Annotated in this window: 396 protein-coding genes, 7 tRNA genes, 35 pseudogenes and 1 riboswitch (2 of these 439 running past the window's edge); of the genes and pseudogenes, 248 read left to right on the forward strand and 190 right to left on the reverse strand. The window is 64.4% G+C overall.

Annotation, left to right across the window (positions count from 1 at the left end):
- From nirB to ACRHIG_RS13630, 7 genes are all read left to right on the forward strand, one after another.
- A protein-coding gene (gene nirB / locus ACRHIG_RS13600; RefSeq protein WP_489630462.1) for a nitrite reductase large subunit NirB crosses the window boundary here: on the forward strand, positions 1-1,997 show its 3' portion. It extends 556 nt beyond the left edge of the window; 1,997 of the gene's 2,553 nt are visible here — the last part of the coding sequence; its start codon lies beyond the left edge, outside the window; the stop codon is at positions 1,995-1,997.
- A gap of 3 nt (positions 1,998-2,000) precedes the next feature.
- Positions 2,001-2,363, forward strand: coding sequence for a nitrite reductase small subunit NirD (gene nirD / locus ACRHIG_RS13605; RefSeq protein WP_489630463.1), 363 nt, complete (start codon positions 2,001-2,003; stop codon positions 2,361-2,363).
- Entirely contained in the window at positions 2,360-3,586 is a 1,227-nt protein-coding gene (locus ACRHIG_RS13610; RefSeq protein WP_489630464.1) for an NAD(P)/FAD-dependent oxidoreductase, read from the forward strand. Before nirD ends, ACRHIG_RS13610 begins: the two co-directional genes overlap by 4 nt.
- 22 nt (positions 3,587-3,608) lie before the next feature.
- On the forward strand, positions 3,609-6,278 hold the full coding sequence (locus tag ACRHIG_RS13615) for a molybdopterin-dependent oxidoreductase (RefSeq protein ID WP_489630465.1): 2,670 nt from the start codon (positions 3,609-3,611) through the stop codon (positions 6,276-6,278).
- 63 nt (positions 6,279-6,341) lie between these two features.
- Positions 6,342-6,872 (forward strand): adenylyl-sulfate kinase, encoded by a 531-nt coding sequence (gene cysC / locus ACRHIG_RS13620; RefSeq protein ID WP_489630466.1) that lies wholly within the window; start codon positions 6,342-6,344, stop codon positions 6,870-6,872.
- Positions 6,872-7,375, forward strand: a complete 504-nt coding sequence (locus tag ACRHIG_RS13625; RefSeq protein WP_489630467.1) for a PDC sensor domain-containing protein — start codon at positions 6,872-6,874, stop codon at positions 7,373-7,375. Before cysC ends, ACRHIG_RS13625 begins: the two co-directional genes overlap by 1 nt.
- Positions 7,366-8,871, forward strand: a complete 1,506-nt coding sequence (locus tag ACRHIG_RS13630) for a diguanylate cyclase domain-containing protein (protein ID WP_489630468.1) — start codon at positions 7,366-7,368, stop codon at positions 8,869-8,871. The genes ACRHIG_RS13625 and ACRHIG_RS13630 overlap by 10 nt, the downstream gene beginning before the upstream one ends.
- Before the next feature lie 3 nt (positions 8,872-8,874).
- Here ACRHIG_RS13630 and ACRHIG_RS13635 read toward each other — a convergent pair whose 3' ends face one another.
- The 4 genes from ACRHIG_RS13635 to ACRHIG_RS13650 form a co-directional block, all read right to left on the reverse strand.
- Positions 8,875-9,792, reverse strand: coding sequence for a pyridoxal-phosphate dependent enzyme (locus ACRHIG_RS13635; protein ID WP_475414055.1), 918 nt, complete (start codon positions 9,790-9,792; stop codon positions 8,875-8,877).
- A gap of 85 nt (positions 9,793-9,877) precedes the next feature.
- Positions 9,878-10,228 carry a MarR family winged helix-turn-helix transcriptional regulator gene (locus ACRHIG_RS13640; protein ID WP_489630469.1) on the reverse strand — a complete coding sequence of 117 codons (351 nt, stop codon included), beginning with the start codon at positions 10,226-10,228 and terminating at the stop codon, positions 9,878-9,880.
- A complete protein-coding gene (locus ACRHIG_RS13645) occupies positions 10,225-10,380 on the reverse strand; it encodes a hypothetical protein (protein WP_489630470.1) in 156 nt (51 codons plus the stop codon). The genes ACRHIG_RS13640 and ACRHIG_RS13645 overlap by 4 nt, the downstream gene beginning before the upstream one ends.
- A 354-nt stretch (positions 10,381-10,734) precedes the next feature.
- Complete coding sequence (locus ACRHIG_RS13650; RefSeq protein WP_193316641.1) at positions 10,735-11,493, reverse strand: DeoR/GlpR family DNA-binding transcription regulator; 759 nt, start codon at positions 11,491-11,493, stop codon at positions 10,735-10,737.
- A 193-nt stretch (positions 11,494-11,686) separates the two neighbouring features.
- On the opposite strand from ACRHIG_RS13650, the gene glpD reads away from it, so the two are divergent.
- From glpD to glpK, 8 genes are all read left to right on the forward strand, one after another.
- On the forward strand, positions 11,687-13,246 hold the full coding sequence (gene glpD / locus ACRHIG_RS13655; RefSeq protein ID WP_489630471.1) for a glycerol-3-phosphate dehydrogenase: 1,560 nt from the start codon (positions 11,687-11,689) through the stop codon (positions 13,244-13,246).
- 74 nt (positions 13,247-13,320) lie between these two features.
- The gene (locus tag ACRHIG_RS13660) at positions 13,321-14,415 is read left to right on the forward strand and encodes an ABC transporter ATP-binding protein (protein ID WP_489630472.1); all 1,095 of its coding nucleotides are present in this window, start codon (positions 13,321-13,323) and stop codon (positions 14,413-14,415) included.
- A gap of 1 nt (position 14,416) precedes the next feature.
- On the forward strand, positions 14,417-15,517 hold the full coding sequence (locus ACRHIG_RS13665) for an ABC transporter ATP-binding protein (protein ID WP_475414051.1): 1,101 nt from the start codon (positions 14,417-14,419) through the stop codon (positions 15,515-15,517).
- Positions 15,517-16,401, forward strand: a complete 885-nt coding sequence (locus ACRHIG_RS13670; RefSeq protein ID WP_034754965.1) for a carbohydrate ABC transporter permease — start codon at positions 15,517-15,519, stop codon at positions 16,399-16,401. The genes ACRHIG_RS13665 and ACRHIG_RS13670 overlap by 1 nt, the downstream gene beginning before the upstream one ends.
- Positions 16,398-17,204 (forward strand): carbohydrate ABC transporter permease, encoded by an 807-nt coding sequence (locus ACRHIG_RS13675; RefSeq protein WP_070222208.1) that lies wholly within the window; start codon positions 16,398-16,400, stop codon positions 17,202-17,204. Before ACRHIG_RS13670 ends, ACRHIG_RS13675 begins: the two co-directional genes overlap by 4 nt.
- Positions 17,205-17,235: 31 nt before the next feature.
- Positions 17,236-17,511: a DUF2160 domain-containing protein gene (locus ACRHIG_RS13680; protein WP_070222334.1), complete on the forward strand. Its 276-nt coding sequence runs from the start codon at positions 17,236-17,238 to the stop codon at positions 17,509-17,511.
- Positions 17,512-17,582: 71 nt separating this feature from the next.
- Complete coding sequence (locus tag ACRHIG_RS13685; RefSeq protein ID WP_230540705.1) at positions 17,583-19,310, forward strand: ABC transporter substrate-binding protein; 1,728 nt, start codon at positions 17,583-17,585, stop codon at positions 19,308-19,310.
- A gap of 83 nt (positions 19,311-19,393) precedes the next feature.
- Entirely contained in the window at positions 19,394-20,887 is a 1,494-nt protein-coding gene (gene glpK, locus ACRHIG_RS13690; protein WP_489630473.1) for a glycerol kinase GlpK, read from the forward strand.
- Between the two features lie 4 nt (positions 20,888-20,891).
- Here glpK and ACRHIG_RS13695 read toward each other — a convergent pair whose 3' ends face one another.
- Positions 20,892-21,104, reverse strand: coding sequence for a hypothetical protein (locus ACRHIG_RS13695; protein ID WP_489630474.1), 213 nt, complete (start codon positions 21,102-21,104; stop codon positions 20,892-20,894).
- Positions 21,105-21,272: 168 nt separating this feature from the next.
- Positions 21,273-21,833, reverse strand: coding sequence for a YdcF family protein (locus tag ACRHIG_RS13700; RefSeq protein ID WP_489630475.1), 561 nt, complete (start codon positions 21,831-21,833; stop codon positions 21,273-21,275).
- 152 nt (positions 21,834-21,985) lie between these two features.
- Here ACRHIG_RS13700 and ACRHIG_RS13705 point away from each other — a divergent pair, with 152 nt between their 5' ends.
- Positions 21,986-22,477, forward strand: coding sequence for a hypothetical protein (locus ACRHIG_RS13705; protein WP_489630476.1), 492 nt, complete (start codon positions 21,986-21,988; stop codon positions 22,475-22,477).
- Positions 22,478-22,486: 9 nt separating this feature from the next.
- Here the strand turns inward: ACRHIG_RS13705 and ACRHIG_RS13710 are convergent, their stop codons facing one another.
- Positions 22,487-23,128 (reverse strand): cysteine hydrolase family protein, encoded by a 642-nt coding sequence (locus ACRHIG_RS13710; RefSeq protein WP_475414046.1) that lies wholly within the window; start codon positions 23,126-23,128, stop codon positions 22,487-22,489.
- 138 nt (positions 23,129-23,266) lie between these two features.
- Here ACRHIG_RS13710 and ACRHIG_RS13715 point away from each other — a divergent pair.
- Positions 23,267-24,233: pseudogene (locus ACRHIG_RS13715) on the forward strand (GlxA family transcriptional regulator).
- On the opposite strand, the gene ACRHIG_RS13720 reads toward ACRHIG_RS13715, so the two are convergent.
- The 3 genes from ACRHIG_RS13720 to ACRHIG_RS13730 form a co-directional block, all read right to left on the reverse strand.
- Complete coding sequence (locus ACRHIG_RS13720; protein ID WP_489630477.1) at positions 24,210-25,070, reverse strand: tetratricopeptide repeat protein; 861 nt, start codon at positions 25,068-25,070, stop codon at positions 24,210-24,212. The pseudogene ACRHIG_RS13715 and the gene ACRHIG_RS13720 overlap by 24 nt on opposite strands.
- A gap of 76 nt (positions 25,071-25,146) precedes the next feature.
- On the reverse strand, positions 25,147-25,494 hold the full coding sequence (locus ACRHIG_RS13725) for a hypothetical protein (protein WP_070222194.1): 348 nt from the start codon (positions 25,492-25,494) through the stop codon (positions 25,147-25,149).
- 148 nt (positions 25,495-25,642) lie between these two features.
- Complete coding sequence (locus ACRHIG_RS13730; RefSeq protein WP_070222192.1) at positions 25,643-26,143, reverse strand: Lrp/AsnC ligand binding domain-containing protein; 501 nt, start codon at positions 26,141-26,143, stop codon at positions 25,643-25,645.
- Between the two features lie 105 nt (positions 26,144-26,248).
- Here ACRHIG_RS13730 and ACRHIG_RS13735 point away from each other — a divergent pair, with 105 nt between their 5' ends.
- From ACRHIG_RS13735 to ACRHIG_RS13760, 6 genes are all read left to right on the forward strand, one after another.
- On the forward strand, positions 26,249-27,538 hold the full coding sequence (locus ACRHIG_RS13735; RefSeq protein WP_475414043.1) for a D-amino acid dehydrogenase: 1,290 nt from the start codon (positions 26,249-26,251) through the stop codon (positions 27,536-27,538).
- A gap of 13 nt (positions 27,539-27,551) precedes the next feature.
- On the forward strand, positions 27,552-28,670 hold the full coding sequence (alr, locus tag ACRHIG_RS13740; protein ID WP_489630478.1) for an alanine racemase: 1,119 nt from the start codon (positions 27,552-27,554) through the stop codon (positions 28,668-28,670).
- An 86-nt stretch (positions 28,671-28,756) separates the two neighbouring features.
- Positions 28,757-29,314 (forward strand): NADPH-dependent FMN reductase, encoded by a 558-nt coding sequence (locus tag ACRHIG_RS13745; protein WP_230540715.1) that lies wholly within the window; start codon positions 28,757-28,759, stop codon positions 29,312-29,314.
- 173 nt (positions 29,315-29,487) lie between these two features.
- Positions 29,488-30,507, forward strand: coding sequence for a cache domain-containing protein (locus tag ACRHIG_RS13750; RefSeq protein WP_489630479.1), 1,020 nt, complete (start codon positions 29,488-29,490; stop codon positions 30,505-30,507).
- On the forward strand, positions 30,423-31,031 hold the full coding sequence (locus ACRHIG_RS13755; protein WP_489630480.1) for a GGDEF domain-containing protein: 609 nt from the start codon (positions 30,423-30,425) through the stop codon (positions 31,029-31,031). The genes ACRHIG_RS13750 and ACRHIG_RS13755 overlap by 85 nt, the downstream gene beginning before the upstream one ends.
- A gap of 135 nt (positions 31,032-31,166) precedes the next feature.
- A complete protein-coding gene (locus ACRHIG_RS13760) occupies positions 31,167-31,712 on the forward strand; it encodes a hypothetical protein (RefSeq protein WP_489630481.1) in 546 nt (181 codons plus the stop codon).
- 20 nt (positions 31,713-31,732) lie between these two features.
- Here the strand turns inward: ACRHIG_RS13760 and ACRHIG_RS13765 are convergent, their stop codons facing one another.
- Positions 31,733-32,131: a hypothetical protein gene (locus tag ACRHIG_RS13765; RefSeq protein ID WP_489630482.1), complete on the reverse strand. Its 399-nt coding sequence runs from the start codon at positions 32,129-32,131 to the stop codon at positions 31,733-31,735.
- 161 nt (positions 32,132-32,292) lie between these two features.
- Here ACRHIG_RS13765 and ACRHIG_RS13770 point away from each other — a divergent pair, with 161 nt between their 5' ends.
- The 8 genes from ACRHIG_RS13770 (at position 32,293) to ACRHIG_RS13805 (ending at position 39,978) form a co-directional block, all read left to right on the forward strand.
- A complete protein-coding gene (locus ACRHIG_RS13770) occupies positions 32,293-32,658 on the forward strand; it encodes a hypothetical protein (protein ID WP_489630483.1) in 366 nt (121 codons plus the stop codon).
- 1 nt (position 32,659) lies between these two features.
- Positions 32,660-34,030: a TolC family protein gene (locus ACRHIG_RS13775; RefSeq protein WP_489630484.1), complete on the forward strand. Its 1,371-nt coding sequence runs from the start codon at positions 32,660-32,662 to the stop codon at positions 34,028-34,030.
- A gap of 2 nt (positions 34,031-34,032) precedes the next feature.
- Positions 34,033-35,415: a multicopper oxidase family protein gene (locus ACRHIG_RS13780; RefSeq protein WP_475414036.1), complete on the forward strand. Its 1,383-nt coding sequence runs from the start codon at positions 34,033-34,035 to the stop codon at positions 35,413-35,415.
- A gap of 239 nt (positions 35,416-35,654) precedes the next feature.
- Positions 35,655-37,250, forward strand: a complete 1,596-nt coding sequence (locus ACRHIG_RS13785) for a methyl-accepting chemotaxis protein (RefSeq protein ID WP_489630485.1) — start codon at positions 35,655-35,657, stop codon at positions 37,248-37,250.
- Positions 37,251-37,327: 77 nt separating this feature from the next.
- Positions 37,328-37,753 carry a hypothetical protein gene (locus ACRHIG_RS13790; protein ID WP_489630486.1) on the forward strand — a complete coding sequence of 142 codons (426 nt, stop codon included), beginning with the start codon at positions 37,328-37,330 and terminating at the stop codon, positions 37,751-37,753.
- On the forward strand, positions 37,657-38,088 hold the full coding sequence (locus ACRHIG_RS13795) for a hypothetical protein (protein WP_489630487.1): 432 nt from the start codon (positions 37,657-37,659) through the stop codon (positions 38,086-38,088). Before ACRHIG_RS13790 ends, ACRHIG_RS13795 begins: the two co-directional genes overlap by 97 nt.
- A 93-nt stretch (positions 38,089-38,181) precedes the next feature.
- The gene (locus ACRHIG_RS13800) at positions 38,182-38,664 is read left to right on the forward strand and encodes a hypothetical protein (protein WP_489630488.1); all 483 of its coding nucleotides are present in this window, start codon (positions 38,182-38,184) and stop codon (positions 38,662-38,664) included.
- A 15-nt stretch (positions 38,665-38,679) separates the two neighbouring features.
- Entirely contained in the window at positions 38,680-39,978 is a 1,299-nt protein-coding gene (locus ACRHIG_RS13805) for an NAD(P)/FAD-dependent oxidoreductase (protein WP_475414031.1), read from the forward strand.
- A gap of 41 nt (positions 39,979-40,019) precedes the next feature.
- Here the strand turns inward: ACRHIG_RS13805 and ACRHIG_RS13810 are convergent, their stop codons facing one another.
- Entirely contained in the window at positions 40,020-40,535 is a 516-nt protein-coding gene (locus ACRHIG_RS13810; RefSeq protein WP_489630489.1) for a DUF6265 family protein, read from the reverse strand.
- A 76-nt stretch (positions 40,536-40,611) separates the two neighbouring features.
- Positions 40,612-41,325, reverse strand: a complete 714-nt coding sequence (locus tag ACRHIG_RS13815) for a sensor histidine kinase (protein WP_475414029.1) — start codon at positions 41,323-41,325, stop codon at positions 40,612-40,614.
- Positions 41,326-41,635: 310 nt separating this feature from the next.
- Here ACRHIG_RS13815 and ACRHIG_RS13820 point away from each other — a divergent pair, with 310 nt between their 5' ends.
- Entirely contained in the window at positions 41,636-42,031 is a 396-nt protein-coding gene (locus ACRHIG_RS13820; protein WP_489630490.1) for a hypothetical protein, read from the forward strand.
- Positions 42,032-42,108: 77 nt separating this feature from the next.
- On the opposite strand, the gene ACRHIG_RS13825 is transcribed toward ACRHIG_RS13820, so the two are convergent.
- Positions 42,109-43,092 (reverse strand): GGDEF domain-containing response regulator, encoded by a 984-nt coding sequence (locus tag ACRHIG_RS13825; protein WP_077406388.1) that lies wholly within the window; start codon positions 43,090-43,092, stop codon positions 42,109-42,111.
- Between the two features lie 306 nt (positions 43,093-43,398).
- Positions 43,399-45,906: a hybrid sensor histidine kinase/response regulator gene (locus ACRHIG_RS13830; RefSeq protein WP_489630491.1), complete on the reverse strand. Its 2,508-nt coding sequence runs from the start codon at positions 45,904-45,906 to the stop codon at positions 43,399-43,401.
- Between the two features lie 428 nt (positions 45,907-46,334).
- On the opposite strand from ACRHIG_RS13830, the gene ACRHIG_RS13835 reads away from it, so the two are divergent.
- From ACRHIG_RS13835 to ACRHIG_RS13850, 4 genes are all read left to right on the forward strand, one after another.
- Positions 46,335-46,411, forward strand: a tRNA-Arg gene (locus ACRHIG_RS13835).
- An 82-nt stretch (positions 46,412-46,493) separates the two neighbouring features.
- Positions 46,494-46,570, forward strand: a tRNA-Arg gene (locus ACRHIG_RS13840).
- Between the two features lie 78 nt (positions 46,571-46,648).
- Positions 46,649-46,725 (forward strand) — tRNA-Arg (locus tag ACRHIG_RS13845).
- Between the two features lie 158 nt (positions 46,726-46,883).
- Positions 46,884-46,960, forward strand: a tRNA-Arg gene (locus tag ACRHIG_RS13850).
- Positions 46,961-47,015: 55 nt separating this feature from the next.
- Here ACRHIG_RS13850 and ACRHIG_RS13855 read toward each other — a convergent pair.
- A complete protein-coding gene (locus ACRHIG_RS13855; RefSeq protein WP_489630492.1) occupies positions 47,016-47,888 on the reverse strand; it encodes a helix-turn-helix domain-containing protein in 873 nt (290 codons plus the stop codon).
- 115 nt (positions 47,889-48,003) lie between these two features.
- Between ACRHIG_RS13855 and ACRHIG_RS13860 the strand changes: the two genes are divergently transcribed.
- Together ACRHIG_RS13860 and ACRHIG_RS13865 are read left to right on the forward strand one after the other, a co-directional pair.
- On the forward strand, positions 48,004-48,972 hold the full coding sequence (locus ACRHIG_RS13860; RefSeq protein ID WP_489630493.1) for a phytanoyl-CoA dioxygenase family protein: 969 nt from the start codon (positions 48,004-48,006) through the stop codon (positions 48,970-48,972).
- An 80-nt stretch (positions 48,973-49,052) separates the two neighbouring features.
- Positions 49,053-50,198: an alpha-hydroxy acid oxidase gene (locus ACRHIG_RS13865; RefSeq protein WP_489630494.1), complete on the forward strand. Its 1,146-nt coding sequence runs from the start codon at positions 49,053-49,055 to the stop codon at positions 50,196-50,198.
- Here ACRHIG_RS13865 and ACRHIG_RS13870 read toward each other — a convergent pair.
- The 7 genes from ACRHIG_RS13870 to ACRHIG_RS13900 all read right to left on the reverse strand — a co-directional run bounded on the left by ACRHIG_RS13870 (position 50,195) and on the right by ACRHIG_RS13900 (position 54,746).
- Positions 50,195-50,707, reverse strand: coding sequence for a P-loop nucleotide/nucleoside kinase family protein (locus ACRHIG_RS13870; protein ID WP_489630495.1), 513 nt, complete (start codon positions 50,705-50,707; stop codon positions 50,195-50,197). The genes ACRHIG_RS13865 and ACRHIG_RS13870 overlap by 4 nt on opposite strands.
- A gap of 209 nt (positions 50,708-50,916) precedes the next feature.
- Complete coding sequence (locus ACRHIG_RS13875) at positions 50,917-51,078, reverse strand: hypothetical protein (protein WP_489630496.1); 162 nt, start codon at positions 51,076-51,078, stop codon at positions 50,917-50,919.
- Entirely contained in the window at positions 51,075-51,713 is a 639-nt protein-coding gene (locus ACRHIG_RS13880; protein WP_489630497.1) for a DUF6624 domain-containing protein, read from the reverse strand. The genes ACRHIG_RS13875 and ACRHIG_RS13880 overlap by 4 nt, the downstream gene beginning before the upstream one ends.
- 10 nt (positions 51,714-51,723) lie before the next feature.
- Positions 51,724-52,383 (reverse strand): hypothetical protein, encoded by a 660-nt coding sequence (locus tag ACRHIG_RS13885; RefSeq protein WP_489630498.1) that lies wholly within the window; start codon positions 52,381-52,383, stop codon positions 51,724-51,726.
- 8 nt (positions 52,384-52,391) lie between these two features.
- The gene (locus ACRHIG_RS13890; protein WP_489630499.1) at positions 52,392-53,183 is read right to left on the reverse strand and encodes a CPBP family intramembrane glutamic endopeptidase; all 792 of its coding nucleotides are present in this window, start codon (positions 53,181-53,183) and stop codon (positions 52,392-52,394) included.
- Complete coding sequence (locus ACRHIG_RS13895; RefSeq protein ID WP_489630500.1) at positions 53,167-53,775, reverse strand: diguanylate cyclase; 609 nt, start codon at positions 53,773-53,775, stop codon at positions 53,167-53,169. The genes ACRHIG_RS13890 and ACRHIG_RS13895 overlap by 17 nt, the downstream gene beginning before the upstream one ends.
- Positions 53,775-54,746, reverse strand: a complete 972-nt coding sequence (locus ACRHIG_RS13900) for a cache domain-containing protein (protein ID WP_489630501.1) — start codon at positions 54,744-54,746, stop codon at positions 53,775-53,777. Before ACRHIG_RS13900 ends, ACRHIG_RS13895 begins: the two co-directional genes overlap by 1 nt.
- Before the next feature lie 139 nt (positions 54,747-54,885).
- On the opposite strand from ACRHIG_RS13900, the gene ACRHIG_RS13905 reads away from it, so the two are divergent.
- The 7 genes from ACRHIG_RS13905 (at position 54,886) to ACRHIG_RS13935 (ending at position 59,793) form a co-directional block, all read left to right on the forward strand.
- Complete coding sequence (locus tag ACRHIG_RS13905; protein WP_489630502.1) at positions 54,886-55,449, forward strand: GNAT family N-acetyltransferase; 564 nt, start codon at positions 54,886-54,888, stop codon at positions 55,447-55,449.
- A complete protein-coding gene (locus ACRHIG_RS13910) occupies positions 55,446-55,793 on the forward strand; it encodes an SMI1/KNR4 family protein (protein ID WP_475414018.1) in 348 nt (115 codons plus the stop codon). Before ACRHIG_RS13905 ends, ACRHIG_RS13910 begins: the two co-directional genes overlap by 4 nt.
- Positions 55,794-55,811: 18 nt before the next feature.
- Entirely contained in the window at positions 55,812-56,351 is a 540-nt protein-coding gene (locus ACRHIG_RS13915; RefSeq protein ID WP_489630503.1) for a GNAT family N-acetyltransferase, read from the forward strand.
- On the forward strand, positions 56,348-57,058 hold the full coding sequence (locus ACRHIG_RS13920) for a response regulator transcription factor (protein ID WP_489630504.1): 711 nt from the start codon (positions 56,348-56,350) through the stop codon (positions 57,056-57,058). The genes ACRHIG_RS13915 and ACRHIG_RS13920 overlap by 4 nt, the downstream gene beginning before the upstream one ends.
- Positions 57,055-58,278, forward strand: a complete 1,224-nt coding sequence (locus ACRHIG_RS13925) for a sensor histidine kinase (protein WP_489630505.1) — start codon at positions 57,055-57,057, stop codon at positions 58,276-58,278. Before ACRHIG_RS13920 ends, ACRHIG_RS13925 begins: the two co-directional genes overlap by 4 nt.
- A gap of 75 nt (positions 58,279-58,353) precedes the next feature.
- A complete protein-coding gene (locus ACRHIG_RS13930; RefSeq protein WP_489630506.1) occupies positions 58,354-59,229 on the forward strand; it encodes an extracellular catalytic domain type 1 short-chain-length polyhydroxyalkanoate depolymerase in 876 nt (291 codons plus the stop codon).
- A gap of 63 nt (positions 59,230-59,292) precedes the next feature.
- Entirely contained in the window at positions 59,293-59,793 is a 501-nt protein-coding gene (locus ACRHIG_RS13935) for a DUF1993 family protein (RefSeq protein ID WP_489630507.1), read from the forward strand.
- Positions 59,794-59,796: 3 nt separating this feature from the next.
- Here ACRHIG_RS13935 and ACRHIG_RS13940 read toward each other — a convergent pair whose 3' ends face one another.
- Genes ACRHIG_RS13940 through ACRHIG_RS13950 form a run of 3 tightly spaced genes read right to left on the reverse strand, consistent with a single transcriptional unit; the run spans position 59,797 to position 62,191 of the window.
- A complete protein-coding gene (locus ACRHIG_RS13940; RefSeq protein WP_489630508.1) occupies positions 59,797-60,255 on the reverse strand; it encodes a hypothetical protein in 459 nt (152 codons plus the stop codon).
- Positions 60,252-61,235 (reverse strand): D-2-hydroxyacid dehydrogenase, encoded by a 984-nt coding sequence (locus ACRHIG_RS13945; protein ID WP_489630509.1) that lies wholly within the window; start codon positions 61,233-61,235, stop codon positions 60,252-60,254. The genes ACRHIG_RS13940 and ACRHIG_RS13945 overlap by 4 nt, the downstream gene beginning before the upstream one ends.
- On the reverse strand, positions 61,232-62,191 hold the full coding sequence (locus ACRHIG_RS13950) for a LysR family transcriptional regulator (RefSeq protein ID WP_489630510.1): 960 nt from the start codon (positions 62,189-62,191) through the stop codon (positions 61,232-61,234). The genes ACRHIG_RS13945 and ACRHIG_RS13950 overlap by 4 nt, the downstream gene beginning before the upstream one ends.
- Before the next feature lie 191 nt (positions 62,192-62,382).
- Here ACRHIG_RS13950 and ACRHIG_RS13955 point away from each other — a divergent pair, with 191 nt between their 5' ends.
- The 6 genes and pseudogenes from ACRHIG_RS13955 (at position 62,383) to ACRHIG_RS13980 (ending at position 70,352) form a co-directional block, all read left to right on the forward strand.
- The gene (locus tag ACRHIG_RS13955) at positions 62,383-62,553 is read left to right on the forward strand and encodes a hypothetical protein (RefSeq protein ID WP_475414009.1); all 171 of its coding nucleotides are present in this window, start codon (positions 62,383-62,385) and stop codon (positions 62,551-62,553) included.
- Positions 62,550-63,410 (forward strand): alpha/beta hydrolase, encoded by an 861-nt coding sequence (locus tag ACRHIG_RS13960; RefSeq protein ID WP_489630511.1) that lies wholly within the window; start codon positions 62,550-62,552, stop codon positions 63,408-63,410. The genes ACRHIG_RS13955 and ACRHIG_RS13960 overlap by 4 nt, the downstream gene beginning before the upstream one ends.
- A 281-nt stretch (positions 63,411-63,691) precedes the next feature.
- On the forward strand, positions 63,692-64,936 hold the full coding sequence (locus ACRHIG_RS13965; RefSeq protein WP_436540365.1) for an efflux RND transporter periplasmic adaptor subunit: 1,245 nt from the start codon (positions 63,692-63,694) through the stop codon (positions 64,934-64,936).
- Positions 64,937-64,938: 2 nt separating this feature from the next.
- A pseudogene (locus tag ACRHIG_RS13970) lies at positions 64,939-68,114 on the forward strand (efflux RND transporter permease subunit).
- 67 nt (positions 68,115-68,181) lie between these two features.
- Entirely contained in the window at positions 68,182-69,624 is a 1,443-nt protein-coding gene (locus ACRHIG_RS13975) for an efflux transporter outer membrane subunit (protein ID WP_475414065.1), read from the forward strand.
- 170 nt (positions 69,625-69,794) lie between these two features.
- Positions 69,795-70,352, forward strand: a complete 558-nt coding sequence (locus tag ACRHIG_RS13980) for a fasciclin domain-containing protein (protein ID WP_489630512.1) — start codon at positions 69,795-69,797, stop codon at positions 70,350-70,352.
- A gap of 65 nt (positions 70,353-70,417) precedes the next feature.
- Here ACRHIG_RS13980 and ACRHIG_RS13985 read toward each other — a convergent pair whose 3' ends face one another.
- From ACRHIG_RS13985 to ACRHIG_RS14015, 7 genes are all read right to left on the reverse strand, one after another.
- Entirely contained in the window at positions 70,418-70,678 is a 261-nt protein-coding gene (locus ACRHIG_RS13985) for a hypothetical protein (protein ID WP_489630513.1), read from the reverse strand.
- A gap of 45 nt (positions 70,679-70,723) precedes the next feature.
- Positions 70,724-70,960, reverse strand: a complete 237-nt coding sequence (locus ACRHIG_RS13990; RefSeq protein ID WP_489630514.1) for a hypothetical protein — start codon at positions 70,958-70,960, stop codon at positions 70,724-70,726.
- Positions 70,961-71,228: 268 nt separating this feature from the next.
- Positions 71,229-72,422 carry a PepSY-associated TM helix domain-containing protein gene (locus ACRHIG_RS13995; RefSeq protein ID WP_489630800.1) on the reverse strand — a complete coding sequence of 398 codons (1,194 nt, stop codon included), beginning with the start codon at positions 72,420-72,422 and terminating at the stop codon, positions 71,229-71,231.
- 15 nt (positions 72,423-72,437) lie between these two features.
- The gene (locus ACRHIG_RS14000) at positions 72,438-74,606 is read right to left on the reverse strand and encodes a TonB-dependent siderophore receptor (RefSeq protein ID WP_489630515.1); all 2,169 of its coding nucleotides are present in this window, start codon (positions 74,604-74,606) and stop codon (positions 72,438-72,440) included.
- A gap of 275 nt (positions 74,607-74,881) precedes the next feature.
- Positions 74,882-75,247 (reverse strand): hypothetical protein, encoded by a 366-nt coding sequence (locus ACRHIG_RS14005; protein WP_489630801.1) that lies wholly within the window; start codon positions 75,245-75,247, stop codon positions 74,882-74,884.
- A 13-nt stretch (positions 75,248-75,260) separates the two neighbouring features.
- Positions 75,261-75,602, reverse strand: coding sequence for a hypothetical protein (locus ACRHIG_RS14010; protein ID WP_489630516.1), 342 nt, complete (start codon positions 75,600-75,602; stop codon positions 75,261-75,263).
- A gap of 222 nt (positions 75,603-75,824) precedes the next feature.
- Positions 75,825-76,148 (reverse strand): hypothetical protein, encoded by a 324-nt coding sequence (locus ACRHIG_RS14015; RefSeq protein WP_475414000.1) that lies wholly within the window; start codon positions 76,146-76,148, stop codon positions 75,825-75,827.
- A gap of 210 nt (positions 76,149-76,358) precedes the next feature.
- Between ACRHIG_RS14015 and ligD the strand changes: the two genes are divergently transcribed.
- Positions 76,359-78,857 carry a DNA ligase D gene (gene ligD, locus ACRHIG_RS14020; protein WP_489630517.1) on the forward strand — a complete coding sequence of 833 codons (2,499 nt, stop codon included), beginning with the start codon at positions 76,359-76,361 and terminating at the stop codon, positions 78,855-78,857.
- 75 nt (positions 78,858-78,932) lie between these two features.
- Here ligD and ACRHIG_RS14025 read toward each other — a convergent pair whose 3' ends face one another.
- The 4 genes and pseudogenes from ACRHIG_RS14025 to ACRHIG_RS14040 all read right to left on the reverse strand — a co-directional run bounded on the left by ACRHIG_RS14025 (position 78,933) and on the right by ACRHIG_RS14040 (position 83,123).
- Positions 78,933-80,819, reverse strand: coding sequence for a PAS domain S-box protein (locus tag ACRHIG_RS14025; RefSeq protein ID WP_489630518.1), 1,887 nt, complete (start codon positions 80,817-80,819; stop codon positions 78,933-78,935).
- An 8-nt stretch (positions 80,820-80,827) separates the two neighbouring features.
- On the reverse strand, positions 80,828-81,151 hold the full coding sequence (locus tag ACRHIG_RS14030; RefSeq protein ID WP_489630519.1) for a PAS domain S-box protein: 324 nt from the start codon (positions 81,149-81,151) through the stop codon (positions 80,828-80,830).
- A 119-nt stretch (positions 81,152-81,270) separates the two neighbouring features.
- Positions 81,271-82,146 (reverse strand): non-homologous end joining protein Ku, encoded by an 876-nt coding sequence (ku, locus tag ACRHIG_RS14035; RefSeq protein ID WP_475413998.1) that lies wholly within the window; start codon positions 82,144-82,146, stop codon positions 81,271-81,273.
- A 3-nt stretch (positions 82,147-82,149) separates the two neighbouring features.
- Positions 82,150-83,123, reverse strand: a pseudogene (locus ACRHIG_RS14040) (SDR family oxidoreductase).
- Positions 83,124-83,250: 127 nt separating this feature from the next.
- Between ACRHIG_RS14040 and ACRHIG_RS14045 the strand changes: the two are divergent.
- From ACRHIG_RS14045 to ACRHIG_RS14070, 6 genes are all read left to right on the forward strand, one after another.
- The gene (locus tag ACRHIG_RS14045) at positions 83,251-83,820 is read left to right on the forward strand and encodes a TetR/AcrR family transcriptional regulator (RefSeq protein WP_489630520.1); all 570 of its coding nucleotides are present in this window, start codon (positions 83,251-83,253) and stop codon (positions 83,818-83,820) included.
- A gap of 68 nt (positions 83,821-83,888) precedes the next feature.
- Positions 83,889-85,529: a SulP family inorganic anion transporter gene (locus ACRHIG_RS14050; protein ID WP_489630521.1), complete on the forward strand. Its 1,641-nt coding sequence runs from the start codon at positions 83,889-83,891 to the stop codon at positions 85,527-85,529.
- Positions 85,526-85,915 carry an Imm1 family immunity protein gene (locus tag ACRHIG_RS14055; protein WP_475413994.1) on the forward strand — a complete coding sequence of 130 codons (390 nt, stop codon included), beginning with the start codon at positions 85,526-85,528 and terminating at the stop codon, positions 85,913-85,915. The genes ACRHIG_RS14050 and ACRHIG_RS14055 overlap by 4 nt, the downstream gene beginning before the upstream one ends.
- 1 nt (position 85,916) lies before the next feature.
- Positions 85,917-86,201, forward strand: coding sequence for a hypothetical protein (locus tag ACRHIG_RS14060; RefSeq protein ID WP_489630522.1), 285 nt, complete (start codon positions 85,917-85,919; stop codon positions 86,199-86,201).
- Positions 86,191-86,568, forward strand: coding sequence for a DUF2750 domain-containing protein (locus ACRHIG_RS14065; RefSeq protein WP_489630523.1), 378 nt, complete (start codon positions 86,191-86,193; stop codon positions 86,566-86,568). Before ACRHIG_RS14060 ends, ACRHIG_RS14065 begins: the two co-directional genes overlap by 11 nt.
- Complete coding sequence (locus tag ACRHIG_RS14070; RefSeq protein ID WP_489630524.1) at positions 86,561-86,740, forward strand: hypothetical protein; 180 nt, start codon at positions 86,561-86,563, stop codon at positions 86,738-86,740. Before ACRHIG_RS14065 ends, ACRHIG_RS14070 begins: the two co-directional genes overlap by 8 nt.
- A 4-nt stretch (positions 86,741-86,744) precedes the next feature.
- Here the strand turns inward: ACRHIG_RS14070 and ACRHIG_RS14075 are convergent, their stop codons facing one another.
- From ACRHIG_RS14075 to tssF, 12 genes and pseudogenes are all read right to left on the reverse strand, one after another.
- Positions 86,745-87,224 (reverse strand): GNAT family N-acetyltransferase, encoded by a 480-nt coding sequence (locus tag ACRHIG_RS14075; protein ID WP_489630525.1) that lies wholly within the window; start codon positions 87,222-87,224, stop codon positions 86,745-86,747.
- Positions 87,225-87,295: 71 nt separating this feature from the next.
- On the reverse strand, positions 87,296-87,910 hold the full coding sequence (locus ACRHIG_RS14080; protein WP_489630526.1) for a T6SS immunity protein Tli4 family protein: 615 nt from the start codon (positions 87,908-87,910) through the stop codon (positions 87,296-87,298).
- 155 nt (positions 87,911-88,065) lie between these two features.
- The gene (locus ACRHIG_RS14085) at positions 88,066-88,320 is read right to left on the reverse strand and encodes a hypothetical protein (protein WP_489630527.1); all 255 of its coding nucleotides are present in this window, start codon (positions 88,318-88,320) and stop codon (positions 88,066-88,068) included.
- A gap of 462 nt (positions 88,321-88,782) precedes the next feature.
- Positions 88,783-90,276 (reverse strand): esterase/lipase family protein, encoded by a 1,494-nt coding sequence (locus ACRHIG_RS14090; protein WP_489630528.1) that lies wholly within the window; start codon positions 90,274-90,276, stop codon positions 88,783-88,785.
- Positions 90,273-90,647 (reverse strand): DUF2345 domain-containing protein, encoded by a 375-nt coding sequence (locus ACRHIG_RS14095; protein ID WP_489630529.1) that lies wholly within the window; start codon positions 90,645-90,647, stop codon positions 90,273-90,275. Before ACRHIG_RS14095 ends, ACRHIG_RS14090 begins: the two co-directional genes overlap by 4 nt.
- 70 nt (positions 90,648-90,717) lie before the next feature.
- A pseudogene (locus ACRHIG_RS14100) lies at positions 90,718-91,742 on the reverse strand (T6SS immunity protein Tli4 family protein).
- Between the two features lie 99 nt (positions 91,743-91,841).
- The gene (locus ACRHIG_RS14105; protein WP_489630530.1) at positions 91,842-92,276 is read right to left on the reverse strand and encodes a hypothetical protein; all 435 of its coding nucleotides are present in this window, start codon (positions 92,274-92,276) and stop codon (positions 91,842-91,844) included.
- Positions 92,273-93,700 (reverse strand): lipase family protein, encoded by a 1,428-nt coding sequence (locus ACRHIG_RS14110; protein WP_489630531.1) that lies wholly within the window; start codon positions 93,698-93,700, stop codon positions 92,273-92,275. Before ACRHIG_RS14110 ends, ACRHIG_RS14105 begins: the two co-directional genes overlap by 4 nt.
- A complete protein-coding gene (locus ACRHIG_RS14115; RefSeq protein ID WP_489630532.1) occupies positions 93,697-96,291 on the reverse strand; it encodes a type VI secretion system Vgr family protein in 2,595 nt (864 codons plus the stop codon). The genes ACRHIG_RS14110 and ACRHIG_RS14115 overlap by 4 nt, the downstream gene beginning before the upstream one ends.
- 12 nt (positions 96,292-96,303) lie before the next feature.
- A complete protein-coding gene (locus tag ACRHIG_RS14120; RefSeq protein ID WP_070219429.1) occupies positions 96,304-96,558 on the reverse strand; it encodes a PAAR domain-containing protein in 255 nt (84 codons plus the stop codon).
- A 29-nt stretch (positions 96,559-96,587) separates the two neighbouring features.
- Positions 96,588-97,612: pseudogene (tssG, locus tag ACRHIG_RS14125) on the reverse strand (type VI secretion system baseplate subunit TssG).
- The gene (gene tssF, locus ACRHIG_RS14130) at positions 97,576-99,381 is read right to left on the reverse strand and encodes a type VI secretion system baseplate subunit TssF (RefSeq protein WP_489630533.1); all 1,806 of its coding nucleotides are present in this window, start codon (positions 99,379-99,381) and stop codon (positions 97,576-97,578) included. The pseudogene tssG and the gene tssF overlap by 37 nt, the downstream one beginning before the upstream one ends.
- Positions 99,382-99,554: 173 nt before the next feature.
- Between tssF and tssK the strand changes: the two genes are divergently transcribed.
- The 12 genes and pseudogenes from tssK to ACRHIG_RS14190 all read left to right on the forward strand — a co-directional run bounded on the left by tssK (position 99,555) and on the right by ACRHIG_RS14190 (position 114,475).
- Positions 99,555-100,901: a type VI secretion system baseplate subunit TssK gene (gene tssK, locus ACRHIG_RS14135; RefSeq protein WP_475413981.1), complete on the forward strand. Its 1,347-nt coding sequence runs from the start codon at positions 99,555-99,557 to the stop codon at positions 100,899-100,901.
- A 162-nt stretch (positions 100,902-101,063) separates the two neighbouring features.
- The gene (locus ACRHIG_RS14140; RefSeq protein WP_489630534.1) at positions 101,064-104,117 is read left to right on the forward strand and encodes an ATP-binding protein; all 3,054 of its coding nucleotides are present in this window, start codon (positions 101,064-101,066) and stop codon (positions 104,115-104,117) included.
- On the forward strand, positions 104,114-106,279 hold the full coding sequence (locus ACRHIG_RS14145; RefSeq protein ID WP_489630535.1) for a sensor histidine kinase: 2,166 nt from the start codon (positions 104,114-104,116) through the stop codon (positions 106,277-106,279). The genes ACRHIG_RS14140 and ACRHIG_RS14145 overlap by 4 nt, the downstream gene beginning before the upstream one ends.
- A 174-nt stretch (positions 106,280-106,453) precedes the next feature.
- Positions 106,454-108,664, forward strand: a complete 2,211-nt coding sequence (locus ACRHIG_RS14150) for an EAL domain-containing response regulator (protein WP_475413978.1) — start codon at positions 106,454-106,456, stop codon at positions 108,662-108,664.
- Between the two features lie 154 nt (positions 108,665-108,818).
- Positions 108,819-109,661 carry an urease accessory protein UreD gene (locus ACRHIG_RS14155; RefSeq protein ID WP_489630536.1) on the forward strand — a complete coding sequence of 281 codons (843 nt, stop codon included), beginning with the start codon at positions 108,819-108,821 and terminating at the stop codon, positions 109,659-109,661.
- Positions 109,662-109,686: 25 nt separating this feature from the next.
- Entirely contained in the window at positions 109,687-109,989 is a 303-nt protein-coding gene (locus ACRHIG_RS14160) for an urease subunit gamma (RefSeq protein WP_034751936.1), read from the forward strand.
- Between the two features lie 22 nt (positions 109,990-110,011).
- Positions 110,012-110,340 (forward strand): annotated as a pseudogene (locus ACRHIG_RS14165) (urease subunit beta).
- 1 nt (position 110,341) lies between these two features.
- A pseudogene (gene ureC / locus ACRHIG_RS14170) lies at positions 110,342-112,041 on the forward strand (urease subunit alpha).
- A 13-nt stretch (positions 112,042-112,054) separates the two neighbouring features.
- Positions 112,055-112,579, forward strand: a complete 525-nt coding sequence (ureE, locus tag ACRHIG_RS14175) for an urease accessory protein UreE (RefSeq protein ID WP_489630537.1) — start codon at positions 112,055-112,057, stop codon at positions 112,577-112,579.
- On the forward strand, positions 112,579-113,259 hold the full coding sequence (locus tag ACRHIG_RS14180; RefSeq protein ID WP_489630802.1) for an urease accessory protein UreF: 681 nt from the start codon (positions 112,579-112,581) through the stop codon (positions 113,257-113,259). The genes ureE and ACRHIG_RS14180 overlap by 1 nt, the downstream gene beginning before the upstream one ends.
- Positions 113,260-113,281: 22 nt before the next feature.
- Positions 113,282-113,918, forward strand: a pseudogene (gene ureG / locus ACRHIG_RS14185) (urease accessory protein UreG).
- Positions 113,915-114,475: a HupE/UreJ family protein gene (locus ACRHIG_RS14190; RefSeq protein WP_475413972.1), complete on the forward strand. Its 561-nt coding sequence runs from the start codon at positions 113,915-113,917 to the stop codon at positions 114,473-114,475. The pseudogene ureG and the gene ACRHIG_RS14190 overlap by 4 nt, the downstream one beginning before the upstream one ends.
- On the opposite strand, the gene ACRHIG_RS14195 is transcribed toward ACRHIG_RS14190, so the two are convergent.
- A complete protein-coding gene (locus ACRHIG_RS14195; RefSeq protein WP_475413971.1) occupies positions 114,472-115,083 on the reverse strand; it encodes a 1-acyl-sn-glycerol-3-phosphate acyltransferase in 612 nt (203 codons plus the stop codon). The genes ACRHIG_RS14190 and ACRHIG_RS14195 overlap by 4 nt on opposite strands.
- A gap of 250 nt (positions 115,084-115,333) precedes the next feature.
- Here ACRHIG_RS14195 and ACRHIG_RS14200 point away from each other — a divergent pair, with 250 nt between their 5' ends.
- Positions 115,334-115,555 carry a hypothetical protein gene (locus ACRHIG_RS14200; RefSeq protein WP_475413970.1) on the forward strand — a complete coding sequence of 74 codons (222 nt, stop codon included), beginning with the start codon at positions 115,334-115,336 and terminating at the stop codon, positions 115,553-115,555.
- A 115-nt stretch (positions 115,556-115,670) separates the two neighbouring features.
- Here the strand turns inward: ACRHIG_RS14200 and ACRHIG_RS14205 are convergent, their stop codons facing one another.
- The 5 genes and pseudogenes from ACRHIG_RS14205 to ACRHIG_RS14225 form a co-directional block, all read right to left on the reverse strand.
- On the reverse strand, positions 115,671-116,735 hold the full coding sequence (locus ACRHIG_RS14205; RefSeq protein WP_489630538.1) for an alkene reductase: 1,065 nt from the start codon (positions 116,733-116,735) through the stop codon (positions 115,671-115,673).
- A 52-nt stretch (positions 116,736-116,787) separates the two neighbouring features.
- Positions 116,788-117,084 carry an ArsR/SmtB family transcription factor gene (locus tag ACRHIG_RS14210; protein WP_475413968.1) on the reverse strand — a complete coding sequence of 99 codons (297 nt, stop codon included), beginning with the start codon at positions 117,082-117,084 and terminating at the stop codon, positions 116,788-116,790.
- 138 nt (positions 117,085-117,222) lie between these two features.
- Positions 117,223-118,395, reverse strand: coding sequence for a helix-turn-helix transcriptional regulator (locus tag ACRHIG_RS14215; protein WP_475413967.1), 1,173 nt, complete (start codon positions 118,393-118,395; stop codon positions 117,223-117,225).
- 68 nt (positions 118,396-118,463) lie between these two features.
- Positions 118,464-119,039 carry a hypothetical protein gene (locus tag ACRHIG_RS14220; RefSeq protein WP_489630539.1) on the reverse strand — a complete coding sequence of 192 codons (576 nt, stop codon included), beginning with the start codon at positions 119,037-119,039 and terminating at the stop codon, positions 118,464-118,466.
- 164 nt (positions 119,040-119,203) lie between these two features.
- A pseudogene (locus ACRHIG_RS14225) lies at positions 119,204-119,562 on the reverse strand (DUF1304 domain-containing protein).
- Between the two features lie 196 nt (positions 119,563-119,758).
- Here ACRHIG_RS14225 and sugE point away from each other — a divergent pair.
- Together sugE and ACRHIG_RS14235 are read left to right on the forward strand one after the other, a co-directional pair.
- Positions 119,759-120,079, forward strand: a complete 321-nt coding sequence (gene sugE, locus ACRHIG_RS14230) for a quaternary ammonium compound efflux SMR transporter SugE (RefSeq protein ID WP_070217981.1) — start codon at positions 119,759-119,761, stop codon at positions 120,077-120,079.
- Positions 120,080-120,102: 23 nt separating this feature from the next.
- Positions 120,103-120,432, forward strand: a complete 330-nt coding sequence (locus ACRHIG_RS14235; RefSeq protein WP_151097794.1) for an SMR family transporter — start codon at positions 120,103-120,105, stop codon at positions 120,430-120,432.
- Here ACRHIG_RS14235 and ACRHIG_RS14240 read toward each other — a convergent pair whose 3' ends face one another.
- Positions 120,433-121,395: a M14 family metallopeptidase gene (locus ACRHIG_RS14240; RefSeq protein WP_489630540.1), complete on the reverse strand. Its 963-nt coding sequence runs from the start codon at positions 121,393-121,395 to the stop codon at positions 120,433-120,435.
- Between the two features lie 138 nt (positions 121,396-121,533).
- On the opposite strand from ACRHIG_RS14240, the gene ACRHIG_RS14245 reads away from it, so the two are divergent.
- A complete protein-coding gene (locus tag ACRHIG_RS14245) occupies positions 121,534-122,646 on the forward strand; it encodes an acyltransferase family protein (protein WP_489630541.1) in 1,113 nt (370 codons plus the stop codon).
- Positions 122,647-122,649: 3 nt separating this feature from the next.
- Here the strand turns inward: ACRHIG_RS14245 and ACRHIG_RS14250 are convergent, their stop codons facing one another.
- Positions 122,650-123,114 carry a hypothetical protein gene (locus ACRHIG_RS14250; RefSeq protein ID WP_489630542.1) on the reverse strand — a complete coding sequence of 155 codons (465 nt, stop codon included), beginning with the start codon at positions 123,112-123,114 and terminating at the stop codon, positions 122,650-122,652.
- Positions 123,115-123,262: 148 nt separating this feature from the next.
- On the opposite strand from ACRHIG_RS14250, the gene ACRHIG_RS14255 reads away from it, so the two are divergent.
- The 12 genes and pseudogenes from ACRHIG_RS14255 (at position 123,263) to ACRHIG_RS14310 (ending at position 134,026) form a co-directional block, all read left to right on the forward strand.
- Positions 123,263-123,339, forward strand: a tRNA-Val gene (locus ACRHIG_RS14255).
- Positions 123,340-123,428: 89 nt separating this feature from the next.
- Positions 123,429-123,505: transfer RNA gene (locus ACRHIG_RS14260), tRNA-Val, on the forward strand.
- A 215-nt stretch (positions 123,506-123,720) separates the two neighbouring features.
- On the forward strand, positions 123,721-125,628 hold the full coding sequence (gene thrS, locus ACRHIG_RS14265; RefSeq protein ID WP_071326353.1) for a threonine--tRNA ligase: 1,908 nt from the start codon (positions 123,721-123,723) through the stop codon (positions 125,626-125,628).
- 12 nt (positions 125,629-125,640) lie between these two features.
- Complete coding sequence (gene infC, locus ACRHIG_RS14270) at positions 125,641-126,201, forward strand: translation initiation factor IF-3 (RefSeq protein WP_205711303.1); 561 nt, start codon at positions 125,641-125,643, stop codon at positions 126,199-126,201.
- Between the two features lie 227 nt (positions 126,202-126,428).
- The gene (rpmI, locus tag ACRHIG_RS14275) at positions 126,429-126,626 is read left to right on the forward strand and encodes a 50S ribosomal protein L35 (protein WP_038493025.1); all 198 of its coding nucleotides are present in this window, start codon (positions 126,429-126,431) and stop codon (positions 126,624-126,626) included.
- A 26-nt stretch (positions 126,627-126,652) separates the two neighbouring features.
- Positions 126,653-126,918, forward strand: a pseudogene (rplT, locus tag ACRHIG_RS14280) (50S ribosomal protein L20); the annotation flags it as partial.
- A gap of 242 nt (positions 126,919-127,160) precedes the next feature.
- Complete coding sequence (gene pheS, locus ACRHIG_RS14285) at positions 127,161-128,177, forward strand: phenylalanine--tRNA ligase subunit alpha (RefSeq protein ID WP_034751917.1); 1,017 nt, start codon at positions 127,161-127,163, stop codon at positions 128,175-128,177.
- A 78-nt stretch (positions 128,178-128,255) separates the two neighbouring features.
- Positions 128,256-130,681: pseudogene (pheT, locus tag ACRHIG_RS14290) on the forward strand (phenylalanine--tRNA ligase subunit beta).
- A 172-nt stretch (positions 130,682-130,853) separates the two neighbouring features.
- On the forward strand, positions 130,854-131,201 hold the full coding sequence (locus tag ACRHIG_RS14295) for an integration host factor subunit alpha (RefSeq protein ID WP_010399205.1): 348 nt from the start codon (positions 130,854-130,856) through the stop codon (positions 131,199-131,201).
- Between the two features lie 10 nt (positions 131,202-131,211).
- On the forward strand, positions 131,212-131,619 hold the full coding sequence (locus ACRHIG_RS14300; RefSeq protein ID WP_475413958.1) for a MerR family transcriptional regulator: 408 nt from the start codon (positions 131,212-131,214) through the stop codon (positions 131,617-131,619).
- 207 nt (positions 131,620-131,826) lie between these two features.
- Positions 131,827-132,459: a response regulator gene (locus tag ACRHIG_RS14305; protein WP_010399201.1), complete on the forward strand. Its 633-nt coding sequence runs from the start codon at positions 131,827-131,829 to the stop codon at positions 132,457-132,459.
- A gap of 151 nt (positions 132,460-132,610) precedes the next feature.
- Complete coding sequence (locus ACRHIG_RS14310; RefSeq protein ID WP_475413957.1) at positions 132,611-134,026, forward strand: sensor histidine kinase; 1,416 nt, start codon at positions 132,611-132,613, stop codon at positions 134,024-134,026.
- A 66-nt stretch (positions 134,027-134,092) separates the two neighbouring features.
- Here the strand turns inward: ACRHIG_RS14310 and ACRHIG_RS14315 are convergent, their stop codons facing one another.
- Positions 134,093-134,902, reverse strand: coding sequence for a Crp/Fnr family transcriptional regulator (locus ACRHIG_RS14315; RefSeq protein ID WP_034783188.1), 810 nt, complete (start codon positions 134,900-134,902; stop codon positions 134,093-134,095).
- Positions 134,903-135,127: 225 nt separating this feature from the next.
- Positions 135,128-137,185 carry a methyl-accepting chemotaxis protein gene (locus ACRHIG_RS14320; protein WP_489630543.1) on the reverse strand — a complete coding sequence of 686 codons (2,058 nt, stop codon included), beginning with the start codon at positions 137,183-137,185 and terminating at the stop codon, positions 135,128-135,130.
- 174 nt (positions 137,186-137,359) lie between these two features.
- Between ACRHIG_RS14320 and ACRHIG_RS14325 the strand changes: the two genes are divergently transcribed.
- The gene (locus ACRHIG_RS14325; RefSeq protein ID WP_489630803.1) at positions 137,360-139,036 is read left to right on the forward strand and encodes a peptide chain release factor 3; all 1,677 of its coding nucleotides are present in this window, start codon (positions 137,360-137,362) and stop codon (positions 139,034-139,036) included.
- 117 nt (positions 139,037-139,153) lie between these two features.
- On the opposite strand, the gene ACRHIG_RS14330 is transcribed toward ACRHIG_RS14325, so the two are convergent.
- Positions 139,154-141,046, reverse strand: a complete 1,893-nt coding sequence (locus tag ACRHIG_RS14330) for a putative bifunctional diguanylate cyclase/phosphodiesterase (RefSeq protein WP_489630544.1) — start codon at positions 141,044-141,046, stop codon at positions 139,154-139,156.
- Positions 141,047-141,500: 454 nt separating this feature from the next.
- Between ACRHIG_RS14330 and ACRHIG_RS14335 the strand changes: the two genes are divergently transcribed.
- Both ACRHIG_RS14335 and rnk read left to right on the forward strand, forming a co-directional pair.
- Complete coding sequence (locus ACRHIG_RS14335) at positions 141,501-141,626, forward strand: hypothetical protein (RefSeq protein WP_489630545.1); 126 nt, start codon at positions 141,501-141,503, stop codon at positions 141,624-141,626.
- Between the two features lie 33 nt (positions 141,627-141,659).
- Positions 141,660-142,043: a nucleoside diphosphate kinase regulator gene (rnk, locus tag ACRHIG_RS14340; protein ID WP_252867398.1), complete on the forward strand. Its 384-nt coding sequence runs from the start codon at positions 141,660-141,662 to the stop codon at positions 142,041-142,043.
- A 59-nt stretch (positions 142,044-142,102) separates the two neighbouring features.
- Here rnk and ACRHIG_RS14345 read toward each other — a convergent pair whose 3' ends face one another.
- The 3 genes from ACRHIG_RS14345 to ACRHIG_RS14355 form a co-directional block, all read right to left on the reverse strand.
- Entirely contained in the window at positions 142,103-143,128 is a 1,026-nt protein-coding gene (locus ACRHIG_RS14345; RefSeq protein WP_489630546.1) for a transporter, read from the reverse strand.
- 115 nt (positions 143,129-143,243) lie between these two features.
- On the reverse strand, positions 143,244-143,942 hold the full coding sequence (locus tag ACRHIG_RS14350) for a YXWGXW repeat-containing protein (protein ID WP_489630547.1): 699 nt from the start codon (positions 143,940-143,942) through the stop codon (positions 143,244-143,246).
- Between the two features lie 199 nt (positions 143,943-144,141).
- A complete protein-coding gene (locus tag ACRHIG_RS14355) occupies positions 144,142-144,390 on the reverse strand; it encodes a hypothetical protein (protein ID WP_489630548.1) in 249 nt (82 codons plus the stop codon).
- Between the two features lie 309 nt (positions 144,391-144,699).
- Here ACRHIG_RS14355 and ACRHIG_RS14360 point away from each other — a divergent pair, with 309 nt between their 5' ends.
- The 4 genes from ACRHIG_RS14360 to ACRHIG_RS14375 all read left to right on the forward strand — a co-directional run bounded on the left by ACRHIG_RS14360 (position 144,700) and on the right by ACRHIG_RS14375 (position 150,732).
- Positions 144,700-147,027: a coiled-coil domain-containing protein gene (locus ACRHIG_RS14360; RefSeq protein ID WP_489630549.1), complete on the forward strand. Its 2,328-nt coding sequence runs from the start codon at positions 144,700-144,702 to the stop codon at positions 147,025-147,027.
- A gap of 19 nt (positions 147,028-147,046) precedes the next feature.
- Entirely contained in the window at positions 147,047-149,371 is a 2,325-nt protein-coding gene (locus ACRHIG_RS14365; RefSeq protein ID WP_489630550.1) for an SUMF1/EgtB/PvdO family nonheme iron enzyme, read from the forward strand.
- A 78-nt stretch (positions 149,372-149,449) separates the two neighbouring features.
- Positions 149,450-149,848: an OsmC family protein gene (locus ACRHIG_RS14370; protein ID WP_072453163.1), complete on the forward strand. Its 399-nt coding sequence runs from the start codon at positions 149,450-149,452 to the stop codon at positions 149,846-149,848.
- Complete coding sequence (locus ACRHIG_RS14375) at positions 149,845-150,732, forward strand: pirin family protein (RefSeq protein ID WP_489630551.1); 888 nt, start codon at positions 149,845-149,847, stop codon at positions 150,730-150,732. The genes ACRHIG_RS14370 and ACRHIG_RS14375 overlap by 4 nt, the downstream gene beginning before the upstream one ends.
- 7 nt (positions 150,733-150,739) lie before the next feature.
- Here ACRHIG_RS14375 and ACRHIG_RS14380 read toward each other — a convergent pair whose 3' ends face one another.
- From ACRHIG_RS14380 to ACRHIG_RS14410, 7 genes and pseudogenes are all read right to left on the reverse strand, one after another.
- Positions 150,740-153,223: a TonB-dependent siderophore receptor gene (locus ACRHIG_RS14380; RefSeq protein ID WP_489630552.1), complete on the reverse strand. Its 2,484-nt coding sequence runs from the start codon at positions 153,221-153,223 to the stop codon at positions 150,740-150,742.
- A 115-nt stretch (positions 153,224-153,338) separates the two neighbouring features.
- Positions 153,339-153,962, reverse strand: coding sequence for a FecR domain-containing protein (locus ACRHIG_RS14385; RefSeq protein ID WP_489630553.1), 624 nt, complete (start codon positions 153,960-153,962; stop codon positions 153,339-153,341).
- Positions 153,899-154,306, reverse strand: coding sequence for a DUF4880 domain-containing protein (locus tag ACRHIG_RS14390; RefSeq protein ID WP_489630554.1), 408 nt, complete (start codon positions 154,304-154,306; stop codon positions 153,899-153,901). Before ACRHIG_RS14390 ends, ACRHIG_RS14385 begins: the two co-directional genes overlap by 64 nt.
- Positions 154,306-154,823 (reverse strand): annotated as a pseudogene (locus tag ACRHIG_RS14395) (sigma-70 family RNA polymerase sigma factor). The gene ACRHIG_RS14390 and the pseudogene ACRHIG_RS14395 overlap by 1 nt, the downstream one beginning before the upstream one ends.
- Positions 154,824-154,938: 115 nt before the next feature.
- Positions 154,939-155,532, reverse strand: a complete 594-nt coding sequence (locus ACRHIG_RS14400; RefSeq protein WP_475413942.1) for a metal-dependent hydrolase — start codon at positions 155,530-155,532, stop codon at positions 154,939-154,941.
- Positions 155,533-155,931: 399 nt separating this feature from the next.
- Positions 155,932-157,530, reverse strand: coding sequence for an FHA domain-containing protein (locus ACRHIG_RS14405; RefSeq protein WP_489630555.1), 1,599 nt, complete (start codon positions 157,528-157,530; stop codon positions 155,932-155,934).
- Between the two features lie 226 nt (positions 157,531-157,756).
- The gene (locus ACRHIG_RS14410) at positions 157,757-158,608 is read right to left on the reverse strand and encodes a class I SAM-dependent methyltransferase (RefSeq protein ID WP_475413940.1); all 852 of its coding nucleotides are present in this window, start codon (positions 158,606-158,608) and stop codon (positions 157,757-157,759) included.
- 148 nt (positions 158,609-158,756) lie between these two features.
- Between ACRHIG_RS14410 and ACRHIG_RS14415 the strand changes: the two genes are divergently transcribed.
- Complete coding sequence (locus ACRHIG_RS14415) at positions 158,757-159,176, forward strand: DUF2177 family protein (protein ID WP_489630556.1); 420 nt, start codon at positions 158,757-158,759, stop codon at positions 159,174-159,176.
- Here ACRHIG_RS14415 and ACRHIG_RS14420 read toward each other — a convergent pair.
- The 3 genes from ACRHIG_RS14420 to ACRHIG_RS14430 all read right to left on the reverse strand — a co-directional run bounded on the left by ACRHIG_RS14420 (position 159,157) and on the right by ACRHIG_RS14430 (position 161,348).
- Positions 159,157-160,107, reverse strand: a complete 951-nt coding sequence (locus ACRHIG_RS14420) for a PP2C family protein-serine/threonine phosphatase (RefSeq protein ID WP_489630557.1) — start codon at positions 160,105-160,107, stop codon at positions 159,157-159,159. The genes ACRHIG_RS14415 and ACRHIG_RS14420 overlap by 20 nt on opposite strands.
- Before the next feature lie 149 nt (positions 160,108-160,256).
- Positions 160,257-160,649, reverse strand: coding sequence for a glycine zipper 2TM domain-containing protein (locus ACRHIG_RS14425; protein ID WP_475413937.1), 393 nt, complete (start codon positions 160,647-160,649; stop codon positions 160,257-160,259).
- Between the two features lie 168 nt (positions 160,650-160,817).
- The gene (locus tag ACRHIG_RS14430) at positions 160,818-161,348 is read right to left on the reverse strand and encodes a GNAT family N-acetyltransferase (protein WP_475413936.1); all 531 of its coding nucleotides are present in this window, start codon (positions 161,346-161,348) and stop codon (positions 160,818-160,820) included.
- 173 nt (positions 161,349-161,521) lie between these two features.
- On the opposite strand from ACRHIG_RS14430, the gene ACRHIG_RS14435 reads away from it, so the two are divergent.
- From ACRHIG_RS14435 to ACRHIG_RS14470, 8 genes are all read left to right on the forward strand, one after another.
- Positions 161,522-162,970 carry a M20/M25/M40 family metallo-hydrolase gene (locus tag ACRHIG_RS14435; protein ID WP_489630558.1) on the forward strand — a complete coding sequence of 483 codons (1,449 nt, stop codon included), beginning with the start codon at positions 161,522-161,524 and terminating at the stop codon, positions 162,968-162,970.
- A gap of 73 nt (positions 162,971-163,043) precedes the next feature.
- Positions 163,044-163,277, forward strand: coding sequence for a hypothetical protein (locus ACRHIG_RS14440; RefSeq protein WP_475413934.1), 234 nt, complete (start codon positions 163,044-163,046; stop codon positions 163,275-163,277).
- Positions 163,278-163,472: 195 nt separating this feature from the next.
- The gene (locus ACRHIG_RS14445; protein WP_489630559.1) at positions 163,473-164,021 is read left to right on the forward strand and encodes an ABC transporter substrate-binding protein; all 549 of its coding nucleotides are present in this window, start codon (positions 163,473-163,475) and stop codon (positions 164,019-164,021) included.
- Positions 164,018-165,031 carry an ABC transporter substrate-binding protein gene (locus ACRHIG_RS14450; protein ID WP_489630560.1) on the forward strand — a complete coding sequence of 338 codons (1,014 nt, stop codon included), beginning with the start codon at positions 164,018-164,020 and terminating at the stop codon, positions 165,029-165,031. The genes ACRHIG_RS14445 and ACRHIG_RS14450 overlap by 4 nt, the downstream gene beginning before the upstream one ends.
- 31 nt (positions 165,032-165,062) lie before the next feature.
- Positions 165,063-166,034: an ABC transporter permease gene (locus ACRHIG_RS14455; protein ID WP_489630561.1), complete on the forward strand. Its 972-nt coding sequence runs from the start codon at positions 165,063-165,065 to the stop codon at positions 166,032-166,034.
- Positions 166,031-166,816 (forward strand): ABC transporter permease, encoded by a 786-nt coding sequence (locus ACRHIG_RS14460; protein ID WP_475413931.1) that lies wholly within the window; start codon positions 166,031-166,033, stop codon positions 166,814-166,816. Before ACRHIG_RS14455 ends, ACRHIG_RS14460 begins: the two co-directional genes overlap by 4 nt.
- The gene (locus tag ACRHIG_RS14465; RefSeq protein ID WP_489630562.1) at positions 166,810-168,420 is read left to right on the forward strand and encodes an ABC transporter ATP-binding protein; all 1,611 of its coding nucleotides are present in this window, start codon (positions 166,810-166,812) and stop codon (positions 168,418-168,420) included. The genes ACRHIG_RS14460 and ACRHIG_RS14465 overlap by 7 nt, the downstream gene beginning before the upstream one ends.
- Before the next feature lie 108 nt (positions 168,421-168,528).
- Entirely contained in the window at positions 168,529-169,497 is a 969-nt protein-coding gene (locus tag ACRHIG_RS14470) for an IS1595 family transposase (protein WP_489630563.1), read from the forward strand.
- A gap of 147 nt (positions 169,498-169,644) precedes the next feature.
- Here ACRHIG_RS14470 and ACRHIG_RS14475 read toward each other — a convergent pair whose 3' ends face one another.
- The 4 genes from ACRHIG_RS14475 to gshB all read right to left on the reverse strand — a co-directional run bounded on the left by ACRHIG_RS14475 (position 169,645) and on the right by gshB (position 175,760).
- A complete protein-coding gene (locus ACRHIG_RS14475; protein WP_489630564.1) occupies positions 169,645-170,409 on the reverse strand; it encodes an SAM-dependent methyltransferase in 765 nt (254 codons plus the stop codon).
- 43 nt (positions 170,410-170,452) lie between these two features.
- Positions 170,453-172,423, reverse strand: coding sequence for a TonB-dependent receptor domain-containing protein (locus tag ACRHIG_RS14480; RefSeq protein ID WP_489630565.1), 1,971 nt, complete (start codon positions 172,421-172,423; stop codon positions 170,453-170,455).
- Positions 172,424-172,719: 296 nt separating this feature from the next.
- Positions 172,720-174,795: a phenylacetic acid degradation bifunctional protein PaaZ gene (paaZ, locus tag ACRHIG_RS14485; RefSeq protein ID WP_489630566.1), complete on the reverse strand. Its 2,076-nt coding sequence runs from the start codon at positions 174,793-174,795 to the stop codon at positions 172,720-172,722.
- Complete coding sequence (gene gshB, locus ACRHIG_RS14490; protein ID WP_489630567.1) at positions 174,792-175,760, reverse strand: glutathione synthase; 969 nt, start codon at positions 175,758-175,760, stop codon at positions 174,792-174,794. Before gshB ends, paaZ begins: the two co-directional genes overlap by 4 nt.
- A 273-nt stretch (positions 175,761-176,033) precedes the next feature.
- Between gshB and ACRHIG_RS14495 the strand changes: the two genes are divergently transcribed.
- From ACRHIG_RS14495 to ACRHIG_RS14530, 8 genes are all read left to right on the forward strand, one after another.
- Positions 176,034-176,450 (forward strand): acyl-CoA thioesterase, encoded by a 417-nt coding sequence (locus ACRHIG_RS14495; RefSeq protein WP_489630568.1) that lies wholly within the window; start codon positions 176,034-176,036, stop codon positions 176,448-176,450.
- A gap of 1 nt (position 176,451) precedes the next feature.
- Positions 176,452-177,009: a hypothetical protein gene (locus ACRHIG_RS14500; protein WP_489630569.1), complete on the forward strand. Its 558-nt coding sequence runs from the start codon at positions 176,452-176,454 to the stop codon at positions 177,007-177,009.
- A complete protein-coding gene (locus ACRHIG_RS14505) occupies positions 177,006-177,713 on the forward strand; it encodes a peptidoglycan DD-metalloendopeptidase family protein (RefSeq protein ID WP_475416167.1) in 708 nt (235 codons plus the stop codon). Before ACRHIG_RS14500 ends, ACRHIG_RS14505 begins: the two co-directional genes overlap by 4 nt.
- Positions 177,706-178,428: a glutamine amidotransferase gene (locus ACRHIG_RS14510; protein ID WP_475416168.1), complete on the forward strand. Its 723-nt coding sequence runs from the start codon at positions 177,706-177,708 to the stop codon at positions 178,426-178,428. Before ACRHIG_RS14505 ends, ACRHIG_RS14510 begins: the two co-directional genes overlap by 8 nt.
- On the forward strand, positions 178,425-179,645 hold the full coding sequence (locus ACRHIG_RS14515; protein WP_489630570.1) for a MalY/PatB family protein: 1,221 nt from the start codon (positions 178,425-178,427) through the stop codon (positions 179,643-179,645). Before ACRHIG_RS14510 ends, ACRHIG_RS14515 begins: the two co-directional genes overlap by 4 nt.
- 36 nt (positions 179,646-179,681) lie before the next feature.
- Entirely contained in the window at positions 179,682-180,290 is a 609-nt protein-coding gene (locus tag ACRHIG_RS14520; protein WP_475416170.1) for a flavoprotein, read from the forward strand.
- Between the two features lie 28 nt (positions 180,291-180,318).
- Positions 180,319-181,011 (forward strand): glutathione S-transferase family protein, encoded by a 693-nt coding sequence (locus ACRHIG_RS14525; protein WP_475416171.1) that lies wholly within the window; start codon positions 180,319-180,321, stop codon positions 181,009-181,011.
- Between the two features lie 65 nt (positions 181,012-181,076).
- Positions 181,077-182,204, forward strand: coding sequence for an acyl-CoA dehydrogenase family protein (locus ACRHIG_RS14530; protein WP_489630571.1), 1,128 nt, complete (start codon positions 181,077-181,079; stop codon positions 182,202-182,204).
- Positions 182,205-182,247: 43 nt separating this feature from the next.
- On the opposite strand, the gene ACRHIG_RS14535 is transcribed toward ACRHIG_RS14530, so the two are convergent.
- The 3 genes from ACRHIG_RS14535 to ACRHIG_RS14545 all read right to left on the reverse strand — a co-directional run bounded on the left by ACRHIG_RS14535 (position 182,248) and on the right by ACRHIG_RS14545 (position 188,373).
- Positions 182,248-183,135: a LysR family transcriptional regulator gene (locus ACRHIG_RS14535; RefSeq protein ID WP_475416173.1), complete on the reverse strand. Its 888-nt coding sequence runs from the start codon at positions 183,133-183,135 to the stop codon at positions 182,248-182,250.
- 242 nt (positions 183,136-183,377) lie between these two features.
- Entirely contained in the window at positions 183,378-184,781 is a 1,404-nt protein-coding gene (locus ACRHIG_RS14540; RefSeq protein WP_475416174.1) for an SLC13 family permease, read from the reverse strand.
- Between the two features lie 67 nt (positions 184,782-184,848).
- The gene (locus ACRHIG_RS14545; protein WP_489630804.1) at positions 184,849-188,373 is read right to left on the reverse strand and encodes an indolepyruvate ferredoxin oxidoreductase family protein; all 3,525 of its coding nucleotides are present in this window, start codon (positions 188,371-188,373) and stop codon (positions 184,849-184,851) included.
- A 429-nt stretch (positions 188,374-188,802) separates the two neighbouring features.
- Here ACRHIG_RS14545 and gshA point away from each other — a divergent pair, with 429 nt between their 5' ends.
- From gshA to ACRHIG_RS14580, 7 genes are all read left to right on the forward strand, one after another.
- Positions 188,803-190,434 carry a glutamate--cysteine ligase gene (gshA, locus tag ACRHIG_RS14550; protein ID WP_489630572.1) on the forward strand — a complete coding sequence of 544 codons (1,632 nt, stop codon included), beginning with the start codon at positions 188,803-188,805 and terminating at the stop codon, positions 190,432-190,434.
- A gap of 35 nt (positions 190,435-190,469) precedes the next feature.
- Positions 190,470-190,865, forward strand: a complete 396-nt coding sequence (gene gloA / locus ACRHIG_RS14555; protein ID WP_475416176.1) for a lactoylglutathione lyase — start codon at positions 190,470-190,472, stop codon at positions 190,863-190,865.
- An 85-nt stretch (positions 190,866-190,950) separates the two neighbouring features.
- Positions 190,951-191,148, forward strand: a complete 198-nt coding sequence (locus ACRHIG_RS14560; RefSeq protein ID WP_489630573.1) for a hypothetical protein — start codon at positions 190,951-190,953, stop codon at positions 191,146-191,148.
- Positions 191,126-191,533 (forward strand): BufA1 family periplasmic bufferin-type metallophore, encoded by a 408-nt coding sequence (gene bufA1, locus ACRHIG_RS14565; RefSeq protein WP_489630574.1) that lies wholly within the window; start codon positions 191,126-191,128, stop codon positions 191,531-191,533. The genes ACRHIG_RS14560 and bufA1 overlap by 23 nt, the downstream gene beginning before the upstream one ends.
- 32 nt (positions 191,534-191,565) lie before the next feature.
- Positions 191,566-192,453, forward strand: a complete 888-nt coding sequence (locus ACRHIG_RS14570) for a formylglycine-generating enzyme family protein (protein ID WP_489630575.1) — start codon at positions 191,566-191,568, stop codon at positions 192,451-192,453.
- Positions 192,453-193,313, forward strand: coding sequence for an MNIO family bufferin maturase (bufB, locus tag ACRHIG_RS14575; RefSeq protein WP_475416178.1), 861 nt, complete (start codon positions 192,453-192,455; stop codon positions 193,311-193,313). Before ACRHIG_RS14570 ends, bufB begins: the two co-directional genes overlap by 1 nt.
- Positions 193,303-194,115, forward strand: coding sequence for an HvfC/BufC family peptide modification chaperone (locus tag ACRHIG_RS14580; RefSeq protein ID WP_489630576.1), 813 nt, complete (start codon positions 193,303-193,305; stop codon positions 194,113-194,115). Before bufB ends, ACRHIG_RS14580 begins: the two co-directional genes overlap by 11 nt.
- Positions 194,116-194,123: 8 nt before the next feature.
- On the opposite strand, the gene ACRHIG_RS14585 is transcribed toward ACRHIG_RS14580, so the two are convergent.
- Positions 194,124-194,312: a hypothetical protein gene (locus ACRHIG_RS14585; RefSeq protein WP_489630577.1), complete on the reverse strand. Its 189-nt coding sequence runs from the start codon at positions 194,310-194,312 to the stop codon at positions 194,124-194,126.
- 213 nt (positions 194,313-194,525) lie between these two features.
- On the opposite strand from ACRHIG_RS14585, the gene ACRHIG_RS14590 reads away from it, so the two are divergent.
- Complete coding sequence (locus ACRHIG_RS14590; RefSeq protein ID WP_489630578.1) at positions 194,526-195,431, forward strand: LysR family transcriptional regulator; 906 nt, start codon at positions 194,526-194,528, stop codon at positions 195,429-195,431.
- Positions 195,432-195,450: 19 nt separating this feature from the next.
- Here the strand turns inward: ACRHIG_RS14590 and ACRHIG_RS14595 are convergent, their stop codons facing one another.
- From ACRHIG_RS14595 to ACRHIG_RS14630, 8 genes and pseudogenes are all read right to left on the reverse strand, one after another.
- Positions 195,451-196,893, reverse strand: coding sequence for an efflux transporter outer membrane subunit (locus ACRHIG_RS14595; protein ID WP_489630579.1), 1,443 nt, complete (start codon positions 196,891-196,893; stop codon positions 195,451-195,453).
- Positions 196,890-198,143 (reverse strand): efflux RND transporter permease subunit, encoded by a 1,254-nt coding sequence (locus ACRHIG_RS14600; protein WP_489630580.1) that lies wholly within the window; start codon positions 198,141-198,143, stop codon positions 196,890-196,892. The genes ACRHIG_RS14595 and ACRHIG_RS14600 overlap by 4 nt, the downstream gene beginning before the upstream one ends.
- Positions 198,144-198,240: 97 nt before the next feature.
- Positions 198,241-200,031: pseudogene (locus ACRHIG_RS14605) on the reverse strand (efflux RND transporter permease subunit); the annotation flags it as partial.
- 2 nt (positions 200,032-200,033) lie between these two features.
- Positions 200,034-202,661, reverse strand: coding sequence for an efflux RND transporter periplasmic adaptor subunit (locus ACRHIG_RS14610; RefSeq protein ID WP_489630581.1), 2,628 nt, complete (start codon positions 202,659-202,661; stop codon positions 200,034-200,036).
- A gap of 104 nt (positions 202,662-202,765) precedes the next feature.
- Positions 202,766-203,623 (reverse strand): serine O-acetyltransferase, encoded by an 858-nt coding sequence (gene cysE, locus ACRHIG_RS14615; RefSeq protein ID WP_475416186.1) that lies wholly within the window; start codon positions 203,621-203,623, stop codon positions 202,766-202,768.
- Between the two features lie 296 nt (positions 203,624-203,919).
- The gene (locus ACRHIG_RS14620) at positions 203,920-205,248 is read right to left on the reverse strand and encodes a hypothetical protein (RefSeq protein WP_489630582.1); all 1,329 of its coding nucleotides are present in this window, start codon (positions 205,246-205,248) and stop codon (positions 203,920-203,922) included.
- Positions 205,249-205,378: 130 nt separating this feature from the next.
- A complete protein-coding gene (locus ACRHIG_RS14625; protein WP_489630583.1) occupies positions 205,379-207,508 on the reverse strand; it encodes a T6SS effector phospholipase Tle3 domain-containing protein in 2,130 nt (709 codons plus the stop codon).
- A gap of 141 nt (positions 207,509-207,649) precedes the next feature.
- On the reverse strand, positions 207,650-208,507 hold the full coding sequence (locus ACRHIG_RS14630; RefSeq protein ID WP_489630584.1) for an MBL fold metallo-hydrolase: 858 nt from the start codon (positions 208,505-208,507) through the stop codon (positions 207,650-207,652).
- Between the two features lie 167 nt (positions 208,508-208,674).
- On the opposite strand from ACRHIG_RS14630, the gene ACRHIG_RS14635 reads away from it, so the two are divergent.
- Together ACRHIG_RS14635 and ACRHIG_RS14640 are read left to right on the forward strand one after the other, a co-directional pair.
- Positions 208,675-208,911, forward strand: coding sequence for a hypothetical protein (locus ACRHIG_RS14635; RefSeq protein WP_070257673.1), 237 nt, complete (start codon positions 208,675-208,677; stop codon positions 208,909-208,911).
- Positions 208,912-209,035: 124 nt separating this feature from the next.
- Positions 209,036-209,284, forward strand: a complete 249-nt coding sequence (locus ACRHIG_RS14640) for a hypothetical protein (protein ID WP_034783948.1) — start codon at positions 209,036-209,038, stop codon at positions 209,282-209,284.
- Positions 209,285-209,388: 104 nt separating this feature from the next.
- On the opposite strand, the gene ACRHIG_RS14645 is transcribed toward ACRHIG_RS14640, so the two are convergent.
- Complete coding sequence (locus ACRHIG_RS14645; protein WP_489630585.1) at positions 209,389-209,580, reverse strand: hypothetical protein; 192 nt, start codon at positions 209,578-209,580, stop codon at positions 209,389-209,391.
- 50 nt (positions 209,581-209,630) lie between these two features.
- Here ACRHIG_RS14645 and prpB point away from each other — a divergent pair, with 50 nt between their 5' ends.
- The 5 genes and pseudogenes from prpB to ACRHIG_RS14670 all read left to right on the forward strand — a co-directional run bounded on the left by prpB (position 209,631) and on the right by ACRHIG_RS14670 (position 217,679).
- The gene (gene prpB, locus ACRHIG_RS14650) at positions 209,631-210,518 is read left to right on the forward strand and encodes a methylisocitrate lyase (RefSeq protein ID WP_489630586.1); all 888 of its coding nucleotides are present in this window, start codon (positions 209,631-209,633) and stop codon (positions 210,516-210,518) included.
- Between the two features lie 79 nt (positions 210,519-210,597).
- Positions 210,598-211,752 (forward strand): bifunctional 2-methylcitrate synthase/citrate synthase, encoded by a 1,155-nt coding sequence (gene prpC, locus ACRHIG_RS14655; RefSeq protein WP_489630587.1) that lies wholly within the window; start codon positions 210,598-210,600, stop codon positions 211,750-211,752.
- 23 nt (positions 211,753-211,775) lie between these two features.
- Positions 211,776-214,369, forward strand: a pseudogene (gene acnD / locus ACRHIG_RS14660) (Fe/S-dependent 2-methylisocitrate dehydratase AcnD).
- Between the two features lie 121 nt (positions 214,370-214,490).
- Positions 214,491-215,681 (forward strand): 2-methylaconitate cis-trans isomerase PrpF, encoded by a 1,191-nt coding sequence (gene prpF / locus ACRHIG_RS14665; RefSeq protein WP_489630588.1) that lies wholly within the window; start codon positions 214,491-214,493, stop codon positions 215,679-215,681.
- Between the two features lie 102 nt (positions 215,682-215,783).
- Positions 215,784-217,679, forward strand: a complete 1,896-nt coding sequence (locus tag ACRHIG_RS14670) for a propionate--CoA ligase (protein WP_489630589.1) — start codon at positions 215,784-215,786, stop codon at positions 217,677-217,679.
- Positions 217,680-217,714: 35 nt separating this feature from the next.
- On the opposite strand, the gene ACRHIG_RS14675 is transcribed toward ACRHIG_RS14670, so the two are convergent.
- A complete protein-coding gene (locus ACRHIG_RS14675; RefSeq protein WP_475417660.1) occupies positions 217,715-218,428 on the reverse strand; it encodes a S24 family peptidase in 714 nt (237 codons plus the stop codon).
- A gap of 149 nt (positions 218,429-218,577) precedes the next feature.
- On the opposite strand from ACRHIG_RS14675, the gene ACRHIG_RS14680 reads away from it, so the two are divergent.
- The 20 genes from ACRHIG_RS14680 to ACRHIG_RS14775 all read left to right on the forward strand — a co-directional run bounded on the left by ACRHIG_RS14680 (position 218,578) and on the right by ACRHIG_RS14775 (position 239,234).
- Complete coding sequence (locus ACRHIG_RS14680) at positions 218,578-218,991, forward strand: FeoC-like transcriptional regulator (protein WP_489630590.1); 414 nt, start codon at positions 218,578-218,580, stop codon at positions 218,989-218,991.
- A gap of 25 nt (positions 218,992-219,016) precedes the next feature.
- Positions 219,017-219,559 carry a hypothetical protein gene (locus ACRHIG_RS14685; protein WP_489630591.1) on the forward strand — a complete coding sequence of 181 codons (543 nt, stop codon included), beginning with the start codon at positions 219,017-219,019 and terminating at the stop codon, positions 219,557-219,559.
- 329 nt (positions 219,560-219,888) lie between these two features.
- On the forward strand, positions 219,889-221,094 hold the full coding sequence (locus tag ACRHIG_RS14690; protein ID WP_489630592.1) for a phage tail tube protein: 1,206 nt from the start codon (positions 219,889-219,891) through the stop codon (positions 221,092-221,094).
- Between the two features lie 81 nt (positions 221,095-221,175).
- The gene (locus ACRHIG_RS14695) at positions 221,176-221,619 is read left to right on the forward strand and encodes a hypothetical protein (RefSeq protein ID WP_070289666.1); all 444 of its coding nucleotides are present in this window, start codon (positions 221,176-221,178) and stop codon (positions 221,617-221,619) included.
- Positions 221,620-221,723: 104 nt separating this feature from the next.
- Positions 221,724-221,963 carry a phage tail assembly chaperone gene (locus ACRHIG_RS14700; RefSeq protein WP_489630593.1) on the forward strand — a complete coding sequence of 80 codons (240 nt, stop codon included), beginning with the start codon at positions 221,724-221,726 and terminating at the stop codon, positions 221,961-221,963.
- 51 nt (positions 221,964-222,014) lie between these two features.
- The gene (locus tag ACRHIG_RS14705; RefSeq protein WP_489630594.1) at positions 222,015-224,183 is read left to right on the forward strand and encodes a phage tail length tape measure family protein; all 2,169 of its coding nucleotides are present in this window, start codon (positions 222,015-222,017) and stop codon (positions 224,181-224,183) included.
- Positions 224,129-226,570: a hypothetical protein gene (locus ACRHIG_RS14710; RefSeq protein ID WP_489630595.1), complete on the forward strand. Its 2,442-nt coding sequence runs from the start codon at positions 224,129-224,131 to the stop codon at positions 226,568-226,570. The genes ACRHIG_RS14705 and ACRHIG_RS14710 overlap by 55 nt, the downstream gene beginning before the upstream one ends.
- 13 nt (positions 226,571-226,583) lie before the next feature.
- Positions 226,584-228,053, forward strand: coding sequence for a hypothetical protein (locus ACRHIG_RS14715; RefSeq protein WP_489630596.1), 1,470 nt, complete (start codon positions 226,584-226,586; stop codon positions 228,051-228,053).
- A 169-nt stretch (positions 228,054-228,222) separates the two neighbouring features.
- Positions 228,223-230,043, forward strand: coding sequence for a hypothetical protein (locus tag ACRHIG_RS14720; protein WP_489630597.1), 1,821 nt, complete (start codon positions 228,223-228,225; stop codon positions 230,041-230,043).
- On the forward strand, positions 230,043-230,531 hold the full coding sequence (locus ACRHIG_RS14725) for a DUF4376 domain-containing protein (protein ID WP_489630598.1): 489 nt from the start codon (positions 230,043-230,045) through the stop codon (positions 230,529-230,531). Before ACRHIG_RS14720 ends, ACRHIG_RS14725 begins: the two co-directional genes overlap by 1 nt.
- The gene (locus tag ACRHIG_RS14730; protein WP_489630599.1) at positions 230,528-231,358 is read left to right on the forward strand and encodes a hypothetical protein; all 831 of its coding nucleotides are present in this window, start codon (positions 230,528-230,530) and stop codon (positions 231,356-231,358) included. The genes ACRHIG_RS14725 and ACRHIG_RS14730 overlap by 4 nt, the downstream gene beginning before the upstream one ends.
- 43 nt (positions 231,359-231,401) lie before the next feature.
- Entirely contained in the window at positions 231,402-231,704 is a 303-nt protein-coding gene (locus ACRHIG_RS14735; RefSeq protein WP_489630600.1) for a hypothetical protein, read from the forward strand.
- A 5-nt stretch (positions 231,705-231,709) separates the two neighbouring features.
- Positions 231,710-233,239, forward strand: coding sequence for a hypothetical protein (locus tag ACRHIG_RS14740; protein ID WP_489630601.1), 1,530 nt, complete (start codon positions 231,710-231,712; stop codon positions 233,237-233,239).
- A gap of 183 nt (positions 233,240-233,422) precedes the next feature.
- A complete protein-coding gene (locus ACRHIG_RS14745; RefSeq protein WP_489630602.1) occupies positions 233,423-234,277 on the forward strand; it encodes a hypothetical protein in 855 nt (284 codons plus the stop codon).
- Complete coding sequence (locus ACRHIG_RS14750; protein ID WP_489630603.1) at positions 234,278-235,600, forward strand: hypothetical protein; 1,323 nt, start codon at positions 234,278-234,280, stop codon at positions 235,598-235,600.
- A 67-nt stretch (positions 235,601-235,667) separates the two neighbouring features.
- Positions 235,668-236,096 (forward strand): hypothetical protein, encoded by a 429-nt coding sequence (locus ACRHIG_RS14755; RefSeq protein WP_034785835.1) that lies wholly within the window; start codon positions 235,668-235,670, stop codon positions 236,094-236,096.
- Positions 236,093-236,608 carry a glycoside hydrolase family 19 protein gene (locus ACRHIG_RS14760; RefSeq protein ID WP_475415935.1) on the forward strand — a complete coding sequence of 172 codons (516 nt, stop codon included), beginning with the start codon at positions 236,093-236,095 and terminating at the stop codon, positions 236,606-236,608. Before ACRHIG_RS14755 ends, ACRHIG_RS14760 begins: the two co-directional genes overlap by 4 nt.
- Complete coding sequence (locus ACRHIG_RS14765) at positions 236,605-236,931, forward strand: hypothetical protein (RefSeq protein ID WP_489630604.1); 327 nt, start codon at positions 236,605-236,607, stop codon at positions 236,929-236,931. The genes ACRHIG_RS14760 and ACRHIG_RS14765 overlap by 4 nt, the downstream gene beginning before the upstream one ends.
- Before the next feature lie 116 nt (positions 236,932-237,047).
- Positions 237,048-237,227 (forward strand): hypothetical protein, encoded by a 180-nt coding sequence (locus ACRHIG_RS14770; RefSeq protein WP_489630605.1) that lies wholly within the window; start codon positions 237,048-237,050, stop codon positions 237,225-237,227.
- A gap of 507 nt (positions 237,228-237,734) precedes the next feature.
- The gene (locus ACRHIG_RS14775) at positions 237,735-239,234 is read left to right on the forward strand and encodes a nucleobase:cation symporter-2 family protein (RefSeq protein WP_489630606.1); all 1,500 of its coding nucleotides are present in this window, start codon (positions 237,735-237,737) and stop codon (positions 239,232-239,234) included.
- A gap of 42 nt (positions 239,235-239,276) precedes the next feature.
- On the opposite strand, the gene ACRHIG_RS14780 is transcribed toward ACRHIG_RS14775, so the two are convergent.
- The 16 genes and pseudogenes from ACRHIG_RS14780 to ACRHIG_RS14855 all read right to left on the reverse strand — a co-directional run bounded on the left by ACRHIG_RS14780 (position 239,277) and on the right by ACRHIG_RS14855 (position 253,939).
- Positions 239,277-242,324: a diguanylate cyclase domain-containing protein gene (locus ACRHIG_RS14780; RefSeq protein WP_489630607.1), complete on the reverse strand. Its 3,048-nt coding sequence runs from the start codon at positions 242,322-242,324 to the stop codon at positions 239,277-239,279.
- Entirely contained in the window at positions 242,321-243,484 is a 1,164-nt protein-coding gene (locus ACRHIG_RS14785; RefSeq protein WP_489630608.1) for an ATP-binding protein, read from the reverse strand. The genes ACRHIG_RS14780 and ACRHIG_RS14785 overlap by 4 nt, the downstream gene beginning before the upstream one ends.
- 38 nt (positions 243,485-243,522) lie before the next feature.
- Positions 243,523-244,293: pseudogene (locus ACRHIG_RS14790) on the reverse strand (serine/threonine protein kinase); the annotation flags it as partial.
- A 305-nt stretch (positions 244,294-244,598) separates the two neighbouring features.
- Positions 244,599-244,766 (reverse strand): hypothetical protein, encoded by a 168-nt coding sequence (locus ACRHIG_RS14795; RefSeq protein WP_489630609.1) that lies wholly within the window; start codon positions 244,764-244,766, stop codon positions 244,599-244,601.
- Complete coding sequence (locus ACRHIG_RS14800; RefSeq protein WP_489630610.1) at positions 244,763-245,194, reverse strand: phage baseplate assembly protein V; 432 nt, start codon at positions 245,192-245,194, stop codon at positions 244,763-244,765. The genes ACRHIG_RS14795 and ACRHIG_RS14800 overlap by 4 nt, the downstream gene beginning before the upstream one ends.
- 271 nt (positions 245,195-245,465) lie before the next feature.
- Positions 245,466-245,678 carry a hypothetical protein gene (locus ACRHIG_RS14805; RefSeq protein ID WP_489630611.1) on the reverse strand — a complete coding sequence of 71 codons (213 nt, stop codon included), beginning with the start codon at positions 245,676-245,678 and terminating at the stop codon, positions 245,466-245,468.
- A 37-nt stretch (positions 245,679-245,715) separates the two neighbouring features.
- The gene (locus ACRHIG_RS14810) at positions 245,716-246,024 is read right to left on the reverse strand and encodes a DUF6531 domain-containing protein (protein ID WP_489630612.1); all 309 of its coding nucleotides are present in this window, start codon (positions 246,022-246,024) and stop codon (positions 245,716-245,718) included.
- Positions 246,025-246,472: 448 nt separating this feature from the next.
- Positions 246,473-246,940 (reverse strand): phage virion morphogenesis protein, encoded by a 468-nt coding sequence (locus ACRHIG_RS14815; protein WP_489630613.1) that lies wholly within the window; start codon positions 246,938-246,940, stop codon positions 246,473-246,475.
- Positions 246,941-247,237: 297 nt separating this feature from the next.
- Positions 247,238-247,324: transfer RNA gene (locus tag ACRHIG_RS14820), tRNA-Leu, on the reverse strand.
- Positions 247,325-247,419: 95 nt separating this feature from the next.
- Positions 247,420-249,705: a TonB-dependent receptor gene (locus ACRHIG_RS14825; protein ID WP_489630805.1), complete on the reverse strand. Its 2,286-nt coding sequence runs from the start codon at positions 249,703-249,705 to the stop codon at positions 247,420-247,422.
- A gap of 434 nt (positions 249,706-250,139) precedes the next feature.
- Positions 250,140-251,864, reverse strand: a complete 1,725-nt coding sequence (locus tag ACRHIG_RS14830) for a methyl-accepting chemotaxis protein (RefSeq protein ID WP_489630614.1) — start codon at positions 251,862-251,864, stop codon at positions 250,140-250,142.
- Between the two features lie 314 nt (positions 251,865-252,178).
- Complete coding sequence (locus tag ACRHIG_RS14835) at positions 252,179-252,562, reverse strand: nuclear transport factor 2 family protein (RefSeq protein ID WP_489630615.1); 384 nt, start codon at positions 252,560-252,562, stop codon at positions 252,179-252,181.
- Positions 252,563-252,599: 37 nt separating this feature from the next.
- Positions 252,600-252,779 carry a hypothetical protein gene (locus ACRHIG_RS14840; RefSeq protein ID WP_489630616.1) on the reverse strand — a complete coding sequence of 60 codons (180 nt, stop codon included), beginning with the start codon at positions 252,777-252,779 and terminating at the stop codon, positions 252,600-252,602.
- 85 nt (positions 252,780-252,864) lie between these two features.
- Entirely contained in the window at positions 252,865-253,377 is a 513-nt protein-coding gene (locus ACRHIG_RS14845; RefSeq protein WP_489630617.1) for a DUF2939 domain-containing protein, read from the reverse strand.
- A gap of 116 nt (positions 253,378-253,493) precedes the next feature.
- Positions 253,494-253,721 (reverse strand): hypothetical protein, encoded by a 228-nt coding sequence (locus ACRHIG_RS14850; protein WP_489630618.1) that lies wholly within the window; start codon positions 253,719-253,721, stop codon positions 253,494-253,496.
- Positions 253,679-253,939: a DUF2939 domain-containing protein gene (locus ACRHIG_RS14855; protein ID WP_489630619.1), complete on the reverse strand. Its 261-nt coding sequence runs from the start codon at positions 253,937-253,939 to the stop codon at positions 253,679-253,681. The genes ACRHIG_RS14850 and ACRHIG_RS14855 overlap by 43 nt, the downstream gene beginning before the upstream one ends.
- A gap of 112 nt (positions 253,940-254,051) precedes the next feature.
- On the opposite strand from ACRHIG_RS14855, the pseudogene ACRHIG_RS14860 reads away from it, so the two are divergent.
- Together ACRHIG_RS14860 and ACRHIG_RS14865 are read left to right on the forward strand one after the other, a co-directional pair.
- A pseudogene (locus tag ACRHIG_RS14860) lies at positions 254,052-254,890 on the forward strand (hypothetical protein).
- A 15-nt stretch (positions 254,891-254,905) separates the two neighbouring features.
- Positions 254,906-257,113, forward strand: a complete 2,208-nt coding sequence (locus ACRHIG_RS14865) for a penicillin acylase family protein (RefSeq protein WP_489630620.1) — start codon at positions 254,906-254,908, stop codon at positions 257,111-257,113.
- 102 nt (positions 257,114-257,215) lie between these two features.
- On the opposite strand, the pseudogene ACRHIG_RS14870 reads toward ACRHIG_RS14865, so the two are convergent.
- Positions 257,216-258,396, reverse strand: a pseudogene (locus ACRHIG_RS14870) (trans-sulfuration enzyme family protein).
- A complete protein-coding gene (locus ACRHIG_RS14875) occupies positions 258,393-259,784 on the reverse strand; it encodes a pyridoxal-phosphate dependent enzyme (RefSeq protein ID WP_489630621.1) in 1,392 nt (463 codons plus the stop codon). The pseudogene ACRHIG_RS14870 and the gene ACRHIG_RS14875 overlap by 4 nt, the downstream one beginning before the upstream one ends.
- 295 nt (positions 259,785-260,079) lie before the next feature.
- Between ACRHIG_RS14875 and ACRHIG_RS14880 the strand changes: the two genes are divergently transcribed.
- Positions 260,080-260,631, forward strand: a complete 552-nt coding sequence (locus tag ACRHIG_RS14880; protein WP_489630622.1) for a thymidine kinase — start codon at positions 260,080-260,082, stop codon at positions 260,629-260,631.
- A 29-nt stretch (positions 260,632-260,660) separates the two neighbouring features.
- Here ACRHIG_RS14880 and ACRHIG_RS14885 read toward each other — a convergent pair whose 3' ends face one another.
- The 4 genes and pseudogenes from ACRHIG_RS14885 to ACRHIG_RS14900 form a co-directional block, all read right to left on the reverse strand.
- On the reverse strand, positions 260,661-263,633 hold the full coding sequence (locus ACRHIG_RS14885) for a UvrD-helicase domain-containing protein (RefSeq protein WP_489630623.1): 2,973 nt from the start codon (positions 263,631-263,633) through the stop codon (positions 260,661-260,663).
- 318 nt (positions 263,634-263,951) lie between these two features.
- A complete protein-coding gene (locus tag ACRHIG_RS14890) occupies positions 263,952-264,224 on the reverse strand; it encodes a putative signal transducing protein (RefSeq protein ID WP_489630624.1) in 273 nt (90 codons plus the stop codon).
- Positions 264,225-264,287: 63 nt separating this feature from the next.
- The gene (locus tag ACRHIG_RS14895) at positions 264,288-265,286 is read right to left on the reverse strand and encodes a methyl-accepting chemotaxis protein (protein ID WP_489630806.1); all 999 of its coding nucleotides are present in this window, start codon (positions 265,284-265,286) and stop codon (positions 264,288-264,290) included.
- Positions 265,287-265,331: 45 nt separating this feature from the next.
- A pseudogene (locus ACRHIG_RS14900) lies at positions 265,332-266,302 on the reverse strand (Cache 3/Cache 2 fusion domain-containing protein); the annotation flags it as partial.
- A gap of 476 nt (positions 266,303-266,778) precedes the next feature.
- On the opposite strand from ACRHIG_RS14900, the gene ACRHIG_RS14905 reads away from it, so the two are divergent.
- Positions 266,779-269,046, forward strand: a complete 2,268-nt coding sequence (locus tag ACRHIG_RS14905; protein WP_489630625.1) for a carboxy terminal-processing peptidase — start codon at positions 266,779-266,781, stop codon at positions 269,044-269,046.
- A 197-nt stretch (positions 269,047-269,243) separates the two neighbouring features.
- On the opposite strand, the gene ACRHIG_RS14910 is transcribed toward ACRHIG_RS14905, so the two are convergent.
- Entirely contained in the window at positions 269,244-269,396 is a 153-nt protein-coding gene (locus ACRHIG_RS14910) for a hypothetical protein (protein ID WP_489630626.1), read from the reverse strand.
- Positions 269,390-270,169: a LysR substrate-binding domain-containing protein gene (locus ACRHIG_RS14915; protein ID WP_489630627.1), complete on the reverse strand. Its 780-nt coding sequence runs from the start codon at positions 270,167-270,169 to the stop codon at positions 269,390-269,392. Before ACRHIG_RS14915 ends, ACRHIG_RS14910 begins: the two co-directional genes overlap by 7 nt.
- A gap of 120 nt (positions 270,170-270,289) precedes the next feature.
- Between ACRHIG_RS14915 and ACRHIG_RS14920 the strand changes: the two genes are divergently transcribed.
- On the forward strand, positions 270,290-271,504 hold the full coding sequence (locus tag ACRHIG_RS14920) for an MFS transporter (RefSeq protein WP_489630628.1): 1,215 nt from the start codon (positions 270,290-270,292) through the stop codon (positions 271,502-271,504).
- Positions 271,505-271,681: 177 nt separating this feature from the next.
- Here the strand turns inward: ACRHIG_RS14920 and ACRHIG_RS14925 are convergent, their stop codons facing one another.
- A complete protein-coding gene (locus ACRHIG_RS14925) occupies positions 271,682-272,365 on the reverse strand; it encodes a pentapeptide repeat-containing protein (RefSeq protein WP_489630629.1) in 684 nt (227 codons plus the stop codon).
- A gap of 307 nt (positions 272,366-272,672) precedes the next feature.
- On the opposite strand from ACRHIG_RS14925, the pseudogene alaC reads away from it, so the two are divergent.
- The 5 genes and pseudogenes from alaC to ACRHIG_RS14950 all read left to right on the forward strand — a co-directional run bounded on the left by alaC (position 272,673) and on the right by ACRHIG_RS14950 (position 279,102).
- Positions 272,673-273,888 (forward strand): annotated as a pseudogene (alaC, locus tag ACRHIG_RS14930) (alanine transaminase).
- A gap of 363 nt (positions 273,889-274,251) precedes the next feature.
- On the forward strand, positions 274,252-276,540 hold the full coding sequence (metE, locus tag ACRHIG_RS14935; RefSeq protein WP_489630630.1) for a 5-methyltetrahydropteroyltriglutamate--homocysteine S-methyltransferase: 2,289 nt from the start codon (positions 274,252-274,254) through the stop codon (positions 276,538-276,540).
- Positions 276,541-276,776: 236 nt separating this feature from the next.
- The gene (locus ACRHIG_RS14940) at positions 276,777-277,271 is read left to right on the forward strand and encodes a hypothetical protein (RefSeq protein WP_489630807.1); all 495 of its coding nucleotides are present in this window, start codon (positions 276,777-276,779) and stop codon (positions 277,269-277,271) included.
- 242 nt (positions 277,272-277,513) lie between these two features.
- Positions 277,514-278,386: an aspartate-alanine antiporter-like transporter gene (locus ACRHIG_RS14945; RefSeq protein ID WP_489630631.1), complete on the forward strand. Its 873-nt coding sequence runs from the start codon at positions 277,514-277,516 to the stop codon at positions 278,384-278,386.
- A gap of 35 nt (positions 278,387-278,421) precedes the next feature.
- On the forward strand, positions 278,422-279,102 hold the full coding sequence (locus tag ACRHIG_RS14950) for an aspartate-alanine antiporter-like transporter (RefSeq protein WP_489630808.1): 681 nt from the start codon (positions 278,422-278,424) through the stop codon (positions 279,100-279,102).
- A 12-nt stretch (positions 279,103-279,114) separates the two neighbouring features.
- Here ACRHIG_RS14950 and ACRHIG_RS14955 read toward each other — a convergent pair whose 3' ends face one another.
- Complete coding sequence (locus ACRHIG_RS14955; RefSeq protein ID WP_489630632.1) at positions 279,115-280,323, reverse strand: MFS transporter; 1,209 nt, start codon at positions 280,321-280,323, stop codon at positions 279,115-279,117.
- A 226-nt stretch (positions 280,324-280,549) separates the two neighbouring features.
- On the opposite strand from ACRHIG_RS14955, the pseudogene ACRHIG_RS14960 reads away from it, so the two are divergent.
- The 6 genes and pseudogenes from ACRHIG_RS14960 (at position 280,550) to ACRHIG_RS14985 (ending at position 285,384) form a co-directional block, all read left to right on the forward strand.
- A pseudogene (locus ACRHIG_RS14960) lies at positions 280,550-281,136 on the forward strand (TetR/AcrR family transcriptional regulator).
- 430 nt (positions 281,137-281,566) lie between these two features.
- The gene (locus ACRHIG_RS14965; protein ID WP_475414448.1) at positions 281,567-281,917 is read left to right on the forward strand and encodes a VOC family protein; all 351 of its coding nucleotides are present in this window, start codon (positions 281,567-281,569) and stop codon (positions 281,915-281,917) included.
- Positions 281,918-282,099: 182 nt separating this feature from the next.
- Positions 282,100-283,290, forward strand: a complete 1,191-nt coding sequence (locus tag ACRHIG_RS14970; protein ID WP_489630633.1) for an acyl-CoA dehydrogenase family protein — start codon at positions 282,100-282,102, stop codon at positions 283,288-283,290.
- Between the two features lie 16 nt (positions 283,291-283,306).
- Positions 283,307-284,452 carry an acyl-CoA dehydrogenase family protein gene (locus tag ACRHIG_RS14975; protein ID WP_489630634.1) on the forward strand — a complete coding sequence of 382 codons (1,146 nt, stop codon included), beginning with the start codon at positions 283,307-283,309 and terminating at the stop codon, positions 284,450-284,452.
- Positions 284,449-284,936: pseudogene (locus ACRHIG_RS14980) on the forward strand (MaoC family dehydratase). The gene ACRHIG_RS14975 and the pseudogene ACRHIG_RS14980 overlap by 4 nt, the downstream one beginning before the upstream one ends.
- Positions 284,929-285,384: a MaoC family dehydratase gene (locus ACRHIG_RS14985; RefSeq protein ID WP_121669851.1), complete on the forward strand. Its 456-nt coding sequence runs from the start codon at positions 284,929-284,931 to the stop codon at positions 285,382-285,384. The pseudogene ACRHIG_RS14980 and the gene ACRHIG_RS14985 overlap by 8 nt, the downstream one beginning before the upstream one ends.
- Here the strand turns inward: ACRHIG_RS14985 and ACRHIG_RS14990 are convergent.
- From ACRHIG_RS14990 to ACRHIG_RS15085, 20 genes are all read right to left on the reverse strand, one after another.
- Entirely contained in the window at positions 285,314-286,393 is a 1,080-nt protein-coding gene (locus ACRHIG_RS14990) for a diguanylate cyclase domain-containing protein (protein ID WP_489630635.1), read from the reverse strand. The genes ACRHIG_RS14985 and ACRHIG_RS14990 overlap by 71 nt on opposite strands.
- Positions 286,390-290,541 (reverse strand): PAS domain-containing protein, encoded by a 4,152-nt coding sequence (locus ACRHIG_RS14995; RefSeq protein ID WP_489630636.1) that lies wholly within the window; start codon positions 290,539-290,541, stop codon positions 286,390-286,392. Before ACRHIG_RS14995 ends, ACRHIG_RS14990 begins: the two co-directional genes overlap by 4 nt.
- Positions 290,481-290,840, reverse strand: a complete 360-nt coding sequence (locus ACRHIG_RS15000) for a hypothetical protein (protein WP_489630637.1) — start codon at positions 290,838-290,840, stop codon at positions 290,481-290,483. The genes ACRHIG_RS14995 and ACRHIG_RS15000 overlap by 61 nt, the downstream gene beginning before the upstream one ends.
- A 262-nt stretch (positions 290,841-291,102) precedes the next feature.
- Positions 291,103-291,468, reverse strand: a complete 366-nt coding sequence (locus tag ACRHIG_RS15005) for a YgiW/YdeI family stress tolerance OB fold protein (protein WP_489630638.1) — start codon at positions 291,466-291,468, stop codon at positions 291,103-291,105.
- 27 nt (positions 291,469-291,495) lie between these two features.
- The gene (locus tag ACRHIG_RS15010; RefSeq protein ID WP_475414456.1) at positions 291,496-292,068 is read right to left on the reverse strand and encodes a prepilin-type N-terminal cleavage/methylation domain-containing protein; all 573 of its coding nucleotides are present in this window, start codon (positions 292,066-292,068) and stop codon (positions 291,496-291,498) included.
- 86 nt (positions 292,069-292,154) lie between these two features.
- Entirely contained in the window at positions 292,155-292,874 is a 720-nt protein-coding gene (locus tag ACRHIG_RS15015) for a hypothetical protein (RefSeq protein ID WP_489630639.1), read from the reverse strand.
- Entirely contained in the window at positions 292,874-293,647 is a 774-nt protein-coding gene (locus tag ACRHIG_RS15020) for an ABC transporter permease subunit (protein WP_489630640.1), read from the reverse strand. The genes ACRHIG_RS15015 and ACRHIG_RS15020 overlap by 1 nt, the downstream gene beginning before the upstream one ends.
- On the reverse strand, positions 293,647-294,357 hold the full coding sequence (locus ACRHIG_RS15025) for a type II secretion system protein (RefSeq protein WP_489630641.1): 711 nt from the start codon (positions 294,355-294,357) through the stop codon (positions 293,647-293,649). The genes ACRHIG_RS15020 and ACRHIG_RS15025 overlap by 1 nt, the downstream gene beginning before the upstream one ends.
- On the reverse strand, positions 294,354-295,076 hold the full coding sequence (locus ACRHIG_RS15030) for a hypothetical protein (RefSeq protein ID WP_489630642.1): 723 nt from the start codon (positions 295,074-295,076) through the stop codon (positions 294,354-294,356). The genes ACRHIG_RS15025 and ACRHIG_RS15030 overlap by 4 nt, the downstream gene beginning before the upstream one ends.
- A complete protein-coding gene (locus ACRHIG_RS15035; RefSeq protein WP_489630643.1) occupies positions 295,073-295,486 on the reverse strand; it encodes a hypothetical protein in 414 nt (137 codons plus the stop codon). The genes ACRHIG_RS15030 and ACRHIG_RS15035 overlap by 4 nt, the downstream gene beginning before the upstream one ends.
- Positions 295,483-296,193 (reverse strand): hypothetical protein, encoded by a 711-nt coding sequence (locus ACRHIG_RS15040; protein WP_489630644.1) that lies wholly within the window; start codon positions 296,191-296,193, stop codon positions 295,483-295,485. The genes ACRHIG_RS15035 and ACRHIG_RS15040 overlap by 4 nt, the downstream gene beginning before the upstream one ends.
- A complete protein-coding gene (locus ACRHIG_RS15045) occupies positions 296,190-297,749 on the reverse strand; it encodes a hypothetical protein (RefSeq protein ID WP_489630645.1) in 1,560 nt (519 codons plus the stop codon). Before ACRHIG_RS15045 ends, ACRHIG_RS15040 begins: the two co-directional genes overlap by 4 nt.
- A gap of 21 nt (positions 297,750-297,770) precedes the next feature.
- Positions 297,771-298,976, reverse strand: coding sequence for a type II secretion system F family protein (locus ACRHIG_RS15050; RefSeq protein ID WP_489630646.1), 1,206 nt, complete (start codon positions 298,974-298,976; stop codon positions 297,771-297,773).
- On the reverse strand, positions 298,976-299,752 hold the full coding sequence (locus tag ACRHIG_RS15055) for a GspE/PulE family protein (RefSeq protein ID WP_489630809.1): 777 nt from the start codon (positions 299,750-299,752) through the stop codon (positions 298,976-298,978). Before ACRHIG_RS15055 ends, ACRHIG_RS15050 begins: the two co-directional genes overlap by 1 nt.
- 14 nt (positions 299,753-299,766) lie before the next feature.
- Positions 299,767-300,678 (reverse strand): GspE/PulE family protein, encoded by a 912-nt coding sequence (locus ACRHIG_RS15060; protein WP_489630647.1) that lies wholly within the window; start codon positions 300,676-300,678, stop codon positions 299,767-299,769.
- A gap of 7 nt (positions 300,679-300,685) precedes the next feature.
- Entirely contained in the window at positions 300,686-301,699 is a 1,014-nt protein-coding gene (locus tag ACRHIG_RS15065; protein ID WP_489630810.1) for a tetratricopeptide repeat protein, read from the reverse strand.
- A complete protein-coding gene (locus tag ACRHIG_RS15070) occupies positions 301,582-302,121 on the reverse strand; it encodes a hypothetical protein (RefSeq protein WP_489630648.1) in 540 nt (179 codons plus the stop codon). The genes ACRHIG_RS15065 and ACRHIG_RS15070 overlap by 118 nt, the downstream gene beginning before the upstream one ends.
- A complete protein-coding gene (locus ACRHIG_RS15075; protein WP_489630649.1) occupies positions 302,118-304,073 on the reverse strand; it encodes a secretin N-terminal domain-containing protein in 1,956 nt (651 codons plus the stop codon). The genes ACRHIG_RS15070 and ACRHIG_RS15075 overlap by 4 nt, the downstream gene beginning before the upstream one ends.
- Positions 304,074-304,113: 40 nt before the next feature.
- Positions 304,114-305,559, reverse strand: a complete 1,446-nt coding sequence (locus tag ACRHIG_RS15080) for an ExeA family protein (protein ID WP_489630650.1) — start codon at positions 305,557-305,559, stop codon at positions 304,114-304,116.
- A complete protein-coding gene (locus ACRHIG_RS15085; RefSeq protein WP_489630651.1) occupies positions 305,556-306,284 on the reverse strand; it encodes an ABC transporter ATP-binding protein in 729 nt (242 codons plus the stop codon). The genes ACRHIG_RS15080 and ACRHIG_RS15085 overlap by 4 nt, the downstream gene beginning before the upstream one ends.
- Positions 306,285-306,492: 208 nt before the next feature.
- On the opposite strand from ACRHIG_RS15085, the pseudogene ACRHIG_RS15090 reads away from it, so the two are divergent.
- The 19 genes and pseudogenes from ACRHIG_RS15090 to ACRHIG_RS15180 all read left to right on the forward strand — a co-directional run bounded on the left by ACRHIG_RS15090 (position 306,493) and on the right by ACRHIG_RS15180 (position 323,331).
- Positions 306,493-308,195 (forward strand): annotated as a pseudogene (locus tag ACRHIG_RS15090) (GspE/PulE family protein).
- A gap of 1 nt (position 308,196) precedes the next feature.
- Positions 308,197-309,431, forward strand: a pseudogene (locus ACRHIG_RS15095) (type II secretion system F family protein).
- On the forward strand, positions 309,431-309,937 hold the full coding sequence (locus tag ACRHIG_RS15100) for a type II secretion system protein (protein ID WP_489630652.1): 507 nt from the start codon (positions 309,431-309,433) through the stop codon (positions 309,935-309,937). Before ACRHIG_RS15095 ends, ACRHIG_RS15100 begins: the two are co-directional and overlap by 1 nt.
- A 76-nt stretch (positions 309,938-310,013) precedes the next feature.
- On the forward strand, positions 310,014-310,517 hold the full coding sequence (locus ACRHIG_RS15105) for a type II secretion system protein (RefSeq protein WP_489630653.1): 504 nt from the start codon (positions 310,014-310,016) through the stop codon (positions 310,515-310,517).
- 104 nt (positions 310,518-310,621) lie between these two features.
- Positions 310,622-311,215, forward strand: a complete 594-nt coding sequence (locus ACRHIG_RS15110) for a pilus assembly FimT family protein (protein WP_475418134.1) — start codon at positions 310,622-310,624, stop codon at positions 311,213-311,215.
- Positions 311,205-311,762: a type IV pilus modification PilV family protein gene (locus ACRHIG_RS15115; protein ID WP_489630654.1), complete on the forward strand. Its 558-nt coding sequence runs from the start codon at positions 311,205-311,207 to the stop codon at positions 311,760-311,762. Before ACRHIG_RS15110 ends, ACRHIG_RS15115 begins: the two co-directional genes overlap by 11 nt.
- Positions 311,759-312,661, forward strand: a complete 903-nt coding sequence (locus ACRHIG_RS15120) for a prepilin-type N-terminal cleavage/methylation domain-containing protein (protein WP_489630655.1) — start codon at positions 311,759-311,761, stop codon at positions 312,659-312,661. Before ACRHIG_RS15115 ends, ACRHIG_RS15120 begins: the two co-directional genes overlap by 4 nt.
- A complete protein-coding gene (locus ACRHIG_RS15125; RefSeq protein ID WP_489630656.1) occupies positions 312,658-313,116 on the forward strand; it encodes an agglutinin biogenesis protein MshP in 459 nt (152 codons plus the stop codon). Before ACRHIG_RS15120 ends, ACRHIG_RS15125 begins: the two co-directional genes overlap by 4 nt.
- 130 nt (positions 313,117-313,246) lie before the next feature.
- Positions 313,247-314,206, forward strand: a complete 960-nt coding sequence (locus tag ACRHIG_RS15130; protein ID WP_475414478.1) for an agglutinin biogenesis protein MshI — start codon at positions 313,247-313,249, stop codon at positions 314,204-314,206.
- Positions 314,203-314,865, forward strand: a complete 663-nt coding sequence (locus tag ACRHIG_RS15135) for an MSHA biogenesis protein MshI (RefSeq protein ID WP_489630657.1) — start codon at positions 314,203-314,205, stop codon at positions 314,863-314,865. The genes ACRHIG_RS15130 and ACRHIG_RS15135 overlap by 4 nt, the downstream gene beginning before the upstream one ends.
- Entirely contained in the window at positions 314,865-315,563 is a 699-nt protein-coding gene (locus ACRHIG_RS15140; RefSeq protein ID WP_489630658.1) for a type II secretion system protein M, read from the forward strand. The genes ACRHIG_RS15135 and ACRHIG_RS15140 overlap by 1 nt, the downstream gene beginning before the upstream one ends.
- Complete coding sequence (locus ACRHIG_RS15145) at positions 315,548-315,949, forward strand: MSHA biogenesis protein MshK (RefSeq protein WP_475414481.1); 402 nt, start codon at positions 315,548-315,550, stop codon at positions 315,947-315,949. The genes ACRHIG_RS15140 and ACRHIG_RS15145 overlap by 16 nt, the downstream gene beginning before the upstream one ends.
- 38 nt (positions 315,950-315,987) lie before the next feature.
- Positions 315,988-317,769, forward strand: coding sequence for a pilus (MSHA type) biogenesis protein MshL (gene mshL / locus ACRHIG_RS15150; protein WP_475414482.1), 1,782 nt, complete (start codon positions 315,988-315,990; stop codon positions 317,767-317,769).
- Complete coding sequence (locus tag ACRHIG_RS15155; protein ID WP_475414483.1) at positions 317,770-318,672, forward strand: ExeA family protein; 903 nt, start codon at positions 317,770-317,772, stop codon at positions 318,670-318,672.
- Positions 318,673-318,689: 17 nt separating this feature from the next.
- Positions 318,690-319,748, forward strand: a complete 1,059-nt coding sequence (locus ACRHIG_RS15160) for a tetratricopeptide repeat protein (RefSeq protein WP_489630659.1) — start codon at positions 318,690-318,692, stop codon at positions 319,746-319,748.
- A gap of 26 nt (positions 319,749-319,774) precedes the next feature.
- Positions 319,775-320,665 (forward strand): alpha/beta hydrolase, encoded by an 891-nt coding sequence (locus ACRHIG_RS15165; RefSeq protein WP_489630660.1) that lies wholly within the window; start codon positions 319,775-319,777, stop codon positions 320,663-320,665.
- 42 nt (positions 320,666-320,707) lie between these two features.
- Positions 320,708-321,814 carry a serine hydrolase domain-containing protein gene (locus ACRHIG_RS15170; protein WP_489630661.1) on the forward strand — a complete coding sequence of 369 codons (1,107 nt, stop codon included), beginning with the start codon at positions 320,708-320,710 and terminating at the stop codon, positions 321,812-321,814.
- 172 nt (positions 321,815-321,986) lie between these two features.
- Positions 321,987-322,636 (forward strand): annotated as a pseudogene (locus ACRHIG_RS15175) (DUF2625 family protein).
- Between the two features lie 236 nt (positions 322,637-322,872).
- Complete coding sequence (locus tag ACRHIG_RS15180; protein WP_489630662.1) at positions 322,873-323,331, forward strand: nuclear transport factor 2 family protein; 459 nt, start codon at positions 322,873-322,875, stop codon at positions 323,329-323,331.
- A 42-nt stretch (positions 323,332-323,373) separates the two neighbouring features.
- Here ACRHIG_RS15180 and ACRHIG_RS15185 read toward each other — a convergent pair whose 3' ends face one another.
- The 3 genes from ACRHIG_RS15185 to ACRHIG_RS15195 all read right to left on the reverse strand — a co-directional run bounded on the left by ACRHIG_RS15185 (position 323,374) and on the right by ACRHIG_RS15195 (position 326,214).
- Positions 323,374-324,477 carry an HD-GYP domain-containing protein gene (locus ACRHIG_RS15185; protein ID WP_489630663.1) on the reverse strand — a complete coding sequence of 368 codons (1,104 nt, stop codon included), beginning with the start codon at positions 324,475-324,477 and terminating at the stop codon, positions 323,374-323,376.
- A gap of 41 nt (positions 324,478-324,518) precedes the next feature.
- Positions 324,519-325,697 (reverse strand): pyridoxal phosphate-dependent aminotransferase, encoded by a 1,179-nt coding sequence (locus tag ACRHIG_RS15190; protein ID WP_489630664.1) that lies wholly within the window; start codon positions 325,695-325,697, stop codon positions 324,519-324,521.
- 82 nt (positions 325,698-325,779) lie between these two features.
- A complete protein-coding gene (locus ACRHIG_RS15195; RefSeq protein WP_035819658.1) occupies positions 325,780-326,214 on the reverse strand; it encodes a putative toxin-antitoxin system toxin component, PIN family in 435 nt (144 codons plus the stop codon).
- A gap of 30 nt (positions 326,215-326,244) precedes the next feature.
- Between ACRHIG_RS15195 and yaaA the strand changes: the two genes are divergently transcribed.
- The gene (yaaA, locus tag ACRHIG_RS15200) at positions 326,245-327,015 is read left to right on the forward strand and encodes a peroxide stress protein YaaA (RefSeq protein ID WP_489630665.1); all 771 of its coding nucleotides are present in this window, start codon (positions 326,245-326,247) and stop codon (positions 327,013-327,015) included.
- Positions 327,016-327,177: 162 nt separating this feature from the next.
- Here yaaA and ACRHIG_RS15205 read toward each other — a convergent pair whose 3' ends face one another.
- Positions 327,178-327,963 carry an outer membrane protein assembly factor BamD gene (locus ACRHIG_RS15205; protein ID WP_489630666.1) on the reverse strand — a complete coding sequence of 262 codons (786 nt, stop codon included), beginning with the start codon at positions 327,961-327,963 and terminating at the stop codon, positions 327,178-327,180.
- A 106-nt stretch (positions 327,964-328,069) separates the two neighbouring features.
- Between ACRHIG_RS15205 and ACRHIG_RS15210 the strand changes: the two genes are divergently transcribed.
- Both ACRHIG_RS15210 and pgeF read left to right on the forward strand, forming a co-directional pair.
- Positions 328,070-329,095, forward strand: coding sequence for an RluA family pseudouridine synthase (locus tag ACRHIG_RS15210; protein WP_034781141.1), 1,026 nt, complete (start codon positions 328,070-328,072; stop codon positions 329,093-329,095).
- Positions 329,095-329,880 carry a peptidoglycan editing factor PgeF gene (pgeF, locus tag ACRHIG_RS15215; RefSeq protein ID WP_489630667.1) on the forward strand — a complete coding sequence of 262 codons (786 nt, stop codon included), beginning with the start codon at positions 329,095-329,097 and terminating at the stop codon, positions 329,878-329,880. The genes ACRHIG_RS15210 and pgeF overlap by 1 nt, the downstream gene beginning before the upstream one ends.
- A gap of 16 nt (positions 329,881-329,896) precedes the next feature.
- Here the strand turns inward: pgeF and ACRHIG_RS15220 are convergent, their stop codons facing one another.
- The gene (locus tag ACRHIG_RS15220) at positions 329,897-330,130 is read right to left on the reverse strand and encodes a hypothetical protein (RefSeq protein WP_475415141.1); all 234 of its coding nucleotides are present in this window, start codon (positions 330,128-330,130) and stop codon (positions 329,897-329,899) included.
- 218 nt (positions 330,131-330,348) lie between these two features.
- Here ACRHIG_RS15220 and phaC point away from each other — a divergent pair, with 218 nt between their 5' ends.
- The 4 genes and pseudogenes from phaC to ACRHIG_RS15240 all read left to right on the forward strand — a co-directional run bounded on the left by phaC (position 330,349) and on the right by ACRHIG_RS15240 (position 335,781).
- Entirely contained in the window at positions 330,349-332,094 is a 1,746-nt protein-coding gene (phaC, locus tag ACRHIG_RS15225) for a class I poly(R)-hydroxyalkanoic acid synthase (protein WP_489630668.1), read from the forward strand.
- A 229-nt stretch (positions 332,095-332,323) separates the two neighbouring features.
- On the forward strand, positions 332,324-332,878 hold the full coding sequence (gene phaR, locus ACRHIG_RS15230) for a polyhydroxyalkanoate synthesis repressor PhaR (protein ID WP_489630669.1): 555 nt from the start codon (positions 332,324-332,326) through the stop codon (positions 332,876-332,878).
- Positions 332,879-333,072: 194 nt separating this feature from the next.
- Positions 333,073-334,428: a 30S ribosomal protein S12 methylthiotransferase RimO gene (gene rimO, locus ACRHIG_RS15235; protein ID WP_170846336.1), complete on the forward strand. Its 1,356-nt coding sequence runs from the start codon at positions 333,073-333,075 to the stop codon at positions 334,426-334,428.
- 187 nt (positions 334,429-334,615) lie between these two features.
- Positions 334,616-335,781 (forward strand): annotated as a pseudogene (locus ACRHIG_RS15240) (cystathionine beta-lyase).
- Between the two features lie 37 nt (positions 335,782-335,818).
- Here ACRHIG_RS15240 and ACRHIG_RS15245 read toward each other — a convergent pair.
- A complete protein-coding gene (locus ACRHIG_RS15245) occupies positions 335,819-336,181 on the reverse strand; it encodes a DUF4870 family protein (RefSeq protein WP_099410143.1) in 363 nt (120 codons plus the stop codon).
- Between the two features lie 86 nt (positions 336,182-336,267).
- Between ACRHIG_RS15245 and ACRHIG_RS15250 the strand changes: the two genes are divergently transcribed.
- Complete coding sequence (locus ACRHIG_RS15250; RefSeq protein WP_489630670.1) at positions 336,268-338,136, forward strand: serine hydrolase domain-containing protein; 1,869 nt, start codon at positions 336,268-336,270, stop codon at positions 338,134-338,136.
- A gap of 4 nt (positions 338,137-338,140) precedes the next feature.
- Here the strand turns inward: ACRHIG_RS15250 and ACRHIG_RS15255 are convergent, their stop codons facing one another.
- The 7 genes and pseudogenes from ACRHIG_RS15255 to ACRHIG_RS15285 all read right to left on the reverse strand — a co-directional run bounded on the left by ACRHIG_RS15255 (position 338,141) and on the right by ACRHIG_RS15285 (position 346,484).
- Positions 338,141-338,407 carry a hypothetical protein gene (locus tag ACRHIG_RS15255; RefSeq protein ID WP_489630671.1) on the reverse strand — a complete coding sequence of 89 codons (267 nt, stop codon included), beginning with the start codon at positions 338,405-338,407 and terminating at the stop codon, positions 338,141-338,143.
- A pseudogene (locus tag ACRHIG_RS15260) lies at positions 338,404-339,305 on the reverse strand (MbnB/TglH/ChrH family RiPP precursor modification enzyme). Before ACRHIG_RS15260 ends, ACRHIG_RS15255 begins: the two are co-directional and overlap by 4 nt.
- Positions 339,247-340,173, reverse strand: coding sequence for a TIGR04222 domain-containing membrane protein (locus tag ACRHIG_RS15265; RefSeq protein ID WP_489630672.1), 927 nt, complete (start codon positions 340,171-340,173; stop codon positions 339,247-339,249). The pseudogene ACRHIG_RS15260 and the gene ACRHIG_RS15265 overlap by 59 nt, the downstream one beginning before the upstream one ends.
- Positions 340,174-340,216: 43 nt before the next feature.
- A complete protein-coding gene (locus ACRHIG_RS15270) occupies positions 340,217-340,897 on the reverse strand; it encodes a nucleotidyltransferase domain-containing protein (protein ID WP_489630673.1) in 681 nt (226 codons plus the stop codon).
- Positions 340,898-340,988: 91 nt separating this feature from the next.
- Positions 340,989-341,831, reverse strand: a complete 843-nt coding sequence (serB, locus tag ACRHIG_RS15275; protein ID WP_489630811.1) for a phosphoserine phosphatase SerB — start codon at positions 341,829-341,831, stop codon at positions 340,989-340,991.
- A gap of 55 nt (positions 341,832-341,886) precedes the next feature.
- A complete protein-coding gene (mfd, locus tag ACRHIG_RS15280; RefSeq protein ID WP_489630674.1) occupies positions 341,887-345,330 on the reverse strand; it encodes a transcription-repair coupling factor in 3,444 nt (1,147 codons plus the stop codon).
- A 218-nt stretch (positions 345,331-345,548) separates the two neighbouring features.
- On the reverse strand, positions 345,549-346,484 hold the full coding sequence (locus tag ACRHIG_RS15285) for a 5'-nucleotidase (protein ID WP_489630675.1): 936 nt from the start codon (positions 346,482-346,484) through the stop codon (positions 345,549-345,551).
- Between the two features lie 340 nt (positions 346,485-346,824).
- On the opposite strand from ACRHIG_RS15285, the gene ACRHIG_RS15290 reads away from it, so the two are divergent.
- Positions 346,825-348,588: a methyl-accepting chemotaxis protein gene (locus ACRHIG_RS15290; RefSeq protein ID WP_489630676.1), complete on the forward strand. Its 1,764-nt coding sequence runs from the start codon at positions 346,825-346,827 to the stop codon at positions 348,586-348,588.
- 59 nt (positions 348,589-348,647) lie between these two features.
- Here the strand turns inward: ACRHIG_RS15290 and ACRHIG_RS15295 are convergent, their stop codons facing one another.
- Together ACRHIG_RS15295 and ACRHIG_RS15300 are read right to left on the reverse strand one after the other, a co-directional pair.
- Positions 348,648-349,595, reverse strand: coding sequence for a lipase secretion chaperone (locus tag ACRHIG_RS15295; RefSeq protein WP_489630677.1), 948 nt, complete (start codon positions 349,593-349,595; stop codon positions 348,648-348,650).
- A 10-nt stretch (positions 349,596-349,605) separates the two neighbouring features.
- Positions 349,606-350,520 carry a lipase family alpha/beta hydrolase gene (locus tag ACRHIG_RS15300; RefSeq protein ID WP_475415153.1) on the reverse strand — a complete coding sequence of 305 codons (915 nt, stop codon included), beginning with the start codon at positions 350,518-350,520 and terminating at the stop codon, positions 349,606-349,608.
- Positions 350,521-350,881: 361 nt separating this feature from the next.
- Here ACRHIG_RS15300 and ACRHIG_RS15305 point away from each other — a divergent pair, with 361 nt between their 5' ends.
- Positions 350,882-351,535, forward strand: coding sequence for a TetR/AcrR family transcriptional regulator (locus ACRHIG_RS15305; RefSeq protein ID WP_489630678.1), 654 nt, complete (start codon positions 350,882-350,884; stop codon positions 351,533-351,535).
- 174 nt (positions 351,536-351,709) lie between these two features.
- Here ACRHIG_RS15305 and ACRHIG_RS15310 read toward each other — a convergent pair whose 3' ends face one another.
- Entirely contained in the window at positions 351,710-354,037 is a 2,328-nt protein-coding gene (locus ACRHIG_RS15310) for a penicillin-binding protein 1A (RefSeq protein WP_489630679.1), read from the reverse strand.
- Positions 354,038-354,409: 372 nt separating this feature from the next.
- Between ACRHIG_RS15310 and ACRHIG_RS15315 the strand changes: the two genes are divergently transcribed.
- Positions 354,410-356,671 carry an OPT family oligopeptide transporter gene (locus ACRHIG_RS15315; RefSeq protein ID WP_475415156.1) on the forward strand — a complete coding sequence of 754 codons (2,262 nt, stop codon included), beginning with the start codon at positions 354,410-354,412 and terminating at the stop codon, positions 356,669-356,671.
- A 197-nt stretch (positions 356,672-356,868) separates the two neighbouring features.
- Positions 356,869-359,718 (forward strand): heparin/heparin-sulfate lyase HepB, encoded by a 2,850-nt coding sequence (gene hepB / locus ACRHIG_RS15320; RefSeq protein WP_489630680.1) that lies wholly within the window; start codon positions 356,869-356,871, stop codon positions 359,716-359,718.
- Here the strand turns inward: hepB and ACRHIG_RS15325 are convergent.
- Together ACRHIG_RS15325 and ACRHIG_RS15330 are read right to left on the reverse strand one after the other, a co-directional pair.
- On the reverse strand, positions 359,701-360,648 hold the full coding sequence (locus ACRHIG_RS15325; protein ID WP_489630681.1) for an AAC(3) family N-acetyltransferase: 948 nt from the start codon (positions 360,646-360,648) through the stop codon (positions 359,701-359,703). The genes hepB and ACRHIG_RS15325 overlap by 18 nt on opposite strands.
- Positions 360,641-361,834: a prenyltransferase/squalene oxidase repeat-containing protein gene (locus ACRHIG_RS15330; RefSeq protein ID WP_489630682.1), complete on the reverse strand. Its 1,194-nt coding sequence runs from the start codon at positions 361,832-361,834 to the stop codon at positions 360,641-360,643. The genes ACRHIG_RS15325 and ACRHIG_RS15330 overlap by 8 nt, the downstream gene beginning before the upstream one ends.
- 144 nt (positions 361,835-361,978) lie before the next feature.
- On the opposite strand from ACRHIG_RS15330, the gene ACRHIG_RS15335 reads away from it, so the two are divergent.
- Positions 361,979-362,206, forward strand: a complete 228-nt coding sequence (locus ACRHIG_RS15335; RefSeq protein WP_436495566.1) for a hypothetical protein — start codon at positions 361,979-361,981, stop codon at positions 362,204-362,206.
- 9 nt (positions 362,207-362,215) lie between these two features.
- Here the strand turns inward: ACRHIG_RS15335 and ACRHIG_RS15340 are convergent, their stop codons facing one another.
- From ACRHIG_RS15340 to ACRHIG_RS15355, 4 genes are all read right to left on the reverse strand, one after another.
- Positions 362,216-362,599 (reverse strand): hypothetical protein, encoded by a 384-nt coding sequence (locus ACRHIG_RS15340; protein ID WP_489630683.1) that lies wholly within the window; start codon positions 362,597-362,599, stop codon positions 362,216-362,218.
- A gap of 13 nt (positions 362,600-362,612) precedes the next feature.
- Entirely contained in the window at positions 362,613-364,307 is a 1,695-nt protein-coding gene (locus ACRHIG_RS15345) for a hypothetical protein (protein WP_489630684.1), read from the reverse strand.
- 12 nt (positions 364,308-364,319) lie between these two features.
- A complete protein-coding gene (locus tag ACRHIG_RS15350) occupies positions 364,320-364,997 on the reverse strand; it encodes a UPF0149 family protein (RefSeq protein WP_489630685.1) in 678 nt (225 codons plus the stop codon).
- A gap of 131 nt (positions 364,998-365,128) precedes the next feature.
- Entirely contained in the window at positions 365,129-366,634 is a 1,506-nt protein-coding gene (locus ACRHIG_RS15355) for a peptide MFS transporter (RefSeq protein ID WP_475415163.1), read from the reverse strand.
- Positions 366,635-366,945: 311 nt separating this feature from the next.
- On the opposite strand from ACRHIG_RS15355, the gene ppnN reads away from it, so the two are divergent.
- The 11 genes and pseudogenes from ppnN (at position 366,946) to ACRHIG_RS15410 (ending at position 377,531) form a co-directional block, all read left to right on the forward strand.
- The gene (gene ppnN, locus ACRHIG_RS15360) at positions 366,946-368,316 is read left to right on the forward strand and encodes a nucleotide 5'-monophosphate nucleosidase PpnN (protein WP_034782951.1); all 1,371 of its coding nucleotides are present in this window, start codon (positions 366,946-366,948) and stop codon (positions 368,314-368,316) included.
- A 204-nt stretch (positions 368,317-368,520) separates the two neighbouring features.
- Positions 368,521-369,591 carry a LacI family DNA-binding transcriptional regulator gene (locus tag ACRHIG_RS15365; protein ID WP_489630686.1) on the forward strand — a complete coding sequence of 357 codons (1,071 nt, stop codon included), beginning with the start codon at positions 368,521-368,523 and terminating at the stop codon, positions 369,589-369,591.
- A gap of 214 nt (positions 369,592-369,805) precedes the next feature.
- Positions 369,806-370,612 (forward strand): transporter substrate-binding domain-containing protein, encoded by an 807-nt coding sequence (locus ACRHIG_RS15370; RefSeq protein ID WP_489630687.1) that lies wholly within the window; start codon positions 369,806-369,808, stop codon positions 370,610-370,612.
- A 90-nt stretch (positions 370,613-370,702) separates the two neighbouring features.
- Positions 370,703-371,395 (forward strand): amino acid ABC transporter permease, encoded by a 693-nt coding sequence (locus ACRHIG_RS15375; protein WP_076571138.1) that lies wholly within the window; start codon positions 370,703-370,705, stop codon positions 371,393-371,395.
- 1 nt (position 371,396) lies between these two features.
- A complete protein-coding gene (locus tag ACRHIG_RS15380; RefSeq protein WP_489630688.1) occupies positions 371,397-372,047 on the forward strand; it encodes an amino acid ABC transporter permease in 651 nt (216 codons plus the stop codon).
- Positions 372,034-372,767: pseudogene (locus ACRHIG_RS15385) on the forward strand (amino acid ABC transporter ATP-binding protein). Before ACRHIG_RS15380 ends, ACRHIG_RS15385 begins: the two are co-directional and overlap by 14 nt.
- Positions 372,764-373,510: a sugar phosphate isomerase/epimerase family protein gene (locus tag ACRHIG_RS15390; protein WP_489630689.1), complete on the forward strand. Its 747-nt coding sequence runs from the start codon at positions 372,764-372,766 to the stop codon at positions 373,508-373,510. Before ACRHIG_RS15385 ends, ACRHIG_RS15390 begins: the two are co-directional and overlap by 4 nt.
- Before the next feature lie 11 nt (positions 373,511-373,521).
- Positions 373,522-374,480, forward strand: a pseudogene (locus ACRHIG_RS15395) (sugar kinase).
- A 19-nt stretch (positions 374,481-374,499) separates the two neighbouring features.
- Complete coding sequence (locus tag ACRHIG_RS15400) at positions 374,500-375,459, forward strand: 2-hydroxyacid dehydrogenase (RefSeq protein WP_489630690.1); 960 nt, start codon at positions 374,500-374,502, stop codon at positions 375,457-375,459.
- A 35-nt stretch (positions 375,460-375,494) separates the two neighbouring features.
- Positions 375,495-376,517: a porin gene (locus ACRHIG_RS15405; protein ID WP_489630691.1), complete on the forward strand. Its 1,023-nt coding sequence runs from the start codon at positions 375,495-375,497 to the stop codon at positions 376,515-376,517.
- Positions 376,518-376,529: 12 nt separating this feature from the next.
- On the forward strand, positions 376,530-377,531 hold the full coding sequence (locus ACRHIG_RS15410; protein ID WP_489630692.1) for a Gfo/Idh/MocA family protein: 1,002 nt from the start codon (positions 376,530-376,532) through the stop codon (positions 377,529-377,531).
- 203 nt (positions 377,532-377,734) lie between these two features.
- Here the strand turns inward: ACRHIG_RS15410 and lysS are convergent, their stop codons facing one another.
- The 3 genes and pseudogenes from lysS to prfB form a co-directional block, all read right to left on the reverse strand.
- Positions 377,735-379,264, reverse strand: coding sequence for a lysine--tRNA ligase (lysS, locus tag ACRHIG_RS15415; protein WP_070291572.1), 1,530 nt, complete (start codon positions 379,262-379,264; stop codon positions 377,735-377,737).
- Between the two features lie 18 nt (positions 379,265-379,282).
- A pseudogene (locus tag ACRHIG_RS15420) lies at positions 379,283-379,983 on the reverse strand (HAD family hydrolase).
- A gap of 2 nt (positions 379,984-379,985) precedes the next feature.
- A protein-coding gene (gene prfB / locus ACRHIG_RS15425; protein ID WP_139143151.1) for a peptide chain release factor 2 occupies positions 379,986-381,090 on the reverse strand; the annotation gives its coding sequence in 2 pieces (ribosomal slippage) (positions 379,986-381,008 and positions 381,010-381,090; 1,104 coding nt in all).
- A gap of 202 nt (positions 381,091-381,292) precedes the next feature.
- Here prfB and ACRHIG_RS15430 point away from each other — a divergent pair.
- The 3 genes from ACRHIG_RS15430 (at position 381,293) to ACRHIG_RS15440 (ending at position 387,133) form a co-directional block, all read left to right on the forward strand.
- A complete protein-coding gene (locus ACRHIG_RS15430; protein WP_489630693.1) occupies positions 381,293-383,326 on the forward strand; it encodes a bifunctional 2',3'-cyclic-nucleotide 2'-phosphodiesterase/3'-nucleotidase in 2,034 nt (677 codons plus the stop codon).
- Positions 383,323-383,811: a tetratricopeptide repeat protein gene (locus tag ACRHIG_RS15435; protein WP_489630694.1), complete on the forward strand. Its 489-nt coding sequence runs from the start codon at positions 383,323-383,325 to the stop codon at positions 383,809-383,811. The genes ACRHIG_RS15430 and ACRHIG_RS15435 overlap by 4 nt, the downstream gene beginning before the upstream one ends.
- Before the next feature lie 184 nt (positions 383,812-383,995).
- Positions 383,996-387,133: a heparinase II/III domain-containing protein gene (locus ACRHIG_RS15440; RefSeq protein ID WP_489630695.1), complete on the forward strand. Its 3,138-nt coding sequence runs from the start codon at positions 383,996-383,998 to the stop codon at positions 387,131-387,133.
- A 19-nt stretch (positions 387,134-387,152) separates the two neighbouring features.
- On the opposite strand, the gene ACRHIG_RS15445 is transcribed toward ACRHIG_RS15440, so the two are convergent.
- From ACRHIG_RS15445 to ACRHIG_RS15455, 3 genes are read right to left on the reverse strand one after another with little or no spacing between them, the layout of a single operon-like run.
- Entirely contained in the window at positions 387,153-387,566 is a 414-nt protein-coding gene (locus tag ACRHIG_RS15445) for a hypothetical protein (RefSeq protein ID WP_489630696.1), read from the reverse strand.
- A 24-nt stretch (positions 387,567-387,590) separates the two neighbouring features.
- Entirely contained in the window at positions 387,591-387,986 is a 396-nt protein-coding gene (locus ACRHIG_RS15450; RefSeq protein WP_489630697.1) for a hypothetical protein, read from the reverse strand.
- Positions 387,987-388,033: 47 nt separating this feature from the next.
- On the reverse strand, positions 388,034-388,498 hold the full coding sequence (locus ACRHIG_RS15455; RefSeq protein WP_489630698.1) for a hypothetical protein: 465 nt from the start codon (positions 388,496-388,498) through the stop codon (positions 388,034-388,036).
- Between the two features lie 366 nt (positions 388,499-388,864).
- Between ACRHIG_RS15455 and ACRHIG_RS15460 the strand changes: the two genes are divergently transcribed.
- The 4 genes from ACRHIG_RS15460 to ACRHIG_RS15475 all read left to right on the forward strand — a co-directional run bounded on the left by ACRHIG_RS15460 (position 388,865) and on the right by ACRHIG_RS15475 (position 393,742).
- A complete protein-coding gene (locus tag ACRHIG_RS15460) occupies positions 388,865-390,022 on the forward strand; it encodes an ABC transporter substrate-binding protein (protein WP_076571165.1) in 1,158 nt (385 codons plus the stop codon).
- A gap of 85 nt (positions 390,023-390,107) precedes the next feature.
- Entirely contained in the window at positions 390,108-390,998 is an 891-nt protein-coding gene (locus tag ACRHIG_RS15465; RefSeq protein WP_475416641.1) for a branched-chain amino acid ABC transporter permease, read from the forward strand.
- 7 nt (positions 390,999-391,005) lie between these two features.
- A complete protein-coding gene (locus ACRHIG_RS15470; RefSeq protein WP_489630699.1) occupies positions 391,006-392,949 on the forward strand; it encodes a branched-chain amino acid ABC transporter ATP-binding protein/permease in 1,944 nt (647 codons plus the stop codon).
- Positions 392,950-392,959: 10 nt separating this feature from the next.
- Positions 392,960-393,742, forward strand: a complete 783-nt coding sequence (locus tag ACRHIG_RS15475; RefSeq protein WP_489630700.1) for an ABC transporter ATP-binding protein — start codon at positions 392,960-392,962, stop codon at positions 393,740-393,742.
- Here ACRHIG_RS15475 and ACRHIG_RS15480 read toward each other — a convergent pair.
- From ACRHIG_RS15480 to ACRHIG_RS15520, 9 genes are all read right to left on the reverse strand, one after another.
- Positions 393,728-394,051 (reverse strand): type II toxin-antitoxin system RelE/ParE family toxin, encoded by a 324-nt coding sequence (locus ACRHIG_RS15480; protein WP_489630701.1) that lies wholly within the window; start codon positions 394,049-394,051, stop codon positions 393,728-393,730. The genes ACRHIG_RS15475 and ACRHIG_RS15480 overlap by 15 nt on opposite strands.
- A gap of 8 nt (positions 394,052-394,059) precedes the next feature.
- Entirely contained in the window at positions 394,060-394,332 is a 273-nt protein-coding gene (locus ACRHIG_RS15485; RefSeq protein WP_070313584.1) for a type II toxin-antitoxin system Phd/YefM family antitoxin, read from the reverse strand.
- Between the two features lie 100 nt (positions 394,333-394,432).
- Positions 394,433-394,753 carry a DUF2288 domain-containing protein gene (locus ACRHIG_RS15490; protein WP_489630702.1) on the reverse strand — a complete coding sequence of 107 codons (321 nt, stop codon included), beginning with the start codon at positions 394,751-394,753 and terminating at the stop codon, positions 394,433-394,435.
- A gap of 42 nt (positions 394,754-394,795) precedes the next feature.
- Entirely contained in the window at positions 394,796-395,503 is a 708-nt protein-coding gene (locus tag ACRHIG_RS15495; protein WP_489630703.1) for an RES family NAD+ phosphorylase, read from the reverse strand.
- Between the two features lie 2 nt (positions 395,504-395,505).
- Positions 395,506-395,943: an MbcA/ParS/Xre antitoxin family protein gene (locus tag ACRHIG_RS15500; RefSeq protein WP_489630704.1), complete on the reverse strand. Its 438-nt coding sequence runs from the start codon at positions 395,941-395,943 to the stop codon at positions 395,506-395,508.
- Between the two features lie 136 nt (positions 395,944-396,079).
- Complete coding sequence (locus tag ACRHIG_RS15505) at positions 396,080-398,698, reverse strand: S53 family peptidase (RefSeq protein WP_489630705.1); 2,619 nt, start codon at positions 398,696-398,698, stop codon at positions 396,080-396,082.
- An 83-nt stretch (positions 398,699-398,781) separates the two neighbouring features.
- A riboswitch (cyclic di-GMP riboswitch) is annotated at positions 398,782-398,868 on the reverse strand.
- A gap of 276 nt (positions 398,869-399,144) precedes the next feature.
- Positions 399,145-399,552: a fosfomycin resistance glutathione transferase gene (fos, locus tag ACRHIG_RS15510; protein ID WP_489630706.1), complete on the reverse strand. Its 408-nt coding sequence runs from the start codon at positions 399,550-399,552 to the stop codon at positions 399,145-399,147.
- A 232-nt stretch (positions 399,553-399,784) separates the two neighbouring features.
- The gene (recJ, locus tag ACRHIG_RS15515) at positions 399,785-401,485 is read right to left on the reverse strand and encodes a single-stranded-DNA-specific exonuclease RecJ (RefSeq protein ID WP_489630707.1); all 1,701 of its coding nucleotides are present in this window, start codon (positions 401,483-401,485) and stop codon (positions 399,785-399,787) included.
- On the reverse strand, positions 401,482-402,534 hold the full coding sequence (locus tag ACRHIG_RS15520; protein ID WP_489630708.1) for a hypothetical protein: 1,053 nt from the start codon (positions 402,532-402,534) through the stop codon (positions 401,482-401,484). Before ACRHIG_RS15520 ends, recJ begins: the two co-directional genes overlap by 4 nt.
- A 422-nt stretch (positions 402,535-402,956) precedes the next feature.
- Between ACRHIG_RS15520 and ACRHIG_RS15525 the strand changes: the two genes are divergently transcribed.
- The 12 genes and pseudogenes from ACRHIG_RS15525 to ACRHIG_RS15580 all read left to right on the forward strand — a co-directional run bounded on the left by ACRHIG_RS15525 (position 402,957) and on the right by ACRHIG_RS15580 (position 418,375).
- Positions 402,957-406,466 carry an SdrD B-like domain-containing protein gene (locus ACRHIG_RS15525; RefSeq protein WP_489630709.1) on the forward strand — a complete coding sequence of 1,170 codons (3,510 nt, stop codon included), beginning with the start codon at positions 402,957-402,959 and terminating at the stop codon, positions 406,464-406,466.
- A 116-nt stretch (positions 406,467-406,582) separates the two neighbouring features.
- Complete coding sequence (locus ACRHIG_RS15530) at positions 406,583-407,254, forward strand: PEP-CTERM sorting domain-containing protein (protein WP_489630710.1); 672 nt, start codon at positions 406,583-406,585, stop codon at positions 407,252-407,254.
- A 96-nt stretch (positions 407,255-407,350) separates the two neighbouring features.
- Positions 407,351-408,190 carry a hypothetical protein gene (locus ACRHIG_RS15535; protein WP_489630711.1) on the forward strand — a complete coding sequence of 280 codons (840 nt, stop codon included), beginning with the start codon at positions 407,351-407,353 and terminating at the stop codon, positions 408,188-408,190.
- Positions 408,142-409,503 (forward strand): ATP-binding cassette domain-containing protein, encoded by a 1,362-nt coding sequence (locus tag ACRHIG_RS15540; RefSeq protein ID WP_489630712.1) that lies wholly within the window; start codon positions 408,142-408,144, stop codon positions 409,501-409,503. Before ACRHIG_RS15535 ends, ACRHIG_RS15540 begins: the two co-directional genes overlap by 49 nt.
- Positions 409,500-410,831 carry an HlyD family type I secretion periplasmic adaptor subunit gene (locus ACRHIG_RS15545; protein ID WP_489630713.1) on the forward strand — a complete coding sequence of 444 codons (1,332 nt, stop codon included), beginning with the start codon at positions 409,500-409,502 and terminating at the stop codon, positions 410,829-410,831. Before ACRHIG_RS15540 ends, ACRHIG_RS15545 begins: the two co-directional genes overlap by 4 nt.
- Positions 410,831-412,123 carry a TolC family protein gene (locus tag ACRHIG_RS15550; protein ID WP_489630714.1) on the forward strand — a complete coding sequence of 431 codons (1,293 nt, stop codon included), beginning with the start codon at positions 410,831-410,833 and terminating at the stop codon, positions 412,121-412,123. The genes ACRHIG_RS15545 and ACRHIG_RS15550 overlap by 1 nt, the downstream gene beginning before the upstream one ends.
- A 94-nt stretch (positions 412,124-412,217) precedes the next feature.
- Positions 412,218-413,495: a lipoprotein-releasing ABC transporter permease subunit gene (locus tag ACRHIG_RS15555; protein ID WP_475416654.1), complete on the forward strand. Its 1,278-nt coding sequence runs from the start codon at positions 412,218-412,220 to the stop codon at positions 413,493-413,495.
- Positions 413,496-413,597: 102 nt separating this feature from the next.
- On the forward strand, positions 413,598-414,863 hold the full coding sequence (locus ACRHIG_RS15560) for a lipoprotein-releasing ABC transporter permease subunit (protein WP_289897586.1): 1,266 nt from the start codon (positions 413,598-413,600) through the stop codon (positions 414,861-414,863).
- Positions 414,864-414,879: 16 nt separating this feature from the next.
- A complete protein-coding gene (gene lolD / locus ACRHIG_RS15565) occupies positions 414,880-415,605 on the forward strand; it encodes a lipoprotein-releasing ABC transporter ATP-binding protein LolD (RefSeq protein ID WP_475416653.1) in 726 nt (241 codons plus the stop codon).
- A gap of 12 nt (positions 415,606-415,617) precedes the next feature.
- Positions 415,618-416,413, forward strand: a pseudogene (locus ACRHIG_RS15570) (TatD family hydrolase).
- A 4-nt stretch (positions 416,414-416,417) separates the two neighbouring features.
- The gene (locus tag ACRHIG_RS15575; protein WP_489630715.1) at positions 416,418-417,659 is read left to right on the forward strand and encodes a PQQ-dependent sugar dehydrogenase; all 1,242 of its coding nucleotides are present in this window, start codon (positions 416,418-416,420) and stop codon (positions 417,657-417,659) included.
- A 242-nt stretch (positions 417,660-417,901) separates the two neighbouring features.
- Positions 417,902-418,375, forward strand: coding sequence for a T6SS effector amidase Tae4 family protein (locus ACRHIG_RS15580; RefSeq protein ID WP_489630716.1), 474 nt, complete (start codon positions 417,902-417,904; stop codon positions 418,373-418,375).
- A 3-nt stretch (positions 418,376-418,378) separates the two neighbouring features.
- Here the strand turns inward: ACRHIG_RS15580 and ACRHIG_RS15585 are convergent, their stop codons facing one another.
- Complete coding sequence (locus ACRHIG_RS15585; RefSeq protein ID WP_489630717.1) at positions 418,379-420,364, reverse strand: helicase-related protein; 1,986 nt, start codon at positions 420,362-420,364, stop codon at positions 418,379-418,381.
- 769 nt (positions 420,365-421,133) lie between these two features.
- Between ACRHIG_RS15585 and ACRHIG_RS15590 the strand changes: the two genes are divergently transcribed.
- Positions 421,134-421,316, forward strand: a complete 183-nt coding sequence (locus ACRHIG_RS15590; protein WP_139143755.1) for a hypothetical protein — start codon at positions 421,134-421,136, stop codon at positions 421,314-421,316.
- 82 nt (positions 421,317-421,398) lie between these two features.
- Here the strand turns inward: ACRHIG_RS15590 and ACRHIG_RS15595 are convergent, their stop codons facing one another.
- Complete coding sequence (locus tag ACRHIG_RS15595; protein ID WP_489630718.1) at positions 421,399-422,232, reverse strand: class I SAM-dependent methyltransferase; 834 nt, start codon at positions 422,230-422,232, stop codon at positions 421,399-421,401.
- 206 nt (positions 422,233-422,438) lie between these two features.
- Between ACRHIG_RS15595 and ACRHIG_RS15600 the strand changes: the two genes are divergently transcribed.
- The 3 genes from ACRHIG_RS15600 to ACRHIG_RS15610 all read left to right on the forward strand — a co-directional run bounded on the left by ACRHIG_RS15600 (position 422,439) and on the right by ACRHIG_RS15610 (position 425,455).
- A complete protein-coding gene (locus ACRHIG_RS15600; protein WP_489630719.1) occupies positions 422,439-424,031 on the forward strand; it encodes a ComEC/Rec2 family competence protein in 1,593 nt (530 codons plus the stop codon).
- Positions 424,007-424,861 carry a ComEC/Rec2 family competence protein gene (locus tag ACRHIG_RS15605; protein WP_489630720.1) on the forward strand — a complete coding sequence of 285 codons (855 nt, stop codon included), beginning with the start codon at positions 424,007-424,009 and terminating at the stop codon, positions 424,859-424,861. The genes ACRHIG_RS15600 and ACRHIG_RS15605 overlap by 25 nt, the downstream gene beginning before the upstream one ends.
- 81 nt (positions 424,862-424,942) lie before the next feature.
- Positions 424,943-425,455 carry a hypothetical protein gene (locus tag ACRHIG_RS15610; protein WP_489630721.1) on the forward strand — a complete coding sequence of 171 codons (513 nt, stop codon included), beginning with the start codon at positions 424,943-424,945 and terminating at the stop codon, positions 425,453-425,455.
- 22 nt (positions 425,456-425,477) lie between these two features.
- Here ACRHIG_RS15610 and ACRHIG_RS15615 read toward each other — a convergent pair whose 3' ends face one another.
- Entirely contained in the window at positions 425,478-426,401 is a 924-nt protein-coding gene (locus ACRHIG_RS15615; protein WP_489630722.1) for a LysR family transcriptional regulator, read from the reverse strand.
- A 151-nt stretch (positions 426,402-426,552) separates the two neighbouring features.
- Between ACRHIG_RS15615 and ACRHIG_RS15620 the strand changes: the two genes are divergently transcribed.
- The 4 genes and pseudogenes from ACRHIG_RS15620 (at position 426,553) to dcd (ending at position 429,590) form a co-directional block, all read left to right on the forward strand.
- The gene (locus ACRHIG_RS15620) at positions 426,553-427,314 is read left to right on the forward strand and encodes a sulfite exporter TauE/SafE family protein (protein WP_489630723.1); all 762 of its coding nucleotides are present in this window, start codon (positions 426,553-426,555) and stop codon (positions 427,312-427,314) included.
- A 20-nt stretch (positions 427,315-427,334) separates the two neighbouring features.
- Complete coding sequence (locus ACRHIG_RS15625; protein WP_475416421.1) at positions 427,335-428,030, forward strand: HAD family hydrolase; 696 nt, start codon at positions 427,335-427,337, stop codon at positions 428,028-428,030.
- A 58-nt stretch (positions 428,031-428,088) separates the two neighbouring features.
- Positions 428,089-428,888 (forward strand): annotated as a pseudogene (locus tag ACRHIG_RS15630) (alpha/beta fold hydrolase).
- A 132-nt stretch (positions 428,889-429,020) separates the two neighbouring features.
- A complete protein-coding gene (gene dcd / locus ACRHIG_RS15635) occupies positions 429,021-429,590 on the forward strand; it encodes a dCTP deaminase (protein ID WP_034755486.1) in 570 nt (189 codons plus the stop codon).
- A 34-nt stretch (positions 429,591-429,624) separates the two neighbouring features.
- Here dcd and ACRHIG_RS15640 read toward each other — a convergent pair whose 3' ends face one another.
- Complete coding sequence (locus ACRHIG_RS15640) at positions 429,625-430,860, reverse strand: PrpF domain-containing protein (RefSeq protein WP_489626999.1); 1,236 nt, start codon at positions 430,858-430,860, stop codon at positions 429,625-429,627.
- A 171-nt stretch (positions 430,861-431,031) separates the two neighbouring features.
- Between ACRHIG_RS15640 and ACRHIG_RS15645 the strand changes: the two genes are divergently transcribed.
- Positions 431,032-431,373 carry a FlxA-like family protein gene (locus tag ACRHIG_RS15645; RefSeq protein WP_489627000.1) on the forward strand — a complete coding sequence of 114 codons (342 nt, stop codon included), beginning with the start codon at positions 431,032-431,034 and terminating at the stop codon, positions 431,371-431,373.
- Positions 431,374-431,413: 40 nt separating this feature from the next.
- Here the strand turns inward: ACRHIG_RS15645 and ACRHIG_RS15650 are convergent, their stop codons facing one another.
- Together ACRHIG_RS15650 and ACRHIG_RS15655 are read right to left on the reverse strand one after the other, a co-directional pair.
- Positions 431,414-432,904, reverse strand: coding sequence for a sensor histidine kinase (locus tag ACRHIG_RS15650; RefSeq protein ID WP_489627001.1), 1,491 nt, complete (start codon positions 432,902-432,904; stop codon positions 431,414-431,416).
- 2 nt (positions 432,905-432,906) lie between these two features.
- Entirely contained in the window at positions 432,907-433,596 is a 690-nt protein-coding gene (locus ACRHIG_RS15655) for a response regulator transcription factor (RefSeq protein WP_475416426.1), read from the reverse strand.
- A 192-nt stretch (positions 433,597-433,788) separates the two neighbouring features.
- Here ACRHIG_RS15655 and ACRHIG_RS15660 point away from each other — a divergent pair, with 192 nt between their 5' ends.
- Genes ACRHIG_RS15660 through ACRHIG_RS15670 form a run of 3 tightly spaced genes read left to right on the forward strand, consistent with a single transcriptional unit; the run spans position 433,789 to position 435,242 of the window.
- Entirely contained in the window at positions 433,789-434,244 is a 456-nt protein-coding gene (locus ACRHIG_RS15660; RefSeq protein ID WP_489627002.1) for a Spy/CpxP family protein refolding chaperone, read from the forward strand.
- Between the two features lie 30 nt (positions 434,245-434,274).
- Complete coding sequence (locus tag ACRHIG_RS15665) at positions 434,275-434,445, forward strand: hypothetical protein (RefSeq protein ID WP_191909705.1); 171 nt, start codon at positions 434,275-434,277, stop codon at positions 434,443-434,445.
- The gene (locus tag ACRHIG_RS15670; RefSeq protein WP_489627003.1) at positions 434,403-435,242 is read left to right on the forward strand and encodes a dioxygenase family protein; all 840 of its coding nucleotides are present in this window, start codon (positions 434,403-434,405) and stop codon (positions 435,240-435,242) included. Before ACRHIG_RS15665 ends, ACRHIG_RS15670 begins: the two co-directional genes overlap by 43 nt.
- Here ACRHIG_RS15670 and ACRHIG_RS15675 read toward each other — a convergent pair.
- From ACRHIG_RS15675 to ACRHIG_RS15690, 4 genes and pseudogenes are all read right to left on the reverse strand, one after another.
- Positions 435,239-436,677: pseudogene (locus tag ACRHIG_RS15675) on the reverse strand (DUF1501 domain-containing protein). The gene ACRHIG_RS15670 and the pseudogene ACRHIG_RS15675 sit on opposite strands and share 4 nt — an antisense overlap.
- 10 nt (positions 436,678-436,687) lie before the next feature.
- Complete coding sequence (locus ACRHIG_RS15680; RefSeq protein WP_489627004.1) at positions 436,688-437,005, reverse strand: hypothetical protein; 318 nt, start codon at positions 437,003-437,005, stop codon at positions 436,688-436,690.
- Complete coding sequence (locus ACRHIG_RS15685) at positions 437,002-438,492, reverse strand: DUF1800 domain-containing protein (RefSeq protein ID WP_489627005.1); 1,491 nt, start codon at positions 438,490-438,492, stop codon at positions 437,002-437,004. The genes ACRHIG_RS15680 and ACRHIG_RS15685 overlap by 4 nt, the downstream gene beginning before the upstream one ends.
- Positions 438,493-438,654: 162 nt before the next feature.
- A complete protein-coding gene (locus ACRHIG_RS15690) occupies positions 438,655-438,849 on the reverse strand; it encodes a hypothetical protein (RefSeq protein WP_489627006.1) in 195 nt (64 codons plus the stop codon).
- Between the two features lie 56 nt (positions 438,850-438,905).
- Between ACRHIG_RS15690 and ACRHIG_RS15695 the strand changes: the two genes are divergently transcribed.
- The 9 genes from ACRHIG_RS15695 (at position 438,906) to ACRHIG_RS15735 (ending at position 447,138) form a co-directional block, all read left to right on the forward strand.
- Complete coding sequence (locus ACRHIG_RS15695; protein ID WP_475416431.1) at positions 438,906-439,472, forward strand: hypothetical protein; 567 nt, start codon at positions 438,906-438,908, stop codon at positions 439,470-439,472.
- Positions 439,473-439,987: 515 nt separating this feature from the next.
- The gene (locus ACRHIG_RS15700) at positions 439,988-440,266 is read left to right on the forward strand and encodes a hypothetical protein (RefSeq protein ID WP_489627007.1); all 279 of its coding nucleotides are present in this window, start codon (positions 439,988-439,990) and stop codon (positions 440,264-440,266) included.
- Between the two features lie 4 nt (positions 440,267-440,270).
- Positions 440,271-441,626 (forward strand): hypothetical protein, encoded by a 1,356-nt coding sequence (locus tag ACRHIG_RS15705; protein WP_489627008.1) that lies wholly within the window; start codon positions 440,271-440,273, stop codon positions 441,624-441,626.
- 10 nt (positions 441,627-441,636) lie between these two features.
- Positions 441,637-443,787 (forward strand): hypothetical protein, encoded by a 2,151-nt coding sequence (locus ACRHIG_RS15710; RefSeq protein WP_489627009.1) that lies wholly within the window; start codon positions 441,637-441,639, stop codon positions 443,785-443,787.
- A 20-nt stretch (positions 443,788-443,807) separates the two neighbouring features.
- Positions 443,808-444,854, forward strand: a complete 1,047-nt coding sequence (locus tag ACRHIG_RS15715) for a PLP-dependent aminotransferase family protein (RefSeq protein WP_489627010.1) — start codon at positions 443,808-443,810, stop codon at positions 444,852-444,854.
- Complete coding sequence (locus ACRHIG_RS15720; RefSeq protein WP_489627011.1) at positions 444,838-445,704, forward strand: hypothetical protein; 867 nt, start codon at positions 444,838-444,840, stop codon at positions 445,702-445,704. The genes ACRHIG_RS15715 and ACRHIG_RS15720 overlap by 17 nt, the downstream gene beginning before the upstream one ends.
- 46 nt (positions 445,705-445,750) lie before the next feature.
- Positions 445,751-446,026, forward strand: a complete 276-nt coding sequence (locus ACRHIG_RS15725; RefSeq protein WP_489627012.1) for a hypothetical protein — start codon at positions 445,751-445,753, stop codon at positions 446,024-446,026.
- The gene (locus ACRHIG_RS15730) at positions 446,023-446,400 is read left to right on the forward strand and encodes a hypothetical protein (RefSeq protein ID WP_489627013.1); all 378 of its coding nucleotides are present in this window, start codon (positions 446,023-446,025) and stop codon (positions 446,398-446,400) included. Before ACRHIG_RS15725 ends, ACRHIG_RS15730 begins: the two co-directional genes overlap by 4 nt.
- Before the next feature lie 9 nt (positions 446,401-446,409).
- A complete protein-coding gene (locus ACRHIG_RS15735; RefSeq protein WP_475416438.1) occupies positions 446,410-447,138 on the forward strand; it encodes an amidohydrolase family protein in 729 nt (242 codons plus the stop codon).
- Between the two features lie 6 nt (positions 447,139-447,144).
- Here ACRHIG_RS15735 and ACRHIG_RS15740 read toward each other — a convergent pair whose 3' ends face one another.
- The 6 genes and pseudogenes from ACRHIG_RS15740 to ACRHIG_RS15765 all read right to left on the reverse strand — a co-directional run bounded on the left by ACRHIG_RS15740 (position 447,145) and on the right by ACRHIG_RS15765 (position 452,529).
- A complete protein-coding gene (locus ACRHIG_RS15740) occupies positions 447,145-447,309 on the reverse strand; it encodes a hypothetical protein (RefSeq protein ID WP_489630910.1) in 165 nt (54 codons plus the stop codon).
- Between the two features lie 171 nt (positions 447,310-447,480).
- Positions 447,481-447,648 (reverse strand): annotated as a pseudogene (locus ACRHIG_RS15745) (AAA-type ATPase lid domain-containing protein); the annotation flags it as partial.
- A gap of 44 nt (positions 447,649-447,692) precedes the next feature.
- Positions 447,693-448,532, reverse strand: a pseudogene (locus ACRHIG_RS15750) (sigma 54-interacting transcriptional regulator); the annotation flags it as partial.
- Positions 448,533-448,786: 254 nt separating this feature from the next.
- The gene (locus ACRHIG_RS15755; protein WP_475416440.1) at positions 448,787-451,042 is read right to left on the reverse strand and encodes an Orn/Lys/Arg family decarboxylase; all 2,256 of its coding nucleotides are present in this window, start codon (positions 451,040-451,042) and stop codon (positions 448,787-448,789) included.
- A gap of 234 nt (positions 451,043-451,276) precedes the next feature.
- Positions 451,277-451,762, reverse strand: a complete 486-nt coding sequence (locus tag ACRHIG_RS15760) for a dihydrofolate reductase (RefSeq protein WP_475416441.1) — start codon at positions 451,760-451,762, stop codon at positions 451,277-451,279.
- An 8-nt stretch (positions 451,763-451,770) separates the two neighbouring features.
- A complete protein-coding gene (locus tag ACRHIG_RS15765) occupies positions 451,771-452,529 on the reverse strand; it encodes an alpha/beta fold hydrolase (RefSeq protein WP_489627014.1) in 759 nt (252 codons plus the stop codon).
- 224 nt (positions 452,530-452,753) lie between these two features.
- On the opposite strand from ACRHIG_RS15765, the gene ACRHIG_RS15770 reads away from it, so the two are divergent.
- The 4 genes and pseudogenes from ACRHIG_RS15770 to ACRHIG_RS15785 all read left to right on the forward strand — a co-directional run.
- A complete protein-coding gene (locus tag ACRHIG_RS15770) occupies positions 452,754-453,329 on the forward strand; it encodes a TerD family protein (protein WP_034784423.1) in 576 nt (191 codons plus the stop codon).
- A 78-nt stretch (positions 453,330-453,407) separates the two neighbouring features.
- Positions 453,408-454,661: a TerD family protein gene (locus ACRHIG_RS15775; protein ID WP_489627015.1), complete on the forward strand. Its 1,254-nt coding sequence runs from the start codon at positions 453,408-453,410 to the stop codon at positions 454,659-454,661.
- Positions 454,662-454,670: 9 nt separating this feature from the next.
- Complete coding sequence (locus tag ACRHIG_RS15780; RefSeq protein ID WP_489627016.1) at positions 454,671-456,008, forward strand: VWA domain-containing protein; 1,338 nt, start codon at positions 454,671-454,673, stop codon at positions 456,006-456,008.
- Positions 456,009-456,667: 659 nt separating this feature from the next.
- Positions 456,668-458,157 (forward strand): annotated as a pseudogene (locus ACRHIG_RS15785) (outer membrane beta-barrel family protein); it runs 318 nt beyond the window's last position.

A 458,157-nucleotide genomic window follows, 5' to 3' on the forward strand; every position in this document is an offset into this window, starting at 1 on the left:
ATGAAGGCGGCGCGCGCGTCCTGCGCCGCAAGATCGAGGAACTGGGCGTGACCGTGCACACGCAAAAGAATACGCTGGCCATCGTTGACGGCGAATCAGCCACGCACCGCATGCAGTTCGCCGACGGCAGCCACCTGGAAGCGGACATGATCGTCTTCTCGGCCGGCATCCGCCCGCGCGACGAACTGGCGCGCGCCTGCGGCCTGGAGGTGGGACCGCGCGGCGGCATCGCCATCGACGACAGCTGCGTCACGTCCGACCCGGACATCTATGCCATCGGCGAATGCGCGCTGTGGGGCGGCCTGGTGTTCGGCCTGGTGGCGCCCGGCTACGAGATGGCGCGCATCGCTGCCCGCCACCTGTTGCAGGAGGAGGGCGAAGCGTCGTTCAAGGGCGCCGACATGAGCACCAAGCTCAAACTGATGGGCGTGGACGTGGCCAGCCTGGGCGACCCGCACGGCAATGCGCCGGGCAGCCGCTCCTACCAGTTCATGGACGAGCGCAAGCAGATCTACAAGAAGATCGTCGTTTCCGACTGCGGCAAGTACCTGCTGGGCGGCGTGATGGTGGGCGACGCCAGCGAATACGGCACGCTCTTGCAGATGATGCTCAACAAGATCGAGCTGCCCGAGTTCCCTGAATTCCTTATTCTGCCGCAGGCGGACGGCCAGCAAAAGGCGGGACTGGGCGTCGACGCCTTGCCCGAGGCGGCGCAAATCTGCTCGTGCAACGACGTGTCGAAAGGCGCGCTGTGCGCGGCCGTCGCCGGGGGCGCCACCACCATCGGTGCCCTCAAGAGCTGCACAATGGCCGGCACGGCCTGCGGCGGCTGCGTGCCCCTGGTGACGCAGATCATGAAGGCGGAAATGCAGAAGCAGGGTCTGGCCGTCAACAACCACGTGTGCGAACACTTTGCCTACTCGCGCCAGGAACTGCATCACCTGGTCCGCGTGGGCAAGATCCGCAGCTTCGGCGAACTGCTGGCCGCGCATGGACAGGGCCTGGGCTGCGACGTGTGCAAGCCCGTGGCGGCGAATATCCTGGCGTCTTGCTGGAACGATTTCGTGCTGTCGCCCGTGCACGCCAGCCTGCAGGACAGTAACGACTATTTCCTCGGCAATATCCAGAAGGATGGCACGTATTCCGTCGTGCCCCGCATGCCGGGCGGCGAAGTGACGGCCGACGGTTTGATCGCCGTGGGCATGGTGGCGAAAAAATACGGTCTCTATACGAAGATCACGGGCGGCCAGCGGGTCGACCTGTTCGGTGCGCGCGTCGACCAGTTGCCCGCCATCTGGGAAGAGCTGATCGCGTCCGGCTTCGAATCGGGCCACGCCTACGGCAAGTCGCTGCGCACGGTCAAATCCTGCGTCGGTTCCACCTGGTGCCGCTATGGCGTGGCCGACAGCGTGGGCTTTGCGATCCAGCTGGAAAACCGCTACAAGGGCTTGCGCACGCCGCACAAGATCAAGTTCGGCGTGTCCGGCTGCACGCGCGAATGCGCCGAGGCGCAGGGCAAGGACATCGGCCTGATCGCCACGGAAAAAGGCTGGAACCTGTACGTGTGCGGCAATGGCGGCATGAAGCCGCGCCACGCGGAATTGCTGGCGTCCGATCTGGACGAAGACACCCTGGTGCGCTATGTCGACCGCTTCCTGATGTTCTACGTGCGCACGGCGGACCGCCTGCAGCGCACCAGCGTGTGGCGCGACAATCTCGAAGGGGGCCTCGATTATCTCAAGCGCGTCATCATCGACGACAGCCTGGGCCTGGGCGCCGAGCTGGAAGCGGACATGCAGCATGTGGTCGACACCTATGCCTGCGAGTGGCAGGAAGCCGTCTCCAATCCCGCCGTGCGCCAGCGTTTCCGCCATTTCGTCAACAGCGGGAAGAACGATGAAAACGTGGTGTTCGTCGAAGAGCGGGGCCAGATCCGGCCCGCCACCGAGATGGAACGCCGCAGCACCGTCATCCCCATCCTTGCCGTGGAGGCGTGAGCCATGAATGCAATGAATGAATTGAACAGCACCAGCGCCGACAACTGGGTGGCCATCTGCCCCCTGACTGACATCGTGCCCGACACGGGCGTGTGCGCGCTGCTGGGCGGCCGCCACGTGGCCGTGTTCCGCGTCGGCGATGCCGCGCCGCGCGTGTACGCCATCGACAATGTCGACCCGAACGCGGGCGCTTCCGTGCTCTCGCGCGGCCTGGTGGGCAGCATCGGCGAGCGCGTCGTGGTAGCGTCGCCGATCTACAAGCAGCACTTCGACCTGGCCAGCGGCGAGTGCATCGAAGCGCCTGAACACTCGGTCGCCGCCTGGCCGGCGCGCGTGTTCGGCGGCATGGTGTGGGTGGCCATATGAACACCGCCGCACGGCCGTCTTTAGTCGTGGTCGGCAACGGCATGGCCGGCATGCGCACGGTCGAGGAACTCTTGAAACTCGCGCCGGACCTGTACGACATCACCGTGTTCGGTGCTGAACCGCACGGCAATTACAACCGCATCCTGCTGTCCCCGGTGCTGGCCGGCGAAAAGACGGTGGACGACATCATGCTGCACACGCGCGACTGGTATGCGCACAACGGCATCACCCTGCACGCGGGCGACCCCGTGGTACACATCGACCGCCAGGCGCGCACGGTGCAAGCGCTGTCCGGCATCGAGGTGCGCTATGACCGCCTGCTGCTGGCCACCGGTTCCACGCCCTTCATCGTGCCCGTGCCGGGCCACGAGCTGCCCGGCGTGATCGGTTTTCGCGACATCGACGACGTCGACACCATGCTGCGGGCGGCGCGCCAGCACCGCCACGCGGTCGTCATCGGCGGCGGCTTGCTGGGACTGGAAGCGGCCAACGGCCTGCAGCGGCAGGGCATGGACGTGACGGTGGTGCACATGAGCGGCGCCCTGATGAACCAGCAGCTCGACGCGCCCGCATCGATGTTGCTCAAGTCGGCGCTGGAAGCGCGCGGCCTGCGCTTCCTGATGCAGGCGCAAACGTCGGCCATCCTGGGCCGCGCCCGCGTGGAAGGCGTGCAGTTTGCGGACGGCAGCAGCATTCCCGCCGACCTGGTGGTGATGACGGCCGGCGTGCGCCCCAACATCGCGCTGGCGCAGGCGGCCGGCCTGCACTGCGAGCGGGCCATCGTCGTCGACGACTGCCTGCAAAGCTACGATCCGCGCGTGTACGCCGTGGGCGAATGCGTGCAGCACCGGCGCGCCACCTTCGGCCTGGTCGCGCCCATCTGGGAACAGGCGCGCGTGTGCGGCGCGCACCTGGCCGGCGCGGGACACCGCCGCTACGTGCAGCAAGCCAGCGCCACCAAATTGAAAGTGACGGGCATCGACCTGTATTCGGCCGGCGACATCATCGGCGGCGAGGGCAGCGAAGACCTGGTGCTGCGCGATCCGAGGCGTGGCGTCTACAAGCGCCTGGTGGTGCAGGGCAGCCGCCTGGCCGGCGCCGTGCTGTATGGCGACGTGCAGGACGGTCCCTGGTATTTCGACCTGATCCAGCAGCGCCGCGACATCAGCAAGCTGCGCGCCCATTTATTGTTTGGCCAGGCGCTGTGCGCCCAGGCCGCCTGACAGCGACCAACAGGATACCCCCATGACCACTTGCACGCCCGTGAAAACCACTTGCCCGTATTGCGGCGTCGGCTGCGGCGTGGAAGCGACACGCCTGCCCGACGGCGCCATCCGCATCGCCGGCGACGCCAGCCATCCGGCCAACCTGGGCAAGCTGTGCGTGAAAGGCTCGGCCCTGGGCGACACGCTGGACCTCGAACAGCGCCTGCTCTACCCGCAGGTGCGCGTCGACGGCGTGCTGCGGCGCGCTTCCTGGGATGCCGCGCTGGATCAGGTGGCCGGCGGCCTGCGCGCCATCATCGACGAGCACGGCCCCGACGCCGTCGCCCTGTACGTCTCGGGCCAGCTGCTGACGGAAGATTATTACGTGGCCAACAAATTCATGAAGGGCTACGTGGGCAGCGCGAACATCGACACCAATTCGCGCCTGTGCATGTCGTCGGCCGTGGCCGGCCACAAGCGCGCGTTCGGCGAGGACATCGTGCCCGGCTGCTATGAAGACCTGGAACTGGCGGACATGGTCGTGCTGGTGGGCTCGAACACGGCCTGGTGCCACCCGATCCTGTTCCAGCGCATCGCCCGCATCCGCGAAAGCCGGCCGGAGATGAAGCTGGTGGTGATCGACCCGCGCCGCACGGCCACCTGCGAGCTGGCCGATTTGCACCTGCCCGTGAAACCGGGCACGGACGTGTGGCTGTTCAACGGCTTGCTGTGCTACCTGGCGCAGCAAGGCGTGGTCAATGACGCTTTCGTCACGCGGCATAGCGCGGGACTCGACGAAGCGCTGGCGGCCGCCCATGCGGACTGCGGCGACCCCTTGCAGGTGGCGCGCATCTGCAAGGTCGACCCGCAAGCCTTGCTGGCGTTTTACCAGGCGTTTGCCGCCACGCGCAAGGTCGTCACGGCCTTTTCGCAGGGCGTGAACCAGTCGTCCTCCGGCACGGACAAGGTCAACAGCATCATCAACTGCCACCTGGCGACGGGGCGCATCGGCCAGCCCGGCATGGGGCCGTTCTCGCTCACGGGCCAGCCGAACGCCATGGGCGGGCGCGAAGTGGGCGGCCTGGCCAACATGCTGGCGGCGCATCTGGAACTGGATAATCCGCTGCACCGCGAGACCGTGCAAACCTTCTGGGACTCGCCGCGCATGGCGAACAAGCCTGGCTTGAAGGCGGTGGACCTGTTCCACGCGATCGAGGCGGGTAAAGTCAAAGCCGTGTGGGTCATCGCCACCAATCCGCTGGTCAGCATGCCGGACGCCGACCAGGTGCGCCGCGCGCTGGCCAAATGCGCGCTGGTGGTGGTGTCGGACATCAGCGCCGGGTCGGACACGAACGCCCATGCCGACGTGCTGCTGCCGGCCCTCGGCTGGGGCGAGAAGGACGGCACGGTGACGAACTCGGAGCGCCGCATCTCGCGCCAGCGCGCCTTCTTGCCGGCGCCTGGCGAGGCGCGCGCCGATTGGGACGTGCTGTGCGACGTGGCGCGGCGCATGGGTTTTGCCGGCTTCGATTTCACGGCGCCGCAGGCCATCTTCGACGAACACGCGCGCCTGTCCGCGTTCCGCAACGCGGCAGAGACGGCGCGGCTGTTCAATCTGTCGCACCTGGTGGCGCTGAACGCCGCGCAGTACGACGCGCTGGCGCCGCAGCAGTGGCCGCAGGGCCGGGCGCGGCTGTTCGGCGACGGCCGCTTCGCCCATGCGGACGGGCGCGCGCGCTTCGTGCCGACGGCGCCGCGCGCGCCGCGCAACGTGCCCGACGAAGATTATCCGCTGATCCTGAACACGGGCCGGGTGCGCGACCAGTGGCATACGATGACGCGCACGGGCAAGGCGGCGAAGCTGTCGGGCCACGTCGCCGAAGCGTTCATCGACATCCACCCGCAGGATGCGCTGCTGTACAGCGTGCGCGAGGGCGAACTGGCGCGCATTTCCAGCGCCTGGGGCGCGATGGTGGCGCGCGTCGTGCATGGCGGCGGCATCGCGCGCGGCCAGGTCTTCGTGCCGATCCACTGGAGCGACGCCAACGCGTCCGATGCGCGCGTGGGCGCCGTCGTCAATCCGGTCGTCGATCCCGTCTCGGGCGAACCGGAATTCAAGCACACGCCCGTGCGCATCGAGCAGTTCCGCGTGCACTGGCATGCGTTTGTGCTGAGCCGCACGCCTTTGATTCTCGACGGCGTGGCGCACTGGACGCGCATCCAGGGCGAGCAATTCCTGCGCTACGAACTGGCGGGCCGCCAGCGCATCGATGATCTGGGCGCCTGGGCGCGCGCCTTGCTGGGCGTCACGGACGACAACGCCGACTGGCTCGATTACGCGGATGCCAGCGCCGGCGTGTACCGCGCCGTGCACCTGGAGGAGGGGCGCATCGCGCAATGCGTGTATGTCTCGCCCCGTCCCGACCTGCCGTCGCGCAGCTGGCTGGCGGGCCTGTTTGCGCACGCCCAGCTCGATGCGGCCGACCGCGCCGGCGTGCTGCTGGGCCAGCCCATCGGCAAGGGCATGGATGCCGGGCCCACCGTGTGCTCGTGCTTTGGCGTGGGGCGCAACACCATTTGCGCGGCCATCGTGGAACAGAAGCTGACCACGACGGCCCAGGTGACGGCCTGCGTCAAGGCGGGCGGCAATTGCGGTTCCTGCGTGCCGGAGATACGACAGTTGCTGCTTGAGGCGCGCAGCGCGGCCTGATCATCTGTCCTTTCCCGCGCGGCTTTGTTATATTGCCAGCTCTACAAGGGGAGAGGCGATGCGATGACAAAAGGACAACATGACACGGTGTGGCTGACGGGCTTGAGCGGGGCCGGCAAGTCCACCATCGCCGATGCGCTGGCGCGCCAGCTCAAGGTGCAGGGGCGCGCCGTGGCGGTGCTCGACGGCGACCAGCTGCGCCATGGCTTGAACCGCGACCTGGGTTTTACGCCGGCAGACCGCCATGAAAACATCCGCCGCACGGCCGAAGTGGCGCGCCTGATGAACGGGGCGGGATTGACCGTCATCGCCGCCTTCATTTCGCCCTACCGCGCCGACCGGGCCATGGCCGCCGCCATCATCGGCGCAGCCCATTTCATCGAAGTCCACGTCAGTACGCCGCTGACCGTGTGCGAGGCGCGCGATCCCAAGGGCCTGTATGAAAAGGCACGCGCGGGGCAGCTGGCGCAATTCACGGGCATTTCCGCGCCCTATGAAGCGCCGCTGGCGGCCGCGTTGACCCTGGACACGGGCACCCTGGCGCTGGACGAGTCGGTCGCGCGCATTTGCCGGCTTTTGCAGCAGCGTCAGTGATGAGCTGGCGAAAACGGCTGCGCCGGCGCCTGCCGGCCAGCCTGAAGGCGCGCATGAGCGTGGTCGTCTTCCTGCTCGTGCTCGCTGCCGTGGCCTCGCTGGCGCTGGCCACCCTGTCCGTGGCCGAACGGGGCATGCGCGACGTGACGGGGCGCCAGCAGTACGTGTCGCTGGCCAGCGCCGCCGTCTTCATCGACGAGGAACTCGGCGCGAAGCGCAACGTGCTGCGCGCCATCGCCGACAGCCTGGCGGCCGGCGGCGCGCACGACGGCGCCAGCCTGCAGCGTTTCCTGGCCGCGCAAACGGTGCTGGGCAAGGAATTCTATACGGCCGGCGTGGTCGGCATCGACGGGGCCGTGCTGGCCAGCGTGAGTCCCTTCAAGCCGCAGGCGGGGCTGAACGTGAAGGGCCGTTCTTACTTTGAACAGACGCTGGCGACCCGGCGCTCGGTGATCTCGGCGCCGCTCAACGGCAGCATTTCCGGCATGCCCTGGTGGTGGTGACGCAGCCCGTGTTCGACGCGCAAGGCGCCATGCGCTATGTGCTGGCCGCCAGCGTCAACCTGCGCCAGCCCGATTTCCTGGGCCGCCTCGGCGCCCTCAAGCCGGGCACGGGCGGCTACCTGTACATCATGACCGGCGAAGGCATCATCGTCGAGCATCCCGACAAGTCGCGCATCATGCAGCATATCGAGGCGCATGGTCCCATCAGCGTGCCCACGCGGCGCGCCTTGCAGGGTTTCGAGGGCTGGCTGACGGGCACCACCACGCAAGGCGTCGATGCGCTGTTTGCCTACCACCGCATCGCCTCGACGGGCTGGATACTGGCGTCCGTGTATCCCATGCGCGACGCGTTCGCGCCGCTGCACGCCATCCGCAGCAAGATCCTGTTGGCCGCCGTGCTGCTGGCGGCGCTGGCGGGCCTGGCCGGCTGGCGCGTGGTGCTGCGCCTGTTGCAGCCTCTGGAGCGGCTGCGCCGCCATGTGCATGAAATCCGCCGCCAGCGCCTGGGCATCGAGGCGCTGCAGATCGGGCGGCGCGACGAGATCGGCGACTTGAGCCGCGATTTTTACTCGCTGGTGGCCGAGCGCGAAATCGCCGAGGCGCAGACGCGCGACAGCGAGCGGCGCCTGAAGCTGCTGACGGACCACGTGCCCGTGGTGATCGTCTACATCGACCGCGAGCACCGCTACCAGTTCATCAACGCGACGTTTGAAAAATGGTTCGGCAGATCGCGGCGGGAAAGCATGATGCAGTCGATCCGCGAGGTGCTGGGCGAGGAAGCCTACCAGCTGCGCGAGCAATACCTGCGGCGCGCCTTCGCGGGCGAGGAGGTCGACTATGAATTTACCATCGGCGGCGACGGAGACGCCGGCCAGCGCGCCTTCCAGACCAGTTACGTGCCCGATGTGGGCGAGAGCGGCGCGGTGGAAGGCGTGTATGGCCTGATCCACGAAATCACCAAGACCAGGGCCGTGCACACGGCGCTGCAGTTCGCCGCCGCCACGGATATCCTGACGGGCATCGCCAACCGGCGCCGTTTTGACGAGCAGCTGGAATTGAGCATGCAGCGCACGCGGGCAGCACGCGCGCCGATGGCACTGGCGTATCTCGATATCGACCGTTTCAAGGCCATCAACGACAGCCTGGGGCACAAGGCGGGCGACGAGGTGCTCAAGGAGTTCGCCGCGCGGCTGGTGCGCAGCGTGCGCGCCAGCGACCTGGTGGCGCGCCTGGCCGGCGATGAGTTCGTGATCATTCTCGAAGGCGTGAACGGCGCGGCCGAAGTGCGCCAGGTCGGCGCCAAGATCGTCGAGGCCATCCGCCAGCCGTTCGCGCTGGCCGGCGGCCCGCTGCCGGTGACGACCAGCGTCGGCATGGCCATCTTCCGCGAAGGCGCGCTGACGCCGGCGCAGTTGCTGGACCTGGCCGACCAGGCCCTGTACGCCGCCAAGGGGCAGGGCCGCGACGGCGTGGCCCTGCGCGAGGCGGCGCCGTAGCGACTACAGGGTGGCGCTCCAGTGGTCGAGCTGCTGCGTGGTGGCCGTCACGCCGCCGCAGACGATGACGAGCACATTGCGGTAGGGCGCCAGTTCCGGCGCCTTGCCGTAGACGGCCGCCAGCGCCGCGCCGCAGGCCGGTTCCACCACCAGGCGCTGGTCGGTGATGAAGCGCTGGCAGGCGTCGACGGCGGCACGGTCCGACACCACCACGCTGTGCAGCAGGCGGGACTGGCTGATGGCGTATGCCTGCGCGCAGACCTGGCGCGCGGCCAGCGAGGTGGCGATGCTGCTCACGGCCGGCAGGGCCACGTGCTCGCGCGCGGCCACGGCCGCCGCCAGCGAGGCGGCGCCTTGCGTTTCCACGGCCACGATGGCCACGTCATCCCAGCCGTTGCGCTGCAAGCCCTCGGCCACGCCGGCCAGCAGGCCGCCGCCGCCCACCGACAGCACGACGGCGTCCGGTTTCAGGCCCGCGCGGGCCACTTCATCGATCATGCCGGCATGGCCCTGCCACAGCAGCGGGTCGTCGAACGGGTGCAGAAAGGCGTCTTGCGGCGTGAGCATCGATTGCGCCAGCGCGTTGGCTTCCTGCCAGGCGGCGCCGTGCACGATGACTTCGGCGCCTTCCTGGGCGATCAGGGCCTTGGCCCGTTCGCTCGTCGTTTCCGGCACGACGACGATGACGGGAATGCCCAGCTGGCGTCCCGCATAGGCGACGGCGATGCCGGCATTGCCGCCGGAAGAGGAAACGAAGCGGCTGGCGCCGCGCCGCGCGTATTCTTCGCAGGCGAGGCCGATGCCGCGGATCTTGAAGGAGCCGGGCGGCTGCAAGGCTTCGAGCTTGAGCCAGATGGCGCGTTCGCTGTGCAGGCTCAGGGCGCGCGAGTTGAGCAAGGGAGTTTCGATGTGCAGGGCCATGCGTGTTCCTGGTAAACAGTCAGGTCAGCATCATAGCCGAAGCGCCCGTGCCACCGCCTCACCCTTGCCCGGAATATGGCGGCAGCTAGTTCAGCGGCGCGCTCTTGAGCTGATGCGTGCGCGCCACTTCCTTCATCGCCTCGAGCAGGTCGTCGCGCAGCTGGCGCGGCAGCTTGCCGAAGAATTCCTCGTCGTTCTGGTCGGCCATCTCTGCCAGCACGGGCACCAGCGCCTCGCCTTCCGTGGTCAGTTCGATCGAGTGCTGGCGGCGGTCGGCCAGCAGGATGGATTTGCTGACCATGCCCTTGCTTTCCAGGCGGTCGATCAGTTTCGACACGGCGCCCTTGCTCATGCCGGACACTTGCGCCAGCACCGTGGGCGAGGTGCAACCCAGGCGGAACATTTCGCGCAGCACCACCCATTCGGATACCGTCACGCCATTGGCCTCGGCTTTTTCTGGAAGCTGTGGGAAACGTGGTTGGAAACGAAACGCAGCCAGTAACCGAGATGGGCTTCCAGCTCGCTGACGGGGACGCTGTTGGGATGGGCGGCTTGCGGCATGGCGGCCGTTTCAAAATTATGGCTCATTTCTCTTCCTTCACTGGGCGGCGTTGCCGGCATGGTTAAGGCCTTCACGCTTGCTGTCGAGTGGTTTGTTTGGGAACAATCGTCGTGCTTGAGGTATTTCTAACACTGTTTTCACAGGAAATCACTTACCGGCAAAAAGTTTTTCCTTTTTTCTTGCTCTGTATGGATAAAAAGCAATATCAAGCAAATAATCGTATTGCTAGCGAGGAAGATTAAAAAAATAACTCATGTTGCATCAATGGTAACAGCATTTTGGCGAATTGATAAATATTTCATATCATTCTGTATGCTGGCCAACACACGGCGTATTACCCACGCGACAGCGCGAGGTTTTCCTGCAGAAATGCGGTCCCTTCAGGCCAGCACCACCTTCACGCCCGCTTCGCGCAGTACTTCGGCAAAGCGGGGCGGCGGCGGCGCATCCGTAAACAGGATGTCGACTTGCGCCAGGTCGGCCAGGCGCACCAGGGCCTTGCGGCCGAATTTATGCTGGTCGGCCACCAGCCACACTTCGCGCGACTGTTCGATGATCGCTTGCGCCACTTTGACCTCGCGCGCATCGAAGTCGCGCAGGCTGCCGTCCTCGTCGATGCTGGAAATGCCGATGATGCCGATGTCGACCTTGAACTGGCGGATGAAATCGATGGTGGCCTCGCCGACGATGCCGCGGTCGCGCCCGCGCACCACGCCGCCGGCCACGATGACTTCGCAGGCGGCGTTGTCGGCCAGGATGGCGGCCACGTTCAGGTTGTTCGTCACCACGTGCAAGCCCGTGTGCCGGCCCAGCGCGCGCGCCACTTCCTCGGTCGTCGTGCCGATATTGATCAAGAGCGAACAGCCGTGCGGCACCTGCGCGGCGACGGCGGCGGCGATGCGCCGCTTGGCGTCGCTGTTGAACACTTGCCGCTGGCTGTAATCGATGTTTTCCACGGACGAGGGCAAGCCGACCCCGCCGTGGTAGCGGGCCAGCAGGCGCGCTTCTTCCATCTGCTTGACGTCGCGGCGCACGGTCTGCGGCGTCACGTCCAGCTGCTGCGCCAGCTCCTCGACGGACATGGTGACCTTCTGGCGCACCACCTCGAGCAGGCGGCGCTGGCGGGGATTCAAAATCATGGGCTTGTCTCTTTAAAAATCACAAACGAACAAAAACGAACAAATAGTGATAAAAATATGTTGCTATCGATTCGCAATCTGGCGTATCTTATCCATATTGCATTCGAATTACAGCTGTATTGATCTTAACGACAGTCGCCGGCGATGCCTAGTCTTTCCTCGCCGGTCTTTCCCCGACAGACACGGAGTCCCGATGGCCGCAGCACAGCAAGGTGTGGAGACAACGATGGCATGCGACGTGCTGGTGGTCGGCGGCGGCATCAATGGCGCCGGCATCGCGCGCGACGCGGCCGGACGGGGCTTGTCCGTGGTGCTGTGCGAAAAGGACGACCTCGCTTCCCACACCTCGTCGGCCTCCACCAAGCTGATACACGGCGGCCTGCGCTACCTCGAATACTATGAATTCGGCCTCGTGCGCAAGGCGCTGATCGAGCGCGAAGTGCTGCTGCGCTCGGCGCCGCACATCATGTGGCCCTTGCGCTTCGTCATGCCGCACGCCCAGGGCCAGCGCCCCGCCTGGCTGATACGCGCCGGCCTCTTCCTTTACGACATGCTGGCGAAGCGGGAAATCCTGCCTGGCTCGCAGGGCATCGACCTGACACGCCATGCGGCCGGCAAACCGTTGCAAGCCCAGTTCAAGCGTGGCTTCGTGTATTCGGACGGCTGGGTCGATGATGCGCGCCTGGTGGTGCTCAATGCCATCGACGCGGCGGACAAGGGCGCGACCATCCTGACGCAGACGCGCTGCACGGCGCTGGCGCGCGACGGCGACGGCTGGCTGGCCACCTTGCAGCACAGCGGCGGGGCACGGACGGCCGTGCGGGCGCGCAGCGTCGTCAATGCGGCCGGACCGTGGACGGCCGAATTTCTGCAGCAGGCGGCGCCGGGCGGACAGGGCCGGCATTTGCGCCTGATCAAGGGCAGCCATATCGTCGTCAAGCGATTGTTCGAGCATGATCATGCCTACATCTTCCAGCATCCGGACGGGCGCATCGTGTTTGCCATTCCGTATGAGCACGATTTCACCCTGATCGGCACCACCGATCTCGACTACCACGGTGACACTGGCAAGGTGGAAATCGATGACGAGGAAATTCGTTACTTGTGCGAGCTTTCCAGTTACTATTTCAGCAAGCCCATTCTGCCGGCCGACGTGGTCTGGACGTATGCGGGCGTGCGGCCGCTGGTGGAAGACGCGGCGGCCGACGCCAAGGCCGTCACGCGCGATTACCGCTTCGAGCTGGACCGGGAAGGGGCGCCGCTGCTGAGTATTTTCGGCGGCAAGATCACCACGTTCCGCAAGCTGGCGGAGGAAGCGCTGGATGTGCTCGCACCGTTGCTGGCGCCGGAGCCAGGCAATGCGCGGCCTGCCTGGACGGCCAACGCCTGCCTGCCCGGCGGCGACGTCTTCGGCAGTACGCCGCAGAACCGGTCCGTGCGCGAGTTCGGCCAGTTCGTGCAAGGCTTGCAGCGCGACTATGCGTGGCTGCCGGCGGCGCTGGTGGCGCGCTATGCACGCGCCTACGGCACGCGCATCCACGTGCTGCTGGCCGGGCGGACGGATGTAGCGGCCATGGGCGAGGAAATCGCCGCCGGCCTGTACGCGGCGGAAGTCGATTATCTGCGGCGCCACGAATGGGCCGTCAGCGCGGCCGACATCCTGTGGCGGCGCTCCAAGCTGGGCCTGCACCTGCCGCGCGAGACGGCGGGCACGCTCGACGCCTGGCTGTTGCAGCATCCGTTGTCGTCGTAGGCAGCACACGTTGGCGACCGCACCCCGCAGAGGGCGCGGCGAAGAATAAGAACACATCACTGGAGGAGAAGCGCGTGCAACTGGTACTGGACAAGATCAGCAGGAAGCAGGGGGCTGACGACTTTTTATATCCGATGTCGCTGGCATTGGTGCCGGGCGCCATCAACGTCTTGCTGGGCACCACGCGTGCCGGCAAGACGACCCTGATGCGCGTGATGGCGGGCCTGGACAAGCCCAACGGGGGCACGGTGACGGCCGATGGCGTCGACGTGACGGGCGTGCCCGTCAGCAAACGTAACCTGGCCATGGTGTACCAGCAATTCATCAATTATCCGGCCTTCACCGTCTACGACAATATCGCCTCGCCCTTGCGCTTGCGCAAGGTGCCCGAGGAACAGATCCGCGCGAAAGTGCTGGCGCTGGCCGAGCGCCTGCACATCACGCCCTACCTGCAGCGCACGCCCGGAGAATTGTCCGGTGGGCAGCAGCAGCGCACGGCGCTGGGGCGCGCGCTGATCAAGGATGCGTCCTTGCTGCTGCTCGACGAGCCCCTGGTCAACCTCGACTACAAACTGCGCGAGGAATTGCGCCGCGAATTGACGGAACTGTTTTCCAGCGGCAGCACGACGGTCGTGTATGCCACCACGGAACCGCTGGAAGCGCTGCAGCTGGGCGGCCACGTGGCCGTGCTGCACGAGGGGCGCCTGCTGCAGCAGGGACCGACCCTGGACGTCTTCAACGCCCCCAATTCCATCGACGTGGCGCGCACCTTCAGCGACCCGCCGATCAACCTGATTCCCGCCCGCGTGAGCGCCGATGGCGTGGCGCAGGCGGCCGACGGCCTGGCCATCCACCTGAGCGGCGCACAGCGCGCCCGCCTCGGCGAGCGGCGCGACGTGATCCTCGGCGTGCGCGCGCACAGTCTGCATTTATCACCCCAATCCGAGGGCGACGTGGCCATCGCGGCGCAGGTGGACCTGGCCGAAATCAGCGGCTCGGAAACCTATGTGCATGCGCGCCGCGGCGACTTGGCCCTCGTGGCCCAGCTGGGCGGCGTGCACAATCTGGAGATCGGCAGCGCCTGTACCGTGTATTGCCAGCCGCATGCCTTGCTGATCTTCGCCGACGATGGCGGGCTGCTGTTCGCTCCTGTGCAAGGAGGGGTGTGACATGGCGCGCATCGAACTGGTGGACCTGGCCCACGCCTACAAACCGAACCCGGCGGCCCCCGCCGACTATGCGCTGCGGCCCATGAGCATGGAGTGGCATGACGGCGGCGCCTACGCCTTGCTGGGGCCGTCCGGCTGCGGCAAGACGACCTTGCTCAATATTATCTCCGGCCTCGTGAAACCGTCGCATGGCAAGGTGCTGTTCGACGGCAAGGACGTCACGCAGCTGCCGACCGAGGCGAGGAATATCGCGCAAGTGTTCCAGTTTCCCGTCATCTACGACACCATGACCGTGCACGACAATCTGGCGTTTCCGCTGCGTAATCGCGGCTGGAAAGAGAGCGAGGTGAAAAAGCGCGTGCAGCAGGTGGCGCAGATGCTGGAATTGACGGGCGACCTGAAACTGCGCGCCAGCGGCTTGTCCGTGGACGCGAAGCAAAAGATTTCGCTGGGACGGGGCCTCGTGCGCCCCGACGTGGCGGCCGTGCTGTTCGACGAACCGCTGACGGTGATCGACCCGCATTTGAAATGGCTGCTGCGCAGAAAGTTGAAGGAAATCCACCACGAGCTGAAATTGTCCCTGATCTACGTCACGCACGACCAGGTGGAAGCCTTGACCTTTGCCGACCAGGTGGTCGTCATGACGCAGGGCGAAGTGGTGCAGACGGGCAGCGCGCAGGCGCTGTTCGAGGAGCCGGAACACACCTTCGTCGGCTATTTCATCGGCAATCCGGGCATGAATTTGCTCGATTGCAGCCTGGACGATGGCGGCGTGCGCGTGGCGGGACAGGCATTGGCCGTGTCCGCCGCCGCCCGCGCGGCCCTGGCTGGCGCGCAAGGGAAAATTACGCTGGGCGTGCGGCCGGAATTCGTCGCATGCCTGCGGGCGGGCGAGGGCGGCGCGGGGAGCGATCATTGCCTGGACGCCACGGTGACGGCCGTGCGCAACATGGGTACGCATTACCTGGCGGAATTTCAGCTGGGCGGCGCGACGGTGGCAGCCAAGCTGCGCGCCATCGATGCCGTCGCCGGTGATGCTGTGCGGCTGCATTTTCCGCCGCAACGCACCCTTTTCTATGTCAACGATAAGCGGGTGGCCTGATGATACATAACGGTAAAACCGATAACAACCGCCGCGCCTGGCTGCTGATCCTGCCCGTGCTGCTGTGCGTGGCCTTTTCCGCCATCCTGCCCCTGATGACGGTGGTCAATTATTCCGTGCAGGATATTCTGAGTCCCACGCAAAAGGTATTCGTGGGCACCGAATGGTTCCGCATGGTCATGCTGGACGGCGACCTGCACAGCGCCTTGCTGCGCCAGCTGCTGTTTTCCGGCTCCGTGCTGGCCATCCAGATTCCGCTCGGTATCCTGATCGCCCTGTGCATGCCGGCCGATGGCTGGAAGGCGTCGCTGGCGCTGGTGCTGATCGCGTTGCCACTCCTGATCCCCTGGAACGTGGTGGGCACCATCTGGCAAATCTTTGGCCGCGGCGACATCGGCCTGATGGGCTATACCCTGAATCAATTGGGATTCGACTACAACTACAACGGCAATTCGCTCGACGCCTGGCTGACGGTGATGGTGATGGATATCTGGCATTGGACGCCGCTGGTCGTGCTGCTGTGCTATGCGGGCTTGCGCGCCATTCCCGACGCGTATTACCAGGCGGCGCGCATCGACGGCGCCTCGCGCCTGGCCGTGTTCCGCTACATCCAGCTGCCGAAACTGCGCAATGTGCTGATGATCGCCGTCTTGCTGCGCTTCATGGACAGTTTCATGATCTACACGGAACCGTTCGTGCTGACGGGCGGCGGGCCGGGCAATGCCACCACGTTCCTGTCGCAATACCTGACGCAAAAGGCTGTGGGCCAGTTCGACCTGGGGCCGGCCTCGGCCTTTTCCCTGATCTATTTCCTCATCATCCTGCTGTTCTGCTTTGTGCTGTACACGTGGATGCAGCGCGTCGGCACGGGAGACCAGAAATGATGCACAAGAAAATGAGCAGCACCATCCTGATCGTCTTTTTGCTGGGCTCGCTGTTGCCCATCTACTGGATGCTCAACATGTCGCTCAAGACCAACGAGGAAATCGTGGGGGTCTTGAGCCTGTGGCCCCAGCAATGGACGTTCGCCAACTACCACACGATTTTTACCGACCGTTCCTGGTACAGCGGCTATATCAATTCCATGATCTACGTGGCCTTGAACATGGTCATGTCGGTCACGGTCGCCTTGCCGGCAGCCTACGCTTTTTCCCGCTATAACTTTGTCGGCGATAAACATCTGTTCTTCTGGCTGCTGACCAACCGCATGACGCCGCCCGCCGTCTTCCTCGTGCCGTTCTTCCAGCTGTATTCGACGGTGGGCCTGATGGATACGCATCTGGCCGTGGCGCTGGCGCACATGGTCTTCAACGTGCCGCTGGCCGTGTGGATTTTGGAGGGCTTCATGTCCGGCGTGCCGAAGGAAATCGACGAGACGGCGTATATCGACGGCTACAGCTTTCCCCGCTTCTTCATCCGCATCTTCTTGCCGATGATCAAGTCTGGCGTGGGCGTGACGGCGTTCTTCTGCTTCATGTTCAGCTGGGTGGAATTGCTGCTGGCGCGCACCCTGACCTCCGTCAATGCCAAGCCCATTGCCGCCACCATGACGCGCACCGTCTCGGCGGCCGGCATGGACTGGGGCGTGCTGGCGGCGGCGGGCGTGCTGACCATCGTGCCCGGCGCGCTGGTGATCTGGTTCGTGCGGCATTACATAGCCAAGGGTTTCGCGATGGGGAGGGTGTGACATGGAAAATAATACCGATAGCACAGCCAGCCTGTTCGGCTGGATGGCGTGGACGCCGGAAGTGGCCATCTTCTTCATCTGCATCGGCTTGATGCTGGCTGGCATGACGGTGTGGCAAATCCGCTCGCCCAGCATCGAACGCAAGGGCTTTTTGCCCATGCCGACGACGCGCGGCGACCGCCTGTTCATCGGCTTGCTCACGGCGGCCTACGTGAATCTGGCTTGGGCGGGGTTCACGGAAATGCAGCAGGCGATAGGCGCCGCCATCAGTTTTGTAATTTTATTAGTGGTAATGCGTTGGGGATGACCGGCTTGCCGGTGTTGATGGAGGCCGGACCGTCAGCAGGCGGCCGGCAATAAAATAAAAGGAGATTCACGATGAAATTGAAGTTCACGGTCTTCGCGGCCGCGGCCATGCTCGTGTCGAACGCGGCCCTGGCCGACGCCAAGCAGGCGCAAACCTGGATCGACAAGGAATTCCAGCCGTCCAGCCTGAGCAAGCAGCAACAGCTTGCTGAAATGAAATGGTTCATCGATGCGGCGGCCAAGCTGAAAGCCAAGGGCATCAAGGAAATTTCCGTGGTCTCGGAAACCATCGACACCCACGTCTACGAATCGAAGACCCTGGCCAAGGCCTTCGAGGAAATCACGGGCATCAAGGTGCGCCACGACATCATCCAGGAAGGCGACGTGGTAGAAAAGCTGCAAACCTCCATGCAGTCGGGCAAGAGCATCTATGACGGCTGGATTTCCGATTCCGACCTGATCGGCACGCATTACCGCTATGGCGCCGTGGAACCGCTGTCCGACTACATGGCCGCCAAGGGCAAGGAATTCACGAATCCGGGCCTGGACCTGAAAGATTTCATCGGCATCAGCTTTACCACGGCGCCGGACGGCAAGGTGTATCAATTGCCCGACCAGCAATTCGCCAACCTGTACTGGTTCCGCGCCGACTGGTTCGCGCGCAAGGATTTGCAAGCCAAGTTCAAGGCCAAGTATGGCTACGAACTGGGCGTGCCGCAAAACTGGTCCGCGTATGAAGACATCGCCGATTTCTTCACGAATGACGTGAAGGAACTGGACGGCAAGAAAGTCTATGGCCACATGGATTACGGCAAGAAAGATCCGTCCCTGGGCTGGCGCTTTACCGATGCCTGGCTGTCGATGGCTGGCGCGGCCGACAAGGGCATTCCGAACGGCATGCCGGTCGACGAGTGGGGCATCAAGGTGGCGGCCGACAAGTGCACGCCCGTGGGTGCGTCGATGTCGCGCGGCGGCGCCACCAATTCGCCGGCGGCCGTCTTTGCGCTGACGAAATATATCGACTGGATGAAGAAATACGCGCCGCCGCAGGCGAACGGCATGAATTTCTCGGAATCGGGCCCCGTGCCGGCGCAGGGCGAAATCGCCCAGCAAATCTTCTGGTACACGGCATTTACGGCCGGCATGACGAAACCGGGCTTACCGGTCGTCAACAAGGACGGCACGCCGAAATGGCGCATGGCGCCGTCGCCGCACGGTCCGTACTGGAAAGAGGGCATGCAGAACGGCTACCAGGACGTCGGTTCCTGGTTCCTGTTCAAGTCCACGCCGGATGACCGCAAGGCTGCCGCCTGGCTGTACGCGCAATTCGTCACGTCGAAAACCGTGTCGCTGAAGAAATCCATCGTCGGTCTGACCTTCATCCGCGATTCCGACATCCGCCACGATTATTTCACCAAGCACGCGAACGAATACGGCGGCTTGATCGAGTTCTATCGCAGCCCCGCCCGCGTGGCGTGGACGCCGACGGGCAACAACGTGCCCGACTATCCGAAGCTGGCCCAGCTGTGGTGGAAGAACGTGGCCACGGCCATCACGGCGGAAAAAACGCCGCAGGCCGCCATGGATAACCTGGCCGAGGAAATGGACCAGGTCATGGCGCGCCTGCAGCGGGCCGGCATGAAGGCGTGCGCGCCCAAGCTCAATCCCAAGGTCGATCCGAACCAGTATCTGTCGGACCAGCACGCCCCATGGAAAAAGCTGGCGAATGAAAAGCCGAAGGGAGAAACGATTGCCTACGATAAATTATTGCAGGCTTGGAAAGAAGGCAAGGTAAAGTAGTCGTGTAGACTCCTGCCGCCGCTTTCCCGGGGCACGGGCGCTTGTCCGTGCCCTTTTTTCACTGTATAGCCGTAGTAGCGACCATGACCAAATACATACTTGCTTTAGACCAGGGCACCACCAGTTCGCGCGCCATCCTGTTCGACCATGCGGGCCGGCCGCACGCCAGCGCGCAGCGCGAATTCCGCCAGATTTTCCCCCAGCCCGGCTGGGTCGAGCATGACGCCGGCGAAATCTGGGCCTCGCAAGAGGGCGTGCTGCAGCAGGTGCTGCGCGACAGCGGCGTGGCGGCATCCGACGTGGCCGCCATCGGCGTGACCAACCAGCGCGAGACGACGGTGCTGTGGGACCGCGCCACGGGCGAACCCGTCGCCAATGCCATCGTCTGGCAAGACCGGAGAAACGCCGCTTACTGCGAGCAGCTGGTCGAGCAGGGCAAGGCGGATGTGATCCAGCAAAAAACGGGTCTCGTGCTGGACGCCTATTTTTCCGCCACTAAACTGAAATGGCTGCTCGACAACGTGCCGGGCGCCCGCGCCCGCGCCGAGCGGGGCGAGCTGGCCTTCGGCACCGTCGACAGCTGGCTGATCTACAAGATGAGCGGCGCCCACTTGACGGACACGAGCAACGCGGCGCGCACCATGCTGTTCAATATCCACACCCTGCAATGGGACACGGACCTGCTGGCGCTGCTGGACATTCCCGCCTCGCTGCTGCCCGACGTCGTGCCATCGAGCGGCGTGGCCGCGCACACGCACGCGGCATTGTTGGGCGTCTCCGTGCCGATCGCCGGCATCGCGGGCGACCAGCAGGCGGCCACGTTCGGCCAGGCATGTCTGAAGCCGGGCATGGCGAAGAATACCTACGGCACGGGTTGCTTCATGCTGATGAACGTGGGCAAGCGCCCGCTGCCATCGAAAAACCGGCTGCTGACGACAGTGGGCTGGAGCCTGGGCCAAGGCGGCGATCAAACCGATTATCTGCTGGAAGGCAGCGCCTTCATCGCGGGCGCGGCCGTGCAATGGATGCGTGACGGCATCGGTATCATCCGCGACTCGTCCGAGGTGGAAGCGCTGGCCACCAGCGTGCCCGATTCGGGCGGCCTGGTCTTCGTGCCCGCGTTCGCCGGGCTCGGCGCGCCGTACTGGGACCCGTACGCGCGCGGCACCCTGATCGGCATCACGCGCGGCACGGGCAAGGCGCACATCGCGCGCGCGGCATTGGAGGGCGTGGCCTACCAGAACGTCGATGTGTTGTCCGCCATGCAGGACGACGCGGGCATTGCGCTATCGGAATTGCGCGTGGATGGCGGCGCGGCACGCAACGACATGCTGATGCAGTTCCAGGCCGACATCTTGAACGTGCCCGTGGTGCGCCCCGTGGTGACGGAAACGACGGCCCTGGGCGCCGCCTACCTGGCGGGCCTGGCCGTGGGCTTCTGGGCCTCGCAGGACGAGATCGCCGCCCAGTGGCAGGTGGGGCGCCGATTCGAGCCGGCCATGGCGGCCGACGAGCGGCTGACGCGCTTGCATAAATGGCAGCGCGCGGTGGAACGCTCACGCGACTGGAGCGAGTGACTGCTCACTGGCCTGGCCTTGCCATAAGCCTTGCCACACGCTTTAGCAGGCCCGGCAGCAACAGGGCCGCGCTTGCGGTGCACAGGGCGCTGGCGGCATAGGCAAAGCTCGCCGTGATCGATTGCGTTGCAAATGCCAGCGCGAAACTGCCATACAGCACCGCGCCGCACAGCGCGCCGACGCAGGTCGACAGCCAGTGGCCATGCGCCACGTCCACACGCCGCGCCAGCGCGCCAAAGGTGGCGATGCACCCCCAGCATCAGCGCGCCAAACAGGTACAGGCTTGCAGCGGCGCCGATCGGCTCCGCATCGGCAGCGGCCATCGACGGCACTGTGCATGCGGCCACCAGGCCAAAACTGGCGGCAAAGGCAAGTATCTTCATGTTCAGGATTTCACGTAATACACAAGGTAGCCCACGGTTTCCCTGGGCACGGAATACAGGTCGCGCAATTCGAAATACGGCGCATGCACGTTGCCGCTGACGGCGATGCCGGCCCGCTCCAAAGCCAGCCGGAAGCGGGGCACGTGAAAGTATTGCGTGGCGACCATGGCTGTCTTCCAGCCGTGTGCGCGCATGAGAAGCGCCGCGTTGCGGGCCGTGGCGTCCGTGGTCCAGCCTTGATTATCCTCAAGGATGGCGCCGGCCGGCACGCCGCGCGATTGCAGATAGCGGGCCATCGATGCGGCCTCGTCGAACCCTTCCTTGCCCGTCGCCCCGCTGACGAGGATGTGCGGCGCCCGGCCTGCCTGGAATTGCGTCAGCGCCGCGTCGAGCCGCGCCTGCAGGCGGGGGCTGGGCGTGCCGTCGGGCAGGATCGTGTTGCCAGGCACGACGATCACGTCGGCCGGGGCCAGCTTGTCGTTGAGGCCCGCCAGCACCAGGGCGGCCGTGGCCAGCAGGAACGTTGTCAGCGCCAGCAGGGCGGTCGGTGTCAATCTTCGCATCGTCAGGCATCCGGCAGGTTTTTCGTGAGCGCGACTGTAGCAGATCGCGCCGCGAATTGACCATTCGCAAGCCGGCGCAGGTGGATTTTCGCCTATGCTAAGCTTGGTGATCTGGCAACCTGATCCCCCTTACCTTGCATTGGAGAACCAGCATGACAGCCGTATCCAGCATCCTGATTGCCATGGCTTTCGCCGCCCAGGCGGACCAGTATGAGCATGCCGAACGTGCCGGGCGCGGCGATGACATCCAGCTCGTCTGCTATGGCGAGGCAGAAAAAATCGTCATGGAAAATCGTTCCGGCATGGAATGGGACAATGACAAGCATCAATATGTGCAGAAATCCACTGTGGAGACGGGCAAGAGCCGTTTCGATACGGCCGTCAACGTCAGCATCCAGGGCAGCGCGGCGCAGATCCGTTTGCCGAAGCAGCTGATTCCACCGATTCATGGCGACAGCAACGACGGCTGGTGGGATCTGATGGATTTGATCGTGGGCCACGATGAAATCCGCGGCCGTTTCCGTCTGAACGCCCTGAACCGCCCCACCGTGGTGATCAACCGCCGCAGCGGCGTGATCACGGTCGACGGCATGATCAAGTTCAGCGGCCGCTGCGACGCCGATGACGGGCACCGGCGCTTTTAAGAAGCCAACTCAGGCGGCGACAGCCGCCTTGCGCGCGCGCTGGTTCGACAGGTAGATATTGTCCTTGTCCAGCGGCTTGCCTGCGCGTACGGCATCGAGCCAGTCCTGTGTGCTGACGACGGCGGCGAAATTCGAGTGGAATACGCTGCTGAAGACGCGGTGGATTTCCTCGGCGCTGGCCGTGCCGCCCGCATTGGCGTAGGGCAGCGTGCCGGTGGCGTCCTGCAGGAACTCGACTTGCAAGCCGTCGTGCGCGGCCTGGTAGATGGTGGCCGCGTCGCAGTTGTGCGTCATGTAGCCGATCACCGTCAGGGTGTCGATGCCGTGGCTCTCCAGCCAGGCGCGCAGGTCCGTGCCCGCAAACGCGCTGCCCATGCTCTTGTTGATGCGGTGGTCGGCGGCAAAGGCGGCCACTTGCGGGTGCAGCTGCCAGCCGTCGCTGCCTTTTGCAAAGATGGGAGAAGCTTCCGGCGCATCGTGCTGGACGACGATGACGGGCACGCCGGCGGCGCGGGCGGCGGCCATGGCCTGGACGATGTTGGGCAGCGAGATGTCGACGGACGGATATTCGATGGGCATGTCGCCCGTGAAGTATTCGTTTTGCACGTCGATGACGAGCAGGGCGCGGCGCGGTGCGGTAGTGGTGGACATACTTGACTCCTGAATGGTTGAAAGAGGAAGGACTTCCCCGATACAGCCATTTTCAAGCCGCACGGCACAAACAAAAAGTGGCCCGAAGGCCTATCTGCGATAAAATCGGGCCATGCCTACCATTTCTTCTTCTTCCCCTTGAGCGTGGCCGTGATCGCCTTCGACGGCATGACGCCATTTCACTTGTCCGTGCCTTGCCTCGTGTTTGGCGCCCAGACGGACGAGGCCGATCTGCCGCCTTTCCACGTGCGCGTCTGCGCCGCCGATCCCGCGCCCTTGCGCACGGCGGCCGGCTTCGCCATCACGCCCGAGTTCGGCCTGGAAGGGCTGGACGGCGCCGACATCGTCATCATGCCGGCCTGGCACGACGATTGCCGCGACGCGGCGCCATCCCTGGTCGAGGCGCTGCGGGCGGCCAGCGGCGCGGCGCGCGCATGGTGGGGCTATGCCTGGGCGCGTTTCCCCTGGCGCAGGCGGGCTTGTTGGATGGCAAGAGTGCAGCCACGCACTGGGGCATGGCGGACCGGCTGGCGGCCCGCTATCCCAAAGTCAAGGTGGACCGGGAAGTGCTGTACGTGGACGATGGCGGAATACTCACATCGGCGGGCGTGGCGGCCGGCCTCGATTGCTGCCTGTATCTGCTGCGCCAACTGGCGGGCGCCGAGGTGGCCAACCGCGTGGCGCGCCGGCTGCTGGTGGCGCCGCACCGCCAGGGCGGGCAGGCGCAATTCATCGAACGCCCGCTGCCCGTGTCCGGCAGCGAAGGGCGTTTTGCCGACGTGCTTGCCTGCGTGACGGCCAACCTCGGCATGGCGCACAGCATCGATGCGCTGGCCGAGCGGGCCGCCATGAGCCGGCGCAATTTCACGCGCCACTTCCGCCAGGCGACGGGTACGTCGTTCAAGCAATGGCTGCTGAACCAGCGTCTGGCGCATGCGCAAAGCCTGCTGGAAAAAGCGCGGCCTCGATCGATGTCGTGGCGCAAGAAGCCGGCTTCGGCACGGCCCTGTCGCTGCGCCAGCATTTCCGGTCCAGCTTGCAGACGTCGCCGTCGGCGTATCGCAAGCTGTTCCGGCAGCAATCAGGCCGTGCCGGGCAGCCATAGCGCCGCCGTGTCCCGGCTGCCGTTGGGCAGTTTTGCGCTGACGGCGATTTGCCGCCCGATGAAGGCGGTGGCATCGAAGGCATAGCGTTCCTGGAACGAGACGGTTTCCGTGCTCATCAGTTCGGCATACGTCTGCATCAGGGTCGAGGCGCAAACATGCTTGCCTTGTTCGAGGTAGGTGTCGATGGCGGCCAGCAGCACGGGGTAGTCGGCATTTTCCTTGCTGCCGCCGAAGTTGAACGACAATTGCCCGCAGGCGCGCCAGATGGGGTCAAGTTCCCCGTCCGGCACCGGCTGCGCGCGCAGCCATTGCAAGGCCTTGAATGGCGGGCCGCCAAACGACGGTGGTGAAATGATGGCCTGGATGGCCACCTTGACGGCTTCTCCGATTCTTCCCGCGCGCACGTACTGGCCATGCAGCAGCACCAGCGCGTCCGTATATTCGGGAACGATGGCCAGCGCCGCTTCCAGCAGCGCGATGGCCGCTTCGGGCTTGCGCTGCGCAATCAATTCCTTGGCCGCCAGGAACGCGGCGCGCGGGGAGGCGGGGTCGTCGGCCAGCGATGGCGTGGCGACGTACTCGTCTTCCGCGCTTGCGTAGGCTGACAGAAACGCCGCCAGGCTGGAAAAGTGCGGCTGCAAGCGCCATTCGTCGTGCCACGTTTCGACGACGATCGGTTCCGCCGCTTCGCGGCCGATGGGCCAGTACAGGCCGAACGTGTCGCCATTGCCCAGCGCGCCCTCGGCGAACGGGGTGAGACCGAGCGGTGGATATGCTGTCGTGTGTTGCCAGTCTTGTTCTGGCGAGATGTGGGCGAGGCTTTCGGGTAGTTGCATGGGGGCACCGGAGTACAAAACGCCAGTGTAGAACAAGAGGACGCGGCGGGCGCGTCCCCGTGGCTTGTCTGTGCGCCTACTTGCGCGGCTCGTGTATGCGGAATTTCTTCACGACACCCGCCTGGTCGAACATGACGGCCACTTCGCGCGTGCCTTTTTCGCCCAGCAGGGGGATCAGCCGCGTCACCTTGGGCGCTTGCAGCTGGTTCTTGTAGACCCAGACTTCATAGCCGGGATCGAAGCTGACGACGGTGGCGTTGCCGAGGGCCGCGTCGAGGTCGAGGCGCGTGGTCTTGCCCACCTTGATGTTCTGATAGATGGCGCCGTTGTCGGGCGCGCGGTTGACCTTGTATTCACTGGCGGTGCACATGGCCACGGCCAGGCCCGCGAGGCAGGAAGCTGCCAGTTTGATCAATGTGTTCATAGGGACTCCCGGTGTGCATCACTGCTTCCAATCTCAGAGGGGACGGGCGTGATGTCATGCCGGGAGTGTGCTTGCGTCGCCGCGAATGTGCTACAAGATTATACAAAGGCGCAAAAGATGATGCCGGTGGTGCCGGCTGGCGGTACTTTTAGCGGTTCTGCAGCACGTCCGTCGACAGCGCCAGGGTTTCCTTGATTTCTTCCATCACTACATAGCTTTTCGATTGCGCGGCGCCCGGCAGCTGCAGCAGCATGTCGCCCAGCAGCTTGCGGTATTCGGCCATTTCATGGATGCGCGCCTTGATCAGGTAATCGAAGTCGCCCGACACCAGGTGGCATTCCTGCACTTCAGGAATCTGCAGCACTTCGCGGCGGAATTGCTCGAAGGCGGACGCCGACTTTTGATTGAGAGTAATCTCTACAAAGACGAGCAGCTTGGCGCCCAGCGCGGCCGGGTTCACCTTGGCGTGATAGCCCGTGATGACGCCGTCGCGCTCCATGCGCTTGACCCGCTCGATGCAGGGCGTGATGGACAGCCCTACCTGTTCACCGAGGTCTTTCATCGAGATGCGGCCATCCTGTTGCAGGATGCGCAGGATGTGGCGGTCCAGCTTGTCGAGGCCACGTGCCGATTCTTTAAGGATTCTCATGATTTATTGCTGAATATCTCGATTTATACGTGAACAAATACTGGCTCTTTCCCAATATGATAGCGGTTAATCTGGCGTCAGCCTAAAAAATATAATGAGGAAACTATGCGTATCGTGATTCTGGGTAGCGGCGTCATCGGCGTCACCAGTGCTTACTATCTGGCCAAGGCAGGACATGAGGTGACCGTCATCGACCGCCAGCCGGGCCCGGCACTGGAAACCAGCTTCGCGAATGCGGGGCAAATCTCGCCCGGCTACGCTTCGCCATGGGCTGCGCCCGGCATTCCCCTGAAAGCCGTGAAGTGGATGATGCAGCGCCACGCACCGCTGGCCATCTCGCTCGACGGCAGCGCCGCCCAGCTCAAATGGATGTGGCAGATGTTGCGTAATTGCACACCGGAAGCGTACGCCGTGAACAAGGAACGCATGGTGCGCCTGGCCGAATACAGCCGCGACTGCTTCAAGGTGCTGCGCGCCGAGGCGGGCATCACCTATGAAGGCCGCCAGCAAGGCACGATGCAATTGTTCCGCACCGAAAAGCAATACAACGACGCCGCCAAGGATATCGAAGTGTTGAAAGACGCGGGCGTGCCGTATGAAGTGCTGCAGCGCAACGAGCTGTCGCGTGCCGAGCCGGCCCTCGAAGCCGTCAAGGATAAGCTGTTCGGCGGCTTGCGCCTGCCCAACGATGAAACGGGCGATTGCCAGCTGTTTACCACGCGTCTGTCCGAGATGGCCGAGGCGCTGGGCGTGAAGTTCCGCTATGGCGTGTCCATCGACGCATTGCTGACGCAGGGCGACGAAATCGCCGGCGTGCAATGCGGCGCGGAAATCGTCAAGGCCGATTCCTATGTGGTGGCGCTCGGTTCCTACTCGACGGGCTTCATGAAGCCGCTGCTCGACATCCCCGTGTATCCATTGAAGGGCTATTCGATCACCGTGCCCATCGTCAATGCGGCCAAGGCGCCCGTGTCGACCATCCTCGATGAAACCTATAAAATCGCCGTCACGCGCTTCGACGACCGCATCCGCGTGGGCGGCATGGCGGAAATCGCCGGCTACAACCTGAACCTGAACCCGCGCCGCCGCGAAACGCTGGAAATGGTCGTCAACGACCTGTTCCCCGGCGGCGGCAACACGATGGATGCCACGTTCTGGACGGGCTTGCGCCCGATGACGCCGGACGGCACGCCCATCGTCGGCCGTACGCCGCTGCGCAACCTGTTCCTCAACACGGGCCACGGCACCCTGGGCTGGACCATGTCCTGCGGTTCGGCGCAATTGCTGGCCGACCTGATGTCGTCGAAAAAGCCGGCCATCCTGGCCGACGACCTGTCCGTCAGCCGCTACAGCGGCGCGCAGCGCGGCGGCAAGCTGCAATACGCGGGAGCCTGAGATGGCGGGAAGCATGCCTCCAAAGGAACGTAGCGGCGCCATCCTGACGGTGGACCTTGATGCCGTGCGCGCCAACTACCGATTGCTGCGCGACAAGGCGCACCCGGCCGCCTGCTCGGCCGTCGTGAAATCCGACGCGTATGGCCTGGGCGCCGCGCAAGTGGGCGCGGCCCTGTATGAAGAGGGTTGCCGCCATTTCTTCGTGGCCCACCTGGAAGAGGGCATCAGCCTGCGCCCGCACGTGGCGCCGGACGCGGCCATCTTCGTGCTGCACGGCCCGCCCGTCGGCACGGAAGGCGAATTCACGGCCCATGGCCTGATCCCCGTGCTCAACAGCGAGCCGCAGGTGGCGGGCTGGCGCGCGCATGCGCAAGCGCTGGGCACCGCGCTGGACGCCATCGTGCAGGTGGACACGGGCATGTCGCGCATGGGCCTGTCGCCGCGGGAAATCGACGGCTGGCTGCTGGACCCGCACTTTCTCGACGGCATCAAGGTGCGCTATGTCATGAGCCACCTGGCTTGCGCCGACGAGCGCGCCAACCCGATGAATGGCGAGCAGCTGGCCCGTTTCATCGCCATCCGCGCCCGTTTGCCGCAGTACCGCGCCAGCCTGGCCAATTCCTCGGGCATCTTCTTGTCGCCCGATTACCACTTCGACCTGGTGCGCCCCGGCGCGGCCCTGTACGGCATCGGGCCGCAGGGCGGTGAGCCGAATCCGCTGCGCTCCGTGGTGCGGCTGCAGGGCAAGGTCATGCAGACGCGCACGATTGCCGCCGGCGACCACGTGGGCTACAGCCGCCGCTACACGGCCAGCGAACCGCGCCAGGTGGCCACGGTTTCCGTCGGCTATGCCGATGGCTGGCTGCGCAGCATGAGCAACCAGGGCCTGGCCATCGTCGATGGCGTGAAAGTGCCGCAGATCGGCGCCATCTCGATGGATTCCATCACCCTGGACGTGAGCGCCATCGCGCAGGAGCGCGTCGCGCCGGGCAGCCTGGTCGACCTGATCTGTGCCGAGCACCCGGTCGATGCCGTGGCGGCCATGGCCAAGACCATCGGCTACGAGGTGCTGACCAATCTTGGTGGGCGTTATTACCGCGAGTACCGAGGCCTGGCGCAGTCCGCACGCTAGCGCGCGAACCCGATGATTGTGTGGCAAGATAGCCCTGGTGTGAGCTTCACTCCAGGGCTTTTCTTTAACCGTTTTCGGGGACTTTCATGAGCCAATATCAAGTCGCAATCATCGTCGGCAGCCTGCGCAAGGATTCCTTCAACCGCAAGCTGGCCGACGCCCTCATCAAGCTGGCGCCGCCCGAGTTTTCCTTTAAACATATCGAGATCGGCGACTTGCCGCTGTACAACCAGGATGACGATGGCGCGCAGGCCGAGCAGGTGCTGCGCCTGAAATCCGATATTTCTGCATCGCAAGCCTTGCTCTTCCTCACCCCCGAATACAACCGCTCCATCCCCGGCGTGCTGAAAAACGCCCTCGACCACGGCTCGCGTCCGTATGGCCAGAGCGTGTGGGGCGGCAAGCCCGGTGCCGTGCTGGGCGTTTCCGTGGGCGCCACGGGCACGGCCCTGGCGCAGCAGCATTTGCGCAATGTGCTCGCCTACCTGGACGTGCCGCTGCTGGGGCAGCCTGAAATGTTTATCCAGGCCAAGGACGGCCTGTTCGACGAGCACGGCGGCATCGGCCCGGCCAGCCTCGGTTTCTTCCAGGGCTGGATGCAGCGCTACACGGACTGGGTCCGCAAGCACGCGATTCACGCTTGATGCAAGTCAAGGCGGCAGCGCTCAGCGTTGCCGCTTGTACCGTTTCTTTGACCATGGATGCCAGGATTTCAATATTGGCACGGGTGTCTCGGTATAATGCGCTCTTTCTTTAGCGCAATACTTTCCAATTTCCTGCCGACTCCATGTGGACTAAACCTGTTCCGCGCATGAACTTGCGCCGTTTGATCGTGCTCGTGGCCTTTGCCAGCGCCCTGGTGTCGCTGGCCAACACCTTCTATGCCAGCTACAGCGTGCAGCGCCAGCTGCTGATCGATACCACCCTGGAAGCGAACCACGCCTACGCGAGCAAGCTGGCCAGCACGGCCGAGGACTTCCTGCAGTCGGCGCGCCAGCAGCTGGCCTACAGCGCCGGCAGCCTGCCCTCGCGCATGGGCGACGAGCAATGGCTGACGGACGAGGCGCAGCGCCTGCGCCTGCAGACGAACAGCTTCAATTCCGTGCTCATCGTCGATGCCCAGGGCAAGGTGCTGGGCGTGTCGCCGGAAACCCTGGCACTGAAAAACCGCACGCTCGATTCGGCCGGCGCCGCGCAGGCGCTGCGCGAACGGCGCCCGCTGGTCACGCAGCCGTACGTCTCCTCGGCGGGCAACCTGGTGGTCTTCGTCTCGCATCCCATCCTTGGCAAGGATGGCCGCTACCTCGGCTACGTGGGCGGCAGCATCTACCTGAAACAGAAAAACATCCTGTACACCATGCTGGGCCAGCATTATTACCGCGACGGCTCGTATCTGTACGTGGTCGACCAGAACCGGCGCTTGCTGTACCACCCGGACCCCGAGCGCCTGGGCGACGTGGCCGGCCGCAATGAAGTGATCGACGCCATCATCGCGCAGCGGGGCGGCGGCAACCGGCGCATGGACAACAGCCTGGGCGTGGACATGCTGGCCGGCTACGCCGTCATGCCGTCGACGGGCTGGGGCATCGTGGCGCAGCGGCCCACGGCCATGACCCTGGCGCCGCTGAACCAGCTGATGGCCGACACGGTATGGCATTCCCTGCCGATCGCCTTGCTGAGCCTGCCATTCATCTGGTGGCTGGCCAGCCTGATTTCGCGGCCCTGGTGCAGCTGGCCGAAGGGGCGCGGCGCATGGACGCGCCCGGCACGGCCGAACACATCGCCGCCATCCGCTCGTGGTATGTGGAAGCGGCGCAGATCAAGAAAGCCCTGTTGAAGGGGCTGGCGTTGTTGCAGAACAAGATCGGCAAGCTGAAGACGGACGTGGAGACGGACCCGCTGACGGGCCTGTCGAACCGGCGCGGCATGGCGGCGGCGCTGGACGCCTGGCAGGCGCAGGCGCGGCCGTTTTCCGTCATCGCCATCGATATCGACCATTTCAAGCAAGTCAACGACCGCTGGGGCCATGCCGTGGGCGATGACGTCATCCTGCGCCTGGCGCAGCTGATGCGCGCCTGTTCGCGCGATGCCGACGTACTGTGCCGCAATGGCGGCGACGAATTCATCATGCTGCTGCCCGATGCGGACCTGGACGTGGCCATGCAGGTGGCCGAGCGCCTGCGCGCCAAGGTGGCCGCCGCCGTGATTCCCGGCGCGGGCGCCATCACGGTCTCGCTGGGCGTGGTCTCGTCGTCGCACGGCGAGCGCAGCACGGACGCGGTGCTGCTGGCCGCCGACGCGGCCCTGTATGTGGCCAAGGAAAACGGCCGCAATTGCGTGGGCATCACGGAACCCGCCTGACGGGCGTGCCGCGCGGGATGAACTGATCCGTTGTTTTCTGTTGCATCTGAGCCTGTCCCGTTTTCCCGACAGCGCTTACCATATGGCCCTGATGGTGTACAACGGGGACAAAGTGCATGGCAACGGTGAATATTGATGACGTTTGAGCAAGAACTTGGCATCCGCTGCGAGGTCGGTGATCAGCCCCACCCGCTGGCCTTGCTCGACTGCCGCGAACTCAATTACGGCCAGCACAGCGTGCTGCCGCTGCACCCGTTCCGCCTGAGCGTTCCGGAAGCGGCGCTGGCGGGACTGCTCGACGAACCGTTCAACAGTTTCGTGCAGGATTGCCGCGAAGACGACCTGCAGTACGAGGAAAGCGACTTGCCCGAGCTCATGCAGGCCGGCTATCCCGACATCACGGCCATGCTGGCGGGCCACCGGCCGCTGCTGGCCGAAATGATTGACGACTTCATGATCGGCGACCTGATGTGGGCCATCGGGCGCGCCAGCGGCTACTGCCGGCCCCGCGCCCGTTGCTTGGGCGACGTGGAGGCGGCCGATGGCCGCGCGTATTTTACCGTCAATAAAGTGGAGAAAATCTATTTTGCCGATGGCCAGGTCATCCTGGAAGGGCAGGGCTACTACGGCACCTACATTATCTGGCTGACGCAGGGCCGGCGAGATCAAATAGGCACTTGACCTTCCTCATGTGGGAAGGTTTATAGTCCTGCCATGAACCGTGCCTTTTTCCGCTTTCTCGCCCGCTCGCTGCTCTGGCTGCTTGCCGTCACGCTGCCCTTGCAGGGCTTTGCGTCGGCCATGCGCAGCTGCTGCGTGGACGAGCGGGCGGCAGCGGTCACGGTCGCCGCCGAGGCCATGCAGGCGCCCCAGTGCCACGACATGGGCGACATGGCCGGCATGTCCCACATGCAGGACCAGCCGCTGCACATGGCCATGGACGATGGCGGCGCCGGCGCCGGCCACCCTGGCCACGATTGCAGCAACCATGGCGCCTGCACGGTGGGCGCCACGGCGCCGCCGGGCATGCCTGCCTTGCACGCCTTGACCCTGCGCGCGCCGCCCCGGCGCTGGCGCCCGATTCCCTGTTCGCCGGGCACATCCCCTCCGGCCCTGAACGTCCCCCGAGAAGCACGCGCTCCGCCTGACCGCCCGTTGAACCTGGCGGTGCCGCCGTCGCACGTCCCTGCACGTTGCTTTGGCCGCGCCAGCGTTCCAGTCGCGCGCCCGCCGCGCCATACCCTGTCATTCAAGGAATACCATGAAGCAATTATTCAGCCTCGCGCTGGCCGCCGGCGTTGCGCTTGCCTCGCTGCCGCTGGCCGCCGCCGCGCAATCGCGGCCCCCATCCGCCCCGCAAGACGCGCAAGCGCCCGTGCCGGCCCCCAACTATCGCTCCGCCTTCGCCGGCTACCGTCCCGCCGCCGAGGAGGACGCCACGCCCGACCAGACCTGGCGCGTCGTCAACGAGAAGGTCGGCAAGGCCGGCGGCCACATGGGCATGATGAAGATGGACGGCCACAAGATGGAAGGGCACAAGATGGAAGGGCACAAGATGCCGATGGAGAAGCCCGATGCCAAGCCGGCCGCCCAGCCCGCCCCGCAACACCAGCATGAAGGACATTGAGATGGCACGTTTCACAAAATCAACTTGCCTGACGCCGCTGGCCCTGGCGGCCGCCTTGCTGCTCAGCGGCTGCGCCAGCTTCAGCCCCGATGGCGGCATGCAGGCGGTGTCCGCGCTGGCCGATGCCCGCACGGGCGCCCCGGCGGCATTGACGGACAAGGGCGGCGAGGAAAAGCTGGTCTCCCTGCTGGCTCAGCCGCTGGACGCCGACAGCGCCGTGCGCATCGCCCTGATGAACAACCGTGGCATGAAGGTGGCGCTGGCCGAACTGGGCGCGTCCGAGGCGGACCTGGTGCAGGCGGGGCGCTTGCGCAATCCCGGCCTGTCCTTCGGCCGCTCGCACGGCAGCCACGGCAATGAAATCGACCGGGGTGTCAGCTTCGACCTGGCGGGACTGCTGACCATGCCGATGCGCGTGAATATCGAGCGGGGCCGTTTCGAGCAAGCCAAGCTGCAGGCGGCCAGCAGCGCCGTGCAGCTGGCCGCTGACACGCGTCGCGCCTATTTCAATGCCGTGGCCGCCGTGCAGACGGAAGCGTTCATGCAGCGCGCGCTGCTGTCGGCCGAGGCGGGCGCCGAACTGGCCACGCGCCTGCGGCAGGCGGGCAACTGGAGCCGCCTCGACCAGGCGCGCCAGCAAGTGTTTTATGCGGACGCCGTCGGCGACCTGGCCCGCGCGCGCCACCAGGCCAGCGCCACGCGCGAGCACCTGACGCGCTTGCTGGGTTTGTGGGGCAAGCAGACCAGCTTTACTTTGCCGTCGCGCCTGCCAGACTTGCCGGCCCGGGCGGCGGAGGCCGGCAATATCGAGGCGCAGGCGATGGAGCAGCGGCTCGACGTGCAAAGAGCGAAACTCGACGTCCATGCGACGGCGGACGCGCTGGGCCTGTCCAAGGTGACGGGATTCATCAACGTGCTCGACGTGGGCTACACCAACAAGAGCAGCAGCGAGGCGCCGCGCGAAAACGGCTATGAGGTATCGCTGGAACTGCCCCTGTTCGACTGGGGCGCGGCGCGCAACGCCAAGGCGCAAGCCTTGTACGAGCAGTCGCTGCAGCGCACGGCGGGCACGGCGGTACGGGCCCGCTCGGAGGTGCGCGAGGCGTATTCGAGCTACCGCACGGCCTACGATCTGGCGCGCCACTACCGCGATGAGGTTGTGCCGCTGCGCAAGACGATCTCGCATGAAGTATTGCTGCGTTACAACGGCATGCTGGCCAGCGTCTTCGAGCTGCTGGCCGACGCGCGCGAGCAGGTTGCCAGCGTGAACAGCGCCATCGAGACCCAGCGCGATTTCTGGATCGCCCAAACTGAATTGCAATCGGCCATCAATGGCAGCGGCCCAGGTGTGGCAACTGCGGCAAAGGAATAATGATGATTACACGTAGAAACTTTTTCATGAATGCGGGCGCCGTCGCCCTGAGTGCGGCAGCGGTCAGCCGCGTGGGTGCGGCGTCCCTGCCGGAAGCCGTCAGCATGGCCGGCGCGGACACCAAGGCGCCGCCACCTCCGCCGAACGGACGCCCGTACAACCCCGTCGTCACCCTGAATGGCTGGTCCTTGCCCTGGCGCATGAACAACAACGTCAAGGAATTCCACCTGGTGGCCGAACCCGTCGTGCGCGAACTGGCGCCCGGCATGCAAGCGAACCTGTGGGGCTACAACGGCCAGTCGCCCGGTCCCACCATCGAAGTGGTGGAGGGCGACCGGGTGCGCATCTTTGTCACCAACAAGTTGCCGGAACACACGAGCGTGCACTGGCATGGCCAACGCTTGCCGAACGGCATGGATGGCGTCACGGGCCTGACCCAGCCGGGCATTCCTCCCGGCAAGACTTTCGTCTACGAATTCGTCGCCAAGCGGCCCGGCACCTTTATGTACCACCCGCATGCGGACGAAATGACGCAGATGGCCATGGGCATGATGGGTTTCTGGGTCACGCACCCGAAAGACCCGAATGTCATGAAGGTGGACCGCGATTTCGTCTTCTTGCTCAGCAACTACGACATCGATCCCGGCAGCTACACGCCGAAGATCATGACCATGACGGATTTTAATTTGTTCACCTTCAACAGCCGCGTCTTCCCCGGCATCGACCCCATGGTCGTGCGCCAGGGCGACAAGGTGCGCGTGCGCGTGGGCAATCTGACCATGACCAACCACCCGATCCACATGCATGGCCATGAATTCGAGGTGACGGGCACGGATGGCGGCTGGACACGCCCCGAATCGCGCTGGCCCGAAGTGACGACCGATATCGCCGTGGGCCAGATGCGTGCCGTGGAATTCACGGCCACGGACCTGGGCGACTGGGCTTTCCACTGCCACAAGTCGCACCACACGATGAATGCCATGGGGCATGACGTGCCCACCATGATCGGCGTCGACCACCAGGGCGTGGCGGCGAAGGTCAACCAGCTCGTGCCCGGCTACATGGTGATGGGCGAGCGTGGCATGGCCGACATGGGCGAGATGCAGATGCCGATTCCCGACAATACCTTGCCCATGATGGCCGGCGACGGCCCCTTCGGCGCCATCGGCATGGGCGGCATGTTTACCACGGTGAAGGTGCGCAAGGACCAGAAACCCGGCGATTACCGCGACCCGGGCTGGTACAAGCACCCGGCAGGCAGCGTGGCGTACGAGTGGGCGGGCGCCTTGCCGGAACCCGTGCGCGGCCAGGGCGCGGGCAAGCCGCCGGCCAAGGGCGGCGTGGAGATGACGGTGCGCAAGCCAGCGGCGCACGGCGGGCATTGATGCCCGGCAGGCGCGGATAGACCCGACGGCTTGCCTAGCATGGCAAGCCGTCTTGCATGTTGCTATAAATCAAGGAATTGTTGTTTAGTGACAATCCGAGGATTTTTTCAGCGATTTTTCTTTATATTCAAGTCGGTACGCTCCAGTTGCATCGAGTGTCGGCCAGTCTATGGGGGAAATCATGTTGAACCGGATGAGGGTGGGAACGCGCTTGCTGGCGGCTTTTTTGCGTTGCGCTGATGGGGGCCATCGTGGCCGGCATCGGCATCTTCAACATGGGCAAGATCGATACCATGGCGGGGCAGATGTACAACCATGAACTGCTGGGGCTGTCGTACATCAAGGAAGCCAACATCGCCCTGATCAAGGTGGGCCGCGCGCGCAGTAATTTCTTGCTGGCCACCACCGCCGAAGAGCGCGCCACGCGCCAGGCCGACATCGCCAAATTCCTCGAGTTGAATAAAAGCTACCTGGCCAAGGCCCAGCCGCTGTTCGTCACGCCGGCCGCCAAGGAACTGTTTGCCCGCTTCACCGCTGTCGAAGCCGAGTACATTGCCACCATGCAGCAGGCGCTGGCCCTGGCGGCGGCCGAGCCGCTGGCCCAGCGCAGCGCGCAACTGGTCGAACTGCTCAACAAGACGCGCCAGCATGCCGATGAACTCGACGGTATGCTGGATAAACTTTCGCTGCAGAAGGAAGAGCGCGCCAAGGCGGCTTCCGAGCAGGCATCGGGCGTGTACCAGGCCAGCCGCAGCTTCATGATCGCGCTGGTGTTGGGCAGCATGGCGGCCGGCCTGGCGCTGGGGGCGCTGATCACGCGCGGACTGACGCGCCAGCTCGGCGGCGAGCCGGCGTACGCCGTCAGGATCGCCGGCGCCATCGCCGAGGGCGACCTCACCATCGATATCCGCACGGCCAGCCATGACAGCACCAGCCTGCTGTTCGCCATGAAAGCCATGCGCGACAAGCTGGTGGGCATCGTCAGTCAGGTGCGCTCGGGCACGGACACCATCAATACGGCCTCCAGCGAAATCGCCCAGGGCAACCTCGACCTGTCGTCGCGCACGGAAGAGCAGGCCAGTTCGCTGGAAGAAACGGCGTCCTCGATGGAACAGCTGACGTCGGCCGTGCGGCAGAACGCGGACAACGCGCGCCAGGCCAATGCGCTGGCCGGCGCCGCGTCCGACGTGGCCGGCAAGGGCGGCGCCGTCGTGGGGCAGGTGGTGCAGACCATGGAATCGATCAACGCGTCGTCGCGCAAGATCGTCGACATCATCAGCGTCATCGACGGCATCGCCTTCCAGACGAATATCCTGGCCTTGAACGCGGCCGTGGAAGCGGCCCGGGCGGGCGAGGAAGGGCGGGGATTTGCCGTCGTGGCATCCGAAGTGCGCAGCCTGGCCCAGCGTTCGGCCAGTGCCGCCAAGGAAATCAAGACCCTGATCGGCGACTCCGTCGAACAGGTCGAAATCGGCTCCAAACTCGTGCATGACGCGGGCAGGACGATGGATGAAGTGGTCGCCAGCGTGCGCCAGGTGGCCGACATCATGCAGGAAATCACGGCCGCCAGCGCGGAGCAAAGCGCCGGCATCGAGCAAGTCAACCAGGCCGTGCTGCAAATGGACCAGGTGACGCAGCAGAATGCGGCCCTGGTGGAAGAGGCGGCGGCGGCCGCCGAATCGCTGCAAGACCAGGCGCAGACCCTGACGGAACTCGTGGGCGTATTCCGCCTGCATGCCCAGGCCGAACGCATCGCCGTGCCGGCATCGAGCAACGTCACGCCGCTGCGCCGGCCAGTGCCGCCCGCCCGGCAGGACGTGCGGCGCCTGGCCTGACAGCGGCTGGCTCGGGCGCAATCGGTGCGGCGGTGGTAGGCTGTCGCTATTGCGCGTTTGCCACTTCCGGGTCTTTCATGCCGTCTCCCCGCTTGCTTTGCTTATCTCTGCTGTCCCTGGCGCCTGTGGCGCAGGCGCAGCAGGGCGATCCCGTCCTGCCTTACCGGCCTTCCGTCGCCAGCCCCGCCCAGCTGCCCGTGCCGGGCCAGCTGGAATTCGAGGCGGGCGGCCTGCTGTCGAAAACGGACGACACGCGCCGCGCCAGCCTGCCGTACACCTTCAAGCTGGCGTTCACGCCCGCATGGGGCGTGTTGCTCGAAGGCGAGGGCTTCGTGCGCGCGCGCGACGGCACGGGCCGGCGCGACACTGGCGTGGGCGACACCACGGTGGTGCTCAAGCGCGCCTTTTGCTCGACGGCGCCACGGCGCTGGGCCTGGAACTGGGCTGGAAGTTGCCCACGGCCAAGGATAGCATCGGCAGCGGCAAGAGCGATCTCTCACTGAACGGCATTCTCAGCCGCGACCTGGGCGCCGTGCACGTGGACGCCAATCTGAACGCCACGCGCCTGGGCGCATCCGGCCCTGACACGGGCAGGGTGCAAACGGGCTGGGCGGCCTCCTTTTCCACGCCCGTCAGCGAGCGCTGGGGCGCCACGGCGGAAGTGTCTGGCACGCGCCTGCGCGGGGCACCGGCCACGGCGCAATTGTTGCTGGCCGCCACCTACAGTCCCACGCCACGGCTGGCCATCGATTTCGGCATGGCGCGCGGCTTGACGGCGGCGTCGCCGGACTGGTCGCTGTTCAGCGGCTTGGTCGTGCCTTTGGGCAAGCTGTGGTGAGTTTGCCACGACGTACCTTATGTGTCCTTGCGAACAAACAGTTGGTCGCACAAGGTCTACAATTGGGACATAACTGATAAAAGGAGTGTCCTCATGAAAACCCTCATTCTCGCCGCCGTCCTGCTGTCGGCAGCTACCGCCGCCGTCGCCCAGGTCGGCGTCTCCGTCACCGTCGGCCAGCCGGGCTTTTACGGACGCCTCGACATAGGCGACTATCCCGCGCCGCAATTGATCTATGCCCAGCCCGTCATCGTGCAGCGCCCGCAATACTATTCGGCCCGGCCCATCTATTTGCGCGTGCCGCCCGGCCATGCGAAAAACTGGTCCAAGCACTGCCGCAAGTATAATGCCTGTAACCAAGAGGTATATTTCGTCCAAGATAGTTGGTATAACAACCAGTATGTGCCCCGTTACCGCCAGCAACATGGCGATCATGGCCGTCCCGATTACGGCGACCGCGGCCGTCATGATGACAAGCATGACAAGCACTATGACAAGCATGACAACAAGCCGGGCAAAGGCCATGGCAACGGCAACGGCAACGGCCGTGGTAACGGTAACGGGCACAGGGATTAACACGCAGGAGGATTTTTGCACAGTAAAATCGTAATCGTAGGAGGAGGTGCAGGCGGCCTGGAGCTGGCCTGCAAACTCAGCCGCAAGCTCGGCCCCGGCCAGGTGACCCTGGTCGATAGCCGCCTGTACCATATCTGGAAGCCGTCGCTGCATGAAGTGGCGGCCGGCACCCTGGATATTCACCAGGAGGGCCTGTCGTACCAGATGCTGGCGCATGACAATGGTTTTACCTATGTCTATGGCCCCCTGACCGCGCTCGATGCCGCTTCGAACAGCCTGACGGTGGGCGCCATCGCCACCGACAAGGATGAACAGCTCTTGCCGCAGCGCCAGGTCAGCTACGACCAGCTGGTGCTGGCCGTGGGCAGCACCTCGAATTACTTCGGCGTGCCCGGCGCCAAGGAAAACACGATTTCCCTGAACGCCACGGAAGACGCGGAACGTTTCCGTCTGACCCTGTTGAAGCTGCTGGCCATGGCCGAGCAGCGCCAGGGCGACGCGGGCCATCCCGGTGTCGACATCGTCATCATCGGCGGCGGCGCCACGGGCGTGGAACTGGCGGCCGAATTGCGCGAAGCGAGCGGCGTGTATGCCGCCTATGGCTTTCAGAATCTCAACGCCATCAAGGATGTGCGCATCACCCTGCTGGAAGGGGCGCCGCGCATCCTGGCGCCGCTGCCCGAGCGCGTCTCCATCGCCGCCTCGAAACTGCTGCACCAGCACGGCATCACCGTGGTGACCGATACGCGCGTGACGTCCATCGACCCCGACAAGGTGACGGTGGCCAGCGGCACCAGCTATGCGGCCGACATCTGCGTGTGGGCCGCCGGCATCCGTGCGCCGGAATTCCTGGCTACCCTGGGCTTGCCGACCAACCGCGCCGGCCAGCTGGAAGTGACGGGCATGCTCAACGTGCAGGGCCATGCGAATATCTTCGCGCTGGGCGACTGCGCCGCCTGCATGGGGCCCGACGGCAAGCTGGTGCCGCCGCGCGCCCAGGCGGCCCACCAGCAAGCCGATTACCTGCTGAAAACGTTCCTGCTGCAGGCGAAGGGCAAGCCGCCGCAAACCAAGCCGTACGAATACCTCGATTACGGTTCGCTCGTCTCGTTTGGCCGCACCACCTCGGTGGGCACCCTGATGGGTTCGCTGAAGGGGCTGAGCTGGTTCGTGGAAGGCTTTATCGCGCGCATGATGTATGTCAGCCTGCACCTGATGCACCACAACGCGGTGCTGGGCAGCGTGCGCACGGCCGTCATGGCCATGGGCCGCTTCCTGATCAAGCGCAGCACGCCGCAGGTCAAGTTGCATTAACTTGGTTGGTATCAGAGCAAAAAGGGGCCGAAAGGCCCCTTTTATTTGCCGCGCGCGACGGGCGCCGCTTCGCAGCGGCCCCGTGTCATGGGGAAGTCTATCGTGGTGAGCTTGCCCTTCAAGGTGCCGGTGATGCTGGCATGCAAGATGCGCTCGCTGTCGTGGCGGTAGATGATGCGGCTCGGGAAGTCATTGTCGAGGTTGGCGAAGATGAATTCATTCGGCTTGTCCTGGCGCAGCAGGTTGAAGATCACGGGCGGCTGGCCCGACGGCTGCACGATGTAGGCCAGCTGGCCCGGGTCGGTGAGGCGGATCTGCACGAATTCAAAGGCCGTCGTCTTGCCGCCCTTGACGGTGCGGCTGGTGCCGAGGATGGTGCCGCCGGCGGCCGTGCTCCATTGTTCTCCAGAGCCGGGCTCGGCGCCGTCGACGTTCCAGCAGCCGGCCAGCCATGCCAGCTTGTCCACGGTTTCCGGCGGCGGCACGGTCTTGTCGGCGGCCTGGGCGGCGCCCATGGCCAGCAGCGCTGCCAGCACGGTGGGGATCAGTCGTTGCATGCGGTCTCCTGTCGTTGTGTCGTTCAGCGGATCAGGGCGCCCGGCGGTGTTCCGGCCCGATGCGGCCTGGCAAGGATTATTCTTTCGGGCTAATGCGCGGCAAGACGGCGGTCAGGGCCGTGCCGCCCTGGGGATTGCTCGCCAGGCTCAGGCTGCCACCGAGGTAATGCACGCGCTCGCGCACGGAGCGCAGGCCGTGCTTGCTCATTTCGACGGTGCCGCTGGCCGGCAAGCCGCTGCCGTTATCCTTGACGGTCATCATCAGCGCCTCGTCATTGTCGTCGATGATGATGTCCACCTGCGTGGCATGGGCGTGCGCGGCGATGTTGCCGAGCGCCTCTTCCAGTGTGCGCAGCAGGGCCACGCCCACGTTGCGCGGGCAAATCAATTCATCTTCGGGCAGGCTGCAGCGCACGGTGATCTTGTGCTGTTCCGCAAATTGCGCGGCCAGCTCGCCCAGCGCCACATTGACACCGAGAAACTCCAGCTTGTCGTTCCACAGCTTCATCTGCATTTGCCGGTTGGTCTCGATCACGTTCAGCAGCAATTGCTTCATGGTCGCGGCGCGGTCGAGCAAGGCCGCTTCCTGCGGCATTTTTTGCGTCAGCAGCGACAGGTGCATGGTCAGCGCCGTCAGCGACGAGCCGAGGCTGTCGTGCAGCTGGCGCGACAGGGCGCGCCGTTCATTGTCCCAGCTGGTGTTGACGTGACCCAGCAACTCGCTGAGATCGGCGGCGCGTTCCGCATCGGCCTGGGCCGCTTCCTTGTTCGGATCTGTTTGTGCGGACATAGCGCCCCGTGAATGGTGAAAGGTGGACCAAATTCAAGTTGTGGATCATACATGAGGATTTCATCGCGGGGCGCATGGATGGAAAATTTCTGTCTTTTCGGCAATTTTAATCTCCTCCCATCACTTTTATATCATAGGCAATATTATTCTTGGTGCCAAGGGGCATCGTTCCCGCCGTTACGTACGGCTGCGCACATACCGGGGCGCCGCGCGCTGCCATAGTGGGGCTGTGCATTTTCTCCATGCAGCATAGCCGCCCCGCGGCGCAGGGCGCAGCACAGGCCCGTTTACCGAAACGAAAGGACATGCCATGAATATCGAAACCATCGTCGACAAGGAATACCTCGACAAAAGCTTCCGCGACATCGTCAACGCCCCCATCAGCGCCTTGCGCGGCGTCAGCGCGAAGGATGCCAAGGCCTTGCAGCAAGCGTTTGGCGTGACCACCGTGCGCGAGTTGTCCAACCTCAATTTCGTCAAGTGGGCCAGCGCGCTGGCCATCCTGGCCGATGAAGAGGGCATGAGCGGCGAAGAGCGGGCCAAGGAAGAGTTGCTGGACGACGCCGTGGAAATGACCTTCCCCGCCAGCGACCCGATCTCCGTCGATGCCGGCATCACGCGCATCGAAGTGCCGCCGGAAACCGTCGATGCGCAAACGGACCACCAGCACGCGGGCCAGCATAAAGTGACGGCTGGCAAGAAATAAAGCATCCTGGCCATGAAAAAACCGGCAAGCCATCATCGTGGCTTGCCGGTTTTTTATGTTCCGCGCGGAAAGTAGGCTCAGGCGATCGAGGGGATGCTGCTTTTCTGCATGTTCACCTGCGCGGCGATCACCTCGTGGGGCGTGCAGCAAAAGCGGTTCTTGCCGGCGCGCTTGGCTTCGTACAGGGCCGTGTCGGCCGCGCCCAGCAGCGATTCGACGGTGCTGGCGTCGTCCGGATAGATGGCGATGCCGATGCTGGTCGACAGGCGCAGGGTCAGGTCGTTGATGAAATACGGCTCGGAAATGACTTCGATCAGCTTGGCGGCCGGTTCGCGCGCATCGCCCTTGCCGGCCAGGTTGCCCAGCACGATGACGAATTCGTCGCCACCGATGCGCGCCACCGTGTCTTCCTTGCGCGAGGCCCCCACCAGGCGGGCCGCCACCATTTTCAGGATTTCATCGCCATAGCCGTGGCCGTAGCTGTCGTTGATGGCCTTGAAGCCGTCCAGGTCCAGGTACAGGATGGCGGACTTGCCGCGGCTGCGGGCCGATTGCTGCAGGGTATGCTCGATGCGGTCTTCCAGCAGGCGCCGGTTCGGCAAGCCCGTCAGCGGATCGTGCAGCGCCAGTTCCTGCTGCTGCTTGCTGTATTGCGCCAGTTCCTTGTACAGCAGGCGCACTTCCAGCATGTTGTGGATGCGCTTGTGCACTTCCATCAGGTCGAAGGGTTTGCTGATGAAGTCGCGCGCCCCGGCTTCCAGGGCGGCGATCTTGAAACTGGGCTGTGCCGTCAGGGCCAGCACGGGCAGGTAGCCGCCATGCTCGATTTCCTTCAAGCCTTTCATGACCTGGAAACCATTCAGTTCCGGCATCTGCAGATCCAGCAAGATCAGGTCGTAGCAATGCTCCCGGTGCAGGGGGCAGACCTGGGCCGGACGCATGGTGGCCGTGACATTGGTGTAGCCGGCATCGCGCAGGATCTCCAGCATCAGGTCGACATTGTCGGGTGAATCGTCGACGACCAAAATTTTGGCTTTCAAAATCTCATCTTGGCTGGGCATGTAAGGTCTCGGTTATACGGTCTATGCAACGCTGGCTTCCACCGCAGATGCTGGGCTGACGGCGGTGGGAAAGATAGTAGCGCCTTGCAACAAGATAGGGCGCACAACAGCGCTTGAGCTCGCTTTTCACGTTCTCGCCGGCCAGGGCCGCCGTCTCCAGCCTGCCGTGCAGGTGTGCTTCTGCATTTCAGTGTAGCAAACTTCGGCTTAGTTGCTTGTAGGACAGTGCCGCGTCTGAAAGTAGGAAGGCTAACCCATGAAAATAGTCATTTTGTATTGCACTATGTATTTCTTTGCATCATCTTTTTAGGGCGGTGTTGTGTCGTCCTGTTCAGGGGGCAGGGCGCTCGCGCGCGGCGCGGCCAGTTGCGCCACGGCCGCCAGCAGTTCGGCCGGGTCGAGCGGTTTCGAGACCCAGGCCTGGAAGCCGCTGGCCAGCGCCCGCTGGCGGTCCTGCGGTTGCGCGAACGCCGTCAGGGCCAGCGCCGGCAGGCGGGCCGCGTCGGGGGAAGCGTGCGCGCGGATGTGCGCCAGCAAGTCGAAACCGTCGGCGTCGGGCATGCCGATGTCGCTGACCAGCACGTGCGGGCGCACCTGGTCCAGCAGTTGCAGCGCTTGCGCCACGCTGCCGGCGTCATGCACTTCGGCGTGGCTGTCGCGCAGGATGCGCGCCGTCAGTTCGCGCGCATCGGCTTCGTCATCGACCAGCAGCACCGTGACGCCGCGCAAGTCATGGCTGGCGGACGGGGCGCCGGCCTCCAGGCGCGCCGGCGCGGCCCGCGTCCCCAGGGGCAGGCGCACGGTAAAGCTGGCGCCCTGCATGTCGCCGGCGCTGCTGACCGCGACCGTGCCGCCATGCTGCTCCACCAGGTGCTTGACGATGGCCAGCCCCAGGCCCAGGCCGCCATGCCGGCGCGTGGTGGAGGCGTCGGCCTGGCGGAAGCGGTCGAATACGTGCGGCAGGAAATCCTTCTTGATGCCGACGCCGTTGTCGCTCACCGTGATGGCCAGGCGGGTAGCTTCGCGGCGCACGCCGATCTCGACCCGTCCCCCTTGCGGCGTGAATTTCAAGGCATTCGACAGCAGGTTCCAGATCACTTGCTGGATACGGCTGGGGTCGCCCGTGATCCTGCCCGCATCGCTGGCGATGCTGCTGTGGATGGCGATGTGCTTGGCGTCGGCTGCCGGGCGCAGGGTTTCGATGGCCGAGGCGATGATGCTGGCGGGCACGATGGTTTGCAGGTCCAGCAGCACCTTGCCGGAGGTGATGCGGCTCATGTCGAGCAAGTCTTCGATCAGTTGCGCCTGCGCGCGCGCATTGCGTTCGATGCTTTGCAGGCCGCGGTGCAGGTCGGCCTGGTCGCGCGTGCCGCGCCGCAGCACCTGGGCCCAGCCGAGGATGGCCGACAGCGGCGTGCGCAGTTCGTGCGACAGGGTGGCGAGAAAATCGTCTTTCAGCTGGTTCGTGCGCTCGGCCTCGGCGCGCGCCTCGCGTTCGCTGTCGAGCAGCACCTTGCGCTCTTCGGCGGCGCGCGTGGCGGCCGCGTACAGGCGCGTATTGTCGAGCGCGACGGCGGCCTGGGCCGCGATGGCCGAGACGATGCGTTCGCTGCGCGCGCTGAACATGCCCGCCTGCGGATGGCCCAGCAGCAAGCGCCCCAGCAGCAGGCCCGAGCGCGAACTGACGGGCAGGCTCAGGCAGCTGCGCAGCGGCGGCGCGCCACCGTCGCTGGCGTCGGGTGCGGCCAGCAAGTCGTTCTGGCGCATGGCCGCTCCCTGGCGCAGTTCCGTGGCAATGGCGTCGGCCTGGCGCAGGCTGACGTTGTTGACGGCGCGCGCCGCGGGCAGGGCGTCGGGATCGTCGTGGACATCGCCCGCATCGTCGTAATACAAGGCGCCGAAGCGCGCGCCGCTGATGCGCGTGGCCGCGTCGACGGTTTCCTGCAGCAGGGCCGGCAAGTCGAGGGTGCCGGCCAGGGCCGCGCCCGTATTGTTGAGCAACTCGAGCACGCGCGTCTCGTCGCGCAAGGCTTCCTGCGCCCGCTTGACCTGGTCGACGTCGGTGCTCGTGCCAAACCAGCGCAGCAGCTGGCCGCCCCGGTCGCGCACGGGATTGGCGCGCGTCAGGAACCAGCGGTACTGGCCGTCGGCGCCACGGATGGGAAATTCCATTTCGAAGGGCCTGCCATCGCGCAAGGCGGCCTTCCAGGCTTGCAGCATGGAAGGCAAATGCTGCGCGTCATAGGCGATGCTCCAGCCGTCGCCCGCCATCTGCTCGGCGCTGGTGCCCGTGTAGTCGTGCCAGCGCTGGTTGTACCACGCAATGGTGCCGTCGAAGCTGGCGATCCAGGCCAGTTGCGGGATGGAATTGGCCAGCGCGCGCAAGTCTTCCTCGCTCTGGCGCAGGCTGTCCTCGGCCGCCTTGCGCTGGCTGATGTCCTGGATATACGTGGTCAAGCCGTCGCTGGACGGGAAGATGCGCACTTCCAGCCAGCGCCCCAGCGGCGGATACAGCAGTTCGAAACTGCAGCTGTGCTGCTGCGCCATGGCGCGCCGGTACTGCGTTTCCAGTTCCGTGCCCGGCAGGTCGGGGCAGGCTTGCCACAGGTTCTTGCCCGCCAGGCTGGCGCCAGGCGCGTGTTGCGGCGCCAGCATGTCGGCGCCGCGCGTATTGAGGTAGCGGATGGTCCAGTCGCGGTCGAGCAGGCAGAAGCCGTCGGTAATGCCTTCCAGCAAGTTGGCCAGGCGCTCGTCGGAGAGGCTCAGCGGCGCTGATGGGGGAAGCAGATATTGCTCGCGGTCATGCTTGGCCATCGGAAATCCTGCAACAGTGAGTCTGCCGCACGGGCTCTTGCCCCGCCGGGCCGCCGCCGCTAAGCTCAGTTAATTGGGTCATGATGGTAAATGCCCGCGGTCATGAATTAGGGGAGGCACAAGCGCCCCTGTCTGGCTGGTATTGTAGCCCCAAGCGGCGCGGCGCCACCGCACGCTTGCGCGCCGCCTGCAGATAGCACTGGACAGGCTGGAAAGCAGTCCCTATAATCCCGCTTCTTTCGAGACAGCAACTTCTCGATTCGCTGGGCGCCGCTGCGAAAGCAGAAGTGTCCACCGATAAAAAGGCGTGAGCTTTTTGGCAGTGAAAAGGTAGTCGGTCATGTGGGGCGGTATTCTGCAAAATCAGCTAAGCGATTGAAAAATCGAACTTTTCAAAGCGAAATGAATACGCTATAATGTTTGCCTGCGCGGCTGTAGCTCAGCTGGATAGAGTACTTGGCTACGAACCAAGGGGTCGTGGGTTCAATTCCTGCCAGCCGCACCAGAATACTGAAAATCAGACTTTGCCTGGTTTTGTTGTAACAAGTTTCACCTCCATGTTGTTAGTGGAATGTTGTAGAAGTTTTGCGGCTGTAGCTCAGCTGGATAGAGTACTTGGCTACGAACCAAGGGGTCGTGGGTTCAATTCCTGCCAGCCGCACCAGTATTACCAAAATGGAGTTCGCTTCGTTTTGATGAGAGTTTCAAGCTTCGCGCCGTTGGGCGGAGTGTGTCAGAGTTTGCGGCTGTAGCTCAGCTGGATAGAGTACTTGGCTACGAACCAAGGGGTCGTGGGTTCAATTCCTGCCAGCCGCACCAGTATAAGCAGTAGAGAAAAGCCCGGAGAGTCCGCTCTCCGGGCTTTTTTCGTCATGGCGGCGCGCGGACAGCGTGCATGCTGGCGGCCTGGGCAATTGTGAAATATCCGCACTGCGCCCTTTGCCATTCTGCAAAGCCCTGCTATAATCTTGGCTTAGGCGGCTGTAGCTCAGCTGGATAGAGTACTTGGCTACGAACCAAGGGGTCGTGGGTTCAATTCCTGCCAGCCGCACCAGAATATCGGGGGTCAGATTGTAAAATCTGATCCCCTTTTTCGTTTCCGAACGGATTTACGATAGGCCTTTGGCGCCGCGCCTGTACTGCAGGCGAAACGCGCGCGGCGTGACGTGCTTGGCGGCGCGGAACTGGCGGTTGAAATGCGCGAGGTTGCGGTAGCCCGCCTCTTGCGCGATGACGGCGATGGCCAGCTCGCTTTCGATCAGCTGTTGGCAGGCGCGGCCGATGCGCAGCCGCGCCAGGTACTCGCCCGGCGTGCAATGCGCGTGGCGCCTGAAACAGCGGTGAAAGGCGCCCAGCGACAGGGCCGCCCGCTGCGCCAGGGTTTCCAGCGCGATTTCTTCCCGGAAATGTGCGTGCATGAAATCGAACACGCCGGCCATGCGCTTTTGCTGGCCATCGGGCAGCGGCGCCTGCGCCGTCGAGGCCAGCGGCCGCGCGCCCGTATCGCCCGCCAGGTCCAGCAGCACGTCGAGCAGCAGCGGCAAGCGCTGCGGCACGGGCAGGGCGTTCAGCCGCAGCAGTTGACCGGCGCAGCGCGCGCTCGTCCGCGGCGAAAAATGCAGGGCAGGGCCGGCGCGGGCCGCCAGCTGCCGCAAGCTGTGCAACTCCGGAAAGCAGGCCGCCAGCTGTTCCAGCCACTCCAATGAAAACCACACGACGACGGCCAGCATCGGCTGGCTGCTGTCGATGCGCTCGCTGGCCGACCACGTGTGCGGCAAATTCGGTCCCAGCAGCACCAGGTCGCCCGGTTCGAAGTCGCCCAGGTGGTCGCCGATGTAGCGCTGTCCCCGCGCATTCACCGTCAGGGTCAGCTCGAACTGCGGGTGGTAGTGCCAGATGAAGGGAATGGCATCGAGTTCGCGCCACAGCAAGCCCCAGGAATGGCCCGCCGGAATCGTGACTTGTTCGAATAAAGGCGTCATTGTGACGTTTTCATGGAGTGGATAGTCAGGATAGTATCAGTATTGGCCGCTTGGCGCGCATTTCAACTGGCCGCGTCATCGCACAATCTGTCTCACACCCACACAGGAGACAGCGATGCAGAACCCATACCAATACGGCGAAGACCGTCCCGGCAACCCGTCCGTGGCCTACACGGAACAGCCCCAGTTGCGCGACATACAAAAACAGCTGCCCCTGCGCGTGCTGTCCGACAGCGATTTCCTGCACTGGCAAACCTACGGTTATGTCATCGTCAAGGATGCCGTGTCGCCCGAGCAGGTACGGCGCACGACAGATTTCCTGTGGGAATTCCAAGGACTCGACCAGCACGATCCCGCCACCTGGAACCGGGACCAGCTGCGCGACCACGCGATGAAGGAACTCAACGGTTCCGGCATGGTCGAGGCCTATCACAACCAGACCCTGTGGGATAACCGCCAGACTCCGCGCGTCTACGACGCCTTCGTCGACATCTGGGACCGCCAGGATCTATGGGTGACCATCGACCGCGCCAACCTGAACACGCCGAACAACGGCAAGCGCAAGTTTGGCGGCTTCATCCACTGGGATGCGGATACCACGCTCGACCCGCTGCCCGTCAACGTGCAGGGCGTGCTGGCCCTGTCCGACACCTCGCCCGAGAGCGGCGGTTTCCAGTGCTATCCGGAATTGTTCAATAACTTATTGAGCTGGCGCAAGACGGTGCCGCAAGACCGCAATCCATGGCAGCCGGACTTGGCGACGGTGCCGTACCCGATGGAATTTATCGCCATGAAGAAGGGGGAATTGCTGATCTTCAACAGCCTGCTGGCGCACGGCATCCGCCCGAACACGTCGACGGACCAGGTGCGCCTGGCGCAATACATTTCCTTTACGCCCGCCCAGCAAGACAACCAGGCCTTGCGCGACTGGCGGGTGCAAAGCTGGCGCGAGCGCAGCGCGCCGCAGGGCTACGCGTTTCCCGGCGACCCCGAGGAAAAGGAAAAGCTGCGCTACCCGCAGGCGCGCCTGACCGCGCTGGGCGAGCAGATCCTCGGCGCGCGCGACTGGCAAGCCACGCCTTAGGCGCTGGTCTTGCCCGGCGGATAGACAAGCGCGGCCAAATGCACGATCATGGCCTGACTAGCCATCGACCGAGGAAACGCATGAGTATCATCACCTGCATCGAAGACTTGCGCGTGCTGGCCCAGAAACGGGTGCCGCGCATGTTTTACGACTACGCCGATTCCGGCTCCTGGACGGAATCGACGTACCGCGCCAACAACAGCGATTTCGCCAAGATCAAGTTCCGCCAGCGCGTGGCCGTCAATCTGGAAAACCGCAGCCTGGCCTCGACCATGGTGGGGCAGGCCGTCTCGATGCCGGTGGCCCTGTCGCCCACGGGCTTGACGGGCATGCAGCATGCGGATGGCGAAATCCTCGCGGCGCAGGCAGCCGAGCGCTTCGGCGTGCCGTTCACCCTGTCGACCATGAGCATCTGCTCGATCGAGGACGTGGCGGCGAACACGAGCAAACCGTTCTGGTTCCAGCTGTACGTGATGAAAGACCGCGAATTCATCAACCGCCTGATCGACCGCGCCAAGGCGGCCAAGTGCGGTGCGCTCGTGCTGACCCTGGATTTGCAGGTGCTGGGTCAGCGCCACAAGGACTTGCGCAACGGCCTGTCGGCGCCGCCCAAGCTCACCATTCCGAACATCCTCAACATGGCCACCAAGCCGCGCTGGGTGGCGGGCATGCTGGGTACGAAACGCCGCGGTTTCGGCAACATCGTCGGCCACGCCACGTCCGTGTCCGACATGTCGTCGCTGTCGGCCTGGACGCAGCAGCAGTTCGACCTGAGCCTGTCGTGGGCGGACGTGGAATGGATCAAGCAGCGCTGGGGCGGCAAACTCATCATCAAGGGCATCATGGACCCGGAAGACGCGCGCCTGGCAGTGGAAAGCGGCGCCGACGCGCTGATCGTCTCGAACCACGGCGGGCGCCAGCTGGACGGCGCGCAATCGTCGATCGAAGCCTTGCCCGCCATCGTCGACGCCGTCGGCAGCCAGATCGAAGTGCATATGGATGGCGGCATCCGCTCGGGCCAGGACGTGATCAAGGCCGTGGCCCTGGGCGCGAAAGGCGTGTACATCGGCCGCCCATTCTTATATGGCCTGGGCGCCATGGGCGGCCCGGGCGTCACCAAATGCCTGGACATCATCCGCAACGAACTCGATCTGACGATGGCCTTTTGCGGCTTGCGCGATTTGCAACAGGTGGACAAGAAAATCCTGCTGCCGGGGACGTTTTAGGCGGCAATCCGCACGATATCAAAGCCTTCCGACGCTTGCGGCGGCACGAAGTGGCGCGTGATGACGTCAAAATCAGCGTCGCTGGTGGAAAACGGGTGCAAGCCGCTGGCATTGCGCTGGCGCAAGCGCGCCTTGCATTCCTCATCCGTCACGTCGAGGTAGTGCAGCACGTGCGGCACGCCCGCCTGCTGGAACAGTGCGCGCATCCAGGCCCGGCTGGCGGGCGTATTCGCGGGGAAATCGAGCACGACGGACACGCCCGCCCGCAGCATCTGCAGGGCCAGAGGCGCGATGGCCGCGCGCAGCCGCGCCGTGCACGCCGCGTAGTCGGCCAGGCTGGCGATCTGGTCCGGATACAGCTGCGCCAGCAAGCTGTCTTCGCTGATGCGCACGGTATGCGGCGCTTGCGCAAGCTGGCTGGTCAGGGTGGATTTGCCCGAGGCAATCTTGCCGCACACGAGGTGCAGGGTGGGCGTGGTGGGAACGGTAGTGCCGGAAGTGGTGTGCATGGTCGCTCGCTGAAAGTGAAAAATAAAGCCTGCGAGACGTCTTGATTGTTTGTTGCAGATCAAAGCCGCCTTGCAGGCGGCTTGGGCAATCTTATTCCTGCCCAGCCACCATGTTTGAAATGGCGGCAATAATCGATGGCAGGGGTGGGAATGGCGATTGCATGGAGCAACAATGCCATGCGATGGATGGCGCTGTCAATGCTTGGTCTTTACTCGAACAATTGCCGGTACTGCGCATAGGGTTCCATGCCCATGCTGGCGCGGCGCTGCTCCAGGCGCTGCGGATCGTCGATGGGGAAGGCGGCGCTCTTGCCGTCGCTGCCAGTCTGGAACTGGCTGCCGTACAGCTGCGGCAGATTGTCATTGCTCAAGTCGCGGTCGATCGCCAGTGCCAGCTTCGAGGGCGTGATCTCCCCCGTGCCGCTGCTGCGCGCATCAGGACCAGGCTGCTTTTGAGGAAGGCATTTGATCCATGCTGGGCGATCAGCCAGGCGCTGCCCGCCGCCTTGTAGCCGACCATCGTTTGCGTGGGCCAGCCCTTGCTGGCGATGATGTGGCGCAGCCTCGCTTCGTTCTTCGCATCCGTCTCGCGCATGCGCTGCCGTGCCTGCATATCGGACCCGGTCGCCGGCCAATCCGTGCGCGCGGCCACATCTTCCTTTTCCATGGCCAGCAACTCCTGCGCCAGCGCCGCTTCTGGCACGGTCGCCGGATACAGCAGGAAGTCCAGCGCGCCCGACGTGGCCGCGCTGAAGATGAGCTTGGGTTCCGCTTCCCAGCCGGGCGATTGCAGCAGTAGTGCCAGTGTGGCGCCTTCCGGTACCTCAATGCGGTAGCGGCCATTTTCGACCGTGCCATGTATCTGCGGCTCGCCGTGCATGCGCTCGGCAACGATGCTGATGGCTTGCGGCAGCGGCGCGCCGTTGCTGCGGATGGTGCCGCTCAGTTCGAAGGCGCCCGCATGGACGCTCCAGCACAGCAGGATGGCGAAGGTCAGGCGTGGCATGGGAGTCCGTTCATGCATGGTGGATGTCGAGTTTGCTCCACACATCTTGGAACGCGGCGTCATCGAGCGGCTGCGCATGCGGGGCGTCCTGCCGGAACAGGCCGCCGATCAGCATGTCCTGGATGGCCCCCGTGAAGCCGCCATACGACGAGGCGCGGCCCCACTGGCGGCGCGTATGGGCGAAGACGACGGCACCTTGCTGCGTGGCCAGTTGCGCCAGCGCTTGTCGCAAGGTGGCGGCCGCTTCCGGGCCCATGTCCGTGGCGATGGCGCACACCAGGCGCTGGCCGAATTGCAGGGACTTGCCGGCCCGTCCCAGCAGCGATTCATTGGCCAGGGCGAGGAATACATCGGGCGCCTGGTCTTCCTTTTCGCAGACGGTCCAGGTGGGCGCCCACGCTTCCAGGCTCATGAAGCGCGCTGCCGTCGTCGCTGGCGTGTGGGTCCACTTCGCGTGCGATTTGGCGTCCCAGCCCAGGCGGCCAAAGGGAATCGACTTGCCCTTGGGATTGTACTGATGGCTGCGCACGCCGGCCTTGCCCCGCGCCTGCGCCACGAGGCCGTCGAGGCTGGCGGCAAACGGCGTCCATTGCGCCGCATCCCATAGCGGTATGGCATCGGGCGCGGCCAGCAGCAGGAATACCTCGTAATCACGTGAAAAAAACGCCATGTCTGTTCCTATACTTGCAGTTGAGAGATGCCAGCCCGCTGGCTGGGGCGCAGCAGGTAGATGCCGTACAGGCACAAGGGCAGCACGGCCAGCAGGGCGATATATGGCAGGATCGATGCGCCATCCTCGGCCGGGTGCGGCAAGGTGGCCGTCACCAGCGCGTAATCCCACAGTCCATGCACGAGCACCATCGGCCATATCGAGCGGGTGCGCAGGCGGATGGCGGCATAGCCGACGCCCTGCAGGGTGGCGGCGACGGCTTGCCACAGGGCGCCGCTGACGTCGCCCGAGGCCAGGCCGTTGGCCGTATGGGCCAGGCCGAACAGCGCCGAGGACATCAGGACGGCGGGCCAGACGGCGTAGCGGTCCAGCATGCCTTGCAGCAAGATGGCGCGGAACATCAGCTCTTCCGAGACGGCCACCAGCGCCGCATTGCAGGCGACGATCAGCAGCACGCGCGGCTGCGGCCAGCCGCCGGCCCAGGCCAGCAACAGCATCAACAGCGCATACAACAGGGGCGGCGAGGCGAGCCACACTGTTTTCCAGGGCTGCGGTGCGCACAGGCCCGCTTCGCGGGGCCGGCTGGATGCCAGCAGCAGCGCCAGCGCAAACAGTGCGGCCAGCGCCCACGACAGGCCGATACGGCCGGTGACGGCGGCGCCCGGCAAGGCGTAGCCGGCCGATTCCAGCCAGCGGCCGCCCATGCTCAAGCCCAGCCAGACGGCCAGTGCGCCGAGGGCCAGCGGCATGGTGATGTGAATTTTTTCATCGGAAATGTATGTGTCATGTTGCTGGCGCATGGATGGTGACGCGGTTGCGGCCGCTGTTTTTCGACTGGTACAGCAAGGCATCGGCCTGGCGTATCAGCTCGCTGCTGTCCGCGCGCCGCTCCTGGTCGGGCTGGAGCGTGGCCGCGCCCAGGCTGACGGTCACGACACCGTTCGCGCTGGCCGCGTGGGGGACTTGCAGCGCTTCGACGGCCGCGCGGATGGCTTCGGCCACTTCCAGCGCGCCCGCAGCGCTGGCGCCGGGCATGATCACGGCAAACTCTTCGCCGCCATAGCGCGCCGCCAGGTCCTCGGCCCGGCCCACGCTGCGCGCCACGGCGCTGGCAACGGCCTGCAGGCAAGCATCGCCGGCCACATGACCGTACTGGTCGTTAAATTTTTTAAAGAAATCCACGTCCAGCATGATCAGCGACACCGGATGCCCGCTGCGCTGGGCGCGATTGAGTTCATGCGCCAGCGTTTCATCGAAACAGCGGCGGTTAGCCAGCCCCGTCAAGCCGTCTTGCGACGCCCGCGCCGCCAGGTCCGCATTGGCGCGCTGCAACTGCGTGCTGGCCAGGCGCAGGCTGGCCTCGATACGGTCGCGTATGGCAATTTGCCGCATCAGCTTGCGGAACAGGTACAGCAGCAGCGCCCCGCCGCCAGCGAGGCCAGCACGATTTGCATGCTCAACCATTGCCATTCGGCAAAAATGTCGTCCTTCGACAAGCCCGCCGCCACGATGACGGGAAAGCGCTGCAGATGGCGATAGCTGTACAGCCGTTCGATTTCGTCCACTTTCGCCGTCATCATCGCCGTGCCGACGGGCCCTTGGTTGCGGTAGGCCTGCAAGATGGCGCCCGAGGAAATATCCATGCCGATCACCTCGGGCTGGAATGGCCGCCGGTAGATCAGGGTGCCGTCATCGAGGGCAAAGAAGGCCGTGCCCGTATTGCCCAGGTTGAGCGTGGCGTAGATGCGTTCGAAGGAGTTCAGCCCCAGGGTGACGAGCACCACGCCGGCAAACGTGCCATCCTTTGCTTCGACCCGGCGCGAGACGGGCAATACCCATTGTCCGCTTGATTTGCTGCGCACGGGCGCACTGATATGGCTGCCCAGCTGCGCATGCGTCTGGTGGTAGATAAAGTATTTGCGGTCGGCATTGTTGCCGTCCTGCCTGGTGCCGGAGGAGGCCAGCAGCTCTCCCTGTCCGTCGAAGATGAAGACGCCGGCAATTTCCACGATATTTTTCGACAACTGTTGCAGATGCGACTGCAGCCGTTCGCCGGTATGGTCATTATTGCCTTCGTTCCTGACGTGTTCTGCAATATCTTCCAGCATCACATCGGCGATTTCCAGTTCCATGTACGCTTGCGTGGCCAGGGTGCGCGCCATGTTTTCCGTCGTCGTCCGCGCTTCGCGCAAGCGCACTTCGCGCGAAGACCAGACGATCCACACCGTCATGCCGAGCAAGATGGCGCACATGCAGAAAAAGGCGATGCTGGCCCAGGCGGTCACCGGCCGCTTGTGCCGGCCCAGGACCTCGGGCTGCGCCGCGAGGGCGTCGGTGTCGGGGATATTCTTTACTGCGTGCATAAGCGGATTATGAAGTTGCATCAATGATATGATAAAACATTGCCATACTACATTAAAAAGCAAGCTTGCAAAGTTGCCACATCACTATAGTTGCATGGAATAATAGGCATCGTCCGTTTGAACCTTCGATTGGAGTTGCATGGCTTACACGAAAATCCTCACCACCGAACGCCTGATCCTGCGCAAGCCGCAGCCATCCGATGAGGCGGCCCTGTTCGCCATGCATGCCGATCCCGAAGTGATGCGCTATTTCAGCGAACCGCCCTGGGATGACGCCGGCCGCGCCGCGCGCCAGATCGCCGAGGATAGTGCCGCCTTCGAGAATGAAGAATTCTTCCGCTTCGCCATCGAACTGCAGGCGACGGGCGAATATGTGGGCAGCTGCACGCTGTTTTCCGTGCACCGCCAGAACCGCCGCGCCGAGATCGGCTATGCGCTCGCGCGTCCGCACTGGGGCCGTGGCTATATGCACGAAGCGCTGTCCGCGCTGATCGAGTACGCCTTCGTCGAGCGCGACCTGAACCGCCTGGAAGCCGATATCGACCCGCTCAACGCCGGCTCGGCCAGCGCCCTCGAACGCCAGGGTTTTAATAAGGAAGGCTTTTTGCCGGAGCGCTGGATCGTGGGCGGCCACGTCAGCGATTCGGCACTGTACGGCTTGCTGCGGCGCGAGTGGGAAGCGCGGCGCAAGGAAGCCGCGTGAGCGGGCAAGCGATCGACGCGCTGGAACGCTGGCTGGGCCACGCCTTGCCGGCGTACTACAAGGGCTTTCTGCAGCACTGGCAAGAGGGCATGCGGGGCGAGCAGGTATTGCTGTACGGCGCAGAAAGTTTGATGGAGCGCAACGAAACATATGACACGCAGCAATCCTGCCCCGGCTACCTCACCATCGGCGACGACAGCGGCGGGCGCGCCGTCATGCTGGCGCTTGATGGCGCCGAGCGCGCCGTGTATCTGGTGGGCCATGGCTCGATGCAGCGCGAGGATTTCGAGCGGGTCGCCGATGATTTCGCCGCCTGGCTGGCCGCCGATTGCCCCGTCGATTGATTATTCCATGAGCAAACGATGAAACCGGCTGACTTGCCCTGTTCCACCCATCCCCTCGTGACCTTGCGCCGCCTGGAACGCGGCGACGCGCCCGCCTGGTATGCCTGCCTGGCCGACCCTGTCGTCATCGAGCACACGAGCTGGGACTTGCGCAGCATCGACGACCTGCAGGCCAATTTCGATGATTACGCGTCGGCCCAGCCGACTTCGCCGATACGGCTGGCCGTCGTGCTGCGCGACGGCGGCCAGCTGGTGGGCACGATCGGCTTGAATGCGATTTCCCCACAGCACCGCACGGCCGAAATCGCCTACGACCTTTCTCCTGCAGTGTGGGGGCGTGGCGTGGCCACGTCCATCGTGAATGCCGTCGTGGACTGGGGCTTCCAGCGCCTGGGCTTGCTGCGTATCCAGGCGACCGTGCTGGAAAGCAACGAGCGTTCGCTGCGCGTGCTCGAGCGTTGCCATTTCGAGCGGGAAGGCTATCTGCGCTGCTACCGGCAAATCCGTGGAAGATCGGGCAACTTCTGGCTGTATGCGCGCCTTGCCGGCGTGCCATGAGCAAAGCGCCCTTGAATATCCTGCTGGTGGAAGACCACCTGGGCATCGCGCGCCAGGTGCTCGACTTCCTCGACGGCTTGCAGTGGCAGACGGACCATGCGGGCACGGGCGCGCTCGGTGTCGAGCTGGCCACGCGCAACCCCTATGACGTGGTGCTGCTGGACCTGAACCTGCCCGATATCGATGGCTTGCAAGTGTGCCGCGCCATCAAGGCGGCCGCGCCCAGCAATGTGCCGATCCTGATGCTGACGGCGCGCGATGCGTATGAAGACAAGGCACGCGGCTTTCGCGACGGCGCGGACGATTATCTGACCAAGCCCTTCGACTTGCGCGAGGTGGCCTTGCGCTGCGAAGCGCTGGCGCGCCGGCAGCAGCTGCACGTGCGCCAGGAAATGCGCGTGGGGCCTTTCACCTTGCAGACGCGCGCAGGACGCGCCCTGTACGATGATGCTCCCCTGGCGCTGACGCAGACGGGTTTTAAAATCCTGCTGCTGCTGTGCCGCGAGCATCCGCATGCCGTATCGCGCTCGGCCTTGCTGCAAGCCCTGTGGGGCAGCCAGCCGCCCGACAGTGACGCCCTCAAATCGCACATCTACGCGCTGCGCAAGCAGCTGGAACTGGTTGGAGGGGCTGGCGCGGCGGGTATGCTCGTGACCATCCCGCAGCTGGGCTACCGCCTGGCCTTCGACTCTGCGGCGCCCCCATGACCAAGTCGATCCGCCGCCGGCTGTTCGCGGCCCTGGCCGGCTTCACCGTCCTGCTGTGCCTGTGCTACACGGGTCTGGCGCTGGTGATCGCCTACGTGACGGAAGATATGCTGGTGCAGCGCCTGCTCGAGCGCGAAGCGGCGGCCATCAGCATGCGCTGGCAGCAGCACGGCAAGCTTACGCCGTCTGGCGGCGACCTCATCACGGTTTATGGCCGTTACCTTGACTTGCCTCAAGCGGTGCGCGCGCAAGTGCCGCCTTCTGCCCCGCGCGGCGAAGTGTTCACGACGACGGGCCAGCATTATCACGTGCTGGCGCTGGACCTCGTTGCTGCGGGCAAGCCGCAGCGCAGCTATCTGCTGGCGGATGTGGCGCCCGTGCTGGTGGTGCAGCGCCTGGCGCGGGAAGTGGGCGGTGTCGTCGCTGGCGTGGCCCTGGCGCTGATCGCCCTGGCCCTGCTGCTGGCGTACTGGCTGGCGCGCCGCCTCGTGCTGCCCTTGCAGCGCCTGGCCCGGGAAGCGCGCCAGCTGGCGCCCGGCGGCGCCGTCCATTTCAGCGAGCGCGACCGCCCCGACGAGATCGGTTTCCTGGCGCGCCGCCTGGAAACCACGTTTACCGAACTGCAAACGGTGTTGCGGCGCGAACAGGCGTTCGCGCGCGACGTCAGCCATGAACTGCGCACGCCGCTGACCTTGATGCACAATACCCTGGCGCTGGCCGACGCGCAGCCGCTGGGCGGGCAGGAGCAGGCGCAGCTGCGGGAATCCACGGACGAGATGCGCGCCACCATCGAGGTGCTGTTCGCGCTGGCGCGGGCCGAGCAGCTGTCCGGCGAAGTAGTCGAGTTGCGCGGCTGCATAGAGCAATGCCTGCTGCGCCTGCTCGACGAACATCGTTGGGATGCCAGCCTGCTGGCGCTGGACTTGCCCGAGTGCCTGGATGTCGTCGGCAATAGGCCGCTGACGATGTTGCTCATCAATAACTGCCTGGCGAATGCCCTGTTCCATGGCGGCCCCGCTTGCCGCATCAACATCGCGTTTGCGCAAGACTGCCTGAGCATCAGCAATACCGTGCCGGCGGGGCAGCCGCGGCGCATCCAGGGCTTTGCGCATGGGCAAAGCTTGCTGGGGCGCGTGGCGCGGGCCATGCGCTGGGAAATCCGTTTCCATCCGGGCGAGGCGCACTACCGCGTCGACATCATTCCCCTCCAGAAACCATAAAAAGCAGGCAGATTTCACCGCGATTTCACCGGCGCTTGCATAAGCTGCAAGTTCTTGATGAATGGAGAAAACCGCATGAAACTTCTTATCAGCCTGCTGGTGCTGGCGTGCACCAGCATCCCCGCGCCGGCGCAAGTGAGCAGCCTCGTCCACAAAGAGCAAAAACGCCGCTACATCGTCTACACGCCCGCCGCCTACGACCAGGCGCCGCGGCAGGCGTTTCCCGTCGTCTTCAATTTCCATGGCGGCGGCATGAGCATGGCGGAACAGATGCTGTACACGCAGATGAACAAGGCGGCCGAGCGCCACCGGTTCATCGTTGTGTATCCGCAAGGCATCAAGCAAGACTGGAACGTGGGCTTCGGCATGGATTACCTGGCAGGCACGGACGATGTCGGTTTTACGCAGGCGATATTGAGCAAGCTCAAGCAAGATTACCGCATCGATGACAAGCGCGTGTATGCGACGGGCCTGTCGCGCGGCGGTTTCTTTGCCCTGCGCCTGGCGGCCGAGCTGCCCCAGCAGTTCGCCGCCGTCGCCTCGGTGGGCGCGCCCATGCCGGAACCCGTGCTGCAACATCACCAGCAGACGGACAAGGTCGGCATGCTGCTGATACAGGGCACGGCCGACAAGGTGGTGCTGTTCGAGGGCAAGGCCGCCAGCTATTTGTCGGCCGAAGACACCTTCGCCTACTGGCGCAGGCACAACGGCATCGACGGCGCCGCGCCGCAGCCGCGCCTGATGCCTGGCCCTGCCGGCGATGCCACGCAAGTGAGTTGGCAGGAGCAGGGCACTGGCGGCGCCAGCGTGGCTTTGCTCACCGTCAAGGATGGCGGCCACACGTGGCCCGGTGCCGACGCCTTCAATGTTGGCCTGCCCATCGGCAAGACCACGCGCGCCATCGATGCGAACGAGGTGATGTGGGAATTTTTCAGCAAGCACCGGCGATAACGCTGCGGGGACGCGGGTGCTTGTGGCACACTCTTGTCATCTTGAATCTTGCACAAGGAAATGATGAACAGCCACCCCGTCGCCATCTTTTGCCGCTCGCTGGGCCAGTTGTCGGCCATGCTCGACAAGCTCGAGGCACAACCGCAGCTCCTGGCGGCGCGGCTGCACCCGGACATGCTGCCGTTCGCCCAGCAGGTACGCGCGGCCGTGAGCTTTTCCCTGCGCGGCTGCTGCCCGCTGGCGGGGCTGGAGGTAGCCGATTTCAGCGATGCCGCCAGCCTGCAGGAACAGATCGCGCAGACCATGCGCTACCTCAAGGCGATTCCCCCTGAACGCTTCGACGGGCCGCCTGACCGCATCTGCCGCGACCGCGCCGGCTTTGCCGACATCGCGCTGCCGGCCGATGAGTACTTGAATCTGTACATCCTGCCGAATTTCTACTTTCACTTCAGCATGGCGTATGCGATTGCCCGCAGCCAAGGTGCCGCCATCGGCAAGGGCGATTTCGACGGTTATCACGCGTATGCGCCGGGTTTCAGCTTTGAGCGTCCCGCCGCGCCGTAGCGGCTACAGCCCCGCATCCTTCCAGGCAGACAGCCCCAGCCGCTTCAGCAGCCGGCCCGACAGCCCGCAGCTCCAGCAACTGATCTGAATTTGCCGGTGTCTTGCCGCCCCCTGCGCATGCCAGGCTCGCTCGGCGTAATCGAGCAGGGCGTCGCTGAGCGGGGAATGGTCGGCCATAGGCGGCAAGCGGCTCATCAGTTCGAACACGCCGTGGGACGTCTCCTTGCTCTGCAGCAAACCGGCCAGCAGGGCGCGCAGCACGGCGCCGTCGATGGAACTGCTCGCTTGCGTGAAGCGCTGCTGCCAGCACAGGCTGCGCGCTTGCCACAGGGCCAGCAGCGCGGGCACGTCGGCCGTCCGCAGTTGCCCGATCAGTTCGTCCGCCTCCTGAAACAGGTCGAGGCGGTCGTATTCCTCGTCGTCGCCGCACAGCAATTCATCGAGTTCGTGCAAGGCGCTCATGCCACCACGTTCACGGGCGCACCGCGTTCGAACGCTTCCACGTTGCCGATCAATATGTCGGCCAGCTTTTGCATGGCCTCGCCGCTGGCCCAGGCCGTGTGGGGCGTGAGGATGAAGTTGGGCAGACGCAAGTTCAACAGCGGGTTGTCTGGCGGCGGCGGTTCCTTCGACAGCACGTCGAAGCCGGCGCCGGCGATCACGCCGTTCGTCAATGCCTGGGCCAGCGCCGCCTCGTCGACGAGGCCGCCCCGCGCCGTGTTGATCAGCAGCGACGTGGGCTGCATGCGCGCCAGCTCTTGCTCTCCGATGATGTTGCGCGTCTTGTCCGTCAGCGGCAGGTGCAGGCTCAGTACGTCGGAGGTGGCCAGCAGTTCGTCGAAGCTCACTTCCTGCACGCCATCTTCCTGGATCGGGGAACGGTTGTGGACGATCACCTGCATGCCGAAGGCGCGCCCCAGCTGCGCCACGGACTTGCCCAGCGCGCCGTAGCCGAGCAAGCCCAGGCGGCTGCCCGCCAGGTCGCGGATCGGGTGGCCGAACAGGCAGAAGCGGTCCGATGCCTGCCACAGGCCCGCTTCCACATCAAAGCGGTAGGCGATGAGCTGGCGGCGCAGGGCCAGCATCAGGGCCAGGGTATGCTCGGGCACGGTGGCGCGCGCATAGTCGCGGATATTCGCGACGATAATGCCCCGCTCGCGGCAGGCGGCCAGGTCGAGGATGTCCGTGCCAGTGGCGGCCACGGCGATCATCTTCAGGTCGGGCAACTGCGCCAGCTCGGCCGCGCGCAGCGGCACCTTGTTCGTGATGGCGATGCTGGCGCCTTGCAGGCGGGCTACCGTCTGCTCGCTGCCCTTGGTGTGCGGAAACTCTTCCCAGCTGTGGGCAAAGGCGGGCGGGCGCACGGTGGCGATCAGGCTGTCGCGGTCGAGAAAGACGATGCGGTGCGGGTGCAGGTGCGGTGGTGTGCTTGCTGCGGTCATGGCTGGGCCTCGGTCAGGGCGGCACGCGCGGGCAGGGCGCTCTTGCCCTTCAGCTGCGTGGCCGGGTGGTTGGTAAACATGTCGGCGACCCATTCGACGAACACGCGCACCTTGGCGGACAGGTGGCGGTTGGGCGGATAGATCACGTGAATGGGCAGGGGGTCGGATTCCCAATCGCCCAGCAATTCCACCATTTTGCCCTGTTCCAGCAGAGGCGCAAGCATGAAATGCGTCATTTGCACGATGCCCAGGCCCGCCAGGCCGGCGGCCGCATAGGCGTTCGAGTCGTTCAGGGCGATATGGCTGGGCATGGACATCTGGATGCGCTCGCCGGCGCGCGTGAAATCCCAGTCGAAGGTCTTGCCCGTCTTGGCGGAGAAGAAATTCACGCCCCGGTGCTGCGCCAGGTCGTTCGGGTGCAGCGGCGTGCCATGGCGCGCCAGGTAGCCGGGCGCGGCGCAGGTGATGAAATGCAATACGCCGACCCGGCGCGCGATCAGGTTCAAATCGCCCAATTCTCCGCCGCGCACGGCGCAGTCGACGCCTTCCTCGATCAGGTCGACGGGGCGGTCGCTGCAGCCCAGTTCCAGCGAGATGTCCGGGTAGCGGGCGAAAAAGTCGGGCAGGGCGGGGATGATCAGTTCGCTGGCCAGGGCCGTGGGCGCATCCACGCGCAGCCGTCCGCTGGGGCTCAGGCGCGTGCGCGACAGCGATTCCTCGGCCTCGCGCACGTCCGACAGGATGCGCACGCAGCGTTCGTAGTAGGCGGCGCCGTCCGAGGTGATGCTGACGTGGCGCGTGGTGCGGTTGAGCAACTTGACCGACAGGCTGCTTTCCAGCGACTGGATCAGGGTCGACACGGTGGCTTTCGGCAACTGCATGTTTTCCGCCGCGCGCGTAAAGCCGCCTGCATCGACGACTTGGATGAAGACTTCCATGGCTTGCAGCTTGTTCACTTGATTTCCTATCACTTTCCGCGTGATTATTCGGGATTCTGAACAATCAATTCGGCATTGCACTCTTTATCAGATTGTAGATCAAGTCTATAGTTGTTGTACTGCAGCATAAATGTGATTGCCGCAGGAAGGACAACAGGAGAAACATCATGGCTTATCGGAATGGAATCTTTGCAGTGCTTGCTCTCGCTATGAGCTCGCTCGCTCTGGCCGCGATGGTATCGACGGATGCCTACTCGTTGGCGGCGCAAAGCGAAGCCAGCGGTTATAGCGCCCTGACCCATGAAGTGGGCGGCGTCGCCCTGTTGTGCCTGAACGACGCGGTGCGCGATGCTGCGGTGCAGCCGGTGGTGGCGCAATGACGTTTGCCGACAACGCGGCCGAACTGGCGCCTGGCCAGGCGCTGAAGATACGCGACATCCAGGTGCAGGGCGCGCAAGATGCGCTCGGCGCGCGCGTCTACACGGCCGGCGTGCCGGGCGCCAAGCAGCCGAACCTGATGGTCTTCTTCCATGGCGGCGGCTTCGTCGACGGCGACCTGGACGACGCGGACGACTTCCTGCGCTGCCTCGTGCTGAGCAACCCCGACCACGTGGTGCTGGCCGCGAACTACACGTTGGCGAAGGTGCGGCCATTCCCCGCCGCCGTCGAAGACGCGCATGCCGTGCTGCTGTGGGCGAAAAAGAACAAGTCCAAGCTGGGCTGGACGGGCAAGCAGATGGTGGTGTCGGGCATCGAAGCGGGCGCCAACCTGGCTGCCGTGTGCGCCATGATGTCGCGCGACCGGGGCGGACCGCCCCTCGCGGGCCAGGTGCTGATCATGCCCATGCTCGACCCCGGCCTGTCGACCTGTTCGATGCGCCACTTGCCGACCTGTCCGGACCTGGCCGAAGTGGCCGACCAGTGCGCCGCCGCCTATCGCGGCTACCTGCCGAATGCCGCTGACCGTACCCATCCGTACGCGTCGCCATTGCAGTCGAGCCGCCTGAAGAACCTGCCGCCGGCCTTGATCTTGTCCAGCGAAGACGACCCATTGCGCGACGAGGCTGAACAATACGGCAGCAAATTGATCGCCTGCGGCATCAAGACCACCGTGCGACGCATGGCCGCCGCGCCGCTGCAGGACGCGACCGCCCGTAATGAATGCGCCTGCAAGGTGCAGGTATTGAGCGAAATTAGCAGTTTCGTCGCCGGACTGGGGCAGGAGCCCGAGTCATGAGGCCGCCATCCGCGGCACCGCAAAAAAACTTGCACTAATCAGTTTACTTTTTGAGTTTCGGTTGCTACACTACGCAGTGTAGTTCCCTTCCTGTCTGCGTTGTGCGCTCGCACAGCCAGCTTCGTCGTCCCCGTCCGCTTTTAAACAGCTGGCGGCCCGTTTACCTTTGATCGAGCGCCGTCGGGCGCCATGGCACCACCATACGCTGCAGTTTCCACTTTTAGCTGGGTTGCTTCATGCCGCCCATACCATTAGAAATTTTCATAAAACAGGGAAATAAAATGAAAAACGTTCAACAATTTTCCACTCTGCTTAAGCCCCTGGCTGCCTCGCTCGCGCTGGCGGGACTGGTGGCCGTGAGCCTGGCCGGCTGCGATTCGGCCAACAGCAAGGTGCCCGACGCGCCAGCGGCCGGCGGCCCGCCCATCTCGGCCGCCGCCGTCGTGGAAAAACAGATCACGGAAACGCAGGAATTCTCGGGCCGCCTGGAAGCGATCGAGCGCGTGGAAATCCGCTCGCGGGTCGGCGGCTTCATCACTGCCGTCAACTTCAAGCCGGGCAGCGAAGTCAAAAAGGGCGATGTGCTGTTCGTCATCGATCCGCGCCCGTTCCAGGCCGAAGTGTCGCGCGCCGAAGGCACGGCCGCATCGGCTCGCGCCAAGGCGGAACTGGCCAAGCTGGAACTGTCGCGCGCTGAAAAGCTGCTGGCCGAAAAAGCCATCGCCCAGCGCGAATTCGATGAAAAGGCCTCGGGCCTGAAAGAGCTGGACGCGAATGTCCGCTCGGCGCAAGCCGCGTATGAAGCGGCCAGGCTGAACCTGTCGTACACGCAGGTGCAGGCGCCGATCAGCGGCCGCGTCAGCAAGGCGGAAATCACCGTCGGCAACCTGATCGACGCTTCCGCCATCCTCACCTCCGTGGTGTCGACGGACCGCATCTACGCCAGCTTCGACGGCGATGAAGATACGTATCTGCGCGTGGCCGGCACGGCGCAAAAGGGCACGCCCGTCACCGTCAAGGTAGGCCTGGCCAACGAAACGGGCTTCCCGCACGAAGGCAAGCTGGAATTCGTCGACAACCAGCTCGACCCGGCCACGGGCAGCGTGCGCATGCGCGCCACCTTCGCCAACGCCGAGCGCCAGCTGGTGCCGGGCCTGTTCGCGCGCATCCAGCTCGACGGCGGCAACGGCCCGCACGCGCAGAGCACGGCGCTGTTGATCTCCGACCGCGCCGTCGGCACGGATCAAAGCCGTAAATATGTCTACGTGGTGGGCGCCGATAACAAGGCCGAATACCGCGCCGTCAAGCTGGGCCCGACCTCGGACGGCTTGCGCGTGGTGCGCGAAGGCTTGAAGGCGGGCGAGAAGATCGTCGTCAACGGCTTGCAGCGCGTGCGCCCCGGCGCGCCCGTGACGCCGCAGATGGTGGCGATGGATTTCGACCCGACCGCGCCCGTCGCTCCCGCAAAACCTGAAGTAAAAGACGCCAAGATCGCCGCGAAAGCAGCATCGACTTCCAAGGAATAAACATGAATTTTTCCCGCTTTTTCATCGACAAGCCGATTTTCGCGGCGGTGCTGTCGATCGTCATATTCGTGGCCGGGCTGCTGTCGATATTCGGCCTGCCCATCTCCGAATACCCCGACGTCGTGCCGCCATCCGTGGTGGTGCGCGCGCAATACCCGGGCGCCAACCCGAAAGTGATCGCCGAAACCGTGGCCGCGCCGCTCGAAGAGCAGATCAACGGCGTCGAGAACATGCTCTACATGTCCTCGCAAAACACGTCCGACGGCGCGATGATGCTGACCGTGACCTTCAAGATCGGCACCAACGTCGAGCAGGCCGAGACGCAGGTGCAGAACCGCGTGCAGCGCGCCTTGCCGCGCCTGCCCGAGGAAGTGCGCCAGATCGGCGTGACGACCGTCAAGTCCTCGCCCAACCTGACCATGGTCGTGCACCTGGTTTCGCCCAACAAGCGCTATGACGATATGTACCTGCGTAACTACGCGGTGCTGAACGTCAAGGATCAACTGGCCCGTTTGCCCGGCATGGGCGACATCCAGATCTTCGGCGCCGGCGACTACGCCATGCGCATCTGGCTCGACCCGCAAAAGGTAGCGGCGCGCGGCATGACGGCCAATGACGTCGTCGACGCCATCCGCGAGCAGAACGTGCAGGTGGCCGCCGGCGTGATCGGCGCCTCGCCGGCGAAGAACTCGGACTTCCAGCTGACCGTCAATACCCAGGGCCGTCTGCAGACGCCCGAGGAATTCGGCGCCATCATCGTGCGCACCAATGCCGACGGCGCCGTGACGCACCTGAAGGACGTGGCGCGCGTGGAAATGGGCGCCAACAGCTACTCGCTGCGTTCGCTGCTGAACAATAATCCTGCCGTCGGCATGGGTATTTTCGAGGCACCGAATGCCAACGCGCTGCAGCTGTCTTCCGACGTGCGCGCCAAGATGGACGAGCTGAAAAAGACTTCCCGCAAGGCGTGGAATACCGCATCGAGTACGACCCGACGCAGTTCGTGCGTTCGTCCATCGAAGCCGTGATCCATACCCTGTTAGAGGCCATCGCCCTGGTGGTGCTGGTGGTGATCATCTTCCTGCAAACCTGGCGCGCATCGATCATCCCGCTGCTGGCCGTTCCCGTGTCGATTGTCGGTACCTTTGCCGTGATGCTGGGCTTTGGCTTCTCGATCAACACCCTGTCGCTGTTCGGCCTCGTGCTGGCCATCGGTATCGTCGTCGATGACGCCATCGTCGTGGTGGAAAACGTCGAGCGCAACATCGAGGAAGGCTTGTCGCCGCGCGACGCCACCATCCAGGCCATGAAAGAGGTGAGCGGTCCCATCGTCGCCATCGCCCTGGTGCTGTGCGCCGTGTTCGTGCCGATCGCCTTCGTGCCCGGCCTGTCGGGCGAATTCTACCGCCAGTTCGCGCTGACGATCGCCATTTCGACCGTGATCTCCGCTTTCAGCTCGCTGACCCTGGCGCCAGCCCTGTCGGCCGCTTTGCTGAAACCGCACGATGCGCCGAAAGACGCGCTGACGCGCGGCATGGACATGGTCTTCGGCCGCTTCTTCGCCTGGTTCAACCGCTTCTTCGGCCGCGCCTCGCACCGCTATGAAGCGGGCGTGAAGGGTGTGTTGGGCCGCAAGAGCGCCTCGCTGGGCGTGTATGCGCTGCTGGTCGTTGCCGCCATCTTCACCTTCAAGTCCGTGCCGGCCGGCTTCGTGCCGGCGCAGGACAAGCAATACCTGGTGGGCTTTGCGCAATTGCCCGACGCCGCTTCGCTGGACCGCACGGAAGATGTCGTGCGCCGCATGTCCGACGTCATCAAGTCGGTGCCCGGCGTCGAATCGACCATCGCCTTCCCAGGCCTGTCGATCAACGACTTCACCAATGCGCCGAACGCCGGCATCGTCTTCGCCACCCTGAAGCCATTCGACGAACGCAGCAGCAAGGAATTGTCGGGTGGCGCCATCGCGGCCGAGATCAACAAGCGCCTGGGCGGCATCCAGGATGCCTTCATCATGGTCTTCCCGCCGCCGCCCGTCAACGGCCTCGGCACCATCGGCGGCTTCAAGATGATGATCGAAGACCGCGGCAACCTCGGTTACGACGCGCTGTACAACGCCACCCAGGCCCTGGCCGCGAAAGCGTACCAGACGCCGGAACTGGCGGGCGTGTTCTCGGGCTACCAGATCAACGTGCCGCAGCTGTTCGCCGACGTCGACCGCGTGAAAGCCAAGCAGATGGGCGTGCAGCTGCAAACGATCTACCAGACCTTGCAGATCAACCTCGGTTCGCTGTACGTGAATGACTTCAACCAGTTTGGCCGCACCTACCAGGTGCGCGTGCAAGCCGATGCGGCTTTCCGTTCACATGCCCAGGATATCGCGCAGCTGAAGGTACGCAATGACAAGGGCGAGATGATCCCGCTGTCGTCGCTGATGCGCGTCAAGGACAGCTATGGTCCCGACCGCGTGCAGCGCTACAACGCCTACGCCGCAGCCGATTTCAACGGCGGCGCCGCACCTGGCGTGTCGAGCGGCCAGGCGCAAGCCGCGCTGGAACGCATCGCCAAGGAAGTGCTGCCACAGGGGATTTCGTATGAGTGGACGGAGCTGACCTACCAGGACATCTTGTCCGGCAATACGATGATCTATGTCTTCCCGCTGTGCGTGCTGCTGGTGTTCCTGGTGCTCGCTGCCCAGTACGAAAGCTGGACCCTGCCGCTGGCCGTGATCCTGATCGTGCCGATGTCGATCCTCTGCGCCTTGCTTGGCGTGAAACTGACCGGCGGTGACAACAACGTATTTACCCAGATCGCGCTGTTCGTGCTGGTGGGGCTGGCATCAAAAAATGCCATCCTGATCGTGGAATTTGCGCGCGAACTGGAAGAGCATGGCCGCACCGTCGTCCAAGCGGCGCTGGAAGCGTGCCGTCTGCGTCTGCGTCCGATCCTGATGACGTCGATCGCCTTCATCATGGGCGTGGTGCCCCTGGTGTTCTCGCACGGCGCCGGTTCGGAAATGCGCCATGCGATGGGTGTGGCGGTCTTCGCCGGCATGCTGGGCGTGACCTTCTTCGGCCTGTTCCTGACGCCCGTGTTCTACGTACTGCTGCGCACCCTGGCGCAGCGTTTTGAGAAAAACCAGCCGATGCTGCCGCCAAGCCTGCCGCCGCGCCAGCATTGAACCTGGAAGGAGATATATATTGAAAACCAATGCAATCATCCGGCGCGCGGCGCCCGTCTTGAGCGCCATGGCCGCCGCCGTGCTGCTGGCCGCTTGCGCGGCGCCCGAGTTCAAGCAGCCGCAGATCGAGACGCCGGCGGCGTTCAAGGAAGCGCAAGCGCCCGCCGTGCAGACGGCAGCCGACGGCACGCGCTGGAAGCAGGGCGTGCCCGCCGAGCGCCAGGCGCGCGGCGAATGGTGGCTGGCCTTCAATGATCCGGCTCTCACCAGCTTGATCAACGAAGCCACGCAGGCGAACGCCAACCTGGCCGTGGCCGCCGCCCGCGTCAAGCAGGCGAGGGCGATTGCCGGCATCGCCGAAGCGGACCGCATCCCGCAAGTGGGCGTCAACGTGGGCGGCCAGCGCAACCGCGCTTCCGCCGTGTCGCTCGGCTTGCCGAACGGCGCGCCGGTGGCGGCGACCAACGTCTACCAGGCCAGCCTGACGGCCAGCTACGAAGTCGATCTGTTCGGCAGGGTCGCATCGAACGTCAGCGCCTCGCGCAGCGACGCGCTGGCCGTGGAAGCGACTTACCGCTCGGTGCTGCTGTCGCTGCAGGCCGACGTGGCGCAAACCTACTTCCAGCTGCGCGCCACGGACGCCGAACTGGCGACCCTGGAACAGACGGTGCGCCTGCGCGAGGAAAGCGTGCATGTGAACCAGCGCCGCTACGACCTGGGCGACATCGGCGAATTCGATTTGTCCCGTGCCCGCACGGAGCTGTCGACCGTGCGCGCCGAAGCCATCGGCCTGCAGCGCCAGCGGGCCACCAGCGAGCATGCGCTGGCCGTCCTGCTGGGCAAACCTGCCGCCAGCTTCACGGCGGGCGTCAACCCGCTGCAGGACAGCGGCTTCCTGCCCGTGATCCCGGCCGGCATGCCATCGTCGCTGCTGGAACGCCGTCCCGACATCGCCTCGGCACAGCGCACCATGGAAGCGTCGAATGCGCGCATCGGCGTGGCCAAGTCGGCCATGTTCCCGGCGCTGACCCTGAACGCGTCCGGCGGCGGCGCGTCCGATACCTTCTCGGATATCTTCAAGTGGAGCAGCCGCTCCTGGCTGCTGGGCGCCCTGATGTCGATGCCCATCATCGACGGTGGCCGCAACAAGGCGGCCGTGAGCCGCAGCGAAGCGCAGCTGGAAGAGTCGGTGGCGACGTATCGCCAGAGCGTGCTGGTGGCCTTCGCCGAAGTGGAAGACAACCTGGCCGGCCTGCGCATCCTGTCAGGCCAAACGCAGCAGATCGACGAAGCCGTCGTCTCGGCGCGCCGCTCGGCCGACCTGGCGCAAAAGCTGTACGACGCGGGCCGTTCCAGCTACCTCGATCTGCTGGACGCGCAGCGCAACCTGGCTGCCATCGAGCGCAACGCCGTGCAGCTGCGCGGCAACCGGGCCGTCACCACGGTGGCGCTGATCCGCGCCCTGGGCGGCGGCTGGGGCGAGACGGAGCCGCAGGTGGCGGCCAACTGATTCCCGGCATCGCGGGCTGGCATCCCCGGCCCGCGGCAAGGAAAACATCGCGAAACGGCGTCGTGCATCTGCACGGCGCCGTTTTTTGAAAACCAGTTGAATCCGTTTGCGGACAGGCCGCGTAAATACTCCTGCAATCACGCAAACGCAGTCATCCAGGAGATACCATCATGCGCACCATCGTTCCCGCAGCTCTGTTCATCACCTCCATGCTGGCCGCCAGCGCCCCTTTTGCCGCCGACATGGCGACCATGGTGGGCGGCCAGAGCATGTACCCGAGCAAGGACATCGTCGACAACGCCGTCAATTCGGCCGACCATACGACCCTGGTCGCTGCCGTCAAGGCGGCCGGCCTGGTCGACACCCTGAAAGGCAAGGGGCCGTTCACCGTGTTCGCGCCGACGAATGCGGCCTTCGGCAAGCTGCCGGCCGGCACCGTCGAGACCCTGGTCAAACCGGAAAACAAGGCGACCCTGACGAAAATCCTCACCTACCACGTGGTGCCCGGCAAATACGACTTCAAGGCGCTGGCGAAGGAAATCAAGATGCATGACGGTAAAGCCACCTTGCCCACGGCCAGCGGCGGCAAGCTGATGTTCGCCATGAACGGCATGCACAACATCGTCGTGATGGATGAAGGCGGCAACAGTGCCAACATCAGCACCTATGATGTGTACCAGTCGAATGGCGTGATCAATGTCATCGACACGGTGCTGATGCCGAAATAAATACACAAAAAAGCGGATGAAAAAAGACAGGGAAAACCCTGTCTTTTTGGTTTGCGCGGCCGCGATTACTTGGCTGGCGCAGCTGCCGGTGCGGAAGCTGCTGGTGCGGCCGGAGTTGCTGGCGTTGCCGGTGCCGCTTTCTTCGCCTTCTGATGCTTGGCTTTCTTGTGTTCCGCTGGCTTGGCGGCGGCCGGTGCCTCCGCTTTCGCTGCCGGTACAGCTGCAACGGCAGGCGTTGCTGGCGTGGCGGCGGGAGCGGCTGGCGCCTGGGCGAAAGCGGCGGTGGCGACCAGGCTGGCGATCAGGGTGGCGATGACTTTTTTCATGATGAGATCCTTGGTGTTTTTTCGGGTGAATGCAGTGAGAAAGAATTACTTGGCGGGTGCCGCTTCGGCGGTGGCCGATGCCAGCTTTTCGTCAGCCTTGGCCTTGGTTTTCTTGGCCTTGTGGTGGGCCTTGGCCTTGGTGGCGGCCGCTTCCGTTTTGGCGCTGGCCACTTCCGTTTTCGCGGCGACGACGGCTTTCGCTTCTTTTGCGTCCGCTTTCACGACGGCTTGCGCTTCCTTGGCGTCGGCTTTCACGACGGCCTTGGTGTGGGCTGCTTCCACTTTGGCGGGAACCGAGGCTGCTGGCGCTGCAGGCGTCTGGGCAAAGGCAGCGGTGGCGAACAGGCCGGCGATCAGGGTAGCGCTCAGGTTGAAAATGCTTTTTTCATGGTGCAGTCCTCAGTGGTGGTTTGTCTGGTATGTCTGTTGGTGCCGGGGTGATTCCCGTATCACTGAGCATAAAACGCGCCCCCGGACGCTGGCGTTGACGGTCATTACAAACGCTTACATCTGCGTGGCGTCCGCCTTCAGGATGGCTTGCAGGATGTCTTCAGCTGCCCGCAAGCGCCGCGCGTGCGCGGCGCTTGCGCAGCCATATGATCAGGCCTGTCGCGCTCAGCATGGCCACCACCAGGCCCATGGCGGAAATCAGGATGCGCCCGGGCAGGCCCAGGATGCGGCCCGAATGCAGGGGGAATTGCGCCTGCAGGAAGATGTCGCCCGCGCTGCCCGTGCCGGGCACCACGCCGCCGGCCGGCTTGCCGTCGCGCCCGTCGTAGTACAGCCACGCATTGCCCAGGCCGCCGTCGCCATGGTCGTTGTCCGCCGCGAAGAAGCCGACGCCATACAGGCCGTAGGCGGAAGAATAGAACACGCCGCCGGCCGGCAGCGTCCAGCCTCGCCTTGCCGCTTCCGTCTTCGCCAGCGCGACAACCTGTTCGCGCGTCAGCAGCGGCTCGATGGGGTGTTCCGGCGGCTGCGGCGTGCGGCTGTCGAAGGCGTTCGGGCTGAGCGTGGACAACTTCGCCACCAGGGGACGCATCACCTGGGTTTGCAGATTCATCGACACGGAGGTGACGGCCAGCACCAGCAGCAGCAACCAGACCCACACCCCGCCCGAGCGGTGCAGGTCGAAGTTCAGCCGGTGGCCCCCTTCGCGCCAGCGGAAGGCCAGCGACTTGCGCCAGCTGCGCCAGTTCGGGAACGACAGGTACAGGGCGATGCCGCAGTCAAGGACCCACACGATGCCGATGATGCCCATGAACCACACGCCCAGCTCGATGCCCCAGCCATCGGGAATGTGCATGGTGTAGTGCAGCTTATACAGGAAAGGCAGCAGGTTTTCGCGCGTCAGCGAGACCGCGCCCCACTGGCGCGTGCCCTGGATGGCGCCCGTGGCCGGATCGACGGCCACCTGGTTGAAGCCCGGTTCAAACGGCTTGCCGGTGGCCGGGTCGGGCCGGCCTTCCACCGAGATCAGCGCCGTGTGACCAGGCTCGATCGCCGTGAGCGTGTAGTTCACGCGCAGGCGCCGGTCCTGCGCCTCGAGCTGGCGCGCCAGCTCCAGTCCCGATTTGGCGGGGCCGGCATCGGCGGCGCCGGCGGCGCGGAACAGCTGCGGATTGAGCCAGGCGTCGAGCTCGTGGTCCCACGAGATCACGGCGCCCGTCAGGCCGGAAATGAACAGGAAGAGCGCAGCCGCCAGGCCGAACCAGCGGTGCAGAACAACCATGGGAGGACGCAGTCGCATGGCGGCTCCCTAGTATTTCCAGTTCAGGGTGGCGCTGCCATTGCGGCCGGCCGCGTACAGCGACTGGGTCCAGTACAGGCTGGTCAGGTGCTTCTTGTCCGTCACATTGTTCAGGTTCAGCGACAGGCTGACGTTGCGGCTGATGGCATAGCTGGCCATCAGGCCCAGTTGCGCGTAGGCGCCCTGGTGCAGGGTGGTGCCGTCGTCGACCTTGTTGTAGATGGCGTCCTGCCAGGTCAGGCTGGCGCCCACCTTCAGCGCCGGCACCGCCGGCACGTGATAGGTGGTGGCCAGGTGGAAGCGCTTGCGCGGGATGAAGGTGCGCGCATCCTGGCCGTCGTCGCCCTGGATGCGCAGCTGCGCATAGCCGGCGTTCGCCTGCCAGCCTTTCGCCAGTTCGCCCGAGGCATCGAGCTCGAAACCCTGCGATTTCGAATCGACGCCCTTGTAGAACGTCTTGAGGTCGGGCGTGGTGCCGGCCGCTTCGGCCACATTCTTCTGGCGCGTCTTGAACAGGGCGCCGGACAGGTTCAGGCGGCCGTCGAACCAGTCGCTTTTCAAGCCCGCTTCCAGGCTCTTGCCGGTGGCCGCCGCCAGGGTCTGGCCCGTGCGGCCGATGCTGCTTTGCGGGTTGAAGATCTCCGTATAGCTGCCGTAGGCGGACACATGGCGGCCGATGTCGTACACCAGGCCCACGTAGGGCGTGGTGTCGCTCTGCGACTTGGCCTGGCTGACGCCGTACGCGCTGCCCGTGCTGTCGGCCTTGACGGTGTTCACGCCCGCCAGCAGCTTGGCATTGTCGGCCAGGTTGAAACGGGCGGCCAGGTAGGCATTCTTGCGTTCGTCCTTGTAGGCGCTGCCATTGGTCGATGCATCGAAGAGCGGTTCCGGGTAGGAACCGTCGAAGGCCGTGCCGTTCGGCAGGGCCGTGCCGATGCCGCGGCCATAATACGACACGTCGTCCAGCGTGGACTTCGACCAGGCCAGGCCCATGCTGAGGTCATGCCGGCGCCCGGCCAGCGTGAATTCGCCCGTGGCGGCGACATCGAGCAGGCGCTGCTTGTTGGCCGAGGCATAGCGCGAAGGGTAGCTGAACAAGCCGTTGCCCGTGGCCTTGTCCGGCGTGCCGTAGACGTAGAACAGCTTTGAATCCGAGGTGGAGCGGTTGTAGGTGGCGGTGGCCGTCACGCGCCAGTCGGCATTGAACTGGTGCGCCAGTTCGGCGAAGGTGCTGTTGTTGAGGATGCTCCAGCGCGACCAGTCGGCCGACGTCGAGGCGGAAACCGGGTAGTCGGTCGGCGTGCCGTCCGTGTAGGCGACGGGCAGGGCGCCCCACATGCCGCCCCTGGCCAGGTTGTTCTGGTAACTGTGGCCCACGGCCAGGCGGGTGTCCGGCGTCAGCTTCGCTTCGACGATGGCGTAGGCGACATCCTTGCGCGGCGAGTAGCGGTCCAGATGGGAATCGCCTTCTTCATGCGCGGCGACGAAGCGCGCCGCCACCTTGCCATCGGCGCCCAGCGGCGTGGACACGTCGGCATCGAGCCGGCGCGTGTTCCAGGAGCCCAGCGTGACGCCGGCGGCAGCGGCCAGGCCCTGGGTCGGGCGCTTGCGCACGAAGTTGACGGTGGCCGACGGATTGCCGGTCGAGGAAATCAGGCCATTCGCGCCGCGCACGATGTCGACGCGCTCGAACAGCGCCGTATCGAGGTCGCCCATCACATTGCCGAAGACGAAAGGAATGCCCACGCCGTCGAACTGGAAGTTGGTGATGTCGTAGCCGCGCGCCGTGTAATAGCTGCGGTCCGTTTCCACCGCTTCCACCGTCACGCCCGTCGATAGCGCCAGCACCTTGCTGGCGCTATCGAGCCTGAAATCGTCCATTTGCGCGCGGGTGACCACGGAAACAGCCTGTGGCGTCTCGCGCAGCGACAGGTCGAACTTGCTGGCCGAGGCGCTTTTGCGCGCCGTGTAGGCGTTCGCGTCGCCGCTGCCCGTGACGGTAATGGTTTGCATCATGGGCGTGTCTTCGCCAGCGTCATCGGTGGGGGCGCCGTCGGCGCCATGTGCCATGCCGGCGCCGAGCGCCAGTGAAATGGCCAGGGCCAGCGGGCGCAACGACAGCGCGGCGGGGGAGGATGGGGTGGACGGTGCGGCGGAAAGGACGGTGCGACCTGGCATTGAAACGGCTCCTGAATCAAGGATGAGAATGAGAATAATTCTCAATTCTATTTGAGGAGTCGCCGGAATGGGGCCTTTTTGTGACTGAAAAGCGTTGTTTTTTTACATCTTTACATGGTTTTACGCGGGTGCTTCCTGCTGGCGGCCGTAATTGCCGGTCACGCGCAACCATTGCCGGGCGCGAAAAAAGACAGCCGAAGCTGTCCTTGGTAATGGGGCGAAGCCACCACGGAAGCGCAGACCCGGCGGAAGCGCTCCCGTGGTCACTGCCGCGATTACTTCGCTGGCGCTGGCGCCGCCGGAACGGCTTCTGCCGCTTTCGCTGCGTCCGCTTTCACTTTGGCCTTGCTGGCCTTGTGATGGGCCTTGGCCTTGCTGACCTTGGCGTCGGCCTTGGCGCTGGCCACGTCGGCTTTCGCATCGGCGGCGACGGCCGCTTCTTTCGCATCGGCTTTCACGACCGCCTTGGTTTCCTTGGCTTCCGCTTTTGCTACGGCTTTCGTGTGGGCCGCTTCCGCCTTGGCGGGAACCGGCGCTGCCGGGGCGGCAGGGGTTTGGGCGAAGGCGGCGGTAGCGAACAGGCTGGCGACGAGAGTGGCGATAACTTTTTCATTGTATTGTCCTGGAGAGTGGTAAACGATGGTGTGTCGATGATTACTTGGCTGCTGCCGGTGCTGCTTCGGCGGTGGCCGAAGCCAGCTTGGCATCAGCCTTGGCTTTGGTTTTCTTGGCTTTGTGGTGGGCCTTGGCCTTGGTGGTGGCCGCTTCCGCCTTGGCGCTGGCGACTTCCGTTTTCGCGGCGACGACGGCTTTCGCTTCTTTCGCGTCCGCTTTCACGACGGCTTGCGCTTCCTTTGCATCGGCTTTCACGACGGCCTTGGCGTGGGCCGCTTCCACTTTGGCGGGCACTGCCGGGGCTGCTGGCGCTGCAGGCGTTTGGGCGAAGGCAGCGGTAGCGAACAGGCCGGCGATCAGGGTAACAATTGCTTTTTTCATGGTGCAGTCCTCAGTGGTGGTTTGTCTGGTACGTCTGTTGGTGCCGGGATGATTCCCGTGTCACTGAGCATAAAACGCGCCCCGGAAGCTTGCCGTTGACCTTGTTTACACTTTCTTACAATCAGGTGTTTATCGGCTGTTGTTGCGTGATGCGTACATGAAAACGAAAAAAGACAGCCGAAGCTGTCTTTTTTCGTGGCGCAAAAAATCGCGCGGAGGGGATTATTTGGCTGCTGCCGCGGTCGCTTCAGCTTTGTCTTCGGCAGCCTTGGCTTTGGCTTTTTTCGCTTTGTGATGGGCTTTGGCCTTGGTGGCGGCGGCATCGGCCTTGGCGCTGGCGACATCGGCTTTCGCATCGGCGGCGACGGCGGCTTCCTTGGCATCGGCTTTCACGACGGCCTTGGTTTCCTTGGCTTCCGCTTTTGCCACTTCCTTGGTGTGCTTGGCTTCGGCCTTGGCCGGCACGGCTGGCGTTTGAGCAAAGGCTGCGGTAGCGAACAAGCCGGCGATCAGAGTAGCGACAATGTTGACAGTGCGTTTTTTCATGATGCAGTTCCTCGAGAAGTGGGGTTGTAGTTCAGGAGATCAATCCCCTGTCACTGAGGCAAAAACGCGCCGTCCGGCAATTGCGTTGACAGGTTTTCTGTTAATTACAAACACTTACATTTGCCGGGGCAGGCACTCTGTTAGCTGGCGTACCGCGCCACGGCCCGCGGCGGCCTAGACTCGATGCCATCGTCACCGCATGGGTCCGCCATGAAAGCCGCCTTGAAAACCTATCAAGCCAAGCGCAATTTCGCCGCCACGCCCGAGCCTGCGGAGGGTGGCGAGGCGGCGGGCGACGGGCTCAGCTTCGTCATCCAGAAGCACTGGGCCAGCCGTCTGCACTATGACTTTCGCCTGGAGCTCGATGGCACGCTGAAAAGCTGGGCCGTGCCGAAAGGGCCCAGCTACGACCCGCGCGACAAGCGCATGGCCGTGCAGGTGGAAGACCATCCCCTTGCCTACGCCGGTTTTGAAGGCACGATCCCCGAAAAACAGTATGGCGCGGGCAAGGTCATCATCTGGGACAAGGGCACCTGGCAGGCCCAGTCCGCCACGCCCGATGCGCGCGCCGCGCTGGCGGCCGGCGAGCTGAAATTCACCCTCTACGGCCACAAGATGCACGGCAACTGGGTGCTGGTGCGCATGAAGGGCAAGGGAGACAAGCGCAGCGAAACGCAGCCCGCCTGGCTGCTGATCAAGGAAAAAGACGAATATGCCCGGCCGGCGCTGGAATTTTCTGTCGTCGACGAATTCCCCGACAGCGTCAAGCACCAGGCCATGCCCAGGCGCGGGAAGAGCGCGGAGCAGGCAGCAGCGCCCGCCGTCAGGCTGCCCGCGACCCTGTCGCCGCAGCTGGCCACCCTCGTCGATGCGCCGCCGCCGAACGCGCAAGACTGGATATTCGAGGTGAAATTCGACGGCTACCGCATCCTCGCGCGTTGCGATGGCGAACGGGTCAGCCTGATCACGCGCAATGGCAACGACTGGACGGCGAAACTGCCGAAGCTGCGCCAGGCGCTGGAGCAGCTGGGCTTGCCGCCAGGCTGGTATGACGGCGAAATCGTCGTCAACGACGCCGGCGGCCACCCGGATTTCGGCGCCTTGCAGCGCGCCTTCGATGCGGAAACGACGAGCGACATCGTGTATTACCTGTTCGACGTACCGTATTTCGACGGCCACGATCTGCGCGGCCAGCCCGTCGAGGCGCGCCGGGCCTTGCTGGAACAGCTGCTGCGGAGTTTGCCCACCTCGCCGCTGGTGCGCTTCAGCGGCGCGCTCGACGCCAAGCCCCGGCAATTGCTGGCCCACGCCTGCCGTCTGGGGCTGGAAGGCGTGATCGGCAAGCGGCGCGGCTCGTCCTATGTCACGCGGCGATCCGGCGACTGGATCAAGCTCAAATGCGGGCTGCGCCAGGAATTCGTCATCGGCGGCTACACGGCGCCGCAGGGCGCGCGCGAAGGCATCGGTTCGCTGTTGCTGGGCGTGCACGATGCACAGGGCAAGCTGCGTTATGCGGGCAATGTGGGCAGCGGCTTTGACGATGCGGCCTTGCGCGACCTGCGGCACCGCCTCGACGCCCGGGCCATCGAGACGAGTCCGTTCGCGGGCAAGGCGGGCGGCGTGCGCCAGCCCATCTGGGTCAAGCCGGAGCTGGTGGCCGAGGTCGGTTTTGCGCAATGGACCAGCGGCGGCGCCGTGCGCCACGCCGTCTTTCACGGCTTGCGCGCGGACAAACAGCCGGCCGCCATCGTGCGCGAGCGGCCACAGCGGATCGACGGGGAGAAGACGATGCAGAACACATCCACGCTGGACGGCGTCCTGCCGGCCAGTTTCAAGGTCAGCCATGCGGACAGGGTGATCGACAAGGACAGCGGCGCCAGGAAGATCGACCTGGTGCGCTACTACGCGCTGGTGGGCAAGCTGATGCTCGTGCATTTGCGGGGCCGGCCCGTGTCGCTGGTGCGCGCGCCGGCCGGCGTGGGCGGAGAATTGTTTTTCCAGAAGCATGCGGACACGTCCGCCATGCCCGGCGTCCGGCAGCTCGACCCCGGCCTCGATCCCGAGCATGCCTCCATGCTGGAAGTGGCCAGCGTACAGGGCTTGCTGTCGGCGGCGCAGTGGAATGTGGTGGAATTTCACACGCAGAACGCGCTGGCCAGCACCTACGACACGCCGAACCGCCTGGTGTTCGACCTGGATCCGGGCAAGGGCGTGGCCTGGCCCGCCATCCGCGAGGCGGCCGTGCTGCTGCGCGCCTTCCTGACGGAACTGGGCTTGCCCGCCTGGCTGAAGACCAGCGGCGGCAAGGGCTTGCACGTGGTCGTGCCGATCCGCCCGAAACACGACTGGGATACCGTCAAGGCGTTTTCGCAAGCCATCGTGGCGCACATGGCGCAGCTGATTCCCCAGCGCTTTGTCCTGAAAAGCGGACCGTCCAACCGGGTCGGCAAGATCTTCATCGATTATTTGCGCAACGGCCGGGGCGCCACCACCGTGTGCGCGTGGTCGGCCCGCACGCGTTCGGGGCTGGGCATTTCCGTGCCGCTGGCCTGGGAGGAACTCGACCAGCTGAAGGCGGGCGATCAATGGAACGTGGGCAATGTCCACAGCCGCCTCGACGTGGGCAACGGGCCGTGGGATGGCTATGCGCGCAGCGCGAAAGGGCTCGATGCGGCCATGAAAAAGCTGGCCTTTACTCCTCCGGCTTGAATGGCAGGGCGGCGCGCGCCAGTTGCAGGGCTTCTTCGATGGCGGCGTTGAGCAGGGCGATCTCGACGGGTTTGGTCAGGTAGCGGAAAAACCCGCGGCCAGGCCATGCCGGATGTCGTCCTTCATGGCGTTGGCCGTCAGCGCGATGACGGGAATGTGCGCCGTGCGCGGATCGTTGCGCAGGATGCGCTGCGCCTGGTTGCCATTCATGCCGGGCAGGTTGATATCCATCAGGATGACATCGGGATGGCGTTCCAGCGCCAGCGCGATGCCCTGGCGCGCGTCCGTGGCCGAGATCATGCGCAGATGGGGCAGGAAGCTGACGATGTCTTCCACCAGGCGCAGGCTGGCCGGATTGTCTTCCACGTACAGCAGCAGGGCCTGGCCGTTGACCTCGTCCCCGGTTTCGCCGGCAGGCTCGGATAGCCCCTCCGTGTCCAGCGGCGTGCTGTCGGGCGGCGCGGCCATGGTGTCGAGCTCGATCCAGAACACGCTGCCCACGCCGAGGCAGCTGTGCACGCCCATGCGGCCGCCCATCAGTTCGACCAGGCGCTTGGTGACGACCAGGCCGATGCCTGTGCCTTCTTCGCTGCCGGCCTCCTGCCCCAGGCGGTTAAACGGCTGGAACAATTCGGCCATCTGCGCGTCGTCCAGCCCCTTGCCCGTATCGCGGATGGCGATGCGCACGCACAGCGCATCGGGCTGCGAAATTTCCAGCTCCACCTTGCCGGCCGGGCGGTTGTATTTGATGGCGTTCGACAGCAGGTTCAGCAGCACTTGCTTGAGGCGCGTATGGTCGGCCCTGAGCGTCAGCGCGTCGCAGGCCGGAAAGATCAGGTGGATCTGGCGCTGCTGCGCCTGTTCTTCCACCATCACGCGCACTTCCTCGATCAGCCCGGGCAGCGTCACCGCTTCCATCGACAGGCTCAGGCTGCCTGATTCGATCTTCGCCAGGTCGAGGATTTCATTGATCAGGGTGAGCAGGTGGCGGCCCGAGGTGACGATGTTTTGCACGAAGGTGCGTTTTTGCAGCACGGTCGCGGGCAGGGCTTCGTTGGCCAGCAGCTGGGCAAAGCCGAGGATGGCGTTCAGCGGCGTGCGCAGCTCGTGCGACATGCTGGTGAGAAAGCGGTCCTTCGCCTGGCTGGCCCGCTCCAGTTCGACTTTCTGTTCGTTGAGCGTGCGTTCGATGCGCTTGCGCTCGGAGATGTCGCGGATGGCCGACGACACGAGCACGCCTTCGTCCGTTTCCAGCGGCGACAGGCTGATTTCGACGGGGAATTCGGTGCCGTCGCGGCGCAAGCCATACAGTTCCAGCCCTGCGCCCATGGAGCGGGCGCGCGGCGCCGTGGAAAACGCATGGCGGTGGCGCGGATGGTCGTGCGCGTAGCGGGCCGGGATCAGCACTTCCACATTGCGTCCGAGTAACTCCGCGCGCGAATAGCCGAACAGGCGTTCCGTCTGCGAGTTGACGAGCACGATTTCGCCGTCGCCGTTGACGATGACGATGGCGTCCGGCGCCGATTCGAGCAGGCCGCGGAACTTCTGCTCGGCCCGGCGGCGGTCGCTGACGTCGCGGATGGCGCTGATGACGAAGGTGCCGATCTCCGTCTGGATGGGCGAGAGGCTGATTTCGACGGGGAACTCGACGTTGTCCTTGCGCAAGCCCAGCAATTCCAGGTCGGCGCCCATGGTGCGCGTGCGGGGCTGGTCGAAATAGCGGGCGCGGTGCGCCACGTGCGAATGGCGCAGGCGTTGCGGCAGCAGACTATCGATTTGCCTGCCGTTCAATTCGCCTTCCGCGTAGCCGAACAGGCGCTGCGCCTGCTGGTTGACCAGCACGATGGCGCCCGTGGCATTGACCATGATGACGCTGTCCGGCGTCGATTCGAACAGCACGCGATAGCGTACCTCGACGAACTGGGCGTCGCGCGCCGCCTTCAGCAAGGTCGTGTCCTTCATGGTGGAAATCAGGTAGCGGGGGCATCCGCCCCGGCCTGTGCGGCCTGGCACGCCACATCGACGTGGATAAGTTCGCCATCCTTGCGCCGCCGCAGCGATTCGCGGTCGTAGCTGCCGTGCAGGGTCAGCTGTTCGTCGATCAGCAGGGCCGCTTCGGCTTGTCCTGGCAGAGAGATCAGCTCCCACAGCGTGCGGCCCAGCGCCTCGTCGCTGGCATAGCCGAAGATGCGCTGGGCACCCACCGTCCAGCGCACGACGGCATGCTCTTCGTTCGTGATGACGACGCCGCCAGGGGCGCCGCTGAGGATAAGCTGATCTAACTCGGCATCCATTTTTTCCGCACGCGTGACAGGGCTTGCCGGCTGGCAGGCCTGTGCATAACGTAGCGAGAAGCTTGATCAAAGTCAATGCATTTATAGTATTGACGCTGCTCCCGGGCCGGTAAGGCGGTTCAGGCCGCCTTGCGCCTGGCGGGCGCCGCTTTGCGGGCGGGGGACGAGGCCGTCCGCTTGCGTGCCGGCGCGGCGGGCGCCTTCTTGCCCAGGCTTTGCTGCAGCAGGGCGACCAGGTCGATCACATTGCTGCCGTGCTCTTCTTCCGGCGCGGGCGCGGGCGGGGTGATGGTCTTGGTCTGTTTCGCCTTGATTTTCTTCTTGACCAGCGCCAGCACGTCTTCGCGGTAGCTGTCGTGGTATTGCTCCGGTTCCCACGCTTCGCTCATGCCTTCCACGAGCGACAGGGCCATTTTGAGTTCCTTGTCGGAAATGCCGGCCGCCTTCAGGTTGCTGGCGGGCAAGTCCAGGTCGTCCGTGGCGCGGAGCTCATCGGCGTAGCGCAGGGTGTTGAGCACGATGGCGTCGTCCACGCAGACGAGCGCGCACAAATGCTGCTTGGTGCGCATGACTACGCTGGCGATACCCACTTTGTTGGCCTTGCGCAAGGTTTCGCGCAGCAAGGCATAGACTTTTTCGCCGCCCTTGGCGGGCAGCAGGTAATACGGGTGCTCGTAAAAGGTCAGCGGCACCTCCGCCGCATCGACAAAGGTCAATATGGCTATGGTTTGCGTGGCCTTCACGTTCGCCTGCCTTAAATCCTCGTCGGACAGCACCACGTATTCGTCCGTCTTGTATTCATAGCCCTTGATGATGTCGTCCCACTCGACTTCCTTGCCCGTCTGCTTGTTGTAGCGCTTGTAGCCGATGGGGGCGAAGTCGCGCCGGTCCAGCATGGACAAGTCCAGTTCATGGTCGAGGCTGGCAGAAATCAGCTCGACGGGGATGTGCACGAGGCCGAAGCTGATGGCGCCTTTCCACAGTGCGCGCGCCATGGCCTAGTCTCCCACCGTGCCGGTGACGGGCAGGACGATGCCGCTGATGTAGCTGGAACAGGCGGGCGAGGCCAGGAAGACGTAGGCGGGCGACAGTTCCTCGGGCTGGGCCGGGCGGCGCATGTCCGTGTCCTGGCCGAATTTCTGGATCTCCTCGGGCGACTTGTCGGCCGGATTGAGCGGCGTCCAGACGGGGCCGGGCGCGATGGCGTTGACGCGGATGCCCTTGTCCAGCAGGTTGCCTGCCAGCGCCATGGTGAACGCATGGATGGCGCCCTTGGTGGTGGAATAGTCGAGCAGGTGTTTCGAGCCCTGCAAACCCGTCACGGACCCCGTGTTGATGATGGACGCGCCCCGCTGCAAATGGGGCAGCACGGCCTTGGCCATGTGAAAGTAGCCGTAGACATTGGTCTTCATGGTGAGGTCGAAGCGCTCTTCGCTCAGGTCCAGCAAGGATTCGGCGTGTTCCTGGAAGGCGGCGTTGTTCACCAGCACGTCGATGTGCGTGAACTTGTCCAGCACCTGGCTGACGGCTTGCTGGCAAAAGCCCTGGTCGCGCACGTCGCCGGGAATCAAGAGGCAGCTCTGGCCTTCCGCTTCCACGTAGCGCTTCGTTTCGTTGGCGTCCGCATGTTCGTTCAGGTAAATGATGGCTACGTCGGCCCCCTCGCGCGCATACAGCACGGCCACGGCGCGGCCGATGCCAGAATCGCCGCCCGTGATGACGGCCACCATGCCGGCCAGCTTGCCGCTGCCGCAGTAGTCGGGCGCCAGGAAGCGGGGTTTCAATGCCATCTGCGCTTCGATGCCCGGCTTGTCCAGGTGCTGGGCGGGCAGGGGAGGCGCCGGCTGGCTGCGGCTGCCCGTCTGCACGGGGGCTTGCTTTCCTGGTCTGGCTTGGCGGCATCGCGGCCATCCTGCTCTTGCTGGATGGCGCGCTGCAAGTTGCCGGCGGACTGGTCCTTGTTTTCGTTCATGCTGGCCTCCCTGGAAACGAAGATCCAGTATCTGCGCGGCGCCGGCATCAAACGGTGCGCTTGCTAACAGAGTGGCGCAAACGGGCGTAAAGTTATATGATGATTGACATAAATGTAGGAGGGCAGCATGAAAGTGAGCAGGGAGCAGGCGGCGCTGAACCGCGAGCGCATCGTCGACGTGGCGGCAAGATTGTTCCGCGAAAAGGGCTATGACGGCATCGGCGTGGCCGACCTGATGAAGAACGCGGGCCTCACGCATGGCGGCTTCTACGGCCATTTCGCGTCCAAGGAAGACTTGATGATCGAGGCGTGCCAGCATGCCCTGGAGAAATCGCTGGAAGGCTGGCGGGCGAAGGTTGCCAGCGACCCGCAGCGGGCGCTGCCGGCGATTATAGACAGCTACCTGACCACCCGGCACCGCGACCAGCCCGGCGGAGGTTGCCCGGCGGCGGCCATGGGCGTCGACGTGGCGCGCATGTCGCCCGGCGCGCGCCCCGTGTTTACGCAAGCCACGCGGCAGCAGTTCGCGCTGCTGGAAGGCTTGTTGCCCGACGGCGCGCCGGCGGAACGGCGCCAGCAGGCGATCGCCACGTTTGCCGCCATGGTGGGCGCCATGGTGCTGGCCCGCTCCGTCGATGACGAAGCGCTGTCGATGGAAATCCTCGATGCCGTGAAGGCGCAATTGCTGCCAGACTGATGGCTTTCCCCCTGTCAGCCGGCCTCGTCGCATGATAGGCTTCGGTTTTCAGATTTTGGGATCGCATCATGCTGCTTTGGCTCAGGCAATACCGGCGTCCTCTGTTGGCCGGGGACATCACCGCCGGTATCGTTGTCGCCATGATGATGGTGCCGCAAGGCATGGCTTACGCGCTGGTGGCGGGCTTGCCGCCCGTGGTCGGCATCTACGCCAGCATCTTGCCGCCCGTGCTGTATGCCTTGTTCGGCAGCAGCATGACGCAATCGGTGGGCCCCATGGCCATCGTCTCGCTGATGACGGCCGCCGCTCTGGCGCCGCTGGCCGACCCCGGCTCCTCGCTGTACATCGTGCTGGCCGCCCAGCTGGCCTTCATCAGCGGCCTCGTCCTGCTGCTGTGCGGCGTGCTGCGCCTCGGCTTCATGGCCAGCTTTTTGTCGCGCCCCGTGATCAGCGGTTTCAGCAACGGCGCGGCGATCCTGATCATCTGGGGCCAGATCACGCCCCTGCTGGGCGCAACGCTTCCTCACTGGCACGCGCCCAGCCTCGTGCTGGGGCTGTCCGGCCTGCTGTTCCTGTGGCTGGCCAAGCTTTACCTGTCGCGCCTGCTGCAGCGCTGCGGCCTGAATAAAGTCGCGGCCGACGTGGGCGCGCGCCTGGCGCCGATGGCGCTGGTGCTGGCCGGCATCGCGCTCGTCGCCTATGGCGGCCTGGCAGCGATGGGCGTGCAGACGACGGGCCACGTGCCCAGCGGCTTGCCGGGCCTGAACCTGGCCACGTCCGGCGCCCATTGGCGCACCCTGCTGTCGCCGGCGCTGCTGATCGCCTTTATCATCTTTTTGATGAGCATGTCCGCCGCCCAGACCCTGGCGCAAAAACGCGGTGAAAAACTGCACACGAACCGGGAACTGCTGGGCCTGGGCGCGGCCAACGTGGCCAGCGCGCTGTCGGGCGGCTTTCCCGTCACGGGCTCGATTTCCCGCTCGGCCGTCAATTTCCAGGCGGGCGCCAACACGCCCCTGGCCAGCATCATCACGGCGGGCCTGCTGGCGCTGGCGCTGGTGGCGCCCACGGGCTGGCTGGCCCTGCTGCCGCTGCCCGTGCTGGCCGCCACCATCATCTTTGCCGTCAGCAGCCTGCTGGACTGGGATACCTTGAAACTGTCGTGGCGCTACGACCGCAGCGATGCGCTGGCCCTGCTGGCGACGACGGCCGGCGTGCTGGTGCTGGGCGTGGAAGCGGGCGTGGTGATCGGCGTGCTGCTGTCGATGGGCACCCTGATCTGGCGCGCCAGCCGTCCCCATATCGCCGTGCTGGGGCGTATCCCGAACAGCGAGCACTTCCGCAACGTGGAGCGCTACGAGGCGCAAACCCTGCCCGACGTCTTGCTGCTGCGCATAGATGCGGGCCTGTTCTTCGGCAATGTGGAAGCCGTCACGGAGCGCGTGGAAGACGAGTTGCGGGGACATCCGACGGCGCGCCACCTGGTGCTGGTGCTGTCGGCCGTCAACCAGATCGACAGCACGGCCTTGCTGGGTTTGATCGAGCTCAACAGCGCACTGGCCAAGCGCGGCATCAGCCTGAACCTGGCCGAGGTGAAGGGGCCCGTGATGGACCGCCTGCGCCAGAGCAGCCTGCTGCAAGAGCTGAGCGGCAAGCTGTACCTGAGCACGGCGCTGGCGATGAACGATTTGAGCGGGAGCAAAACATGACGATGGAATTGAACCTGCATGGCGAAGCACGCGCCGTCGACGATATCCTTGCGCTGGAACAGGCGCTGACCGACGCGCGCGCCCTGGCGCAGTGCGAACTGTGGATGACCATGGCGACCGATGCGGAGCAGGGCCCGGCCCTGTGCATGCTGCGCAATGGCGGCAACGCCTGGCTGATGTATCTGTCGGGGCAGGACGACCTGAGTTTTCACTCGCTGGGCGACGAGGAGGCGGACGGCGTTTGCAGCTATTTGCTGGCGAATGGCCAGGTGGACGAATATCCGGAAGCGTGGTGCGTGGACGTGGAACACTGCCAGCATGCCTTTGCCGATTTTTTCAGGACGGGCGGCGCGCGGCCGGCCGCCATCGCCTGGGAGGCGGATTGACATGCCGCACACCATCATCGCCGAGATCGACAGGGACTTGCTGGCCGCACTGGACGCCAGGGCAGGTTTATTGACGCTGCGCGCCATCCTGCTGCGCTACAAGGCCAGCGGCGTGACGGCGGCGCAAGTGGCCGGCTTGCTGCAGGAATTGCGCGCGTCTGCGCAGGACGGCGCGCAGGATGAGGCGCGGGAAGACATGATACTGGATGCCCTCGACCTGGTGACGGGCTGGTGCACGCCGCAGCTGCGGGTATGGGACGAGGCAGGGGGAAACCGTGCACCCTGAAAAGTTCAAGCAGGTGGCGGGCCTGCCGTCCGCCGAACGCCATGGCTATTTCGTGCGCAAGGTGGCCGATACGCAAGAAGTATGGGGTTTGCACCATGACGGCTGGGCCACGGCGCAAGCCCATGGCAAGGTGGCGATACCGTTCTGGCCGGAAGCGGCGTTCGCGCAAGCGTGCGCCGGCGGCGAGTGGGAACATTTCCAGCCCCGCGCCATCGCGCTCGACGATCTCTTGGCAAAATGGCTGCCCGGCATGGCGGGCAACGGCCAACTGGCGTCCGTGTTCCCCGTGCCGCAAGGACCGGGTGCCATCGCGGCGCCGGCTGATCTATTGATGGATTTGCACGGTGAGGCGGAACAATATGAATGAAGACAAGGATCGCCTGGATGCCTGGTACGACGGTTCGGCCATCTGCCTGATCGCCGTCGGCGCGCACGGCGACCCGCTGGACCTGGGCGACGACGAAGTGCGCGCCCTGATCGCCAAGCTGCAGCAATGCCTGGCCGAGTCCGAGGCAGGCGCTGCTGCGGCAGAAGACTGAAGGCTCAGGCCGCCGTCAGCGCCTTTTCCATCGCCACGCTGGCCAGGCTGATGCCGCTCGGGTGCGCATACGCTTCCGCGCGCAAGGCAACAAAACCGGCAGCCCGGTAAAACGGCTCCGCATTGAGCGAGGCAGACAGGTGCAGGCGCACGATGCCGCGCCCGCGCGCCAGCTGCTCCAGCGCCGCCAGCAGCCGCTTGCCGATACCGAGTCCCGCGCGCGCGGGATCGACGAATACGGCATCGACTTCCTGCTTGTCCGCATCGAGCATGGCATAGCCGGCGATGGCCCCGTCCTGCATCGCCACGATGCCGCCACCGGCAGCCAGCATGGCGCCATACGATGCCGGCACGGGCGAGGCCGTCCACGCGTCGATCTGTTCCGGCGCATAGTGCGTGGCGCAACTGACGCGCACGGCTACCGTGCGCAGGGCCCACAGGGCGTCGATATCAGAGGGCAGGGCGGGGCGCAGGGTGATGGGCATGGGGGTTTTCCGGGCAAAAGGAGCATGCTAGCGCAACGGCTTGCACGGCGCCAGCATGAATTTGTCAATTGTCACTGCGCCGGCTTGTCCGGATCGAAGTAATACGAACCCGGCGGCGCACCCGGCACCTTCACACGGAACTTCAAGCCCGACAGCAGCTTGTCCCACAAGGCAATCGCCTCTTCGTCGGTCAGCGACGCGGCTTCGGCTGCGCCGACCATGTTGTGGGCGACTTTGGTGTACATGGATGCTTCCAATACCGCTGGATAAGCGATATCGCGCGGCGTACCCACCAGTGTCCATTCAAAATCATGCACGCCATCGGTACGCCGTATCAACGATTCCTCGCCATGCCAGTGCTGCACGTCACGTTTGCCCTCGCGTAGCAGAGTACGAGCGGGATAATTCTTGCCTTGCTGGTCTTTTGCTTCCTGGATGCGAGCAAGTAATGATAATTTCCCGCGTACTTTTGCATCATATTCGGCAGGAGGATAGTCACCGTAGGCATTTTTATTTGATGTGATGGAAAAAGTCACGTCTGGAAAGCTGGGGAAATACAGGCCTGCATCTGCCATTTCCTGACTATCATATTTGTTATCGGTCATGAAACCATTTTTGACGCAATAGCCAGGTTCCTTGGGAACTTCATTTTCATCGCGCAGACGTAAGTTATTAGCGCGGACCATTTGATTTTCTATGGAATCTGCTATTGTTTCACCTTTTCGTGTTGATCCGTCAAGAATGAATATATGGTTTCCTTTTGTGATGTAGGTTTTGAAGATTAAACGCCCGCCTTCTTTGGAGAATTCTCCATCATAGTATTGAAGTTGCCAGCTATTTTCTATTGGACCTTTTCCATTGTATGTGATTTCAGAGGTTGGGTCATCTTTTTTATTTTTTCAATTTCTTCTGCTATGCGTTCGTTTTTTTCTGTTATTCCGCCTGGTATGGTCTTGATTTCCGAAAGAATTGTTGTCCCTCCTGATATGAGTTGTGCTTCTTGCGGAACCTCTAGGGCATAGCGCCCGAAGCATACTATTTTTGTTTTTAAGAATAGTGTCTCCAGGCGTTTGCTGATTTTGAAATTTTCAGGCATTGTGATCTCCTTGGCTGAATTTTTTCGCATAGGCGGATAGGAATACCATCGCAATAACCGTAATCGTGAGGAAAATTGTTTTCTCTATCTTATTGTTCATGGCTTACTCCCATTTTGCCGTCTTGGCAATTTGTACGATGGAATACAGCATGGATGCCATTACATTTGTATCGGCGTAGCTGTTCTGGTGTTCATAACCGTTCGCTTCCGCCGTGCCATGTACGAAAAGTGTGCCTGTGATATGCCGGGCAGAACGGTCTGACGGCACCGTTCCATCACCGCGTGCATTAGCTGCTTGTAGCCTTAACTTTAAGAATTTACCTCCGGCCTGGACCAGGAGTTGTCCCTTTGCATCATCTTCAAGTAACTTCCATTTTTCAGGTAACGGCTCGAATTTATTCCACGGATCATTTGAGCCACTATGAAGACCTTCAATTAATTTAAATACGACGTCGCCGTAACTTAAAAAATTTCGGGAAGCGCAATAGCTTGCATAAGTCTTTGGGTGGAATTTTTTTCTATGGACGATAGAAATTTTGAAGCGGATGTTATTCTCTCCATTGTTCTTTCTATACCCCCACCTTTTTCATAAGGAAGGTCTGCGGGGTTTACCCATTTTGGATTGATTAGCCTCCACCACGCATTGGCGGGTTGAAGGTAAATGCTTTTCAGTGCAGTGGCCTTATCGCGAGGCCAGCTCCATAAAACTTTATCCTGTGCATCTACAATTTTCAGCCAATTCTGGCCATATGCCGCACCTGGCAACATTTCCAGTGGCGCCGGTGCGTTAGCCAGAATGGCGATAGCATGTACACCATTGATTCCTAGAATGCTGGCCTCTATTTCGGCAATGGAACCTTCTCTTTCCTGAAAACCAAAACGCATGCGTTTATACGCTCCTGCGGCGCCAATGGTCGGCATCACGTTGTGATAAATGCCCAGAATTTTCACATCTTTATCGTCTAACATATTTCCATAGCTGGGGTGTATCAATGCACGGGCCAGCAAGCCCCCCATGCTATGTGTGACGATGATGACTTCGTTACATTTGAATCCGCGTTGCTGGTAGCCTTTGACAAGGCCGCGTAGTCGCTCTGCAATAGTGACGGCGGATACCCCATTGCTCTTGATAAAGTTATAACCCATCGCATGCACTGGATACCAGCAAGGAGAAATTTTCTTTAAATCGCTGACGGTAATGGCTTTCCCAGATGACGCGCCAAAATTTTCTGGATCTTGCAAAAGCAGTGCGCCAAGGCCACTTGTTTGACGCCAGACAGGATGTGGCTTACCGTCGGAAATCATGTTATTGAGATGCAATTCGGCAGCCCGCAACATTGTTCCGTACGCACCAGCAAATAACACTTCACTCCATCCGCGCCAACGTGCTATTTGTGCTGGGCTTTGATACGAGCAGGCTTTGCCTTGATTCGGGCGTGATGTTGTCGCTATCCTGTTCGTTCCCATCAGAGGAGGAATGGGGGTAAAGCTGTCAGGCACATTTTGATGCCGTGCATCTGCGGCTTTGGTTTCCGCACCATCTGGATCGAAGCGGCTATTGCTCTCGGTATAGTGGTAATACTCGACTTCGGTTTCTGTGGGATCGAACACCAATTGACGCTGCCGTGGCGATGCATCTTTGAACCAGCCACCCAAGCCGTTGCCTGTGAGGACCGCCGTCTTGCCTCCCGCACCCATCATATCGTCTGGTCGCCAAGCCCGATTGTCTGGACGGCGCAATTCTTCTTGGCGAACCTTGCTCATCCTTAGATTGCTGCCCATCACGCCTGGCAGGAAAATGACAGGAATGACTTTGCCTGGCGGCACGGTGACGTCATGCCGAGCAGTATCTTTTGTTTCCGTCATCGAAACAGCGAGTTCCGCCCAGCCTCCCACGCCCTGGCTAAACTTTGCAGGATGATTGCCGCGCTTATTCAAGTCGTCACATTTGCTCATGGCAGTTCTCCCTTATAGCGAATGATGTAGCTGGCGATGCTGGAAAACATGCTGTCGCCGCTGGCGAGTGAAATATGCTTGCTGCTGGTGAGCGCCACATGCTCGCTGGCGGCCAGGTGGATGGACTGGGCCGTGCTCAGTTCGGTGCCTGCCGGGCTGGCCAGCAGCAAATGTGGTTCGGACAGCTCCGGGAAATCGCCTGCGGCGGAGCCTTGTTGTCCGGTGCTATCCTGAGCGCCAGCACCACTTGGCCTCGAGAGTGATATATGCGTCGTCGGAAAGAAATTTGGCATCTGAAGGAAGACGGGTTTCAGCAGATGCGGCTCTTGTGCGGCAAAGTCGGAAGGTCGGGTGGTACACAAGGTGAGCATGAAGGCTTCCCGGACAAAAGTACGATGACTGCATTCGGCTAGTTATGCTGATGCCACGCTTACCTGGCCGTCACTGCGCCGGCTTGTCCGGATCGATGTAGTACGAGCCCGGCGGCGCGCCCGGCACTTTCACCCGGAACTTCAGGCCGGACAGCAGCTTGTCCCACAATGCGATCGCCTCCTGGTCCGTCAGCGACGCGGCTTCGGCGGCGCCGACGGTGTTGTGGGCAACCTTCGTGTACATGTGCACCTCCAGCACAGATGGATTCGCGACATCGCGCGGTTTGCCGACCAGGGCCCATTCAAAATCGTGCACGCCATCTGTTCGTCGTATCAGCGATTCCTCCCCTGCCAGTGCTGGACGTTGCGTTTGCCCTCGCGTAGCAGGGTTCGCTTGGGATAGCGATTGCCTTGCCGGTGTTTTGCTTGCTGAATTCGGTGAATTAAGGAAAGGTCACCTCTCACATTCTTTTCGAACTCAGCAGGTGAGTAATCACCATAAGCGTTCTTATTCGAGCTGACGGAGAATGTTACATCTGGGAGGCTGGGGAGGTAAAGTCCTGTATTGACTATTTCTTGTTCGTTATAACTATTATCAAAAATGAATCCATAAGGAATGCAGTTGCCGGATTCGGATGGTATCTCATCTTCTTTGCGTAGATGTAAATTTTTTGCGCGAACTACTTGTTTTTGTTCGGCACTTTGCTTGCTTTGGCCTTCTGGGGTCGAATCTCCTATCGTAAATGTGATGTTTCTTTTTGTGATATATGTGTTGAAATATATATCACCTTCTTTTTTGGTATATTCATTTTCAAAATACTGAATCTGCCAACTGTCTTCAATTGGGCCTATGCCGTTGTAGATAATTTCCGAGGTTGGATTATTGAGCTTTATTTTTTCAACATCCTCTAAAACCTGTATGTCCCTCCCTTCTAATCCATCAGTTCTTATTCCAATCGTTGATGGAAGGGATACCCCGCCAGAAATCAATTCAGCCTCTTGCGGTATGCGCAGGGCATAACGCCCAAAACATGCTAATTTCGTTTGCAGAAAGAGCACTTCAAGACGTTTAGTAAGAGCGATATTTTCTGACACGGCATTCTCCTCGATGGTACTTCGTGCTTTGCAAGGTTGAAACAATCCAAATATTGCAATGGTGGTGAAAAGAATTAATATTTTTTTGATTAAACATGATCAAGTCCACTTTGAGGTTTTTGCGATTTGTATGATGGAATACAGCATTGAGGTAAGTACATTGGGATTTGAATAGCTATCTTGATGCCCATAATCAGTACCATCTTTTACCCCGTGAATGAATAATCTTTCTTTTTTAAAGCACTTTTCTAAATCTTTTGATGGGACTGTGTCATCGCCAGCGGCACTGGCTGGCATTAGCTTTAATCGTAATTTTCGAGGGGTAGCTTGAACAACAAGCTCATTTTTAGCATTGTCTTCAAGTAGTGTCCATTTTTCAGGCGGAGGTAAATTTTGACTTTCCTTAGAAACTGATAGTCCGCTGTTGAGTCCTTCAATTACTTTAAATACGACATTTCCATAACTTAACCTCTTTGGCGAGGCGCAGTAGCTTGCAAAAGTGGTGGTGTGAAAAGTTTCTTTTATTGAGTTCAAGAATTTGAATGCATCGTTAAGCCTATACTTGACATTATCAAGGCCACCTCCACTTTTTTGTCGATGTTTGCCGGATTTATCCATTTTGGATTTATAAGCCGCCACCACGCATTCGGTGGCTGCAAGTAAATAGCATCCAATGCTGTAGCACCCTCGCGCGGCCAGCTCCACAGTTCTTTGTCTTGCTGATCTACCACCCTGAGCCATTTTTCACCGTAGACGACGCCAGGCATCATCTCCAGCGGTGCCGGAGCATTCGCCAGAATGGCTGTCGCATGGATGCCATTGATGCCAAGTACCTCTGCTTCGTATTCACCCGCAGTAGTGTCTTTTTCCTGAAAACCGAAGCGCATGCGTTTATATGCTCCGGCGGCACCGATGGCTGGCATAACACTGTGATAAATGCCAAGTATGGTCAGGTCCTTATCGTTGACTATTTTTCCATAGTCAGGGTGTATCAAGGCGCGGGCCAGCAAGCCACCCATGCTGTGCGTGACCAGAATGACTTCATGACATTTGAATCCTCGCTCGCGATAACCTTTGACCAAGCCTCTTATGCGTTTGGTAATTGTCACGGCAGTGACGCCATTGCTCTGCACAAAGTTGTAGCCCATCGCGTGAACTGGATACCAGCATGCCGCGATTTTTTTCAAGTCTTCTTCCGTTATGGGATTGCTTGATACGCCACCAAACGTGGAAGGATCTTTCATCACCGACGCACCCAAGCCACTTGTCCCGCGCCAGACTGGATGCAGCTTCCCGCCTAACACTATATTGTTCATGTGCTTTTCAGTGTGTTGGAGCATGGAGCCATAAGCTCCATCAAATAGCACTTCGCTCCAGCCGCGCCATCGCGCTACCTGCGCTGGAGTTGCGAACGCTTGCGGTTTCCCTTGAACAGGACGACTGCCGGGGTTGATTCTGTTCGAGCCCATCAGGGGAGGGATGGGTGTCAGACTGTCAGGAACATTCTGATGTCGCATATCGGAAGCCATTGTTTCTGGTCCCTCCGCGTCAAATCGCCCATTGTTTTCTGTGTAATGGTAGTATTCGACTTCTGTTTCATTGGGATCAAACACCAATTGACGTTGTTGAGGCGTAGCCTCTCTGAACCATCCGCCCAAACCAGTTCCGGCGGCAACATCTGCCATTCCTCCCACCCCCATCAAGTCGTCCGGTCGCCATGCTCGATTGTCCGGGCGCTCCAACTGTTTTTGCCGCACCTTGGACATACGTAAGTTGCTGCCCATGACGCCTGGCAGAAAAATGATCGGTATCACTTTGCCTGGTGGCTTGGCGAGCTCATGACGTGCCGTGTCGCTGGTCTTGGTCATCTGCACCGCGTATTCCGCCCATCCGCCCACACCCTGTGTAAATTGTCTTGGATGATTACCTCGTTGGTTCAGCTCATCGTTGTCACTCATGGCAGTTCTCCCTTATAGCGAATGATGTAGCTGTCCATGCCCGTGGATTTTTGTAGTTGCGTGGAACCGTCTTCCGCGCTTTTGCCGGCCATGTTGCCGTCATCGCGCAGGATTTCAAAAGCAAGGCCAGCGGCCGGTGTATCGTCGGCATTCACCAGCAACACTTCCTGGTCAAAACTGCTGTGTGGTCGTTCATTAAATTCCTGCGACACGCTCTTCGGCGCCAGGGTTTCCAGGTTGCCATTGAAGAGCACGGGCGAGGAGGTGAAGAACTGCACCTTGTCGCTGATTTCCAGCATGTGGTTGGCGCCGTGCAGGCGTACGCCTTTCTTGCCCTTGATGTTGACCCAGTCCGCTTCGCTGATCAGCGATAGCACTTTCTGCGCGAGGATTTCCACCTCGTCGCTCTGGGCCTCGATGGCTACCTTGCCGCTGGCCGCGATCAGCTTCATGCCGGCCTTGTGCACGAACAGGCTGAAGCTCTTGGCGATGCTGGCAAACATGCTGTCGCCGCTGGCGAGTGAAATATGCTTGCTGCTGCTGAGCGCCACATGCTCGCTGGCGGCCAGGTGGATGGACTGGGCCGTGCTCAGTTCGATGCCGGCCGGGCTGGCCAGCACCAGATGTGCTTCGGACAGTTCCGGGAAATCGCCGCCGCTGCCCTTGATGGCGGCGTTTTGCCGCTGGATGGCGTCTGCCACGGCGCCCTGTTGTGCGGTACTGTCCTGCGCGCCTGCGTCGACGGCCATGCCGGCCAGTCCCTCATGCAGTTGGCGTGCCTGCGCCAGGCGGGACTGCGTTTCGTCGAGCTGTTTGATCGACGCGGCGCCTGCCGGTGTCTCTGTGGTGATCAGCATGCCTTTGGCAGCGCGCAGGGCGCCCCAGGCATTGCTGGCCAATTCAAAACCCGCGCCGCGCGCTTCCTTGCGGCCGGCGTTGTCGTCGATGCGGGTGATGTTGCCCAATGACAGCCGGCTGTCCTGGTGTTCGCTGCGCAGCTGTGCCTGGATCGCGCCCTTGGTGTCGTCGAGTACCAGGTGGTTGGCGCTGCGGGCGCCCAGTTCGCGGCTGCGCACGCCGGACAGCGCGCGCTGCTGCGGCAATTGCCACGGCGGCGGATTGGCGCTGTTGTAGACCACGCCGATGACGATGGGGTGGTCGATATTGCCGTCCTGGAATTGCACGACGACTTCCTGGCCCACGCGTGGCAAGGCGATCTGTCCCATTTGCGCTCCCGCCATCGGCATCATGACCCGTATCCATGGCGAGCTGCGTTCATCGAATTTCCCCAGGCGGTCCCAGTGAAATTGCAGGCGGATGCGTCCCAGTGCATCGGTATGGATGTCTTCCCCGGCCGGCCCGACCACCAGCGCCGTCTGCACGCCGGCAACCACGCACGGTGTGCTGTTGTAGCCGCGCCCCGGGCGCCAGCGGATGTCCCGCCGCACGCACACGAGCGTGTTCGCATAATCCGATGGAGCGCTGGGGCCCGCCTGATAATTGTTGCTGGCGATATGCACCACTGACAGGATCAGGTACTCGCGTTCGGCAATACTGTCCGGGCGCTCCTGGCCAGGCTGATAGCGCTTTTCCTCGGCGCTGAAATGTCCATCGAGCCGGAAGCAAAGGCCGGGCTGTGCGCCACGGTGATTGCCTGCCGCCTCGAAATACTGGCGCAGATGGTCGCTTTCTTCCATGCGGCGCTGTGCCAGAGACTCCCCGTCATCGACATTCCTGTAGCCATAGGCACCCGTGTTTTCATACAATTCGTGCGCAAAGACATCGCCCTGGTGATTCAGGGAGTAGCCGCTGGCAAGGCGTGGTTGCGGATTCTTATAGTCGAAACTGGCCAAGGTCAGCTGCCCGGAGCCGATCCGGCGCATGGCTTGCCATTGTTGCAGGCCATCGTCTTCCATGGAGCCCGACGCGGAGTGGAAGCGCATGGCGCCGTCGCCGGATGCCGTGGCGATCATGTCCGCCAGGGTGCTATTGTCTGCGAGCCACAAGGTGTGGCCATCGGCACGGTGTTCGTACCAGTAATGCCAACCGAGGGCTTCCCAGCGCCGGTGCAGGTGGTTGTAGTCGGTTTCATTGTGCTGGTTGGCGCAAGTGATCTGCGGATCGTCGCCATGGATGCTGGTTTTCCAGTCGCGCTGCCCGTAGTGCGCAAACGTTGTTTCGGTCAGCTGCATCACGCTTTGGCCATGAAAGGAGACGTTGTCCTGGCGCAGCCGGGCAAAGGCCAGCCACGGTTGCAGCACCATGCGGTACCAGGCGAAGCCGCCGTCTGCGCGCAGCAGGCAAAATTCGCCCACATAGCCGTTAAAGTGGCGCAGCGTGCCATCGTCGCGCACCATGGAAATGCTCACCATGCGGCCCATCATGGCCTTGAGCGCGATGTGCGCGTCGTCCGACAGCAGCTCGGCCTCGAAACGGAAGTCGCGCGATACTTCTTCCCTGGCGGTCAGCGAATTGACCAGCAGTATGGCGCCATCCGGTCCATCGTCATGGGGGAAATCGATCTTCAGCAGGCGCCGCTCTTGCGCGGCGAGGTCGAAGGCCGATAGCGCCGCCTGGATGCTTGCATGCATGGCCTGCCTCCCTTATAGCGATGTGATCAGGCGGGCGCCGCAGGCGGTGGCATCGCCGTCATAGGCGTACGGTTTGCCCATGTGTTTTGCGCCGGCGCCGTCCGGCGTGATGGGAAAGCTGCCCTTGCACTTCGGGCAAAAAGTCATGTCATCGGCCAGCGCCGCCGTCTTCCCCATCACGGTGCTGCCGGACGATGCGCTGGTGACCTTGCCGCCGTGATCGGTTGCGTCTCCGAGCCGGATGACGCCGCGTCCCGCATGTTTCATGCTTGCCTCGCTTTCCAGGGATGAACTGTTCAGTCCAGCTGCAGCAAATAGCGCACCTCGGCGCCGCGTACCTTGCCTTGTGGCGTCTGCAAGAACGTCGTCCAGCCCAGGCGCCGCCTGTTTGAAGGGCTGGCGCTCAGGAGCAGGGGCTTGATGCATGGCGGACTCAGTATCAGCCGCACTTCGTATTGCAAATCCGGTACGCCAAACAGCGCCAGCATCTTCGCCAGTGCCGCCGCACCTGCGCTGCGCGGCAGGAAGCGTTGCAGACCGGCGGGATCCAATGGGCCGATATGCAGGCAGACGCGCATGTCCTGGCGCCACAGCCGCAGGCCGAGCGTTGCGCCGCGCGCCAGGGTGAAGTTGATACTGCCCAGCAGGCTGCGCCGGTTTTTTCCAGATAGTCCCAGCCACCGACAAATTGTTGCAGGGCGACGGGTACGCCGCAGTATTCGGCCAGCACGGGGGCAATCGCTTGCGCGGAGACGGGGCGGCAGCGCAGCAGACCCGCGTACCAGGCCGCGACGTCCTGTGTCACGGCATCAGGTTCGGCGCTCGACGGCAGAGCATCGCGCTGCACGCCGGCCAGTGCCGACAACAACAGTAGTTGCTCGTCCTTTGCCTGGGTCTGGAGCATGGATTCCAGCCGATACTTTTCACACGCCGCGTAATACAGCGTGAGCATGCGGTGCGAAAAGATATCGAGGAAGGCCGAGACGCCGGCGTCCTTGCTCGACAAGCGGTAGGCGGCGATGCGTTCCGAGTGGTGCAAGGGCAAAGTGCCGCCGACGCCCAGAAACCGCATGAAAGCCGGTATCAGGATCAGTTGTTCATGCTCGTCGAGCGAGAGCTGCTCGATTTCACTGGCCGGAAAACTCAAGGACAGGCTGTTCTTGAAGCGCAGCACCTGGCCGAAGGCTTGCGCATGGGACACATTCTGCCGGCGTAGCCAGCACAGCAGAATACGCACCGCCTGCACGAACTGATAGCGGTAAGGTTCGGCGAGCAAGTGTTGGACTACACCAGATTCTGCAGTCCGCTTCTTGGTTTGCATCGGATCAGCTCCTCTCCGCTTTGCAGTGACAGCACCACCAGTTCGATGAAACTGTTGATTTGCACATACAGCCCAAGGAAGTGATCGATCACCTGTACAAACAGGTGCATGCCGCTGCCGATAAAGGCTTCCTCGTCCAGCGTGATGCGTACCTCCACGCCATGCGCCAGCGAGGTGCCGCGCCGGTGCCGCAGCCATGTCGTGGTCGGCGAGTGGGCCAGCGCGGCGATACCGCCGATCTGGCGTTGCGAGGTCGCCGATCGGGACAGGTCGTACAGCGTCAGCATTTCGCGCAGCGCCGGCAGGCCCTCCTGGACCAGCGCGTGATGATTCAGCGTCAGGTGCGAAATCAGGCGCCAGTGCAGGCCCGCGCCAGGTGAGAAGCGGCGCGGCTGGCTGGGGCGTCGCAGCATGTGCAGTGCCGGGCCGCCAGCGCATGGCTGCAGGTCTCCTTGCGGCTGGCCGTATTTGAGCGCAAGGGGAAGATCGCGGTTGCTGCATGTCAGCGACAGCGACAGGCTGGCCTTTTCATGGATCAGGGGATTGAAGTCGCCGTCGACCAGCGTGATTTTCTTTTCGTGACCCGGACTGTTGATGGCCAGCGCCGTATCGTGGCGCAAGACCCAGTAATGACCTTGTTGAGACGCACCCTCCCCATGGCGCAGGCTGTACAGCGGGCGAAATTCCGTCAGCGTGCTTTCGCCGCCGCGTTGGCGCAGCAAACGCACCGCATAGACAGTGACGACTTCGTAGCCATGCGCATGGGTGGCATGGGCCAGCACGGAGTAGTCGGTTTTCTGCCGGGTGACGGAAATCGGCACGCCTTCCTGGCGGAAGAGATTGACCGCGGGACTGCAGCCCAGCTTCAGGTTTTCGCTGGAAATGCTGGACAACATGCGCGCCGTGGCGGAATCGGAGCGCAAGCCGGCCATGCACAGATGCAGGGTAAGGCGCTGGCTGCCAGGCGGCAGGGCGGCGCCCAGCGCCGCGGTATCGATGTCAAAGAAATTGAATTTTTCCGGATAGGCAAAATACTCGCTCAGGATGCGGTAGGCCGGCTGCGAGCGAGCACCGAAAGGTATCAAGGCATCCGTGTCGGCGAAGCCGACGGGCGTCAAGGGCACGGCAGGCAAGGCCATCCATTGCACCGCGTCGGTCGACACGAATGCGCAGACGGTATGCATGAACAGGGCATCGCGCAATGCAGCGGACAAAGAAGCTTCGCCATCGATGAAAACGCGCAGCGATGCGGGCGCCGCACCGGGATGCAGGATGCCGATGTTCAGCGAGCAACTGGCCGATGCCGGCAGGCGCACGCCCGGCGGCGCCTTGATCATCGCATCGAAAACGGCGCTGTCCAGTAGCGATGCGCCGGTCGTCATGTCGTAGACCGTCTTGAAGCGGCAGCGCACGCCACGTACAGGCGTTGCATCCATTTCACTGCCGGCCGGCAAGTGCAATACGCCCGCACCAGCCGCCGGGGCGGGCTGGCACACGATGCTGCACGATGGAAAGGGGCGCAGATAATGCGGGAACAGGGCTTCGAACAGGGCTTCCGTAAATTGCGGATAGTCGTCATCGAGCCGTTTTGAGATACGTGCCGCCAGCATGGCCACCGATTCGATCAAATGTTCCACGTGGGGATCTTCGCACGACTCGCCGGACATGTGCAATTTACCGGCGATTCTCGGATAGCGTTCGGAGAATTCACGGCAATGCCGCCGCAGCATCACCAGCTCGCGTTCGAAATACGGCAGCAAGTCCTCCATCTCTCTTCCTGTGTCCTGGCGGTGGAATGGCCAGTATCCGAGCCTTTGCTCAAGGGTAAATTGCGTTTGCGCAAATAATTGAACAAGGTTGCTGCGCAACATCAATGACCTCCACGCTGGCAACATCAGACTGGCAAGGCAGAAAGATTCCAACGCTCAATAGGGAGAACGCAATGACATTGCCATCCAAATTGCTCTGGTCCGAAGGCCTGGCCATCGGTCCCCAGCAATTCCAGCAGCTGGACCGCTACCATGAAGCGCGCCTGCAGCGTCTGGCTTCATTGATCAATCCACATTTATGGGGCGTGCATGGTGTCAGCTGGAATATGGATGCGCTGGCCAACAATAGCCTGCGGGCGGACGCCATGTCGCTCGTCTTTCAGGATGGCGAACTGTTTGAGGCGCCGCTTGGCGACGTATTGCCCAGTGCGGTTGACCTGTCCAGGCTGCCAGCCAGCGAACATAGTTTTACCTTTTATGCCGCGCTGCCCGCACTGCAGGCACATGGCGGCAATGTGAGCTCCGCAGGCGCGCGCTATGCACAGGCGGATATCGAAACCCCGGACCTGTACAGCGAGGCGGTCAGCATAGACGTCGCCTACCTGAAGAAACGCGTGTATCTGCTGTCGCAACTGGAGCCCCTGAATGATTACCTTGCCATCCCTGTGATCCGTTTGTACCGCGCTGGCAATGGCAGCTTTGAAATCGATGCCGCCTTCATGCCGCCTGGCCTGACCATCAGTGCCGATTCCTCGCTGCAGAAACTGCTCGATTCCCTGATCGAGCGCATGGGCGCGAAGATTGAGGCGTTGTACAGCCGCCACCGTCAGCCTGGTAACAATACGGTGGAATTTCATGGCGGGGATGTTTCCTCGTTCTGGATGCTCCATACCTTGAGCACGGCCAGCGCCATGCTCAGTCATTGCGCCAGTTACCGGCGCCACCATCCCGTGTATTTGTTTGAAAAATTGATGGCATTGGCCGGTGGCTTGATGACGTTTTCGAAAAAATACACACTGAGCGACTTGCCCGCTTATTCTCACGATGACGCGGCGCCCGGTTTCGGCAAGCTCGATGGCATCATTCGCGACCTGATCGATACTGTTCTCCTGTCGCGTTACTTCCCGATTCCACTGTCCAACGACGCGCAACAAAACACCCATTATCACGGCTTGCTCGATGCTGCGCGCATCGACCGTCAGACCGAACTCTGTCTTGCGGTAAACGCCGATATGCCGGCGCTGGAACTGGTCGCCACGGTGCCGTTGCAGTTCAAGATTTCATCTCCGGACAATATCGAACTATTGCTGGGCCGCGCGCTGCCGGGGGCCGAGTTGCGCCATCTGGCGCAGGTTCCCGCCGAAGTGCCGGTGCGGCCAAACACGTATTACTTTTCCATCGATAACAAGGGCGGTATTTATGACGGCATGATCAAGGCCCAGGCGATTGCGATTTATGTGCCGTCTGGCATAAAAGGGTTGAAGCTGGAATTGTTCGGTATCAGCGGCACCGCCGCGTAACGATGGCTGGCGTAGCGAGCGCGTGTATTGTCAAATGATTGCCCTAAGCAATAGACTTGCCCCGGCAGTTGACGTTATCATGTTTTTGTAAGTGTCGGTGGCTGAATGGTCGGCGCATAGTTGAAACATGGTGACAGGCGAGGGTGAGCATGGGCATGGCGAATGATGCGTGAAGCGCCGGGCGGCGGGATGGGTGGGACAGCGGCGCGCCGCTGCGGCCGCGCATTGCTGCTGGCGCTCTGTGTCGCCGCGGCCCCTGCCGCCGTGCCGGCCGCCGCGCCGGCGCACCAGGGGCAGCGCGTGCTGTTCCTCAACGCCTACGATTACGGCCGCGCCGGCGTGGAATCGTACACGCGCACCTATGTGGCCGCCATGGCCGCCGCGGGCCTGGCCAGCGAAGACATCATGGTCGAGCACCTGAACCTGAATACCCAGGGTGACCCGGCGCTGCGCAACGAGATGCGCGATTTGTTGCTTTTAAGATACACCCAGATGATGGGGCGCAAGGCGGACCTGATCATCGCCATGCAGCAGCCGGCGCTCGATTTCTTGCTGTCGGACCTGGCGCCGCTGGCGCGCGGCGTGCCCGTGCTGGCGATTAACACCTCGGGCAAGGCCTTGCCGGCCGGCAGCCCGGCGTCCATCTGGCAGCAAAAGGCGAATGTCGATTTTCCCGGCACCCTGGCGCAAGCGATGGCGCTGTTCCCGGAGACCAAAAGCATCGTCATGGCCGTCGGCACCAGCGAGGCCGACCAGGCCTTGAAGCGCAGCATGCAGCAGGCGGCGCTGGCCTGGCGGGGCAAGGTGGCCATGCGGTATCTCGACAACCTGTCCCTCGAGCAGATGCGCGCGGCGGTGGCGCACCTGCCCGCCGATACGCTGCTGGTGGCGGGCAACGTCAACCGCGACGTGGATGGCAACATCGCCACGCCCGTGCAGTTTTCCGTGCAGCTGGCGCGGCTGGCCAATGTGCCCGCCTTCGGCATGTATAACGCGACGGTCGGCAAGGGCATCCTGGGCGGCTCCATCCTGCACATCGAGCGGGCCGCGCAGCAGGTGGCGCAGATGTCGCTGGCCGTGTTGGACGGCAAGGCGCCTGCCGCGCCGGGTGCCTTGCTGCCGCCGGTCCGCCCCGTGCCCATGTACGACTGGGAGCAGCTGCAGCGCTGGGATGCCGACATCAGCCAGCTGCCGCCGCACACCCTGTTCTTCAACCGTCCGCCGCAGCTGTGGCACGAACACCGCGCCGCCGTGCTGCTGGTGGGCGCCATCTTCATCGTCATGGCCGGCTTGCTGAGCGCCCTGCTGCTGCAGCGGCGGCGTTTGCGCCATGCCGAGCGCGAAGCGCGCGAAAGCGAACAGCGCTTCCGCATCCTCGTCGAGCATGCGCCCGAGGCCATCGTCGTGTACGACCTGGACCAGGACCGCTTCATCGACGCCAACAGCAGCGCGCAGCGCATGCTGGGCATGTCGCGCGAAGCGCTGCTGGCGCGCGGGCCGTTCGACCTGTACAGCACGGAGCAGCCAGACGGCCTGCCTTTGGGCCTGATGGTGGAAGAGCATCTGCGCCGCGCCATGCTGGGCGAACCCATCATGGTCGAGCGCCATGTGCGGCGCGCCGACGGCAGCATTTTCCCCTGCGAGGTGCGGCTGGTGCGCTTGCCGATGGAAGGGCGGCGCCTGGTGCGCAGCGGCATCGTCGACATTTCCGAGCGCAAGCAAAGCGAGCAGGAGCTGCTCGGCTACCGCGACCACCTGGAAGAGCTGGTGCAGCAGCGCACGGCGGCCCTGTCCGTGGCCGTCACCGAGGCCGAATCGGCGAACCGCGCGAAAAGCGTTTTTCTCGCCAACATGAGCCATGAATTGCGCACGCCCTTGAATTCCGTGATCGGCTTTTCGCAGATGATGGCCGATTCGAGCAGCATGTTCGAGGAAGAAAAACACAACCTGGCCATCATCAACCGCGCGGGCCACCACTTGCTGACCTTGATCAACGATATCCTGGAATTGTCGAAAATCGAGGCGGGCCGCATGCAGTTGCAGGCGGGGCCGGTGGACTTGAACGGCTTGCTCGACGAGGTGCTCGAGATGGTGCGCATGCGCTCGGGCGACCAGGGCATCGCGCTGCGGCTCGAGCGCGACGGCGTGCCGCCGCTGGTGCGCCTCGACGGCGCCAAGCTGCGCCAGGTGCTGCTCAATTTGCTGTCGAACGCGCTCAAGTTCATCGAGCAGGGCAGCGTGACCCTGTCGCTGGCCTGCCAGGCGGGCGACGACGGGCAAGTGGCGCTGGCGTTTGCCGTGCGCGATACGGGCAGCGGCATCGCGGAAGAAGACCTGGAACGCATCTTTGAACCGTTCGTGCAGGCCGACAGCGCCGTGGCGCAGGCCGGCACGGGACTGGGGCTGACGATTTCGCGCGAATTCGTGCGCCTGATGGGCGGCGAGCTGCGCGTCGAATCGACCCTGGGCGCCGGTTCCCGCTTCAGCTTCGCGCTGCGCGCACCGCTGCTGCGGCAGCCGGCCATCGCGGCGCTGGCGCCGGGCCGCGTGGCGCGCCTGCCGCCGGCCCAGCGCGGGCGCATGGTGCTGCTGGTCGACGATGACGACAATTGCCGCAAGCTGCTGGCCGGCTTGCTGGCGCCGCTGGGCTTCCAGCTGCACGAGGCAGCGGGCGGCGTGCAGGCGCAAGCCATGCTGGCGGCGCAGCGCTACGACATGGTGCTCAGCGACTGGCGCATGCCGGACCTGGACGGCCTGGCGCTGACGCGCTGGCTGCGCGCGCAGCCGGCGCTGGTGCAGCCGCGCCTGGTGATCATGACCGCCTCCGCCTTCGAGGAAGAAAAGCAGGAGGCGCTGGCGGCCGGCGCCGACGGCTTCCTGCGCAAGCCGATCGAGCAGGAACACCTGTTCGCCATGCTGGAGCAGCAGCTGGGCCTGCGCTTCCAGCGCACGGCCGCCCCGGCGCCGCGCGTGCCGGCCGCCGCCTTCGACCTGCAGCAGGCGCTGGGCCAGCTGGGCGCGGCCGAGCGGCAGGCGCTGCTCGAATCCGTGCAGGCCCTCGATTTGCGGCGCAGCGCCATCGTGCTGGCCGGCGTGGCGACCAGCCTGCCGCAGCTGACCGCGCACATCGCCGCCATGCTGGAACAGCACCAGTACCAGCCGCTGTGTGCCTTGCTGGCGCAGCCGGCCAGCGAGCCGCAGGGCGAAGACGCATGACTTTGCACGCATCCAGGGGCGCGCGCCTGGGCGGCGTGTCCATCGTGCTGGCCGTCAGCGTGGCGCTGACCTTTGTCGTCACCGCGCTGCTGCTGGTGTTTGCCGTGCTGTTTTACCAGTCAGAACGCGAGCAGCGCTGGCAGCAGCTGGAGCGCAGCCTGTCGGTCAGCGCGGACCAGCTGGCCGTGGCCATCGAACTGCCATTGTGGAATCTCGATGAAAAGCAGATGCAGGCCATCATGCGCAGCATGCTGGGCAAGCGCGACCTGGTGGCCAGTTCCCTCACGCCGGGCATCGGCAAGGAAGCGCTGGTCCTGCGCCGCACTGCGTCCGGCGCCATCGGCAGCTTTTCCTCGCTGTCCGCGGAACCCGGCTGGCTGGTGCAGCGGCGCCCCGTGACGATGGGCGGACAGGTCATCGGCAGCGTTGCCGTGTATGCGACGCCGGCCCTGCTGCACGCGCAACTGCGCCAGCGCGCGCTGGGCATCGGCGCCATGATCGTGGCGCTCGACGTGATCCTGGTGGCCAGCATCTGGCTGCTCATGTGGTGTCTGATGCTCAAGCCTCTGAAGGCGATCGGCCAGTATGCGGCCGGCATCCAGGCAGGGCAGGGCGAAGCGTCCGGCACGCCGCCGAAAGCGTGGTTCCTGGGCGAGCTGCGCACCTTGTACCGCTCCATCCGCGACATGGTGGCGCTGCTCGACAGCCGCTACCGCGCCTTGCAGCGCAGCGAGGAGCGCGTGCAGATGGCCACCGGCGCGGCCAGCATCGGCATCTGGGACTGGAGCGTCCGCAGCGATGCCTTGCAGTGGGATGAGCAGATGTATGCGCAGTTCAAGGCCGACGCGGAAAGCGGCATGGCGCCTGCGGCGATCTGGCGCGCGGCGCTGATGCCGGACGACGTGCCGGCCGCCAAGGCGGCCCTGCGCGCCGCGCTGGGCGCCGGCCAGGCGTTCACGCACGAATACCGCATCCTGTGGCCCGATGGCGCCATCCGCTACATCAAGGCCGACGCCGTGATCTTCCGCGACGGGCAGGGCCGGCCCATGCGTCTGGTGGGCTCGAACTACGACATCACGGCGCACCGCGAGGCCGAACTGGAACTGCTGCGCCACCGCCACCACCTGGAAGAACTGGTGGCCGAGCGCACGAGCGCCCTGTCGGTGGCCGTCAGCCAGGCGCAGGCGGCGAACCGCGCCAAGAGCACCTTCCTGGCCAACATGAGCCATGAATTGCGCACGCCCTTGAATTCCGTGATCGGTTTTTCGCGCCTGATGGCCGCCTCGCCCAACATGCAGGACGATGAAAAGCGCAACCTGGCCATCATCCACCGCTCGGGCAACCATTTGCTCACCCTGATCAATGAAATCCTCGAACTGTCGAAGGGCGAGGCGGGCCGCCTGCAGGCGCAGACGGCCGTGGCGGCGCTGGCGCCGCTGCTGCAGGAAGTGATGGACATGCTGGGCATGCGCGCCGAGCAGCAGGGGCTGGCGCTGCGCCTCGATTGCGCGGACCTGCCCGCGGCCGTGCTGCTCGACGCGACGCGCCTGCGCCAGGTGCTGCTGAACCTGATGTCGAACGCCGTCAAGTTCGCCGGCGGCGGCGAGGTGACCTTGCGCGTGCGCGGCGAGCGGCGCGAGGGCGAACAATGGATGCTGTCGTTCGCCGTCAGCGACACGGGCATCGGCATCGCCCCGGAGGACCAGCAGCGCATCTTCGAGCCCTTCGTGCAGGCCGACAGCGCGGGACCGAAGGATGGCACGGGCCTGGGCCTGGCCATCTCGCGCGAATTCGTGCAGCTGATGAAAGGCGAGCTGACGGTGGAATCCATGCCGGGGCAGGGCGCCACTTTCCGTTTCAGCATTCCCGCGCAGGCGGCCGAGGCGCCCGTGCAGGCGCCCGTGCCGCTGCCCGCAATGCCGGCGCACGAGGCGCCGCCGGCACTGCGGGCGCAGGACTTGCAGCTGCTGGCCGGCGAGGAGCGCGCCGCCTTGCTGGTGGCGCTGCGCGAATTGAACCTGGCCAGGGTGGCCCTGCTGCTGGGCGCCTTGCCGCCGGCGGCGGCGCCCGTGCTGGCGCCGCTGCAGGCCATGCTCGACCAGCATCGGTACCGCCAGCTGTGCGACTTGCTGGAGAATGAGGAGGCGCTGGCGCACACGTGAAAGTGTGGGCTGACAACATCGGTTTCGCTGAAAAGACGGACTAAGTAGGGCCGATGGATGGTGCTAAATTGCAATAAAGATTATGATGATAGTACGTAGTTCATCGCAAAGAAATGTCTTGTCCAGCGCGGCAACGGACCGCCGCGCCTCATCCAAAGCTGAGAGAACTGCTACATGCACCGCGATTTTTCGGAAGTGAACTCGAAGGGCGAAGTACTGATCGTTGAAGATACGCCGGCTTCGCTGAAGCTGTTGAGCGATTTGCTGGGCGGCGCCGGCTATGCGGTGCGCCAGGCGCCGAACGGCGAACTGGCCCTGTGGACGGCCCAGGCGCGCCCGCCGGAGCTGATCCTGCTCGACGTGCGCATGCCGGGCCTCGACGGCTTTGAAGTGTGCCGCCGCCTGAAGGAAATTCCATCGCTGAGCCAGGTGCCGGTGATCTTCCTGTCGGCGCAATACGATACGGACGACAAGGTGCGCGGCTTTGCGCTGGGTGCCGTCGATTTCATCGCCAAGCCCTTCCAGGCCGAGGAAATCCTGGCCCGCACCGATGCCCACGTGCGTCTGGCGCGGGCGCAGCTGCAGCTGGCGCAGGAGCGCGCCAACCTGGAGCGGCGCGTGGCCGAGCGCACGGCCGAACTGGAGCAGGTGGCCAGCACCCTGGCGCGCGAAGTGCAGATCCGCCGCGCCAACGAAGAATTGCTGCGCCTGTCGGGCCAGGTCTTCGAAGCGACCCAGGACGCCATCCTGATCACCGACCCGGCCGGCGTCATCGTCACCGCCAATCCCGCGTTTACCCGCATCACCGGCTACGCCGCGCAGGAAGTGGTGGGCACGGACATCATGCGCCTGCACGCCGAATACACGGGCGAAGCGGTGCTGCTGGCCCTGCGCCAGGGCTTGCGCAGCAGCGGCTGCTGGTCGGGCGAGGTGCAGACGCGGCGCAAGAGCGGCGATACCTATCCCTGCCTGCTCAGCGCCTCCACCGTGCACGGCCCGGACGGCGCCGTCGTCAACTACATCGGCGTGTTCCTCGACATCAGCGAGCGCAAGGCCGAGCAGCATCTGATCGATTTCCTCTCCTACCACGATGCGCTGACGGGTTTGCCGAACCGCGTGCTGCTGCGCGAGCGTTTCGAACAGGCGCGCGCGAACGCCCTGCGCGACGGCCAGCAGGTGGTGCTGATGTGCCTGGACCTGGACCGCTTCAAGAACATCAACGATTCGCACGGCCAGGCTGTGGGCGACAAGGCCTTGCAGGTGGTGGCGCGTTTCCTGTCCGGCTGCGTGCGCGAGGGCGACACGGTGGTGCGCCAGGGCGGTGACGAATTCCAGATCCTGCTGCAGGACGATGCCCTGCTGGGCCGCACGCTGGCGCTGGCGCAAACCATCCTGGCCGGCCTGCGCGAAGAACTCAGCGTCGACGGCGAGCGCCTGGCGCTGACCACCAGCATCGGCATCGCCATGTGCCCGGCCGACGGCGACAGCCTCGACGACGTGCTGCGCCATGCCGACACGGCCCTGGTGCGCGCCAAGGAAATGGGGCGCGACCATTACGCCTTCTTTACGGAGCGCATGGGCAGCGATATCCGCGCCCGCCTGGCCATGCAGCAGCAGCTGCGCGGCGCCATCGGCCGCGATGAATTCGAAGTGCATTACCAGCCGCAGATGTGCTTGCGCACGGGCGCCATGCTGGGCGCGGAAGCGTTGTTGCGCTGGAATAACCCTGTGCTGGGCAAGGTGCCGCCCGGCCTGTTCATCGCGCTGGCCGAGGAGTATGGTTCCATCACGGCCATCGGCGAGTGGGTGCTCGAAAGCGTCTGCGCGCAGATCCGCGTGTGGCACGATGCGGGCCTGGGCAGCATCAAGGTGGCCGTCAACCTGTCCGGCAAGCAGTTCGCGCAGGACCGCACGGTGCCTTTCGTCGAGGCGACCTTGCGCAAATACGGCATCGCGCCCGCCTGCCTGGGCATCGAGATCACGGAAAGCACGGTGATGGGCGACCCGGACAAGGCCGTGGCGGCCCTGACGCGCCTGAAGGACATCGGCGTGGGCATTTCGCTCGACGACTTCGGCACCGGCTATTCCAGCCTCGGCTACCTGAAGCGCTTCCCCATCGACGTGCTGAAGATCGACAAATCCTTCGTCGACGACGTCACCACCAGCAGCAGCGACGCGGCCATCGCCCGCTCCGTCATCTCTCTGGCGCACAACCTCGACATGCGCGTCATCGCCGAGGGCGTGGAGACGCGCGAGCAGGTCGACTTCTTGACGGAACACGGCTGCGATGAAATGCAGGGCTATTATTTCAGCCGTCCCCTGGGCGCCGCATCGTTTACGGCCTTGCTGCGCGAACGGCGCACCCTGGCCATGGCCCAGGCCTAAGCGCCGCGGTGCGGCCGATGCACCATGCCGGTGCGTCCGCTGCAGCGCGGTGCGTGATTCTCACTTTTCCTTCCCCTGACGCTGGCACATATCCTGCTTAGGTAATCGCTTATTTACGCGATTGCCCCGCATGCCAGACAGCAGCCATCCAGTCATGCCTACACCAGCCAGCGCGCACGGCGCCTGGCAGGCGCACCTGCGCCTGGGCTTTGCGCTGCACGATGGCGTCAGCCGCCTCGTCGAGCGCACGCACAGCGGCCCCCTGCGCGTGCAAAAGCCCCTGTACCCGGAAGGCGATGGCGTCTGCCACGCCATCATCATCCATCCGCCCGGCGGCGTGGTGGGCGGCGACCAGCTGGCCGTCGACGCCACGGCGGGCGAGGGCGCGCACGCCTTGCTCACGTCGCCGGGCGCCGCCAAATGGTACCGCGCGAATGGCCACGTCTCGGGCCAGCACATCGTGCTGCGCGCGGGCCGCGGCGCCGCCATCGAGTGGCTGCCGCAGGAAAGCATTTTCTTCGACCAGGCCTGCGTGCGCCAGCTCCATGAAGTGGAGCTGGCGCCGGACGCCGGCTACATCGGCTGCGACATCGTCTGCCTGGGCCGCAGCGCCGCGGGGGAAATGTTCAACACGGGCAGCATCAGCCAGCAGGTGCGGATCCGCCGCGGCGGCAAGCTGCTGTGGTGGGAGCAGGGCGTGCTGGCCGCCCGCGGCGCGCTGATGGCCAGCCCCCTCGGCCTGGGCGGACACACGGTATGCGCCACCCTGATCGCCGTCGGCACGCCCGTTTCTTCCGCCGTACTGGCGGCCGTGCGCGGGATCGCCGTGCCGGAAGGCGCCGCATTTGGCGCCACGCAGATGAAATCGCTGGTGGCGGTGCGCCTGTTGTGCGGCGACAGCGAGGCGGCGCGCCGCGTCATGCTGGCCGCCTGGCAGTTGCTGCGCCCCGCCATGCTGGGGCGCGCCGCCGTCGTGCCCCGCATCTGGAACACTTGAACAGGAAAGAAGCACAAGGAAAACCATGGACCTGACTCCCCGCGAAAAAGACAAGCTGCTCATTTTTACGGCCGCGCTGCTGGCCGAACGGCGCCTGGCGCGCGGCTTGAAGCTCAATTACCCGGAAGCGGTGGCCCTGATCAGCGCCGCCATCATGGAAGGGGCGCGCGACGGCAAGTCGGTGGCGCAGCTGATGTCGGACGGCACGAAGATACTTTCGCGCGCGGACGTCATGGACGGCATCGCCGAGATGATCCCCGACATCCAGGTGGAAGCGACTTTCCCCGATGGCAGCAAGCTGGTGACCGTGCACCACCCGATACCGTAGTTTTTTTGCGAAGGAGCCCCTCATGACCCCAGGCGAATACCAGTTGGAAGAAGGCGAAATCAGCTTGAACGCGGGGCGCGCCACGGCCACCGTGGTGGTGGCCAACCGGGGCGACCGGCCCATCCAGGTCGGCTCGCACTTCCACTTTTTGAAGTCAACCCGGCACTGGCCTTCGAGCGCTGGCGCGCCTACGGCATGCGCCTGAACATCACGGCCGGCACGGCCGTGCGCTTCGAGCCGGGCCAGCAGCGCACGGTGGAACTGGTGGCGCTGGCGGGCGAGCGCAAGGTGTTCGGCTTCAATGGCGCAGTGATGGGCGAACTGCAAGACACGCCACCGGGAAAGGATTGAGATGGCCAGCATTCCCCGCGGCGCGTATGCCGAGATGTTCGGCCCCACCAAGGGCGACCGCATCCGCCTGGCCGACACGGCACTGTTCATCGAGATCGAGCATGATTACGCGATCTACGGCGAAGAAGTGAAATTCGGCGGCGGTAAAGTCATCCGGGACGGCATGGGCCAGTCGCAGCGTTGTGCGGCCGAGGTGATGGACACCGTCATCACGAATGCCGTCATCCTCGACCACTGGGGCATCGTGAAGGCGGACATCGGCCTGAAAAACGGCCTGATCTTCGGCATCGGCAAGGCGGGCAACCCGGACATCCAGCCCGGCGTCACGCTCGCCATCGGCGGCGCCACCGAGATCATCGCCGGCGAAGGCATGATCGTCACGGCCGGCGGCGTCGACACGCACATCCACTTCATCTGCCCGCAGCAGATCGAGGAAGCGCTGATGAGCGGCGTGACCACCATGCTGGGCGGCGGCACGGGGCCGGCCGTGGGCACGGCCGCCACCACCTGCACGCCGGGACCGTGGCACTTGCACGCCATGCTGGCCGCCGCCGACGCCTTCCCGATGAACCTGGGCTTCATGGGCAAAGGCAACGTCAGTTTGCCGCTGCCTCTGGAAGAACAGGTGCGCGCGGGCGCCATCGGCCTGAAACTGCACGAGGACTGGGGCAGCACGCCGGCCGCCATCGACAATTGCCTGTCGGTGGCCGACCGCATGGATATCCAGGTGGCGCTGCACAGCGATACCCTCAACGAAGGGGCTTCCTCGAACACACCTTGGCCGCCTTCAAGGACCGCACCATCCACACCTTCCACACGGAAGGGGCGGGCGGCGGCCATGCGCCCGACATCATCGCCGCCGTGGGCCAGTCCAACGTGCTGCCCTCGTCGACCAACCCGACGCGCCCGTTTACCGTCAACACGCTCGACGAGCACCTGGACATGCTGATGGTATGCCACCACCTGGACCCGGCGATTGCCGAAGACGTGGCCTTTGCCGAGTCGCGCATCCGCCGCGAAACCATCGCCGCCGAAGACATCCTGCACGATATCGGCGCCATCTCGATGATGTCGTCCGACTCGCAAGCCATGGGCCGCGTGGGCGAAGTGATCATGCGCACCTGGCAGACGGCGCACAAGATGAAGGTGCAGCGGGGCGCGCTGGCGCCCGACACGGCGCGCAGCGACAATTTCCGCGCCAAGCGCTACATCGCCAAGTACACGATCAACCCGGCCATCACGCATGGGATATCGCACGTGGTGGGTTCCATCGAGGCGGGCAAGATCGCCGATATCGTGCTGTGGAAGCCGGCCTTCTTCGGCGTCAAGCCGTCGATGATACTCAAGGGCGGCATGATCGCGGCCGCGCAGATGGGCGACCCGAACGCCTCGATTCCCACGCCGCAGCCCGTGCATTACCGCATGATGTTCGGCGCCTTCGGCGGCGGCCTGAAAAAGTCCTTCACCTTTGTCTCGCAGGCGGCCTACGAGCTCGATATCGGGCACCAGCTCAAACTCAATAAATCCATCATCGCCGTGAAAAACATGCGCGGCTTGCGCAAGGCCGACATGATCCACAACGGCGCCACGCCGCACATGGAAGTGGACCCGGAAACCTATGCCGTGCGCGCCGACGGCCAGCTGCTCGTGTGCGAGGCGGCGGCCGTGCTGCCCATGGCGCAGCGTTATTTTCTATTTTAAGCGGGAGACAAGCATGCTCACTTTGCATACCAAATTAGGTCCCGACGATGACCGCGCGCCGTTTGCCCAATTGGTGCTGCCCTACGACCAGCGCGAAAAATGCCGGCTGCGCGCCGTGCTGTCGAATGGCGACGACGTCGCCGTGTTCACCGTGCGCGGCACGGTGCTGCGCGACGGCGAGCGCATGACGGGGCCGGAAGGGCAGGTGGTGCGGGTCGTCGCCGCGCGCGAACCGACCTACCTGGTGCGCTGCGCGGATGCGCATACCCTGCTGCGCTGCGCTTTCCACCTGGGGAACCGCCACACGCAGGCGCAGGTGGGCGACGGCTTCTTGCGCATCCGCAAGGATGTGGTGTTGAGGGAGATGCTGGAGGGCTTGCAGGCGACGGTGACGGAAGAAAGCGCGCCGTTCGAGCCGGAAGCGGGCGCGTATGGCGGCGGCCATGGCCACCACGACGGCCACGGCCAGCACTTGCTGGCGCCCGTGCCGCTGCGGCAGAAAATCCACCGTCCAGGCGATGCGCTGGGCAGCGCATGATGCAGGCCTCGGCCCTGCTGCATCTGCTGCAGTTCGCCAGCCCGGCCTTGCCGATCGGCGCCTACAGCTATTCGCAGGGGCTGGAAGCGGCGCTCGAGTCAAGTCTGGTGCACGACGCGGCCACGGCGCGCGAGTGGATCGCGCAGCATCTGGCGCAGGTGGTGGCGCGCTGGGAGGCGCCTTTGTGCTGGCGCTTGATGCAGGCGTTTGCAGCGCAGGACCTGGGCGCCGTGCAGCGCTGGAGCGAGCGTTTCATCGCTTCGCGCGACACGGCGGAATTTCGCGCCGAAACCATCCAGATGGGATACTCGCTGACCAAATTGCTGGCCGAGCTGGGCGTGGCCGACGGCGTGCTGATCGACATGCTGCAGGGCGAGCCGGAAGTGGCCCTGCCCACCGCGTATGCCTGCGCCGTGGCGGCACTGGCCATCCCGCGCGAAGAGGCGCTGCTGGCCATGCTGTTCGCCTGGGCGGAAAACCAGGTGCTCGTCTGCGTGAAATCCGTGCCGCTGGGGCAGGTGGCGGGCCAGCGCCTGCTGCTGTCGCTGCGGCCGGACCTGGAAGCGGCGGCCCTCACGGCGCAAACCTTGGCAGACGACGAGATGGGCAACTGGGCGCCGGGCCTGTCGCTGCTGTCGATGCGGCACGAAGTGCAGTACAGCCGCCTGTACCGTTCCTGAACTATTCAACGAGAGAGCAAACATGACATCGATTACCTCCAATCCCCTGCGCGTGGGCATAGGCGGGCCCGTTGGCTCGGGCAAGACGGCCCTGTGCGAAATGCTGTGCAAGGGCATGCGCGAACGCTACGACATGGCCGTCATCACGAACGACATCTACACCAAGGAAGACATGGAAATCCTGCTGCGCGCCGACGCCTTGCCGGCCGAGCGCCTGATGGGCGTGGAAACGGGCGGCTGCCCGCACACGGCCATCCGCGAGGATGCGTCCATCAACCTGGAAGCGATCGCGCGTATGCAGGCTGATTTTCCCGATCTCGACCTGATCCTGGTCGAATCGGGCGGGGACAATCTGGCTGCCACCTTCAGCCCGGAACTGTCGGACCTGACGATTTACGTGATCGATGTGGCCGGCGGCGAAAATCCCGCGCAAGGGCGGCCCCGGCATCACGCGCTCCGACTTGTTGATCATCAACAAGACGGACCTGGCGCCGTACGTGGGCGCCAACCTCGACATCATGGCGCAGGACGCCAGGCGCATGCGCGGCGAGCGGCCCTTCGTGTTCACCAACCTGCGCAGCGGCGACGGCGTGCAGGCCGTGATCGATTTTATCCGCGAGCAAGGTTTGCTCGATCAACCAGGCAAGGAGCTGCAATGAGCGCAACACTGATGACAAAAACGGCCGCCGTGGCGGCACTGTGCCTGCTGGCCGTGCCCGCCATGGCCCACCCCGGTCATGGCGACAGCGTGGGCTTCCTGGCCGGCTTCGCCCATCCGTTCACGGGCATCGACCATTTGCTGGCCATGCTGGGCGTGGGTCTATGGGGCGGCCAGCAGCGCCGCGGCTGGGGCCAGCCTGCCACTTTCCTCGGCATGATGCTGTTCGGCGCGCTGGCCGGCATGGCGGGCTTGACGGTGCCGGGGTTGGAAACGGGCATCGCCGCGACGGTGGCGCTGGTGGGACTGGCCATCGCGCTGGCGCTGGCCTTGCCGAACTGGCTAGGCTTGGGATTGGTGGCCATGTTTGCGCTGGCGCATGGCAATGCGCATGGACAGGAATTGCCGTCCGCCTCGGCCGCGTGGGGCTTCATGCTGGCCTCGGCCATGCTGCTGTGTGCGGGACGTTTCACCGGCCAGGTGCTGGCCGAGCGCGTGCTGCGCCTGGCCGGCGTGGCCTTGACGGCTGCCGGCGTGGTGCTGATGGGAATGAATTAAGGGGCGGGGCGCTTGTCGGACAGAACGATGGGCGCGGCTTTTTCCGGATGCAAGCCCTGGTGGCCCGCATACACGGCGGCAATCGCCGCCATGTCGGCATCCTTGTCGCCCGTCAAGTATAAGTGGTCGACGACGCCCAGCACCTTGTTCGGGTAGTCGATGTAGACCAGCAACAGTGGCACCTTGGCGGCGACGGCCAGGTGATAGAAGCCGCTTTTCCAGTTCGGACGGTAGCTGCGCGTCGCTTCCGGCGTGATGGCCAGCCAGTACCAGTCGGCGGCCAGCATGCGCTCGGCCTGGCGCTGGATCGTGCCGCTGGTGGTGCTGCGGTCGACCGGTTCGCCGCCCAGGTAGCGCAGCACCTTGCCCATGGGGCCGCGGAACAGCGAATCCTTGGCCAGCCAGCGGAACGGCAGCGACAGCGCCCATTTTCCGAACAGGCCCACCATGAAATCCCAGTTCGACGTGTGCGGGTAGACGACGGCGATGCCGCGCGGCCCCGGCAAGGGGCGGAAGCGCATGCGCCAGCCGAACAGGTGCAGCACGCGCAGCGCGCAGCGCTGGTGCCAGGTCGGCAAGTCGCCCGCTTGTACAAATAAATCGTCCATTGATACCCTTCAGTGACACTGTTCTTAATGGGATGGCGCTGGTGGCCATTTTCCGTGAAGCAAAAATTCTGCGCAGGCATTCTATACGGGGCTGGCGATGGCGACAAGCAGCCGAGGCCGCTATTCATGCGGTGTCGGGGTCGTTTACACTGCCATTTTAACCATGCTTGCTTCCTGTGCCGGGCACTAAATGCACGGTATGTGGTCAAAACTTGATGCAAGGTTGATCCACCCGCTATGGAGCCATGGCATGAAAAACAGTATCGACGATGTACATGGGGAGCATGTTCGAACGGACACAGTGATGGCCGAGCTTGTTGAGCGTGGCGTGGCGTTTCATCACGCCCTGGGGCGAACGGTGGCGACCGCCTATTTGCGCGAGCACGCGGTGCCGGCCGAAGTAATACGCCGCGTCTTCAGCAGCGTGCAGGCGCGCCGCCCGGCCCGGCCGGCACGGCGCCGATGGCGCTGAAGGGCAGGTAAAAACGGCGGGCGCCGCGATCGTCGCGCAATCAGCGCGTTGGTATCGTTGCGCCCGCCGCCAAGGGGGATGAGCGGCGCAGTGCCGCTCGTGCTCAGGGGGCCGTTCAGGCTTGTGCGGCCAGCGCCGGGTAGTCCGTGTAGCCGGCGGCGTCCGGTGCATACAGGGTGTCCGGGTTCAGCGGGTTCAATGGCGCGTCGCTGTGCAGGCGGATGGGCAGGTCGGGGTTGGCGATGAACCACAGGCCGAAGGCCACGGCATCGGCTTCGCCCTTGGCCAGCAAGGCTTCGGCCGCCGCCTTGTCCATTTTCTCGTTGGCAATGTACACGCCGCCAAATTCCTGCTTCAGGTAGGGGCCCAGGCGGTCGTCACCGAGCGCTTCGCGGGCGCAGATGAAGGCGATGCCCCGTTTGCCCAGTTCGCGCGCCACATAGCCGAAGGTGGCGCGCGGGTCGGAATCGCCCATGTCGTGCGCGTCGCGGCGCGGCGCCAGGTGCATGCCCACTTTGTCCGCGCCCCACACGGCTATGCAGGCGTCCGTCACTTCCAGCATCAATCGGGCGCGGTTTTCAATCGAGCCGCCGTAGTTATCGGTGCGCAAGTTGGTGCTGTCTTGCAGGAACTGGTCGAGCAGATATCCATTGGCGCCATGGATTTCCACGCCGTCGAAGCCCGCTTTCTTTGCATTCTCTGCGCCCAGGCGGTAGGCCGCCACGATGCCGGGGATTTCTTCCGCGTCCAGCGCGCGCGGCGTGACGAATTCCTGTTGCGGGCGCACCAGGCTGACGTGGCCGGCCGGCTTGACGGCGCTGGGTGCCACGGGCAAATCGCCATTCAGGAACAGGGGCGCGGAAATGCGGCCCACATGCCACAGTTGCAGCACGATCTTGCCACCCGCCTCATGCACTGCGCGGGTGATGTGTTTCCAGCCTTCCACCTGCTGGTCGGACCAGATACCGGGCGTGTCCGCATAGCCCACGCCCTGCGGCGTGACGGCCGTCGCTTCCGAAATGATCATGCCGGCCGAAGCGCGCTGCGCGTAGTACTCGGCCATCAGGGCGTTGGGCACGCGGCCCGGATTGCCGGCGCGCGAACGCGTCAGCGGCGCCATGATGATGCGGTTTTTCAGTTGCAGGCTGCCGATGGTGATGGGGGCGAATAGGGTTGTCATGATTGTCATTTCCTTGTGGGGGGCCGGTCGGGCGGCGTTGAGATGGGGATGCTTACAAACCTTGTTGCATGTGGTCGAGAAAGGCCGCGATGGTGGTTTCGTTGCGGCTGAAGAAACTCCATTGGCCCACCTTGGTGGCCGAAATCAGGCCCGCCTTCTGCAAGCTGGCCAGGTGCGCCGACACCGTCGATTGCGACAGGTTCAGGCGGCGGTCGATCAGGCCGGCGCACACGCCCAGGTGCAGCGGGTGGTCCTGTTCCTGAAAATACTGTTCCGGCTCCTTGAGCCATTGCAAAATCTGCCGGCGCACGGGATTGGCCAGCGCCTTGTGGATGGCGTCGATATCCATGTTGTTTCTCCTCAATACACAATTCGCTTTTCAGCGATGTATATATCGTGATTGTTCAATTTTAATATCGTTATATTGCGATATACGTATCTTACGATATAAATGAAAAGCGTGCCGGCGGCGCGCGTTTTTGAAAGCTCAGGCGGGAAGGGGATTGCGCTGCAGCACGGCCGGGCCCGTCAGCACGATGCGCACCAGGTCCACCTGGCGCTGGGCGCCGGCCTTGGCGGTGGCGCTCTTGATTTGCGTGCGGGCCGTGTGGATGGAGATGCGTTGGCGTTCGGCGTATTCCTGCAGGGAGTAGCCGTTGACGAGCGCTTCCGTCAGGCGCGCCTCGGCCACGGTCATGCCATAGAAATTGCGCAGGGTCGCCGCCAGGGAGGTGATCAGGTCGCTGCTGTCGCTGAGGAAGACGGCGATGGCGCTGGCCGAGCCGAACGGGCTGTGCCAGGAGGGCAGGGGCGTGACGCGCAGGCGCAGCTGTTCTCCCGTCAAGCCGTTCAGGTTGAGCACGCCGCCGGGGCCGCCTGCCGCTGTCGTGCCCGTTTGGGCCGCCTCGTGCAGCATGCGCCGCAGCGCGCCGTTGTCCGCTTCGCGCGGGCAATACAGGGGCGCTCCCTCGCGCAGCTGCAGCAAGCGCGTTGACGCCGTCATGGCCAGCGCCCGCTCGTTGGCGTACAGCAATTGTGAGGTGGCGTCGAGCAACAGTACGCCGAACGGCAGCAATTCCAGCACCTGGGTGGAACTCTGGGACAGCACTTCCAGCCGGCGCAGTTTGCGCTGCAGGGCAAAGGCCGTCTGCAGGTGCGGCATCAGGCTGCGGATCAGCGCCAGCTCGCCCGCCTCGTAGACGCCCGCCTGTTCGCGGCGTACCACGGTGACGTTGGTGGAGCGCTCGGCGCGCAATTCGACGATGGCCGCCGCCGTATAGAAGATGTCTTGCGGGCGCAGCCAGTCCGTCCAGTACTCGGTTTTCTTCAGGCAATGGTCGGGAAACAGCATGGAGCCGGTGACGACGGCGCCCTCGCGGTGCAGGGTGGCGTCTTCCAGCCACACATTGCGCGCGCCGTAGTAGCTGGCAAAGCTGGCCATGGCCTCCGATTCGAAGCCATACGTGGCGGCCAGGCCGCTGCCCGGCAGCTGCACGTCGACCGAGCGGTTGCTGAAATCATTGGCCCAGATCAAACCCGCGTGCGATTTCAGTTGTTGCGCAAGGGCGGCGAGGAATTGCGACCAGGCGCCATGCCGCGTGGCCGCTTCATAGATCAGGGTAATCAGTGCCTGGCTGGCGACGGCGAGCGATGGCGTCATTGGCGATCCTCATGCGGCAAGCGATGGACAAGATCGCGGGCGGCCTTTGCTATGGCCGCCCGGCTTCCTTAACGCGATTCCAGCCAGCTTTTGCCGCCGGAGGTGCACGTGCTGAGGCTGGCGTACTGGCTGATATAGTTATAGCCGCTGCCGCAGCCGCCTTCGCCGGACTTGACGGGGCCATAGCAAGCGCCTTCATAGCTGAGCTTACCATTGACGGTGGTGCTTTTGACACAGAAATTGTAGTTGCTGGCCGTGGTGTTGTTGGGCAAGGTGGCGCCGTTGTTTTGCCCGCAACCGAGTTCCTTGCTCACGGCGCGCGCATAGTCGACCATGTGCTGGTAGGTGCCACTGTAATAGGCATCCGCCTTGGCTTTGTCTCCCTGTTTGCAGGCGGCAACGAGGCTATCGTATCCCGAGTCCGCCTGGGCGTAGTTGCCCGATACCTGGATGCCACAGGCGCTGGCCTGCTTGCGTTCCGTATCGCTGATCAGATTGCTGTACTGGCAGCTTGACGAGGTGCCGCCGCTGGCACTGGTGGAGCCGCTGCCCGAGCCGCTGTCGTCGCTGCCGCCGCCACCGCAGGCGGACAGCATGAGGCAGCCGAGCAAAGTGACGGCAAAGGTGGTTGGATGTGCTTGCATGATTTCCCCTGTGGACTGTGACTTGCCACCATGTGTCTGGTGGTATCTTTTTTATTGCTACAAGGAATTGTATCGGGCGTGTTTCTTGGAAACATCACCCATTTGGGGTATGCGCGGGCGGCACGGAGTGGGGTAGGGCGGCCGGCTGGCCGCCTTGGCAGGGATCAGGCGAAGTGGAACAGCAGCAAGGCGATGACGGCCGGCACGGTTTGCAGGTAGAGGATACGCGCCATGACGGTGGCTGCGCCCCACACGCCGGCCACGGCGATGCAGGTCAGGCCGAAGACGGTGAATGCATGGGCGATGGCCGCGTCCGGATGAAAAAGCCCAGCGCCAGCGCGGCGACAAGAAAGCCGTTGTAGCAGCCCTGGTTCGACATGGCGGGGCGCACGATCTCCGCCTTTTCCTTGCTCAGGCCAAAGACCTTGCGTCCGCGCGCATCGAACAGCACGGTTTCCAGCAGCACGATGTAGACGTGCAGCAGCAGGATGAGGGCGGTAAGGATTTGGGCCAGTAGCAGCATCGTTGTTCCCGAGAGTGAATGGATGCGGCAATTATGCTGCCAGACGCATGTTTTTTGGCAACAGCACTAGAAAAAATGTGCTTGCGGCAAGACTTTTCACCCAATGGTATACTTTTCCTTTTGCTCCTGTGGGGACGACCCCGCTCGATGTGGGGGCTGCATGGCGGGGACGACCCTGCCGCCTCGGGAGAAAAGTATGGCGTGGATCATTCTGGTATTGGCGGGTTTGCTGGAAATCGGCTGGGCCATCGGCCTCAAATACAGCGCCGGCTTTACCCGCCTCGTGCCCTCCGTCTTGACGGCGGTGTCCATGCTGGGCAGTGTGGTGATGCTGGGCCTGGCCTTGCGCACCTTGCCGCTGGGCACGGCCTACGCCATCTGGACGGGCATCGGCACCGTGGGCACGGCCATCTTCGGCATCATGGTGCTGGGCGAACCGGCCAGCGCCGCGCGCATCGCCTGCATCGCCCTGATCGTCTCCGGCATCCTGGGCTTGAAATTGCTCAGCCCGCAATAAAGGATGCCAGCATGAGTCTCGCCATGACGTATTTCTACCTGGCCATCGCCATCATCGCCGAAGTCATCGCCACCAGCGCCTTGAAGGCGTCCGAGGGCTTCAGCCGCTTGTGGCCCAGCATCATCACCGTGGTCGGCTACAGCATCGCCTTCTGGTGCTTGTCGCTGACCCTGAAGGTCATTCCTACCGGCATCGTGTATGCGATCTGGTCGGGCGTGGGCATCGTGCTCATTTCCGCCGTGGGCTGGTTCTGGTTCAAGCAAAGCCTCGATACGCCGGCCCTGATCGGCCTGGGGCTGATCATTGCCGGCGTGCTGGTGATTAATCTCTTTTCCAAATCAGTGGGGCATTGATCAGAAGCTGCTGGCCACCCGCGCCAGGTAATACCACTCGGCATTGGCTTGCGCGTTGACGTCCGGGAAGAGGATATAGGCGTCGAATTCGGCCGTCACGGGCGTGCCGTCCGCGCGCACGCCGATCTGCTCGCCCTGTTTGACCTTGTCAAAGCTGGACCAGGTCTTGATGAAGCGGTCGCTTGCATGCAGCTTGTCGTGCACGACGACCATGTTCAGCGCTTCCATGTCGGCATCGGCGATCGGTTCCGGTGGCGGCGCGTCGATGAAGCCGAGGAAGGCGAGCGTGTTCATGATGGCGCGGTAGGCCACATCCGGCGCGGCCGGGTCCGCGTGCTGGCCGCATTCCAGGGTCAGGGCATAGCCGCCCGTCGAGCGCATGTATTCCGTCGTGCCCACGCCATAGCGCAAGACCAGGCCCACCTGGTCGCTATTGCCCAGGCGGCGCTGCACGCCCTGACCGTAGGCATGCAGCCAGCCGTCGACGAAGCGGCGCACGCCCAGGCGGCGCGCCAGCGCGCGTTCCTTTTCTTCATGTTGAAACGGTTGCAGCGGGCCCTCGTTGTTGCGCGGTCCCACCATGACGAAGGGCTGGCTGTCGGCATTGAACGAGTGCAAGTCGAGCAGCACGTCGTGCTGGCCCAGCAGTGGGCACAGCCAGTTGGCGATACGGTCTTCGAAATCCTGTGGATGGTCGTTCGGAAACAGATTGCGGTTCAGGTTGCGGTCGCCGCTGCGCACGCCCTTGGCGTAGGCCAGCGGGTTGGTGATGGGCACGAAGGTGACGCTGCCGGCCACGATGGACAGGGCGCCGCTGTCGAGTTCAGCCATCACGCGGTGGATGCCCTTGGTGCCGCAGGTTTCATTGCCGTGCACGGCGCCCGTGACGATCAGGCGCGGGCCGCTGCCCTGGCCCGTGTAGTTGATGGACTTGAAGTGGAGTGCGCTGCTCATGCTGGACATATCCTATGCTGTTGCGGGAAGGGAAAGCGGGGTCGGCATATTTTAGCGGGATTCGCCGTGCACGCCTGCAAAAATGTGGCCATGCCGCACTCTGGCGTGGCATGATCGGCGCCACCGTTGTTTTCCCTTGCCGATTCCATGTCCAGTACGTCCCATCCTTCCCGCCTGTATGGCCTCGATACCTTGCGTGCGCTGGCCATCGTGCTCGTTTTCATGAACCACTATCTGCTGTTCGTCAGCGAGGGCGGGGCGTTCGGTTTCTGGGGCGAAATCGGCTGGGTAGGCGTGGACCTGTTCTTTGCCCTCAGCGGCTACCTGATCGGCAACCAGATCTTCGGGGCCTTGCGCAGCGCGCACGGCTTTTCACTGTCCCGCTTCTATGCGCGGAGATTTTTGCGCACCCTGCCCAATTTCTATGTCGTGCTGGCTTTGTATTATGTGTGGCCCGCGTTTCGCGGCGATAGCGCGCTATTGCCGCTGTGGAAATTCCTGACGTTTACGCAAAACATCAATCTGACGCCGGGCACGGCGTTTTCGCATGCGTGGTCGCTGTGTGTGGAAGAGCAGTTCTACGTGCTGCTGCCGGCCGTGGCGCTGGTGATCGCCGCCTGCCGCAAGTCCTTGCTGTGGGCCTGGCTGGCCGTGGCCGGCAGCTTGATCGTCGGCATGCTGGTGCGCGCCTACCTGTGGGATGAATACGTGCAAGTGCCGCGCGGCGGCCTTGGCTATTACAAGTATATTTATTACGCGTCGTGGTGCCGCTTCGACGAACTGGTGGCGGGCGTGGCCTTGGCGCTGATGAAGAATTACCACCCTGGTGCCTGGGCGCGCCTGACCTCCTACGGCAACCGCACCTTGCTGGCGGGAATCGCGGGCACGGCGCTGATGTTTTATGTGTTTCTCACCGATCACTATGGCTATGCGGTGACCGTGTTCGGCTATCCGGCCCTGGCCGTCAGTTTCAGCTTGCTGCTGATCGCCGCGCTCAGTCCCGGCAGCGCATTATATAAACTGCGCGTGCCGGGTGCGGCCAGCCTGGCCCTGTGGTCGTATGCGATTTATTTGTTGCACAAGCAGCTGTGCATCCTGCTGCGCCCACTGTTGCAGGAGATGGGATATGGGCCGGACGGCCTCGTGGCGATACTGATCAGTATCGCCGTCAGTATCTTTACGGGCTGGCTCCTGTATAGATTGGTGGAAACGCCGTTCATGCGCCTGCGGGCGCGTTATGTGCCCGCCAATCATGCGTGACGATTACATATCGATCACATCGAGCCCCCGCGGCGTGCCGACCAGCAATTCCAGGATGGCATGCACGCGCAGGTTCGTGTCTTCCTGTTCCGTGTTGTGGATCAGGGTGCGCAGGCCGGGCACGGCTTCCGCGATGTGGGGACTGGCATAGGCATTGATCAATAACAAGACAAGGTCCGTGGCGCCCGCGCCGGGCTGGCGCCGCAGCCGGTCGTGGATCACGTTCAGCAGCGCGCGCTGCATGCGCGGCGTGGGATTGCTGATGTAGGCGAAGACGCTCGGCGTGTTGGCGATGGCCGCGCAGATGCGCCGTTCGATCTCGTCTGGCTTCACGTCGGAGGCGATATCGAAATACGCGGCTTCCCAGCGCGTGCGCGCGTAGGGGTGATTGGGAGGGAAGGAGTCGGCCGTTTCAAAACCGCAGATGCGGCTCAGGGTTTTCAGCCAGGCGAATAGGGTGGAGTTCATGCCGCGATTCTAGCGGCATTCCGCATGCACCGGGCCGACTCTATATAAAAGGGGCTGACGCCCGGGAAGCGGATGAAAAACAGATTAAAGTTTCCTGTAAAACAGCTCTTGTCATTCTGGGAAAGCCTCTCTATAATGCTGGTCTTCGGGGCGGTTAGTTCAGCTGGTTAGAATACTTGGTCGACATCCAAGGGGTCGGGGATTCGAATTCCTCACCGCCCACCAGAATTTAGCAGTAAGTGGTTTTAAAGAGTTTTAAGCTGGCGCAAGCCGCAAGCGGTCATTTGAAATACAATGATCAACAAAAGTTTTACGGGCGGTTAGTTCAGCTGGTTAGAATACTTGGTCGACATCCAAGGGGTCGGGGATTCGAATTCCTCACCGCCCACCAGAATGCAGTTAGAGAGAAAGGTAAAGCCGGTTATGACACCGCGAACTACTACCAAGCTTTGGGAGTGACGCTAGTCGAACGGGTTTCCTTTGTCTCCAAAAAGTGAAAAACGCGGCTAGTCCGCGTTTTTTTGCGTCTGCGTTTTCCTTTCAGTTTTTCAGTCCACACCATTCATTGCAGTTTTACCTGGCGCCAGCGCCGATATGGAGATCAATATGCTTACAATCCGACTTCCCGATGGTTCCGCCCGTCAATTTGACGGCCCGGTCACCGTGGCCCAGGTTGCGGCCAATATTGGTACCGGCCTGGCCAAGGCTGCCCTGGCGGGCAAGGTCGACGGCAAGTTGGTCGATACCTCCTATCTGATCGAGCAAGACGCGGAACTGGCGATCGTCACGGACAAGGACGCCGACGGCCTGGAAGTGATCCGCCACTCGACGGCCCACTTGCTGGCATATGCCGTCAAGGAATTGTTCCCGGACGCGCAAGTGACCATCGGTCCCGTGATCGACAACGGCTTTTATTATGACTTCGCCTACAAGCGGCCGTTCACGCCGGAGGATCTGGTTGCGATCGAAAAGAAAATGGCGGAACTGGCCAAGAAGGATGAGCAAGTCACGCGCAAGGTTGTCGCGCGCGACGAAGCCATCGACTACTTCAAGGGCATCGGCGAAGCCTACAAGGCTGAACTGATCGGCTCCATCCCGGCCGACCAGGAAGTGTCGCTGTATTCCGAAGGCAAGTTCACGGACTTGTGCCGCGGCCCCCACGTGCCATCGACGGGCAAGCTGAAAGTCTTCAAATTGATGAAGCTGGCCGGCGCCTACTGGCGCGGCGACTCGAAAAACGAGATGCTGCAGCGTATCTATGGCACGGCCTGGGCCAAGAAGGAAGACCAGGAATTGTATCTGCACAACCTGGAAGAGGCGGAAAAGCGCGATCACCGCAAGCTGGGCAAGCAGCTCGATTTCTTCCATTTCCAGGAAGAAGCGCCAGGCCTGATCTTCTGGCACCCGAAAGGCTGGTCGATCTGGCAGCAGGTCGAACAATACATGCGCAATGTGTACCAGGTCAACGGTTACCAGGAAGTTAAGGCGCCGCAGATTCTCGACCGTGGTCTTTGGGAAAAAACCGGCCACTGGGATAATTACCGTGAAAACATGTTCATCACGGAATCGGAAAACCGCGCCTATGCGCTGAAGCCGATGAATTGCCCTGGTCATATCCAGATTTTCAACAATGGCATGCGCAGCTACCGCGACTTGCCATTGCGCTACGGCGAATTCGGCCAATGCCATCGCAACGAACCATCGGGCGCCTTGCACGGCATGATGCGCGTGCGCGGATTTACGCAGGATGACGGCCACATTTTCTGCCTGGAAGAGCAGATCGCCGGCGAAGTGACGGCCTTCCACCAGCAGGCCATGGATGTGTACACGGCGTTCGGCTTCACGAATATCGACGTGAAGCTGGCCTTGCGTCCCGATAACCGCATCGGCACGGAAGAATCGTGGGATTTTGCCGAGGAATCCCTGCGTTCGGCCTTGCGCGCCTGTGGCGTGGAATGGACGGAATTGCCGGGCGAGGGCGCGTTCTATGGTCCGAAGATCGAGTACCACCTGAAAGACAGCTTGGGCCGCGCATGGCAAGTGGGTACCGTGCAGATCGATCCGTCGATGCCGGGCCGCCTGGGTGCCGAATACGTGGCCGTGGACAACACGCGCCAGGTGCCGATCATGCTGCACCGCGCGATCGTGGGTTCGCTGGAACGTTTCATCGGCATCCTGATCGAACACTATGCGGGTGCCATGCCGTTGTGGCTGTCGCCGGTGCAAGTGTCAGTGTTGAATATTTCCGACGCCCAAGCTGATTATGTACAAGAAGTAACAACAAAACTGCGCAAAGCGGGGCTGCGCGTACAGGCTGATTTGCGTAACGAGAAGATTACCTATAAAATACGTGAACATTCCGTACAAAAATTGCCTTACATCTTAGTAATTGGCGACAAAGAGCGGGATGCGAATACAGTGGCCGTGCGGGCGCGGGGCAATGTCGATCTGGGCGTCATGTCCGTCGATGCCCTGATTGAGCGACTCAAACATGAAGTCGACACCAAGGCCTGACGAGGAAACTCGCTGCACGACCGTCTTACAAGATTTTTAAAGGAAATTACAATAGCTACTGACAAGTCACATCGCATCAATGGCGAAATCACTGCCCCTGAAATGCGTTTAAGCGGGGTCGATAACGAGCCACTCGGTATCGTAAGTTTGGCTGAAGCCTTCCGCCTGGCGGAAGAGGCAAACGTCGACCTGGTGGAAATTGCGCCTACCGCGCAGCCACCGGTGTGCCGTTTGATGGACTACGGCAAATTTAAGTATTCGGAGCAAAAGAAAGCTCACGAAGCCAAATTGAAGCAAAAGATCATCCTCGTGAAGGAAGTCAAATTCCGTCCGGGGACTGATGATGGTGACTACAATATCAAGTTGCGTAATCTCATCAAGTTCCTTGAAGACGGCGATAAAACCAAGATCACCTTGCGTTTCCGCGGTCGTGAGATGGCGCACCAGGATATTGGCTTCCGCATGCTGGAACGTCTGAAAGCCGATCTGGAGCCGTACGGCCAGGTCGAGCAGTTCCCGAAGATGGAAGGCCGCCAAATGATCATGGTTCTTTCGCCTAAGAAGAAGAAGTAAGTTACAATAGCGTTTTACTGTGGGTGGACACAGCGCGTGCCAGCATTGGCGCGGCGTCAAACCCCAGGCAGAATTTGCGCGGCCCGCTCAGCAATGTGCGGGCCGCGTGAACTGTAGCGGACTCGCATCCGCTGCACAACATGTGAAAGCAGGCATCTAAGCGCAGCGTCGTGTTGCCACCTGCAATCCTGTTATAAATGGAGCTGTCCGTAAGAGGACAGATTGCTATGCCTAAAATGAAGACCAAAAGCTCCGCGAAAAAACGTTTTCGCGTGCGTCCAGGTGGAACAGTCAAGTCGGGTCACGCGTTCAAACGCCACATCCTGACCAAGAAAACCACCAAAAACAAACGTCAGTTGCGCGGTACCCGTAACATCAACGCATCGGATGTCACATCCGTCATGCGCATGATGCCGACTGCTTAATCTCACACTCAATTTAAGGAGTTACTATGCCTAGAGTAAAACGTGGGGTTACAGCTCGTGCCCGTCATAAGAAGATTCTTGTTCAAGCTAAAGGCTACCGTGGTCGCCGCAGCCGTGTATACCGTGTTGCCAAGCAAGCAGTTATGCGCGCTGGCCAATACGCTTACCGCGATCGCCGCAACAAGAAGCGTGTTTTCCGCCGCCTGTGGATCGCCCGTATCAACGCCGCTTCCCGTGAGCATGGCGTAACGTACAGCGTATTCATGAACGGCTTGAAAAAGCAAATATCGAACTGGACCGTAAAGTCCTGGCCGATATGGCTGTGATGGACAAGCCAGCATTCGCTGCGATTGTCAACGCAGTGAAAGCAAAAATCGCTGCGTAAGCATCGGTCATTGCACAACGTCATCCCCAGGATGACGTTATAAAGAGCGGGGCAGGGGTGTACAACCACCTTGTGCCCCGTTTCCGTTTTTGATTGTTGGGTTCTAGATTACTAAATCCAGGATTGATTTCCAAAACAGGAAAAGCCGCATGAACTCCCTAGAAGAACTCGTCGTCTCGGCCCAGGCTGACTTTATCGCCGCCGCAGACGCTGCCGCACTTGAAAACGCCAAAGCCCGCTACCTGGGCAAGACTGGCCAGATTACCGAAATGATGAAGGGCCTGGGCAAGCTGGACCCGGACGCGCGCAAGGCGCAGGGCGCCCTGATCAACGCCGTCAAAGTGCAGATCGAAGACGCGCTGACGGCGCGCCGTGATGCGCTGGCCGATGCCCAGATGCAAGGCCGTCTGAACGCCGAAGCGATCGACGTGACCCTGCCGGGCCGTGGCCGCATGCCCGGCGGCATCCATCCCGTGATGCGCACGTGGGAACGGGTCGAGGAAATCTTCCGCTCGATCGGTTTCGACGTGGCCGACGGCCCCGAAATCGAAAACGACTGGACCAACTTCACGGCGCTCAACAGCCCGGAAAACCACCCAGCCCGTTCCATGCAAGACACGTTCTACATCGATGGCAACGACACCGATGGCAAGCCCTTGCTGCTGCGCACGCACACAAGCCCGATGCAGGTGCGCTATGCGCGCACGCATACGCCGCCGATCAAGGTCATCGCGCCGGGCCGCACCTACCGCGTCGACAGCGACGCCACTCATTCGCCGATGTTCCACCAGGTCGAAGGCCTGTGGATCGCCGAAGACATCAGCTTTGCCGACCTGAAGGGCGTGTACCTGAACTTCGTCAAGGCCTTCTTCGAAACGGACGACCTGCAGGTGCGCTTCCGCCCGTCGTACTTCCCGTTCACGGAACCGTCGGCCGAGATCGACATCGCCTTCGGCTCCGGTCCTTTGAAGGGCCGCTGGCTGGAAGTGTCGGGCGCCGGCCAGGTGCATCCGACCGTGGTGAAGAACTTCGGCCTCGATCCCGAGAAATTCATCGGTTTCGCTTTCGGCTCCGGCCTGGAACGCTTGACGATGCTGCGCTATGGCATCAATGACCTGCGTCTGTTCTATGAAGGCGACTTGCGTTTCTTGAAGCAATTCAACTAAGCGTTGTTCCGTTTGATTCATGGCGCTTGAGCGCCCGTGCGCTCGCGCTGTGAGCTTTGACCCTTTGAAGGCTTGATTATGCAATTTTCCGAAAACTGGCTCCGTACCATGGTCGATCCGAAGATGACTTCGGACGAACTGGCCCATCTGCTGACCATGTCCGGTCTCGAAGTCGAGGACGTCGATCCCGTCGCCCCGCCTTTCTCGAACGTGGTGGTAGGTTTGGTCCTGGAGATGGAAAAACATCCGAACGCGGACCGCCTGAACGTGTGCCAGGTTGACGTCGGCACGGGCACCATGCTCAACATCGTCTGCGGCGCGCCCAACGTGCGCCCGGGCTTGAAAGTCGTCTGCGCGATGGCGGGCGCCGTGCTGCCCCCGGCGCCGATGGCAAGCCGTTTGAAATCAAGGTGGGCCAGCTGCGCGGCGTCGAGTCGCAAGGCATGCTGTGCTCCGCGCGCGAATTGAAATTGTCGGAAGAAAACGCCGGCTTGATGGAATTGCCGGACGACGCGCCGATCGGCCAGAATTTCCGCGATTACTTTGCCTTGAACGACTTGAAATTCACCATCAAGTTGACGCCGAACAAGGCGGACTGCCTGTCCGTGCTGGGCGTGGCGCGCGAAGTGTCGGCACTCACGGGCGTACCGCTAAATGCGCCGCAGTTCCGCGCCGTGCCGGTTTCCAGCGACGAAGTCCTGCCCGTGAAAGTCAGCGCGCCGGACCTGTGCGGCCGTTTCACGGGTCGCGTCATCCGCGGCCTGAACGCCAAGGCAGCCACGCCGGACTGGATGAAGCAGCGCCTCGAGCGCAGCGGCCAGCGTCCGCTGTCGGCCCTGGTCGATATTTCCAACTATGTCATGCTGGAACTGGGCCGTCCCAGCCACGTGTTTGACCTGGCAAAGATCCACGGCAGCCTCGACGTGCGTTGGGGCAAGGCGGGCGAATCCGTCAAGCTGTTGAATGGCAACACCGTTGCCGTCGACGAGTGGATTGGCGTCATTGCGGACGACCAGGAAATCGAATCGCTGGCCGGCATCATGGGCGGCGACGCCAGTTCCGTGTCGGACGATACGGACAGCATCTACCTGGAAGCGGCATTCTGGTGGCCGAACGCCATCCAGGGCCGCGCCCGCCGTTTGAATTTCTCGACCGATGCGGCGTACCGCTTCGAGCGCGGCGTCGATTTCGCCACCACCGTCGAGCACATCGAGCGCATCACGGCCCTGATCGTGGAAATCTGCGGCACGCCGGCCACCACCGTCGGCCCCGTCGACGACCACGTGGTGAACTTGCCGCAACGCCAGCCCGTGTCGATGCGCACGGCGCGCGCGCAAAAAGTCATCGGCGTGCCGCTCAACGATGAGCTGATCGCCGACATCTTCACGCGCCTGGCGCTGCCGTTCACCCTGGCGGACGGCGTGTTTTCCGTGACCTCTCCCAGCTACCGTTTCGACATCGAGATCGAGGAAGACCTGATCGAGGAAGTGGCGCGCGTGTACGGTTTTGAAAACATCCCGACCTTGCCGCCCGTGGCCGCGAACGTGATGCAGATTGCACCGGAAAATACCCGCTCCTTGTTTGCGGTACGTCATGAGCTGGCCGACCTGGGCTTCCAGGAAGTGGTTAACATGAGCTTTGTCGATGCGGCATGGGAGCGCGATTTCTCGGGCAATACGCATCCGATCAAATTGCAGAATCCGATCGCCAGCCAGATGAGCGTGATGCGTTCCTCGCTGATCGGCAGCCTGATCGCCAACGTGCGCTACAACCTGAACCGCAAGACGAACCGCGTGCGCATCTTCGAAGTGGGCGCCATCTACCAGCGCGACGACAGCGTGCAAAACGGCCCCTTGTCGGTGGCCGGCTACGCCCAGCCCAAGCGTGTGGCGGCCATGGCCTACGGCGCGGTGGCCGACGAACAGTGGGGTCAGCCGTCCCGCACGGTCGACTTCTTCGACGTGAAGGCGGACCTGGAAGCGCTGTTCGCGCCGCTGGTCTTGCGTTTCACCAAGGCGGAACATCCAGCCCTGCATCCGGGCCGTTCGGCCAATGTGGAACTCGACGGCAAGGTCATCGGTTTCATCGGCGAATTGCACCCGCGCTGGATGCAAAAGTACGACCTGCCGCTGGCGCCCGTGCTGTTCGAAGTCGATGCCGCTGCCCTGACGCAAAGAGTCGTGCCCGTGTACCAGGAAATCTCGAAATTCCCTGGCGCCAGCCGCGACCTGGCCGTGGTCGTCAAGCAATCGGTGGCCGTGCAGGATCTGCTCGACAGTTTCCACGCCGCCGCCAAGGCAAGCCCTGCGGCGCGTATCGTGCAAGCCATTGTTTTATTTGATGAATATCGTGGAAAAGGGCTGGAAACGGATGAAAAAAGCCTTGCTTTCCGGATTAGCTTGCAAGATACTCAAAACACCCTGCAAGACGATGTCGTCGATGGCCTGATGGCTGTCCTGATCGATGCCGCCAAGCAGGGCCACGACGCGAAACTGCGTTCGTAATTACCGGACTGGCCGTCGCTTTTTGCGTGACGGCCTTTCCGTCGTCAACCGTAGACGAGCTTGCCATGTGGCAGGCTCGGGCGCACAGAAAAGGCAGGGCAGGAAAATTAATAACAGCGACGTTGATTCCGCCGTACTGCAATCCGCACTGGCCGCCGATTTGCATCGGGCCATGCTGGTTGCCAAAGTGCGCCAGGAAGCGGAAAAAGATTTACCCACCTTGACCAAGGCGGAATTGGCCGAACTGTTGTTCGAGCAAGTTGGCCTGAACAAGCGCGAAGCGAAGGATATGGTCGAGACCTTTTTCGACGAAATCCGCAATGCGCTTGAGCGCGGCGAGGCCGTCAAATTGTCCGGTTTCGGCAATTTCCAGCTGCGCGACAAGCCGCAACGGCCGGGCCGCAATCCGAAGACGGGTGAAGAGATTCCCATCACGGCGCGCCGCGTCGTGACCTTTCATGCGAGCCAGAAGCTGAAAAGCATGGTCGAAGAGACCAGTCCGCTGGCACGTGCTGCCTGAGTGAGTGGCGATGAACGAGCGCATCAGTAAAACCGAGTTGATCGCCCCCTTGCCGCCCATTCCGGCGAAACGCTATTTCACGATCGGCGAGGTGAGCGAGTTGTGCGGCGTCAAACCGCACGTGCTGCGCTACTGGGAGCAGGAGTTTTCTCAGCTCAAGCCGGTCAAACGACGTGGCAACCGCCGTTATTATCAGCACCATGAGGTGCTGTTGATACGCCGCATCCGCGAATTGCTGTATGAGCAGGGTTTTACCATCAGCGGCGCGCGCAACAAGCTCGATAGCCGTGGCGCATCGCATGCCATTCTTGATGAGCTGCCTGTGCTGCCGGCCATGCCCGTCGTGCCGCAGGAAGCGCCGCTGGACCGCGCGTGGATACGCAATGAATTAATGGCGATTTTAAACTTGCTAAAATAAGATTTGTACCAATATAGGTGGGGTTGTCCGGTACCGCTTGACTATACTGCATGGGCGCTCCGGCTCCGCCTTGGCGCTGCCGCTACCGTACGGTGCGCCATATTTTGAATATAATGTTAATGTTGCGTTTTTGTTAGTGACGCTAGGCCGGAGCAGCGTTCAGGTTCCGGTAGTCTTTCCCAGGCCAGGAAAATTTAAGGGGAAACAATGATACGCGTTGCCATTTGTGATGATCACCAAATAGTACGAGCTGGATTCAAACAGATTTTTTCGTCGTCAGACGATTTCAGTGTGGTGGCGGAAGCCGGTACGGGGCGCGAAGCGCTCGATATCGCCCGCCGCGAAATTTGCGATGTATTGCTGCTCGATATAGCCATGCCCGACCAGAGCGGCATCGATACCTTGCGCACGATCCGCCAGGGCCAGCCGGAATTGCCCGTGCTGATCCTCAGCGGCTATCCTGCGCAGCAATACGCGCTGAACCTGTTCAAGATGGGCGCGAATGGCTATCTGAACAAGGAATGCGAAGCCGATGAGCTGATGACGGCCGTGCGCACCGTATTCCAGGGGCGCCGCTATGTCAGCTCCACCGTGGGCGAGTTGCTGGCGCAGTCGTTCGACCGCGACACGAATGCGGCCTTGCATACGGAATTGTCGGACCGCGAGTTCCAGGTCTTCCTGCGCCTGGCGCGCGGCGCCACCGTGTCCGATATCGGCGTGGCCTTGTCGCTGAGCATCAAGACGGTGAGCACCTACCGTACGCGCATCATGGAAAAAATGGGCTTGCAATCGAACAGCGACTTGACCTATTACGCAATGAAAAACAATTTGCTTGACTAGCGCTGCGGTGCGATCATGGCAGCATGATCGCTCAGCCAGCTAGCCGGGCACGACTTGATGTTGTGCAGTGCAGCAGTTTGTGGCGAGGACTATAATTGGCCGGCGCCGGCGCTCTCTCCCGCGCCGAACCTTGCTAAGGATGCACATCAGGATGTATTTCACCGCTGAACCGGCCCCGAATCACCGCCTGCCCCTGTACAAGACGATCCTGTGCGTGACTTGCGCCTTGCTGCTTGTACTCAATGGTTTCAGTCTCTATCATAACCTGCAGTCGCTGAAGGGCACGAACGCCTTGCTCAGCCAGAGCGCCCGCGTGGCGGACCGCCTGCAGTATTTGAACGTGCTCGTGCTCGATGCGGAAAGCAGCTTGCGCGGCTATTTCATTTCCGGCTCGGAAACCTATCTGGGACCGTCGAAGACCGCCACCACCGAAATCGAAAACGAATTCAACGAGCTGCAGACCTTGCTCGCAGGCAGTCCCACCCAACTGAAGAACCTGGGCCAGCTGAAAAGCTTGATCCGTCGCAAGATGTCGATGCTGCAACAGTCGATCGACGTCTACAAGCAGGGCGGGCTGGCCGAGATCGTCAACATTTCCCGCGTGACCGATGACCGCGCCACCATGGACGAGATCCGCCTGCAGGTGGTGATCATGACGCGCGAGCAGAATGAAGCGCTGTCGTCCGGCAGCGCCGCCTTTTATCATGAGTACCAGAAAGCCGTGCTGCTCGGCATCGGCATCAATGCCCTGGCCATCCTCGTGCTGATCATGTTTTACCAGCTGGTGCGGCGCAGCTTCCAGAACCGCGCGGCCGTCGAATATGCATTGCAAAATGCCAACGACACCCTGGAATCGACGGTCAGCAAGCGCACGGAGCAGTTATCCGTGCTGTCGCGCCATTTGATCAGTGTCAATGAAGTGGAAAAGGCGCGCCTGGCGCGCGAGCTGCACGATGAGCTGGGCGCCAACCTGACCTCGATCAGCATGGACCTGGGGGCCGTCACGCAGCAACTGGCGCATACACAGCCTGACCTGGCCGCGCAATTGCGCCGCGCCAAGGCGACCTTGCTGGAGACGGTGGAACTGAAGCGCCGCATCGTCGAAGATCTGCGCCCCAGCTTGCTGGACAACCTGGGCCTGTGCGCCGCCATCGAAAGCTATTGCGAGGATTTTGCGCGCATGAGCTCGGTTCGCTGCGAAACGGATGTGGCCATCAATATCGACAACCGCGAAGCGACCCTGACGATCGCCCTGTTCCGCATCGTGCAGGAATCGCTGACGAATATTCTCAAATATGCGCGCGCCGGCATGGTCAGCGTGACATTGAAGCGCAACGAGCACGGCCTGGTGCTGCGCGTGATCGACGACGGCATCGGCATCACGGAAGATGCGCTGCAAAAACCCATGTCGCACGGCTTGCTGGGCATGCGCGAACGTGCCTTGTTGCTGGGCGGCACCCTCACCGTGCGCCAGGGGCCGGAAGGCAAGGGGACGTGCGTGGAAGCCGTGATTCCCTTGCCGCTGACGCCGGAGCCGGAAGAGATCGACGAAGACGCCAGCGTGTGAGTGTTTCTGAATGCAAAAAAATGGCCGGGCATGCAGCCCGGCCATTTTTTTATCCATCCTGTCAGATCAGCAGCGTGATACGTCGCGCAGCAAACGGTCGTATTCCGTCTTGGCGACCTTGTAGCACTCGCCCGCATAGCATTCCAGGCCGGCGCGGTCCAGCACCGTGATATTGCCGCGGCGATAGTGGATCAAGCCTTCTTCCTGCAGCTTGCCGGCGGCGGCCGTGATGCTTTCGCGGCGCACGCCCAGCATGATGGAGATCAGCTCCTGCGTCACCTTCAATTCGTTCGATGGCGAACGGTCCAGGCGGTCCAGCAGCCAGCGGCACAGCTTTTGCTCGATCGAGCTGTGGCGGCCGCCGACGGCGTTCTGCGCCATCTGCGCAAACAGGGCGTTGGTGTAGCGCATCAGCAGCTGGGGCAGGGCGCCGCCTTGATTGAAGGCATCGCGCAAGCTTTGCGTTTTCAGGCGGTAGCCGTAACCGGCGCTTTGCACGACGGCCGTGCACATGGCGCGCTCGCCTGCCAGCAGCGAGGCACCAGCCACGCCTTCATGGCCGACGACGGCGATTTCCGTCGTGGCGCCGTCTTCCATCACGTACAGCAAGGAAATGATGGCGGTGGTGGGGAAGTAGCTGTATTCCAGGTTGTTACCGTAGGCATACAGTTCCTTGCCGAAAGGCAGTTCCACCAGTTCCAGGTCTTCGAACAGCGATTCGAGCGCGGCGCGCGGCAGGGCGGCCAGCAATTCATTCTGTTGTGCACTGCTGAGGCTAACCCGCGACGCAAGCTTGATTTCCCGTCCGGCCGCCGGCATGGCGCGCGGCAGCAGCTGGTTCTTCTGGACCGGGGCGATAAGTTGAGTATGGCTCATAGTATTCCTCACAGGCTTTTTACATCGGAGTGCGACTGCCGCGTTGCCGGTCAAAAAAGCTGCCGTACTCATGTGATAACGGTGTTTCTTTCGACCGCGCGGTGCAGATCGCGATGTAGCTACTTTAAAAGCTTATGTAAGTGGCGAACATAAGATTAGCAGTCGCCACTTTGTAGTCTCTTTTGAGGCGAAATTGTAGTCCTTGTCCTACGTGCACACTTTTGACTAGCTAGCCTTGCGCCGTTCTGCGCGATTTTGTGATATGACGCGCGGCTTGTTGGCGCTCCACAGGCCGGCCGGACGCACGCTGGGCAAGCCGTCGCGCACGGTCGCGGCGGGTGCCTGGCGCGGGCCTGGCACCTCGTGTTCCCCCAGTCGGAAGCGGCTCACGGCCTGCGTCAGGGCCTCGCCTTCCTGGTGCAGGCGCTGCGAACCGGCGCGCGCCTCGTCGACCAGACCCGCGTTCTGGCGCGTCATGTCGTCGATCTGCGCCAGCGCCTGGTTGATGCGGGCGATCTCGCCATTCTGCTCGGCGCCGGCGCTGCTGATGCGTCCGATCACCACGGCCACTTCCTGCACGGCATCGACGACTTGCCGCATGGTGCTGCCGGCGGCATTGACCAGGTCGCCGCCCGCATCGACGGTGGCGACGGAATCGCCGATCAGGCGCTTGATTTCCAGCGCCGCCTCGTTCGAGCGCTGCGCCAGGCTGCGCACCTCGGCCGCCACGACGGCAAAGCCGCGCCCTTGTTCGCCCGCGCGCGCCGCTTCCACGGCCGCGTTCAGGGCCAGGATATTCGTCTGGAAGGCGATGCCGTTGATGACGCCGATGATGTCGACGATCTTGTGCGAGCTGGCCTTGATCGAGGCCATGGTCTCGACCACGGCGCCCACGGTGTGCCCGCCGCGCAGCGCCACGTCGGCCGCCGTTGCCACCAGGGTGCGTCCCTGTCCTACGTGGGCTTCGTTGCGGCCCACGGTGGCCGTCAGCTCGCGCATCGAGTCGACGGTGGCGCCCAGCGCGTCCGCTTGCGTGGCCGTGTGGCCGGACAGGGCCGCGTTGCCCTGGGCGATATCGGCGCCGGCGGCGGCGATGACGGCCGCGCCGCCGCGGATTTCCCGCACCAGGGTGGCCAGGCCATGCGTCATGGCGCCGAAGTCGCGCACCAGGTCGCCGATTTCGTCGTGCGCCTGCGAGGTGATGCGCTGCGACAGGTCGCCCGCCGCCGCCGCGCCGACGGCCAGGCGCAATTGCGTCACGTCGCGCGCAAACGCGGCATAAAAGCCCGCGCACAGGTAGGCTGCGGCCAGCAGCACCAGCAGCATGGCGGCCAGGATCAGGCCGCGGCGCGCTTCGTCGCGGGCGACGCGCTGCGCCAGCAGGCTGTCGAGCGCGGAGGCGGAGGCGCCGGACAGCGCGTGCAGGGCGTCGATCGCCTGCATGCCGGCCGCGTGGAATTGCGCGCCCGAGGTCTGGTCGTAGGAATTTGTCACTTCATTCTTCGTACGTTCGAGGAAGGCGAGAGCTGCCGGCACGGCTTTCAGGGCAGGCTGCAGGCTGGCGCGCAAATCCGGCCTGGCGGCGAAGATTTCATCGAAGCGGGCCGGCAGGCGTTCCAGTTCGTGGCGCGCGATCAGGGCGTTGGCGTTGACCAGCTGGTCCTCGTTCGCTTCGAACAGGCCCGTGTCGATGTAGGCGGCGCCGCGCCCGGCGATGTCGGACAGGCTTTCGGTCAGGTCGGGCAGGGTGGCCGTGAAGACGGCGCTCAGGTGGTTGGCGCCCGCGTCCGGGTCCAGGCTCAGGTGCGAACGGTCGGCCACCAGCTGGCCCAGCTTGGCCGCCTGGCGCAGCAGCGCCGTGTGCGCCGCGTAGCTGTCGCGCGCCGCCAGGCCCGCCTGGCGGCCCAGCAGTGCTTGCCACTGCTTCGTCAGCTCGGCCGCCTGCGGCAGGCCCGCGCCGGCCGGCAAACGCCCCAGGGCCGCCAGCGCGGCCGTGATGCGCGCATTGACGGCCGTGTTGTCCATGCCCGCCTTGCCGCTCAGGCGCAGGTGCTCGAGGCCGCGCCGCTGCTGCAGCAGGCGCGTGCCTTCCTGCAGCTGGCGCACATACGCCACGCCCCGCTGCGCATCCTGCGCCTGGGCCAGCGACTTGCCCAGTTCCGAGATCAGCAGGGTGGTCGCCAGCGCCAGCGGCAGCAGGAAGACCAGGCAGACAAGCATGAATTTGGGCAGCAGGCGCAGGCGCTGCATGAGTCGGACGGCGGGGGTGAGGAGCATTTTCATCGGGTTTCCAGGGTAGGGTGACAACATTTCTGCACTGCAATGTTGCCTGCGGATTGTGACCCCTTGATGAAGCGGGCGATTTTGCCGTTCGCCACAGTGAAGCAGTTCACACGGAAGGCCGATCCTTCTGTAAAATCGAGGGTTTTTTGCGAGGGCCATATTATGGTCACCAATATGGCCAACGAGAACGACATCCACACCCCCGATTCCACCGACAGCGCGGACAACGCCGCGGCGCCAGCCAGCAGCAAGGCGCCGGCCGTGATCGCGCGCGAAGTGCAGCGCCGCCGCACCTTCGGCATCATTTCCCACCCGGATGCGGGCAAGACCACGCTGACGGAAAAACTGCTGCTGTTCTCGGGCGCGATCCAGATGGCCGGTACCGTCAAGGCCCGCAAATCGGGCCGCCACGCGACGTCGGACTGGATGGAGATCGAGAAGCAGCGCGGCATTTCCGTCGCTTCCTCGGTGATGCAGTTCGAATTCCGCGACCACGTCGTCAACCTGCTCGACACCCCGGGCCACCAGGACTTCTCGGAAGATACCTACCGCGTGCTGACGGCGGTCGACTCGGCGCTGATGGTGATCGATGCGGCCAAGGGCGTGGAAGCGCAGACGATCAAGCTGCTGGCCGTCTGCCGCATGCGCAATACGCCCATCGTCACGTTCATGAACAAGATGGACCGCGAGACGCGCGATCCGCTGGACCTGCTCGACGAACTCGAGTCGGTGCTGAAGATCCAGTGCGCGCCCGTCACCTGGCCTATCGGCATGGGCAAGAACTTCCGCGGCGTGTACCACCTGCTGAACGACGAGATCATGCTGTTCAAGGCGGGCGAGGAAAAGGCCGACGGCGCCTTCGAAATCATCAAGGGCATCGACAATCCCCGCCTGCAGGAGATGTTCCCGCTGGAGATGGATCAGTTGCGCATGGAAGTCGAATTGGTGCACGGCGCGTCGAATCCGTTCAACCTGGAGGAATTCCTTTCCGGCGTGCAGACGCCCGTGTTCTTCGGTTCGGCCATCAACAACTTCGGCGTGCGCGAGATTCTCTCCGCTCTGGTCGACTGGGCGCCGGCGCCGCGCCCGCGCGACGCGACCGTGCGTTCCGTCGATCCGACCGAGCAGCCCTTCACCGGTTTCGTCTTCAAGATCCAGGCCAATATGGACCCGGCCCACCGCGACCGCATCGCCTTCCTGCGCGTGTGCTCGGGACGTTTCGAGCGCGGCATGAAGGTCAAGCACTTGCGCCTGGGGCGCGAGATCAAGGTGTCGAACGTGGTGACCTTCATGGCTTCCTCGCGCGAACAGGTGGAAGAAGCGTACGCGGGCGACATCATCGGCTTGCCGAACCATGGCAACATGCAGATCGGCGACAGTTTTTCCGAAGGCGAGATGCTGACGTTTACGGGCATCCCGTACTTCGCGCCGGACTTCTTCCGCTCCGTGCGCATCCGTAATCCGCTGAAGATCAAGCAGTTGCACAAGGGCTTGCAGCAGCTGGGCGAAGAGGGCGCGGTGCAGGTCTTCAAGCCGGTGCAGGGCGGCGAACTGGTACTGGGCGCCGTCGGCGTGCTGCAGTTCGAAGTGGTGGCCAGCCGTTTGCTCAACGAGTACGGCGTCGATGCCGTGTTCGAAGGCACCAGCATCAGCAGCGCGCGCTGGGTCAGCTGCGACGACAAGCGCGTCCTGCAGGACTTCGAAAACGCGCTGGGCCACAACGTGGCCTACGATGCGGCCGGCAACATGGCTTACCTGGCCACGTCGGGCGTCAACCTGCGGTTGACGGAAGAGCGCTGGCCGAAGCTGACATTCCACGCGACGCGCGAGCATTCGGCGAAATTGGCCTGATGTGGGTGGTGTCGGGTTACGCGCTTCGCGCTAACCCGACCTACGCCGACCTACCTGTTCATGGCGTAGGTCGGATTAGGCCAACGGCCGTAATCCGACACCATCGTTGGCAGCAACTCAAGCCGGCAAAATCGTGCGCGTGCTCCAGTCGCGCCGCTCCAGCAGCAATGCCGTCAGCTGCGCCGCCGTCATCGGGCGCGCGAAGAAGTAGCCCTGCACGTTGTCGCAGCCCGCCGTTCTCAAAAACTCCACCTGCTGCAAGGTCTCCACCCCTTCGGCCACCACCTTCAGGTGCAGGCTGTGCGCCATGGCGATGATGGCCGTGACGATGGCTTCGCCCTCGCCCGGCAGGTCGTGCACGAAGCTGCGGTCAATCTTCAATTGGTCGATCGGCAGGCGCTTCAGGTAGGACATCGACGAATAGCCGGTGCCGAAATCGTCGACGGACAAATGGATGCCCGTTTCCTGCAGGCGCCGCATCAGTTCCACGTTGGCGTGGATATTGTCCATCAAGACCCCTTCCGTGATTTCCAGCTCCAGCAAGCCATGCGGCAGCTGCGTTTCGTGCAGGATGGCGCGGATATCGTCCATCAGGCCCGGGTCGCGCGCCTGGCAGGCCGACAGGTTGACGGCCACGTGCTCGAGCGAGTCGAGCAGCCCCGCCTTGCACCAGACGGCCGCCTGGCGGCAGGCGCTTTGCAGCACCCAGCGTCCGAGGTCGACGATGATGCCGCTTTCCTCGGCCACGGGAATGAATTCGGCGGGGCTCAGCTGGCCCATTTCGCGGCAGTTCCAGCGTACCAGCGCTTCCACGCCCACGATGCGCCCGCTGCGCAAGTCGATCTGCGGCTGGTAGTGCAGATACAGTTCCTCGTTTTGCAGCGCGCGGCGCAGGTTCGCTTCCATGCGCAGGCGGCGCTGGGCGCGCAATTCCATTTCGGCCTTGAACACGGCGTAGCGGTTCTTGCCCTGGTGCTTGGCGTGGTACATCGCCGTATCGGCATTGCGCGTCAGGGTGGCCACGTCCTGCGCGTCGAACGGGTACAGGCTCACGCCGATGCTGGCGCTGACGTACAGCTGGTGGCCTTCGAGGTCGAACGGCGCGGCCAGCACGGCGAGGATCTTGCGCGCCACGCTGGCCATTTCCGAGCTGTCGTCGGCCGGTTCGACGATGACGACGAATTCGTCGCCGCCGATGCGGCAGATGATGTCGGTGCCGCGCAGGATGGCCACCAGGCGCTCGGCGACGAGCTTGAGCAGCTGGTCGCCGCAGTGGTGGCCCAGCGTATCGTTGACGATCTTGAAGTTGTCCAGGTCCAGCAGCAGCAGGCCCACGCTGCTGTCCTGGCGGTCGGCGCGCGCCAGCGCGTAGGCCAGGGCGTCGTTGAATTCATGGCGGTTCGGCAGCTGCGTGACGGAGTCGACGTGGGCCAGGTAGTGCAAATGGCTTTCCGCATGCTGGGCGGCGGTGCGCGTGCGGCGCACCATCAGGAACGTCAGGCCGAATGCGCACAGGCAGACGAGCAGGGTGAAGGCGGCAAATTGCGCCAGGCTGGCGTACAGCGGCGCCAGGCTGGCGCGCAGGTACAGCGCGCCGCCGCCGGGCAAGGCCTTCAGGATGGCGGCGCTGCCGTCCGGATAATCGATATGCAGGCCGTTGCGCGGCGCCGCGGGCACGGCGTCGGCGCCGCTGCGCGCGTAGCGGGCAAACGGCATGCCATAGGGGGTGTAGAGCAGTGCTTGGCGGATATGCGGGGCGGCGGCGAGGGGAGCGAGAAGTTGTTGTGCAGCAAGACGATTATCCTGACGCATGGCCTGGGAGGCGGCGGGCGCCAGCATGTCGGCCTGGATGCGCAGGTTGTGCTGGAAGGATGCCTGGAGGGAAAACAATTGGAAGAGGATCAGCAGCAGGCTGGCCGTGGCCAGCATGGCCGCCGCGGCCAGCAAGTTCAGCCGGGCTATCCGGTCGCCGCGCAGCTGCACGGAAGGCAGCATCAAGGGCGCCATCATGACGCATGCTCCTGCCGGCCCCGCTTGCCGCCGCCCCGTGTGATCCCGCCTCGCCCTGCCATACTTTACGTTCCAGTCTGATGAAAACCGAAGTGAGCCGGAACTCTCAACGTGTTGCTAAGTGTTGCTAAGGCCGACATATTGTCATTTTGCGGCGTGAAAGTACAGGGCGCGCGGCAATTTAGTGTCCAGGCCGCAGATCGGTGGCGGCAGGCAAGGCGACAAGACAGGCGGAAATAGCCGGCCGTGTCTTTCTAATAATAATTCAAATTGAATTTTAATCCTTTTTTGAGCAGCCGGGTTTTTTCCCTAAAAACATGCTGATAGTAAACAAAATGCCATGAAGAATAACTTCAATGCGTCCGTCCAGCCTGGCGCGGATTAACTTTTTCTCTGGGTGGCTGATTGCAAGTCATTGATTTTTATAATTTTTAATGAAGAATGCGAGAACGCTATGGCCTTGCTCCGCGAGTTCGTCCATAATCCGCTGATGATGGACGTTCTGATGCTGTTTGTTTTGTCCGCCGCGGCCAAGCAAGTTGCCGCCAGCAAAACCGGACGTCGCCCTAATGATCAATAGTGAGGATATCTTGGAAAAAAACCAAAAATTATTTTGTCGTCACAAGACCTGGAACGACTGGAAGCGTTGTTGTATGCCTTGGGTAATAATTTGTCGCCTGACAAGGCCGCCTTGCTCGATGAGCTTGGCCGTGCCGAGGTGCTCGAGCCGCAAGAGATTCCCCCGACCGTCGTGACGATGAATTCCACCGTGCGCTTCACGGTGGAAAACAAGGAGGAATTCTGCCTGACGCTCGTCTATCCGAAGGATGTGGAAGGCCAGGCCGACCGTATTTCCGTGCTGGCGCCTGTCGGCAGCGCGCTGCTGGGCCTGTCCGTCGGCGACAGCATCGCCTGGCCCATGCCGGGCGGCGTGGTGAAGGTCAAGATCGAGGAAATCGTCTACCAGCCTGAACGGGCCGGTGAGTACCACCGCTAAGCGCGGCAAGCACCATGGCGTACGGCGCCCGCCGTCCGCCCGCCAGGCCGTGCAGGGATTTAACTGTTTCTCTGCACGCGCACCACCAGCCATCCCGCCACGACGGTGAACGTGACGATGATGGCGACGATGATCCAGAAGCCCTGCGGGTGCTGGGCCAGCGGAATCCCCACATTCATGCCCAGCATGCCGGCGATGATGTTGATCGGCAAGGCCAGCACGGTGACGATGGTCAGCACGAACAGGCTGCGGCTGTTTTCCTCGTTGACGCTGGCGGCAATCTCTTCCTGCAGCAGCTTGATGCGTTCCTGTAGCGAGGACATATCGCTGAGCACCACGGAAAATTCCTCCGTCGACTGGCGCAGTTCCAGGCTGTCCAGCTCCGACACCCATGCGGGCGGACGCTGCAGCAGGCGGAACAGGGCGGCCGGTTCCGGCGCCAGCAGGCGCTGCAGCCGCACCAGCACGCGCCGCATGCCGCCCAGGTCTGCGCGTTTCGGCACCAGGCGCCCGGCCAGCAAGTGATCCTCGATATCGTCGACCCGCGCCACGGCATCGCGCACGATGTTGACCAGCACGTCGGCCTGGTCGCGCAGCAGGTGGATCAGCAGTTCCACCGACGAGCGGATCGGTTCGTGGTTCTTGATGACGGCCTGGCGCAGGCGCTCGATCGACTGCAGCGGCGCGCGGCGCGCCGTGATGACGAGGTTTTGCGCCACGCTGGCCCACATGGTGGAAATATCGGACGCCTCGAACGAGAAATTGTGCACCACATCGTTGACCACGGCGATCAGGGTGTTTTCCGCCTGCTCGATGCGCGTGGAACGGGAGCCCTGGTGCAGGGTTTCATAGAATTCGTCGGCCAGCTGCGTGTGCGCCATCAGCCATTTTTCGCTGGCGGCATGCGACAAATTAAAATGCAGCCAGACGAATTCCTGCGCCGGCCTCGCCGCGCCATCGGCCAGCCAGGCCAATGCGGCCGTCGAGTCGAGCGCCAGCGGCTGCGCCGCGCGGCCAAACAGGAAGCCCCAGACCAGGCCAGAGGTATCCGAGCCGTAGGTAAAACCGGCAGTTTCCATCGCCATCGTGAATCTTTCTCGCGCAGTGTGATTGATCGTCGCGCGATGTTAATACACGGATGTGTCCGGAAAATGACAAGGCCACCGCGATGGGTGGCCTTGTCGGGACTACGGCTGCATATTAATTGCGATGGGGATTATCGGGACGGCGGTCGTCGCGGTTCGGCACGCCGTCACCATCGCGGTCGTGGCGGTTGCCATTGTCGCGGTCATAGCGGTTGGGGATGCCGTCGCGGTCGCGGTCGCCGTTCGGGCCCCGTGGCGACCAGCGGCCTTGCTCCATCTGCCAGCGGCCATCGCGCTGGTTCCAGGCGGGCGGCGCATACACATAGCCGGGGCGTTCGGCGATCCACACGCCCGGCGTCCAGGCGTAGCGCTGGCTGCGCCATTCCCAGTGGCCGGGCGCCCAGATGTAGCCGTGGCGCGCGCGCGGGATGGCTTCGCGGCGCGGCGGCGGCGGGGCGATGCGGATTTCGTCATAGCGCACGGGCTGCACCTGCGCGGCGACCCAGCCGCCACGATCCAGGCGCCAGCGGTTGTTCTCCTGTATCCAGGCGGCGCGGCGGTACTGGTTGCCGCCCCGTTCGCGCAGCCATTCGCCATTGTTCCAGACATGGCGCTGGCCATCCCAGTTCCAGTAGCCGGGCGCCCAGACATAGCCGGCGCGCGGCGCCGGCACGCTTTCAAACCGTGGCGGAGGCGGGGCGTTGCCGACGACAATGCTGACGCCGAGCTGATTCTGTGCCATGGCCTGCGCGGGCAAAAAAGCCGCGGCGCTGATGGCAAGCATGGCTGCTGCGTAGAGTGCGATGGGTTTCATGATGTGCTCCATTTCGGTGATTGCGTGAAATGGACTATAGGCGCTTGCGGGCGTGCTGATCGCCTTTGATTCAACTTATTACAATTGACACAATGCTGTGTGTCCGTGTATCCGTGGCGGATACAATGAGATGCAAATGGCGGCCTGGCGCGGTCGTTTTCAAACTGGCGCCAGGCGGCGTGGAGTCATCATGCGTGGCTCACAGGGTGCTGGCGGTGGCGTTGCCCAGCAAGGCTTGGCGTTCCTCGATCAGCGAGATATTCTTTTCCTGCTCCGTCAGGCGCTTGGCGCTGACCACCACGACGGGGATGGCGTTCGCCTGCGCCACGTCGGCGCTCCTGGCTGCCGATGGCTGCATGAAGCTGACGTAGCTGGCACCGCAGGCGATGGCGACGGCGACGGTAAAGATGGCTTCCATGTTTTTCAGGGCGTTTTTTTGCGTGTTCATGATCGTTCCTTTCGGTGGCGGGTGGGTATGTCTGCACTGTAGCCAAGCGCGCGCCCGCCCGCCATGCGCATGCGACCAGCCGTGGTTTTGGCGGGATGGCCTGCAAAAAAACGGCGCTGAAATGCCGACGGGGGCGGCCGACCAGCCGACGGCTGGAATTGAGGGCTAAATAGCCCTGTATCCGGGCATATGAATGCAATTGCCACATGGCATTATTCGATACTGCGCGGTGTAGCGTGCGCCGCCGGCGCTCCTGCTAGAATCGCTACGGCAGCCAGCGCACGCAATCATTCTCATCAGGAGTCACACATGTTCCAATTGTTTGGTTTTGGCGGCGCCCGCTGCCCGCGCTGCGAGCACAAGAACGGCGCTGCCGCCGGCTATTGCGCGCAATGCGGCTTGTCGCTGGGCGCTCCCGACAGCGACGCGGTGCTGCATGCCAATCAATGGCATCTTGCTGATGGGCAACTGGCCCTGTTCTTCGGCGTGCGCGAACTGTCCTCGCTGTTCGGCAGCGCGGCGCGGCGCCTGCAGGTGCCGGCCGAGTCGCGCGCCTGGATCGTGCAATCGGACGCTTTCACCTTGATACCGGCCGGCGATTACGACAGCGCCGCCTTCTTCGCCCGCCTGCCCGCGCTGCTGCCGGCACGCCCGGCCGAAGTGCTGATCGCGCGCGCCGACGCCGTCAGCCTGGAATTCGACCTGCCCGGGCTGGCCAGCACGGAGCTGCTCAACGTCGCCGCGTCCTTGCGTATCGATATCGCGCTGGGCCAGCCCGATGCGTTCGCGCGCCAGTTCATGCGCGCGCCGGGCGCCGTCACGCGCGCCCACCTGCATGCCTTGCTGCTGCCGTCCGTGCGCCAGATTGCGCTGGAATTCATCGGCAGCCGCGCGCTGCGCGAGATGGACGCGAATGCCGACCTGCGGCCCGAACTGAACGAACGCCTGCAATCGGCCCTGACGCAGCGTCTGGCGCCGTCCGGCCTGGCCGTGGCACGCGTGGAAACGCTCAGTTTGCGGCACGACAGGCGCGATGGAGACGCCGGCGCCAGCATCGGCACCCTGTGGCTGGGCGGCTTGCCGGCGCAGGAACTGGAGCAGCACAGCCTGGAGCGCATGAAGCAGCTCGACCAGCTGTATGACGAGGAAGAATGGCAGCGCATCCGCCGCGAGGAACTGGCGGCGCGCCATGCGCACCGCCGCGCCGAGCTGCAGCAGGATGCGACGCTGGAAAAGGCGGAGCTGGGCCACCAGGAGGCGGAGCGCCTGCAAGCGCTGCGCGGACGCCAGATCGACCTGTATGGCCGCATCCTGGAAGCGAAGTCGCGGCGCCAGGCGCTCGATCACGGCGCCGCGCTGGCGCTGGGCGAGCTGGAACAGGAACTGGCGCAGAAGGGCGCGCAACGGGCCGATGAAGCGGCCAACTGGGAACACGTGCGGGCGCTGGCCGCCATCAAGATGCGCAGCGAGCTGGAATTGTCGCAGCTGCACGGGCGCGAGCAGATCCAGCTGGCGCAGCAGCGCTTTACGCATCAAGTCCACTTGCAGTCGATCGCGCAGCAGATTGAAAGCGCGCTGCTGATCGACGACGAGACGGGCCGCCGCACCCAGCTGGCGCGCCTGCGCCAGGCGGAGGCGGATGCGGCCCAGCGCGAGGCGCAGCTGGAGGCGGAGCAGCACCAGGCGGCCTGGCAGGGCCTGATGCTGGCCAACGCGGCGCGCAAGCGCGAGGCCGAGCGGGTGCAGGAGTGGGAAGACCAGATGCAGCTGGCGCGTCAGCGCGAACTGCTGCGCGCCGAGGCGCACAAGGACGAGGCGGCCCAGGTGCAGGCGGCGGAAATCGCGGAAAAGGTGGCAGCGCTGCGGCGCGGCGGCGCGCGCGAGGACGCCATCGCGCAGCAGGAAAAGCTGCTGCGTACCATCGAGGCCGACGGCGTGCACGCGCGCCAGCTGCAGCAGCAAACGCAGCTGGCGCAGCTCGACGCGCTGGCCATCGAGGAACAGCGCCAGCAGCTGCGCCAGCTGGAACAGGAAGCGCAATGGCAGCGCGACTTGCTGGCCATGGCGCAGCAGCGCGAAAGCGATTACGCGCGCTGGAAGGGAGAATATGAAGCCCTGCTGGCGCAGCAGGCGCATGCGGCCGAACTGGCGCGCATCGACATCGACCGCATCGAGAAAATCGGCTCCCTGAGCGACACGGGCAAGGTGGCCATGGCCGCCGGGCAGAATGCGGCCGCGCTGGCGCAAGTGCTCAAGGTGCAGCTGCAGGCGGGCATGAGCGCCGAGCAGATCCACGCGCTGGCGGCGCTGGCGGCGGCCGAAAACAGCGTCGCGCCGCTGGACGCGCTGCGCATGGCGCAGGACAGCGTGGCGCAGGAACGCAGCTACCTGGAAGGCCAGGCGGAGCGCGAACGGCGCCAGCAGCTGGACCTGATCAACCTGCAGAATGCGGCGCATGCGCACGGCCTGTCGGCACAGGCGCAGCTGGGCGTGGCCGTGGCGCAGGCGCTGCAGCCGGGTGCGGCCTCCGCCGCGCCAGCATCGGCGCCGGCCCGCTGCAAGAACGGCCATGCGCAGCGCGCGGGCCATCCCGAAGATAAATTCTGCGCCGCCTGCGGCGTCGCCCTGCAGCCTTGATGGAAGCGTTTCACCCCAGATGATGCAAAAAGCACGAGACAAACTGCGGGAACTGCGCGCCCTCCACGACGACGGGCTGCTCAGCGAGCAGGAATTTGAACGCCGCAAGAACGCCATCCTCGACGCCGAGTACGCGCCGCCCGGCACCGCTCCCGTGGCCGCGCCGCTGCCCGTGCGCCAGGGCACGGAGCTGGGCTTCATGACGGGCCAGGAAATCGGTCCGCAAAACCGCCGCTACCGGCTCGAACGGCTGATCGGCACGGGCGGCATGGGGCAGGTGTGGCAAGCCACCGACCTGGCCACGCACGCGGAGCTGGGCAGCAGCGAAATGGTGGCGCTGAAGATATTGCCGCCGCAGCTGACGCAAAGCGCCACGCATGCCAAGCTGCTGATCGAGGAAGCGACCCAGGCGCGCAAGCTCGCGCATGAAAACATCGTGCGCGTCTACGAGTGGGCGCAGGACCCGGCCACGGCCAGCTATTTCATCATCATGGAATGCCTCGATGGCGAAGACCTCGAGCACTATCTGGCGCGCGAGGGCGCGCTGCCCCTGTCCACCGTGCAGCAACTGCTGCAGCCGGTGGCCGAGGCCCTGTCGTATGCGTGGGAAAAGCACAAGCTGGTGCACCGCGACCTCAAGCCGGGCAACGTCTTCCTGACGGCGAAGGGCGACGTCAAGCTGCTCGATTACGGCATCGCTACGCGCGTGCGCAATGCGGACAGCAGCCTGGCGCTGGACATGCCGAACGCGGGCACGCACGGCTACCGGGCGCCCGAGGCCGGCGCCAACCAGCGCCAGCCCAGCCCGCGCCTGGACGTGTATGCGGTGGCCGTGATGATCTATCAGATGCTCGAAGCGCGCATGCCGTTCGACGACACGCGCAGCGCCAGCCATCTGCCATCAACGCCGCAAGCGCTCAACGCGCAACAATGGCAAGTGCTGCAGAACGGATTTTCGCTGACGCCGGAACTGCGTCCGCAATCCGTGCAAGCCTTGCTGGAAAACCTGGAACGCGCGGCCGGGCCGTCGCCCGAAGAACTGGCGGAGCAGGCGCGCCAGCAGCAGGCGCGCGCGGTGCAGCAGCAAAAGGAGGCGGCGCTGGCCGCCGAACAGGCCCGCGAGGAAGAGATCAAGCAGGCCCGGATACGTCAGGAAGAACTGGACCAGCGCCGCAAGGCGGAAATCCAGGCCGCCGCGCTGGAAAAGCAGCGACTGGACAAACTGCGCCGCGAGCAGGAGGCGCAGCGCCATTTCGAAGCGGAAGAGGCGCGCAAGCTGCGCAAGGAGGCGCTGCGCGGCCAGCTGCGCGCGCGCCGCGAAGCCGATGCCGCCACCGCCCTGCAGGAACACCAGGAGTTGCAGCGCAAGGCCATCGTCGCCAAGGCGGAGGCGGCCTACCGCGCCGAGCAGGAACGGGCGCGCCGCGAAGAGGCCAGCCGCGCCGCCGCTGCCGCTGTCCCGGCGCCGGCATCCGCGCCGGCGCTGGAAGCGGAATCGGAACCCGAACATGCGCAACCGGTGGCCAATGCGGAAGGCGTCTTGCGCGACGATTTTCTCGATGGCGCGGGGCAGGGGCCGGAACTGGTGCTCATTCCCAGCGGCCGCTTCCAGATGGGCGCGCACGAGACGGAGCACAAGGCCGCCATCCAGGCCGGCTCGCAACAGGCCTGGCTCGAGCGCGAGAGGCCGCAGCACTGGGTCGGCATCGAGCGCCCGTTCGCGCTGGCGCGCCACCCTGTCAGCGTGGGCGAATGGCGCGCCTTCGTCAAGGCGACCGGCTGGGCGGGCGGTTCCGAGACGGACTGGGACAATCCCGGCTTCGTGCAGAACGACCAGCACCCGGTGGTGGGCGTGAGCTGGAATGACGCGCAGCTGTACCTGGCCTGGCTCAGCGAACGTACCGGGCGCAAGTACCGCCTGCCCAGCGAAGCGGAATGGGAATACGCGTGCCGCGCCGGCACGCGCACGGCGTTCAATGTGGGCGACACGATCAGCACCGAGCAAGCCAACTATGACGGCCTGTATGTGTACAACGGCGGCCCGCGCGGCGTGTACCGGGGCGGCACCAGCCCGCTGGGCACGTTCGCGCCGAATTCCTGGGGCCTGTTCGACATGCATGGCAATGTGTGGGAATGGGTGCAGGACGTGGTGCACGACAATTACGAAGGCGCGCCCGTCGATGGCAGCGCATGGGAAGAGGGCAGCGACAGCAGCCGGCGCATCCTGCGCGGCGGCTCCTGGCTGTACCACCCGCGCTACCTGCGCTCGGCCCTGCGCAACGGCTTTTCCACCGTGCTGTCGAATGACATCGTGGGCTTCCGGGTGGCGCGCACGCTCGATTAGGCAAGTTGGCAGGGAGCGGGCTGCGCCAAGCGGCCAAACGGTGTAAATTGTGGCTTTCCAAACGCACCAAGGAACGCCATGACCATCAAAGCCATCCGCGACCAGTCGCAAGCCATGCGCCACATCGTGCACGTGCGCGATCACATCATATCCGCCGACGCCTCGGTGGAGGAGGGCGGCGGCGACGCCGGCCCGTCGCCGCACGACCTGTACGACGCGGCCCTGTCGGCCTGCAAGGCGCTCACCGTCGTCTGGTACGCCAAACACAAGGGCATCCCGCTGGAGCACGTGGAAGTGTCGACCGAGCGCGATGCCAGCGAGGAGCGCAAGGGCGTGTACCGCCTGGCCGCCACCCTGCACCTGACGGGCGAGCTGACGGATGCGCAGCGCCAGGAATTGCTGGCCGTGGCCGGCAAATGCCCGATCCACAAGCTGATGACGGCCGTCACCACGGAAATCACGACGGTGCTGGCATGAGCGCGGCCATCCTGAAAAGCCATGAAAAGGACCTGGGCGGCGGCTTCGTCGTGCGTCGCCTGCTGCCGTCAAGCCAGAAACAGGCCGTCGGTCCCTTCATCTTCTTCGACCATTTCGGCCCCATCGACGTGGCGCCCGACGCCAACCACGACGTGCGCCCCCATCCGCATATCGGCCTGGCCACCGTCACCTATCTGTTCGAGGGCGCGATCGACCACCGCGACAGCATTGGTTCGTACCAGCGCATCGAACCGGGCGCCATCAACTGGATGACGGCCGGGCGCGGCATCGTGCATTCGGAACGCACACCGCAGGATCTGGCCGGCCAGCCGCACCGCACGCACGGCTTGCAGCTGTGGGCCGCGCTGCCGAAGGCGCACGAAGAGGATGCGCCGAGTTTCACGCACACGCCGCAGGCCGACATTCCCGTCGTGACGCTCGATGGCGCCGTCGTGAAAGTCCTGATCGGCACGGCCTTCGGCCAGACCTCGCCCGTGCGCACCTACATGCAGACGCTGTACCTGGACGTGGCGCTGCAAGCGGGGCGCGAGCTGCGGCTAGAAGGATTGCCGCCGGAAGCGGCGATCTATCCGGTCAGCGGGGAGGTGCTGCTCGACGGCGTGGCGCTGCTGCCGCACACCATGGCCTTGCTGGAGGCAGGTGCCGTGCCCGTGGTATCGGCAGGCGGCGGCCTGGTGCAGTTCGTCGTCATCGGCGGCGAGCCGCTGGACGGCCACCGCTACCTGTTCTGGAATTTCGTCTCGTCGAGCAAGGAGCGCCTGTCGCAGGCGGCCGACGACTGGAGCGCCCAGCGCATGGGGCAGGTGCCGGGCGAGACGGAATTCATCCCGCTGCCGAAGGCGCCCCTGCGCCCGGCGACCTGAGTCCCGCTTAGAAACGCGCGCGCAAGGTCAGTTGCGCCTTGCGCGGCTCGCCGTAGAAATTGCCCCAGGCCGGCGCGCCCACCGTCTGGTAGTAGCGTTTGTCGAGCAAGTTCGTCACGGACAGCGACGCCGTCCAGTTGCGGTCGATCTGCCAGGCGGCGCGCGCGCTCCACAAGGCATACGCGCCCTGCGCCACGGTCACGTCGCGCGTGATGCGCGAGCTCTCCGTCTGGAAGTTCACGCCGCCGCCCACGCTCCACTGCTGCAAGGCGCCGGGCAGGCGGTAGTCGCTCCACGCGCGCAGCATGTGGCGCGGCGAGTAGGTGCTGGCGAACATCACGCCCGCGTTCGACGTCTGCTCCAGGTACTTGAAATTGTTCAGCGTGTAGCCGGCGAACAGCTGCCAGCCTGGCGCCACTTCGCCGCTGATTTCCGCATCGAGCCCTTCGCTGCGCACCTTGCCCGTCGAGAAATAGCACTCCGTGCCGGACGAGCAGGTATTGGCCAGGTCGAGTTCCGCGCGGTTGCGCTGCTCGATGCGGAACAGCGCCAGCGAGGTGTTCACCTTGCCGTCGAACAGTTCACCCTTGACGCCTACTTCCAGGTTGCGCCCCTTGAGCGGATCGAGCAGGGCGCCTTCGGCCGTGCGCTGGTTTTGCGGCTGGAAGATGTCGGAGACGCTGGCGTAGCCGGACCAGCGCTTGTCGAATGCGTAGATCACGCCGCCATATGGCGTGACGACGCCGTTTTCGCGGTAGGGATCGATGTACACCTCGCCCGTGTCGCGGTACACGCTGCTCCATCTGTAGTTCGACACGCGCGCGCCCGCCACCACGGTGAGCGGATCGCTGACGCTGAAGCGGGCCACGCCGTAGGCGCCCGTCTGCGTCATTTTTGTGACGCTGGGATCGCCCCGGTAGCTGTGTTCGCGGAACCAGGCGTCGCTCGGCTCGGCCACGCCGTGATTCGGCTGCAGCGGATTGTTTGCTTGTTTCAGCAGGGCCAGGCTGAAATCGCTGTCGCTTTCCAGGCGGTTGGTGCTGATGCCGGCGCTGAAGCCGTGGCGGCGGCCGAAGGCGTTGAATTTGCCGTCGAGCGACAGGTCGATACCCTTGTTGGTGCTGCCGTAGTCGAACACGCCGCCGTACATCATCATGCCGGCCAGGGTGGCGGGATTGATCGCCCCCTGGCTGAACATGTATTTCACGTCATGCCGCTCGCGCGTGTAGTTGGCGCTGGCTTTCAGCGACCAGTCGGCGTCGAAGCGGTGCTCGAATTCGGCGAAGACGGCCGTCTGGCGGCTAGCCCAGCGGTTCCAGTCGGCGCCGAGGAAGGTCTCGCGGGGCAGTTTCGGGTCGCTGCCATCGAGGTAGCGGGGCATGCCGGAGAAAAACGGGGTTGAGCGCAGCTTCTCGTAGCTGGCGCCCGTCGTCAGTTTGCTGCCCGGCGCCAGGTCGAATTCCAGCACGCCGTACAGCACGTCCGTGCGGCTGTCGGCCACGTCATAGAAATAATCGCGCTGTTCAATCGCGGCCACGGCGCGGCCGCGGATGCTGCCCGATTCGTTCAAGGGGCCGGTGACGTCGACTTCGCCGCGCACGTCGTTCCAGCGGCCCGCGCCGAGCGCCAGCTGCACCTGCTTTTCCGCCAGCGGGCGCTTGCGCACCATGTTGATGGCGGCGCCGGGCGAGCCCGTGCCCTGCAGCAGGCCCGTGGCGCCGCGCACGATCTCCACGCGATCGAGCATGGCCGTGTTGCTGGTAAAGCTGTTCGCCTGCGGGTAGTACATGGCGCGGTTGACGCCGTCGAACTGGTACGTGTCGACCATGAAGCCGCGCGAATACACATAGCGCCCGCCCATGGGGCTGTCGTACATGGTGATGCCGGTGGTGTTGGCGAGGACGGCGTCGATGGTGTTGAGGTTCTGGTCATCCATCTTCTGCCGCGTGACGACGCTGACCGATAGCGGAATCTCGCGCAGGGTCTGCACGCCCTTGCCGACCGTGACGGCGCGCGCCGCATACGAGTTGCTGTGTTCACTGACGGGGTCGCGCTCCATGCTGGCGTTCACGACCACGGGAGCCATGGTCTTTTCCACGCCGGCCGCCGGCGCGGAGGAGGGTGCCGCCTGGCGCAGCACGTAGGCGCCGTTCGGCAGCTGCACCGCTTCCAGGCCGCTGCCGGCCAGCACCTGGGCAAAGCCCTGCGCCACATTGTGGCTGCCGCGCACGCCGGGCGAGCGCAAGCCGCGCGTCTGCGCGGGATCGGTCGACAGGCTGACGCCGGCGGCCACGGCGAAGTCGTTCAGGGCGGTGGCCAGCGGGCCGGCCGCGATGGCGTAGGCTTGCGGCGCAGCGCTTGCCGCGGCGGCCTGGCCTTGCGCCAGCGCGGGCGCGGCGGTGAAGGCGGCGGGGGCGGCGCACGCCATGGCGAGGACGGCCAGGCGGATGGCGCGCGCGGCGGGATGGAGGACGGGGATGGTCGGCTGCATGCTCGGTCTTTCTGCTCAGAGGGATAGGAAAATGGCGTATGAATCGGCTACTTACCTGTCAAGCCGAAGCAGCGCGCCGAAACACCAACCCCTGAGACAAAAAAACTGAAAATAATTACGTTGACCGGGCCGACACGGTGGCCCAGTAGCGCGTGAAGTAGGTCACTTGCAGCCCGTGCGAGGCGCACAGGCTTTCCAGCACGGCGTCGATATCGTCGAGCCGGTAGGTGCCCGTGACGGGGCGCCGCGCCACGCCGGCGTCGCAGGCCAGGCGCCCGCGCCGGTAGCGCGCCAGTTCCGTGACCAGCCGTTGCAGGGGCCAGTCGGCGGCCACCAGCATGCCGCGCAGCCAGCTGTCCTGGTGCGCTTGCGTGGCCTGCGCATCATCCGGGCCAGTGTCGCCAAAGCGCAGCTGCTGGCCCGCTTCCAGGCGGCGCACGGCGTCCGGGCGCGCCGCGCAGCGTACTTCCACGGCATGCTCGAAGACGCTGACGACGCTGCCGTCCGCATCGCAGCGCACGCCGAAGCGCGTGCCCAGCGCGCGGATCACGCCGTGCGGCGTGTCGACGAGGAAGGGGCGCGCATCGGGCGCCGTCGTGATCATGATTTCGCCATGGTGCAGGCGGATGCGGCGGCGCGCGGCGCTGTAGTCGACGTCGACGGCGCTGTCCGTGTTCATTTCCATATGCCCGCCATCGGCCAGCGCCACGTGGCGGCGCTGGCCCGGCGCCGTGCGCAAGGACGCCGTCCACGCTTGCCAGGGGCGGACTGCAGGCCCGCCTGGCCCAGCACGATACCGCCGCCGGCCGCCAGCAGCAGGGCCAGCACTTTCGCGGCGCTGCGCCGGCGCTGCTGCGCCGCCTGCAGGGCGGGAATTGCCAGCGCCGGCGGTATCGTGGCCAGCTGGCCGTCCATGCGCTGCAGCAGTTCCCAGGCCCGTTCATGCTCGGCGCTGGCGTCGCGCCATGCCCGCAGGGCGGCCGGGTCGGCGCTGCCGCACTGGAGTTCCACATGCCAGTGGGCGGCGGCGGCCAGCACCTTGCGGGCGATTGGGGCTGACTGCGGGGCGGAAGGGGAAAACATCAGCCGGCCGCCAGCATCAGGCATTCCGTGTAGGCGCGCACCAGGTGCTTTTTCACGGTGGGCAGGGACACGCCCAGGCGCCGGCTGATGTCCACATAGCTCAGTTCTTCGATTTGCGCCAGCAGGAAGATGGCCCGCGTGCGCGCGCCCAGGCGGTCGAGCAGGCGGTCGATGGCGAGCAGGGTTTCGATGATGATGGCATGCGTTTCGGCGCACATCGATATCGGCTCGGCTTGTTGGGCCAGCGCTTCCAGGTAGGCCTGTTCCAGCGCCTGGCGCCGGTAGCGGTCGATCAGCAAGCCGCGCGCGATGGTCGCCAGGTAGCCGCGCGGCTCGCGCAGGGGCGCCAGCGGTGTCACCTCGCGCTTGCCCAGCAGGCGTAAAAAGTGTCCTGCGCCAGGTCGGCCGCCTCGGCGCGGTTGCCCAGCTTGCCGCGCAGCCAGCCATACAGCCAGCCGTGGTGTTCGCTGTACAGAGTGTTCAGGTGGCTGGCATGGGTGGGACGGACGGTACTCACTGCGTTCTCCAGGCAAGGGATGGGCTGGGCTGACGGAACGCGGGGTGCCGGCTGGCTGGGCTGTTTGAGAATGATACTCATTATCACATTGCCATGCGGGCGGCGTCAATCGGCGTCAGCCACCAAGGCGCCAGCGCTCCTGCCACTGTTGCAGATCCGCCCAGGCTTGCTGCAGGGCCGTGGCGGACCAGTGCAGCAGGCCCTCGAACGCCAGCACGCTGCGCTGCCAGTGGATGCCGTCAAAAAACACGTGGTCGGCCACGACGGTGGCGGCGAGCCAGGCGGCGATGATGACGATGATGTCGTGGCGCCCGCTTTTCCACCAGCGCAGCGAGTGGCGGCGGAAAATCCACGGCACGCCCAGCGGATTGGGCCAGTCGGCCAGCAGATGCATGATGCCGCCCGCGGCAAAGCCGAACAGGGGCGGCGCCCACAGGTGGTGCGGCAATTGCAGATATGTGTAGACGAGCAGGGCGATCCAGGCCAGGCCCCAGTGGGTCCACGTGCGGTGCGTGATCCACAGCCGGTGCGTGCGCGCCCACCAGGCCACTTCCAGCCAGTCCGGCGCCGTGCCGCCCAGCGCCCCCATGACAAAGGCGAGCATGCTCAGCACTTGATAGGGGCCGCCGGCGCCAGCGTGCGCGACCAGGGCCGCGGCGATCACGCCGGCAGCCCAACCGGTCGCATGGTGCGCTTTGTTGGAAGCCATAGGAAATGTAAAACGCCGTGCGGGCGCTTTGTGAAGTACGGGAAATATTAACTGGATGAATATACAGTACGCAGGGGCGTCGCTGTGGGCTATTTGCGCAATATCTGCTATTAAAGTGTTAAATTATGTGTCGGAATGGACGTGGTGACGGACTCGGCGTCTGATGCCGGCCGGCCAAGTGTGTTGTGCGGCTGATAATGTATTTGGCGCAGGGCGCGCTATGCTGAAAGCAGTACCACGTTTTGAAGAGGTCTCGCCATGAAAATCCCGCGCGAATTGCAGATTCCCGCCATCGTGTTTACGCTGGAAGCGGTGTTTATTCTGGGGTTGTCGATGATTTTTCTCGTACTGATACCACGCTAAAGCCTTGCGGATAACTGCAGATTTACAACAGTGTTACTACGCAGTTTGCATGGTGCTATCGCAAAGGGCCGCGCCTTCGGTGCGGATGATCCAGCATTCCGGATACGGTTCGCTGGCGAAGCGGTTGTGCCGCGCAAAGCCGCTGAGCTTGTCGAGGGCGGTGGCGGGGGCCAGCGCGGTTTCCTTGCCGCTGGCCGCGTCCAGGTGCCAGAAACCGCCGTTGCGGTGGAACAGCACGGGAAGGCAGCTGGCCTGCGGCGTGGCCAGGTGGCTGGCCGGCGTGGGTTCGGTGTCGGGCAGCAGCAGGTAAAAACACTCGGCGCGGGCGCCGTGGTCGATGCGGTGCAGGATCACGCCATGCGCGAGGATGGCCGTGACGCTGAGCACGACGATGCCCTTGATGCTGGCAGACAATTCAATGCGCATGCCCAGGCGCAGGGCGACGGGTTTGTGCTTGCCCGGCCAGACGCCGTCGAGCAGCATGCCGTAGCGCGACACGTCCTCGATTTCAAAGCCTTGCTGGCTGCGCCGGATGATGGCGTGACGGCCCGACAGGCGGCGCGTCAAGCCATTGTTGTCCTGGCCGTCGGGGCTGAAATGGCTGAGCAGCACATCGGCTTCCGGGTCCACCAGCTCGAAACGCCCCAGCATGCATTCTTCCAGCGCGAACAGGCGGATCTGGCGCTGCTCGCCCGCTTCCGGCGCCGCATTGACGAGGCAAGCGGCCTGGCTCGGGTGCGGATGGCAGTGGCTGGCGGCGGGCAGGTCGACTTCGATCAGCTCTTCGTCCCAGGCGATGGTGGTAAAACCCATGTCGATCTTGCCTTGCGGGGCTGACAAATCCACGTGGGCGATGCCGGCATTGCGCGCGGTGACGTCGAGGTTGCAGCCGTCGCCGCCCGTCACGCGGGCGATCGAGGCATCGTCGGCCATCACGCGCACGTTCTTGTGCGTGCTGAGGAAGATCTGGTGGATTTCCGTCAGGGTGGCGTCGCGGCGCGGCACGAGGATGACGAAGGTGCACACCCATTTCTGCGCCACGGCGCCATCGACGTGGCTGTGCACTTCCACCTCGATCTGGTATTGCCCGTGTTCCTTGTTGCGCGAGGAAAACTCGACGAATACGGGACGCCAGTCGCCGCGCGTGGCGCGCACGAAATCATGCTGGACAAAGCCGCGCGGGATCAGGTCCGAGCGCAGGCGCAATGTCAGCTGCGGCGCGCAGGTGGCGCTCATGCCGCGCAATTCCATTTTCAGGGTTTGCCGTCCGCCTGCCGCGCGGGGATCGAAGCCGCTGATGTGCAGGTGGGCCTGTATCGGCTGGTAGGCCGGCGCAGTGGCGGGCTGTGCAACTGGCACTGGGGGAAATGCCGCCAGGCCGGCCGAGGCCGGCACGGGGCTGCTCACTGCTTGAGCCGCATCGCGTATCACCGCATCGCGCAGCCCGGCATCATGCGCACGGGCGTGCGGAAGCGCCGTTGCCGATGGCTCGGAACGGGCGCTGCGCAGTGCGGTCAACAGGTCGTAGCTGCTGGGAGCAGTCGTCGCTTGCGGATGGTTGCCCGCGCAGACTGTTTCCCCAGGCAAGACCCAGAACGTACAGTGCGGGTGCTCCGGGTTGCTGCATTTTTTCATGACATTCTGACTCGAATCGAGCGGGGACATTTTGCCCTCTGTTATACATGAGAGCTTACGCGCTTTTGCCGCTGCTTGGCAACTTTCGCGGCGCCGAATGCGCTCTTTTTGCCCAAATTCATGTCCCTGGTCACACCTTGTCATGCACGCCATGGAAACTATTGCTCAAAAACACATTTTATGTCTTTTCGGATATGTTATTTTGATATTGCCAGTCCCGCTGCGTTCAGCTGCGCCGTTTGCTGACGATGACTTCCAGATACTCGCCCGGCACCACCAGCGAGTGGGCGCCCGCCGTATTCAGCCGTTCGAGCAGGGCGAACAGATCCTGCTCCAGCGCCTCGGCGCCACCCGCGTCCAGCGTGGCAAAGGCCTTGTGGACGGGGCCGTAATAATCGCGGAAGACCTGCACCCAGTGGTGAGCGGAGGCATAACGGAAATTGAAGACCTTGCGCTGGCTGTGCACCTGCTCTGCCGCCTGGCCGAACAGGTCGCGCACATACGCTTCCTCGCCCCAGCGGGCCGGCGACACGACGCCCGCCGGGGGCGGCACATATTTGCCGATGGTCTTGAAGAGCTGGCCGATAAAGCCGTCCGGGGTCCAGTTGGCCATGCCGATGCGTCCGCCGGGACGCAGCACGCGCAGCATTTCGCTGGCCGCGCGCCGGTGGTCGGGCGTGAACATGACGCCAAAGGTCGACAGGGCCGCGTCGAAGCTGGCATCGGCGAAGGGCAGGGCTTCGGCATCGGCCACGCGGAAGGTCACGGCCAGCCCTTCCGCCCCGGCGCGCGCGCGGCCCTTGTCCAGCAGCGCCGGCACATAATCGGTGGACACGACCCGGGCAAAGCGGCGCGCCGCCGCCAAGGTGGCGTTGCCGTTGCCGGCGGCGATGTCGATGACGTCTTCGTTGGCGCGGATGTCGGCGGCCTCGGCCAGCGACTCGCCGACCGGCTGCAGGGTCACGCCGATGACGGCGAAGTCGCCGCTGGCCCAGCCTGCTTGCTGGCGCTGCTTGATGGCGGCATAGTCGGGCGCGCCGGCGGTGCCGGCCTGCGGTGTAGCGATGGTGTTGCTCATGGCATGCTCCTGTGACGTTGGCGAGGTCCTTTCGTCAGACCGCGCGCCGCGGCGGTGGTTCCTTTCATGCGGGCCGTCGTGAGCGTGGCGACGTTTTGCATTATGCTGGCGCAACTGTTCCCCAACTGCCTGACGCCGAAAGACGACCATGCCTGTCCAACGCCCGTTCCAGCTTGCCATTGCCTATGGCGCCGCCTTGTGCGTATTTCTGGCCATCGACGCCCTGTGGCTGGCCGTGCTGATGCGCCCCGTGTACGCCGCGGCGCTGGGCCCGCTATTGGCGGACACGCCCCGCTGGGCGCCGGCCGTGCTGTTTTACCTGCTGTACGTGGCGGGGCTGCTGGTCTTTGCCATCCTGCCGGGATTGCGCGCGCGCCGCGGGCGCACGGCGGCGGCGCTGGGCGCGCTGCTGGGACTGCTGGCCTACGGCACCTATGATTTGAGTAACTATGCGACCTTGCGCGGCTGGCCGCTGGCCTTGACGGCGATCGACATGGCCTGGGGCGTCGCCTTGTCGGCCGTGTCGGCCACGGCCGGCTACCTGGCCGCTAGCCGGCTGCGGCGGTGAACTCCGCATCGAAGCGCAACGCCACCACGGTAATGTTGTCGCTATGCAAGCCTTTTGGCGGGTGGGAGAGAAAGTCGTCGAACAGGGCGCGGACGGCCTGAGCCGCGGTCTTGCCGGCACACAAGGCGGGCCAGCGGGCCGTGAGGGTCAGCGGATCGTCGCAGGCCCAGAAACCGTCGCTGGCCAGCAGATAGTGGGCGCCGGGGCGCACGCGCAGCACGCGGCGGTCGCCCAGGTGGGCCAGGAAGGGCGGCAAGGCGGCCGCATCGAGGCCGCGCAGCGGCTTGTCGAGCTGCAGGCTGTCGCTGATGGCGTTGCCTAAAATAAAGGCCTGCGAGATTTGCGGATGGTGCTCGCCGTGCACGGCGGCGCGCCAGCGCGTCTCGTCGAGCGCGCCGCGCATGGCGTACACGGTGGCCGGCACGTGGTCGACGGTGAGGATGCTGGCCTTCCCGTCGGCAATTTCATACAGGCGTGAATCGCCCACGTGATACAGCAGCGGCGCTTCGCCGGGCGGCACTTCCAGCAAGGTCAGGGTGGTGCCGGGCGGGCGCGCCTGGGCGGGCGCCGTCCTGGCGAAGGTGTCCTGCAAGCGCGTGTGCAACTCGTCGAGTTTGGCTGCCAGGCTGGCCGTGTCGAGGCAGGCAGGTACGGCCAGCAAGCCTTGCACTGCCGCTTCCGCCGCTTCACGCCCAAGGCCGTGGCCGCCCATGCCGTCGAGCACGGCGGCGCGCACGTGGCCGCGCGGCCAGCCCGGCACCTGGCAGTGGAACGGCGCCTGGCGCGACAGGCAGACGGCGTGGCCGCTGGCATCGATCAGCAGGAAGTTGTCCTGGTTCTCGCGGCGTGGCAGGAGGCCGGCACCCACGCTGGTGCCGGCGGCGGCGTCGAGCCAGGGGCCGAAGTCGAGTGCGTCTTTGATTAAATGCATCGGTTGGTGCGGTCCAGGCGGCCAGGAATGTTGATCATAGGACACAGCTTAGCCGATAATGTGCAGTGGCGATACCTTGCCTATCTTGCAAAAAAACCTGCGGCAGCAGGCTGGCGCAGGTTTTGCATGGTGCAGGGGCAGGGCGATGCTTAACGGCGATGGCCCCAGCCGTGGCCGTGACCACGGTCATAGTAGTCGTGGCGGCCATGGCCGCGGTAGTAGCCGCGGCCCGGTTGCACGTAGACGACCGCCGGCGGGCCATAGTAGCGCGGAGGCGGCGCGTAATACACGGGCTGCGGGGCAGGGGCGTAGTACACCGGTTGCGGCGCAGGCGCATAATAGGTTTCGCGGTAGCCGCCGCGATAGCCGCCACGGTCGTAATAGCGGTCATTCGTGCTGATGCTGTTGCCGACGGCGGCGCCCAGCACGCCACCGACGATCGCGCCATTGCGCCCGCCGGTGCTGTTGCCAATGGCCGCCCCGACAACGGCGCCTGCAACGGTATTGAAGTCGCGGTCACCGGCGACTGCGGCCGAAGACACAGCCACTGCCGCAACCATTACCGCACCCAGGAGTTTCTTGTTCAACATGGCATTTCCTTCCATTCCGGCGAGATCACAATGATCTGCATGGACTGGACTATATCTGCTGCCGCAAGCTTGTTCCACGTCTAATACAACTTATTACAATCCCGCCCCGGCGGTAACAAGTCAGCGCAGGCGCGCCTGCCATTCGGGCCGCAGCAGGCTGTACATTTTGACATCGCGCATCACGCCGTTGATAAAGAAGGCCTGGCGCATCAAGCCTTCCTGGGTAAAGCCGTTCTTTTGCGCGATGCGCTCGGAGCCGATGTTCAGCGGATCCATCAGCAGCTCCAGCCGGTGGTAGGGATAGGCATTGAACAGGTAGTCGACCACCAGGCGCGTCGCTTCGCTGACGTAGCCGCGCCCATCCCGCTGCCGGTCGAACAGGCGGTAGCCGATCTCGCGCGAGGCTGGCGTGCGGCTCTTGAAGTGCGTGATCGTGCCGATGATGTGCTGGGCCCTGTCCTCGATGAGGAACAATTCGCTGTCCTCGGTGACGAAGCCCGATTGCAGGAAGTCGCGCCGCATGGCCTCGGGCGACTTGAACTGCATCGAGAAAAACTCGCCGCGCGAAGGCAGGTCGTTGACGAGGGAAATATAGGTATTCAGGTCGGCGGCCTGCAAATGCCGGACGGTACAGAGTGTTCCCTTGAGCATGGCGGTATCCGGTAGCGATCACGATCCTGATGGTAATCGACTCCGGGGGAAAGAAGCAATCGCTCCCGCAAAAGTTGCTGCAATGACAGAATAAATACGCTATCGTAGAACGCCGCGCCTTGCCCCTTGGCCAAGGCGTACCCGCTACGACCTCGTTGACTGGAACTGAACACATGCCTACCATCCTGACTGGCGCGCCGTTGCGCCGTTGCGTTTTATCCATCGCCCTGGGCTGCGTCGCCAGCGCCGGCGCCTTTGCCGCCGCGCCGGGCAATGCGCCGCAAGCGCTGGCGCAGGTGCGCGATACGGCGCTGCACAGCGACTGGGCCTACGCCCGCCTGGCCGACATGACGGATCTGATCGGCCCGCGCCTGTCCGGTTCCGCCGGCGCGGCGGCCGCCGTGCGGCAGGTGGCCGACACCATGCGCCAGCTGGGCGCCACCGTCACCCTGCAGCCCGTGAAAGTGCCGCACTGGGTGCGCGGCGTGGAAACGGCGGAAATCGTCGATTACGCGGGCCGTCCGCAGGGCGTGTCGCAGCGCGTGGTGCTCACGGCCCTGGGCGGCTCCGGCGCCACTGCGGCCGCCGGCCTGACGGCGCCCGTGATCATCGTCAGGAGCCTGGAAGAACTCAAGGCGCGCGCGCCGGAAGTGAAGGGCGCCATCGTGCTGATCGACACGCCGTTCGACCAGGAGATGGCCGAGCGGGGCCTGGCGGGCGTCACGTATGGCGAGGGTTCGCGCGCGCGCTTCCTCGGACCGAAGGCGGCGGCCGACCTGGGCGCGGCCGCCGCGCTGGTGCGCTCGGTGGGCGGCGCGAACTTCCGCATCCCGCATGCGGGCGCCACCGGCCTCGATGAGAATAAACGCATTCCGGCCGCCGCCGTCACGGTGGAAGACGCCTTGCTGATCGGCCGCCTGGCCGCGCGCGGCCCGCTGAAAATGCACCTGACCCTGACGCCGCAAAACCTGCCCGAGGCGGACAGCTACAACGTCATCGCCGACTGGCCGGGCACGGACAAGGCCGGCGAAGTGGTGGTGGTCTCGGGCCATCTCGATTCCTGGGACCTGGCGACCGGTGCGCACGACGACGGCGCCGGCGTGGTGGCGGCGATGGGCGTGGTGGAAACCCTGAAAAAGCTCGACTACCGCCCGCGCCGCACCATCCGCGTGATCGCCTGGATGAACGAGGAAAACGGCGGGCGCGGCGGCCAGGCCTATTTCGAGGCCCACAAGCAGGCGCTCGGTAAACAATACGCGGCCATCGAGATGGACAGCGGCGCCGGCCGCCCGTTCGGCATCAAGGCCAGCGTGGGAGCGAAGGCGGAAAAACTGTTTACGCCGTTGCTGGCCGCCTTGCAGCCGATGGGCGCGCACGCGTTTACGCGCCGCGACGCGCTGGGCACGGGCGACTTGCACCGCCTGGAAACGGGCGGCGTGCCCAGCTTCGAGCCGCTGGTCGACAGCCACAGCTACTTCCACTACCACCACACGCCGGCCGATACCCTGGACAAGGTCGACCCGGATCACCTCAAGCGCAACGTGGCGCTGATGGCGTCGCTGGCCTGGTTCCTGGCCAATCTCGACGGCGAGATCGGGCGCGCGCCGGAGCAGGGCGAGTAAGGCTGCTGATCGCGGGCCGCGGCCTTGTCGGCGCGGTCCGCGTGTTTTTGACGATACCTCTCTACCGTATGCCATGACTTCCTTTTCCACCGACATCGACATCGCCATCCAGCTGATCCGCACTTACCTGGCCCGGCATCCCCACGGCACCGACACGCTCGAGGGCGTGGCGCAGTGGTGGCTGGCCGGGCAGTGTCCACAGGACGTCGTCGCGGCGGCGCTGGAGCATCTGCGCGTGGCGGGCGACCTGGAATGCCTGGCGTTCGGCGGGCACCGGCTATGGCGCCTGCACCGCTCCGGCGCCTGAGACCGGACAGGCGGCCACGCCACCCCTCGGTTTTTCCGATACCAGCCCTCCGGAAAGACGATTTGCCTGGGCAGGGCGGCAATCATAAGATATGCAGCTGTAAATAATTCTCATTCATATGGGAATCTTGTGCAGCACATGCCCCCGGCCCATGGCGGCCAGGGTTGGCTTCTCTTCTGATTGTCAGGAACGCTGGTGCCCCGTCTTCGCTTGCTTTTCCCCCTTCTCCTTGCCGGCGCGCTGGCGTGTGCCGGCGCCAGCGCCCAGCGGCCGCCCCCGGCGCCGCGCATCGAGCGCTGTACCATTGCCGATGAGCAGGGCGACTTTGGCTTGCCCACGCCCTACACCCATGCCAGCGGCGGCATGGGCTATACGCTGACCAGCCTGATTTTCGACACCCTCGTGTGGCGCGATGCCAGCGGCAAGCTGGTGCCGGGCCTGGCCAGCGCGTGGCGGGAAAGCGCCGACCATCGCACCATCGAATTCACCTTGCGGCCCGATGCACGCTGGCATGACGGCCAGCCCGTCACGGCGGCGGACGTGGTGTTTACCTTTGCCTATCTGCGCCAGCACCCGCATCCGCTGTTCGATTTGAGCGCCGTCGACGGCGTGGACGATCTGGGAAAAGGGCGCGTGCGCGTGCGCCTGAAGCGCGTGTATGCGCCTTTCGTGGCGCAGCTGGCCGGGTCGGTGTTCATCCTGCCGCAGCATGTGTATGTGCGCCTGGGCGCCCCCAGCAGGTGAAACCGGCCGACATCGTGGGCAGCGGCCCCTACCGCCTGGGCGCGTACGACAAGGCGGCGGGCCGCTATTTGTTTACCGCGAACGAAGAATACTACCTGGGCCCGCCCAGGGTGCGTAGCGTACTGTTCCTGCGCATGCAGCCTTCGCTTGCCGTGGGGGCGTTGAAACGGGGCCAGGTGGATATGATCCGCAGCCTGCCGGCGCCGCTGGTGGCCGAGGTGGCCCGTTTCGCCACCGTGGTCAGCGCACCCTCCGGCCATCCCGTGCGGCTGCGCTTCAATCATGCGCGCCCGCCGTTTGACGACAAGCGCCTGCGCCAGGCCATCGCCCGCGGCATCGACCGGCAGGAATTGCTGCGCGTCGTAGAGAACGGGCAGGGCGAGGTGTCCGCGGGACGCTTCGCGCGCGGCAGCATCTGGCAGAGCGGCGCACCGTTCGCCGCGTATGCCTACGATCTTTCTGCCGCGCGCCGCATGCTGGCGGAGCTGGGCTACCGCGCCGCGCCGGACGGCCGCCTGCGCGACAGCGGCGGCAAGCCCTGGGTGCTCGACCTGGCGGCGGCGCGCAGTTTGGCGCGGCCCGCCAGCCAGCTGGCCGGCCAGCTGGAAAAGCTGGGCCTGGAAGTCCATGTGCGCATCATGGACAGCGGCATCCTGGGCGCGCGCATCGCCGCCGCCGATTTCGACCTGGCCCTCGTCAGCCAGGGCAGCAATGGCGACCCGGAAAGCATGCTGCGGCAAACGGCGGGCAACGGCGCCTACAGCGATGCCTTCCGCCGCGCCGATCTGCTCGAGCTGCTGCAGCAGCAGGTCGGCACCGTCGACGTGGCCACACGGCGCGCGCTGCTCGACCGTGCCCAGGCCATCTACGCCGAGGAATTGCCGGCCTTCTTCCTGTATTCGCCGCTATGGAGCACGGCGGCCAATGCGCGCCTGCGGCCGTGGTTCACGCCGGGCGGCATCGGCGTCGGCATCTCGCTGCCGCTGAACAAATTGATGTTCGTGCGGTAGACGGGAGCCGACGCTGAGCGCTACCACCTTCATGGGCCGGCGCGCCGCGGGCTATGCGCTGGCCTTGCTGGCGCTCGTCAGCCTCGACTTCGCGCTGCCGCTGCTCATGCCCGGCGACCCCGTCACGGCGTTGCTGGGACAGGATGCGCTGATCGAACTCGATGCTGCCGAACGCGGCGCCCTGCTGGCGCGCCACGGCCTGGGCGGTGGACAGCCGCTGTGGCAGCTGTACCTGGAGCACCTGGCGCAGCTGCTGCGGCTCGACCTTGGCTATTCCATTCAGCATGGCATGCCGGTGGCGGCCTTGCTGGCGCAGTACCTGCCGTGGACCGTGCTGCTGGTGGCCTGCGCGCTGGCGCTGGCCCTGCTGCTGGGCGTGGTGCTGGGCATCGAGGCCGCGTTCGCGCAGGACAGGGCGGCGGACCGCGCGCTGACGGCCGCCACCCTGGCGCTCGACAGCATCCCGCCGTTCGCCCTGGCGATGGGCCTGGTGATGCTGTTCGCCTATGGCTTGCAATGGCTGCCCAGCAATGGCGCCATGGCGCCGTTTTCCATGCAGACGGGTGCGGCCGCCTGGCTGGAGCGCGCGCGGCACCTGGTGCTGCCCGTGTGCGCCATGGCGCTGCCCGCCGCCGCCGGCGTGTTCCTGAGCGCGCGCGCCACGGCCGTCAGCGTACGCCAGCGCACCTTCATGGAGCTGGCCCGCGCGCAGGGCGTGGGACCGTTCGCCTTGCGCTACCGCCACCTGGCGCCCAACGTGCTTGCCGTCGTGCTGTCGCGCCTGGGCGGCGTGGCCGCGCGCCTGGTGTCGGGCGCCGTGTATGCGGAAACCGTCCTCGCCTATCCCGGCATCAACCTGGCGCTGACGGACGCCATCGCCAAGCACGATTACCCGCTGGTGCGCGGCGCGCTGCTGGCGACGGGGCTGCTGCTGTTCGCCATGAACTTGCTGGCCGATGTCCTGGCCGGCCGCCTGGCGCTGCGCGGGCAGCGCGCGCCATGAACGCCTCCGTGCGCGCGGGGGCGGGACTGCTGCTGGCGCTGGCGCTCATGCTGGCCGGCGCCAGCTGGCTGCAGCCGGCGTCCGGCGGCGCCTTCGAAGCCGTGCTGGCGCCGCCGGACGGCATGCACTGGCTGGGCACCGATGACCTGGGCCGCGACGTCCTGCGGCGCCTGGCGGCCGCCGCGCTGCCCACCCTGGGCATCGGCGTGGCCGTGAGCGCCGCCAGCATCGCGCTGGCGGTGCTGCTGGCGCTGGCGGGCCTGGCCTGGCCCGCCGCCGATGCGCTCGTGCTGCGGCTGGCCGACCTGTTCGGCGCCTTGCCGTCCACCCTGGTCTTCATCGTCATCGCCTCGGCCATGCAGCCCGGTGCGCCGGCCCTGGTGGCGATGCTGGCGGCATTCGGCTGGGATGCCGAATTTCGCGCGCTGCGCCTGCGCCTGCGCCAGGTATGGCGCCAGGAGAGCCTGGATGCGGCGCGCCTGGCGGAGGCATCGGGCATCTACCTGCTGCGGCGCCACGTATGGCCGGCCATGGCGGGACTGCTGGCCGTGCAGGCCGTCGCCCTGGTGCGCCGCGCCGTGTTCCACTATGCGGGCCTGGCCTTCCTCGGCCTGGCCGATCCGCGCACCCCGACCTGGGGCGGCATGCTCAATGAAGCCATGCCCTATCTTGCCCATCCCGACGCGCGCGCCTGGATCCTGGCGGCGTGGCTGTGCCTGGCCATGCTGCTGATCGCGCTGGCGCTGCTGGGCCAGGGCCTCGACGAGGGCGCGCGATGCTAGCGGCGGCAGGATTCTGCGTCGAGGCGGATGGCCGCCAGCTGCTGCGCCAATTACACTTCCAGACGCGCCCCGGCGTGCCGCTGGCGATCATCGGCGAATCGGGCGCCGGCAAGAGCACCCTGGCGCGCGCCTTGCTCGGCCTGGCGCCGGGGCACTGCAGCGGCAGCTTGCGCGCCGGCGGCATGCAGCTGGCGGATGCGGACGAAACGGCGCTGCGGCGCTGGCGCGGCCGCCAGGCGGGCCTGGTGCCGCAAGACGTGCACGACGCCCTCAATCCCCAGCACACCTTGCTGGCCCAGGTGGCGGCGCCTTTGCGGCGGCATCTGGGCATGCGGCGCGGGCCGGCCGAACAGGCGGCCGGCGCCTTGCTCGTTTCGCTGGGCCTGCCGGAAATCCTGCACCGTCGCTATCCGGCCCAATGCAGCGGCGGCCAGCTGCAGCGCGTGCTGCTGGCGGCGGCGCTGGCGCCCGCGCCGGCACTGCTGGTGCTGGACGAGCCGACGTCCGCGCTCGATCCCGCCGCCAGCGCGCTGGTGCTCGGGCGCCTGCGCGCCGAAGCGGCGCAGCGCCAGCTGGTGGTGGTGACGCACGACCTGGAACTGGCGCGCGCGCTCGATGGCGACGTGCTGGTGCTGTATGGCGGCTGCGCCGTGGAAACGGGGCCGGCCGCATCGGTGCTGGCGTCGCCGCGCCATCCGTATACGCGCGGCCTCTTGCGCGCCTGGCCGCGCGAGAACGGCAAGGACTTGCAGGGCATCGCCGGCACGCACGAGGAAAACGCGCGCGGCTGCGCCTTCGCCAGCCGCTGCAGCCAGCGCATCGGGCGCTGCGGCGAGGAAGCGCCGGCGCTCGACGCCACGGGCGTGGCCTGCCTGCGCGGCGGCATCGTCACCGTGCTGTCGGCGCGCGGCGTGCACAAGCGCCTGGGCGGGCAAGCGGTATTGGCGGGCGTGGACCTGGAGGTGCAGTCGGGCGAAACGGTGGTCATCGTGGGCGCCTCCGGCGCGGGCAAGTCGACCCTGGCGCGCATCCTCGTCGGCCTGCAGCAGGCCGATGCGGGCAGCGTGGACACGCCGGCGCGCGAGGCGGGCGGCGCGGCGGCGGGCATCGCCTACGTGCCGCAGCATGCGGGCGCCTCGGTGGCCAGCCACTTCACCGTGTTCGAGGCGGTGGCCGAGCCGCTCGTCATCGCGGCTCGCGGCAGCGTGGACGCCTGCCGCGCGGCGGCGCTGCGGGCGCTGGCCGACGTGCGCCTGCCGGCCACGCCGGCGTTCCTGGCGCGCCGGGCGCGCAGCTTGAGCGGTGGGGAATTGCAGCGTCTGGCCATCGCGCGGGCGCTGATCGGCGATCCGGCCGTGCTGGTGGCCGATGAACCGACCGCCGCGCTGGACGCCTCGGTGCAGGCGAAGGTGCTGCGGCTGCTGCTCGACGTGCAGGAGGCGCGCGGCCTGGCCCTACTGCTGATCACGCACAATCTGCCCATCGCCCGTCACGTGGCGGACCGCATCGTGCGGCTGGAAGAGGGCCGCTGCACGGCAGAGGCCTCAGGGTCGCCGGCCGGCCCGGAAGGCGCCGCGCCGGCGCTCTGGATGCGCCTGGCCTAAGTAACCCCCAATAAATTATGGCTCTGTTCCCGCTAAGTAGGGGAAGTCCGGGAATCTTCCTGTATCCCTGCTGTCTGACTGTACATCGCAGACAAACGGGAGCCTTCCATGCAGACCGGCCAATGGAAAACCTTCATCGCCCAGTTCGCCGCACTGAACCGTCGCCAGCGCCTGGCGGGTATCGCTCTGCTGCGAGGAAGCGCACCGCAGGACGCTGCCGCGGTACTCGTCGAAAACGTGGCCCGGCAGCGATTGCACTGTCCTGCCTGCAAGAGCAATCATGCTCACCGGCATGGCCATGCGCACGGACTGCAGCGCTACCGTTGCGTGCCGTGCGGGCGCACCTTCAATGCGCTCACCGGCACGCCGCTGGCGCGCTTGCGCCATAAATCACTGTGGCTCGATTACGCAGATTGCCTGCTGGCATCCGATTCCGTGCGCAAGGCAGCGTTACAGCTGGGCGTGCACCGCAACACCACCTTTCGCTGGCGCCACCGGTTTTTATCGTTGGCAAAAACGGACCGACCGCATTGCCTGCATGGCATTGCCGAAGCGGACGAACTGTATGTGCTCGAATCGGAAAAGGGAGCGCGGCATCTGACCCGTCCGGCGCGCCGCCGGGGCGGTCATGCCAGCCAACGTGGTATTTCCGATGAGCAGGTCTGCATCCTGGTGGCGCGCGACCGCACGGGGCAGACACTCGATTTCGTCACGGGAAAAGGAGCGCTGACGCAGGCGCAGGTGCGCCATTATTTGTTGCCCATGATCGACAAGGATATCCTGTTGCTCACCGATGGCCATGCCGCCTACCGGGCTTTTGCAAAGGAGGCGGGGATCAGCCACCAGGCCGTCAATTTGCGCGCAGGCATCCGGGTGCAGGGCGCCGTGCATGTGCAGCACGTCAATGCCTATCACAGCCGCCTGCGGGAATGGCTACGCCCCTTTCACGGGGTGGCGACGCGCTACCTGCCGAATTACCTGGGCTGGCGCTGGATACTCGACGCCGGGCGTATCCGTTCGCCGGAAACATTATTGAAGGCAACACTCGGAGCATTCCCACATCTGACGGTGACATAGCCTAAATTATTGTGATTTCTGACTTCCATAACCGGCGCTCTGCGGCGTTGCCCGCTGCTAGCAGTGCTCGCACTGCGTCGCAGCGGGCGCCTTGCATAGCATCCGGTTCTGTTCGTCATAAATTCACAATAATTTCCTGAGGATTACTTAGCCCAGGAAATCGCCTACATACACCAGGTGTTCGAACGGCGGCTTGTCGTTCTCCGTGCGGGCCAGCACCGTGTCCAGCGTGGCGCGCAGCACGGCCTGTTTCGCGTCGGCGCCCGCGTGCGCGACGATGGCCAGCGGCGTGCTGCCGGGCAGGTGGCGCGCCAGGCGTTCGACCAGCGACGGCAGGTCGGCGCGCATGGTAAAGAAGACCAGGGTGGAACCGGTGGCGGCCAGCTTGTCCAGGGTGTCGCTCCCCGTGTAGTCGTCGCGCGTATCGGCCGAGGCGGCGAGGATGACGGAGCGGCTGCGCTTGCCGCCGGTGACGTCGCGGGCCAGCGCCGCATTGGCCGCATTGAAGCAGGAGATGCCAGGGATGACGATGGGATTGAGTTCGCTGAACTCGCTCAGGTAGCCCGATTGCGGCCCGAAGATCATGGCGTCGCCGTAGTCGAGCACGGCGACGGTCTTGCCGGCCGCCGCTGCCGCATGGATGATGTCGCGCGCCTGTTTTTCCATGGCGTCGACTTCCTCTTCCGGCGTGTCGCGCCGCGCCAGGGGACTGAACAGGCCGTGGCCGGCCTTGTGCAGCTCCTTGCCGCCGAGCAGGTCGGCAAACGCTTCGAGCAGGCGCGGGATGCCGAATACGATATCGGCGCCGCGCAGGATTTTCTGCGCCTTGACGGTGATGCTGTCGGGGTCGCCGATGCCGGCGCTGACGAGGTACAGGCCGCAGCGCGCGCCCGCTTGGGTGGTATGGGTCATGGTTCTCTTCTCTTCAAGGATGGTTGATTGGAGGGGGAATCGCTTAAAACTGGTAATTCGCGCTGACGCGCACGTCGCGTCCCGGCTCCGGCAGGATATTGCCGACGCCGCCGTCGAGCGAACTGTGGCTCGTGTAGCGCTTGTCGCCCAGGTTGCGCACGGCCAGCGCCAGGCTCAGCGCGCGCAGCGCGGCCGGCTGCCATTGCAGCTGGACGTCGTGCAGCACATAGCCGGCCCGCTGCACCGCCGCTTGCGGCACGTCCTCCAGGCGCCGCACGGCGTTCACGGTATAGCCGGCCGTGAGGCCGGGCAGCATCCGCCAGTGGCTGTCCCACGTGAGCCGGTCGCCCAGGGCCGTGCCCACGCGGCGCGACGGGTTCAAGGGCTTGCCGCCCAGCGTGGTATCGGCCAGCACCACGCCCAAGGACGTGGCGTAGCCGCCGCGCTGCCAGCGCGCCTTCCATTCCCAGCCCCTGGAACGCAGGGTCTCGGGCATGTTGCGGATATACGCGGGATACGCTGCGCCCTGGCCGGCCCACTCGATCAGGTTGGCAATGCGGGTGTCGAAATAGCCGAGGCGTACGGTCAGGCGGTCGCCGTCCTGCAGCGCATCGGCGCCTTCGTACTGTAATCCCGCTTCGCGCATGTCCGAGGTTTCCGGCTTGAAGGGCTTGCCGTTGTTGAAATTGCTTTTCTTGTCCACGCTGGTGAGGAAACCGATGGGGATGATGCCGCTGGCGCGCACCGCCTCGCCATAGCTGGCAAAGGCGCCCACGCCGCCGCCCAGCTCCACTTCGGCGCCGGCGTTCGGCGACGTCTTGCCGCCCTTGACGGTGCGCGGTCCGAAGGCGGTGTCGTAGCGGTCGTGCCGCACGCCCAGCGACAGCTGCACGGCTTGCCAGCGCATGCGCTCCTGCACGAAGAGGCCCAGGTTGCGTGTCTGCGTGGTTTTGCGGCCCGCTCCCAGGATGGCGGCGCCCAGCACGCCGTTCGTCGTGCCTTCCTCGTCCATGAAGTCGGCGCCGGCCGTCAGGCGGTGCTGCGTGCCGGCCAAGGCCAGGTGCGCCGTATTGCGCGCGCTGCCGCCCCGTTCCGTCGTCCTGGCGCTGCGCGCCTGGGGCACGTCTTCCAGCGTGTTCTCGTTCTGGTACAGATTGAATTTCCAGTCCAGCAGGGCATTGCCGGCCGGCTGGTAGCGGTGCTCCAGCGTATAGGTATGGCGCGTGCTGCGCTGGTAGGTGGGCACGGCGTTCGCGGGCGCATAGCCGTTGTCGCTGCCGACCCGGCCGAACAGGTAGAGTCCCGCATTGCGGTTGCGCGCCGCGCCCAGCCGCAGGCTGTGGCCGGCCAGCTCCAGCAGACTCAGTTTGAGCAGGTAGTCGCGGTCGCGCCCGGCCGAATGGGGCACGTCGCCACCGCCGCCGATGCGGTAGTTGTCGCGGTTGACGGCGCTCACATGGGCCAGCAGGCCCAGCTTATTGTCCAGCGTCTCGCCCAGCATGCCGTACGCGCTGACGGCGCCGCGCCGCGCTTCGTCGGCGCTGGCGTACGCCGCGCGCACGGTGGCGCCCGCGCGCCTTCCCGGCACCAGCAAGTCCTGCGCATCGACGGTGTCAAAGCGGATGCTGCCGCCCAGCGCGCCCGGCCCCGCCTCGGCGCTGGGGCCGGGCTGGATATCGACCTGTTTCAGCAGGTCGGGATCGATGCCGGCCAGGTCGCCCCGGTGCTGGTGCAGGCTGCGGCCCTGGCGCGCGCCGTCGATGCTGATGTTCAGGTTGGCGCCATCGACGCCGCGCAGGTAGAGGCGCTGCGCATTGCCGGCGCCGCCGCCCACGCTGACGGCCGCTTCGCCGGCAAAGACGTCGGCCACGTCCATCGCTTGCTGGCGCTGCAGGGTCTCGCGCGAAATGCGCGTGATGCCCGGCAGGGGCGCGTCCGGCGCGGACTGGTCGATCAGCTTGACTTCGGGCAGGGTCGCCAGCGGCGCCGCCTGTCCGGCGCGCGCATCCGGCATGTGCTGTGCGAAGGAGAGGGGGCGATGGGCAGCGCGCTGGCGCCAAGCAGGAAAAGGGGTACGGCATGTCGCATGGGAAGGTCGTCTTTGTCAGAAGGGAAGCCACGGGAAGGGAGGGCGCAGGTGCTGGCCTGCGCAGCGTCAGTCGAATCTGCTACAGCAGCGCTGTCCCGGGACCGGAAGTGGCGCGCCGCACCCCTTCTGGTCCCTGAAATACCCGGTTGGCTTCATCTCGTCAGCCGCCATTCTGGAAGAGGCGGATAAGCTTGGCTATTTGTATTTCTTGAGCCGCGCCATCAGGAATGCTGAGGGCTGCCGCTCATGGCCCCGCGCTTGGCCACCAGGGTCAGGATGTCGTAGCTGGCCACCAGTTCATCGTTCTGGTTGGTGACCTGCACGTCCCACGACACCACGCCCTGGCCGACGCCCTTGTCGTCGCGCCGCTGGCGGTCGACCTTGCGCTTGCACGTCAGGCGCGCGCGGATGGTGTCGCCGATGCCCACCGGGGCGACGAAGCGCAGGTCGTCGAGCCCGTAGTTGGCCAGCACGGGACCCGGCGCCGGGGACACGAACAGTCCGGCCGCCGCCGCCAGCACGAAATAGCCGTGCGCGATGCGCCGGCCGAACTGCGAATCGCGCGCGGCGATCTCGTCGAAATGCATGTAGAAATAATCGCCCGAGATGCCGCCGAAGGCGACGATGTCCGCTTCGCACACGGTGCGCCGGTGCGTCAGCAGCGATTCGCCCACTTCCAGCTCGTCGAAATGCTTGCGGAACGGATGCTGCACGCTTTCGCGCACGGCGGCGCCGCGCACGTATTCGCCCGTCACGGCCGTCAGCATGGTGGGCGAGCCTTGCAGCGCCGAGCGTTGCAGGTATTGCGAGATGGCGCGCAAGCCGCCCAGCTGCTCGCCGCAGCCGGCGCGGCCAGGGCCGCCGTACTTCAGGTGCGCCGAGGCCAGCACGTCCGTCCCCGCCGCCGCCACTTCGCGTTCCAGCACCAGCACGCGCCCGTGCGAGGCGGCCAGGCGCGGCACGGCATACGCGGCCAGCTTCGGGTCGCGCGTGGCCAGCGTGCTGGCCAGGCTGCCCCTGCCGCGCGCGGCCAGCGCCAGCGCTTCCTCCACGTCCGCATACGGCATCAGCGCGCAGACGGGGCCGAAGGCCTCGATCTCATGCACGGCGTCGCCGCGCGCGCCGCCGCGGCACAGCAGCAGGGTGGGCGCGGCAAAGGCGCCGTCGCGCACCCTGTCTCCTGCCGGCGCGTAGCCGTCCACCTGGCCGCAGACGATGTCGCTTTCCTCGGCCAGGGCGCGCACGCGGGCGCCCAGTTCGCTGCGCTGTTCCTGCGACGCCAGCGGCCCCATTTGCACGCCCGCCTGCGCCGGGTCGCCGATCACCACCGCCGCCAGGCGTTCGCGCAGGCGCGCCGTCAGCGCTTCGATCTGCCCGTGCGGCACCATCACGCGGCGGATGGCGGCGCCGTCCTGGCCCGCCTTGACCGTCATCGAACGCACGATGGCGTCGACCAGCAGCTCGAATTCCGGCTCGCCGCTGCGCACGTCCGGTCCCAGGATGGCGCAGTTCAGCGACGCCGCGCCCAGGCTGAGCTGCACCGAGCGCGCCAGCAGGTTGGGGTGCTTGCGCAGTGTCGTGGCGGTGGCGTCCGAGCCCGTGAAGCTGACGGCGTCGTTGTCCTGCAGGCGCGCCAGCAAGGCATCGGCGGGGCCGATGGCCAGCTGCAGCGCGCCTTTCGGCAGCAGGCCGGAAGCGTCGATCAGGCGCACCAGCGCTTCGGCCAGGTAGCTGGTGCAGGTGGCCGGCTTGACGATGCAGGGCATGGCGGCCAGGAAGCTGGCGGCGAATTTTTCCAGCAGCGACCAGACGGGCAGGTTGAACGGGTTGATGTGCAGGGCCACGCCGCCGCGCGGCACCATGATGTGCGTGCCGGCCGCGCCGCCGCGCCGGCACAGCGACATGGCGGGCGCTTCGTGCAGCACGTTACCGGAAGGCAGGCCGCTGGCGGCGATGCCGGCGTAGGAATTGAGCACGCCGATGCCGGCGCAGATATCCTGCTTGCTGTCGGCGCGCGTGGCGCCGCTCAGGTGGGCGATCGTGTACAGTTCCTCGCGATGCTGCTGGATGTGCGATGCCAGCGCCCGCAGGCAGGCCGCCCGCTGCTGGAAGTCGAGGGCCATCAATGCCGGCACGCCGGTGCGGCGCGCATAGTCGAGCGCGTGCTGCGCGTCGACCGACTCGGCATGCGTGTGATAGATCAGCGCATTGTCGATGGCGCTGTGCAGCGACAGTCCCGCTTCGCTGCCCATCCAGCGTCCGCCTATCCAGCTTTGCAGTGTGCTTACCTTGTTCATGCTTGTTCCTCGTTCGTGTGCGTGAGCGATGCCGCCGTTTCCAGCGCATCGATGAACATGCCCGCCACGTCGAAACCCGTCTGCTGCATGATTTCGCGGAAGCAGGTCGGACTGGTGACATTGATTTCGGTGAGATGCGCGCCGATCACGTCCAGCCCGACCAGCAGCAGGCCGCGCGCCGCCAGCACGGGCGCCAGGGTATCGGCGATCTCGCGGTCGCGCGCCGTCAGCACGCGCGCTTCGCCGCGCCCGCCGGCAGCCAGGTTGCCGCGCACCTCGCCGGCCTGCGGAATGCGCGCCAGCGCGTGCGGCACCGGCTTGCCGCCGATCAGCAGGATGCGCTTGTCGCCTTCGCTGATGGCGGGAATGTAGCGCTGCGCCATGATGGTGACGGCGCCGTCGCGCGTCAGCATTTCGACGGTGGCGCCCAGGTTCATGCCGTCCTCGCGCACGCGGAAGATGCCGGCGCCGCCCATGCCGTCGAGCGGCTTGAAGATCACGTCGCCGTGCTCGGCGTGGAAGGCGCGCAGGCGCGACGGCTCGCGGCTGACCAGGGTCGGCGCGCAGAACGGCGCGAATTCGAGGATCGCCAGTTTCTCGTTGTGGTCGCGCACGGCCGATGGCCGGTTGAAGACGCGCGCGCCCTGGCGCTGCGCCATGTCCAGCAGGTGGGTGCTGTACAGGTATTCCATGTCGAACGGCGGGTCCTTGCGCACCAGCACCGCGTCGTACCGCGCCAGCGGCAGCGTCGCCGCCGCCTCCCGCTGGAACCACGCGCCTGCCGCGTCGGTCAGGTGCACGCGCGCCGCATGGGCGCTGACCACGCCCCCTTCACAGTGCAGATGCCGCTGTTCGAATACGTGCAATGCGTGGCCGCGCGCGGCCGCTTCCTGCATCATCGCGTAGGTCGAATCTTTCTTGATGTTCAACAGCTCGAGGCGGTCAGCCAGGATCGCGATTTTCATCGATGCGCCTTTCATTCAATAGGGTGGGGAAGAGGAAACCGGTGGGCCGCGCCGGTGGGCGCGGCAGCCGCGGCGCCATGCGCCGGGTCCTTGTTGCCGGAATATTTCTGCAGCGATGGTAGCGCAACGTGCGCCATCCGGCTCCTCAGATATTTGGACGTCGGCCCTCAGATATTGCGTCTTGTGAGGCACCCTCGATCGGTCTTAGCATCATTGGCGAAATGTCACTACCCAAGCCGGCCTGACCGGATATAACCGCCACATGAGGACACAATGATGCGCCGCTCTTTCAAGACCAATCTCGACATCCGTTACCGCGACACCGACTCGATGGGCCACGTCAGCAGCCCCGTGTACTACGAGTACATGCAGACGGCCTACCTCGAATACATGCACCGCATCCTGGAAATTCCGAAGAGCGAGAAGCTGCCGCACATCATGGTGAAAACCGCGTGCGAATACATCGCCCAGGCGAAGTACGGCGACAAGGTGCTGGTGCTCAGCCATGTCTCCAAGTTCGGCGGCAAGAGCTTTGAAATGGAGCACGTCATGCACATCGGCGACGAACAGGGCGTGGTGATGGCCAAGGCCATTTCCGTGCACGTCATGTACGACTATGAACAGCAGGCCACGCAGCCCGTGCCCGAGTCCTTCAAGCAGACCGTGCTGGCCTACCAGGGCAGCCTTTAAGATGGCGCGCCTGGCATTCCTGCAAGCGCTTGGCGCGCTGGGCCTGCTCGCGGGTGCCGCGGCGGCGCTGGCCGCCGGCGCCGGCGAACCGGCGCGGCGCGTGCTGACGCCGATCGACTGGCCCGCGGCCGGCCAGGCGCGCGCCGGCGCGGCGCAGGCCGACGCGGTGCTGCGCCCGCTGCGCGCCACGGCGCCCGCCGGGCTGGCGCAGGTCCGCATTCCGGTACTGCTGCTGCCGGCCGAAGGCGACTGGGGCGCGCCCCGTTTCCATGGCCAGGGCACGGCCTATGCGGCCCTGTATGCGCCGGCCGGCGCGAAGCTGGGGCTGTTCGGCAGCGCCACGCACCTCGTCGCGCCAGGTGACCTGAAGCTCGAACATGCGGGCGGCGCCTTCGAATCGATAGGCGACGGCGCCGACTACAGCTTCACGCGCTTCGGCGCCGCCTACACGCTGCGCATGAGCTGCGACGAGCCGCTCAAGGACAAGCGCTGCACCGATCCGCAATATCTGGCCGACGCGGCGCGTGCGCTGCTGCTCGTGGCGGGAGAAAAACCATGATGAAGATGACCGTATTGAATGGCGTGCTGGCCGGCGTGCTCGGTGCGCTGGCGCTGCCGGCACTGGCCGGCGGCGATGACCGTTTCCTGCCGCCCGGCGCGCTGCTGCCCGGCAGCGGCAGCGGCGTGGCCAGCACCGCCGTGCTGTATCCGCACATGCGCTTTCCCATCGAGCAGGGCGCGGCCTACGCCAGTTCGCATTTCTATGGCGTGGGCGGCCAGCGCGGCAAGGCAGGCGATTCCTGCGACGACGCCAACTACGCCTATCCGTGGCGCGACAATTTTTGCGAGCTGCGCAAGGACAACCTGCCGTTCTGCCTGTCCGGCGGACACCAGGGGCAAGACCTGCGGCCGGCCACCTGCCGCGCCAACTTTCACTGGGCCGTAGCGGCCGACGACGGTGTCATCGTGCAGATCGCGCGTTTCAGCGTCACCCTGCAGACGGCCGCCGGCACCTTGTACCGCTATGTGCACCTCAATACCAGCGACCTGGCCGTGCGCGAGCTGCAGCCGGTGGCGCGCGGCGCGCGCATCGGCAGGATTTCGAACAACTGGATCGACAAGCTGCCGATCCACCTGCATTTCGACGTCAAGGACACCATCAAGGTGGGCCAGCAGACGCTGGTGACGTTCGTGCCACCGTATGCCAGCCTGGTCGAGTCCTATATCCAGCGCAACAAGTTACAAGGAGAGCAGCATGAGTGAAACGATGCAAGGCCGGCGCGGGCGCAAGCGGCCGATCCTGGCGATCTTGCGGCAGGAGGCGTCGACGCCGGGCCGCGCGGGCAAGCTGCTGCGCGACAAGGGCTTCGAGCTCGACATCCGCCGTCCCGTGTGCGGCGACCCGCTGCCCGACACGCTCGATGGCCATGCGGGCGTGATCTCGTTCGGCGGCCCGATGAGCGCGAACGACAGCGACGCGCACATCCGCCGCGAGATCGAGTGGCTGTCCGTGCCGCTGGCGGAAAACCGGCCGTACCTGGGCATCTGCCTGGGCGCGCAGATGCTGGCCAAGAACCTCGGCTGCAAGGTGACGGCGGCCGAAGGCGACATCACGGAGATCGGCTGGTATCCGCTCAAGCCGACGGCCGAAGGCCAGCGCATCATGCCCAAGTGGCCGGACATGGTGTACCACTTCCACATGGAGGGTTTCGAGCTGCCCAAGGGCGCCATCCTGCTGGCCGAGGGCGACGCCTACCGCAACCAGGCCTTCCGCTACGGCGAGAAGGCCTGGGGCATCCAGTACCATCCCGAGCTGACCCTGGCCATGCAGCGCCGCTGGGCGGTGAAGGGCGCGCACCGCTTCCACCTGCCGAACGCGCAGCAGGGCGAACAGCACTTGCAGGGCAGGGTCCTGCACGACAAGGCGCTGCGGGCCTGGTTCAACGGCTTCCTGAACCGCGTGTTTACCGAAGCATGAGCCGCCAGCCCCCTATCTTGCAGGACGGCCTGGCGCTGACCCTGGACCAGCTGCTGGCGCGCCAGAGCTTCAAGTGGCGCCAGTACCAGCCCGGCGTGCTTGCCGCCTGCGTGGCCGACATGGACCTGGGCACGGCGCCCGCCGTGCAGGCGGCGCTGGCGCAGGTGCTGCGGCGCGTCGATTTCACCTATCCCCTGCGCGACGGGCGCAAGGCCGACCGCGCCGTGGCGCACGCGTTCGCCGCGCGCATGCGCCGCCTGTACGGCTGGCAGGCCGAGGCCGACCAGGTGCTGGTCCTGCCCGACCTGGTGCAGGCGACGTTTGCCGCGGTGATGGCGTTTTCCGATCCGGGCGACGGCGTGATCGTGCAGGTGCCCCACTATGCGCCGTTCCGCGAAGCGGTCGAGGGCACGGGCCGGCGCCTGGTCGCGCTGGAGATGCGCACCGGTGCCGACGGCTACCGGCTCGACCTGGAGAGCCTGGCGCGCGCCGTCGATGCCCGCACGCGCATGCTGATCCTGTGCAATCCGCACAATCCGACGGGACGCGTGCTGAGCCGCGCGGAACTGGAAAGCGTGCTGGCCTTTGCCGAGCGCCACGACTTGATCGTGGTGTCGGACGAAATCCATGCCGACCTGGTCTACCCGGGGGCGCGGCACCTGCCGTTCGCTGCGCTGTCCGACGCGGCGGCCGCGCGCACCGTTACCCTGAATTCCGCCACGAAGAGCTTCAATATCGCCGGCCTGCGCTGCGCCGTCGCCCATTTCGGCACGCCGGTCCTGCAGCAGCGCTTCCATGCGCGCCTGCCGGCGCGCCTGACGGGCGCCGTCAACAACCTGGGCATCGACGCCACTGTGGCGGCCTGGAACGACGGGCAGCCCTGGCTCGACGCCGTGCTCGCGCACCTGCTGGCCATGCGCGACTACGCGGCGCAGATCCTGCGCCGCGAGCTGCCGGCCATCCGCTTCCACGTGCCGCAGGGGACGTATCTGCTGTGGCTCGATTGCGGCGCGCTGGAGCTGGACCAGCCGGCGGCGGATTTCTTCCTCCAGCATGCGCGGGTGGCGCTCAGCCCGGGCGAAGTCTTCGACGCGGGCGCCGCGCACTGCGCGCGCCTCAATTTCGCCACTTCGCAGCCGCTGCTGGCCGAGATCCTCGACCGCATGGCCACGGCGGTGCGCGCGCACCAGCGCCGCCGTCCGCCTGCACACAATTAACCCGGCACACGCTTGCCACTACCTGGACACAACACCATGGAAACGCCCGTCAACAAACACAAGCCGCGCATCCTCATCGGCGTCACGGGATCGCTCGATTCGACCCTGCTGCCGAACTACCTGCGCATCATCAAGGACCACCTCGATTGCGAGCTGAGCGTGCTGATGACGCCGAATGCCACCAACTTCCTCAAGCCGGAATCGATCGCGCTGTACGTCGACCGCGTGATCAGCGGCGAGCGGCCGCAGGATTGGCCGACCGACAAGCCGGGCCGCCTGGCCGCCGAGCATGACCTGCTGCTGGTGCTGCCCGCCACCGCGAATACCCTGGCGGCGGTGGCGAACGGCTTTTCCGGCAATCGCTTGACCACCGTGATCCTGGCCGCCACCTTCCCCGTGCTGCTGTTCCCCGTGATGGGCGGGCCGATGCTGGCCAAGCCGGCCGTGCAGCGCAACCTGGCGCAGCTGCGCGAGGACGGCTACATCATCATCGACCCCGTCTGGCACGACCATTTCGATCCGCTGCTCGGGCGCATGCACGGCCACCACTCGCTACCGAGTCCCGAACAGGTACTGGCGCTGCTGCGCGAACGCTTCCCCGCCAGCGGCGTGCAGCGCCTGGCGCTGACCGGCGCGGCGGCCTGACACCTTCCACGCAACCAGAGAGAACCGCATGTCCATCATCCTGTACAGCCTGTGCGCCGCCGACCGGCGCCGCCATTATTCGCCCCATGTGTGGAAGATCATCATGGCACTCAAGCACAAGGACCTGCTGGCCGAGGTGCGGCCCGTCTCCTTCGCCGAGATCGCCGGCATCGAGGACGGCAGCTATAAAAGCGTGCCGGTGCTGAACGACAACGGCCACATCGAGGGCGACAGCTTTGAAATCGCCGTGCACCTGGAGCGCGCCTATCCGGACCGGCCCAGCCTGTTCGGCGGGCCTGGCGGCCAGGCCATGGCCCGCTTCGTCGAAAGCTTCAGCCAGACGGTCATCCATCCGCCCGTCTCGGCCATCGCCGCCATGGACATGCATGCGCTGATGTCGCCGGCGGACCAGGCGTACTTCCGCGCGGCGCGCGAGAAGCGCTTCGGCAAGACCCTGGAAGAGGCCTCGGCCACCCGCCACATCGAACTGGCGGCCCTGCCGGAAAAATTCGCGCCGCTGCGCAGCGTGCTGGCGAAACAGCGCTGGCTGGGCGGCGCGCAGCCCCTGTTCGCCGATTACATCCTGTTCGGCGTGCTGCAGTGGGCGCGCATCACCGTGCCGTATCCCTTGCTGCCGGCCGACGATCCCGTCAGCACCTGGTTCGAGCGCTGCCTCGACCTGCACGGCGCCATCGGCCGCTCCGTCATCTTGTCGGACTGACGGCGGAGAACCTGCCAGGGCCGCCCGCGCGGCCCTTTTCCTTTCATCGATCAACAAGGCTAACCATGATATTTACACCGCAACAGGACGAGATACGCCAGCGCTATGCCGGCATCGGCAGCGACATTGCCGCCGGCGCCGCCGCGCGCGCAGAAGGTTTCGATTTTGATGGCTGGCAGCGCCTGCGCGACGCCGGCCTGTGGCGCATGATCGTGCCCGGCGGCGATCACGCGACGGGCGACTGGTGGAGTTTTACGGCCGCCCTCGACGGCCTGTCCTCCACCATCGGCGCGCCGGAACTGCTGCTGTCGGTCATCGCCCAGGCCGGCATGGTGCGGGGCCTGGACCGGCACGGCAGCGCCGGGCAGCGTGACCGGTATTTCGGCGCCATCCTGCGCGGCGACGTCAGCGCCACGGGCATCGCCGAACCCGGCACGGGCACGGACGTGCGCAGCATCCAGAGCACCCTGCGCGCCACGGCCGACGGCTACGTGCTCAATGGCGGCAAATACAATATCGCGCACGCGCCCATCATGGATTTCGCGCTGATCGTCTGCCGGCTGGCGGACAAGGAAGAGCACAACATCGCGCTGGCGCTGGTCGACCGCGACACGCCGGGCCTGCGCGCCGGCCAGGTGGACGATAAGCTGGGCAACCGCAACCTGCCCACCGGCGCCCTGCATTTCGAGGATGTGGCCGTGCACCCGTCGCAGCTGCTGGGCGCGCCCGGGCGCGGCCTGGCCACGCTGATCGACACCATTTCGCTGGGACGCCTGTATTACGGCCTGGCGGCGGCCAACCTGATCGCGCCCTATCTGGACGAGGCGATGCGCTACGCGGCCAGCCGCAGCAGCTTCAATAGCAGCATCGACAACCACCAGCACGTGCAGCGGCGCCTGGTCGACATCCGCATCGGCATGGAACGTTCGCGCTGGCTGGCGTTTGGCGCGCTGTCGCAATTGCTGGCAGGCCAGCGGGAAGGGTTGATGAGCTGTTCCATCGCCAAGCTGGTGGGGGCCGAAGACCTGATCAACAGCGCCACCAGCCTGGTCAAGCTGTACGGCAGCCTGGGCTATCACAACGGCCGCGTGGCCGAGCTGATGAAAAACGCCCTGGGGTTCGCCAGCGTGGGCGGCACCGAGGAAATGCACCGCAAGAATATCTTCAACCAGATGCAGCGCCTGGCTGGCTAGGTTTCCCGCGCTGGCTGTGGCACTTGCTCGGCATATTGGCGGTTCAGGCCGCCAATATGCCCGATTCGCTCAGCGCATCATTGATCGCCTCGAACATCGGCTCGCCGGCGCGCGAGGCCAGGTGCGCGAACAGATTGCGCACGGAGGACTGGGCCACGCACAGGATGTCGATTTCACCGAGGCGCTGCGCCTCCAGCGCCGTATCGCCATGCAGCAGGCCGACGCCGAGGCGCTCGGCCAGCATCGAGCGGGTGACGCTTTCGCGGTCGATGCTGATGATGCGGCGCGGACGGAAATTGCGCGTCTTGAACAGGTGCTCGGCGGCGCCGCCGCAGCACAGGCTCGAAGGCGCGAAGATCCACGGCAGCTCGGCCAGCGCGTTCCAGTCGAGCGGCTGGGTGGTATCGAGCATGCCGGCAGGCGCCGCCACGTAGACGGGAAAGCACGCCACTTCGATGGTCGCCAGGTCGTCGTCGGGGCTGCGCGCCTCGTTGTAGAAACCCGCGTCGAGCGTGCCGCTGCGGATGCCGTTCAGGGTGCCGGTGGAACTGCCATGCTCCAGCGAGACCTCGACTTCCGGATGGTGCTCGGAAAAGCGCCGCACCAGCCGGCCGATGGCTTCGTTGTTGGACTGGCCGCCGACGCCGATGCGCAGCTTGCCGGCCAGGCGGCCCTTGATGTGGTTGGCTTCGTCGAGCAGCTCGCGGTGGATGTTGAGCGTGCGTTCGGCCTTGGCCAGGATGCGCTGGCCGCTGCTGGTCAGGCTCATGCCGCGCGCCGTGCGTTCGAACAAGGTCAGGCCGAGATAATCCTCCATCGCCTTGACATGGGCACTGACTGCGGGCTGGCTCAGGAAGAGCCGTTCGGATGCGCGCGTAATGCTGCCCTCGCGCGCCACCGTGGCGAAGGTTTTCAGGTGATGGATTTCCATGAGGGGCGGGTCCATTAAGTTAAAAGATGGGTGAAATTCCAGATATTCTTATTCGTTTTTCAACTATGTATTATATGTGATTTTATTAAGAATACTGCATTAACAATGCCTGCAAGATGGGTAATTATTTGTGACTTTTCGCTTCTCCCTGTCGCCGACGCGATGGGCATCAGCCCTTGAAACGGCGTAAATTGTTACTTTTCGTGAGAAAGCTCCTGCGCGCCATCGAACGCGCGAGGGCGCTACAGCAGGCCCAGCACGTGCCACCACACGAAGTCCAGCGGCGTGAGGATCAGCAGGCTGAGGATGAACAGGCTCAGGCAGAGCCGGGTGACGGCCGCCACCGGCAGGCTGGCCGCCTGCATGGCGAAGATCAGGGGCGGCGCCTGGTAGGGCAGGCAGACATTGGAAAACGCCAGCACTTGCGTCATCAGCACCGTCATCAGCGGCAGGCCCGTGACGGCCGCGAGGTCCTGCGCCAGCGGCGTCATCGTCGCCGGCACGCCGGCCAGGTTGGTCACCAGCGACACCACCGTCGAGATCAGGGTCAGCACGCTGGCGTTCCACAGCGGCGTGTCGGTGGCAAAGCGGGCGTGCCGGCTCAGGCCATGCACCACGGCTTCGCCCAGGCCGCTTTCCGAAATCACCGCGCCCAGGCCCATCACGCCGGCCACGAACAGCAGCGAGCCATAGTTGATTTCCTGGTTCAGGCATTGCTTCGACGTCAGGCCGGCGGCCGGCCACAGGCAGACCAGGGCGGCGGCCAGGCCGACCCAGGCCGGCGATACATGGTGCAGGCCATCCGTCATCCACAGGGCCAGGCAGCCTCCCAGCACCACGGCCAGTCCCGTCTCCTGCGCCGACATGGGACCTTGCCGCTGCGCCGGCGCGGCCGCGCGCGCAGGATCGGCGGCGGGAAACATCCACAGGATCAGCAGCACCAGCAGGACGGACTTGAGGATGCCCAGCACGGGGAAATGCAGCAGCAGGTAGTCGACATACGCAATCTGCACGCCATATAGATTGTCCGCCATGCCGGACAGGATCATGTTCGGCGCGTTCGACGGCAGGATGGCGAAGGTCGGCAGGAAGCTGGAAAAGCTGGCCGCCATCAGCATGCCCGTGCGGCCGTTATGGCCCGCGCCATAGCCGATATGCTCGGCCACGGCCATGGTGATGGGAATGAGCAGCACCACGCGGCCCATGCCCGACGGCATGACGAAGGCCAGGGCCACGCTGAACAGCACGATGCCGGCGATGACGCCAGCGTAGCGCCGCCCCAGCATGCGCGACAGGATGGCCGCCGCGCGCTTGCCCAGGCCCGTGTGGCCGATGGCCGCCCCCATCACGGCGCCGCTGAACAGCAGCCAGAAGGTGGTCGACTGCAGGCCGGAGAACACGGTTTGCGCGGGCGCCATATTGCACAGCATCGCCACCAGGAAGAAGGCCAGGGCCGGCCAGTATTCGGGCACCAGGGCCGTGGCCCACATGCTGATGCAAAAGACCAGCAGCGCCACCACGCCGGCCATGGCGGCCGGCAGGTAGAGTGCGGCCGCCAGGCCGCTGGCGAGCGTCAGCGCGGCGACGGCGGCCAGCGCGCGCGGGCGCGCGGCGGGCAGGGAAGGGGCGAGGGACAAGGACTTCAAGGCTGGGCTCCTGGGCGCGCTGGCGCGGCAAGGCGCCGCGCCGTGTGGTGGACAATGAAAAGCATGTTTACTGGTAGCGCCGGATGGCGATGGTGCGGAAAGGCTGCTGGGCGTGTGGTGCGGCGGGGGCAGCGGGGGCGGCCGGCTGTTCCAGCCTGGCCAGCAGCGCCTGCGCGCGCAGTTCGGCGGCATCGATGCTGGCCAGCTTCACATGGCCGTAGCCGCGGATGGCCTGCGGCAGTTCGGCCAGCGCCACGATGGAATCGAGGTTCCCGGCGCTCAGGCGCGGCAGCAGGGCGTCGAGGCGCGCCGTGTAGCCGGTGATCAGCTGGCGCTCGCGGCGCCGTTCGGCGCTGTAGCCAAACACGTCGAACCGCGTGCCGCGCAGTCCTTTTGCCCTGGCCAGCATGGCGAGCAGCCTGCCCATCCACGGGCCGAAGGCGCGCTTGCGCTTGCCCAGCAGCGGCGGCGCCATGTGGAAGGTGAGCGTCACGTCGCCCTCGAACTGCTGCCGCAGCTCGCGCTGGAACTGGCCGTCCGAGAACAGCCGCGCCACCTCGTATTCATCCTTGTAGGCCAGCAGCTTGCTGTAGCCGCGCGCCACGGCCAGGGTCAGCACGGGCGGCGCATCGGCGCCGAAGACGGCGCTTTCGCGTTCGCGCACGCGTGCGACAAACGCCTGGAAGCGCTCCGCCAGCGCCGCGTTCTGGTAGCGCGCCAGCATGGCGCTGCGCTCTTCCACCAGCGCGCCCAGGCTGGCGTCCTGCGCCACCGGGGCCGCCGCCGCGCCTTGCAGCAAGGGAGCGCCGCAGGCGGCCAGGCGGCCGGCGGCAAAGGCCGCCTTGTTGGCGTCGACGGCCACGCCATTCAATTCGATGGCCCGTTCCAGCGCCGCCAGGCCGACGGGGATCAGGCCGCGCTGCCAGGCAAAGCCCATCAGCAGTATATTGGCCATGATGGTGTCTCCCATCAGCTGGCGCGCCAGCACCTGGCCGTTGCATTCGGCGATGTGTTCCACGCCGACCGTGTGGCGCAGCTTGTCCATCAGGGCGCCGGCATGCTGCGGCGCATCGGGATCGCGCACCATGGCGGCGGTGGGGAACTGGTGCGTGTTGGCGACCACGCGCGTGTGGCCGTGGCGCAGCGTCTGCAGTGCGTCGGCGCTGGCGCCGACTACCATGTCGCAAGCCAGCATGGCATCGCTCTGGCCGACGTCGATGCGCGCCTGGTGCAGATCCTGGCCGGCCAGGGCCAGGCGCACGAAGGACAGCACGGCGCCGCCCTTTTGCGCGAAGCCCATGAAGTCGAGCACCGAGGCTTGCTTGCCCTCCAGGTGCGCGGCCATGGAAACGAGCGCGCCCACGGTCACCACGCCGGTGCCGCCCACTCCCGTCACCAGCAGGTTGAACGGGCCGTGCCAGGCGTGCGGCGCGGGCGGCGGCAGGGCGGCCGCGGCGCGCCGCAGGGCCTGCGGGTCGATGGCGGCGTCGGCCGCCTTGCGCAAGGCGCCGCCGCGCACGGAGACGAAGCTGGGGCAAAAGCCGTCGGCGCAGGAATAGTCCTTGTTGCAGGACGACTGGTCGATGGCGCGCTTGCGGCCATAGCTTGTCTCCAGCGGGACGATGGACAGGCAGTTCGACTGGACACCGCAATCGCCGCAGCCTTCGCACACGGCGCTGTTGATGACCATGCGGCGCGGTGGGTCGGCTATTTCCTTTTTCTTGCGGCGCCGGCGCAGTTCGGCCGCGCAGGTCTGGTCGTAAATCAGCACGGTGACGCCCTTGACCTCGCGCAGGCGGCGCTGTACCTGGTCGAGCTCGTCGCGTCCGTGGAAGGTGGCGGGCGGCGGGAAGCGGCCGCGCAGGCCCGCGTATTTTTCCGGCGCGTCGCTGACCACGGCGATCGCCTTGGCGCCCTCGGCATGCACTTGCCAGGCGATGGCGTCGACGCTCAGGCTGCCGTCGATGGGCTGGCCGCCCGTCATGGCCACGGCGTCGTTGTATAAAATCTTGTAGGTGATGTTGGCGCGTCCGGCGATGGCCTGGCGGATGGCCAGGAAGCCCGAGTGGAAATACGTGCCGTCGCCCAGGTTCTGGAACACGTGCGCGGTGTTGCTGAACATCGAGTGCGCCACCCAGTCGACGCCTTCGCCGCCCATCTGTATCAGGCCGGTGGTGTCGCGCTCCATCCACGAGGCCATGAAATGGCAGCCGATGCCGGCCTGCGCGCGCGAGCCCTGCGGCACCTTGGTCGAGCTGTTGTGCGGGCAGCCGGAACAGAAATACGGCTGGCGCCGCACCCCGTCGGCGGCATTCGCCAGCAGCGCGGCGGGCGCGAAGCCGGGCAGCAGGCTGCGGCGGTCGAGCGCGGGCTTGTGGCGCGCCAGCCAGGCCGCCAGCACGCCGGCGATGCGCGAAGGGCGCAGTTCGCCCTGCGCCGGCAGCAGCGGCGCGCCGCCGGCATCGAGCTTGCCCAGCACCAGCGGGCGGGCGCTGTCCGGCAGGTTGTAGAACAGGGTGCGGATCTGCTGCTCCACCAGCGGCCCCTTTTCCTCGATGACGAGGATTTCCCGCAGGCCCGCCTTGAACTGCGCCAGGCGCTCGGCTTCCAGCGGAAAGCTCAGGCCCACCTTGTACAGGCGCACGCCGGCGCGTTCCAGCACATCGAGGCTGAGGCCCAGGCGCCGCAGCACTTCGAGCACGTCGAGGTGCGCCTTGCCGCAGGTGACGATGCCGATATCGGCTTGCGGGCTGGGACACAGCAGGCGGTCGATGCTGTTGGCGCGCGCGAACGCGTGCACGGCGGCCAGCTTGTGCGCGTGGCGCGTCTCGATGGGCAGGCCGGGCAGGTCGGGCCAGCGGTAATGCAGGCCGCTGGCGGGAACGCTGTAGCCGGCCGGCTGGTCGAAGCGCGTGCACAGGCCGTCCAGGTCGACCGTGGCGCCGCTTTCCACGGTTTCGGAAATGGCCTTGAAGCCCACCCACATGCCGGAAAAGCGCGACAGCGCCCAGCCGTACAGGCCGAATTCCAGGTATTCGGCGATGCTGGCCGGATTGACGATGGGCATGCTCCACGCCTGCATGGCGAAATCGCTCTGGTGCGGCATCGATGACGAGACGCAGCCGTGGTCGTCGCCGGCCACCACCAGCACGCCGCCGTGCGGCGAGGAACCGTAGACGTTGCCATGCTTGAGCGCATCGCCGGCCCGGTCCACGCCCGGTCCCTTGCCGTACCACAGGGCGAACACGCCATCGGCCGTGCGCTGGGGATCGGTCTCGACCTGCTGGCTGCCCAGCACGGCGGTGGCGGCCAGCTCTTCGTTAATGGCGGGCAGGAAGCGGATCTGCTGCGCTTCCAGCACGCCGCGCGCGCGCCACAGCGCCTGGTCGTAGCCGCCCAGCGGCGAGCCCCGGTAGCCGCTGATGAAGCCGGCCGTGTTCAGGCCCCGCTCGCGGTCCAGCCAGCGCTGCATCAGCGGCAGGCGCACCAGTGCCTGGGTGCCGGTGAGAAAAACGCTGCCGCCGCGTGCCAGCAAGTTGTCTTCCAGCGCATAAGTGCTCAGGCGTACAACGCCCGGGTCGTCCGCGACCATCTTGTCCATCACTTCCACCTGTGTTCTCCCATCGCCTTGTCGGCTTCCTTGTTGGCTTGCATGCCGCATGCACGCATGCATGCGTCTTGAGCACGCGGCCGTGACGGCGCGCCGGATACGGAAGGAGGGGTGTACCGGCGCTGCGATGCCGGCGCAACCAAACTTTTCCGTCTATTGATATTCGTTTATCAAGATAAGGGGCCGCGCGGGACGGCGCAATTCGCAAATCCTGAGTGCAGCACTCACCAACGCTGATGCGAACGCCGGTGCCGGGCGCAGGCCCCGGAAATGCAGGCGTCTTGCCCCTGGCATCAGTGTTTCTGATCCCCGCACTCAGGATTTGCGAGTTGTGTGGTCCGGGGCTTGGGGCTTATCGTCGGCGTCGAGATGGAAAGCCGAACGATGTTTTTTTGTAAAGGCAGCACAGCTATGAGTTCATTATTGACGCGCCGCATGGCGCTGCTGGCAGGCGCGGACGGACTTGCGCTGCTGGCCCAGGGATTGCGCGGCATCGAACGCGAAGCGCTGCGCGTGGACGGCCGCGGCCACCTGGCCGCCACGGCGCATCCGCTGGCGCTGGGCGCGGCCCTGACCCATCCCACCATCACTACCGACTATGCCGAGGCACTGATCGAGCTGATCACGCCGCCCGAGCAGGACACGGCCGCCATGCTGGACGGCTACGACGCCCTGCACCGTTTCGTCTTCAGCGGACTGGGCGACGAAATGCTGTGGAGCCACTCGATGCCGTGCCGCCTGCCCGCCGACCCCGACATCCCGATCGCCTGGTACGGCAGTTCGCACATCGGCATGCTCAAGCATGTCTACCGGCGCGGCCTGGCGCTGCGCTATGGCAAGAGCATGCAGTGCATCGCCGGCATCCACTACAACTACTCGCTGCCGCCCGCATTGTGGGAACGCCTGCGCGCGGACGAGGACGATGGCCGCACGGCGATGCAGTTTCAGTCGGAAAGCTATGTCGCGCTGATCCGCAACTTCCGCCGCTTTGGCTGGCTGCTGATGTATCTGTTCGGCGCCGCGCCAGCCCTGGCCGCCCATTTTCCGGGACGCGGCGACTTCCCGCTGGAGCAACTGTCGGCCGATACGGTGTACCTGCCGTACGCCACCAGCCTGCGCATGAGCGACATGGGTTACCAGAACGATGCCCAGGCCGGCCTGACGCCCGACTACAACACGCTCGACAGCTATATCACCAGCCTGGCGGCGGCGATGAACCACCCGTACCTGCCGTATGTCGAGCTGGGCACGCGGCGCGAGGGGCAGTGGGTGCAGATCAATACCAACCGCCTGCAGATCGAGAACGAGTACTACTCGGCGATCCGGCCCAAGCGCGTGGCGCACAGCGGCGAGCGCCCGCTGCATGCGCTGGCCCAGCGCGGCGTGCAGTACGTGGAGGTGCGTTGCCTCGACGTCGATCCGTTCGAGCCGCTGGGCATCGGCGCGCCAGCCTGTCATTTCCTCGACGCCTTTCTGCTGTTTTGCGCGCTGCAGGACAGCCCGCTCACCGGCAATGCCGAAAGCCGCGAGAACACCGAGAATTTCACCCGCACCGTCAAGGAAGGGCGCCGCCCGGGACTGCTGCTGGAGCGCCACGGCGAACAGGTCAGCCTGCAGGCGTGGGCCGGCGAACTGCTCGAGCGCATCGCCCCGATGGCCGCGCTGCTGGACCAGGCGCGCGGCGGCGAGGATTGCGCCACGGCGCTGGCGGCGCAGCGCGCCAAGCTGGCCGACGTGGCGCTGACGCCCTCGGCGCGCGTGCTGGCGGCGATCCGCGCCGAGCAAGGCAGTTTTGACGCCTTCGCCCTGCGCCAGAGCGCGGCGCACGCGGCGTATTTTCGCGCCCGGCCCTTGGCGCCGGCGGCGCTGGCGCGCTTCACGGCGCAGGCCGATGCCTCGCTGGCCGAGCAGGAGCGCGTGGAACGCGCCGACAGCGGCGACTTCGGCCAGTTCGTCCAGCGCTACCAGGCCGGCGCCCGCTACTTGCCCGTGCCGGACGAACCGGCCATGGAAGCCGTCGTGGCGCGGCAGCGCGTCGCCTGAAGCCCTTGTCCCAACCTGATCCGAGCCATCACACCATGCGCATACTTCATTCCATGCTGCGCGTCGCCGACCTCGACGCCGCGCTGCATTTCTACCAGGACGCCCTGGGCATGACCCTGCAGCGGCGCCACGATTATCCCGACGCGCGCTTTACGCGCGCCATCGTCGCCTATGGCGAAGCGCCCGCGCATGCCGCCATCGAACTGACGCATAACTGGGACCGGCACGACTACACCCACGGCGACGCCTACGGCTACCTGGCCCTGGCGGTCGACGATGCGGCCAGCGTCTGCGCCAGGGTGCGCGCGCATGGCGGCACCGTCACGCGCGAGGCGGGGCCGATGAAACACGGCAGCAACGTCATCGCCTTCGTGCAGGACCCCGACGGCTACCGCATCGAACTGATCGAAGCGAGCGCGCACTATGACTGATGCATCGACTTAACAACGACTGACACGGCATGGCAGGCGCGCCGCTGGCGGCGCCTGCCGGCATTTTTGAAAAGGAAGCCACCGCATGGTGCAAGTATCAACGACAAGCAAGGCTGCCATGCCGCCGGCGCCGCAGCCGCAAAACCGGCAGGCGCTGGTGCAGGCGGCCGTGGCCGCGGCCTGCGCCCTGGCCGTGGCGGTCCCCGCGCCGGCGCAGGCGCCGGAAAAAGGCCGCCGCCAAGAGCGAAATCTGCTATGGCGTGGCCAAGGCGGGCCAGAATGAATGCGCCAATACCACCTGCTTCCATTTGTGTTCGGGCTTGGCGACGGTCGACCGCGATCCCGGCGAATGGATGACCGTCCCCGCCGGCACGTGCACGGCGCTGGGCGGCAAGGTGGAAGCGGCGCCGCTGGCCTGCCCGGGCGCGGCGCCCGCCAGGACCGGCCCGCCGGCCGATGTGGCGGCGGGCGAGGCGCTGTACCACGAGGGCGACGCGGCGCGCGCGCTGCCGGCGTGCGTGGCTTGCCATGGCCCGAAGGGCAATGCGGCCGTCGCCGATTATCCGAAGCTGGCAGGCCAGAACCTGGCCTACCTGGACAGCCAGTTGCGCGCCTTCCGCTCGCATGCGCGCGTCAGTCCCTTGATGAACACGGCTGTCGCCCCCTGACGGACGGCGATATCGCCAACCTGTCCGCCTATTTGTCCAGGCAAAAGGCTGACGCCATCGATCCCGGCGTGACCAGCCCCGTGGCCGCCGGCAAGTCGTTCCGCGATTGCGACGGCGCCTGCCCGGAGATGGTGCCGCTGCCGGCAGGGCGCTTTCTCATGGGATCGCCCCCGGGCGAGAGCGGCCGCTTCGGCAATGAAGGCCAGCACCCGGTCGAGATCCTGCAGCCGTTTGCCATCGGCCGCTTCAGCCTGACGTTCGAGCAGTTCGACGCCTGCGTCCAGGATGGCGGCTGCGATGGCTACCGGCCGTCGGACGAAGGCTGGGGACGCGGCACGCGCCCGGCCGTCAACGTCAGCTGGAACGACGCGCACAGCTATCTGCGCTGGCTGTCGAAAAAGAGCGGGGCGCGCTACCGCCTGCCCACCGAGGCCGAGTGGGAATACGCGGCGCGCGCCGGCACCGTCACGGCGCGCTGGTGGGGCGAGGACATCACGCGCGGCGACGCCAAGTACGGTCCCGACGACTGCCCGCAGCAGAAGCATTGCGGCGGCGTGGTCTCCGGTTCGGGCAACTGGCCCACCACGGCGCCCGTGGGCAGCTACGCGCCCAATCCGGCAGGGCTGTACGACGTGCTGGGCAACGTGTGGCAGTGGACGGCCGATTGCTGGCACAGCGACTATGAGGGCGCGCCGAAAGATGGCCGCGTGTGGGAGGAAGCGGGCTGCAAGAAACGCGTGGCGCGCGGCGCCTCCTGGACCGATACGCCGAACTTCGTGCGCGCGGCCACCCGCCTGGGCCTGGGCGCGGAAGGACGGCGCGGCTGGATCGGCTTGCGCGTGGTGCGCGAGATGGATGCGGCGCCCGGCACGGCGGCCAAGGACGGGGCGGCGCCAGCGCGCGCGCGCGGCTTGCCCTGATGCGCGAGGTGGCGAAGGCCGCGCCCCCGGTGGGCATCGGCCTGCGCGGCGCGCATTACCGCGACATGCTGGCGCGGCGCCAGCCCGTGGACTGGCTCGAAGTCCACAGCGAGAACTATCTGGCCGAAGGCGGCTGGGACCAGCACGTGCTCGTGACGCTGCGCGCCGATTATCCCATCTCGCTGCATGGCGTCGGCATGGGTCTCGGCTCCGTGCACGGCTTTTCGCGCGCGCATGTCGAGCGCATCGCCCGCCTGGCCGCGCGCATCGAGCCGATGCTGGTGTCGGAACACCTGTGCTGGGGCGCCACCGGAGAGGCGGTGCTCAACGACTTGCTGCCGCTGCCGCTGAACGGCGCCAGCCTGGAACTGGTGTGCCAGCGCGTGGACCTGGTGCAGGAGGTACTAGGCCGTCGCATCCTGCTGGAGAACGTCTCGACCTATCTGCGCTTTCCCGGCGACAGCTGGGGCGAGACGGAATTCCTCGCCTGCGTGGCGCGCCGCACCGGTTGCGGCGTGCTGCTCGATATCAACAACCTGTATGTCAATCAATGCAATCACGGCGAGGACGCGCTGGCCGCGATGGCGGCGCTGGCGCCGGGCCTGGTCGGCGAACTGCACCTGGCCGGCCACTGCGAAGATGGCGGCCTGCTGGTCGACCACCACGGCGCGCCCGTTGCCGCCCCCGTGTGGGAACTGTACCGCGCCGCCTTGCGCCGCTACGGCCCGCTGCCCACCCTGGTCGAATGGGATACCAATCTGCCGCCCCTGGCCACCCTGCTCGACGAAGTGGCCCGCGCGCGGACGCTTGCCGGCGAGGCGCTCGCGCCGGCGGCCCTGGCGGCATGCGATGACGCTTGAGGAACTGGCGCGCCTGCAGGCCGCCTTCGGCGCGCAGATCGGCGCGCACGTGCCGGATGCGTGCGCGCTGGCGCCTTGGCTGGAAGGCGATGCACGCGGCGCCAGCGCCCTGGCGCGCTATGGCCAGGCGCTGCGCCAGCATCACGCGCGCTCGCTGGAACTCGTGTATCCGGTGCTGCGCGCGCTGGGCGGCGCTTCCTGGTTCCTGGCCATGGCGCACGCCTACGGCGATGCGCATCCGTCGCGCAGCGCGGACCTGGCCCGTTTCGGCGCCAGCCTGCCGGTGTTTCTTGCCGCCTGGCCGCCGGCCGCCGCGCATGGCTATTTTGCCGACGTGGCGCGCCTCGAGTGGCTGCTGCACGAGGCGCATGGCGCGCCCGACGCGGCGCCCCTGACGCTGCCCGACGTGCAGGCGGCCGGTGCCGGCCAGGTCGATGCCTGGCAGCTGGCGCTGCATCCGGCGGCCGTGCTGTACCGCTCGCCCTGGCGCGCGGCGGCGATCTGGCTGGCGCACGACGCCGCGGCGCGGCATGCCATGCCGGCCGGCCCCGTGGGCGAGACGCTGGCGCTGGTGTACCGCGATGGCTGGACGGCGCGGGTGCGCGAGATCGATGCGGCGGAAGCGGCGGCGCTGGGCGTGCTGGCCGGCGGGGCCGCCCTGGGCGCTGCGCTGGCGGCGGCGCAGCAGGCGCACCTGCTGGACGCCAATGGCACGCCGTTCGCGCCGGCCCCCTTGCTGCTGCGCTGGCTGGCCGATGGCGTGCTGGTGCGGGCGAGCGATGGCGCGCGTGCGTTGAGGTAAAGGCGTGCCTACAATGGCCAGCCGCAGGTGCCCCAGCCGGTGGCGTCGAGCGGATAGGCATCGGCCGGCGCGGCCGCGGCCTTGCCTTCGCTGCCTTCGCTGCCTTCGCTGCCGTCCTGCTCCTGCCCAGGCTCCTGGCGCGGCGCCGCGCCTGCCGGCGCGAGGAAGCGCGCGGCCCAGGACAGCAGGCGGCTCACCGGGCGCTCCCCGGCAGTGGTGCCGGTGCGTGGTGACCGGCGCGGGCGGCATGGGCGGATGAAGGAGCAAGAATGGCTGGCATGTCGTTGTCGATCAAAGTGGCGATGCAGCCATCGTAGCGCCGCGCCGGGCGCGCCGGAAGGCGTGTGGCGCGCAATGTATCCATGCGTCCGGCGCCATGGCGCCGGCAAATCATGCTAAGGTAAGAAACTATGTCGCTACCCGATCTGAACCTCTTAATCACCCTTGATGTCCTGCTCGCCGAAGGCAGCGTCACGCGCGCCGCGCGGCGCTTGCGCCTGAGTCCATCGGCCATGAGCCGCGCCCTTGCGCGCCTGCGCGAGACGACCGGCGATCCGCTGCTGGTGCGCGCCGGGCGCGAACTGGTGCCCACGCCGCGCGCGCTGGAGCTGCGCGAACGGGTGGGCCAGCTGGTGGGCGAGGCGCTGGCCGTGCTGGGACCGGCGCAGCGGCTCGATCCGCGCCAGCTGGAGCAGACGTTCACGCTGCGTTCGAGCGACGGTTTCGTGGAAAATTTCGGCCCGGCACTGCTCGCGCATATCGGCGCGCAGGCGCCCGGCGTGCGTCTGCGCTTCGTGCAAAAGGTCGACCGCGAAAGCGTGCAGCTGCGCGAGGGCAGCATCGATCTGGAGACGGGCGTGATCGGCAGTTTCACGAGTCCGGAAGTGCGCACGCGCCGCTTGTTCGGCGACCGCTTCGTGGGCGTGGTGCGCAGCGGCCATGCGCTGGCGCAGGGCGAGATCAGCGCCGAGCGCTATGCGGCCGGCCAGCATGTGCTGGTGGCGCGGCGCGACCAGGATACGGGGCCGATGGATGACGCGCTGGCCGCGCTGGGACTGCAGCGCACGATCGCCAGCATCGTCGGCGGCTTCACGGCGGCGCTGGCGCTGGCCGCCGGCTCGGACCTGATCGCCACGGTGCCGGAGCGGCATACGGGCAATCTGCGCGCCGGCATGTTCAGCTTTGCGCTGCCGCTGCGCATGCCGGATCTGACCGTCTCGCTGATGTGGCATCCGCGCATGGACGCCGATCCCGCCCACCGCTGGCTGCGCGGCTGCGTGGTCGACGCCTGCGCCGGTCAGGCAGGCATAGCCTGACGGCGCCGGCAGCGTTACTCTAGCGCGGCACGGGCCCGTCGAAGCCGCCGGCCATGGCCGTGTAGCTGCGTGCCGTGGCGATGGCCACGTCGCGGTGCGCCGTCACCAGCTGTTCCTGCGTGGCCAGCGCAATGCGTTCCGCTTCGAGCACGCCGAGCAGGCTTTCCGCGCCTTCCTGGTAGCGCACGCGCGCCAGGCGCGCGCTTTCCTGCGCCAGCTGGTGCGCCTGGCGCAGTTCCGCATGGCGGCCGCGCAGCTGCACCCATTGCGCGATGGCGCTGTCGGTCTCCTCCAGCGCCAGTGCCAGCGCCTTGTCGAAGCCGGCCTGCGCGGCCAGCACCTCGGCGCCGGCCGCGCGCGCGCGGGCGCGGCGCGTGCCGCCATCGAACAGCGGCAGGGAAAAGGCGGCGCCCGCATGCCAGCGCGCCGCATCGCCGCCATTCCAGTCGCCGGCCACGCCGGAGGCGCCGAACAGCGCGCCCAGGCTGATGCGCGGGAAGCGCTCGGCGATGGCGGCGCCTTCGCGGGCGCTGGCGGCCGCCAGCGCGCGTTCTGCCGCGCGCACGTCGGGCCGGCGCAGCAGCAGGTGGGCCGGTTCGTCCGTCAGCAAGGATTGCGGCAGCGGCAGCGCCAGCGGCATCGGCTGGTCGAGCGCCGCCAGTTCCGGCGCGTCGAGGCGCTGCCCGGTGAGGGTCGCCAGGCGGTTGCGCGCCATGCGTTCTTCGGCGTTCAGGCTGGGCAGGCGGGCGCTGGCCAGGCGCATCTGCGCCTCGGCGCGCATGCGTTCGGCCGGTGCGGCGCGGCCCGCGTTCTCGCGCTCGCGCACCAGTTGCAGGGTGCCGGACTGGTTCGATAGCTGTTCCTGCAGGCTGGCGCGCATCTGCTGCGCGCCGCGCAGCACCAGGTAGGCGTCCACTACCTGCGCCAGGATCAGGCGCCGCACGTCGTCGCGCACGGCGGCGCGCTCGTCCGCCGATGCCTCGGCCGCGGCGATGCTGTGGCGCACGCGGCCGAACAGGTCGAGCTCCCAGCTGAAGACGGCGTTCCACTGCACCGGCGAGGCGATGTGCGGCTGGCCGTCGCCGCTCTCGATCGCCGCCAGGCGCGCGCGCCCGGCCTGGGCATCGAGATCCACCGTCGGCAGGCGGGCGCCGCGCGCCGCCTGCGCGAACTCGCTGGCGCTGGCCAGGCGCGCGGCGGCGATGCGCACGTCGTAATTGTCTTGCCAGGCGCGCTTGACCAGCTGCTCCAGCCTGGCATCGCCCAGTTCCTGCCACCACAGCGCCGGCGGCGCGCCGGCCTGCAGCTCCGGTGCGCCCGCCGAGGGCAGGACCGGCAGCTGCGCCGGCTCGAGCGCCCGCGTCGCCGTGGGCGTGCCGGCGCTGCAGCCGGCCAGGGCCAGCATGGCCGCCGCCAGCAGCGGCGCGGCGTGGCGCGTGTTCAGGTGTGTCATGCGGCTCATGCGGCTTCTCCCAGCGCGACCGTGTGCGTGGCGGGCGCCGCGCGGCGCCTGCTCAGCAAGGTGAAAAACAAGGGTGTAAACAACAGGCCCGACAAGGTCACGCCCAGCATGCCGGCGAAGACGGCCGTGCCCATCGACTGGCGCATTTCCGCGCCGGGGCCGGAAGACAGCATCAGCGGTATCGCGCCCAGCAGGAAGGCCAGCGACGTCATCAGGATCGGCCGCAGACGCGTGCGGGCGGCGGCGATGGCCGCTGCGCGCGCATCGGCGCCGGCCGCCATCGCCTGGCGCGCGAATTCGACGATCAGGATGGCGTTCTTGGCGGCCAGGCCGATCAGCACCACGATGCTGATCTGCGTCAGCACGTTGTTGTCCAGGCCGCGCCACGACACGCCGATCAGCGTGGCCAGCACGCAGCTGGGCACGATCAGCACGACGGACAGCGGCAGCAGCCAGCTTTCAAACAGGGCCGCCAGCAGCAGATACACCAGCAGCACGGCCAGGCCCAGCACCATGCCGGTGCTGGCGCCCGCGTGTTTTTCCTGCAGCGCCAGTTCCGTCCACTCGTAGTCGAAGCCGGCCGGCAGGCGCGCCTTGAGCAGCTCTTCCATCGCGGCGATGGTTTGCCCCGTCGAGTAGCCGGGCTTGGTGCTGCCCTGGATTTCGGCGGCTGGATACAGGTTGTAGCGCGGCACGCGGAACGGCGCCGTGCCTTCGCTGAAGGTGGCCACGCTGCCCAGCGGGACCATGTCGCCGTTGGCGGCGCGCGTCTTCAGGGCGGCCAGGTCGGCCACGCTGCGCCGGTAGGGCGCGTCCGCCTGGGCGGTGACGCGCCAGACCCGGCCCATCAGGTTCATGTCGTTGACGAACACGGGCGCCATGTAGCTTTGCAGGGTCTCGTTGACGCGCAGCAGCGGCACGCCCAGGTATTCGGCCTTGGTGCGGTCCAGCTCGACCTTGACCTGCGGGCTCATGGCGTTGAACGGCGTGAAGGCGCCCATCACCGAGGGCAGCTTGCCCGCTTCCTCGGCGATGCCGCGCGCGGCCGCCTGCAAGGCTTGCGGTCCCAGGCCGCCCGTGTCGCGCAGCATCAGCTTGAAGCCGCCGCCGGTGCCGATGCCGGGCACGGAAGGCGGCGGTATCACCATCACGCGCGCCGCGCTGATGGGCGCCAGCTTGCCGCGCAGGGCGCCCAGCATGGCCGGGCCGTCCAGGCCATCGCTGGCGCGCGCGCCGAAGTCCTTGAACATGGTGAAGATGACGGCCGTGTTGGGCGCCGAAGTAGAACGTGGCGCCGTCGGTGCCGACGAAGGCGGCCGTGTGGGCCACGCCCGGGTGGCTCATCAGGCGGGCCGTGGCGTCCTGCACCACTTCGCTGGTGCGCGCCAGGGTCGAACCGGCCGGCAGCTGGATCGAGACGATGGCATAGCCGCGGTCCAGCTGCGGCACGAAGCCGCGCGGCGTGACGTCCAGGCGCCACAGGGTCAGGCCCGCCAGCACGAGGTACACGGGCAGCATCAGCCAGCGCCGCGAGAGGATGCGCCCGGTCAGTTGCACATAGCCTCCGGTCAGGCGGGAAAAACCGCGGTTGAAGATGGCCATCCAGCGCGCGCCCAGGCTGTTGGCGTCGTGCTGCGGCTTGAGCAGCAGCGCGGCCAGGGCCGGCGACAGCGTCAGCGAGACCAGCGCCGAGATCACGGTGGAGGCGGCGATGGTGACGGCGAACTGGCGGTAGAACATGCCGGAGATGCCGTCGATGAAGGCCGTCGGCACGAACACGGCCACCAGCACCAGCGCGATGGCGACGAGGGCGAAGCCCACCTCGTTCATGCTGCGCTGCGCCGCGGCGACGGGGCTCATGCCTTCCTCCATGTGGCGCTCGACGTTTTCCACCACCACGATGGCGTCATCGACGACGATGCCGATGGCCAGCACCAGGCCGAACAGCGACAGGGTATTGAGGGTATAGCCCATCGCTGCCAGCACCGTGAAGGTGCCGACCAGGGACACGGGAATGGCCAGGATGGGAATGATGGCGGCGCGCCACGAGCCGAGGAACAGCAGCATGGCCAGGCACACCAGCAGCGCCGCCTCGAAGATGGTGTCGCGCACCTTGTCGATCGAGGAGCGGATGAATTCGGTCGGGTTGTAATAGGCGTGGTAGGCGACGTCCTGCGGAAAATCGGCTTCCATTTTGGCCAGCTGCGCCAGCACGCGGTCGCCGGTGGCCAGCGCGTTCGAGCCGGGCAGCAGGCTGATGCCCAGCGCGATGGCCGTGCGGTTGTCGACGAAGCCGCTTTCCGTGTAATCCTGCGCGCCCATCTCGACGCGCGCCACGTCGCGCAGGCGCACCACGCCGCCGTCGGCATGGGCGGCCACGACGATCGCCTCGAATTCGGCCACGTCGCGCAAGCGGCTTTGCGCCTGCACCTGCACCTGGTAGGCGCCGTCGCTGCCGCCGGGCGGCTGGTTCAATACCCCGGCGGCGACCTGCGAGTTGGCTTGCCGCACGGCGGCGATCACTTCCGGCGCGCTCAGGCCCAGCGAGGCCACGCGCGCCGGGTCGAGCCAGATGCGCATCGAGAAGTCGCGCGCGCCGCGCGTGTAGATGTCGCCGACGCCTTCGATGCGGGCCAGCTTGTCCTTGACGGCGGTGCCGATGAAGTTGGAGATGTACTGCTGGTCGCGCGTGCCTTTCGGCGAATCGAACAGCACCACCATCAGCAGGTCGGGCGAGGCCTTCTTGACGGCCAGTCCCAGCCGGCGCACGGCTTCGGGCAGGCGCGCTTCGGCCACCGCCACGCGGTTCTGCACCAGCGACTGGGCCTGCTCGACGTTGGTGCCCGGCTTGAATACCACGCTGATGGTCAGCTTGCCGTCGCCCACCGATTGCGAGGACATGTAGAGCATGCCGTCGACGCCGTTGATTTCCTGTTCGATCGGCGCGGCGACCGTATCGGCGATTTCCTGCGCCGAGGCGCCAGGGTAGCTGGCCTTCACCGTCACCGTGGGCGGCACGATCTCGGGAAACTCGGAGATCGGCAGGCGCATGGCCGACACCGCGCCCACGAGGGTGATCAGGATCGACAGCACGATGGCAAACACGGGACGGCGGATGAAAAATTGGGAAAAGCGCATGGTCACTCCTTAGGTGCCGCTGGCGCGGGAGCCGCCACCAGCACCTGGTCGCCCGGGCGCACCTTGGCCGCGCCGGAGACGATGACCCGGTCCTGCGGCGCGAGGCCGGACAGCACGATCTGCTTGTCACCCTGCAGGCCGCCCAGTTCCAGCTTGCGCGGCGCCACCTTGCCCGCCGCGTCCACGACGAACACCATCTTTTTGTTCTGGTCGCTGAGGATGGCGGCGTCGGGTACCAGCAGGCGCTCTTGCGCCGCGCCGACGGGAATGCGCACGCGGGCAAAGCTGCCCGGCATGACGGCGCGGTCGGCGTTGGCCAGGCTGGCGCGCAGGCGCACCGTGCCCGAGCGGGCGCTGATCTCGTTGTCGACAAAGTCGACGCTGGCATCCTGGGCGGGGCCGCCGCCATCGAGCGCCAGCTGCACCTTGGACGGCAGCTTGCTTTGCTGGCGCAGGCGCTGGAAATCCGCTTCCGACAGGTCGACCATGGCGCGCACGGGGCTGTGCGCGACGATGGTGGTCAGCACGCCGCTCTGCGCCGCGCCGCCTGCGACATAGTTGCCGACGTCGACGCGGCGGTCCGACACGGTGCCGGCGATGGGTGCGCGCATGGTGGTGAAGGACAGTTCCAGTTCGGCGCTGCGCAATTCCGCCTGGCTCAGCATGACGGCCGCCTGCGCGCCTTCCAGCTCGCCGCGCGCCCGTTCCAGCTCCTCGGTGCTGGCCGCGCCCGTCTGCTGCAGCCGGCTGCTGCGTTCGAACTGGGCCGTGGCCAGCTTGCTGCGCGCATGGGCCTGGGCCAGGCTGGCCCGGGCGCGGTCGCGCGCCGCCGCGAAGGGGCGCGGGTCGATGACGAACAGCGCATCGCCGGCCTTGACCTGCTGGCCATCGCGAAACGCGATCTGCTGCAAATAGCCCGACACGCGCGAGCGCACTTCCACGCGCTGCGACGGCTCGATGCGGCCCGTGTAGTCGAGGCTCGCTTGCACCATCGACGTTTCCGGCAGCGCCACGGAAACAGTGGGCTTGGGCGGCGGACCGCCAGGCGCGGCCTGGGAACGGCCGCAGCCGGATAACGTGGCGCTGCAGGCCAGGGCCAGCAGCAGTAACAGCGGGACGGGCAGGGAGGGGGTCGGACGGGGGCGCATCATGCGGGGTCTCCAGAAGGCGTAGGGGGCTTGGCCAGGGCGCGGCCGAGCGCGAAAATGGCCAGCGCGGCGAGTATCAGCGCGCTGGCGACGGCAAAGGTGGCGTGCATGCCACGGATCATGGCGGCTGGCTGGGCGCCGGCGATATCGCTGGCGCTGGCAAAAAGCGAAGACGGCGCCCATCACGGAGGCGCCCGTGACGAGGCCCAGATTGCGCGACAGATTGAGCATGCCGGAGATGAGGCCGCGCTGCTCGGGCACGATGTCGCCCATCACGGCGGTATTGTTGGCCGCCTGGAACAGCGCGTAGCTGGCCGTGAGCAGCATGATCGGGGCGACGTAGCCGGGAATGCCCAGGCTGGCCGGCAGCAGGGACAGCGCCAGGCAGGCGGCGGCCGCGCCGCACAGGCCCGCGCCGCCCATGCGCTGCGCGCCGTAGCGGTCCACCAGCCAGCCGGACGGCACGCCGCAGAACGCCGCCACCAGCGGTCCGGCCGCCAGCACCATGCCGGTGACGGCGGTGCCCAGGCCCAGGCCGCGCGCCAGGTAGAAGGGACCGACCACCAGGGTGGACATCATGACCGTCGACACGAGCATGCTGGTCGCCAGGCCGGCGCTGAGCACGGGCGCGCGCAGCATGGCCAGGCGTATCAGCGGCGCCGGCGCCTTCAGCTCCACGTAGACGAACAGGGCGCCGCCCACGCAGGCGGCCAGCAGCAGGGCCACGTTGCGCATGCCGAAATGGCCGCGGCCCAGGGTCATGGCCAGCGCGTACGCGGCCAGGGTCAGCGCCAGCAGCAGCGTGCCGCGGTGGTCGAAGACGGGCCGTTTGGCGTGCGCGCCGTGCTGGTCGGCCGGCAGGAAGCGCCAGACCATCAGCAGCGCCACGCCGGCCAGCGGCACGTTGACGAGGAAGATGGATTGCCAGCCGAAGCGCGCGATCAGCAGGCCGCCCAGCGCGGGGCCGAGCGTGGTGCCGACGGCCGACATGGTGCCGAGCAGGCCCATGGCGCTGCCCGTCTGCGCCTTGGGCACGGTGCTGCCGACGAAGGCCATGGTCAGCGCCATCATGACGGAGGCGCCCAGGCCTTGCAGGGCGCGCGCGGCGACCAGCAGCCACAGGGTGGGCGCCAGGGCGCACAGGATGGAGGCGGCGGCGAACAGGGCGATGCCGGCCAGCAGCAGGCGGCGCCGGCCGATCATGTCGCCGAGGCGGCCCACGCTGACGATCAGCGCGGTGATGGCCAGCAGGTAGGCCAGCACGATCCATTGCACGTCCTGGAACGGCGCATGCAGGGCCCTGGCCATGTCGGGCAGGCCCACGTTGGCGATGCTGGTACCCAGCGCGGGCAGCAGCATCGACAGGGACAGGCTGGCAAGCGCGCCGCGCACGGGCATCGTGGCGGCGCCGGCCTGGGCGGCCTGCTGGCTGGGTGTGGGGGTACGGGTTTTGACGGCGAATTCATAAGGTGGCTGATCCATCCAATAAGAGTCATTACATGGTACTGAGGGATTTGGCATGGCGGAAGACGCATCATTTGCACTATGTTGTTGCGTTTGACGCCATGTCTTGTGCGTGGGCGCCGCTACAGCATCTGGTCCATCTCGAAGGCGGGCGGGGTGTCGGCCAGGTGGTAGCGGACGATGCGCCCGGGAATGCCGGCCACGGTGCAATGCGCGGGCACGTCGCGCAGGACCACGCTGCCGGCGGCTACCTTGCTCATGGTGCCGATCTCGATGTTGCCGAGGATTTTGGCCCCCGCGCCCAGCATCACGCCCGAGCGTATCTTCGGATGACGGTCGCCATGTTCCTTGCCGGTGCCGCCGAGGGTGACGTTCTGCAGGATGGAGACGTTGTCGTCGACCATGGCCGTTTCGCCGATGACGATGCCGCTGCCGTGATCGAGCATGATGCCCGCGCCGATGCGCGCGGCCGGATGGATGTCGATGCCGAAGACGCCGGCCGCATGGCTGGACAGGGAATACGCGGCCTCGCTGCGGCCCGCCGTCCACAGATGGTGGGCCATGCGGTAGGTCTGCAGGGCGTGAAAACCCTTCAGGTTCAGCAGCGCGTGCAGGCTGTCGGGGCAGGCGGGATCGCGCTGCGCGATGGCCGCAAGGTCGGCCGTGATGCTGGCCAGGATGGGCGGCTGCGTGCTTAAAATATCCTCGAACAGGGGCCGCAGCACGGCCGGGCGCATGTCGCGCGCGCCCAGGCGCTGGGCCAGGACGGCGGCGAGCAGTCCGGCGGGGCTGTCGTGCGGCAGTATCAGCTCGTCGAGCATGGGGCGCAGCAGCGGCTCGCGCGCGGCGAGCCGCTGCGCCATGCCGCGCACCTGCGTCCAGACGCTGGCGATGCCGTCGGACTGGCTGGCTGCGGCGGCATCGATGCGGCGCAAGGGCGGCGCGGGCGGCAGGGGGCTGGCGTAGGTCAAGTAGGTCATCGTGGTGCCTGTCCAGGCAAAGGAGGGGGAAGTGGAGCGCATGCAACAAGGCCGGCGCCGGCTGGCAAGGACCCGGGGTCCCGGAAGGCCGGGCCAGGCCGATTGCGGGTACACGATAAGCCGCCACGGGGAGCGAAGCAAATCGTAAATACTGAGCGCGCGGCTCACGATTCCTGATGCTTGGGCGCGCAAGAGGCGAGCGCCGGCGGGTTGGCTGCGGCGTCCGGGCCGGATGCTGCATGGGAGCGTGCACGCATGGCGCGCAGCGTGAAGGGCGCTGGCCAGCGCCCCGGCCTTTATTTTGAGTACCCCTGCATGTCGTCCGCCGTGTCGTGGCGGATGCCCCACCAGGGCAAGTAGGCATGGTTTTCACCACGGGCGCGGAACCACGGCTTGTCGTGGGCGATGGGGCGCACCGTTGCCGGTGGCGTGACCAGCACGCCCGTGACGCTGTCAGGATCACTGGTGCCCGCCACCAGCACGGGCTGGCCGACGTGGTTGGCATGGGCGATGCCCAGGGCGACATTGGTCAGCGCCGTGCCGGCGCCCATCTCGCCCAGCAGGGCCGGCGTATTGAAGGTCTGCGGCAGGAAGTCGAAGCCCGGCACTTCCAGGCTCAAGGCATGCGCCAGCTGGGCCAGGCGGTCGGAGGAGGTGGGCAACGTCTTGTTTGCGTCGTGGATGACGTAGCCGATGTCTTCTTCCGTCTTGCCGCCCTGACGCGCCGCCTCGGCGAACGCCGCCTGCCACGCCTGCACGGCGCGCGGCGGCTTGCCCTTGGCCAGTGCAAAATCGGCCACGCTTTTCGTGGCCGGATAGCCTATCCACGCCAGCGCCGCCCGTTCCGTCTTGTAGCCGGGGCCGGCCAGCACGAGCAGCACCAGGTTTTCATTGATCTGCATGGGCTTCGGCCGGCTCGGCGCGTCCCAGTTCATGACCCACACGGTTTCCTTCGGATGCGCTTCCAGATAGGCCAGCGCCGCGTGGAGGGAGACGAAGCCCGCATTGTTGCCGCCCAGGGTGATGCGCACGTCGGGCGGGGTGGCGCGGGTCCATAGGGTGGGGAAATTGGTATTGCCGATGCTGAAGGTGTCGGTGATGGTTTGCTGCGTGAATTGGTGTACTTCTGCCAGATCGAATTTCCCTTCAGGCAGGGCATATTCCACGCGGATGCCTGCCAGTTCACGCCAGTTCTGTTTTTGATCCTTGGGATAGACGTGGTAGAAGTAGGTGGGGCTGGAATAGTAAATGTCGTGAAAATTGGTCATCAGCTCGCGCAGATACTTATGGTGATAGCCCTTGAACGTTTCCCTGCCATTGATATCGTGGGCAATGGGGGCGACGGCCTGCAGGGTGCTGAAACCCCTGGGATCCGTCCTGACCATATCGTCATTCTTGTTGGGTTTGGCCAGGCCGAGCGTCCAGAGCAACTGCCACTCGGTCGGATAGTCGAGCCGCTGCAGCGGATTGAGCCACTGCAGTCCCACCACTTGTGCCCGGAAAGGAACGTGGGCCGTGATTGGTGGGAGATCGTCTTCTTTCTGCGCAGGTTTCACGGCACAGGCCGTCAATAGCGCAAACATGGAGAAAGCGGCGAGCATGGGCAGCGCGAGGAACTGTTTCATGAATTCTCCAGGTGAATGGAAAGTCTGATGACCTACATAGCTTGGCCAGTTGAGCCAGAACGCAAGACAAATGACAATAAAAGATGCGGCGAGCGCCCAGGCCAGTCGCTGGCGCGGCGTGGCAATGAGTTTATGCACCGTCAGTCCTCAGCGCAAAGTTGGTGGAAGGGTCGGCAGGCCTGGCATTCTGGCGCTCGTCAACGATGCTTTTTGGTTTTCTGGCAGGGCTGTCTTTGTCATTTGCCCATGTAAATAAAGATACATTTTTAAATGTGCCATTGTTGTAGTATTCAAAGAACTCTCCAGACTCGAAAGATGCGCCTTTCAACAGGCTCCAATCCGCCGCAACCCTTAATTCCCGCAGTTCCTCCCGCCTGATCGTGCACACCCCCACCGCCACGTCATACGCCAGCGCCTTTTCCGCATGCTCGGGATTGGTCATGATGGTCGAGTGATCGGTGGCGTGGGTGTCGATATTGGCGGCCAGGTAGCTCTGGATTTCGTTCTTGCGCCAGGCATTGAATTCCTTGCTAGCCTCTTCCGGCTCGTCCACCGCCGTCACCGGTTTGCCTTTTTCGACCCAGCCGTCGCGCCTGGCCTGCATGCGCAGCATGCCATTCTGTTCGTAGCGCAGCGCCGCCTCGGTCTGCGCATCGCCCTTGCCCTGGGATCGGTAAGGCGCATACGCATCGTCGGCTTCGGCGGCGCGGTCCTTGTGCAGGGAGTCGGCGGGGGCATCGCAGTCTTCGTCAAATTGTTCGCTCGTGTCGGCATAGCGCTTCGAGCGCGGCAGGAAGGGCTCGGGCAGCTTGGGCGCCTTCATCGGCAGCCGCCAGGTCTTGGGCGGCAGGGCGTTGATGCGCGTGCCGGCAGTCTTGGCGAGAATGATGACGATGGGCGCAAACAGAAAGGTCAGTATCTTGCGGCCGATGCCTTTGCTGGCCCGCATGCCCTTTTCGATCGAGTACTCGGCGACCAGCGAGCGCGGGTGCCAGAAATCGAGGCTGTCCGGCGTCAAGGGCTGGCCATTGCGCTGCCAGATATCGTAGTCCTTCTCATCTTCCTGGCCGACAAGGTGATTTTGCGCAAACACGCGCTGGGTGAAGATCCCTTCGCCGCCCGTATCGGCAATTTCCTGTGCCGACATGCCGCGCCAGCCTATGCCCTGCACGGGCGTGGCGGAAATCACCTGGTCGTGCGGATTGAAATACAAGGTAACCCGGCCATAGGTGGAGCCATGCAAACCGTAGTCTGCGCGGTCGAACGCGGCCGTATAGCTGTCCTTGCGTGCAGGCTTGCGATTGGCGCTGTACTCGTCGACAAAGGCGGCATCCTGCTGCATGGCCGGACGGGTGCGCAAGATATTGAAAAACGCTTTCAAGGTTTGCGTGCGGGCCTCATACTTTTGCCGGCCCGTGTTGCCATGCTTATCCTTCAGATGGCCGCTGACCCAGTTTTCCGTGAAGTTGCTGTCGAGCAGGCTGTAGGGCGGGTTGCATAGTACATAGGAGTCGGCCACGGCGGAGGCGCCCAGCGTTTCGCCGAGAAAGGCGGCCGCCATGGCCACCATATTGCCCTGGCTATGGCAGACGATGGTGACGGGCGCGTCGTGCTGGCAAGCGCGTATCGACTGTACGAGATGTGCCAGGCGCCAGGCGGCGAACACGAAGTACGGGCGCGGCGGGCAGGCATACACTTGCCGGTCATTCGTCGGGTTCATGTGCTGGATATGCATCCACAGGAACAGCTCCTCCGACAAGCCCTGGTTCCACAGGTCAGGCAGGGCGCTGCAGCCGTTGGCGAACGGCCCGCCGCCCCAGTAATTCTTTTCGTTCAGATAGATGCCGTCGCCGAATGCCTGCAATTCCTCGCCGTTGGCCTTGTAGCCCCAGCGAAAGCGGATCACGGGCGAATTGGCGTCGTCTGCCTGCAGGAAGGTGGTGGCGTTGCGCTTGGGATTGAGGAAGCCGTCATCCGTCAATTCGCGCGCGTAAGTGGCGGCCTGCATCTTTCCGGCGGCCGGGCCCGGGATTTCCAGGTCTTCGTCGCGGCGCTTCAGACGGGCATTCAGCCCGGCGCACAGGCCTTGCTCCGCTTGCTCATACCATTCGCCGTCGGAATTGACGCCGTGCACAAAGATGACGATGCCGGGACGCGGCAGGCGCGTGACGGCCTGGAGCAGCGCGTGGCTGAACAAGGCCGTGCCTTCGGCTTCGGCCAGCAGCAGGCAATTCGTATCGAGCGTAGGGTCGGGCGACATGCGAGCGCTCCGTCAGCGTTAAGCAGGAAAAAGCGGCGCCAAAGTGAATTCAGGCAATCTGCACTGTATGCGGATTGCCTGAGGTGGAACTTGCGTGGTGTCAAGAAAGGAGGGGAGGCGGGCGGGCAGTGCCCGCAGGGATCAGATCGCGTTCAGCGGTATTTTAAGGTAGCGCACGCCGTTGTCTTCCGGCTCGGGCAGCTTGCCCGCGTTGATGTTGACCTGGATGGCGGGCAGGATCAGGGTCGGCATGTCGAGGGTGGCGTCGCGGCCCGTGCGCATGGCTACGAATTGCTCTTCCGTGATGCCGTCGCGCAAGTGGATGTTGCTGGCGCGTTGTTCGGCCACCGTCACTTCCCAGCGCGGGGCGCGGCCGTTGGGCGGGTAGTCGTGGCACATGAACAGCCGCGTTTGCGGCGGCAGGGCCAGCAGGCGCCGCACGGAGCGGTACAGCAGGGAAGCGGAGCCGCCGGGGAAGTCGCAGCGGGCCGAACCCACGTCCGGCATGAACAGGGTGTCGCCGACAAACACGGCGTCGCCGATCTGGTACGCCAGGTCGGCCGGCGTGTGGCCCGGCACGTGCAGCGCGCGCACTTCAAGCTTGCCGATATGAAACACCTGGTCGGGCGCGAACAGCTGGTCGAACTGCGAGCCGTCGGCTTTGGCGCCGTCCTGGTGGTAGACGGCGGCGAAGGCCTGCTGCACCGTCTGGATGGCGGCGCCGATGGCCACGTCGCCGCCCAGCTGCTGCTGCAGGTAGGGCGCGGCGGACAAGTGGTCGGCGTGTGCGTGGGTTTCCAGCAGCCAGCGGCACTGCAAGCCGTGTCCGCGCACGAAGGCGATCACCTTGTCGGCCGAGGCGGTCGAGGTGCGCCCCGCCTTGGGGTCGTAGTCGAGCACGGAATCGATGATGGCGCAGTCCCGGCCATCGGCCTCGTAGACAACATAGGTGACGGTGGCGGTGGTCGGGTCGAAGAAGGCTTGGATTTGTGGAGTCATCGCGGCGGCAAGGGACGGGCAAGGGAATGGCATTATATCGCCAGAGTTCGCTAAAAAAAATGCTGCAAATTGACATTTGACATGCGAAAAACAGATAAGCCCCCGTCGCAGCCGTGCGCATGCTCGCGCTTGCAGCATGGTAACCTCATTCTTCCAAGGAGGAATTCATGAACGATATCACTGCACGCAGCGAACAGTACCGCGGTTTTACGATTTCCGTGACCCCGCAAAAGGACAACGATGATTTATGGGATTTTACCTACCGCCTGCAGCGCGAGGGTGAGCCGGAAGCGCAGGCCATCACGCGCAGCCGCACCCTGGGCGGCTACGCGGCGCCCGAGACCGCTTGCACGGCGGGCCTGGAAGTGGCCAGGACGGAAGTGGATAATCTGCTGCGTCCTTGAGACAGCGTAAATCGTTTAGCCCGAAAGTCGGCCTGACAGCGCGCCGACGCGTGAAACACGTCGCTAGCGGTCCCGCTTCATGCTACGATTTCCAGTATTGAGTCAGTCACCAAGGAGGCACCCCATGGATAGCAGTTCTAAAATTCACTATAAAGGCTGGGAAATCGTTCCCCTGGCCGTGCCCACCACCGATGGCAAATGGTCGGCCAGTTGCGACATCGAACGCGCCACGGCGGAAGGCCTGGAAGTATTCGAAGGCTCGACCATGCAGTTCGTGCGCGACGACGAGGAGGGCGCCATTGCCGCCGCCTGCGAAGAAGCCGTGCGCCAGATCGACAACATCATCGCCAATCCGCTGGTGCGGCTCGCGTAGACCCTGCATTTTCAGCAGACCTGCAGCCGGCACCCGCCGGCTGTTTTTTTATGCGTGCGCCCGGCGTCCCGCCTGCCCGGCGGCAGCCCGGCACGTTTCATGTTTCAATGTTTCAAATGGAATGATTGAAACATATTTGAAACATCGTTGACCTGCATCGTGACATCGCTGTTCCCTGGCGTGGCAGCGCCTGCATTGCCGCCGCGTGGCCGTTTACCCTGGTTTTCACTGTGCCGTGGCGCATTTTCCGCACGGACGCATGGTGCTGGCACGGCATTTGCAATACTGATGCTCATAGCCACTCCGTGAAACATTCGGGACCATCCGAAACCCATAAGGTGAACACATGACTCAATACTCCGCAGGTGCCGCATTCCGCAAGGCCGTCCAGGAAGAATCCCCGTTGCAAGTCGTCGGCGCCATCAACGCCAACCACGCCTTGCTGGCCAAGCGCGCCGGCTATAAGGCCATCTACCTGTCCGGCGGCGGCGTCGCGGCCGGCTCGCTGGGCTTGCCCGACCTGGGCATTTCCAGCCTGGACGACGTGCTGACCGATATCCGCCGCATCACCGACGTGTGTGACCTGCCGCTGCTGGTCGACGCCGACACGGGCTTCGGTTCCTCCGCCTTCAACGTGGCGCGCACGGTGAAATCGATGATCAAGTTCGGCGCGGCTGGCCTGCACATCGAAGACCAGGTGGGCGCCAAGCGCTGCGGTCACCGTCCGGGCAAGGAAATCGTCAGCAAGGAAGAGATGGTTGACCGCATCAAGGCGGCCGTCGATGCGCGCACGGACCCGAATTTCGTCATCATGGCGCGTACCGATGCGCTGGCCGTCGATGGCCTGGACGCGGCACTGGAGCGTGCCGTCGCCTGCGTCGAAGCGGGCGCCGACATGATCTTCCCGGAAGCCATCACGGACCTGGACATGTACGCCACGTTCGCCAAGGCCGTCAACGTGCCGATCCTGGCCAACATCACGGAATTCGGTGCCACGCCGCTGTTCACCCTGGACGAGCTGCGCAGCGCCCATGTGGGCCTGGCCCTGTACCCGCTGTCGGCCTTCCGCGCCATGAACAAGGCGGCGGAAAACGTCTACCAGGCGCTGCGCCGCGACGGCACGCAAAAGAATGTCGTCGACACCATGCAGACGCGCATGGAACTGTATGAATCGATCAACTATCATGATTTTGAGCAGAAACTGGACGCGCTGTTCGCCGCGCAAAAGAAATAAGCAGAAATAAGTAAAGAAGCAGGGACCGCATGCCGGTCCCGCAGTGACGCACCCGAGACTATTCAATCTGGAGAACACAATGACCGCACCGCAAGCCGCCACTTTCAAGCCTAAAAAATCCGTCGCCCTGTCCGGCGTCACCGCCGGCAACACGGCGCTGTGCTCGGTCGGCAAGACCGGCAACGATTTGCACTACCGCGGCTACGACATCCTGGACGTGGCCGACAGCTGCGAGTTCGAGGAAATCGCCTACCTGCTGGTGCACGGCAAGCTGCCCACAAGCGCGGAACTGAAGGGCTACAAGGCCAAATTGAAGTCGCTGCGCGGCTTGCCGTCGGCCGTCAAGCTGGCGCTGGAAGCGCTGCCGGCCGCCGCCCACCCGATGGACGTGATGCGCACGGGTGTCTCCGTGCTGGGCTGCACCCTGCCGGAAAAGGACGACCATAACGCGCCGGGCGCGCGCGACATCGCCGACCGCCTGATGGCGTCATTCGGCTCCATGCTGCTGTACTGGTACCACTATAGCCATAACGGCAAGCGCATCGAAGTGGAAACGGACGACGACTCGATCGGCGGCCACTTCCTGCACCTGCTGCACGGCGAAAAACCGTCGGCGTCGTGGGAAAAAGCCATGCACACGTCATTGATCCTGTACGCGGAACACGAATTCAACGCCTCGACCTTCACCAGCCGCGTCATCGCCGGCACGGGTTCGGACATCCACTCGGCCATCACGGGCGCCATCGGCGCGCTGCGCGGCCCGAAACACGGCGGCGCCAACGAAGTGGCGCTGGACATCCAGAAGCGCTACGACAACCCCGACGAAGCGGAAGCGGACATCCGCGAGCGCGTCGCCAACAAGGAAGTGGTGATCGGCTTCGGCCACCCCGTCTATACGATTTCCGACCCGCGCAACGTGGTCATCAAGGAAGTGGCGCGCAATCTGTCGCTGGAAGCGGGTTCGACCAAAATGTTCGACATCGCCGAGCGCCTGGAATCGGTCATGTGGGAAATCAAGAACATGTTCCCGAACCTGGACTGGTTCTCGGCCGTGTCCTACCACATGATGGGCGTGCCGACGGCGATGTTCACGCCGCTGTTCGTCATCTCGCGCACCTCGGGCTGGGCCGCCCACATCATCGAACAGCGCATCGACAACAAGATCATCCGCCCGAGCGCCAACTACGTGGGCCCGGAAGACCTGGAATTCGTGCCGATCAAGGACCGCAAATAATGAGCACAGCAATGAGTACCCCGATGAATACCCTGCACCGCAAACCCTTGCCGGGAACAGGGCTGGACTACTTCGACACGCGCGCCGCCGTCGATGCGATCCAGCCCGGCGCCTACGCCACCTTGCCCTACACCTCGCGCGTGCTGGCCGAAAACCTCGTGCGCCGCTGCGACCCGGCCACCCTGAACGCCTCGCTGAGCCAGTTCATCGAACGCCGCCGGGACCTCGATTTCCCTGGTTTCCCGCGCGCGTCGTCTGTCATGACATCCTGGGCCAGACGGCCCTGGTCGACCTGGCCGGCCTGCGCGACGCCATCGCGGCCCAGGGCGGCGACCCGGCCCTGGTCAATCCGGTGGTGCCGACGCAGCTGGTGGTCGACCATTCGCTGGCCGTCGAATGCGGCGGTTTCGACCCCGACGCCTTCGCCAAGAACCGCGCCATCGAAGACCGCCGCAACGAAGACCGTTTCGATTTCATCGACTGGACCAAGAAGGCCTTTAAAAACGTCGACGTGATCCCGCCCGGTAACGGCATCCTGCACCAGATCAACCTCGAGCGCATGTCGCCCGTGATCCAGGTGCAGGACGGCGTGGCCTATCCCGACACCCTGGTGGGCACGGATTCGCATACGCCGATGGTCGATGCGCTGGGCGTGATCGCCATCGGCGTGGGCGGCCTGGAAGCGGAAAGCGTGATGCTGGGCCGCGCTTCGTGGATGCGTTTGCCCGATATCATCGGCGTCAAGCTGACGGGCAAGCCGCAGCCGGGCATCACGGCGACTGACACCGTGCTGGCGCTGACGGAGTTTTTGCGCAAGCAGAAGGTCGTCTCGTCCTACCTGGAATTCTTCGGCGAGGGCGCGTCGCACCTGACCCTGGGTGACCGCGCCACGATTTCCAACATGGCGCCGGAATTCGGCGCCACGGCTGCCATGTTCTACATCGACGCGCAAACCATCAAGTATCTGAAGCTGACGGGCCGTGACGACGAACTGGTCAAGCTGGTGGAGCTGTACGCGAAGGAAACGGGATTGTGGGCCGACAGCCTGGTGGACGCGCAATACGAGCGCGTCTTGAGCTTCGACCTGTCGTCCGTCGTGCGCAATATCGCCGGGCCGTCGAATCCGCACAACCGCGTGCCGACGTCGGAACTGGCCGCGCGCGGCATTTCCGGCGTGGTGGAAAACGAGCCGGGCAAGATGCCGGACGGCGCCGTCATCATCGCCGCCATCACCAGCTGCACGAATACGAACAACCCGCGCAACATGATCGCGGCCGGCCTGATCGCGCGCAATGCGAACCGCCTGGGTCTGACGCGCAAGCCGTGGGTGAAATCGTCGCTGGCGCCCGGCTCGAAAACCGTGGAACTGTACCTGCAGGAAGCGGGCCTGATGCCGGAGCTCGAAACGCTGGGCTTTGGCGTCGTGGCTTTCGCCTGCACCTCGTGCAACGGCATGTCGGGCGCGCTCGACCCCGTCATCCAGGATGAAGTGGTGTCGCGCGACCTGTACGCCACGGCCGTCCTGTCGGGCAACCGCAACTTCGACGGCCGCATCCACCCGTACGCGAAACAGGCTTTTCTCGCCTCGCCGCCGCTGGTGGTGGCGTACGCGATCGCCGGCACCATCCGCTTCGATATCGAGAAGGATGTGCTGGGCCATGACGCGGATGGCAAGGCTATCCTGTTGAAGGATATCTGGCCGTCCGACGAGGAAATCGACGCCATCGTCGCCTCCAGCGTCAAACCGGAGCAGTTCCGCAAGGTGTACATTCCCATGTTCGCCGCGCAGGCGGATGACGGCATCAAGGTCAGCCCGCTGTACGACTGGCGTCCGCAGACGACATATATCCGCCGTCCGCCGTACTGGGAAGGCGCGCTGGCAGGCGCGCGCCCCTTGAAAGGCATGCGTCCGCTGGCCGTCCTGGGCGACAACATCACCACCGACCACTTGTCGCCATCGAACGCCATCATGCTCGACAGCGCGGCCGGCGAATACCTGGCGAAGATGGGTTTGCCCGAGGAAGACTTCAATTCCTACGCCACGCACCGGGGCGACCATTTGACGGCGCAACGCGCCACGTTCGCCAACCCGACCCTGAAGAACGAGATGGTCATCGAGGACGGTAAAGTCAAAGCGGGTTCGCTCACGCGCATCGAGCCGGAAGGAAAAATCTCGCGCATGTGGGAAGCCATCGAGGTGTACATGGAGCGCAAGCAGCCATTGATCATCATCGCCGGCGCCGACTATGGCCAGGGTTCCTCGCGCGACTGGGCCGCCAAGGGCGTGCGCCTGGCCGGCGTGGAAGCCATCGTGGCCGAAGGTTTTGAACGCATCCACCGCACCAACCTGGTGGGCATGGGCGTCTTGCCGCTGGAGTTTTTGCCGGGCGTGAACCGCAAGACCCTGGGTCTGGACGGCAGCGAAACCTACGACGTCGTGGGCGAGCGCACGCCGCGCTCCACCTTGACCCTGGTCATCCACCGCAAGAACGGCGACACGGTCGAAGTGCCCGTCACCTGCCGCCTCGATACGGCGGAAGAGGTGTCGATCTACGAGGCCGGCGGCGTGCTGCAGCGATTTGCCCAAGATTTCCTAGAATCTTCGAAAGCCGCGTAACGGCAGGTCGGATTAGCGCTTGCGCGTAATCCGACGCTGTCTGCCAAAACGCGCCAACAATGTGTCGGATGACGCGTGGCGAAGCCACGCTAATCCGACCTACCTCTTTCCAGGAAAACTCATGACCCACGTACCCCAAATCAACATCCCCGCCACCTACATGCGCGGCGGCACCAGCAAGGGCGTGTTCTTCCGCCTGCAGGATTTGCCCGCCAGCGCGCAAGTGCCGGGCGCGGCGCGCGACGCCTTGCTGCTGCGCGTGATCGGCAGCCCCGACCCATACGGCAAGCAGATCGACGGCATGGGCGGCGCCACGTCCAGCACCAGCAAGACGGTGATCCTGGCGAAAAGCAGCAAGCTTGACCACGATGTCGACTACCTGTTCGGCCAGGTCTCCATCGACAAGCCTTTCGTCGACTGGAGCGGCAATTGCGGCAACCTGTCGGCCGCCGTCGGCTCGTTCGCCATCGCCAGCGGCCTGGTGGACGCGGCCCGCGTGCCTGCCGACGGCATCGCCACGGTGCGCATCTGGCAAGCCAATATCGGCAAGACCATCATCGCCCACGTACCCATGACGCATGGCGAAGTGCAGGAAACGGGCGACTTCGAACTCGATGGCGTGACCTTTCCGGCTGCCGAAGTGAAGCTGGAATTCCTCGATCCGGCCGCGGAGGAAGAGGGTGGCGGTGGCGCCATGTTCCCTACCGGCAACCTGGTCGACGACCTCGACGTGCCCGGCATCGGTGTGTTGAAAGTCACGATGATCAACGCCGGCATCCCGACGATTTTCGTCGACGCGCACGCCATCGGCTACACGGGCACGGAACTGCAGGACGCCGTCAATGGCGATCCGGCCGCGCTGGCCCGCTTCGAGGCCATCCGTGCGCATGGCGCGCTGCGTATGGGCTTGATTTCCCATGTCGATGAAGCGGCGAAGCGCCAGCACACGCCGAAAGTGGCCTTTGTCGCCCGGCCGGCAAGCTATGTCTCGTCGAGCGGGAAAAAGGTGGAAGCGGGCGACGTCGACCTGCTGGTGCGTGCCATGTCCATGGGCAAACTGCACCACGCCATGATGGGGACGGCGGCGGTTGCCATCGGCACGGCGGCGGCCATTCCCGGCACCCTGGTCAACCTGGCGGCCGGCGGCGGCCCGCGCCAGAGCGTGCGCTTCGGCCACCCGTCCGGCACCCTGATGGTGGGCGCGGAAGCGGCGCTGCTCGATGGCGCCTGGAGCGTCACCAAGGCCATCATGAGCCGCAGCGCGCGCGTGCTGATGGAAGGTGCCGTGCGCATTCCGGGCGACGCGTTCTAGGCAGCGAGACGCAGGCAGATGGCACACAGATGGAACACATAAAACGGTGACCAGGCCCGGTCGCCCAGGTCCGATACAGATTCCACGCATACCGGAGGAGACATGAATTTCGCGGCATTTTATCAACGCTCGATCGACACGCCTGACGTTTTCTGGCGCGAGGAAGCCGACAAGATCGACTGGAACACCCCGTTTTCGCAAGTGCTCGATTATTCCCGCCCGCCTTTCGCCAAATGGTTCGTCGGCGGCACCACGAATTTGTGCCACAACGCCGTCGACCGCTGGGTGGACAGCCAGGGCGATGCCGCCGCGCTGATCGCCATTTCCACCGAAACGAATACGGAGCGCAGCTACAGCTTTCGCGAGCTGCAGCGCGAAGTGGAGCGCTGCGCCGCCATTTTGCTGTCGCTCGGCGTGGTCAAGGGCGACCGCGTATTGATCTACATGCCGATGATCGCCGAGGCGGCGTTTGCCATGCTCGCTTGCGCCCGCATCGGCGCCGTGCATTCCGTGGTGTTCGGCGGTTTTGCCGCCAACAGCCTGGCCAGCCGCATCGACGATGCGCAGCCCAAGCTGGTATTTTCCGCCGATGCCGGTTCGCGCAACGGCAAGGCGATTGCCTACAAGCCGCTGCTCGACGAAGCCATCCGCATCGCAGCGCACAAGCCGCAGCACGTGCTGCTGGTCGACCGCCAAATGCTGCCGATGGAACGGACGCCGGGCCGCGACGTCGATTACGCGGCCCTGCGCGAGCAGCATCTGGACGCGCAGGTGCCCGTTGCCTGGCTCGAATCGAACGAGCCGTCGTACGTGCTGTACACCTCGGGCACGACGGGCAAACCCAAGGGCGTGCAGCGCGACGTGGGCGGCTATGCGGTGGCGCTGGCCTCGTCGATGCAGTACAACTTCTGCGGCAAGCCCGGCGAAACCTTCTTTGCCACCTCGGATATCGGCTGGGTGGTGGGCCACTCCTACATCGTGTACGGCCCGCTGATCGCCGGCATGGCCACCATCCTGTACGAAGGCTTGCCCATCTGCCCCGATGCTGGCATCTGGTGGAGCATCGTTGAAAAATACAAGGTCACGCGCATGTTCTCGGCGCCGACGGCCATCCGCGTGCTGCGCAAGCACCCGGTGGAACTGATGCGCAAATACGACCTGTCGTCCTTGAAGGCGCTGTATCTGGCGGGCGAGCCGCTCGATGAAACCACGTCGCAGTGGATCGCCGACGAACTGAAGGTGGACATCATCGACAACTACTGGCAGACGGAGACGGGCTGGCCGATTTTGTCGGTGGCGAAAGGGATTGCCAATACGCCGACGCGCCTGGGCAGCCCCGGCCAGGCCATGTACGGCTACCGCGTCAAGCTGCTCAACGAGGCGACGGGCGAGGAGTGCGGTGCCAACGAGAAGGGCGTGCTGGTGCTGGAAGGCCCGCTGCCGCCCGGCTGCATGCAGACGGTGTACGGCGACGACGAACGTTTCGTCGACACCTACTGGTCCACCTTCAGCGGGCGGCAAGTGTATTCGACCTTCGACTGGGGCGTGCGCGACGCGGACGGCTATTATTTTATTCTGGGCCGCACCGATGACGTGATCAACGTGGCCGGCCACCGCCTGGGCACGCGCGAGATCGAGGAAAGCATCACCAGCCATCCGAACGTGTCGGAAGTGGCGGTGGTGGGCGTGGAAGACAAGCTCAAAGGCCAGGTGGCGATGGCTTTCGTGATCCTGAAGAATCCGCAGGGCTTCGAGAGCTTGGACGCGAAGGCGGTACTGGAACGCGAAGTGATGGCCGTGGTCGACCGCCAGCTGGGCGCCGTGGCGCGGCCCGCGCGCGTGCTGTTCGTGGCGCAGTTGCCGAAGACGCGCTCGGGCAAGCTGCTGCGCCGTTCGATCCAGGCCATCTGCGAGGGACGCAGCCCGGGCGACCTGACGTCGATGGACGACCCGGCATCGCTGCAGCAGATCCAGGCAGCATTGGCGTCGGCGCCATGACGGGAGCGAGGTTTATCAATCGATAAACATTGTTTTCAAATACGGTCGCTTTCCTTGCGCACGACCCTGCCCACGATCAGGCATTCATTGCCGCGGCATAGCTTGCGGTGGTATTTGCGCTGGTCGGGGTTGTCCGACGTCAGCCACCATTCACCGATATCGCGCGCCATGCGCTTGACCACCGGCTCGCCTTCGTAATTGATGGCAAACACGATGCCGTCGGCCGGCCGGTTGTCGGCCGTATTGATGATCACCACGTCGTCCTCGTACAGGGCCGGCTCCATGCTCTCGCCCTTGACCTTGATCGCCACCAGTTTTTCAGGGTGGTAGCCATTGCGCTCGACCCAGCTGCGCGGCACGCTGATGGTGCTGCCGTCGTGCGTTTCCGGCTCGATGGCAAAGCCCGTGATGCCGGCCGACAGGCGCAGCTTCACCTTGCGGATCGGGTAGAAGCGTTCATCTTCGCCATCTTCCACGACCACGGGCTGCACGCCGGCCAGCGCGCGCGCGGCCATGGCCGCCTGGTCGGGCGCCGCGCCCTGGTCGAAGTACATGCTGCCCAGCTGCAGGTCCGCTTCCAGCTTGCGCGCGATCTTTTCGCTGAAGGCGCGTCCCTCGCGGTAGGTGGGCGAGAGGATTTGCGAGATGCGCGCCTCGCTCCAGCCGCTGACGTCGGAAATTTTCTTGCGCGTGTTGTCGTAGTGCTCGCGGATCAGGGCCAGCAGGCGGTCGCGTCTGTATTGATACATATCCATCTCCACATTAAACCTGAAATTTACCGTTTGATAAATTACCAAATGCTTGACTTTAACATTAGCGATTGATAAAGTCTACTTGTTGCCTGTCGCAAACGTACTACAGCGTTTGCCGGTTGGCGACACCACGGGAGGTCAGGCAGATGTTGAACAGCAGTCAGTCGGTTGAAAGCAGGGCGGTGCCGCGGCAGGGGCGCCAGTTACAGGGACGCAGCAAGAAGTCGCAGCTGCATATCGCCCGCATCGCGCAGTACATCCGCGAGCAGGGCCAGGCCAGCGCGGCGCAGTTGTCCGCCTTGCTGGGACTCGATGCGGGCACCATGAGCCGCTATCTGCGCCACATGTGCGGCATGGGACAGATCCACCTGGCGCAGCGCCATTGCACCGAGCCGGGACGCCAGCGGCCCGCCCTGTACGCGCTGGGCGAACAGGATGAAGACGCCGATGGCTGGGCCGAACTGCCGCCGCAGGTGCGTCGCACGGCCAGCTGGCCACGCGGTGCGGCGCGCCGCGATCCGCTGGTGGCGGCCCTGTTCGGGCCGGCGCAGGAAAATTAAGACAAGAATCAACGAGGAGAAAATCATGGGGTTTGCAGAAAAATTCATCGCATCGCTGTCGTCGCAGAACCTGCGCGACGATGCCGTCCACCACGACCTGGACGTGATCGCGGCCGCCGCGCTGGCCGGCGACATGGGCGCCTTGCTGTGCCGTGTCAAATACGCGGACGGCACCGTCAGCCGCCTGTTCGAGGGCAATGCGGGCAACCTGGCGCAGCTGCTGCGCGCCTGGACGGCGGCCGTGACGCAGAAGGGCCGCGCGCGGCGCTGGGTCAAGGCGCAGACGGCCTGGGATGCGCAGGCCGCCAATACCTTGTACCGCCGCGTGGCCGAAGCGTCGCTCGCGCATTGGCTCGACAGCAAATGCAAGGTTTGCCACGGCACGGGCGTCGTCGCCGCCATGCAGGCCGGCGCGCCCGTCGTCTGCAAGGCCTGCCACGGCGCCGGCGAAGCGGCCATCAGCTGCTCCGGCGGCTTCGAGCTCGAACGCATCAAGGATATGGTCAGCGAGCTGGAAGGCATCTTCCAGTCGCACGGGGTCCGCGCCATGCGCCGCCTGGGTCACTGAAAAGTTTTTTGCAATATGCCTGACGCTGAAAAAAATGCCCCTACAATAGAGTCTCGATCACGCAGCAACAGTAACACCGGCAACACCGCAGGACCACATGCTTCTCCACTCGTAATAGACGCGCCTCTGGCGCGACACCGATAGGGGAAATCAGCGCAGCGAACCGCCTTCATGGCCCCCTTCGCCCATTCCATCCGGCACGGCCTCGCGCCATCCGGACGCCAGCCCGCCGCCTCACCGCGCGGGCTTTTTATTTTCCCGATACTTGGCAGTTCCACCCCTCAAGACCACAGCTGTGGTCTTTTTTCATCCCACGAAAGGTATTACTTATGGCATCGACAGCAAACGGCATCGACAGCTTGATCGTTATCAGCAAACAAAGCGCCGAAGGCAGCAAGGCCGCCGCCGGCGGCGGTCAGATTTATCCCCGCGTCACGGCCACCTTCGACACGGAAGCGGACAAATACGCCAGCGCCGAGATCGACGCCAGCCAGCAGCAGGGCGATACCCGCCTGGGCAATTTCCGCACCACGGGCGCCATCAAGGCGGAAGCGGCGTGCGGCACCTACGCGCCGCTGATGGCAGCGCTGCTGCGCCGCGACTTCACGGTCGGCGGCGTCGCTGCCGCGCAAACCACCATCGCTGCCGCCGCCTCCGGCCTGACGCGCAGCGCCGGTTCCTGGCTGGCCGAGGGTTTCCGCGCCGGCAGCGTGGTGCGCATCACCGGCATGACGGCGCCGGCGGCCGCCAACAACGCGAAGAACTTCTTCGTCACGTCGGTGACGGCGACCAACCTGAATGGCCAGTTCATGGATGGTTCGGCCATGATCGTCAAGGCGGCCGGCGACTCGGTCGGCGTGGCGGCGGTGGGCAAGCGCAGCTTCACCCCTTTGAGCGGCCACACCACCGACTGGTTCACGGCCGAAGTGCAGGACCCGAAGATCGGCGTGCACCGCAGCTTCGTCGACCAGCTGGTCAGCAAGATGGATATCGCCGTGCAGCCGAACGGCATCACCAGCCTGGACTTCACCCTGATGGGCAAGGCGGAAGGCCCGACCACGGCCGTGCCGTATTTCCCCACGCCGCTGGCCGCGCCTGGCGCCGGCAAGTTTTCGGGCGCCACGGCGATGCTGTCCGTGAACGGCATCCCGTCGCAGATCTGCACCGGCATGTCCGTTTCGCTCGACGGCCAGGTCAAGGTCGACCCGGTGATCGGCTCGAAGTACGCCACGGCAGCCTCGCGCGGCAAGGTCATGGGCTCGGGCCAGTTCACGGTGCTGCTGCAGGACGCCACCTACCTCGACTACTTCAAGTCCGAGACGGAAATCCCGCTGGCCTACGCCATGGCGTCGGGCACGGCGCCAACCGCCGACGTGCTGGCGCTGGCCATGGGCCGCATCAAGATCACCTCGGCCAAGATCGACGACGGCGAGAAGAACAAGATCGTCACCTGCGCCTTCGACGTCCTGCGCTACAAGGGCGGCGATGCGCAGCATGAAGCGACCACCCTGACCATCCAGGACAGCGCGCTGTAAGCGGCTGACGCTTGCTCCGGGGCCGCCGTGAGGCGGCCCTTTTACCTTTATCCGATTGAATTCATTCAGAAAGCGGCACACATGAACAACGCACAAAAAATCCAGGCAGGTTTCGACATCGGCAATATCCACGCGGCTGCCACGCCCGTCACCTTCGACGTGCCCGTCATCTTCGACGCGGACGGCGAAGCGGTAGCCGGCCTGACCATCGTCGGCAAGAACAGCGAGCAATACCGCCTGGCCAACAACGCCGTGCGCGCAGAAGGTTATAAAAAGTCGGCGCGCCGCAAGACGGCCATCGATGCCTCCACTGACGAAGGCGCGGAACTGCTGGTGCAAGCCATCGACGGCAACCAGAAACGCCTGGCCCTGGCTGTGGTCACGGGCTGGTACGGCTTCACCAGTAACGGCGCACCCGTGCCGCTCGATGCTGCGCTGCTGGAAGCGGCCTTTGAAAAATACCCGACCTGGCAGGAAAAAGTGACCACGGCGCTGGAAAACGAGTCGAATTTTTTGAAACTCTGACGGCCAGCCTGCTGCGCTACGCCGGGCACCAGTTCGAGCGCGGCGCGCGGGCGGCCGATGGCCATGCCAAGGGGGAGCATATCGATGCGGCCCGGCGCCATCCTTTGTTCCGCGCGCCGCCCGAGGAAGCTGCGCCGCCCATGCCGTTCGAGCTGGCCCACGTGTGGGAATGGTTCGCGCAATTGAACCGCAAGCGGCAGAACGGCATGGCCGTCAATCCCATCGCCAGCACGGAAATCCTCGCCTGGCAGGCGCGACACGGCATCGCCATCGAGCCGTTCGAGCACCAGCTGCTGGACCAGCTCGACGCGCTGTTTTTGTCGCACCAGCATGCGGCGGGCTGACCCGCATTTTCCAACCCGGCCGCCATGCGCGGCCTTTTTTATGGGCCAACCATGCCAGAGATAACTGAGTTAAAGATTGCCGTGAATACGGCGGAGATAAAGGCGGGGACGCAGGCGGTGAATGACCTGGCTGCCGCCAGTAAACAGACAGGCGAACAGGCCGAGCAAGCCAGCAGCAAGTTTCGCAACTTCGAACCGAGGGTGCGCGCGCAGGCGGAAGCAGCACGCACGGCGGCAGATGCAAACATTGCCTTGGGTGCCGGCGGTGGCGATGCCGCAGATGGGCTGCTCAAGGCAATGGAGGCGATCGATGGCTTTACCAAGGCCGCGGCCAAGATCGGTGCAGGAGGATTGAACGCTGACATCGGGCAGATCAAGGATGGCCTGGGAGAGATGGCCAATGCCACCGGCTTGACGGAACTGGCCATGAAGCGCCTGGGCGCGGGGCCGCTTCTGGCGCTGCAGATGGCCGCTGAGGTGGCGGCCTTCGTGGCGGAGGCCTTCGTGCAGGGCCAGCTGGAATCGGACAAGTTCTCCCGTGCCCTGGAACTGACCGGCAATGCGGCCGGCATCACGGAAGGCCAGTTCAACACCATGGTGGCGTCGGTATCCGATGCCAGCCAGGGCGGCCTGGGCGATACGCGCGTGGTCTTGCAGACCCTGGTGGAAACGGGCCAGTTCACCAGCGAAGCGCTCAATTCCGTAGGCGCGGCAGCGGTCACGATGGCGCAGATGAATGGCCAGTCGGCCGGCGCCGTGGCTGCCGACTTCGCGACCATGGCCGATGGTGTCACTAACTGGGTCGATACGCACGATAAAAATTACAACATTCTGACGGGCGCCCAGTACGCGCATATCGCCGCGCTGGAAAAGGAAGGCAAGACGCAAGAAGCCATGGTCATGGCGAGCGACTTGATCAACGCAGGACTGCAAAAACGGGCTGAAAAGCTCAGCATGATTGGCACCTTGCTGCAAGGAAGTAAAAATCTCTGGTCCAGCTTCATGGATGGTATGCGTTCCATTGGACGCGAAGAGACACCGGAAGACGAGATCGAAAAAATCAAGAAGCGCACGGCCGAAGTGCGCCGCACGGGACAGCTGGTTCCCGGCACCCACCCGGCGGCGCGCCTGACCGGCGCCCAGATGGAGCAGTTCGAGCAGGAACAGGCCAGGGCGTTGGAAGTGGCGACGAACAAGAAAACCCAACGGGAAGCAAAGGCGAGGGCCGACCAGGCGGAATCGAAACGCAATGCCGACGCCAAGCAGGCGGTCAAGGACCTGGACGAGATGCAGAAGCGCTATGTCACCAGGGCGGAGCGCGAAACAGCGGAGATCAGCAAGCTCGAGGAAACCCTGGCCAATGCCAAGGCTGGCGGCGTCGCCCTCTCGCCAGCCAAGGAGAAAGAGCTGCGGCAGAAAATGCACGCCTCGTTTGCAGGGCCTGCCAGGACTGCTGCGCCGCCTGCCGCCGGTTCCGACTCGCGTGACGCCGTGCTGGCAGGCGAACTGCAGGCGATTCAAAGCGCATTGCGCCTCAAGACCGAAGGTTATGACCAGCAGGCCAAGCTCGATGAGGCGCGCCGCAAGGGCGGCGCCTTGAGCGAGGATGAGTTTTTTGCGAACCGCCGCATGGCCATCAGCGCGCGTGGCGCGGCCGAGGTGGCGGCTTACCAGCAGCAAGCCGAGGTTTTAAAAGGTTTTCAGGCGAAGACGGCGCAGGGCCAGCAGGAAAGGGACAACAAGATCGCCGAAGCAGGCGCGGCGCAGCTGCGCGTGCAGCAGCAAGTCAACGCCGACCTGGCGCAACTGGAGGAAACGGCGCGCCAGGAGAAGGAAGCGGCGGCGAAGAAACGCGAGGAGGAGACCAAGGCAAAAGAGACCAAGAACCGTGCCGATGCCAAGGCGGCGGATGAAAAAACGTGGAAAGACACGGTCGATGGCGCCAAGGCCATGGGCGACGCGCTGGAAAAAGCCTTCGGCAAGGCTGGGGCGGCGGTCGGGAAGTTGGGTACGGCCTTTGCCGACTATCAGAAGGCTCAGCGTGACATTCAACGCACCTTGAGCGAAGGACTCAAGGATGCCGGCAACGATGAACCCAAAAAGACGCTGCGCATGCGAAGGCCCGCGAGGATGGCGCGCAGGCGCAAATCAAGGGCTACCGCGACATGGCGGGTGCCGCCAAGGGCTTCTTCAAGGAAAATAGTGCTGGCTACAAGCTGATGGAAGGGGCCGAAAAAGCGTTTCGCGCGGTGGAAATGGCCGGCCAATTGCAAAAACTGGCCACCAGCCTGTTTGTATCGGGTTCGTCCGCCGCTGGTGTGGTTGTCGGGCAGGCGACAGAGACCGGCGCGGTAATGGCAGGTCAGGCCGCGCAGAATGCGGCCAAGGTACCCGGCGTGTTCATGTCCTTCATGAGCTCCATGGGGCCGTGGGGCTATGCGGCGGCGGCGGCGGCGATTGCCGCCGTGCTGGGCGGCGCCTTCAGCGGCGGCGGTGGCGGCGCCGACACGACGGCCAAGGACCGCCAGGCCGCCAACGGCACCGGCACCGTGCTCGGCGATTCATCCGCGAAATCGGCGTCGATCGCCAAGAGCCTGGAAATCATGGAGAAAAACTCCGGCTTGGGCCTCGCGTATTCCTCGTCGATGGTGGTCTCGCTCAAGCAAATTGTGTCAGGCATTGGAGGTCTGGGCAGCTTGCTGGTGCGCTCGGACATCCTGACTTCCGCATTGGGAACCAAAGGCAGTTCCAGCGGCGGCGTTATCGGCAACGTCGTCAGCAGCATTTTTGGCGGCAAGACCACGGTGCAGGATGTGGGCATCGTGACCAACTCGTCAAGCCTTGGTGCGCTGGAAAAATCCGGCTTCAATGTAAATTCCTATGTCGACATCAAGAAGTCCGGCGGCTGGTTTTCCAGCGACAAGAAGTCCACGAACCTCACGGCCATGGGAGCGGAAACGAACGACCAGTTCACAAAAATCGTACTGGGTCTGCGCACGAGTATCGTCGCGGCGGCCGATTCCCTGGGCTTGGGCGGCGACGCCTTCGCCGCACGCTTGAATTCCTTCGTCGTCAGCCTGGGCAAGATCAGCCTGAAGGATTTGAAGGGCGAAGAAGTGCAGAAGGCGCTGGAAGCGGCTTTTTCGAAGCTGGGCGACGACATGGCCAAGTTCGGCGTGGGCGGCCTGGAGAAATACCAGGCCGTGGGCGAGGGCTACCTGGAAACATTGGCGCGTGTGGCCAACAACTACATGCAGGTGTCGGACGTGTTGGCCGTGTTGGGCAAGTCGTTCAACACCTCCGGCCTTGCCGCCGTGGCCCTGAGCGAAAGCCTGATTAATGCGGCTGGCGATCTCGATACCCTGACCAGCGGCACCAGCTTCTTCGTGCAGAACTTCCTGAGCGAAGCCGAGCAGATGGACCCCGTTACCAAATCGGTGCGCAGCGCGATGGCGGCGATGGGACAGTCCGGCGTGACGACGAGCGAACAATTCAAGGCGCTGGTGCTGGCGCAGGACTTGAACACGGTCGCCGGCCAGAACATGTATGTGCAGCTGCTGGCCATCGCCGAGCCGTTCAAAAAGGCGGCCGACTATGCGGCCGACCTCAGTGCCGCCACCGGCGAGCTCGCCGAAGTGAGCAAGACAGCCAGCGACATCGCCAGCGAGCGCAAGGATATGCAGCAGCAGTTGAACGAACTGACGAAGACCGAAGCGCAGTTGCTGGCGGCTCAACGCGCCAGCGTCGCTGAAGTCAATCGTGGCCTGTTCGACCAGATCCAGGCCGTCAAGGCGGTAACCAGCGCGAAGGATGCGCTGGCCAAGGCCTACGAGACGGAATCTACGGCGGCCAAGTCGGCGCTGGAGAAGTCGAAATCGTGGGTGACGACCCTGAATGGCCTGAACTCCAGCATGGCGTTGGGGGCCCAGTCGACGCTGACGCCGGAGCAGAAGTATGCGGAAGCACGGGCCCAGTTCGAGAAAACCTTGGCGGCCGCAAATGCGGGCGACGCGACGGCGCAATCGGGCTTGTCTGCCGCCGAACAGGCCTTTTTGACGGCATCGCAAGTGGTCAATGCGTCCGACGCCCGCTATGCGGCCGATTATGCCCGCGTGGTGGAAGCGAACAAGGAAGCATTGAAGTGGGCAGCGGCGCAGGTCGACGTGCAGCAGGCCAGCCTCGATGCACTCAATGCCCAGGTGTCAGGCCTGATCACCATCAACGACAGCGTGCTGACGGTGGCGCAAGCCATCGCCGGCCTGCGGGCGGCGATGGGCGGTGCGGTGGATCTCGGTGTGCAGTTCAGCAATCCTCCCGTGGTCGCGGCACTGGCCGCGATGACTTCCCCGTTACGGCGGCCGTCTTCGACCCCGTGCGCTACTCCTCGGCCGCGAACGTGGGTTCCGAGGTTCTCGTCGCTGAAATCCGCGGCCTGCGCGAGGACAACCAGGCCATGCGTGTGGAGCTGGAAGGCTTGCGTGCCGACCAGCGGGCGCAAACGGGCGCCACCATTCAGGCCACCTTTGAATCGAACGCCAACGCCGCCAGGACGGTGGTCGATGGCGTGGAAAAATCGTCCAGGGCATCCGCCTGGGCCAGTGCAGTGAAAGGAGAATACGCATGACCGATGCGCAATTTGAGAAATGGCTGCAAAGCTCGTCGGCCATCCGCATGGTGCTGATCGAGGCGCAGGTGAATGTGGCCGGCAGCGAGGTGACGCGGTATATCGCTTCGCGGCCCTACGTGACCGGCCCGCAGGAGGTGCCGGCGAATACCGCGTACCTGCCGCTGGCCAAGGGCGGCCTGGCCTTCACGGAACAGGTCAGCCTGTCTGGCGAGGCGGGGCTGTCGGGCGGCGATATCGAACTCGATAACGCCGACGGCGCTCTGGATGGCTGGCTGGGCGACGTCTGGATGAACCGGCCAATCAAGGCCTGGGCCGGCGATCCCTCCTGGCCGCGGGCCGATTTCCAGCTGGTCTTCGACGGCATCATCGCCGACGTGGGCAGTGCTGGGCGCGAGTCGGTCAACCTGGTGCTGCGCGACAAGCTGCAGCGCCTGAATACGCCGATCTCCGAAGCCAAGCTGGGTGGCAGCACGCCGAACAAGGACGCCATCCTGCCGATTCCCTTCGGCGAGTGCCACAACGTGACGCCCTTGCTGACTGATCCGGCCACCCTGGAATACGGCTTTCTCGGCGCGGTCGAAACGACGTTCGAGGTGCGCACCAACGGCAAGCCGATCGCCGTGGCGCTCAATGACCAGGCGGGGCGTTTCAACCTGACGACTGATCCGTTTTCCACCACGATCACGGCCAGCGTGCAGGGCGACAAGGGCGGCGGCTATGCGCCGCGCATCGCGCCGCTGGTGCAGCGCATCGCCACCGCCTACGGCAAGGCGGCCGACCGTTTTACGCTGGCTGATCTGGACCTGACCAACCTGGCCGCCTTCGATGCGGCCCACCGGCAGCCGGTGGGGTTGTATGTTGCGGACCGCACGAACCAGGCGCAAGCGATCCAGCAACTGGCGGCCAGCGTGGGCGCCCAGGCGGTCATGTCGCGCACCGGCCAGCTGCGCCTGGTGCAGATCGCGCTGCCGGCCGCCGGCGTGCCGGTGGCGATCGGTCCGGAGCAGATGCGCGAACGCTCGCTGCGTCCCGCGCAGCGTTTGCCCGTGACGGCGGCCGTGAAGATCGGCTTCGACCGAAACTGGACGCTGCAGGCGGGCCTGACGACCAGCATTCCGCCCGCGCATGCGGATTTGTATGCCACGGAATGGCTGACCGAAACCGTGGTCGACGCGGCGGTGCGCACGCGCTATCGCCTGTCCGATGACCCGGTGCAGATCGATACCTGCCTCAAGACGCGGGCCGACGCCCGTGCGGAAGCGCAGCGGCGTCTGGAATTGAACAAGGTGCCGCGCACTATTTATGAATTCGATGGAGAACCCGAGATGATGATGCTGGAATTGGGGCAGCCCGTAACCCTGCGCGCCGAGCGCTTTGGTTTGCAGGATGGCGTGCCGGGCGTGGTGGTGATGCTGTCGCGCTTTTGGCTGACGGGCAGAGTGACGGTGGGGGTGCTGGCATGAGCGCGATTGTGGGGGAACGCGATACGCTGCTGCAGGCGACGGCGGAGCGCTTCAGTACCGTTGCCGACGGCAAGGCGATCCTGATGGCCGCCAGCACGCCCGTTTTTCGCGTGAATAGCGCGGGAGAGGGGCGCCCGGCACGATCGCCATCACCGCCAAGCCGGTCAATGTGGTGGGCGATATCGTGTTTTCGGTATCGTCCGGCACGAGCTTGCGGGTAAACGGCAACGTGGCCACGGTCGATTTTGCCAGCATGACGACCGACACGGCGCTGGTGCAGGCGCGCATCCGTGAATTTGGCGTCGACTACATCGCCAATTACATGGTCAGCAAGGTCTTCGACGGCGCCGCCGGCGAGACGGGCCTGGCTGGCCTGAACACGGGCCAGGCCTTCGCCTACAAGCGCGCGACCGCCGCGCCAGCCGATTCGCCGGGCGACGTGATTTTCACTTTTGCCACGGCGGCCATCACGACGCCGGCCGGCAACGACCTGGCCAATGGCTGGTTGAAGAGTATCCCGGCCGGCACGGCGCCGTTGTACGTGCGCGTGGCGTCGGCCAGCTCGCGCAATGCCACGGACAATATCGCCGCCAATGAATGGTCGGCGGCGGTGCAACTGGCCAAGGATGGTACCGATGGCTTGAACGTGGCACCCGTGCGCATCTACCAGCGCGGCGCGACCAGTATTGCGCCCGCGTTGCCCTCGGCCGCCTGCACCTTCACGTTTGCCACGGGTGCGCTGACGGGCCTGAACAACGGCTGGTTGGCCCAGGTCCCGGCGGCGGGCGGCGCCTATCTGTTCACGTCCGGCGCCACGGCCGTTTCACGCGCGGCGACCGACGATATCGCCCCAGGCGAATGGGTCGCCGCTGCGCGCCTGGCCGCCGACGGCGCCACCGGCCAGCGCGGCACCGTCACGGTGACGGCACCTGGCTATTCGGCCTGGTCGGATGCGTCGGCTGTGTATGAACTGGGGCGTGCAGGCTATGGCGCGCCGGTCAACCGCGACGTGGTGACCTTGTATGACGCCACGCATGCGGTGACGAAGTTCTTTGTCGATGGCGCATGGACGGTTCTTGGAACGGTGTTGAATGGCAGCTTGCTGGTCGATGGGACGGTAGCGGCGAAGGCGATTGTGGGCGATACGCTTGGCGCCATCAAGGCGAACCTGGGGAGTGTGGTCGCTGGCGACTTGTACGGCACGACACTGCATGGCGGCAACGGGTATCCGACCAATTCTTACAATTGGCCCAGTAATGGAGGCACGGGTTTTCATTTGAGCGAGAAGGGGCTTTTGATTGGAAACCTCCATACCGGTCTTTATGTCCAGATCGCCAGTAATGGGTATGTGGAAATGCCGGGTCTGACCGTCAATGACGGAAAAGCCAAATTTGCAGGCGAACTTTCAGGAGCTTCAGGAACGTTTTCGGGAGAGCTAAAGGCCGCTAGCGGAATTTTTACTGGCGAATTAAGAAGTGCATCTGGAACATTCTCTGGCGACCTCTCGTCCGCACGGGTATCTGTCGGCACAGCAGCTGCAGCAACTGCTTTTTTCGAACCTGGCTATCCATCGGTCTCGCTGCAGTCTTCTGCGTCCGGGGTATATATTAAAAACGACTCGATCAGTTCCGCAGTCGTATTTACGAATGAAGAGGTTCTGTTCAAGCATAACGCCCCAGATTGGCCTGCCGAGCGCCGCATCCGCTCTGGCAAGGTGTTCTTTTCGATCGTTTGTACAGCCGTGATTGATGACCAACTGAGCGTCTGGTACCGCATCAATGGAGGAGTGTGGGTCTGGATGAGCGGAGTCCGGGAAAGGCAGGGAGGCGACGGTCCTGCTGCGACAGGCTATGGGCTAACGCTTGAGGTCAGTCCTGGTAGCACAGTCCAGTTTGGTGTTTCTGCGATGGATGCCTCCGGCTGGGCTGCGGACATGGGGAAGCTTTATCTTAAACAGTGTCAGGCGACCGTGATCGCAAGGAATTTTTAATGGAAACAATCATTGTCAACAGTGATGGAACTTACACGAACGAGCGTACTGGCAAGACATTGCCGCCACAGCCCAGCGAGCATCACGAATACGATGCGGCGGCGGATATGTGGATAGATGGCAGAACGCTGGTTAGCGTCAAAGTGCGCACTTGGGAGCGTATCAAGGAAGCACGTAGCGTGGCTGAAACCTCGGATTTCGTGTGCGGTGGAGTCGTTTATCAGGCAGACAAGGATCGCATCGTTGGAGCCGCGCAGCTGGCCCTGATGGCGCAGGCTGCCGGCCAGCCATACAGCATCGACTGGACCTTGTCGGATAACACCTACCTGACGCTCGACGCGGCCGGCATGATCGCCGTCGGCGCCGCGCTGGGGGCGCACGTTGCCGAGGCGTTCGCGATTGGTCTTCAGTTGCGCGGGCAGATCGCCAACGCGACTTCCTTCGAAGAGCTTGATGCCATCGTTTGGCCAGCGCAGGGGGACGCATGAACAACCTGCGCATCATCTACGACAACGCCGCCGACCGCTCGGTGTTGACTGCATCGAGCCAGGCAGGCACCTTGGGACCGGCCAAGCTGCAGCGTGAAGGAAAGTCTTCGGTGCTGCGTTCGGTAGGCCCGACGCTGACCATCACGGCGATCTGGTTGACTCCAGAAATTGTCGGTGGCGTGGCCCTGCCGTTTTGCAACCTGACTCCAGCTGCGACCATCCGCGTGCGCGGCTACATCGAGCCTGGCCACACTGCGCCTGCATTCGATACAGGCGTCATGCCAGCGTGCGAGTATGCGCGGCTGGGCATGTGGGACTGGGGCGCATTGCCGCTGGGCTTGAATGCCTACAGTTATGGCGGCGGTACCTACGCCCGCTGCTGGTTCCAGATGCGCAGCATCAGGAAGCTGGTGATTGACCTGGCCGACCCCGACAATCCTGCCGGCTACATTGAGGCCGCGCGCCTGGTGGCGGGGGCTTACTGGAGTCCCGAGCAGAACGCGTCGTATGGTGCCGGCATTGCGCCGGTCGATACCAGCAGCCAGTACCGCAATGGCGCCGGCGAACAGAAGGTGGAACGCGGCGTAATGTTCCGCAAGCTGTCGCTGGCGCTCGATCACATGACGTCGCTGGACCGTGCCGAACTGTGGCGCATCGTGAGCGGCAACGGCCTGTCGCGTCCGCTTTTCGTCAGCCTGTATCCGGATAACGACGATGTCGAGCTGGAGCAGGCGCACCAGGTGTATGGGCGTTTGGCCAATCTGGCCGCCATCACCACGCCATCTTTCCAGGCATATGCCACCAACATCGAAATCGAGGAACTGTAATGGGTGATTTTTTTACTATGGTCAGAAGGATACGATCCAGCGCTTGAATGAGCTGGCGGGGCGGGGCGCCGTGGTGGCGTCGTATGCGCCAGCCGTGGGGCGGTCGCCACTTGGCGGGCCGAATGGCTATATGGATGCCGCGTGGATTGATAGTGCAACGCCAATTAAGTCACAATTCCCTATCAGTGTTGGTGAAGGGATGGCGAACAAGTATGGATACAACTACCTGCAAGGTGGTCAAGGTCAGCGTCTGTATAAAATCGCAACCTTGGAGCCTACGGTTTCCAGCACGTACTCATCGCTGCGTATTGATGCAATGGTAGGGGGTGGGGCGCTTATGATTTGACAGCCATGACTATCATCATTGGCAGTCGTGTCGCGACGGCAGTTGAAGGTGTGAACGTCGAATGGTCGTCCAGCCGCTTCATCCCGCTTAATGTACGATTCTTGGCGTACTTGGAATCAGATGGCAAAGTCTCGGTGTACCTGTTCTTTTTGGCAGGTGGTTTTGCTCAGGCATCGTTCCAATTGATGGGAATGCAGATCGCTACCTATACCAGTCCGGTAGCGGTGAACACAGTGACTGGCACGCCAGTATGGGATAGTTCCGCAAGCCCATCGGAGCCTTTGTATCGCTCCCCTCGTTCGCGTGGTATGGGTAACGCCCCAACCACTCTGCAAGGTACGAGCTTTGACAGCATTGTCGAAGTGCGTGCGCAAGACGGTAACACGTCTTCAGTGTCGTACCTTGCAGGCGCGCCAAAAGCGCACTCAATGGCAGCTAAACAAGAGGCAGAAGCCCTTCGTATTGGTGTATCCGGCAATACGGGTATCTCATACGCCGGCTTCTTCAATGCTGTGGTATCCGTAGGTGAAAATGCCAGCCCATTCGCATTGGGATACAAACTGGCGCTTAAGGCTCGTGATGTGGGTTCGGGGAACTTCACCCCAACACTGTTTTCCATTACTGGAAATGGCACGGTTTATGTTCCTTTGCTCAAGGCAGGAAGTAGCGACCCTTCTCTACTGCGACATAACATCTGCCGTGGGACAGGGCAAGGAGCAGAGATTATATATTTTGGCGTTGATAACGCCCCCGCGCCAAGTGTAGGTATTTTAGCCTCTGAAGGGGTAGGAAGTTGGTCGGCACCGGTAGCGGTACTATATGTAGGCAAGAACTCCACTACAGGTCGTAGCGTATCAGCCGGAGGTACAGTCAATACGTCTGGCAATGATTATGCCGAATACATTTTAAAAAGCCCGGTCTGCGGTGTCGTCTCCCCCGGCCAAATAGTCGGTATTACAGCCGACAATACAGTCACCGACCAATGGTCCGATGCTGTCATGTTCTCGATCAAATCGACTGCCCCCTCGTTTGTCGGCGGTGATTCCTGGGCGAATGACGTAGGGCAGCGCCCCTCGCCCCAGGCAGGGCCAGCGCCGACCCAGCCCTTGCGTCGCGCCGATGTGCTCACGCAGCAGCCAGTGCCCGGCGCTAATCCACAGGAATACGAGGACGTGGTGACCGAACCTGGCGACACCGACGAGGAATGGGCGGAAAAGCAGGCGGCCTTCGCTGCTGCACTGACCGCCCACACCGCCGTCGTGCAGCAGGACGCTGAAGCCATGGCCGCCTTCGACGCGGCCCTGGAAGTCGTGCGCCAGAAAGTCGACCGCATCGCCATCGCCGGCCGCGTGCCGGTCAACGTGCTGGGCGCCCAGCCGGGCGACTACATCGTGCCGGTGCAGGACGGTGCTGGCATCAAGGGCATCGCCGTGCGCGAGGACGATCTCAGCATGAAGCAGTACCTGCATGCAGTCGGCCGCGTGATCTCGATCGAGCCAGACGGCCGGGCTTATGTAATGGTCAAGGCCGTGTGACCAGGCAGTCATCCCTCTCAAACCCGCTTCAGCGGGTTTTTTCATTTCGTCCACCAGTACCGGGATAGTCGAGGTGATGCTGTCGAAGCGGCGCTGGGAAATTGCCGCCACCGAGCCTATCGGCGTTGCCACTGGGTTTATTTCACCAATCACTTACCTCATTCTGGAAGGGGCATTGCTGCCATGAGCAATCTTCGCATCATCTACGACAACGCCGCTGACCGCGCGGTGCTGACTGCATCGAGCCAAACCGGCGAACTGGGTCCGGCCAACCTGCAGCGCGACAGCAAGAATGCCGTGCTGCGCGCCAGTGGCACTGCACAGACCATCACCGCCACCTGGCCGACGCAGGAGTCCATCGCCTGCGTGGCGCTGATCTCCACCAACATGACCAGCAGCGCGCGCATGCGCGTGCGCGGTTATGCCCAGCCGGGCGATGCCGTGCCGGTCTTCGACACTGGCAGCATCTTCCCGTGCCCGGCCGCCGTGCATGGATCCTATCCCTGGGGCGTTCTGCCGCTCGGCTGGAACGCCTATCAGTGGGGCGGCGTGAACACCTGGCCGTGCGGCGGCGGTGCCGACGGCGTGACATGGTTCGCCCCTGTGCGCGTGCGCAAGATAGTGATCGAGGTATCTGCGCCACAAAGCCCGGAAGGATACCTGGAAATCTCGCGTCTGGTGGCAGGCAACTACTGGTCACCGCAATATAACGCCGAGTACGGCGCCCAGTTGCAGACCCAGGATAGCAGTGAAAATTACCGCACGGGTGCAGGCAACCTGAAAACCGCGCTGGGCACGACCAGCGACAAGCTGAGCATCAATCTGACGCACCTGACACCGATGGACCGCGCGCGCTTCATGCGCATCCTGCGCGAGAACGGCAAGGGCAAGGCAATGCTGTTCAGCTTGTTCCCGGAAAACCCGGACCCGCTGCTGGAGCAGGACTACATGCTGTATGGCAAGGCCAGCAATATCGACGCGGTAACTACGCCGTACTTTGAAACTTATTCTGCACCACTACAAATTGAAGGAATTTAAATGGCTGATAAATTTTATGACGGTATGCCCAACGTCAACGAGAAACTGAATGAAATGGATCGGGCGTTTGCGGCGGGACCGTACAATGCGCTGCCACTGACGGGAGGCAATTTGTCTGGACCGATAGTCAGCTCCAGCAGTCTTACATTTGTGACTCCTGGTGCCCCCGCCCCTGGGGACGCACCCACGATACTGCGTGGGCCGGTGCACCAGGGAGGCACATCGCCATCGTTGGTGGCGGCGCTAGGGGTCGGGGGGACAAATGGTTTATCGTATCAGGGGCAGTTCAGGTGGTACACGTCATCTGGTCGGGCCACATCTAGCGGCACGTACACCTATGTGTCATACGACCTGCGCCTGCGTGCAATTGATGTCAAGAGCAATTTGGAGAGTACTGATCTGATGGTCATCAGCGGGGCAGGAGATTTAGCGGTTCGGGGCACCCTGTCTTCATCGACTCGCATCGTCTCTAGTGCGATACAAGTCGGCCCCATTCCTGGGACGGAGAGCGAAAGTATCATAGGAGGGATTGACCAGTCGCAGGGGAAGATTAACCTCAGAATCCCAAACAGCACGACGTTTTATGTGTCGGCAGGGGCAATGGGTTCCGCTTCGGCGTGTAGTGTGTCTGTAAATGCAAGCACTAACACGGGACGTAGCATTAACGTAAGCGGGACGATCAACGCTGGCGGCGCCGACTATGCCGAATACATTTTCAAGTCCCCTGCCTGCGGCAGCGTCGCGGCAGGACAGGTGATCGGCATCGGCGCAGATGGCAAGCTTACCGATCGTTGGGCTGACGCCATCTCATTTGCCGTCAAATCCACCGATCCCTGCATGGTGGGAGGCGACAAATGGTCGCAGCAACTTGGCCCGCGTCCGGCATCCGTGACGCGTACCCTTGACCGCGTTGAGCCGCAACTGGTCAGCGAGGCGCAACCCGCTGTCGAAGCAGTCTACGACGGCTTGACGCTGGTCACGCCAGCGGTTCCGGCCAAGGCCGCCGTGTACCGCGAGGTGCCGCTGGCAGGTGATACCGATGAGGAATGGGCGGCGCGGCAGGCTCCCGGGCTTGCCTTCGATGCAGCACTCGAAGCGCTGCGCCAGATGGTCGATCGCATCGCGTTCGCCGGCCAGGTGCCATGCAACATCCATGGGGCGGTTTCCGGCCAGTTCGTCGTGCCGGTACAGGATGGTGAAGGCATTGCGGGCATTGCGGTCAGTGAGGAGGACATGACACTCCAGCAATACATGCGCGCCATCGGCAAGGTCATCGCCATCGAAGACGATGGGCGCGCCCGTGTCATCGTGAAGGTGGCATAGACACTGTGCATGCTACATCCAAACCCGCTTCGGCGGGTTTTTTATTTCCACCACCTGAAAGGCAATCATGGCCCTCGAAACCACCGCCGCCGGCGGCGCATTGATCAAACTGTTTGGCGTGCCCGTGCTGGCCGGCGCCGCCGCCACGTCGCTGGGCTTCATGTTCATGTGGCCCCAATCCACCAAGGAGGCATTTATTCGTTTTTGTTCCAGCATCATCATTTCCACCTTTCTCGGCCCCGTGCTCGTGGCCGCCGTGCTGTCGTGGTGGCCCAGCCTGTTCGACAGCGCGAAAACCGTGGCGGGCCTGTATGGCGGCGATCCGGCCACGGGATTTTTGTTCATCGCCGCGCCGCTGATGGTGGCGGCTGGCTTGCCCGCCTGGTGGGTGCTGGGCGCCTGCGTGCGCTGGTTCGACAAGCGGCGCGGCAAGGACATCGGTGAACTGGCGGCTGATGCGGCCGCTGCCGTCAAGGATGTGCGGGGCATGCTGTGACCGGCGCCCAATTGATGCAGATCATGCCGCTGGCCGGCCGCCGCGCTACGCTGTTTCTGGCGCCCCTGAATGCGGCGATGGCCGAGTTCAACATCGATACGCCAGTGCGTCAGGCGTCCTTCCTGGCGCAGGTCGGTCACGAATCGGGACAGTTGCGCTATGTGCGCGAGTTGGCCAGCGGCGCGGCCTATGAAGGGCGTGCCGACCTGGGCAATGTGATCGCTGGCGATGGCGTGCGCTTCAAGGGACGCGGCCTGCTGCAGGTGACGGGGCGCGCCAATTATGCGGCATGCGGCGTGGCGCTGGGCCATGACTTGCTGGCGGCGCCGCAACTGCTGGAGCAAACGGCTTTCGCTTGCCGCTCGGCGGGCTGGTTCTGGCAATCGCGCGGCTTGAACCGCCTGGCCGATGCGGGCGATCAGGAACGGGTGACGCGCCGCATCAACGGCGGCGTGAACGGCCTGGCCGAGCGCCTGGTCTTGTATCAGGCAGCGCGCAAGGTGCTGGCATGAAGCCGTCGTTGAGTATTGCGGCCATGCTGTTGCTGCTGGGCGCGGCCGTGTTTTGCGCCCAGCGTTGGGGCCGCGAAGCGGGCCGTGCCGCGTGCGCGGCGCAAGTGAGCGAGGTGCAGGGCGTGTTGCGGCGCCAGAACCAGGCGCTGAACGCGATACGGGAGGAGGGCGCGCGCCGGTCGGCGCGGGTACGGCAGGCGCTGGCCACGGCGCAGGCCGGGCAGGCGGATGCCCAGGCTGCAGCGGCGCGCATCCTGGCGTTGCAGCCGGATGGCGACGCCTGCCGAGCCGCCGAGGCGCTGATCGCCAGCGAAATGCCATGAGGCCGCAGTGTGAGAGTAGGGGATGGCTGGCAAGGAGGCGGAGTGTCCAGTGCGCCGCCGAGCTATTGCTGCTGAGTTTATTGAGCGGCTGTGCGGCATGGGCGCCGGCATCGAAGGTGGAAACTTGGCCGGTGAGCGCGCCCTGCATCGCCACGCTCCCGGCCGCTCCCGCCTTGCCGGCTGTGCCATCCCACGGCATCTTCGAGCAAGTGCAAGCCCTGCTGGCGCGCGAGCAATTGCGTGCCGCCCATGTGCGCCAGCTGGAATCGCTGCTTGAGGCCTGCTCTGGTGGCTAAGAGCCTATCCCGGTAGGGAGCGTCTTCTGCTGGCAGCGCATCAGGAGCGAGGACAAGGCGTGAGGGGACGCGTGGCGAGCCACGCCACGACTATCAACACAGTCCTCACTTCCGAGAGGCGCCAGCAGGGGTATGCATCTACTGGGATAGGCTCCAGCTTCAGACTTCAGTTCCCAACTCCAGCTCCAGCCATCAGCCATCAGCCATCAGCCATCAGCGGCCGGTCAGCCCCGCCGCCTTGTGCCGCCTTCTGGTGCAGGCGGCTGGCAGCCTGCGAGAAAACGGTGCATCCACCGTCAAATTGCCTGATCTCTGGCGATTTTCGGCACGATTCTTGTATACAATCCACCTGGCACGATGCGTGCATGGCATACCTTGGTCATCCCATCCAAGGAGCTTCGCATGCATCATCGGTCGCTGGTGTGTTCCTGCCGTCCCGTTTCTGTCTTGCCTTTCCCCTTCATCTGCGCCCATCCGGGCCGCGGTAACCCAGGAAATGGAGCGTAAATGGCCTCTCCACGTTTGAAGTCCATCCACCGCCAAGCGCCCGGCGCCGCGCCTGCCGTGCCGTCCCCCGTCGATGAGGTGCTGCCCGCCGGCAAGCTGTTCACCTTGGGCTTGCAGCATGTGCTCGTCATGTATGCGGGCGCCATCGCCGTGCCGCTGATCGTCGGCCGCGCCCTCAAGCTGTCGCCCGAGCAGGTGGCGGCGCTGATCAGCGCCGACCTGTTCTGCTGCGGCCTCGTGACCCTGATCCAGTCCCTGGGAATAGGCAAGCATTTCGGCATCCGCCTGCCCGTCATGATGGGTGTCACCTTTGCCGCCGTCAGTCCCATGCTGGCCATGGCGAACAATCCGGCCCTGGGCATCACGGGCATCTTTGGCGCCGTGATCGGCGCCGGTGTCGTCGCCATGCTGATCGCGCCCTTCATCAGCCGCCTGCTGGCGCTGTTCCCGCCCGTGGTCACGGGCAGCATTATCGCCGTGATCGGCGTGTCGCTGATGCGCGTGGGCGTAAACTGGGCCATGGGCGGGCCGCCCGCCATGGCCCAGATCGCCGATCCCGTCTTCCTCAAGATGGCCGCTGCCGCCACGGCGGCCGGCTTGCCCGCGCCGCTTGGCCCCGTGCCCATGATTGCCAACCCCGGCTATGGCGCGCTGGACAACATGGGTATCGCCTTCTTCGTGCTGGCCGTCATCTTGCTGGTGGCCAAATATGGCCGCGGTTTCCTGTCGAATATCGCCGTGCTGATCGGCATCATCGCCGGCACGGCCCTGTCGTTTGCGCTGGGCAAGGCCGACTTCGCCAAGGTGGCCAGCGCCAAGGCCTTTGCCATCGTCACGCCGTTCCAGTTCGGCATGCCGACTTTCGACCTGGTTGCCATCGTGACCATGAGCCTGGTGATGATCGTCGTCATGATCGAGTCGCTGGGCATGTTTTTGGCACTGGGAGAGATGACGGGCAAGCGCATCACGCAGGACGACATCGGCCGCGGCTTGCGCGTCGATGGCCTGGGCACCCTGATCGGCGGCATCTTCAATACCTTCCCGTACACCTCGTTCTCGCAGAACGTGGGCCTGGTGGGCGTGACGGGCGTGCGCAGCCGCTGGGTCTGCGTGGCGGCCGGCCTCATCCTGCTCGTCATGGGCGTGATCCCGAAGATCGCACAGACGGCCGAAGCCGTGCCGGCCTTCGTGCTGGGCGGGGCGGGGCTGGTGATGTTCGGCATGGTCGCCGCCACGGGCATCCGCATCCTGGCCGGCGTCGACTACAAGAGCAACCGCAACAACCTGTTCATCGTGGCCCTGTCGATTGGTTTCGGCATGCTGCCGCTGGTGGCCGAGCAATACGCGCAGCACATGCCCAAGGCACTGTCGCCGCTGCTGCACAGCGGCATCCTGCTGGCCGCCATCGTTGCCGTACTGCTCAATCTGTTCTTCAATGGACTGGCCTCAAAGGACGTGGCGAGGGAGCAGGCGCGCGACAACAGTCATGGCAGCGAGTGAGGCGCCGCGCGGCGCCTTAAACCTGCGCGCGCCGCATGCCGCTCAGCCAGGCGGCAGAAGCCTGAGCACCACGCAATTGCGCCCCGCATCCTTGGCCTGGTACAGCGCGGCATCGGCCAGGCGCAACAGGGCGTCCGGATCGGCGGCGCCCGGTGGCGGCTGGATCGCGATGCCGACGCTGATCGTCACCTGCTGGCCATCCGCACCTTCATGGCAGATCGCCAGATCCTCGATGGCGCGCCGCAGCGCTTCGCCGGTCTGGCGTGCCTCGTCCGCGCCGGTGTTCGGCAGCACGATGGAAAACTCTTCGCCGCCATAGCGCGCCGTCAGGTCGCCCGCGCGCCGCATGCCGGCCGCCAGCGCCTGCGCGACCCGGATCAGGCAAGCATCCCCGGCCTGGTGGCCATGCCTGTCGTTGAAGCGCTTGAAGTAGTCGACATCGAGCATGACGACGGCAAGCGGCTGGCCGACGCGCGTGGCGCGCGCGCATTCGGCACGCAGCACGTCGTCGAAATGGCGCCGGTTCGCAAGCCCTGTCAGGCCGTCGGTGATGGACAAGGTTGCCAATTTGCGGTTGGCGTCTTCCAGCTGTTCCGTGCGTTCGGCAACGCGCCGTTCGAGGCTGTCATGCAGCCTGGCGCTGGAGATCGAGATCATCGCCTGTGCACCCAGCATGCGCAGGAACGCCACGCGTTCCTGCGTGAATGAGGCTTCGGCAAGCCGGTTTTCGAAGTACAGGATGCCGCCGGTCTGGCCGCCGTGCCGGATCGGCAGGCACATGACGGCACGCGGCCGCTGCAACTGCACGTAGGGATCGGCGGCAAAGCGCGAGACGCCCGTGATGCTGTCCTCGATCACCTCGGCGCCTGTGCGAATGACGTAGCGCAGCAGCGACAGCGGGAACTGCGGGTCGCTGGCGGCGTTCAGGTCGAGCGGGCGCGCTTGCAGGACGGCGACGCCATCGCCATCGATATTCGCCTCGAGCTGATAGCTGCCTTCGGACAGCAGCAGCAGGCGCGCCACCTGCGCGCCGGCGTTTTCGCACACGATGGAAATGAGGCGCGTCAGCACGTTGCGCAGGCCCACTTCGTTCGACAGGATCTGCGATGCCTTCAGCAGCGACACCAGGTCGAGCGCGGCACCGCCGTGCGTGCCGCGGTCTTCCATCCTCGACAGCAGTGCGCCGTGGCGTGCCCGCAGCTGCGCCACCTTGCCCTGCGCGCCCCACTGGCCGTAATGCGCGATGGCGTCCCGGATGAAGACCCCGGCCACGCGCGCGTGGCCCTGGTCGGACCAGCATTCGCCGCACAGTTCATTGCCCAGCGCTTGCACGTTGACGTAGCCCGCCAGGCCGGCCGCGTCGATCGCCTGCTGATACAGGCGCGTGGCCAGCTGCAGATCTTCCCGGTAGCGCGCCAGCTCGGCCATCACCAGCAGATGTTTGGCGTGGCTATTGTCCGAGCCTTGTCTGGCCCAGCCGGCGAGGCTCGCCTGCAGCGTGCCGATCACGGCCAACACATCGCCCGCATCGGGGCGCGCAGGATCGCGCCGCAAGGCGCGGATCAGGATCAGCGCGGCGTAGAAACTGCACTCGGCGACTTTGGCCTGGCCGCGCATGATCTGGGTGACGCCGCCGAGCTGCCCGGCCAGCAGCTCGGCGTCGGCGCCGTCGAACAGGTAGGCGTTGCGTATCTTCCCTTGCAAGAAGTAGGCGCGGTACAGTTGCGAGTCGCCATAGCGTTCGAGGAAGCGCGCCTCGCTGAAGGCAGCATCATCGTAGCTGTCGTGACGAGGCAGGAGGCCCATCAGGCACTTGATCGGCTGGACCGCGGCGGCGACGCAGCAATCGGCCATCGCCTGCTGGCCGTTGGTGCGCATCAGCGCCAGGTCATGCTCGATGTCGTGCATCAGATGCGGCAGGTAGTCGCCGAGGATGATGCGGTCGGTGGCGCGCACGGCCACCACCACGCCGACCTGGACGAAATCGGCGATTTCCAGCGCCCAGCCAAAGGCTTCCTCGTACAGGGCGTCGGAGCTGCGCAGCGGCTGCGTCCAGTGGTTGCTGAGCGCGCCGAACATCAGGCCCGTGAGCGTGCGCGTCTGCAGGTTGGCGCGGCGCCTGGCCAGCGCCATCGCCATCGCGCCAAAGCCATAGCCGCGCGCGACGTCGCCGCTGTACAGTGCCAGCATCATCGCGTAGCCGACATAGGCGACGGCGCTGAAATCGCTGTTCCCCCGCTGCATGGACAGCCGCGTCATCGACACTACCATCAGCGCGCTCAGATCCTGCTGGCCGGCGTAATAGCTGGCCATCCACAGGCCCTGCATCATCTGCATCGCGGCCACCGCATCCGGCTCGCACATGTCATCGGCCGCCAGCAGGGTATCGGGCGCATGCGCGCCGGGCTGGCGCCCGATGTCGGCGAGAATGTCGCTGAAGCGCGCCTTCATCTGCGCCACCTCGTGCGGGATGTCGATGTGCAGCAGGGCCAGACCGTCGCGCTGCACGGCGATGGCGTCGAGCAGGCGGCCCTGCAATTGATACTGGTGCGCCTGGATGGCGATGCAGCGCAGCTGCAGCAGGGGGCTCAAGGTACGCGCGCGCACCAGCGGGTAGATCGCCTCGGCGGCATCGAACTGGCCGCACAGGTAGGCCGCTTCGGCCGCGCCCAGCTGCAGGTCGAGCCAGAGGCAGGCGTGGACCTTCCACGCCTGCGCCGGCAGCAGCTCGAGACCTATGCGCATGTGCTCCAGGGTGGAGTGGAACGCGGCGGAACGCCGTGCCTTGACGCCGGCCTGGAGATTGAGCGTCGCCAGCTGCAAGCGCTCGCCCGCATCTTTGATCAGCGCGCGGCCGGCGTTGAGCTGCTCGACGATCTCGAACAGCGCCTCGTCCCGACGCTCCGGCGTCGCGTGGCGCAGCAGCAAGCGGCCGATGAGAAGATGGTTGGCCACGCGCGTATTATCGTCAGCGGCCAGGTAGGCGGCTTGCTGCACCCGGTCGTGCAGGAAGCGGTAAGCGACGCCGCTGTTGGCCGAATCGCTGTCGCCACTGACGTACTTATAGCGTTCGTCGAGCGGCTGGATCAAGCCTGCCCTGAGCGCCGGCCACAGGTCTTGCTGCGTTTTCCGGGGGCGCGGTCCGTTGCCAGCGCCAGCGTGTCGAGCGTGAAGCGGTTGCCGCAGGAAGCGGCCAGCTGCAGCAGGTGCTGCGTCACCGCGGGCAGGCGGCGGATTTTCTCCAGCAGCACCTCGACCACGTTATCGGTATATTTGGCCTGTTGTATCGCGGGCAGATCCCAGTCCCAGCAATCGTCTTCGGCCCGGTAGCGCAGATGGCCCGTCTCATTGAGCGATGCGAGAAACTGGTTGAGGAAAAAGGGATTGCCGGCCGTCTTGCGGTAGCAAATGCTGGTCAGCGGCGCGCAGTCGTGGGCCGCCACGCGCACGGTCGCCGCGACCATTTGCGCCACCTGCGGCTCGGTCAGCGCGCCCAATAACAGTGTCGACAGGCGGACCTCGCGGGCGAGCAGCTTGTCGTGCAGCGCGATCAGCGGATGCGCGGCGCTCACTTCGTTGTCGCGGTACGCGCCGATGAACAGCATGCAGCTCTTGTCGCACGAGACCATCAGCAGTTCGATCATCCGCAGCGTGGCCGCATCGGCCCATTGCAGGTCGTCGAGGAACAGTACCAGCGGATGCCCGGCGCAGGCGAACACTTCGACGAAGCGGGGGAACAGACGGTCCAGGCGCAGCTGGGCCTGTGCCGGGTCCGACGCGGGCACCGCGTCCGTGGGGCCGACGATCAGTGCCAGTTGGGGAATCAGTTCGACCAGCATGCCGATGCCGCTGCCCAGCGCCGCGTGCAGTTTCGCGGACCACTGGCGCAGGGTTTCCTCGGGCTGGCCCAGCAGTTGGCGCACCAGCCCCTGGAAGGCCTGGATCAGCGAGGCATACGGCACGTCGCGCTGGAGCTGGTCGAATTTGCCGGACAGGAAGCAGCCGCGCCGGGCGATGATGGGCTTTTGCACTTCGTTGACGACCGCCGATTTGCCGATGCCCGAATGGCCGGCCACCAGCAGCATCTCGCACCTGCCCGCGGCGCTGCGTTCAAACGCCGCCAGCAGCGCGGCGATGGCATCCTCGCGCCCGTGCAGCGTTTGCGGCACGAGGAAGCGGCCGTTGTGGTCGGACAGCTTGAGCGCCTGCGCCGGCTGTTGCGCGCGGCAGGCTTCGAGGTCGCTGCGCAAGCCCTGCAAGCTCTGGTAGCGCTGATCGGCATTTTTTCCAGCAGCCGCTGGATGATCGGCAGCAGCTGGCCAGGCAAGTTGGCGAGCGCCGGGTGCGACCAGTCGGGACTGCGCGCAATGTGGCAATGCACGAGTTCCATCTCGTCGCGCGTCTCGAACGGCGCCTGGCCGGCCAGCAATTCGTAGAAGGTGGCGCCGAGCGCATAGAAATCGGCGCGCCAATCGACGCGCCGGTTCATGCGCCCGGTCTGTTCCGGCGCCATGTAGCGCAGCGTGCCTTCCAGCGTCTGGAGATTGGCGATGCCGTGGCTTTCGTAAGGCAGTTCACAGGCGATGCCGAAATCGATCAGCTGCAGCAGGCGCCGTTCATCGTTCCACACCAGATTGGCGGGATTGATGTCCTTGTGGATCACGCCCTGATGATGGACCGCCTCCAGCGCCGCGCACAGTTGCAGCGCGATGTCGAAGAAATCGTCCAGCGCCAGTGCCGGCTGCGACGGCGTCCTGCGCGCCGCCACCTGCGCGCGCAACACCTGGTCGAGCGCCTGGCCGCCGCAATCTTCCACGATCATCGTCCAGCAACCGCCGTGCAGCTGCAGTGCCAGCGGATGCACGACGCCCGGATGGCGGCAGCGGCGCGCGATCGCATACTCGCGCTTGAACTGCGCCAGTTGCTGAAAGGAGGGGAACTGCTGATTGGGCTTCTTGACGATCAGCGCCGTGCCATCCGCGGCCCTGGCGCGGTAGACCCGCGAGCGCGCGCCGTTGTGCAGCTGTTTGATGATCTCGTGGTCGAAAAGGGGGCGCATGGGCTAGCAGTACACAGACGGTTGCGGGAGCCTGAAGGCGCACATTTCGGAATGTTACTTGATTGTAAGTATTATATCAGTACGGGGCACGGGAGAGGAGGCGGAGCGATGGGCGTTGTTGTAAAAACGCCAGCGAGGCAGGTATTTCCGAATGTCGGAAACGAGCGCGCCGACAATCGCGGCAAAGCCGAATTAGTGCAGATGGCGGATGCGCGTGCTGGTAGGCGTGGTCAAAATGCCGGCAACCGACTGGTGCAGGTGGCCCAAGTCCATCAGGCTGCGCCCGATGGCGGTGTGCATGCCCATCATGGCAGCGGCCCGCCTGACTGGTCGCCGCCAGCGGCGCCGGCCTTGGCGTTTACGCCGCCGTTCAGCGCGGTGGCGCCGCTGACGGTGGCCGATTGCATGACGATCAGGTTTTTCATGACGGTCAGGTCGCCCGTGCAAATGGTGCTGGGCGCGTTCGACGTCACCTTGTCGGCGGTGATGGTGGCCGTGCCGCCGGGGAGGGGGCCGTCAGGGCATGGGCCGCATGGTCGTACTGCAGCACGGCGCCGTCGTGGTAGTGCGTGGTGTGGACAGTGTCGCTGGTTTCGGGCGCGTCAAACGCCTGCGAGTACAGCGCCGACATGATGATGCCCCGCGTCAGGTCGCCGCTTGGGGAAAAGACGATCACCTGTTCGCCGACTGTGGGCGCCGACCAGGTGCGCGTGCTGCCGGCGCGCCGGGTGGCCCAGTTCAGCCATTCGGTGGTGAGTGTCGGCCCGACCCGCACGCGCGCCTTGGCCCCGTTGACCTCGGCAATGGTGCCCAGGCGGATCAGGTTTTGCAGCAAGCGGAGGAGGTCGGACAGGTCGGCGTTCATGCATTGCATGTTGCCGAAGTCCGCGTGCGGATGCACGCGGGGGCGGGTTGATAAGCGAGTTAATGGTTTTATAATCGTTAGTTGTCTATATTTCTATAAAATTTCTCGTTCAATAACGTGGACTTATTTCCTTCATTACCTCTTGTTAGATCAATTCTTATAGGAACATTTGATGTGAAATTGCCTTCGTAGATCTCAATAATTAAAGTTATATCTGAGTCGATCAATCGATTGCTTTTTAAGACTTTGACAATCTTAATTTTTGATCCAATAGGAACTAAATTGGCAAATGCAATCTGATGTCCACCTATGCCAGGGGAGGCATCAACGTGACATAGTCAACTGGCGCATTTGAGTTTTTTCTGATTCCATGGCCAATTATCGGTCCTGTAATTTCATAGGTTTTTCCGATCAATTTGGAGTAGCCTTCTTCATTGCTAATGTCTATAAATTTCTCAGAATAACAACCAATTAATCCAAAAACAAAGAAAACAACAATAAATTCATAAAATTTTTTCATGGTCTACCTCCGGAAGCGTGGCAATTTTTCCCATTCTCTAAATCCCATGTCTAGTGCTCGAAAGGAGTTTGCTCCTTCTTTTTTTACGGCGTCTAAATATGCGCCTGGCATAGTTGGGATATTTGCCTTCTAATCGGGAACTCCTTGGCTTGTAAGCTCTCCACGGAACTCCGAAGCAACCAGATGTTTGCAGCGGAGCGTAATCATAGGTGGAATTCCAGCGATTACCAAACATGCGCGCAGAGGTATCAAAACTCTTGTAGGTTCTATCAAGTCCCATACTAAATTCGCCCTCGGCCACGATGTCATGCTCAGTCTTGAATTTCTCGCCCGTAGCAATGATCACCGGATTCGATGTCGAGGGGCTTTTTCCTTCGCAATCGTTTGGTGCCGTATTGGCATCTGAGCTTGCCTTCTCCTTCGCCGGTGATTTTCGACCCCCACCCTAACTTCCATTTGTCGGACTGTACGATCCATGGGTACGCGGTCGAGTATCGCCGTAATTTGGAGGTCGCTGGTCATTAATGTAAACCCTATCCTCATAAGCGCGAGGCGGGGGATTTGCTTGTTCGTTCGCGGCGACGGCAATTGAAGTAATCCCACTCAAAACAAGTGCAGCGGATATGTTAAACCAAACACGATTTAGACAATTTTTCAAAGATTCTCCGATTAGTATTCGGTCAAATATAATTTTAAAGCATCAATTCGAAATGTATTTTTAAAATCTTTTTTTGTCAATCTTTTATTCTTGTTGGATTTTTCTTGATGTCAGTTGAAGTTTGCATTGAAGAATCTTAGTTTTTTTCCATATGACGCAGCAGAGATTCGCGTATCAGCGTCCGATCCCGTTCACCCAAGCCCAGCAGCGGCCGCTCCGGGTACTTGTACATCTGTCCTTTTTTTGACAGGCGGTCTTGCCGGCCAAACTGATGCACATGCGCCACGCGCGCCACCCAGCCAAAGAAGCCGACCTCGCTCTGGTCGCCGGTCGCCTTCATTTTCAGATGCTTAGCGGTGCGAATTTTGGCAAACATCGCCGCCTTCTGTCGCGTGATGCGACCATTCTTCCCCTTGAATTTCTTGCGCCGCTTGCGCTCCGGATATGCCGCGCCATCTGGCCCCTGCTGCGCCTTGATGCGCTGCGCCTGGCTGCGGCGCAGGTCAATGGCTACCTTGTGATTGACGGCGCGGCGCTGGGCAGGCTGCGCCTCGGCCAGCAGGGTGCCAGCCCAAGCTTCCAGCGCGTGCAGGTCGTCGCTCATGGCGTTACCTCGGGCGTGCGCCATTCGGCCTGCAGGGTGCCGCCGTCATTCAACTTCCAGAACTCGTCCGCGTAGGCCGGCATGTGCTGTATCTCGGCCAGTGCTTGATGTCGAGGCGGCCCGCCTCCACCATGATGGAGGCGCCTGCGTAATCACGGCGTAAATCTGGCGTAACCGCTACTGGTTTTTGTCGGGTTTAATTGGGATTAAGAGAAGTGCCAAGGCGTAAAAAAAGCCACTAACCCCTTGCTTGTATTGGGATTAATGGCTTTCTCGATGTTTCTGAATTTTGTGCGCTGGTGCCCGGAGCCGGAATCGAACCGGCACGCCCTTACAGGCGGGAGATTTTAAGTCTCCAGTGTCTACCAGTTTCACCATCCGGGCAGCGCGGCGAGATTCTAGCACAGGTGATGCTTGTTACGCCATCTTGTGCCTGAGCGAAGGGGCCGCAGACACAGCCAGGTATCCGCTTCCCGCCATCAAAACACCGCCTTGAACTGCACCCCATACGTGCGCGGTTCGTTGATGATGCCCGTCAGGTTGTCGAAATCGATCGCGCCCAGCGACTGGATCTGGTTGGTGATGTTGCGGCCGTACGCGGAGAGTTCGTATTTGTCCCATTTGTAGCCGACGCGCAAGCCGCCTTCGAGCAGTTCCTTGGCCTTGTATTCCTTCGCTTCATACAGGAAGAAGTTGTAGCTGGTGCGGTAGGCCCAGTCCGTGTAGGCATAGAACTCGCCATTGGCGAGGGGAATGCTGTACTTCAGGGTGAAGTTGGTCTGCCATTCCGGCGCGCGCGGCAGCGGGTTGCCGTCGATGTAGGCCGTGCCCTTGAACGGACCCAGCGGATCGGTGACGGTACAGCCGCTGGCCGGGTTGTTTTGCGCATTGCCGCAACTTTGCACGAACAGCTTCTTGTCCTGGATTTCCGTGTGGTTGTAGCTGCCGCCCAGGGTCATGCTGAGCGAATCGCTGAGATTTGCCTGGAAGTCGAGTTCCACGCCGCGGCCCGTGGCCTTGTCGGCGTTGATCAGCTGGTTCATGTTGACGGCGCCGCTGCCGGCCGTCAGTTGCTTGTCCTTCACGCGGTACTGGAACACGGCCAGGCTCAGGCGCGCGCGCTTGTCGAACAGATCCTGCTTGATGCCCGCCTCGACGGACAGCGCTTTCTCGGCGCCCGCAAACGAGGGGCGGTCGGCCAGGCCGTTCAGGCGGCCCTGCATCGACGGCGCGCGGTAGCCGGTGGCGATGCGCGCGTAGGCATTCGTTGCCGGCGTCAGCACATAGGTGCCGCTCAGGTCCCAGCTGACGTTGTGCGAGGTATCGTGCAAGTCGAAGGGGCCGGCCGTCGTCGCTTCCACGCGCTTGGCGGAGAAATCCTTCTTGTCTGTCGTGTAGCGCAGGCCGGCGCGCAGTTTCAGGGCGTCCGAGACCGTGTAGTTGAGCGAGCCGAAGGCCGCGTACGACTTCGAGCTCTGGTTTTGCGTGGCGTAGTTCGGGCTTTGCGGGTTGCCGGGCGCCAGGCTGTCAAAGCCGAAGCTGTCGATCTGGATATCTTCCTTGAAGTAGAACAGGCCGGCTATCCATTGCAGCGGGCCGCGGGCAGACGATTCGGCGCGGAATTCCTGCGAAATCTGCTTGTGGTTGGGGATCGCGTCGGCCGTTTCCACGACAAACGGAATAAACCCGGGACCCATCGGCGGCGCGTACACGGCGCCATAGCCGCCGTCGACGTCGGCGCGGCTGTAGAAATCGAGTTTTTCGTAGCCGGTGATCGAATGCAGGGTCACGCCGGGCAAGTCCCATTTCAGGCGCATGCTGGCGCCCTTGGTTTTCAGGTGCTGGCGGTTGATGCCGTCGGTCGGGTAGTTGTCGTAATCAAAGCCGTCGACCAGGTCGTTCGTGCCCTGTTTCAGGATGTTCGCGCGGAACAGGGTGGCCGTGCCGTCGAGGTTGCGCGCGTGCACGTTGAACAGGGCCGTGAAGTCGCGCGTGGGCTTGACCAATACCTGCAGGCGGGCGGCGCTGTCTTCATAGCCTTCGAAGTCGCGCGTGCCGGTGGGCCGCGGGTTGTGCACGCGGTCGTCGCGGCGCTGCGTCTGGCCGGAAAAGCGCAGGGCGACCGTGTCGCTGACGGGCACGTTGAAGGCGCCTTCCAGGCTCTTCATGCCATCCTTGCCGAAGCCGCCGCTCAGGTAGCCTTCCGTCTTGAAGACGGGCTTGGCGGAATCGAACTTGATCACGCCGGCCGGCGAGTTACGGCCGAACAGGGTGCCTTGCGGGCCGCGCAGTACCTCGACCTGGTCGACGTCGAACACGGGAAAACCTTTCAGCATGGCGTTTTCCTGCACCACGTCGTCCATCACCAGGCCCACCGGCTGCGAGGCGTTCAGGTCGAAGTCGGTATTGCCCAGGCCGCGAATGTAGAAGCGGGGGAAGGTGCGGCCGTAATCCGATTCGACGGACACGCTGGGTGAGCGGCTGTTGAGGAAGCGGATGTCGGCGCCGCCGGCCGTCAGGGTGTCGAGCTTGTCGCCCTTCAGGGTGGCGATGGACATGGGCACGTCCTTGATGTTTTCCGCGCGCCGCTGCGCCGTCACGATCACCGTTTCCAGCTGGCCAGGACCGGCCTGCGCCGCCGGTGCGGCCGGCGCGTCGGAGGCGGGCGCCGGGACGCTGTCCTGGGCCTGCGCCTGCAGGGGAAAGGCGGCGGCGATCGCCAGGGCAATCAGGGTATGGCGTACGGTGCTGGCATGCGGTGTCATCATGAAACGGCTCCTGTCGGTCGAGGTTGTGCGAAAGGTCCAGGCAGGCGCTAGTCCGCTAGACGAAAAATCATGCTAGCACGGGAAGTTTTAGTATTCATGCCATTTTCCAGCTGCCGCCATTCATATCTGTTTCGACTCAATACGCGAATAAAATCGTATTTGTCGTCAATATCCGGCGGGTGCATAGTGAGGTGCCGGCAGGCCTGTGCGGGAGCAAAAGAGGTGGGGCAGGACGCTGGGTTTTCCTGCGGCTGCGCAAAAAAACGTGCGCCGTTTTGGCGTAGTACCGGGATCCGGAGGCCAGAAATACAACAGTTGCCGCGGATTTTTTATGCGAGCGGTGTGTTGTTGCAACGCGACAGGGGAGGCCGGCTGCGGCTCTCCCCTGCGCGGTTGAAGCGGGGCATGCGTGGCTGCATGCCGCTATCTGCTTAAAACTCTTCCCAATCGCCGGCCGTCACGGCTTCCGCTTGCACCGCGCGCTGTTTCGCGGGCGCGGCCTGGCGCTTGGCGGGGCTGCTGGCGGGCGCCGGTACCAGGCGCAGCGGCTTGGCGCTGGCGCGTGCGGGGGCTGGCGCGTGCGCCGCCACATGGCTGTCGTGCGTCTTGAAGATGCTCACGGTTTGCACCAGGTGGCTGGCCTGGTCGCGCAGCGATTCGGCCGCCGCCGCCGCTTCTTCCACCAGCGAGGCGTTTTGCTGCGTGACGCTGTCCATCTGGGCCACCGCCTGATTGATCTGCTCGATGCCGGTGGACTGTTCCTGGCTGGCCATCGTGATGTCAGCGATGATGTTGCTGACGCGGGCGACGCTGGCGACCACTTCCGACATCGTCGTGCCCGCCTGCGCCGCCAGCCTGGCGCCCGCATCGACGCGGCTGACGGAGTCGTCGATCAGGGTCTTGATTTCCTTGGCCGCGCTGGCGCTGCGCTGCGCCAGGCCGCGCACTTCGGTCGCCACGACGGCGAAGCCGCGGCCCTGTTCGCCGGCACGCGCCGCTTCCACGGCGGCATTCAGGGCCAGGATATTGGTCTGGAAGGCGATGCCGTCGATGACGCTGATGATGTCGACAATCTTGCGCGACGATTCGCTGATCAGGTCCATGGTGCCCATCACTTGCCCCACCACGGCGCCGCCCTTGCTGGCGACGTCCGATGCGGTTGTGGCCAGCACATTGGCTTCGCGGGCGTTTTCCGCATTCTTGCGTACGGTGCTGGTGAGTTCTTCCATCGAGGAAGCAGTTTCTTCCAGTGAACTGGCTTGCTGTTCCGTGCGCAAGGACAGGTCGCTGTTGCCGGTGGAAATTTCCTCGGCGGCAAGGGCGACCGTGTCGGAATCCTGGCGCACGGAGGACACCACCGAGGTGAGCGACACCTGCATGCGCTGCAGCGCCGACAGCACGCTGGCGGTATCGTGCGGTGCAACGCTGAGTTTGCCGGTCAGGTCGCCGCCGGCCAGCAGGCTGACGGCGTCGCACAGCTGCTTCGGTTCGGCACCCAGCGCCTTGAGCAGGCTGCGCGTGATGAGCCAGCCCGCCAGGGCCGCCAGCACGATGGACAGCAAGCTGGCGCCGATGAGGATATTGCGGTTGAGCAGGTACTGCGCATTGTCTTCCTGCAGGATGACGGCGGAACGCTGGTCCGTCAGGGCGAAATATTCATCGCTGGCGGCGACGAGGGCGGCCAGCAGCGGACGGCATTCCTCGTTCATCTTGGCGATGGCCTGCTCGGTTTTCTTTTGCAGCGCCAGGTCCACGATGGCCAGCGCCACGGGGGCATAGCGTTTCTCGATGCCGTCGATCTTGTTGATGACGCCGCGCACCTCGTCCGATACTTCCGGCTGCTGTGCCAGCTGCAGCAGATGCTGCATGTTCTTGACGACATCGGCGTGGGCCTGCAAGACCTGTTTGCGTTCGATCTCCAGGTCTTCCGGCTTGGTGACGAGTACCAGGTTCCTGGCCGCCACGGCACGCATGTCGATCGCGTCACGCACGCGGTGCGCCATATTGGCGCGGGCGGTGATGCCGTTGACATACTGGTCAAAACTGGCGTTGAAGTTGGAAAAGGTCCGCACGGACAGAACCGATATGCCGATGAGGAAAAAGACCAGCAGGCCGAAAGCCAGAGTCAGCTGGGTGCGAACGGTGAATTTATCCATGATGTCTCTCCCAAGATACGTGGTGACGATTAGAAAGGGGGCTTGCGTGGACAGGTGACAGGAGTTTGCCTGACAGCGGGCCGTGCCCTACGCAGTGCTTCTCTATCCAAAACACGGATTCGTGGTGTGAGGATCGTTTTACTTTAAAAACCGATTTCAATAATTTATTTGTTTTATTTATTAAAATCATTGTGGCACAGAAAATTCAGTAAATCAATCAGATTTTGCGTGCCAAAAAACAACTTTTCTGCACGGACGCTTGTTTCCGCGCCACGCCGCAGGATGGGGCGCGGGAACAAGCGTCCGGGAGGGGATCAGCCGGGAATCGGCGTGCCCTGGTGAAAAAACATTTGCCAGCGGCCATCGCACCATTTCCACAGCGAACTGCGCATGCTGGCGCTGGCGGGCAGGGCGCCGCTGGCGTGGCGCTGCGAGCGGTAGGTAACCAAGGCAACATCGTCGGCCAGCAGGCGGGCCTGGAAATCGCTGATGCTGCGCGGGCAAAAGTCTTCCGCCGGCAAGTCCGCCAGGGTTGCCGCGCGCGTCCAGAGATTGCCCGAACTGCCGAACTCGACGAAATCGTCGGCCAGCAGGGCCGCCAGCCTGGCCCTGTCGGCGCGCACCGCCTGGCTTTGCAGCGCCGCTTCCAGCGCCTGCAGCTGCGCCGCCAGGCTATCTTGCGCGTCGTCCATCGCCATGGCCGTCAGATGGGAAATGCGCCCGCGCCCGAGACGTTCAGGCAGGCGACCTTGTCGCTGGAAAAGTACTTGATTTGTCCCAGGCCGATGGCGTAGCAGCCGTCGCTGAGGGGGAAATGGGGCCGGTGAGTTTTTCACCGCTGATCAGGGTCACCACCCAAGGCGTGGTGGCCGGTTTGCCCGCGTGGGCCAGTGCGTGTTGTACCAGGTCCGACATGCTGCCTCCGATGGAAATCAAAACCCGATGATAGCAGTGTCCAGTGCCGGATAACCGCTGGTTTGCCGATACGATGGCCGGCGTGTTACGCGTCGGCCAGCAGGTTCTTCGGCAGAGCCACCGACACCAGTTTCCAGCGCCACAGGCCGTCGCGCGTCAGGGTCAGTTCGCCGATATGGCTCTTGCTGTGGGCGCGCTGGACCACGACGCTGTTCCAGGAGGTGTAACGCAGTTTGTAGTCGGGCTTGGGGTTGCGTTTGCGGCCGCTGATGTCGCTGACCTTGGCGATCGGTTTTTCGTAGCGGTCATTGAGCTTCATCAAGGCGACGATGCCTTCGGGCATCAGCATGGTGTCGAGCAAGGGATCGATGACGTCGGGGCTGATGTCGTCGGCCACTTCCGGCGCCGAGAACAGGGTATGCAGCTGCTGCCCCAGGCTGCCGCGCAACTGGGCCAGGTCGATCTGCGCGGCCAGCGCCTGCGTATCCTCGTCCATGGTGGCCGTGCGGATCTTGTTCATCGTGAAATACGGGCTGCCATAGAAGACGCCGGCCAGCGCGACCAGTGCCATTACAGCGAGAAGCATCATTTTTTTCATCGTGCAATCTCTCGGATGCCTGGCGACCCGGTGCGCCTGAAGCGTTGGTATTCTACATAATATTTCCAAAAATCAATATAGCGGTTTAGGTAAGTGTTGTTTTAGATCAAGTTTCTTTAGAGTAATTCCGGCGGCAGGGTAATGTCCATCAGTTTCCAGTCCCAGATGCCGTGGCGGCGCAGCAGAAACTGGCTGGCGGCGGGGCCGGCGCCGGCGCGCCGCAGCACCACCTCATTCCACGAGCGGTACGCCATGCCGAAGTCGTGGCGCTTGCCGTCCGTCCCCTGCTTGCCGTGCAGGATCAATACCGTGATGCCGGGCGGCGAGACGATGGTGTCGAGCATTTCCTTGAAATCGTCTGCGCTGGCCGTTTCGCCCGCCCCCGCAGCTGGCGCGCCACGCTGGCGCGGATGGCGGGCAGGTCGGCCTGCTGCGCCAGGGTTTCCAGGCGCACGGATTTCGCCGCGATGCTGATGCGGTACATGGCGATGTAGGGGCTGACCCAGGTGAAGCCGACGGCGGCAACGGCAAAAATGATCGCGGTGGCGTACTTTCTTTTCATGGTCCGTGTTTTTGTATGAGCTGTGCCGCCGTGATTTTACCCGGCCAGGGGCGGCGGATGGTGTAGCATTCGTGCCGGCGCGGACCATCGCGCCGCAATATTGAGGACAACCATGAATATCACTATCAATCAGGTGCTGCAGTCGTATATCGACCCGCTCACCGCCAGCGAGTACGCGGCGCTCGAGCGCAGCCTGCTGGCCGAGGGCTGCCGCGACGCGCTGGTGCTGTGGAACGACGTGCTGATCGACGGGCATAACCGTTACGCCATCTGCCGCCAGCACGGCATCGAATTCAAGACCATCCAGAACACCAGCTTTACCTCGCTCGACGACGTCATGCTGTGGATGATCGACAATCACCTGGCGCGCCGCAGCGTGTCGGACTTCCAGCGCGGCGTGCTGGCCTTGCGCAAGAAGGAGATCGTCGCGGCGCGCAGCCCGGCGCCCGTCAGCGCCCAGGACGCGCCCGATGGCGAAAACGCGCCCAAGCCTCCCATGAGCACGCGCGAAGAGGTGGCCAAGGCGGCCAGATTGAGCAGCAACCAGATCAGCCAGATCGAGAAGATCCAGAAGGCGGCCTCGCCGGAACTGGTGGAAGCCGTCCGTTCGGGCACGATCTCCATCAATGCGGCGGCCACCGTGGCATCGCTGCCGCCGGAAGAGCAGGTGGCGGCCGTCGCCGGCGGCAAAAATTATTACGCCAGGCGGCCAAGGAAATCCGCGAACAGCGCGCCGCCACGCGCACGCCGCGCGAGCCGAAGGCGCCGCACGTGTCGCAGGATACGCCGGAGACGGGCAACGAACCGTGGGCGGAAAACGCGGCCCAGGCGCCGTCCGAAACGGAACGCCTGCGCGGCGAGATCGCCAGTTTGAAGCAGAAGGTGGCGCTGCTGCAGGCGGAAAATGTGGAGTTGAACCAGCGGATTGCCGCCCTGATCGACGCATCCTGACTATTGGAGTAGTTCATGCCAGCTCGCCGTGCCCTGTTCGCCGCCATCGCCTGCGGCGCCGTTGCCGTACCTCCCGTGTTGGCGGCGCCCGCCGTTTCCGCTGCCGACATGGCCCGCTGGCAGGCGCAGGCCGCCCATGTCAGCATCGCGCGCGACACATGGGGCGTGCCCCACGTGACGGGCAAGAGCGATGCGGATGCCGTCTTCGGCTTGATGTATGCGCAGGCCGAGGACGATTTCCCCCGCGTGGAATTGAACTATATCAATGCCATGGGGCGGCTGGCGGAGGTGGAGGGCGAGCGGGAGCTGTACCGCGACCTGCGCATGAAGCTCTTCATCGATCCGCTTGAGCTGCAGGCGCAGTACCGCGCCAGCCCGCCGTGGCTGCGCAAGCTGATGGATGCCTTTGCCGATGGCCTGAATTTTTACCTGGCCACGCATCCGCACGTGAAACCGCGGCTGATCGCGCATTTCGAGCCGTGGATGGCCCTCAGTTTCAGCGAGGGCAGCATCGGCGGCGATATCGAATCGGTCAACCTGACGCAGCTCGAAGCGTTCTACGGCCAGCAGGCCAGGCCCGCCGCCGTAGCGCTGGCCAGCGTGGAGACCGGATTGGACCCCGAACCGAGCGGTTCGAACGGCTTCGCCATCGCGCCCGCGATTACCAAAAACGGCCATGCGCTGCTGATGATCAACCCGCACACCTCGTTCTACTTCCGTCCCGAAGTGCAGATGACCAGCGGCGAAGGCTTGAACGCGTATGGTGCCGTCACCTGGGGCCAGTTCTTCGTCTACCAGGGTTTCAATGAGCGCCTGGGCTGGATGCATACCTCGGGCGGCGGCGACGTCATCGACGAATACCTGGAAAGCATCGTCGACCACGATGGCGCTTGGTACTACCGTTATGACGGCGGGCTGCGGCCCCTGAAAGCCGTGCCGATCACCTTGCCCTATAAACTGGCCGATGGCCGCATGGGATCGACAACCATCACCGTCTACTACAGCCACCATGGCCCCATCGTGCGTGCGCAGGATGGTAAATGGGTGGCCGTGCGTTTGATGCACTCGCCCTTGAAGGCGCTCATGCAGTCGTACACGCGCACCAAGGCGCGCGATTACGCGGCCTTCTACAAGACGATGGAACTGCGCACGAATTCGTCGAACAACACGGTGTACGCGGATGCGGACGGCAATATCGCCTACTTTCACGGCAATTTCATCCCCGTGCGCGACCCGCGCTTCAACTGGAAGCAGCCCGTCGACGGCAGCGATCCGGCCACGGAATGGAAAGGGCTGCACACGGTGGCGCAAACCATTACCCTGTTCAATCCGAAGAATGGCTGGATCCAGAATACGAACAACTGGCCGTATTCGGCGGCGGGCGCCAACAGCCCGCGCCGGCAGGACTATCCCGCCTACATGTCCGTGTATGGTGAAAACGCGCGCGGCCTGCATGCCGTCAAGGTCTTCCAGAACAAGACCGGTTTCACGCTCGACAGCCTGATCGCCGCGTCCTACGACAGCGAACTGACAGCCTTTGAAACCTTGCTGCCGCCCTTGTTCGCGGCCTACGATGCGCTGCCGGCCGGCGTCGCGCAACAGCGGGCGCTGGCCGACAAGATCGCCTTGCTGCGGGCCTGGGACTGGCGCTATTCGCTGACATCCACGGCTACGTCCCTGGCCGTGTTCTGGGGCCAGGAACTGGCGGAATTGACGGGCAAGCAGGCGCGCGAGCAGGGCGTGCCCGTGGTCGACTTCATGGCGACGGACAAGGTGCATGGCGAACAGCGCCTGGCGGCGCTGGCGACGGCGGCGGACAAACTGCAGCGCGATTTCGGCCACTGGCAAACGCCGTGGGGCGAGATCAACCGCTTCCAGCGCCTGACGGGCGACGTGGTGCAGCCGTTCGACGATGCGCAAGCCAGCTTGCCCGTGCCTTACGCGTCGGGCAACTGGGGCGCGCTGGCCGCGTATGGACAGAGCAGCAAGAGCACGACCCGCAGGATATACGGCGAACGCGGCAACAGCTTTGTCGCGGCCGTGGAATTCGGTCCGCGCATCAGGGCGAAGAGCATCCTGGCCGGCGGCCAGAGCGGCGACCCCAAGTCGCCGCATTTCCAGGACCAGGCGGCCATGTATGCGCGGGGCGAGTTCAAGGAAGTGCTGTTTTATCCGGATCAGGTGGAACAGCACCTGGAGCGCCGGTACCGGCCGGGGGAGTGAGGTTTGTGGTATGTCGGATTACGCCCTTGCGGGCTAATCCGACCTACCGTCCTCAGTATGCCGTAGGTCGGATTAGCGCAGCGTAATCCGACACCTCTTCCCTCAAATCGCGTCGAGCGCCGTGCGCAAATCGTGGCGCAAATCCTCGATATCCTCGATCCCCACCGACAGGCGGATCAAGCCGTCGCCGATGCCCAGCTTGGCCCGCTGTTCGGCGGGAATGCTGGCATGCGTCATCAGGGCAGGGTGCTCGATCAGGCTTTCCACGCCGCCCAGGCTTTCGGCCAGGGCGAACACTTCGCAGCGCTCCAGGAAGCGCCGCGCGCCCGCCAGGTCCGTGTCGAGGTCGATCGAGATGATGCCGCCGAAACCATCCATCTGGCGCTGCGCCAGCGCATGCTGGGGGTGCGATGCCAGCCCCGGATAAAATACGGTTTTCATTTCCTTTTGCTGCTCCAGCCACTGCGCCAGCGCCAGGGCGCTTGCGCAATGGCGCTGCATGCGGATGGCCAGGGTTTTCACGCCGCGCAAGGCGAGGAAGCTGTCGAACGGCCCGGCAATCGCGCCCACCGAGTTTTGCAAAAAGCCCAGCTGCTCGCGCCATTCGGCCTGGCGCTCTTCCGCGCCGACGATGGCGATGCCGCCGATGATGTCCGAGTGGCCGTTCAAATACTTGGTGGTCGAGTGCACGACGATGTCGAAACCGTGTTCCAGGGGCGCTGCACCAGCGGACTGGCAAAGGTATTGTCGGCCACGGCGATGATGCCCCGCTCGCGGCAGATGTCGGCGATCGCCCGCAAATCGGCCAGTTTCAGCATCGGGTTGGTCGGCGTCTCGACCCACACCATCTTCGTTTCCGGGCGCAGCGCGGCCAGCAGGTTTTCCGGATTCGTCAGGTCGACGTACGTGAATGCGTGGCCGGCGGAGCGGCGGCGCACGCGCTCAAACAGTCGATACGTGCCGCCGTACATGTCGTCGCCGGCGACGATGTGGCTGCCCGCGTCCAGCAATTCCAGCACGGACGAGATGGCGGCCAGGCCCGAGGCGAACGCGAACGCGGCGCTGCCGCCTTCCAGGTCGGCCACGCAGCGCTCGAGCGCCCAGCGCGTGGGATTGTGCGAGCGGCCGTAATCGAGGCCCTTGTGCACGCCGGGGCTGTCCTGCACGAAGGTGGAGGTGGCGTAAATGGGCGGCATGATGGCGCCCGTCGACGGGTCGGGCGACTGGCCGGCGTGGATGACGCGGGTGGCCAGATGGCTCTTGCGGGGGATGTCTTGGCTCAAGATAAAGTCCTGCGTAAGTGGTTGAGAAGGTCGAAGCGGGTGATCAGGCCATAGAAGCCGCTATCGTCGGCGACGACGGCCGTCAGGCCCCGGTCCAGCGTGGCGCGCAGGGCGGGCAAGCCGCTCGATGGCGCCAGGGTTTCGATCTGCGTCGTCATGGTGGCGCCCACCAGACCCGCGAAATGCGTGGCGTCGCCCGAGACGTGCAGCAGCAAGTCCGATTCGTCGAGAATGCCGACCAGTTTGCCGCCGTCGATGACGGGCAGCTGCGCCAGGTCGCTGGCGCGCATGCGGTTGAAAGCGGTCAGCAGGGTGTCGCCCGGCGCCACGCTGACGACGTCGCCTTCGTCGTAGCGGCGCCCGATCAGGTCGCGCAAGTCGCCCGAGCGCGCGCGCTGCAGCAAACCCTGGTCGCGCATCCAGCCATCGTTGTACACCTTCGACAGGTAGCGCGTGCCCGTATCGCAGACAAAGGTGACGACGCGCTTGGGCGTCGTCTGTTCGCGGCAGTATTTGAGGGCGGCGGACAGCAGGGTGCCCGTGGACGAACCGCCTAAAATACCTTCGGCGCGCAGCAGGGCGCGCGCGGAATCAAAACTTTCCTGGTCCGTGATGGTGTAGGCTTTCGTGACGCTGTCCATGTCGGCGATGGCCGGGATGAAATCTTCGCCGATGCCTTCGACGGCCCACGAGCCGCTCGTGTCGCTGACTTTGCCCGTGTCGATGTATTCCGTGAGGATGGAGCCTTGCGGGTCGGCCAGCACGAATTCGAGCTTCGGCTGCGCCTTGCGGAAGTAGCGCGTCAGGCCCGTCAAGGTGCCGGACGAGCCGACGCCGACGACGATGGCGTCGACGTCATGGCCAGTTTGCTCCCAGATTTCGGGAGCCGTCGTCGTTTCGTGGGCCAGCGGGTTGGCGGGATTGTTGAACTGGTCGGCGAAGAAGGCGCCCGGCAGTTCGCGCGCCAGGCGTGCCGCGTAGTCCTGGTAGTACTCGGGATGGCCCTTGCCCACGTCCGAGCGCGTGGTGTGCACTTCGGCGCCCAGCGCCTTCAAATGCAGCACTTTTTCCATCGACATCTTGTCGGGCACGACGAGAATCACGCGGTAGCCCTTGATGCGGCCCACCAGGGCCAGGCCGATGCCGGTATTGCCGGCGGTGGCCTCGACAATGGTGCCGCCCGGCCGCAGGCGGCCGTCCGCTTCGGCCGCTTCGATGATGGACAGGCCGATGCGGTCCTTGATGGAACCGCCGGGATTTTGCGATTCCAGTTTCAGGAACAGCTGGCACGGCCCGGTGTCCAGTCTGGTCACTTCGACCAGCGGGGTGTTGCCGATCAGCTTGTATAGCGCCGGCGGCTGGGAGGGGGATGGCATTCGATCATTCATGGTGGCTCCTGTCAAAGAAACAGCCGCTCAGGATTGTGTCCCGAGCCGCCTTCCGTGCCGCGCAGTGTAGGCGGGTGGACGAGTGCGGCGAACGAATGTTTATATGCTTGCATATGCGCGCTGCGCATAACGGCGGCAAGGTGCGCGATGCGAGTATGCGCCGTTTTTTGCCCGCTTGCCGCGCCAATGGCATGCTTATTAAGCTGCCGCAAGCCCGCCATTGCGATTTATAATCACGCCTCGAAAAGGTACTGAACAGTATCTTTGAAAAACCAGACGAACAGGGCAGGCGGCAGTGGCAAAACTTTATTTCCGGTATTCCGCAATGAACGCGGGCAAGTCGACGGCCTTGTTGCAGGTCGCGCACAACTACGAAGAGCAGGGCCAGCAGGTGCGCCTGTACACGGCCGCCATCGACAGCCGCTACGGCGTGGGCCGGGTCACCTCGCGCCTGGGCCCGCAGCGCCAGGTCGATATCTTCCATGCGGACACGAATTTCCTCGACGATATTCCCCGGGTGGCCTGTTTGCTGGTGGATGAGGCGCAATTTCTCAGCACGGCCCAGGTGCAGCAGCTGCACCAGCTGGCGCAAGTGAAGGGCGTGCCCGTCATCTGCTACGGCTTGCGCACGGATTTCAAGGGTGAACCGTTCCCCGGCTCGGCCTACCTGCTGGCGCTGGCCGACGATATTGAAGAGTTAAAAAATATTTGTACTTGCGGCAAGAAGGCCACGATGAACATCCGCGTGGACGAGCAGGGCCGCCGCATCAAGGAAGGCGAGCAGATCAGCATAGGCGGCAACGAGAGTTACCGCCAGGCTTGCGGGCGCTGTTTCTACGCGGGTTGACGCTGCTTGCATAGCGTCCCGTCACATCGCTAGCCAACAGTCTCCATATTCGATGGTTTCTCGGCCGCTCGAACTTGATCTTTTTCTCGATAGCCGCACGAATTCGATGTGCTGCAAATTCTGAATGCAGACTTGGGAGCTTTGACAAGCGAGCCACGATGACATCGCGGGCAAGGAATTCTTGCCTGTTCATGCTCAATCCACTCGACCGTTTGGTGCTGGATGCGTAGATTATCTAACTCCAGCACAAACTCGCTCGGCCTGCTTGTCGCCGTCAGCATACTGACTGCATGGCGTGCGCGGGTCAGGCCAACGTAAAGCAACCGGCGTTCCTCCTCTACGTTATCGCCGAGTGGCGGCAGTACCAGATCCAGCAAAGGTTCTGCCGGGCGGTCATCTGGAAATCCTCTAAATCCAGAGTCCAGGCCGGGAAGTATGACGAAATCCGCTTCAGAACCTTTTGCCGCATGCACGGAATTGAATTCAATCGATAGTCTGCCCGCATATTGAGACTTGATCGTATGCAGATAGGCGGTCGTGAGGCCTTCAGTTGTCGTGGAATCCTTTTTTGTGCGCCGCAGAATTTGAACGCTGGGACAGGCGATATCAAGTCGACGACCAAGTGCGTACATATGCTCCAGTTCCTCCTGTAAGACTTGCCGCCTGTTTTCTGCGCTGTCAGGATGATGCACGACTCTCACGCAACTGGAAAATGGCGATGCGTTAGCGTAGACTTCTTTTGTCGATTGCCGGGAGTTTTGCATGACCAGTGCCCGGGAGACATCAGCGATACCTTGCGCACAGCGGAAAGTCCTGGAGAGCTTGAGCCTGCTGGTGTGCCTGCCAAGGTAATGGTCCACATTGTTAAAGATATCGATGTCTGATCCGGAGAAACGATTAATCGATTGCCAGTCGTCGCCGACGCAAAAAACGATGGATTCCTGTGGAGACTGGTTCAAAATGCTTTTTACCAAGTCGCCTTTCAAATGACTGATGTCTTGAAACTCATCCACCAACACGAATCGAAATGGCGACGCAACGTTGCCGGTCACTAGGACGTTTATGGCATCACGCAGCATGTCGGCATAGTCGATCTTGCCCGCTTCTTTAAGCGCTTCCTGATACCCGTGATATATCAGAATGGCAACATCAAGAAATAGTTCTGCACGGGCTGGGTTGACCGATCCGCTAGCGGCTTCGCGGACGTGCTGTTCGGTATATCCTGAGTTTTTAAATAACAGTACAAAGTTGATTAACAACTGCTCAAGATAGCTGGCTTCGCGAAACTGCTGCAATGCGCAGGCCAGAATATTCTGATCAGAGTTGCCGATTTTTACACCGGCCGCTTGAAGGTTTTTCTGTAGATGTAACCAAATGGAACCGTTGCGCACCTGGGCACTGGTGGTCTCGAAATACACGATGCGCTCAGCCGAATTTTCCGCTTCTCCCATCCATTTCTGATACATGGCGCGCTTCTGTGCTGCACGCTCCTCATATTTGCTTCCTCCCATCCATTCAGGGGCTTTTCCGTGCTCATTCAGTGCGAAATGCTCATGGATGACTCTCACGGTACGCATGCGTCCACCGGGCAGACGTTCTTGGTAAAGATAGCTAAAATCCGGATTGTAAGGTTTGCTCTTGCCGCTCGCGTAGTTGCCAAGTCCCAAGCGCTTCGCTCCGGCCCAATCTGGGCGCTCGTATTCAAAGACCACGCCGCGTAAAATCAGCCAATTTGCGATTGCGCGTTCTTCCAGCGATCGAACATAAATTGACTGGCTGAAAGTTGGAATGCTCGCTTCCCATGGTTTTCTCTTCGGATCACGGCGTAGCCGCAGACGTTCTCTGCAGCATTCCTCGTAGCGCTTTTCACACTCATCCAAATCGCCGCTTGCCCCTATGGGGTTTGGGTCGTCACAAGGGAAGAGACTGAACCATAAAGTTAATGCTTGTTGAAAACTTTCATTCGTATCTAGCAAATTATGAATGACGGATTTCATTAGCCGGCCTTCTTCGCCGTCGTCTTCTTTCAGGACTTTGGGTGTGTACGTGGCGCCATAATGCTCTGTCAAAATGGATAAGCCAAAGCTATGGAAAGTCTTCGATGCCACAGAAACGGGGCGTCCCAAAGCTTTGCTAAGTTTTTCCTTGAGCCTTTTCTTGAGGCCGTTTGCTGCTTCCTTGTTGTATGCCAGCGCAATAATTTCATGATCCTGAAACATTCCGCTCTTGAGGGCAAAGCCAATTTTTCCAACAATACAAGAGCTTTTTCCAGAGCCGGCTGCGGCGATAACCAGTGTAGCGTCCTCAAATGTGAGCGCAGTATCGATCTGTTCTTCAGTTAAGGCACAACTTTCCACATTGTGAAAATAGGCTGCTTCTGATGCTCTCCAATATGCCTTGTATAGCGTATTGTGTGCTTCTTGAGTTTGTTGGGGTGATTCGACAAAGGGAGCGAGGCTAGCCAGACGATGGTGCAGGGCACGAGCACACAGGCGTTGTTTGTCGGTTGATATGCGCAGCTTGAGCAGCGAAGCTACCTGCATACAGCTTATCTTGAACATGGGCCTTTCTAGCTTGGCAAATCGGGTGGCGACGGAATGGCGGATATACGCATGCGGTTGATAGAGCAAGGACCTTCTTTCTTCCGCTGCGCTTGTATAGCGTTCGATACTGGACAGTTTCAGATCGATGAGGTGAGCTGTCGCAGCATTGATGGTATTAGCGACTTCCAGCGTACCTGCTGCTTCTATCGTGAAAGATTCAAATAGCTCACATTTATCCTGTTCATATGACAATGTTATTGTCTCGCACTTGAGGAGCGATTGTAGCCATCCTTGGTTTTCAATACAGACGTTTGATATCCCTTCAATCGGAATCGAAGTATCTCCAATGTGGAGCTTATCGCTGAGAAGGTGGATGACGCGTGCCTTGCGGAAATTAATCCAGGCGAACCACTTTGATTCTTTTTTCTGCAAAATTTTCTCCAGCCCTTCTTGAATCATGCTGCCAAGGTTTTCGGTGGACAGCGCACTTATTCAAATGATTTATTGCTGGCGTTTTCTCGTATTGTCAACGAGGCATATTCATGTCTGGTTCGCCATAGAGGTTGAAGGATAACTCCATGGTGCGAATGGCCAGCATATAAAAACCGGCAGTGTATTAATACAGCAATGAGTGTATATGCTGCAATGCCAGATATGCAATCTCAGCCGATCATGAATATGCGCCGATTGAAAGAATGTATGGCGAGAGAGGAGTAACTACGCTTCAAGGGAAATGGCGGGGGCGAAGCGCGGGAAAGAGGTGGCTGAATGGAAATACTACTCCACCTCCGGCGCGCCCACGTCCGCATCGTCGGACAGCGCCAGATCGCCCCGCTCGAAGGCGGCGAGGATGTCATTGGCGCGCGCCACGTCGTGTTCGCGCACCAGTACGCGGGCGCCGCCGATGGCGGCTGCCAGCAGCATGTCGGCCTGCATATGCTGGTCGTCCGTCAGCAGCACGTCGATGCCGGCGGCGGCCAGGCAGCCGCGGATGACGTGCGCATCCGTGGGGATCATCAGCCGGGCAATCAAAACATAGTCGTCGTGCATCGTGTCTCCTGGCAAGGTGGATTCGTCCCCATCTTAGCACCAGGCTGTTGTTTGTCGTTTGAATTACAGCTTGAACACGCCCACCACCTGGTTCAGCTCCTGCGCCTGTTCCTGCAGGGCGTCGGCGGCCGCGGCCGCTTCTTCCACCAGGGCCGCATTCTGCTGGGTCACCTGGTCCATCTGGGCGATGGCCTGGTTGACTTGCTCGATGCCGCTGCGCTGCTCTTCGCTCGCCTGCGCAATTTCCGCCACGATGGTGCTTACTTGCCGCACGCTGGCCACCACGGTGTCCATGGTGGCGCTGGCCTGGCTCACCTGGGCGTGGCCCAGGTCCACCGTGCCGGCGGATGCCTGGATCAGGTCCTTGATGTCTTTCGCGGCGGCCGTCGAACGCTGCGCCAGGGTGCGCACCTCGGTGGCGACGACGGCGAAGCCCCGTCCCTGCTCGCCGGCCCTGGCCGCTTCCACGGCCGCGTTCAAGGCCAGGATATTCGTCTGGAAGGCGATGCCGTCGATGACGCCGATGATGTCGGCGATCTTGCCCGACGAGCTGCGGATGGCGTCCATGGTGCTGGCCACCTGCGCCACGGCCGCGCCGCCTTCGGCTGCCAGGCTGGACGAATCGTGCGCCAGCTTGCTCGCTTGCTGCGCATGATCGACGTTCTGCCGCACGGTGGAGCTCAGTTCCTCCATCGAGGCGGCCGTTTCTTCCAGCGAACTGGCTTGCTGCTCCGTGCGGCTCGACAAATCCAGGTTGCCGCTGGCGATTTCACCGGAGGCCGTGGCGATCTGTCCGGCGCTGCCGCGTACCTTGCCGACCACTTGCGAGAGGTTGTCGCTGATGCGGTTCATGGCGCGCAGCAGGCGGCCGATTTCGTCCAGGCTGCTGGTATCGAGGTGCACCGTCAGGTCGCCGGCGGCGATTTGCGCGGCGGCCGTTTCGGCGGCGGCCAGCGGGCGCGAGACGAGGGTGCGTACCAGCCAGTACAGCAGCAGGGCGAAGACGAGCAGGGCGATGAAGCCGGAAATGGCCAGCTGGTTGCGCAGCTGGCGCGCTTCCAAGGTGATTTCGTCCGTGAACGTGCCGCCCGCGATGATCCATTGCCAATCCTTGAATTGACGGTAATACAGCTGCTTTTCGCGCGCGCTGGCACTCGTTTCGCCGGGCGCCGTCCACGTGTAGCGCATGGCGCCGTTTTTTGCGCCAGCATTTCCTGGATGAACAGGCGGCCGTCGCTGGCCTTGAACTCGAGCGCGCTCTTGCCTTCGCTGTTCGGGTGCAGCACCATGTGGCCGTAGTTGGCGCCGGGGGCCGTATCGAGGATGTAGATGTAGCCCGTCTGGCCGATCTTGACCTGGCGAATCTTGTCTTTCAGCATGGCCAGATTCTTGCTGATATCGAGGCCGATGAACAGCACGCCTACCACCTTGCCAGCCGCATCGCGCACGGGGTCGTACTGCGTGATGTATTGCTTGCCAAATAAGGTTGCCATGCCGACGAAACGCTGGCCCGCGCGCAGCGGCGCGTAGCTGGGGTGGTTGTGGTCGAGCTGGGTGCCGATGGCGCGTTCGCCGTCCTGTTTTTTCAGCGACGTGCTGATACGCACGAATTCATCGCCGTTGGCGGCAAAGATGGTGGCGATCACGCCCGTCTGCGCCGTGTAGCGGTCGACCACGGCCGTGTCGAGGTTGAGCACCTTGCCGCCATTGGCCAGGGCCGGCGTGGCCTTGCCGGCCACGGCCACCATGGCGCCCGTGTCGACCGTGAACGGGCCGGGAAACTCGGCCGCGAACAGGCGCGCAAAGCTGGCCGCTTCGTTGACCATGGCCGTGTGAAACACTTCCGTGGTGGTCATGACGCTGTTGAGCTCGCTGGTGACGGCCGCTTCGGCGCGCTGTTCCAGGGCATTTGAGGTGCGGATGCTGATCAAGGTCGTCAGGCTGGCGAGGATCAGGCTGACCAGGGCAAAGGTAAAAATGGTGATCTTGCCGCCGACACTCCAGTGGCGGGGGAGAAGGAAATTGTAGGCATAGTGTGAGTCTGGCAAAGGGTAATCAGCTCGGCCATTCCTGGTCATGACATGACACGCGGGGAGGGGATCTGGTGGGGAGTACTGTTGAAACGGAGGCGCGCCGGCTGTGGGAGCGGCGCGCAGGCAAGCTGTATTTCAGGGCGCGATGATAGCATGTCGCTTGCTATTTGTTACTAAGTGTTTCCCGCAGGAATCATTTTTTTCGCATAAAAACATCATCGAGATCAAGGATTGCCGCTTTCACCTATTGACTTTTTGTATTCCAATGGATCATGTTGATATTCATCGCTGCTGAATGATGCGATTTTTCTCACGAATGTTTCACTTTGTAATGAATGAGACGCGGCCTTTAATCCGCGTTTAAGCTTCCAGGAAGAAACTGATCTTCCATGGGAGACTGCCAGGCCGTATCCTGTAGAATAATATGCAGACCAGTCGCGTATTCCCCTTACTGTCTTGCTGGCTGGCGCATGAGTAGCTGCGCCGCCTGGAATTGATTTAACTAATTTTCGGAGAAGCCGATGAAGAAGCAAATGATGCTGGTCACCCTGGTGCTTGCCCTGTCAGCCCACGCTGGCGCAGCCCAGACGGACAAGAGCGCCGCTCCTCCGCTCACCATGAAGCCCCTGGCCCAGCAAACGCAGGCCGCCTTGTGGGCATCGCGCGTCCTGACGCGCGTCCATTACAAGGCCATGCCGCTCGACGACGCCATGTCGGAGAAAATCTTCGACCGCTACTTCAAGTCCCTGGACGCGGAGAAACTGTTCTTCGTGCAAGCCGACATCGACCGTTTCGCTCCGCTGCGCACCAAGCTCGACGACGCCATCGTCAATGAAGACCTGACGGCGCCGTTCGCCATCTACAACCTGTACCAGCAGCGTTTTGACGAGCGCATGGCGTATGCGCGTGAATTGCTGAAAACCAAGTTCGACTTTACCACTGACGAGAGCTACCAGATCGACCGCGAAAAGGCCGCCTGGCCGAAGAACGACGAGGAAGTGCGCGACCTGTGGCGCAAGCGCGTCAAGAACGACTGGCTGCGCCTGAAACTGGCGGGCAAGGAAGACAAGGCCATCCGCGAGACGCTGGACAAGCGCTATGAAAGCTACACGACCCGTTCGCGCAAGCTCAACAGCGAAGACGTGTTCCAGATCTTCATGAACGCCTACGCCATGTCGATCGAGCCGCACACCAATTACCTGGGCCCGCGCGCCTCGGACAACTTCGACATCGCCATGCGCCTGTCGCTCGAAGGCATCGGCGCCGTGCTGCAGACGCGCGACGAATACACGGTGGTGCGCGAAGTCGTGCCGGGCAGCCCGGCCGGCCTGTCGGGCAAGCTGAAAGTGGGCGACCGCATCGTCGGCGTGGGGCAGGGTGAAAGCGGCCCCATCACCGAAGTGCTGGGCATGCGCATCGACGACGTGGTGCAGCTGATCCGCGGCGCCAAGGATTCCGTGGTGCGCCTCGACATCCTGCCGGCCGACGCCGGTCCGGACGCCAAGCACGTGGTCTTGCCGCTGGTGCGCAAGAAAATCAGCATGGAAGAGCAGGCGGCGAAGAAATCGGTCATCGAAGTGCGCGAGAACGGCGTCAAGCGCCGCATCGGCGTCATTGCCCTGCCGACGTTCTACCAGGACTTCGAAGCGCGCCGCCGTGGCGACAAGGACTTTAAAAGCGCCACGCGCGACGTCAGCCGTTTGCTGGCCGAGTTGAAGAAGGACAAGGTCGACAACGTCCTGATCGACTTGCGCAACAACGGCGGCGGTTCGCTGAACGAAGCCGTCGAACTGACGGGCCTGTTCATCGACAAGGGACCGGTCGTGATGCAGCGCAATGCCGAAGGCAAGGTCGACGTGGAAAGCGACACCAACGCGGGCCTGGCCTGGGATGGTCCGATGGGCGTGCTGATCAACCGTGGTTCCGCTTCCGCGTCCGAGATTTTCGCCGCCGCCGTGCAAGATTACGGCCGTGGCGTCATCATCGGCGAAGGCAGCTTCGGCAAGGGCACCGTGCAGACCTTGTTCAACCTCGACCGTTTCGGCGGCAGCGAGAAAGCCCGCTTCGGCGAGCTGAAGATGACCATCGCCCAGTTCTTCCGCATCAACGGCGGCACCACGCAGTTGCGCGGCGTCACGCCCGACATCAAGTTGCCTGCCATGTCGGACACGGAAAACTTCGGCGAATCGAGCTATGACAATGCCTTGCCATGGGTGGCCATCAAGCCGGCACCCTACATGCCGACGGGCGACCTGAAGGATATCGTGCCGCTGCTGGACAAGAAACATGAAGCGCGCGTGGCCAAGGACAAGGATTTCCAGTACTTGCTCGATGACATAGCCCTGGTCGTCAAGCAGCGCAAGGAAAACCAGATTTCGCTCAATGAAACCGTGCGCCGCAAGGAGCGCGATGCCCAGGAAGCGCGTGCCAAGGCCCGTGAAAAACGCCTGATCGCGCAGATTTCGAATCCGGCCGACGACCTGGTGGTGATTCCCGATCCGAAAGACGTGCTGAAGGGCGCGAAGGCGGCCAACAAGACGGCCAAGCAGATCGCCGCCGTGAAGGGCGCCTTGCGCACCGACGACGGCTTGCAGGGCGACGAGCGCGCGCTGAGTGCCGAACTGGACGCCGAAACGGCCGCCAAGAGCGCCAAGGACGTGCTGCTGAACGAAGCGGCGCGCATCCTGGCCGACGAAGTGGCGCTGATCAAGGCCGATACCCGCATGGCGGCCAAGGTCTTGCCGTATGGCGCGGATGGCAAGGCGACGCCGGTGACGGCAGCGAAGTAAGGAACTTGGGGTCAGACCCGCCGGGTCTGACCCCAGCTTTTGCTTTGGGGCGGGGGAGAGTTATCCGTATGGCGTATTTCTATCATTCCAACAATCAATTGGATGGATATGCCGCGATGCAGCATAATGCACTTGTCTCCTCTATTCTCCTCCAAGAAAATAGATTCAGCCCGCTCTCGCAGCGGGCTTTTTTTGCCTCAGATTCTGTGCGTGCTCGCTTGTACGTCGGGTTGAGCGGCCAGCAAGGCCGTGATCCAGCCGGCAAACGCCTGCAGCTTGGGCGTGGCCAGGCGGCCTTGCGGCGTCAGCAGCGACATCGGCATGGGTGTCGGCGGGTGCTCTGTCAGCACGGCGACAAGGGCGCCGCTGTCGAGGTGCGCGCGCACCGGTACACGGCCGCCTGCGCCAGTCCCAGCCCCTGCAGCGCGCAATCGACGCTGGCGTCGGCGTCGTTGACGGCGATGGGGCCGGCCATCTGCACGCGCAGCACTTCCTTGCCTTGTTGAAAATCCCAGTCGAAGGCGCGTCCCGTGCGGCCCGAGTAATGCATGATGCCCTGGTGCGCGGCCAGGTCGGCCAGGGTGTGCGGCGTGCCGTGCCGCGCCAGGTAGGCGGGCGAGGCGCACGTGACGAAGCGCATCAGGCCGATCTGCTTGCCGATGAAGGCGGAATCCTGCAAGGTGCCCACGCGCAAGGCGCAATCGATGCCTTCCTGCGTCAGGTCGACCAGGCGGTCCGTCAGGCTCAGCTGCAATTGCACGTCCGGCCAGACGGCGTGGAAGTGCGCGATATGCGGCACGACCAGCCTGCGGCCCACCGTATTGGGCAGGTTGATGCGCAGCAAGCCGCGCGGTTTTGTCGCGTCGGGGCCGCGAAACGCCAGTTCCGCCGTATCGACGGCCTTCAGGATATCTATGCAATGGCGAAAGTACTCGGCGCCTTCCGGCGTCAGCGACAAACGGCGCGTGGTTCGCTGCAGCAATTGCGTGCCCAGGTAGGCTTCCAGCTTTTGCAGGGTGGCCGTCAGCGCGGCGCGGGGCAAATTCAAGGTCTCGGCCGCCTTGGAAAAACTGTTGGCTTCGACGATGCGCACGAAGGTCTGCATGGCCTTGATCTTGTCCATGGGATAGCTTCCATTCTCATTGTTCATTTTATGTGAAAAGTATAAGTGGATTATGCCCTAATTATCTTGGGCTCGACTTTGCCTAGAATGGCGACATCCCTATCGAACCGAGGAAACAACATGAACAAGGCCTCATCTTCCGCTCCCCACGACATTGCACCGGCCATGGTGCTGCTGCTGGCCATCGCTTCCGGCCTGATCGTGGCGAATCTGTACTACGCGCAAACCCTCGTCGGGCCCATCAGCGCCTCGACGGGGCTGTCGGCCAAGGCGGCCGGGCTGATCGTCACCCTGACACAGGTCGGCTATACCCTGGGCCTGCTGTTTGTCGTGCCGCTGGGCGACTTGCTGGAAAACCGCCGCCTGATCGTCACGGCCTTGCTGGTGACGGCCACGGCCCTGGTGGCGGCGGCCCTGAGTACAGGCGCCATCGTCTTCCTCGCTGCCGCGCTGGCCATCGGCCTCGGTTCCGTGGCGGCGCAAGTGATCGTGCCGTTTGCCGCCCACCTGTCGCAGGAAGCGACGCGGGGCCAGACGGTGGGCAAGGTGGTCAGCGGCTTGTTGCTGGGCATCATGCTGGCCCGTCCCGTGGCGTCATTGGTGGCCGCGCACGCCAGCTGGCACGTGGTGTTTGGCGGCGCCGCCGTGCTGATGCTGGCGCTGGCTGCCGTGCTGCGCCGTGCCTTGCCCGTGCGCCAGCCCGTGTCGAGCATGCGCTATCCTGCCCTGATGGCGTCGCTGTGGCATTTGCTGCTGGGCACGCCCGTGCTGCGCCGCCGCGCCGCCTATCACGCGGGCCTGTTTGGCGCCTTCAGCCTGTTCTGGACCGTCACGCCGCTGGTGCTGGCCAGCCCCGCGTTCGGCCTGTCGCAAACGGGCATCGCCATCTTTGCCCTGGTGGGCATGGCGGGCGCCGTCGCCTCGCCCATCGCGGGCCGCCTGGCGGACGCAGGCCACACCTTGCCGGCCACGGCCGCCGCGCTGGCGCTGGGCATCGCCGCGTTTGCCTTGCCCATGTTCGCCCCGGAATCGAAGCACGTGGCGCTGGGCTTGCTGGTGGTGGCGTCCATCGTGCTCGACATGGGCGTGGCGGCCAACCTGGTATTGGGCCAGCGCGCCATCTTCAGCCTGGGCGCGGAAGTGCGGGGCCGCCTGAACGGCCTGTATTTCGCGCTGTTCTTTGCCGGCGGTGCGGCTGGCTCGGCCATCGGTGCCTGGGTGTACGCCAGCTACGGCTGGCAGGCAACCTTGCTGGCCGGCATGGCATTTCCTGGCCTCGCCATGCTGGTGTGGCTGGCAGAATTTTTACCGCTGGCCACGCGCCGCACGGCTTGAAACCCTGATGGCGCCTCATTATCACGGATGGATATTTCTATCATCATGAAGATAAAGTGGCGTGATATGCCGCAATGCCGCAAGATGCACTTGTCTCCTCTATCTCCTCCAAGGAAATAGATTCAGCCCGCTTCCATAGCGGGCTTTTTTTGCCGTTTTAAATTAAATCAATACCAATCAGATTACTACCAGGTCCAGCGCCCGCATGAAGTTGGCCGCCTGCGCATGCGTGATGACGGCGCCTTTCAGCAGCGCTGCTTCGCTCAATTTGAAACCGTCGATATCGGCGCCGCGCAAGTCCGCGCCCTGGAACTTCGCCAGCTTGATGGTGGCGTTGCGCAGGCTGCCACCTTCGAAGACGGCCTCGCGGAAGTCGCAGCCGGCCAGGTAGGCGTCGGAAAAATCCAGCTGTTTTAATGTCGCCTTGCGGAACGAGAACCCGCGCAGGTCGGCGCCCACCAGCAGGCTGTCTTCGAACGTCAAGCCCAGGTGGGCCGCTTCCTCGAACGAGGCGCCCGTCAGCTTGCAGCCGCGGTAGGCGGCCGAGGCCAGCTTGGCGCGCCGCCATTTCGTGTTGTTCAGGTCGCAGCCTTCGAAACTGGCGTCGACGGCGTCGACGGATTCGAAGTCGGCGCTGCCCGCGCGGCAGCGGCGCCAGGTGCTGCGCGCAAGCTTGCTGGCAAACAAGTTGGTGTCGGCAAAGGTGCAGCGTTCAAAGGTGCAGCCCTGCAAATCGAGGCGCGACAGGTCTTCACCGTCAAAGGCGCAATCGATGAAGTGGTGCACAGGCAGGGCCAGCTGCTGCTCCATGCCGGCGCGGTCCAGGGTCATGCCAGTTACTGCGGTGTCGTGTGTTGCCATCCGTTTTTTCCTCATCAAAGCAGGGGAGGGATGGCGCGGCGGGAAGATGCACGAACCAGAACACCTCCCCGGCTGGTGTAACAGCCAAGGGTCAGCGCCGTGGGTCCGCGTGGGCGGGAGCATGACTGGACGGTGCCAGGCACTTACCGGGTTACCAACCGGTGCGCTCATTTTCGATCTGGGCGTATTGTAGCGTGTCCGAATCGGCCTTGCCAGTTCTTGCGAAGCCAGGTTAGTATCGTTGCAGGCGCAGCCACTGCGCCAACGTCGCTCGGACGGATCCGGGCGCTTACGTACAGAGATAACCATGACCGACAGCCAAGCTCCGCGCAGCTTTTCGCGCATCAATCGCCTTCCCCCTACGTTTTCAATATCACCGCCGAACTCAAGATGGCCGCGCGCCGCCGTGGCGAGGACATCATCGACATGTCGATGGGCAATCCCGATGGCGCCACCCCGGCCCACATCGTGGACAAGCTGGTCGAGACGGTGAAACGGCCCGACACGCACGGCTATTCCGCATCAAAAGGAATTCCGCGCCTGCGCCGCGCGATTGCGCACTGGTACAAGAAGCGCTACGAGGTCGACATCGACCCGGACAGCGAAGCCATCGTCACCATCGGCTCGAAAGAGGGACTGGCGCATTTGATGCTGGCGACGCTCGACCGGGGCGACACGGTGCTGGTGCCGAACCCCAGCTACCCGATCCATATCTGGGGCGCCGTCATCGCGGGCGCCGATATCCGCTCCGTGCGCATGGGGCCGGGCGTGGATTTCTTTGCCGAACTGGAACGGGCGATCCGCGAAAGCTACCCGAAGCCGAAGATGATGGTGCTGGGTTTTCCATCGAACCCCACGGCGCAATGCGTGGAACTGGAATTTTTGAAAGAGTCGTGGCGCTGGCGAAACAGCACAATATCCTGGTGGTGCACGACCTGGCGTATGCCGACATCACCTTCGATGGCTGGAAGGCGCCGTCCATCATGCAGGTGCCGGGCGCGCGCGACGTCGCCGTGGAATTTTTCACCATGTCGAAAAGCTACAACATGGCGGGCTGGCGCATCGGTTTCATGGTCGGCAACGCTGAACTGGTGGCGGCCCTGGCGCGCATCAAGAGCTACCACGACTACGGCAGTTTTACCCCGGTGCAAGTGGCGGCCATTGCCGCGCTGGAAGGCGATCAGAGTTGCGTGACGGAAATCTGCGCGCAATACCAGCGCCGCCGCGACGTGCTGGTGAAAGGCTTGCATGAAGCAGGCTGGATGGTGGAAAAACCGAAGGCGTCGATGTATATCTGGGCGCATATCCCCGAGGCTTATCGTCACCTGGGCTCGCTGGAATTTGCCAAGCTGCTGTTGCAAAAGGCCAAGGTGAGCGTGTCGCCCGGCATCGGCTTCGGCGAGTACGGCGATGAATACGTGCGCTTCGCCCTGATCGAAAACGAGGCTCGCGTGCGGCAGGCGCTGCGCGGCATCAAGAATATGTTGCGTTCCGGCGACGGAAAGACGGAAGCGGCAGCATAAAAGTTGCTGCATGGAATTGTCTGTTGCCCCTAATATCACTGCTGTGTATTTCTGACATCACGAATATAAAGTGGTTTTATATGCTGCAACGCGGCATCATTCATCTGTCTCCTCTATCTTCCTCCAAGGAAATAGATTCAGCCCGCTCCCGCAGCGGGCTTTTTTTGCCTGTCGTTTTGGCCCTCGCTTTCCGGCCGGCACGCTCGGCGAACGGGGCGGCCGGCTTCGCGCAGCATGGCCCGATGGATTGTTCTGCTACGGTCTCACATGAATGTTAATAATGGATATATGAAGTTTTACCATTATTTTTCATGGATGAAAGCCTCTATGATGTCTCCATACTTCATCAGGAGGACTACCGCCATGACCGTCACGACACACAATCTGGGCTACCCGCGCATCGGCGCCAAACGCGAACTGAAATTCGCCCTGGAAGACTACTGGAAGGGCAAGAGCAGCCTGGCCGCGCTGGAAGGCCAGGGCGCCGAACTGCGCCAGCGCCACTGGCAAGACCAGCATGCGCTGGACCTGGCGCCCGTGGGCGACTTTTCCTTCTACGACCAGGTGCTGGATCTGAGTTTTACCTTGGGCAACTTGCCTCAGCGCGTGCGCGGCCTGGACGGCGCCGCGCTCGACAACTATTTCCGCGTGGCCCGCGGCCGCTCGGCCAGCGACAGCGATTGCAGCTGCGTCCATGCCGGCGAAATGACGAAATGGTTCGACACCAATTATCACTACATCGTGCCGGAATTCGCGGCCGAGACACAATTCAAGCTCGACAGCAGCCGCCTGCTGCGGCAACTGGCGCAAGCGCGCCAGCTCGGCGTGAACGCCAAACCCGTGCTGATCGGCCCCGTCACCTATTTGTGGCTGGGCAAGGCCAAGGATGATTCCGACAAGCTGGCGCTGCTGCAAGGCTTGCTGCCCGTCTACGTGCAACTGCTGCAGGAACTGGCGGCCCAAGGCGTGGAGTGGGTGCAGATCGATGAGCCGATACTCGTCACGGAACTCGACGGCGCCTGGCAGCAGGCGCTCGTCACGGCCTACGATGCCTTGAGCAAGGTCAATCACGTCAAACTGCTGCTGGCCACGTATTTCGGCAAGCTGCAAGACAACCTGGCGCTGGCGTGCAAGCTGCCCGTGCAAGGCTTGCACCTCGATGCCGTCAACGCCCGCGATGAAGTGGAGCAAGTGATCGCCCAATTGCCCGCCACCAGCGTGCTGTCGCTGGGTGTGGTGAATGGCCGCAATATCTGGAAGACGGATTTGACGCAAGTGCTGGCGTGGCTGGAACCCGTGCACGCCAGCCTGCAAGACCGTTTGTGGATCGCCCCGTCGTGCTCGCTCCTGCACGTGCCCGTCGACCTGGACAGCGAACAAAAGCTCGACGCCGACATCCACTCCTGGCTGGCCTTCGCCCGCCAGAAACTCGATGAAGTGCACGCCATCGCCGGCGCCCTGAACCATGGCCGCGCCTCCGTGCAGGCGGCGCTGGACGCCAATCATGCAGCCGTGCAAGCGCGCCGCCAGTCGGGCCGCGTGCACAATCCGCACGTGAAAGCGGCCGTGGCGTGCATAGCCGCCAGCATGGGCCGGCGCGTAAGCGGCTATGCGGAGCGTGCCGCCAAGCAAGCTGCACTGCTGCAACTGCCCCTGTATCCGACGACGACCATCGGCTCCTTCCCGCAAACGGCGGAAATCCGCCAGGCGCGCAGCCAGTTCCGCAGCGGCCAGCTGAATGAAGCCAGTTACAAAAAACTGATGCAGGCGGAAATCGCCCATTGCGTGCAGGAACAGGAAACGCTGGGCCTGGACGTCTTCGTGCACGGCGAGGCGGAACGCAACGACATGGTGGAATATTTCGGTGAACAGCTCGACGGCTACGCCTTCAGCCAGTTCGGCTGGGTGCAATCGTACGGTTCGCGCTGCGTCAAGCCGCCCATCCTGTTCGGCGACATCAGCCGCCCCCGCGCCATGACGGTCGAGTGGAGCACCTACGCCCAGTCGCTGACGGGCAAGCCGATGAAAGGCATGCTGACGGGTCCCGTCACCATCCTGAACTGGTCCTTCGTGCGCGACGACCAGCCCCGCAGCGTGTCGTGCCACCAGCTGGCGCTGGCCATGCGCGCCGAGGTGCAGGACCTGGAGCGGGCCGGCATCCGCGTGATCCAGATCGACGAGGCGGCACTGCGCGAAGGCCTGCCACTGCGTCAATCCCAGTGGGCCGACTACCTGCGTTGGGCCGTGGAATCGTTCCGCATCACGGCCAATGGCGTGGCCGACGAGACGCAGATCCACACGCATATGTGCTATTCGGAATTCAACGACATCATCGCGCAGATCGCGGACATGGATGCGGACGTCATCACGATCGAAACGTCGCGCTCCGACATGAAATTGCTGGACGCCTTCGACGATTTCAATTATCCGAATGACATCGGCCCCGGCGTCTACGACATCCACTCGCCCAACATCCCGAGCCAGGAACAGATGGTGGCATTGATGCGCAAGGCAGCCGAACGCATTCCCGCGCGGCGCCTGTGGGTCAACCCCGATTGCGGCCTGAAGACGCGCGGCTGGAAGGAAGTGATTCCCGCGCTCGCCAACATGGTGGCGGCAGCGAAAACCTTGCGTGCCGATAACGTCGCCTGAGGACGGCAGGGGAGAGGGCAGATATAGGGAATAGCTATTTCTGTCATCACAACATGCAATTGGATTTATATGTTGCGACGCGGCATCATGCACCTGTCTCCTCTACTTCCTCACAGGAATTAGATTCAGCCCGCTCCCGCAGCGGGCTTTTTTTGCCGTTGCACCTTATCGCGCGGGTCGCCACGGCTGCATCGCTTAAGATACCCTTGCTAAACCATGCACAAGGAGACAAGTTGATGACACCTTTGTTTTACGCAGCCGGCATGCTGGCGCTGATGGCGCTCGGCGCATGCTCGGAGGAGCGGCATCCGCTTGATCGCCACTTGGGCCAGTTGCGTCCGGAGACGGTCGCCGCGCTGCCCGATATGGGGTGGCCGCCCGGCACGCTGCTGTGCCCGCTGACCATGTATCAGAGCGAGCTGCCCGGTTCGGCGCCTCCTGCGGACAGGGTCAACGCCTTCCTTAAGCAAAAGCAATTCCTGGGGGATGAAGGCCTTTGGTCGCTCATCGTTGTCAAACCGATGCCCGAAGGGGACGCCGGCATCGAACAGTTGCTTTTCAAGCGCGCGGACTATGACGTGTTCAATGAGCCGGAAATGCTCAAGCGCGATGGAGGGACATTGCCGACGGGGTTTGTGCCGCAGACTTGCGTATCGGTGGAACGCGCCCGCGTGCTGGTCACTCGCCCGCAAAGATCGGATCGAACGCTGATTGTTTTTGGAGCGGTCTGAACGAGATATTGATAGACGCTATTTCTGTCATCACAACATGCAATTGGATTTGTATGTTGCGACGCGGCATTATGCACCTGTCTCCTCTACTTCCTCACAGGAATTAGATTCAGCCCGCTCCCGCAGCGGGCTTTTTTTGCCCGTTTTTAAGGCGCAAACCTGCGCACGCTTGCTTGTCATCATCGCCATCGTGTTGCTTTTGTGCATGCTAAACTGGGCCTTCCCCAGACCAAGGTTGCCCGATGCTTCAATTATTTCGCCACACGCTGGAGTCCACGCCCATCCTCGCCCTGTTTCTCGTCATCGGCGCCGGTTATGCGCTGGGGCGCATCAGCGTGTTCGGCTTTTCGCTGGGCGTGGGCGGCGTGCTGTTCGCGGGGCTGGCGCTGGGCGCCTTTGCGCCCGGTTCCGTGCCGCCGCCGATGGTCGGCTCCATCGGTCTGCTGCTGTTCCTGTATGGCATAGGCGTGCAGTACGGCGTGCAGTTCTTCGCCGGCTTGCGCGGGGCGGGGCAAAAACACAATCTGATCGCCTTTGCCGCCGTCATGGGCGGCCTGGCCGTGTCCGTCTGGGGCGGGCAGTGGATCGATATCTCGCTGCGCATGGCCAGCGGCGTGTTTGCCGGCGCCATGACCAGCACGGCGGCCCTGCAGGCGGCGCTGGAAGCGTCGCACGGCAATGGCGACGCGGCCGTCGGCTATGCGGTGGCGTATCCGTTCGGCGTCGTCGGTCCCATGCTGGGCCTGTACCTGGCCGGGCGCATCCTGAAACCTGTGCTGACGCCGCCGCCGGCGCCCATCGTCGTGTCCGAAATTACCATTGACGAAGCGAAACTGGCGGGCGCGGCCCTGTCCGAACTGGCCGACGGCCCGCTGGCCGGCGTGCAAGTGATCGGCGTGCGCCAGGGCCACCAGAACCGCTTGCCCGATCCTGGCCTGGTGCTTGGCGTGGGCGACGCGCTGATGGTATCGGGCACGGTGGCGGGCGTGGAGGCGGCGCGCACGGCGCTGGGCCACCTCGACCCGGGGCGGCTGATGAAGGACCGCAGCACGTTCGACGGCACGGAAGTGTTCGTGTCGGACGCGGAAATCGTCGGCGTGCCCTGGGCGAGCTGAACCTGTCGAAAGACTTTCCGCTGCAGATCGCCTTCATCCGCCGCGGCGACGCCATGATTTTGCCGCACCCGTTCCTGACCCTGGAATTTGGCGACAGGGTGATGGCTATTGCGCCAGCGAAACATGCGGCCGACGTGCGCAAGCTGTTCGGCAATTCCATCACGGCCACGGCCGAGTTCAGCTATGTGTCGCTGGGCATGGGCATGGTGCTGGGAGTGCTGCTGGGCCTGGTGCCCATCCCCTTGCCGTGGATAGGCTCGTTCAGCCTGGGCCTGGCCGGCGGTCCGCTGGTGATGGCGCTGATCCTGGGACGGCTGGGCAGGGTGGGCAAGATCAGCTGGCGCCTGCCCCTGTCGGCCAACCTGGTCATGCGCAACTACGGCTTGACGATTTTCCTCGCCTCCGTCGGCATGGCCTCCGGCTTGCCGTTCGTGCAGCAGGTGGGCGCCGACGGCTTGCCCATGCTGGCGCTGGGGGCCGTCACGGTGCTGGTGGTGGTGGCCCTCGTGGTGATTTTGGGCAAGGTCTTCCTGCGCCTGCCGTTTCCCGAGTTGCTCGGTATCGCGGCCGGCGCCACGGGCAACCCGGCCGTGCTGGTGTTCGCCAACCGCCTGGCCAAATCGGACCGCCCGAACCTCGGCTACGCGATGATTTTCCCCAGCATGACCATCGTCAAGATCGTCGCCGTGCAGGTGTTGCTGCATTTGTATGGCTGATGGCGGCAAGAGTCAATCTCGTGCAGGGCCAAGTTGTTTGTTGGCATTAACAAAGTGGATGCCAAAAGCCAGCAGCAAAGCCGCAGCGGCGAAACCTGCGGCAAGCCAGAGGTTGGCCGAGAGGCCCAGCCTGTCCACGGCTTGACCGCCGGCCCACGCCCCGAGCGCAATGCCGATATTGAAGACTCCCACATACAGCGCGGCGACGATCTCCACGGCCCCGGGCGCCGCCTTCAGCATCAAGGTCATCAGGCCGACCGATACGCCGCCGTAGGCCAGTCCCCAAGCCAGCAACACCACGCCGCCAGCGATGCTGGAGTCGCCGACAGCCAGAAACAGCAGTGGCGTGAGCAGCAGGCCGCCCGCGATGGCTAGGATGGTTGGCGCTGCGCGCCGCGCCGCAACGCCGCCGGCCAGGAAGTTGCCAATGATGCCCGCGAAGCCATAGGAAAACAGCAGTGTGCCCAGCCATTGCGCATCAAACCCCGACATCGACAGCAGCAGCGGGCGCACGAAGGTAAAGGCCGTGAAATGGCTGCTTACAAGCAACAGGGTCAGGAGCAGCCCCGCCTGCAACTGCCGGTTGTGCAGCTGTTTTCCGAATTGGCGCAAGGTCGTCGAACCGGCAGCGGGCAGGGCGGGAATGACAGCCAGATGCAGCACCAGTACCAGGCCGCTGAACAGCGCCATGGCGCCGAAGGCCCAGCGCCATCCTGCAACGTCGCCGATTTGTGCGCCTAGCGGCACACCCAGCACGGAAGCGGCCGCCACGCCACCGAAGATAATCGACGTTGCCAGGCCGATCGAGCGGGCAGGAACAAGCCGGGACGCCAGACCGCCGGCGATGGCCCAGATTCCGCCCATGCAAAAACCGACGAGAACACGTGCCGCCAGCATCCACGCCATGTTCTGCGCCAGAGCCGAGGCTATGTTTGCGAGCAACAATAGAGTGAGCAAGCCACAGAGAATTGTGCGCCGGTCCAGGTTTCCCGAGACGATCACGACCAGCGGCGCGAACAAGGCCGCCAGCAATGCTGGCAGCGAGATCATCAGCCCGGCGGTTCCGGTGGAGGTGCCCAGGGTGTCAGCGATCGGCGTCAACAGGCCGACCGGCAGCATTTCCGTCGTCACGACCGAAAAGGTGGCCATGCCGACAGCGCTGACCGCCAGCCACGGGTGGCGGACAGCCGTTTCTGCGGCAGCATAGGGGGACGTATTCATGGTGCATATCCTTCATTTGATCATTCGATAAACGGCTTGTGCCGGCGGCGTCGGACCGCTGCTATGCAGTGGCAGCGCATGCCGAGGGGGATCGATATCGGTCCCTGCATGCGATGCTTGCAGCGGAGACGCGTCCCAGTGATAATACATACATCGCGTATGAATAGTATATATTCATACGCACTGTATGTAAACAATCATACGTTATGTATGTAAGGAGAAAGCAATGGTTCGCCGCACGCGTGTGGAGATGGAAGAAACCCGAGCATCGTTGCTGGCTACCGCCCGCACAGTGTTCAGCGAGCGCGGTTATGCCGATACGTCAATGGACGACCTCACCGCGCAGGCAGGACTGACGCGGGGTGCGCTGTATCATCACTTCGGCGATAAGAAGGGCTTGCTGCTGGCGGTGGTAGAGCAGATCGACGCGGAAATGGATGGTCGCCTGCAAAGCATCTCCGACAGCGCTGGCGATCTGTGGGAAGGCTTTCGCCATCGCTGCCGTGCCTATCTGGAGATGGCCCTGGAGCCGGAAATTCAGCGCATCGTTTTACGCGATGCCAGGGCGGTGCTGGGGGCGCTTCACCGGACTCGCAGCGTCATTGCCTCGAGTCGATGCAAGGGCTTATCCGCGAGCTGATTCATCAAGGCATCGTGGTCGACACTTGCCCAGAGGCACTGGCTTCGATGATCTACGGCAGTCTGGCAGAAGCGGTGTTCTGGATCGCCGACGGTGACGAAGGCAATGCGCGCTTGATAAAAGGAGTTGCGGCATTGGAATTGCTTCTACGTGGGCTGTTACTAAAAAAGTAATCGTGAAAAGTGGCAATCTCGTCAGAAGCGGACATTTCCGTAGAACCCTTGAGGTTAATTTTATTGCAATAATATGAAACCTTGGATGACTGAAGCCAAACCAGTTTCGTTGCTGAATGTAGAGCTTTGCTTTCTCTTGAAGAAAGAGTTCTATTTCGGTCCGGACAGACATGCAGGCGTGGACACGTCAACATGTACACAGTGACTTCAGCTGCCTTCATTTCCACGGTCTGAACCATCCATGGTGCTTACGTCCGAACTTGGCGGACGAGAGGGCGAGTTGGCTGCCTACTACCGGCAGGTGGTGGAATTGGCCATCCGCCATGGAATGAATTTCAATTCGATTCGCCACCACTTCTGGGTGCGGTTGTGGATGTGGAATGGCAGGGGTGAGCTTTGAAGGGTTCAATCATTAACACGGAGGAAAAACATGCAAGTCAAGCGTATCGTTGCCAATGTCCCCGTGTCGGATCCGGGCCTGGCGCGGAGGTTTTACCAGGAGGTGCTGGGCCTGAGCCTGCTGATGGACCACGGCTGGATCATGACGTATGGTGCGCAAACCGAGATGAGTGTTCAAGTGAGCTTCGCCACGCAAGGCGGCTCGAACACGGCCGTGCCAGACCTGTCGATTGAAGTCGATGACGTGGATGCCGCATTTGCACGCATGGTTGCTGCAGGGTTTGCCATCGAGTATGGGCTGAGCGATGAACCCTGGGGCGTCAGGCGCTTTTTCGTGCGCGACCCTTTTGGCAAACTCATCAATATTCTGTCGCACGCATAAGCGAGATGCTGACGGCGGCTTCGGGCCGCCAGCCGGCCAATGCCACCCGGCGCCGGCCTGCGTAAAGGGCTGGCGCCGCTCCCAATCTGTTGTACAATCCTTGAGAACGGTCGTGCTTTTTTGTGCGCTGAGCTTCCTTGCGTGCAGTCATCACGGCAACCGACAAGAACAAGGAGACAGACATGGACCTGCATTACACGGCCGGGGAGACGGCGTTCCGCGACACGGTGCGCGCCTTCCTCGACACCCATCTGCCGGCGGACTTGCAGCGCAAGGTGCGCCAGCATCTGCGCCTGAACCGCGATGACTATGTGCGCTGGCACAAGATTGTCGCGCAGCAAGGCTGGGCCGCGCCAGCCTGGCCCGTCGAATACGGCGGCACGGGCTGGACGTCCGTGCAGCGCCATATCTGGGAAGACGAGTGCGCGCGCGCCGCCACGCCCCCGATTTTGCCTTTCGGCATCAACATGGTGGCGCCCGTCATCATGGCCTTCGCCAACGCCGAACAAAAGGCATATTACTTACCGCGTATCCTCAACTGCGACGACTGGTGGTGCCAGGGCTATTCGGAGCCCGGTGCCGGTTCCGACCTCGCGTCCCTGAAAACCACGGCCGAGCGCGACGGCGACCACTACATCGTCAACGGCCAGAAAACCTGGACGACGCTGGGCCAGTACGCGGACATGATCTTTTGCCTGGTGCGCACGGACAGCACGGTGCGCAAGCAGGAAGGCATCAGTTTCTTGCTGATCGACATGAAAACGCCGGGCATCACCGTGCGCCCCATCATCATGCTCGATGAAGAACACGAAGTGAACGAAGTCTTTTTTGATAATGTGCGCGTGCCCGTCAGCAATCTGGTCGGCCAGGAAAACAAGGGCTGGACCTACGCCAAGTATCTGCTGGGGCACGAGCGCACGGGCATCGCCGCCGTGGGCCGCTCCAAGCGCGAGCTGACTTTTCTCAAGCAGCTTGCCATGCAGCAGACCAAGCGCGGCGCGCCGCTGCTGCACGATGCCGCGTTTGCGGCCAAGGTCGCCACCCTGGAAATCGAATTGATGGCGCTGGAAATGACGGTCTTGCGCGTCATCAGCGAAGAGGGCAAGGGGCCGGGGCCGCAGGCGTCCATGCTGAAGGTGCGCGGTTCGGAACTGCAGCAGCAACTGACGGAACTGATGGTGGAAGCCATCGGCCCGCAAGCCTTGCCATTCGACCCGGCATTTCTCGAAGGCAGCGCGCCGCACAGCAGCGCTGGCGACGACCTGGCCGCGCCGCTGGCCGCGTATTACTTCAATTACCGCAAGACATCGATCTATGGCGGCTCGAATGAAATCCAGAAAAACATCATCACGCAGATGATCCTGGGCCTGTAAGCCAGAAGGAGACGACATGGACTTCCAATTCAATCAGGAACAGCAGCAATTCGCCGACGCGCTCCGGCGCTGGGTCGACAAGGATTACCCGTTTGAGATGCGGCAAACCATCATCCATTCCGCCACGGGCACGTCCGATGCGGCCTGGGCAACGCTGGCCGAGCTGGGCATGACGGCCTTGCCTCTGCCGGCCGCCGCGGGCGGTTTCGACGGCACGGCCGTCGATATGCTGCTGGTGATGCAGGAACTGGGTCGCGGCCTGGTGGTCGAACCATACCTGGCTACCGTGCTGGGCGCGCGCTTTTTGACCCTGGCGGGCGGCCATGACGCCGTGCTGGAACAGGTGGCCAGCGGCAGCCTGAAGCTCGCGTGTGCGCTCGGTGAACGCCAGTCGCGCCACGACCTGCACGATATCGCCACCACGGCCATCGCCAGCGGCGACGGTTTCGTGCTCGACGGCGAGAAGACCGTCGTCATCCATGGTGCCCAGGCGGGCGCGCTGATCGTCTCGGCGCGCAGCGGCGGCGGCCAGATGGACACGGACGGCATTTCGCTGTTCCTCGTGCCCGTTGACGCGCCCGGCGTTTCCGTGCGCGACTACCGCACCATCGATGGCCAGCGCGCCGCCACCGTGACCTTCGTGCAAGTGGTGCTGGGGCACGATGCGCTGGTCGGACAAAAGGGGCAGGGCTGGCCCGTGCTCGATGCCGCACTCGACTATGGCGCCGCCCTGCTGTGTGCGGAAGCCGTGGGCGCCATGGATGCCATCTTTGCCGCCACGCTCGACTACTTGAAGACGCGCCAGCAGTTCGGCGCGCCGATCGGCAAGTTCCAGGCCTTGCAGCATCGCATGGCCGACATGTTCATCCACCTGGAGCAGGCCCGTTCGATGGCCATGCTGGCCGCCGCCAAGGCCGGCAGCGAGGACGCGGCGGAGCGGCGCCGCACGGTTTCGGCCGCCAAGGCGCGCGTAGGCCTGGCCGCCACCTTTGTCGGCCAGCAAGCCGTGCAATTGCATGGCGGCATGGGCGTGACGGACGAATTGCCCGCCGCCCATCATTTCAAGCGCCTCTCCATGATCGCCCTGACCCTGGGCGACGTGGAGCACCACATCGAGCGCTTTATCGCCCAGCCGGGCTTCTTGCCGACGGAGACCGCATGACCGCATTGACCGGAATCAGCCCCAAGCACTGGTATTTCGAAGACTTTACGCAGGGCCTGGAAATCGACCTGGGCCAGCGCCACGTGACGGAGGCGGAAATCATCGCCTTCGCCACGGATTTCGACCCGCAGCCGTTCCACGTCGATCATGCTGCGGCGGAAAAACCATCTTCAAGGGCGTCATCGCCAGCGGCTGGCATACCTGCGGCATGATGATGCGCCTGGTGGTAGATAACCTGCTCAAGCATTCATCCAGCATGGGCTCGCCCGGCCTGGACAGCATCCGCTGGCTCAAGCCCGTGCGCGCGGGCGACACCCTGCAGCTGACCTACCAGGTCAAGGAAGTGCGCCCGTCGACGTCGAAGCCGGACCGCGGCATCGTCATTTCCGTGTGGAGCGTGCGCAACCAGCATGGCGACGTGGTGACCACCGTCGAAGGCATGGGCATGTTCGGCCGCCGTCCGGCGGGAGAGCAGCATGCGTGACATCGCCGGCATCGCCGGTTTCCAGGCCTTGTCGGGCCAGCACGTGGCCGTCTCCGACTGGCTCACCATCACGCAGCAGCGCATCGACACCTTTGCCGACGCCACGGACGACCATCAGTGGATCCACGTGGACGCCGAGCGCTGCGCGCGCGAGTCGCCGTACGGCTGCACCGTGGCGCACGGCTTTCTGACCTTGTCCCTGTTGCCCGCCATGCTTGCGGGCGCCTTGCACATGGCCGGCATCCGCATGGCCATCAATTACGGCCTGAACAAGGTGCGCTTTCCCGCCCCCGTGCCCGTCGGCAGCCGCCTGCGCGCGCGGCTCGATATCCTGTCCGTCGAGGACGTGCCGGAAGGCGCGCAAGTGAACTGGGCCGTCACGATGGAGAGGGAAGGCGACACGAAACCCGTGTGCGTGGCGGAATTTCTGATGCGCTGCTATCCCTGAGCTGCAAGCTGAGCCCACATCGTAGGTCGGCGTAGGTCGGTTTAGCCCGCAGGGCGTAAGCCGACGCAGGTGCGCGCGCCTCCTCTTTACTCCCCTCCGACGCGCAATACCTGTCCCGCCCCGTCTGCTTGGCGCGGTACAGCAGGGCGTCGGCGGCGCGGATCAGGGCGCTGGGATCCATGCCTTCGGTGGGCATGACGCTGGTCATGCCCAGGCTGACGCTGACGTGCGGGCCGACGCTGGACCTGGCGTGGGGAATTTCCAGCGCGCGCACTTCGTCGAGGATGCGCTGGGCCACCACTTCGGCGCCGTCGCGCGTTTCCTGCGGCAGCAGGATGATGAATTCCTCGCCGCCGTAGCGCGCCAGCAGGTCGGGCGGGCGCACGGCGCAGCGGCGCAGGGCGGCGCTCACCTGCTGCAGGCACAGGTCGCCCGCCTGGTGGCCATACGTGTCGTTGTAATCCTTGAAGTGATCGATATCGGCCATGATGAGGGCCATCGGCACGCCGTCGCGCGCGCAGCGCCGCCATTCGCTGTCCATCGTGTCGTTGAAGCTGCGCCGGTTGGCCACGCCCGTCAACGAGTCCGTCAGCGACAGTTCGCGCATGGCGTCGGCCTGCCGCTTGATGGTCAGCTGGCTGCGCACGCGGGCCCGCACGACGGCCGCGTTGAACGGTTTCGTGATGAAATCGACGGCGCCCGCTTCCAGCGCCCGCGTCTCATCCTCGGGCTGGTTCAGGGCCGTGACGAAAATGACGGGAATGGCGCTCAGGATGGCCGATTCGCGCAGCGCATTGCAGACGGCATAGCCATCCATGCCGGGCATGACGGCGTCGAGCAGGATCAGGTCCGGCAGCTGATTATGCGCAATCTCCAGCGCCTTTTCTCCGCTCAGGGCGAACAGCACATCGTGTTCCTCGCGCAGCAGCTGGTGCAGGATCTGGATGTTTTCCATGGCGTCATCGACGATGAGGATGCGCCCGTTCATGGCAAGATTGGTCCAGCTCACTTGTTTTCCTCTCGTTTCAGCTGGTCGAGCACGAGTTTTTCCGCTTCGGAAAAATCCAGTGTCTCGACCGCGTTGGCCAGCGCCAGGGCCGCTTCCCGGTCTGACTGTTGTAGCGCGGCGTGCAGGGCGTGGAATTGCGCCAGCGCCCTCAGATTATTGTTGCGGATCAGGACGAGCAGCTCGGTCAGGCCGGCGCGCAGGTCGACCGGCGCGCTGCCGGGCGCGGCCGCAGCGGGTTGGCTGCGCCGCAGGGGCGAGGGCAGGGTGCGCGCCGCTTCGATGACTTCCGCCATCGCCAGTTCCAGCTGTCCCAGCAAGGCGGCAGCGGCGTGCGATTGCCCCGTTTTCAGCGCCTTTTCCGCCTCGCCGGCCAGGCTGGCGACGTGGGCGGCGCCCAGGTTGGCCGCCACGCCGCAGACGCGGTGCAGCAGTTGCGCCGCCTGCCGCGTCTGGCCGGCGGCCAGCAGGCGCCGGGTGTCCACGACGGCGTCGCCTTGCGAATTCTCAAAGCGCTTGAGCAGGGCCAGGAAGGCGCCGTAATCGCCGCCGAAGCGGTGCAGGGCCGCCGCCAGGTCGATGCCGGGCACCGCGGCCGGCAGGTCCGGCGTTTGCGTGGCGGCATCGCCCACCTGCACGGCGCCGTCGCCGCCACCCGGGTGCGCGGGCACCAGCCGGGTCAGGGTCAGGATCATCTCGTCGACATCGATGGGCTTGGCCACGTGCGCATTCATGCCGCTGGCGACGGCGCGCAGGCGGTCTTCGTCCATGGCATTGGCCGTCATGGCGACGATGGGCAGGTCCGGCAAGCCCAGTGCGCGGATGGCCAGAGTGGCGTCATAGCCATTCATGACGGGCATCTGCAAATCCATCAGCACCACGTCCCAGGCTTGCGGGGTTTGCGCCAGCAGGTCGACGGCCAGCTTGCCGTTGGCGGCCACGGCCACGCGCGCGCCCGAGTGCAGCAGGATGTACTGCGCCACTTCCTGGTTGATTTCATTGTCTTCCACCAGCAGTACGCGCATGCCTTCCAGCAATCCCGACAGGGGCGTGGAAACGGGCAGCGCGGACGGTGCGTTGCGGCCATTGCGGCCGTCGCGCACGGCCGTCACGGCCGCCAGCAGGCGCGCCGGGGTGGCCGGTTTCGAGACGATGCCGGACAACATCAGGCTGTCGGCCAGGCGCTCGAGGTTTTCGCTGTCCTGGTCGGCCACCAGCATGATCACGGGCGGCAGCGCCAGGTGCGCGCCAGCGCGCGCCTCGGTGAGCATGGAAATGCCATCCATGCCCGGCATGGCCGCGTCCAGCAATACGATGTCTGCCGCCGGCCCGCCGCCGGCATGGGCCCGCAGCAGGGCCAGGCCGGCCGCGCCGCTGCCGGCGCTGCGGCTGTGCCAGCCCTGCGCCGCGCACCAGCCTTCCAGCATGGCGCGCACGCTGGCGTTGTCGTCGATGATCAGCAGCGTCAGATCCCTGGGCGCGGCCTTGCCCGGCGGCTCGGGCGGCGGCGCCACCTTGCCGAAGCGGCAGCTGAAGCGGAAGTCGGAACCCTGGCCCAGCGCGCTTTTCACGCTGAGCTGGCCGCCCATCAATTCCACCATGCGCCGGCAGATGGCCAGCCCCAGTCCCGTGCCGCCGTATTTGCGGCTGGTGCCGCTGTCGCCCTGGGAAAACGCGTCGAAGATGCGCTCCTGCTCGGCCGCGCCGATGCCGATGCCCGTGTCGCGCACGGAAAACTCCAGCGTCGCGCTGGCCGCATCCTCGGCCACCATGGCGATGGCCAGCACCACTTCGCCATGCGCGGTGAACTTAACGGCGTTGCCCACCAGGTTGATCAGGATCTGTTCCACGCGCAGGGCGTCGCCGATCAGTTCATCGGGCACGCCCGGGTCGAGCACGAACACGGGCTCCACGCCGCGCGCCCAGGCGCTGCTGGCCAGCAGGACGCCGACGCTGCCCAGCATGCGTTCGAGCTGGAAGCGGCGCTGTTCCAGCACCATCTGTCCCGCCTCGATCTTGGAAAAATCGAGCACGTCGTTGACGATATGGAGCAGCGACTGCGTGGCCATCTGGATCTTGCCGACGTAGCTGCGCTCGCGCCGTTCCAGCGGCGACTCTTCCAGCAGGCGCGCCAGGCCGATGATGGCGTTCATCGGCGTGCGGATTTCATGGCTCATGTTGGCGACGAATTCGCTCTTCGCCGTGCTGGCCGCCTCGGCCTTGTCGCGCGCGCGCACCATTTGCTCGTTGAGTTCGTGCAGGCGCAATTCCGTGCGCTTGAGTTCGGAGACGTCCGAGGCCAGCACGAAGAAGCCGCGCACGCCGCCGCTGTCGTCGACGTCGGGGATGTAATTGGTCCACGTATGGCAGACCTGGCCCGTGGGGTCGAGCAGGTCGCGCTCGAAGCTTTGCGGCCGGCCCGCCAGCACGCCCTCGACGTGGGGCGCATACACATCGAACAGTTCCTGCCCCAGCAATTCGCGCATGTGGATGCCGGCCAGCTCGGCGCTGCTGCGGCCAAACCATTCATTGTAGAAATTATTTGCGAATCGGCAACGCAAGTCGGCGCCCCAGTACGACACCATGCCGGGCAGGTTGTCGGTGACGGTGCGGATGAAGCGCTCGCTCTGTTCCAGGCGCAAGGTGGTGGCGTGCAGCACCTCGGTGGCGCGCTTGCGTTCCGTGATGTCGATCGATACCCCCAGCACGTGGCTGGCACGTCCCGCGTCGTCGCGCAGCACCACCTTGCGCGTGGTGAAGTGGCGCGTGGTGCCGTCGGCCGTGTTGATCGGCTCCTGCTCGATTTCCACCATCTGCCCCGTGGCCAGCAGCTTGCGGTCGGCGCTGACGAAGGCGGCGGCCTGCTGCGGCGGGAAGAAGTCATGGTCCGTCTTGCCCAGCAATTGCTCGCGCGAGCGTCCCAGGGTCAGTTCCGCGTGGCGGTTGATCATTTCAAAGCTCAGCTTGTCGGCGCGCTTGACGAAGACCATGGCCGGGATGTTTTCGATGATGGTGCCGAACAGGTGTTTCGAGCGGCGGAATTCCGCTTCGCTGCGCTTGCGTTCGCTAATGTCCAGCCACAGGCCCGACACGCCCAGCAACTGCTGCTCGGGGCCGAAAATCGGGTGATACGAGACGATCCAGTGGCTCAGCTGCTCGCGCTGCTGCCCGCTATGGCCCTGCAATTCGAGGTCGACGATGGGCGATCCCGTCTCGAGCACCTGGCGCACGCAGCGTTCCACCTCCATGCGCACGGCGGCGTCGAACAGCATGGCGCCCACGGGACGGCCCAGATGCTGCGCCACGCTGGCCCCGTTGATGGCGGCCAGGTACTGGTTGACCATGACGATGCGCAAGTCCAGGTCCACGAACAGCATGCCGATGGGCGCCGTCGCGTAGACGGTTTCCAGCAGGCGCGTGGATTTTTCCAGGGCCAGGGTGCGTTCGTCCACCAGGCTTTCGAGCTGCGTGCGGTGGCGCCGCAAGTCGCGTTCCAGCGCGCCCAGGGCGTTGGCCATGTCGGCCGATTCGCGGTCCGTGTGCTTGTTAGAAAGCAAGGGTTTGCCTTGCGCCAGCGCATGGATCTGCAGGGTCAGTTCCTGCAGGGTGCGGGCCAGGCGGCCGCCCACGCGCCAGGCCAGGGCAAAGCCGGCGCCCAGCAGCAGGGCCAGGATGAGGGAACCCGTGACGACGGAGCGCAGCAGGGCTTCGGCCACCGTGCTGGTGCGGATGGTGACGGCCACCGTCCAGGCGTCGTCCGGCGCGCGGCGAAAGCCCGTATACACGTCGATGCCTTCCAGGGTGGCATGGCGCAGCACGCCTTCGCGCGCCTGGCGTATCTGCTCCAGCAGGGGCGCCGGGCTGCGCTGGCCCACATAGCGCTGCGGCGCCAGGGTGCGCGCCACGTTGATGCCGTCCGCATTGATGATGGCCGCGCCCAGGTAGGCCGGCAGGTGCAGCTCGCGCAGCAGCAAGGGCAGGTAGTCGGGACGGTACAGCGCCGTCAGCACATAGGCGGGACCTGTATCGCGCGGCAAGGGTTGGTTCAGGGCCAGCCGCGGCACCTCGTCCGGCTCCATGAGCAGGCTGGTCAGCCGAGGCTTGCCGTAGTCGCGCGCGCGCTCCATGCTGGCCGCCCATTTCTGCGGCAAGGGGGCGGCGCCTGGCCGGCGGGCAAGGCTGTATTGACCAGCTGGCGTCCCTTGGCGTCGGAGATGATGTAGGCGCTCACGGCCCGGCCCGGCTGCAGCAGGCTGCCGGCCAGCGCGCGCAGGGCGCCGATATCGTCATCTTGCAGGGCGGGCGAGGCGGCCAGGATGCGCGCGGCCATCTGCGCGCCGCTCAGGTCGCGTTCGATGGCGGCGGCGACCGCCCGTGCCGCCTGCGCCGTTTCGCTGACGACATGGCCGCGTTCGCGCGTGTAGCTTTGCGCCATGAGCAGCAGAAACACGAGTGCCGTCGGAATGACCCAGGCGAACACCAGCCATGAAATTCTTGAGCGTATCGAAGGCAAATCTTGCACCCGGAAAGCTCCCAGAATGGATGAGTCGACAGGCAGGCTCACGCTGGCGCTGGCTGACCTTGAATGAAAAGATGCTAGACGAAATTGATTGTTCTGACAAGCCTAGTTTCTGGGGTGGAAAAAAGGTTGCGCAAGGCATACAGAGGAGGGGGATGTCCCTCCCGCCGTGGCGGCGGGAGGGCGAGGCAGCTTACGGGACCACGGTCAGCACGTCGACATCGATTTCCGGGCTTTCCATGAAGTCTTTTTCCACTTCGCCGCGGATTTCCACCCGGGTCTTGGCGTCGATCTTGCGGTTCATGAAGACCTTGTCGTCGATGTCCACGCGGATTTCCGCCGTGCCGTCGGAGAAGGTGTATTTCTCGTTGCCCACTTTGCGCAGCAGGTGGCCGCGCAGCACGACGGCCTGGTCGTCGACGGGATTTTTCAGGATGGCGGCCACATTGCCGGGCGCGGCCGGGCCGGCCGACGGCCCCACGTATTGGGCGTGCGCGCCGCCGGCCAGCAAGGCGCAGGCGGCGGCCAGGGAGACGATGAGTTGGCGGTGCAGGGACATGGTATTCCTTCGATAGTGACTGTTGGCTTAGAAAAACACGGCGGTGCGGGGAATGATAGCACCGGTATTTCCATATGGCATATTCGCGCGGACGCTGCCCGTGCCGGCCACGCCATCGTCGAGTTTGCTGTCGATCTGCTCCGCGTAGCTTTCGGGCAGGTTGTCGAAGCGGATGCCGTTGCCGGCCCGTCCACCCACTTCGTCGTTGTACAGGTACACGGCGCCGCCCTGGGCGCTGGTCATGAATTGCGAGGTGCCGTTGAACGAGCCGGTAATGAAGCCGCCCAGCGCCAGGTGCTGCGGCGCCAGCGTGAATTCGCGCGGCTGGCCGTCGCCGATCTGGCCGTCGCCATTGCCGTTGCCTGCCGAATTTGGCACGTGCACGGTGCCCTGGATATCGTCGCCGGGCAGGGCGCGGAACTTGTCCTGGTAGGCGTTGACGGCGGCCGTCAGCGCATTCGACTGCTGGATGATGTTTTTCACCTTGGCGCTGTCGATCAAGCCTTGTCCCTTGAGCACGCCGCCGAGCAGCAAGCCGATGATGACCAGGACGATGGCGATTTCTACGAGCGTGAAGCCGTGCTGGCGGCGTGGGAGCATGGGATGTCCTTGGAAAAAGTACTGGTGCTTGGGATGGCAGTTTACTGCAAATGGCGCCGTGCGCGCACGGCATGTCGGACGGCGGCTCATGGCGCCGCCTTTTTCTTGTCGGCCAGTTCGTCGAGCCGGCGCGCGAGGAAGGCCAGCTCGTGCGGGTCGGTGATCTGGCCGCTGGCGATCAGGCCGCCGATCACCAGGCGCGCGCTGTCGAGCTGGTCCATGTCTTCCAGGATGAACGCTTCCATCTCGCGCACCCAGGCTGGCACTTGCGGCCCCGTCGCCAGCCGGCGCAGTGCGCGGGCATAGGCGAGCGCCAGCGGCAGGTCGTGCAACTGGTGCTTGGCCACCAGCGCCGCCTGCGCCATCGCGGGCCAGCGGTGCTGCGGATCGGCGGCGAAGCTGGCGGCGACAAAATCGAGCATGCGCCGCGCGCGCTGCGGATCGGCCACGCCCGCGTACACTTCGCTGGCGGCCACCAGCGCATACCGGCTGCGCGGGTCCAGCGTTTGCGCCGTCTCCAGCCAGCCGGCCAGGCGGTCATAGTCGAGCTCGCGCCACGGCAAGCTGACGCCGGGCTGGTCCTCGAACGATTGCAGGTACAGCAGCATGGCCTTGGCCATGGCCAGCGGCTCGCCCAGGCTGGCCAGGCGCGCCACGGCTGCCGGCGGCGCGGCGGGCAGGGGCCGCGCCTGTGGCGGTGCGTGCTGCTGCGCCATGCGCCAGCCCAGCTGCAGCAGCACGCAGGCCGCCAGCAGCCAGCACAGGGGGCGCGGTACGCTCGACCACGGACGCTGGGCGGCGGCCATCAGATGTTCCTGCGGTAAAAGTCGCACAGCGCGCAGCTGGCCAGCAAGCCGACATAGATGGCCGTTTGCGCCGCCACGCTGCCCAGGGCTTGCCAGTCGCCGGTCGCATACAGCAGCCACTCCGTGCGCGCAAAGGCGTCGAGGCGGGGTAGCAGCAGGGCCAGCATGTCGATGGCGCCGGCCGTGGCGCGCTGCACCAGGGAGTCGCCCGCCTGCGGGCCGTGCGCGAGTAACTGCAGGCTGCCCAGCATGCGCGCCAGCACATAGAAGCCACCCGTGGCGGCCAGCGCGGGCAGGGCCTGCTGCAGGCTGGCCGCGCACAGCAGGCTGAAGGCGGCGACGATCCATAATTCCCCCAGCAAGGACAGCGCCCACAGCGCGCTTTGCGCGGGCGCGGCGAACAGCGCCATCAGCAGGCCGAACAGCATGGCGGGCACGGTCGCCAGCGCTGCATAGCCCAGCAGTTTTCCCAGCAGGTAGGCTGCGCGCGGCATGGGCAAGGCCAGCAGCAATTCGAGGCCCCGGTCGGCCGCCTCGCGCGCCATGCTGGTGATAATGAAGGTGGCCAGCAGGAAGACGCCGGCCAGGCGCAGGGTGGCCGCCAGCAGCGCCGCCTGCACGGCGCCGCTTTCCGTCAGCGCCAGTTGCTGCAGGAAGCCGGCCAGGCCGGCGCCGGCGCAGGCGGCCAGCAGGAACAGCCACGGCAGGCGGCTGCGCAGCGCTTCGAGCAGCGTGTAGCGGGCGATGGTGAGGGCGGGCGAGAGCATCGGCATCAGCGGGGCAGCCTCTGCGCCGCCACCATGCGGTTGAACAGGATGTTCGGCGACAGCCAGACGACGATATCGTCGAACTCGCCGCCGGGCTGCTGCGCGCCGCTGGCGGCGCGGCTGATGAAGGTGGTGGCGTTCGATGCATTGTTGCGCTCGTCGACATTGTTGCCGAAAGGCACAGCCTGGCGCTGGCCCTGCACGTTCGTGGCGCCAAAGCCGTTCTTGCCGTGCGACATGATCATGGCGGGAATGTCCTGCAAGGCCGTCGCCTGCAGCAGCGCGCCGCCGTTGCGCGTGACGATGCTGATGTCGCGCGGCGAGCCCAGGTTGAACTGCTGTTCGCTGTCGCTGAAGGCCGGCGTCACGCTGTAGCGGAACAGATGGTTCCAGCTGTCGCCCTGGCGCAGCCCCAGGGTGGCCCATGGCAGGAAGCCGGCGCGTTTTTCGCCCGTGCAGCGGGCGCCGCGCCGGTCTTCCAGGCCATTGCCGGCGGAAATGGCGGGACACGGCAGGTAGCCGTAGCGCAGCGCGTAGCCCGTCAGCGCTTCTTTCGCTTCATTCAGCGCCTGTTGCGTCTCGGCCACCTTGCGCTGTTCCAGCTGCACCGTCAAGGGCGTGACCAGGCCGCCGATCATCAGGCCGACGATGACGAGCACGATGGCGATCTCGATCAGGGAAAAGCCGCCCTGGCGGCGCGCATGGCGGGCGCTCATGGCAGGTTGCGCGCGGCGCGCATGCGTTGGTACAGGGTGGGCAAGGTAATCCAGGTCAGCATGTCGTCAAAGGCGCCACCGGGCAGCGTGGCAAGTTCGGTGGCGGGGCGGGCGATGAAGCGGCGGCTGGCGCTGTCGTTGGCGGCTTCGTCGATATTGCCGCGTGCCGCAGTGATCTGCGGCACGCCGCTGGCGGCCGTGCCGTAGCGATCTTTGCCTTGCGAGAACAGCACGGCGGGCAGGCATTGCGCGCTGACGTCGCACTGCTCCTGCCCCGCCACGTAGGTGAATTCGCCGCGCCCGTCGCGGCGCAGCACGGCTCGGTTGGCGACGGCGGAAAACGAGACGATGGGGGCGCGCGCCATTTCCGGCGTGACGCTGTAGCGCAGCAGCTTGCCCCAGGCATCGACGCCGTCCACGCCCAGCGCCACCCACGGCAAGAAGCCGCTGCACTCGGCGTCGCCGGCGCAGTCGGCGGGCCGTTCGCGCCCGTCGAGGGCGGAGGCGGCAGGGCGGGGCAGGCGGCCATTGACGGCCGCAAAGCCCAGCAAGGCGTCGCGCGCCTGCGCCAGGGTGGCCAGGGTGCGCTGCTGGCGTTCGGCCTCGCCCGTGTTGCGCCCGAAGGCGCCGATCAGCAGGCTGGCCGCGCCCAGGCCCAGCACGGCCACCAGCAGCAGCAGGGCGGCGCCGCGCTGGCCATGCGCCTGGCGCGGCGTCATGGCGGCGCCTCGGTGACCGTGCCGTTGGCCGGGTCGTAGCGCTGGCCGGGTTTCAGCAGCACCACCTGGCCCGTCGACAGGCGCAGGGTCAGGCTGCCGGGCTGCTCGCGCGCAAGATGGTTGTGCGGCTCGTTCTGCGCTTCCTGGTTCAGCCAGACGGTGGAGCGGCCGCTGCTGCGCTGTACCACGCCATTCAATTCGACGGGCGGGGCGGGTGGTGGCGGCGGAGGCGGAGGCGGCGGAGGCGTCAGGGCGGGATCGGCCGGCGGCGGCCCGTAGCGCTGCGCGTCGAGCTGGGCGCGCTGCTCGGGCGACAGGAACAATCGGCCCAGCTGCGGCGACCGTGCCTGTGCCTGGGCCGTCAGCGCGGCGCCAGCCAGCAGCGCACACAGGACGAGGGTGGTCCTCATGGCCGCCCCGGCACGGGCGCGCTGCCCAGGGTCAGCCACAGCAGCTCGCATTCGGCGCCCAGGGTGGGCGCCATGGCGCCCGTGGCGATTGCGTTGCCTGTGCCTGGCCCGGCCCCGGCCCCGGCCGCCGCGTGGCGCTTGAGCGTGCAATCCTGCACGGCGAAATAGCCGGCCTGGCGCAAATCGCCGAGCAGGTTCAGCAAATCCATCTCGTGCAGCAAATCCATCTGCAGGCGCATGCGGCTGCCGTGCAGCTGATATTGCCCCATCAGCATGGGCAGCGGCACTTGCAGCGCCTGCTGCGGGCTGATGTCATAGCTGACCGGCAGCAGCTTGCGCTGTTCCTGGCTGCGCCGGATGGCATCGATCCAGGCCAGGCGGTTTTCCCCGCCGATCAGGCCGCGCTGGCGCAAGGCCAGGAATTGCGGTTCGTAGGCGCGGATTTCCTGCTTCTCCGCTTCCGCATGGTTGAACAGGAGGGCGGCCGCCGAACGCGTGCGCTGGGCCAGGTCCAGCTGCTGGGCTTCGCGCGCGCGGTAGGCGATGCTCAGGCTCAGCAGCACCAGGCTGGCCAGCATGGTCAGCGCAAAGCACAGCAGGGCGCGGCGGATCAGGTGCAGTTCGCCCAGCCAGGCGGGCAGGGTGCGCGCGGGCGCGCCTGCGCGCTGCATGCCGGGCAGGGGCGGCTGCTTGACGGGGCCGCTCATGGCTGCCACGCGAGCAAGAGGGTGAAGCGGGCCTGGCTGTCCGGAGCCGGGGCGGCGCTCTTGCCGGACAGGGCCGCGCTGGGGCGCAGGTCGAGCGGCGTTTCCTCGATCGTCACCTGCATGCCCGGCTGGCGAGCCAGCGTTTGCGCGAAGGCCGTGATGGCGGCCAGGGCCGCGCGGTAATCGTTGTTCGGCATGGCCACGTCCGCTTCCAGGCGCAGCGCCTGCGGCGGCGCGACGGGAATGCCGGCCAGGGTGCTGCCGGTCGTGCCGCCTTGCTGCTGCGGCTGCTGCTGGCCGCGGGCCGTGCGCGCGGGCGCCTGGCCCGCATGCCAGTGCAGCTGGCCCAGCGCGACTTGCGGCGCCTGGTCCAGCGCGGCGCTCAGCATGCCCAGCAGCCGGCCCGGCTCCGGCGCCTGGCTGGCGATCATGTGGCCCAGGGTCACGGCCACTTTCATATTCTGCGTCTTGGCCGGCGCCGGCGCCTGGGTCGACATGACGCTGCGGTAGCGCTCCTGGTAGGACGCCGTTTCCTGCGTCAGGCGCTGCGTGGCGGCGCCGTCGGCTATGCCGCCAAGCAAGTTAATCGCGCACCACAGGGCCGCCGACGCGCCGATCAGCGTGCTGGCGCCATACAGCGTCTTGCGCGCGCGCTGGAAGTGGTAGTAGCGGGCCAGCGCCCCGGGCGGATAGTGGCTGGACGGCGGATGCTTGCCCAGCAAAGTCAGCAGTAATTCGTCGGCCAGCGCCGGGGTCCGGCGCAAGCCCACCCGTGCGCCCGCCAGCTGCAGGTCGATGAAATGGTAGGCCACTTCGACGCCGTTGTCGCACAGCAGTTCGAGCTTGGCGATTTGCGCGGCCGGCGCCAGGATGACGGTATTCAAGACGTCGCCGCGCGCCAGCATGCGTGTGCTGGTGAGAAATTGCCGCGTCTTTTCCGTTTCCAGCGCGATATTCACGGCCACGCCGTCGAGCGCGATGGTGGCCGTCTGGCGCGAAAAGCGCAGCTGGCCCTTTTCGTAGTAGCTTTGCCGCAAGCCGCCCGATTGCTGCGTCACCAGCAGCAGGTGTTCGTGCGCGATCGCCAGCTTTCTGACCAGCGCGATACTGAGCAGGCTGGTCGAGTAAATGCCGGCCACGGGCACGCGCAGGTGTTCGAGCGCCTCCGTCCACGGCTGCAGCAGCGACGGATTGGTCAGCGCAAAGAACAGCACCTGGTCATCGTGGCGGCCCGTGCTTTCGCGGCCCAGCAGGGTACTGCCGCGGTAGGGCGTGTCGCGGTGCAATTGCTGCTTGCGCCGCTCCAGCAAGGCCCGGCCCGCCTTGCCGCGCACGTGGGGCAGCAGCTGGCGCTGGAAATCTTCCTCGATCAGGTCCGTCAGCAGGTAGGCGGGCACGTCGAGCCGCTGCGCCTGCGGATCTTCCAGCCACGCGGCGAAACCGTCCAGCCCGGCCGCGCTGGCGGGGAAGACGTGGCCCTGGCCCAGCACGCCGTGGTCCCAATCGTAGGCGCACAGCGCGTCGCTGGTGATGTAGAGTAATTGTTTGCGGAACACGGCGGTCTCAGGTCTCGGGTCTCAAGTTTTCATCGTGCTGATGGTGTCGTAGATCGGCCCCAGCACCGACAGCATGATCCAGCCCAGCAGCAAGCCCAGGATGACGGTCATGGCGGGCTCGATCATGGCTTGCACTTTTTCAATCAATTCCTTCACTTCGCGGTTGTAAAAGTAACTGACATTGCGCAAGGCCGTGTCCAGCGAGCCCGTGGCCTCGCCCACCTTCAGCATGCGGATCACCAGCGGCGGGAAGATGCCCGTGTGCTGGAAGGCGGCCGTCACGCCGTAGCCCTCGCTGATCAGCTGGGCGGCGCGGCGCAGGCCGGCCGCCACCACCTGGTTGCCGGCGATGCCTTCGGACAGGCGGATGCATTCGAGTATCGTGATGCCGGAAGCATACATCAGGGCAAAAAACGTGGCGAAGCGGGCCAGGATGATCTTGTGCAGCACGGGGCCGACCAGCCACAGCCGCAGTTTCAAGCCATCCCAGGCATAGCGGGCCGCCTCGCTGCGGCGGATCAGCGCGCGCAGGCCGAAAAACAGCAGCGCGGGCAAGGCCAGCAGCACATACCAGTAATCGATGAACACATTCGATACAAAGATCAACACGCGCGTGTGCAGCGGCAGCTCGCCGCCCATGTTGCGGATGAAGGCCGTCAGCTGGGGCACCAGATAAATCATCAGGAAAAACGTCACGCCCGCCACCACCAGCGCGACGATGATCGGGTACATGACGATCTTGCGCGTCTGCGAGGCCAGCTCGTCCTGCCATTTCAGGCTTTCCGACAGGTTCTTGAAGACTTCGGCGATCTTGCCGCTCTGTTCGCCCGCCAGTATCAGGCTGGTAAACGTGGCGTCGAAGATGTCGCCATGCTGGGCCAGCGCGCCCGACAGCGGCAAGCCGCCCTCGATGCTTTCGATCAGATCCGTGACGACTTCGCGCAGGCGCGGGTGGTCCGTGCTTTCACGCAAGTCGTTCAAGCCTTCCAGGATGGGTACGCCCGCGCCCGTCAATTGCTCCATGTGGAAACAGAAATTGATGAGGTCGCGACGGTGGATGATCCGCTTGCCCAGCAGCACCAGATACTGACCCGTGATCTTGCAGTCGATCAAGTCGAGTTGCATGCGGTGCAAACGCGCTTCCAGGTCCGGCACGTTGGCCGCCTCCATGCTGCCGGGAATCAAAGTGCCGGCGGCATCCATGGCGCGGTAGACATATTGCGCCATCAGGCCAGCCTTTCCGTCAGATCGACCACGCGGCCCACTTCTTCCAGTGTGGTGGCGCCTTCCATCACGCGGCGCATGCCGTCGTCGACGATGCCCTTGAAGCCGGCCGCGCGCGCCGCGTTCTTCAATTCGCGCGAACTGGCGCGGCGCGCCGTCAATTCATCGAGTTCGGGCGTCATCTTGAGGATTTCCATGATGGCCAGGCGGCCCTTGTAGCCCTGGTGCGCGCAGCGCTCGCAGCCCACGGCGCGGCAGATGGACACGGGCGCATCGCTTGCTGCCAGGCCCAGCAGGCGGCGCTCGACGTCGTCGGCGATCACGGTTTCCTTGCAATGCGGACACAAGCGGCGCACCAGGCGCTGCGCCACGATGCCGATGATGTTGCCGGCCATGATGTCGGGCAGGATGCCGATGTCGAGCAGGCGCGAGATGGAGCCGATGGACGAGTTCGTATGCAGGGTGGAATACACCTGGTGGCCCGTCATGGCGGCGGCAAACGCCATTTCCGCCGTTTCGCGGTCGCGGATCTCGCCCACCAGGATGATGTCCGGGTCTTGCCGCATCATCGAGCGGATGCCGTCGGCAAAGCCCAGCTTGACGGATTCGTTGACGGAAGTCTGGCGTATCATGTTCATCGGATACTCGACCGGATCTTCCAGGGTCATGATGTTGACGCTTTCCGTGTTGATGTGGTTGATGATCGAATACAAGGTGGTGGTCTTGCCGCTGCCCGTCGGGCCCGTCACGAGGATGACGCCGTCAGGGCGCGCGATCATGAGTTTCAACAAATTCAGTTCCGCTTCGGCCAGGCCCAGCGCATCGAGCGGGACGATGCCTTTTGCCGGTCCAGCACGCGCAGCACGACGTTTTCGCCATGCGTGGTGGGCTGCGCCGAGGCGCGGAAGTCGATTTGCCGCCCGGAAAACTTGATGCTGATGCGCCCATCCTGCGGCGCACGCGCCTCGGCGATGTTCATGTTCGACATCACCTTCAGGCGCACGGCCATGGCCGGCCAGTAGGATTTGTGCAGGCTGCGGATTTGCCGCAGGATGCCGTCGATGCGGTAGCGGATGCGCAGGAACGACTGTTCCGGCTCGAAATGGATGTCCGAGGCGCCGTTCTGCACGGCGTCGGCCAGCAGCGCGTCGATCAGGCGCACCATGGGCTGGCTGTATTCGTCCGAGGGCGAGGCCATGCTCTGGTAGCTGACTTCGCCCGTTTCGATTTCGTGCAGGATGCCGTCGATCGACAATTCAAAACCATAGTACTGGTCGATGGCGCGCGAAATGTCCGATTCGTTGACGAGCACGGTGGAAATCGTGATGCCCTTGACCAGCATGGCGCTGATTTGATCGAGCGCGACGATGTTGCTGGTGTCGGCCATGGCCAGGATCAGATTGTCCGCCTGCCGCTCGTAGACGATGGGGAAGACGCGGTAGCGCTTGGCCACGTCCTTCGGGATCAGTTTTAATGCAATGGCGTCGACGACCAAGCTCGACAGGTCAGCGCTGACCTGTTTCAGGTTTTCGCTGAGCGCTTCGCGCACGGTTGCTTCCGTGACGAAACCCAGGGTGATCAGCAGCTTGCCCAGCGGTTCGCTGCTGCGCCGCTGCTCGATCAGCGCGATGCGCAGCTGGTCTTCGCTGATCACGCCTTTCTGGATCAGCAATTTGCCCAGCGGAAGTTTTGCCTGTTCTGCCATGTAGTGCTTATTCCTGACGGGGTGTGAAGGTGGCCGGCTCGGCCGGGGCCGCCGGCGCGGGGGCCGCCAGTTCGCGCAAACGCGTTTGCACGACGGCCTGGTCGAAGGCGGCGGGCGTGGTGCGCGCCAGGGTCAAGGCGCGCTGGTAATACGTGGCGGCCAGCCGGGGCTGGTTCAGCCGGTCCAGGCCCACGGCCAGGTTGAAGGCATAGTCGGGATTGCCGGGCGCGGCGCCGTAGGCGCGGAAGAACTGCTGTTGCGCTTCGTTCCAGCGGCGCTGCTTGGCGTACAGATTACCCAGTGCAAACAGCACGGGGCCGCTGTCGGGGGTACGGGCCAGGATGGCTTTCAGCCTGGCTTCGCTCTGCACCACGTCGCCCTGGCGCAGGCCGATCAGGCCGGCCAGCGCCTCGCCATCGTCGGGATTGATTTCCAGCAAACGCACGTACAAGGCCGCCGCCTGCGCGCCCTGGTTCTCGCGCAGGGCCACTGCCGCCAGGCCCAGCAGCGCATCGCGGTTGTTGGCATCCTGCCGCAGCACCGTTTCATATTGCTGGCGAGCAAGGCCCAGCTGGCCCCCGTTGAAGGCCTGGTAGGCTTGCTGCACGCCGGGGTTGATTTGCGGCGCCGTCTCGTTGCGCAGCACCTGGATCTGGCTATTGTCGGGCGCCATGACCGGCGGCAGGCTGGGCGGCGCAGGCGGCGGCAGTTGCGCCAGCTGGGCGGCCACGGCCGCTTGCGCTGCCGCCTGGATCATCGCCTGCTGTTCCGCCGCGCCGGCTGGCGGGCGCTGTTCGCGCGGCACGTCCTGCGGCAGCGGTGCGGGCGCGTCCGGCGTGGCGCCGCCCGCCGCAGGCAGCACCACGATGGGACCGGCAACGCCGGCCGTGCCTGGGGCGTCCGTCAGCGGCATGGGCACGCCGGGCAGGTTGGCGCCCGCGCCGGGGCTGGTGCTGGCGCGCCAGTACCAGTACGCCATGGCGCCGGCCACCAGCAGCAGCAGTGCCAGCAGCACGGCCAGGCGCACGGTGGCCGGATCGACACTGATGGGACCGGCGGGGCCTTTCGGCGGCGGGTTGCTGCGGCTGGCGCGTGGCTTGGCGGGCGGCGGTTCCGGACGGGCGCGCGGCGGCTCGGGGGCGGGCCGGGCTGCGCGCCTTGCTGTGTACCGTGCGGTGAACCTGGCTGCGGACCTGGCTGCGGACCTGGCCGGGCTGCGCTGGGCGGCGGAGCGGGGGCGTCCGGCAGCGGTTCCAGGCTCAAGGTGCTTGCCGGCTGCACGGGCGGTGGCGCGGCAGGCACGGGACGGGGCGGCAGGGCGTCGGCCGGCGCCAGTTCCAGCACCTGGTCGTAGGCTTCCGACGGCTTTTCCAGTTCCTCGTCGGAAAGGCTGTTCTGCTTGGCGCGCTCGGCCTTCTTGAGCGCCTGCATCAGCAAGCTCATGGGACGTCTCCCTGCAGGCGTGCCTGCGGCTGGACGGCGGGCGCCGGCGGGCCATCCGTGTACGGCTGGCTGTTCAGCGGCGCCTGGCCGGGCAGCAGGTAGCGGTAGTCGCGGTAATCGCCGTCGATGCTGGCATCCTTGACCACCACGGGGCGCATGAAGATCACCAGCTCCGTCTTGCTGCTTGCCTCGTTACGATAGGTAAACAAATTGCCCACCAGGGGCAGGCTGGACAGGCCCGGCACGCCATCCTTGGCATTGTCGATGGAATCCTGCATCAGGCCGCCCATCACGGCGATCTGGCCGTTGCTCACTTTCATGATCGATTCCAGTTCGCGCGCCTGGATCACGGGCACGCGGCTCTGCACGCTGGCCGAGGTCAGGGCGGGATTCGGGTCTTGCACGTAGCCGACGATGCGCGTGATGGTGGGGCGCACATTGAGCGTGACTTCATCGCTGTCGGAAATCTGCGGCGTGACGCTCATGACGAAGCCGACGGGCACCGTTTCCAGTTTCGATTCATAGGTGGCCGGCGTGGTGATGGAGCCCGTCGAGCTGATCACTGCGGGCGTCACCTTGATGGTAAAGAAGACGTTGTTGTCGACCACTTTCAGCATGGCCGTCTGATTGTTCAGCACGCTGATCTTGGGACTGGACAGCACTTTTACCTTGCCGAACGATTCGAGCAGCTGGATGGTCGTGGCGAAACTGTCCTTCATGTAGTTGAGCACGAAGATGCCGGGCGAGGTACCCGGCAGCACGCCGCTGGGCAGGGGCAGGGAGCCGACACGGCCCTGGTTCAGGCTCAGGCTGCCCGTCAGGCGCGACCAGTTGATGCCTTGCTGATATTCATTGCTCAGGCGCACCTCGATGATGGTCGCCTCGATCAGCACTTGCCGCTTGGCGCTATGCAACACGGCGTCGAGGAATGCGGCGATCTTTTCGTGCTGGCGGCCCGTGGCACGCACGGCGATCAAGCCGCCTTCCACGTTGACGACGACGGACGAGGGGCTGCCCTTGTTGGCCAGTTTCAGCAGCGGCATGCCGTTCGCGTCGAGCGGCTGGGACGGGTTCGCGTTGGCGTTGCCCTGCTGCTGGCCTGGCGCAGGCTGGCCGCCATTCGGATTGCCATACTGCATCGGCGGCTGGCTGCCGTATGGATTGCCGCCCTGATTCTGCTGCTGGCCTGGCTGGCCCGCTTGTCCCTGCTGGCCTTGCGTATTGCCCTGGGCCGCCGTCAATTGCTGGTTCAGCTGCGCCAGCGGGTCCACCTGCACGTCGTTGAGCGTGGTCTCGCGCAGCAGGTCGCGGATATTCTTTTCCAGGCTGTACCAGAAGTTATTTTCCGAACGATTCACGACCAGGGTGGTCGAATTGTTATTGCCATTGCCGCCGCTGCCCTGGGTGCTGCCAACGGGGTTGCTGGCGTTGCTCGATCCGCCGCCCGCCGTGGAAATTTGCGTGGCGATATTCACGCTGCTGTTGGTGCTGCGCGCCATGTTGACGTAATCGACCTTGTAATTGCGCCAGACGGGCGCGTCGGGCAGCACCGTCAGGTTCTTGCCATCGATTTCGTAGCGCATATCGACTTGCTTGCCGATACGCGTCAGCAATTGCGGCAGAGTCTGGTTCAGCGCATTCAGGGTGACGCTGCCTTCGATCTGCGGGTGGATGTCGATATTCATGCCCGCGTCGCGCGCCAGCGCAAACAGCAGCGATTGCACGGGCACCTTGTGCACGGTGACGCTGTAGGTTTCCACCTTGGGCGCGGGCAAGGGCGCGGCCAGCGCACTGCTTTGCTGCACCGGTTCGGGAATGGCGCCGCCGGGGACGGGCGCGGTATTGAGGTGGGCAGGCGACAGCGGCATTTGATGCGTGGCGCAGCCGGACAGCACGCTGCCGCAGGCGAGGGCGACCCAGGATGCCAGCACAGGAATAGGGTGTTGATTCATGAAAAGTTCGCCCTTGAAGTCATGTTGTGCTTTTGTAATTTTACCCAGCATGATCGCCTAAAAGCAATCGGCTGTGCGGGCCCTGGAGGCAATATACCGAAATAAAGTCAGGGGTGCCACGCGCCGTTTGTACCGGCGCCGTGGCATTCATTTCCATGCGGATACTCTCTATGTCGCTCAGCAATATTTTCCGTGACGACGTGGGGGCGATCCTAGTCCAGACGGCTTCGGCGCTGGCCCGGTCGGCAAAGCTGCCATAGACGATGTCCAGGCGCGCGGCGGCGCTCGCGGGCGCTGCGCCGGGCAGGCGAAACACGTGGATGTCGCGCAGGCCGATGGCTTGCTGCGCTTGCCGCAGGAAAGTTTCCGCGGTGCCCGTTTCGGTGGCGGGCAGGCTGGCGATCTGCAGCACCAGCTGCTGCGGCCCTTGCCGTGTCAGCCAGTCGCGCGATTCGGCCAGCTTGCTGTCGAGCAGCGTCGATGGCGCTGGCGGCGGTGTGCGCGGCACTGCGATGCCCGGTGTTTGGGCCGGCGTCAGCCATTGCCACAGCAGCGCGGCGGTCAGCAGCAGCATCAGCGCGCACAAGGCGCCCGCCAGCAGCTTGCCCGCATGCCAGGGCGGACGGTGGAAAGGGCTGTCGGCGATGGCCAGGCGCACGTGGCGCGCGCGGATTGCCTGCGCATCGTCCGCAAACGCGGCCAGCAAGGCCTTGTCGGCCAGGATATTGACCCTGCGCACGATGCCCTGCGCCGCGCGCGCCAGCCGGCGCAGGGCGGCCGGCGTAAACATCAGCGGCGCGATGCGGCCGGCGGCGGCCAGGCGGCACGCCAGATAGTCGTTCAGCAAGGCTTGCGGCAGGCGCGGCACGGTGAAACTGTGGGTGATGCGCTCCTTCAATTGGCGGAACTGGGGCATATCCAGGGTGTGCTGCAATTCCGGCTGGCCAAACAGGACGATCTGCAGCAGCTTGTGGCTGGCCGTTTCCAGGTTCGTCAGCAGGCGCAGCGCTTCCAGCGTGGCGCCCGGCATGGCTTGCGCCTCTTCGGCCAGCAGCACCACCTGGCGCCCCGCCGCATGCCGGGCGATCAGCTCGCCGTGCAGGGCGCGCAGCGCGGTATCGGCGCGGCATCCGTCCAGTTCCAGGCCCAGTTCGGCGGCGATGGCGTGCAGGACGTCGTCCGGCTCCAGGCGGGGATTGAGCAGGTACAGCACGTCGACCTGGGGCGGCAGGCGTTCGGCCAGCATGCGGCACAGCATGGTCTTGCCGCTGCCCACCTCGCCCGTCAGCTTGATGATGCCTTCGCCTTGCATGACGGCATACAGCAGCGCGTCCAGCAGTTCGCCCCGTGTATTGCCGGGATAGAAAAAGGCGGGGTCCGGCGTGATGCCGAACGGAGCCGTGCGCAAGCCGAAATGGCGCAGATACATGCCGTGCGGGGAAGGCGCGTAGGGCCGCCCGGGAGGCGCCTGTTCGGGACCGTTCATATCGCGATGCAATTGAGGAAAGCCTGTTCCAGGCTGGCGTCTTCCGCGCCGCCATGGCGCGCGCGGCATTCGGCGGGCGTGCCCGTAAACACGATGCGGCCCCCATGCAGGATGGCCATGCGGTCGCACAATTCCTCCACGTCGGCCAGCGCATGCGAGGTGAGCAGGGCGCCGCGGCCCTGTGCGCGCGCTTGCCGCAGCACTTGCTTGAATTGCGCGCGCGCCTTCGGGTCGAGTCCGCTCATCGGTTCGTCCAGCACCAGTTGCGGCTTGCCCGACAGCATGCAGGCGGCCAGCCCCAGTTTCTGCATCATGCCTTTCGAATACGCGCGCGCGGGGCGCTGCAGGACGTCCGGCGCCAGGTCCAGCGCGTCCAGCGCCTGCTGCACGGCTTGCGCATCGGGCCGCACATCGTGCAGGCGCGCCAGGTAGCGCAGGAAGTCGCCGCCCGTCAGGTAATAGGGCGCCTGGAAGCGTTCCGGCAGAAACGACAGGGGCTGGCGCGCCGCGCCGCGCCTGTGCGGCTGGCCGAAGATGGCGATGTCTCCCCGCTCGGGCGTGCAGAAGTCCAGCAGGCATTTGAGCAGGGAAGTCTTGCCCGCGCCATTCACGCCGACGAGGCCGAACAGTTCCCCCGCGCGCACCTGCAAGTCGATGCCGCGCAGCACGGCGCTGCCGGCCAGCTGCAGATGCACGTTGTGGAATTCGATGGCGCAGGCGTTCATAGGGGCAATGGGCGGCAGGCAAGACGGTGAACGACCGCCATTATTGCCATGGGCGCAGGTGGGCGGCAAGTGTTTCCTTGCAGAGTGTTGAAATGCGCAAAAATCAAACGATGGAATGTATTTTCTTTAAGAAACAACAGGTTCTGGAATAAAATACCTGCGCACGCCGCTGGCGCGCATCGTCTGAAGAATTTGTCGAGGAGCAAGCATGGCAAGGCCAGAGAAAGTCCGGCTCGGTGAAATTTTGGTGCAGCAGAAATTGCTGACGGAAGAACAGTTGGGCCAGGCCTTGACGGAACAGAAGCGTTCGGGACGCAAGCTGGGCCGCGTTTTTGTCGAGCACGGCTTCGTCACGGAAGAGCAGATTTCGGGTGCGCTGGCGCGCCAGCTCGACATTCCCTATATCAATCTGAAGTTTTTCAACATCAATCCCGAACTGGTGCGGCTGCTGCCGGAAACCCAGGCGCGGCGTTTCCGCGCGCTGGTGCTGGAAGACCGCCGCGAGGGCTTGCTGGTCGGCATGTCCGATCCCACGGACCTGTTTGCGTACGATGAAATCTCGCGCCTGGTCAAGCGCCAGATCGAGCTGGCCGTGGTCAATGAAACGGAAGTGCTGGCCGCCATCGACCGCATCTACCGCCGCACGGAAGATATTTCCACGCTGACGCGCGAGCTGGAGCAGGACCTGGGCGACGTCTCCGTCGACTTCGGCGCGCTGGCCGCCAATCCGGGCCTGGAAGAGGCGCCCATCGTCAAGCTGCTGCAATCGGTGTTCGAGGATGCCACGCAGGTGCGCGCCTCGGACATCCACATCGAACCGCAGGAAGGCCGGCTGCAGATCCGCTTCCGCATCGACGGCGTGCTGCACCTGCAGACGGAAGCGGACAGCAAGATCGCCAGTTCGCTGGCGCTGCGCCTGAAACTGATGTCGGACCTCGATATTTCCGAGAAACGCCTGCCGCAGGACGGCCGCTTCGCCATCCGCGTGAAAAACCAGCGCATCGACGTGCGTATTTCCACCATGCCGACGCAATACGGCGAATCGGTGGTGATGCGCCTGCTGAACCAGGGCGGCACGACCTTGCGCCTGGACGCCATCGGCATGCCGCCCAAGCTGGTGCAGCAGTTCCGCGCCATCGTCAGCCGCCCGAACGGCCTCGTGCTGGTGACGGGGCCGACCGGCAGCGGCAAGACGACGACCTTGTATTGCGCCTTGTCCGAGCTCAATTCCGTGGAAAAAAGCTCATCACGGTGGAAGACCCCGTCGAGTACCGGCTGGCGGGCATCAACCAGGTGCAAGTCAACGAGAAGATCGAGCTGAACTTTGCCAGGGTGCTGCGCTCGGCCCTGCGGCAAGATCCCGATATCGTGCTCGTCGGCGAGATGCGCGACCAGGAAACGGCGCAGATCGGCTTACGCGCCGCCATGACGGGCCATCTGGTGCTGTCGACCTTGCATACGAACGACGCCATCAGCACGCCGCTGCGCCTGATGGACATGGGCGTGCCGCGCTACATGGTGGGCAGTTCGCTGCAAGCCGTGCTGGCGCAGCGCCTGGTGCGCGTGATCTGCGAAAGCTGCAGCACGCCGTACGCGCCCACGCCGAACGAATACGAATGGCTGCGCCTGGAACTGGGCGAGCTGGTCGAACGCAACCAGTACTTCCACGGCAAGGGCTGCTCGCATTGCAACGGCATGGGTTACCGGGGCCGCACGGGCGTGTACGAATTGCTGGAAATCACGCGCGCCGTGGCCGACGCCGCCAACCATGCCGATCCATCCCACTTCATGAAGGTGGCGACGGCGCAGATGGCGGGCGAGACCCTGCGCCGCCACGCCGTGCAGCTGGTGGTCCAGGGCCGCACGACGGTGATGGAAGCGATGCGCATCAGCAACCAGAGCGAGGATTGAGGTGCCGTTTTTCTCCTACAAGGCGCGCAGCGCCAGCGGCGAATTGCTGACCGGCGTGATGGAAGGCGCCGACAGCGGCGCCGTGGCCGATCAATTGATGGCGGGCGGCAGCACGCCCGTCGACATCAGCGTGACCAAACAGACGGTGACGAAGGCCGGCGCCAACCAGCTGGGCTGGTGGGACAAGCTGACCGAGAAAAAGTCACGCCCATGGACGTGCAGCTGTTCAGCCGCCAGCTGTACACGCTGCTCAAGGCGGGCGTGCCCATCATGCGCGGCCTGGCCGGCTTGCAGGAGTCCGCCATCAGCCCCGCGTTCGGGCGCATCATCAAGGACGTGCGCGAATCGCTCGATGCGGGGCGCGAACTGTCGGCCGCCATGGCGCGCCATCCCGCCATCTTCACGCCGTTCTATCTGTCGATGGTGCGCGTGGGGGAAATGACGGGGCGCCTCGATGAAGTGTTCCTGCGCCTGTTCGATCACCTGGAATTCGACCGCGACATGCGCGCGCGCGTGAAGTCGGCCACGCGCTATCCGACCTTCGTCGTCTTCGCCATGGTCGCCGCCATGATCGTGGTGAATATCTTCGTCATTCCCCAGTTCGAGAAGGTGTTCGCCAGTTTTCATGCGGAACTGCCGCTGATGACGCGCATCCTGATCGGCACTTCGCGCCTGACGGTGGCTTACTGGCCCATCCTGCTGCTGCTGGGCGTGGGCGGCTTTTTCGGCTGGCGCGCCTGGCTGCGCACGAAAGAGGGGCTCTATAAATGGGACCGCGCCAAGCTGCGCCTGCCGATCGCCGGCAAGGTTATCCTGAAAGGCACGATGGCGCGTTTTGCCCGCAGCTTCGCCCTGTCGAGCACCAGCGGCGTGCCCATCGTGCAGGCGCTGACGGTGGTGTCGCAAACGGTCGACAACACGTATTTGAGCGCGCGCGTGGAACAGATGCGCGACGGCGTCGAACGGGGCGAAAGCATCTTGCGCACTTCGGTGGCGGCCGGCGTCTTCACGCCCGTGGTGCTGCAGATGATCGCCGTGGGCGAGGAATCCGGTTCGCTCGACGATTTGATGGACGAGATCGCGGACATGTACGAGCGCGAAGTCGACTATGAATTGAAGACCCTGTCGGCGCAGATCGAGCCGATTTTGATCGTCTTCCTCGGGGCCATGGTGCTGGTGCTGGCGCTGGGCATCTTCCTGCCGATCTGGGACCTGGGCCGGGCGGCCCTGCACTGATGGCAAAACCGTTCCGCCAGCGCGGTTTCACGCTGTTCGAACTGGCGGTGGTGGCGAGCCTGTTCGCCATTCTGGTGGCGGTGTTCCTGAACCGCGTCGGCGATTACCATCAGCAAGCGCAGCAGGTGGCCATGGCGCAGACGCTGGGGGCCTTGCGCACCAGCTTGCGGGTGCAGGTGCTGCAGCTGTATCTGGCGGACGGGCGCGCAAGGATACCGGCGCTGGCGCGGCAAAATCCGTTCGACTGGCTGGCCGACAAACCGGCCAACTACCTGGGCGAGTTCGATGCCCCCGAGCTCGATAAATTGCCTAATGGTAACTGGCTTTACGACAGAAAAGAGCAAAAAATCATCTATTTGTTTAGTAATGGCAATATTTTTCCTGGTACAGGGCTTGATGTAGTGAAATTTAAGGTAATCTTGCCAGGTACAGATGCCGATCTTGAGAAGCTCGCCCAGGAACCCGATATCGTGGTGTGGAAATCGCCGGACTCTGCAGCAAAGTGACGCGCGTCCTGGCCCGGCGCAGCGATAGTTTCATGTGTTGGTTTTTGATGTTTTTATTTGATTTTGGAGAGCAGGTATGAATAAGTCTTTACGTAGTATGAAAAGCGGCACCCAGGCGGGTTTTACCCTGATCGAACTGGTCGTCGTCATCGTGATCCTCGGCATCCTGGCAGCCACGGCGATTCCTAAATTCGTCGACATGTCGACCGATGCGCGCATCGCCAAGATGCAGGCAGCGACGGGCGCATTGAAGTCCGGCTCGGCCTTGTTCCACGCACAATGGCTGGTCAAGGGGTCGCCTGCGGACAGCGTTGCCGTCACCATGGAAGGCACGGACGTCAAGGGCATCAGCGGCTACCCGGGCATCGCGGCGCCTGGCATCGCTGCGGCGGCAGGCGGCCTGGTTGACTACGATATCGCCACCGTTGCGCCAACAGCGACCGTGTTGACTGTATTGCCTGACAACAAACGTACAAATTGCAAGGTGACCTATACGGCTGCTGTGCCTGCGGCAGGCACGACGCCAGCCCTGCCAGCAGTGGTTGACGCGACGGCCCTGACGTCGGCCAACTGCAGTTAATCCGGGCGTGCAGATGCCGTGCCGGCAAGCTGGCACGGCCGCGCCATGTTTCCGCCCGCCCAACGCCAGGCTACGCCGGTTGGGCTTTTTTACGGGTATTTCCATTGTCCTTGCCATCGATCAACTTGCCGCAACGTGTGGCGCTACCGCAGGCCCGGCTGCGGCGCCGCGCGCGCGGCTTCACCTTGATCGAGCTGGTGGCCGTGCTGGTGCTGGCCGGCTTGCTGGCGACCTTTGCCGTGAGCCGGTTTTTCCAGCGCGACACGTTTGATGCGCGCAGTTTTGCCGACCAGGTGACGAATATCGTGCGCTACGGGCAAAAGCTGGCGGTGGCGCAAAACCGTGCCGTGTATGTCCACATCATTGACAAGAAAAGCGTGGCCCTGTGCTTCGATGCCGTTTGCAGCGCCGCCGAGAAGGTGGTGCCGCCCACGGGCAGCAATAGCGGCAGCAAGGAGACGCTGCAGTATTGTGTGGAAACCAACTGGCTGTGCGAAGGCCGTCCGTCCGGCGTCACCCTGTCCACCGATCCCGTCGATACGGCGGGCTTTTATTTCGACGCGCTGGGCAAGCCGTATAAGCTGGTCAACGTGTTTCCGGACGCATCGACCTTCCCGGCGCGGCTGAAAATCAGCATCCTGGGCGATGGCATGCAGCGCGACGTCACCGTCGAAGGGGAGACGGGTTATGTCCATTAGCCAGCGGCGCCGGCGTGAACGCGGCGTGACCCTGATCGAACTGGTGCTGTTCATCGTCATCGTCGGCCTGGCCTCGGCCGCCATCCTGGGCGTGATGAGCCTGACCACCAGCCACAGCGCCGACCCGCAGCTGCGCAAGCAGGCGCTGGCGATTGCCGAAGGCATGCTGGAAGAAATCCAGCTGGCGCGGTTTACCTATTGCGATCCGCAAGACCCGGCCGCCCAAACGGCCACCAGTGCGGCCGGCTGCGCCATTCCGGAAGTGGCCGGGCAAGAGGCGGGCGGCGTAACGCGGCCCTTTGATAATGTCAACGATTATGTGAGCGCTTTTGGCACGGCGGTTGCTTACACGACCGATGCGCAGGGCCGCGTATGGGTACCCGGCGCCAGCCCGGCCTACACGGCGTGGGTGACGATCACCGAGGAATCCCTGCGCGGCCTGCCCGCCTCGGAAAGCCTGCATATCCAGGTCCGGGTGCCGTATGCGGACCAGCAGATCGTGCTCGACGGCTATCGCGTGCGCTATGCGCCAAATAGTATCCCATGAGAAATTCCCCCAACGCCAGGCGCCGCCCGCGCGGCTTTACCCTCGTCGAGATGGTCATCGTGATCGTCATCACGGGCATCATCGGCGCCATGGTCGCCGTCTTCATCCGCGTGCCCGTGCAAGGCTATATCGACACCACCGCGCGCGCCGCGCTGGCCGACACGGCCGATACGGCTGCGCGCCGCCTGACGCGCGACGTGCGCCTGGCCTTGCCCAACAGTGTGCGCGTGTCGAACGACGGCCTGTTTCTGGAATTGCTGCTGACCAAGACGGGCGGGCGCTACCTGAGCGACAGCGACCCGTCCGGCCTGGGCAACGTGCTGAGCTTTGATACCCCTCCCGACCCCAGCCTTCCATTGAACTTTACCGTCGTCGGCGCCATGCCTGCCGATGCCCTGGGCGCGCGCCAGGCGATCCGGGTGGGCGACCAGATCGTCGTCTACAACCTGGGCACGGATTACGCGCCGAACAATGCGTATGCGTGCAGCGCGGCGACTGGCTGTAACCGGGCGAGCGTGACGGGCGTGGCCGGCAACGTCGTCACGCTCGGCAGCTATCCCTTCACGACGGCGCCGGCGCCGCTGCCGTCGCCGTCGAACCGTTTTCAAGTGGTGTCCACGCCCGTCACCTATGCCTGCAACTTGTCGACTGGCACCCTGACCCGCTACGCCGGCTATGCCATCGTGGCCACCCAGCCGGTGGTGGAGGACGCCGCGCCGCTGGCCGCGGCGAATGGCGCCCAGCTGGCGCGCCAGGTGACGGCGTGCGCTTTCAGCTACGCCGTGCTGGCCAACGTGCAGCGGGGCCTGGTGAATATCGACCTGAGCCTGGGTGCGGCGAACAGCAATACGGGCGTGCTGCGCCTGGTGCAGCAGGTACAGGCGAGGAATACGCCATGACGCGCTTGCTGAGCCCCCGCACGGGCCGCATGCGCGGCTTCAGCCTCGTCACGGCCATTTTCCTGCTGGTGGTGCTGGCCGCGCTGGCGGCCGTGATGGTGAATATCTCCACTTTCCAGCAGACGGAATCGGCGATGGATGTGCAGGGCGTGCGGGCCGAGCAGGCCGCGCGGGCGGGCCTCGAATGGGGCTTGCAGAAGCAGCTCGCCGCGAATCTGGCCACGGCACCGCCATGCATGGCGGCCACCTCGTTTGCCATGCCCTCCGGCAGCACGCTGTCGGCGTTCAGCGTCAGCATACAGTGCTCCATGGCGACGCAGCCGGGCACCTTGACCAGGTGGACCATCACGGCCACGGCCTGCAATCAGCCGGCCACGACCGAGCCGTTCTGCCCACATGCAGGCAACAACCCAGACTATGTCCAGCGCCGCCTGCAAGCCGTGCTGTCGCAGTAAGGTCAACTGCGTGAAAAAAGATCGCTAATTTATTGTTTTTACACAATAAAGTTGACTTCATGAATTAAAATTGGCTGGATGCATTAACTGCGCGACAAGATCGGGCAGGCACTTACACTGGATAGTTCGCATGGGTTTATTCGCAAGAACAAAGAAGTACGATGGCTGGCTGGCCACGGCGTTTGGCCGCGAAGGCGTCAGCGCTGTCGTCGTCGAACGTCCCGCCGACGGCATGCCGCGCGTGCGGGGCGCCGGCTACCAGGCGGCCGCGCGGCCGGCGCCGACCGAGGTGCTGGAGAAACTGGGCAAGGAGCTGCAGGCCGCCGCGCGTCACTGCACCACCGTGCTGGCCGGCGGCGACTACCAGCTGCTGTCGCTGGAAGCGCCGGCCGTGCCGCGCGAGGAATTGAAGACGGCCGTGGGCTGGCGCCTGAAGGACATGCTGGATTTTCCCCTGGCCGAGGCCACCATCGATGTGTTCGACATTCCCGCCGACCCGAACGGCACCCAGCGGGGCAGCAGCGTGTTTGCCGTCGCCGCGCGCAACAGCGCCGTGTCGCGCCGCCAGGCGCAGTATGCCGAATGCAAGATCGGCCTGTCCGTCATCGATATCCCCGAGATGGCGCAGCGCAATATCGCCACCTTGCTGGAAACGCCGGGACGCGGCATCGCCGTGCTGTTCTTCGATGGCGACGGCGGCTTGCTGACCATGAGTTTCAATGGCGAGCTGTACCAGGCGCGCCGTATCGACGTGACCCTGGCGCAATTGCAGTCGCCCGACGCCAGCCAGTACTACGACCGCGTCACCCTGGAACTGCAGCGCTCGTTTGACCATTTCGACCGCCAGTTCCATTTCATTTCGCTGGCCCGTCTGATGCTGATGACGGGCGCGGCCGATGGCTTGCACGCGTATCTGGCCGACAATCTCTACATGCCGGTCGAGCAGATCGACCTGGCCACGGTGCTGGATTTTTCCCAGGCCGCCGAGCTGCGCGCGCCCGCCATGCAGGCGCGCTACTTCCTGGCCATCGGCGCGGCCTTGCGCGAGGTCGGCGTGCACCCGGGCAAGCACGAAGGGAAGGGCGCATGAGCCAGCAGATCAATCTGTTCAATCCCCAGTTTGAACTGAAAAAACACCATATGTCGGCGCGCACGGCCGGCCTGGGCCTGGGCGCGCTGGCGCTGGTCCTGCTGACCCTGGGCGTCGTTGCCCAGCGGGCCACGGCGGACCTGGAACAGCGCGAAGCGGGCGCCAAGGCGGCGCTGGCGCAAGTCGAGGCGAAGCGCGACCAGATCGTCCGCGATTTTCCTCCACGCAAGAAAGATCCGGCCCTGGCGCAGGAACTGGCGGCCGTCGAGGCGCAGCGCCAGCTGCTGCAGGATGCGTCGGCCGTGCTGGACAGCGGCAAGCTGGGCAATACCCTCGGCTATGCCGGCTATTTCCGCGCGCTGGCGCAGGCCAGGGTCGAGGGCGTCTGGCTGACGGGCGTGGACATCGCCGGCGCCGGCAATGACTTCGGCCTGCAGGGCCGGGCCTTGCACGCGTCGCTGCTGCCCGCGTACATCGCGCGCCTGGGCCAGCAGGAAGTACTGAAAGGCAAGACCTTCGCCAGCCTCGACATCGGGCAGCCCGATCAGCCGGCCGTGGCCGAGGGCAAGGCGGCCAGCCTGCCGTATATCGCGTTCAGCCTGCAGTCGGCGGACCGCGCCGCCACGCCGGCAAAACCTGTTGCTGGAGGAACGCGCTGATGCTGCCCTTGCTGAAGAAATGGGCCGCCGCCTTCGACGCCCTCAGCCTGCGCGAGCGGCTGATGGTGTTCGGCGCCGGCGCCGCCGCCATCCTGTTCGTGTTTTATTTCATGAGCTTCAATCCCCTGTTGGCGAAACGCGCCACGCTGGAAGCGAGTATTGCGCAAAAGCAAAGCCTGTTGAGTGCGACGAACAAGGAAATCGAGCTGAGCATGCTCGCCCATGCCGCCGACCCCGACCGGGAAGCGCGCGCGCGCCTGGCGGCCTTGCAGGCGGAAACGGCGTCCCTGGCGCAGGCGCTGCGCGAGAAACAGCACGGCCTGGTGGCGCCCGAGCGCATGGTCACCTTGCTCGAACACTTGCTGCGCCGGCACGCCGGACTGCGCGTGGTGTCGCTGAAAACCCTGCCCGCCAGCGCCGTGGGCGGCCGCCAGACCGATGCCGCGAACGGCGATCCTGCGGCCAAGGCGGATGCCGCCAAGGTTCCGGCCCCGGCCCCGTTGCTGCACCAGCATGGCGTGGAAGTGGTGCTGCAAGGCAGTTATGGGGACATGGTGCAATACATGCAGGCGCTGCAAGCGATGCCGACGCGCGTCTTCTGGGGCGCCGCCCACCTCGATGCGGCCGGTTATCCGGGCGCCACCTTGACCCTGACCTTACATACCCTCAGCATGGACGACACATGGATCGCACTCTGACCGCTGGCCGCGCGCTGCCGGCGTCTTTCCTGGCGCTGAGTTTGACGTTGAGCCTGGCATGGCCGGGCGCGCAGGCGCAGGCGCTGGACGACCCGACGCGCCCGCCGGCGGCCCTGTGGGCGCCCGCCAGCGCCGCGCCCGTCGTCGCGGCCCGGCCGCAGCTGCAATCGGTGCTCATCTCCACCCAGCCGGGCGGGCGCCGCCTGGCCGTCATCGATGGCCAGACAGTCAAGGTCGGCAGCAAGGTGGGCGATGGCGTGGTGACGGAGATCCACGAGACGGCCGTATTGTTGCGGCGTGGAAAATCGATGGAAACCTTCAAGCTGTACCCGAGCAGCAAGACCGACAATAAGACCGATCGCAAGACCGACCGCAAGCAGGAGTAGAAGAAGTGGCCAAGCAATTCAATCAACACAAGGCGAGCATGTTCAAGATCAGTACGATGGCGGCTGTCATCAGCGTCAGCCTGGGCCTGGGCGGCTGCAATGTCGCGCCCGTCAAGCGCGACACCTACAATGCGATCACCGATGCCGTCAAGGGCGCGGCAGCCACCACGGCGCCAGCGGCCCAGCCGGATGCCGTGGAAGCGGCGCTGCTGCCGCCCGTGGCGGCCCTGGCCCAGCAATTGCCGAAGGCCCGCGCCGCGCTCGACGAGCGCTTCAACGTGGCCTTCAACAATGTGCCGGCGCGCCAGTTCTTCACTTCCATCGTGGCCGGCACGCGCTACAACATGCTGGTCCACCCCGACATCGGCGGCACGATTTCCGCCAATCTGAAGGACGTGACCCTGTTCCAGGCGCTCGACGCCGTGCGCGAGCTGTATGGCTACGACTACAAGGTCGAGGGCACGCAGATCTACATCAAGCCGCTGACCATGCAGACGCGTTTGTTCCATGTCAATTACCTGACGGGCGCGCGCCGGGGCAGTTCCAACCTGCGCGTCTCGTCGACGTCGGTGGGCTCGGTCGGCTCGACCAGCTCGGGCGGTTCGGGCAGCAATGGCCAGAACGGCAACCAGGGCAATAATAACGAGCAGAACCAGCAAACGAATGGCGGCCAGGGCGGCCGCACGCTGGACAGCAGCAATTTGACCACCTCGTCGACGGCGGATTTCTGGCCGGAACTGAGGGCGGCGCTGGAAGCCATCGTCGGCAGCAGCGAAGGGGGCCGGCAAGTGGTGCTCAGCCCGCAGTCGGGCGTGATCGTCATCCGCGCCATGCCGGAAGAGCTGCGCAATGTCGACATGTACCTGAAGGCGACGCAGCTGTCCGTCGACCGCCAGGTGATCCTGGAAGCGAAAATCCTCGAAGTCGAACTCAACGACAACACGCAGACGGGCATCAACTGGGCCTCGTTCGCCTCCATCAAGAGCGGCCATACGAACCGCATCTCGACGGGCTTCATCCAGCCGGGCGGGACCCTGGCGCCGCTGCCGTTCAACGGCGGCCAGCCGCCCAACATGACGAATGGCAGCGGCTTGACGGCCAGCAGCGGCTTCGGCCTCAGTTCGGCGGCGACGGCGGCCGGCTCCATGTTCGGCCTGGCGTTCCAGACGGCCAATTTTGCCGCCATGATTTCCTTCCTGGAATCGCAGGGTTCCGTGCACGTGCTGTCGAGCCCGCGCATCGCCACCATGAACAACCAGAAGGCCGTGCTGAAGATCGGCACGGACGAGTTTTACGTGACGGGCGTGTCGACCACCACGAATACGACGGCCAGCGGCGCCACCACCAGCCCCAACGTGACCTTGCAGCCGTTCTTTTCCGGCGTGGTGCTGGACGTGACGCCGCAGATCGATGCGGATGGCAACATCATCCTGCACGTGCACCCGTCCGTCAGCCAGGTGTCGACCATCAGCAAGGAAATCGACCTGGGCAGCGCTGGTTCGCTGAAGCTGCCGCTGGCCGCCTCCAGCACCTCCGAGATGGACAGCATGGTGCGCAGCCAGGATGGGCGCATCGTCGCCATCGGCGGTCTGATGCGCCAGGCCACCACGGCGGACCGCTCGCAAGTGCCGGGCGCGGGCGACCTGCCCGTGCTGGGCGCGCTCTTCCGCAACACGGGGCAGGTGATCCAGAAGCGCGAGCTGGTGGTGCTGATCAAGCCCACCATCGTCGATGGCGCCAACAGCTGGAACGAGGACTTGCTCGATTCGGGCAAGCGCATCGAGGCGCTCGACCCGCGCCGTCCGTCGGAGCGGCGCTAAATGTACCAGGCCCATTTCGGCTTGCGCGAGGCGCCGTTCGGCCTCACGCCCGATACCAGTTTCTTCTTCAACGGCCCGCAGTCGCAAAAGGCGCTCAACACCCTGCTGGTGGCGGCGCGCAATGGCGAGGGCTTCATCAAGATCACTGGCGAAGTGGGCACCGGCAAGACTTTTCTTTGCCGCAAGTTCATGCAGTCGCTGGGGCCGGAGTTCGTCACGGCCTATATCCCGAATCCGAACTTGCCGCCCCGCTCGCTGATCCTGGCCCTGGCCGACGACCTCGACGTATTGCTGGAAAAAGATGCTGATCAGCATCAATTGCTGAAATCCCTCAACTTGCGCCTGCTCAACCTGGCGGCGCAGGGCAAGCGCGTGCTGCTGTGCCTGGACGAAGCGCAGGCGATTCCCGTCGACAGCCTGGAAGCCTTGCGCCTGCTGACGAACCTGGAAACGGAAAAGCGCAAGCTGCTGCAAATCGTGCTGTTCGGCCAGCCGGAACTGGACGTCAAGCTGGCCCTGCCGGAAATCCGCCAGCTGGCGCAGCGCATCACCTTTCACTACCACCTGGGACCGCTGTCGCGCGACGACGTGGATTTCTATGTGGCGCACCGTTTGCGCGTGGCCGGTTTCGACGGCGCGCGCCTGTTCAGCCGTGGCGGCGTGGCGCGCCTGTACAAGGCTTCCGGCGGCATTCCCCGCCTGATCAACATCATGGCGCACAAGGCGCTGATGGTGGCGTATGGCGAAGGGCGGCAGCAGGTCAGCGGCCGCCACGTGGCGCTGGCCGCCAGCGATACCCTGGCCAGCAAACCCCGCTTGTGGCAGAAGCCTTGGCCATGGCTGGCGGGCGCCGGCGTGCTGGCCGCCGCCTGCGGCCTGAGCTGGACTTTATTGAACCGATGACGAAGATGAGCCTGTAGATGAGCCTGATTAACAAGATGTTGCAAGACCTCGATGCGCGCGGCACCCCCGATGGACGCGGCGACGCGGCCGGCATCCGTTCCGTGCCCGAACGCGAGCGGGGCGTGTCGCGCGCGCTCGTTTTCGGCGGCGCGGCCGGCCTGACGGCGGCCGCCATCGCCCTGGGCTGGGTCTACCTGAAGCGCCCGCCCGTGCCGCCCGTGCTGGTGAATGTGGCCAGCAAGCCGGTTCCGGCGCCGCTTCCGGTGCCCGTTCCTGTGCCTGTCGCCGTAGCGCCCGCGCCGCTGGCGGTCGCCCCGGCGGCGCAACCCGAACCCGTGTTCCAGGCGGAGGAAGTGGCCCCGGCACCCGCCAGGGCGCGTCCTGTCGAGTTCCGGCGCGTCGCGGAAAAAGCCGCCAAGCCTGCCGCTGCGCCCGTGGTGAAAACGCCGGCACCGGCCGCCAGCGAGCGCATCATCGACGGCAAGCAAGTCACGCCGCAGCAGCGCGTGGAAAATGAGTACCGGCGCGCGCTGGCCCAGTTGCAGGATGGCCGCGTCTCCGACGCCATGCTGGCCTTGCAGCAGACCTTGCAGCTGGACCCGCGCCACCAGGGCGCGCGCGAAACCCTGGTGCGTTTGCTGCTGGAAGCGCAGCGCCCCGACGAGGCGGCGCGCCAGTTGCAGCTGAGTCTGGCGCTGGACCCGAAACAGCCGGCGCAGGCGATGATGCTGGCCCGCTTGCAGCTGGACAAGGCCAACGGCGACGCGGCCGCCCTCGACACCCTCATGCGCAGCCTGCCGTACGCCGCCGACAACGGCGAATACCACGCTTTCCTGGCCGGCGTGCTGCAGCGCGAGCAGCGCTACCGCGAGGCGTCCGAGCACTACCAGCTGGCCCTGCAGGCGGCGCCCGACAACGGCGTCTGGTGGATGGGTCTCGGCATCGCCTTGCAAGCCGACAACCACCCGGCCCAGGCGCGCCAGGCGTTCGAGCGGGCCAGGGGCTTGCAAACTTTATCTCCCCAGCTGCAGGCGTTCGTCGAGCGCAAGCTGGTGCAGCTGGCGGCGGCGAAGTAAGCTTCACCTTAATGAAAGAAACCAGCTTGAAACCTCTCAGCTTGTTCATCGTCCTTTGCGTTGTTGCAAATAGTGTATTTGCCGCGCCCGCCAGCTACGTTCTTGAAAATACCGAAGTGCGCGACATCCGCGCGCAAGGATTGAAGCGCGACTACCAGCTCTATGTCGCCTTGCCCGATTCCTATCGGCAGGGGAATAAACGCTATCCGGTGCTGTTCGTCGTCGACGCCAATTATGCGTTTCCCGTCGTGCGCAATATCGCGCAGCGCCTGAACAAGCATGCGGGGATGGAAGAAGTGGTCGTCGTCGGCCTGTCGTACGCCAACGGCGATGGCGGCGTGTACAGCCGCCGCCGCGACTACACGCCCAGCACGCCGCGCAAGCATGACTACCGCTCGGACATGCCGGGGCGGCAACCGGCGTTCGGCGAAGCGGCGGCCTATGGCCAGTTCGTCTCGGGCGAGGTGTTTCCCTTCATCGCACAACACTATCGCGTCAACATGCAGCGCAAGGTGTTTATCGGCCATTCCTACGGCAGCCTGCTGGGCCTGCAATTTTTGCTGACGGAACCGCGCACCTTTGAGCACTACATCCTCGGCAGCCCCTCGCTGTGGTACGACGCCGGCGTGATGTTCGACCGCGAGCAGGCATATGCCGCCAGCCACAAGGACTTGCCCGCGTCCGTGTTCTTCGGCATCGGCGGCCTGGAAAAGCTGGCACCAGGAAAGAAACGGTCGCGTGCGGAGGAAGACGCCGATATGCTGGCCGACGTGCGCGAATTCGACGGCAAGCTGAAATCGCGCAAGTTTCCCGGCCTGAAGACGCGCCTGCGCGTGTTCGAGGACGAAGACCATGCGAGCGTGTTTCCCTTTGTGCTGACGCATGGCTTGCGGGCCTACCTGAAGTCCTCTAACTGAACCGGTTTCACTGGAAATAATAAACCAACCCGGGATATCCCCATGAAAACTCCAGATGCTGGCAAAAAAATGACTTCATTGCCGAAGATGTTTGCGATGTCTCTTTTATTGACCATCTCGACGTTTGTGCATGCCCAGGTTGGTAATAAATTTCACATGGAAAAGGCAGGCGACTACGCCGCTGAAATTGACAGATTTATCCAGACAACAAGTCCAAGAAGTTTTAATGGCGTCGTTCTCATCACGAAAAATGGCAAGACGACATATTCAAAAGCCTTTGGGTATGCGGATGTGGAAAATAAAATACCATTGAAGCTGGAGGATAATTTCCGGATCATGTCGAATAGCAAGCAGGTTACTGCCGTGCTGATCTTGAGGGAGGTTGAAAAAGGCAACATCGATTTGCACAGTCCCGTCAGAAAATATTTGCCCGATTTGCCGCAGGCCTGGGCCGACGAGGTGACGGTGCATCAACTGCTGAACTTTTCGGCAGGAATCACTGACATTGACAAGCCGCTGAGCTTCAAGCCCGGAACGGACTTCCTGTATGGTGTGACGACCTACACCATGCTGGGCAATATTTTTGAAAAAGTCAGCGGGAAAACGTATATCGAGGCGGTCAATGACTTGTTCAAGGAACTGGGAATGCACAACAGTTTTTGCTATGAAGAAAACAAAGAAAACAAGAAGAATAACGTTATCAAGGGTTATGTCAATTCAAACAATGTGTTGGAGTTGAAGGAGCATCCCGTTCAGGGCGCAGGCTGGCTCGGTTTTATTCCGGCTGGAGGGATCGTTTCCAATGCAAAGGACTTGGCTGTCTGGGATGATAAGCTTCACAACGGAAACATTTTAAAACCGACAAGCTATAAACTGATGACTGACTACACCATATCCAGCCAGCATGTTGCTTTCGGAACTGAAGATGTAGGATATGGCTACGGTGTGTATGTGAGCGATAAAACACCCGTTAAATACATCGGGCACTCTGGGAAAGGATTGGGATTTGCATCGATCAAGGTATATTTTCCTGAAAAAGATGTTGATGTTGTCGTCCTGGAAAATCAGTTCAGCGAAGATAGCGCGCTGCATTACTATTTTGAAATAAAAATAAGGGAAATAGTGATGAATAGCAATCTTGTGAGATAGTCAGATCGCTCTGGCATCATCAGTTTCGCACGTTGCGGCAGTGGGCCACCCGGATGCGGGTATGTTGTCGTGGCCGGCAGTGTGCGAAAAACAATAGCGCCGAAGCGGCAATTTTTGCCGCGCCCTTGCGCTCCCGGGCTTCCGCGAGCGCTCATCGATAAGGTCAGATTACATGCGTACATTGAATGAATTACTCGATAGTGAAGATCCGGCATTACCGCTGATCAGGCAATGGGCCAGCGAGGCCGACTTGCTGGTGGAGTTGCTGCCACCCTCGGCCGCCAGGGAGGATGTGCTGCTGAGCCTGCAGGTCACCACGCGCTCTCCCTGGGGGCGATTGCCTATGAAACGGGAGGCATCCTGGTGGATGACGGCTGGCTGCGCATACTGGGATCGGGTCATGCCAAGCTGGGCCGAAATATTGTTTCTTGGAACGAAGGAAAGGCCGACGGTTTTCTGCTGGTCGCCGACGACGTGCTGGGCGGCTTTTTTGCCATCAATGGCGGCGCACTCGGGGACGACCAGGGCAATATGTATTACCTGGCTCCCGAGACGCTGGCGTGGGAAGCGCTGGAAATCGGCTTCACGGCGTTTGTCGAGTGGGCCTTTACCAGCCAGTTGCGGCAGTTTTACGGCCGCCAGCCTGGCGACGCGGAGGACTTTGACGAATTGCCCTTGTCCGGCGAGCTCTGCCTGAATTTTTATCCATTCCTGTGGACGCAAGAGGGTTCCCTCAAGACCAGTTCACGGCGCGCCATTCCCGTGCAAGAGCAGTGGGCACTCAACGTTGATCTGCAACAGAAGTTGCCCGACGCGCGCTGAGGCAGGGCTTGCGGGCATATCTGAAAGCATCGCCATGCGCATCCCGAGGCGGTGGAATGGCATTTCAATCCAGCAATCAGGCGGTTTGTCGCAATGGCATGCTACAGAAATGGGCAAGGGGATAGCATACAGTGGGCTTTCTCGTGATGCGAGGCCCGCAAGCGGGTGTTCGATGCTGACGATAGCGCAGTCATCGACGGACGCTTCTCCATGACTTCGACCAGGATGACATACGCATGAAATTGACCCTGTCATATATTCTTTCCACCTGCCTGCTTGGCACCTTGGGCGCGATCGGTGGCGCGCAGGCGGCGCCCGCCGACGCCGAACTGGTCGCTTTGGTGCAGCGCCATGCGCAGGCCCAGAGCAGCTTCGATCAAGCCGCCTTGAAAGCCGTCACGGCCGAGAATTATGTGGAAATATCGCCCGTCGGCGAGGTGGACGGGCGTGAAAAGATGCTGTCCTTCTATGCGCCGGAGCAGAAGCGGCCGAGTCCGCAAGTCCAGGTCGATGAACCGGCCGTGCGCCTCCTTGGCGATACGGCGCTTATCTCGGCCCGGCTGTCCTACCGGCTCAATCAGGAAGGGGCGGCCCGCACCTTCGCCATGCGCGCCGGCTATGTCGCCCGGCTTGTCGACAAGCAATGGCTGCTCGTCAGCGCTCAGTACACGGGCATCCGTCCGCCGAAACCGTGAAATAACACTGTGTGGTGCTGGCCCCGGCGTCATCCAGCCAGGTTAGAGCCGTGCCTCATCGCCCCACACATGCCGCATGCTGAAGTGCAAGCCGGCATCGTCTTCATGCAGCGACGAGACGATGGCGAACTGGCTGTCGCCCGTGTCGCGCGGCGTCATCCGCGATAGTTCGGCGGCGGCCAGCGGCGCGCCCAGCGGGTCGCTGAGCGGGTGGACCAGGGCGGCGCCCCGCTGCGTGACGACGCCCAGTTCGCCGCTGCGCAGGCGCACTAATGTGCCGGGCGGATATTTGCCCAGCAGCTTGACGAACTGTTCGCCCAGCAGCGGGTCGATGGGCAGGCCCTGCTCGAGGAAGATATGCCGCAGCGCCTGGTCGGGCACGATGGAGCGGCGGTAGTTGCGCGCCGAGACGCGCGCGCAATAGCGGTCGGCCAGGCCGATCAGCTTGGCATTTTGCAGGATTTCATCGGCCGTGCGCCCTTGCGGGTAGCCGCTGCCGTCATCGTTTTCATGGTGCAGCAGCACGCAACTGAGCCATTCCTCGTCGTCGACGCCGGCGCAGCGCAGCAATTCCGTGCTTTCCTGCGGATGCAGACGCACGATGCGCATTTCTTCGTCGTTCAGGGGGCCGCGCCGGTCCTGGAAACTGTCGTGGTGGCGCAGCATGCCCACGTTCATCGTCAGCGCGGCAGCGCCGATCAATAACAGTTCATCGTGGGACTTGTGCATGCTGCGGCCCACCAGCATGGCCAGCAAGGCCGTTTCGATGCAGTGGCGCACGGCGTAGCTGCCGGCGATCTGGTTCAGCAGGATGCTGGCCAGGGCGATGTCGGCATCGTGTTCGAGCGCGCGCAGCAGTTCGCGGGCGATGTCGCGCACGTCGCGCTCGGCATTGTTTTCGCTGCGCAAGGCGAGCAGCAGCCGTTCCAGGCGCTGCGCCGCTTCATTGAGCAAGCGCAAGACGGACGGCTGGTCCGGCGTGCCCACATACAGGCCCAGCTGCATCAGCCGCCCCAGCTGCGCGCCGTCCGTGATGATCTGCCCCTTGCGCAGTTGCGGGCCGGCACTATGGTCAGCCAGAAACAGATCCCAGGGCAGGGGTTCGCCGGGAACCAGGTCGGCCGGGCCGATGCGACGCTGTACCATGCTGTCATCCTTTGCTCCGCCGGGGCGGAGAAGTTCTGTCGTTAAATGCTGCGCAGGCGCTCGAGCGCCAGGCGCAAGGTCTCGTCCTGTTTGGCAAAGCAGAAGCGCACGATGCCCGACTCCTTGCCCTGCGCGTAAAACGCGGACACGGGAATGGCGGCCACCTTGATTTCCGCCGTCAGCCATTCGGCGAACTGCGCTTCGGTCTCTTGCGAAATGGCATCGTAACGCACGCACTGGAAATACGTGCCGTCGGCCGGCAGCAGGGTGAAGCGGCTGCCCGCCAGGCCGTCGCGGAACAAATCGCGCTTGCGCTGGTAAAACGCGGGCAAGTCCAGATAGGGCTGCGGGTCGGCCATGTAGCCGGCGATGCCGTGCTGCATGGGCGTATTGACGGTAAACACGTTGTACTGGTGCACCTTGCGAAATTCCGCCGTCAGGGCCTTTGGTGCCGCCACATAGCCGACCTTCCAGCCCGTCACGTGATACGTCTTGCCGAAGCTGGAGACGATGAAGCTGCGCGCCGCCAGTTCAGGGTTGCGCGAGAGCGAGGCGTGCGGCACGCCGTCGTACACCATGTGCTCGTAGACTTCATCCGATAAAATCAGGATTTGCGTGCCGCGCACGATGTCGGCCAGGGCCGCCACGTCGGCCGGGCGCAAAATCGTGCCCGTCGGGTTATGCGGCGTATTGATGATGATCAAGCGCGTCTTGGGGCTGACGGCGGCGGCGAGCTTGTCCCACGGCACGCTGTAGCCGGACTCTGTTACCTCCATGGCCACCAGCACGGGCACGCCGCCGGCCAGCGCGATGGCGGGCAAATAGCTGTCGTAGGCCGGTTCGATGACGATGACTTCGTCGCCCGGGTGCACGCAGCACAAAATCGCCGTCGTCAGCGCCTGCGTGGCGCCGGCCGTGACGGTGATTTCCGTGCCCGCGTCGTAGGCGTGGCCGTACAGGCTGGCGATCTTCGCGGCGATGGCTTCGCGCAGAGGGGCGGCGCCCGTCATCATCGGATACTGGTTGTGGCCGGCGCGCATGGCGTCGCTGACCAGCTCGACCAGTGCCGGGTCGCAATCGAAATCGGGAAAGCCCTGGCCCAGGTTGACGGCGCCATGCTGGGCCGCCAGGCTGGACATGCGGGTAAACACGGTGGTGCCGACAGCGGGCAGGCGGGTGGCCAGGGTGGGAGTCAGGTGGGGCAGGGACGGGCTGTTCATGAACGGTAGGGTCGCGGTGCGGAAAGTGGAATCGTTTCTCATTCTAGCGCAGCGCGCCCGTCGCGTGCGGGGCTTTGGCGGCTCAGCCCGGCAATGCCCAGCCTTCCGGCACCATGATCTTGAACATGCCGGCCTTGGCCGTCTTGCGGGCCAGTTTCAGCAGGGCCTTGTCTTTGGTGATGAGGATATCGGCGTTGGCGTCGCGCGCCAGTTCGAGGAATTTCTGGTCATCCTTGTCCGTGCAGACGGGCAGGCGCACGCCGGACACGGGCGGCGCCACGACGCTGATGTGGGCGTCGAAGCGGGCGGCGGCGACGGCACGGCTGGCTTCGTCGAGCGGCAGATGCTTGTAATGCAGCACGACCAGATATTCCGCGCGGCAATCTTCGCGCGTGATGGCGTGCACGGCGCCGCTTTCCATGGCCGCCAGCAGGCCCGCCCAGCGCGGGTCGTTGAAGACGAACAGGTCGAGGCAAACGTTGGTGTCGAGGACGAGTTTTTGTGGAGCAGGTATCATGTCGGCAATTCTATTCTGTAGTGATAATTTATGTTGATCGTGCTTTCGCCCGCCAAGAGTCTCGACCTGGAGACGCCGCCAACGACCACGTTGCACAGCACCCCCGATTTTCTCGACCATTCCTTTCAACTCATCGAACGCATGCGCCAGTTCTCGCCCGCCGAAGTGGGCAGCCTGATGGGCATTTCCGACGCCTTGTCGGCCCTCAACGTGGCCCGCTATGCATCCTGGACGCCGCAGCTGGCGGAAGCGCGCCAGGCCATCATGGCCTTCAACGGCGACGTGTATGCCGGTTTCGAGGCGCGCAGCCTGCAGCCGGCCCAGCTCGATTATGCCCAGTCGCGCGTGCGCATCCTGTCGGGCCTGTACGGCTTGCTGCGCCCGCTGGACCTGATCCACCCGCACCGCCTGGAAATGGGCACGCGCCTGACGACCGCGCGCGGCAAGGATTTATATGCGTTCTGGGGCGACACCATCACCAACGGCCTGAACCGCGCGGCGAAGGAGCAGGGCGCGCAAGTGCTGGTCAATCTTGCTTCCGAAGAATATTTCAAATCCGTCAAGCCGCGCCAGCTGGACGTGCCCGTCATCGCGCCCGTGTTCGAGGACTGGAAGAACGGCAAATATAAAATCATCTCGTTCTACGCCAAGCGCGCGCGCGGCATGCTGGCCCGCTATGCGGCCGTCCACAATATCCGCGATCCGCAGCAGCTGAAGCAGTTCGACGTCGATGGCTACGGTTTCGTGCCGGAAGAGTCGAACGACACCAGCTGGGTGTTCCGGCGCAAGGTCGGCGAATAACAACGCTTAATAAAACCGTAGCGAGCGGAAGGAAGTTGTGGTTGAGAAGCGGAACTGTACGAAGGTACAGTGAGCATCGCAGACCGCAAATTACGACGCGCAGTAGGTTTTGATAGGCGTTCTAAGTAAAAAAACCGGGCCAGCCCGGTTTTTTATTGCAGCTTACTGCCAGAATTTCCACCACTTGCGTTCCTTGTTCACCCCTTCCGGGCTGAGGAATGCCGTGTTCGGGTAGTTCTTGGTCAGCACGCGCAAGGTATCGTCGCGCAGGTCGGTCAAGCCCAGCTTGTCATACGAGCGGTACATGATGAACAGCGCTTCTTCGATGGCCGGCGAGGCGGCAAAGTCCTTGACCGTCGTTTGCGCGCGGTTGGCGGCGGCCAGGTAGGCGCCGCGGCGATAGTAATAGCGCGCCACGTGGACTTCATATTTCGCCATGGCATCGATCAAATAGTTCATGCGGGCCAGCGAATCGGGCGCATATTTGCTATTTGGAAACTTGTCGACCAGTTGCTTGAAGGCGGCAAACGCTTCGCGCGTGGCTTTCGGGTCGCGCTCGGTCGGGTCTTGCTCGTACAGGAAGTTCAGGAAGCTGATCTGGTCGTTAAAGCTGATCAGGCCCCGCAGGTAGTACATATAGTCCACATTGGCGTGGTTCGGATGCAACTTGATGAAGCGTTCGACGGCGGCCAGTGCCTGAGCCTGGTCTCCCGACTTATAATACGCGTAAGCGATCTCCATCTGCGCTTGCAGAGCATAGTTGCCGAAAGGATAGTTAGCCTCCAGCTTCTGGAACAGGCCGATTGCAGCTTCATAGTGCTGCCCGGCCATTTCTTCACGCGCCTCCGAGTATAATTTCGTAACGGACCAGTTTTTGGTCTCATCCACTTTTTCAGGCAACAAGCTGCAAGCGGACATGCCGAGCAGAACGACTGAAGCGACTACCAACGATAATTTTTTTGCATGACGTTTTGCAAGAAGGTTTTAACCAAGATTTTACAATAGGCTGATTATAGCCGATGGGAATGCTGTGATATTAACTCCGAAGCCTAATTTGGCTGACCCCGCGTTTGACTCCCTTTCTGACCATGCTGCCGAAGAGGCGTTTGACGGCGATTTTGCCGCCGACGACGTCTTCGAGGAAATGGCCCCGATTACATTGGAACTGACGCCGGACGCCTGCGGCCACCGCCTCGATAAAGTCATCGCCCAGCTGGTGCCGCAATACTCGCGCAGCCGCCTGCAATTGTGGCTGGAAGCCGGTTTCGTGACCGTCGATGGAAAAGTTGCCAAACGCAACATGACCGCCTATGGCGACGAGAAGATCGTCATTCTGCCGCAAAGCGCGCCGGAAGACGAGGCTTTTAAGCCGGAAGCGATGGAATTGAACATCGTGCACGAAGATGAGCATATCATCGTCATCAACAAACCGGCCGGACTGGTCGTGCATCCGGGCCCCGGCAACTGGTCGGGCACCTTGCTCAACGGCTTGCTGCACCACTGCCCGCAGCTGGCCGGCGTGCCGCGCGCCGGCATCGTGCACCGCCTGGACAAGGATACGAGCGGCCTGATGGTGGTCGGCAAGACCCTCGCTTCGCAAACGGACCTCGTGCGCCAGCTGCAGGCGCGCACCGTCAAGCGCGAGTACTTCGCGCTGGTGTGGGGCACGCCGAAAATGGCGGGCACCATCGATGCGTCCATCGCGCGTCACCCGCGCGACCGGGTCAAGATGGCCGTGTCGGAGAATTTCACCGCCAAGCCCGCCATCACGCACTATGAATTGATCGGCAGCGGTGAACTCGACCGCCGTCCCGTCAGCCTGATGCAATGCCGCCTGGAAACAGGCCGCACGCACCAGATCCGCGTGCACATGCAGCATCTGGGCTTTGCGCTGGTCGGCGACTACGTGTACGGCAAGCAGCACCTGGTGTCCGTCTTCTCGCGCCAGGCGCTGCAGGCGCGCCGCCTGGGCCTCGTGCATCCGGGCACCCTGGAAGCGTGCGAATGGATCGTGCCGCTGGCCGATGATTTCGCGCAATTGATCGCCACGGCCGGCATTCCCGAGCCGGAACAGGTCTGATGACGTCGCCGTTGCCTTGCATTATTCCCCATTGGCCCGGCCTGCCCGCGAACGTGGGCGCGCTGGCGACCGTGCGCGCGGGCGGCGTCAGCCAGGGGCCATATGGTGACGGGCAGGGCGGCGGCGGCTTGAACCTGGGCACGCACGTGGGCGACGAGCCCGCGCATGTGGCCGCCAACCGGGCGCGGCTGGCGGCAGTCTTGCCGGCCGAGCCGGCCTGGCTGTCACAGGTGCATGGCGTGGCCGTCGCCGATGCCGCTACGCTGGGCGCTTGCGTGCCCGATGCCGACGCCAGCATCGCCACGCAGGCGGGCGCCGTGTGCGTGGTGATGACGGCCGATTGCCTGCCCGTGCTGTTCAGCTCAAGCGATGGCCTGGTCGTCGGCGCGGCCCACGCGGGCTGGCGCGGCCTGGCCAACGGCGTCTTGCAGCGCACGGTGGACAGCATGCGCGCGCAGGGCGCGACGGAGATCCTCGCCTGGCTGGGGCCGACCATTGGTCCGCAGCAATTCGAAGTGGGACAGGACGTGGTGCAGGCGTTCAGCGACGGCGCGCGCGATGATGCTGAACGGCAAGTGTTGTCGGATGCATTCGCCGCCATCGCCGGCAAGCCGGGCAAGTATCTGGCCGACATCTATGCGCTGGCGCGCACCATGCTGTTGCGCGATGGCGTGGCGCAAGTGGCGGGCGGGGAATATTGCACCGTCAGCGATGCGGCGCAGTTTTACTCGTACCGGCGCGATGGCGTCACGGGAAGACAGGCCAGTTTGATCTGGCGCAAATAATCTGCACGGCAGGCACTTATGTGTCTGCCGTTTTTGTTTTATCGTCTGCTGAGGCGAGCGCGCGGGCGTTCAGTTCAGCGACGCGCTCAGCCTTGCGTTTGCGTCGCCGCGAGCCCGTCAGATAGAATAGGATGGACAGCGGGATGACGCAGTACAGCACGAAGGTCATCACCCCGGCGACGATGGACGCTTCCGTCAGCGCCATGAGGCCGACGACATAGATCCAGGCAACAGCGGTCATGAGCATCATGAGTAGTGGCAGTGAGTAAGAGTTTGCATGCAGATGATCCAAAAATATTTATTTTTCGACTACGTTTCGGCGCCTAACAAAACCGTAGCGAGCGGAAGGGAGAGGTGGCTAAGAAGCGCAACCGTACTCTAGTACGGTGAGCATCGCAGGCCGCCTATACCGACGCGCAGTAGGTTTTGTTCGGCGTCCCTCAATCTTGAATGGACTTACATATATCTATGAACATGCCCGATCCTCAAATGATGACCAAGGAATGGATGGCGCAGATCAGCAATCCTGAGCAGTGGAAGACGTGGTTCAACATGGTACCGCAGCCCCAGGGCAATCCGATTGCCGGCATTTTGCAGGATGCGGGCGTCAGCATCAAGCCGGAAGCGATCGAGCAACTGAAAAATGCCTACGTGGCCAAGCTGACGGGCTTGTGGGCTGACTTTATGGCTGGCAAGGCGCCGGAGCTGAAAGACCGCCGCTTCGCCGCGCCCGCCTGGCACGCCAGCCCCCTGTCGGCCTTCAACGCGGCCGCCTACCTGCTCAATGCCGAATTTCTCAGCGCCATGGCCGATGCCGTGGAAGCGACGCCGCACCAGAAGCAAAAGATTGCCTTTGCGGTACAGCAAATCGTCGACGCCATGTCGCCCGCCAACTTTTTGGCCACCAATCCCGATGCCCAGCAAACCCTGATCGAGACCAAGGGCGAAAGCCTGGCCAAGGGTTTGACGAACATGCTGGCCGACATGCAGAAGGGCCGCATCTCGCAATCGGACGAATCGGCTTTCGAAGTGGGCCGCAACGTGGCCACCACGCCGGGCACGGTGGTGTTTGAAAACGCCTTGTTCCAGCTGATCCAGTACACGCCAAGCACCCCCACGGTACACCAGCGGCCCCTGCTGATGGTGCCGCCGTGCATCAATAAATTCTATATCCTTGACTTGCAGCCAGAAAACTCGCTAGTGCGCTATGCGGTGGAGCAGGGCAATACCGTGTTCCTCATGTCCTGGCGCAATCCGGACATGAGCATGCAGCACCTGACGTGGGACGATTATGTCGAGCAAGGCGTGATCGAAGCCATCCGGGTCACGCAGGACATTTCCGGCCAGGACAAGATGAATATGTTCGGCTTTTGCGTGGGCGGCACCATCGTCTCGACGGCGCTGGCCGTGCTCAAGGCACGCGGCGAGAATCCGGCCGCCAGCCTGACCCTGCTGACCACCTTCCTCGATTTCTGCGACACGGGCGCGCTCGACGTCTTTATCGACGAGCCGCAAGTGGCGCTGCGCGAACAGACCCTGGCCAAGGGCGGCCTGATGTCGGGCCGCGACCTGGGCAGCACTTTCTCGAGCCTGCGTCCGAACGACCTCGTGTGGAACTATGTGCAGTCGAATTACCTGAAGGGCAAGGAACCGCCCGCGTTCGACTTGCTGTACTGGAATGGCGACGGCACGGGCTTGCCGGGCCCCATGTTTTGCTGGTATCTGCGCAACACCTACCTGGAAAACAGCCTGAAGGTGCCGGGCAAGCTGACGGTGGCCGGCGAAAAGGTCGACCTGAGCAGCATTGACGCGCCCGCTTTCATCTACGGTTCGCGCGAAGACCATATCGTGCCCTGGGGCGCGGCCTACGCCAGCACGGCCCTGCTGAACCCGAAAAAACCGAAAGCCAACCGTTTTATCCTCGGTGCCTCGGGGCATATCGCCGGCGTGATCAATCCGGCGTCGAAGAAAAAGCGCAGTTACTGGAGCAACGACGCAGGCAAAGGCGCGCGCACGGCGAAATCCAGGCCCTTGACTGCCGAGCAATGGATGGAAGGCGCGACCGAGCACGTGGGCAGCTGGTGGCCCGAATGGGCGGCCTTCCTGGCCGAACACGGCGGCGCCCAGGTGAAGGCGCCAGGCAAGCCGGGCAACAAGCGCCACGCGGCAATCGAGCCGGCGCCGGGGCGGTATGTTAAAGTCAGGGCGGATTAATTCACAAAGCGTTTTGCCGGGCAAGACCGGCGTAATCACCGGTCTTGTCAGGAATCTACTTTTAGTTGCGTTGCAATAAATGCGGGAATCTACTACCCTGATGTGCAATGGAGCCGTTTTCCACTCTATAATGGAAAACGTAGGCAGGTGCGAAAGCGGACCCACGTTCGCTTTTTTCGGATTAACTCAGTATGCGCTGCGGCGCAATAAGTGGAACTTGTGATGAGTAGTGCAAAAAAGTATAGACCGCCTGATTAAAAAATATCCCAACCGCCGTCTGTACGACACGCAAACCAGTTCCTACATCACCTTGACGGATGTCAAGCAGCTGGTGTTGGACAATGAAGTGTTTACCGTCGTCGATGCCAAATCCAATGAAGATTTGACGCGCAGCATCTTGCTGCAAATCATTTTGGAAGAGGAAGCGAACGGCGCGCCCATGTTCTCGAGCAGCGTGTTGTCGCAGATCATCCGCTACTATGGCCACGCCATGCAGGGCATGATGGGATCCTACCTGGAAAAGAACGTGCAAGCGTTCACCGATATCCAGCACAAATTCACGGGCACGTCGGCCGGCAGTTTCGAAGGCAAGCCATTCAGCCCGGAAATGTGGACCCAGTTCATGAATGTCCAAGGCCCGATGATGCAAGGCATGATGAACAACTACATCGACCAGAGCAAGAGCCTGTTCGTGCAGATGCAGGAACAGATGCAGAGCCAGAGCAAGAATCTGTTCGGCACCTTCCCGTTTGTGCCGCCGGTTCCGCCAACCGACAAAAAGTAATCAATGTCACACGCTCACCGGGCGATTTGATCGCCCGGGAGTTGTATCGGCGTCATCAAAACAGCATAGTTCTGTCAGCAAGGGGCGGCTCGGGGTACAATAGCCGATTCGCCTCACCATTTTACTAGCTGCCAACTATGTCTGAAATTCACCGTATTCCCGTTCCTTCCGCCCAGCCCGAGGCCATGCAGGCCATGCCAGGTGCGGCGCCGAAAGTGGGCTTTGTCTCGCTCGGCTGCCCGAAAGCGCTGGTCGACTCCGAACAAATCCTGACCCAACTGCGCGCCGAAGGCTACGAAACGGCGAAATCCTACGCTGGCGCCGATCTGGTGATCGTCAATACCTGCGGTTTTATCGATGCTGCCGTGCAAGAGTCGCTCGACGCCATCGGCGAAGCGCTGGCTGAAAACGGCAAGGTCATCGTCACCGGCTGCCTGGGTGCCAAGAAAGATGCTGCCGGCGACGACATCATCATGAAGGTGCACCCGAAAGTGCTGTCCGTCACGGGGCCGCACGCGCTGGCCGAAGTGATGGATTCCGTCCATTTTCACCTGCCGAAACCGCATGCGCCGTTCCTCGACCTGGTGCCGCCGCAAGGCGTCAAGCTGACGCCGAAGCACTATGCGTATTTGAAAATTTCCGAAGGCTGCAATCACCGTTGCAGCTTCTGCATCATCCCGTCGATGCGCGGCGACCTCGTTTCGCGCCCGATCGGCGAATTGATGATCGAAGCGGAAAACCTGTTCAAGGCCGGCGTCAAGGAATTGCTGGTGATCTCGCAAGACACCTCGGCCTACGGCGTGGACGTGAAATTCCGCTCCGGCTTCTGGAATGGCCGTCCCGTGAAAACCCACATGACGCAGCTGACGGAAGCGCTGGGCGAGCTGGCCAAGTCCTACGGCGCCTGGGTGCGCCTGCACTATGTGTACCCGTACCCGCACGTGGACCAGATTATCCCGATGATGAGCGGCGGCCACATCCTGCCTTACCTCGATATTCCGATGCAGCATGCGCATCCTGACGTATTGAAACGCATGAAGCGCCCGGCCAGCGGCGAGAAAAACCTCGACCGCATCCAGGCCTGGCGTGCCATCAACCCGGACCTGACCATCCGCTCGACCTTCATCGCCGGTTTCCCTGGGGAAACGGAAGCGGAATTCGAGTACCTGCTCGACTTCCTCAAGGAAGCGCAGATCGACCGGCTCGGCTGCTTCGCGTATTCGCCCGTCGAAGGCGCGACGGCCAATGCCATCGCCAATCCTGTGCCGGAAGAGCTGCGCGAAGAGCGCCGCGGCCGCGTGATGCTGCTGCAGGAAGAAATTTCCAAGAAACGTCTGCAGGCCAAGGTCGGCAAGACCGTACGCGTGCTCATCGATGAAGTCACCCGTTCCGGCGGCGTGGGCCGCTCGTCCGCCGACGCGCCGGAAATCGACGGCGTCGTGTACGTCAAGCCGCCGTTCGAGCCGCACCGCAAGCTGGCCGTCGGCCAGTTCGTCGACGTCACAATTACATCAGCGGATGCGCACGACCTGTGGGGCGCCGCCGAGTAAAAACGTCCATGCCTGCGTTGCGCTGCCTTGCCGTACAGTAAAGTACTGTCTTCGGCAGCGCGCCTTGGCCTGAACGTTTTTTATGCAGGTGTAACACTCTGTCATACGTACGGCAGGCAAGGGCATAAGCCCTTACAATCAAGGCGGACCAGCAAATGCTGGGCCGCCTTTTTTACTTTCCGACGCCATGACCACACCCAAATCTCCGCAAACCGCGCTGATCCACAGCGATTACCAGGCGCCGCAAGGCTTTGCCGCCTTTCCCAACGCCATCCATCACGCCTCGACCGTGCTGTTCAAGGACGTGGCGGCCATGCGCTCGGGCGACTGGAAAGAAAAGAACGCCTATACCTACGGCTTGCACGGCACGCCCACCACGTTCACCCTGGAAGCGCGGCTGGCCGAGATCGAAGGGGGAATCACTGCCTGCTGGCGCCGTCGGGTCTGGCGGCCATCGCCATGGCGGACTTCGCGCTGCTGAAGACGGGCGACGATGTGTTATTGCCGGAAAATATCTACAACCCGAACCGCGAACTGGGACGCTGGCTGGCGCAGGATTTCGGCATCACGGCCCGTTATTACGACCCGCTCATCGGCGCAGGCATCGCGGCCTTGATCCAGGAAAATACCAAGCTGATCTGGACGGAAGCACCAGGTTCCGTGACGATGGAAGTGCCGGACTTGCCCGCCATCTGCGCGGCCGCCCACGCGCGCGGCGTGCTGGTGGCTCTGGACAATACGTGGTCGGCGGGCCTGGCCCTGCGCGGCTTCGACCTGGGCGTGGACATCATCATGCAGGCGCTGACGAAATACCAGTCGGGCGGTTCCGACGTGCTGATGGGCGCCCTGATCACGAGCGAGCGGGCGCTGCACGACCGCCTGGCGCAGGCGCACATGCGTCTGGGCATGGGCGTGGGGGCGGACGACGCCTACCTGGTGCTGCGCGGCTTGCCGACGATGAAGCTGCGCTTCGACGCCCACGACAGGGGCGCGCGCACGGTGGCCGCCTGGCTCAAGGGCAGGAGCGAGATCGCCACGGTGCTGCATCCGGCTTTCGCCGATTGCCCCGGCCACGCCATCTGGCAGCGCGATTTCACGGGCGCGGGCGGCCTGTTTTCCGTGCTGTTCGACGCCCGCTACACGGAGGCGCAGACGGACCGTTTCGTCGATGCCTTGCAGTTGTTCAAGATTGGCTACAGCTGGGGCGGCGCGAACAGCCTGGTGATGCCGTACCGCATCGCCGCCATGCGCAAGGGCTGGCCGCTGCCGGGCCAGCTGGTGCGCCTGAACGTGGGGCTGGAAGATCCGCAGGATCTGATCGCCGATATCGAACGGGCGTTCGCGGCGATGTAGCGGCAGCGGGCAAGCACGACGGCTTGCCCGCAAGTCCTTACATGGGCACGGGCTTGTTGTTGTTCAGGTCGAGAAAGCCGCGCAGCAGGCGGTAAGCCTTCCACAGCCAGGCCACGCCCCACACGACGAGCGCCAGCGGAATGCCGATCAGCGTGATCCACAGGATGGCGCCGACGACGATCCAGGCCACATACCACCAGAAGGAACGGATCATCCAGCTGTGATGGCTGTACACGAAGGTCCCGGCCGCCTCGTCCCGCTTCACATAATTGATGATGAGCGGAATGAAGGAAAACGCGCCCAGCGAAAACACGAAGCTGGCGCCATGTATCAGGTACAACCACCAGGCCAGGTTTTTGGTCTGCTGGAGTTGGGTATCCAAAATAATATCTTGTGACATGAAAGCTCCCGTCGTTGCGCAATTTTTAATTGTAACAAGCAAAGCGGCGCGGGAGCGCAGTCCATGGAAAAAGGCGGATTACATTGTTGAAACGAAATCAATATCCCACCCTGGCCGCGCGCGCCAGGTCATGGCTGCGGCGCGCCGCACCGGCCTTGCTGCTGTGCTGCGCCACGGCGGCGCATGCCGCCGGCGCCACCCTCGAGGCGGAATTTGCCGCCGGCTTGAAGGAAGAGGGCCTGGCGGGCGCCGTCTGGAGCGAAGTCTTGCCCGATGGCACAGTCAAGGTCGGCGCATCCGGCCTGCGCGACGCCGCCAGGCAAGTACCCATGCAGGCCGATACGCGCATGCAGGTGGGCTCCGTGGGCAAGGTGGCACTGGCGCTGGGCGTCTTGCGCCTGATCAGCGAAGACAAGCTCACGCTTGACACGCCCCTGCGGCAGGTGCTGCCCGATCTGGCGCTGAACAACCCGTGGCTGGCCAGCGATCCCGTGCGCATCCGCCACCTGCTGGCACATACGTCCGGCCTCGATAACGTGCGCTTCTGGCAGGCCTTCAGCCTGCAACCGGCGCCGGACACGCCGCTGGCCGCCGCTTTTGACGGCGGCGGCAATCTGCTGCGCGTGCGCTCCCGGCCCGGCAGCCGCTATGCCTACTCGAACATGGGCTACGGCTTGCTGGGCATTGTGATCGAGCGAGTCACGGGCCAGCCGTATGAGCGCTACCTCGACGCGCAGCTGCTGCGGCCGCTGGGCATGGCGGACAGCACGTTTGCTTTTGTCAGCCAGACAGGCCCGCAGGCGGACCCGCGCCTGGCCATGGGTTATTTCGAGCATGGCGTGGCGCAGCCGGCCGTGCCCCAGTATCTGCGCCCGGCCGCGCAATTTACCACCACGGCGGCCGACATGGGCAAGCTGGCGCAGTTCCTGATGGGCGACGGCAAGCTGCAGGGTACGCAGTTCATCGACCTGGCCCTGATGGGCGCCTTGTCGGAGCCGGCCGGCACCGATGCGGCGCAGGCGGGCCTGACGACGGGCCACGGCCTGGCGCTGGCCGTGCGCGACCGCCACAATGTGGTGGGCGCCTGCCACCCTGGCACGGCCGTGGGTTTCCGCGCCATGCTGTGCATCTATCCGGAGCAGGGCAGCGCCTTCTTCGTGGCCTTCAACACGGATGCGGAGCGGGCCGACTATGAGCGCTTCAACCGCCTGCTGCTGCGCGATCTGGAACTGCCGCTGCGCGCGCCGGCCCCGCAGGGCACGCCCGCGCCCACGGTGGAAAACTGGCAGGGCGTCTACGTGCCGTCGCCCAGCGCCATGGCCAGCATGGCCTGGGTCGATGCCGTCTTCGGCTTTACGCGCCTCAAATGGGATGGCGAATCGCTGTTCCTGATCCCGTTCCAGGGCGAACCGAAGGAACTGGAACCGGTGGGCGGCTTGCTGTTCCGCGCCAGCGACCGCAGCACCGCGTCGCACGTGCTGATGCAGGAAGATGGCAAGCATGTGCTCAGCGACGGCTTGCGCAGCTATGAGCGCGCGTCGATGCTGCGCATGCTGGTGCTGTGGGGCAGCCTGGCCCTGGGGGCTGCCGGCTTGCTGTACGTGCTCGTGGTGGGCGTCTGGCGCGCCGCGCTGCGCCGTCTGGGACGGGGCGACCATCTGTTTGCGCCCCTGCTGTCGCTGCTGTCGCTGCTTTTGCCGCTGCCGTTTTTCTATTTCCAGTCCTACCTGCGCCTGGGCGACGTGACCATCGCCAGCGTGCTGCTGGCGCTGGTCACGGGCGCGCTGCCGCTGGCCACGGCATTCGGCCTGGCCCGCTGCTGGCGCAGCCGCGGCACGCTAGCCGAGGCGGGCTCGTGGGCGAAATGGGATTGGGTCGCCTTGCTGGCGGCCCTGCAACTGCTGCTGGTGCTGGCCTGGTGGGGCTTGCTGCCGCTGCGGCTGTGGCAGATGTAGGCGGTCAGATCCAGGCAGCCAGCAGCCGGCGCCACCAGGGTTGCAGCGGAGTAGTCCGGGGGCCGTGTTCGGCGCGCCCGGCCCGCTTGGCGCGATAGCTGGCCGCCGCCATCTGCAGGCCGACGCGGTCCATCGCCGCCATCGCCTCCGCTTCCTGCTGCGACAAGCCATGCAGCAAGGCTTGCGCGCGGGGTTCCAGCAGGAAGGCGTCACGCACGGCGTCGTCCGTGTACAGCCTGGCCAGGTAGGTTTCCAGTGCGGGGGAACTCATGCGTTGCGCCCCGCGCGCAAGGCCGCGCGCGCCAATTCCAGCTGGTCCAGCACGTGGTCGAACGACGGGTAGTTGCCGTCGCGTTCGACGATCACCGTCAACGGTTGCGGCGCATGGCGCGCCAGCAGGGTCAATAAAGCGAACACTTCGGGCGGCACGTCGTGCAGATGGTCGTCCAGCAGGCGCTGGCCGCCGCCCGGCGCAGCTATCCAGTGGCCGCCGCTCAGATGCACGGCGCCCACCCTGTCCAGGGCAGGCGCAGCAGCATTTGCTCCGGCTGCTCGCCAATATTGACGGCGTTCGCATACAGGTTGTGCAGGTCCAGCAGCAGCGGCACTTGCGCGCCATGGATGATCTGCGCCAGCCATGCGGCTTCGTCCAGCGTGCTGGCGGGCGGCTGCACCAGGGTGGCGATGTTTTCCATCAGCGGCGCGCTGCCGACGATGCGCGTGGCCAGCCCGATATTGGCGATGGCGCCGGCGGCGCTGTGCGGCGTGCGCGGCGGCGCCGCCAGGTGGCCGATTTCCACGCCGCCGGCGCGCACAAAGCTCAGGTGTTCGGACCACGATTCCGCCTGTACCTCCTTCATCAGGCGCGCCATCGCCTGCAGGCGGCGCGGGTCGGCGGGTATCGTCGAGGCCAGCCCCATGCCGACGCCGTGCAGGCTGACGGGCACCTGGCGCGCCAGACGGCGCAGGGCGGCGATGGCGGCGCGCGAGGCATGGTAATAATCGTCGGCGATCACTTCCAGCACGTCGATCCGCGCCAGGTGGGACAGGATGCCGGCAGCCAGTTCGCCGCGCCAGCCCAGGCCGACGCGGTCGCGCGCGCTTGCCTGGCTAACTGCCACAGCCGCCGCCACCGCCGCAACCGCCGCAGCCGCTGCCGCCGCCGCCATCACCGCCGCCGTCGCCCGATGAGGAGCCGCCCGAGTCGCCCGTGCCGCCGGACGAGGAGTCGCCGCCCGAACTGTGCCGGGGCGCCGGGTACAGCTCGGCGACATACGCGTACACGGACAAGGGCAGGGCGCCGATGCCGAAGATGGCGGCCAGCAGTGCCATGTCCGCGCTGCTGCTGCCCGCCTGCAGGCGCGCCGAGCGCATGTTCAGGCGGCCAAACAGCATGCGCAAGTCGGTCAGCAGCCGCTGCGCGCTCCAGCTGGTCGCCTGGGTGCGCAAGCTGCGCAGCATGAGGAGAAAAATCGCCAGCAGCAGCGCCAGGAACAGCAGGTTGTAGTGCTGGCGGCTGATGGCGATGACGGCCTTGACGCCGGCCACCGTCACCAGCAGCCAGTGCGCGGCCCAGGTGATGCGTTCGCGCCGGCGCAGCAGCGGCGGGCCGACCAGCAATTCCTGCTGCGTCAAGGTCTCCTGGTAGGCGCGGCACGATGGCAGCATCCCGGCCTGCACGGCCAGTTCCTTGCTATGGCCCTGGCGGCCCAGGTACAGCCGCAGCACATCGCGTTCGATGTCGTGGCTGGCGAAGCGCAGGCTGTCGGCGCTGGCCGTTTCCAGCAGCGGGCCATCGGCGCGCAGCAAGCCGCGGTCGACCAGCACGATGGCGGCGATCTTCACGGCTTCGAGCGCGCCGCCGCGCAAGAAGGCGATGCGGTAGGGATCGTCGGCGAGCGACAGCTGGGCATGCGGATTGCGCACTTCCTGGCGGATCAGCAGCTCGCGCACGCCGTAGTACACGAGCAGGCCGAAGATCAGGTAGGCCAGCAGGAACCACGGCCCGCTCCAGTCAAAGGGATTGAGACCGTTCAACGCATCTGCTCCGCGTGTTCGCGCAAGCGTTCGGTAATCATCATCAGGCTTGTGAAGGCGGGCAGCGCTTGCCCGGGCGCCAGGCGCGCCGTTTCGCGCGCCGCCGACATGGCTTGCAGGGCGGCGTGCAGGGCCGGTTCGCCCAGCTGGTCGACAAACGCTTCGAGCGCCTGCTTGCCGGACAGCGCAGACTTGCCCTCCAGCTGCGCCAGCGAGGCGGCGGCCGAGCGCAGGGGGCGGCGGCGTCGGCGATGGCGCCGGCCAGCTGTTCTTCATTCAGGCTCAGGAGCATATACCGTTCGCGCATGCGCACCTGCTGGTTCAGCAGCACTTGCCGCAGCCGGCGCAGCACGGCATCGCGGCTGGTGTGCAGGTTGGCGAAAGGATCATTGCCCAGCAAGACGCGGTGGCGCGCGATGATGTCGGCGAATTTCACGGCGAAGGCGTCGGCGGCCTGCGTCAATTCGCTCTCGAGCAGGAACATCACCTGCAAGTCGATGGCGGCGTGCGCCAGACGCAAGGGAGCGCGCAGCGCATCGGCCGCCGGCGGCGTAAAGCGCTTGAGCAGCAACAGCAGGTTGACGTCGGACGTGGCGCGCAACTGGCCGTCGGCGGCCGAGCCAAACAGCACGGCGGCGGCCAGGTCATCGCCGAAGGCCGTTTGCGCGGCGGCGACGAACACATCCAGGTGGCGTCGTATCTCTTCTGGCAGCGGTGGCGGCATGCGGTGTTCTTTCACGGTGGGCTGGCGGGATGAGCATAAGTTTGCAATATAGCAAACTTATGCAACCGTGCGCGCACCGCCTGGCACCGGCTCAGGTCAAGACGTTGAGCAAGCCGTCGAGTCCCACAAAGTTCAGCGCCACGTCCGCCTGCGAGCGCACCACGGGCTTGGCGCGGAATGCCACGGACAGGCCGGCGATGCCCATCATTTTCAAGTCGTTGGCGCCGTCGCCCATGACGATGGCCTGCGATGGCGAAATCCCCATCTCGGCGCATACGCGTTCCACCGTGCGCTGCTTTTCCTCGGCGTCGACGATACCGCCTAACACTTTGCCCGTCAGCTTGCCGTCGACGATTTCCAGTTCGTTCGCGTGCGTGTAGTCGAGGCCGAGGCGCTGTTTCAGGCGCTCGGTGAAGAAGGTAAAGCCGCCCGAGACCAGCAGGGTCTTCAGGCCAGCCTTGCGCACGGCCGCCAGCATGGTTTCCGCGCCCGGCGACAGTTTCAGGCGCTCGTCGTAGACGCGCTGCAGGGCCGACGCATCGAGGCCCTCGAGCAGGGCCACGCGCTGCTTCAGGCTGGCCGCGAAATCGAGTTCGCCGCGCATGGCCGCCTCCGTGATGGCCGCCACTTGCGGTTTGAGGCCCTGCATGTCGGCGATTTCATCGATGCACTCGATGGTGATCAGGGTCGAATCCATGTCCATCGCCACCAGCTTGAACTCACTGAGTTCGCGCTGTCCCATCATGTAGGTGGCGTCCAGCTGCGCCGCCTGGGCCGCCACTTCGATGGTGGGGCGCAGCGCGGGCGAATAGGCGATCTGTTCGCAGCGCACGGCGTTCGGACCGAGGCGCGTGATGGACGTGGGCGCGGCCAGCGCGGCGATGCGTTCGAGGCGGGCGCTATCGCCGTCCAGCCCCTGCAGGATCAGATTCATGGTGATGGTCTTGGTATTGGTCATGGGTCAGGCCTGCATAAAAGATGGGAATAATCTACACCGTCAATTGCTTGATGGTGGTCTTGATCTGCGTCACGCGCGCGGCCAGGTCGGGCATGGCGGCCGTGATTTTCAGCTTGTCCTGGCCATGCAGCTTGATATGGCGGTTCTTCTGGATCAAGCCGATGATGCGCATCGGGTCGATGGGCGGCTTGGCCATGAATTGCAGCGTGGCCGCCTCGCCATGCACGTCGATCTTGACGATGCCCACGGTTTTCGCCGCGATGCGCAATCGGTGCGTCTCGACCAGGGCCTTGACGGCGTCGGGCAGCTTGCCGAAGCGGTCGATCAGCTCTTCCTGGATATCGTCGATCTTCTCTTGCGTGGCGCAGTTGGCCAGGCGCTTGTAGATCGACAGGCGTTCGTGCACGTCGCCGCAGAAGTCCGCCGGCAGCAGGGCCGGCACGTGCAGGTTGATCTCGGTGGTCGAGGCCAGCGGTGCTGCCAGGTCCGGCTCCTTGCCGGCCTTCAGCGAGCGCACGGCTTCGTTGAGCATGTCCGAGTACAGCTGGAAGCCGATTTCCGTCATCTCGCCCGACTGGCTCTCGCCCAGCACCTCGCCGGCGCCGCGGATTTCCAGGTCGTGCATGGCCAGGTAAAAGCCGCTGCCCAGTTCTTCCATCTGCTGGATGGCGTCCAGACGGCGCTGCGCCAGTTTCGTCAGACCCTGCACGTCGTGCACCAGCAGGTAGGCGTAGGCCTGGTGATGCGAGCGTCCCACGCGGCCGCGCAGCTGGTGCAGCTGCGCCAGGCCGAACTTGTCGGCGCGGTGCATGATGATGGTGTTCGCCGTCGGCACGTCGATGCCCGTCTCGATGATCGTCGTGCACAGCAGAATATTGAAGCGCTGGGCGACGAAGTCGCGCATGACCTTTTCCAGGTCGCGCTCGTGCATCTGGCCGTGCGCCACGGCGATGCGCGCCTCGGGCAGCAGTTCCGTCAGCATGGCCAGGCGGTTCTGGATGGTTTCCACCTCGTTGTGCAGGAAGTAGATCTGGCCACCGCGCTTGAGTTCGCGCAAACAGGCTTCGCGGATGATGGCTTCGCCCTCGCTGCGGACAAACGTCTTGATGGCCAGGCGCTTTTGCGGTGCCGTGGCGATGATGGAAAAGTCGCGCAAGCCTTCCAGCGCCATGCCCAGGGTACGCGGAATCGGCGTGGCGGTCAGGGTCAGCACGTCCACTTCCGCGCGCAAGGCTTTCAATGCTTCCTTCTGGCGCACGCCGAACCGGTGTTCCTCGTCGATGATGACGAGGCCCAGACGCGTGAATTTCACGTCGTCCGACAGCAGTTTATGTGTGCCGATGACGATGTCGATGGTGCCGTCGGCCATGCCCTTGAACGCCTGCGTGATCTCCTTGCCGGTGCGGAAGCGCGACAGTTCCGCGATGCGCACGGGCCAGTCGGCGAAACGGTCGGCGAAGGTTTGCGCATGCTGCTCGGCCAGCAGGGTGGTGGGCGCCAGGATGGCTACCTGCTTGCCGCCCATGACGGCGATGAAGGCGGCGCGCAGCGCCACTTCCGTCTTGCCGAAGCCGACGTCGCCGCACACGAGGCGGTCCATCGGCTTACCGGACGTCATGTCCTTGATGACGTTGTGGATGGCCTCGGCCTGGTCCGGCGTCTCGTCGAAGCCGAAGCTGTCGGCGAAGCGCTGGTAGTCGTGCGACGAGAATTCGAACGAGTGGCCCTGGCGCAGCGCGCGGCGCGCGTACAGGTTGAGCAGTTCGGCGGCCGTGTCGCGCACCTGTTCGGCCGCGCGTTTTTTCGCCTTTTCCCACTGGCCCGAGCCGAGCGAATGCAGCGGCGCGTCTTCCGGCGAGGCGCCCGAATAGCGCGAGATCACATGCAGCTGCGACACCGGCACATACAGTTTCGTGTCCTTCGCGTACTCGAGGTGCAAAAATTCCGTCTCGCCTTCGCCCAGGTCCATGCTGGTCAGACCCATGTAGCGCCCGATGCCGTGGTTGATGTGCACCACGGGGTCGCCGATTTTCAGCTCGGACAGGTCGCGCACCATCGACTCGACCTGCGTCACGCCTTCCTGTTTCTTCGTGCCGACGCGGCGGCCGGAACCGGCATACAGCTCCGTCTCGGTGATGAAGGATAGATTTCCTTCCGGCGTGAACAGCTCGAAGCCCGCGTGCAGCGGCGCCACGCCCAGCATCAGCTTGGCGTCGGACTGCAAAAAGCCGTCGCTGCCTTCCACCGGTGTCAGGTGCAGGTCGTATTCGGCGAAGTACTGTTGCAGGGTTTCGCGGCGGCCGTTCGATTCGGCGCAGATCATCACGCGGCGGCCCGCTTGCAGCAGGTAGCTGCGCAGGTTGGCCAGCGGGTCGTCGGCGCGGCGGTTGACGGCGATGTTGGGAATCGGCGCCGACAGTTCGGAGGCCAGCGCATCGTTCGATTTGGCGATCGCCAGGCGCGGATACGGCTTGGCCAGGCCGAAGAACTGCTCGTCGGACAGGAATAGCGCTTCGGGCGGCAGGATCGGCCGCTCGCGGTCCGCCTTCAGGAAGCGGTAGCGCGACTGCGTGTCCGTCCAGAAGCGGCCGATGGCGGCGTCGATCTCGCCCACCAGGGCCAGCGAGGCGTCGGGCGGCAGATAGTCGAACAGGGTGGCCGTCTGTTCGAAGAACAGGGGCAGATAGTATTCGATGCCGGCCGAGGCGATCCCGCTGCTGATGTCCTTGTAGACGACGGAGCGCGACGGGTCGCCCTCGAACTGTTCGCGCCAGCGGTTGCGGAAGGTGGTGCGCGCTGCTTCGTCCATGGGAAATTCGCGCCCCGGCAGCAGCCGCACTTCGTGCACGGGATACAGCGAGCGCTGGGTGTCGGCGTCGAAGGTGCGGATGGTTTCGATGGTGTCGCCGAACAGGTCCAGCCGGTAGGGCAGGGCCGACCCCATGGGGAACAGGTCGAGCAGGCCGCCGCGCACCGAGTATTCGCCGGGCGACATCACTTGCGACACATGGTTGTAGCCGGCCAGTGTCAGCTGCGACTTCAGTCGCGCCTCGTCGAGCTTTTCGCCCTTCTTGAAGAAGAAGGTGTAGGCGGCCAGGAACGACGGCGGCGCCAGGCGCACCAGCGCCGTGGTGGCCGGCACGATCAGCACGTCGCATTGGCGCGTCTGGATTTCGTGCAGGGTGGCCAGGCGCTCGGAGACCAGGTCCTGGTGCGGCGAAAAGGCGTCGTAGGGCAGGGTTTCCCAGTCCGGCAGCAGATGGCAGCGCAGTTCCTTGCCGCCAAACCACGGGATTTCATCGAGCAGGCGCTGGCCGTCGCTGGCCTGCGCCACCACCACGGCCAGCATCTGGCCCCGCGCTTTCAATTCCAGTGCGGCCAGCGCCAGGGCATAGGCGTCGGATGAACCATACAGGGCGGGCAGCGCGTAGCGGTTGCCGGGCTTGGGGAGGGCTTTTGTTAAGTCTAAGGACATGCAGGCGATGACACTAGTGGCAGAGGCAGTTGAGTGGGACAGCTGTGATGCGCGCCGCGCCGCCAGTGACGGCGCTGACAGGCGAGATTATAGACCATCGCCCCCATCTCCGCGCTTGAGAAAACCGTCGCGAGCGGCAGCGATTTGTGGTCAAGAAGCGCAGCCGTACGCTGGTACGGTGAGCATCGCAGGCCGCAAGGCGCGACGCGCAGCAGGTTTTATCCTGCGCGGACATTCGCAATGCCGAACGGGACATGCACCATCGGGATGGTTCCGCCCGCTGATTTCAGGTGGCTCAACTGGTCGTCGAAGAAGATATGCGGCTTGAACACGGACAGCACGCGCGACTTGTCCATGCCGCCGAGGAAAAACGTCTCGTCGGCCGCCACGCCCCAGCTTTTCAGGGTCGTCACGACCCGTTCGTGCGAGGGCGCGTTGCGCGCCGTGATGATGGCGATGCGCAGGATTTTCTTGTAGCCGGGGTCGCGCCGCTGCGCCTTTTCTTCCAGGCGCTGCATGGTGGCCAGCTTCTGGAACAGGCCGGCCAGCGGGCCGGGGCGGTGCGGCGTGCCCACGTTCAGGGTTTCATGGGCGTGGAATTCATCGACGTCATTGTTGCGCTTGAACACGGTTTCCGCCTCGTCGTCGGCGATCACGCCGTCGAAATCGAAGGCCACGCGCAATTCCTCGTCGCTTTCGTCGTCTTCCGTGCGCGATGGCAGCACCAGGCCGGCCGGATAGTCGCAGGCCAGCGCGCTGCGCACGTCGTCTTCATTCGCGCTGAGAAAGAGCGAGGCGTTGAAGGCGGGCAGGTAAGGGTAGGGTGACTTGCCCGTCATGAAGGCGGCGCGCGAGATGTCCAGGCCGTAGTGGGCGATGGAATGCATCACGCGCAAGCCCGTTTCCGGCGAATTGCGCGAAAACAGCACCACTTCCACGGGCGACTGGCGCGGATAGTGCTTGTTGATGTTCAGGAAGCGGCGGATGAAGGGGAAGGCCACGCCGCGCGGCAGCACCGTGTCGATATGCGCTTCCTGGTACTTGCGGTACTCCTCGGGGCCGTTGTCGAGGTAGACCTGATGCGATTCGGCCAGGTCGAACAGGGCGCTGGATGCGACCCCGATCACCAGTTTGTGTTCGATAGGATAAGCCATGGTCTGCCCGTTGTTTGCTTGTTGCTCATCTTATACGACTATCAACTGCGTAGCCAATAGTGGCCTATGGAGATTTTTTGCACCAAAGCGGGGCGCCAGGCCGTTTTTTCTGTCCCCTGTGCAATATGCGCCACAGTAAAGAAAGAAATCTTGTTTTGTATCAAGTATGTAGCAGCCAGCGAGCGTATTTTCCACTATGCTTTCACTTACGAAATCTCGCCAATTGTAACGAAGCGTACGCCCTATCCCCGCCACCTTTATACAAGTGTCAGCTGTTTTACTCGAACATGCCAGCCCCAACTTCGCCAGCAGTCGTCGTGACTTTATAAAGGACCTAGCCATGTTTAAGAATTTACTGATCAAATGGAAGCTGGCGACGCTCGTCGCCGTGATGATGGTGGCCTTGCTGGTGGTGGGCATCAGCGGCTATACGGGCATCGCCACCGTGGGCACCGCCGTCAATGAGATCGGCGTGGTGCGCCTGCCGTCGATCCAGGGCCTGATGATGATCAGCGAAGGCCAGACGGCCGTCGCCGCCGCCACCCTGACGGCCGCCATCTATGAAAACAATTACCAGGCACAGGACAAGTTCGCGGAAGCGCTGCAGCTGCGCACCAAGGCCTGGACGAATATCGAGGCGGGCCGCAAGCTGTACGAGCCGCTGCCGCAAACTCCCGAGGAAACCGTGCTGTGGCAGCGCTTTCAGGGCGAGTGGACAGCCTGGAAGGCGGACGACGACAAGGTGCGCGCCATCCTGCGCCAGCTGGCCGACAACCGTGATGAGCAGCGGCAGAAAGAGCTGTTCGTGGCGTTCTACAAGCAGTACCTGGATTCGCGCGCGCTGTTCGGCAAGGCCGAAGCCACGCTCAACGAGATCATCAAGCTCAATAACGGCGTGGCCGATGCCAGCGTCAAGGAAGGCAGCGCGGCCGTGATCCGCTCGGAAAGCCTGATGGTCATCCTCGGTTTGCTGGCCTCCGCGCTGGGCATGGGCTGCGCCGCCTACATCACGCGGGCCATCACGCAGCCGATCAATTCGGCCGTGAAAGTGGCGCAAACGGTGGCCTCGGGCGACCTGACGAGCCGGATCGAGGTGCACACGACGGAAGAAACGGGCCAGCTGCTGCAGGCGCTGAAAGACATGAATTCCAGCCTGGTCAACATCGTCGGCCAGGTGCGTGGCGGCACGGAGACGATTGCCACGGCCTCGTCGGAAATTGCCAGCGGCAACCTGGATCTGTCATCGCGCACGGAAGAGCAGGCCAGTTCGCTGGAAGAGACGGCGTCGTCGATGGAAGAACTGACGTCCACCGTGCGGCAAAACGCCGACAACGCCCAGCAAGCCAACCAGCTGGCGCTCTCCGCCTCGGGCGTGGCCGTGAAGGGCGGCGCCGTGGTGGGCAAGGTGGTCGAAACGATGGACGCCATCAACGACTCGTCGCGCAAGATCGTCGACATCATTTCCGTCATCGACGGCATCGCCTTCCAGACGAATATCCTGGCCCTGAATGCGGCCGTGGAAGCGGCGCGCGCGGGCGAGCAGGGACGCGGCTTTGCCGTGGTGGCGACCGAGGTGCGCAATCTGGCGCAGCGCTCGGCGGCGGCGGCCAAGGAAATCAAAACGCTCATCGGCGACTCCGTGGTGGCCGTCGACACGGGCAGCAAGCTGGTGGCCGAGGCGGGCAGCACGATGGCGGAAATCGTCGCCAGCGTGCAGCGCGTGACGGACATCATGGCGGAAATCAGCCTGGCCACGCAGGAGCAAAGCTCGGGCATCGACCAGATCAACCAGGCCATCGGCCAGATGGACCAGGTGACGCAGCAAAACGCGGCCTTGGTGGAAGAGGCGGCCGCCGCGGCCGAATCGCTGCAGGAGCAATCGGGCCAGCTGGCCCAGGTGGTCAGCGTCTTCAAGCTTGATGGCGCGCAGGCGCCGGCCGCGCCCGCGAAGCCTGCCACGCCGCGCGCCGCGGTGGCCAGCGCGGCGCCGCAGCGTCCTGCACCGCGTCCCGCATCACGCCCCAACTCTGGCCGCCCGGCCCTGCACGCCGTGCCATCCTCGCGCCAGAGCGCGCCGCGCGACGACGAGTGGGAAGTGTTTTGACGGATTGACGGCGCCAGCATGCGCTACCGGACGGCCGCCTCGCGCGGCCGTTTTGTTGTCTAAGGCGTGGCCGGCGGCGCCTGTTCGTAGGCGCCCAGCCGGCGCTGTTCCTCCGGCGTGAAACTGGCGTCGCGCAGCTGCTGCAGGGCGGCCGCATCCTGCGCACCGCCAGGTAGCCCGGCCTGCCGCGCCTTCTGTGCCTGATACGCGATGATGCGCTGCTGCCACTGCGATTCTTCGCGGTCCAGTTCCGCCAGGCGCGCCGCCGCCGCCGGCGTGAAGGTGCTGGCGCGCAGGCGGTAGACTTCGTTCTCGCCGCCGCCCTGGGCCCGCAACGCCTTCACCGAGGCGTCCAGCTGCGCCACCCTGACGGGTGCGTCGCGCGCGTCGCGCTGGGCGGGCGGCATTTTCTGGTCCAGCGCCGTCAATTGCGCCTGGCGCTGGGCTTCATCGAGCGACGTATCGCCGAGGATCGCCATGCGCGCCACGGCGTCGTCGTCATACGCGTCGCTGGCGCCGAACAGGCCTGCGCTTTCCTCGGGCGTAAAATAATTGCCGCGCAGGGCGCGCATCGTTTGCAGGCGCGCGCGCGCCGCCACGGCGGGATCGGCCTGCGCCGGCAAGGCCTGTTCCGCACCGGCCAGCGCCTGCTTGTAGGTCAGATAAGCTCCCAGCAGACGCTTCGCTTCGCGGGCGGGGACGGGCGCCAGGCGCCTGTCCAGTTCCGCCTCGATCTGGCTGCGGATGGCGGCCAGCGGCTTTTCACCGAGGCCCGCCAGGTAGTAGTCGAACAGGTGGCCCAGTTCCGCGTCGACCACCAGCTTGTCGCCGGCGGCCACCGTCACGTTGCCGTCGGGCCGCGTGCCTTCCATCGAGCGCACGAACGCGAACAGGTCCGGTTCCGCCTTCTCCGGCGGCGGGGCGGGCGGTTCGCCCGGCCGCAATGCCAGGTACAGGACCAGGGCCGCCAGGCTGCCGCCGATGAGCCATCTCGCGTTCGTGCGCATCGCAGCCTCCTTACAGTCCCAGGCCTTGCAGGCGGTTGGCCTGCTGGCGGAAGACGGTGACGGGGTTCGTCTCGAACAGGTTGACGATGCCGACGAACTGGTTGACTTCATCGAGATGGTTCATGGCGTAGTCGTCGCGGATCACCTTGCCCAGGTGGCTGGAGCAGCTGCTGACCAGGCCATCGTTCTTGGCGCCGCCGAAGGCCAGGCTGATGGCCGCCAGCGCCGGGTCGCCCACGTCGAGCACGTTCGTGTACGGTTGCGCGCCGCTCCACGAAAAGTAGTGCACGCCCTGCACCTGGTAGGCCCCTTCGCCGCAGGCGGAGGTGGGCACGCCTTGCGGATGGCGGCTGTTGAAGGCCAGCGAACCGGCCGTGGACAGGGAGGCGAGCGAAGCGCCCGCGTTTTGCGGCAAGCCCTTGTTGCCCGACAAAATGCCGATCAGGGAAGCGAGCGCATTGCCCAGCGCGCCGCTGGTGTTGGGAATGGCGCCGCTGAGGATATCGGCCACCTTGGAACCTTTGTTGACGCCGGCCACGCTGGTGACGGACGCCACCAGGTCGGGCCGCACGGAAGCGACATAGCGGGCCGTGGGGCCGCCGTGGCTGTGGCCGATCAAATTGACCTTGGCCGCGCCGGTGGCGGCGAGGATCTGCCGCACCTGCGACAGCAGCTGCTCGCCGCGCACTTCCGTGCTGTTGGCGGCCGACACGGTGGTCACATACACTTGCGCGCCGCCGCTGCGCAGGGCGTCGGGCACGCCATAGAAATAGTCGACGGGCCCCAGCTTGTCGAAGCCGAACAGGCCGTGCACGAGCACGATCGGGTACTTCGTTTGCGTGTAGCCGGCGGCGCTGGCGCTGCCGGGCAGGATGGCGAGGGAAAGCAGAAGGGTGGATAGCAGTTGCCAAAAGCGAGTCTTCATTTTGTCTCCGTTATTTGAATAATATGGAAATGTCGATGCTGTAGCGATGAACCGCGTGCTCCTTCACATTCTATCGATGCGTTAAATATAGCGAGCGCTCGGTTTTTTGAATGTAGCACCGCTGGATTTAAATTGCATTTGAATTGCATGATGCAGCGCAATAACTGTGGGAATTTGGCGTTGCGTATGTAGTCATTGCATAGTTGAAAGGTCAAATAGTTGTTTTCCTGAGCTATAATCGGCCCCGCATCAGCCGTCCCGCCGTCTTGCAGCGCCGCCCAGGTGCTGTCTTACATTGCTCATACACCGTTACTTGGGAATGCACTTGTCGACCCATTTTAATTTTGAACAGTTTCAGCAGATGACGCCCTTAAATGGCGAAAACATCTGGGAATATATTCTTGACCGCCACGCGGAGCGCATCGGCGTCAAGCGCCGCAAGCCGGCGCTGGAAAATCTCGAACGCATCTTCGTCGCCACCTTCCGCCTGGCCAATGACGTGGGCTTCCGCGCCATGAGCTTGCGCGACCTGTGCCGCGAGACGGGGTTGTCGATGGGCGGCCTGTATGGCTACATCACCAGCAAGGATCAATTGGCGGAAATGATCGAGGACGTGGTGCGCCACGCCACGCAAGCCTTGCCGCTGCTGTTCGTCGACGTGAAGTCGCCGCTGGACCGCCTGGAGGCGATGATACGCTCGTCGATCTACCTGTCCGAAGTGCTGCAGCCGTGGTTTTATTTCGTCTTCATGGATTCGCGCGTGCTGCAGGTGGAGCAGCGCAGCATGGCGAAGAATTCGGAACTCTACGTGCAGACCCTGATCGCCGCCACCATCGCCGAAATCGCGCCGAAGCCGCAGGGCGATCCCACCTTGCTGGCGGCGCACTGCCTGGCCCTGTTCCAGGACTGGTACGTGAAACGCTGGAAGTACCGCGCCGCGAAGGTCCATGTCGACGATTTCGCCGACAGCGTGGTCGGCACGGTGCGCGGATATTTGAGCATGACCGCTGCGTAAACCCCCGGCGGTACTTGTCGGGTTACGCCGTCCCGGCTAACCCGACCTACGACTGGTGATCGATGCAGTAAGAGGTAGGTCGGATTAGCGAAGCGTAATCCGACAAGATACTGGTGATTGATGCAGTAAGAGGCAGGTCGGATTAGCGAAGCGTCATCCGACAAGATAGCTGCGTCAGTTCGTGGTTTCCGGCGGCAGCGTTTCCGGCAGCGCCGCCGGATCCGTCGGCGTCTCCGCCTCCATGTCCAGCGTTTTCACGCCATTCATGTCGATGAATTCATCGTACAGCCATTCGCCGTCGACCTGGCTCAGGCCCGCCGGCACGTCGCGCGTGATTTGCGGGCGCGTCGCCAGGGCAGTGCGCATGTAGTCGATCCAGATCGGCATGGCCAGGGTGGCGCCGAATTCGCGTCCGCCCAGCGATTTGGGTTCGTCATAGCCCATCCACGCCACCGCCACGATGCCGCCGCCGTAGCCGGCGAACCAGCCATCGACGGCGTCGCTGGTGGTGCCCGTCTTGCCGGCGATGTCAGTGCGGCCCAGTTTTTTCGTCGCCGCCGCGCCCGTGCCCGTGCGCGCCACTTCGCGCAGCATGCTGTCCATGACGAAGGCGTTGCGCGGGTCCAGCGCCAGGGTCTTGTCGTCGTTCGGCGCGGGCGGCTTGGTCTGCATCAGGATGGTGCCCTTGGCGTCGACGATGCGGTCTATCAGGTACGGTTCCACCTGGTGGCCGCCATTGGCGAACAGGGCGTAGGCGCCCGCCATCTGCACGGGCGTGACGGAACCCGTGCCCAGCGCCATGGTGAGATTGTTCGGCTGGCGTGCCGGGTCGAAGCCGAATTTTTCCATAAAGTCGTGCGTGTACGGCACGCCCAGCGCGCGCAGGATGCGCACCGAGGCCACGTTCTTCGATTGCGCCAGCGCGTAGCGCATGGTGATGGGGCCGTCGAACTTGAAATCGTCATTCTGCGGCGCCCACACCTTGCCACCCGCCTGCATTTCCAGGGGGACGTCGTTGATCAGGGTGGCCGGCGAAAAGCCTTTTTCCAGCGCCGCCGAATACACGAAGGGCTTCATGGCCGAACCGGGCTGGCGCCACGCCTGCGTGACGTGGTTGAACTTTTGCAGGTTGTAGTCGAAGCCGCCCACCATGGCGTGGTAGGCGCCCGTGTCCGCATCGAGCGAAACGAAGGCGGCGGCCACCAGCGGCACTTGCGTGATGGCCCAGTTGCCCTTGGCGTCCTGGCTGATGCGGATCACGGCGCCCGGGCGCAGCTTGATGCCGGCGCTCGCCTTGGCGGACAGGGCAGGGGCGGCAAAGCGCAAGCCGTCGCCCGTGATGGCCTTGGCGTCGCCGTCGCCCGTGTCGGCCACCACCTTGCCGCTGGCGACTTCCGTGACGACGGCGGCGATCAGGCCGTCGCTGTCCGGGCGTTTTTGCAGTGCAGCATCGATGGCGTCGTCGCGCTGTTCTGCGTCAGCCGGCATGTCGATGAAGGTTTCCGGGCCGCGGTAGCCGTGGCGCTGGTCGTAGGCGATGACGTTGCGGCGCGTCGAGGCGTAGGCCGCATCCTGGTCCGCCTTCAGGATCGTCGTGTAGACGCTGATGCCCTTGGTGTAGCTGTCTTCCTTGAACTGCGCAAACACGGCCTGGCGCGCCAGTTCGGCCACGTATTCGGCGTGCGTGTCGAAACCCTGCTTGCCGCGCGTATTGACATGCAGCGGCTGCGCCAGCGCCTGCCGGTACTGGCCTTCGCTGATGTAATCGAGTTCGCGCATGCGTTTCAACACCAGTTGCTGGCGCGCGTGCGCCTTTTTCGGATTGCTGATCGGGTTGTGGCGCGAGGGGTTTTGCGGCAGGCCCGCGAGCATGGCCATTTCCGCGATCGACAGTTCGGACAAGGGCTTGCCGAAATACGTCTGCGCCGCGCTGCCGAAGCCGAACGAGCGCTGGCCCAGGTACATCTGGTTCATGTACAGCTCGAGAATCTGCTCTTTCGACAAGGCCGCCTCGATCTTCAGGGCCAGCATGATTTCATTGAGCTTGCGCGAGGCGACTTTTTCGCGCGTCAGGAAGAAATTGCGCGCCACCTGCATGGTGATGGTGGAGCCGCCGCCGTGGCCGAAGCCATGGCGCAGGTTCGACAGTACGGCGCCGCCGGCGCGCACGAAGTCGATGCCGTGGTGTTCGTAGAAGCGGCTGTCCTCGATGGCCAGCAGGGCTTTTTTCATCATTTCCGGCACTTGCGCAATCGGCACGAAGTCGCGGTGCTCTTCGCCGAATTCGCCGATTAGCACATTGTCTGCCGTGTACACGCGCAGCGGGATCTTCGGCTGGTAATCGGTGATGACGCCCAGTTCGGGCAGGCGGGGGCGCACGTACAGGAACAGATAAGCGGTCAGCAGCACGGCGGCGGCCAGCGCGGCGCAGCCGGCGAGGATGATGGCGCGCACGGTGGCGCGGCGGGAAGGCCAGGGGAATCCGGATCGTTTGGCAGTCAAGGCAGTCTCACGTGAGCGTGCAGGGCACGGTGGCAGCGATTATAGACCAATGCGGCGGCGCTTCCCGTGCGGGCAAGGCGCCGGGACGGGGAGCAAAAAACCTTTTCATCGAAACGCGCCTGTGCGATAGTCACGGCTTCAAGAAAATAGCCCGGGCCTAAGTAACCCCCAATAAATTATTGTGATTTCTGACTTCCATAACCGGCGCTCTGCAAGGTGGCCGACGAGGCTTGCTCACTGCTAGCAGTGCTCGCACTGCGTCGCAGTGAGCGCCTTGCATAGCATCCGCTTCTGTTCGTCATAAATTCACACTAATTTCCCGAGGGTTACTTAGATCCGGGCTGTTTATTTTACAAGACTAAGGAACTTTGTATGGCAAAAGATGCAACACCGAGCGCCATGAAGCCGTATATCCCGGCCGACGCGAAATTGCCCGAAATGACCTTCCGCGCGCTGTTCATGGGCGTCATCCTGGGGATGGTCTTTGGCGCCTCCTCGCTCTACCTGGTGCTGAAGGTGGGCCTGACCGTCAGCGCCTCGATTCCCGTCGCCGTGATCGCCATCACCCTGTTCGGCCTGGCCAAGAAGGTGGGCGGCAAGGATTCCTCGATCCTGGAAAACAGCATCACGCAAACGGCCGGTTCGGCCGGCGAATCGCTGGCCTTCGGCCTGGGCGTGACCATGCCCGCCATCCTGATCCTGGGCTTCGACCTGGAAATCTCGCGGGTCATGCTGGTCGGTATCCTCGGCGGCCTGCTGGGCATCCTGATGATGATCCCCATGCGCCGCACCATGATCGTCGACCAGCACAAGGAACTCAAATTCCCCGAAGGCACGGCGTGCGCCGAAGTGCTGAAGGCGGCCGCCACGGAAGAATCGCGCATCGCCGCCGGCGAAAGCATCGAGAAGGATTCGGCCGCCGCGCTGGACGCCAAGCGCCGCGCCAAGATCATCTTCGGCGGTTTCGCCGTCGGCCTGCTGTATAAAGTCTTCAATATCTCGTTCAAGGGCTGGAAGGACACACCGGGCGTGGAATTTGCCGCGCCGCTCAAGGGCGGCTCCATCGGCGCCGAGATTTCCCCTGAATTGCTGGGCGTGGGCTACATCATCGGCCCGCGCATCGCCGCCACCATGGCGGCCGGCGGCGTGCTGTCGTATCTGCTGTTGATCCCGATGATCAAGTTCTTCGGCGACAGCCTGACCACCGTGCTCTCGCCGGGCACCAAATTGATCAGCGAAATGGGCGCCGACGACGTGCGCAGCGCCTACGTGCTGTACATCGGCGCGGGCGCCGTGGCCGCCGGCGGCCTGATTTCGCTGGTGCGCGCCATGCCCATGATCTGGCGCAGCCTGTCGGCCGGCCTGAAAGGCATCGGCAAGGGCGTCAAGAGCGATTCCACCCTGCGCACGGACCAGGATATCCCCCTGAAATGGGTCGTCATCGGCTGCCTGTCCATCATCGCCGTGATCACCTTCGCCACGCCGCTGCACATGAACTTCCTCGGCGCGCTGCTGATCCTCGTCTTCGGCTTCCTGTTCGCCACCGTCTCGTCGCGCCTGACGGGCGAAATTGGCTCCTCGTCGAACCCGATCTCCGGCATGGCCGTGGCCACCTTGCTGTTTACCTGCCTGATCTTCCTGATCATGGGGTGGACGGGCGGGCGTTACTATGTGACGGCCCTGTCGGTGGGCGCCATCGTCTGCATCGCCGCCAGCAATGCGGGCACCACCTCGCAAGACTTGAAGACGGGCTACCTGGTCGGCGCCACGCCGCGCCTGCAGCAGTACGCGATTTTGGCGGGCGCCTTGTCGTCGGCCCTGATCCTCGGTCCGATTCTGCTGAAGCTGAACGAGGCGAGCACCGTCTACGTGCCGGCCGCGCAGGTGGCGCCCGGCCTGACGGTCGATGCATCGAAGCTGACGGTGACGGGCGCGCTGCATGGCCCGCAAGCCGAGAGCGACCACAATACGTATAAAGTCTGGCAAAAGACCGATACCGTGGGCGGCCCGGCCGGCAAGTATTTTGTCAAGGATGATGGCCAGCTGGCTTACCTGGTGGACCCGGGCATCAATGGCCACTACAGCAAGCGACCGGACGGTTCGGAAGTGAAGAAATACGATGCGCCGAAAGCGGTGCTGATGTCCTACATCATCAAGGGCATCCTCGACCAGCAGCTGCCGTGGACCCTGGTGCTGTTCGGCGTGATGATTGCCGTGGTGCTGGAAATGGCCGGCATCCCGTCGCTGGCGTTTTCCGTGGGTGTGTATCTGCCGCTGTCCTCCACCCTGCCGATCTTCGTCGGCGGCCTGGTGCGCTGGCTGGCGGACCGCCGCAACAACAAGCTGGAACACAACGCGAAGCTGAACGAGGAAGAGCGCCAGCTGGCGGGCGACCGCAGCTCTGGCGTGCTGCTGGCGTCCGGCTACATCGCCGGCGGCGCGCTGGCCGGCATCATCATCGCCATCACGGCGGGCGTGCTCACGCACTTCGACCAGATGATGGCCGACTGGGCCGAACACGGCAATCCGTTCTACGCGGGCTTGAATGCGGATGCGCTGTCCCTGCTGCCGTATGCGGCCATCATCGTGCTGCTGTACTTCGTGGCGCGCGAGAAGAAGGCGCCGCAGGCATAGCGCGCGGCCGGTCCGCATTGCCAGCCAAAACCGCCCGGGAGTGATACCGGGCGGTTTTTTTATGCGCGCGGCGGGCCGCCGCCGGTATTTGTTGTAAAAATACAATCGGACTGACGCCGCATGGTGTATCGTTGCTGATATTTAAAATACAACAAAATGGGGTGCCAGGAATGTTCAAGCTGCGATACCGTCACAAGTTGCAATATTTGATCCATGTCGCCTTGCTGGCGGCCAGTCCCGCGCTGCAGGCGGCGTCTTTTCCCGTCGAAGCCATGTTCGAGGCGGAGGCCGGGGCGCCAGGCGGTCCGTGGACGCAAGAGTATCTCGGCAGCAATGTGGTTTCCGGCGGCAGCTACCTGTCCACGCCGGCGGACCTGGCGCGCGCCGATACGCCGGGCGCGGCGGCCGAGCTGTCGTACAGCGTGGCCGTGCCCCGCGCCGGCAACTACACGGTCTGGCTGCGCGTGCTGGCGCCGGCGGCGGATGCCGCCTCGCTGTACCTGGCGCTCGACAACGGCGCCTATGCCAGCGTAGCGGTGCCGTTCATCGCCGGCCAGGCCGCGCAGTGGACCTGGGTGCCCGTCACGCGCTGGCTGGCGGCCGGCGTGCGCGAACTCAAGCTCAAGTACCGTGACGGCGGCGTGGGCATCGATTGCCTGCTGGTGACGGCGCTCGCCGACTTTGTCCCGCAAGGCTATGGAGCGTACCCGCTGCCCACCGTGCTGCCGCCGCCAGGCGAGCATCCGCGCCTGTTTGCCCGGGTGGGCGACCTGGCCGCCATACGCGGCCGTTTCGAGTCGAATGCGGCCGAGATGGCGCAGCACCGCACGGTCCTGCATGCGTTTATCCAGGCGCCGGCCGTGGTTGCGCTGCCGCCGTTCGTGCCCGGCGGCCCGGCCGCGACGAACCACCAGACCGAAGTCGTGAGCCGGATCAAGGCGAAGGCGCTGTTCTCGCTGCTGTATGAAGGCGGTGGCGCGCCGGCGTCGGCGCAGCGGGGCGGCGAAGCCGTGCAAATGCTGCTCGACTACCTGGCGGCCGTGCGCTTTTCACCCGGGTATAGCCACCCGAACGAAAAAGGCGACATCATCCTGGCCAGCGCCATGGTGTATGACTGGTGCTACAGGCTGATGAGCGCGCAGCAGCGCGCCTATGTCGTCACGCGCTTCACGCAGATCGCCGCGACGATGGAAATCGGCTTTCCGCCCTCGCGCCAGGGCGCCGTCGTGGGCCATGGCAGCGACAACCAGCTGCTGCGCGACCAGCTGTCGGCCGCCATCGCCTTTTATGACGAGGCGCCGCTGGTCTACAACATCGTTGCCGGACGCTTCTTTGCCGACTATATTGCGCCGCGCAACTATGCGTACGCGGCGCAAGCCTTTCATCAGGGGGCATCCTACGGCACGGTGCGCTTCCTGGCGGACATGTACGCCGCATGGCTGTTCCGGCGCATGGGCGCCGCTCCCGTGTTCGATCCCGTGCAGCAGATGACGCCGTATCATTGGCTGTATGCGCGCCGCCCCGACGGGCAATGGATGCGCGATGGCGACATCTACCATTCCTCGTACACCAACAGCACGCAATACTGGAGCGAACCGCTGGCCTTCCTGCTGCCGGCGGCCTATTACAACAATCCCACCCTGAAGCACGAGTACCTGACGCAGTCGTCGCAGCAGTCGACCAGCTTTATCCATCCCCGGGACAGCCTGTGGCCTGTGCTGCTGGGCAACACGGCCATGGACAGCACGCCCAGTCCCGCCACCTTGCCGTTGACCAAGTATTTTCCGGACCCGGCCGGCCTGATGATCGCCCGCACGGGCTGGACCGATGGCATGCAGGCGGAGTCCGGCCATGTGGTGGCCACGATGAAGCTGGGCGGCGACTGGTTCGGCAACCACGAGCATTACGACGCCGGGCATTTCCAGATTTACTACAAGGGCGGCCTTGCCATCGATTCGGGCATTTACAGCGGCAGGGATGTCGCCGATCCCGCCATTGTCCTGGAATACGGCAGCACGCACGACATGAACTATCACAAGCGCAGCATCGCGCATAACACGATGCTGGTGTATGACCCCAGCGAGAGTTTTGACGGTTATGCCAATGACGGCGGACAGCGCTTTCCTGGCGAGGAGCCGCAAACCCTGGCGGAACTGGCCAACGGCTACAAGGTGGCCACGGTCCTCCGGCACCAGTCCGGCCCCCAGGCGCAGGCGCCGGACTTCAGCTACATCAAGGGTGACCTGACGGCCGCGTACAGCAGCAAGGTGCGCCAGTTCCAGCGCTCGTTCGTGTTCCTCAATCTCAAGGACGGGGATCACCCGGCCGCCCTGGTCGTCTTCGACAGGGTCAGCGCCAGCGATGCGGGATTCAGGAAGACCTGGCTGCTGCACAGCCAGTCCGAGCCCGAGATCGCCGGCGACACCGCGGTGGTCCGCCGCACGGAGTGGGACTACAACCATCGCTACCAGTACAACGGCAAGCTGATCAACCGCACCCTGCTGCCGGCGAATGCCGTGCTGGCCAAGGTGGGCGGCAGCGGCAATGAGTTCAGCGTCGGCGGCACCAATTATCCTATCCAGCCCGAAGCGGACTATTCGACCGAGGAAGCGGGCGCCTGGCGGCTGGAAGTCTCGCCGCCGACGGGTAACGAAACGGATTTGTTCCTCAATGTCATGCAGGTGATGGATGCCGGCAGCGCGCTGCCTGCGCTGCCCACGACGGCCATCGCCTCGCCGCTGCTGGCCGGCGTGCAGATCAAGGACCGCGTGGTGCTGTTTTCCAGGAGCGGCCTGCCGCTCGGCGGGACCATCACTGTCGAACTGCCGGCGCAAAGCGCGTCCATGCAGGTGCTGGTGACGGATTTGCAGGAGGGGCGCTGGACTGTCCGCAAGCGCGGTACGGGCGGTCCCATCGAGGATGAGGTCAATGCCGAGGCGGGCACCCTGTACTTCATCGCCAGCGGCGCAGGCGTGTACGATTTGCAGCGCAGCGGGACGGGCGCGGCGCGCGCGGCGGCCTTGCCAGCCTCACCGGCCGTGCCGTAAGGCGCCATCGGCGACGGGCCGCGCCGCCAGTTCACCGGCTGTGGCGTAGATCGTCACGTGTTCGGATGCCAGCTGGCGCAGGTGCTCATAAAACGCCTGCGCCGGGATGGCCCACGCCACCGCCTCGCCCACTTGCCCGTTGACGCGCAGGCCCGCGGCGTCGAATTCGCGCGCAAAATAATCGCGCAGGTCGCCGCGGCCCGGATGGTCGATGCGGCGCTGCGCGATGGCGGGATCGAAGGAGCGCACGGGCACGTCCCAGTGCCGGCCGGCGTGGTCCAGGCAGGCCAGTAGTTCTGTTTTGTCTTCCCACACGGGGACGGGAAAGGCGTCGCCCATGGCGTCTTCCAGCGCGTGATAGAACGTCACCGGTCCCATGGAAATGCCCAGGCCCAGCACCTTGGCCTGCTCGCAGCCCATGAAGCGCTGCCAGGGCGAGCCCACGCCGAAGATCGACGGCGCGCGGTGATGCGCCTCGGTGAGACGGGCGGCATGGCGGCCCCACGCGGAAACGGAGTGGGTGGGGTGGATGCTGCGGTGGATATTGCCGCTTGCCAGGAACGCTTCGGGCAGGCGCCCCATGTGCGTGCCATGGCGGCGCGGGTCGAACACATAGTTCGTCATGGCGCAGGTGGCGCGCACGGTTCCGCCGGGCAGGTAATAGGTGGGCAGCAGCAGGGTGCCGTGCGGGCCGACGGCGTCCTGCAGGGCATGGACCACGGCCGCCGCGCCGCCTTCCACATAGCCCAGGCTTTTCAGCGACGAGTGCACGAACAGCGTATCGCCGTGCGCGATGCCCACCCGCGCAAGATCGGCGGCCAATCCGGCGCGCGTCACGTGTGGGGCGTCGTGGCGCACTTGCCGGGCGCTGGCGGCGCGGCGCCACGCTTCCAGCGCGGCCCTGGCGGCGCGCCTGGCCCCGTCAAGCATGGCCTAAGTCCAGTTCCAGCAGGTTGGCATCGATGCAGAACTTGGCGGCCCAGTTCAGGTAAGCCCAGGTGCCGTAGTCGCCATCGACGGGAAACGATCCCTTGACGCCGCCGCGCGCGTGCGCGGGGCCGTCGATGCAGACCGCGCGCCGCACGTAACTGTTCAGGCGGCGCGCCGCGTCAAGGTAGCGCCGCTCGCCCGTGCGCTGGTACAGCAGGAACAGACAATGCGCGTTTTGCGCGGAACCCGTGAGGCAGGCGTAATCGGCGCCAGGCTGGAAGTCCGGGCCGAGGCGGCCAGCCAGGTAGCCGTCGGCCGCCACGGCCCTGGCGACGCTCGTGCCGGTGCGCGCGGCGGCGTCCAGCAGGCCGGCGCGCGCCGAATAACGGTGCGCTTCGAGCACGCCGCGCAGGGCGTAGCCGATGGTGTGGGTCAGGGGCAGCAGCGGGTTGTCCAGGCAGTTCGAGGCGAACCAGCCGTTGGGACGCTGTTTTGTCAACGCCCAGTCGACCTGGCGCAGGCCGGCCGCGCCATAGCCTTGGCCCGGCGCGATGCGGTCCGCTTCGAACAGGCCCCACGCCACGTGCGTTTCGTAGGCCTTGTCGCCGGCGCTGGCGAACGGCGTCGGATGGCGGCGCCAGCAGCCGTCGGCATCCTGGCTGTCGCGCAGCCAGCGTGCCGCGCCGTGCATGGCGTCCTGGTAGGCGTCGCCGTACGCTGCCACGCCGGCCGTCAGGCCAAGCAGGATCTGGCCCGTGTTGAAGGTGACGGGCACGCGCGGCGTGGAATCGATCTTCCCGCCCTGGAAACCGCCTGCGGGGAACTGGATGGCCACGCACCAGTCGAGCATGCGGCGCGCCCGTTCGTGCAGCGCATCATCCCCACCCTCGTCGCCCTTGCGCTGCGCCAGCGCGATCATGGTGGGGATGATGTAGCCGGTGGTCTCCGGGTAGGAGCTCGACCAGCCTGTCAGCAGGCTGTAGTCGCGCGCGACGCCGCCGTCGTTCGAGCTGGAATGGTCTTGCGCCGCGCATAGCCAGGCCGTGCAGGCCTCGACGACGGCTTGCGGCCCGGGGTCAAAGGCGGGCAGGCCGCGCCGGTCCGACAGCCGCTCCATGCGCGCCGCCGCCGGCAGGCCCGCCCGCGGCGCCAGTGTGTTCCGTATCTTCGCGAGCAAGGCGCGCATGGCATTCCATCCGGTGGTTGGCTCAGGCTACTGTAGCGCCGGCCATCGGCAGGCCTATTGACGTGCCGCAAGGATTGGCCGCCGCGTCGCTGCCGCCGGAATTGACGCATAATGGACACTTCACCGTTATCGACGAGGCCAGCCATGAACAGTGTCACGCTTGAGTATTCGGTCGTCACCAATCCCGACTCGTTTGTCGGCTTCAAGTATTACGTCAAGGCGGGGCAGGCTTTCGATGCCGACGATTTCGCCTATTCCTACAAGCTGAACCGGTCCGACCTGGACCCGGACAGCGTGCTGGCCACGCGCGAGGCGGCGGCGAATCTGCAGCCGGGCGAGTGGCTGACGGTGTCGCATTCGATCGCGGCTTAGCCGGCAGCCCTACGCTGGCGCAAACCATGCGCGCAGTTCATCGATGGCCTTCTGCGCCGTTGCCTGCGTCAAGGTCAGCACGATGATCTTTTCCTGCGCCGGGCGATGCGGCCCATCGCTGCCGGCCAGCTCGATGGCTTGCCCGAAGCTCGTGTAGCCGGGGCCGAATTCCTGCGGGCATTGCTGCACGATGCGCGCCGCCTTGCCGGCGTTGCGGTCCGCCAGGTTGACGATGGGATTGCCGTCATAAAATGGCTGGCCGTTGGCAAACGCGGTGCGCAGATACGGCGCGCACAGGCCGTCGAGGAAGGCCAGGCGCGCCTGCCAGTAGGCCTCAGCCGCCGCATACGCGGCCTGGTCTTCGAGAAAATCGGCAAACAGGAAGTCGTTCATATGGTCTCTTCGGCTAGATGCCGAACACTTTCAAGATCGCGTCCGTAAAACCCTCGAACCAGCGGCCCACCTTGCCCGGCTGCTTGCCGTGGCGCGGGGTTTCTTCGTACAGGTAGACGCCGTTGCCGCCGTCGAAGCGGTCGTTGAGCAGCGCCTGCTGGCCGCGCAGGTAGGGCAGGAAGGTTTCGCTGCGCATCGTCGAGTACAGCACGTCGGTAGTAAAGCCCAGGGTGGCGGACTGGCTGATGGAGCGGCCCTGGCCCGCCCGTTCCAGGCGCACGCCACGGCAGCCGCGCACGATCAGGGTGACGGGGCCGCGAAAGACGATGAAGCGCAGCTGCAATGTGAGCCAGGCGTGCAGGCTGCCCAGGCGCCAGTGGCTCGATATCGCCAGCGGCTGGCCAGCGTCGCAGACCAGGCCCACCAGGCCCCGTGGCTGGAACACGAGCGCGCTGCCGGCCGGCAGGTGGACGACGGCCACTTCCAGCAGCGGGTCGTCGCTGGCGGAGATCGTCACGGATGCGGGCTCGCTGCTTTCCAGCCGCGTCAGCGCCGCCATGCCGGCGGCCAGGCTGGTGAAGGGGAAGCGCCAGTCCAGCAGCCACTGCGTGCGTTTATGCGTGCCGACGGGCGACGATTGCAGGTATTCGGGATGGATCAGCATGCGCTGGCCGGGCTGCAGTTGCAGCGCCTGCGAGACGGCGGAAATGCGGGACTGGCCATCGGGCGGCAGGGGGAGCGCAGTGGCCGTCACGTCCAGCGCGTGCGCGATGGACAAGGGCTTCAGGCGCGAAGCGATGGGCGCCAGCACGAAGTAAAAGAAGGCCTTGATGGCGACGGGCAGCAGGATGGCCGACAGCACCAGCAGGGCGGCCGTGGGCGCCACGTCGAGCACGGGAGCGCGCCAGCGGGCGATCCAGTTGCGCGCCAGTTGTTCTTCGCCTGATGCAATCGCCTTTTGTACGGGCGCCAGCGCGCCGGCCAGCGCTGGCTCGTCGATGGCGAATGGCGCGGGGCGGGCAGCATTGCTGGTGCGCGCGCGCTGCGCCAGCCAGGCCTGATACGCTTGCAGATTGATCTCGCGCAAGCGCTGGCCCTCCGCTTCGAGCTGCGACAGCTGCGCGTAAGCGTCGCTGCCGGGCAGGCGCGCCGCCACGGGGTGCTGCGCTTCCAGTTGCCGGCGCTGGCGCAGGTTGTGTTGCAGTGCGGCATATGCGCTGACGTGTTCTGCGTGCAGGCGTGCCAGGGTGTGCCGCGCATCTTCGCCGCTGATCGCCGCCTGCAGGGCGGTCAGGTAACGGGCTTCCTGCGCCAGCACTTCGATTTCCACGCGGCGCGCCGCTTCGTCCTGCGCGTGCAGGGCCAGGGTGCTCGGATCGGGCAGGGGAAGGGAAAACAGCGACGGCTGCCGCTGCGCGCGCAAGGCTGCCAATTGCGCCTGCACTTCCTTCTGGCGGGCGGCGATGGCCGTTTGTGAGGTCTTTTGCAAGGCGTTGACGCGCAGCGTGGCCGCCTCGGCCAGGCTGGCGCCATGGCTATCGGCGCCATCGGCGGCCAGCCTGAGCGCGGCGACGGCCTCGCTGCCGGCGCTGTAGCTGCGCCATTCGGCCAACAGCGATCGTCCTGCCAGCAGGATGGCGATGAAGAGCGCGAACTGCAGCGCGTGGCGCAGCAGGAAGCGCAGGATGGCCGTCAGCAGCTGGCGCAAGGCGCAATCGCCTCAGGTCGCCGCGCTATCGGCGTCGGCGCAGCATTTCTTGTACTTCTTGCCGCTGCCGCAGTGGCACGGGTCGTTGCGGCCCGTTTTCGGCAGTTCGCGCAGCACGGTGGCGCCGGGCTGGCTTTGCTTCAGGTGGCGCTGGCGCGCCCAGGCCGCGTTGATGGCGATCACGGCAGGAATCACGCCATCCATGGCCGTTTCGGCCGCCTCGTCATCGAGTTCGCTGGCCGTGGCCAGGTGCTGGAACGGCGCCAGGTACTCAGGATGGCTGACGGCCAGGGCCGCCCACTGGGGCTTGTCCAGGCTCGTGCCCAGGATAAATCCGGCGCACCAGGCGGGCACGCTCCATTCGGGGCCGCAGACGTAGATGGGTTCGAAGCTGTCCGGGTCCTTCGCCAGCCATTCGACCATGTAGGCATGGTGGCGCTGCGCCAGGCTGGCCGCCCGTTCGCTGGCCTCGCCCTGTGCCGGCAAGGCGCTGCCGGCCGCCTTGTCCCACACCCATGGCAACCACTGTTCCGGCGCGATCTGTTTCGGGCTCAGGGCGACGGCCGTGAGAAAACCTTCGAGCATCGACACATCCATGGCACGGCCGGCCAGGGCAGGCGCAGCCAGCAGGGTGTCGAGTTCGGCGTATTCGTCGTCGGAGAGGGGCGTGGTGGTGGAGATGCTGGACATAATATTCTTTGGTGATGTGGGTGGAGTGGCCGGTGGCCCTGGCGGTATTGTACCGCCCGCCAAGGCAACAACCGGCGCCGGAATGAAAAACGGCGGCCCGCAGGCCGCCGTTTTGATCTACAGCAAGACGCTTACTTCACGCCATGCATCAGTTTGTTGATCAGCGGTGCGATCAGGAACAGGATCACGCCGGCGCCCAGCAAGGACCAGAAGCCGAAGGTGTAGCCGGACAGGGCCGACTGCACCGACATGCCGCTGGTGCCGCTGACGTGGCTGGCGAAGATGCCCGACAGGCTATTGCCGATACCGGTCGACAGGAACCAGCCGCCCATGCCCAGGCCCACCAGGCGCACTGGCGCCAGCTTGGTGACCATCGACAGGCCGATAGGCGACAGGCACAGCTCGCCGATCGATTGCAGCACGTACACGGTGGCCAGGGTCCAGAACGGGATCTTGTTGTCGGCGCCAACCAGGCTCGACAGTGCGAAGATCAGCAGGCCGAAGGCCAGCGCATTGCCCAGCAAGCCCAGGCCGAATTTGCGCGGGATCGACGGGTTGACGTTGTGGCGCGCCAGGAAGACCCAGACGGCGGCGATGATCGGCGCGAAGACGATGATGGCGACCGAATTGACGGTCTGGAAGTAGGCGGTCGGGAAGATCCAGAAGCCCAGGTCGCGGTTGACGATCTTGTCAGCCAGGAAGGTAAACGAGCTGCCAGCCTGCTCGAAGAACATCCAGAACAGGATGTTGAATGCGAAGATCAGCAGCATGGCGATGACTTTGTCACGCGCCACCTTGCCGTTGCGTATGCCTTCGATCATCAGCATCACGGCCAGGCCGGCGAACAGTGCAAACAGGACCATAGCAAGGTTGTCCGCATCCACTGTCAGCAGGAAGTACACGAGCGGGATTACGCACAGGGAACCGATGGCCACCCAGACGACGCGCATCGGGCTGTCGGCGCCGGCTTCCGGAGCGCCGATGCCCTTCAGGGCGCGGCGGCCGATGGCGAACCATACCAGGCTGATGAGCATACCAAAGCCGGACGCCATGAAGACCATCTTGTACGACGGCATGGCGCTGGTGCCGAAGATCGACTCGGCCAGCCACTGGGTGAAGACAGGGGCTGCCATGGCGCCCATGTTGATACCCATATAGAAGATCGTGAAACCGCTGTCGCGGCGCGGATCGGCCGTCGTGTACAGCTTGCCGACCATGGTCGAGATGTTCGGCTTGAACATGCCGTTACCGACGATCATGGTGGCCAGGCCCAGGTTGAAGATGTCCTGGTTCGGCACGGAGATGCAGAACAGGCCGGCAGCCATGAAGATGGCGCCCAGCAGGATGGAACGCTGGTAACCGATGACGCGGTCGGCGATGTAGCCGCCGAACAGGGCGCCGGCGTACACCAGCGCGAGGAAGGAACCGTAGGTCAGGTTGGCCGCTGCCTGTCCCGAACCGTCACCGCCGTGGAACTGGGCCACGATGTACAGTACCAGCGCCCAGCGAACTCCGTAGAACGCGAAGCGTTCCCAGAATTCAGTCATGAACAACATCCACAATGGGCTTGGATGGCCCATAATCTGCTTGAACTCGGGAATAACGGCTTCCTTGTTGGGCGTAGTCGCACCGCTCATGCGGTTCCTCCTGAAAAATTATTATAGTCAATCGATACAACGAACTTATGGAAGCCTGCGGGCGGCGGGGACTCTCATGAAGAACCGTACGCACGGGAATTCCAATAGGCTGGCATTCTAATCTACAAATTGCGTGGAGCGAAGGTTTCCATTCGCATTAGCAAGAATGACTGTTTCATATTGGTCAAACCGGTTTGCAGGCAAGGATGGCCTGGGCGATTTTGCGGCGGTACAGCACAACTTGCCTGACTTGTCGTATATTAAGGCTGCAAGACCTTCGAGCATCGATTTTTAAAGGGATTTTTCGCATTATGGAACACGACGTTATCGATACTCTGGTTTCACCGGAAGGCCGCCTGGACGTGCTCTCCAAGACTGAAGTCAACAAACTGCTCGACACCAGCCAGGGCGGCCTGTACAACACCTTCCGCCGCTGCGCGCTGGCGGTCTTGAATTGCGGCAGCACCATCGACGATGGCCGCGCCCTGCTGGAGCGCTACCAGTCGTTTGAAATCTCCATCATCCAGCGCGAGCGCGGCATCAAGCTCGACATCAAGGGCGCGCCAGCCATCGCCTTTGTCGACGGCAAGATGATCAAGGGCATCCACGAGCACCTGTTTGCCGTGCTGCGCGACATCATCTTCGTCAGCGATGAAGTGACGGGCAACCCGAAATTCGACTTGCAGAGCACGGAAGGCGTGACGGACGCCGTGTTCCACATCCTGCGCAACGCCAACGTGCTGCAAACCCAGCTCAACCCGAACCTGGTCGTCTGCTGGGGCGGGCACTCGATCAACCGCGCCGAATACAATTATTCGAAGGAAGTGGGTTACCAGCTGGGCTTGCGCGGCCTCGACATCTGCACCGGCTGCGGCCCGGGCGCCATGAAGGGCCCCATGAAGGGCGCCACCATCGGCCACGCCAAGCAGCGCCTGCACAATGGCCGCTACCTGGGCATCACGGAGCCGGGCATTATCGCGGCCGAGTCGCCGAACCCCATCGTCAATGACCTCGTCATCATGCCGGACATCGAAAAGCGCCTGGAAGCGTTCGTGCGCGCCGGCCACGGCATCGTCGTCTTCCCCGGCGGCGCGGGCACGGCCGAAGAGATTCTGTACATCCTCGGCATCCTGCTGCACCCGGACAATGCCGAGATTCCGTTCCCGCTGATCTTCACGGGCCCGGAAACGTCGCGCGAGTACTTCGTGCAGATCAACCAGTTCATCAGCGACACCCTGGGGCCGGAAGCGCAGCAGCGCTACAAGATCATCATCGACGACCCGGAACTGGTGGCGCGCGAAATGCTCGAAGGCATACGCCAGGTGCGCGAATTCCGCAAGGCGCACAGCGACGCGTATTACTTCAACTGGCTGCTGAAGATCGATCACGAGTTCCAGAAGCCGTTCCAGCCCACGCATGAAAACATGCGCAATCTGAGCCTGCACAAGAACCAGCCCACGCACTTGCTGGCGGCCCAGCTGCGCCGCGCGTTCTCCGGCGTGGTGGCGGGCAACGTCAAGGATGACGGCATCCGCTCGATCGAAGAGCACGGCAACTTCGAGATCCACGGCGATAAATCCATCGCCGGCCCCATGGATGCGCTGCTGGCCTCGTTCGTGGCGCAGCACCGCATGAAGCTGGCGGGCACGGCGTACGTGCCGTGCTATACCGTGGTCCAATAAGCCGTTTTCCAGCCAGCGCCGCCCGCCCCCTGTGTTTTCAAGGGGCGGGCGGCGTTTTTGCATCTGCGTTCCCATCCATGCCCCCATCGTGTTCCTTCGCCGCCACAGGCAATCAAATCGCTTGCGTCATCGATGCGTGGGTGCTATCTTTGGAACCGGTTCCAAAATAAAAATATGCAGATCAACAGGTAGTGGAGAGCACCCTTGGATTCAGTACGCATCAATAAAAAAACAGTCTCCGGCGAACCGGTCCGGCCCGTGACCATCGCTCAGGTGGCGCGCGAGGCGGGCGTGTCGAAGACCAGCGTGTCGCGCTTTCTCGGCGGCGAACTCGATGCCCTGTCGGAAAACATCCGCCAGCAGATCGCCAGCACCATCGCGCGCCTCGGCTACCAGCCGAACCAGATGGCGCGGGGCCTCAAGCGGGGACGCACGCGCCTGATCGGCATGGTCGTGGCCGACATGCTCAATCCCTACACGGTGGCCGTGCTGCAAGGCGTGGAAGCGGCTTGCCAGCAGCATGGCTATACCTTGATTTTGTGCAATACCGGCAATGACGAACAGCGCGAACGCCAGTCGCTGGCCGCGCTGCGCTCGTACAGCGTGGAAGGACTGATCGTCAACACGCAGGGGCGCAACATTCAGTCGTCCGACCTGCAGCAGGCGGACATGCCCATCGTGCTGGTCGACCGCCGCATCGAGGGCGCCGATTTCGACCTGGTGGGCCTGGACAATGTGCAGGCGGGCCGGCTGGCCACCGCGCATCTGATCGAACAGGGTTTCGACGCCATCGCCTTCATTGCGCCGCCCTTGACGGGCGTCAGCTCGCGGCTGATGCGCGCCGAAGGTTTCCAGGCCGTGATGGCCGAGCATCCCGGCTGCGTGGGTGAGGTGCTGGCCGTGGACCTGGACGACCGGTCCGCCATCGACGCGCAGGTGCGTCTATGCCTGGCGCAGTGGCGCGGCCGCCGCGTGGCGCTGCTGGCCTCGAACGGCATGGTGGCGCTGGAACTTGCGCTGATGCTGCAGCGCCTTGCCTTGCGCATGCCGCAGGACGTGGGCTTGCTGGGCTTTGACGAATTGCCATGGTCGCCGCTGGCGGGCCTGAGCACGATCGAGCAGCAGACCTATGAGATCGGCTTTTCGGCGATGACGTGCATGCTGTCGCGCCTGCAGGGCGATCAATGCCCGCCGCGCGAGGTGCTGTTGCCCGGCAAGTTGATTGTGCGCAATTCCACCCAAGGTAGCGAAGTACGCAAGGGCGGCGACGCTTGAGGAGGGGAAGAGGGCGTTGCCCTTTTTTTGAGATCGTTATGGAACCGGTTTCATAGATTGTATTCACCTGGGAAAGGAGCGTGAATAGTCAGGCAGGGCAATGGTTGGCATGCAGTTGGAGTGATACGGCAAGAGACGAAATAAATCGTCCATTTGACACTATTCCCGGAAGTGCCTCGACGAGGCCGGTACCGGGATCACAGGAGACGGAAACATGAAGATGACGACACTGTTCTATTCGAAGATACTGGCTTGCGCACTGGCAGCCACGTGCGCCCTGGGCGCGGCGGCCGATGCCGGCGCCCAGACGCTTGGCGACTTGATCAAGAAAGGCAAGCTGACCATTGGCGTGGTCAGCGGCACGCCGCCATTTGGCAGCATCGACGCCAAGGGCGCGCCCGTCGGCTATGACGTCGACGTCGCCAACCTGATCGGCAAATACATGAACCTGCCCGTGGACGTGGTGCCGCTGACGGCGCCGTCGCGCGTGCCGTCGCTGGAGTCGGGCAAGGTCGATTTCCTCGTGGCGACCTTGGCGCCCACGCCGGAACGGGCCAAGACCCTGATGTTCACCATGCCCTACAGCGCCTTCGAACTGGCCATCGTCGCGCCGGTCGGCGGCAAATTCAAGGCCCTGGCCGAGTTGAAGGGCAAGAAAGTGGGCGTGACGCGCGGCACCACCAACGACACGGCGCTGAGCCGCATGGCGCCGGCCGGCACCAATATCGTGCGTTTCGAGGATGACGCCACCGTCACCCAGGCCTTGCTCAGCAAGCAGGTCGACGCCGTCTCGATCCCCAGCACGATGGCGCTCGACATCATCAAGACGCGCGGCGCGGGCAAGATCGAGGTCCGCTTCACCTACTCGCTGCAGCCGAACTCGATGGCGGTGCGCCGCGGCGACTTCGAGCTGCACCAGTGGCTCAACAACTTCATCTACTACGTCAAGCTGAACGGCGAACTCGACGCCATCGCGCGCAAGTGGAGCGGCGCGCCGCTGCCGGCGCTGCCGACCTTCTGATACCGCCAGCCGCATAGGAAAGTGCCCGTCCGCACGGCGCGCCGCCACGGTGGCGCGGCCGGGGATGCGCACGCAGACAAGGAGTTGAGTATGCCGTATGAATTTCATTTCGAACTCGTCATGCAATCGCTGGACCGCCTGTTGTGGGGCGCGGCGCTGACGATACGCCTGAGCGCCCTGGCGATGGTGCTGGGCCTGGCGGTGGGCGTGTGCGCCGCCGTCATCCTGAAGAATGGTCCCGCCTATGCCCGCGCCGTGGTGCGCGCGTATGTCGAGGTGATCCGCAGTACGCCGTTCCTGGTGCAGCTGTTCATCATCTACTTCGGCTTGCCGTCGCTGGGCCTGCAGCTCGACGCGAACGGCGCGGCGCTCGTCGCCATGACGGTCAACCTGGGCGCCTATGCGGCGGAGATCGTGCGCGCCGGCATCGGCGCCGTGCATCCGTCGCAACTGGAGGCGGCGCAGGCGCTGGGCATGACGCGCTGGCAGGTGATGCGCCACGTGGTGCTGCTGCCGGCGCTGGAAAAGGTGTATCCGGCGCTGGCCAGCCAGTTCACCTTGATGATGCTGGCCTCGAGCGTCGTGTCGGCCATTTCCGCCGAAGAGCTGACCGCCGCCGCCCACCTGCTCGACGCGGAAACCTTCCGCAGCTTCGAGATCTACATCGTCGTGATGGTGCTGTACATCCTGCTGGCCCTGCTGTTCCGCTTCGGCTTCTGGGTGCTGGGCCAGATCGTCTTTAAACGCCGCCGCCGTCTGGGCGCGGCGCGCATGGGAGCTTGACATGATCAGTGATTTTTCCTGGGATAACCTGCAATTCCTGCTCGAGGCCACGCGCTGGACCATCGGCCTGTCGCTGCTCGTCTTTATCACGGGCGGCATCGCCGGCTTTGCGGTGGCGCTGCTGCGCACGGCGCGCAGCCCGGTCCTGCGCTGCATCAGCGCCCTGTACATCCAGCTGGTCCAGGGCACGCCCGTGCTGATCGTGCTGTTCCTGACGTATTACGGCCTGGCCCTGTTCGGCTACAAGCTGTCGCCGCTCATCGCGGCCGGCGCGGCGATGACGATCTTTGCCAGCGCCTACCTGGGCGAGATCTGGCGCGGCTGCATCGAAGGCGTACAGCGGCAGCAGTGGGAAGCGTCGGCCGCGCTGGCGCTGAACCGCTACCAGCAGCTGCGCTACGTCATCCTGCCGCAGGCGCTGCGCCACTCGCTGCCGCCGACGGTGGGCTTCATGGTGCAGATCATCAAGAATACCTCGATCACCTCGATCATCGGCGTGGTGGAATTGACGCGGGCAGGGCAACTGGTCAGCAATGCGACCTTCCTGCCTTTCATCGTCTTCCCCGTCGTCGCCCTGATCTACTTCGCGCTGTGCTATCCGCTGTCGCGCTACAGCCATTCACTGGAAAGGAAATTCCATGCCCATCGTTGAAATCGACAATATCAGCAAGAGCTTCGGCGCCAACCACGTGCTCAAGGGCGTCTCGTTCGCCGTCGAGCGGGGCCAGGTGATCGCCGTGATCGGCCGCAGCGGCTCCGGCAAGAGCACCATGCTGCGCTGTATCAACGGCCTGGAAACCATCGACAGCGGCAGCATCGTCGTGGCCGGCCACACGCTGACGGCGCGCCAGGAACACCTGCTCGACTTGCGCAAGGACGTCGGCATGGTCTTCCAGAGCTACAACCTGTTCCCCACCTGACGGTGGAAGAAAACGTCATGCTGGCGCCGCGCATAGTCAAGAAGGTGCCCGACGCCCAGGGCCGCGCCACGGCGCTGCGCGTGCTCAAGCAGGTGGGCCTGGACCACAAGCGCGAAGCCTATCCCGAGCAGCTGTCGGGCGGCCAGCAGCAGCGCGTGGCGATCGCCCGTTCGCTGGCGATGGAGCCGCAGGTGATGCTGTTCGACGAAGTGACGTCGGCGCTCGACCCGGAACTGACGCAGGAAGTGCTGAATGTGATGGAAGAGCTGGCGCGGGCGGGCATGACGATGCTCTTGGTGACGCACGAGATGGAATTCGCGCGGCGCATGGCTGACGTCACCGTCTTCATGCACCAGGGATTGGTGTGGGAAAGCGGGCCGTCGGAAGCGTTCTTCAGCAATCCGCAAACGCCCGAAGCGCGCCAGTTCGTCGGCGCGGGAGCGATCAAATGAGCCCCGTTTTGGTGGCGGCGTCGGCCTACGGCGCAAGCAGGGTAAGGCAGCTGGGGCAAAGCCATTTCATCGACGTGGTGGCCGATGCGGGCGGCGCCGGCATCGAGATCCGCCGCGAACTGTTCACCTCCGACTGGCCGGACCTGGCGCGCATGGGCGCGGCGGTGGCCGCGCGCGGCCTGTACTCGGTGTATTCCACGCCCATCGAATTGTGGGACGCGGACGGGCTGCTACGGCAGGAACTGCTGCAGCAGATGCTGGACGAGGCGGCGCGCCTCGGGGCGCGCTACCTGAAGGTGTCGCTGGGTTATTACCCGGCCGCGCCGGCCTTGCACGCCTTGAACGCCCAGCTGGCGGCGGCGCCCGTGGCGCTGCTGGTGGAAAACGACCAGACGGCCCATGGCGGCAAGCTGGCGACCATGGCGCGCTTCCTGGCTGCGGCGCGCGACATCGGCCTGCCGGTGGGGCTGACCTTCGACATCGGCAACTGGCGCTGGGTGGGCGAGGATGCGCAGCAGGCGGCGCGCCTGCTGGCGCCGTACGTGCGCTATGTGCATTGCAAGGCCGTGCTGGAGGAGGGAGGGCGGCTGTCCGCCTGCGCCGTCTCCGACGCCGATCCGGCCTGGCGCGCCGTCTTCGCGCACTTTGCGCCGGGCGTGCAGCGGGCCATCGAATTCCCGCTCGAGGCTACCGACCTGGTGGCCGAAACGGGCCGCTACATCCGGATGCTGGAGGCCGCATGACGGAACACGAAATGATGCATGGAGCGCATGCGCTCGATGTCGTCACCTACGGCGAAGCGATGGCGATGTTCGTTGCCGAGGAAACGGGCGACCTGGCGGCCGTGGCGCATTTCACGCGCCGCCTGGCCGGCGCCGAGACGAATGTCGCCATCGGCCTGGCGCGCCTGGGCTTGAAAGTCGGTTGGCTCAGCCGCGTGGGCGATGACTCGTTCGGCCGCTTCATCCGCGCCAGCGTGCAGGCCGAGGGCGTCGATTGCAGCCGGGTCGCCGCCGTCGCCGGCCAGTCCAGCGGCTTCCTGCTCAAGGAGAAGGCCGAAAACGGCGCCGATCCTCTGGTCGAATACTTCCGCAAGGGTTCCGCCGCCAGCCGGCTGGCGCCCGAGCACTTCGACCCCGCCTATTTCCTGTCCGCGCGCCACCTGCACGCCACGGGCGTGGCCGCCGCGCTGTCCGCCACCAGCCTGGCGTTCGCCGGCCAGGCCATCGACTTCATGCGCGAGCATGGCCGGACCGTGTCGTTCGATCCGAACCTGCGGCCCTCGTTGTGGCCGTCGCAAGCCGTCATGGTGGAGCAGATCAACCGCCTTGCCGCCAGGGCCGACTGGGTGCTGCCCGGCCTGGGGGAGGAAAAATCCTCACCGGTCATGACCTGCCGCACGACGTCGCCGGCTTTTATCTGCAGCAGGGCGCGCGGCTGGTGGTCATCAAGCTGGGCGCCGAGGGCGCCTACTACCGCACGGCCGACGGCGACAGCGGCATGGTGGCGGGCGAGCGCGTGGACAACGTGGTCGACACGGTGGGCGCCGGCGACGGCTTCGCGGCCGGCCTGGTCAGCGCCTTGCTGGAAGGCTTGCCGCTGGCGCAGGCGGTACGGCGCGGCAACCGCGTCGGCGCCTTCGCCATCCAGGTGGCCGGCGACATGGAAGGCTTGCCGACCCGCGCCCAGCTCGACGCGCTGGGTCAATCTTGAACCGAACAGGGGAAAACTCGTGAAAAAACATGTGCTTGTGTATAAAAAGCTGGCCGAACCGCTGCTGGCGCGCCTGCGCGCCGAATGCGAGGTGACGTATTTCGAGGCGATCGACGCGGGCAACCGCGCCGCGTTCGCCGCCGCCATCCGCGGTGCGCATGGCTTGCTGGGCGCCAGCGTGCGCCTGGACCGCGAACTGCTGGACCCGGCCTTGGACCTGCGCATCATTTCCACCATTTCGGTGGGCGTCGACCAGTTCGACGTCGATTACTTGCGCGAACGGGGCATTTTGCTGGCCAATACGCCGGACGTGCTGACGGAAACGACGGCCGACACGATCTTCGCGCTGATCCTCGCCAGCGCGCGGAGGGTCGTCGAACTGGCCGAATTCGTCAAGGCCGGACGCTGGACGCGCAGCGTGGGCGAAAGCCAGTACGGCGTCAATGTGCACGGCAAGACCATCGGCATGCTGGGCATGGGCCGCATTGGCCGCGCCGTCGCCCGCCGCGCCGCGCTGGGCTTCGGCATGCAGGTGCTGTACGTGAACGGCGAGGCCGTGCCCGAGGTGGAGGCGGCGCTGGGCGCGCGCCAGATGGCGCTCGACGAGCTGCTGGCCGGCTCCGACTTCGTTTGCGTGGTGCTGCCGCTGACGGCGCAGACGGAACGCATGATGGGGCGGCGCGAATTCGCGCTGATGCGCCCCGGCGCCATCTTCATCAACGGCTCGCGCGGGCGCATCGTCGACGAGGCGGCGCTGATCGAGGCCCTGCAGCAGGGCACCATCCACGGCGCCGGCCTGGACGTGTTCGAGCGCGAACCGCTGGCGCCGGACAATCCGCTGCCGCGCATGGCCAACGTGGTGGCGCTGCCGCATATCGGCTCGGCCACGCATGAAACGCGCTACGCCATGGCGCAGCAAGCCGTGGACAACCTGCTGGCCGGCCTGCGCGGCGAGCGGCCGCGTCACCTGGTCAGCTAAGAACAGTATTTATAAAAGAATGGACAGGGCAAGAGATGAAGAACAAGGTAGCAAGGGCAATGATCATCGGCGCGGGCGCCTGCGGCGGCCTGTGCGCGGCGCAGTCGAACGTGGCCATGTACGGCATCGCGGACCTGGGCGTGGTGTCCGAGAGCGGCGGCCCCGGAGGCAGGGTGCTCAAGCTGACGAGCGGCATCGCCAACGGTTCGCGCCTGGGTTTCAAGGGCAGCGAAGACCTGGGCGGCGGCATGACGGCGATCTTTACGATGGATGCGGGCATCCTGGCCGACACGGGCGCTTCGGCCCAGGGCGGCCTGCTGTTCGGACGCCAGGCCTTCGTCGGCCTCGCCAGTGCGGCAGGCACCTTGCGGCTGGGCCGCCAGTACACGTTCATCGATAGCAGCCTGGGCGTGCTGGACCCGTTTTACCTGGGTTTTGCTGGCAGGATGAGCAATGTCTTCACGGCCGGCTACATCAGCCGGGTCGACAACAGCATCAGCTACAGCTCGCCCGTGCGCGGAGGGCTGTCCGGCGAACTGGCGTACGGCTTCGGCGAAGTGCCGGGCGACGCCTCGGCCAGGCGCTACATGGGCGCGGCGGCCACCTATGCCAGCGGGCCGCTGTACGTGCGCATGGCGCACCAGGACGCCAATACCCTGTCTGCCGCGCAGGTGGTGGGGACGGCGAGAAACACGGTGCTGGGCGCCACCTGGGACTTCGGCGTGGTCAAGGCGCATGGCGCCGTCGCCGTCAGCAAGAGCACGGCCGGTGCCGCCACCACGGTCGACAGCGCGGACCTGATGCTGGGCGCCACCGTGCCCGTGGGTCCGCACCGCATCCTGTTTTCGTACGTGCGGCGCGACGACCGGCGCGCCGCCAGCGGCGACGCTAGCCAGCTCGGCATCGGCTACACGTACGCGCTGTCGAAACGCAGCACCTTGTACGCGGCCTACGCGCACATCGACAACCGCAACGGCGCCGCCTACCTGGTGGGCAATGCCACCGACAACGGCACCGGCAACCAGGCCTGGAACCTGGGCCTGCGCCACACTTTTTAACTGGAGAATCGAATGAAGAAAACCGGATGGATTTTGGTCGGCGCCAGCACCGTGGCGCGCGAATGGATGGTCGACGCGATCCGCCAGCAGGGCGATGCGGAAGTGCTGGCCGTGGTCAGCCGCGATGCCGCGCGCGGCGCCGCCTTTGCGGAACAATTCGGCATCGCCGCCAGCTACACGGACCTCGATGCGGCGCTGGCCCATCCGGGCGCGGACGCCGTGTACATCAGCACCACCAACGAGTGGCACATGGCGCAGACCTTGCAGGCGGCGCGCGCGGGCAAGCACGTGCTGTGCGAGAAGCCGCTGGCGCTGAACCTGGAGGACGCCCGCCGCATGGTCGACGGCTGCGCCGAAGCGGGCGTGGTGCTGGGGATTAACCACCACTTGCGCAACGCCGCCAGCCACGGCAAGGTGCGCGAGCTGATACGCGCGGGCGAGATCGGCCAGCCCTTGTATTGCCGCGTGCTGCACGCGAACAACCTGCCGCAGCACCTGCGGGGCTGGCGTCTGGACGCGCCGGAATCGGGCGGCGTCACGCTCGACATGTTCGTGCACGATGTCGATACCCTGCGCTTCCTGCTGGACGCGGAACCGCGCCATGTCACCGCCTGCGCCACCAGCGGCGGCATGACGGTGGCGGGGCTGGAAGAGGGTCTGATGGCCGTCATCGAGTTCGACAACGGCACTTTGGTGCAGGTGCACGACGCGTTCAACGCGCCGTATTCGCTGTCCGGCGTGGAAATCATCGGCAGCAAGGGCACCATCTTCGCCACCGGCGTGATGACGCAGCGCCCCGTCGGCAGCATCAGCCTGACGCGCGACGGCGGCAGCATCGACATCCCCGTCGAGCATGAAAACCTGTACGTGCGCTCGGTGCGCGCCTTCCAGCGCGCCATGCGCGGCGAAGGGCAGCCGGCAGCCACGGGCGACGACGGCATGCGCGCGCTGGCGACGGCGCTGGCGGCGCAGCAAGCGAGCCGCAGCCACCAGCGCGTGACCCTGGCCGGCTGACGGCCTGCGGCAGACGTAAAAAAGCCGCCTGATCGCAAAAATCAGGCGGCTTTTTTGCCTTGAAGCCTCGAACGCCTGAAAAATCGTAGCGAGCGGATGTGAGTTGCGGCTAAGAAGCGCAACTGTGCTAGGCACGGGGCCGCCGAGGCAGTGAGCATCGCAGGCCGCAAATCGCGACGCGCAGTAGATTTTTCAGGTGTTCATCACTCTTCTCGGCGCAGGTGAGGGAACAGCAGGACGTCGCGGATGTTCGGCGAATCCGTGATGATCATCATCAAACGGTCGATGCCGATGCCGCAGCCGCCGGCTGGCGGCATGCCGTATTCCAGCGCACGGATGTAGTCGGCGTCGTAGAACATCGCCTCTTCATCGCCGGCGTCCTTGGCGGCCACTTGCGCCAGGAAGCGGGCCGACTGGTCTTCCGCATCGTTCAACTCGGAGAAGCCGTTGGCGATCTCGCGGCCCACCATGAACAGCTCGAAGCGTTCGGTGATGCCGGCCACCGTGTCGGAAGCGCGCGCCAGCGGCGACACTTCGACCGGATAGTCGATGATGTAGGTCGGTTCCCACAGCTGCGCTTCAGCCGTCTCTTCGAACAGCGCCAGTTGCAGCGCGCCCAGGCCGGCCGTGGCGAACGGCTTGACGCCGAACTTCTTCAGCTCTTCCTTGATAAAGTCAGCATCGTTCAGCTGCTCCGGCGTGTAGCCCGGCGCGTACTTGTTGATCGCTTCGACGATGGTCAGGCGGTGGAACGGTTTTGCCAAATCGAGTTCGCGGCCGCCGTAGGTCAGGGTGGCGGTGCCGTGCGCGTCGATGGCGGCCTGGCGGATGACGGCTTCCGTGAAATCCATCAGCCATTTGTAGTCGGTATAGGCCGCATAGAATTCCATCATCGTGAATTCCGGGTTGTGACGGATCGACACGCCTTCGTTGCGGAAGTTGCGGTTGATCTCGAACACGCGGTCGAAGCCGCCCACGACCAGGCGCTTCAGGTACAGCTCGGGCGCGATGCGCAGGAACATCTGCATGTCGAGCGCATTGTGGTGCGTGATGAACGGCTTGGCCGCCGCGCCGCCGGGGATCGTGTGCAGCATCGGCGTTTCCACTTCCATGAACTCGTTCTTTTCCATGAAGCGGCGGATCGACGAGATGGCGGCGGTACGCGCCTTGAAGGTGCGGCGCGTCTCTTCGTTCATGATCAGGTCGACGTAGCGCTGGCGGTACTTCGTTTCCTGGTCGGCCAGGCCGTGGAATTTGTCCGGCAGCGGGCGCAGCGACTTGGTGATCAGGCGCAGTTCGGTGACCTTGATGGTCAGTTCGTCCGTCTTGGTCTTGAACAGGGTGCCCGTCACGCCCAGGATATCGCCCAGGTCATAGTGGTGCAGGGCGGCCATGGCCGCTTCGCCGGTGAGATCAAGCGTGGCGTAGATCTGGATGCGGCCGTCGGCCTTCGGGCCGGAAGCGTCCTGCAGGGTGGCGAAGGCGGCTTTCTTGCCCGCTTCGCGCTTGAGCATCATGCGGCCGGCCAGCACCACGGTGACAGGTTCGGCTTCCAGCTCTTCGCGCGTCTTGCCGCCGTATTGCGCGTGCAGATCGGCCGCCTTGTGCTCGGGGCGGAAATCGTTCGGGAAGGCGACGCCTTGTTCGCGCAGTGCGGCCAGCTTGACGCGGCGCTCGGCGATGATCTTGTTTTCATCGGGGGCGGCGGCTTGTTCTTGGATATCCGTAGTCATGGTGTTCTTCGTTGGTGATTATTGATGATGTGGTGCCAGCGCTGGCGCCACGCTGGCAAACAGTGCGTCGACGTCGAGTGCGGAGAAATCCGGCACGATGGCAATGATGTTGTCGAATGCGGCAAACGCCTCGGCCGGCAGGGTGGTGGTGAGTACCACGACCCGCATGCCGGCACGGCGCGCCGCTTCCACGCCCAGGGCGCGTCTTCGAAGACGATGCAGTCTTGCGGCAGCGCGCCGGCCAGCTGCGCGCCTTTCAGGAACACGTCCGGGTGCGGCTTGCCCCGTTCCACGTCGGCGGCGCCGACGATGGCGTCGAAGCGGTGGTGCAGGTCCAGGCCGTCGAGCGTGAACGCGATATTCTCGTCCGGCGCGGCCGTGCCGACCACCAGCCCCACGCCATTCCGGCGCGCGCTGGCGATCAGCCGGTCGAGGCCAAGCACCGTGGCCAGGTGCGGGCCATACAGTTCGCGGTAGACGACTTCCTTTTCAGCCAGCAGGGTGACGTGGTCGGCATCCTCGCCCAGGTACTTGGCGATGATTTCGCGGCCCTGCCGTCCTGCCGTGTCGCGGAAAAAGGCGTCCGCGTCCAGCGCATGGCCGTGGCGTTCAAAGAACGCCAGCCACGATGTCGTGTGGAAGGCCATGTTGTCGACGATCGTGCCATCCATGTCGAACAGGAAGGCGCGCTGCGCCGGCACCGGAGCGGATGCGTTCATCCTTATACGCCTTGCTTGAGCGAGGCGGAGATGAAGTCGTCGATGTCGCCATCGAGCACCCCCTTGGTATTGCCCGTCTCGAAACCGGTGCGCAAGTCCTTGATGCGGGACTGGTCCAGCACGTAGGAGCGGATCTGGTGACCCCAGCCCACGTCCGTCTTCGAGTCTTCCAGCTTTTGCTGTTCGCTCATGCGCTTGCGCAGTTCATGCTCGTACAGTTTCGCTTTCAGCATTTCCATCGCTTCGGCGCGGTTGCGGTGCTGCGAACGGTCGTTCTGGCACTGCACCACGATGCCGGTTGGCGCATGGGTCATGCGGACGGCGGAGTCGGTCTTGTTGATGTGCTGACCGCCGGCGCCCGACGCGCGGTAGGTATCGACGCGGATATCGGCCGGGTTGACGTCGATCTCGATCGAATCGTCGACTTCCGGATACACGAACAGCGACGTGAACGAGGTGTGGCGGCCGTTGGCGGAGTCGAACGGCGACTTGCGCACCAGGCGGTGCACGCCCGTTTCCGTGCGCAGGAAGCCGTAGGCGTGATCGCCTTCGACCTTCAAGGTGGCCGTCTTGATGCCGGCGACCTCGCCGTCGGACTGCTCGAGGATTTCAACTTTAAAACCCTTGCGTTCGCAATAGCGCAGGTACTGGCGCAACAGCATCGAGGCCCAGTCCTGGGCTTCCGTGCCGCCGGCGCCGGCCTGGATATCGATGAAGCAGTTGTTCGGGTCCATCGGATTGTTGAACATCCGGCGGAATTCCATGCTTTCGATGACCTTGCGGATTTCCTGCACGTCCTGCTCGATCGCTTCCAGGGTCTCGTCGTCGCCTTCTTCGCGGGCCATGTCGAACAGGTCGCGGGTGTCGCGCAGGTCGGCATCGGCCTTGGCCAGGGTAAAGACGATGGCTTCCAGCGCCTTCTTCTCCTTACCGAGGTCCTGGGCGCGCTTGGGATCGTTCCAGACGGTAGGGTCTTCCAGTTCTTCGTTGACTTGCTCTAGTTTCTCCGACTTGACAGTGAAGTCAAAGATACCTCCGAAGTTCGGCTTCGCGGACCGTCAGGTCGTTGAGCAGGGCGGAGATGATATTGATGCGTTCGGCTTCCATAATGTTCTGGTCTTCTATGGTGAAATCAAACCCTGAATTATACGCGAGCGTGGCGCGTTTCCGCTGCCGCCGCGGCGCAATTGCGGCCGCGCGGGGCAATAAAATGCGTATTTTGCTGTATTTGCGACAATATTTTTGCCTTGATGATGGCTATCGTGCTGCGTATGATGCTGGCGATATTGTCTTTCCACAGGAACACATCATGCTTCAACTTCCCCGTCTCGCCCTGTTACCGCTGCTGCTGGCCGGCTGCGGCGCCTTGCCGCCCGCCGCCACGGGATCCGCCCCGGCGCCATCGGCCGCGCCGGCCGGCAGCAGCGCCACCCTGGCCCTGCTGGAGACGACGGACTTGCACGCGAACGTACTCAGTTATGACTACTACAAGCTGCAGGCGGAACCGTCGATCGGCCTGGAACGCACGGCGGCCCTGATCGCCCAGGCGCGTGCGCAATTCCCGAACAATCTGCTGCTCGACAACGGCGACACCATCCAGGGCACGGCGCTGGCCGACTACCAGGCATTGGTCAAACCGCTGGCCTGCGACCAGACCCTGGCCATCTACAAGGCGATGAATTTGCTGAAAGTGGACGGCGGCGGCATCGGCAACCATGAATTCAATTACGGCCTGGCGTTCCTGAGCCAGGTGACGGGCAACCGCTTCGACGTCGACAGCGTCGATGCCGGCAAACCGCGCTGCGCCGGCCCCGCGTTCCCGCAAGTGCTGGCCAACGTCTACAGCGCCAGGACGGGCAAGCCCCTGTTTGCGCCGTACCACATCATCGACAAGCAGATCACGGCCGCCGGCCCCGATGGCAAGGCCATCACCGCCACCGTGAAGGTGGGCATCATCAGCTTCGCGCCGCCCACCATCATGGCCTGGGACAAGCGCTGGCTGGAAGGGCGCGTCTATACGCAGGGCGTGCGCGAGACGGCGGAAAAATTCATTCCCGAGATGCGCGCGAAAGGCGCCGAGCTGGTGGTGGCCATCTCGCACGGCGGTCTCGATGACAGCCCGTACTCGCCCACCATGGAAAACGGCAATTACTATCTGTCGCAAGTACCGGGCGTGGACGCCATGCTGATCGGCCACTCGCACCAGCTGTTCCCGAACGCCGCCAGCACGGTGCCGCAGTTTAATCTGCCCGGCGTCGACAAGGTCAAGGGATTGGTCAACGGCGTACCCACCGTGATGGCCAATTTGTGGGGCAAGCACCTGGGCGTGATCGGCTTGCACCTGCGCCACGACGGCAAGCAGTGGGTGGTCGACAAGAGCGCCACCACGGTGGAAGCGCGCGGCATCCAGAATGCGGACAAGAGCTATGTACAACCCGACGCGGCCATCGCCAAGCTCGTGGCCGAGGAGCACGCGGCGACGATCGCCTACGTGCAGACACCGGTCGGCGCCACGGACTTCCGCATGTCGACGTATTTCGCCGACGTGGGCGACGTCAGCGCCATTGAGGTGGTGAACCAGGCGCAGGCCGGCTACCTGGCCGCGTATGTAAAAGCGAATTTGCCGCAGTACGCGCACTTGCCCGTGCTGTCGATGTCGTCGCCGTTCAAGAGCGGCTCGGCGGGCGTGTCCGACTACACGGACGTCAAGGCGGGCAACGTGGCGCTGAACAATGCGGCCGATTTGTATCTGTATCCGAATGCGCTGTACGGCGTGAAGATGAATGGCGCGGAGCTGAAAGCCTGGCTGGAGCAGTCGGCGCGGCGCTTCAATACCATCGACCCGAACAAGCTGGAAGCGCAGGAACTGGTCAACACGGCCCACCCAAGCTATAACTTCGACGCCATCACCAGCGCCGACGTGCGCTACCAGATCGACGTCACGCAGCCGCCGGGCCGGCGCATCCAGGGTCTGAGCTACAAAGGTAAACCTGTGGACGCGGCGCAGGAATTCCTCATCGCGACGAATAACTACCGCGCCAGCGGCGGCGGCAATTTCCCTGGCCTCGACGGCAGCAAGACGGTGGTGGCCTCGCCCGACAACAACCGCGAACTCTTGATCGCGTATGTGACGCAGCAGAAAAACCTGACGCGCGCGAAAAACGGCGCGGCGCGCAGCTGGCGCTTCGCCAAGGTGGCCACCAAAGGCCCGGTGGTGTTTCACTCGGCGCCGAACGTGATCGAGCTGGCCAAAGCGGCCGGCATCGACAACGTGACGCAGCTGAAAGCTGACGACGGCGCGGGCAAGGGCTTTGCGCTGTATCAAGTGGACCTGTCGAAGTGAAGGCATGGTTGTGTGCCATCGCCCTGGCCGTATCGCCGCTGGCATCGGCAGGGCCGGACCTGACGGCCCAGGCCAAGACCTTGATGCGCGCGGGAATCGCGACCCAGCCGCAGGCGCGCATCCTGTTCGAACGCGAGGCGGGGCAGGGCAGCGGTCCCGCCGCGTACTATCTGGGACTGATGCACAAGAACGGCATGGGCGGCCCGCAGGACGGCGCTGCCGCGCTGCGCTGGCTGGAACTGGCCGCGCAACGGGGCGTGGCGTCCGCCATGTTCATCGTGGCGAACATGCTGGCCGATACCGACGAAGCCAGGGCGCGCTACTGGCTCGACGCCGCCTGCGACCTGGACTACCCGGAAGCGCTGCAGCAGAAATCCGTCGCCCTGGCCGAAGGGCAGATGGGCTACGCACACAGCGAGGAGCAATCGTTCCTGTACCAGAAGATGGCCACGCATGCGATGGGGCACCGTGCCGCCGAGCCGTGATGATGCGCCTGGAGAATTGCTTATTTTTCTCAAGAAATATTAATTCTCGCAAATAAGTCCTTTCCTTATATTTTCTTCTCTATTTGGCTCAGTTTGAGTCCATTTATTGTTGTTATTAAAAGATCCGTGGCAGTATGTCATGAATGGTCTTTTGATAACTTTGTTATGGAAATTGAGGAAACGTATGGCAATGCAAGCAATGGCAAGGAAATCCGTCCGTGATGTCTCCCCGCGCCTGCCAGGCAAACGATGGCGGCATGCGGGTCTGGGCATGCTGGCGATGGTGGCGTCTTGCGCGATGGCGCAGCTGCCCGCGCCTGTCAAGATGGGCCATCCGAAGCTGTTTGTTAGCCAGGCTGGCTTTGAAGCCCTCAAGGCACAACTGCCTTATTACCCCACTGCGCGCTTCCCCGCCACCAAGGGCAGCATCGGTTTTCAGTTGCTGGCGCAGCACAAAAATAGCGGCGACACGGCGGATCAAGCCATTTTTGGCCAGTACATTGGTACCGGCAATGCGATTCTGATACGCCATGTGGATGGCTGGGATGTGCCCGCCGGGGCGGGAAACAGTGGCGGAACGGTGGGTATCCAGTTCGCATTGCTGGGAAATAACGTGTATGCCTCAAGTACCCAGGTCAACTTGAAGCCAGGCGAGCTCTCCAGGATGCGATTCTCTTGGGACAGCCAGGCGCACCGGCTCGAGTTGACGGTAAACGATGTCGCCATTCCCACCGTCTGGAAGACCGAGAACGGGGTGCCCGTCGAGTGGAAGGCGGATGCGCAGATATTCAGCCTCGGCGGTAGGCGCAACGAAGAGATGCAGGGCTTCGTCTTGCGTGATGGCCAGGGTGCGGCATTGATCAGCTATCCCACCATGGATGCGGGACTCAACATCGCCTGGAATGCCTTCATTTATGCGGCCGACAAGCGCCTGGCGGAAATCCGCAGCTGCGCCACGATCGCGCCCACGTCGTCCGACTACCCGAAAGCGTGCAATGTCGCCACCGGGCATCGCGGGACGATCTATGAAAGCGCGCAATTGCTGTCCATGGCATGGCTGCTGACGGAGCAGGACAAGTACAGGCAGGGCCTGCTGACGTATGCCGACATGCTGCTGGCGAGCCCACTGCCCGCCGGCAATGAATGGTCGATGGGGGGCAGGGTGGCTGCCATGGGCCTCGTCTATGACTGGCTGTTTGATCTGATGGGCAGCGAGAGTGTGCCTGCCGCACTGGGCACCGGGTCTTACCGGTCCGCCCTGGCGCAGAGGATCAAGGATACGATAGCGGCCGAAAATACGGCAACCAAGGGCGACCATCTGGTGGCTTCCATGTGTGGCAGCCAGCAGCACTTGCGCGACACGAGTACGGTCTTCGATTGCGAGCAGAAACCCATATATGAACATTGGAACCGCAATACTCCGTCTCCCTCGATTGCCACTTACTATGTCAGCGGCCATGCCTTCAGTGCCGTGACCAACATGGCGGTGGGATTGCTGGCCATCGCGGAAGAGCATCCTGAAGTCGTGCCGATGATCGACACGGCGTATGCACATTTCGACAAGGGCTTCATGGCCGCGCGCGCCGCCATTTCGGCCGATGGCGGTCATCAGATGGGTTTCGCGTATGGCGTGTCGAGCATCCCCGAGCGCTTGCTGCTGTGGCGCACGGGACTCGACAATTCGGGCGGCACGCCGCTGCTGCAGGCCGACTGGCAGGATCAATTGTTGTACCCATATATCTACGGTTTGCGCAGCAATGGCACGTTTCCTGCCAGCGGAGATAACTATGATTTGCCCGTAGGCAATCCACTGCTCGGCCAGTTGTCGCGCGGCGTGGCCAGTGTTGGCGGCGATGGCGTCGCCTGGTCTTTCTATCGCGATCAGGTCAAGGCGCATCGCGGCGGTGGCGACGAGATCCTGGAACGCTTGTTTTGGCCCGCGGAAGTAGCGCCCGTGCCGATACAAAGCTTGCCGCTGGCGCGCCATTTCAAGGTGTCGGGCCAGGTGCTGATGCGCGATACCTGGAATTATGCGCAGGCCACCGTGCTGGACTTCAAATCGTCCTCGTTCGCCGCGCAGAACCACCAGCACGCCGACCAGAACAGCTTTGCGTTGTATTACAAGGCGCCATTGCTGCTCGATACGGGCTTGTACGATAGCTATGAAAGCGTGCACTGGTGGAATTACTACACGCGCAGTGTGGCGCATAACACGATCACGGTCTACGATACGGTGGACGACCCAACGGAGCGTCTGATGACGGGGAGCGGCCTGAGCCGTGATGGCGGACAGTGGATGCAAGCGCTGCAACAGAACTATCCGACGATAGACGAAATCCAGCCCGGTGGCGTGAATGCGCTCGATGGCATCGTGCGCTATGAAAATACGCCGGAATATACCTATGCCAGCGGCAATGCCAGCAAGGCCTATTCGGCAACGCGGCTAGACCGGAATAACGGTTTTGTGCGTCAAGTACTGTTCCTGCGCCAGCCGGCATTCTGGCCCAAGCCGGTGACGGTGATCTTCGACAGCGTGCGCAGCAAACGCGGCTTGCCGGCGACATTCTTGTTGCATACGGCGCACGATCCCGCTGCCAATACCGCCAGTACCAGTAATTTGGGGGATGGCCGCTACAAGCTCGGCTACAGCACGGGACAGCGGCGCATCGCCACCGTGCGCAATGGCGACGGCATGCTGATCGCGCAAACCGTGCTGCCAGAGAATGCCGTCGTGCACAAGGTCGGCGGGCGCGATCATGACGGCACCATGTGCAGGCAGATGAGCCCGGTCAAGGCGAACGAGCAATGGGCCAGCAGCGGCGACTGCCGTTTCATGGTGCGCCGCCGCCAGGCCGATGGCAGCGATCTGTGGTTCAACCATCCGCCGCAAAAGAGCGAGCAGAAAACCACCAATGAGGATGTGGGCGCCTGGCGCCTGGAAGTCACATCGGCAACGGCGCCTGCGGTCGATGCGCCCGAGTATTTCCTGCACACGCTGTTTGTCGCCGACAACGATGGCGCCACCGGTACGGCGCAGCCGCCAGATACGCGGCGCCTGGCGGCCGTAGCCAATACCGAGGCGCTGTTGCTGGGTAGTCAGCTGCACGTGCTGTTCAATCGCGACGTGGCGCCCGCTGCGCGCATGGACTGGACCTCGCCGCTGGCCGCCGGCGCCATCCTGGCCACCGGCCTGAAGCCTGGCGTTCATTACGCCTTGACGTCGGCGCCAGCGGGCGGCGCGTTTGCCCGCAGCCTGGTCGAGGTTGCGCCAGGGGCGGGTACGCACCCCAGTTCGGATCAGGGCGTGCTCAGCATCGAGTAGGGCGGCAACAGGCTGGCGTTCATGCCGCTTCTTCCTTCTTCGGCCTGGCCCGCAAACTGGCCGCCGCCTCGCCGATGGCGAACGGGTCGCGCGACAAGATGGCGGCGCCCAGGTCGACCAGTCTGGCCGCCGCCGCGATGGCGGCCTTGACGTCGGCGATGCGCTTGAGCTGCGCCTTGCCCTTGGCGATGGCGCCCTCGATGTCGCCGCGCGCCTGCTCGGCGCCTTCGGACGTCAGGTAAATGCCGTAGGCGCGGAACAGGGCCACCATCTGGTCCAGGTGGTTTTCATATTGCTCCAGCAGCGCGCGCTCGTCCGGCGCCAGCGCTTCGCGTTCGCGGATGCGCAATTCCAGCACCAGGCTTGACGCTTGCGCCAGGCTGTCGGCGATGGCGTAGCTTTGCTCTTTTGTCAGTTCGGTCAGTGGGGTCATGGGATACTCCTGTGTGCGCGCCGCTTACCAGCGGGCGGGGGCATAGAACGCCGCTTGCCGCTGCAGCGTGTCGACGTCGCGTGAAAACTGCGCCAGCTGCCGTTCCAGTTCGGGCGCCTGCAGGCGGTCGAGATTGGCCCTCAGCGCGGCCACGCTCGCTTGCAGCGTGTCGACGGCGGCGACGTACGCGGCGGCGATCTTTTCCCTTTCCTGTAACTGCCGGCCTTCCAGGTGCAAGCGCGTGCGGATGTAATTGGCGGCCAGCGGTTCGCGCGGCGCGGCTTGGTCGACGGCGCCGCGCAGCAGGTCCAGGTCGCGCAATTCATCCTGCAAGCCGGCCCGGTAGCCGTGCTGCGCATACTCCTTGAGCGCATCGCTGACGATATCGACGGCTTCCTGCTCGTCGAGCAGTTCGCGCAAGGCCGATTTCTGCCGGCGCTGCGTGGCCAGGCGGCTCAGGTGCTCGCTCAGTTTGACGACCTTGGCCAGCTTGCCCGGATCGAGCAGGGGGCGCCGCCGCCCGGTTGCGCCAGACCGCCCAGCGCATCGCCGAGTCCACCAAGCTCTTCCTTGTAGAGAGGCAGCCTGTCATCGGCCAGCGCCGCCATGGTCTGGGCATAGCGCAGCAGGACGTCGTTCAGGCTGGCGATTGACGCGCCGGCCTGCGCGATGGCGGCGCAATCGGCGCGCGCCGCCTGTTCGCTGGCTTGCGCATCGAAACGCTCGGCCAGGATCAACCGCTTGCGCATGGCCTTGTCCATGCAGCTGCGGACGCCGCCCGCCAGCATGGGTTCGAAGTGGACCGACATCTTTTGCGTCTGGTCGGCAAAGGTGCGCACGGGCGCCAGGTCGGTGGCGCAGCCGCCCAGCAGCAGGCTGGCGCTGGCGTAAAGAAGCAGGGTGGAAACGGACGAGTTCGACGGGCGCTGCATATGGCCTCCATGCGGTAGCAGTGGCTGACGGGGCCGGCGCGCGCGCGCTGGCATGGCCGACGTTAGCATGCTGAACAAGGGCAGTATTGCGCCAGATCAGTTCGCTGTCGACGTCGCCTGGCGGCCCCGTATCGGCGCCAGGGCTGTTGCGGAATGGCGCAGGTGCGCCAATTTGCGCCATATTTTCCTTACAAAAGACTGACATCGGACGCGTAATGCGGTCTTTTTCGCATGTTGCGACGCGTCATATGTAGTTGTTGCTGGTGCATGTTTACTCACCTACAATGATTTATCGATGGGGCGGTTATCCAGCGTACGACTATAAAAATAAGTGGCATTTAAAACGTTGTAGCAGAGGAGATGACAATGAATTTGAAACAGAAATTGCTCGTGGCAAGTTTGGTTTTGGGTTTCTCGCAGGCGGCCGTCGCAGCCGACCCCATCAAGATCGGCGTGTCCGGACCGTTTACGGGCGGTTCCGCGCCGATGGGCGTGTCGATGCGCGACGGCGTCAAGCTGGCCGTCGCGGAAATCAATGCCAAGGGCGGTGTGCTGGGCCGTTCGCTTCTGCTGATCGAGCGCGATGACGAGGCGAAGAACGAACGCGGCGTGCAGATCGCGCAGGAACTGATCAACAAGGAAAAGGTCGCCGCCACCGTCGGCTACATCAACACGGGCGTGGCCCTCGCTTCGCAGCGCTTCTACCAGGAAGCCAAAATTCCCGTCATGAACAATGTGGCGACGGGTTCCATCGTCACCAAGCAATTCGCCGACCAGCCGGAAAACTACATCTTCCGCAATGCGGCCAATGACACCATCCAGTCCGGCATGATCGTGCATGAGGCGATCGAGAACCGCAAGTTCAAGAAAGTGGCGATCCTGGCCGATTCCACCAACTATGGCCAGCTGGGCCGCGAAGACCTGGAAAAGGCGCTCGACAAGAAGGGCATCAAGCCCGTCGCCGTTGAAAAATACAACATCAAGGACGTCGACATGACGGCCCAGTTGCTGAAAGCCAAGCAGGCGGGGGCGGAAGTCGTGCTGACCTACGGCATCGGCCCGGAACTGGCGCAGATCGCCAACGGCATGGAAAAACTGGGCTGGAAAGTGCCGCTGATCGGCAGCTGGACCCTGGCCATGGGTAACTTCATCGACAACGCGGGCAAGAACGGCAATGGCACGCGCATGCCGCAAACCTTCATCCAGGACGCCAGCACGCCGAAGCGCAAGGCCTTCATCGACGCCTATGTGGCCGCCTACAAGCCATCGGGCGGACGCATGCCGTCGGCCGTCTCGGCCGCGCAAGGCTACGATTCCATCTATCTGCTGGCCGCCGCCTTCAAGCAGGCGGGCGGCACGGACGGCCCGAAAGTGCGCGCCGCGCTGGAAAACCTGAATGAAAAGGTGGAAGGCGCCGTCACCACCTACAACAAGCCGTTCAGCAAGACCAACCATGAAGCGATCACGGCCGAGCTGACGGTCTTCGGCGAAGTCAAGGACGGCAAAGTCGTCCTCGCGAAATAAGCCTGGCAGACCTTCGCCGCGCAGTGGCCAGCCTTGAGGAATCAGGACTGGCCATTTTTTTATCTCCCATCCTTCGGGGAATACCATGGAAATCTTCCTGCAGCTCGTCTTCAGCGGCGTCGCGCTGGGCATGATCTATGCCGTCATCGCCTTCGGCTACCAGCTGACCTTTGCCACGTCCGGCACCCTCAACTTCGGCCAGGGCGAATCGCTGATGCTGGGCGCGCTCGTGGGACTGTCCCTGGTGGGCACCATCCACGGCGGCCCCTACATGAGCTACCTGCTGATGATCCCCGTCGTCATCGTCTTCGGCGCCTTGCAGGGCGTGTTCGTCGAATGGATAGGCGTGCGGCCCGCCATCAAGATCAAGTCCGAATTCGGCTGGATCATGTCGACCATCGCGCTGGCCATCATTTTCAAGAACGTGGCGGAAAACATCTGGGGCAAGGACGACCTGATGTTCCCGTCGCCCCTGTCGGCCGCGCCGTTCCAGGTGTTTGGCGCCAACGTGCAGCAGATGCAGGTGGCCGTCATCGTCGGCGCGCTGGCCATCATGCTGGCCGTCGAAGTATTCAACCGCAAATCGATCTACGGCAAGGCCGTCGTGGCGACGGCCAACGACCGCGACGCGGCCGGTTTGATGGGCATCAACACGGGCATGGTCATCACCTTTTCCTATGCGCTGTCGTCGGCCACGGCCGCCTTCGCGGGCGTGCTGGTGGCGCCGCTGACCCTGACGGGGGCCACCATGGGCGCCTCGCTGGGCCTGAAAGCGTTTGCCGTGGCCATCATCGGCGGCCTGACGTCGGGCGTGGGCGCCATCGTGGGCGGCCTGATCCTGGGCATTGCCGAGACGACCACCGGCTACTACATCTCCACCGGCTACAAGGAAGTGCCCGGCCTGCTGCTCTTGCTGCTGGTGCTGGCCGTCAAGCCGTCCGGCCTGTTCGGCAAAGCCGCGATCAAGAAAGTCTGAGGACCACATGAACAAGAAAATCACCATGCTGGCGCTGAGCGCGGCGGGTCTGGCCGCGCTCGCGCTGTTCCCCATCGTCATTCCGAACCCGTACTACATCCACCTGGCCGAGACCATCCTGATCTACGCCATCCTGCTGTTCGGCCTCGATATCGTCGTCGGCTACACGGGGCAGGTGTCGCTGGGCCATGCGGGCCTGTTCGGCATCGGCTCGTACGTGACGGGCGTGCTGGTGTTCAAGCTGGGCGTCTCATTCTGGCTGGCCATCCCCGCCAGCATCGCGGGCGCGGCCCTGTTCGGCGCCATCCTGGCCTTGCCGGCACTGCGCGTGACGGGACCCTACCTGGCCATGGTGACCCTGGCCTTCGGCACCATCGTGCAAATCCTCATCAACGAGATGAGCTTCCTGACGGAAGGCCCGATGGGCATCAAGATCCACAAACCCGTCCTGTTCGGCCACAAGCTGACGGAAGTGGAGTACTACTACATGGTCGCCGCGCTGCTGGTGATCTCGCTGGTGGTGGTGCACCGCATCCTGAAGTCGAACCTGGGCCGCGCGTTTGAAGCCTTGCGCGACAGCCCCATCGCCTCGGACTGCATGGGCGTGTCCGTCTACCGCTACAAGGTGTATGCCTTTGTCATCAGCGCCGGTTTCGCGGGCCTGGCCGGCAGCCTGTATGCGTATTCGGAAGAATACATCTCGCCCAATACCTATAACTTCGAACTGACGATCCTGTTCCTGCTGGCCGTCATCATGGGTGGACGCAAGACGCGTTCGGGCGCGCTGATCGGCGCCCTGATCGTCGTCATGCTGCCGAGCCTCTTGTCGGACATCGAACTGTTCCGCAAGATCGCCGTCTCCGCCGCCGTGCTGGGCGTGATCGGCTCCGCCTTCATGCTGGCGAAAAAGCGCTCCACCGTGCGCGGCGTGCTCGTGCCCCTGGTGGCCACCATCGGCCTGGCCGCGTTTTCCTACAAGCTGGAAAACATGGTCGACTGGCGTTTGACCATCTTCGGCCTGATGACCCTGTTCGTCGTGTACTACCTGCAGGACGGCATCGTCGGCTTCTTGATGAGCTTTATCGGCAAGGGCCGGCGCCACGTGCAGGCCGTCGCTTCGCACGGCGTGGCGCCGTTCGACCACGCGCAGGGCGGGCAGCAGGGCGCGACCCTGCTGCGCGTGGACCAGGCGCTGATGCAGTTCGGCGGCCTGAAAGCGCTGAACCAGGTGGACCTGAACGTCACGCAAGGTTCCGTGCACGGCTTGATCGGGCCGAACGGCTCGGGCAAGAGCACGATGATGAACGTGCTGACGGGGATCTACAAGCCGACGGCGGGCAAGGTGGAATTTGCCGGCGCCGTCATTTCCGGCCGCACGCCGTCCGAAATCGCCCTGGGCGGCGTGGCGCGCACCTTCCAGAACGTGCAGCTGTTCGGCGAGATGACGGCCACCGAGAACGTGCTGGTGGGCTTGCACAACACCTTCAGGTCGAATGTGCTGGACGTGATGCTGCACACGCCCCGCTACAAGCGCGAAGAAAAGGCCGCGCGCGAGCGGGCCGCCAGCATCCTCGAGTTCGTGGGCCTGGCGGACCTGGCCAACGAAGAGGCGCGCAATCTGCCGTACGGCAAGCAGCGGCTGCTGGAAATCGGCCGCGCGCTGGGCCTCAACCCGCGCCTGCTGCTGCTCGACGAGCCGGCGGCGGGCCTGACGGCGCCCGACATCAAGGAACTGATGGCCATCATCCGCAAGATCCGCGAGCACGGCATCACCATCATCCTGATCGAGCACCACATGGACGTGGTGATGGCCCTGTCGGACGTGGTGACGGTGCTCGATTTCGGCCAGAAGATCGCCGAAGGCGTGCCAAGCGCCGTGCAAAGCGATCCGAAAGTGATCGAAGCCTATTTGGGCGGCAGCGCCGACACCCTGAGCCCCGCGGCGCACTGAGAGGAAGACCATGCTGACCATTAACAATCTGCACGCCGCCTACGGCAAAGTCGAAGTCCTGCACGGCATTTCGCTCGAAGTCCCGAAGGGCAAGCTGGTGACCCTGATCGGCTCGAACGGCGCCGGCAAGACCACCACCATGCGCGCCATTTCCGGCATGCTCAAACCCAAATCCGGTACCGTCACCCTGGGCGGCAAGGATGTCACGGGCCTCGATTCGCACCGCATCGCGCGCGCCGGGCTGGCCCATTCGCCGGAAGGGCGCAGGGTCTTCGCCTCGATGTCGGTGACGGACAACCTGCTGCTGGGCGCCTTCCCCCGCTTTACGCGCGCGCGCCCGAAAGGCGACATCAAGGGCGACCTGGACAAGGCCCTGGAACTGTTCCCCCGCCTGAAGGAGCGGCGTGACCAGCTGGCCGGCACCTTGTCGGGCGGCGAGCAGCAGATGCTGGCCATGGCCCGCGCCGTGATGCTGAACCCCGAAGTGATCCTGCTGGACGAGCCGTCGATGGGCCTGGCGCCCATCCTGGTGGAAGAAGTCTTCCGCATCATCACGCGCTTGAAGGCCGAAGGCGTGACCATGCTGCTGGTGGAGCAATTCGCCGCCGCCGCCCTGAACGTGGCCGATTACGGCTACGTGCTGGAAAACGGCAGCATTTCCGTGCACGGGCCGGCCGAGAGCCTGAAAACCGACCCGAAGGTGATCGCGGCGTATCTGGGGGAGGGCATTGATGATGGTCTGACAATGCGCTTGCTGCGCATTGTCACATCCTCCGTATTACGCAGTGAGTAGGCGACGGCGTATCATTGCTTCCAGGTCACGGCGGGTATGGGCAATCATATGAACGTAAACGATATCGTTATGTCCATACTCGATAAGGATGCGATGCTGGCCGGCCAAGAGTTGGCGGTGAGTCGTCAAATGAAGGTCTTCAAGTTCAGGAACAAAGCTGCCTTGAATGTTCCAATCTTTGAGAGAATTGACTTCAGCCAGAATCGCTTGCGTCACCTTCCTGGCAAAAGCCAGGGATTCGTTCTGCTTCAGGTAGGAGCGAATGTCTTGCAAATCGTTCAAGGCGTACTGCGTCCAAATGAGTTTCATTTGTGTAATCAATTGTCGTCGTCTTCAGCTTCCAGAAGGGCCACAACGTCATCATGATCAATGATTTTACCTTCCTCAATCTGCTTGCGGCCGAGAGCAAGGATGCGGAGCATGGCAAGCTGATCTTGAGTCTTTTGATAGCTGACAGGGTCTTGAACAATTGCCTGAACTCTGCCGTTCACCGTGATGGCTACCGGGTCATGCGTCTCCAGCACCTGTTTGACCACGTCGCTGGTGTTCGTCTTCAAGTAGCTAATTGGTTGAATATTGAGAAAGTTCATGCCGTCCTCCACAAGTTGCAGACCAACATTGGATAACTAAATTAAGTGCCAAATTTAGTTGACTGCGCATTTTCTTTACGTCGAGCGCAGCCTGTAAGTGTCAGTGCCTGGTCGGCTTTTCCTGCTGCACCAGGATGAACGGGCTGACGACGACGGCCCATAGGGACGCATCGGCCGCCTGCCACTCCAGCGCCTGCTGGTCGGAGACCTTGGCGACCTTGCCATCGACCATCCATTGCGTGATGGTGACCTTGTCGTCGTGCGAGATGCGCACGGCCACTTCGACGAGGTCCAGCTCGTTGGCGATCCAGACGACATTGCCTTGGGCGAAGTGCTTTTCCAGTTCGCTCCAGGCCAGGCGGGCCGTTTCGCTGTTTACTTTGAGGCGCAGTTCGGTGTCTTTTTCAGGATTGGTTTGCATGTGAGATCAGGTTGCGGTGAGTCGGGCGCCGATGCGCGCGCGTTATTTGCCTGGCAAGGCTTCCACGTGCGGCGTCGGCGTACCCTGCCATGTTAACCGATAGGCGGCGCCTTTGCGAACATTGCCCACCAGGGCGGGGCGGAAGCAGGCCAGGTTGGTGCCGCTGGCGTGCCGCACGCTGGGGAAGATCACGCCCATGGAACCGGCGTCGAGCAGGATGGCGGCCAGGTCTTGTGAGGCGATGTAGCTGGCCGGATCGAGGCAAGCCTGGTAGCGTTCCTGGCCGCGCAGGTCGTGGAAGCTGGCGGAGAAGTCGGCCAGCAGCGACTGGTAGCTGACGCTGTCGTCGAAATAGTCGATTTCCTGGTATTCCACGGTCTTGTGGAAAATGATCTCGGCCAGCGCCGTTTTCATGTCGAAGGCGCAATACCAGGCGCCCCGCTCGCCATCGTTGAAACGCGCCCCTTCCGGGCGGGCATACGTGTAGGCGGCGTTGATGATGCGAAAGTGCGGCACGCCAAAAACCAGTTCGTCCACGCCAATTCCTGGCGCGCCGCCGTACTCGGCCACCAGGCGCGCGTTGGTCGCGTTATCGAGTTCGAACAGCTCGCGCAGGTGGTCGTCGTCCTCGGCCAGGGGCGCCAGCACGGAATCCTCCATGTCGGCAAAGCGCGACGGGATCAGGCGGCAGGTGTCGATCTGGCGCAAGGCGGCCAGCGGCGGCAGGTGGGCATGCGGGGCTGCCGGCACGATCACAGGCCTCCGCGGCGCGCATCGAGCAGCTTGCGCACGGTCTGCATGGCCAGCAAGCCGCCTGCCAGCATCTGCGACAACGGCGTGCGGCCGCCAAACACGGGGTTCTTGTTGGGTAAACTTACCCATTCGTCGGCCAGCTTGTCGCCATACAGGATGTGCAAGGCTTTATAAATGCCCAGCAAATACGAAATGCGCGTGATGCGGTCCACTTCCAGCACGCGGTCCGGGTGCTTCTTCCACTCGTACCAGGCGCTGCTGGACAGGCCGCCCAGCAATTCGCGCGCATCGTCGTCGCGCAGTTTCCACGCGGCGGCCAGCTTGAAAAATCCTTTTAATGCCGCCTGCGACAATCGCTCGCGCTCGGCTTTGGCATTCAGGTCGACGAGCACGGCCGGCTCGAAGCGGCTCTTGGGGTAGGCATAGGCGAGATGCATGATATGTCCTTCAATAGGAGTCTGTTTATGGACTATTTATACTCCTTTTTTGGATTTGTTGCAACGGCCGCGCGCATGAAAAACGGGACGCAGGGGACGTGTGTCCCGCTGCGCCCCGTTGGCAGGCCGCGCCAGCTTATCTTGCCGTGACCGTCACCGGCACGTTCAGCTGCGCCGTCAAGCCTTTATTGTCCAGCGCCACGACCTTCAGCGTATAGCTGCCGGTCACCGGTTGCGGCCAGTAGGCCGTGATGGTCATGCCGCTCATGGAGAACTGCATGCCCAGCGGTGCGCCGATGATCGAGATCCACAGCGCGTTCGCGCCGGGCGCCGTCAGCACGATGCTGCCGCTCATGGCCTTGCCCGCCACGCCCGTCATGGCGGCGGCGCTGATCGTGGGGCCGGCGGCGGCGATTTTCACCGAGGCCACGGCCTGGCCCGTCAAGCCCGTCTTGGTGTCCCTGGCGATGACGGTCACGCTGTAGCTGCCCAGCACGGGGCTGGCCCAGCTGACGACGCCGGCGGCATTGATGCTCATGCCGGACGGCGCGCCCGACAGGCTGTAGCTGACGGGGTTGGGCGCCACCACCGTGGCGCTGAACGACAGGGCCACGCCCGGCTTGCCGCTGACGCCGGCGACCGTCACCACGGGCGGCAGCGGGGCGGCGATGGCCACTGTGTAGATGCCTTTGCCGCTCAGGCCAGTCTTGCTGTCCGTGGCCGTCACGGTGACGGCGTAGGTGCCGGCCACGGGCGCGGCCCAGCTCACCAGGCCGGCGCTGCTGATGGCCATGCCGGCCGGCGCGCCGGCGAGCGCGTAGCTGACGGGATTGGCGGCCGTAACGCTGACATTGAACGTCAGCGCCGTGCCCACCTTGCCCGTGATGGCGCCGGCGGCCACGACGGGCGGCGCGACGGGGGCGATGACGATGCCGTACACGCCCTGGCCGCTGAGGCCAGTGACGGTATCCTTGGCCAGCATGGTCACGGCATACGTGCCCGCAATGGGGGCGGCCCAGCTGACCACGCCCGTGGCGGCGATGCTCATGCCGGCCGGCGCGCCCAGCATGGTGTAGCTGAGAGGATTGGCTGCGCTGGCCGAGACGGTGAACGACAGCGGCTTGCCGGCCGCGCCGCTGATGCTGGCCGGCGCCACCACGGGGGCTGTCGGGGCGATCTGCGTGCCCGACAGGCCGGCCAGCAGGCTTTTCACGTTCGGCGTGCCCAGGCCGCCCAGCGGGTCATAGCCGACCCTGGCCGTGCAGACGCTGCAGGTGCCGTTGCTGCCCCGCGTGATGTCGGCAAAGCTGCTGGCAAAGGTGCCGGGCACGCTGGCGATCTGGCCGTACAGCATGTTGTGCGGCAAGCCGAGCGCCGTCTTCGCCTGCAGCGCGCGGCTGGCGTTGGCGATGGCGACCAGGCCGGCCCATTGCGGCGTGGACAGGCTGGTGCCGCCTATGCTGAGCCAGCTGGCGGTGCTGCTGCCCTGTGCCATCACGGCCGTGTACTGGCCCGTGGCGGGGTCGGCATTGAAGGCCACGTCGGCCACGTTGCGGCGCAGCAGATTGGTCAGGCCGGGCACGCTGGCCGTCTGGTAGCTGGGCAGTGCCGTGTAGGCGCTGATGCCGCCGCCCGTGCCGGACCAGGCTGCTTCGCTGCGCACGCCGCTGCCGCTGTAGCTGAGCGTGGTGCCGCCCACGGCCAGCACGTTGGGCGAGACGGACGGCCAGGACACGCCGCTGCCCGAGTCGCCCGTGGCGGCCAGGTAGCTCATGTTCTTGCCCGTGAAGGCGCTGTCGACGGAGGCCGTCCAGTTGCCTTCGGCGGCGCCAAAGCTCATCGAGACGACGCCAGGCCCCATCAGGTTGGCCAGGCGCACGGCGCCCAGCAGGCTGTTGATGGACGCGTCGGGCGCCTCGATCAGCACGATGCGCGCCAGCGGCGCCGTGGCATGCGCCCATTGCACGTCGAGCGCGATTTCCATGGCCCAGCCCGAGTTATAGGCGGGCGCGGTGGCCGTCATGGTGCTCGATGGCGTGTTGTACACGACGGAAAATTCGCAGCCGCTGAGCGGTGCTGGCGGCAATGGCAGGGCGGCATTCGTGGCGATGGTCTTGGTGGTGCAGCCGGGCAAGCCGAATTTCTGGTTGAAGATGGCCAGTTCGGCGGCCGCGTTCGGGTTATGCATGGCGTCGACGATATAGATCGTCTGCCCGGCGCCCAGCTGGGCCGCCTGGGCCGGCGTCAGCGCCGTGCCCGCCGCCGGCAGGGCGGGCAGGTCGTAGGCGGCGCGGATTTGCGCGGGAGAGTAGGTGGCCACGACGCTGCTGCCGGCCATCGGCGCGACGGTGTCCGCCGCGCCGCCGGACAGCAGCGGCGCGCTGTCTTGCGCCGCCTGCTGCGCGGCGGCGATCTTTTGCGCCGTCAGGCGGCGCGTGGCCATGTCCGCCATGGCGCGCGGCACGTGCTGCAAATGCGGCCGCCAGTGGGCCGAACCGCTGCTGTTGGCGTTGTCGCGCCCGTCCGGCGCATCGAGCAGGGCCGGAGCCGCATGGAACATCGGCTGCGCCACCAGTGCGCCGACGGCGGCAGGGATGACGGGTACCTCGACGCTGAACTGTGTCGCGGCCGTGGCGATGGCGGCGGGCGGCGCCGCCGTCTCCTGGCCGGGGCCGCACGCGCCCAGCAGGATGGCGGCCGTGGCGCCCAGCAGCAGGCGCCCGTGGCGGGGATGCGGGGGAATGATTTTTCTCATGGCGAAACTCTCCGAGTTGGGCGAGGGCCACATCTCGACAATGCATCCAGGCTGGCGCCGCGCGCTGGCGGTCCCGGCCCTGCATTGGCAGCCCCGCTGCCGTGGCGCTTGCGCGCGGTAGGCCGGTGGCTTTGCGTCCCCGCCTTTCGACGGGTTTGCCCTCAGAACTGATCAAGCATCATGATGAATTAGCTGATGCGTTATCGATTCTAGCGAATTTGCCAAATAAGTGTTAACTATTTTCAATCAATATTTTTATTTTTGCCATACAATGTGGCGAATTTACCCATTTCGCGATGTAATCTTGCCAGCTTGATTAAGCCTTAAAGGCAAGATTATCAGGCGGTTATCGCTGTGTGACGGTGTTTTTTCAGGGTAACACTGCTTGTGTTTTTCAGTGATGAAATGAATATAATGAATTTATTAAATATGTCATTTTCAGTGCATCAATCCTCGAACACCATGCCTTGATATGGTGCTGCACGGCAGGCCGCCAGCCGCTGCGCCAGGCTGCCCGCATGGATTTCCAGCTGGTGGCCGTCCGGGTCGAGAAAATACAGGGAATCGCCGGCGCTGCGGTTTTTCTGCCATTCCGCCACGCCAGTCGTGCGCAGGCGGGCGGCAAAGGCGGGAAAATCATCCTGCGAGATGGAAAACGCATAGTGCGTGTAGCCGTTCGCGCTGATCGCCGTGCCCGCATCCAGCGACAGGCACAGCCACAAATCCCCGGCCGACAGGTAGGCGCCCCTGTCCCAGCGCACATGCAGGCGCAGGCCCAGCGTATCGCGGTAAAAGACGACGCTGCGATCAAGGTCGTGTACGGACAGGGTGAGGTGGTTCAGGCCGGTCAACATGGTGCTGGATAACTTTCAGGTGAGGGAGGCCTGTATCCGTCATTGCCATGATTTGATATGACTTTGTTCCACACAAGTTTGAGATACAGCAACAAGACCACAAACGTCGCAACACCTGACAGTACCGTAGCGAGCGGAAGGGAGAGGCGGCCGAGAAGCGCAACCGTGCTTCTGGTACGGTGAGCATCGCAGGCGGCCTATACCGACGCGCAGTAGGTACTGTCAGGTGTCACTACACAGGTTCGGCGTGCTCTACCATGAGCTGCACCTTGGTCGTGCCATTGTATTCATTCGCATCGAGCCGGAAGGCGACCCTGGTGCGTTCGCCCAGCGCATCCGTATGCCCGAACCAGATGGCGTCGAAGCGCACGCCGTTCTTTTCCAGCAGCAGTTTCAAATGCCGTTCCTTGAGGATGCGCTGGCTGACGACGCGGAATTCGTCGCAGAAGACGGGCGGGGCGAAGCCCTGGCCCCACACCTGGCCATCCATCAGCTCGATGAAGGCCGTCGTGTAATACGCGTCTTCCAGCGGGCCGTCCGTTTCCACCACCCGTTCCAGCTGTTGGGCGCTGAGCCAGGCCTGGCCCACGGCTTCGAAGGCCTGGGAAAACGCGTCGAAGGCGTCGGCGCGGATGGTCAAGCCGGCCGCCATGGCGTGGCCGCCGAACTTGTCGATCAGGCTAGGCGCCCGTTTCGACACGAGGTCGAGCGCGTCGCGCAAGTGGAAGCCGGGAATCGAGCGTCCGGAACCCTTGATCCAGCCGTCCGCGCCCGGCGCAAAGGTAATCGTCGGGCGGTAGAATTTTTCCTTCAGGCGCGAAGCGACGATGCCGATCACGCCCTGGTGCCAGGATGCATCGAAGACGCTGATGGTGCTGCTGTTGGCCGGCTCGAAATCGTCGAGGTGCAGCAGGGCCGTATCCTGCATTTCCGCCTCGATTTCACGGCGCTTCAGGTTGATGTCGTTGAGTTGCTGCGCCAGCGCCCAGGCGCGGCCTTCGTCGTCCGTGATCAGGCATTCGATGCCCAGCGACATGTCCTGCAGGCGGCCGGCCGCATTCAGGCGCGGTCCCAGGGCAAAGCCCAGGTCGAACGGCGTGGCGCTGCGCGCTTCGCGGCCCGCCACGCGGAACAGGGCGGCCACGCCCGCGTGCATATTGCCCTTGCGCATGCGTTTCAAGCCTTGCGCGACGAGGATGCGGTTGTTGGTATCGAGGCGCACCACGTCGGCCACCGTGCCCAGCGCCACCAGGTCGAGCAGGTTGTCGAGCTTGGGTTGCGTTTGCGCATCGAAAATCCCACGGCGGCGCAGCTCGGCCCGCAGGGCCAGCAAGACGTAGAACACCACGCCCACGCCCGCCAAATGCTTGGACGGGAAACCGCAGGCGGGCTGGTTCGGGTTGACGATGACGGCCGCGTCGGGCAGGGTGTCGGCCGGCAAATGGTGGTCGGTGACGACGACCTCGATGCCGCGCCGGTTCGCCTCGGCCACGCCGTCGATGCTGGCAATGCCGTTGTCGACGGTGATGATGATGTCGGGCGCCTTTTCACGGGCAGTGAGCTCGACGATTTCCGGCGTCAGGCCGTAGCCGTATTCAAAACGGTTGGGCACGATGAAATCGACGTCGGCACCCATGGCGCGCAAGCCGCGTATGGCCACGGCGCAGGCGGTGGCGCCGTCGCAATCGTAGTCGGCCACGATGACCATGCGTTTCTTGGCGGCAATGGCGTCGGCCAGGAAGACGCCGGCCGCGCCGATGTGCAGCAGGCCGGACGGCGGCATCAGGGCTGCCAGTTCGCTCGACAGTTCTTTCGCGTCGGACAGGCCGCGCGAGGCGTACAGGCGGGCCAGCACGGGATGGATGCCGCCCTGGCGCAGCAGTTCGGATTCGCGGTAAGGGCAGGGACGGGTGGCGATGCGGGTACGGGTCATGATGCTTTCAACTTGTTCAGGGTCATCGCGCGCCAGAATTTGCGCTGCGTATGTTTGCTGGTGGTGGCGTCGAGCCAGGCGTCGCGGTGGCTCAGCACCAGGCGCAGCTGGCCCAGGCGGCCATCTTTCAAGGCCGCCAGCAGCGGCGCGAACCAGTCTGCTTCCAGCGCTTGCAGCTGCTGCAGCCACATGCCCCATTCCTGGGCCTGCGCCGCTTCGATCAGGCCGCCCAGCACGACGATCGTGTCGGCTTGGTCCGCCAGCACACTGTTTGGACTGGCATCGCGGCGCGCCGGTTCCGCCAGCGCGGCCAGCCAGCCGGGCGCGTTCCGCGTATGCAGGCTGGCCGCGCAGCGCGCAGCTTCCCCTGTTACCATGCTCCCGCCCCAGAGCCAGAACGCATTGATGGCTTTCAAGCCCCGTTCCTCGCGCGCCGCATTGACCGGGTGTTCATGCCACAGCATCTGCACTTCATTTTGCAGGCGGCGCGCGGCGCGCGCGTGCTCGCCGTCCGGCATCCAGACGGACAGGTCTTGCGTGGTGGCGGCGTCCGGCGTGGCGCACTGCAAGTCGCTCCAGCCATCGGCGCGCATGAACCAGGTGCCCGCGTCGCCATACGCCAGCGGCTGGCCGATCTCCTCGAAATACGGGGCCGCAATGTCGAACAGGGCGCGGCCATCGGTCTCGCTCAGCTTGAGCTGGCGCAAGTCTTCCAGGCTGATATGGCTGCGGGCGATGGCCAGGTGGGCAGGATGCAGCAGGAAATAGCGCCCGCCCGGTTCCGGCGCGAGGCCGTAGCCGCGCATGGCCCGGGCGGCAAAGGCCGCCTGCGCCGCCTCGCCGCTGGGCGCGGGCGCCAGGCCCAGCGCATGCGCCAGCCACGCTTCATGCGGCAGCAGGCGGTTGGCGTTGTCAAAAGTTTCCAAATTGCAAGTAGATGTGCGCGACAGCAGCGCTGCCAGCGCGGGCGCCTGCAAGACCTTGAGCAGGTCGGCAGCCAGTTCGGCGTTGGGCAAGGCGAAGGGCAGGACGAGGGTAAGTTGATTCATCCCGAGATTGTAGGCGATAGCGGCGGCGCGCGAGAAGGGCGCATGCGTTTTCGCCGTGATCGCCGCCACAGATTGCCGCGGGCAAGGCGGCCGCTTTGCATGGTGAAAGTATCAATAAAATATTTTAATTATTGAAATTTTATCTTTGTCGTCGGAAAATGATTCTCTTTTGAAAAGATAGTGGATATAATTGCGCTAACTAAAATATCAGAAAGACAATCACCCCCTGATGCGTGATTGCGTCGTCTGGCTCCTGTGTCCCTCGAAATTGTATACAAGATCTGCCGGCTTCATTTTTTAAACAAGTCTCTTCTTGGAAGCCCACCTATGTATACATTCGCCGCTTTGCGCGGCCAGGCTGATCACGCCCTGGCCCCCCGTATTTCCGCTCCTGCCGCCGTGGCATGCCGTCAGGAGGCCGCATGACTACCTACAACCTGTCGACCACGGTCCACGTCTGCGAAGACATCAACAAGAATTTCGATATCCGCGACCTGCTGATCCAGGCCGGCTACTCGGTGCAAGGCGAACTGAACATCAAGAATTTCACCGTGCTCTTGCCGGACGATACGGAATCGACCGAGAACACGCCGCTGTTCGGCATGCTCGACGCGGACACCGTGTATGTGCGCCCCGGCGACTGGGCCGCCAACTACAACGGCAGCTTCTCGACCATCGAAGTGACGATCGACAAGGGCAATGGCGATATCGTCCAACTGAGCCTGCAAGTCATCATCGACCCCGTCAACGACGCGCCCGACGCGGCCGACAAGACCTTCACCTTGCTCGACGGTAGCAGCGTGGTGCTCAGCGAAGGCGATTTCGGCTTCCACGACGACGTCGAGCACGACGGCTTCAAGTCCATCGTCATCACGAATACCACCACGGCGGGCCAGGTCTTGCTCAACGGCGTGGCCGTGACGGTGGGCACGGAAGTGTCCATCGACGCCATCCGCGCGGGCCAGCTGGTCTTCGTGCCCAGCCAGACGGTGGCCGGCGACTTCGACCTCGGCTTCAAGGTGCGCGATGACGGCGGCACGGCCGGCTGCAATGCGCAGGACCTGAGCCTGGCGCCCCATTACCTGACCTTCAAGGTGCCGATGGCCCACCTGGGCGATTTCGTCTGGGAAGACAAGAATGCCAACGGCGTGCAGGACGCGGGCGAGGCGGGCATCGCCAATGTGGTCGTGCAATTGAAGGATACGGCCGGCAATGTGGTGGCCTCGACCACGACGGACGCCAGCGGCGGCTATCACTTCGACGTCAATCCGGGCACGTATTCCGTCACCGTGGTGGCGCCCGCCGGCTATGTGCCGACGGCGGCGAACCAGGGCGGCGATGCGGGCAAGGACAGCAATATCGACGCGGCCGGCAAGATGGCGCCCGTGACCCTGGCGCCGGGCGAAACCAACCTGACCCTGGACGCGGGCCTGTACCGCACGGCCGAGCTGGGCGACCGGGTCTGGTTCGATACCAACAAGAACGGCGTGCAGGACGCGGGCGAAGCGGGTGCTGTTGGCGTGAAAGTGACCTTGCTCGATGCGTCGGGCAACGCCGTCGGCAGTCCGCTGGTGACGGATGCGAACGGCAACTACCTGTTCACGAATCTGAAGCCGGGCGCCTACAGCGTGCAATTCGATAAGACCACCCTGCCAGCCGGCTATACCTTCACGGGTCAGGACCAGGGCGGCGACGAGCAGCGCGATTCCGACGCGAATGCCGACGGCAGGACCGCGCAAGTGCTGCTGGCCTCGGGCGACAGCAACCACAGCGTGGATGCGGGCATCGTGGCCTTGCCGGCCACCCTGGGCGACCGCGTGTGGCATGACAGCAACGCCAACGGCATCCAGGATGCGGGCGAAGCGGGCATCGGCGGCGTCACCGTGCAGCTGAAGAACGTGGCTGGCAGCGTGATCGGCTCGACCGTCACGGATGCTTCCGGTTACTACAACTTCAATGTCGATCCGGGCACGTATTCGATCGCCGTCGTCGCTCCGCCCGGTTATTTGACGACGCTCAAGGATGTGGGCAGCAACAATGCGGTGGACAGCGACATCAATGCGGCTGGCAACAGCTTGCTGGTCACGGTGGCCGCCGGCCAGAACTACAAGGATCTCGACGCCGGCCTGTACAAGACCGCGTCCATCGGCGACCGCGTCTGGTTCGATGCGAACGGCAACGGCACGCAGGATGCGGGCGAGGCGGGCGTCTGTGGCGTGAAAGTCAATCTGTACAACGCGCAAGGCGTCGTCGTGGCCAGCGCCACCACGGATGCCAGCGGAAATTATCTGTTCAGCAACCTGGTCCCCGGCAATTACTATCTGGGCTTCGTGCCGCCGGCCGGCTATGGCTTCACCAAGGCCGATATCGGCGGTTATCCCACCGATTCGGACGTCGATCCGGCCAGCGGCTTCACCACCGCCATGGCGTTCCTGAAATCGGGCGACGTGCAGCTGGACTGGGATGCGGGCCTGGTCAAACTCAACACGGCTTCCATCGGCGACCGCGTGTGGGAAGACAACAACTACAACGGCGTGCAGGATGCGGGCGAGCTGGGCGTGGCGGGCGTGAAAGTCAACCTGCTCAACGCCAGCAACGTGGTCATCGCCTCGACGACGACGAATGCCAGCGGCAACTACCTGTTCAGCGAACTGGCGGCCGGCAGCTACAAGGTCGAAGTCATCCGTCCATCGGGCTTTTATTACACCAAGGCCAATCTGGGCAGCGATACGGCCGATTCCGATGTCGATGTCAGCACGGGGCGCTCGGCCCTGATCAACCTGGCTGCCGGCCAGAACGACATGAGCTGGGACGCGGGCATCTACCGCAAGGCCAGCCTGGGCGACAAGGTATGGCGCGACGCCGACCATGACGGCGTGCAGGATTACAACGAGGCGGGCATCGCCAACATCAAGGTGCAGCTGTACTCGGGCAGCGGCGTGCTGCTAGCCACCACCTACACGAATGCCAATGGCAACTATCTGTTCAGCAACCTCGATCCGGGCAGCTATTCGCTCAAGTTCGACAAGTCGGGCGTGTATCACGCCGGCTACGCCATGGATACGTGGCGCTGGGGCGCGAAGAACGTGGGCGCGAACGACAATATCGATTCGGACGTCAACAGCAATGGCACGACGGGCAACGTGGTCTACACGGACATATTGAAACTGGCGTCGGGCCAGAACGACATGAGCTGGGATGCGGCCATCACGCCCATCGTCATCGACCTCAACGGTGACGGCGTGCACACGATCGCCCGCGCCGACTTCCACGGCAGCTTCGACTTGCTGGGTACGGGCAGCGCCATCCAGACGGGCTGGGTCTCGGCGCAGGACGGCTTGCTGGCCATCGACAGCAGTGGCAATGGCAAGATCGACAATATCTCCGAGTTGTTCGGTGGTAACGAGAAGGGCACGGGCTTCGCCAAGCTGTCCAGCTATGACTCGAACCACGACGGCGTGGTCGATGCGCACGACGACAAGTTTGCCGAGCTGCGCATCTGGCGCGACGCCAACAGCAATGGCGTCACGGACGATGGCGAGCTGATGTCCTTGCACGACGCCGGCGTGGCCAGCCTGGCCGTGAGCTACACGGAACTGCCTTTCCTCGACGCCAACAGCAATCTGCACCTGGAACGCAGCAGCGCCACCCTGGCCGACGGCAAGACGGTCGACATGACGGACGTGTATTTCAACGTCGATGCCAAGGATGCGGCCGCCGCCGGCGTCACCTTGCCCAGCATGGCCGACCTGCTGCGCGACGACAGCACGCTCGACGTGGTGCTGGGCCAGGATGGCACGGTGAGCACCGTGGCCGCCGCACCGGCCGCAGCAGCCCCTGCCGCCGAAGCCCAGGCCCAGTGCGAAATGGCCGACCTCTTGCGCCGCGCCATGGCTCACGTAAATACCCAGCCCCAGGAAATGGCTGCCTGATGTCCCTTGCCGGGCCATGAGCCTGCCCGGCAATGCCGCACCGGCGCACCCGTCACGGGGCGCCGGCGCTTTCCACGCTTTTTTCCACACTTGATAATAGAAATAGGGAAACCACGATGAAACAATCCATGCACCTGATCGTTCGCGGCGCCATCGCCGCAGCCGCTTTCGCCCTCGCCAGCGGCAGCGCCCTGGCCGCCTCCAACCTGCAAGTCGTCGACTCGCACAGCGTCAGCCTGTTTACGGCTGCCGGCGGCGCCTTCGGCTCGGGCAGCGCCATCTCGCCGACCTTGTGGGAAGTTAAATACGACAGCAACACCTTCCTGGCGTTTTGCCTCGATCCCCATGTGGCCGTAAGCAACAGTTCGAACAGCTACAGCAGCGGCGCCTTCGCCGCCAGCGATGCCGTCAAGCGCCTGTATGAGGGCTACTACGCCTCGTCCGTCGCGACCGTGTCGACCAGCGCCAACAGCGCCGCCGCCTTTCAGCTGGCCCTGTGGGAATTGAATAACGACAACACGAACCTGCTGACGGGCGACTTGCGCTTCAAAAACCTGAGCAATGCCGTCGTCAGCCAGGCCAATACCATGCTGGGCGTGGCCACGGGCAATGGCGCCATCCAGAACCTGTACAACTACACGAGCTTGACGAGCGTCAACCCGGCTTCGCAAACCCTGCTGGCCGTGTCGCCGGTGCCGGAAGCGCAAACCTGGGCCATGCTGGTCGCGGGCCTGGGCCTGCTGGGCTTCATGGCGCGCCGCCGCAAGGGCGCTTCCGCGCTGACTTGATCATTACTCATTAATCACCGCTCATCGCGCAAGCGATAGCGTTCCCGCTGCGGCGCGCCCGACCGGCGCGCCGCAGCGTTTTATTGTGAACCCATCATGACCCCACCCCTTGACACTTCCACCGCGTCCGCCGGCATGTCCACCGATGCCATCGCCGACGCCATCGTCTTCCTGGCGCGCTTTTTCGGCGTGACCGTGCAGGCCGAGCGCCTGCGCGCCAGCGTGGCGGCTCAGGCCGGCCCGGCCGCCGCCGGCTTTCTCGACCAGGTGCTGGCGCACGCCAGCCTGGCCGGCACCGCGTTGCCGATAGGCAAGCCGCGCCGCGCCACGGAAATGCCGGCCTTGCTGCTCAACGGGGAAGGGCAGGCGCTGGTGATACTGGCCATTGCCGATGGTAAATATGAATGCCATGTGCCCGGCATCGCCGGCAGTGCCTGGCTCGACGCGGCCGCGCTGGCGCGGGAAGTGCCCGATGGCCGCTGGGTGGCCGTGCGGCCCGTCATGTTTTTCGACCAGCGCAGCTTGCTTTACAGTATGCCGGCGGCGGGGCGCTGGTTCTGGGATGTCTTCAACCGTAACCGCTGGGTCTTCCGCTGGGCCCTGCTGGGCACCCTGGTGCTCAATGTCATCGGCGCGCTGGTGCCGTTCTATGCGATGGCCGTGTATGACCGCGTGATCCCGAACAATGCCACGTCCAGCCTGTGGGTGCTGACGATTGCCGTCGTGACGCTGACGGGCTTCGAGCTGGCCCTGCGCCTGCTGCGCGGCGAACTGGTGGAAACGGCGTCGCGCCGCATGGACGTGGCGCTGTCGTCGAACATCTTCGCCCAGTGCTTGCGCCTGCGCGCGGCCAGCCGGCCCGCTTCCGGGGGACTTTGGCCAATACCGTGCGCGATTTCGAATCCGTGCGCGAATTCTTCGCCTCCACGACCCTGACGACCCTGGGCGACTTGCCGTTCCTGCTGCTGTTCCTGCTGGTGATCGCCCTGGTCGGCGGCTGGCTCGTGCTCGTGCCCCTGGCCGTCATCCCGATTCTGATGCTGGTGGCCTTCGCCTCGCGCGCGGCCCTGGCGCGCCACGTGGCCGCCTCGATGCAGGAAAGCGCGCAGCGCACGGCGCACCTGTTTGAAACCATGAATGGCCTCGACACCATCAAGGCGCTGGGCGCCGAAGCGTGGAGCCGGCGCAAATGGGAAAGCCTGACGGTGGCCATCGCCGCCAACAGCGTCGAGACGCGCGAAATCGTCAGCCGGGTCAATTACATCAACACGGCCGTGCTGGCCCTGTCCGGCGTGGCCGTGGTGGCCACGGGCGCCTTGCTGATGGGCGAGCATCTGCTGACCCTGGGCCAGATCATCGCCGTGAGCATGCTGACGGGCCGCGCCCTGGCGCCCGTGAGCCAGATCGCGGGCCTGATCATGCGCTGGGAGCAGACCAAGCTGTCGTATCACGCACTCAATAAAATCATGGAAGCGCCCACCGACGACGACGCGGCCAGCCTGCAGGCGCCGCCCCTGTCCGGGCGCATCGAATTTCGCGACGTGGGCTTTGCCTACCCGAATTCGCCGCCGCTGCTCGATAAGCTCAACCTGCACATCCGCCCCGGCGAACGGGTCGGCGTGATCGGCAAGCTCGGTTCCGGCAAGAGCACCTTGCTGCGCTTGCTGCTGAACCAGTACGGCCCGCAAAGCGGCAGCGTGCTGTTCGACGACCTGGCCAGCACCCAGCTGGACCCCTTGAGCCTGCGCCGCCAGATCGGCTACGTGCCGCAGGACGTGACCCTGTTCCACGGCACCCTGCGCGAAAACATCGAACTGGGACGCAGCCAGCCCGACGACGCCAGCCTGCTCGACGCCATCCGCCTGGCCTGCCTTGACGACATCATCACCCAGCTGCCCAACGGCGTGGCGACGGAAGTGGGCGAGCGGGGCGAACGCCTGTCCGGCGGCCAGCGGCAAGCCGTGGCCATGGCCCGCGCCTTGCTGGTGAAACCGCCGATGCTGCTGCTCGATGAGCCGAGCAGCATGTTCGACCCGGCCACCGAGCAGCGCTTGATCGGCCGGCTGCGTACCTTAAAAGAGACCACCATCGTGCTGGTGACGCACCGCATGGCCATGCTGGCGCTGGTGGACCGCCTGATCGTCTTCGACAAGGGGCGCATCGTCGCCGACGGCCCGCGCGACGACGTCATGCGCGTATTGAACAGCCAGGCGGCCAGGCCCGCGGCGGAACAGGGAGCCACAGCATGAGCGCCGTGAACGCCCCGAACGCCCCGAACGCCCGCCCTCTGCCGGCGGCCCACCCGGACCCGGAAAGGGAGCCGCAGCGCATCGTCATCCACATGCTGGCCTTGACGTCCGTGCTGCTGGTGCTGGTGCTGGCCTGGGCCACCTTCGCCCAGCTCGACGTCTCCGTGAATGGCCGGGGCGCCATCACGCCGCCATCGCACCTGCAGGAAGTGCAAAGCCTGGAAGGGGGCATCGTGCGTGAAATGCTGGTGAAACCGGGCCAGCGCGTGCGCCGCGGCGACTTGCTGCTGCGCCTGGACACGGCCCAGTACGAGGCCAACCTGGGCGCCAGCGTGCAGAATCGCCTGGCGGCGCTGGCGGGCCGGGCGCGCCTCGATGCGCTGCTGTCCGGCGGCACGCCCCAGTTCGCGCCGGAATGGCAGAAAGAGGCGCCCGAGCTGATCGCCAAGGAAACGCAGCTGTGGCGCGACGGCCAGCGCGAATTCGCGTCGGCCACGGCGGCCGCGCGCGAGGGCGTGACGCGCCGCCGCGGCGAGCTGGCCGAGGCGCACAGCCGCATCGCCCAGCTCGACACGGGCTTGAAAATCGCCCTGGAAAGCCTGTCCATCGAGGAGAGGCTCTTCAAAGAGGGTGCCGGTTCGCGCGGCGACTACCTGAATGCGCAGCAGCGCGTGCAGCAGCAGCGCACGGAACTCGACAGCCTGCGCGCCTCCGTGCCGCGCCTGACGGCCACCTTGGCCGAGGCGCAGGCGCAGGCTGGCGAAGTGGAAGCGCGCATGCGCGGCCAGTGGGGCGCGCAGCGCAGCGAGTATGAAACCAAGGCCGGCGCCCTGGCCAGCACCGTGAAAGGCCAGCAGGACCAGGTCAGCCGGCGCGACGTGACGGCACCCGTCGACGGCGTCGTCAACCGCGTGCTGGTGGCAACCGTCGGCGGCGTGGCGCAGCCGGGCAAGCCGATACTGGAAATCGTGCCGGCCGATTCGGAAATGCTGATCTCCGTGCGCGTGAAACCGTCGGATATCGGTTTTATCCATGTGGGACAGAGCGCGTCGGCGAATGTGCTGGCGTACGACGCCACCACCTATGGCCGCATGCAGGCGCAAGTGGTGCGCGTGGGGGCGGACGCGATTCCCGACGAACGCAACGAACCGTACTTCGAGGTGCAGCTGAGCACCGACCGCAGCCAGCTGACGGCGCACGGCAAGGTATTGCCGGTGACGCCCGGCATGCCCGTCGACGTGGGCATCCTGACGGGGCGCCGCTCGGTGCTGCAATATGTGTTCAAGCCCGTGCTGCGCGGCTTGCAGTCTTCCCTGCAGGAGCGGTGATGCGAGCCTTTTTACTTTGCATGGCATTGGCCTGCGCAAACGCGGTGGCCCAGTCCGCGCCACAGGCCACCTTCCAGGCGCAGTCCGCGCGCGGCTTGCCCGCCTTGCTGGCGCGCGCCGTGCCGCGCGATCCGCAGGTGATCGCGGCGCAGGCGGCGCTGGCCGCCACCGAAGCGCGCTACAGGCAGGCCCGTTCGCGGCTGTTTCCCACTGCGGCGCTGCAGGCGACGCGGGGACGCAGCAAGGACCTCGATGGCACCCTGGAGGTCGAGCGCCGCACGCACCAGGTGGAAGCGAGCGTGCGCTGGAACGTGTACAACGGCGGCGCCGACCGCGCCGAACTCGATGCGGCCGAGCGCGAGATGGCGGGCGCCGCCTTCGATGTGGAGCGGGCGCGCGCGGAAAGCGCGGAAAAGCTGGCCGAGGCGTATTTCGACATGCAGCGCCTGGAACGCAGCCTGCAGCAGTCGCAGGAACGCCTGCACGACGTGACGCAGCTGGTGCGGCAGGTGACGCGCCAGGCGGAGCTGGGCAAATCGTCGGAAGTGGACCGCGAACTGGCGCAAAGTTCGCAGCTGGACGCGGAACTGGTGCACGACGGCTTGCTGACGGACCAGCAGGCGGCGCGCATCAAGCTCGAGGCGCTGGCCTTCGAGCCGGTGGCGCAGTTTGCCGATTTCGCCTTCGCGCCGCTGCCGGCGCAGGCGCTGGAGAATGCCGACACGCAGCAGGCGCAGTTGCGCGCCGCGCGCGAGCGTGCGGCGGCGGCCCAGCTGCGCGTGCGCGGCGTGGCGGCCACCCTGGCCCCCAAAATCGATCTGAATGTCAGCCATCTGCTCAATAACAAGACCACGCCGCCGCCGTCGACCATCCAGCAGCGGGGCTGGTCGGTGGGCGTCTCCTGGGAAATCCCGCTCGGCGGCGGCAGTCTGGCGCAGCGCGACGAAAGCGTCAGCCGCGCCCAGGCGGCCGAGGCGGACGTGGCGCGCGCCGAGCAGGGCACGCGCGCCGACCTGGCCAGCATGCTGCCGCGCATCGCCAATGCGCAGCGCACCCTGGCCCTGCTCGACGAGCAGGAAAAGAAGATGACCTTCGTCGTGCGCGGCGGGACCGTCCAGTACGAGGCGGGCCGGCGCAACCTGCAGCAGGTCATCCAGACGCGCGACAGCTATTTCACGATACAGCAGCGGCGCATCGACCAGCTGCACCGTCTGACCCTGGCGCAGATGCGGCAATATGCGCTGGCGGGGCAGCTGCTGCGGGTTTTCGGCCTGGCGCAGGAAGCAAAATAGGCTAGCTGTGCGCCGTTTCACGCAGACTTGGTGCATGAAATGCCCATTGTGTGGCACACTGCGCGCTCGCATATCATCGTTGTCGCGGGAGCGCATGAGCATCATCAAACAATTTCCTTTTGAGTGGCAGGTCGGCGTGCGCTATACGCGCGCCGGGAAACGCAGTGGCCGCAACAGCTTCATTTCCTTCATCTCCCTCATTTCCGTGGCCGGCATCGGCCTGGGCGTGGCCGCCCTGATCGTCGTCCTCTCCGTCATGAACGGCTTCCAGAAGGAAGTCACCGACCGGCTGATGTCGGTGCTGGCCCACGTCGAGGTGTTCGACACGAGCGGCTCCATGCCCAACTGGCAGGCGCAGGAACGCGCCGCCTACGCCAACCCGCAAGTGAAAGCTGTGTCGCCCTTCGTGGAAACCCAGGGCATGCTGCTCAATGACGAAACCATGCGCCCGTCCGTCGTGCGCGGCGTGCTGCCGCAGCAGGAAGCCACCGTCTCGAGCGTGGCCGCCCAGATGAAGCAGGGCAGTTTCAATGATCTCACGCCCGGCTCGTACAACATCGTGCTGGGCATCGACCTGGCCAAGGCGCTGGACGTGAAAGTGGGGCAGAACGTCACCCTGATGCTCGAGCGCGAGCCCAGGGCGGGCGATCCGGCCAACGGCATCGTCATGCCGCGCATGCGGGCGCTGAAGGTGGCCGGCATCTTCGAGGCTGGCCACAATGAACTTGACGGCAGCCTGGCCTTCGTCAACATGCAGGATGCGGAGCAGCTGCTGCAGCTTGACGGTCCGTCCGGCCTGCGTCTGCGCCTGCACGACATGAACAAGGCGCCGCAGGTGGCGCGCGAACTGAAGGCCTCGATGCCGGGCCAGCTGTGGATGCGCGACTGGTCGCGTGCCAGTGCCAGCTGGTATGCGCTGGTGCAAAGCCAGAAGAACATGATGTTCATCATCCTCAGCATGATTATCGCCGTGGCCGCGTTCAACCTCGTCTCGACCCTGGTGATGTCGGTCACCGACAAGCAGGCCGACATCGCCATTTTGCGCACCCTGGGCGCCTCGCCGTTCTCCATCATGAAGATCTTCATGATCCAGGGCGCGCTGGTAGGCTTGCTGGGGAGCGCCCTGGGCGTCATCGGCGGCGTCGTGCTGGCGCTGAACGTGGGCGTCATCGTGCCCTTCATCGAAGGCATCTTCGGCCTGCACTTCATCTCCAAGGAAATCTACCAGATCAGCGCCGTGCCGTCGGACGTGCACTGGCTGGACGTGGCGCAGATCGGCCTGATCGCCTTTGGCCTGGCGCTGGTGGCCACCATCTACCCGAGCTGGCGCGCCGCGCGCGTCAAGCCGGCCGAGGCGCTGCGCTACGAATAAGCGGCTTGTAAAACCGGGGTCAGACCCGCCGGGTCTGACCCCAGCCCTTCCTTGCACGGGCTAACGCGATGATATGTTGCATACATAAGAATTAACGAATTAATGAGCATGTTAAAAAATATTCCCTTCGAATGGCTGGTCGGCCTGCGCTATACGCGGGCCGGCAAGCGCAGTGGCCGCAACAGTTTTATCTCCTTCATCTCGCTCATTTCCATGGCCGGCATCGGCCTGGGCGTGGCGGCGCTGATCGTTGTGCTGTCCGTGATGAACGGCTTCCAGAAGGAAGTGACGGACCGCATGCTGTCCGTGCTGGCCCACGTGGAAGTGTTCGACAACAGCGGCAGCATGCCCGACTGGCGCGCGGAAGCGGCCCAGGCCTTCAAGAATCCGGCCGTGAAGGGCGCCGCGCCGTTTGTGGAAACGCAGGGCATGCTGCTGCGCGACGATGCGCTGCGTCCCGCCATCGTGCGCGGCGTGCTGCCCGAGGAAGAGCCGAACGTGTCCGACGTGGCCGGCCAGACGCGCATGGGCAGTTTCAAGGCGCTGCAGCCGGGCACCTTCAATATCGTGCTGGGCATCGAGCTGGCACGCGCCTTGCGCGTCAACCTCGGCGAAAAAGTGACCTTGATGCTGGCGCAGGGCCAGGTCACGCCGGCCGGCGTGCTGCCGCGCATGCGCAGCTTTACCGTCAGCGGCATCTTCCAGGCGGGCCACAATGAATTCGACGCCGGTTTGGCCTTCATCAATATCGAAGACGGCCAGCGCCTGCTGCGCCTCGATGGCCCGTCCGGCCTGCGTTTGCGCCTGGCCGACATGAACCAGGCGCCGCAAGTGGCGGCCGAATTGAAAAAATCCATGCCGGGCGACCTGTGGCTGCGCGACTGGTCCAAGCTGAACGCCAACTGGTTTGCCGCCGTGCAGACGGAAAAACGCATGATGTTCATCATCCTGACCTTGATCATCGCCGTGGCCGCCTTCAACCTCGTGTCGACCCTGGTGATGACGGTGACGGACAAGCAGGCCGATATCGCGATTTTGCGCACCCTGGGTGCCTCGCCCCGTTCCATCATGAAGATCTTCATGATCCAGGGCGCGCTGGTGGGCATCCTGGGCACGATTTTGGGCGTGGGCGGCGGCGTGCTGGTGGCCATGAACATCGACGTCATCGTGCCCTTCATCGAGCATTTGCTGGGCGTGCAGTTCCTCTCCAAGGACATCTATTTCATCAGCACCGTGCCGTCCGACCTGCGCTGGCCCGACGTCACCAAGATCGGCGTGCTGGCCGTGATCCTCGCCTTTTTGGCGACCCTGTACCCAAGCTGGTGGGCTGCCCGCGTGAAACCTGCGGAAGCCCTGCGCTATGAATAAACCACTGAATACGACCATGACCGATCTGAATAAACCTGCCTCCAACGGCGCTTCCGCCGATTCCGCCGTCCTTAGCTGCCGTGGCCTGGGCAAGACTTTCACGCAGGGCAGCTACAAGGTGCAGGTGCTGGCCGGCATCGACATCGACGTCCACCGCGGCGAGCGCGTCGCCATCGTCGGCGCCTCCGGCTCGGGCAAATCGACCCTGCTGCACCTGCTGGGCGGGCTCGATACGCCCACCAGCGGCAAGGTGACCCTGCTGGGCAGGGATTTCGCCACCCTCAGCGAAAAGGCGCGCGGCGACTTGCGCAATGCCTCGCTGGGCTTCGTCTACCAGTTCCACCACCTGCTGCCCGAGTTCTCGGCGCTGGACAACGTCGCCATGCCGCTGATGATACGGCGCATGAAGCGCGCTCCGGCCACCGAGCTGGCGCAGCAGATCCTCACGCGCGTGAACCTGGCCAAGCGCGTCACGCACACGCCGGGCGAATTGTCGGGCGGCGAGCGCCAGCGCGTGGCCCTGGCCCGCGCCCTCGTCACGCAGCCTGCCTGCGTGCTGGCCGATGAACCGACGGGCAACCTCGATCACGCCACGGCCGAACAGATTTTCGACCTGATGCTGGAACTGTCGCGCACCCTGGGCACGGCCTTCGTCATCGTCACGCACGATATCGAACTGGCCAAGCGCTGCGACCGCGTGCTGCGCCTGACGGACGAAGGGCTGCAGCCGTACCAATACTAAGGAACCGCCATGCTGTGGATCGACACGCACTGCCACCTCGACGCGCATGAATTCGGCAGCGAATCGCCGCAGGTGGCGGCGCGCGCAGCAGCAGGGCGTGGGCATGATCGTCGTTCCCGCCGTCGAACGGGCCAATTTCGCCATCGTGCGCGATCTGGCGGCAACGTCGCCCAACGCCTGCTATGCGCTCGGTATCCACCCGATCTACGTGCCGCAGGCCACGGAAGACGATCTGATCGCCCTGCGCGAAGCCGTGGCGCTGGCCATGCATGACCCGAATTTTGTGGCCATCGGCGAGATCGGCCTCGATTTCTTCCTTCCCATGCTGTGCGAACCGGCCATGCGCGCCAAGCAGGAGCATTTTTTGCGCGAGCAGCTGAAAATCGCCCGCGACTTCGACCTGCCCGTGCTGGCCCATGTGCGCCGCTCGCAGGACATTGTCCTCAAGCACGCGCGCCAGATCCGCCCGAACGGCGGCATCGCGCATGCGTTCAATGGCAGCTTCCAGCAGGCGCAGGGCTATATCGCCCTCGGTTTCAAGCTCGGTTTCGGCGGCGCCATGACCTTTACGCGGGCCTTGCAGATACGCCGCATGGCGAGCGAACTGCCTTTGGACGCCATCGTGCTGGAGACGGACGCGCCCGACATTTCTCCCGCCTGGATCCACCCGGGCCGCAACAGTCCCGAAGAATTGCCCCGCATCGGCGCCGTGCTGGCCGAACTGCGCGGCCTGGAACTTGCCGACGTGGCGGCGCAAACCAGCGCCAATGCGCGCGCCGTGCTGCCTCGATTACCCCTGATGGAGTGAAATCATGAACAAGAAAATGCTTGCGGGCGCCCTGGCAGCCTGCATGTCTACCGTGTTGGCGCCCGCCATGGCGGCGGCCGGCGCCCAGTGCGACGGCATGCCGCGCCTCGACGTCACCACGCCGGCCGGCTTTTGCGTGGCCGTGCTGGCCGACGGCCTGAAATTTCCCCGTGGCGTGCTGCCGCTGACGAATGGTGACATCCTCGTCACGGACATGACGGGATGGGCGCCGAAGCAGGGTAAATTGTGGCTGTTGCAGCGCAAGGCGGCCGGCCCGGGCTACGAACGCAAGCTGCTGCTCGACAAGCTCGACCGCCCGAACGGCATCGTGCAGGGGCCGGACGGCATGGTCTACGTGGGCGAGGTGGGACGCATCTTCCGCTTCGACCTGCGCGATCCGGCCCGCGCCCTCACCGACATCATCGGCGGCACGGCCAAGACGCCGCGCCTGCCGGGCCTGGGCTTGCACCTGTTGACGAACATGCGTTTCAGTCCCAAGGGCGACCTGTATGTGAACGTGGGATCGAGCACCGACCATTGCGAGAACGATGGCAAGGCGCCCGATCCGGCCAAGGCCTGCCCTTCGGCGGAAGGCCCGGAAGCGCTGGGCGCCATCCGCGAATACACGATGGCCTGGCCGGCCGGCGCGGTGACGAGCTGGCGCACGCATGCGCGCGGTTTGCGCAATTCGATGGCGCTGGCCTTCCATCCTGCGACGGGCGAACTGTGGCAGGCGGAAAACGCGCGCGACGCCATCCAGGCCGCCATGCCGCAGCTGAAAAGCGACGAGAATCTGCCGCATGAGGAACTGAATCTGATCAAGGCCGACCGGCATTACGGCTGGCCGTACTGCTACGACGACAATGTCGCCAGTCCCGAATATCCGAAGACGGCTTGCGACGCCCAGTTTGCAGCGCCCGAGCGCCTGCTGCCCGGCCACGCCGCGCCGCTGGGCATGACGTTTTACACGGCCAGCCGCTACCCGGCGCTGTACAAGAACAGCCTGATCATCGGCTACCATGGCTACCGCAGCAACGGCCACCGCCTGGTGGCGCTGCTGCCCGACAAGGCCGGCGCGCCGCTGGGCAAGTCCGTCGAGTTGATCGGCAACTGGGAGCGCAAGGGTAAGCAGGGCAGGGGCGCGCCCGTCGACGTGAAGCAGGGCCAGGACGGCGATATCTATATGGCCGATGACCACAATGGCCTGGTGCTCAAGCTGCATTATGCGGCGCCGGGCAAACCGTAAGCGGCCTTCATCCGGCGTCCTCGCTGGCGTTACGGGTGTCATCGGCTTACGGCCTTTGGCCTAAGCCGACCTACTTGAGCATGTAGGTCGGATTGGCGTGGCAATGCCGCGCGTAATCCGACGTCATTGTTGGCATCACGGGTGCCGTCGGTTTACGCTTGATCTCGCTCAGTGCGGGGCCGCCGCATCCTCCTACAATCGGCCTGATGTTCCCTGCCGGGCAGGGACGATGGGAGGCTGCCATGAAACCTGCATTCATCGCGCTGCGCGAGCATTACCCGAGCGTGGCCGCCGTCGACCAGGCGGCACTTTTCGGCGAAATCGGCTGGGAAGACTTGATCGGCAAGGACAGCTTTGCCAACACCTGCGCCATCCGCGTCAGCCTGGCCCTGATCAAGGCCGGCATCCAGGTCAAGGGCCGCATGGCCATCCGCAAGGGGCCGTTCAAGGGCGCGCTGATCGAGCCGGGACAGGCCAAGCTGGCGCATATGCTGGCCAGTCCCTCGATGTTCGGCGCGCCCGAAAAATTCGTCAGGGAGGCTGCCATCCCGGGCATCGGTCAGCGCCAGGGCGTCGTCGCCTTCTTCCGCATCCCCGGCTATCTGGGTGGCGCGGGCGGGCATATCGACATCCTGCTGCCGTCCACCGGCGTGAAGGTGTGCGGCAGCGAGTGCTACTGGGATTGCGGCGAGGTCTGGTTCTGGCCAGTCAGCTGACGCCTATTTGAACTTCTTCGACCGTCCGCGCGAGGCCGCGTTGTGCGCGCGCAGGATGGAATCGACGCGCTCGGACGCATCGCGCGACAGGTTTTGCGCCACGGCGATATCGGGGAAGAATTCGGGCAGGCGGTAGCTGAGCCAGGCATACGCTGAATAGTAGCGGCAGGTGTCTTCCACCTGCTGCAGGTTTTGCGTGCCGCCGCCGTACGCGTGCTGGCGCAAGGTGCTGGTTTTTCCCTGCGACAGATTCTTCGCCCAGTGCTCCCACGCCGTCTGCAAGGACGGCACCTTGCTGGAGATCGGCACCAGCGACAAAGTAAATTTGTCGGCCACGGACAGGGGCAGGGTGTCGAGCCAGACGGCGCGCTCCTTCTGGTCTTCCGTGATGCGCGGGAAGAAGAAGCCGTCCGGCACGTCGATATTGTGGATGAAGCGGCGCAGCAGTTTCGACAGCGACAGCTCGCCCGTCACGGACGAAATGCGGTGCAGGTGTTCGAGCGAGGGCGCCACGGCAAAGCCGCTGGTGTTCAGCGGATGCAGCTTTTCCTTCAGCAGCGCGCGCATCACTTCATGCGTCTCGTTGTCGTAGCCGGCCACCAGGCCTTCCTCGTGCACGCCATAGCGGCCCGCGCGCCCGGCGATCTGGCGCGCCAGCGCGGCCGAAATCTCTTCCTCTTCGCGGCCATTGTATTTGACGCAGGTGGTCATGACGATGCGCGCGATCGGCATGTTCAGGCCCATCGCCAGGGCATCCGTGCCGACGACGATGTCGGCCGTGCCGTCGCGGAAGCGCTGCGCCTGCGCGCGCCGCACCTCGGGCGACAGGTTGCCGTAGACGGTGGCCACGGACAGCCCCGTCTCCGTGATCATGTCGCGCCACATCAGCACTTCGCGGCGCGAAAAGGCGATGACGGCGTCGCCGCGGCGCAGGTTGCGCACCTTGCGCACGGCCGTTGGCTCCATCGACAGGGGCGCCATGCGTTTCAATACATGTACTTCCAGCGGGCAGTCCAGGCGCTCGGCCAGCGCTTCGATGGCGCGCCGCGCTTCCGGCGCCCCCACCAGGTAGACGGTGTGAGCTGGCGCGCCGCAGACGGCCGCCGTCCACGCGGCGCCCCGGTCCGGGTCGGCCAGCATCTGGATTTCATCGATGACGGCCACTTCGACGACGTTCTTCGTGTCCAGCATTTCCACCGTGCTGGCCACGTGCGTGGCGCCGTCGACGACCCTGCGTTCCTCGCCCGTGATCAGGCTCACGGCCAGCGGTTTGCCGTGCGGCGCGGCTTCCTGCAGGCGTTCGTAGTTTTCCAGGGCCAGCAATCGCAATGGCGCCAGGTAGATGCCGCTCTTTGCCTTGACCAGTGCCTCCATGGCGCGGTGCGTCTTGCCGGAATTCGTGGGTCCGAGCAGCGCGATGAAGCGGCGCGGCAGGCGGCGCGCCATCTCGAACGAGGCCGGATACTCGGCCAGGTTGATGCTCTGGCGTGTGCGTGCCGCGTGCTGCTCTTCCTGCTGGCGCTCGATGGCGTGGTTGAAACGCTGGCGGATGCGGTCGAACACCATGCCGGCCGGCTCGGACGTCTGCATGTCGGCCAGCGTGTGCAGGAAGACCATCGGGTCCGTATCCACGTCCTCGCTCAGGCCCGCGATATCGGCGACAAAATCCATCACATGCTGGCGCAGTTCCTCGAAGACGGCCGCGCTGGCCCGTTCGCGCACCAGCGCCAGCTTGGTCTCGCGGTCCATCTTGCGCCACTTGGCCGGCCGCGCCAGCACGCCCTGGCTTGGCACCAGCGCATACGGCACCACCAGGTGGCCGGCCTTGACGACGCCGGAAAAGCGCACGAAGACGCGGCCTTCCATCTTGACCAGGCGGATATGCTCGGCCAGCTCCCCCAGTTCCGCGACCAGGGTAGCGTCGTTATTGTCTTCGGTGCTGTCGGAAATGTCGGTGGAAGTGTCGGGAGGAAGTGCGGAGGAAGTCATGTCGTGCCTGGGTGTTGAAGTAAGCGAGGCCGATTATACCGTGCGCAAGGTAAAGATTTTTCCCGGCGCACGGTGCGGCTGCCGCACGAGCGCTGATCTGTAAAACGATGATTCCTTGAGGCGGATAAGCAACTGGCAAACATGGAGGGCGGCGCTTCCACCTGCTTGCAAATCATCTTGCTTCAACGCGGAATGGGAATCCGATATCCGGTGCTTTGCGCCTAGCGGTTTTTTCCTGCGACATTTTTATTCGGCTGGAATTCTAATAAATATATTTTTATTAATTTTGTTAGATTTTTGAATTTGACATTAAAATTTCAATTACCATGGCGCCGATAATAACAAAGAGTATGTTTTTATCGATAGCCATGGCGATGATATTCGTATCGCGCCTGTATTTTTCATTGCGCAAAGAATTGGCCGATGGCGCGCAATGAATTGAATTGTCTTGACAATTAATAATGGCGAGCTGATCATGGGTTCAGATTTTGCAAGGGAATTTCGTATCTTTTCAAAAATATCTGAAATTGACGGCGACGTACGGCATTATTCTGGATGCCGGTCTGGCTATCGGCTGGGGCGTGCCGCGTTGATATGCACGGCTTTGATTTGACGGTGCTCCAGGATACGTTGGAGGCCGCAGGATTTTCCATTTCGCGCTGACGTACGACCAGCGCGCGATGACACCCGACATACCTGTGTATGTGGCCCTGCGCCAGAGGATGGCGCGCGCGGGGATTCGTCAGCCATCCGACTTTGGGAGAACTCCATGAATAAAAAGCTCGCTGCATTTCTTTTTGCGTCAGGCCTCGGTTTGGCTGTGACTGCGACGCCAGCCTTTGCCAATTGCTATAGCGCCTGCGCTGCCGAATGGCGGGCTTGCATCGCCGCCGGTACCTCTCAAGCCGAGTGCGGCGCCGAGCGGTCCGCCTGCCTGCAATCCTGCAATTGACGGGAGGAATACTGCGCGCTGCGGCAGCCATTGTCGTAGCCTGTTGCCGCTGACGCCAGCAAGCCATGGCGCCGATGGCAGTTCAGGCTGCCCGTGCGCGCACGGCGCGTAGCCCCCAGCCGGTGGCGATCAATCCGTCGCCGGCTTGCAGCGGCGCCACGGCATCCAGGAACGCGCCGCGCAGACGCCGCCTGGCGTCATCGTCCAGGCGGTCGATGTCATAGGTGTCGCTCAGGGCGGCCCATAGTTCGCCCGGCGTGGGCGACCAGGGCACGTCGATGTCGTCGAACGCGACATGCGTGAAAGCGCCGTCGAGCAGTTCGCGCCAGCCCGCTTCCGATCCCGCGCGCCGGTCGCCGAAGCGCAGCGGCGGCAGTTCGGTGCTGGCAATCGGCTTGAACAAGCGCATGAATACGTCGTTGACTTCGCCCAGCAAGAAAGTCCGGCCGACGATGGCCGCAAACTGGCCGCCGGGGCGCAGCACGCGGCGCATTTCGCGCACGACCTGTTCGATATCGTCCATCAGCATCAGCGCCATGTGCGAGACGAGATAATCGACGCTGGCCGATGGCAGGTCCAGCGCCTGGGCGCGTCCCTGCCGCAGCCGTACGGAGGCGGGGAGGGCGGCGCGTGCGGCGGCCAGTTCGGCCTCGCTCATGTCGATGCCGAGCAACTGCAATTGAGATTGCTGCCTGGCTGCCAGCAAGCCCAGCAGATGACCGTCGCCGCAAGCCAGGTCGAGCACGCTCAAAGGCCTGTCCACGGCCGGTACCAAACTGGTCAGCACGGCATAGGAAGAGGCGTACGTGCCGGAGGCGGTGCGGGCCGGCAGGTCGGCAAACGCGGCGCTGGTCACGCCGACCTGTCGCTGATGAAAGTCCTGCAAATAAGTTTCTGCCGCTGTCAGTGGGGTCATGCAAGGTCCGCCAGGTCGTGGCGTCTGGGCGCCGGATGGCCATCTTAGCATGGGGAAAGTGTCGGCAACGGCAACGACGGATGGCGTGCATGAGCATTCTTATCCACGCCACCATTGCGCCAGATCAGACGGCAAGGCGTGGAAAACGGTCACAGTATCTGAGTCCCTTTCGCAGCGAGCGGATTTTGCCTTGATCCTGTCTTCCCATGCGCACCCTGATACTCGGCTTTGCCGCTGGCGCCGCCTGGCTGCAGACGCAGGCAAGCTTGCCGCAGCACGCGGGCGTGTGGTTATTGGTGATCGTTGGGGTAGGAGGGCTGGCTAGTCTGGCGCTGTGGCGTCAAGCGCGCTGGCGTTCCGCTATTGCGCTTGCCGCTGGCGTGGGATTGGGCTTTTACTGGGCGGCCTGGCTGGCCCAGGCCGCCATGGCGCCGCAGCTGGCGCTGGCCGACGAGGGGCAGGACATCATCGTCAAGGGCACGGTGGCCAGCCTGCCGTACCGCTTCGAGCAGGGCGTGCGCTTCAATTTTGCCGTGGAGAAGGCATTCAATGCGCAGGTGCCGCCCCTGATCGCCCTGTCCTGGTACGCAGGTTTTCGCGATGCAGTGACGAACGAAGTGGGCGACGTGCAGCCGGGCGAGCGCTGGCGGCTGACGGTGCGCCTGCAGCGTCCGCACGGCAATGCGAATCCCATGGGCTTCGATTACGAAGCGTGGCTGCTGGAGCAGGGCGTGCGCGCCACCGGTTATGTACGGCCGCAGCCGCGCGCCGACACGCCCAACGTGCGCCTGGCGGCCTTCGTGCCCGGCTTCGGCAATGTGGTGGAGGCCAGCCGCGCGGCCTTGCGCGCGCGCATCGCGCACAGTTTAGATGGCAAGCAATACGCGGGCGTGATCGTGGCGCTGGTGGTGGGCGATCAGCGCGCCATTCCCCAGTCGGACTGGCAGGTGTTCAACCGCACGGGCGTGAGCCACTTGATTTCGATTTCCGGCCTGCACATCACCATGATCGCGGGTCTGTTCGCCCTGGGCGCGGGTGCGCTGTGGCGGCGCTCGTTTTTCACGGACCGGCAACTGCCCTTGCTGCTGCCGGCGCAAAAGGTGGCGGCGCTGGCCGGCGCGCTGGCGGCATTGGTGTATGTGCTGCTGGCCGGCTTCGGCGTGCCCGCGCAGCGCACTTTATATATGTTGCTGGTGGTGGCGCTGGCACTGTGGCTGGGGCGCATTACCAGCATCGTTCACGTGCTGTGCCTGGCGCTGGGCGTGGTCGTGCTGCTCGATCCCTGGGCCGTGCTGTGGCCCGGATTCTGGCTGTCGTTCGGCGCCGTCGCCGCCATGCTGTACGCGACGGCGGGCCGCACCACGGCGCCCTTGCCGGAGAACGCCAGCCGCTGGCGCCGCCTGCGCGCGGCCGTGGCGCTGGGTGCGCACACGCAATACGTGGTGACGGTGGGGCTGGTGCCGTTGACGATGCTGCTGTTTTCGCAAGTGTCGCTGGTCAGCCCCGTGGCGAATGCGCTGGCCATTCCCGTCATCAGCCTGATCGTCACGCCCTTGTCGCTGGCGGGCAGCCTGCTGCCTTCCCCCTGTCCGACGGCTTGCTGTTGCTGGCGCACGCCATCGTGCAGATGCTGGCGCAGGTGCTGGACTGGCTGGGTGCGCGCCGCTTTGCCGTCTGGACGGCGCCCGCGCCGCCATGGTGGAGTTTTTGCTGGGCACTGTTCGGCACGGCCTGGCTCTTGGCGCCACGCGGATGGCCCCATAGGTGGGCCGGCATGCTGGGCTGGCTGCCCCTGCTGACGGCCATGCCGTCGAGCCCGCCACCGGGCCAGATGTGGATCACGGCCTTTGATGTGGGACAAGGCATGGCCGTGCTGGTGGAAACGCATGGCCACCGCCTGCTGTACGACACGGGGCCCGCCTACAGCCTCGATTCCGACGGCGCCAGCCGTGTCATCGTGCCGTATCTGCGGGCGCGCGGCATCGCTACGCTCGACGGCGTGATCATTTCCCACAGCGACCTCGATCACGCGGGCGGCGCCATATCTCTGCTGGAGAACGTGCAAGTGGGCTGGCTGGCCTCGTCGCTGTTCGATGGCCACCCGGCCGTCGAGGCCCGGCGGCAAGCCCGGCGTCCGTATCTGCATTGCGTGGCGGGCCAGCGCTGGACCTGGGAAGGCGTGCACTTCGCCATGCTGCACCCGCTGCCGGCCAGCCACGACGATATATCGCTGAAACCGAACGCCCGCAGCTGCACCGTGAAGATCACGGCAGGCCAGCATGCCATCTTGCTGGCTGGCGACATCGAAGCGGCGCAGGAGGCGCAGCTGCTGGCGCGCTCGGCCGATGGCGAGCTGGCGGCCGACGTGCTGCTGGCGCCCCACCACGGCAGCGGCACCTCATCGACACCGGCGTTTTTGCAGACCGTGCATCCGAGTCTGGCGATCTTCCAGGTGGGACACCGGAACCGCTATAAACATCCGAAAGCGCAAGTGTATGCGCGCTATGGCGACATGGGTATTGCCCGGCTGCGCACGGACGTGACGGGGGCGGTAGTGCTGGAGTTTGGCGACAATATTGATGTAACGCAGTATCGGGCCAGCCGGCCGCGCTACTGGCAGGGGCGCTAGCGGACGCGGCTGCATTAATGGTATATATCTGTCATGGGTTGGCAGCCCCGGCGCTGCCTGGATGATACTGAAAGGATGAAGATGGGTGTGTTTGACTGGTGCAAGAAAAAACCGGCTGTGCCGCAGCTTGGCTTTGAGGCGCGGATCCGTTCGCAAAGTACGCAGGCAAAGTCCCGTCAGTTTGATTTGCAGGGAGGACAACCTGACGCCGTTCGCCTGCAACACCCGTATCTGTTTCATGTGACGGACCTGTCAGCCGCCGAGGCGATCGTGCAGCAGCGCCTGCTGCAAGGCGTTTTTGGCCATGTGACGCTGTCGCAGGAGTTGCAAGGCGCGGCGCAACAGGCGGAAAGAAAAGGCTGCGCGCTGATTTTTCAATTTCAGGGGCCCGCCCTTGTCGGGCCAGCGCCGCTGGCGAAAGTGAAGGAGGTGGCTTACCACGATGTGGGTTCCTCGGGTTATGTGGAAACCTTTATTTTGCATGGCACCGTGACGCCGCTCGAGCTCATCGCGATATCGTTTCGTGGCAACGCGCCCATCTATGATGTGGCGTGGGTCTTGGGCACGCCTGTTTCTGTGCGCATCGGGCCATAGCGGCCGTTCACGGGTGCAGGCGTCAACTGTGCCGCTCGTCCGGTATCTCCATGCCCCGCTGCCGCACGTATTCCAGGAATAGCCTTGCCCCCTTGGCCATGCGTGACGTGCCGTACACGGCATGGATGCTGGGATCGAGCTCCTTTGACGAAGTCAGCCGGTACGCCGTGCAGACGCGGCGCAAGGTGCCTGCCGCCACGGCCGGTTCCGCCAGCCAGCTGGCCAGTCGCACGATGCCGGCGCCTTCCAGGGCCGCCTGGAAGGTGGCGATGCCGGAAGTAAAGCGGAAGCGGGGCTGCACCTGGTAGCGCACGTTGCGCGTAGCCGAGACGAAATGCCAGTCGCGCAAAATGCGGGGGGCCGAGTGCATGATGATGTCGTGGCCGGCCAGCTCTTCCGGTTCGTCCGGTGCGCCCATGCGGGCGATATAGTCGGGCGAGGCGTACATGTAGCGGCGGTAGTTCCACAGGGGATAGCCGATCAGCTCGCTTGACTGGGGGAAGGCGCCGCGGATGGCAAAGTCCAGCTTTTCCTGGATGGGGTCGATCGATTTGTCCGAGAAGTGGATGTCGACGGACACATTCGGGTAGTCGCGCGAAAATTGCGCCACCACTTTCGGCAGGAAGCCCAGCGACAGGATTTCCGGCGCCGAGAGGCGCACCCAGCCTTGCGGCGAGTTGCTCAATTCCGCCAATTGCTCTTCCGCCTCGGCCTGCGTTTCCAGCAAGTGCCTGGCCGACGCGTAATACGTTTCGCCGGCCGTCGTCAGGGTGAACTGCTTTTGCGTGCGCAGGATCAGCTCGGCGCCGATGGCGTCTTCGAGGAACTGGATGGCGCGCGTGACGGCCGACGGCGAGCGTCCCAGCATGCGCGCCGCGTGGATGAAGCTGCGCTTTTCCACCACGGTGCAAAAGGCGCGGATCTCCCACATCAGTTTCATCGACATCGCGTCACTCCCGGCAAAAGAGGCCAGTAGACCGCACGGAGTGCATTCCGTCAAGCGTTACGGCTGATTGCGTTTTCCGCAATTTGAAGTTGCATCCGAAAAAGTGTCTGACGCCTATACTGCCGCTGTCGCCCATTCCCCACTGTCTATCATGCTGACCATCTCGCTGCTGTGTTTATTTGCCTTCTTTGCCGGCCTGATCGATGCCGCCGTGGGCGGGGGCGGGCTGATACAGCTGCCGGCCCTGTTCAACCTGATGCCGAACATGGCGTCGACCTCCCTGCTGGGCACGAATAAACTGGCGTCCGCCTGCGGCACCACATTTGCCGCCCGCTCCTTCGTTGGCAAGGTGCACATCCCCTGGCTGCTGGTGCTGCCCGCCGTGGCCAGCGCCTTCGTCATGTCCTTCATCGGCGCGGCCGCCGTGTCCTACGTACCGCAGCAGGTGGTGCGCCCCATGGTGCTGGTATTGATCATCATCATGGCGATTTATACCTTCATGAAGAAGGATTTCGGCACGACGCGCGAAGCGCGCCCCATCGGCCCCCGCGAACGCATCCTGGCCGTCGTCATCGGCGGCGCCATCGGTTTTTATGACGGCCTGTTCGGGCCGGGCACGGGCAGCTTCCTGATTTTCCTGTTCATCCGCGTCTTCGGCTTCGATTTCATCCTCGCCTCGGCCTGTTCGAAACTGGTGAATATCGCCACCAACGTGGCCGCGCTGGCCTTCTTCATTCCCGCCGGCCACGTGGTCTACGCCGTGGCCGCACCGATGGCCGTGTGCAATATCCTGGGCGCCCTGACGGGTACCTGGATCGCCGTGCGCCGCGGCGCCGCCTTCGTGCGCATCCTCTTCCTCGTGCTGCTGGTGTTGCTGATCGTGAAATTGTCCTACGACATCTTCTTCAAGTAAGTTTTTGAACGACACTAGCCATGAAAACCATCCAGGGCGTGCTGTGGGACAACGATGGCGTGCTGGTCGATACCGAACAGCTGTTTTACGAAAGCAACCGCGACTTGCTCTTGCCTTATGGCATAGAGCTGACGCCGAAGCAATTCTTTGACTGGTTCCTGGACAATAACTACGGCGCCTGGCATCTGCTGCTGGGGCAGGGCCATGCCATCGAACTGGTCGAGCGCCTGCGGGCCGAGCGCACCGTGCTGTTTGCGCAACGCCTGCGCCAGGCGCGCCAGCTGGCCATCCCCGGCATCGCACCGGTGCTGGCGGCGCTGCGCCCGCACGTGGCCATGGGCGTCGTCACCAGCGCCTATGAGCAACACTTCCGCATCAGCCATGCGGCCACGGGCTTGCTGAGCCATTTCGACTTCGTGCTGACGCGCGAAATGTATGGCGAAAGCAAACCGGCGCCCGACGGCTACCAGCTGGGCTTGCAGCGCCTGGGCCTGGCCGCCGCCGACTGCGTGGCCGTGGAAGACTCGCCGCGCGGCTTGCGCGCCGCGAATGCGGCGGGGCTGGAATGCATCGTCGTGCGCAATCCCATGAACCGTCACCACGCATTTGACGAAGCGTTTTGCGTGGTCGATTCCAACGCCGAGCTGGGCGAAGTGCTGGCCTCGTTCGTGCCCGGCATGGCGCCAGCGCGGCGGCAATTAGAGGCCTTCCTCTGATCCGTCTTGCCGGCATGCCATTACAATTGCCTATCGCATTCACCGGCACCGTTCCACGATGACCCTCCCGCAACTGCACTTTGCCCACGCCAACAGCTATCCTGCCGGCACCTACCGCAAGCTGTTCGGCTTGCTGGGCCAGCACTACACCGTGCAGGCGCTCGACATGCATGCGCACGACCCGGATTACCCCGTCAGCACGGGCTGGCCCGAGCTGGTGCGCGAGTACATCGACGAGCTGGAGCGCCGCTACAGCGCGCCCGTGATCCTCGTCGGCCATTCGCTGGGCGGCATGCTCAGCGTGATGGTGGCCAAGCAGCGGCCGGACCTGGTGCGCTGCGTGGTCTTGCTCGATTCGCCCGTGGTGGCGGGCTGGCGCGCCTTGCTGGTGCGCCTGGCGCGCAACACGGCGCTGGGCGAGCGTTTTTCCCCTCGCGTTTTTCCGCCCGGCGGCGCAAGCTGTGGCCCGATGCGCAAGCCGCGTATGAACACTTCGCGGCCAAGGACATGTTCGCCATCTGGGCGCCGCAAGTCTTGCGCGATTACATCGACAGCGGCCTGGTTCCCCATCCGGACGGGGTGCAGCTGCGTTTTACGCGCGAAGTGGAAACGCAGGTCTACCGCAGCCTGCCGCACCATATCGGCGGCCTCGTCAAGGATGGTTTGCCGGTGCCCATCGGCTTTATCGGCGGCACGGAATCGGTGGAATGCCGCCAGGCGGGCTTGACGGCCACGCGCAAGCTGGTCGGCAAGTTTTTCCGCCAAGTGCCGGGCGGCCATCTATTTCCCATGGAAAACCCGGAACTGACGGCGCAAGTGGTGCGCGAGATGATCACGGCATTGTTGGCGAAACAATAGCCTTCCGCCAAGGATTTTCAGGGGATGGGGGCCAACAGCGGCGGATTTTCGCGTAAAATCCTGCCATTCGGGCCGCGCCTGCACCTGGCGCGCCGCCCCAGCCATTCGATATTCTAGAAAGATACCCCTGCGATGACGATTAAAAGCGATAAATGGATACGCCGCATGGCGGAAACAACGGGCATGATCGAGCCGTTCGAACCGGGCCAGGTCAAGGAACGCGACGGCAACCGCATCGTTTCCTACGGCACTTCCAGCTATGGCTATGACATCCGCTGCGCCGACGAGTTCAAGTTGTTTACCAACATTAACACCACCATCGTCGACCCGAAGGATTTTGACGCGAATAACTTCGTCGACGTATCGGGCAAGGGCTATTGCATCATCCCGCCGAATTCGTTCGCGCTGGCCCGTACCGTGGAATATTTCCGCATTCCCCGCAACGTCTTGACGATTTGCCTGGGCAAGAGCACGTATGCACGTTGCGGCATCATCGTCAACGTCACCCCGTTCGAACCGGAATGGGAAGGCTATGTGACCCTGGAGTTTTCGAATACGACACCGTTGCCGGCGAAAATCTATGCCAACGAAGGCGTGGCGCAAGTGCTGTTCTTCGAATCCGACGAAGTGTGCGAAACCTCGTACAAGGACCGCGGCGGCAAGTACCAGGGCCAGGTGGGCGTGACCCTGCCGAAGACCTGATGATTGCTTGAACGGGCGGGGCGCCAGTCCTGCTCTAACATTGTTTCAGCAGCCACGCCTTCAGCGCCGTTGACGGCTGGTACAGGGGAACATGGCCGCGCAGCAAGATTTGCGCGCTGCGCCGGTAGGCCGCGCCGTCGATGGCGATGTTGCCAGTCGCCCCGTCCTGGCGCGCCACGATGGTGGTGTCCAGGATGCCGGCCGGGTTGGCTATGCCCAGTTCAATCTCCGTATCGGCCGGCCCGACAGGCGGCACGCCGCTTGCCAGCGCATGCGCCACCGTGCCCGGTATCAGGCAGGCGGCCGCCAGGCAGCAGCCGCCCGAAACGGCCAGCGAGGCGTGGCCCGATTGCGGCGTGAAGTAACGCACCGCAATATTTCCCTCTCCCACGGCTGGTCCCACGATGCAGAACTTGGGGATGGTTTCGCTACGTTCCAGCTCTTCCAAGGTCATCAACCGGCCATCGCGCTTGCGCAAGCCCATCAGCAGTCCCGCCGCGCTCCACACCTGGCGGATCGCCTGCATGAACGCGGTATCCGCTTCCAGTTCCGCGATGGACTCGCGCGCCGTCTTGCCGAACTGGCTCGCCAGCGCGATAACCATGGGCACGGCCACGTCCACGCACGAGACCGCATAGCCGTGCACCACATCCTGCGCATTGCCTGTTGGTAGTAATTTGCCCGTCTTGGCGCCGGCCGGCTGCCGCAGGAACAGGTCCACGCGGGGGAAGCTGCCGGTCACGCCAGGAATGCTGGCGGCCGTAAAGCTGCCATCGAGTTCGCGCGCCATGCGCGAGGTGGTGATGACGCCCGTGTTGGTGTTGCGGATATCGACGTCGTGCGCGCCGATGGCCAGGGCCTCGATCACGCCGCTGTCCAGTCCCCACAGTTGCAGCGCGGACGACATATTGCCGCAGTTCACGCTCCAGTCGATATCGCCGTGCTCGCCCGCCAGCTGCGCCAGGGTGCTGACCAGGCGCGGCTGGCCCGCATGCTGTTCCACCCCGGCGAGGAAGACCTTGTTGCTGGTGGGCGCGCCCCGTCCCAGGCCCGTGATTTGCCGGTTGCCCGGCTGCCGGCCGGACTGGGGCGCACCCATCAGGTGGCGCAGCAATTCCTCGCGCAGCGTCTGTTCGGCCGGCACGGAAGCTGCATGCAAGACCAGGCCCGTCGATGTGCCGCCGCGCATGTGGTGGACAGGAAACTCGATCATGCCGCAGCGCAGGCGGGGCACGAGGTCGGGCAGGGCGGGCAGCAGGGGCGTCATCATCATGGATCGTGGTCAAGGCAGGAAGCGCCAGTGTGCCAGTTTTTCTTGCTGGTGTGCAATCGGATGGTGTGCGCGGCGTCTTTACATGCCTTTACCCGCCTTTACACTTGCCGCCCTGTATTGAGTACCTTGCGCGCCGATAATAAGGTATTGAATGATCAAGGAGGCAGTATGGTAGCGGCAATCGGTTCCGGCAGCGCAGTCAGCGCGGCCAGTGGCGCCAGTGCGGGCAGCAGTGCGCAGATCGCGGCGCTGCAAAAGCAGATCACGGCGGCGCAAAAGCAGTTGACGGAGTCGCAGAAGGGCGAGCAGACGGAGGCGTCGCAAAAGCTGCAGCAGCAGCTGGCGCAGCAAATCCAGGCCTTGCAGGCGCAAATTGCTCAGTTGCAAGCTGCTGCCGCGCAGCAGGCGGCGCAAGACGATTCTCAGGCGGCCAGCAGCGCCGAGTCGGCGTCCAGTCCCGCCAGGTCAAGCGCGTCGACCCTGGGCAGCATCATCGATACCCAGGCGTAGGCAGGTCGCTGGCAATTCCCGTCGGCAGGCTCGCGGCAGCTCAGCCTGGCGTTTTGACGGGCAACAACATTTCCACGCACAGCCCGCCACCGCTGCGCAAGCTGGCGCCGATGCGGCCGCTATGGGCGCCGATGACGTGCTGGGCGATGGCCAGGCCCAGGCCGTGGCCGTCCGTGCTGTGCTGGGTGTTGCTGGCGCGGAAGAAGGGTTCAAAAATGCTGGCCAGGTCGGCGCTGGCCACGCCGGGGCCGCGGTCCAGCACGGCGATGCGCAGCAGATCCTGCCTGCCGTCATGCAGGCGCGACAGCTTTACTTCCACCGTGCCGCCATCGGAACTATGCTTGACGGCATTGCGCACCACGTTCTCCACGGCGCGCGCCAGCAGTTCGGGCCGGCCCGTGACAGCGGCGTCGGCGCTGGCTGCGTCGCCCTCCAGGGCGATGTCCACCTGGCGCGCCTTCGCTTCGTAGCGGGCGTCTTCCAGAATGTCGTGCAGCAGCTCGGCAATGTCGACGTCTTCGCTGAGCGGGGAGCCGGCACCGGCTTCCAGCCGCGACAGGGTCAGCAGCTCGCCGATCAGCTTGTCCATGCGTTCGCTTTCGCGTTCGATGCGCTGCATCGAGGCGTCCATCTTGTCCGGCTGCTGGTGCGCCAGGCCGATGGCGGCCTGCAGGCGCGCCAGCGGCGAGCGCAGTTCGTGCGAGACGTCATGCAGCAAGCGCGTCTGGCTCTCCATGAGATGGCGCAAACGGCCCGTCATGCGGTCGAAATCGCGGCCCAGGTCCGTCAACTCGTCGCCGCGCTTGCCGCTGGCGTGAAAACGGGGCGCCAGGTTGCCGTGCGAGGCGGCCTCGAACGCCTGCCGCAGGTCGCGGATGGGGCGCGCAAAATACCAGGCCAGCAAGAAGGCGAACAGCAGGCTGGCGGCGATGGCGGCGCCGAGGGGAATGAAGGTGCGGTAGGGACTGTCCATGCGCGGGCCGGGCGGCATGCCGCGGCCGAATTCGCCGCGTGGCGGCGCAGTGCCCGCTTCGCTGGGCCGTGGACCGGGTCCCATGGCGCGCGGGCCGCTCAGGGTGACGGCATTGAGGGTGTCGCGCGCGGCGCCTGCCTCGGCATTGCGGAAGCGTTCGGACGAGGGCAGGAACAGCAGATAGCGCTGGCCGTCGCTGCCGGTGACCGTGCGCACGACGGGATGGGGCTGGCTCTGCTCCAGCATGGCGCGCGCCTTGCTCAGCATGGCGGGATGCACCGCGCGGCCCATCAGTTCGTGTCCGCGCGCATCGACGGCAAATACGCGCATGCGCTCGAGCTTGCCCAGAAATTGCCGCAAGGCCTCGCTGCCGCCCGCTTCCAGGGTGGCGCTGGCGGCCTCGATGATCATTTGCGCGGGCGGACTGGTGTCGATGTCGAGGGCCCGCTCCTGCTGCGCCGCCCGGTTTTTCAGCCAGAACGTGCCGCCGATGCCGATGGTGGCCGTCACCTGCGCCAGCATGATGCACAGAAAGAACTTCCAGAACAGGCGCCCCACGCTTACTCCTTGATCAGTTGGTAGCCGAGACGGTACACGGTCTGCAGGCAGGAGCGGCCGTCAGCCAGGGTGCCCAGTTTGCGGCGCAGGCTGCTCAAGTGCACGTCGATATTGCGGTCGAAGCGGGCCATGGGCCGGCCCAGGCCCAGTTCGGACAGTTGATTCTTGCTCACGGGCTTGCCGGCATGGCGCACCAGCACTTCCAGCAGGTTGAATTCCGTGCTCGTCAGCTCCAGGTGCGTGCCGGCCCAGGAAACGCGGCGCTGTTCCGGCCACATCGTCAATTGCCCCACGGTCAGCGGCGCCATGCCCGAGTTGTCGTGCGGCGCCGCCTGCGAACGGCGCAGGATGGCGCGGATGCGCGCCGTCAGCTCGCGCGGCGTGCACGGTTTCGTGACGTAATCGTCGGCGCCCAGCTCCAGCCCCACGATGCGGTCCGTGTCGTCGCCGCGCGCCGTCAGCATCAGGATGGGCAGGTTGCTGCCGGCGCGGATGCGGCGCAGGGTTTCCAGGCCATTCATGCGCGGCATCATGACGTCGAGGATGGCGATGGCGTACAGGCCCGTCAGCGCTTCGGCCGCGCCGCTTTCGCCGTCATGCACGGCGCGGGCGTCAAAACCTTCCTGCGTCAGGTATTCCTGGAACATGCCGACCAGTTCCACGTCGTCATCGATTAACAAAACCTTGCTCATGCCTGTGCTTTTTCGGGTGAATATCGCCCGATGATAGCAGTCAACAGGGGCGCTTCAGGGTCCTTTTACCCGCTTTTACATACGTCTGCTTACACTCCCGCCCCTTCCTTTACACGCTTTTACGCGGCCCTAACGTTGCTTTACACGCCAGACGCCGACAATCAGGGCTGATCGCCACGAAAGGAAAGCCCGATGAAACACCTGAGTATTGTCCTGTCCCTGTTGCTGCTGTCCGCCTGCAGCATGCCGCTGGTCGCCCTGGCCCAGCAGGAATTCGCCCCGGACGGCCCGCCGCCGCGCGCCATGCCGGGGCCGCCGCCATTCCTGCACGGCATCGCGCTGAGCGAAGCGCAGCAGGACAAGGTCTTCGCCGCCACCTACGCCCAGGCGCCCTTGCTGCGGGAACAGGAAAAGATCGCCTTCCAGGCCCACGCGCAGCTGCGCGCGCTGGCCGCATCCGATGCCTACGACGATGCCAAGGCCGGCGCGCTGGCCAGTACGGCGGCGCAAGCCCTGGCGGCGATCAGCTTGCAGCAGGCGCGGCTGGAGCAGCAATTGCTGGCCGTGCTGACGCCGGAACAGCGCAAGCAGGCGCGGCAGCGGCGCGACAGCCGCCAGGGTCCGCGCGACCTCCAGCGCTCCGAGTAAGCGGCAGGCGCGAACACAGGGAGAGTCAGCATGCGCATCCATGCCTTGCGTCCGGGCAGCAGCTTGCAGGCGCTCTCGCGCCATGCGACACAGGCGCTGTTCCTGTGCGCCAGCCTGAGCCCCGCCTTGGCGGGCTTGCCCCACTTGATGGAGTATGTATGGAATTACATGATCACGGTCTGGCATCCGACCTCGAAATGATGCGGCAGGCGGCCGAGCGGCGGCAAGTCCTGCGCTGGCTGCTGGCCGGCGCCGCCACCTTGCCTTTGATGAGCTGCGGCGGCGGGTCGGACCCCAGCGGCGCGGCCGCAGGCAGCGGTGCCGCTGCGGGCGCGGCACCCAGCACGGGCGCCTGCACGGTGATTCCCGAGGAAACGGGCGGGCCGTATCCGGCCGACGGCACGAACACGCATGGCGGCAGCATCATCAACGTGCTGAACCAGTCGGGCGTGGTGCGCAGCGATATCCGCGCCAGTTTCAACGGCGCCACGGGCGTGGCGGCGGGCGTGCCGCTCACCATCAAATTGCAGCTGCTCAATGCCAGCGGCGGCTGCGCCAGCCTGGCCGGCTATGCCGTCTACCTGTGGCATTGCGACCGCGAAGGCCTGTATTCGCTGTATTCGAGCGGCGTGACGGCGCAAAATTACCTGCGCGGCGTGCAGGAAACGGATAGCGCCGGCAACCTTTCCTTTACGACCATCTTTCCCGGCTGTTACGCGGGGCGCATGCCGCACGTGCATGTCGAGGTCTATCCCAGCCTGGCCAAGGCGGCCAGCACCGCGAACCGTATCAAGACCTCGCAGTTTACCTTCCCGATGGCAACGTTGAACGAGGCCTATACGGCCAGCGGCTACACGGCCAGCGTGCGCAACCTGGCGCAGATCAGCTATGCCGCCGACAATGTCTTCAGCGACGGCACCAGCCTGCAGATGGCCACCGTGACGGGCAACGCCACGGATGGCTACGTCGTCACCCTGACGATCGCCGTGAACGGTTAAGTTGCCGTCATGAAACCCAGGTCGCGCCGGCTGAAGTTGCCGATGTTCGGGAAGACCTCGGCCAGTTGGCTGTCGGCCACGCCGAACCACTTGGCCAGGGTGGCGCCATACTGGTCGACGGAGGTGGTCGGCAGCAGGGCGCCGGAACCGACGTCCAGCTCATGGCCCACGCCCGTGACGGGGAAGGCGCCATAGATGTCGCGGCCCTTCACGGCGCCGCCCACGACAAAGTGGTGGGCGCCCCAGCCGTGATCCGTGCCGTCGCCGTTGCTGCTGAAGGTGCGGCCGAAGTCCGACGCCGTAAACGTCGTCACCTGGCGCCGCAGGTCGGCGCCCTGCAGGGCCGCCAGGGTCGTGTCGAAGTAGGCGAGCGCATGGGCCAGGCGCGCCATCAGGTCGGCGTGCAGCACTTTTTGCCGGTCATGCGTGTCGAAGCTGCCCAGGGTCACATAAAACACTTGCCGTTTCGCCCCCAGGGGCCGCGTCCGCCGATGATGCGCGCCACCGTCTGTAATTGCACGGCCAGCGGATTGACGCCGGATACGCCCGTGTTCGGATTGACATAGGGCGGGGGATTGGGCACGCCGCCCGCGCCGGCCGCCAGCATGGCGCCGCTGAGGATGCTCTGGCTGGAAATGGCGCGCTGGACCACGGCCACGTGTTCCTGTTCGATCAGATCGCTGCCCGCATCGTTGATGATGGCTTGCAGCGCGCCCGCGCCGCCCGTGCTGCCATACAGGCTGCCGCTCAGGCCGCGGATCGGCACGGCGCCCGACTGGCCCACCTGGAACTGGCGCACCTGGCGCCCGCTGAGGAAGACGGTATTGCCCGCGGCGGAAATGGCCGTGAACATGGCATTCGTATTGCCCGCGCCGGCCACGTCGCCGATGCGTCCGCCCCAGCCCGTGCTGGCCCCTTCCGGCGAACCCGATTGCCACGTCGATTGCTGGTCGTTGTGCGAAAACAGCTTGGGCGGCAAGGCCACGCTGCCGGCCTTGTACTGCGCCAGGGTGGCGGGCTGGATCAGGGTGCCGACATTGGCCACGACGGCGGCGCGGCCATTGTCGAACAGGTTTTTCAGGGGCGCCAGCTGGGGATGCAGGGCGAAGGCGCGGCCCGTTTGCGCAGTGGCGGGCACGATGGGCAAGACGCCGCCCGTCTCGCCCACGCCGGGCAGATGGATGGAGTCGGCGGCGCCCGTGTTGCGCAGGCGCGTGTATTCACTCCATGACGTGGGATCGGTGGCCAGCACCGTGTTGAAGGCGTCGTTGCCGCCTGCCATGAACAGGCACACCATGGCCTTGTAGTCGCCTGCCGATTGCGCGGCGGCATTGCCCATGGCGGCCAGGTTCATGGCGAACGGCGCGGCCGTGGTGCCGGCCAGGCTCAGCATGGAACCGAGGAAGCGGCGGCGGGAAAAGGGGAAGTTTTGCATGTGATCGCTCTTATTTTTGTACCAGGTAGGCCGGCGAGGCCATGGTCAGGAAAATGGCCAGCTTGACGCGGTTGGCCTGGGCCGTGGCGACCTGCGCGGCATTGCTGGCCGTGGCTGCGGGGATGCTGATGCCATTGACGGCCGTCAGGATTTGCCCGCGCAGCCTGGCGGGCATGCTGCCATGCATCAGGAGCAGATCGATGCGGTCGAGCAGGGCGCCCGTGTCGGCGGCCAGTGCCAGTTCGCGCGTGTAGTCGGGCTTGACTTCACGGCCATCGCCGACACCGCTATTGATGGCTTCCTGCATGAAGTTCAGATAGCCGGTCACCGATGGTTCCGCCGTGATTTGCAGTTCCGGCGCCACCAGGCCAGCGCTGGCCAGGGCGGAATTGGGCGGCGTATAGGCGGGGCGGAAAAATTGAACACGGACGGCGAATTCAAGGGGTTCTGGCCCAGACCGCTCAGTGGGTCGTCCAGATAATAGATGCGGTAGCGCCCGCTGGTCGCTTTTGCATCGAAGGCGCGCATCCAGCCGGCCAGGCGCAGCAGTGGCTCACGCAGCTTGCCGGTGCGCAAAGTGGTGCCGCTTGCGGCCAGCGCCTCCGGATCGAGCAGCACGGCGCGGATGACGGCTTGCATGTCGCCGCGCACCCCGCTGCCATTGTTGGCAAACGCGGCGGCCACACGGCCCACGTAGGCTGGGCTGGGATTGCTGCTGACCAGGCGCTGGATCAGCTGGCGGCCAAAGAACGGTCCCGCATTGGGATGGTTGAACAGCGTGTCGAGCGCCAGCTTCAGGTCGGCCTGCCCGCTGCTGGCGCCGGAGATGCTCTGGCCCAGGAAACGCTTGTCGCCGCTGGAATGGAAGGCCGCGTAGTTCTGCATCGGCTTCCAGTCGCGGTCGGGATCGGCCGTACCGCCATAGAAGCGTGTGGCGCTCTGGTCCGGACCGGCCCAGCTCCAACCCGTAAAGACGCGCGCCAGGCCCGCCACGTCGTCGCGCGTGTAGGTGTCGATGGGCTTGCCACCGGACAGTTTCAGGCTGCCATCCGCATTCAGCTGGTACAGGCCGATGCTAAACAGCTGCATCACTTCGCGGGCGAAGTTTTCATCGGGTGTGCGCGTGGCCGATTCCTTCTGGTTGCGCAGGTGGGACAGGTACAGTCCCATCATCGGATGCAGGGCCACGCCTTCCAGCAGGTCGCGGAAGTTGCCAAAAGCATGCTGGCCCAGCATGTCGTAGTAGCTGGCCACGCCACGCAGCTGCGGCTGCACGGACTCGTTTTGCATGGAAATGACGAAGATTTCGGACAGGGCAAAGGCCATCCGCTGGCGCAATTGGTCCTCGCCGCGGATGCCTTGTTGCCAGAACGTTTCATAGAACGTCCTTAAACTGGTGCGTTCCCCGCCGGCAGCCTGCGCCGCCAGCATGGCGTCGATATATTTCCGATGCAAGGTTTGTGGCTTGGAAAACTGTGCGCGGAACCAGGCGTCGCTGTCGCTGGCGGCGAGCGCCTCGATGGCGGCCATGTCCGGTCCGAACGTGGCGCGGCCCAGGAAGCGCGATGCTTGCTGGCGCGTGAAGGTGGTGGCCGCCTGGCCGGCCGGGGGCGTGGTCAGGGGCGGCGGCGCGATGGTGTCGCCGGGCGTGCTGCCGGGAGCTGCCGGATCGCCGGGGGCGGTGGTCGCTGGCGGCACGACCGAGATGTCCGGGCTCTGGGTGGAGCCGGTCTTGCTGTCGCCGCCACCGCCGCAGGCGGAAAGCAGGCTGAACAAAGTGACGGCCAGCAAACGGCGCAAAGTAGAGTCAGTCATTTAGTTTCTTTCAAGCAATCAAATTCTAGCCGCTTAATTGTAGGGCTTAACTACCAAAATCCTGTTTTCAATTAAGTATTTACGTGTTGGCCACGTTTATTTTTGCCGGCCGTTGGCGTGGTGTTGAGATTGTTTTCGAAGCGGTAGCGCGAACTTTATTTTTTAAAAATAGAAAATATTTTTTGCCGTTCGCGGGCATTGTGGCGGATAGGCGACGTAATCATTCCTGCCAATTAAGCTTGTTTGAAAGCTCATCTTGACAACGAAACTCGCTTCGCCGGAAACCATGGTTTTTATCGCATCGGCGAAACGGCGTTCGCCGTCGCGTCCCGTTCTTCTCCCGCGCCCGGCTGGCATGGCCCTTGCGTCAGGGAGGCATGGGCCACCCCGCCCGTCTTTCACCGGAGCTTGCCATGACCAGCCGTCTGCTCGCCTATCGTCCCGAAATGGAATTGCCTGAGGCGCCCGGCATGCTGCCGCTGCAGCAGGAAGATGAGCTGGCCTTGGCGGCGCAATTGCTGGAGTTGCAGGCGCCATCCCAGTTCGATGCCTTCCTGGGGCACCAGCTGGACGCCACCGCGGCGGGCCAGCAGGTGCGCGGCACGCCGCTGGAAGGGCCGTTGCGCCAGTTGCTGGGCAAGGTGGTGGCGCCCCTGCTGCCCTTGCATGGCGGTTCGCCGCAGGCGCTCAAGCGCCGCGCCGCAGGCATCTTCGGCATGGAACTGGAAGGATTGAGCCCGGAAGACAAGGAATTCGAACTGGCGCGCCAGGTCGTGCATCTGATCGACGCCGTCAATACGGCGCTGGCGCAGGATGCCGGCACGGGCGCGCGCGCGCCCAGGGCGCAGGTGGAAACGGCCCTGTTGCAAGTGGCACGTACCGTGGCGCCAGGCTTGCTCAGGCAGGCGGCACAAACGCCAGGACGGGCCGGTGGCCGCTGGCGCCGCGAGGGCGGGCACATCGTCGTGCTCGATTGTTAGCCGGACGGCCAGTTCGTCCGGCACTGTAGTGTCAACCGAGGTGCTAACTTTTAGGAGCTCATCATGCATGACTTAGATCGTACGACCCTGGAATACGGCCAGGAGATGTCCGGCTTTGAAGCGGAACAGTTCGAGTTTGGCCAGGGCGAGTGGAGCGGCGAGGGCGGCGCGAACGCCATGTTTTCCGAAGCCGAGGAGATGGAACTTGCCAATGAACTGCTGTCGGTCAGCAATGAAGCCGAACTGGAACAGTTTCTTGGCAATTTCCTGCGCAAGGCCGCCTCGGTGGCGGGCGGCATCATCAAGTCGCCCGTGGGCCAGGCCGTCGGCGGCGTGCTCAAGGGCGTGGCGAAAAAGCGATTCCCCTGGCCGGCGGCGCCATCGGCGGCTATTTCGGCGGCCCGCTGGGGGCCAAGATCGGCAGCGGCCTGGCCTCGGCGGCTGGCAATGCGCTGGGGCTGGAAGCGGAAGCCTCATCGAACGAAGACCGCGAATTCGAGGGCGCCAAGCAGTTCGTGCGCCTGGCCGCCGACACCGTCAACCGCGCCGCGCAGGCACGCGGCTCGGGCGACCCGCGCGCCATCGCCCAGGCGGCCGCCAGCGCGGCGGCGCGCCAGTTCGCGCCTGGCTTGCTGGGACGCCCCGGCAGCCAGGTCGCCACGCAGAACGGCAGCGGCGCCGCTGCGGGCGGCGCCATGGCGCAGGGTGGCGCGGCAAGGGGCTCGGCGGGCATGCGCCCGTCCAGCGGGCGCTGGGCGCGCCAGGGCCACAAAATCGTCCTGTACGGCGTCTGACATCATGGCCATCGGCGCTTATGCTGCCTGGATGCTGGCGCAGGAGGCGCGCTCGCTGCTGACGCGGCTGGCGCGGCTGGAGCCGTTCGCGCTGATCGAGCCGACGGTGCTGGCGGCCGCCCTGATGCCCAGCGCCCAGTCGGCCATCGAAAGCCAGCTGGTGCAGGGACGGCGCGCATTGCGGCGCATGGTGGCCCAGTTCCAGCGCTGGCTGCGGCGCGAGCACGCCGATGGGGCCAGCATGGCCACCGCCGCCGAGGCGCAGCGCCGCTTCACCTTCCTGCGCCTGAAATTCAATGCCGCGCTGACCCAGTTCGACCTGTTCAACGAGGTCATCACGCAGCGCAGCGAGCACAAGACGGGCGTCTGGCTGGCCGGGCTCGACATCGTTGCCGCCGACGCGCTGGCGCTGCCCGGCAATATGTACCAGGCGCCGCCCGTGATCTGCTACCTGGACCGGGGGCCGGGCGCCGCCATCCGCCGCGCGCGCACGCGCCTGCCGGGCGGCGGCGACAATCCCGTCGCCATCATCCGCCTGCCGCGCGAACGCATGATCGGCAGCAGCATCGCCTCGTCGCTGGTGCACGAGGTGGGCCACCAGGGCGCGGCGCTGCTGGACCTGGTGGCGTCCTTGCGGCCCGTGCTGCAAGCCATGCAGCATGGCGGCAGCGGTCTGGTGCACGTGTGGCAGCTGTGGGAACGGTGGATTTCCGAGATCGTGGCCGATTTCTGGTCCCTGGCGCGGGTCGGCGTGGCCGCCACCCTGGGCCTGATCGGCGTGGTCAGCCTGCCACGCGTGTTTGTCTTCCGCCTCAATATCGACGATCCCCATCCGGTGCCATGGCTGCGGGTGCGCCTGAGCTGCGCCATGGGGCGGGCCTTGTATCCGCATCCGCAATGGGACCGGCTGGAGCAGCTGTGGCTGTCGTACTACCCGCTGACGGGCCTGCCGCCAGCCCGGCAGCGGCTGCTGGAACAGCTGCAGGCCAGCATGGCGGCCCTGGTGGGCTTGCTGGTGCAGCACCGGCCGCCCGCCTTGCGCGGCGGCTCGCTGGTCGAAGCCATGGCCGTGCACACACGCCAGCCGGCCATGCTGGCGCAGCTGTTTCGCAGCTGGACCCTGGCGCCGGCGCAGATGTACCAGGCCGCGCCGACCCTGGTGTTCGCCGTGCTGGGCCAGGCGCGCGCCAGCGGCACCCTGAGTCCGGAAGACGAAAGCGAGCTGCTGGGGCGTTTGCTGACCCATTGGGCCCTGCGCAGCACCCTGGACACGTCGGAACTGTGCGCCGACGTCGTGCGGCATGGCCGCCAGTCCGGCAGGTTGCTGCCGCCCCTGGCATCCCGTTTGATTATCCATTGAGGAGAATGACATGAGCAGCAAGATGAGCAGCAAAAGCAGAGGGGTGGGCCAGGCGGGCCCGAAACACCAGGGCGGCAGCATCGCTGTCACCGTACACGAGCAGGAAAGCGGGGCCATGGTCGTCAATGCCGCCATCAGCCTGTACCGGGGTGCCGAGGCGGATTGCCATCTGTTCAATGCCGCCACCTGGGTGCCCGATCCCGCCATGCTGGTGGGCGTGCGCTGGACGGATGGGCGTGGCAGCACCGTGTTTGCCGACTTGATGACGGGCAGTTACGTGGGGGTGTATGGCAATTTCCCCGCCACGGCGCCCCAGTGCGTGACGGTGCAGGCCGGCTGCAGCGCCGTGCTGTGCTTCAAGCCCCAGCTCAATCCGCAGGTGGCGCTGGCGTTTGAAACGGCCGACTGCCATCCCAGCGACTGTCAGTTCGGCAGGGTGGGCGACCGCGCCATCGCCACCGTCTCGTTTGACGGCGATCAGAGCGCCGACGGGCGCGACCAGGTGCAAGTGCTGGCCGCCGCGCCGTGGGTGCCCATGCGCGGTACGGCGAACGCGTTTTCCACGCCCGTGCGGCGCGTCGGCATGCACCGCTTCATGGGACAGATGATGCTGGCGCAGCGCCCCGAACTGCGCAGCGCCTTGCCCGTGCCGGAAGGGCTGAGCCCGAACGCCATGCTGGCCGTGGACGCGGAATACGAGACGGAAGAGCGCCAGCCGCAGCCCATCACCGGCAACGTGGGCGTATCGCTGACGCGCACGGAAACGGAGCCGACGGAAGACTTGCCGCTGTGGACCTTGATACGCAACAGTACCGAGGCGATGTCGTTTACCAATTATCTGCATTTCATGGACAGTCTGTTTTGCGGCGACCTGGCCAGTGTACGGGGCTTCGAGCAGGAGCGCTTCGTGAAAAAGGCCGACATGTTCCAGCAGCTCAAGCAGCGCCGCGCGCTGCCGTTTTCCGATGCCGATTCCTACCGCGTGCTGAAAGTGGCGACGGAAGCGTTCGTGATGGTCAATTGCGGCGTGCTGAACCAGCCGCTGGCCTTCAATCCGGCCGAGGACAACGCCTACCTGGACCGGCGCGACATACCGCAAGGACGCGACCTGGAAACCGTGCTGCGCAACGATTACCTGGAAAACATCGACGGCTTCCAGACCTTGCCCTACCTGGCCGTGATCCGCCGCAAGCTGCCCGATATCCCCATCAGCATCCCGCGGGGCCAGGAAGGCGAAGTCGACCTGTGCTTTGGCATCATCCAGGAAAAGCTGGCCAATCCTTGCCTGCTGGAACTGATCTGGTCGTACTGGCACGAAGAGGGCATGCTGGTGCAGACCATGAACGCCATCGCGCAGCGCTTCCAGAACCTGCGCGCGCCCGGCAACCATCTCGATCCTTTGTCGAACACGGAAATCGACATGCTGCGTCCGTTGAATAATTTACTGTGGGGATACACGCAGGATGAACAGCATCGGCTGACCGTGATGCGCCGGAACTATGAGTATGACCATCACTACGGTGTGCGCCTGGACGGCAAGGCAGTGCAGCACTTCCGGCCAGCCGACAGCCGCTCCAAATTCCTGGAGGCTTTCCACCACTTGCTGCGCCTGCTGACCTCGTTCTACAAGCAGGATGACGACACCACCGTGAAGGCGGACGCCTTCCCCGTGCTCAATGCATTGAAGGAAATCCACCTGATCCTGTCGCAGGGCGCGCACAACCAGTTCGGCGATTTGCCGTCGACGGCGCGCATCGAGATGCTGATGCAGCAATGGATGCTGGCGCGTCCCGAGTTCCGTGAATTCTTGCCTACGCGCGTGATGGTCGCGTATCCGGAACCGTGGATGGACCGGGTCGACGCCATGAAGAAACTGCAGGGCTGGACGGACACGAGCGTCATGCATTTCCGTAACCTGGCCATCTTCGGCGAGCAATTGCTGCTGTCTGTGCGCTACGGCAACTGGAGCGATATCTATGAACCCACGCAGGCATTCAACTGGGCGCGCTTCTGGCGGCCGCAAGTGCAGGGCTATATCCACGGCTACCGCGCCGCCACCGGGGTCGATTTGTCCGTCGACAGCAGCGACCCGGTGATCGAATCGACGATGCCTTCGGTGTTGCTGCGCCAGCGCCTGAGCCAGCAGCTGCGCAGCGTCTAGGGCGGGGGCGGGGCGCGTGCATGCTCGACTTTACCAGTGCCCTGTACCTGGGCATGCGTCATCCGGCGGCCTCGCTGGCGCCGTGGAGCAGCCTGACCCTGGGCCAGCCGGCCGCGCTGCGGGAGCCGCCGGGCGCGCAAGCGCTGGCCGCGGCCCTGGCTGCGCTGCAAGGCTGCGAGGCCGCCTGCGTGCTGCCGTCGACCTTGCACCTGTTCTGGGACCTGTTCGGCATGCTGGCGGCCGAGCGGCTGGTGATCTTAGTCGATGGCGGCAGCTACGCCATCGCGCGCTGGGGCGCCGAGCGGGCGCAGGCGCTGGGTTTGCCGCTGCGCTTGTTTCCCAGTGGCGAGATGGACGCGCTGCGGCGCCTGGTGGCGGCCTGGGGCAGGCAGGGGTGGCGGCCCCTGATCCTGGCCGATGGCTATGTGCCGGGCCGCGAACAGGCCTTGCCGCTGGCCGGCTATGCGGCCCTGGCGTGCCAGGGCGGCGGTTACCTGCTGCTGGACGACACGCAGGTGCTGGGCGTGGCGGGCGCGCACGGCGGCGGTTCGGCGCGGCTGCACGGCTTGCAGGGCGCTTACGACAAGGCGGGTGGCCACCTGATCGTCGGCGCCTCGCTGGCCAAGGGCTTTGGCGTGCCGCTGGCCGTGCTGGCGGGCAGCGGCGGCCTGTTGCGGCGCTTCGCGGCGCACAGCCAGACGCGGGTGCACGCCAGTCCGCCGTCGGCCGCCGTGCTGGCGGCCGCGCGGCGGGCCATGGCGCTCAATGCGCGCCATGGCGACGCGCTGCGCGCCAGGCTGGGGGACAGGGTGGCGCAATGGAGGAGGGGGATGGCTGCGGCCGGCATCGTCTGCCGGGGCGGCAGCTTTCCCGTGCAGCGCCTGCCCGGGCGCGCCCATTTGCAGCCAGCCTTGCGCGCAGCGGGCGTGCTGGCGCTGGCGCAAGCGGGGGACGGTTGCGGCGCGCTGACTTTTCTGCTGCGGGCCGACCAGACGCCCCGGCAACTGGAGCAGGCGATGGATTTGCTTGAACATCACACGAGGAGGCGATATGAACGAAGCGTTTGAAATGCTGCCCTTTGCGGGGCAGCCAGCAGCGGCCGGCGAGCAGGAGTGGCTGGGGGAGTGGTCGCAGGAATGGTCGCAGGAGTGGTCGCAGGAGTGGCAAGGGGAGGACGAAGCCGAGGCCGAATGGGAGGGCGAACGCCCGCGCCCCGGTGGCGCTCGCGGCGCCATGCGCGGCGGAGGGCTGCGCGCACGGCCGCCCTTGCGCGGACAGCGCCGTCCCGCGCCGCCGCGCTACCAGGCGCCGGGCCGTCGGCCGCCCCGCTATGCGGCCCAGCCCTTGCCCTATCTGCCGCCGCGCTACCGGGGCTGGGGCGGCTATGCGCCCATCTATCCCACGCTTTATCCGGCACCCTATCCCGTGGCGGAACCCGCGTTTGGAGACCAGCAGGAGCCGGAACCTGACCAGGACCAAGGGCAGGACCAAGGGCAGGACGACGGCCAGCAGCAGGGCGAGATCCCGCCCACCCTGGCCGGCACCATGGGCCGGGTGCCGGAAGCGGCCGCCCTGAATTACCTGGCGCTGGGGACGCTGGCCAATGCCCTGCGCGATCCGAATGGCCGGGGGCCGGGCCTGTATGTGATCGAGTTCGATGCGGGCGGGCGGCGCCGCGCCTACAGCGGCCAGACGGACGATCTGCACCGGCGCCTGCTGCAGCACCGGCTGTGCGGCCAGATGATGGGCGTGGACGTGAGCGGGCATCAGGTGTACGTCGCGCCCCTGTCCTCGGCGGCGCAGCGGCGTCGCATCGAGCAGCGCATCCACGACGACATGTTTGCCAACCAGCGCGGCGTGCTGACCAACCAGCGGCGCGAACTGGAACTGGCCGTACTCGGTGAAATGTGGAGCTGAATGTGGGCCTGACGGCCACGCCTTGACCATTGCGAAGGAGAGCATCATGCACCAACTCGAATGCGCATGCGCGCAATGCCGGCAACGGGCCGGCGCCGCGTTTGAAGTGCTGGAATTCGGCCCGGACTGGCCCGGCAAGGGCGCGGCGCCGGCCGTTTTCAGCGAAGAGGAAGAATTGCAACTGGCCATGGAATTGCTGGAAGTGGCCAGCGAGGAGGAGCTGGAGCAGTTTCTCGGCAATGTCTTCAAGAGCGTGTGGAAGGGCGTCAAGAAGGTCGGCTCGACTATCGCCAAGGTGGCCAAGCCCTGGGCGGCGCCTTGAAGGCCGTGGCCAAGACGGCCTTGCCCTTTGTTGGCGGCGCCCTCGGTTCGATGATCCCGATACCGGGCGTGGGCACGGCGCTCGGCTCGGCCCTGGGGCGCGCGGCCAGCAATGCGCTGGAGCTGGAAATGGCAGCCGAGGCGCCGGCCGATCGCGAACTGGAGCTGGCGCGCCGCTTCGTGCGCATCGCGGGGCAGGCGGCGCGCCTGGCGGCCGACGGCGATGGCAGCGCACGCGCCGTGGAAAGCGCGCTGACGCGGGCCCTGCACCAGCAATTGCCGCATTTCCGCTTGCCTGCGCCGCAGCAGGAAGAGGAGAGCGGGCGCTGGCGCCGGCGCGGCAACCGCATCGTCGTCATGGGCGACTGGCAATAGCGCGACTAGATGATCATCGATTGTCATTGCCATGCGGGACCTGGCGACGGCTTGAGCGGGCCGTGGGACAGCGATGCGCCGCTGCACGCCTATCTGCGCCGGGCCCAGGCGGCCGGCATCGCCCGCAGCGCGCTGTTCGCGACCTTCCACTCCGATTACGCCATCGCCAACCACGGCGTGGCGCGCCTGGTCGCCTCCGATCCGCAGCGTTTTTATGGCTTTGCCTTCGTGCATGCGCGGCGCGACCGGGGCCGCATCATGGACCTGGTGCGCACGGCTGTCGAGCGCTATGGTTTTGTCGGCATCAAGGCGCACCGGTTTGACGCGCGCATCAGCGGCGAAGTGTGCGACGCGGCGCGTTTCTTCGGCTTGCCCGTGCTGTACGACCCGGCCGGCGAAGTGGCCGTGGCCGAACTGCTGGCGCAGCAGTATCCTGACGTCAACTTCATCCTGCCCCACCTGGGCAGCTTCGGCGACGACTGGGCGGCCCAGCTGGCGCTGATCGACCATCTGGTACGCCACCGCAACATCCATACGGACAGCTCCGGCGTGCGCCGCTTTGATTTGCTGGAGCAGGCCGTGCGCCGCGCCGGGCCGCACAAGGTCTTGTTCGGCTCGGATGGCCCCTGGCTGCATCCGGGGCTGGAATTGCACAAGATACAGCTGCTGGGACTGCCGCCGCTGGATGCGGCGCTGGTCACGGGCGGCAATTTTTTGCGGCTGGCCGGTCTGGCTTGAGGCAGATCACAGGGCGGCAGGCGTGGCCGGCGGTGCTACGGCAGTAGCGGCTTGCGCCGCGCAGGCGGCCGCCTTGCGGCGTATCTGCAGGGCGCGGTCTGTCACGCCCAGGCGGGCGGCGGCGCGCTGGTTGTTGCCGTGTTCCTCGGCCAGCACCAGGCGGATGGCCACGTCGGTGGCGCAGCGCGTGATGTGCGACAGCTTGCAACCCTGGGCCAGGGCGCGCCGCACGGCCGCTTCGAAATGCTGGTCGGGCCAGCGCGGCGCCAGCAGCCGTTCGTCGGGGGGCAGGGCGCCGATGGTGATGGGGCCGGGGCCGCAATGGCGGTGCCAGATGCGCGTGACGGTCTGGCGCAGTTCGCGCACATTGCCCGGATAGTCGCGCAGCAGCAGGTATTCGCGCACGGCCGCGTCGAGCGCGGGCGGCTGTTGTTGGGCCAGTTCGGCGAGAAAATACCGGGCCAGCGGCAGGATATCGTCCTGGCGCTCGCGCAGGGCGGCGTCCGGCAACGCCAGCCGGCGATGCGGTAATACAGGTCGGCGCGGAAGGCGCCGCGCGCCACTTCGTCTTCCAGTTCGCGGTTGGTGGCGCAGACGAGGCGAAACTGGGTTGGCTGCCAGGTATTGCCGCCCACGCGCTTGTATTTGCGCTCCTGGATGGCGCGCAGCAGCTGTGCCTGCAGCGGCAGCGGCAGTTCGCCCACTTCATCGAGGAAGAGCACGCCGCCGTCCGCCAGGGCAAAAGCGCCGTCGCGCGCGGCCGCCGCGCCCGTAAAGGCGCCCCGTTCATGGCCGAACAGTTCGCTGCCAGCCAGTTCCGGCGACAGGGTGGTGCAGTCGAGGACGATGAAGCCGCCGCTGCAGTTGCCGAGGCGGTGGACCAGTTGCGCCAGTAAATCCTTGCCCGTGCCCGTTTCGCCCGTGATCAGCATCGACGCCTGGCTGAAGGCGGCCATTTCCACCACCTGGTGCAGCAAGGCGGTCCAGGCCGCGCTGTCGCCCACCAGCTGCTGGCGCACGGCGCTGGACGCCAGCAGCTGCGCCACGGCTTGCCAGCGCTGCAGGCGCGCCAGCACCTGGCCCGCATCGACGCTGCCCGCCGGCCACAGCAGGACATCGAGCGCGCCTGCCGCCATCAGCGCGCGCTTTTGCGCGCAACTGGGGGACTGGCCGCAGGCGGCAATGGCCAGCACGCGGGCATGGCCGCACAGCGCCGGCAGTGCTTGCAGCAGCGCGGCATCGGCCTCGGCAAACAGCACGATGCCCGCGCCGTCCGCCTCGCCGTCGTGCCGCCGGGCTATAGTTACCTGAGCCTGCTTCAAGGCCGCCATCAGCAAGGCGCCACTGCCAGCCGCCGCCTGCTGCACGATTTCCAGCCACACCTTGAGCGTCATAGACGGGCCATCCCAGTACGCGAGTGGCCCATCTTAGGAGTCCGATACCCCAGCCGTTTGATCTGGCGCAAGCGTGCGCGGGAGGCGCACAATGAAAAACGCCGCCTGACTCGCATCAGGCAGCGCTATTTTAATGAAGTTCAACGAACGTCACGAGAGTGCCTAGAAACGTTCAGGGCAAGGCGCGTTGCCGAAGACAGTACGAATAGTACGGCGAGGCAATGCAACGCCGCCATGGACGTTTTCTAGGTGCTCTAGTCCTGACGGACGCAGTCGACGAAGTAACCACGCTTGCCATCGACTTCGCGTTTCACGAGACCATGCACATCCGTCTCGAAGCCGGGGAAGCGCTCGTTGAAGTCGCGCGCGAAGCGCAGGTAGTCGACGATGGTCTTGTTGAAGCGCTCGCCCGGGATCAGCAGCGGAATGCCCGGTGGATACGGCGTCAGCAGGATGGACGTGATGCGGCCTTCCAGTTCGTCGATGGCCACGCGCTCGATTTCGCGGTGCGCCATCTTGGCGAACGCGTCCGACGGCTTCATGGCGGGGATCATGTCCGACAGATACATTTCCGTCGTCAGACGCGCCACGTCATAGGCCTTGTAGAAATCGTGGATTTGCTGGCACAGGTCGCGCAAGCCCATTTTTTCGTAGCGCGGGTTGGCCGCCGCGAATTCCGGCAGGATGCGCCACATCGGCTGGTTCTTGTCGTAGTCGTCCTTGAACTGCTGCAAGGCCGTCAGCAAGGTATTCCAGCGGCCTTTGGTGATGCCGATGGTAAACATGATGAAGAACGAGTACAGGCCGCATTTTTCAATGATGACGCCATGCTCGGCCAGGTATTTGGTGACGATGGACGCGGGGATGCCCGTGTCGCCGAACTGGCCGTCCAGCGACAGGCCCGGGTTGACGATGGTCGCCTTGATCGGGTCGAGCATGTTGAAGCCGGCGGCCAGGTCGCCGAAGCCGTGCCAGTCATCCTCGGCGCGTATCATCCAGTCTTCCTGGCGGCCCATGCCTTCGTCATTGAAGCTGGCCGGGCCCCACACCTGGAACCACCAGTCCTGGCCCCATTCCTGGTCGATCTTCTTCATGGCGCGGCGGAAATCGAGCGCTTCCATGATCGATTCTTCCACCAGGGCCGTGCCGCCCGGCGCTTCCATCATGGCCGCGGCCACGTCGCACGAGGCGATGATGGAATACTGGGGCGAAGTCGAGGTGTGCATCAGGTAAGCTTCGTTGAAGGCGTCCTGGTCCAGCTTGACCGTGTCCGATTCGCGCACGAGGATTTGCGAGGCTTGCGACAGGCCGGCCAGCAATTTGTGCGTGGACTGGGTCGAGAAGATCATCGATTCCTTGGCGCGCGGACGGTCCTTGCCGATGGCGTGCATATTCTTGTAGAAATCGTGGAAGGTGGCGTGCGGCAGCCATGCTTCGTCGAAGTGCAGGGTGTCGATCTTGCCGTCCAGCATTTCGCGCAGGGTTTCCACGTTGTAGATCACGCCATCGTAGGTCGACTGCGTGATGGTGAGGATGCGCGGCTTCTTGTTCTTCGCTTCGCGCGCGAACGGGTTCGCTTCGATCTTGCGGGCAATGCTTTCCGGCGTGAATTCATGCAGCGGAATGGGACCGATGATGCCCAGGTGATTGCGGGTCGGCATCAGGAACACGGGAATCGCGCCGCACATGATGATCGAGTGCAAGATCGACTTGTGGCAATTGCGGTCGACGACGACGATGTCGCCCGGTGCCACGGTCGAGTGCCATACCATCTTGTTCGAGGTGGACGTGCCGTTGGTGACAAAATAGCAATGGTCGGCATTGAAGATGCGCGCCGCATTGCGCTCGGACGCGGCGACAGGACCCGTATGGTCGAGCAGCTGGCCCAGTTCCTCGACGGCGTTGCAGACGTCGGCGCGCAGCATGTTTTCACCGAAGAACTGGTGGAACATCTGGCCGATCGGCGACTTCAGGAAAGCCACGCCGCCCGAGTGGCCGGGGCAGTGCCACGAGTAGGAACCGTCGTTGGCGTAGTGCACCAGCGCGCGGAAGAACGGCGGCGACAGGCCGTCCAGGTAGGATTTCGCTTCGCGGATGATGTGGCGCGCGACGAATTCCGGCGTATCTTCGAACATGTGGATGAAACCATGCAGTTCGCGCAGGATGTCGTTGGGGATGTGGCGCGAGGTGCGCGTTTCGCCATACAGATAAATGGGGATGTCGGCGTTCTTGTAGCGGATTTCCTCGACGAAGGCGCGCAGGGACTTGAGCGCGTGGTCCGTTTCCTCGATGGAACCGCCACCGAATTCCTCATCGTCGATCGACAGCACGAAGGCCGATGCACGCGATTGTTGTTGGGCAAATTGCGACAAATCGCCGTAGCTGGTCACGCCCAGCACTTCCATGCCTTCTTTTTCCATTGCGGCGGCAAGGGCGCGAATGCCCAGGCCGGACGTATTTTCAGAACGGAAATCCTCGTCAATGATGACGATGGGGAAACGAAATTTCATGCATGTCTCCAAAAAGCAAGCCGCCCCTGACAGATGTGAAGGGGCGGACTAGGGCGCGACGGTCAGGCGGTGGTACAACCCGGCAGCCGCAGAAAAAATAAGAACGGGATTCTCGCAGAAATGCGGCGTCTGCGGGAAAAAATATCACCCGAAAGCGTCACAAGCGTACGCTAGCGTGACGCAACGGTGTGACAGGGGTATTACAGCAACATTCTGGCTATCAATATAACCTTATCAGGCTTTGCGTTGCAGCGTGACAAAGGCGTAAGGCAGGCCGGATTTCTCCGAAACATGGGCCTCGCGCGCGGTTTCTTGCCACACGGCATGGTCAACGGCAGGGAAAAACGCGTCGCAATCAAAGGTCTGGCCGATTTCCGTGATGATCAAGCGCTGCGCCAGGGCCAGCGACTGCCGGTAAATCTCGGCGCCGCCGATGACGTAGCCTTCGGCGCCATCGAGCAGGGCGATGGCCGCTTCCACCGACGGCACCGCTTCCACGCCCTCATGGCCCCAGTCGGCATTGCGCGTGATGACGATGTTGCGGCGGTTCGGCAGCGGCCGGCCGATGGAATCGAAGGTCTTGCGGCCCATGAGGATGGGGTGGCCCGTCGTCAGGCGCTTGAAATGCGCCAGGTCTTCCGGCAGTTTCCACGGCAAGGTGTTGTTGATGCCGATGCCGCCTTGCTGGTCGGTGGCGACGATGATGGTCAAATGGCTCATTGCTTCTGTCAAAGTAGTTGGGGCATGGCCCGATGCCCGTCATTATCGTTGAAATTGCCGGCAGCCTCCAGATGCGCACGCATGGCGTCGGCCAGCGGACCCGGCGCTTCCAGCGGAATCATGTGGCCGGTGTTGTCTTTTAGTAAGTGCAGGGCGGCTTGCGGCAGGCGGGCGGCCATGGCGCGCAAATCGTCGGGATGGACGAGCTTGTCGTCTTCGGCACCCACGATCAGCACGGGACAGCTGAGTTCCGGCAGGCGCGCCATCAGGTCGGGGCGATCGATCGTGGTGAGAAATTGCGCCAGCAGCACGTCCTTGCCCAGGTCCAGGCCCATTTGCTGGATCAGGCCGGTGATGGCGGGATTGTCCAGGTGCGACGGGTGCAGCAATTCGCGCAGGCGCTGGCGCGTGATGCCCCCATAGACATTGCGCTCGAGCATGGCGACGATGCGCTGGCGTGTTGCGATTTCCGCCGGCAGCAAACCTTTGGCCGAATTGGCGATCAAAGTCAAGGACTGCACGCGTTGCGGCTGCGCCAGCGCGTGTTCGAGCGCCAGGTAGGCACCCAGCGAAAAGCCCACCAGGTGGGCTTGCGGCGCACTGTGGCTGGCGATGATCGATTGCATCTGCGCGCGCGTGCGCGCCTCGTGCAGGGGCACGTGCCGTAGATCAAAGACGCCGCCCAGGGCGGGCGCCAGGCGCGACCACAGGCGTTCGTCGCACAGGGTGCCGGGGATGCAGTCGAGTTGTATCTTATTCAAGGACATCCCGGGTTCAGGTCGCTCATGAGGGGGAAAATTTTCGTCGAGCGGCATTATCCGTCATTTTGCGCATCGGGGCGGCCGTACGGTATTTTCCGCATGGCATTATTTTCAATAGTGCGCGGCTGACAAGCAGGAACTTTATGGTAGGCTCATGGCTCATCAAGCCGGCGTGCCGGCGACGTGAGCTGAAACACCGAATACAACCCACACATTAAAGAGGAATTACCATGGCGATCAGTTTGCAAAAAGGCGGCAATGTCAACCTGAGCAAGGAAGCTCCTGGCTTGAAGAAAATCGTGATTGGCCTGGGCTGGGACCCGCGCGCCACCGATGGTGCCGCTTTCGACCTGGACGGCAGCGCCTTCCTGTTGAAAACGGATGGCAAGGCCCGCTCCGATGCTGATTTCATTTTTTATAACAACCTGAAATCGGCTGACGGCTCCATCGTCCACGCGGGCGACAATACCACGGGCGGCGGCGACGGCGACGACGAGAAAGTCGCCGTCGACCTGGCCAACGTACCCGCCGACATCGACAAGATCGCCGTGGCCGTCACTATTCACGATGCGGAAAACCGCAAGCAGAACTTCGGCATGGTGGGCAAGGCTTACATCCGCTGCCTGAACGGCGACAACGGCGCGGAAATCGCCCGCTACGACCTGTCGGAAGACGGCTCGACGGAAGCGGCCATGATCTTCGGCGAAATCTACCGCGCCGGCAGCGAATGGAAATTCAAGGCCATCGGCCAAGGTTTCAAAGGCGGCCTGGGGCCACTGGCACGCTCCTTTGGAATTAATGCGTAATCAGCAATTTTTTGCGTAAATGTGCCGGGTGGCATCGCTGCCCGGTTCTGTATCCCCCTTCTTATCTACCCTGATTCCATGGAAAACCTGATCAAAGGGCAGCGCCTGGCGCTGTCCGGCCTCGTCACGGGCAACGTCGTGCAACTGGGACTCGCCAGCGCGGGCGTGCCGCTGGATTTTGCCTGTTTCGGCCTCGATGCCGCCGGTAAATTGTCTGACGACCGCTACATGACTTTCTTTAACCAGCCGCGTACGCCATGCGGCGGCGTGGAAACGGCCGCGCCGTCCGGCGATGCTGCCGGCTTCAGCTATCAGCTGGAGCGCTTGCCTGCCGCCATCGAGCGCCTCGTCGTCACGGCCGCCATCGATGGGGCGGCCACCATGGCGCAGCTGGGCAGCGGCTACCTGCGCCTGCTCGACGGCGGGCGCGAGCTGGCCCGCTTTGCGTATGCGGGATCTGATTTCGCGCAAGAAAAAGCCGTCATGCTGGGCGAGTTCTACCGCAAGGACGGCGGCTGGCGCTTCATGGCCGTGGGCCAGGGTTTCAATGGAGGACTCGACACCCTGGTCGCGCATTTCGGCGGCGAAGTGGCGCAGGCGGACGCGGCACCGGTGCCGGCGCCCAAGATTTCCCTGTCGAAGATCTCGCTGACCAAGGCGGGGCAGACGCACAAGGTGTCGCTGGAAAAGGGCGCGGGCGCACCGAACAAACTGACCGTCAAGGCCACCTGGGTCGACAACGGCGATGGCGACGACGATAACGACGACCTTGATTTGCGGGTCGGCATCCTCTTGCCGAACGGCCAGATGCGCTTCATCCAGGCGCCGGACACGGCCGGGAACTTCGACCGCATGCCTTTCGTGCGCCACCTGGGCGACGTGGCCGGTGCGGCGGGCAAGGAACCGGCCACGGAAACGGTGGAAGTCAATCCTGCGCTGGCGCAGCATTACGGCGGCACGGTGGGCCTCGTCTTCAGCGTGTACTCGGCGGTGGCCAATGGCGCCGTTTCCGTCGCCTCCATGCGGCCGAAGATGGTCATGCAGTATGGCCAGCAGATCGTCGAGTGCGACTTCGATTTCCGCCTGTCCAAGGCTGCCGACGACGATTCCGTCTACACCTATGTGATCGGCATGGCGCGCGTCACGCCCGACAGCATCATCCTCGAGCCGTCCGGCAAGACGTCGGAGCCCGGCAGCGAAGCGACGCCGTGGCTGAGCTGGCAGGGCGAGAACCTGCAACTGGCCTTCAACGGTCCCGTCGTCTTCAAGGGCGAGGACAAGGAAGACGAAGAAGATTGCAACGCGGACAATCCGCGCCGTTACATTGTCTAGGAGATACTGATGGAAACCTTGAGCAAGGGTCAGCGCTTGCCGCTGGCCAATCTCGTTCCCGACGGCGTGCTGGACATCGGCGTCGCCGCGCAGGGCCTGGCGCTGGACGTGGCCTGCTTCGGCCTCGATGCCGGCGGCAAATTGTCCGACGAGCGCTACATGACCTTTTTCAACCAGCCGCGCACGCCGTGCGGCGGCGTGGAAGCGCGCGCGGGCAGCGGCGGCGACATGGCCGAGTTTGCCTTGCAACTGGCGCGCTTGCCGGCCGGAATCGATCGCCTTGTCGTGACGGCCTCCATCGATGGCGGCGGCGTGATGTCGCAGTTGCAAGCCGGCCACGTGCGCCTGCAGGCGGGCGGGCGCGAGCTGGCACGCTTTGCCTTTGCCGGGTCTGATTTTGCGCAAGAAAAAGCCGTCATGCTGGCAGAAATTTACCGCAAGGATGGCGGCTGGCGCTGCATGGCCGTGGGCCAGGGTTTCAATGGGGGACTCGATGCGCTGGTGCAGCATTTCGGCGGCGAAGTCGACCAGGCAACCCCTGCCGCTCCTGCCGCGGCGGCTTCGGCCGTCATGCTGGCGAAGATCAACCTGGAAAAGCGCGTCGAACGCGAGGCGCCGCAACTGGTCAGCCTGGTCAAGCAGGCGGGCGTGTCCCTGCAAAAAGTGGGTCTGCTTGACCACCGCGCCAAGGTCTGTCTGTGCCTCGATATTTCCGGCTCCATGGGACGGCTATATAAAGAGGGGCTGGTGCAGCGCTTTGCCGAGCGCATCCTGGCCCTGGGCTGCAAGTTCGACGACGATGGCGAGATCGATGTTTTCCTGTTCGGCAAGAACGTCCACCATCCGGCACCGATGGCCTTGAGTAATTGCAATACCTATGTGGGCCAGGCCATACAGCGCCATCCGCTCGAGGGCGACACGCGCTACGGCGCCGCCATGCAGGCGATCCGCGCGTTTTATTTTCCTGATGCCCGTGGCGGCGAGCGCACGCGGCCCGTCGCAGCCGAGCTGCCCGTGTACGTGATGTTCGTGACCGATGGCGGCACCAGCGACCAGGCGACGACGGAAAAGCAATTGCGCTGGGCGAGTAACGAGCCCATCTTCTGGCAATTCATGGGCATCGGCAAGGGGCGCAAGTCGAAAAGCAAGTTCCTCGCCGCCTTTGCCGATTCGGACTTCCCTTTCCTGGAAAAGCTCGATGAATTGCAGGGGCGCCTGGTCGACAATGCCAACTACTTTTCCGTCAGCTCGCCCGACGAGCACAGCGATGCGGAACTGTATGATTTATTGATGACGGAGTATCCGGGCTGGCTGAAACTGGCGCGCGGCAAGGGCTTGCTGAGGTAACGTAAAGATAGCGCAAAGGTCATCGGATGAGGCTGTACAGCCACAAGTGCAAGAGATTTGTAAATTGAAGTAAATAACAATGGTTCGCATTTGCTTTGCTCCTTGCAATCGTGGCATGCTTGAACCGTGCCCACACATGTGCTCTCACGCTGCGGCGTAGTGCCTCATCCGTAGCGTCTCGATGATCTTTTAGCCAAATGCATAAACTTCTTTTCCATTGCCTGGCGGGCGGCAGCCTGCTCGTCTCCGGCGCCGCTGTCCAGGCGCAAACCGTCACCGGCGACAATGCCGTCAAGCCGGCGCCGGCCGCCGGGTCTCCGCCTTCCGTCAGCGTGACGGCCGAACGTCCCACGGGCCGCATCGACCGGCAAGTCTACGACGTCAAATCCGACGTGGGCAGCAGCAATGGCACGGCGGCCGATGCCTTGAACAATGTGCCGTCGGTGGCCGTCGATCCCGATGGGTCCGTGTCCCTGCGCGGCAGCAGCAATGTGCAGATATTGATCGATGGCAAGCCATCGGCCATGCTGCAGGGCGATTCGCGCGGCGCCACCCTGAACGCCATGGCGGCCGACGATATCGAATCCGTGGAAGTGATCAACAATCCCGGCGCCCAGTTCGGCAACGAGGCCGGTGGCGGCCCGATCCTGAACCTGGTGATGCGGCGCAACCGCAAGCCGGGCGGTTTTGCCACCGTCAACGCGAATGCGGGCATCGCCGGACGCTACAACAGCTCCGTCTCCGGCACCTATAACGAGGGGCCGTGGGGCTACCAGGGCGGCATCAATGTGCGCCATGACGGCCGCAATTCCGTGGCCGAGGTCAGCCGCGAGCGCCTGGAGCGTGGCACGGGCGCGTTCGCCCCCAGCAGCCAGCAGTCCACCAGCAATGGCTTGAACGACTCGCTGGGCTTGCACGGCACCGTCAATTACAACCTGAACGCCAACGATACCCTGGCCGCCAGCGTGTCGTATAACGGGCGCAGCAACGACCAGCGCTCGCTCGACCGCTACATCAATGGCGACAGCACGGGCAGCACCATCGGCGACTATGTGCGCAGCACCGTGCGCAACGGCGACAGCCGCAACTACAGCTGGGGCGCGCGCTACGATCACAAGGGAGAATTGCCGGGCGAAACCCTCAAGATCGACTTGCGCGTGTCCTCGTCAACCAACGAGAGCGACAGCGATTACGCGAATACCTACGCGGTCGCGCCCGTGAATGCCTTCGACAGCCGCGCGCGCCAGCACAGCGAGACGGGCAACCGCATCGTCGACTTCAGCGGCGACTACGAGCGTCCGCTGGCGGGCGGCACGGCAAAGCTCGGCTACAAGCTGGCCGACAACCAGAGCAGTTTCGACACTTTATATACCGACATCAACCCGGCCAGCCTGCTTGCCACCGTCAACCCTATGCGCAGCAACCGTTTCGAGCTCGACGAGCGCACCATCGCGCTGTACGGCTCCTACCAGATGCGCCTGAGCGAGCGCTGGGGGCGCTGGCCGGCTTGCGCGCCGAATACACGGACTTGAACGTGCGCCAGATCACCAGCGGCGTCGAGGCCGGCAACAACTACATCAACTACATTCCCAGCCTGTTTGCCACGTATAAGGTCAGCGACGAGAGCAACTTGCGCTTCAGCTATGCGCACCGCCTCCGCCGCCCCAGCGCGGGCGACCTGAACCCGTACGTGATCTACCGCGACGAGTTCAATGTGTCGGCCGGCAACCCGAAGCTGAAACCCACGCAGACGGACTCGTTCGAGATCGGCTATGAAACGAAATTGTTTGGCCTGGAAAGCAGCTTGCGCGCCTACCACCGCCGCGACACGGACGCCATCGTCGATTACCGCTATTTCATCAGTGACAATGTGCTGCTGACAACGCGCGAAAACGGCGAGGGCAGCCATTCGAGCGGTCTGGAGTTCAGCGTCAGCGGCAAGCTCACGCCATCGTTGACCCTGAACACGAGCGGCAATCTGGCGCGCAGCCAGCAGACCAGTTCCGACGACCTGGGCAACCGCAGCACGCGCACGGCGAATGCCCTGAGCGGCCGCGCGCGCCTCAATTACCAGATCAATCCGGCGAACCAGCTGCAGCTGGCCCTGCAAATGCAAGGCAAGATGCTGTCGGGACAGGGCTACCGCTCG

It is taken from the genome of Janthinobacterium sp. C22 (assembly GCF_057919405.1).

Bases quoted from the DNA above. Each gene is read 5' to 3' on its own strand.
- nirD (WP_489630463.1), top strand. From the start codon at position 2,001: ATGAATGCAATGAATGAATTGAACAGCACCAGCGCCGACAACTGGGTG.
- ACRHIG_RS13610 (WP_489630464.1), top strand. From the start codon at position 2,360: ATGAACACCGCCGCACGGCCGTCTTTAGTCGTGGTCGGCAACGGCATG.
- ACRHIG_RS13615 (WP_489630465.1), top strand. From the start codon at position 3,609: ATGACCACTTGCACGCCCGTGAAAACCACTTGCCCGTATTGCGGCGTC.
- cysC (WP_489630466.1), top strand. From the start codon at position 6,342: ATGACAAAAGGACAACATGACACGGTGTGGCTGACGGGCTTGAGCGGG.
- ACRHIG_RS13625 (WP_489630467.1), top strand. From the start codon at position 6,872: ATGAGCTGGCGAAAACGGCTGCGCCGGCGCCTGCCGGCCAGCCTGAAG.
- ACRHIG_RS13635 (WP_475414055.1), bottom strand. From the start codon at position 9,792: ATGGCCCTGCACATCGAAACTCCCTTGCTCAACTCGCGCGCCCTGAGC.
- ACRHIG_RS13645 (WP_489630470.1), bottom strand. From the start codon at position 10,380: ATGAGCCATAATTTTGAAACGGCCGCCATGCCGCAAGCCGCCCATCCC.
- ACRHIG_RS13650 (WP_193316641.1), bottom strand. From the start codon at position 11,493: ATGATTTTGAATCCCCGCCAGCGCCGCCTGCTCGAGGTGGTGCGCCAG.
- glpD (WP_489630471.1), top strand. From the start codon at position 11,687: ATGGCCGCAGCACAGCAAGGTGTGGAGACAACGATGGCATGCGACGTG.
- ACRHIG_RS13665 (WP_475414051.1), top strand. From the start codon at position 14,417: ATGGCGCGCATCGAACTGGTGGACCTGGCCCACGCCTACAAACCGAAC.
- ACRHIG_RS13670 (WP_034754965.1), top strand. From the start codon at position 15,517: ATGATACATAACGGTAAAACCGATAACAACCGCCGCGCCTGGCTGCTG.
- ACRHIG_RS13675 (WP_070222208.1), top strand. From the start codon at position 16,398: ATGATGCACAAGAAAATGAGCAGCACCATCCTGATCGTCTTTTTGCTG.
- ACRHIG_RS13685 (WP_230540705.1), top strand. From the start codon at position 17,583: ATGAAATTGAAGTTCACGGTCTTCGCGGCCGCGGCCATGCTCGTGTCG.
- glpK (WP_489630473.1), top strand. From the start codon at position 19,394: ATGACCAAATACATACTTGCTTTAGACCAGGGCACCACCAGTTCGCGC.
- ACRHIG_RS13700 (WP_489630475.1), bottom strand. From the start codon at position 21,833: ATGCGAAGATTGACACCGACCGCCCTGCTGGCGCTGACAACGTTCCTG.
- ACRHIG_RS13705 (WP_489630476.1), top strand. From the start codon at position 21,986: ATGACAGCCGTATCCAGCATCCTGATTGCCATGGCTTTCGCCGCCCAG.
- ACRHIG_RS13710 (WP_475414046.1), bottom strand. From the start codon at position 23,128: ATGTCCACCACTACCGCACCGCGCCGCGCCCTGCTCGTCATCGACGTG.
- ACRHIG_RS13720 (WP_489630477.1), bottom strand. From the start codon at position 25,070: ATGCAACTACCCGAAAGCCTCGCCCACATCTCGCCAGAACAAGACTGG.
- ACRHIG_RS13725 (WP_070222194.1), bottom strand. From the start codon at position 25,494: ATGAACACATTGATCAAACTGGCAGCTTCCTGCCTCGCGGGCCTGGCC.
- ACRHIG_RS13730 (WP_070222192.1), bottom strand. From the start codon at position 26,143: ATGAGAATCCTTAAAGAATCGGCACGTGGCCTCGACAAGCTGGACCGC.
- ACRHIG_RS13735 (WP_475414043.1), top strand. From the start codon at position 26,249: ATGCGTATCGTGATTCTGGGTAGCGGCGTCATCGGCGTCACCAGTGCT.
- alr (WP_489630478.1), top strand. From the start codon at position 27,552: ATGCCTCCAAAGGAACGTAGCGGCGCCATCCTGACGGTGGACCTTGAT.
- ACRHIG_RS13745 (WP_230540715.1), top strand. From the start codon at position 28,757: ATGAGCCAATATCAAGTCGCAATCATCGTCGGCAGCCTGCGCAAGGAT.
- ACRHIG_RS13755 (WP_489630480.1), top strand. From the start codon at position 30,423: ATGGACGCGCCCGGCACGGCCGAACACATCGCCGCCATCCGCTCGTGG.
- ACRHIG_RS13760 (WP_489630481.1), top strand. From the start codon at position 31,167: ATGACGTTTGAGCAAGAACTTGGCATCCGCTGCGAGGTCGGTGATCAG.
- ACRHIG_RS13770 (WP_489630483.1), top strand. From the start codon at position 32,293: ATGAAGCAATTATTCAGCCTCGCGCTGGCCGCCGGCGTTGCGCTTGCC.
- ACRHIG_RS13775 (WP_489630484.1), top strand. From the start codon at position 32,660: ATGGCACGTTTCACAAAATCAACTTGCCTGACGCCGCTGGCCCTGGCG.
- ACRHIG_RS13780 (WP_475414036.1), top strand. From the start codon at position 34,033: ATGATTACACGTAGAAACTTTTTCATGAATGCGGGCGCCGTCGCCCTG.
- ACRHIG_RS13785 (WP_489630485.1), top strand. From the start codon at position 35,655: ATGGGGGCCATCGTGGCCGGCATCGGCATCTTCAACATGGGCAAGATC.
- ACRHIG_RS13790 (WP_489630486.1), top strand. From the start codon at position 37,328: ATGCCGTCTCCCCGCTTGCTTTGCTTATCTCTGCTGTCCCTGGCGCCT.
- ACRHIG_RS13800 (WP_489630488.1), top strand. From the start codon at position 38,182: ATGAAAACCCTCATTCTCGCCGCCGTCCTGCTGTCGGCAGCTACCGCC.
- ACRHIG_RS13810 (WP_489630489.1), bottom strand. From the start codon at position 40,535: ATGCAACGACTGATCCCCACCGTGCTGGCAGCGCTGCTGGCCATGGGC.
- ACRHIG_RS13815 (WP_475414029.1), bottom strand. From the start codon at position 41,325: ATGTCCGCACAAACAGATCCGAACAAGGAAGCGGCCCAGGCCGATGCG.
- ACRHIG_RS13820 (WP_489630490.1), top strand. From the start codon at position 41,636: ATGAATATCGAAACCATCGTCGACAAGGAATACCTCGACAAAAGCTTC.
- ACRHIG_RS13825 (WP_077406388.1), bottom strand. From the start codon at position 43,092: ATGCCCAGCCAAGATGAGATTTTGAAAGCCAAAATTTTGGTCGTCGAC.
- ACRHIG_RS13830 (WP_489630491.1), bottom strand. From the start codon at position 45,906: ATGGCCAAGCATGACCGCGAGCAATATCTGCTTCCCCCATCAGCGCCG.
- ACRHIG_RS13855 (WP_489630492.1), bottom strand. From the start codon at position 47,888: ATGACGCCTTTATTCGAACAAGTCACGATTCCGGCGGGCCATTCCTGG.
- ACRHIG_RS13860 (WP_489630493.1), top strand. From the start codon at position 48,004: ATGCAGAACCCATACCAATACGGCGAAGACCGTCCCGGCAACCCGTCC.
- ACRHIG_RS13865 (WP_489630494.1), top strand. From the start codon at position 49,053: ATGAGTATCATCACCTGCATCGAAGACTTGCGCGTGCTGGCCCAGAAA.
- ACRHIG_RS13870 (WP_489630495.1), bottom strand. From the start codon at position 50,707: ATGCACACCACTTCCGGCACTACCGTTCCCACCACGCCCACCCTGCAC.
- ACRHIG_RS13880 (WP_489630497.1), bottom strand. From the start codon at position 51,713: ATGCCACGCCTGACCTTCGCCATCCTGCTGTGCTGGAGCGTCCATGCG.
- ACRHIG_RS13885 (WP_489630498.1), bottom strand. From the start codon at position 52,383: ATGGCGTTTTTTTCACGTGATTACGAGGTATTCCTGCTGCTGGCCGCG.
- ACRHIG_RS13890 (WP_489630499.1), bottom strand. From the start codon at position 53,183: ATGCGCCAGCAACATGACACATACATTTCCGATGAAAAAATTCACATC.
- ACRHIG_RS13895 (WP_489630500.1), bottom strand. From the start codon at position 53,775: ATGCGGCAAATTGCCATACGCGACCGTATCGAGGCCAGCCTGCGCCTG.
- ACRHIG_RS13900 (WP_489630501.1), bottom strand. From the start codon at position 54,746: ATGCACGCAGTAAAGAATATCCCCGACACCGACGCCCTCGCGGCGCAG.
- ACRHIG_RS13905 (WP_489630502.1), top strand. From the start codon at position 54,886: ATGGCTTACACGAAAATCCTCACCACCGAACGCCTGATCCTGCGCAAG.
- ACRHIG_RS13915 (WP_489630503.1), top strand. From the start codon at position 55,812: ATGAAACCGGCTGACTTGCCCTGTTCCACCCATCCCCTCGTGACCTTG.
- ACRHIG_RS13920 (WP_489630504.1), top strand. From the start codon at position 56,348: ATGAGCAAAGCGCCCTTGAATATCCTGCTGGTGGAAGACCACCTGGGC.
- ACRHIG_RS13925 (WP_489630505.1), top strand. From the start codon at position 57,055: ATGACCAAGTCGATCCGCCGCCGGCTGTTCGCGGCCCTGGCCGGCTTC.
- ACRHIG_RS13930 (WP_489630506.1), top strand. From the start codon at position 58,354: ATGAAACTTCTTATCAGCCTGCTGGTGCTGGCGTGCACCAGCATCCCC.
- ACRHIG_RS13935 (WP_489630507.1), top strand. From the start codon at position 59,293: ATGAACAGCCACCCCGTCGCCATCTTTTGCCGCTCGCTGGGCCAGTTG.
- ACRHIG_RS13940 (WP_489630508.1), bottom strand. From the start codon at position 60,255: ATGAGCGCCTTGCACGAACTCGATGAATTGCTGTGCGGCGACGACGAG.
- ACRHIG_RS13945 (WP_489630509.1), bottom strand. From the start codon at position 61,235: ATGACCGCAGCAAGCACACCACCGCACCTGCACCCGCACCGCATCGTC.
- ACRHIG_RS13955 (WP_475414009.1), top strand. From the start codon at position 62,383: ATGAGCTCGCTCGCTCTGGCCGCGATGGTATCGACGGATGCCTACTCG.
- ACRHIG_RS13960 (WP_489630511.1), top strand. From the start codon at position 62,550: ATGACGTTTGCCGACAACGCGGCCGAACTGGCGCCTGGCCAGGCGCTG.
- ACRHIG_RS13965 (WP_436540365.1), top strand. From the start codon at position 63,692: ATGAAAAACGTTCAACAATTTTCCACTCTGCTTAAGCCCCTGGCTGCC.
- ACRHIG_RS13975 (WP_475414065.1), top strand. From the start codon at position 68,182: ATGGCCGCCGCCGTGCTGCTGGCCGCTTGCGCGGCGCCCGAGTTCAAG.
- ACRHIG_RS13980 (WP_489630512.1), top strand. From the start codon at position 69,795: ATGCGCACCATCGTTCCCGCAGCTCTGTTCATCACCTCCATGCTGGCC.
- ACRHIG_RS13985 (WP_489630513.1), bottom strand. From the start codon at position 70,678: ATGAAAAAAGTCATCGCCACCCTGATCGCCAGCCTGGTCGCCACCGCC.
- ACRHIG_RS14000 (WP_489630515.1), bottom strand. From the start codon at position 74,606: ATGCCAGGTCGCACCGTCCTTTCCGCCGCACCGTCCACCCCATCCTCC.
- ACRHIG_RS14010 (WP_489630516.1), bottom strand. From the start codon at position 75,602: ATGAAAAAAGCAATTGTTACCCTGATCGCCGGCCTGTTCGCTACCGCT.
- ACRHIG_RS14015 (WP_475414000.1), bottom strand. From the start codon at position 76,148: ATGAAAAAACGCACTGTCAACATTGTCGCTACTCTGATCGCCGGCTTG.
- ligD (WP_489630517.1), top strand. From the start codon at position 76,359: ATGAAAGCCGCCTTGAAAACCTATCAAGCCAAGCGCAATTTCGCCGCC.
- ACRHIG_RS14025 (WP_489630518.1), bottom strand. From the start codon at position 80,819: ATGAAGGACACGACCTTGCTGAAGGCGGCGCGCGACGCCCAGTTCGTC.
- ACRHIG_RS14030 (WP_489630519.1), bottom strand. From the start codon at position 81,151: ATGGATGCCGAGTTAGATCAGCTTATCCTCAGCGGCGCCCCTGGCGGC.
- ku (WP_475413998.1), bottom strand. From the start codon at position 82,146: ATGGCGCGCGCACTGTGGAAAGGCGCCATCAGCTTCGGCCTCGTGCAC.
- ACRHIG_RS14045 (WP_489630520.1), top strand. From the start codon at position 83,251: ATGAAAGTGAGCAGGGAGCAGGCGGCGCTGAACCGCGAGCGCATCGTC.
- ACRHIG_RS14050 (WP_489630521.1), top strand. From the start codon at position 83,889: ATGCTGCTTTGGCTCAGGCAATACCGGCGTCCTCTGTTGGCCGGGGAC.
- ACRHIG_RS14055 (WP_475413994.1), top strand. From the start codon at position 85,526: ATGACGATGGAATTGAACCTGCATGGCGAAGCACGCGCCGTCGACGAT.
- ACRHIG_RS14060 (WP_489630522.1), top strand. From the start codon at position 85,917: ATGCCGCACACCATCATCGCCGAGATCGACAGGGACTTGCTGGCCGCA.
- ACRHIG_RS14070 (WP_489630524.1), top strand. From the start codon at position 86,561: ATGAATGAAGACAAGGATCGCCTGGATGCCTGGTACGACGGTTCGGCC.
- ACRHIG_RS14075 (WP_489630525.1), bottom strand. From the start codon at position 87,224: ATGCCCATCACCCTGCGCCCCGCCCTGCCCTCTGATATCGACGCCCTG.
- ACRHIG_RS14080 (WP_489630526.1), bottom strand. From the start codon at position 87,910: ATGGTCCGCGCTAATAACTTACGTCTGCGCGATGAAAATGAAGTTCCC.
- ACRHIG_RS14085 (WP_489630527.1), bottom strand. From the start codon at position 88,320: ATGCCTGAAAATTTCAAAATCAGCAAACGCCTGGAGACACTATTCTTA.
- ACRHIG_RS14090 (WP_489630528.1), bottom strand. From the start codon at position 90,276: ATGAGCAAATGTGACGACTTGAATAAGCGCGGCAATCATCCTGCAAAG.
- ACRHIG_RS14095 (WP_489630529.1), bottom strand. From the start codon at position 90,647: ATGCTCACCTTGTGTACCACCCGACCTTCCGACTTTGCCGCACAAGAG.
- ACRHIG_RS14110 (WP_489630531.1), bottom strand. From the start codon at position 93,700: ATGAGTGACAACGATGAGCTGAACCAACGAGGTAATCATCCAAGACAA.
- ACRHIG_RS14115 (WP_489630532.1), bottom strand. From the start codon at position 96,291: ATGCATGCAAGCATCCAGGCGGCGCTATCGGCCTTCGACCTCGCCGCG.
- ACRHIG_RS14120 (WP_070219429.1), bottom strand. From the start codon at position 96,558: ATGAAACATGCGGGACGCGGCGTCATCCGGCTCGGAGACGCAACCGAT.
- tssF (WP_489630533.1), bottom strand. From the start codon at position 99,381: ATGGAGGACTTGCTGCCGTATTTCGAACGCGAGCTGGTGATGCTGCGG.
- tssK (WP_475413981.1), top strand. From the start codon at position 99,555: ATGACATTGCCATCCAAATTGCTCTGGTCCGAAGGCCTGGCCATCGGT.
- ACRHIG_RS14140 (WP_489630534.1), top strand. From the start codon at position 101,064: ATGATGCGTGAAGCGCCGGGCGGCGGGATGGGTGGGACAGCGGCGCGC.
- ACRHIG_RS14145 (WP_489630535.1), top strand. From the start codon at position 104,114: ATGACTTTGCACGCATCCAGGGGCGCGCGCCTGGGCGGCGTGTCCATC.
- ACRHIG_RS14150 (WP_475413978.1), top strand. From the start codon at position 106,454: ATGCACCGCGATTTTTCGGAAGTGAACTCGAAGGGCGAAGTACTGATC.
- ACRHIG_RS14155 (WP_489630536.1), top strand. From the start codon at position 108,819: ATGCCTACACCAGCCAGCGCGCACGGCGCCTGGCAGGCGCACCTGCGC.
- ACRHIG_RS14160 (WP_034751936.1), top strand. From the start codon at position 109,687: ATGGACCTGACTCCCCGCGAAAAAGACAAGCTGCTCATTTTTACGGCC.
- ureE (WP_489630537.1), top strand. From the start codon at position 112,055: ATGCTCACTTTGCATACCAAATTAGGTCCCGACGATGACCGCGCGCCG.
- ACRHIG_RS14180 (WP_489630802.1), top strand. From the start codon at position 112,579: ATGCAGGCCTCGGCCCTGCTGCATCTGCTGCAGTTCGCCAGCCCGGCC.
- ACRHIG_RS14190 (WP_475413972.1), top strand. From the start codon at position 113,915: ATGAGCGCAACACTGATGACAAAAACGGCCGCCGTGGCGGCACTGTGC.
- ACRHIG_RS14195 (WP_475413971.1), bottom strand. From the start codon at position 115,083: ATGGACGATTTATTTGTACAAGCGGGCGACTTGCCGACCTGGCACCAG.
- ACRHIG_RS14200 (WP_475413970.1), top strand. From the start codon at position 115,334: ATGAAAAACAGTATCGACGATGTACATGGGGAGCATGTTCGAACGGAC.
- ACRHIG_RS14205 (WP_489630538.1), bottom strand. From the start codon at position 116,735: ATGACAACCCTATTCGCCCCCATCACCATCGGCAGCCTGCAACTGAAA.
- ACRHIG_RS14210 (WP_475413968.1), bottom strand. From the start codon at position 117,084: ATGGATATCGACGCCATCCACAAGGCGCTGGCCAATCCCGTGCGCCGG.
- ACRHIG_RS14215 (WP_475413967.1), bottom strand. From the start codon at position 118,395: ATGACGCCATCGCTCGCCGTCGCCAGCCAGGCACTGATTACCCTGATC.
- ACRHIG_RS14220 (WP_489630539.1), bottom strand. From the start codon at position 119,039: ATGCAAGCACATCCAACCACCTTTGCCGTCACTTTGCTCGGCTGCCTC.
- sugE (WP_070217981.1), top strand. From the start codon at position 119,759: ATGGCGTGGATCATTCTGGTATTGGCGGGTTTGCTGGAAATCGGCTGG.
- ACRHIG_RS14235 (WP_151097794.1), top strand. From the start codon at position 120,103: ATGACGTATTTCTACCTGGCCATCGCCATCATCGCCGAAGTCATCGCC.
- ACRHIG_RS14240 (WP_489630540.1), bottom strand. From the start codon at position 121,395: ATGTCCAGCATGAGCAGCGCACTCCACTTCAAGTCCATCAACTACACG.
- ACRHIG_RS14245 (WP_489630541.1), top strand. From the start codon at position 121,534: ATGTCCAGTACGTCCCATCCTTCCCGCCTGTATGGCCTCGATACCTTG.
- ACRHIG_RS14250 (WP_489630542.1), bottom strand. From the start codon at position 123,114: ATGAACTCCACCCTATTCGCCTGGCTGAAAACCCTGAGCCGCATCTGC.
- thrS (WP_071326353.1), top strand. From the start codon at position 123,721: ATGCTTACAATCCGACTTCCCGATGGTTCCGCCCGTCAATTTGACGGC.
- rpmI (WP_038493025.1), top strand. From the start codon at position 126,429: ATGCCTAAAATGAAGACCAAAAGCTCCGCGAAAAAACGTTTTCGCGTG.
- pheS (WP_034751917.1), top strand. From the start codon at position 127,161: ATGAACTCCCTAGAAGAACTCGTCGTCTCGGCCCAGGCTGACTTTATC.
- ACRHIG_RS14295 (WP_010399205.1), top strand. From the start codon at position 130,854: ATGCTGGTTGCCAAAGTGCGCCAGGAAGCGGAAAAAGATTTACCCACC.
- ACRHIG_RS14300 (WP_475413958.1), top strand. From the start codon at position 131,212: ATGAACGAGCGCATCAGTAAAACCGAGTTGATCGCCCCCTTGCCGCCC.
- ACRHIG_RS14305 (WP_010399201.1), top strand. From the start codon at position 131,827: ATGATACGCGTTGCCATTTGTGATGATCACCAAATAGTACGAGCTGGA.
- ACRHIG_RS14310 (WP_475413957.1), top strand. From the start codon at position 132,611: ATGTATTTCACCGCTGAACCGGCCCCGAATCACCGCCTGCCCCTGTAC.
- ACRHIG_RS14315 (WP_034783188.1), bottom strand. From the start codon at position 134,902: ATGAGCCATACTCAACTTATCGCCCCGGTCCAGAAGAACCAGCTGCTG.
- ACRHIG_RS14320 (WP_489630543.1), bottom strand. From the start codon at position 137,185: ATGAAAATGCTCCTCACCCCCGCCGTCCGACTCATGCAGCGCCTGCGC.
- ACRHIG_RS14325 (WP_489630803.1), top strand. From the start codon at position 137,360: ATGGCCAACGAGAACGACATCCACACCCCCGATTCCACCGACAGCGCG.
- ACRHIG_RS14330 (WP_489630544.1), bottom strand. From the start codon at position 141,046: ATGATGGCGCCCTTGATGCTGCCTTCCGTGCAGCTGCGCGGCGACCGG.
- ACRHIG_RS14335 (WP_489630545.1), top strand. From the start codon at position 141,501: ATGGCCTTGCTCCGCGAGTTCGTCCATAATCCGCTGATGATGGACGTT.
- ACRHIG_RS14345 (WP_489630546.1), bottom strand. From the start codon at position 143,128: ATGGCGATGGAAACTGCCGGTTTTACCTACGGCTCGGATACCTCTGGC.
- ACRHIG_RS14350 (WP_489630547.1), bottom strand. From the start codon at position 143,942: ATGAAACCCATCGCACTCTACGCAGCAGCCATGCTTGCCATCAGCGCC.
- ACRHIG_RS14355 (WP_489630548.1), bottom strand. From the start codon at position 144,390: ATGAACACGCAAAAAAACGCCCTGAAAAACATGGAAGCCATCTTTACC.
- ACRHIG_RS14360 (WP_489630549.1), top strand. From the start codon at position 144,700: ATGTTCCAATTGTTTGGTTTTGGCGGCGCCCGCTGCCCGCGCTGCGAG.
- ACRHIG_RS14365 (WP_489630550.1), top strand. From the start codon at position 147,047: ATGATGCAAAAAGCACGAGACAAACTGCGGGAACTGCGCGCCCTCCAC.
- ACRHIG_RS14370 (WP_072453163.1), top strand. From the start codon at position 149,450: ATGACCATCAAAGCCATCCGCGACCAGTCGCAAGCCATGCGCCACATC.
- ACRHIG_RS14375 (WP_489630551.1), top strand. From the start codon at position 149,845: ATGAGCGCGGCCATCCTGAAAAGCCATGAAAAGGACCTGGGCGGCGGC.
- ACRHIG_RS14380 (WP_489630552.1), bottom strand. From the start codon at position 153,223: ATGCAGCCGACCATCCCCGTCCTCCATCCCGCCGCGCGCGCCATCCGC.
- ACRHIG_RS14390 (WP_489630554.1), bottom strand. From the start codon at position 154,306: ATGTTTTCCCCTTCCGCCCCGCAGTCAGCCCCAATCGCCCGCAAGGTG.
- ACRHIG_RS14400 (WP_475413942.1), bottom strand. From the start codon at position 155,532: ATGGCTTCCAACAAAGCGCACCATGCGACCGGTTGGGCTGCCGGCGTG.
- ACRHIG_RS14405 (WP_489630555.1), bottom strand. From the start codon at position 157,530: ATGAAAAAATGCAGCAACCCGGAGCACCCGCACTGTACGTTCTGGGTC.
- ACRHIG_RS14410 (WP_475413940.1), bottom strand. From the start codon at position 158,608: ATGAGCAACACCATCGCTACACCGCAGGCCGGCACCGCCGGCGCGCCC.
- ACRHIG_RS14415 (WP_489630556.1), top strand. From the start codon at position 158,757: ATGCCTGTCCAACGCCCGTTCCAGCTTGCCATTGCCTATGGCGCCGCC.
- ACRHIG_RS14420 (WP_489630557.1), bottom strand. From the start codon at position 160,107: ATGCATTTAATCAAAGACGCACTCGACTTCGGCCCCTGGCTCGACGCC.
- ACRHIG_RS14430 (WP_475413936.1), bottom strand. From the start codon at position 161,348: ATGCTCAAGGGAACACTCTGTACCGTCCGGCATTTGCAGGCCGCCGAC.
- ACRHIG_RS14435 (WP_489630558.1), top strand. From the start codon at position 161,522: ATGCCTACCATCCTGACTGGCGCGCCGTTGCGCCGTTGCGTTTTATCC.
- ACRHIG_RS14440 (WP_475413934.1), top strand. From the start codon at position 163,044: ATGACTTCCTTTTCCACCGACATCGACATCGCCATCCAGCTGATCCGC.
- ACRHIG_RS14455 (WP_489630561.1), top strand. From the start codon at position 165,063: ATGGGCCGGCGCGCCGCGGGCTATGCGCTGGCCTTGCTGGCGCTCGTC.
- ACRHIG_RS14460 (WP_475413931.1), top strand. From the start codon at position 166,031: ATGAACGCCTCCGTGCGCGCGGGGGCGGGACTGCTGCTGGCGCTGGCG.
- ACRHIG_RS14465 (WP_489630562.1), top strand. From the start codon at position 166,810: ATGCTAGCGGCGGCAGGATTCTGCGTCGAGGCGGATGGCCGCCAGCTG.
- ACRHIG_RS14470 (WP_489630563.1), top strand. From the start codon at position 168,529: ATGCAGACCGGCCAATGGAAAACCTTCATCGCCCAGTTCGCCGCACTG.
- ACRHIG_RS14475 (WP_489630564.1), bottom strand. From the start codon at position 170,409: ATGACCCATACCACCCAAGCGGGCGCGCGCTGCGGCCTGTACCTCGTC.
- ACRHIG_RS14480 (WP_489630565.1), bottom strand. From the start codon at position 172,423: ATGCCGGATGCGCGCGCCGGACAGGCGGCGCCGCTGGCGACCCTGCCC.
- paaZ (WP_489630566.1), bottom strand. From the start codon at position 174,795: ATGAACAAGGTAAGCACACTGCAAAGCTGGATAGGCGGACGCTGGATG.
- gshB (WP_489630567.1), bottom strand. From the start codon at position 175,760: ATGAAAATCGCGATCCTGGCTGACCGCCTCGAGCTGTTGAACATCAAG.
- ACRHIG_RS14495 (WP_489630568.1), top strand. From the start codon at position 176,034: ATGATGCGCCGCTCTTTCAAGACCAATCTCGACATCCGTTACCGCGAC.
- ACRHIG_RS14500 (WP_489630569.1), top strand. From the start codon at position 176,452: ATGGCGCGCCTGGCATTCCTGCAAGCGCTTGGCGCGCTGGGCCTGCTC.
- ACRHIG_RS14505 (WP_475416167.1), top strand. From the start codon at position 177,006: ATGATGAAGATGACCGTATTGAATGGCGTGCTGGCCGGCGTGCTCGGT.
- ACRHIG_RS14510 (WP_475416168.1), top strand. From the start codon at position 177,706: ATGAGTGAAACGATGCAAGGCCGGCGCGGGCGCAAGCGGCCGATCCTG.
- ACRHIG_RS14515 (WP_489630570.1), top strand. From the start codon at position 178,425: ATGAGCCGCCAGCCCCCTATCTTGCAGGACGGCCTGGCGCTGACCCTG.
- ACRHIG_RS14520 (WP_475416170.1), top strand. From the start codon at position 179,682: ATGGAAACGCCCGTCAACAAACACAAGCCGCGCATCCTCATCGGCGTC.
- ACRHIG_RS14525 (WP_475416171.1), top strand. From the start codon at position 180,319: ATGTCCATCATCCTGTACAGCCTGTGCGCCGCCGACCGGCGCCGCCAT.
- ACRHIG_RS14530 (WP_489630571.1), top strand. From the start codon at position 181,077: ATGATATTTACACCGCAACAGGACGAGATACGCCAGCGCTATGCCGGC.
- ACRHIG_RS14535 (WP_475416173.1), bottom strand. From the start codon at position 183,135: ATGGAAATCCATCACCTGAAAACCTTCGCCACGGTGGCGCGCGAGGGC.
- ACRHIG_RS14545 (WP_489630804.1), bottom strand. From the start codon at position 188,373: ATGGTCGCGGACGACCCGGGCGTTGTACGCCTGAGCACTTATGCGCTG.
- gshA (WP_489630572.1), top strand. From the start codon at position 188,803: ATGAGTTCATTATTGACGCGCCGCATGGCGCTGCTGGCAGGCGCGGAC.
- gloA (WP_475416176.1), top strand. From the start codon at position 190,470: ATGCGCATACTTCATTCCATGCTGCGCGTCGCCGACCTCGACGCCGCG.
- ACRHIG_RS14560 (WP_489630573.1), top strand. From the start codon at position 190,951: ATGGTGCAAGTATCAACGACAAGCAAGGCTGCCATGCCGCCGGCGCCG.
- bufB (WP_475416178.1), top strand. From the start codon at position 192,453: ATGCGCGAGGTGGCGAAGGCCGCGCCCCCGGTGGGCATCGGCCTGCGC.
- ACRHIG_RS14580 (WP_489630576.1), top strand. From the start codon at position 193,303: ATGACGCTTGAGGAACTGGCGCGCCTGCAGGCCGCCTTCGGCGCGCAG.
- ACRHIG_RS14590 (WP_489630578.1), top strand. From the start codon at position 194,526: ATGTCGCTACCCGATCTGAACCTCTTAATCACCCTTGATGTCCTGCTC.
- ACRHIG_RS14595 (WP_489630579.1), bottom strand. From the start codon at position 196,893: ATGAGCCGCATGACACACCTGAACACGCGCCACGCCGCGCCGCTGCTG.
- ACRHIG_RS14600 (WP_489630580.1), bottom strand. From the start codon at position 198,143: ATGTTCAAGGACTTCGGCGCGCGCGCCAGCGATGGCCTGGACGGCCCG.
- ACRHIG_RS14610 (WP_489630581.1), bottom strand. From the start codon at position 202,661: ATGGATCAGCCACCTTATGAATTCGCCGTCAAAACCCGTACCCCCACA.
- cysE (WP_475416186.1), bottom strand. From the start codon at position 203,623: ATGACCTACTTGACCTACGCCAGCCCCCTGCCGCCCGCGCCGCCCTTG.
- ACRHIG_RS14620 (WP_489630582.1), bottom strand. From the start codon at position 205,248: ATGAAACAGTTCCTCGCGCTGCCCATGCTCGCCGCTTTCTCCATGTTT.
- ACRHIG_RS14625 (WP_489630583.1), bottom strand. From the start codon at position 207,508: ATGTCGCCCGACCCTACGCTCGATACGAATTGCCTGCTGCTGGCCGAA.
- ACRHIG_RS14630 (WP_489630584.1), bottom strand. From the start codon at position 208,507: ATGACTCCACAAATCCAAGCCTTCTTCGACCCGACCACCGCCACCGTC.
- ACRHIG_RS14635 (WP_070257673.1), top strand. From the start codon at position 208,675: ATGAACGATATCACTGCACGCAGCGAACAGTACCGCGGTTTTACGATT.
- ACRHIG_RS14640 (WP_034783948.1), top strand. From the start codon at position 209,036: ATGGATAGCAGTTCTAAAATTCACTATAAAGGCTGGGAAATCGTTCCC.
- ACRHIG_RS14645 (WP_489630585.1), bottom strand. From the start codon at position 209,580: ATGAGCATCAGTATTGCAAATGCCGTGCCAGCACCATGCGTCCGTGCG.
- prpB (WP_489630586.1), top strand. From the start codon at position 209,631: ATGACTCAATACTCCGCAGGTGCCGCATTCCGCAAGGCCGTCCAGGAA.
- prpC (WP_489630587.1), top strand. From the start codon at position 210,598: ATGACCGCACCGCAAGCCGCCACTTTCAAGCCTAAAAAATCCGTCGCC.
- prpF (WP_489630588.1), top strand. From the start codon at position 214,491: ATGACCCACGTACCCCAAATCAACATCCCCGCCACCTACATGCGCGGC.
- ACRHIG_RS14670 (WP_489630589.1), top strand. From the start codon at position 215,784: ATGAATTTCGCGGCATTTTATCAACGCTCGATCGACACGCCTGACGTT.
- ACRHIG_RS14675 (WP_475417660.1), bottom strand. From the start codon at position 218,428: ATGTATCAATACAGACGCGACCGCCTGCTGGCCCTGATCCGCGAGCAC.
- ACRHIG_RS14680 (WP_489630590.1), top strand. From the start codon at position 218,578: ATGTTGAACAGCAGTCAGTCGGTTGAAAGCAGGGCGGTGCCGCGGCAG.
- ACRHIG_RS14685 (WP_489630591.1), top strand. From the start codon at position 219,017: ATGGGGTTTGCAGAAAAATTCATCGCATCGCTGTCGTCGCAGAACCTG.
- ACRHIG_RS14690 (WP_489630592.1), top strand. From the start codon at position 219,889: ATGGCATCGACAGCAAACGGCATCGACAGCTTGATCGTTATCAGCAAA.
- ACRHIG_RS14695 (WP_070289666.1), top strand. From the start codon at position 221,176: ATGAACAACGCACAAAAAATCCAGGCAGGTTTCGACATCGGCAATATC.
- ACRHIG_RS14705 (WP_489630594.1), top strand. From the start codon at position 222,015: ATGCCAGAGATAACTGAGTTAAAGATTGCCGTGAATACGGCGGAGATA.
- ACRHIG_RS14710 (WP_489630595.1), top strand. From the start codon at position 224,129: ATGGCGGGTGCCGCCAAGGGCTTCTTCAAGGAAAATAGTGCTGGCTAC.
- ACRHIG_RS14715 (WP_489630596.1), top strand. From the start codon at position 226,584: ATGACCGATGCGCAATTTGAGAAATGGCTGCAAAGCTCGTCGGCCATC.
- ACRHIG_RS14725 (WP_489630598.1), top strand. From the start codon at position 230,043: ATGGAAACAATCATTGTCAACAGTGATGGAACTTACACGAACGAGCGT.
- ACRHIG_RS14730 (WP_489630599.1), top strand. From the start codon at position 230,528: ATGAACAACCTGCGCATCATCTACGACAACGCCGCCGACCGCTCGGTG.
- ACRHIG_RS14740 (WP_489630601.1), top strand. From the start codon at position 231,710: ATGACTATCATCATTGGCAGTCGTGTCGCGACGGCAGTTGAAGGTGTG.
- ACRHIG_RS14745 (WP_489630602.1), top strand. From the start codon at position 233,423: ATGAGCAATCTTCGCATCATCTACGACAACGCCGCTGACCGCGCGGTG.
- ACRHIG_RS14750 (WP_489630603.1), top strand. From the start codon at position 234,278: ATGGCTGATAAATTTTATGACGGTATGCCCAACGTCAACGAGAAACTG.
- ACRHIG_RS14755 (WP_034785835.1), top strand. From the start codon at position 235,668: ATGGCCCTCGAAACCACCGCCGCCGGCGGCGCATTGATCAAACTGTTT.
- ACRHIG_RS14765 (WP_489630604.1), top strand. From the start codon at position 236,605: ATGAAGCCGTCGTTGAGTATTGCGGCCATGCTGTTGCTGCTGGGCGCG.
- ACRHIG_RS14775 (WP_489630606.1), top strand. From the start codon at position 237,735: ATGGCCTCTCCACGTTTGAAGTCCATCCACCGCCAAGCGCCCGGCGCC.
- ACRHIG_RS14805 (WP_489630611.1), bottom strand. From the start codon at position 245,678: ATGAAAAAATTTTATGAATTTATTGTTGTTTTCTTTGTTTTTGGATTA.
- ACRHIG_RS14815 (WP_489630613.1), bottom strand. From the start codon at position 246,940: ATGAGCGACGACCTGCACGCGCTGGAAGCTTGGGCTGGCACCCTGCTG.
- ACRHIG_RS14825 (WP_489630805.1), bottom strand. From the start codon at position 249,705: ATGACACCGCATGCCAGCACCGTACGCCATACCCTGATTGCCCTGGCG.
- ACRHIG_RS14830 (WP_489630614.1), bottom strand. From the start codon at position 251,864: ATGGATAAATTCACCGTTCGCACCCAGCTGACTCTGGCTTTCGGCCTG.
- ACRHIG_RS14835 (WP_489630615.1), bottom strand. From the start codon at position 252,562: ATGGCGATGGACGACGCGCAAGATAGCCTGGCGGCGCAGCTGCAGGCG.
- ACRHIG_RS14840 (WP_489630616.1), bottom strand. From the start codon at position 252,779: ATGTCGGACCTGGTACAACACGCACTGGCCCACGCGGGCAAACCGGCC.
- ACRHIG_RS14845 (WP_489630617.1), bottom strand. From the start codon at position 253,377: ATGAAAAAAATGATGCTTCTCGCTGTAATGGCACTGGTCGCGCTGGCC.
- ACRHIG_RS14850 (WP_489630618.1), bottom strand. From the start codon at position 253,721: ATGCTCGACACCATCGTCTCGCCGCCCGGCATCACGGTATTGATCCTG.
- ACRHIG_RS14855 (WP_489630619.1), bottom strand. From the start codon at position 253,939: ATGAAAAGAAAGTACGCCACCGCGATCATTTTTGCCGTTGCCGCCGTC.
- ACRHIG_RS14865 (WP_489630620.1), top strand. From the start codon at position 254,906: ATGCCAGCTCGCCGTGCCCTGTTCGCCGCCATCGCCTGCGGCGCCGTT.
- ACRHIG_RS14875 (WP_489630621.1), bottom strand. From the start codon at position 259,784: ATGAATGATCGAATGCCATCCCCCTCCCAGCCGCCGGCGCTATACAAG.
- ACRHIG_RS14885 (WP_489630623.1), bottom strand. From the start codon at position 263,633: ATGATTCAAGAAGGGCTGGAGAAAATTTTGCAGAAAAAAGAATCAAAG.
- ACRHIG_RS14890 (WP_489630624.1), bottom strand. From the start codon at position 264,224: ATGCACGACGACTATGTTTTGATTGCCCGGCTGATGATCCCCACGGAT.
- ACRHIG_RS14905 (WP_489630625.1), top strand. From the start codon at position 266,779: ATGAAGAAGCAAATGATGCTGGTCACCCTGGTGCTTGCCCTGTCAGCC.
- ACRHIG_RS14915 (WP_489630627.1), bottom strand. From the start codon at position 270,169: ATGGACAAGATCAAGGCCATGCAGACCTTCGTGCGCATCGTCGAAGCC.
- ACRHIG_RS14920 (WP_489630628.1), top strand. From the start codon at position 270,290: ATGAACAAGGCCTCATCTTCCGCTCCCCACGACATTGCACCGGCCATG.
- ACRHIG_RS14925 (WP_489630629.1), bottom strand. From the start codon at position 272,365: ATGGCAACACACGACACCGCAGTAACTGGCATGACCCTGGACCGCGCC.
- metE (WP_489630630.1), top strand. From the start codon at position 274,252: ATGACCGTCACGACACACAATCTGGGCTACCCGCGCATCGGCGCCAAA.
- ACRHIG_RS14940 (WP_489630807.1), top strand. From the start codon at position 276,777: ATGACACCTTTGTTTTACGCAGCCGGCATGCTGGCGCTGATGGCGCTC.
- ACRHIG_RS14945 (WP_489630631.1), top strand. From the start codon at position 277,514: ATGCTTCAATTATTTCGCCACACGCTGGAGTCCACGCCCATCCTCGCC.
- ACRHIG_RS14955 (WP_489630632.1), bottom strand. From the start codon at position 280,323: ATGAATACGTCCCCCTATGCTGCCGCAGAAACGGCTGTCCGCCACCCG.
- ACRHIG_RS14965 (WP_475414448.1), top strand. From the start codon at position 281,567: ATGCAAGTCAAGCGTATCGTTGCCAATGTCCCCGTGTCGGATCCGGGC.
- ACRHIG_RS14970 (WP_489630633.1), top strand. From the start codon at position 282,100: ATGGACCTGCATTACACGGCCGGGGAGACGGCGTTCCGCGACACGGTG.
- ACRHIG_RS14975 (WP_489630634.1), top strand. From the start codon at position 283,307: ATGGACTTCCAATTCAATCAGGAACAGCAGCAATTCGCCGACGCGCTC.
- ACRHIG_RS14985 (WP_121669851.1), top strand. From the start codon at position 284,929: ATGCGTGACATCGCCGGCATCGCCGGTTTCCAGGCCTTGTCGGGCCAG.
- ACRHIG_RS15005 (WP_489630638.1), bottom strand. From the start codon at position 291,468: ATGTCCCTGCACCGCCAACTCATCGTCTCCCTGGCCGCCGCCTGCGCC.
- ACRHIG_RS15010 (WP_475414456.1), bottom strand. From the start codon at position 292,068: ATGCTCCCACGCCGCCAGCACGGCTTCACGCTCGTAGAAATCGCCATC.
- ACRHIG_RS15015 (WP_489630639.1), bottom strand. From the start codon at position 292,874: ATGGCCGCCGCCCAGCGTCCGTGGTCGAGCGTACCGCGCCCCCTGTGC.
- ACRHIG_RS15020 (WP_489630640.1), bottom strand. From the start codon at position 293,647: ATGCCGATGCTCTCGCCCGCCCTCACCATCGCCCGCTACACGCTGCTC.
- ACRHIG_RS15025 (WP_489630641.1), bottom strand. From the start codon at position 294,357: ATGAGCGCCCGCCATGCGCGCCGCCAGGGCGGCTTTTCCCTGATCGAG.
- ACRHIG_RS15030 (WP_489630642.1), bottom strand. From the start codon at position 295,076: ATGACGCCGCGCCAGGCGCATGGCCAGCGCGGCGCCGCCCTGCTGCTG.
- ACRHIG_RS15035 (WP_489630643.1), bottom strand. From the start codon at position 295,486: ATGAGGACCACCCTCGTCCTGTGTGCGCTGCTGGCTGGCGCCGCGCTG.
- ACRHIG_RS15040 (WP_489630644.1), bottom strand. From the start codon at position 296,193: ATGAGCGGCCCCGTCAAGCAGCCGCCCCTGCCCGGCATGCAGCGCGCA.
- ACRHIG_RS15050 (WP_489630646.1), bottom strand. From the start codon at position 298,976: ATGGCGCAATATGTCTACCGCGCCATGGATGCCGCCGGCACTTTGATT.
- ACRHIG_RS15055 (WP_489630809.1), bottom strand. From the start codon at position 299,752: ATGATCGCGCGCCCTGACGGCGTCATCCTCGTGACGGGCCCGACGGGC.
- ACRHIG_RS15060 (WP_489630647.1), bottom strand. From the start codon at position 300,678: ATGGCAGAACAGGCAAAACTTCCGCTGGGCAAATTGCTGATCCAGAAA.
- ACRHIG_RS15070 (WP_489630648.1), bottom strand. From the start codon at position 302,121: ATGAGCTTGCTGATGCAGGCGCTCAAGAAGGCCGAGCGCGCCAAGCAG.
- ACRHIG_RS15075 (WP_489630649.1), bottom strand. From the start codon at position 304,073: ATGAATCAACACCCTATTCCTGTGCTGGCATCCTGGGTCGCCCTCGCC.
- ACRHIG_RS15080 (WP_489630650.1), bottom strand. From the start codon at position 305,559: ATGAACGGTCCCGAACAGGCGCCTCCCGGGCGGCCCTACGCGCCTTCC.
- ACRHIG_RS15085 (WP_489630651.1), bottom strand. From the start codon at position 306,284: ATGAACGCCTGCGCCATCGAATTCCACAACGTGCATCTGCAGCTGGCC.
- ACRHIG_RS15100 (WP_489630652.1), top strand. From the start codon at position 309,431: ATGGCAAAACCGTTCCGCCAGCGCGGTTTCACGCTGTTCGAACTGGCG.
- ACRHIG_RS15105 (WP_489630653.1), top strand. From the start codon at position 310,014: ATGAATAAGTCTTTACGTAGTATGAAAAGCGGCACCCAGGCGGGTTTT.
- ACRHIG_RS15115 (WP_489630654.1), top strand. From the start codon at position 311,205: ATGTCCATTAGCCAGCGGCGCCGGCGTGAACGCGGCGTGACCCTGATC.
- ACRHIG_RS15120 (WP_489630655.1), top strand. From the start codon at position 311,759: ATGAGAAATTCCCCCAACGCCAGGCGCCGCCCGCGCGGCTTTACCCTC.
- ACRHIG_RS15125 (WP_489630656.1), top strand. From the start codon at position 312,658: ATGACGCGCTTGCTGAGCCCCCGCACGGGCCGCATGCGCGGCTTCAGC.
- ACRHIG_RS15130 (WP_475414478.1), top strand. From the start codon at position 313,247: ATGGGTTTATTCGCAAGAACAAAGAAGTACGATGGCTGGCTGGCCACG.
- ACRHIG_RS15135 (WP_489630657.1), top strand. From the start codon at position 314,203: ATGAGCCAGCAGATCAATCTGTTCAATCCCCAGTTTGAACTGAAAAAA.
- ACRHIG_RS15140 (WP_489630658.1), top strand. From the start codon at position 314,865: ATGCTGCCCTTGCTGAAGAAATGGGCCGCCGCCTTCGACGCCCTCAGC.
- ACRHIG_RS15145 (WP_475414481.1), top strand. From the start codon at position 315,548: ATGGATCGCACTCTGACCGCTGGCCGCGCGCTGCCGGCGTCTTTCCTG.
- mshL (WP_475414482.1), top strand. From the start codon at position 315,988: ATGTTCAAGATCAGTACGATGGCGGCTGTCATCAGCGTCAGCCTGGGC.
- ACRHIG_RS15155 (WP_475414483.1), top strand. From the start codon at position 317,770: ATGTACCAGGCCCATTTCGGCTTGCGCGAGGCGCCGTTCGGCCTCACG.
- ACRHIG_RS15160 (WP_489630659.1), top strand. From the start codon at position 318,690: ATGAGCCTGATTAACAAGATGTTGCAAGACCTCGATGCGCGCGGCACC.
- ACRHIG_RS15170 (WP_489630661.1), top strand. From the start codon at position 320,708: ATGAAAACTCCAGATGCTGGCAAAAAAATGACTTCATTGCCGAAGATG.
- ACRHIG_RS15180 (WP_489630662.1), top strand. From the start codon at position 322,873: ATGAAATTGACCCTGTCATATATTCTTTCCACCTGCCTGCTTGGCACC.
- ACRHIG_RS15185 (WP_489630663.1), bottom strand. From the start codon at position 324,477: ATGGTACAGCGTCGCATCGGCCCGGCCGACCTGGTTCCCGGCGAACCC.
- ACRHIG_RS15190 (WP_489630664.1), bottom strand. From the start codon at position 325,697: ATGAACAGCCCGTCCCTGCCCCACCTGACTCCCACCCTGGCCACCCGC.
- ACRHIG_RS15195 (WP_035819658.1), bottom strand. From the start codon at position 326,214: ATGATACCTGCTCCACAAAAACTCGTCCTCGACACCAACGTTTGCCTC.
- yaaA (WP_489630665.1), top strand. From the start codon at position 326,245: ATGTTGATCGTGCTTTCGCCCGCCAAGAGTCTCGACCTGGAGACGCCG.
- pgeF (WP_489630667.1), top strand. From the start codon at position 329,095: ATGACGTCGCCGTTGCCTTGCATTATTCCCCATTGGCCCGGCCTGCCC.
- ACRHIG_RS15220 (WP_475415141.1), bottom strand. From the start codon at position 330,130: ATGATGCTCATGACCGCTGTTGCCTGGATCTATGTCGTCGGCCTCATG.
- phaC (WP_489630668.1), top strand. From the start codon at position 330,349: ATGAACATGCCCGATCCTCAAATGATGACCAAGGAATGGATGGCGCAG.
- rimO (WP_170846336.1), top strand. From the start codon at position 333,073: ATGCCAGGTGCGGCGCCGAAAGTGGGCTTTGTCTCGCTCGGCTGCCCG.
- ACRHIG_RS15245 (WP_099410143.1), bottom strand. From the start codon at position 336,181: ATGTCACAAGATATTATTTTGGATACCCAACTCCAGCAGACCAAAAAC.
- ACRHIG_RS15255 (WP_489630671.1), bottom strand. From the start codon at position 338,407: ATGAGTTCCCCCGCACTGGAAACCTACCTGGCCAGGCTGTACACGGAC.
- ACRHIG_RS15270 (WP_489630673.1), bottom strand. From the start codon at position 340,897: ATGCCGCCACCGCTGCCAGAAGAGATACGACGCCACCTGGATGTGTTC.
- serB (WP_489630811.1), bottom strand. From the start codon at position 341,831: ATGAATCTGATCCTGCAGGGGCTGGACGGCGATAGCGCCCGCCTCGAA.
- mfd (WP_489630674.1), bottom strand. From the start codon at position 345,330: ATGTCCTTAGACTTAACAAAAGCCCTCCCCAAGCCCGGCAACCGCTAC.
- ACRHIG_RS15285 (WP_489630675.1), bottom strand. From the start codon at position 346,484: ATGGCTTATCCTATCGAACACAAACTGGTGATCGGGGTCGCATCCAGC.
- ACRHIG_RS15290 (WP_489630676.1), top strand. From the start codon at position 346,825: ATGTTTAAGAATTTACTGATCAAATGGAAGCTGGCGACGCTCGTCGCC.
- ACRHIG_RS15295 (WP_489630677.1), bottom strand. From the start codon at position 349,595: ATGCGCACGAACGCGAGATGGCTCATCGGCGGCAGCCTGGCGGCCCTG.
- ACRHIG_RS15300 (WP_475415153.1), bottom strand. From the start codon at position 350,520: ATGAAGACTCGCTTTTGGCAACTGCTATCCACCCTTCTGCTTTCCCTC.
- ACRHIG_RS15305 (WP_489630678.1), top strand. From the start codon at position 350,882: ATGACGCCCTTAAATGGCGAAAACATCTGGGAATATATTCTTGACCGC.
- ACRHIG_RS15315 (WP_475415156.1), top strand. From the start codon at position 354,410: ATGGCAAAAGATGCAACACCGAGCGCCATGAAGCCGTATATCCCGGCC.
- ACRHIG_RS15325 (WP_489630681.1), bottom strand. From the start codon at position 360,648: ATGCTTGACGGGGCCAGGCGCGCCGCCAGGGCCGCGCTGGAAGCGTGG.
- ACRHIG_RS15330 (WP_489630682.1), bottom strand. From the start codon at position 361,834: ATGCGCGCCTTGCTCGCGAAGATACGGAACACACTGGCGCCGCGGGCG.
- ACRHIG_RS15335 (WP_436495566.1), top strand. From the start codon at position 361,979: ATGAACAGTGTCACGCTTGAGTATTCGGTCGTCACCAATCCCGACTCG.
- ACRHIG_RS15340 (WP_489630683.1), bottom strand. From the start codon at position 362,599: ATGAACGACTTCCTGTTTGCCGATTTTCTCGAAGACCAGGCCGCGTAT.
- ACRHIG_RS15350 (WP_489630685.1), bottom strand. From the start codon at position 364,997: ATGTCCAGCATCTCCACCACCACGCCCCTCTCCGACGACGAATACGCC.
- ACRHIG_RS15355 (WP_475415163.1), bottom strand. From the start codon at position 366,634: ATGAGCGGTGCGACTACGCCCAACAAGGAAGCCGTTATTCCCGAGTTC.
- ppnN (WP_034782951.1), top strand. From the start codon at position 366,946: ATGGAACACGACGTTATCGATACTCTGGTTTCACCGGAAGGCCGCCTG.
- ACRHIG_RS15370 (WP_489630687.1), top strand. From the start codon at position 369,806: ATGAAGATGACGACACTGTTCTATTCGAAGATACTGGCTTGCGCACTG.
- ACRHIG_RS15375 (WP_076571138.1), top strand. From the start codon at position 370,703: ATGCCGTATGAATTTCATTTCGAACTCGTCATGCAATCGCTGGACCGC.
- ACRHIG_RS15380 (WP_489630688.1), top strand. From the start codon at position 371,397: ATGATCAGTGATTTTTCCTGGGATAACCTGCAATTCCTGCTCGAGGCC.
- ACRHIG_RS15390 (WP_489630689.1), top strand. From the start codon at position 372,764: ATGAGCCCCGTTTTGGTGGCGGCGTCGGCCTACGGCGCAAGCAGGGTA.
- ACRHIG_RS15405 (WP_489630691.1), top strand. From the start codon at position 375,495: ATGAAGAACAAGGTAGCAAGGGCAATGATCATCGGCGCGGGCGCCTGC.
- ACRHIG_RS15410 (WP_489630692.1), top strand. From the start codon at position 376,530: ATGAAGAAAACCGGATGGATTTTGGTCGGCGCCAGCACCGTGGCGCGC.
- lysS (WP_070291572.1), bottom strand. From the start codon at position 379,264: ATGACTACGGATATCCAAGAACAAGCCGCCGCCCCCGATGAAAACAAG.
- ACRHIG_RS15430 (WP_489630693.1), top strand. From the start codon at position 381,293: ATGCTTCAACTTCCCCGTCTCGCCCTGTTACCGCTGCTGCTGGCCGGC.
- ACRHIG_RS15440 (WP_489630695.1), top strand. From the start codon at position 383,996: ATGGCAATGCAAGCAATGGCAAGGAAATCCGTCCGTGATGTCTCCCCG.
- ACRHIG_RS15445 (WP_489630696.1), bottom strand. From the start codon at position 387,566: ATGACCCCACTGACCGAACTGACAAAAGAGCAAAGCTACGCCATCGCC.
- ACRHIG_RS15455 (WP_489630698.1), bottom strand. From the start codon at position 388,498: ATGCAGCGCCCGTCGAACTCGTCCGTTTCCACCCTGCTTCTTTACGCC.
- ACRHIG_RS15460 (WP_076571165.1), top strand. From the start codon at position 388,865: ATGAATTTGAAACAGAAATTGCTCGTGGCAAGTTTGGTTTTGGGTTTC.
- ACRHIG_RS15465 (WP_475416641.1), top strand. From the start codon at position 390,108: ATGGAAATCTTCCTGCAGCTCGTCTTCAGCGGCGTCGCGCTGGGCATG.
- ACRHIG_RS15470 (WP_489630699.1), top strand. From the start codon at position 391,006: ATGAACAAGAAAATCACCATGCTGGCGCTGAGCGCGGCGGGTCTGGCC.
- ACRHIG_RS15475 (WP_489630700.1), top strand. From the start codon at position 392,960: ATGCTGACCATTAACAATCTGCACGCCGCCTACGGCAAAGTCGAAGTC.
- ACRHIG_RS15480 (WP_489630701.1), bottom strand. From the start codon at position 394,051: ATGAAACTCATTTGGACGCAGTACGCCTTGAACGATTTGCAAGACATT.
- ACRHIG_RS15485 (WP_070313584.1), bottom strand. From the start codon at position 394,332: ATGAACTTTCTCAATATTCAACCAATTAGCTACTTGAAGACGAACACC.
- ACRHIG_RS15490 (WP_489630702.1), bottom strand. From the start codon at position 394,753: ATGCAAACCAATCCTGAAAAAGACACCGAACTGCGCCTCAAAGTAAAC.
- ACRHIG_RS15500 (WP_489630704.1), bottom strand. From the start codon at position 395,943: ATGCATCTCGCCTATGCCTACCCCAAGAGCCGCTTCGAGCCGGCCGTG.
- ACRHIG_RS15505 (WP_489630705.1), bottom strand. From the start codon at position 398,698: ATGAGAAAAATCATTCCCCCGCATCCCCGCCACGGGCGCCTGCTGCTG.
- fos (WP_489630706.1), bottom strand. From the start codon at position 399,552: ATGTTGACCGGCCTGAACCACCTCACCCTGTCCGTACACGACCTTGAT.
- recJ (WP_489630707.1), bottom strand. From the start codon at position 401,485: ATGACCCGTACCCGCATCGCCACCCGTCCCTGCCCTTACCGCGAATCC.
- ACRHIG_RS15520 (WP_489630708.1), bottom strand. From the start codon at position 402,534: ATGAATCAACTTACCCTCGTCCTGCCCTTCGCCTTGCCCAACGCCGAA.
- ACRHIG_RS15525 (WP_489630709.1), top strand. From the start codon at position 402,957: ATGACTACCTACAACCTGTCGACCACGGTCCACGTCTGCGAAGACATC.
- ACRHIG_RS15530 (WP_489630710.1), top strand. From the start codon at position 406,583: ATGAAACAATCCATGCACCTGATCGTTCGCGGCGCCATCGCCGCAGCC.
- ACRHIG_RS15535 (WP_489630711.1), top strand. From the start codon at position 407,351: ATGACCCCACCCCTTGACACTTCCACCGCGTCCGCCGGCATGTCCACC.
- ACRHIG_RS15545 (WP_489630713.1), top strand. From the start codon at position 409,500: ATGAGCGCCGTGAACGCCCCGAACGCCCCGAACGCCCGCCCTCTGCCG.
- ACRHIG_RS15550 (WP_489630714.1), top strand. From the start codon at position 410,831: ATGCGAGCCTTTTTACTTTGCATGGCATTGGCCTGCGCAAACGCGGTG.
- ACRHIG_RS15555 (WP_475416654.1), top strand. From the start codon at position 412,218: ATGAGCATCATCAAACAATTTCCTTTTGAGTGGCAGGTCGGCGTGCGC.
- ACRHIG_RS15560 (WP_289897586.1), top strand. From the start codon at position 413,598: ATGAGCATGTTAAAAAATATTCCCTTCGAATGGCTGGTCGGCCTGCGC.
- lolD (WP_475416653.1), top strand. From the start codon at position 414,880: ATGACCGATCTGAATAAACCTGCCTCCAACGGCGCTTCCGCCGATTCC.
- ACRHIG_RS15575 (WP_489630715.1), top strand. From the start codon at position 416,418: ATGAACAAGAAAATGCTTGCGGGCGCCCTGGCAGCCTGCATGTCTACC.
- ACRHIG_RS15580 (WP_489630716.1), top strand. From the start codon at position 417,902: ATGAAACCTGCATTCATCGCGCTGCGCGAGCATTACCCGAGCGTGGCC.
- ACRHIG_RS15585 (WP_489630717.1), bottom strand. From the start codon at position 420,364: ATGACTTCCTCCGCACTTCCTCCCGACACTTCCACCGACATTTCCGAC.
- ACRHIG_RS15590 (WP_139143755.1), top strand. From the start codon at position 421,134: ATGAATAAAAAGCTCGCTGCATTTCTTTTTGCGTCAGGCCTCGGTTTG.
- ACRHIG_RS15595 (WP_489630718.1), bottom strand. From the start codon at position 422,232: ATGACCCCACTGACAGCGGCAGAAACTTATTTGCAGGACTTTCATCAG.
- ACRHIG_RS15600 (WP_489630719.1), top strand. From the start codon at position 422,439: ATGCGCACCCTGATACTCGGCTTTGCCGCTGGCGCCGCCTGGCTGCAG.
- ACRHIG_RS15605 (WP_489630720.1), top strand. From the start codon at position 424,007: ATGCTGGGCTGGCTGCCCCTGCTGACGGCCATGCCGTCGAGCCCGCCA.
- ACRHIG_RS15610 (WP_489630721.1), top strand. From the start codon at position 424,943: ATGGGTGTGTTTGACTGGTGCAAGAAAAAACCGGCTGTGCCGCAGCTT.
- ACRHIG_RS15615 (WP_489630722.1), bottom strand. From the start codon at position 426,401: ATGTCGATGAAACTGATGTGGGAGATCCGCGCCTTTTGCACCGTGGTG.
- ACRHIG_RS15620 (WP_489630723.1), top strand. From the start codon at position 426,553: ATGCTGACCATCTCGCTGCTGTGTTTATTTGCCTTCTTTGCCGGCCTG.
- ACRHIG_RS15625 (WP_475416421.1), top strand. From the start codon at position 427,335: ATGAAAACCATCCAGGGCGTGCTGTGGGACAACGATGGCGTGCTGGTC.
- dcd (WP_034755486.1), top strand. From the start codon at position 429,021: ATGACGATTAAAAGCGATAAATGGATACGCCGCATGGCGGAAACAACG.
- ACRHIG_RS15640 (WP_489626999.1), bottom strand. From the start codon at position 430,860: ATGATGACGCCCCTGCTGCCCGCCCTGCCCGACCTCGTGCCCCGCCTG.
- ACRHIG_RS15645 (WP_489627000.1), top strand. From the start codon at position 431,032: ATGGTAGCGGCAATCGGTTCCGGCAGCGCAGTCAGCGCGGCCAGTGGC.
- ACRHIG_RS15655 (WP_475416426.1), bottom strand. From the start codon at position 433,596: ATGAGCAAGGTTTTGTTAATCGATGACGACGTGGAACTGGTCGGCATG.
- ACRHIG_RS15660 (WP_489627002.1), top strand. From the start codon at position 433,789: ATGAAACACCTGAGTATTGTCCTGTCCCTGTTGCTGCTGTCCGCCTGC.
- ACRHIG_RS15665 (WP_191909705.1), top strand. From the start codon at position 434,275: ATGCGCATCCATGCCTTGCGTCCGGGCAGCAGCTTGCAGGCGCTCTCG.
- ACRHIG_RS15670 (WP_489627003.1), top strand. From the start codon at position 434,403: ATGGAATTACATGATCACGGTCTGGCATCCGACCTCGAAATGATGCGG.
- ACRHIG_RS15685 (WP_489627005.1), bottom strand. From the start codon at position 438,492: ATGACTGACTCTACTTTGCGCCGTTTGCTGGCCGTCACTTTGTTCAGC.
- ACRHIG_RS15690 (WP_489627006.1), bottom strand. From the start codon at position 438,849: ATGCCAGCCGGGCGCGGGAGAAGAACGGGACGCGACGGCGAACGCCGT.
- ACRHIG_RS15695 (WP_475416431.1), top strand. From the start codon at position 438,906: ATGACCAGCCGTCTGCTCGCCTATCGTCCCGAAATGGAATTGCCTGAG.
- ACRHIG_RS15705 (WP_489627008.1), top strand. From the start codon at position 440,271: ATGGCCATCGGCGCTTATGCTGCCTGGATGCTGGCGCAGGAGGCGCGC.
- ACRHIG_RS15710 (WP_489627009.1), top strand. From the start codon at position 441,637: ATGAGCAGCAAGATGAGCAGCAAAAGCAGAGGGGTGGGCCAGGCGGGC.
- ACRHIG_RS15715 (WP_489627010.1), top strand. From the start codon at position 443,808: ATGCTCGACTTTACCAGTGCCCTGTACCTGGGCATGCGTCATCCGGCG.
- ACRHIG_RS15720 (WP_489627011.1), top strand. From the start codon at position 444,838: ATGAACGAAGCGTTTGAAATGCTGCCCTTTGCGGGGCAGCCAGCAGCG.
- ACRHIG_RS15725 (WP_489627012.1), top strand. From the start codon at position 445,751: ATGCACCAACTCGAATGCGCATGCGCGCAATGCCGGCAACGGGCCGGC.
- ACRHIG_RS15735 (WP_475416438.1), top strand. From the start codon at position 446,410: ATGATCATCGATTGTCATTGCCATGCGGGACCTGGCGACGGCTTGAGC.
- ACRHIG_RS15755 (WP_475416440.1), bottom strand. From the start codon at position 451,042: ATGAAATTTCGTTTCCCCATCGTCATCATTGACGAGGATTTCCGTTCT.
- ACRHIG_RS15760 (WP_475416441.1), bottom strand. From the start codon at position 451,762: ATGAGCCATTTGACCATCATCGTCGCCACCGACCAGCAAGGCGGCATC.
- ACRHIG_RS15765 (WP_489627014.1), bottom strand. From the start codon at position 452,529: ATGTCCTTGAATAAGATACAACTCGACTGCATCCCCGGCACCCTGTGC.
- ACRHIG_RS15770 (WP_034784423.1), top strand. From the start codon at position 452,754: ATGGCGATCAGTTTGCAAAAAGGCGGCAATGTCAACCTGAGCAAGGAA.
- ACRHIG_RS15775 (WP_489627015.1), top strand. From the start codon at position 453,408: ATGGAAAACCTGATCAAAGGGCAGCGCCTGGCGCTGTCCGGCCTCGTC.
- ACRHIG_RS15780 (WP_489627016.1), top strand. From the start codon at position 454,671: ATGGAAACCTTGAGCAAGGGTCAGCGCTTGCCGCTGGCCAATCTCGTT.